The sequence below is a fragment of the Actinocatenispora thailandica genome (assembly GCF_016865425.1).
Classification (GTDB): domain Bacteria; phylum Actinomycetota; class Actinomycetes; order Mycobacteriales; family Micromonosporaceae; genus Actinocatenispora; species Actinocatenispora thailandica.
This window is the reverse complement of record NZ_AP023355.1, coordinates 6,540,303-6,992,543: the sequence shown is the minus strand read 5'-3', so window position 1 is coordinate 6,992,543 and position 452,241 is coordinate 6,540,303. Positions and strand designations below refer to the sequence as shown.

The following is a 452,241-nucleotide window of genomic DNA, read 5'->3' as shown; positions in this document are numbered from 1 at the left end:
CGCACCGCGCTACGACCGCAACCGGTCGACGGCGCCGGACCTCGACGCCGGCATCAAGTTCGCCCAGTTGCTGGGGTTGCCGGCGAGCGCGGTGCGGCGCGGGCGGGCGGCCCGTGGCGCCCGGCCGCTCGGCACGGTCCGGTCGGCGCCGCTCGCCTCGCTGGTCGAACGGATGCTGCGGACGAGCGACAACGTGATCGCCGAGGCGCTCGGCCGGCAGGTGGCCCTGGCCCGGCACGAACCGGCCAGCTTCGCCGGCGCGGCGACCGCGATCCACGCCGTACTGCGCGATCTCGACCTACCGGTCGGCGACCTGCGGATGGCCGACGCGAGCGGGCTGTCACGGGCCGACCGGCTCGACCCGGCGCTGCTCACCGCGGTACTGCGGCTCGCCGCCGGCGGTTCGCGGCCCGAACTGTCCAGTGTGTACACCGGTCTCCCGGTCGCCGGCTACTCCGGGGCCCTGGCCGACCGGTACCGGCGCGGCTCCGCGCACCGGGCCGCGGGCGTGCTGCGGGCGAAGACCGGCACGCTGGCCGGGGTCCAGGGGCTCGCCGGGCTGGTGGTCGACGCGGATCAGCGGCTGCTCGCGTTCGCCGTGCTCGCGAACGGCAACGACGACGGCGCGGCGGCGACGGCGGCGATCGACGGGGTCGCCGCCAGCCTGGCCGGTTGCGGCTGTCGCTGACCCGGCGCGGCTCGGGGGCGTCCGATCCGGGGTGGTTGCGGTGATTGGTCACCCTGCGGCCGGCCGGCACGAGCGGACGGTCGCTACCCTGGCTGCAACGCGGCGGGAAGGGGCGGCATGGACTGGGTGACCGGTGCGTTCCTGGTCGTCGGCGCGCTCGGCGTCGTGTTGCTCGCCCTCTCGCTGCTGTTCGGTGAGCTGTTCCAGCTCGGCCATGCCGACGTGGACGGGCCGTTCTCGGTGCCGGTCGTGGCCGGGTTCGTCGGCGCGTTCGGCTTCGTCGGTGGGATCGTCGCGGCGCTGGTGCCCGGCTCCGGCGCGCCGTCCGCGCTGCTCGGCGGCGTCGCCGGCCTCGCCACCGCATTCCCGACCGGGTGGCTGGTCATCCGGTTGACCCGCGCGCTGATGCGGATGCCGACCGACGCGACGCTCACCCGCGACGACCTGATCGGCGCGCTCGGCACCGTCACCACGCCGATCCGCTCCGGTGGGTACGGCGAGGTCAAGCTCACCGTGTCCGGTCAGGTGCTGAAGTACAACGCGCGGTCCGCGCGGGCGCTGCCGCTCGGCACGTCGGTGCTCGTCATCGAGACGCCGAGCGAGACCAGCGTCGTGGTCGAGGAGACCGACCTGCGGCTGCCGCCGGCCGTCGACGGGTGACCGGGCCCGACGCCGTTCCGCCGGAAGTTCCCAGAATCCCCACTATCCACAAAGGACAGAGATGACCACTCCCATCCTGATCGGGATCGCCGGCATCGTGGTGCTGGTGATCCTGATCGTCGCCCTGGTGCTGTCCAGGATCAAGGTCGCCGGGTCGAACGAGGCGTTCATCGTCACCGGCCGCAAGGGCAAGTCGACGCTCGGCGCGGACGGCCGCCGGCTGACCGACCTGTCCGGCCAGAAGGTCGTGATGGGTGCCTCGGTGTTCGTGGTGCCGGTCGTGCAGCGGCTGCAGATCCTCGACCTGTCCAGCCGGCGCATCCCGGTCACCGTCTCCGGCGCGGTCAACAAGCAGGGCATCACCTGCAACCTGGACGCGGTCGCGATCGTCAAGGTCGGCGGCACCGAGGACGCGATCCGCGCCGCCGCCCAGCGGTTCCTGGACCAGCAGGACGAGATCGAGGGCTTCACCGGTGAGGTGCTCGCCGGCGCGCTGCGTTCCATCGTCGGCCGGCTGACCATCGAGGAGATCATCCGCGATCGCGCCGCGTTCGCCTCCGAGGTGGCCGAGGAGGCGGAGAACTCGCTGACCAACCAGGGCCTGGTGCTGGACACGTTCCAGTTGCAGGACATCCGCACCGAGGGCGACTATCTGAAGAACCTCGGCCGCCCCGAGGCCGCCCGGGCGGTCAAGGAAGCGGCGATCGCCGAGGCGACCGCCCGCCAGTCGGCCGAGCAGGAGCGGCTGCGCGCCGAGGAGGTCATCGCCGAGTCGGAGCGGAACCTGGCGCTCAAGCGGGCCGGCATCCAGGCCGAGATCGACGCCGCCACCCAGAAGTCGGAGGCGGCCGGCCCGCTGGCCAAGGCCGAGCGGGACCAGGCGATCCTCGCCGAGCAGCAGAAGGTGGCGCAGCGCAACGCCGAGCTGAAGGAACGCCAGCTCGACACCGAGGTGCGCAAGCCGGCCGACGCCGCGCGGTACAAGGTGGAGCAGGAGGCGGAGGCGTCGAAGAACGCGGCGATCCTGAAGGCCGAGGCCGAGAAGAACGCAGCCATCCTGCGCGCCGAGGCGCAGCGCCGGGCGACCGTCGAGGCCGCGCACGCGGATGCCGAACAGGCGCGGCTGACCGGTGAGGGTGACCTGGCCCAGCGCACCGCGCTCGCCCAGGCGGTGCAGCGCGAGGGTGAGGCGGACGCGGCGGCGGTGCTGGCCCGCGGCCAGGCCGAGGCCGAGGCGATGCGGCTCAAGGCCGACGCGTTCGACAAGTACGGCGAGGCCGCCGTGCTGGAGATGCTGGTGAAGATGCTGCCGGAGGTCGTCGAGGCGGCCGCCAAGCCGATGGCCGGCATCGACAAGATGACGGTGATCTCCACCGACGGCGCGAGCACGGTGACCAAGAACGTGGCATCCACGGTCGCGCAGGGCCTGCAGCTCGGTACCGACCTGACCGGGGTCGACTTCTCCGCGCTGCTGGCCCGCATCGCCGGCGGCAGCAAGGAGAACGGCAGCAAGCCCGGCACGACCGACCTGGTGCCGACCGTTGACGCCGAGTGACCGTCGACGCCGGCTGACGGCGCATCCCCGACAGCAGCGGCCCTGATCACGAGCTTCGTGGTCAGGGCCGCTGTGTTGGTGGTCCTTTGCTCTGCCCACCTGGACGCACCACCGGTGGTGCCTATCAGTGGGCAGAGCCGCTCTGCACACCTGTGCGCACCAACTTCCGCCGTCAGACCACCTGGAAGTTGGCCATCATGGCCATGTCCTCGTGTTCCAGGTTGTGGCAGTGCAGCATGTACCGGCCGCGGAAGCCGGTGAAGCGCACCAGCACCTCCACCACCTCGTACGGGCGGAGGTCGACGACGTCCTTCCAGCCGTGATCGGTGGCGGCCGGCTCGTGCCCGTCCCGGCTCAGCACCTGGAAGTGCGCCAGGTGGGTGTGCACCGGGTGGTGGAAGTCGCTGGTGAACCGCCACAGCTCGACCGAGTTCAGGGCGGGCCGGGCGAGCACCGTCGACGGGCTGAAGTACTGCTTGTTGATGGTCCAGCCGTTGTCGGTGCGGCGGAAGTCGAACTGCCGGGTCACCTTGGCCTGCGACCGCTTCAGCGTCTCCACCTGCGACAGCCGCGCCGGGACGTGCGAGTCGTCGGTGGCCCGGCCGCCGATCCGGAACCGCATCACCTGCCCGGCCGCGCCGCTGCCCAGCCGGTTCACCAGCGTCACCGTGCTGCCCGGCCGGTACGCCGAGAAGTCCACGACGACGTCGAACCGTTCGGCCGGCGACAGCACGATGCTGGAGTGCGTGCGCGGCGCGGCGAGCAGCCCCTGGTCGCTGCCCACCTGGACCAGGTGGCCGCCGGGATCGAGGGCCAGCTCGTACCGCCGGGCGTTGGAGGCGTTGAGGATCCGGAACCGGTAGCGCACCGGCGCTACCGAAAGTTCCGGCCACGGCGCACCGTTGACGAGGATCACGTCACCCTGCACGCCCTGCATGTACTTCGACCGGACGCCCGGGGTCATGGTCAGCGACGGATCCAGCGACGGGTAGGAGAACGAGCCGTCCGCGGTGAAGGACCGGTCGCAGATCAGCAGCGGGATCTCCCGGTCGCCCTTGGGCAGCGGCAGCGCGTCGTCCTCGTCGTCCCGCACCACGAACATGCCGACCAGCCCGCGCCACACCTGCGGCGCGGAGAAGTCCATCCGGTGATCGTGGTACCACAGCGTCGCGGCCCGCTGCCCCAGCGGGTAGCGGTACTCCTTGCTGCCCTGGTGCAGCGTCCAGTCCTGCGGGCGCACCGTCATCGGCATCTCGCCGGAGTGCTTCCGGTGCGTGTCGAAGCTGCCGCCGACCGGCACCACCAGATCGGTCGGGTACCCGTCGGAGGCGGGCGCCGTGATTCCGCCGTGCAGGTGCGTCGACGTCGGCTGCGGCAGTTCGTTGCGGATCCTCACCCGCATCTCGTGCCCGGCGCGCGCCTCGAACGTCGGCCCGGGGAACGTACCGTCGAAGCCCCACACCTTCGTGGTCTTCCCGGGCAGGATCTCGGCGTCGCCGATCCGCTGCGTCACCTCGTACTCGTCGACCCCGTGCACGGTGCGCGCCGGTTTCTTCGTCGCCGGGATCGGCAGCGGTACCCGGAAGCGCGGCGGCAGCGGGGCGGCCGACGGCAGTACGATGCCGGCCGTCTCGGTGGTCTCGCCGCAGCCGGCGAGCGCGCCGCCCGCCGCGACGGCGGCTCCGGCCGCACCGAACAGTCCCAGTACCCGACGGCGGTTCATGACTTCCTCCGAGCGAACGCGCGCGCCGTGAATCCCAGCGCCATACCGAACAACAGGACGCCGAGCGGGATGTGTACCGCGACGAGTTGGGTGAACCCGAGTGCCATCTGCACGCCCACCAGCACCAGCATCGCGACCGCGTGCGGGATCAGTGCCGCCGAGCCGCGGCCGGGCCAGCGCAGCAGTACCGCGGCGACGACGTCCAGCGCGGCCAGCAGCGCGGCGACGCCGGCGCCGATGTCGTGCAGGGTCAGGTAGCTGACCCGGCCGGTGGTGAACAGCCCGGCCATGGTGGGCTGCCACAGCATCACGGCCATGGTCAGTACCGCCGACACCCGCAGCAGCAGCACGAAGGGGGCCCGGATCGCCGGGGCGGTGGACTGCACGGCGGTCATCGCGCCACCGCCGTCGCCGCGCGGCCACTCCGGCGCCGCTGGCCGGCGCGCTTGGTCCAGGACCACCAGGCGAACGCCATGCCGGCGCCGAACAGCGCGGTACCCAGCGGCAGGTGTACCGCGAGGACCCGGGTGCTGCCGGCCGCCATCTGCGCGATCACCAGCACCAGCAGCAGCGCGGACGCGGCCAGCGGCCACCTGGTGCCGCCGCCGACGAGCAGCAGCAGGCCGGCGAGCATCATCGGCAGGGTGAGGAACATCGCGAGGGCGGCACCGACCGCGTGCCAGGTCATCATGCCCGGCTGACCGGAGACGAACGTGCCGGCGGAGATCGGCTGCCACAGCAGGGTCGCGGCGAACAGCGTCGTCACGATCCGGAGAAATACGACGAACACCGGCGACACGCGTCGCGCTGCCGGTTCTGATGGATTCACGCTCGCCATCCTGCCGACGCGGCGGAGCGGTGTCTTCGTGCCAGCGGAGAAACCCGGCATACCCCGGCGGCGGTAGGGAGGGCACCCCGGATACCCCACCCGGTGTACGGTCCGGCGGCGCGCCGCCGGCCGCGCTGCCGGTGCGGGCGCTCCCAGCCGCTAGGGTCGCAGGCGTGCCGAGTAAGCGGAACCTGCGCGTCCTGTTGACCGGTCGGCAGTTTCGGCGGCTCCTGATCGCGCGGCTGACCAGCCAGTTCTCCGACGGCCTGTTCTCCGGCGCGCTGGCCGGAAGCATCCTGTTCAACCCCGACCAGCACAACGATCCGGTGGCGATCGCGACCGGCTTCGCGGTACTGCTGCTGCCGTACTCGATCCTCGGCCCGTTCGTCGGCGTCTTCCTGGACCGGTGGCTGCGCCGCAACGTGATCAGCTACGCGAACGTGCTGCGCTGCGCGCTCGCGCTGCCGGCCGCCGCGCTGCTCTACACCGGCCACCCGAACGCACTGTTCATCCTGCTGGCGCTGCTGGTGATCGGGATCAACCGGTTCATTCTGGCCGGGCACTCGGCGGCGATGCCGCACGTCGTCGACGGTCCGCGGCTGATCACCGCGAACGCCGTCTCACCCACCCTCGGTACGGTCTGCAACTCGCTCGCGCTCGGGGTGTCGGCGTTGCTCCAGGTGCTCGCCGGAGCGGGCGCCGCCGGGTACGGGCTGCTCGCCGCCGCTGCCGCCGCCGGCTACCTGGTCGCCGGGATACTCGCCGCCGTCTTCTTCCACGGCCGGGAACTCGGCCCGGACGCCTCCGCCCCGGTCGACGGCAGCATCGTCGCCGAGCTGTACGGGGTGCTGCGCGGCATGGTCGCCGGCGCCCGGCACCTGCTCGGCCACGCCGGCTCCACCGCAGTGCTGGCCGCGCAGTCCGCCTACCGCATCCTCTACGGGGTGCTGACGGTCGCCGCGCTGCTGCTGTACCGCAACTACTTCAACACCGGGACCGACTACACCCACTCGATCGCCGGGCTGGCCGAGGTGGTGGTCGCGGGCGGGGTCGGTTCGTTCCTCGGCGCGGTGATCACGCCACCCGCGGCGCGCCGGCTCGGCGACCGGAACTGGGTCACGCTGCTGCTGGCCGGCGCCGGGCTGGTGGTGGCGGTACTCGGGTCGCCGTTCCAGGAGCTGCTGCTGGTGGTCGCGGTGTTCGCGATCAACATCGCCTCGCAGGGCACCAAGATCGTGGTGGACACGACGCTGCAACGGGAGAGCGCGGACGAGTTCCGCGGCCGGGTGTTCAGCGTCAACGACACCACCTACAACATCTGCTACGTGCTCGGCCTGTTCCTCGGCGCGGTGCTGCTGCCACCGGACGGCCACTCGCTGACCGCGGTACTCGTCGTCGGCGTCGGGTACGCGCTGGTCGGCTTCGGGCACCGGCTGGTACCCCGCCTCTATCCCGTCCACAGTGGAGTGTCATGACGTTCGTCGAACTCTCGCACCCGATCACCGACGGCATGGTCACCTACCCGGGGCTACCGGGGCCGGCGATCCGGGAACACACCAGCCGCGCGGCGAGCACCGCGCACCTGGCCGACGGTGTCTCGTTCGCCATCCACGGCATCGACATGGTCGCCAACACCGGCACCTACCTCGACACGCCGTACCACTATCACCAGGACGGCGCCGATCTCGCCGCGCTGCCACCGGAGCGGCTCGTCGACGTGCCGATCGCGGTGGTACGCGCGGTCGACGCGCCGAGCGTCGGGGCCGCACTGCTCGGCGATCCCGGCCGGTTGTGGGGGCACGCGGTACTGGTCGAGACCGGCTGGTCCCGGCGCTGGGGCACGCCCGGCTACCTGACCGGGAGCCCCTACCTGACCGGGGACGCCGCCCGGGCGCTGATCGACGCGAACGTCGCACTGGTCGGTATCGACGCGCTCAACATCGACGATGTCACCGACCCCGCCCGCCCCGTCCACAATGGACTGTTGGGCGCCGGCATCCCGATCGTCGAACACCTCACCAACCTCGCCGCGCTGCCGGACGACGGGGCCCGACTCACCGCGGTACCCCCGCCGGTGCGCGGCATGGCCACCTTCCCGATCCGCGCCCTCGCCCGCCTCTGACCTCCGCCGTACGTGCCCGCAGATCAGCGGCGCGAACCGGATGAGGGCGGCGGTTTCCTCGTCGGTCAGTACGGGGAGGGGCCGCTGCCGGGGGTCGTCCAGCCGCCCGGCTGCTGCTCACCCGCCGGAGCCCCGGGCGCCTCGGCGGTGCCGTACCGCGGCGTGGTCACACCCGGCTGCTGTCCCGCACCGAACTGCGGCGTGGTCACACCCGGCTGCTGTCCCGCACCGAACTGCGGCGTGGTCACACCCGGCTGCGGTGCGGGCAACGATGCGGAGGCGTCGAACTGGGCCGCCGGAGGCTGGTTCCAGGTCGGGGTCGCCGGCGTGGTCGCGGTGTCGCGGCGGCGGAAGATCGCGATCAGCAGCACCACCCAACCGGCCGTCGCGATCAGCGTGTGCACCGCACCGATGCCGCCGAGGATCATGCTCAACGTGCTGTAGCTCCAGTGGTTCCGGACCATCATGTCCGGGCTGAAGACGCTGAAGACCATCTGACCGGCGGAGACCACCGCCGCGACGAGCAGCAGGATGAACGCGACCAGCATCGGTCCGGCGGAGCTGCCGAGCCGGCGGCGGTTCGTCATCGACAGCACCAGCCCGATGCCGGCGACGACCGCGCCGGGCAGGCTCAGTGCGAGGTCGATGAGCAGGGTGACGAATCCGGGCATCTGCGGGTCCTCTCCGTGCTGCTGGGAAGAACGGGCCGGCGGACCCGAACGGTCGGCGGGAACCCTGACGGTAGCGGCACCGGGTCAGCCGCCGATCGACCGGCGAGACCAGCACGGGCCGCCGCGCCGCTCCGGCGTCACGAAGCCGGCGTCGCGATCCGGTGGCTGGCGCCGGCACGGGTCCGGCCGACCCGACGCGCGGTCCGATCAGTACGGCGACGGGCCGCTGCCCGGTTGACCCCACTGCGCGCCGGGGTTGCCGCCGCCGAAGCCCGGCGCACCGGGCTGTGGCTGCCCGAACCCGGTGCCCGGCTGGCCACCGCCCGGTTGCCCGGTACCGGGTTGCCCCGGCGCCGGCTGCCCCGCACCAGGCTGGCCGACCCCGGGCTGGCTGGCGGCCGGTTGGCCGGAGACCGGTTGGCCGCCGCCGGGCTGGGAGGGGGCGGGGCCCGCCGGCGGCTGGCTGCCGAACGTGGGGCCGGCGGGCTGGCCCGGCCAGCCGGCCGGCGCCGCCCCGGCGCCACCGGTACGGGCGGTGGTGGTCGCCGCCTCCGGCTTGCGGAACAGCGCCACCAGGATCAGCGCCCAGGACCCGAGCGCGACGACGTCGGCGGCTCCGGTGATCACCCGGCCGACCATGATCGCGGTGTCCGGGTCGTGGCTGGCGAACCAGGTGAAGTAGACGAGGTCGACGGTGCCCAGACCGACCGCGACCAGCATCGCCAGGAACCCGAACAACGCGTACAGCGAGCCGCGGCGCTTGATCATGATCAGGGACAGCACGATGCCGACCGCCGCGGCGACGATGTTCGGCCCGTACGACAGCATGAGGTTCAGGACGAAGTTCAGCATCTCCGGTCTCCCGTCGCTGGCGTACCGGCACCGCTCGGTTCGTCCGCCGCCCCGGGGGCGGCAGGCTCCTGCGATCATGCCGGGGCGAATCCGGCAGGGCAATGCCAGCCGGTCGTGATGTACAAACAGCGGGCATCCGGCTACCGACCGGCCGGCGCGGCCAGCGGCCAGCGGCCAGCGGCCAGCGGCCAGCGGCCAGCGGCCAGCGGCCAGCGGCCAGCGGCCAGCGGCCAGCGGCCTAGGTGATGATGTCGTGCTCGCGGGCCCAGCGGAACAGCTCGGCCTCCGCCTCGTCCGGCGGCAACGGGCCGCGTTCCAGCCGCAGTTCCTTCAGGTACTTCCAGGCGGCGCCGACGGCCGGGCCCGGCGGGATGTCGAGCAGCTTCATGATCGCGTTGCCGTCCAGGTCGGGCCGGACCCGGGCGAGGTCCTCCTCGGCCTGGATGCGCTCGATCCGGTCCTCCAGCGCCTGGTAGTCGCGCGCCAGCCCGGCGGCCTTCCGCCGGTTCCGGGTGGTGCAGTCGGACCGGACCAGCTTGTGCAGCCGGGGCAGCAGGTCGGCGGCGTCCGTGACGTACCGCCGGACCGCGGAGTCGGTCCACTCGCCCCGCCCGTACCCGTAGAACCGCAGGTGCAGCGCGACCAGCCGGGACACCTGGGCGATGGTGTCCTTCGGGAACTTCAACGCCTTCATCCGCTGCCGCGTCATCCGCGCGCCGACGACCTCGTGGTGGTGGAACGAGACGCCGCCGTCGGCACCGATCGCCTTGGTGGCCGGCTTGCCGATGTCGTGCATCAGCGCGGCCATCCGCAGGATGAAGTCGGGGCCGTCCGCCCCCTCCAGGCGTACCGCGTTGTTCACCACGGTGAGCGTGTGCTCGTAGACGTCCTTGTGCTGCGCGTGCTCGTCGATCTGCATCCGCAGCGCGGGCAGCTCGGGCAGGAAGGTCTCGGCCAGCCCGGTGTCGACCAGCAGCCGCAGCCCGGCGACCGGGTCGGCGCCGGTCAGCAGCTTGGTCAGCTCGTCCCGGATCCGTTCCGCGGTGATCCGGCCGAGGTCGGCGGCCATCTCGACGATCGCCTGCCGGACCGCCGGGTCGACGTCGAACCGCAGCTGCGCGGCGAACCGGGCGGCGCGCAGCATCCGCAGCGGGTCGTCGGCGAACGAGTCGGCCGGCGCACCGGGCGTGCGCAGTGCCTTGCCGGCCAGGTCGACGAGCCCGCCGTACGGGTCGACGAACTCGTGCCCGGGCACCGAGAACGCCATCGCGTTGACGGTGAAGTCGCGGCGGGCCAGATCGTCGTCGAGCCTGGTGCCGTACTGGACGATCGGGTTGCGGCTGACCCGGTCGTACGCCTCGGCCCGGTAGGTGGTGATCTCGATCCGCAGGCCGCGGCGCTGCGCGCCGATCGTGCCGAACGCGATCCCGGTGGTCCAGGTCGCCTCCGCCCAGCCGGTCAGCAGTTCCAGCGTCTGCTCCGGGTGCGCGCTGGTGGCGAAGTCCAGGTCCTGCTCGCGCGCGTCGGCGAGGTCGACGCCGGCGGACAGCAGGGCGCCGGGTCGGCGCAGCAGCGCGTCCCGGACCGACCCGCCGACCAGGTACAGCTCGTGCCCGGCGGCGGCGAACCGCTGGCCGAGCTCGTCCGCCACCGGCGGGACCGTGATCAGTTCGGCGGCGGCGCGGCGCTGCACCTCGGACGGCTCCCGCCGCAGGGCGCTCATGCCCGCTCCCCGCTGCGCTCCGACCGGGCATCCGGCGCCACCGGACGTGTGGTCGTCCGCTGCTTGTTCCGGCCGGCGCTCCGCGGACGGTACGGCCCGGGGCAGCGGGCGGCGGTGCACCGGTCGGCGGCGCGGGTCGGGGTGCGGCGGCAAGGGCCGCCCGGGTGCATGGTCATGGCCCGGCCAGCGTACCGAGCCGGGCGACGGGCCCGACGGGTCGGTGCACGCGCCGGATCGGGCCGGCCGCCGACCTCTACTCCGGCACGTCCGTTCCCGTCAACCGGTCGCGGAAGCGGGCGCTAGGGTCGTGTCATGCCGAGCCGTGACCGTACACCCGCCGTCGAACAGGGTGCCCCTGCCGACGGGTCGACGACACGGCCGAGCAATGCGACAAACGACGCCAACACCGCATCCGGTACCGGCGACTCGCCGCGCCGGCGGTCCCGTCGCCGGCGCCGTCCGCGGCACCGTGGCGCGCCGGCGAAGCCCGGGTCGACCGAGTCGGCGCCGGGCGACTCCGCGCCGGGCGACTCCGCGCCGGGCGACTCCGCGCCGGGCGACTCGGCGTCCGGCGGGCCCACGGCCGGCGACGGCGATCGTTCCGAGCCGACCCCCGGCGACGGCCCGCCGGCGGACGCCGCCGCCGGGGCCGAGAGCGCGGCCAGCGGCCGGCGGCGCAAGCGGCGGCGCCGGCGCCGCGGCGGCTCGTCCGGTCAGCCGAGTGCGGCACCGGCCGACCGCGCCGGCAGCACCGAGGCGCCTGCGGATGCCGTCGCACCGGCCGCCCGGCCGGCGGCGAGGAAGCGGCGCAAGCGCCGGGTGGAGGCGCCCCCGCCGGGTCAGATCCGCGGCCGGCGGCGCACCCGGTCCGGCCGGATCGAGGAGGTGTCGTCCGGTGGGCTGGTCGTCGACGTGCGCGAGGACGGCACGTTCGGCGTGCTCATCGGCAAGCACGACCGGCGTGGCCGGCTGATCTGGTCGCTTCCGAAGGGCCACGTGGAGCTGGGTGAGACCCTGGAGCAGACCGCGGTACGCGAGATCGAGGAGGAGACCGGGGTGTCCTCCGAGGTGCGCCACCGGCTCGGCGAGGTCGACTACTGGTTCATGCTGCACGGCGAGAAGATCCACAAGACCGTGCACCATTTCCTGCTGCGGTTCGTCGACGGCGAGCTGTCCGACCGGGACCGGGAGGTGGTGGAGGTCGCATGGGTGCCACTCGACGACATCCCGCAGCGGCTCGCGCACCCCGACGAGCGGCGGCTGGTCGCGCAGGTGCCGGGGCTGCTCGCGAAGCCCGGCGCGTGACGGGCGCAGCGGAGACCGAGCATGAGCGAGCACGACGAGCGAACCATGAGTAGCCCGCAGGGCCGGGTGTACCGCAGCGGCGACGATCCGCGCATCCAGCACCCGGTGCCGGCCGACGCCACCCGGCCCGGCCACGACGCCACCCGGCCCGGCCACGACGCCACCCGGCTCGGCGACGACGCCACCCGGCTCGGCGACGACGCCAGCCGGCTCGGCGACGACCCGGCGGCGCGGTACGCCGCACCGGCCGGGCTGCCCGGCGAGCCCGACCGGCAGGTACCCGTTCCACCGTCCCCGACCGCCGCCGGGGACGGGCTCTACCGGTCCTCGTTCGCCGTCGAGCAGGAGGTCGCCGCCATGTCCGCACCCCAGGGTGCGGTGCCGGATCCGACCGCGACGGCGACCATGCCGCCGACCGGTGAGGTACCGCCGACCCCCGAACCGGAGGCCGGCGGCGATCGCGGCGTGATGCGCAACAGCGCGATGATGGCCGGGCTCAACCTGGTCAGCCGCATCCTGGGCTACGGCCGTACCGTCGCGATCGGCGCGGCGCTCGGCCTGAACGTGGGCAACGCGTACACCCAGGCCGTCTACTCGCCGCAGATGCTGTACGAGCTGCTCATGGGCGGCACGCTGACCAGTGTCGTGGTGCCGCTGCTGGTGCGGGCGCGCAAGAGCGACCCGGACCGTGGCGAGGCGTTCACCGAACGGTTCGTCACGCTGGCGGCGACGCTGTTGCTGGTGATGGCGGCGATCGTGACCATCGGTGCGCCGGTGGTGTCCTGGGTGCTGGCCCGTGGCACGCCGATCCACGACACGGTCACGTCGCTGAGCTACTTCATGCTGCCGGCGATCTTCTTCATGGGCCTGTCGGCGATGTTCCAGGCGGTGCTGAACACCCGCGGCTCGTTCGCGGCGCCGACCTGGGCACCGATCCTGAACAACATCGTCATCATCGGCTTCTTCGTGATGTTCGCGCTGATCTGGCCGGACAAGCCGACGCTCGACTCGATGACGATGCCGAAGATCGCGCTGATCGGTTCCGGCTTCACCATCGCGATGTGCGTGCAGGTGCTGGCGCTGACGCCGGCGCTGCGGAAGGTGGGCTACGGGTTCCGGTTGCGGTTCTCGTTCCGCGGCATGGGGTTGCGCGAGATCGGCCGGCTGGCCGGCTGGGCGCTGTGTTACGTGGCGATCAGCCAGGTCGGCATGCTGGTGGTCGTCAAGATCGCCGGTCTCACCACCCGGGGCCACAACGACACCGGCACCATCGTGTACGACTACGGCTTCCTGCTGATGATGACGATCAACGGGATCGCCGCGGTGTCGGTGATGACGGCGCTGATGCCGCGGATGAGCGCGGCGGCGGCGGACCGCCGGTTCGGCGACGTCTCCAACTACCTGTCCCTGGGGACCCGGCTCTCCTCGGTGCTGCTGATCCCGGGCACGGTGGCGCTGGCGGTGTTCGGCTCGCAGCTGGGCGTCGTGCTGTTCCAGTACGGGCACTTCGACGCCGGCGCGGCGCACTCGGCCGGGCTGGCGATCGCGATGGCGGGGTTCGGGCTGGTGCCGTTCGCGGTGAGCCAGCTGCAGATCTTCACCTTCTACGCGATGCCCGACACCCGCACCCCGGCGCTGGTGAACGTGCCGGTGGTGCTGGTCAAGATCGCGTTCGACGTGGCGGTCTGGTTCCTGGCGCCGATCGACTACGTGGTGCCGCTGCTGCTGCTGGGCAACGCGGTGTCGTTCGTGGTCGCGGCGATCGTGTCGTACGCGCTGCTGCGCCGCCGGATCGGGGCGCTCGGCCTGCGCCAGGTGGCGAGCACCCTGCTCCGGCTGGTACTGGCCGGTGCGGTCGCCGCGGTGCCCGCGTGGCTGGTGGCGAGGGCGCTCGGCGGGGTGCTGGGGGACGGCCGGGTCGCGAGCCTGGCCGAGCTGGTCGCGGGTGGCGCGGTTCTCGCGCTCGTCTACTTCGGCCTCGCGTACGCGTTGCGGGTGCGGGAGATCAGCCAGCTCGTCGGGATGGTCCGCAGCAAGGTCGGCCGCTGAGGTTCGGCCGCTCGGCGCCCGCCGGAGCGATGCCCGGTAGGCCGGGCGGGGCGGCGGATGGCCGGGCTGCCTGCCGCCGGCGGCTCATCGGGTCTGGTAGGCGGCGCGGAGGAGTTCCTCGGTGCCGGCGATCAACTGCCGGACCACGGTGCCGTCGTGCCGGATCAGGTAGCCGCGGTCGATGCGGTGTACCAGCAGCGCGTCGGACGCCGCCGCCGGTTCGGGGCGCAGCGCTTCGGCGTCCGGGTAGGCGAGCCACGCGTGGTAGACGGTGCTCCCGATGCCGATCCCTTCGCTGGTGCGCTGTTCCGGCGGGAGGGGCCACAGCAGCACCAGCCGGTCGGAGTCGAACATCATCGACGCAACCATGGGGACAGCATGCACAGTCCGTGCGGCGGTTGCCATCCGATATGCCGTGTTACCGCCTGGTAGTACTGTTTATCGGGGAGCCTTGTCCGGCAACATCCGTTTCTCCGGTCGCCAGGACGACTGAGAGGCTCGCCACACCCACGCTCCGCGGGCGCCGACCCCGGCAAACGCCACCGCACACACATGTACCAGCACGAACGGTGATCACCAGTCGCGGGTGTGACGCATCCGGGCCGGCGCAACCGGGCCCGTCGGCGGTACGTGTATGACTGTCGACACCATGCACCGCCGGCACCCGGTGCATATCGGTAACTCGCTGGTCAGCAGGCACATCCGTGGAGTTCGACAAATGAGGACGGTCGTAACGAAAGACATTCCGACCATCGAGTACCGGACGGAGACGCGATACGGTGGCACGGGCCGAGACGGCCATGACATCGGTCGGGGCACTACCCGCCGTAGTGACGCGGGTTACCGAGACGTGACCAACACGCGGGAGTTGAGCAGGGTGCTGCCTGCACGCGGCGCGGAGGACCTAGGCTGTGAGTGAACGACGGGTCGCACTAGAGCCAGCCGCTGCCCGGGGGCCAGCCGGAGGGAGGACTGGGTTGACCCAGGTCGGAGCACCCGCGGTTGGCGAGGTGCTCGCCGACCGGTACCGCCTCGAGGAGCACATCCACGACGACTCCACGGGGCGGCAGGTGTGGCGTGGAGTGGATGTCATCCTCCGCCGCCCGGTCACCATCGTCCTCAAATACCCCGGCGGCGACTCCGCGAACGACATGCTGCAGGCCGCCGTCGCCGCCAGCCGGGTGGTCCATCCGCACACCGTCGGCGTCTACGACGCGGTCGACGAAGGCGACCGTGCGTACGTGGTGCGCGAGTACGTGGACGGTCACCCGCTCCGCGAGATCGTCGCCACCGACGGCCCGCTCGACCCGGTCCGCGCCACCGCCGTCGCGTACGCGATCGCCGACGCGCTGGCCGCCATCCACGAGACCGGTGTGGCGCACGGCAACGTGCACCCGAACACGGTGCTGCTCGGCGCCGAACGAATCGTGCTCGCCGACGCTCGCGCCTCCGCCGACGCCAGCCAGGAGGGCGACATCCGTGGCCTGGGCGGCGTCCTGTACTGCGCGCTGACCGGCACCTGGCCGACCGAGCTGCCCGGCGACTTCGGGCTCCCGCCGGCGCAGACCGTGGACGGCAAGCTGGCCGCGCCCCGCCAGGTCCGGCCGGACGTGCCGAACTACATCGACGCGTTGACCATGGACCTGCTGGACGACCAGCTCGCGGCGCCGACCGCGGCCGAGCTGTCCGGCGAGCTGGCCCGGCTCAACATCGCCAACGAGGTCAGCGGTCCGCTCGACCTGGTCACCGTGGAGACCCCGGATCCGCCGGAGCGCCGGCCGCGGTGGAAGAAGCTGACCGTCGGCATCGCCGGCCTCGCGGTGATCTCCCTGCTCGGCCTGCTGATCGGCACGAAGTGGCTGAACAGCAACACCGCCACCGGCGGGACGCCGAGCGGCAACCCGACCAGCCAGTCCAGCCAGGGCGGCGGCAGCGCCCCGACCGCGATCAAGCCGGCCAACGTGCGGATCGTCGACCCCGACCAGGGCGACCGCACCGAGCTGAAGGACTCGCAGTACGCGATCGACGACAGCGCCACGACGCAGTGGGAGACGCAGGACTACCAGCAGGCCAACTTCGGCGGCTTCAAGCGAGGCATGGGCATCCTGCTCGACCTCGGCAAGGTTCGCGACATCTCCACCGTGTCGGTGGTGCTCAGCGACGGCGGCGCCACCGTGGGGCTGCGGACGGGCAAGTCCGACCCGGCCAACGGGGGCTCCGGCACCACGGCCGAGGACGACTCGGTGGTGTCCGACTACAAGCAGGTGCCGGGCGCCAAACAGCAGGTGGTCCAGGTGACGAAGTCGTGGACGCTGAGCGGCGTCAAGACCCGCTACCTGATGGTCTGGATCACGAAGCTGCCGCAGGCGCAGGACGGTGGCTACCAGCTCGGCGTCAAGGACATCAAGGTCCGCGGGCAGTGACCGACTCCCCGCGGGTCCGGTTGGCCGTCCCGGGCCGGCGCGATCCGGCCGAGTGACCCGACCGTGCGACACGACCTGCCGACCGAGAGCGGGATGGACCCGCGTGGCGACACCGAGCTCCTCCGGGCGCACGTCGCGGGCGATCCGGCCGCCTTCGAGACGCTGGTACGCCGGCACGCGGATCGGCTGTGGGCGGTGGCGCTGCGCACCCTCGGCGACCGCGAGGAGGCGGCGGACGCGGTCCAGGACGCGCTGATCTCGGCGTACCGGAAGGCCGACCGGTTCCGTGGCGACTCGGCGGTGACCACCTGGCTGCACCGCATCGTGGTCAACGCCTGCCTGGACCGGGCCCGGCGCCGGCAGGCCAGGCCCACCGTGCCGCTGCCCGACTCGGGTACCGCCGAACCGGTCGCCGCCGGCCCGCAGGTGGCCGACCGGGACACCGCGCTGACCGTGCAGGCCGCGCTGGCCGAGTTGCCGCCGGACCAGCGAGCCGCGCTGGTCCTGGTCGACGTGTACGGCTACCCGGTCGCCGAGGCGGCCCAGATCCTCGGGGTGGCGGCGGGCACGATCAAGAGCCGGTGTGCGCGCGGCCGGTCGAGGCTGGCCGCCCGACTGGGTCACCTGCGGAACCAGACGCCGCCGCCGGACGTCAGATCTGAGACGGCCGGCAGCGAGGACGGCGGTACCCGACGGGGGAGGGGGGCGACGTGAGCGACGATCTGCGGTCCCCGTCGCCCGATGCGGAGCAGCCCGACGCCGACTACCTGGCCGAGGTGCGGCGGCTGGTGGCGGCGGCCCGGCGCAGCCCGGAGGTCGACGACGAGCTGCTCGCCGACTACGTCGGCGGCGCCCTCGCCGGTACCGGGGTCGAGGAGCAGGTGGCGGAGCTGATCGCGACGCGGCCGGAGTGGCGGTCCGCGCACGCGGCGGCGGTGCCGGCCGACGCCGCGGTCAGGGCCGACCTGGCGCACGTCGGAACGGTCCCGACCACGATGCCGCCGGAGTTGCTGTCCCGGCTCGGGGAGGGGTTCCGGGAGCAGCGGCCGGCCGGGCACCCGGTGGTGGCGCTGGATCGGGATCGGCGGTCCCGTCGGCGGCGGGCGCAGTGGCTGGCCGGCGCCGCGGCCGGGGTGCTGGTGCTCGCGTTCGCCGGGATCGCTGGGGCGAGCGTGCTGACCGGCGGCCAGGACCGGGACGCGTCGTCGAGCCGGGCCGGTTCGGCGCGGCAGGGGGCTACGCCGTCGCCCACGACGAAGGGGCCGAACCACGCGCAGATCGCGCCCAAGGACGCCCGGCCGACCGACGGTGTCCGACTCGCCGCGAGCGGCACCGACTACACCGTCGACACGGTGCCGCAGGCGGCCGACCGAGCCGGACAGCAAGCGCTTTCCAGTAGCGCTGTGGCCGCGGCGGTACCGGGGGAGTTGCGGCCGTTGACCGACCCGGCCCGGCTGGACCGGTGCCTGCACCAGCTGGGCGTGCCGGGCGGCTACACCGCCTCGCTCGTCGACTTCGCGCTGTTCCGCAGCCGGCCGGCGGCGGTGGTCGTGGCGTCCGCCGGCTCGGCCACCCGGATCTCGGTGGTCGGCCCGGAGTGCGGTACCGACGGCGCACACCTGCAGTACCAGACCTCGACCATCTCGCTGCACGCGTCCTGACCGGTCGGGGCACCCGGCCGGTGCGGCGACCCGCACTGCCCGACCCCTGCTCTGCTCGTACCCGGCCGGGCGGGGACGCCCGCCGGCGCCGCGTGACGCAGACCGCAACGGGGAATCTCGGTCCGTACGATGGCGTTCTGTCGGCAGAGGCTTCGGGTCCGGCACAGACGGGCCGGTCCGGGCAGTCAAGGAAGAGGGTCGTGTGGTGGCAGACGTCCGAAACCTGATCATCATCGGGTCCGGGCCGGCGGGCTACACCGCCGCGGTGTATGCGGCTCGGGCGAATCTGAACCCGCTGGTCATCGAGGGCGCGCAGTCCGGTGGTGCGTTGATGACCACCACCGAGGTGGAGAACTTCCCCGGCTTCCCGGACGGGATCGACGGCCCGGACCTGATGGACAACATGCGCAAGCAGGCGGAGCGGTTCGGCGCCGAGCTGCTGACCGACGACGTGACGCGGGTCGAGCTGGCCGGCGACGTCAAGCGGGTCTGGGTCGGCGACACCGAGTACCAGGCGAAGGCGGTCATCCTGGCCACCGGTTCGGCCTGGCGGCCGCTGAACGTGCCGGGCGAGCAGAAGCTGCTCGGCCACGGCGTCTCGTCCTGCGCGACCTGTGACGGGTTCTTCTTCCGCAACCAGCACATCGCGGTGGTGGGCGGCGGTGACTCGGCGATGGAGGAGGCGACGTTCCTCACCAAGTTCGCCGAGACCGTCACGATCATCCACCGCCGGCACGAGTTCCGGGCCAGCCCGATCATGGCCGAGCGCGCGCTGAAGAACGAGAAGATCAAGGTGATCTGGGACTCGGTGGTCACCGAGGTGCTGGGCGCCGACAAGGTCGAGGGCGTCACGCTGCGTAACACGAAGTCCGGCGAGGAGTCCACCCTGGACGTCACCGGCCTGTTCATCGCGATCGGCCACGACCCGCGCAGCGAGCTGTTCGCCGGGCAGGTCGCCATCGACGACGAGGGGTACGTGCGGGCCGAGTCGCCGACCAGCCGCACCGACGTGACCGGCGTGTTCGCCTGCGGCGACCTGGTCGACCACTCGTACCGGCAGGCCATCACCGCGGCAGGCACCGGGTGTGTCGCCGCGCTGGACGCCGAGCGTTATCTCGCGTCCGTCGAGTGAGCAAGATCCTTTCGAGAGGGGTACGAACATGAGCAAGGCCGTCACCGACGCCAGCTTCGACGCCGACGTGCTGAAGGCGGACAAGCCGGTCCTGGTCGACTTCTGGGCCGAGTGGTGTGGGCCGTGCAAGAAGGTCTCCCCGGTGCTGGAGGAGCTGGGCCAGCAGTACGCGGACCAGGTCGAGATCGTCAAGCTCAACATCGACGAGAACCCGAACACCGCGCGGAACTACGGCGTGATGTCGATCCCCACCCTGACCGTGTTCAAGGGCGGCGAGCCGGTGCAGTCGGTGGTGGGCGCGCAGCCGAAGAGCGCGCTGGCGAAGTTCATCGAGTCCAGCCTGTAACGTCCGGCGGCCCGGACGCTAAGTCGGATGTAGGGACCGGGTTGCCAGTAGGGCCACCCGTCGCCGGGTAGCGGGCAGCCAGCCTGCTACCCGGATCCGGGCGGGGCACCCGGTCCCGAACCGCCACCCTTTCGGTACGTTGCGTCGTTTCGGTACGAACGCGAACAAATGACGCATCCCTCGCGGCCGGTAGGCGTCGGCCCGTACGGGGCCAACCCGGACCACGGAGTACGCTCCGATGTCTGTGATGCTCGCGCCGCGCTTTCCGCGGCCAGCATTCGTCGTGGCCGCTGCGCGCCGCCACGAAAGTCGATGCCGCGAGGGAGGCACCACGTATGCGTCCGATCCGACCGGGTGACCGCGGTCCGGCGGCAGCTGAGATCCGCACCGTCCTCGTCCGGCTCGGAATGCTCCCGGACGACACCGGCGACGATCGGTACGACCCGACCGCCGAGCGCGCCGTCCGCGCGTTCCAGCAGTCCCGTGGGCTGATCGCGGACGGTGTGGTCGACGACCAGACCTGGCACGCGCTGGACGGCGCCCGCTGGCAGCTCGGCGACCGCCCGCTGTTCGCCGCTCACCCCGAACCGCTCACCGGCGACGACGTCCGCACCCTGCAGGAGCGCCTGCTCGAAATGGGGTACGACGTGGGCCGCGCCGACGCGGTCTTCGGCGACCGGACCGCGCACGCGCTCGGCAGGTTCCAGCGCGAGGTCGGGCTGACCGCCGACGGTTCGTTCGGCCCGGCCACCATGGCCGCGCTGCGCCGCCTCGGCCGCAAGGTCACCGGAGGGCGCCCGCAGTTGCTGCGCGAGTCGGCGCTGCTGCACCACGCCGGGCCCGCCCTGGTCGGCAAGCGGATCGTCATCGATCCCGGGCACGGCGGCGATGACACCGGTGTCACCGTCCCCGACGGGATGCTCCGCTGGACCGAGGCCGACATCGTGTACGACCTGGCCTCCCGGCTGGAGGGCCGGCTCGCCGCGGCCGGCGTCCAGGTGCACCTGACCCGCAACCGCGACACCTGGTTCCCGGAGCGGGAGCGCGCCCGGTTCGCCAACGATCTCGGTGCCGATCTGCTCGTCTCGCTGCACTGCGACGGGCATCCGAACCCGGCCGCACAGGGCGTGGCCGCGTACCACTTCGGCGGGCCGGTCGGGGTCACCTCCACCGTCGGTGAGCAGCTCGCCGGGCTGGTCGAGCGCGAGGTCGCGGCCCGGACCGGGATGCTCGACTGCGGTGCGCACGCCAAGGGCTGGGACCTGCTGCGGCTGACCCGGATGCCGGCAGTGCGGGTCGAGGTCGGCTACCTGACCTCGCCGGACGACCGGGCGAAGCTGATCGATCCGGTGTTCCGGGACCGGGTGGTGGAGGCGATGGTGGCCGCCATCCAGCGGATGTACTTGACCAAGGACGCCGACTTCCCGACCGGCACCTTCGACGTCAGCTCGCTGCGCAGCGCGCTCGCCGCCCACTGATCGATCGCGAACCCCGAGCCCCGAGCCCCGAGGAAAGCGCTTGCCGGCCGGGTCGCAACGCCGCCGCTGCCACCACACCGGCTGGTCCAGCAGCACCGGTCAGTGCCGCAGCGCCGGCCAGTCCAGCAGCGCCCATCAGTGCCGCAGCACCGGTCCGCGCGACAACGCCGGTCGGCGCGGCGGGCTGCAGCGCCGGCCAGCGCGACAACACCGGTCAGTGCGGCAGCGCCGGATGCAGCAACGCCTCCGGCCGCATCGAACCGAGCAGCTTGTCCAGCGCGGCCTCCACGTCGCTCTTCCAGGACAGCGCGGTCCGCAGTTCCATCCGTAGCCGCGGAAACCGGGGATGCGGCCGGACCGTCTTGAAACCGACCGAGCGGAAGAAGTCGGCCGGCACGACGCACCGCTGCTCGCCCGGCAGGCCCGCGCCCGACGCGGCCGGCTGCTCGCCGCCGGCCGGCGCCTGCTCCCGACCGAACGCCTCGATCGCCTTGATGCCGCGCCGGGTCAGATCGCGGGCCACCCCCTGCACGAGCATCCGGCCCAGCCCGCCGCCGGCGAAGTCGGGCACCACGTACGCGGCCATCAGCAACACCGCGTCCGGGCTCACCGGGCTGGTGGGGAAGGCGATCGACCGCGGCACGTACGCCGGCGGCGCGAACAGGACGTACCCGGCGGGGGCCTCGTCGACGTAGATCAACTTGCCGCAGGAGCCCCACTCGAGCAGCGTCTGGGACGTCCACGCCTCCTTCGACAGCTCCGCGTCACCGGCACGCGCGGCGCGATCCGCGGCCACCGGATCGAGTTCCCAGAACACGCAGCCACGGCAGCGACTGGGCAGATCCTCCAGGGTGTCGAGGGTGAGATTCACCAACCGTCGAGACACCGCCACCCCCTGCTGGATCGGCACCGGCGGGCACGTCACGGCCGGTACCGCGCTCTCTCGGGGTGGAATCCTACGCGGTCTGCATCACGTAGCGCAGCGATTGCTCCACGCTGGCCGGTAGAGTGCGGTAACCGTGCGCCGCGGGTACGGACCCGCCACCGCTGCCGGAAGCTTCCCCGGGCGCCGGTCGAGCCCGACGCTGGTCCTTGCGGCCGGCGAGGATCGCAACGAGGGGGCGCTGTGTCCGGCACCACACTGGACGACTACACCGATCTGTACGCGCAGCGGGTGCACGGGATGAAGGCATCCGAGATCCGCGCACTGTTCTCGGTCGCGAACCGGCCCGAGGTCGTCTCGCTGGCCGGCGGCTCCCCGTTCACCGCCGCGCTGCCGCTGGACGCGATCGGCGACATGATGGCCGAGCTGGTGGCCCGCGAGGGCGCCCCGGCGCTCAACTACACCGGCGGCCAGGGCGAGCTGGTGCTGCGGGAGCAGATCTGCGCGGTGATGGCCGAGGAGGGCATCGACGCCTCCGGCGGCGCCTCGCCCGACGACGTGGTCGTCACCACCGGCTCGCAGCAAGCGCTCGACCTGGTGTCCCGGGTGTTCCTCGACCCCGGCGACGTGGTGCTCGCCGAGGCACCCAGCTACGTGGGCGCGCTCGGCGTCTTCCAGGCGGCGCAGGCCGACGTGGTGCACGTGCCGATGGACGACGACGGGCTGGTACCGGCCGCGCTGGAGCAGGCGATCGCCGACGTCGCGGCCTCCGGGCGGCGGGCCAAGTTCCTGTACACGGTGCCCGCGTTCCACAACCCCGCCGGGGTGACCCTGGCCGAGCAGCGGCGCGAGCAGATCCTGGAGATCTGCCAGCGGCACCGGCTGCTCGTGCTGGAGGACAACCCGTACGGGCTGCTCGGGTTCGAGCAGGACCCGCCGGCGCCGCTGCGCGCCCGCGCCCGGGACGGCGTGCTCTACCTCGGTACCTTCTCCAAGACGTTCGCGGCCGGCGTCCGCCTCGGCTGGATCCTCGCGCCGCACGCGGTGCGGGAGAAGCTGGTGATGGCATCCGAGGCCGCGATCCTCTGCCCGGCCACCTTCAACCAGCGGGTGGTGGCCCGCTACTTCGCCACGATGCCCTGGCGCGAGCAGCTGAAGGTCTTCCAGGAGCTGTACCGGGAGCGTCGGGACGCCACGCTGAGCACCCTCGACGAGGCGATGCCCGCCGGGGTCAGCTGGACCAGGCCGGCCGGCGGCTTCTACATCTGGGTCACCCTGCCCGAGTCGCTGGACTCGAAGGCGATGATGCCGCGCGCGATCAACGCCCGGGTGGCGTACGTTCCGGGCACCGGCTTCTACGCCGACGGGTCGGGGGCCCGGCACATGCGGTTGTCGTACTGTTTCCCGCCGCCGGACCGGCTGCGCGAGGGCGTCCGCCGGCTCGGCCGGGTGATCGAGGAGGAACTGACGTTGCGCAGTACGTTCGGGGCCACCGGCAGCGCCGGCGCACCGCGACGGGTCACCGGCGACGTACCGCCGGGCATCGCGTGACCGCCGAACTGCCGCCGCGGGTTCTCGTGGTCGCCGGCGGCCTGTCGTACGAGCGGGACGTGTCGCTGCGGTCCGGCCGCCGGGTCGTCGACGCGCTCACCGCGGCCGGGCTGGACGTCGAGCTGCGCGACGTCGACGTGACGCTGCTGCCCTACCTTTCGGCCGAGCGGCCGGACGCGGTGTTCCCCGCCGTGCACGGCAGCCCCGGCGAGGACGGTTCGCTGCCCGGCGTGCTCGACCTGGTCGGCGTGCCCTACGTCGGGTCGACCGCCCGCGCCGCCCGACTCGCCTGGGACAAGGCCAGCGCGAAGTCGATCCTGTCCGACGCCGGCATCGCCACCCCGCCGTGGGTGACGCTGCCGCACTCCACCTTCTCCGAACTCGGTGCGCAGAGCCTGCTGGACCACATCGTCGCCCGGCTCGGGCTGCCGCTCGTGGTCAAGCCGGTACACGGCGGGTCCGGGCTCGGCGTCGCCGCGGTCCGGTCCGCCGACGCGCTGCCGGCCGCCATGGTCGGCGCCTTCTCTTACGCGCCGACGGTGCTCATCGAGCGGTTCGTGCCGGGTGTCGACGTCGCGGTCAGCGTGCTCGACGAGGGCGACGGGCCGCGTGCCCTGCCGGCCGTCGAGATCGAGCCGCCGGACGGCAACTACGACTACGCCGCCCGCTACACCGCGGGGATCACCACCTGGCACTGCCCGGCCCGGCTGCCGGAGAAGGTGCTCGACGAGGTGTCCGAGACGGCGGTGCGGGTGCACACCGTGCTCGGGCTGCGCGACCTGTCCCGGATCGACATGATCGTCGGCCCGGACGGGGAGATCCAGGTACTGGAGGCGAACACGGCGCCGGGGATGACCGAGACGTCGCTGTTGCCGATGGCGGTCGAGGCGGCCGGGCTGCGGCTCGGCTCGGTACTGCACAACCTCGCCGCGCGGGCGAGCGCCCGGGGTCGCTGACCGCCTCCCGCAGGCCCGGCGGGTCGATCCGGCCGCCGGGCCGACGCCCTCCCTCCGGGGGCGGCGGGCCACGTCCGTTGGCTGGCCACCCGGTCGCGGGCGGGCAGGCCACCGCCGCCCGAGCTCTCGCTCCACACGCGGGGAGACGGCCCGCCCGGCGCTCGCTCCAGCGCGGGGAGACGGCGGCCCGCCCGGGCACTCGTTGCAGCGCGGTGGGAAGGCCGGCCCACTCGGCGCTCGCTCCAGACGCGGAGGAGCCAGGCCCACCCGGCGCTCGCTCCAGGCGCTGGCCGTTCCGGAGCCTCCGCAACCTGCTGAGCGGCGATCGACCGCGCGTCGCCGATCAGCAGGTTGCGGCCGTCCATCCGATTGCGGGCTGCGTCGCGGGGGCGGGTCGTAGCGTGGGGGGTGGGAGGCGATCATGCTCGGTACGGCGTTGGTGGGTCCTCCGACGCCGATGACCTCGTGGTGGGTGCCGGCCGGGGTGATGCTGGGCACCGTCGCGGCCGTGGTCGGCCTGGTGGTCCTGCGGTGGCGGCGGGGCCGGCCACGGCGGCGCAGCCCGATCGTCGTGATCGCCGTCGTCGGGGTGGTCGGCGGGCTGCTGCTGGGCCTCAACAGCTACGCCGGCTACGTGACCACGCCGGCCGCGATCCCGCCGGTACTCGGGTTCACCGGGCCGCCACGGGTGCACGGTGACCGCGACCTGCCGGCCGGGCGCGGTTCGGCGGTGGTGTCGGTGCGGCTCGGCTCGCCGCGGCTGTCCGTACCGGCTCAGACCATGTACGTCTACCTGCCGCCCGGGTATCGCGGAGACACCCGGCGGTACCCGGTGCTGTACCTCTACGGGGGGTGGCCGGGCCGCAGCAACGACTGGCTGATCGCGGGACGGCTGCGGGCGGTACTCGACGAGCTGATCGCGCGCGGTCAGGCCCGCCCGATGATCGTCGCCATGCCGGACACGACGCTCGGCGGGCTGCACGACACCGAATGCCTCGACGCGGTGTCCGGCCCGAAGCTCGAATCGTTCCTGACCGGCACCGCCGCGGACGACACCGTGCCCGGCTACCTGGACCGGCACTTCCGTACCATCGCCGACCGGCGGGGGAGGGCCCTCGCCGGGATGTCCTCCGGCGGGTTCTGCGCGCTCAACCTGGGATTGCACCACACCGGCCGGTTCGGCTCGATCGCCGCGCTGGAGCCGTACCCCACGGCCGGCGCCGGCCCGGAGTCGACGGCGTTGCAGGATCGGCCGGATCTGTTGCGGCACAACCGAATCCTCGACTACCTGCCGACCATGCGGTTCGCCGCGCCGGTCCCGGTGCTCCTCGACTGGCCGCGGCACGCGTCGGCACCGGAACGCCGCGACAACGTGCGGCTGGCTGCGGCGTTGCGGGCCTGCGGCCAGCACGTCACCACCCGTACCGAGGACTCGGCGCACACCTGGCACCTGGCTCAGCTCGCGGCACCCGCGATGTTGACGTTCGTGTCCGCGCACCTCGCGCCCGCCGGCACCGTCACGCCGCGCGGAACCCCACGGTGACCACGTAGTCGAGCTGGTACCGGAACGGGCCCGCGGCGAGCGCCTGCTCCCACTCGCGGCACTGCCGTCGATCGAACAGCCCTTCCTCGACCATCGCCTGTCCCCAGGTGATGATCCCGAACGCGCGGGCCGGGTCGGTGAGGGTGAGCCGCCACCGGCGGGCACCGACGTCGATCAGCCCGGCCGTCTCGAAGGCATCGGCCGCCCTTCCGGCGAAGTCCGCGTTGCGCACGTGCGTGCGCCGGAACTCGGTGACCTCGGCGGCGAGCGGGCAGCCGCCGGCATCGATCAGCAGCGTCGACTGGTCCGGATCTGCCACCACCACCGGGCCGCCCGGCCGCGCCACCCGCGCGGCCTCGGCGAGCGCCCGCACCGGATGCGCCAGATGCTGGAACACCCGGTCCGCCCGCACCGCAGCGAACGCGGCGTCCGCGAACGGCAGTGCCGTCGCGTCTCCTACCACCATCCGTCTCCCCGGGCGAGCGCCCGCCGCGCCATCGCGAGCGAGTTGTCCATCCCGACGTACGTCGTCTCGCCGCCCGGCCCGGCCCCAGGTCGAGCACCCCGACCGCCCCGGTCAGCTCCCGCATCGCACCCCGGTAGGCCCGAACGACGTCCCAGGACTCCAGCCCCTCCTGTACCTCCACCAGCTCCTCGGGGGCTCCGACCTCGTCGACCCGGTCCCAGACGTACTCCACGGCGCTCCTCCACTTCCCCTCCCGCGGCCGGGGAAGGACCGAACTCAGCGTCCCCGCAGGACGGCGGACGGGAAAGCGCACCCTCGCCGCACTGCGCGGGAGGAGGCAAGCTCAGCCTCCCCCGCAGTGTCGGCAGCGGGAGACTCGGCCTCCCCGCAGTGTGGCGTAGCGGGCGAGCTCAGACTCCCGCAGTGCGGTGGAGGGGCACCCCACGGGGCAGTGGAGCGGTGAGCCAGGCTCCCCAACGGGCCTGGGGAAGGCGGTTTCCGGCGCCGTCGTCAGTGCGTGACCCGCCAGACTCCCCACGGCCTTGGGAAGGTTGGACCTGGCCGCTCTTCGCGAGCTTGCCGGCCCGAGCGGACATGACCGTGGGCCCACACCATCGAAGCGAGGCGGTACCCGCGCCGTCGCGCGACCTGACGAGCCACTCCCGTACCGGGAAGCAACCCGCGTCCGGGACGCCGTGGGCCCGGGACACCCAGAACCCGGGACGCCGGCGGTCCGGGACGCCCAGTGCCCGGGGGCACCCAGTGCCGGGCCGCCGTGGCCCGGGACACCCAGAACCCGGGACGCCGTGGGCCGAGACCCTAAGGGGTGCCCACCCCGCGCTCGAACCACTGCACGTCCCAGTACCGGCCGAACTTCCGCCCGACCTCCCGGTACACCCCGACCGACTGGAATCCGAGGCTCCGGTGCAGCCGCACCGAGGCCTCGTTGGGCAGACACACCCCGGCGTACACGCGATGCACGTCGGCCCCGTCGAGTTCGTCGAGCAGTTGGCGGTACAGCAGGGATCCCGCACCGTACCCGGTGTGCTCCGGCGCCAGGTAGACACTCAGCTCGACCGACGTCTCGTAGGCCGGCTTCGCACGGAACTGGCTGCTGGACGCATAGCCGAGCACCACCCCGTCGTAGTCGGCGACCAGGAGCCGATGGCGCCCCTTCGGCGCGTGCTCGTCGAACCAACCGCGGCGCCCCTCGACCGTCACCGGCTCCACGTCGAACGTGATCGCTGTGGTCAGCACGTAGTGGTTGTAGATCTCCGTCAGCCGGGGCAGGTCGTCCAGTCGGGCAGGCCGCGGTCTGATCTCGGGTTCGAGCATCGAGCACCTCCGGCGAGCATGACACCACGCCGATGTGTCTCCGACGTTTCCTTGCTGCCGTGCTGTCCCGAGGGTCACCTACGCCAGTCACGTTTCACGTGAAACCGATCGTCCCGGACAACGGCCAGAGTCGACACCAGCACCGGCCGGCGGTGCGGCCTGCGGCGAGTCGCTCGCCCGTCCGCGCCTCGGTTTCACGTGAAACACGGCGCATCACCCGGTCACGGTCAGCCGACGGCCGGCCGGTCAGGGCGAGGCGGCCCCAGGATCGGTCACGCGAGAGCGATGCCGGAACAAGCGAACGGCGGCCGCCGTCAATGCGGGGCCGCCGTCAGCGGAGTGGAGGGATCAGTCGTTCGCGCGACCGTTGATTCCCATGATCCCGACGATCCGTTCAAGGTCGTCGACGGTCGCGAACTCGACGACGATCCTGCCCTTCCGTCGCCCCAGGTCCACCTTCACCCGGGTGTCGAACTTGTCCGACAGCCGGTCGGCCAACTCGGTCACCGCAGGGGAGTGCGCGGTGGGCTTCTTGTCGGCGTTGGCCTCCTTGCGCTTGCCGGCCGGAGAACCGGCGGTCAGCGCGACCAGCTCCTCGGTCGCCCGTACCGACAGCCCCTCGGCGACGATGCGCTTGGCGACATCATCCTGCCGGTCGGCGTCGTCCATCGCCAGCAGCGCCCGCGCGTGCCCAGCGGACAGCACGCCGGCCGCCACCCGACGCTGTACCGCCGGTGGCAGGTTCAGCAGCCGAATCGTGTTGGAGATCTGCGGCCGGCTGCGGCCGATCCGCTTCGCCAGCTCCTCGTGGGTCGCACCGAACTCCTCCAGCAGCTGCTGGTACGCGGCGGCCTCCTCCAGCGGGTTCAGGTTGGCCCGATGGACGTTCTCCAGGAGCGCGTCCCGGAGCATGTCGTCGTCCGGGGTTTCCCGCACGATGGCGGGGATGTTCTCCCGCCCGAGCGACTGCGCCGCGCGCCAGCGACGCTCACCCATGACCAGCTCGTACCGGCCGGAGTCCAGCTCGCGGACCACGATCGGCTGCAGGAAGCCGACCTGCTCGATCGAGGTCCGCAGCTCCTCGAGCGCCTCCTCGTCGAAGACCTGCCGGGGCTGCTTCGAGTTCGGCTCGATCGCGGCGACCGGGATCTCCCGGAACCGCGCACCCGGTACCGGAGCGAGGTCGGCGTCCGCGTCCGGGGTACCGGCGTCGAGCCGGTCCTCGGCCGGAGCGGGCGGCATCGGCGCGGGCGACATCGCGGGCGACGGCACCGGGGGAGCGGAGACGGGCGGCTCCTGCGTCGCGGTGGACGCGTCGGTCAGGCCGGTGGGGATGAGCGCACCGAGCCCACGCCCGAGGCCACCGCGGCGATTCTTCATGCCTTCCCTCCAGCGGCCGCACCGCGCTCGGCGAGCTGCTTGGCGGCATCGAAGTAACTGGTCGAACCTCGCGACCCAGGATCGTAGGTCAGGACCGACTGCCCGTACCCGGGTGCCTCGGACACCCGGACGCTGCGGGGGATCACCGCATCGAGCACCACGTCACCGAAGTGCTCCCGTACCTCCTGCGCCACCTGGTCGGCGAGCTTGGTACGGCCGTCGTACATGGTGAGCAGGATCGTCGAGATCCACACCGCGGGATTCAGGTGCGCCTTCACCAGCTCGACGTTGCGGAGCAGCTGGCCGAGTCCCTCCAGCGCGTAGTACTCGCACTGGATCGGGATGAGCACCTCCTCGGCCGCGACGAGCGCGTTTACCGTCAGCAGGCCGAGCGAGGGAGGGCAGTCGATGAAGACGTAGTCGAGCGGCTCCTGGTAGGCGGCGATGGCGCGCTTCAGCCGCGACTCGCGGGCGACCACCGAGACCATCTCGATCTCCGCACCGGCCAGATCGATGGTCGCCGGCACGCAGAGCAGGTTGGGGATGCCCTCCACGGTCTGCGCCGCCTCCGCCAGCGGCAGCCCGTCGGTCAGGCAGTCGTAGATGCTGTTGAGCCCGGAGTGGTGCTCGACGCTGAGACCGGTCGATGCGTTTCCCTGCGGGTCGAGGTCGATCACCATCACCCGGCTGCCATGCAGCGCCAGTGCGACCGCGATGTTGACCGCCGTCGTCGTCTTGCCGACGCCGCCCTTCTGGTTGGCGATACACATGACGCGACGGTGCGCCGGGCGCGGGATCAGTGCCGCGCCGGACGGGTTGAGGATCTGCACCGCTCGGCGCGCTTCCATGGCGAGCGGGAGATCATCGTCGTCGAGGTCGGTTTCACGTGAAACGGCGCCGGTCGGCTGTGTCGGCACCGCGCTGGTCCGCTCACTGGCGAGCGGGTCCGGTACCGGTGCTGAGCCGCTCCCGTGGGCGGCCACCACGTCGTCGAGCGCGTCCCCCTCGTCGTACGACTCGGGCCGGCGCGGCGTGCCATACACCGTGCCGGTGGAACGGGGCCTGGCTCGCTCAGCTGCTCCACCGCTCCCGTCGAGCGGGTCGGTTTCACGTGAAACGGAGACCTCGGCCAACGCCTTCCGGATTCGCTGCTGACTGACGTCGTACCCAGCCGGGGATGGCTCGGCAGGTCGGTCCTCGCGCGCCATGCTGCCCTCGTTCGGTCGATTGGGGGAATCACCGGTACTCATCGGGGAGCCTGCCACAGCGACACCATTGCGCCGACCCGAGCTCTGCCGGGAAGCGACCGGGTTTCGCCGGTGCGGAGGCGTCAGCGAACCGCCGTGGCCGATGTCCGTCGTTCCGGTGTTCGTACCGGTGTGCGGCAAGCCTACGGCGATCCGTGCGGCATGACCATCGCGTGTCGCCGAAACGCCGTGGCTTGGAAACCTTGCCGCGGCATACCCATCCGTACCGAATGGGCTGCCGGCGTGGCGACTCACCCCTCCGTACTGCCCGAAGATCATGTGTTGGCCCGCCCCCGTTTCTTCTTGTTGCTGTTCACCCCACTGCGCCGGACCACCTCGACCACCGTGGTCGCCGGGTCCAACAGACCAACCCCGCACTGCAGTACCCGCGGTTCGTCGCCCCCGGACCGGCGGATCTGCGCCGCGTGCTCCGCGATCTCCTCGGCGGCAGTGGACCCCTTCATCGCAAGGAGCCGACCCCCGGCCGGGAGCAACGGCAGGCACCATCGCGCCAACCGATCCAACGAAGCGACCGCACGGGCCGTCACCACATCCGGTTGCGCGATCCGACCCGCCAGCTCCTCCGCGCGTCCACGCACCACGGTGACTCGCGAAAGCTGAAGCTCGTCGACGACCTCGTCCAGGAAGGCGGTTCGCCGCGCCAGCGACTCGATCAACACGATCGACAGATCGGGGCGGGCCACTCCGAGGACGATACCGGGCAAGCCCGCGCCGGATCCGACATCCGCCACAACCGACCCGACGGGGAGCAGCTCCTCCAGTACCGCGCAGTTCAGCAGATGCCGGTCCCACAGCCGCGGCGTCTCTCGCGGTCCGACCAAGCCGCGCAGGGTGCCCTCGGTGGCAAGCAGCTCCGCGTATCGCTCGGCCAGCGGCAGCCGGGCCCCGAACACCCGTCGTGCCGTATCGGCCAGCTCGGGGGGCAACGCACCCGCGCCGGCGTTCGGGTCGGTGGATTCAGCCATGCACCGATTCTCGACGCCGTACGCACCTCGGCCCCGACGCCGTGCCGACCGAGTCATCAACATCTCAACGTCCGCGAAGACTCGCGGCACTCGCCGAACCAGACCTCCGCCCCACGGACCGGAAAACTTCGCATTAAGCCCTAAAAAGGTCACCAAAAATCCGCGACCAGGACCTCACGCCCCGATTCGACACTGACAAAACTCGAATCACCGAAACCCGGCGCCCGGCCGGCCACGAATCTCGATCCCACCATCCGGGCGACCGGCGGGGGCGCCGGACGGCTCCGGACCGGGCTTCGGAGATGTTCGGCGCCCCGCGGGACGACACCGTGCGCCGAAGCTCTCCAGACCGAGCGCCACCCGAAACCGCAGCGCCCCTCCGGGGCATCGATGGCGCCCGAACGGACCGCACGCCCAGCACCGGACGCCCGAAGCTCGGACACGGACGACCGGCCGAGTCCGATCCGGGGACGGAGACCCGGGGACGGAGACCCGGGCCCGATCCCGGCCACAGGATCCGCCGACCGGAACCGGTCGGACACGGTCCCGTCCGGCCACCGAAACCCAGCCCGGCACGGTCCCGTCCGGCAACCGAAACCCGGCCCGGCACGGTCCATCCCGGCCACCAATTCCGGTTGACGCCGGGGGTGGCGGACCGCGGGCCGGGATGGCCCACCGCCGGCCGGGATGGCCGCTCGCGGCAGGGAGTGCCCCGCCGATCGGCCATCCCGGTCATCGGCCGACTGGCGCCGCGCTCGGCGGGAGGCGGCGGGGAGGGGGCGAGGAGAGGGCGCAGCCCTGCCCAGGATTCCCGCGCCGGGCCCCGCCGACCGGCGGCAGCGCCTGCCCCCATTTCCTGGTATCCGGAGCGAACGTCGCGAGGGCTGCGCGCAACGCATCGCCCCGGAGCGGACCGGACCGGACCGCCTCGCGCCGGACCGGCCGCCACGCACCCGACCCGAACACGGGGCCAGAACCAGACCGACCACCTGACGCAGCCGAACCGAACAGCGAACCAGGGTGACCGCCCACCACGTTTCGTGGAGCGAACGTCCGGTCTCGGGTGATGGTTGACAGTCGTGCATCAGCTGATGCTTGACCTACGGCCCCGGTCAGCGTTGGAAGCGACGCGGGTCGGCCCCGTAGCGATCGAGGCCAGGGTCCTCGTGGAGGTCCTGAAACTCGTCGACGATCTCCCAGCCGGGGCCAAGCTCCTCACCGAGCTGACGGAGAGCATGACGTACTGCCTGGTTGAAGCGCTCACACTCGTGCTCGCGCCACGGACCCGGATCGGGCGGGTAGTCCCAGTTCAGTGACCCGTCGTACTGCTCGACCAGCGATGCGAGCTGGTCCCGGAGAGGCTGACCGACCGGCAGACGAACGAGGTCGACCGGACAGCCGTACCGCTGCTGATCCTGGTCGGACTCCGGCCACAGAACTCCCCCGGAGCCCGCGTCGAAGAAGAACCGGACCCGTGGCATGGCCCGGATGCTGGCCACCGCCCGATCACCTGTCAAGCGTCAGCCGACACAGATCCGTCAACCATCACCCGAGTCAAGGAACGTGTCGGGAGCGAACAGCCACCGGAGTGGCTCGGGCTACACCCGCCACGGGCCACGCATCCGAACCGCGCAGCGGTAGCTCGCACCCCGAACAGCACCCCGAAGCATCCCGAAGCACCCCGAACCAGCCGCCGGCTCACCTCCCGCCGCGCACGAAAAAGGGCCGAGCCCTGCTCCCGCAGGCCCGGCCCTCCTCGTACGGCTCGGGGTCAGCTCACCGCCCGCACCACGATCTGGCGGTGCGGCTCCACGCCCTCCGACTCACTTTCCACATCGGACAGTTCGTTGATCACGTCGTGCACGCACTTGCGCTCGAACGCGCTCATCGGCTCCAGCTTCACCGGATCCCCGTGCTCGCGTACCTTCTCGACGGCGTTCTTCGCGATCGCGCCGAGTTCCTTACGCCGCGCGGCGCGGAACCCACCGACGTCGAGGAGCAGTCGGCTCGGCGAGCCGGTGTGCTGGAAGACGGCCAGCCGGGCCAGCTCCTGCAGCGCTTCCAGCGTCGCGCCACGCTGCCCGATCAGCGGGTCCAGGTGGTCGCCGACCAGTTCGACGACCGGCCGGCCGGACTGCACGAGCTCGTCGATGTCCCCGTCGTAGTCGAGGATGTCGAGCAGGCCCTCGATGTAGTCCGCAGCGATCTCGCTCTCGCCGAACAGCGCCTCGGAGTCGTCCGACGCCGCGCGCGCGCCATCGGTGTCCGACGCCGACTCCTCGGCCGGCGCGTCGTTCGCCGCCTCGGGCTTCTCGTCGGCGTCCACCGCGTTGGTACTGGTATCGGTCACGGCAGTGTTACTCCAAGTCCGCTGGGCGTTCCCACGGAACGCCGGTCACTGTCTGATTGTCGGCACGCCACGCGCGCCGTCACCCACCGACCGTCGCCCCACGCCGGCCGGCTCCGCAGCGCGTCGGCCCCTCCCTGACAGGGTGCCACCGTCGCCGCGGCACGGCTCACGAGCCCGGTTTCCGCTTGCCTGCCTTGCCGGAGGCCGCGGTACCGGACGACCCGGACACCTTCGTACCGTTCGTCGAGCCCTTGCCGGTGCGACCGGTGCCAGACGCGGACGTACCACCCTGGCCGGTCTTCCTCGCCTGGCCCGGCGCCGCCTTCTTGGCCGGCTTGCCCGCGGTGGTCCTGGTCGACTTGCCGGCGGCAGCCTTCTTCGCCGGCTGCGCGCCGGTCTTCTTCGCCGGCTGGGCGCCGGTCTTCTTGGCCGCTTGGGCACCGGCCTTCTTCGCCGGCTGGCCGCTCTCGGCGCTGCCGTCCTCGCCGGTACCGGAGGAGGTGCCGGCGGCGGTGCGCTTCCGGACCGGCTTGGCGCCGGGCTTCGGCGCGAGCGCCTTCGCGGCCTCGCGACGCTGCTCGACGACCTTGCGCGCCTCCTCGGCGGCCTTGCCCTTGAGCGGCTTGCCGGCCTCGGCGGCGGCCTTCGCAGCGTTCGGCGGCGGCGGGTACTTGTGCAGGATCCAGCTCTGCTGGGCGAGCGAGAAGAGGTTGGAGGTGGTCCAGTAGATGACCACACCGATCGGGAAGATCGAACCGGAGACCAGCAGCATCACCGGGACGCCGTACAGCATGACCCGCTGGATCATCTTCTGCTGCGGGTCGGTGGCGTAGCCGGTGCGGGCGATCATCTGCCGCTGGGTGAGGAACGTCGTGACGATCATCGCGGCGATCAGGACGCCGGCGACGATCCGGACGTGCAGCGCGCTGGAGTTGAGCGCGTCCAGGGTGGCCTGGTTGGACTTGAAGCTCGCCGCGATCGGTGCGCCGAACAGGTGGGCGTGCGACGCGCTGTCGAACTGCGCGACGGTCCAGCCGTACAGCGACTTGAACGCGTTGCTGTGGTCGCCGGTCACCTTGCTCAGGTGGCGCAGCACGTGGAACAGGGACAGCAGCACCGGCGCCTGCAGCGCGAGGGGAAGGCAGCCCATCAGCGGGTTCGCCTTCTCCTTGCGGTACAGCTCCATCATTTCCTGCTGCATCGCCTGCTTGTCGCCGCCCTTGTACTTGGCCTGCAGCTCCTTGATCTTGGGCTGCAGTGCCTGCATGGCGCGTTGCGACTTGATCTGCTTGACGTACAGCGGGAACAGCACGGCGCGGATCGTGATCACCAGGAACACGATCGACAGCACCCAGTCCCAGTCGGTGCCGAGGAACTGGTTGTTGCCGAGTCCGATGGCGTCCCAGAGGGCGTGCCAGCGCAGCATGACCCACGAGATCGCGGTGTAGAGGAAGTCCAGACTCACTACTCAGGCTCCAGTCACATCGGCGCGGTGCCGAGGCGGCGGCACCGGGTCGTACCCGCCCGGGTGGAACGGTTGGCAGCGCAACAGCCGCCAGATCGCGAGGCCGGCCCCGCGCAACGCGCCATGTACCGTCACGGCCTGTAGCGCGTATGCGCTGCACGAGGGATGGAACCGACAGCGAGCCGGCAGTGCCGGGCTTATCCAACGACGGTACGCGACGATCGGGGCTATCAGCACCCGGCCCGCCCTGCCGGCCGGCAAGCTGGCGTCGCTCTGCGGGTAGGTGGTGGCGTTCACGATGCTTCCCCCGTCCTGGGGGGTTTCCGGCGCTGCGTCCCGCGCGGTGCGGTCGCGGCCGTGAGGGCCGCGTCGAGATCGCGGCCGAGCTGCTGGAAGGAGCGGGCCGCGGCGGCAGGCAGGGCGCGCACCAGAACGGTGGTACCGGCCGGCAGCTGGTCCAACCGCTCGCTGGCCAGGTGCCGCAGCCGGCGGCGGACCTTGTTGCGGATCACCGCGTTGCCCACCGCCCGGGAAACGGCGAAGCCGAACCGCGCGCCGCCCGACGGTGTGTCCCGGTTCGTGCCGGGCTGCGGCGTCGCGACGTGCACGACGAGCGCCCCCGCCCAGCACGACGCCCGCCGCGGGTGGTCGCGGCGAACTCGGCGCGGCGACGCAGCCGCGCGGCGGGCGGCAGCACGATGAACTCAGCGTGTCAGGTACGGATCAGGCCGAGAGGCGGGCGCGGCCCTTGTGGCGGCGAGCGGCCAGGATGGCGCGACCGGCACGCGTGCGCATGCGCAGCCGGAAGCCGTGGGTCTTCGCGCGCCGGCGGGTGTTCGGCTGGTAGGTGCGCTTGCTCACGTCAGGTTCTCCAAGATCAGGTACCGTCGGGAAAGTACGGCCCGCGCCGGAACTGCTGGCGCGTCGAGAGTCGGCGACCCCCGATCGCGTGCCGTGGCCGTCAGGTCATCGGGCAGCGCCCAAGGGGCGCAGACATGCGGCTCTACGGTATCAAACGCTGCCCGGCGGTTCCGACCCGCGCTGCTCCGGCAGCCCCCGGGCGGCCGCCCGCGCCGGTATCTTGTCCCGGCGGGCTCCACGCTGTTAGCGTCGCCGGTTACCGGTGCACCCGGCTCGAAGACAGCTGGACGCGGTGTGCGACCGTGTACGGGCGTGCCGGCGTCCGGCATCGCGGCGTCTCACCGGAGTCTGCGCGAATCTGGTTCGCGCGGTTCGTCCCTGGTTGATACTGGAAGCTCCAGAACGATCCACAGGCTGTGGATGGACCTGTGGATAACTTGCGAGCCTGCTGCTCACGGCGCCGTACGATGCACCGCAGCGGGTTCGCCGCCGCCGGTCGGGCAGCAGCCGAGCACCGGGGCTGCCCGCGATGGCGAGGGGGTGCACAGCGGTGGGCGACGACGCGGTCAACCTTGCCGCCGTGTGGGTCGCGGCGACCGAGGAACTCGCCAACGAAACCCTCTCCCCGCAGCAGCAGGCGTGGCTGCGGCTGACCCGGCCGCTGGCGCTGGTCGAGGACACCGCGTTCATCGCCGCACCGAACCCGTTCACCCGCGACGCGATCGAGTCGCGACTGCGTCCGGCCATCACCGAGGCGCTGTCCCGCCGACTGGGGCGCACCATCCAGTTGGCCGTCGCGGTGCAGCCGTCGGACGACCCCGACCAGGTGGCCGGCGACCCGGGCGCGACGCTGCCACCGACCGCACCCGACTTCCGGGCCGCGGCACCCGACTACCGCGGCCCGGCCAGCGACTACCCGCCCGCGCCGCCGGACTACCGCCCGGACGGGTCCGACTACCGGCCGGAGGGCGTCGAGTTCCGCCCCGAGCCTGCGGAGTACCGGCCCGAGAGCAACGACTTCGCGCCGGACCGGCGCGGGTACCAGTCGGACGGGCCGGACTACCGCCCAGACGCCCCGGACTACCGCCCGGACGCCGCCGGCTACCGGCACGACGGGCGGGACTACCCGGCCGATACCCGGGACTACCGGCCCATCCCCGGCGGCTACCGCCCCACGCCGGGTGACTACCCGCCGCCGGCGCAGGACCGGACCGAGCCGGACGACTACCGCCGGGCGACCGAACCGGACGGGCAACTTCCGCTCGGCATTCCGGCGCCGCAGCTCCCCGGCCTCGACATCCCCACGGCCAGCCGGGCCGCGTCGCCACCCCGGCGCACCGCGCCGACCGTCACCGGACCGGCCGGCGCACCGCCCCAGCGCGCCGGCGACGACCCCGGCGCCGAACCGGTCCGGCCACCGGCCGCGGCCCGGCCGGACCGGGGCCACCGCCTCGGCTCCGAGGGCACCGGCCGCGGCGACTCGGCTTCCCCGGTACGGCCGGGTGGCCAGCTGCGCGACTACACCGGCCGCGGCGCCGACGCGGTCAGCCGGCTGAACCCGAAGTACACCTTCGAGACGTTCGTGATCGGCTCCAGCAACCGGTTCGCCCACGCGGCGGCGATCGCGGTCGCCGAGTCGCCGGCCAAGGCGTACAACCCGCTGTTCGTGTACGGCGGGTCCGGCCTCGGCAAGACGCACCTGCTGCACGCGATCGGGCACTACGCGGCGAGCCTCGGCAACGCCCGCTCGGTGCGGTACGTGTCGACCGAGGAGTTCACCAACGACTTCATCAACTCGCTGCGGGACGACAAGATGCAGGCGTTCCAGCGGCGCTACCGGGACGCCGACATCCTGCTGATCGACGACATCCAGTTCCTGGAGCGCGCCGAGCGCACCCAGGAGGAGTTCTTCCACACCTTCAACACGCTGCACAACGCGAACAAGCAGATCGTCATCACCTCGGACCGGTCACCGAAGCAGCTGTCCACCCTGGAGGACCGGCTGCGCACCCGGTTCGAGTGGGGGCTGCTCGCGGACATCCAGCCGCCGGATCTGGAGACGCGGATCGCGATCCTGCAGAAGAAGGCGGCGCACGAGCGGCTGTACGCGCCGCTCGATGTGCTGGAGTTCATCGCGTCCCGGATCCAGAACTCCATCCGGGAGCTGGAGGGGGCGCTGATCCGGGTCACCGCGTTCGCCAGCCTGAACCGCGCGGCGGTCGATCTCGGGCTGGCCGAGGAGGTGCTGCGGGACCTGATCCCGGACGGCGCCGGACCGGAGATCAACTCCGAGCAGATCATGGAACTGACCTGCGACTACTTCGGCGTCAGCATCGACGACCTGCGCGGGCACTCGCGCTCCCGGGTGCTGGTGAACGCCCGCCAGGTGGCCATGTACCTGTGCCGGGAGCTGACCGACCTGTCATTGCCACGGATCGGCCAGGCATTCGGCGGGCGTGACCACACGACCGTGATGCACGCGGACCGCAAGATCCGTCGGCAGATGGCCGAGCGGCGCACGCTGTACAACCAGATCGCCGAGCTCACCAACCGGATCAAGCAGCAGGAGCCGTAGGGCGAGTCGCTGGGGCCGGCCTTGCGGCGGTCCTGGCTCGGCCGAGCAGTGCTCCTCGCCGTACTCCTACCTTCCTGCGGGCGCCGTCCTCGTGCGGGCGGCCCTTCCCTCCTGCAGGCGCCCTTCCCGCTCTGTGCGGGCGCCTTTCGCCTCTCCTGCCGGCGTCTCTTGCCTCTCGTGCGGGCGTCTCTCGTGCCGTTGGCCGGTCAGCCGAGTCGGACAAAACGCGCCGGGGTGCGGCCGGCCGGTGTCCCGCAGACCCCGAGCAGACCCCCGATCGGGGCGCTCGCACCGAAAGCGACGAGCCTCACACGGGCTCGATCCACAACTTCATCCACAGGTGTATCAACATGCTGTGCACAAGGGCTGTGGACAAATCGGTGGATTGCCTGTGGTCAAGCCGGCGTGTCCTGGGGACAGCGTGTGGACGGCCGGTGGACAGAGTTTTCCACCGGTTGCCGACCATGGTTCACGCTGGGGACAACCCTGGGGAAGACCTGGGGACAGCACGGTGGATAAGCCCGCGAGCCTTGGGACAACGCGTGGACAACGGGGAGCCGCCGGGCCGCCTGTGGACGACGCGCCGAGTCATCAACCGCTGCGCACACAGCTTTCCCACACCCCTCAACCGAGCCGGATCAGGGAAAACGTCGGTTCTCCACAGTTTCCACAGCCCCTATGACGTTGATGGGTGAGTTCTTCTAAGAGAACGAAAAGCCAATCGTCTGGGTCCCGGGAAGCAGCCAAGCGCCCGAGCCGTACCTGAGCCACCCCGCACCGGGAGAACCGTCCGCAACGACTCGACCGGGCCCTTAGAATCGAGACCCGCAGCGCACGCCCCGGACGGCCCGGGCATTCGTCGAGTTGTCGGTGGGTGCCCGTAAGGTCCTGAGGCGGGCCTGCGCCACGACCAGCCGACCCGCGACGCCGATGCGTGACGGACGCCGTCGGCGCCCGACCGACGCTCTCCCAGGAGGGACCGCATGAAATTCCGGGTTGAGCGGGATGCGCTCGCCGACGCCGTCGCCTGGACCGCGAAGAGCCTGCCGAACCGGCCTCCGGTGCCGGTGCTGGCCGGCGTGCTGCTCGCCGTCGGTGACGGTCGGCTGACCGTGTCCGGCTTCGACTACGAGGTCTCCAGCCAGGTGCAGGTCGACGTCCAGCCGGACGAGGAGGGCACCGTGCTGGTCTCCGGCCGGTTGCTGGCCGAGATCACCCGGGCGTTGCCGGCGAAACCGGTCGACGTCGCCACCGAGGGTTCGAGGGTCGAGATCACCTGCGGCAGCGCGCGGTTCACGCTGCCGACGATGCCGGTCGAGGACTATCCGGCGTTGCCGGCGATGCCACGTTCCGCCGGTCGCATCGACGCGGCGCTGTTCGCCACCGCGGTGGCACAGGTCGCGATCGCGGCCGGTCGCGACGAGACGCTGCCGATGATCACCGGGGTCAAGTTCGAGCTGGAGCGCAACACGCTCACCCTGCTCGCCACCGACCGCTACCGGGCCGCCATGCGCGAGCTGGAGTGGCAGCCGGACGAGGCGGACACCAGCCTGTCCGCGCTGGTGCCGGCACGCACGCTGAGCGAGACCGCGCGTGCCCTCGGGCCGCTCGGCGGGAGCGTCGGGATCGCGCTGTCCGCGCCCGGCGCCGGCGAGGGCATGATCGGCTTCGCCGGTGGCGAGCGTCGCACCACCAGCCGGCTGCTGGAGGGTGACAACTACCCGCCGCTGCGCTCGATCTTCCCGGCCGAGTTCACCTCGCACGCCCGGGTGCCGGCCGCCGCGCTGGCCGAGGTGGTCAAGCGGGTCGCGCTGGTCGCCGAGCGCAACAACCCGGTCCGGCTGTCGTTCTCGTCCGACGGACTCGTCGTCGAGGCCGGCGCCACCGAGGACGCCCGCGCCTCCGAGGCGCTGGAGTGCGAGTACGACGGGGAGCCGATGACCACCGCGTTCAACCCGCAGTACCTGCTCGACGGGCTGGCGCAGCTGGGGCGGCCGATCGCGAAGCTGTCGTTCGTCGACCCGATGAAGCCGGCGGTGGTGTCCGGCAGCACCGAGGACAACGACGACGACACCTCCTACCGGTACCTGATCATGCCGGTGCGGTTCGCCAACCAGTAGTCGGCCACAGCCGCGGTGCCGGGTCGCGGCGCCGGTGAACCACCCGCGTACCGTCGTCGCGGGGCGATCGGCACCGACGATCCCGGTGTCGATGCGCCGTCGGCGGAGCGGAATCTGGAGGGGACATGCAACTCGGGCTCATCGGTCTCGGCAAGATGGGCGGCAACATGCGGGAGCGGTTGCGTCTGGCCGGGCACGAGGTCGTCGGCTACGACCGGAACCCCGACATTGCCGATGTGGCCAGCCTCGCCGAGCTGGTGGAGCGGCTGCCCGCGCCGCGCGTGGTGTGGGTGATGGTGCCGGCCGGTGACCCGACCCGGCAGACGGTCGAGGAGCTGGGCGAGCTGCTGTCGCCGGGCGACGTCGTCATCGACGGTGGCAACTCGCGCTTCACCGACGACAAGGTGCACGCCGAGCAGCTGGCCCCGAAGGGCATCGGGTACGTGGACTGCGGTGTCTCCGGTGGCGTCTGGGGCCTGCAGAACGGCTACGCGCTGATGGTCGGCGGGACGGACGAGGACGTCGCCAAGGCCCAGCCGATCTTCGACGCGCTCAAGCCGGAGGGCGAGTTCGGCTTCGTGCACGCGGGCGGTGTCGGCGCCGGGCACTACACCAAGATGGTGCACAACGGCATCGAATACGGGATGATGCAGGCGTACGCGGAGGGCTTCGAGCTGCTGGAGGCGTCCGAGATCGTCGACGACGTGCCGGGCGCGATCAAGTCCTGGCGCAAGGGCACCGTCATCCAGTCCTGGCTGCTGGACCTGCTCGACCGGGCACTCGACGACGACCCGAAGCTGGCCAAGATCGCCGGCTACGCGGCCGACTCCGGCGAAGGCCGGTGGACGGTCGAGGAGGCGATCCGGCTCGGCGTCCCGCTGAACGTCATCTCCGCCTCGCTGTTCGCCCGGTTCGGTTCCCGGCAGGAGGAATCGCCGACGATGAAGGCGGTCGCCGCGCTGCGCCACCAGTTCGGTGGGCACGCGGTGAAGGAGGACGCGGACGGCTGATCCGTCCACGGGGCGCGGACGGCACGGCCGTCCACCGCCGGCGGCGACACCTGGGGGATGAGGGATGTACGTCCGAGCGGTCGAGTTGGTCGACTTCCGCAGCTATCCACAGGTGTCGGTGTCCTTGTCCCCGGGTCCGAGCGTGTTCGTCGGGCCCAACGGGCAGGGCAAGACGAACCTGATGGAGGCGCTCGGTTACCTGGCCACGCTGGGCAGCCATCGGGTCTCGTCCGACGCCCCGCTGGTCCGGGCCGGTGCCGCCCGCGCGGTGATCCGCGCGGTGGTCGTCAACGACGGCCGCGAGCTGGTGCTGGAGCTGGAGTTGGTGCCCGGTAAGGCGAACCGGGCCCGGCTGAACCGGTCACCGGTGCCCCGGGCCCGCGAGATCCTCGGCGCCCTGCGTACCGTGCTGTTCGCGCCGGAGGATCTCGCGCTGGTGCGCGGCGACCCGTCGGAGCGGCGGCGCTACCTGGACGAGCTGCTGGTGTCGCGCTACCCGCGCTATGCCGGTGTCCGGGCCGACTACGACCGAGTTCTCAAACAGCGCAACGCCTTGCTGCGCACCTCGTACCTGGCGCGCCGGGCCGGCCGGCGCGGCCACGGCGGCGACGGCGAGTCGAGTGCCGCGGCCGATCTGCGCACCCTGGACGTGTGGGACAGCCATCTCGCCCGGCACGGCGCCGATCTGGTCGCCGGCCGGCTGGAGCTCGTCGCCGCGCTCGGCCCGCACCTGGAGAAGGCGTACGACGCGGTCAGCCAGGGCAAGGGCCGGGTGCACGCGGCGTACCGGTCGACGTTGGCGGCGGACGGCGAGGCGGAGCTGACCGCCGACCGGGACGTGCTCGCCGCCCGGCTGTCGGCGGCGCTGGCCAGGGCCCGGCCGCAGGAAGTGGAGCGCGGCACCACGCTGCACGGGCCGCATCGCGACGAGCTGCTGCTGCGCCTCGGTGACCTGCCGGTCAAGGGGTACGCGAGTCACGGCGAGAGCTGGTCGGTCGCGCTGGCGTTGCGGCTGGCGAGCTTCGAACTGTTGCGCAGTACCGGGGCCGAGCCGGTGCTGATCCTCGACGACGTGTTCGCCGAGCTGGACTCGGGGCGCCGGGCGCGGCTGGCCGACCTGGTCGGCGGCGCGGACCAGGTGCTGGTCACCTGCGCGGTCGCCGAGGACGTGCCGCCCGCGCTGCAGGGTGGGCGGTACGACGTGGCTGCCGGCGAGGTGCGCCGTGTCCTCTGACCGCACCGCCGACGGTGACCGGGGCGCCCGCCCCGGCGGGCAGCGCGGCGATGACACCGATGGTCGGCACACCGCCCGCCCCGGCGGGCAGCGCGGTGAGCAGACCGGTGCTCGACGCGGTGGCCGGGCGACCGGGCAGGCGCGGGACGCGGCCGCCGGCGGCTCGGACAGCGGTGGGGTCGACGGCCGGGTCGGCGAGAACACCCGGGCCGGCAAGAACACCCAGGCCAGCGACGACATCCGGTCCGGCGACAACGCCCGGTCCGGCGAAGCTGCCGGTGCGACGGCCGGCGACCGGCCGGCGGGGGTACCGGACGGGCTGGCCGGCCCGGAGCTGGCCCGGGCGGTGCTGGCGGCCGCGAAGGCGAAACGTGGCGAGCGTGGTGGGTCGACGCGATCGCGCGGCGGCGATCCCCGGCGGTACCGCAAGCGCGGCTACTCCGGCCCCGGGCCCGATCCGCGCGACCCGCAGCTGTTCGGCGCGTTGCTGGGCAAGCTGGTCCGGGACCGCGGCTGGCAGCAGCCGGCCGCCGAGGCGACCGTCTTCGGCGCCTGGGAACGCGTGGTGGGCGCGGACATCGCCGCGCACTGCCGGCCGGTGAAGCTGGTCGAGGGCGAGCTGACGATCGAGGCGGAGTCGACCGCCTGGGCCACCCAGCTGCGGCTGCTCAGCGGCAAGATCCTCGCCAAGATCGCGCAGGAGGTGCGGCCCAGCCCGGTGAAGCGGCTGCGCATCCACGGCCCGGCGGCGCCGTCCTGGCGGCACGGCCCGCTGCGGGTGCCCGGCCCGGGGCCGGGCGACACGTACGGCTGATCGGGGATCCGCCGTCTGGCAACGGATCCACCGCCGCGCCGGGCGGCCGAACGAAACGCCGAACGCGTCCCAGGGCAACCGGCCTGGGTGCACGGCGCTGCCGCAGGGGTGCGGACCCGGCGGCAGCGAGCGGTGCGGCCGACGCGGCGCGGATCAGCCTCGGATCGGGTCGGCTCGCCAGGTGCTCGGGTCCCGCGGTTCGCCGAAGATCCGGAGCCCGTGGGTCAGGGTCGCGGCGGCCACCCCGCGCGCGGGTGTCACCTGGACCATGAAGCCGTGGCGTACCGTGACGTGCTTTCCGGGGGCGATGTCCGAGCTCAGCGAGATGGACGACCACGTCTTCGGCTGGTCGCTGGTGCCGACGCGCAGCGTGGCGCTCGTTCCTCCGAGGCTCCCGCTGTCCGCGTACGTCGTGCCGGCGCCCACCACGTGCTGGCCGGCGGGCAACCGCAGCGCGAACGGGAACCTCAGCGCCGTGTTGCCGTCGATGCGCAGGTTCTCGGCGATTCTGCGCGCCACCGCCGGAGTCCGGTCGCCGAAGCCGGTGCCGGCTGTCGCGCCGGGCCCTACCGCCCCGGTACCGCGGCTGCCACCCGTCACCGGGATAGTGACCACGGCGTGCGCGCCGGACGGGTACGCCCACTCGAGGGTGTAGCCGTTGGGGTCGGGAAGCAGCTCGGCGGGCATGCCCTGGACCGGCGCCACCTTCTTCCCGCTGCCGAACGTGAGGCCCTCCAGCGGACCGTCCTCCGCGGTCCTCGCGGGAACGGGCCGTACCCCCGGCGCGAACAGGGTCAGCTCGACGATCCACACGAACCGCACCGCCTTCGGCTCCTTCGGATCGGGGACCGAGCGCAGGTATGTCAGCGACTGCAGCCTGTCCCGCGTCGTACCCCGCTGCCGGACCGTCGCGCCGCTCGGCATCCACCCCGGGGCGAGCCGGGAGACCAGCGGGTCGTAGCGGCCGCCGCCGTCGGATGCCGCGGCGACGCGCGCCGTCGTCCCGGGCAGCTGCGAACGGACCACCAGACCAGTACCGCCCAGCGCCACCGCCACCACTCCCGCGGTACCGGCGAGCACGACGTTGCGCCGTCGGCGGACCTGCCGGCCGCGCCGGACGGCGTCGGACACCAGGTCGGTGCCCGCCACCGGGGGTCCAGTTCGCGCAGCGGCGCCAAGAGTTCCTGATCGTTCATCTGATGGTCCTCTCCGCGGCGGCTGGGGCCGCGACCCCGAGCGCCCGCCGCAACGTGGCCAGCCCGCGCGCGGCCTGGCTCTTGACCGTGCCGGTGGAACAGCCGAGCAGGTCGGCGACCTCGGTGACCGGCAGGTCGTGCAGGTACCGCAGGACCAGTACCGCGCGCTGCCGTGGCGGCACCGCGAGCAGCCCCTGCCGTACCAGGTCGCGGTCCTCGATGCGGTCGCCGGCCGGGGCGGGCCGATCCGGCAGTTCCGCCAGCAGCCGCACCCGGGACCAGGCACGGCGCTTGTCGCTGAGGAACGTGTTGATCAACATGCGCCGTACGTAGGCGTCGAGATGGTCCGCGCGGCGGGCGCGGCGCCAGCGCACGTACAGGTCGGTCAGCGTCTGCGCCACCACATCGTCGGCCCGCTGCCCGTCGCCGACCAGCTGGTACGCGGTGCGCCGCAGCAGCGGTAACCGCACCCGCACGTACTCGACGTACTCGTGCTCCCAGTCAACGCGCACCGTGGCCCCTTCCGTGCCGTCCCTACTGCAGATGCGATCGGGTACCGGCCGGGTTGCACGAAGCCGCCGCCGGTTCCGGGAACCGGCGGCGGGCGGGGCGGTGGGCGGCGGCGCGGTCAGTCGCGGACCGGGTCGGCCCGCCAGGTGGTCACGTCGGTCGGTGACCCGAAGACCTGTACCTGGTCGGCGAGCTGCTTGCTGTCGCCGTGCCCGGCGACCGATGCCTGCAGCATGAAGCCGTGCGTGTTCGGGATGGAGTAGACACCGCTGACGAACGTCTCCGGCTTGCCCTTCGTTGCCGGCGAGATCGTCTGCACCGTCGACCAGGTCTTCATCCGCCCGCTGGTGCCCCAGGTCAGCAGGGCGTTGGTGGCCAGCTTGCCGTCGTTGCCCCGCATAATGCGTGAGGTCGCCGCCACCACGTGCTGGCCGGCGGGGAGGTGCAACGCGAACGGGAACTTCAGCGGCGTGTTGCCGTCGATCCGCAGGTTTGCGGCGATCTTGCGGGCCACCGACGCGGCCCGGTCGCCGAACCCGGTCTGGTAGTCCGCCGGCTCCTTGCTGGCCTGGCCGGTCTGGCCGGAGGCGTCGATCTGGACGATCGCGTGCGCGCCGGACGGGTACCGCCAGGCGAGCCGGTAGCCGGGCGCCTTGCCGAGCACCTCGGCCGGCATGCCCTGCACCGGGTCGGTCCTGGTGCCGTGGCCGAACTGCAGGTGTTCGTGCGGGCCGTCGGACGCGGGTTTGATCCCCGGCGGGTACAGGTAGAGCTCGACTCCCCAGTCGATCCGCTCGATCCGCTTCGCGGTGCCCTCCCACTTCTCGAAGCGCAGTGACTGCACCTTGTTCTCGACCGACTGCTCGTGCAGGTTCGCGCCGGCGGGCAGCCACCCGGGGCTCAGCCGGGAGACGAGCGGGTCGTAGTTGCCCCCGCCGGTGGCCGCTGCGGAGACCCGCGCCGTGGTCGTACCGGGCAGCTGCGGTTGGACCGCCAGGCCGGTGGCCGCGAGCGCCGCGACCACGGCGACACCGCCGATGGTGAACCGGCGCAGCCGGCGGCGCCGTACCGCCCGATCCGCGGCCTCCGCCGTCGAGGCCAGGTACCCGGGGGCGAGCGGCGGTTCGTCGACCGGGTCGGCGTCCGCGAACAGCTCGCGCAGCTTCTCGTCGTTCATCTCGTGCTCCTGTCTGTGCCGGCCGGTTCCGCGACTCCCGCGTACTCGGGCAGCAGGCGGCGGAGTCGGCCGATGGCGGCGGAGGTCTGGCTCTTGACCGTGCCCACGGAGCACCCGAGCGCCTCCGCGGTTTCGGCCACGTCCAGGCCCTCCCAGTACCGCAGGATCAGGACGGCGCGCTGGCCCGCGGCGAGCCGGTCGAGGGCGGCGCGCAGGTCGAGCGCACCGTCGTGGTCGACGGCGCCGGTGGGCCGGTCGGGCGGCGTTGCGACCGACAGCACCCGCCGGTACCAGGGTCGGCGCAGCTGTTCGAGGAAGGTGTTGACGAGGATGCGCCGGCTGTACGCGTCGATCGACCGCGCGGCCGTTGCCTTCGCCCAGTGCAGGTACAGCTTGACGAACGTGTCCTGCACCAGGTCGTCGGCGGCGTCCCAGCTGCCGGCCAGCCGGTACGCGGTGCGCCGTAGCGAGGTCACCCGGCCCTGGATGTAGGACTCGTAGTTCTGCCGTTGCCGTGGATCCATCCGCCCTCCCGATCCTGCTACCCGTACCGATGGGGCGGGCCGCCGTTCGGTTGGGTGGTCGAGTGCGGAGCTTTCCGGTGCGCCGCGACCGGCGGCCGTTCGGGCCGGTACCGGTTGCGCAGGGTGATCGCCCGCGACCGTACCGGTTCGGGGCCGGCCGGGCGGGGTGGCGGCGCGCTGATCGGGCCGGTCGGCTGTCCGGTTCGACCCGTTCGCGCCGGGGTCCCCGGGTATCGTGGCGGAGGCTCCCCGCGGCGGCCCCGCACCGCCGGTGCGGGGGTCGCTTCCGGCCAACCGGGTCTGCCGCGCCGAGGCCGCGTGGCACCCCCCATCCTGGTAGGGGGGTGCGTCCACCCGCTTTTTCTGGTCTTCTCGGCCACGTCAGGGGTGCCGCATCGCGGTTATGTCGGCAGAGCCAAGTAATATTGACACGGAGTTCAGCCGTTCGACCCGCAAGCGCGGGGATCGATCGGCACGCGTGGGAGGCCGCGGGGCCTCGGCCGTCGGCCGCCGCCCCGGCGACCTTCGTGCAAAAGGGGCGTGGGCCGACAGCTGGCCGACGGCCGGGCGTCCGGTTCGATGCACCAGGTCCGGAATCCCTTCCCGGCCCGCCGTGGGCGGGTGCGCGTGCCGTTCGCTGCCCGCGTTCGCCCGACCCTCGCGGCCCGGCACCCGGCTCCACTGCCGGTTCGCGGAGAAAGTGACAGAGGGTGGCAGCCCCCAAGCAGAAGCAGAGCGACTACACGGCAGCGTCGATTCAGGTCCTGGAGGGCCTGGAGGCGGTCCGCAAGCGTCCCGGTATGTACATCGGTTCCACCGGCGAGCGTGGCCTGCACCACTTGGTGTGGGAGGTGGTCGACAACGCCGTCGACGAGGCGATGGCCGGCTACGCCGACGAGATCGAGGTCACCCTGCTGTCCGACGGTGGCGTGCGGGTGATCGACAACGGCCGTGGCTTCCCGGTCGACCTGCACCCGAAGCTGAAGAAGCCGGGTGTCGAGGTCGCCATGACCGTGCTGCACGCCGGCGGCAAGTTCGACGGCAAGGCGTACGCGGTGTCCGGCGGCCTGCACGGCGTCGGCGTCTCGGTGGTCAACGCGCTGTCGGTCCGGATGGAGGTGGAGATCTGGACCAAGGGACACGCCTGGCGGCAGAACTACGAGCACTCCAAGCCGGGCCCGCTGGAGCAGGGCGAGCGCACCGAGCGCACCGGGACGAGCGTGTCGTTCTGGCCGGACGGCTCGATCATGGAGGCCGTCGAGTTCAACCACGAGACGATCCACCGCCGGCTGCAGGAGACCGCCTTCCTCAACGGCGGCGTGAAGATCGTCTTCACCGACGAGCGCACCACCGAGGACCAGCCGGACGTCGTCACCGAGACCTTCCAGTACGAGAACGGCATCGCAGACTTCGTGGCGCACCTGAACGCCAAGAAGACGCCGATCCACAAGTCGATCATCTCGTTCGACGGTCAGACCGAGGGCATGTCGCTCGAGATCGCGATGCAGTGGAACGAGTCGTTCGGCGAGAGCGTGTACACGTTCGCCAACGTGATCAACACGATCGAGGGCGGTACCCACGAGGAGGGCTTCCGGGCCGCGCTGACCAGCGTGATCAACAAGTACGGCGCGGACAAGAAGCTGCTCAAGGGCAACGACAAGCTCAGCGGTGAGGACATCCGCGAGGGACTCGCGGCGATCATCTCGGTGAAGCTGGCCGAGCCGCAGTTCGAGGGCCAGACCAAGACGAAGCTCGGCAACACCGAGGTGAAGAGCTTCGTGCAGCGGGTCTGCAACGAGTGGCTGGTGGACTGGCTGGAGCGCAACCCCAGCGAGGCGAAGGTCATCATCACCAAGGCGTCCGCGGCCGCGCGGGCCCGTGCCGCCGCCGCTCAGGCGCGCAAGTTGGCCCGCCGCAAGAGCCTGCTGGAGGCCGGCTCGATGCCGGGCAAGCTGGCCGACTGCCAGTCGACCGACCCGCGCGAGTGCGAGATCTTCATCGTGGAGGGCGACTCGGCCGGCGGCTCCGCGAAGCAGGGCCGCAACCCGCAGATCCAGGCGATCCTGCCGATCCGCGGCAAGATCCTCAACGTGGAGAAGGCGCGGATCGACCGGGTCCTCAAGAACAACGAGGTCCAGGCGATCATCACCGCCGCCGGCACCGGCATCCACGAGGACTTCGACATCGGCAAGCTGCGGTACCACAAGATCGTGCTGATGGCCGACGCCGATGTGGACGGCCAGCACATCACCACGCTGCTGCTGACGCTGCTGTTCCGGTTCATGCGGCCGTTGGTGGAGATGGGCCACGTCTACCTGGCCCGGCCGCCGCTCTACAAGATCAAGTGGAACCGGAAGGGCGACGACGTCCAGTACGCGTACTCCGACCGGGAGCGTGACGGGCTGATCGCGCTGCGGCAGGAGAAGCGGCCGAACGCGAAGCCGGACGACATCCAGCGGTTCAAGGGTCTGGGTGAGATGAACTACCACGAGCTGTGGGACACCACGATGAACCCGGCCACGCGGTTGATGTCACAGGTCAGTTTGGACGACGCCGCAACCGCGGACGAGCTGTTCAGCGTTTTGATGGGTGAGGACGTGGAGTCGCGTCGGGAGTTCATTCAGCGCAACGCCAAGGACGTCCGGTTCCTCGACATCTGACTACGGATCAGAAGGTTGGGATCGACCGGAGTCAGCAGCGGGCCACGCTGAGTGGCTGATCATCCACACTATCCACAGCGATATCCACAGCGAAGAGGTAATTCGTGACCGAGACGACGGTGCCGCCGGGCGGCGGAGACCGGATCGAGCCGGTCGGGCTCGAAGTCGAGATGCAGCGGTCGTACCTCGATTACGCGATGAGCGTGATCGTCGGCCGCGCGCTGCCCGAGGTGCGGGACGGCCTCAAGCCGGTGCACCGCAAGATCCTGTACGGCATGTTCGACGACGGCGTGCGCCCCGACCGGGGTTACGTCAAGTGCGCCAAGGTCGTCGGCGCGGTGATGGGTAACTACCACCCGCACGGCGACTCGGCGATCTACGACTCGCTGGTTCGGATGGCGCAGCCGTGGTCGATGCGGGCGCCGCTGATCGACGGCAACGGCAACTTCGGTTCGCCGGGCAACGACCCGGCCGCCGCGATGCGGTACACCGAGTGCCGGCTCGACCCGCTGGCCATGGAGATGCTGCGGGACATCGACGAGGACACCGTCGACTTCTCGCCGAACTACGACGGCACCACCCAAGAGCCCGACGTGCTGCCGGCCCGGTTCCCGAACCTGCTGGTCAACGGCTCCGAGGGGATCGCGGTCGGGATGGCGACCCGGATCCCGCCGCACAACCTGCGCGAGGTCGCGGAGGGCGTGCAGTGGTGCCTGGCGCACCCGGACGCCACCGAGGAAGAGGCGCTGGAAGCGCTCATCGGCATCGTCAAGGGCCCCGACTTCCCGACCAAGGGTCTCGTCGTGGGCACCCAGGGCATCCTCGACGCGTACCGGACCGGCCGCGGTTCGATCCGGATGCGTGCGGTGGTGGACGTCGAGGAGGACGCCAAGGGCCGCGCCATGCTGGTGGTGTCCGAGCTGCCCTACCAGGTCAACCCGGACAACCTGGCCGAGCGGATCGCCGAGCTGGTCAAGGAAGGCAAGATCAGCGGCATCGCGGACATCCGCGAGGAGTCCTCCGGCCGTACCGGCATGCGCCTGGTGCTGGTGCTCAAGCGCGACGCGGTCGCCAAGATCGTGCTGAACAACCTGTACAAGCACACCCAGTTGCAGGAGACGTTCGGCGCGAACATGTTGGCGCTGGTCGACGGCGTGCCGCGGACCCTCAACCTGGCGCAGTTCCTGCTGCTCTACGTCAAGCACCAGATCGAGGTCATCGTCCGGCGCACCCGGTACCGGCTGCGCAAGGCCGAGGAGCGGGCGCACATCCTGCGCGGCCTGGTCAAGGCGCTGGACCAGCTGGACGAGGTCATCGCGCTGATCCGGCGCTCGCCGAGTGCGGAGCAGGCCCGGACCGGCCTGATGGAGCTGCTCACCGTCGACGAGGTGCAGGCCACCGCGATCCTCGACATGCAGCTGCGGCGGCTCGCCGCGCTGGAGCGGCAGAAGATCATCGAGGAACTGGCCGAGATCGAGGCCAAGATCGCCGACCTGCAGGACATCCTGGCCAAGCCGGAGCGGCAGCGGAAGATCGTCTCCGAGGAGCTCGCCGAGATCGTCCGGAAGTACGGCGACGAGCGGCGCACCAAGATCGTCCCGTTCGACGGGGACGTGTCGATCGAGGACCTGATCGCGCGCGAGGACGTCGTGGTGACGATCACCCGCGGCGGCTACGCCAAGCGCACCAAGGTCGACCTGTACCGCTCGCAGCGGCGCGGCGGCAAGGGCGTCCAGGGCGCCCAGCTACGGCAGGACGACCTGGTCAGCCACTTCTTCGTCTGCTCGACGCACGACTGGATCCTGTTCTTCACCAACAAGGGCCGGGTCTACCGCGCGAAGGCGTACGAGCTGCCCGAGGCGAGCCGCGCGGCCAAGGGGCAGCACGTGGCGAACCTGCTCGCGTTCCAGCCGGACGAGCACATCGCGCAGGTCATCGAGATCGCCCACTACGAGGTCGCGCCGTACCTGGTGCTCGCGACCAAGAGCGGCGTGGTCAAGAAGACCAAGCTGTCCGATTTCGACTCGAACCGGTCGGGCGGGGTCATCGCGATCAACCTGCGCGACGAGGACGAGGTGGTCAAGGCCGCGCTGATCGGGCCGGAGGACGACCTGCTGCTGGTCAGCGCGAACGCGCAGGCCATCCGGTTCAAGGCGACCGACGAGTCGCTGCGGCCGATGGGGCGGGCCACCGCCGGTGTGATCGGCATGCGGTTCACCGACGGGGACGTCCTGCTGACGATGGAGGTCGTCAGGGAGGGCGTGGACATCCTCGTCGCCACCGACGGCGGGTATGCGAAGCGGACTCCCGTGGAGGAATACCCCACCCAGAACAGGGGCGGCAAGGGGGTGCTGACCGCCAAGATCACCACCCGGCGTGGTCAACTTGTCGGTGCACTCGCGGTGTCGCCCGAGGACGAGTTGTTCGCTATCACGTCCAACGGCGGAGTCATCCGGACTCCGGTGAAGCCTGTACGGCGGACCCGGGACCGGAACACAATGGGGGTCAAGTTGATGGACCTTCCCGCGGGCGTGACGCTGGTGGCGATCACCCGCAACGCGGACGAGCCCGAGGAACAGGACTGACGTATGACTGAGGCCAAGACGCACGAGACCGCCGCGGCGCGCTCCGGCCCCTCGGCCAACGGGCAGGGCAACAGGACCGTCGGGCGCGCCACCGTGCCCTCGGCCGACCCGTCGGCCACGAGCAAGTTCGTTCGGCCGCCGGGCATGAACCCGCCGCCGACCGGGCCGGTGTCCGCACCGCCGGACTCCGGTCCGGCGAAGGCGCAGGTCGCGGACGCGGTCCGGGCCGCACGGGCGACCGTGTCGGCCGCCGCGTCGCGCGGCCCGCGGCGGGCGCGTCTGCACCTCAAGCGCATCGACCCGTGGTCGGTGATGAAGTTCGCCTTCGCGGTGTCGCTGGTTCTGTTCATCGTGATGGTGGTGGCCACCTCGGTCCTCTACCTGGCGCTGGACACGATGGGCGTGTTCGAGAGCATCAACAAGACGCTCACCTCGCTGATCGGGTCCGCCGGCTCCAACGGCAAGGGCTTCAACCTGCAGATCACCGCCAAGGGTGTGATCGGTGTCGCAGCCCTGCTGGGCGTGGTCAACATGGTGCTGTTCACCGCCCTGTCCACCCTCGGCGCGTTCATCTACAACGTGTGCTCCGACCTGGTCGGCGGCATCGAGGTGACGCTCTCCGAGAAGGACTGAACCGCAGGTCCACCGGTTCCGGCCCGGCGCCCGGGTGGCGCCGGGCCGGAACCGTCTCTGCGGGGCCGATTCGGGCGGTCGGTAGGCGGTTTCGCTGGTACCGTCGGCGATGCCGCCGGGTCGACATCCGGTGGTGGGTGCACTGCGTCGCCACGCCGACCCCGGGTGGCGCCGACCGGGCAGCCATGGGGTAATCTTCAGGCTCGCGCAGGGGGCTATAGCTCAGTCGGTTAGAGCGCATCGCTGATAACGATGAGGTCGCTGGTTCGATTCCAGCTAGCCCCACTCCCGAGCCGTTGCGTCGACCGTCTGCGGCCGGCGAGATTCGCAACTAGGGGGACTGATGGTGAAGAAGCTTCTGATCGTCGCCGCGGTTGTCGGCGTCGCTGCGCTGGTGGCGAAGAAGGTCAAGGACGCGAACGACGAGCGTGCTCTCTGGCACGAGGCCACCACGTCTCCTGACCTTCGCTAATAGCATCGGGCCGGGTTCCACCCGGCCCGGACGCGTGCGGCCCGACGGCGATTCACGCCGTCGGGCCACAGTGCCGTTCGATGCGGATGCGCCGTTCGATGGCGGTGTGCCGTCGGGCGGCGATGTCATTCGCGCGTCGCGCCGTTCGATGCTGGTACCGCTCATCGATCGACGCGCCGTCGAGATCCACTCGGGGCTGTAGCTCAACTGGCAGAGCATCGCCTTTGCAAGGCGGGGGTTAGGGGTTCGAGTCCCCTCAGCTCCACCCGGGCTTATAACACTGTGTAGTTGGAAAATGTAGCCAACGGTGTAGCCAAGCGGCTCAGCCGTTGTCCCTGCGCAGCAGGCCGTCCATCACGCCGGACGCGCCGCGCGCGGTTGCCGGAAGTACGTGCCCGTACGTGTCGGCGGTCAGCCGGATCGTGGAGTGCCCCAGCAGCTCCATGACCGTCCGCAGCTCCACCCCGCCGGTCAGCAGGAACGTCGCGAACGCGTGCCGCAGGTCATGCAGGTGCAGCCACGGCAGGTCAGCCTCGGCCCGCACCGTCTCGAAGACCCGGTTCACGTTCCGCGGCTCCAACGGCGTACCGATGGACGAGGCGAAGACCAGGCCGTTGTCCTTCCACGCCTCGCCGGCCGCCAACTTCTCCGCCGCCTGCACCGCGCGATGCTTCTCCAACGCCCGCACCCCGAACGCGGGGATCGGCACCGGCCGCACTGAACGATGCGTCTTCACCGGCACGAACGACAGCTTGCCGTCCGCACGCTGTACCGCCTGCCGCACCCACAGCACCCGCTCGTCCAGGTCGACCGCCGATCAGGTGAGCCCCAGCAGTTCCCCGCGACGCAGACCGGTTGCCATCGCCAGCACGAACAGCCCTTCCAGCCGGTTGCCGGAGAGCTTGCCCATGAACGCCTGCGCTTCGTCCACCGTCAACGCCCGCCGTTCGGAGCGCCCCAGCTTCGCCGGCCTGACGCTCTCTTCGCCACGTTCCGCGCCACCAGGTCCATCCGCTCCGCATCCGCCAGTGCGGCCCGCAGCACGCCGTGAACCTTGATCACCGACGCTGCCGAAAGAGTCCGCTTCTCGCCGCGCGCCGTCGTGTACTTGCGGCCCTTCAACCCGGTGAGGAATTTCTGCACGTCCCGAGCGGTGAGCCGATCAAGGCGTCACTGGCGCGGCGCAGGCGCCGGGCACGGTCCGGGAAGGGCCGCCCGCCTACGGCCTGGCGGCCTCGGCGGGCGGTAGGCCGGCCCGCGCCCGGCGCCGCCGTCGACGAGCACCGCCAGGACCAGGGCGAGCTGTCGGGCACGGCCTTACGCTCGCCTCTGCGTGGCCGCCGTTTGTAGTGGTTCCGGGCGAGCGCTGCCGCGATGGCCCAAACCCGGGGCCATCTTGCCCCCGAGGGTTCGCCGGTTACGATCCGCCGGACGAGACGAGCTGCTGCGCAGCGTTTCGGCCTTCACCGCCTGGCCGTGCCCGAGCACCGCGGCCCGAGCCGAGCGCGACCAGGGCATGCCTCCGGCGGGGCGCTCAGGCTCTGGGATGGCCGAGGACGCCGGCCGGGTGCGGGTCGTGGGTGGTTGCCGAGAGGCTGTTCGTCCCGCTCGCCGATGCGCCAAGTGGTGCTGTAGCTGTGGAGGTCGTTCGTCTGGTCTTCCGATGGTGGAGAGCGACAACGGCGAGGACTCTGTCCGTGTGGCCGAGTCGAAGCTCACCAGGACGAAGTACGCCGCAGCCGTTGGGTTGCTGCGGGGCAAGAGGATCGCTGGCATCACGTACTACGTCCTGATGGGCGGCGATGATGGTCGTGAGCCGGAGCAGTGGGATTTCGGTACCTGGCATGCCGCGACCATGGGGGTTGAGCTGGTCGCCGACAGCGGCGAACGATTCTGCGCTGTGTGGGGTGACAGCTTCGATCACTATGGCCTCGAACTGTTCACCGGGCCCATGACCGACCACGTGGTCATGCTCGGCGAGCCGGGCGGGGTGGCGGCCATCTCGGTCTCGCGCCATCCGCAGTGGGCCGGCCTGGTCGGTACTGAGCTCACCGGTGTCGATGTCGCGTGGTCTGACGACCCCGTATCAACTCCCTCGCGATGCGGCTTGGCACCCGGCGGGCACACGCGTGGATCGCGGTAGGCAGGCCAACCGAATGGCCGCCGGACGGCACGTACTTGCTGGGAACCGACGACGTCATGGTCGTCTTCACCGAAGCGCTCGCCTCCAAGATCGGCATCCCACACATCCAGGCTTGCCCCTTGACCCTTGACCCCTTGACCGCAACGGGCCGCCACGACAGCCATCGTTGGGCACCAGATGGAGGGAGGGTTTGGGCGGGGCAACGCAGCCCGAGCGGAGATCGCGGCAGCCTCTTAGAGGCTGTTGGGTATGCGGGTGATCACGCTGTGAGGTGAGCTTCGATGGTGGCCCGGCAGGCTGCCTCGCGTTCGGTGGCGTTGGACCATCGGATGCTCTGACCGGCCAGGCGGGTGGCCATCAGCCGGATCATCGCTATCTTGATCATGGCTTCGGAGTTGGTGGCCAGGCGTTCATAGTCACGGGCCAGGCGCCGGTGGCGGACCAGCCAGCCGAAGGTTCTCTCGACGACCCAGCGACGCGGTAGCACCTGAAAGCCCTTCACGTCGTCGGTTCGCTTGACGATCTGGAGCACCAGGCCCAGTTTCTGTCGAGCCCAGCCGATCAGGCTGTTGTCGATCGAGTTGGCGTAGCCGCCGTCGGCCCACACCAACGCGATCGAGCAGAATCGTTGCGCCAGAACGGAAAGCACTGTCCTGCCGCCGGGCCGGTCCTGGACGCTGGCGGCAGTGACGCCCACGACCAGCAGCAGCCCCAACGTGTCGACCACGATGTGGCGTTTACGGCCCGTGGTGCGTTTACCGGCGTCGTAGCCGCGGTGCTGGCCGCCTTCACTGGACTTGATCGACTGGGCATCGATCACCGCCGCCGACGGGTTGCATTCACGCCCGGCACGCTGGCGGACCTGATCGCGTAGCGCGTCATGGACCCGGTCCCAGGTGCCGTCGGCGATCCACGCCCGATACCAGCGGTACGCGGCGTCCCAGGGCAGCAGATCGTGCGGGATCATCCGCCACTGGCAGCCTGAGCGCACCACGAACAAGATCGCGTCCAGCACCAGCCGATCACCGTACGTGCGCGCCGCGCCGCCCTTGCTGCGGTCTCGCACCGGCATCAACGGCTCGATCAGCGCCCACACCGCATCGGACAGGCTGGACGGATAGCATGAGCGGCGGTCATCCCCGCCAGCTGAACAGTTGCACACACAACGCGATCCTGGCGGGGATGATCTTGTTTTCCAGCCGACGCGCCGGCCGCCATCGCGCCACCACGCCCCGCAGTCAGCCGGCTACCCAACAGCCTCTTAGCAGCGGTTCGTGTAGCCAAAGGTGTAGCCAAGGCAGCGGACATGGCCGGACGTCGGCCGACAGCGGGTGGTAACCGCATGCGGTAGACCGACGTCGACAGACGCCCAGCCATGATCAGCGTGGACTTTGCAAGGCGGGGGTTAGGGGTTCAAGTCCCCTCAGCTCCACCCGAAGTCTTCGCGGTCAGAACAGAACCTTCCGCGTCTGGTGCCGACGCTGCATCGTGATCATCCGGGCAGGTCGGCGGGGCAGGGAAGGGCGTCGTACCGTCGTTTCCTGTCAGGCGAACCGGTCGGCGATCGCCCTCAGCCGCTGGGTGTGCGCCGGCCAGTCGGTGGTGTCGGGAATGTTGCTGCTGCGTGGTAGCAGCCCTACGGCGCCGTCGAGCTGTTCGCGGAGGATGTCTGCGTGGCCCGCATGGCGCTGCAGGTCAGCGGTCTTGTGAACCATGGTCTCGTGCAGCGTGACTTCCTCGCCGCCCCAATGGGCGACGCGCCCGATCGCGTCCAAGGGCAAGGTGTCGATGGTCTCGTCGGCGAAGGCCTGCACGCGGCGGTAGAGGTCGACAACCCCGGCGGAGGTCTCGTCCTCGGTGGCGTACCAGCCGGCGAGCGGGTCGGCGTCGTCGGGCGAGACGAGTTCGTCGGGTGTCCGCCACTCGCGGCCGAACGTCGGTCCGAAGTAGATCACCTCGGTGTTCAGCGCGTGCTTGACGAGGCCTAACAGGTTCGTACCGGTCGGGGTCCGAGGTAACCGGAGGTCGCGCTCGGAGACGCCCTCCAACTTCCACAGCAGCGCATCGCGCGCGCCCTGGAGGTAGCTCTTCAACACGTCCTTCGGTGCAGTCGCCATGCGCGTACCTTGTCACGCCGCATTGTCGTCCGCGATCACCCGCTCACTCGCAGCCCGACCCTGCAGCGGACACAGCGGGCATGGCCGCACGCCGACCGGTCGCCACCCGACATCGCGGCCGGGCCGGATCGCGGTGGTTCGGGCGGACGGGCTCGACAGCGGTCGGGCGGATCGGCATCCTGGCTGCCGCCGTTGGTGGGGTTCGGACGGGAGTGCGATGCGCGTCGAGTTCACCGCTCGTCGGGACGAGCGGTACTGTAAGCGGCTGCTGCGGGGCCGGCTCTATTCGGACTCGGGGTGGGGCATCTACCTTCCCTGGGTCCTGGTGTTGGCGCTGGTGTTGTGCTTCGCCGCGCGCGACCGCACCGCCTTCGTCGCCGGGGTGGCGGTGCTGGTGGCCCTGGTCATGCTGGGGGAGGGGTACCTGTTTCCGGTGCGGCGAGCGATGAAGCGGTTGCCGTCGTGGGCGTCGGACCCGCGGCGCATCGTCTGCGACGACACTGGTGTGACGGTCGAGTCGGACTTGGTGACCACCCGATCCGCCTGGGCCCGCTTCACGCGCGCGCCGGACCCCGTACGCGTACCTGGTGTACTCCACCCGGGACCAGTGTCTCGACCTTCCCCGGGAGTGCCTGACGGGCGAGCAGGACGAGCAACTCGCTGAACTGCTCCGTGACAGGGGGCTGTTGCCCGCGGTGCAGCCGGCCGGTTGACCGCGATGCGCCGACGGTTGACCGCGATGCGCCGACGGTTGACGGCGGTGGGCCGGGTGGGCGGCCGGCGATACGTGCGGGCCGGGCTGCCTCGGCTGAGCCCACGGTGCGCCGGGTCGGTCCGGTGCGGTCAGCGGTGGTGGCGGACGGCGCCGCGGAGGACGACGGCAACCGGTCTGTCCAGAGTGGACAGATCGGTGCGCGGGTCGGTGTCGTAGACCACGACGTCGGCCGGCGCCCCGTCGACCAACCCGGGTAGCCCGAGGTACGGGCGGGCGATCCAGGACGCGGCGCCGAGCGCGGCGTCCGCCGGGACTCCGGCGTCGACCAGGGCGCGGACCTCGTCGGCGATGCGGCCGTGCGGCCGCGAATCGGTACCGGCGAGCAGCGTGACGCCCGCCTCCGCCGCGGCGGAGGCGAGGTCGCCGTGCACGCCGGCGCCGGCCAGGTACCAGCGGCGGGCGGCGCTGTCCGGCCGTTCCGCGACCCGGTGGTACGACGCGGTGATGGTCGCCAGGGTCGGCGTCAGCGCGGTGCCCTGGGCGGCCATCTGGCTCAACAGCGCGGGATCCAGGCACATGCCGTGCTCCAGCGAGTCGACGCCGGCGGCGACCGCGGCGGCGCCGCCGGCGGCGTGTTGCGAGTGCACGGCGAGCCGGCCGCCGACCTCGTGCACCCGGCGCACCGCCTCCCGCAGGATCTCGGTCGGCACCACCTGGTCGCCGGGCTGCCAGTCGGTGATGATCTTCGCCCAGCCGGTGCGGGCGGCCTGCTCGGCCGCGACGCCGGGCAGGTCGGCGAGGTCGGCGCGGCGGCCCCAGCCGTCGAAGAACGTGTCGTGCTGCGCGATCCACGGCCCGGCGTGCACCGCGCGCGGCACGTCGGGGTCGGTGCCGAACCAGGCCGGCGGGTCGGCGGCGATCCCGGGCGCCCGGATCATCGTCACCCCGGCGGCGACGTGCTCGTGCAGGTCGGCGCGGAGCAGCTCGGGGTCGAGCGGCTGGCCGGGGCGCTGCGCGCCGGGGTGGGTGTGTGCGTCGACCAGACCGGGCAGCAGCCAGCCCTCCGCGACCAGCTCGGCCCCCGGCACCGGGTCGCTCGCCCAGCGGTCGCCGTCCGCGTACAGGTCGAGCCAGCGACCGTCGGGCAGCGCCCGCCCGCGCACCCGCAACACCATCGATGGCTCCTTCCCCGGTGCCGCACAGGGTACGCGGGCGGGCCCGTCACACGTGCTTCGGCGGCTGCGTGCGGTTGGCGATGTTCATCCGGTTCCACACGTTGATCACCGCGATGGCGAGGACCAGGTCGGCGAGTTCCTGCTCGTCGAAGTGCTTCGCCGCCGGCTCCCACACCTCGTCCGGCACGCCGTCCGGGCCGAGCCGGGTCACCGCGTCGGTGAGGGCCAGTACCGCGCGCTCGGCGTCGGTGAAGAAGTCGCCGTCCTGCCAGGCCGCGACCGCGAACAGGCGCCGGGCGTCCTCGCCGGCCTCGGCGGCCTCCCGGCCGTGCATGTCGATGCAGTAGGCGCACCCGTTGAGGATCGAGGCGCGCAGCTGGATCAGGTGCAGCAGTGTGCCGTCGACCCGCTCGTTCACGAAACCCTGCAGCGCCAGTACCTGCTGGACGCCCGCCTGCACGCTCGCCATCCCGAGCCGTTGCCTGCTCATCGTCTTCTCCCGTCGTACGAATCCGTGTCACAGCGGAGACGCCACGGGTTCGCCGCCTGTGACGTGAAGCGCGTCACCGCTTCGGGCGCCCGCCCGGGGTGCGCCGAGGCGCCCGGATCAGCGGAGTGCGACGGGGGTGCGGGGTCAGGGGGTCCGGTGCGGGAGCTTGCCGAACAGGTGGCGCGGGCCGGTGGACGCGCCGCCGTCGACCGGCAGCGTCACCCCGGTGATCCAGGACGCGTCCGGCGAGCAGAGGAACGCGAGCGCGTTGGCGATGTCCTCCGGTTCTCCGATCCGTCCCAGCGGGTACAACACGGACATCTGGTCGGGCGAGCCGGGCTGGTCGTCCCAGACTCGGGTCCGGACGGTGCCCGGCGCGACCAGGTTCACCCGGATGCCGCGCGGCCCGAACTCCGCGGCGAGCTGCTGGGTCAGGTTGACCAGCCCGGCCTTGGCCGCCGAGTAGGGTGCCCCGCCCCACGCGGCGAGCCCGTTCACCGAGCCGACGACGGCGATCGCGCCGCCACTGGTCATCCGCGGTACGGCGGCCCGAATGCACCGGACCACGCCGTACAGGTTGAGGTCGACGAGCCGCTGCCAGTCGTCGTCGGTCTCGTCCAGGAAGTTCGGCGGCGAGCCGGTGTCGCCGCCGGCGGTGCAGACCAGGTGATCCAGCCGGCCGAGCCGGTCGACGCAGCCGGCGATGCAGGCCTCCACCGAGGCCGGATCGGTGACGTCCAGGTGCGCCGCGAGTACGCCCGGGTCGGCGGTGAGGTCCTCGGCGGCGAGGTCGATGTCGGCGGCGAGGACCCGGGTCCCCAGGGCGCGGAACTTGCGTACCGTCGCGCGGCCGATGCCGTGGCCGGCGCCGGTGACGAGGGCGACCGGGCTGGTCGGAGCGTTCATGCCGACAGGTTAGGCCCGGTGCGCGTTCACCGGTCCGGCCGCTGGACGGCGCGGTTCCGGTCCGGCCGGTACGGATCGCCGGGCCGGCCGGTGAACCGCGCGCGGCGTGCGAGGATGGGCGCGTGGTCGTGGCGGGCGTGGTCGGGCTGGTGCTCGGCGTGGCGTCGGCGGTGGTCGTGGTGCTGGCGGCGCTCGGCCTGCTGGCCGGCTCGGTCGGTGGCTACGTGTGCCTGTCGCTGTGCGCGGTCGGGTTCGGCGCGGCGGGGGTGGCGCTGCTGGCCGGCAGCCGGGTGATGCCCCGCGGCTGGCCACCGCGTTCCGGCGAGTCGGGCAGCGCGCCGGAGGCTGCCCAGTCGGGCAGCGCGCCGGAGGCTGCCCAGTCGGGCAGCGCGTCGGAGGCTGCCGTGTCGGGTGAGTCGGGCAGCGCGCCCGAGCGTGCCGCACCGGGCGGCGCCGTACCGGAAGGCCGGGCGTCCGGCGATGTGGACGCCGCACCGGACGGGCCGGCGGCCGGCGCCGAGGACGAGAACGGCCCGGCCCGGTGAGGAGGAATTCGCGGGCCACGGCGCCCTCCCGCCGGCTACGGTGGCCGGCGTGTGGTTGACGCGTGCGCGGTACCTGGCTCCGGACGGGACGTTCGGCGAGGCCGACATCGAGATCGATGACGGGGCGATCGGCCGGATCGAGCCCGCCGGCAGCCAACCGTCCGATGTGGACTGTTCCGGGCTGGTGGTGCTGCCGGGGTTGGTGAACGGCCACTTCCACAGCCAGTCGACGCTGGTACGCGGGCTGGAGTTCGGGTACGAGATCTTCGACTGGTTCGGTGACTCGCCGGCCGGGCTGGCCCAGCAGCGGGTCGGCGCCTGGGTCGACGACGAGGCCAACGCCGAGCAGGTCGCCGCCGTCGTCCGGTACGAGTACCTCACCCTGCTGCGGCAGGGCGTGACGATGGTCGCCGACTGCGGTTTCGGTGAGCTGACGCCGCAGCTGCTGGCGGATGCCGGTGCGGCGGTGGGTATCCGGTCGCTGCCCCAGACGTACGACGACTGGATCGAGAAGGTGGCCGACCCGACCGGTTTCACCGTCAACGTCGAGTCCGAGGAGGACCTCACCGCCGAGGCGGTGGCCATCGCCGAACGCTACCGGGACGCGTACCAGCCGATCTTCGCGCTGCACTGCCTGGAAACGGTGCGCCGGCGCGAACTCGTCGTCGAGCGCTGGGACGTCTCGACGATCGAGGTGCTGCGGCGGCACGGCCTGCTCGGTCCGCGCACCGTGCTGTTCCACGGCTGCGAGATGGACGCGGCGGACGTCGCGGCGGTGGCCGAGGCGGGTGCGGCGGTCATGCACTGCCCGGTGTCGAACCTGGCGCTGCACGGCCGGATTCCGCCGGCGGTCGAGTGGCATCGGGCGGGCGTGACGTTGGGCCTGGGTACCGACTGGGGCGACACGGACATGTGGGGCACCATGCGGGCCGCCTGGCTGCTCCAGCAGCGCGAGCCGGACCGGCCGCGCCGCGCCAGCCCGGCCGACGTGCTGCGGATGGCCAGCCGCGGCGGCGCGCTCGGCTACTCCCGCGACGACCTGGGGGAGATCGCCCCGGGGCGGGCGGCCGACCTGGTACTGCTGGACGCCGACCGGCTCGGCCCGTCGCACCGCGATCCGGACACCCTGGCCTGGTCGGTACTGACCGACGGCGGCGCCGCGGCCGTCCGGCACGTGCTGGTCGGCGGCGACTGGGCGTTGCGGGACGGCCAGCCGACCCGGGTGGACGGCGCCGCGGTCACCGCGGAGTACCGGAAGATCGTCGCCGAACTGACCGGGTCGGCGCCGAGCTGACCCCGCTGTGCGGCGCCGCCGTCGCCCGTGGCCCGGCGTGGCGCCGCGCCGTGCCGCGTGCCGCCCGGAGCCTCCGGGCGGGGTCGACGGCCGGGTCCCGGCTGGCGAAGTCGCCCGGGTCGCCGCCGCCCGGCCGCGCGTGGTCAGCGGGGGTGCGGGTCGAGGGTGCCTGCGCTGCGGGCGACCAGCAGGGCGGCGACCGCGGCGGCGACAACGGGGAGCAGGAACCCGGCGCGCGGGCCGTACCCGTCGACGATGCGGCCGGCAGCCGCGGAACCGACCGCGACCCCGAGCGCACAGGCCCCACCCAGCCAGGCGAACGCCTCGGCCAGTTGCCCGGCCCCGACCCGCTGTTCCAGCGCGGTGTTGCCGGCGATGACCGTCGGCGCGACCGCGAGCCCCGGCACCGTGACCGCGGCGGCGAGCCCGCCGAGACCGGGCGCCAGCGGCAGCAGCGCGCAGCCGGCGGCGAGGCAACCGAACCCGGCGGCGACCCGCCGGTGCGGTGCGGACCGCCAGCCGATCGCCCCGTACCCGAGGCCGGCGCACATGCTGGCGAGGCCGAAGCAGCCGTACACCGGTCCGGCCGCGGCGGCGTGCCCGTACCCGCTGGCCGCGGCGGCGACGCTCACCTGGATGCCGCTGAACACCACGCCGGTGGCCACGAACGCGCCGGCCATCACCCGTACCGCCGGGATGCCGAGGGCGCCGGCCACGCCGTGCCAGGCGCCCCGGCGAGGTGGCCGCGGCGTACCGGTGCCGGGCGCCGCTCCGGGCCCGCCGGTCCGCGTCGAGCCCGCGCCGGCAGCGCGGTGTCCCGGCGCAGTACCGGTATCGGGGTGTCCCGGCGCGGCGTCGGTACCGGGGTGCCCCGGCGCGCTGGGAGCCGTCTGCGCCGGTGGCCGCTGGATCGCCATCGCGACGCCGCCGGCCAGCACCAGCAGCGCGCTGAGCAGCGGCGCCAGTGCCGGCTGAACGAGGCTGCCGAGGAGGGTGGCGAGCACCGGGCCGACCACGAACGTCAGGTCGTCGGTCAGCGATTCGAGCGCGAACCCGGTGGACAGCACGGGCCGGTCCGGCGCCAGCGCCGACCAGCGGGCCCGGGTCAGGGATCCGGCGGCCGGGGTGCACAGCCCGGCGACGACCGCCGCGGCGTACCAGAGCGGTACCGGTGCGGTGGTGGTGACGGCGACGACGAGCCCGACCGCGCCGAGTGCGTTGCCGGCGACCAGCGGCGGCAGTACCCGGCGTGGCCCGTACCGGTCGGTGACGCGGGCGGCGAGCGGCCCGCCGACGGCACTGGCCACGGCGAGGGTGCCGACGACCGCGCCGGCGGCGGCGTACCCGCCGGTCGCGTGCCGGATCAGCACCAGCATGCCGAGGCCGAGCATCGCGGCGCCGAACCGGACCGGCAGCGAGGCGCCGTAGTAGCGCACGGCGCCGGAGACCCGGAGCGCTGCCGCGTACCGGCCGATGCCGGCGGCGATTCGGGAGGTGGGCAGGGTGGATGGGGCGGGCGCGGATCGCCGGCCGAGACGAGTCGGCACGGTGGTTCCCTTTCCGCTGCCGGCGGGTCCAGCTCGGCGGGTGCCGCCGAAGCGGAGCACCCGACGGAGCCGGCGGGGCTCCGGACCGCGGGCGTCCGCGTGACTCGGTCCGTACCCCGGGGCCGCACGGAAGGGATCGCCGGCGCCTGCCCGACTCGGCACGGTGCCGCCGGCGCTGGCGGTCCGGTCGCATCCGACGCCGGTCTGCGACCGCACCTCCACCGGGGCGGCGCCGCTGAAGCCGGCAGCCGTCCGACGCCCTCCCGTCGGGCCCGCTACGACCTGTAGCCGTCCATGATGACGCGGGGCGGGACGCGGCCCCGGACGTCGGCTACACCCGGCAGGAGATGTCGGTGTCCTGGTACCGCGACCATACGCCGGGTGGCGGCCGGTGTGATCCGCGCCGGCCACGGTATCCCTGGCCGCCGCCGCGGTGCGAGGCTGAACGGGCGGACGATCCACCGGGCGCAGCCGGGCAAGGGAGTGCTGATGTCAGTCATCCACCACACCACGCTGGTACCGACCAAGGTCGAGTTGCTGACCGGCTGGTTGCCGAAGCAGCCCTGGTACGCGGCCCGCGCGGACGGTCCGGACCTGGCGCGGGTGGGCGGGTTCCGGCTGGACGACCCGGCGGACGCGGTCGGGTTGGAGTTCATGGCCGTCGCGGACGGGCCGACCACCTACTTCGTCCCGTTGAGCTACCGCGGCGCGCCGCTGGACGGCGCCGACGACGCGCTGCTCGGTACCGCGGAGCACGGCGTGCTGGGGCGGCGCTGGATCTACGACGGCAGCCGCGATCCGGTCCTGGTGGCGCAGCTGGTCGCGCTGATCCAGGGCGACGCCGAGCCGCAGGCGCAGCGCGAGAGCAACACCCCGGACCCCACCGTGTCGGCCCACCCGGCGACCGCCGGCCCGCTCACCGTGTCCGGTTTCGAGACCGTCGACACCGCCAGCGGTACCGAGCTGCGGGTCGCCACCGGCGGCGGAACTCTGACGGTACGGCTGAACCGGGTGCTCAGCGCCGCGCCCGCCGACGAGTCGGTACCGGGGGTGGTGGCCACCTGGCACCGCGCGGACGGCTCCCCGGTGCGCGCCAGCTACGCGACCGCCAGCTACCAGGCGGCGTAGCCACGCGCCGAGTCCGGCGCCCGCCGCGGGCGCCACCCACCGCCCACTGGCGGTGGATCGGCGACGCGGCGGTTCAGTCGAGCAGGGCGGTACGCCAGCGGTCCCGGCGCCGTTCGATGAACTCGGCGTCGTCGCGCCAGACGGTGCCGTGCCCCTCGGACCAGAGCCGCCGGTGTCGGCGCCGCGGGCGAGCAGGTCGTACATCGCCCGCGCCGGCACCGCCAGCAGCTCCGCCAGCGCCGCCCGGTCGTCCTCGGCCAGCCGGTAGCCGTCCGCGAGGGTACGCAGCCGGGCCGCGGCGCCGTCGGTCCCGGTGCGCGGAGCGAGCGGGACGAACCCGTGTGCCGCGTAGCCGAGGTCCCACAGCCGGCTGCCGGGGCCGGCGCCGTCCCAGTCGATGAACGCCGGCCGGTCGCCGAGGACCAGGTTCCACGGCGCGAGGTCGTGGTGCGCGATGATCTCGTCGCCGTGCGGCGGCCACAGCGCCTGCCAGCGGGCGTCGGCCGGTGGGCGGAACCCGGCGACGGCGTCGTGGTACTCCCGGATCAGCCGGCCGACCGCGGCGAGCGCGTCGTCGCCGGCGAGCGCGTCGAAGTGGTCCGGCCAGGCGACGTCGCCGGGCAGGTACTCCAGCACCTCGCGGCCGTACTCGTCCAGCCCGTACGGCCGGGGTGCGCCGCGGAAGCCGACGTCGGCGAGGTGGCCGAGCAGCGCCTGTACCGCCGGGGTCCACGGCCCGGCGGGCCGCCGCACGGTGTCGCCGACGCGTACCACCCCGGCGCTGACGTTGCCGCCGGTCAGCGGTTCCTCGATCATCTCGGTACTCCTCCGTCGGGTCCGACCATCCTCGGTGGCCCCGGGCGCGTCGGGCGGTGTCGGGTTCGTTCTTCGGTCCCGATTCGTCGGTCGGTTCCGGGCTCGTCGTTCGGTTCCGGGCTCGTCGGTCGGTTCCGGCCATCCTCGCTGGCCTGGCCGGTCCTGCCGAACCGATATCCGCGCCGGCGTGCTGGCGAGGCGCCGTGGGCATACTCGGCGGGTGATCGAGATTCGGCAGCTGACCGGGGACGACTGGGCGATCTACCGGGACGTGCGGCTGGCCGCGCTGACCGACGCCCCGTACGCGTTCGCCTCGACGGTGGAGCGGGAGGCGGCGTTCGACGAGTGGCAGTGGCGGGCCCAGCTCGACCGGGCGACCTGGTTCGTCGCGCTCGACGGTCCGGCGGCGCTGCCGGTCGGCCTGGTCGGCGGGTTCGCCGAGGACGACTCGGCCGACCTGCACCTGATCGGCATGTGGGTTCGTGGCGAGGTCCGCGGCCGGGGCGTCGCCGGCGGGCTGGTGCAGCGGTTCCTGGGCTGGGCGGCGGGCCAGCGGCCGGCCGGGGTGGTGCTGTGGGTCGCCGACGGGAACGACCGCGCGCAGGCGTTCTACCGCCGGTACGGCTTCGCCGCGACGGGCCGGCGGCAGCCGTTACCGTCGAATCCGAGCGTCGGCGAGGAGAAGTGGCGCCTTCCGTTGGGGTAGCGAGGCTTCGAGGTGAGCGATGCACGTGGTGACGGTGTTGGACTGCCGCGATCTGGGGCGGGTGGCCGCGTTCTGGGCGGCGGCGCTCGGCTACCGGATCGAGGGCGAACCGGTAGGTCGCTACCTGAGCCTGGTGCCGCACACCGGTGACGGACCCGACCTGCTGTTGCAGCGGGTGGCCGAGCCGAAGGCCGGCAAGAACCGGATGCACCTGGACCTGCGGGTGGCCGAGCTGGACGCCGAGGTCGACCGGCTGGTCGGGCTCGGTGCGCGCCGGCTGACCGGCGAGCCGATCGAGGAGGCCGGCTGGGTCTGGCACGTGCTGACCGACCCGGAGGACAACGAGTTCTGCGTGCTGCGCCCGCCCGCGTGACGGTCGGGCCGGCCGGCGATCGCGCCGCCGGCCGGCGCGGGGCGCCCCGGCGTGCGCATTGTCGGGGCGCGCCTCCTCCGGCGTGCGCCTTCCCGGGCGTGTGCTTACTCGCGCGTGTGCTTTCTCGCGCGTGTGCCTTCCGGGGCGTGTGCTTTCTCGCGCGTGTGCCTTCCGGGGCGTGTGCTTTCTCGGGCGTGTGCTTTCTCGGGCGTGTGCTTTCTCGGGCGTGTGCTTTCTCGGGCGTGTGCTTTCTCGGGCGTGCCTGCTCGGGCGGGCGGTTTCCCGGCAGGTGGCCGCGGCGGTGGCGGTGTGTCGGGTGGTCCGGCGGCCGGTGTGAGGATGGCCGGATGACGTCCACGTTGCAGACTTCACCGGCCCTGGAGCGGCCGGACCTGCTGGCCGAGCCGGTACTGTCCGCGCTGCGGTCCTGGTCGGTGCCGGCGGTACCGGTGACCGAGGTTCTGGTCGCGGAGATCGACCCGGAGCTGGCCGACACCGCCGAGTTCTGTGCCGCCTACGGCACCACCCTGGACACCTCGGCGAACTGCGTCGTGGTGGCCGGCCGGCGCGGCGCCGAGACCCGGTACGCGGCGTGCGCCGTGCTGGCGACGACCCGTGCCGACGTGAACGGGTTGGTGCGCCGCCGGCTGGCGGCCCGCAAGGCGAGCTTTGCGCCGATGGACACCGCGGTCGAGGCGACCGGCATGGAGTACGGCGGGATCACGCCGGTCGGTCTGCCGGCGGACTGGCCGGTACTGGTCGATCCGGCGGTGCTGGCCGCGGGACGGGTGGTGATCGGCTCGGGGCTGCGCCGGAGCAAGTTGTTGGTGCCCGGTGAAGTGCTCGGAATGCTGCCGAACGCCGAGGTCAGCGAGGGTTTGGGGCGGCCGGTTTCGACGGACTGAACCAAGTTGTCCACAGGCTGCCCGGTTATCAACAGCGGACCGACCTCACCTGTGTACAAACCTGTGGATAACTCGTTGTGACCTATCTGACCTCGTAAAACGATGGCTCCGGACGGTCCGCGCCATCGATCCTCGCGATGTTGCACGTGAAACATCGATCCCTGCGCCGACCCGCTTGTGGATAACGCGGTGGATAACTCGATGGCCCGGCTCGCTGTCGAGCCGGGCCATCGATGTCGACTCAGAGAGCGCAGGAATCGTCGGTGCAGGTACCTGCCTGGGTGTCCGAAGTATCACCGAGAGTGGTCAGTGGTGTCGTGGCGGACTCCCGCCGCCGCACCTCGTCGAGCACCTCCAGCAGGGTGTCCGGCTCCTGCGCGCCGGACACCGCGTACTTGCCGGCCAGTACGTACGTCGGCACGCCGGTGATGCCGAGCTGCTGCGCCTCGGCCAGCTCGGCGGCCACCTCGGCGTTGCCCTCCTCAGAGTCGAGGAAGGCGGAAAGCGCTTCCCGTTCCAGTCCTGCCGCCACGCCCACTTCCAGCAGTACGGCCGGATCGGCGACGTTGCGCCCTTCGGTGAAGTATGCCCGGAACAGCCCGTCGGCGACCGCGATGCCGTAGCCCTCCCGCTCCGCGTACCAGGCGAGCCGGTGCGCCGGGAAGGTGTTGACGTGCTGCGCGTCCGCGAACCGGTAATCGAGCCCGGCGGCGCGACCCAGCTCGGTCAGCTGGTCGTTCATCGGCCGGACTCGGTCGAGGCCGCCGAACTTCGCGGCGAGTGCCGGCTGCAACGGGGTCGGTTCGGTCGGGGCGGAGGGATCGAGCTGGAACGGGCGCCACCGTACGGTGACGTCCTCGTCGAAGCGCTCCAGGGCCTGTTCGAGTCGACGTTTGCCCAGGTAGCACCAGGGGCAGGCGACGTCGGAGTAGATGTCGATGTGCACGGTTGTTGCAACAGCAACAACTGCCCGGTGATTCCTGGCCGGCGCCGGAGAGCCCTGCGCCGCCGGGCCACCGAAGCGCTGCCGGGCCGCCGGACCTCCGGACGCCGGACCTCTGGACGCCGGACCTCTGGACGCCGGACCTCCGGACGCCGGACCTCTGGACGCCGGACCTCCGGACGCCGGACCTCCGGACGCCGGACCGCCGGATCGCAACCGGACCGCCGAGCGCCGCTGGACCGCTGGACCGCTGCCGGGCAGCTGCCCGGGGCGCCGCTGGGGGCGAGCCTGGCGCGGAACGGTGTCCGTACCTGCGGGTAACCTGACACCGTTCACCAGCGGAGGCCCGACGGGGGAGTCGGCAGCGCGCCCCGCCGGGCCTGAGATGAGGGGGCGGACCACGGTGCCGCGGCAGTTCAACAGCTTCGTCGCAGTGGGGGACAGCTTCACCGAGGGGATGGTCGACCCGCGCGGCGACGGTACCTTCCGTGGCTGGGCGGACCGGGTCGCCGAGGTGCTGGCCGCGCAGAACCCGGACTTCCGGTACGCGAACCTCGCGGTCCGCGGGCGGCTGTTCAAGGACATCGTGAACCAGCAGGTGCCGGCCGCGATCTCGATGCGACCCGAGCTGATCAGCTTCGTCGCGGGCGGCAACGACGCGCTGCGGCCGGGTTTCGACCTGCCGAAGATCTCCCGCCGGCTCGACTGGGTGGTCGGCCGGCTGTCCGACACCGGCGCCACCGTGCTGCTGCTCACCGCCGCGGACGTGACGTTCCTGCTGCCGGCGCGACGGGTGATCGAGGAACGTGCCGAGGCGTACAACGACGTGATCCGGCAGACCGCCGCCCGGCACGGTGCGGTGCTGGCGGACCTGTGGCGGGACCGGGGTTTCGTGGACCGCCGGATGTGGGGCTCGGATCGGCTGCACCTGTCGCCGGCCGGGCACCGGCGCGCCGCCGGACGGGTACTCGCGGCGCTCGGGATTCCGGTGGACGACGCGCTGGTCGCCGACCTGCCGCCGGCCACGGCCCGTCCGTGGCTCCGCGCCCGGAGCGAGGACCTGCGCTGGGCCGGCCGCTACTTCGCGCCGTGGGTGCGCCGCCGGTTGACCGGCCGATCCTCGGGCGACGGCATCACCGCCAAGCGCCCCACCCTGGATCGGATGACCGCGGCGTCCACCGAAGACCTGGACGGCGGCGCGACCACGCAGCGCTGAGGTCTCCGCGGCACGCGTCGATCCGCCCGGCGGGCACCTGGCCGGTGCGCGACGGCGGCCCGTTCGAACCGCCGTCGCGCCGCGTCGGTCGCCCCGTTCAGCGCAGCTGGCGCCGGCTGGACCCGCTCACCGACTTGCGCACCTTGCCGGCGATGAACACCACGCCGCCCACGATCAGCGCGCCGATGAGCACGTAGAACAGGACGCCGATGAATGCCTTCACGGCCCACACGACGAGCGATCCGGCCACGAACAGCCCGACCACCACGAGTGCGGCCATCAGAAGCGCCTTCACGTGTCTGACCTCTCATCCTCGGCGGCCACCCCGACCGCCTCACCATCCATGGTGCTGCGCGCCCGGCGCCGCCGCCATGGGGTGAATCCCTGAGTTGCCGGCACCGTGCCGCGCCGCGCTGTCCGGTGCGGCGCGCACCGGGCCGCGTTCGCTGCCGCCGCGGTACCGGGGCGTACCCCCGGACCATCCGGAACCGGGATCATCTGGCCAGGATCGCATCGACCGCGCCGGTCAGGGCGCGAATCGGGTCGTCGGATCCGGTGCGCGACCGCCAACCGACGATGTGGTCGGGTCGTACCAGCAGGGCGCCGTCGGCGGCCAGCCCCGCCGCGGTGGGCCAGCCCGGACCGGGGTCGGCCACCGGTACCCGCGCCTGCTCGGCCGCCGCGCGCCAGCCGCCGGCCGCCGGCGCCGGGAGCAGTACCAGCTCGGTGCCGACCAGGTCGAGGGTGGAGCGGCCGTCGGCGAGCGGCAGGTGCGGCAGCCGGGTCCCGGGCCGGCCGGACAGCTCCAGCCGGTCGGTCGGCTGCGGCCCGCTGCCGTCGTCGACGACCGCACCCGCGGGGTACTGCGCACCCGCGACCAGCGCGAACGGGTGATCCAGGGTCGGTGGTGCGAGTTCGCGCAGCCCACCGGTACGCAACGCGGACTGCTCGGCGACGTGGTAGGCGACCGGGTGCCGCTCGTCGTGGTACGTGCCGAGCAGGTCGGGGCCGGCGGTGCCGGACCGGATCGCGGCGAGCTTCCAGGCGAGGTTGTCGGCGTCCTGGATGCCGGTGTTGGCGCCGGCCGCGGCCCACGGCGTCATCACGTGCGCCGCGTCGCCGGCGAGCAGTACCCGGCCGACGGCGAACCGGTCGGCCACCCGCATGGTGGGCTGCCAGGCCAGCGCGGACAGCACCTCGACCGGCACCTCGGGCGCGCCGATGGCGGTACGCACGACGTCGGCCCAGCGCGGGTCGGCCGGTGCGGTCGGGTCGTCCGTCGTCGGCAGCAGCGGCCCGGTCATGAACATCCACCGGTACCGCCCGTCGACGGAGGCGATGGCGCCGGGCGCGGCGGGGTGTTCGGTCTGGCAGATGTTGAACTCGCGGCCGGCGGTGAGCGCGCCGAGGTCGGCGCGGAAGTACACGTTGACCGCGTCGCCGAGCACCCCGAGCCCGCTGCGTTCGATGCCGAGCAGCGCTCGCACCGTGCTGTGTGCCCCGTCCGCCCCGACCAGGTACGACGCCCGGACCGTGAGCGCGCTGCCGGCTGCCGCCCCGGCCCCGGGGGCGCGCACCTCGGTGCCGGTGGGCGCGACCGCTGACCTGCCGCCGAACGATGCGGCGAGGGCGCCGCTGGTGGTCGCGACGCCGGTGAGGGTGGCGGTGACGCCGGTGCCGTCGTCGTCCAGGCCGGTGAGCGCGGTCTCGAAGTGCACCGGGATGCCGCGGTCGCGCGCCGCGCGCAGCAGGACCGGTTCCAGCAGGTCCTGGGCGACCAGGCAGGACCGTTCGGGGCTCGCGGCGAGCAGGTCGGTGTAGTCGACGTGCGGTGGCGGGGGCAGCGGGTCGGACTCGACGAGGGTGCGGCCGGCGCGCATGCCCTGGTGGGCGGCCAGGCCCTCGGCCGCCGCGTACACCGCGTCGGCGACGCCGATGGCGCGGAACACCTCCATGGTGCGGAAGGTGAAGCGGCGCGCCTTGGGCTGGATGGAGGTACCGGGGTGCTTCTCCACCACGACGGCCGGCACGCCGTGGTGGTGGAGTGCGAGGGCGGTGGTCAGGCCGACCAGGCCGGCGCCGACGATCAGGACCGGTTCGTGTACGTCGTACATCACGCGTACAACGTACACGACGGGTTAGAGTCGCGCCATGAGCGAGCGAATCGTGGGCGCCGCGCCCCGGGGCTGCCGGCGGAGCGGGAGCGTCCATGAGTGAGTCGAACGAGCCGCTGGTGTGGGACCTGCCGGAGCCCGCCGGCCGCGCCGCCGGCCCGATGCTCAGCCGGGACCGCATCGTGCGCGCCGCGCTGGCCATCGCCGACGAACACGGTGTCGAGGCGGTCACCATGCGCCGGGTCGCCACCGCGCTCGGCTCGTCCACCCCGATGTCGCTGTACCGCTACGTCGGCGGGAAGGGCGGCATCGTCGACCTGATGCTCGACGCGGTCTACGGTGAGCTCGAACTGCCGGCGCAGCCGTCCGGCGACTGGCGCGCCGACCTGACCCTGCTCGCCCGGCGCGAACGCGACACGCTGCGCCGCCACCCATGGTTCGTCGCGCTGTCCCACCACCGGCCGATGTTCGGCCCGAACGCGTTGTGGCACAACGAATGGGCACTGCGCGCGGTGGACGGGCTCGGCCTCGACGTCAGCACCATGATGAGCATCGTCGGGATGGTCGTCGGGCACGCCCAGTCGTACGCGCAGCACGAAGCCGAGGAGGCCCGGATGCGCGGCCGGATCGGCGTGACCACCGACGCCGAGCTGCGCGCCACCGCCTCGGCCCACGTCGACCGGATCGCCGCCGACCCGCGCTATCCCACCCTGGCGCGCTGGATCCGCGAGGCGCACCAGGTTGCCCCGGACGAGCAGTTCACGCTCGGGCTGAACTGTCTGCTCGACGGCATCGCCGGCCGGCTGGTCGACCGGTGACCGCGGTCTGGTCGCGTTATCACCTGATCCTGATCGGGTTCACCCTGGCACTGCCGCTCGCCGTACTGGCCGTCCTGCTGCGCGCCCGGGCCCTGGCGGCCGGCGCCGGCCCGATCCCGTCCCGGTCCGGCCCGATCCCGTCCCGGTCCGCCCCGACCCCGTCCCGCGCCGGCCTGACCCGGCGTTCGTGCTGGTACGCGGTGTGCGAGGTGGCCGCGGTCTACGGCACTCTGCCCTGGCTGGCGATGACGTTCACCCCGGATCCCGGTGCGCCGCGGCGGATCCAGCTGGTACCGCTGCACGACCTCGCCGCGCTGGCCGGTGCGCCGGCGCAGACCGTTGGGGTACAGCTGGTCGGGAACCTGCTGGTGTTCGCCGCGGCCGGGTTCTTCCTGCCGGTGCGGTTCGCCCGGCTGCGCTCGCTGCCGCGCGTCCTGCTGCTCGGCGCGCTCGGTTCGGTGCTGATCGAGACCACGCAGTACCTGGCGGAACTGGGCCGGGTGTCCTCTGTGGACGATGTGCTGGTCAACGCGGTCGGCGCCGGACTGTTCGCGTTGCTGTCCCGCCCGCTGTGGTCCCGGCTGTCCACAGTGGACGACGTGGCGCTGCCCGCTGCCGGCACGGTACGGCGATGACCGCGTCGCCGGGGTCCGGCGCTGGCCGTGCCGGGGTACCGCCGGCCGGGCGCCTCGTGGCGTCCCGTGTCCCGTCGCGCCAGCGTGGCGGGTGACCGGTCCGGTGCGAGGCGCCGTGGTCAGGCTCGGGCGCGGCGCCGTGGGCAGCACGCCGCGAGCACCAGGACCGGCCCGCCCAGTACCGACCAGGGGCCCGGCCCGAGCGGCAGCCACACCACCGACGGGTCGTTGCGAAGCACCTGGGCGGCGGTGATGCAGAGCAGTACGGCGGCGACCGCGACGAGAATCCGCGCCGCGGTACCGGTACCCGGCTGGCCAGCCGGGCGGCCGTAGCGCCAGGCGACGGCCGCGAGGGCGAAGGCCAGCACACTGACGCCGAGCCCGAACGCGAGGAACAGCGCCAGGGTGCCGTCCCGGTGGGTCAGGTAGCTGTACCCGTTGACGGCGGTGTGGGCGATGCCGATGCCGACCAGGGCGACGGCGCCGATCCGGCTCGCCCAGCGGCGAACCGCGGCGACCCGGCGGTACCCGGTCGAAGGCGGCGGCTGGTGCTCGATGGTGGTCATGTCGCCAGCGTGGCCGGCCGGGGTGGCCCGTCGGCTCCCGCGCCGGGGGAGGCGCTCACCCGCGGGTGCCGGTCGCCGCCGAGTCCGGGCCCGGCCGCCACCGAACCGGTGCGGCCGCCTGCCGCGGGCCGGTCGGGCCGCGCCACGACCCGACCCCGCGCGATCCACAGTGGACAGCGTCAGTCCGGCTCGGACCACTCCCGGCGCAACACGCCCATGATCACCTCGTCGTGGTAGCGGCCGCCACGAAACGTCGCTTCCCGGCGGCGGCCCTCCTCCCGGAATCCGGCCTTGCGGTAGGCGGCGATCGCGCGCTCGTTGTAGCCGAACACGAGCAGCTGGATGCGGCGCAGGTTGAGCTCGGTGAACCCGTACCGCAGCATCACCTGGGTGGTGTCGGTGCCGAGGCCGCGGTTCTGGAACTCCGGGCCGATCATGATCCCGTACGTGCCGACCCGGTCCTTCGGCCGGATCTCGTGCAGCGCGGCGTGTCCGGCCAGCTCGCCGTCCAGCGTGGTCACCGCGAGGCCGACGTCGAGCGACTCGTTCGTGCTCCACGACCGCAGTATCTCGATGACCTTCGCGGCCGGCTTCGGGTGCACCGGACCGCCGTCCTGGAAGGTGGCCACCGCCGGATCCACCCACCATCTCGCCAGCGTCGGCAGGTCGGCCTCGCTCACCGCGCGCAGCCGCACCAGCCGCCCCGCCAGCGGATCCTCACCAATCCCCACGCCCATCGACCCACCCTAGCGCTCTGCCGTGTGTCGTCCCCGTGCTGGTGGTCACGCAGGCTGCCCGCCGTACCGGCCGGCGAGCCGCCGCCGGGGACGGGACGACGGTGGGTCTGTCCATTATGGACGCTTACGGTGCGGATCACCGATCGTACGGACGGCGCTGACCTGGTGTGGTTGTCCGGGCTTGGCAGTCTGTGCTGATATCCCGGACACCGTCTAGCTGGTAGGTGAGCGTGAACGACGACCCGTTGCTGTGGCTGTTCCGGCTGCGTGCGAAGAACCGCGGGTTGGCGGTGACGGTGCTGTCCGCGGACGAGGTGGAGATCGTCGGCGCCTCGACCGGGACGCCCTGGACGATCTGGCTGGACAACCTGCGCCGGCGGGCCGAGCAGGCGCCGCGGGACGAGTGGCGGGAGCTGATCGACGAGTTCCTGGACCAGCTGTCCGACGCCGACAGCGACTCGGCGTCCGACGCGGGCCTGGACGAGTTGCGGTCGCAGCTGCGCATCCGGCTGTACCCGGTCGAGCGGGAGATCCCGGACGGGCTGGTGCCGGTGCGCCGACCGGTGGCGCCCGGCATCGAGGAGTGCCTGGTGGTGGACCAGCCGACGACGGTGCTGACGCTGTCGGCCGACCGGGTCGCGGACTGGGCGTTGGGCGCCGACGCGCTGCTCGACCTGGGGCGGGCCAACCTCCAGGCGGGGCAGCCGCTGGAGGTGGTGCAGCGGGAGGTGATGGACGGCGCCGACATCGCGGTGCTGGCCGGCGACGAGGACTACACCAGCGCGCACCTGCTCTGGCTGGACCGGTACCCGGTGGTCGGGCCGCACGGGGCGCTGGTCGCGGTGCCGGCCGAGGGCGTGCTCTACGTGCACCCGCTGACCGACGGCACCGTGTACCCGGCGGGTGGGGTGCTCGCCGGCGCCGCGCTCGACAAGTACGACGGGGCGCAGAAGCCGATCGCCGCCGCGCTGTACCACTGGCACGACGGCGTCGTGGACCTGGCCGCCGAGCTGCAGGTCAGCGGCGACGAGGTGTCGATCGTGCTGAGCGAGGCGTTCCAGGCGCTGATGGAGCACCTGGCCGGCTGACCGACCACATCGTGGTACCGGCCGGTGCGACCCGGCGGCGGTTCGCGGTGCGGCTAGGCTGGCGCGATGACCGCCGGGCAATCGAACGGGCGCCGGTCGCGGCGCGAGGAGATTCTGGACGTCGCGGTCGACCTGTTCGCGCGGCGCGGCTACCACGGCGTCTCGATGGATGAGATCGGCAAGGCGGCGGGTGTCACCGGCCCCGCGCTGTACCACCACTTCTCCGGCAAGGAGTCGATGGTGGCGGCGGCGCTGATCCCGGTCAGTGAGCACCTGCTGGCCGCGAGTCAGGAACGGATCAAGGGCGCGGCCGACCCGGAGACGGCGCTGGACGCGCTGCTCGACTTCCACGTCCAGTTCGCCCTGGAGAATCCCGCCGTCATCACCCTGCACCTGCACGAGCTGGACCGGCTGCCGGACGAGCCGCGGCGGGAGATCCGCCGGCTCCAGCGGCAGTACGTGGAGGAGTGGGTGCAGGTGCTCACCGAGCTGCGGCCGGAGCTGGCGCGGCCGGCGGCCCGCGTCCTCGCACACGCCGCGTTCGGCCTGATGAACTCGACCCCGTTCATCGGCGCCGAGCTGGACCGGGACCGGCGTGCCGCGCTGCTCCGGGCGGCGACCAGGGCCGCCCTGCTTTCCTGACCCTGCGAGCACGATTGATCACCGAGAGTCCGTTACCGTCGGTGACCTGCGTGAATTCTTGCCGGAAGTCCGACAGAGCCACCGCCCCTGTCGGTGCCGGGGCAAATAATCTCACTCCGTGGAGCCCGACTCGCCGGCCGAGGCGTCCTTCGCCGAGGTGCTCGCCAGCGCCCGGAACGCGGCCGGCCTCACCCAGGAGGAGCTGGCCGAACGTGCCCAGCTCAGCGTCCGGGCGCTCAGCAACCTGGAACGCGGCGAGGCATCCCGGCCGCGGCGCGGCACGGTCGACCGGCTCGCCGCCGCGCTCGGCCTGACCGGCCTGGACGCCGAACGCTTCGGCGCGGTCGCCCGCGGTCGCCGGTTGGCCGGCGACACCACCGGGCCGGCCCAGCTGCCCACCGACCTGCCCGACTTCACCGGCCGGATCACCGAGCTGTCCCGGCTCACCGAGGCCCTCGCGGCCGGTGACGAGGCCGGGGTGCACATCGTGGTGCTCGGCGGCGGCGGTGGCGCCGGCAAGACCGCGCTCGCCGTGCACGCCGCGCACCTGCTGCGCCACCGGTACCCGGACGGGCAGTTCTACCTGGACCTGGCCGGCAGCCGGTCCGGCGGGGTGGACCCGGCGTCCGCACTGTCCGGTTTCCTGACCGCGCTCGGTGCCGAGCCCGGTGAGCGGGGCGAGAACCTGTCCGCCCGGATCGGCCGGTACCGGACCGCCCTCGCCGGTCGCCGCGTCCTGGTACTGCTCGACGACGCGCGCGACGCCGCCCAGGTCCGGCCACTGCTGCCGTCCGGCGCCGGCTCCGCGGTGCTGGTCACCAGCCGGTACCGGCTGCCCGACCTGGTCGGCGCCCGGCACGTGCCGATCGGGCGGCTCGGCGACGAGGAGGCGACGGTACTGCTGGGCCGGATCGCCGGCGCCGAACGCGTGGCGTACGAGCCGGACGCGGCTGCGCGGGTGGTCGCCGCCTGCGATCGGCTCCCGCTCGCGGTGCGCATCGTCGGCGCCCGGCTGGCCGTCCGTCCCGCCTGGACCGTCTCGTCGCTCGCGGACCGGCTCGCCGCGTCCCGCCGCAAGCTGGACGAGCTGCGCGTCGGCGACCTCGCCGTCCGGGCGTCGTTCCGGGTCAGCTACGACCGGCTGCCCGCACCCGCGGCCCGCCTGTTCGCGCTGCTCGGGCACTGGCCGGGACACGACCTCGCGACCGGCGCCGCGGCCGTGCTGGCCGGCGCGTCGGAGGCCGACACCGAGGCCCTGCTGGAGCAGCTGGTCGACGCCCACCTGCTGGAGAGCCCCGAGCTCGGCCGGTACCGGCAGCACGACCTGCTGCACGCGTTCGCCCGCGAGCTGCTCGTCGACGAACTCGACCCGGCGCAGTCCCGGGCCGCGCTCGGCCGGCTGATCGACCATCTGGCGGCCACGGCGTACCAGGCGGATCTGGCGCTGTGGCCGGCGAGCCGGCCGCCGTTCCCGCCCCCGGCGCCCGGACCCGCGTTCGACTCCCGGGAGCGGGCGGCCACCTGGTACCGGGTCGAGTGGGCGGCGCTGGACGTGCTGCTGCGCCGGATCGCGACCGAGCCCGGCGTCCCGGCGCCCGCGTTGCCCGCGGCGCGGCTGGCCAGCCTGGTCAACCTGTACCCGTTCCTGCGGGGCGACCTGGTGGCGCTGGAGCGCGGGGCGCGCCGTGCCGTGACGCTGGCCGAGCGCGCCGGAGATCCGCTGCTGGTCGGTACCGAGCAGAAGCGGCTCGGGTTCGCCCTGCTGGAGCAGCGCCGGCCGGACGAGGCGGCCCGGCATCAGGAACTGGCGCTCGCCGCGTTCCGCGCCGCCGGAGCCCGGGACGCCGAGGCCGGCATCCTGAACAGCATCGGCCGCCGGCTGATGTACGAGGCGGGCCGGTCGCCGGCCGCCCGGTCGGATCGGACCGAGGCGGCGCGCGGTGCGCTGCTGGACAGCCTCGCCGCCGCGCGCGCCGCCGATGCGCGGTCCGCCCAGGTCACCGCGCTGGGCAATCTCGGCCAGCTCGAGCACGAGGCCGGCGAGGACGAGGCCGCGTACGGCCACCTGACCGAGGCGTTACGGATCGCCCGGGAGCTGGGCGGCGGTCAGTACGAGGCGGCGGTGGCGAGCCGGCTCGGCATGGTGCTGGCCGGATTGGGCCGGCCGGACGCCGCCCTGGCCGAGCACGACCGGGCGGTACGCATCACCCGGGAGCTGGCCGACCGGCGCGGCGAGGTGAGCGTGTTGGGCGAACTCGCGGACACCTGCCTGGTGCTCGGGCGGCCCCGGGCCGCGGCCGAGCATGCCCGCCGGGCGCTCGCCCTGTACGAGGAGTTGCCGGCCAGGGCGCGCCGGGCCGAGGACGAGGTGGCCGCGTTGACCGCGCTGGGCCGGGCGCTGATCGCGACCGGTTCGGTGGCGACCGCGCGTGACGTGCTGCGGCGGGCGGTGGCCCGGCTGGACGAGCTGGCCGAGCCGGCGGCGGCGGCCCGGGTGCGCGCGCTGATCCGCTGACTGCGCGTGGTGACCGTCGGCCGGGATCCGGCGGGGGTGGACGGACTGCTGCGGTGCCGGGGAAAGGAGTCAGGCCGCCCCCCGTTCGGCCCGGATCCTGCACCCGGCACCGGCAGCAACCGCACAACGATCGTCCGGGCCGGTAACGCCCGGGGCCAGGAAGTACGACATGCAGTTTCGTCGCTGCGCGTAGTTTCTCGCTGGTAACAAGCCCGTTTTGACCCGGATAGCGGCTTCGGTGCCGTTGTCCGGTTGGCCGAGCCTCCGATCCCGGCGAACGGCGCCGAGCGCGGGCCGCTCACCGCCCGGACGCCGGGGTACCCTAACGATCGTTCAAGCCGATACCGGGAACGGCAGGAGGGCACGTGATCGAGTCGCTGCTGATCGCCAACCGCGGGGAGATCGCGCGGCGGATCATCCGCACCGCGCGCCGGCTCGGGGTGCGCACCATTGCGGTGCACTCCGAGCTGGACGCCGACCTGCCCTTCGTGGCCGACGCCGACGAGTCCGTCGACATCGGCGCGCCGCAGGCGTACCGCAACGTCGAGGCGGTCCTCGACGCCGCGCGGAAGACGAACGCCGCCGCGATCCACCCCGGGTACGGCTTCCTGTCCGAGAACGCCGGCTTCGCCCGCGCCGTCGAGGACGCCGGGCTGATCTGGGTCGGCCCGACCGCCGACGCGATCCAGCAGATGGGCGACAAGATCAACGCGCGGAACCTGATGTCCGCGGCCGGCGTCCCCGTCTCGCCCGGTACCACCGCCCCGCTGGCCGGGGTGGACGCGGCGGTCGACGCCGCGACCGCGATCGGCTACCCGGTGATGGTGAAGGCGGCGGCGGGCGGCGGCGGGATGGGCATGGCCGCCGCGGCCGACGAGACCGAGCTGCGCGGCCAGTACGCGAAGATCACCGCGTTCGCGGAGCGGATGTTCGGCGACGGCAGCGTGCTGATCGAGCGGTACTTCCCCGGGTGCGGCACATCGAGGTGCAGATCCTCGGCCTGGCCGACGGCCGGGTCGTCGCGCTCGGCGAGCGCGAGTGCTCGGTGCAGCGGCGCAACCAGAAGGTCGCCGAGGAGGCGCCGTCCCCGGCCGTGTCGCCGGAGCTGCGGGCCCGGCTGCTGGGCGCCGCGCAGCTGGCCGGTGAGACCGTCGGCTACCGCAACGCGGGTACCGTCGAATGCCTGCTGGACCCCGACTCCGGCGACTTCTTCTTCCTGGAGATGAACACCCGGCTGCAGGTCGAGCACCCGATCACCGAGGCGACGCTGGGCATCGACCTGGTCGAGGCGCAGCTGCGGATCGCGTCCGGCGAGGACCCCGGCTTCGACCCGGCCGCGCTGGCGATCACCGGGCACGCGCTGGAACTTCGGGTCAACGCGGAGGACCCGAAGCGGTTCCTGCCCGGCCCGGGGCCGGTGCGCACCTGGACCGAGCCGACCGGCGAGGGGGTACGCGTCGATTCCGGCTATGCCGCCGGCACCACCGTGACCCCGGCGTACGACTCGCTGCTGGCCAAGCTGATCGTGTCCGGCCCGGACCGCGACGCGGTGCTCGCGCGCGCCCGCGAGGCGGTCGCCGGGTTCCGGATCGAGGGGCCCAAGAACAACCTGCCGTTCTTCGCCGAACTGCTGGACAACGCCGAGTTCGTCGCCGGGGAGTACGACACCGGCATCATCGGCAGGATGCGCAGCTGACCACGACGGTCCACGAAGGAGGAAGCGGGATGACCGAGCTGCCGGCGCGGGTGTCGATCCGGGAGGTCGGCCCGCGAGACGGGCTGCAGAACGAGGACCCGGTACCGACCGAAGCCAAGATCCGGCTGCTAAATGCGTTGCCGCGCACCGGGATCCGCCGGATCGAGGCGGTCAGCTTCGTGCATCCCAGGGCGATCCCGCAGATGGCCGACGCGGACGAGGTGTGGTCGGGCAGCAAGCACGACCCGGCGGTCCGCTACTCGGCACTGGTACCGAACTCGCGCGGCGCGCGGCGCGCGCTTTCCGCCGGGTTCACCGACATCGAGGTCGTCGTGTCGGCCAGCGACACCCACAACCGGAAGAACGTGAACCGGTCCACCGACGAGTCGCTCGCCGACATCGCCGAGCTGATCACGTTGCTGCACAACGAGAACGCCCGGGTCGAGGTGATCGTCGCGACCAGCTTCGGCTGCCCGTACGAGGGGGACGTCGCGCCGGCCCGGGTCGCGTCCATCGTGGACAGGGTGGTCGCCGACGGCGCGGATCGGGTCGCGTTCGGCGACACCACCGGGATGGCCACGCCGCGCCGGGTCACCGACCTGGTCACCGCGGTCCGGGACCGGCAGCCCGACATCCCGATGCTGCTGCACTTCCACAACACCAGGGGCACCGGCCTGGCGAACATCCTGACCGCGATGGAACTGGGCGTCACCGAGTTCGACGCGAGCGTCGGTGGCCTCGGCGGCTGCCCGTACGCGCCGGGCGCCACCGGCAACGTGGCGACCGAGGAGGTCGTCCACATGCTGACCGACATGGGCATCGAGACCGGCATCGACCTGGACGCGCTGGTCGAGGTCGCCGCGATGGCGCAGGACATCGTCGGCCGCGAGCTGCCGTCCGGCGTGCTGCGGGCCGGCCCCCGCTACCGCACCATCCCCGCCTGAGCCGGCGCGGGCGGCGCCCGATTCGGGGTGCCGGGAGTCAGGGGGAGTCGGGTGGGCCGGCGAGGATGCGGGCCCAGGCCTCCCGGACGCCGCCGCGCCACCAGCCCATCGCCTCCACCCACCAGGTCAGCCCGCCCCGCACGTACGGCCTGATCGTCTCGGTGGCGGTCGCCGGCTCGGTGCGGCCCTCCAGCGCGATGTCGAAGCCCTGCATGCCGCTTCGCCGGGTGGCGATCAGGTCGCGGATCTCGCCCAGCGTGCCGGCCGGCATGATCGTGCCGCGCCCGTAGTCGGTGTGCGTGGGCAGCACGCCGTCCCAGGCGGCGGCGCGGCGGAAGCCGGCGGTGGCGGGCCAGCGGCCGGCGCACCAGATCGGTGGGCGGGGCTGCTGCACCGGGGTGGGGCGCATGCTGACCTGCTCGACCGGTACCGGGTCGCCGCGGCTGACGGCCTCGCCGGCCCACAGGTCGGCCAGTACGGACAGCGAAGCGTCCAGCCGCCGGGCCCGGGCCCGCAGCGACGCGTTCTCCCCGAACGCCGCGTACTCCCGGTCCATCGAGCCGAGGCCGGCGCCGAAGATGGTCCGGCCGCCGGACAGCACGTCCAGGGTGGCGATCTCGCGCGCGACCACCTGCACCCGGCGCCGGGGCAGCGCGGTCATCAGCGGCGCCAGCCGGATCCGCTGGGTACGTGCGGCGATCGCGGACAGCACCACGATCGAGTTCGCGACCGGCCAGTCCGGCTGGTGGTAGAGCACGTGGTCCCAGACGAACACGCCGTGCCAGCCACTCTCCTCGGCCGCGACGGCCAGTTCCAGCAGTGTGCGCGGGTCGCCGAACTCGCCGACGTTCGGCAGCCCGACCGCGTACGAGACACCCATGCTCACCTCCTGCCCAACCGGGGCCTTCCAGCACCATCCCCGTTCCCGGGGGCGGTGGCAACGTGCAGTGCGGTACCGCACTGGCATCCGTTCATTGCGGAGCGTTCGATTTTTTCTGGATCTCGGCGTGACCCCGATCGACGGTTCTCGTTGAGTTCTACAGATCGTGCCGCGACTTGCACAATCGGTTGCGAACACGCTGCTTTTCCGGCATGATCTCTACCGGGACGAAGGCCATAAAAGCCATGAAAGGTGCTGCGTAGATGAGCGATCGGACGCGAGGCGGAGAGCGCGACCAGCGCTGCTCGGCACCCGCGACCGCGCGCCGCTCCCGCGCCCTTCGGTACGGCCTGCGGGCCCTCGTCCTCGCCGGTGCCGCTGGTGCCGCCTGGTTCCTGGGTAGCCAGGTCGCCAGCGCGTCGCCCGCGCACGACGACAGCGCCGCGGCGTCGAGCTGCCAGGCCGGTCTGCTCCCGGCCACCACGCACGCCGTCGGTTCGACGCTGCACAGCCTGACCGCAGGCGACAACCAGACTTCCGGCGGCACCGCCGCCGGAGAAGAGACGTGCGACCGGCACGCTGCCGGTTCGCACCACGGGAACGCCACGCGCACCGCACAGGTCGCCAACTCCACGTGCTCGGCGGGTTCCGCCCGGCACGGTGCGGCTGCGCCGACGAACCCGCAGGCCGGCCCGGCCTGCACCCGGCCGAACCGTCCGTCGACGGACTCGGCCACCACCCCGGGCGGCACACCAGCCGCCGGGGCATCCGGACCGGCGCCGCTCGGCCAGCTGGCCGACGCGACCCGTCCCGTGCTCGGACCGGTGGCGGACGCGACACGTCCGGTGACCGGGCCGGTGACGACCGCGGTGGGACCGATCGCCGGTGGGCTCAACCAGAGCCCGGTGATCGGCGCACTGGCGGACGTCACCCGACCCGTCACCTCGACCGTCGCAGCCACCACCCGGCCCGTCACGGACACCCTGACCGGCCCACTCGTCTCTGCCACGCGCCCGGTGACCGGCCTGTTGGGCGCCGTCGTGCATCCGCTCCCAGGGATGACCGACGGCGTTGCGACCCCGGTGACAGGCGTGCTGACGGGTGGTGTCGGTCCGCTGTCCGGATTCGGCGTGCCGACTCTCGCGGCGCCGCACCAGGCGTCGTGGCTGGGTCGGCACCTGCCCGCCGGCGGGCTCGCCCGACCGGCCGTACCGGCGTCGCGCTGCGCGTCGCACCCGTTCGCGACCTGGACGGGTACCGAAGCGGACAGCGCCGGCTTCCGGTCCCTCGGTGTCGACGACTCGACACCGGGAGCCCCCGCACCGGCACCACTCGGTACGGGGATCACCAACGGAGGATCCGCCGTCTCGGCGGCCTCCCACGCGCACGGCGGTGCCTTCGCGCCGACCGGGCCGTACGCCGCGATCGGAAACCAGGCCCTGCGGGTCGGGCCGGCCGCGGCACCGATCGGGTTGCCTCGCCTTTCCGAGGCCGACCCGGTCGTCTCACCAGACTGAGCGGGAACGACACCCGCCGAGCTTTTCCAGCAAGGCAACGGTTCGCTCGTCACAGCACTGTGCCGCTCGTGAAAGCGACCATCCCGCTCAATTCAGTAATTGATTGTTCGATGTTGGGTGCACGCTGCCCGACGGTAATTCCTGTTGCATTCATCCACGAAATTCGGAAGGCATTTCCTCATGAAGACATGGGTTCGTCGTACCGCCCGGGTCGGGATCCTCTCCGCGGGTTTCCTGCTGGCCGGCGCCAGCATGGCCCACGCCAGCAACGCCGTCTCCGCCGGTAACTCCGGGATCGCGAACGGCACCCAGGTGGTCGCCCCCGTGCAGGTTCCCGCGAACGTGGCCGGCAACGGGGTCGGCGTCGCCGGCGTCGGGCTGGGCGTGAACGGCAGCAGCACCTCGGTCGCGGACCGCGCCGAGAGCACCAACCTGGTTTCCGCCGACAACAAGGGCATCGGGAACGGCACGCAGGCCGACATCCCGGTCCAGGTGCCGGCGAACGTGGCCGGTAACGGGGTCGGCGTGGCCGGCGTCGGCATCGGCGTGAACGGCTCCAGCACCGCGGTGGCGCACCGCGCCGAGTCGGCGCAGGAGAGCACCGACATGGTGTCGGCCGGCAACATGGGCATCGGCAACGGCACCCAGGTGAACGTGCCGATCCAGGTGCCGCTGAACGTGTGCGGCAACGGCGTGGGCGTGCTGGGCGCCGGGATCGGCGTCTCCGGCGACTGCACCAGCGTCGCCGCCGCGCAGGAGTCGGCGTACGCGTCGCCGGAGAGCACCAACATGGGCTCGGTGGGCAACGCCGGGATCCTGAACGGCACCCAGATCTACGCGCCGATCCAGGTTCCGGTCAACGTCTGCGGCAACGGCGTGGGCGTGCTCGGCCTGGGCGCGGGCGTGTCCGGCGACTGCACCTCGGTCGCGCACCGTACCGAGTCGGCGCAGGAGAGCACCGACATGGTGTCGGCCGCCAACAAGGGCATCCTGAACGGCACCCAGCTGAACGCGCCGATCCAGGTTCCGGTGAACGTGTGCGGCAACGGCGTGGGCGTGCTGGGTGCCGGGATCGGCATCTCCGGCAACTGCGGCGCGGCCGCGGTGTCGCACAGCGAGGACGGCCACCACGGCGGCTACCACTCGATGGCGTCGTCCACCGAGGGCGCCGAGGCCGCGAAGCCGGCCAAGACCGCGAACACGCTGCCCGCGATGGCCGCGTCGCACGGCACCGACATGGTCTCCGCCGGTAACTCCGGGATCGCGAACGGCACCCAGGTGCACGCGCCGATCCAGGTTCCGGTGAACGTGGCCGGCAACGGCGTCGGCGTGCTCGGCGTCGGCGTGGGCGTCAACGGCAGCTCGACCGCGGTCGCCGCCCAGCACTGATTCTCTGAAGCCCGGCCCCGACCCAGGTCGGGGCCGGGTCCCGAACGTACCGGGGTAGCCCCCAACCGACCCCGTCTCACATAACTGCACATGCCGCTGATGTCACTCACGGCACTGCCTCGACGGGTCCTCGCCACGGTGCGGGGGCCCGTCGTCGTGCGGAGGTCCTGTCGCGCTCCCGTCCGGCGGTACGGATGGTGCCGGGACGCCGACTGAGCTACCCTAACGATCGTTCAGCTACGTACACGTAGGTGTGATCGATCGGAGGCGCCGGTGTCGATGCCGGAGGATCCAGCTGCCGAGCTGGCGCGGCTGCGCAAGCGGATCGCCGCGGGCGGCGCCGAGAAGTACCACGAGGCGAACCGGGCACGCGGCAAGCTGTTCGCCCGGGAACGGGTGGCGCTGCTGGTCGACCCGGGCAGCTTCGTCGAGGACGGGATGCTCGCCAACGCCCGGGCCGAGGGGTTGCCGGCGGACGGCGTGCTCACCGGCCGGGCCACCGTCGACGGCCGCCCGGTGCGACTGATGGCGAACGACTCCACGGTCAAGGCCGGCTCTTGGGGCGCCCGCACCGTGGAGAAGATCATCCGGGTCATCGAGCGGGCATACGCCGAACGGGTGCCGATGATCTACCTGGTCGACTCGGCCGGGGCCCGGATCACCGACCAGGTCGAGCTGTTCCCCGGGCGCCGCGGCGCCGGCCGGATCTTCCACGAGCAGGTGCGCGCGTCCGGCTCGATCCCGCAGATCTGCGCGCTGTTCGGGCCGAGCGCCGCCGGCGGGGCGTACATCCCGGCGTTCTGCGACGTGGTCGTGATGGTCGAGGGCAACGCCTCGATGTACCTGGGCTCCGACCGGATGGTCGAGATGGTCACCGGCGAGCAGACCACGCTGGAGGCCATGGGCGGCGCGGCCGTGCACTGCAAGGAGTCCGGCGTCGGGCACTTCCTCGTCAAGGACGAACCGGCCGCGCTGCAGGTGGTCCGCGGCTACCTGAGCTACCTGCCGTCGAACTGGCGGCAGCAGCCGCCGACCGCCGAGCCGGTCGCCGCACCGGACGTCGACCTGGCCAAGCTGGTCCCGGCGTCCGAGCGGCAGGCGTTCGACATGCGCCGGTACGTCAAGGGGTTGCTGGACGCCGGCTCGTTCTTCGAGATCCAGGCGCTGTGGGCGCGCGAGGTGACGATCGGCTTCGGCCGGCTGGACGGCCGGGTGGTCGGCGTCGTCGCGAACAACTCGATGTTCAAGGGCGGGGTGCTGTTCATCGACTCCGCGGACAAGGCGACCCGGTTCATCGAGCTGTGCGACGCGTTCAACGTGCCGCTGCTGTTCCTGTCCGACGTGCCCGGCTTCATGGTCGGTACCGCGGTGGAGAAGGCCGGCATCATCCGGCACGGCGCCAAGATGATCAGCGCGGTGGCCCGGGCGACGGTGCCGAAGATGTGCGTGGTGGTGCGCAAGGCGTACGGCGCGGGCCTCTACGCGATGGCCGGCCCCGGCTTCGAACCGGACGCGACGATCGCGCTGCCCACCGCGAAGATCGCGGTGATGGGTGCGGACGCGGCCGTCAACGCGGTGTACGCGCGGAAGATCGCCGCGCTGCCGGAGGCCGAGCGGGCCGACTTCGTCGCCGCCAAGCGGGCCGAGTACGAGGCGGACATCGACGTGCTGCGGCTGGCCGGTGAGCTGGTGGTGGACACCGTCGTCGAGCCGGACGAGCTGCGCGCCGAGCTGATCGCCCGGTACGCCGCGGCTGCCGGCAAGGGCCGCGACTTCGCCGACCGCCGGCACGGCGTCACCCCGGTCTGACCCCGGCCCGCCGACCGGCGGGTGGGGCCGAAACGCACCCACAAGGAGCGTCCACGATGGAATTTCGGCTCAGCGAGGAGCAGGCGGCGCTCCGCGAATCGGTCCGTGACTTCGCCACCGAGGTGGTCGCGCCGGTGATCGGCGACTGCTACGAGCGCGAGGAGTTCCCCTATCCGGTGGTGAAGCGGATGGGGGAGATGGGCCTGTTCGGCCTGCCCTTCCCGGAGGAGTACGGCGGGATGGGCGGCGACTACTTCGCGCTGTGCCTGGCGCTGGAGGAGCTGGCCCGGGTCGACTCGTCGGTGGCGATCACCCTGGAGGCCGGCGTCTCCCTTGGTGCGATGCCGATCTTCCGCTTCGGTACCGAGGAGCAGAAGCGCCGATGGCTGCCGCGGCTGTGCCGGGGCGAGGCGCTCGCCGGGTTCGGGCTCACCGAGCCGGGCGGCGGTTCGGACGCCGGGGCCACCAGGACCCGGGCCGAGCTGGACGGCGACACCTGGGTCATCAACGGCAGCAAGTCGTTCATCACCAACTCCGGTACCGACATCACCGACTTCGTCACGGTCACCGCCGTCACCGGCCGGAAGGCCGACGGCCGGCCCGAGATCTCGTCGATCCTGGTCCCCAGCGGTACTCCCGGGTTCACCGTCGGCCCGAAGTACTCCAAGGTCGGCTGGTGCGCCTCGGACACCCACGAACTGTCCTTCGTGGACTGTCGGGTGCCGGCGGCGAACCTGGTCGGCGAGCGGGGCCGCGGGTACGCGCAGTTCCTGCGGATCCTCGACGAGGGCCGGATCGCGATCGCGGCGCTGTCGGTCGGCCTGGCCCAGGGCTGCGTGGACGAGTCCGTCGCCTACGCCAAGCAGCGTTCCGCGTTCGGCCACGAGATCGGTGACTACCAGGCGATCCAGTTCAAGATCGCGGACATGAAGCTGCGCGCGCACACCGCCCGGCTGGCCTACTACGACGCCGCGGCCCGGATGCTCGCCGGCGAGGAGTTCAAGACCGAGGCGGCGATCGCCAAGCTCTACGCGTCCGAGTCCGCGGTCACCAACGCGCGCGAGGCGACCCAGATCCACGGCGGGTACGGGTTCATGAACGAGTTCCCGGTCGCCCGGATGTGGCGGGACGCCAAGATCCTGGAGATCGGTGAGGGCACGAGCGAGGTGCAGCGGCTGCTGATCGCCCGCGACCTCGGCCTCTGATCCCGCGGTGGCCGCCGGCTCCGCGGTGGTGCTGGCTTGGCGCGGTGGCCGCCGGCTCCGCGGTGGCCCTGGCTTCGCGGTGGCCGCCGGCCCGCGGTGGTGCTGGCTTCGCGTGGTCTCGGTTGCGCGGGATCTCCCTAGACCTGCTGGCGCCGGTTCTACGCCATACGCCACGATTCCGTCATCATTCGCTCTTCTCGCGCAAGGAGTGACCATGACGGACAGATCCCCGTTCGCACCATCCCGCCGGCGACTGCTGCGTACCGCGGCCGCCGGCGTGCTGGCCGTCGGCGCCGGTGCCGTGGCCGGACCGCTGCTCGCCGCGCCGGCCCAGGCGTACCCGTGGGGCGGCACGCTGCGCCAGGGCGCCTCCGGTACGGCCGTGCGGGAACTGCAGATCCGGGTCGCCGGCTGGGCCGCGTCGTCCGCCGCGAAGGTCTACATCGCGGTGGACGGGCAGTTCGGCCCGGCCACCTTCGGTGCGGTGGAACGGTTCCAGCGCGCGTACGGGCTGGCCGTCGACGGCGTCGTCGGCCCGAACACCCAGGCCAAGCTGAACGCGCTGGCCAAGGGCGACGGCTCCACCGCGCACTTCGCCTGGAGCGAGATGTGGGACAGCTACACGTCGAGCTTCGCCGGTGGTGCGGTCAGCGCCGCGAGCGCGCAGGAGAACGTCCGGCGGACCATGTACAAGCTGGAGGCGCTGCGGGTCAAGATCGGCAACCTGCCGATCCACATCAACTCCGGCTTCCGCAACAAGCAGCACAACGCCGATGTCGGCGGCATCGTGGGCAGCATGCACACCTACGGCGCGGCGGCCGACATGTACGTGGCCGGCCTCGCCAACCGGGTCATCTACCAGCACGCCGAGACCTGCGGCTTCTCCGGGCTGGAGCGGTACACCATCGACCACCAGCACGTGGACAGCCAGGCCGAGTTCGGCCGCAGCTGGTGGTGGGAGTCCGGCGTCATCTGACCCGCTCCGGTGTCGGGCCGGTCCGCCATCGCGGGCCGGTCAGCCGGCGGCCTCCCGGGCGGTCCGCGACCTCGGCCGGTCCGCACCCCGGCCGCGGCGCCGCGGGCCGGTCAGCCGGTGGCCAGGTCGGCGGCGAGGTAGGCCGCCGCGCCGAGCGCGGCGATCGGAACCAGCACGGCCAGCGCCACCAGGCGTTGTCGTGCCGATCGGCCCAGCAGCAGCACCAGTGCCAGGCCGAGCACGGTCAGCATCGTGCCGGTCGGCACGTGCCCGGCGCGGAACTCGCGGCCGGCCTCGGCGACGAACACGGCGCCCAGCAGCGCCACCGCGACCGTCGCCGGCCACCACCGGTCCGCCCGCCACGCGGCGCCGGCCGGCCCGAACACCAGACCGGCCAGCACGGCCGCGGCCAACCAGACCACGGTGGCCGGCGACCACAGGTTGGCCAGGTCGTCGCCGAGCACCAGGGTCGCCGCGACGTAGTACCCCTCGACCGCGACCAGCAGCAGCACGATGCCGGCCGGTACCGCCCGGGTCGGGCCGCCCCGCACCCAGGCGCCCAGGGCGAACGCGGCGGCGGCCCACACCGCCGGCGAGTTCGCCAGGTTCGCCCACGGGTACGGCAGCAGCAGCTGTCCGGCCAGGTCGACGGCGCCGAGCAGCAGGCCGGCCAGCGCCGCCACCAGCAGGGTGCCGGCGCGGCCACGGACCCGGTTCGGCGTCGTCGCGGTCGAAGCGGTCACGCCGCCATCGTCCCGGCGACGCCCGCCGGCCGCATCCGGGGAAACCCCCGGGTCGTGCCCATCAGCCCCGGTTCTCGTAGCTGGCGGTCAGCAGCGCCCGGCCCAGCGTGTGACCGAACATGTTGAACCCCACGTACGCGGGTGGCGCCCCGTCGTCCGGCCCGAGCGTCGGCACGTCGAGCGCGTGCACCGCGAAGATGTACCGGTGCGGGCCGTGTCCCGGCGGCGGTGCGGCGCCGCCGAACGCCGACTGGCCGTAGTCGTTGCGGCCGTGCTTGGCGCCCGCTGGCAGGCCGGTGAAGTCGCCGGAACCGGCGCCGGTGGGTAGCTCGGTCACGTCGGCCGGGATGTCGAACAGCACCCAGTGCCAGAATCCGGAGCCGGTCGGCGCGTCCGGGTCGAAGCAGGTCACCGCGTAGCTGCGGGTACCCGCCGGGGCGCCGGTCCAGGACAGCTGGGGCGAGACGCTGCCCGCCGCGTCCTCGACGTGCGCCTGCGGCAACACCTGGCCGTCCGCGATGTCCGTGCTGGACACCGAGAACGACGGCACCGGCGGCAGGAAGTCGTACGGCACCGGCGGCCGCGGTCGGCTCGTCGTCATGCCGCCTCCTCTCGGGATCGTCGTCTGTGCAGGGCGCGGCCGGCGGGTGCGCCGGCCGCCACGCCAGAACCTACGCCCGAAGTGCCGGACGGGTACCGGATACGTCCGGCCCGGCCGCTGGGATGATCGAGGGGGAGGTGGGATGCGATGCCGACCGAACAGGCGCTGCCCGGCGAACTCTCCGGGGTGCTGTGGCTGCCGGACGAGCCGCCGCGGGCAGCGATGCTGGTGGTGGCCGGTTCCAGCGGCCGGCTCGATGCGCAGCGGGCCCGGGTGTTCGCCGAACACGGCGCGGTCGCCGCGTCGATTCGCTGGTTCGGCGGTCCCGGCCAGCCGCCCGGCATCTGCGAGGTACCGCTGGAGACGTTCACCGCCGCCCTCGACGCGCTGTGCCGGTACGAGCCGGCGAGGCTCGGCATGATGGGTGTGTCGAAGGGTGCCGAGGCGACGCTGCTGACCGCGGTCCGGGACGACCGGCTCGATCTCGCCGTCGGGGTCTCGCCGACCTCGGTGGTGTGGGCGAACGTCGGTCCGGGCCGCGACGGGGTGACGAAGCCGTACCGGTCGTCCTGGACCTGGCGCGGCGAGCCGCTGCCGTTCGTGCCGTACGACGACTCCGGGCCGGACCCGGAGTCACCGGTGGCGTGCCGCCCGATGTACGAGCGGAGCATCGCCGCCCACCCGGCCGAGGCGGCGGCCGCCGCCATCCCGGTGGAGCGGATCCGCGGCGAGATCGTGCTGCTGGCTGGCGCCGACGACGAGATGTGGCAGTCCACCGAGTTCGCCCACCAGCTCGCGGCGCGGCGCCGGGCGGCCGGCGGCCGGATCACCGTGCTCGACTCGGACACCGCGGGACACCGCCCGTACCTGCCCGGCGAGCCGGAACCGGCGCCGTCGGAGACCTTCCGGTACGGCGGGGATCCGGCGGCCGACGCGGCGCTCGGCGCCCGCGCCCTCCCGCACCTGCTCGCCGCCCTCAACCTCCGCTGACCCCACGACCACCCCCGCCCCCGCCAGCGTGGTTGATCATGGCGTTATCCGGTTCGGTAAGCGGGCGGTCTCTAGCGTTCAGTGCAACAACGGGGTGCTGGGGGTGTGTGGTGGCTGCTGCTGGCGTGTTGGGTTTGTCGCATCGGCGGTTGATTGAGTATCACTGGGGTGCTGGTGCCTCGATCAGTCAGATCGCGGGGATGTTGGATGTGGCGGTCTCGACGATCTCGCGGGAGATCAGCCGGTATCACTCGGCGCGGCATGGCACCAAAAACCCGCGGGGCGGCTGGTTGCCGCCAGGTCGGCGGGGGAACTACCGGTGGGGGTATCGGGCCGATTGGGCGCAGCGGCGGGCCGGGCAGGCCCGCCGCCGGCCGAAACCGCGGCTGTTGTGGGCCAACCGGGTGCTGCGGGAGTTGGTGGTAGACGGGCTGGCCCGGCGCTGGTCACCGCGTCAGATCAGCCGGCGGCTGGTCATCGATTTCGCTGACCGGCCAGACTTACGGGTGTGCGCTGAAACCATCTACCAAGCGATCTACCTCCAGGCCCGCGGCAGTCTGCGGGAGTTGGTCGACGACGCGCTGCGCTCGGGCCGGCGGCAACGACGACGCCAGTCTCGCGCGGCCACCGCCGCGCGGGCCGCGTTGCGCGCTAAACCCTGGGTCAGCGAACAGGTCCACATCAGCGCCCGCCCCGCGCAGGCCAGTGACCGGGCCGTGCCCGGCCACTGGGAAGGCGATCTGGTCATCGGCGCCGGCGGCCGCTCCGCGATCGTGACCCTGGTCGAGCGCACCACCCGCTACACCATGCTCGGAGCGCTGCCCGTCGATCGCTCCAGCCCCGAGGTCATCACCGTGCTTCGGACCCTGATGGCCCGGCTACCGGCCGCTCTGGCCCAATCGATCACCTGGGACCAAGGCTCGGAGTTGTCCGAACACGCCCAGTTCACCCTCGCGACCGGCTGCCCAGTGTTCTTCTGCGACCCGCACCACCCCTGGCAACGCGGCAGCAACGAAAACACCAACGGGCTGCTGCGCCAGTACTTCCCGAAAGGCCGATACGACTTCACCACCATCGACCAACACGGCCTGGACATCGTGGCCGCCGAACTCAACGACCGGCCCCGCGAAACCCTCGACTTCCACACCCCCGCCGAACGACTCACCCAACTACTCGCCAGCAACAACGGCGACACCACCGTTGCACTCACCCCTTGACACCAAGGCGCTTGCCTTACGGATAACGCCATGATCAACCGGGAGGCCCGGGGCCGGTTCGGGGGCCGCCGGGGAGGCGGGGGTCAGGGTGGGCGGTGGAGGGTGCGGGACGCGGCGGGCCAGCACGGTACCGAGCAGCACGACCAGGCCGCCGAACCCGGCGGCGGCGGCCGGGCCGAGGTGATCCAGCAGCGCGCCGATGACCGGTGACATCACCGCGCCGCCGGCGGTGGTCGCGGTGGTCATCCAGCCGAACGCCTCGCCGCGCCGGTCGTCCGGGGCGAGCGCACCGAGCCGTGAGTTGCTGGCCGCGATCGCCGGCGCGATGGCGGTACCGCCGATCAGCAGCACCGCCGCCACCAGCACCGGCGACGGGTGCGACAGCACCGGGGGAAGTACCAGGGCGAGCAGCACCAGGCCGGCGGTGACCAGCCCGACCCGCAGCGGCAGCCGCTGCCCGCCGCGCCCGGCGAGGAACAGCCCGCCGACGCCGGACCCGACCGCCCAGACCGCGCCGAGCACCCCGGCCAGCGACGGGGTGCCGCGATCCCGGGCCCACGCCACCACCACCATGTCGCCGGCCGTCAGCGCACCCACCAGCAGCGCCATCACCACCAGCACCGACACCAGGCCGGGCGAGCGGAGGACCGCGAACGGCGACTCGCGCCGAGTCGGCTCCGACCGGGCCGCCGGTGGCCGGGTCTGCAGCCCGGAGCGGTGCACCACCAGCGCGAAGCCGGCCGAGCCGAGCAGCGCCAGTACCGCGCAGGCGGCCACCGCGGCGCGCGCGCTGACCAGCGCGACCAGCAGCGCCGCGAGCATCGGCCCGACCACGAACAGCAGCTCCTGCAGCGTCGCCTCGGCCGCGTAGCTGGCCTCCCGGGCGGCGGCGTCCGGCAGCCGGGACCACACCGACCGCGCCACCTGCCCGGCGGGCGGCTGGGACAACCCGGCCAGGAACGCCAGTACCGGCGCCACCGGCCACCACGCCGGCGGCAGCGCCGCCATCAGCCCGATGCCCGCGGCGTACCCGAGGCTGGTCAGGACGAGCAGCCGTGGCGCCGGTTTGCGGTCCACCGACCGGCCGCGCAGCGGCCCACCGATGCCGCTGCCGATGATCAGCGCGGACGTCACGACGCCGGCCAGCGTGTACGAGCCGGTCCAGCCGGCGACGAGGAACGTGATCGCCAGTGCCATCCCCGTCGCGTACAGCCGGGCCAGCAGCGACACCGCCAGCAACAGCGGCAGGTGCGGGGTGGCGAGGATGCGACGGTAAGGGGTGAGCACGTTACAGGTACTAACAGAGTGCGCTCCGCCGCCGCTACGAGTTTCCGGCCACAGGCCGGCTGCCCGTCGCCCGGCGGGTAGCCCTCATCAGGGTCCTTTGCTCTGCCTACCTGAGCGCACCGCGGCTCTGCCTATCTGAGCGCACCGCGGCTCTGCCTATCTGAGCGCACCGCGGCTCTGCCTACCTGAGCGCACCGCGGCTCTGCCTACCTGAGCGCACCGCGGCTCTGCCTACCTGAGCGCACCGCGGCTCTGCCTACCTGAGCGCACCGCGGCTCTGCCTACCTGAGCGCACCGCGGCTCTGCCTACCCGACGGCCACCACCTGCCCGGTGGTGCATATTTGTGCGCAGAGCAAAGGGAGCCACACAGCCCGGGTCGCTCCGGCCCGATGCCGGTGTCAGAGCACGGCGGCCCAGCCGGTGTCAGAGCGCGGCGGCGCAGCCGGCGTCAGAGTGCGGCGGCCCAGGCGGAGACCGCGTGCCGGGTCGGGTTGACGTCGGTCTCCCGCGTCGGGTGCACCCGGTTGGTGAGCAACACCACCGTCAGCCGCCGCGCCTGGTCGACGACCAGCGAGGTGCCGGTGAAGCCGGTGTGCCCGAACGAACCGGGCAGCGGCGCCATGAAGTTGTCGTCGCCGATCCGGGCGCCGATGCCCTGCCGGTACCGGTTCGCCACGGTCGCCGGCAGCTGGTCGGTGCGCAACTGCGCCACGCTCTCCGGCTTGAGCACCGTCACCCCGTCGAGCGTGCCGTCCTGCCGCAGCAGTTCGCCGAACCGGGCCAGGTCGGCGGCGGTGGCGAACAGGCCGGCGTGCCCGGCGACGCCACCCAGCCCGTACGCGTTCTCGTCGTGCACCCGGCCGTGGATGATTCCGGTGGCGAGATCGTCGCGTTCCTCGGCGGCGGCGATCCGCGGCAGCAGCGCCACCGACGGGTTGAACCCGGTCTGCCTCAGCCCGAGCGGCCCGAGGATCCGCTCCGCGACCAGCGCCTCCAGCCGGCGCCCGGTGACCAGCTCGGCCAGGAACCCGGCGGTCTGGTAGCCGATGTCGGAGTACGCGAACGCGGTGCCCGGCTCGCGGACCGGTTCGGCGTCGAGCAGCAGCTGCCGGCGGGCGCCGATGAAGTCGGCCTCCCGCCACACCGGCCGACCGGGCCGGTAGCCGCCCACGTGGGTGAGCAGCATCCGCAGCGTGGTGCGCCGCTTGCTGCCGGTGCGGTACTCGGCGAACCACCGGCCGACCGGCTCGTCCAGGTCGAGCAGGCCCTCCTCGACGAGCCCGAGGACCACCACCGCGGTGAACATCTTGGTGATCGAGGCGATGTCGTACAGCGTGTCGAACCGGGCCGGAATCCGACGCTCCGGCGGTAGCAGCGAGAAGTCCCGCCCCGCGTACCGCACCGCCTCGCCGACGGCGGCCCGGCCGACCACCTCGCCATCGCGGAGCACCAGCGCCACCGCCGACGGGTACACCCCCGGCCCGGACTCGTCCGGCAGCCCCGACTCCAGCACCGCGCGCAGCTCGCTCACGGCACCCGAGACTACGGCCCGCCGGCCGCCCCGGCCGAACCCGGGCAGCGCCGCGCGGCGTACCACCGCCGCATCGACCTGCCCCGATGGGCGGCGATCCGGATGCTGAGCGGCAACCAGGCCGTGCGTTGCGGCCGGTGACCGGGCGCCTAACCTTGTCCGCATGGCCGACACGATTTCGTTCGCACGTGGAGCCCCGTCCCTGGACATCGTGGATGTCGAGGGCCTGAAGCAGGCAGCGGTCCGAGCCTTCGACAGCGATCCCGGCGGCCTCACGGCGTACGGGACCTCCGTCGGTTACCTGCCGCTGCGCAAATGGATCGCCGACAAGCACGGCGTCGCCCCGGAGCAGGTGCTGGTCACCAACGGCTCGCTGCAGGCCGACGCGTTCCTGTTCGACCTGCTGGTCAAGCCGGACAGCGACGTGGTGGTGGAGCGACCGACCTACGACCGGACGCTGCTCGGGCTGCGCAACCGGCACGGGAAGCTGCACCCGGTGACGGTCGACGACGACGGCATCGACGTCGAGGAGCTGGCCGGGCTGCTCGCCGGCGGGCTGCGGCCGGTCCTCGCGCACATCATCCCGAACTTCCAGAACCCGGCCGGCGTCACGCTGTCCGTGTCGCGCCGGGAGCGGCTGCTGGAGCTGGCCCGCGAGTACGACTTCACGATCTTCGAGGACGACCCTTATCTGGACATCCGGTTCGCCGGTGATCCACTGCCCACGATGCGGGAACTCGATCGCGACGACCGCGTCGTGTACGCGTCCTCGTTCACCAAGACCGTCTGCCCGGGGCTGCGGGTCGGCTACCTGGTCGGGCCGGCGGCGACGATCGCGAAGATCGCCAAGGCGGCCACCAACACCTACATCTCGCCCAGCATGGTGGCGCAGGGCATCGTCTACCAGTTCGCCACCTCGGGCGCCATCGACGCGTCCATCAAGACCGTCCGGGCGGCGCTGTCCGAGCGGGTGAACCTGCTGGCCGACGCGCTGCGCAAGTACCTGCCGGAGGCGCGGTTCACGGTCCCGGACGGCGGCTACTTCCTCTGGGTCGAGTTCCCGGACAGCGTGGACGTGAGCAAGGTGGCCCCGGCCGCCGCCGAGCGTGGTGTCGCCGTCGTCAAGGGCAGCGACTTCCTGCTGGAGGGCGGCGAGCACGCGCTGCGGCTGGCCTACTCGGCGGTCACCTCGGACCAGATCGACGAGGGCGTGCGGCGGCTCGCCGAGGCGGTGCACGCGGGCTGACGACGTTCCCGGCCGGCTCGGCCGAGGACCCGGTGAGGGCGTGCCCCGAACTCGTGCGGCCGTGGTCGGCCGACGGCTGCGGGGTGCGCCCTGTTGTCGTCGGTACAGCCACTGTCAAACGTCCAGATCGTGGGAGGGTGACGCTCACGGACGCGTCGCGTTTGTGACATGGCGCAAACCCGCCAACTTCAAAGCGTTCCCTGGCCGCCGAGGCCGTCCTAGATTGGCGTCGGCCGCCGTCCGTGAGCATCATCTTGCGGAGTGGCGCATAAAGGCTTTACCCCCGCCCCCGGAGGCGCCGGGTGGAGTCACCGGCTGAACCCCCCGTAGCCGGTGGCCCACCCGGCGCCTCGCTCAATGTCGGGGTCCCGCCGCCCGGCCGACGCTCCGGCCCCGCACCGCGGCCCTCCCACCCGCCGATCGCGAGGTATCCTGCCGCCCAGCACCGGCGGGTGACTGGCCACTCGGCGCCGCGCGGGCCGGCGATCTGCCCCTGGTAGTACAGTTTCCTGCGGACCCGCCGAGAGCGTGCGCGCTCTCCTGGGCATTTCTTGTGAGTTCGTGAGCCGGACGTTTTCGGCGATCAGACTGGGAGGACCCGCGGCAGCACTGTGCCCGGACATCGGCCGCTGCCGTGCAGGCGGAAAGGGGGCGGACGATGGCATATCAGCACCGAGGAAACGGTCGTGGGCTGAGTCGGGCGTTCAGCGCTCCGGTCCGCGCCGTGTCGAAGGTCCTGCCCCGCACCGGCACCAGCGTCACCCCACCCCGTCCGCCGTCCCGGCCGGCCCGCAGCTCCATCGTCGACTGCGGGCTGTACGTCGCGGGTGTCCGCCAGCCCGGTGAGTGGGACTACCGGGACGCGCTGGCCGCGGCCCGGGAGCGCGACGACGCGTTCGTCTGGCTCGGCCTGCACGAGCCGGACGTGGACGAGTTCGCCGACATCGCGCAGACCTTCGACCTGCACGAGCTGGCCGTCGAGGACGCGGTCAAGTCCTACCAGCGCCCCAAGGTCGAGCGGTACGGCGAGATCACCTTCGTCGCGGTCCGCACCGCCCGCTACGTCGAGCACGCCGAGCTGACCGAGACCAGCGAGGTGGTCGAGACCGGCGCGGTGATGCTGTTCATCAGCCCGCACTTCGTGATCACCGTGCGGCACGGCGACGCCTGCCGGCTCAGTCCGGTCCGGCAGGAGCTGGAGACCAAGGAAGAGCTGCTCGTGCAGGGCCCGTGGGCGGTGTTCCACGCCGTCGTCGACCGGGTCGTCGACCTCTACCTCGATGTCGCGGCCGAGATGGAAACCGACATCGACGAGGTCGAGGAGAGCGTGTTCAGCCGGGCCGGCGACGACCGGATCCAGCGCATCTACCAGCTCAAGCGGGAGCTGGTCGAGTTCAAGCGGTCCGTCGTGCCGCTGGCCCGGCCGCTGAACTCGCTGGTCAGCGGCCGGATCCCGGGGGTGCCGAGCGAGATCCGGCGCTACATCCGGGACGTGGCCGACCACCTGTCCCGCACCGTCGAGCAGGTGGTCACGTTCGACGATCTGATCAACTCGATCCTGCAGGCGCGGCTCGCGCAGCTGTCGGTCGACATGAACAACGACATGCGCAAGATCGCCGCCTGGGCCGCCATCCTGGCGGTGCCCACCGCGATCGCCGGCATCTACGGGATGAACTTCGACCACATGCCGGAGCTGCACTGGATGTTCAGCTATCCGGCCGCGGTCGCGCTGATGCTCGGCGTCTGCGTCGGCCTGTACCGCATCTTCCGCCGCTCCGGCTGGCTCTGAGCCACCCGGCCGGCTGGCTTCGAGCGATCCCGCCGGCCGCGATCCCGCCGGCCGCGATCCCGCCGGCCGGTTCCGGATGCCCGCCGCTCCGGCCGGCTCCGGCCACCGCCGCCCCGGCACCAGAAGCGACACCGCTCCGCTCCCGGCAGGGGAGCGGAGCGGTGCGGACGGCGTAGGAGCGGTCAGGCCTTGTGGCCGTTGCTGCGTGCCTCGGTGGCCGCGTTGTTCGCCTTCTGCTTCGCGGCGTCGGTCGCGCCGGCCGTCTTGCTGCGCATCGTGTCGGCAGCGTTCTTGGCCGTGTCGGTAGCGTTCGACACCTTGCTCTTCGCGCTGTCGACGGCGTCGGCCGCCTTGTCCTTGGCGGTGTCCGCCGCCTCCGTGGCGCGTTCCCGCGCCTCGGCGAACACGCTGCTCGGCTCCGCGAACTCGTGCTCCGGCTCGTACTCGTCCCAGTTGGCGCTGGAACGCCGGGACACGACGGCCGCGACCGTACCGGCGGCGATGCCGAGTGCCAGCGCACCCACCACCCACGGCCAGCGACGGTGCCGCCGCTCGCCCCGTACCGCCTTCTTGGTGTCCGAGGCGCGGCGCTTGGCCTCGCTGCGTGCCTTGCCGAGCTTCCTGCCGGCCTCCTTGCGGGCCTTGCCGGCCTTCTTACCTGCCTCCCTGCGGGCCTCCTCGGTGGAGCGACGGGCGCTCTCCGCCGCCGCCGTCACCACCGGCGCCATCGCCTGAACTGTGGTGTCCCAGGACTTGCCCATCGCGCTGCGGGCCGCCTCGACCCGCGGCGACATGGCACCCCGGGCCGCGTCCAGCCGCGGCACCAGTACCTCGCGGGCGGCGTCGACCCGGGGGCTGAGCGCCTCCCGTGCCGTGTCGACCCGCGGAGCCACCGCTTCCGCCGCGCGCTCGGCGGCGATCACAGCCGCCGAGCGCAGGTGCCCGAGCCCGTCCGTCACTTCGTCTCCGAACTGCTGTGCACGTGTCTTGTCCGCACGACCCAGCGACACTTTGTCCCACCTCCCGTGAGTACTACCCGCCCATCCTCCCTGTTCCCCTACCCCCGTACCGGCCAAACGACAGCATGCGACGATTGCGTGATTGGCCACCGCCGTGGCCCTCCGCGGGGCGACAGGGCCACCCGGACAGCACCACAAGGAGATTCAGATGGCTGAGAAGCTGTACGCGACGTTGCAGACCACCGCCGGCCCGATCAAGGTCGAGCTGTTCCCGAACCACGCGCCCAAGACGGTCAAGAACTTCGTCGGGCTCGCCGACGGCTCGCAGGAGTGGACCGACCCCGCGACCAACCAGCCGGGCCAGGGCCCGCTGTACAACGGGACGATCTTCCACCGGGTCATCGACGGGTTCATGATCCAGGGCGGCGACCCGCTCGGCAAGGGCTTCGGCGGGCCCGGCTACCAGTTCGGCGACGAGTTCCACCCGGAGCTGCAGTTCAACCGGAAGTACCTGCTGGCGATGGCGAACTCGGGCCCGAACACCAACGGCTCGCAGTTCTTCATCACCGTCGCCCCGACGACCTGGCTGAACAACAAGCACACCATCTTCGGCGCCGTCGACGACCCGGCGTCGCAGCAGGTCGTGGACCAGATCGCGAACGCCAAGACCGGCCCGCAGGACAAGCCGGTCGAGGACATCGTGATCGAGCGCATCGACATCACCCAGGAGTAACGGGCGCGGGCCAGACCCGTACCGCCGCACACCGGGCGGCCGAGCGGTTCGGTCGCCCGGTGCGGCATGCTTGATACCCCGGCACCGGCCCGCGCGGGCCCGGCGCAGGTACCGCAGGCAGGGAAAGGCGCTCGATGACCGAACCGCAGACCACCGGCAGTCCGACCGTCCCGGTCTGCTATCGGCACCCGGGCCGGGAGACGTACGTCCGATGTGTCCGTTGCAACCGGCCGATCTGCCCGGACTGCATGAACGCCGCCTCGGTCGGTTTCCAGTGTCCGGAATGCGTCGCCGAGGGCAAACGTACCGTCCGGCAGCCGCAGGGCGCGTTCGGTGGCAGCCACCGGGCCGGCGACCGCGGGTACGCCACGATCGCCCTGATCGCCGCGAACGTCCTGGTGTACCTGCTGATCCTGGTCGGCGGTGGCCTCGGCGCAGCGATCGGCAGCGGCGGCAGCTTCCTCGCCGGCGCCACCACCGGGCTGGAGGTCAAGCTCGGCGTCTATTCACCGGCCATCGCGGACGGCGAGTACTACCGGCTCGTCACCGCGATGTTCGTGCACTTCAGCATCCTGCACATCGCGATGAACATGTACGTGCTGTGGATCCTGGGCCGCTACCTGGAGCGGGCGCTCGGCCCGGCGCGGTTCGTCGCCCTCTACTTCATCGCCGGCATCGGCGGGAACGTCGCCTGCTACCTGTTCACCGACCACACGCTGTCCGGCGGCGCCTCGACCGCGGTGTTCGGCCTGTTCGCGGCGATGTTCTTCATCAACCGCAAGCTGAACCTGTCGATCTCCAGCGTGGTCGTGCTGATCGTGATCAACCTGGTGTTCAGCTTCCTGGTGCCGGGCATCTCGATCGTCGGGCACATCGGCGGCCTGATCACCGGCGGCGTCCTCGGCCTCGGCCTGGCGTACGCGCCGAGGTCGGCCCGGACGCCGGTCCAGATCGCCGTCCTCGGTGGGGTGCTGTTGGTGCTGATCCTGCTCACCGTGGGCAGAACGGCCCAACTCCTGGGCGCCTAGGTGTGCTGTCCGGTCAGCGCTCGTTGGCCGGGCGGACCGTGTCGAGCTGGCGGACCACCTCGGCGCAGTCGGCGCCGCCGAGCTGGGTGCGGCTGAACAGGTGCAGCTCGGTGTCGCAGTCGATCTCGACCAGCTCGGACCGGATGCCTCGGCGGGACCGGTGGTCGACCCGGATGCGCTCCACGTCCGACCAGGCGATCCGGCGCCGGCCGAGGGCACCGCGGACGGTCACGCCGCCGGGGTCGGCGGCCAGCGAGACGGGCAGCACGAGGTCGCGCAGCGCCAGCGCGGCGAGCACCACGGCGCCGGCGATCCCGATCGCGAGGCCGACCCGATCGGTCTGACCGGCCCAGAGCCCGGCGCCGGCGAACAGCACCGCCCCGACGCCCTTCAACACCGTGCCGGCCGGTCGAACTCGCCATTCCACCCGATCCGGTACCGGGGCGGGGGCGGCCGGCCGGTCCGGTCCGCCGTCCTGGGCGAGGTCGCCGGCCGGGGCGGGCGGCTGGTCCGGCTCGGCCGGCGACACCCGATCCGGCCAGGTGGCGAACGGATCGTCCGGTGCCGTCCCGTCCTCGGCCGGCTCGCCGGGCGCCGCGCGCCGCAGCCCGAACGACTCCGCTCCGCTGTCCATTCGCCCAGTCTGCCCGCCGCCCGGCACGCCGGCCACACCCCGCCCGGCACACCGGCCACACCCCGCCCGGCACGCCGGCCACACCCCGCCCGGCACACCGGCACCGGGCCGCGCGGGCCAGCGGCCGGCGCCGGAGGGCGGCCATGCCCGCCCCGGATCCTTGCCGGCACGGGTCGGCGCCGGGCGGCGACCGGAGTACGCTTCGGACAAAGGCTACCGGGGAGTAACAGATGCGCGACGCGGTCATCGTCGAAGCGGTACGCACGCCGGTCGGGCGGCGCAAGGGCACGCTGGCCGGGGTGCACCCGGTCGATCTGTCGGCGCGGGTGTTGACCGCGCTGCAGGAGCGGTCCGGCGTCGATCCGGCGGTGGTGGACGACGTGGTGTGGGGCTGCGTCAGCCAGGTCGGCGAGCAGTCCTGGAACATCGCCCGCAACGCGGTGCTCGCCGCCGGTTGGCCCGAGTCGGTGCCGGGGACCAGCATCGACCGGCAGTGCGGTTCGAGCCAGCAGGCGCTGCACTTCGCCGCGGCGGCGGTGGTCAGCGGCCAGTGCGACGTGGTGGTCGCCGGCGGGGTCGAGGCGATGACCCGGGTGCCGATGGGGTCGTCCGTCGGCCACGACGTCGGGACGCCGTTCGGACCGCAGGTGCTCGCCCGCTATGCCGGCGTCGAGGGTGTCGTGCCGGGGCCGCTGCCGTTCAACCAGGGCGTCGGCGCCGAGCTGATCGCCCGGCGGTACGGGTTCGGCCGCACCCAGCTCGACGAGTACGCGCTGGCCAGCCACGAGAAGGCGGCCACCGCGCAGGATGCCGGCCTGTTCGCCGACGAGATCGTGCCGGTGCCGATCGAGGGGGGCGTGTTCGATGCCGACGAGGGCATCCGGCGGGACACCTCGCTGGCCAAGCTCGGCGAGCTGCCCACCCCGTTCCGGCCGGACGGGGTCGTCACCGCCGGCTCGGCCTCGCAGATCTCGGACGGCTCCGCGGCGATGCTGGTGACCACGAGCGAGCGGGCCCGCGAGCTGGGGCTGACACCGATCGCCCGGGTGCACGCGACGGCGCTCGCCGCAGCCGATCCGGTGCTGATGCTGACCGCGCCGATGCCGGCCACCGAGAAGGTACTGGCGAAGGCCGGTCTCGGCATCGACGACATCGGCGTGTTCGAGGTGAACGAGGCGTTCGCGCCGGTGCCGCTGGCCTGGTTGAAGGACACCGGTGCCGACCCGGACCGGGTCAACCCGCGTGGCGGCGCGATCGCGCTCGGGCACCCGCTGGGTGGTTCCGGCGCGCGGCTGATGACGACGCTGCTCGGGGCGATGCGGGCCGGCGGCCACCGGTACGGGCTGCAGACGATGTGCGAGGGCGGCGGCATGGCCAACGCCACCGTGCTGGAGCTTCTCGCGTCCTGAGCTGCCGGGCGAGCGGCGGTCTCCACCGCACCGGTCGAGCCGCCGGTCGGGTCGCGCCGGTCGTGCCGCCCGGCGGCGTCACTGCATCGGCAGGTCGAACTCGCCGTCCTTGGCGCCGCCGACGAACGCGTCCCACTCCGCCTGGGTGAACACCAGCACCGGGCTGTCCGGGTCCTCGCCGTTGCGCATGCAGATCTTGTCCTCGACGAACGCCACCTCGATGCGGCCGCCGCCCTTCGGCGTCTCCTCGTCGGAGCCGTGCCACACCGCGTTGGTCAGGTCGGGGCATTCCTTCTTCTGCGACTCGGGAGCGGTCATCGTCTCTCCTCAACGGGCGGTACCGGTGCCGGCCGGCGCCGGTTCGGCGACTGTCGGGGCCTCGAGCGGTCGAGCCGATCGGGCGGCTCCCGCACGGCCCCCTAGACGGTAAGCGGCTGGTCGGCCGGCCATCGACCGGGTCAACGCGTGGCGCCGGTCGGGCGCGCCGCCGGGGTCGCGTGATCAATGACACAACGCGATCCGGTGTCGGAAACGGGACGGCAGGCACGACGTGGGAGGGGTGGGCACGGAGTGACGACGAACACCACATCACGGCACGTGCCAACAGAGTTATCCACAGTGTGGATAACTCTGTTGATGAGGCGATCGGTGCGGATCTGGGGTAGTGCCAGGAGAGCGCGGACCGTGCGGGTCAACGCCACCGGGACAGCACGACCAGGCTCGCCACCAGCGCGGCGAAGCCGATCGCGAGGTTCCAGTAACCCCAGGTGCCGATCGGGAAGAGCCCACCGGACAGGTAGTAGGTCACCAGCCAGCCGATCCCGACCACGATGAGCACCAGTGCCGTGATCGGCACCCAGGTCGGGCTGGGCTTCTTCTTCGCCGCGGCGGTGCGCTCCTGTGGTCGCATATCCGCGGGCGGCGTGTAAACCTTCTTGGTACGTACTCGCGACTTAGGCACGGTCTCTCCTGACAGGGGTCCGGACGCTAGCGTAATCAAGGTTGGGCAGACCGCAAGGAGGAGGCGTGGCGGATTCCAGTCCCGCGGACCGGAACCCCGGGTTGCTCGCCCAATTCCTGCTGCCGCGCCGCCGTCCCGGCCGTAAGCCCGGTTGGTCTGCCATCGTGCCACTCGTCGTCGTTGCGGCCGGGTTCCTGTTCGCCACCACCGCCAGTACCGCCCGCGGCACGCAGCTGCGGGAGGACCGGCGGGTGCAGCTCAGCGACGCGATCCGGCAACGCCAGCGGGACGTGGCACGCAGCGAGAAGCGCGCCGCAGCGCTGCGCGCCGAGGTGGAAAGGGACACCAGCCAGCAGGGCCGTTCCGACGCGCGGGTCCGCGAGCAGCAGAAACGCGCCGCGGCGAGCAAGGCCGGCGCCGGCCTGACCGCGGTGCACGGCCCGGCGCTCACCGTCACCCTCAACGACGCACCGCGCCAGCCGGACCGGCAGCTGCCCAGCGGGGCGACCGCCGACGACGTGGTGGTACACCAGCAGGACGTGCAGTCGGTGGTCAACGCGCTGTGGGCCGGCGGCGCCGAGGCGATGTCCATCATGAACGTCCGGGTGATTTCGACCAGCGCGGTACGCTGCGTCGGCAACACGCTCCTGCTGTCCGGCCAGGTGTTCTCGCCGCCGTTCGTGATCGTCGCGATCGGTGACCGGGGTCGGATGAACGCGGCGCTGGACGCCGCGCCGGGGGTGCGTGCCTTCCGCGCAGCGGCCAAGGACTGGGGTCTCGGGTACGAGGTCAAGGGGGACGACGACGTGCGGCTGCCGGCGTACGACGGGTCCTCGTCCCTGTCCGATGCCCAGGTGCCGCGGTAGGACCGGATGCGAGCCGATCATCCCGCGGAGGGCACGTGAGCTACTGGGGGCCGGAGGGCGGCCGGGACTGGCACCCGGACGACGACGAGACGGTCATCATGCCGGCCGTCCCCAGGGAGATCCGGTCGCACCGGGCCCGGGGACGGGGCCGCGGCGCCGGGCGGCCCGAGCCGGCCGCCGCGGTACCGCCGCACGTGGACGGGCCGGTGCGGCGGGCCGTTCGCGGAATCGGCGAGGTGCTCATCACCTGCGGGCTGATCGTGATGCTGTTCGCCGGGTACGAGATCTGGGGCAAGCAGATCGTCATCCACAAGCAGCAGGACAAGTACGAGCAGCAGTTGCAACGGGCCTGGCAGAACCCGCCGAAGAAGGCGGACGACGCGCCGCCGCTGCCCGGCCAGGCGCTCGCCCGGCTGTACATCCCGCGCTTCGACATCAAGCTGATCGTGGTGCAGGGCGTGACGCCGGAGGACATCCGCAACGCGCCCGGTCACTACCCCGATTCGGCGATGCCCGGCCAGATCGGCAACTTCGCCGTCGCCGGCCACCGGGAGGACGCGATCTTCCCGCGCGACTTCGACAAGCTGCGCATCGGCGACGACATCATCGTGCAGACCCGCACCACCTGGTTCGTCTACCAGACCTACCAGCAGCAGATCGTCGACCCGCACCAGGTCGACGTGGTCAACCCGGTGCCGGGTGAGCCGGTGGGCGCCAAGCCGACCAAGGCGCTGGTCACGCTCACCACCTGCAACCCGTGGTGGGACAACTACCAGCGGCTGATCTATCACGGCAAGCTGGTCCGCCAGATGCCCACCTCGGACGGCATGCCGAAGGAACTGGGGGGCTGAGGCGTGTACGGGTGGATCTGGCGCAAGCTCCCGTTCGGCCTGCCCGGGAAGCTGATCGGCACCCTGGTGCTGGTGGTCGGTGCCGCCGCGCTGCTCTGGTACCTGGTGTTCCCGGCCATCGACCCGATCCTGCCGTTCAACGACGTGCAGGTCACCGGCCCGGGCAACGACCCCGGCCAGGGCAACGGTGCCGGCCACGGGAGCGGTACCCCGAGCCCGACACCGCACCGCAGCGGCGGCTCCGACCTCCCCGGCAACTGAGCCGGACCGGGAGGACCGCCCAGGCCCGGACCGCCGGGTCGGGCGATCGGCTGGGCCAGCGGGCGAGGCCCGCGACGTGTCCTGCCGGTCGAGACACGACCTAGACTTCCTGCCATGGGTACCCGGGTGCTGGTCGTGGACAACTACGACTCGTTCGTGTTCAACCTCGTGCAATACCTCGGCCAGCTCGGCGTGGACTGCCTGGTGCGACGCAACGACGAGCTGACCGTCGACGAGGCGCTCGCCCTGGACGTCGCCGGCGTGCTGCTGTCGCCCGGCCCCGGCACCCCGGACCGCGCGGGCATCTGCGTCCCGCTGGTGACGGCCGCGGCCGGCCGTCTGCCGATCTTCGGCGTCTGCCTCGGCCACCAGGCCATCGCCGAGGCGTACGGCGCGACCGTGGCGCGGGCACCCGAACTGCTGCACGGCAAGACCAGCGAGGTGCACCACACCGGCGCCGGGGTGCTCGCCGGGCTGCCCGACCCGTTCACCGCCACCCGGTACCACTCGCTCGCGGTGACCGAGTCGACCCTGCCGCCGGAGCTGCTGGTCACCGGGCGCACCGAGTCCGGCGTGGTGATGGCGATGCGGCACCGCGAGCTGGCGATCGAGGGCGTGCAGTTCCACCCCGAGTCGGTGCTGACCCAGGGCGGCCACCTGATGCTGGCGAACTGGCTGGCCGGCTGCGGTCACCCGGAGGCGCTGGCGCTCGCCCCCACCCTCACCGAGCAGGTCGAGCGCCGCCGCCTCGTCGCCGCCGGCTGACCCGGCCGGCCTGCCGGCGGCAGGCCGCCCGGCGACGAGTCGCACCGACCGCGGTCGGTCAGCCGCCCCCGCCGCCACCGGGAAGATCGCCGGTCGGGAAGAGGGTGTCGCTGGGCGACGGGCTCGGCGTCTCGCTCGGGCTGGCGGATGCCGAACCGGTCGGGCTCGGCGACGCCGACTTGCCGGTGGCCACCGTGATCGTCACCGTCGAGTCGCGTATCGCGGTGTCGCCGCCGTTCGGGGTCTGGCTGGTCACGGTGCCCTGCTTGGCGTCCGAATCGTTGTCCGGCAGCACCTTCACCTTGAAGCCGGCGTTGCCCAGCTGCTGCTCCGCCTCGGACTGCATCTTCCCGACAACGGACGGCACCTTGGTCTCGTTGCCCTTCGACAGGTGCACGGTGACCGTGGTCTCGACCGCCTGCACGCTGCCGGCCGCCGGATCGGTGTCGACCACCGTACCCTTCGGGCTGTCGCTGTCCACTTCGGTGAACCGGGCTTTCAGGTGTTGCAGCTGGAGCGTGCTCTTCGCCGCTTCCCGGGTGAACCCGGTCACGTCCGGCACCTTGACCGTCTTGGGTCCGCTGCCGATGGTCAGCGTGACCTGGGTGCTGGTCGGGATCTCCTTCTTCGCCTCGGGCGTCGGCACCTGCTCGATCACCTTGCCCCGCTGCGCCTTCGTCGACTTCGCGGTGCGCTGCTCGACATGCCGGAAGCCGGCGGTGTTCAGCGTCTTGATCGCGGTCGCGGTGGGCTTGCCCTTGACGTTCGGCAGCACCGCCTTCGCGCTGTGGTCGGAGGACAGGTAGAGCCCGATACCGACCGCGGCGACGCCGAGCACCACCAGCAGCGCGAGCGAGACGAGCACCCACACCGCTCGGCGGCGGCGGGCCGGGTCGGTCACCCGGGCCGCCGGCTGGGTACCGGTGTCGCCGCCGGCACCGCCCGCCGCCCCGAGCACCTGGGTACGCCCCTCCTGCGGTGGCGGCGGGGTCGCCAGCACCGGGCGCCCGTTCGCCGCCCGCAGCATGTCGGCGCGCATCTCCGCGGCGCTCTGGTACCGGTTGGCCGGGTTCTTCGCGAGCGCCTTCAGCACCACCGAGTCGACGTCCGGCGGCACGTCCGGGTTGCGCTGGCTCGGCGGCTTCGGCTCCTCCCGGACGTGCTGGTAGGCGACGCTGACCGGGCTGTCACCGGTGAACGGCGGCTGGCCGGTGAGCAGCTCGAACAGCACGCAACCGGTGGCGTACACGTCGGAGCGGGCGTCGACGGTCTCGCCGCGCGCCTGCTCCGGCGAGAGGTACTGCGCGGTGCCGATGACGGCGCTGGTCTGGGTCATCGTGGTGGTGGTGCTGGCGACCGCGCGGGCGATGCCGAAGTCCATCACCTTGACCTGGCCGGCGTCGGTCAACATGATGTTGCCGGGCTTGATGTCGCGGTGGATGATGCCGTGCCGGTGGCTGAACTCCAGCGCCGAGCAGGCGTCCGCGGTGATCTCCAGCGCGGACTTCGGCGGCAGCGGCCCCTCGGCGGTCAGCACCTCCTTGAGGGTCCGTCCGCTGACGAACTCCATCACGATGTACGGCAGCGCCTCGCCGTCGGCGCCCTTCTCCTCGCCGGTGTCGTACACGGCGACGATGGCGGGGTGGTTCAGCGACGCGGCGTTCTGCGCCTCGCGCCGGAACCGGGCCTGGAAGGTGGGGTCCCGGGCCAGGTCGGTGCGCAGCATCTTGATCGCCACGTCCCGACCGAGCCGCAGGTCGCGACCCTTGTGTACCTCGGCCATGCCGCCGTAGCCGATGAGCTCACCGACCTCGTACCGACTGCCGAGCACCCGCTCCTCGTCGGTCACGGGGAGTCCTCCCCGACGCCGAACGCTCCTGCGGTGTCACCGGTGCGGCCGGCCAGCGCGCCGTTGTTGCCGGACCCGCCGCCGGTGTCGCTGTTGGTGGGCGACGGATTGCTGTCCGGGGTGGTCGGCGCGGACGACGGCGATCCGGTGGTGCCGGCCGGCGACGACGGGTGCATGCCCGGCATCTGGTCCTTGCCGCCGTTGTCGCCGTTCCCGTCGCCGTTTCCGTTGCCGTTCCCGTTGCCGTTCCCGAAGCCGCCGGTGGAGACGTTGACCAGGACGTTGTCGCCGGCCCGCAGCGACTGGCCGTCGTTGCGCGCCGGCACGCAGCTGATCACCGTGCCGGCCGGCACCTTGAAGTTCGCCTTGTCCTTGCGGATCGGGTTGAGGCCCTTCTTGGTCAGCTGCTGCTGGACCTCGTCCCACGACCTGCCCGGACACGTGTTCATGTCGAAGTCGACCGTGCTGCTCTTCGAGGCCTGCGCGCTGGGTGACGTCGGCGGGTTGCCATCGGCGCGGTTGTTGTCACCGTTTCCGCTGGTCAGCGCGTACGCGATGGCGCCGATGCCGCCGAGCACGACGACCACTGCGAGCACGATCGCGGCGATCCGCAGGCCCCGGCCGTTGCCACCGCGGCGCGGTGCGGCGCCGGTGTACTCGTCGCTGCGCTCGTAGCCGGTGTTCGCCGGCGGCCCGGACGGCACCATCGCGGCGCCGCGCGAGTAGCCGCCCGCACCGCTGGTCGGTGCGTACCCACCGGGGCCGCTGGTCGGTGCGCCGGCCGGCATCACCGAGGTGTGCTGCGGGCCGCCGGCCGCCGCCGCGCCGGCGCCGAACGACGCGGTCGGCGCGCCGGACGCGACCCGGCGGGCGGCGTCCGCCATCGCCGACGCGCTCGGCCAGCGGGCCGCGACGTCCTTCGCCATCGCCCGGTCGACCACCTCGCGGGCGCCCTGCGGTACGTCCGCGGGCAGTGGCGGTGGCACGTCCCGGATGTGCTTCATCGCGACCTGGATCGGGTTCTCGCCCTCGAACGGCCGGTGCCCGGACAGGCACTGGTAGCCGACCACGCCGAGCGAGTAGACGTCCGAGGCGGCGGTGATGTTGCCGTTGCCGGTGGCCTGCTCGGGCGACACGTACGACGCGGTGCCGAGGATGGAACCGGCGGTGGTGAGCTGGCCGGACATCGCCGAGCGGGCAATGCCGAAGTCGGTGAGCACCAGCCGCCCGTCCGGGCGGACCAGCAGGTTGCCCGGCTTCACGTCGCGGTGCACGATGCCGTGCTCGTGTGCCGCCTGCAGCGCCTCGCCGGCCTGCGCCAGCAGGTCCATCGTGCGGGCCGGGGTGAGCCGGCCCACCCGGGCCAGCGTGGTGGCCAGCGCCTCGCCCTCGACGTACTCCATCACCAGGTAGGCGATCTGGCCGCCGCCGTCGATGTCGGTCTCGCCGTAGTCGTACACCTTGACCACGCCGGGATGGTTGATCGTGGCCATCACCCGGGCCTCGGCGCGGAACCGCTCGACGAAACCCGGCTCGGACAACAACGCGGATTGCAGGATCTTCACCGCGATCTCGCGGCCGAGGACGGTGTCCTCCGCCTTCCACACGTCGCCCATGCCGCCACTGGCGATCCGTTCGGTCAGCCGGTAGCGACCGCCCAGTGTGCCCCCGGGCGTCAGCATGTGCTCGATCCCTTCGTTCTCGCGCGCGCGGTCGTGGTCACTTGCCCAGCACCGCCTTCATGATGTCGCCGCCGATCTGGGTGGCGTCCCCGCTGCCGCTCTCGCCGGCCGACTCAAGAAACACGCCCACGGCCACCTTCGGGTCGCCGTTGTCGCGCGCGTAACCCATGAACCAGCCGTGCTCCGGCGCCCCGTTGCCGTGCTCGGCGGTACCCGTCTTGCCGCCGACCTCGATCCCGTCGATCTGTGCGTTTCGCCCCGTTCCGGACGAGACGACCGCGTTCATCATCTCGCGCAGCTTGCCCGCGGTGTCGGCGCTGATCGGCTGACCGTACTTGTGTTCCTGCGCAGTCCGCAACGCAGAGTAGTCGGAAGACTGGATCTCCTGCACCAGGTACGGCGTCATCTCGGTACCGTCGTTCGCCACCGCACCGGCGATCATCGCCTCCTGCAGCGGCGTCTCCGCCACGTTGAACTGCCCGATCGAGGACTGCGCGATCTGCGAGTCGCCCTTCGGGTCGCCGGTGACGCTCTTCGCGACCGGCATCCCCTGATCCTGGCCGAGCATCGGAATCGTCATCGACTTGTTCAGCCCGAACTGCTCCGCCTTGTTGATCACCGTGTCGGCGCCGAGATGCACCCCGAGCCGGGCGAACCCGGTGTTGCACGAATCACGCAGCGCGACCAGCATCGTCACCTGCGCCTGCGGGCAGATCTGCGGCACGTCGTTGTGGATCTCGTTACCCCCGTCGGACGGCTGGTACTTCGGCCCGGCCGGGATGTTGGTGTCCGGATTGTAGCCGTTTTCCAGCGCGGCGGCGGAGACGATCACCTTCATCGTCGACCCGGGCGGCCACGGGCCGCCGCCGCCCAGCGCCCGGTTCGCCATCGGACCGGAGCCGCTGTTCGGGTCGTACGAGTTCCAGGCCTTCTTGATCGTGTCCTGGTCGTGGCTGGCCAGCGGGTTCGGGTCGTAGCTGGGCGAGGTGACCAGCGCGAGGATCTTCCCGGTCTTCGGGTCCATCGCGACCGCGGCACCCTTGCGGCCCTTCAACGCGTTCCAGGCCGCGTCCTGGGCCTTCGCGTTGATCGTGAGCAGCACGTTCGCCCCGGCCGACTTCTTGCCGGTGACGGTGTCGGACAGCTTCTGCGTCAGCAGCGTGTCGTCGGTGCCGTTGAGCATCGAGTTCTCGTACCGCTCGATGCCGGTACTGCCGTAGACCAGCGACGTGTACCCGGTGATCGGCGCGTACTCCGCACCCTTCGGGTAGTACCGCTGGTAGCGCAGCACGCCGCCGGTGTCCTTGCTGTACGCCACCGGGTCCCGGCCGACCATGATCGCGCCACGGGGCGTGTCGTACGCGTCCTTCAGGATGCGCGGGTTCGCCGGGTTCTCCGCCAGGCTGCGGGCCTGGAAGAACTGCACCCGGGTCAGGTTCCCGAGCAGCGCCAGGAACAGCACGAACACCACCAGCGCGGAGCGTCGCAGGGTACGGTTCACAGCCTGATCACCTCCGTCGCGACGCTCTGCAGCTGCGGCGGTGGGTTGCCGCGGCCGCCACCGGTCACCTGCCCGGGCGCACGTGAGTCGTTCGAGATCCGGATCAGCATCGCGATCAGGATCCAGTTCGCCACCAGGGACGAACCGCCGTAGGACAGGAACGGTGTGGTCAGACCGGTCGCCGGAATCAGATCGGTCACGCCACCCACGATGACGAACACCTGCAACGCCACGGAGAACGCCAGGCCGCCGGCGAGCAACTTGCCGAACGGGTCGCGGGCCATCGTGCCGGCCTTCACCCCGCGCAACACGATCAGCAGGTAGATGAGCAGCAGCGCGGTCAGCCCGAACATGCCGAGCTCCTCGCCGATGGTGGCGACGATGAAGTCGCTGCGCGGCAGCGGCACCGAGGTCGGATCACCGGCGCCCGGTCCGGTGCCGAGCAGGCCGCCGACGCCGAGGCTGATCAGCGAGTGGGACAGCTGGTAGGTGTTGCCCAGCGGGTCGGACATCGGGTCGAGCCAGTAGTTGACCCGGTCGTGGAAGTTGCGGAACGGGCCGAGCCAGGTGCCGAGCGAGTAGGCCGCCACCGCGCCGAACCCGAACAGGATCGCACCGATGACCAGCCAGCTGCGCCGCTCGGTGGCGATGTAGAGCATCACCACGAACGTGCCGAGATAGAGCAGCGACGACCCGAGGTCCTTCTCCACCACCAGGATCAGCACGCTGAGCACCCACACCACCAGCACCGGGCCCAGGTCCCGGGGTCGCGGGAACTCGATCCCGAGCACCCGCTTGCTGGCCAGCGACAGCACCTCGCGCTTGCGCACCAGGTAGTAGGCGAAGAACACGAACAGCGCCAGCTTCGCGAACTCGCCGGGCTGCACGCTCGCCACCCCGGGAATGGTGATCCACACCTTGGCGCTGTTGACCTCGCTGAACCGGCCGGGCAGCAGCGCCGGGATGGCCACCAGCACGATGCCGACCAACCCCAGCGTGTACGCGTACCGGGACAGCGAGCGGTGGTCGCGCACCACGGCCAGCACGATGCAGAAGCACACCACCGCCACGGCGGACCACAGCACCTGCTGGATGCCGAGACCGTCGAACGGGCCGATGCTGGCGAACTTGCTGAACGAGTCGTCGGTCTCGCTCGGCACGTCGACCCGGTGGATCACCACCACCCCGATGCCGTTGATCAGCGTCGCCAGCGGCAGCAGCACCGGGTCCGCGTACGGCGCGAAGATCCGGATCAGCACGTGCGCCAGCAACCCCAGCATCAGCACCAGCAGCGGCAGCACCAGGCTGTCCAGCCGGATCGTGTTGATCAGCGCACCCTGGCTCGCCGCGGACAGCACCACCGTGATCACGAAGCCGAACAGCAACAGCAACAGTTCGGTGTTCCGGCCGGTGCGCACGCGTCCGCCGGCCGCGGCACCGGTGGGTGCCGCGGCCGGGAAGGCGAGGTTGGGTGAGGTCACGGATCTACCGGGCCGGTCGGCAGGCGCCGGACGGCACCGGGGACGGGGAGGACGACGGCGAGCTGGTCGCCGAGTGCGACGGCTTCGCCGACCTGGACTTCGACCCGGCCGCACCGGTCGGCTTCGGCGAGTGGCTGCCGCTCGGCGTCGAGCTGGGCGTCGGGGTCGGCGTCGGGGTCGCGCAGACCGGCAGCATGTTCGGGTTGCCGGTACTGTCGTCGGTCAGCTCGCGCAGCGTGTTCAGGGCGGCGGTGCGGTTCGGGCTGTCGATGCCCTGCGCCACCCGGTTGCGCACCAGCTGGGTCAACTCGCTGGTCTTGGTGTCGCTCCGGACGTCGACAGTGGACAGCTGCAGGCCGACGACCTTGCCGGGTACGCCGCGGAACACCGCCACGTAACCGTCGTCGGTGGCGCCCACGTAGTACTGCGCCTGGGTGTAGCGCCACACGCCGAAGCCGCCGCCGGCGAGCACCACCAGCACCGCGAGCACGATCAGGCTGTTGCGCACCGGGTGCCGGGTCCGCGCATCGGCATCGTCGGGCTCCGCCTGCTCCGGCGGGGTCGCCGGCCGCTGCGGCTGCTGGGCCAGCGCGGCCCGCGCCGCCGGGCTGTTCGGGTCCGCCACCGTGACGTTGCCGCGGTCCTGCGCGGCGGCACCGCCGACGATCGGGGACTGCTCCGGGAACACGCCCTCCACCACGTCGGCGATGATCACCGTGACGTTGTCCGGGCCGCCGGCCCGCAGCGCCAGCTGGATCAGCCGGTCCACGCACTCCTGGGTGTCCGGGATCGAGCGGATCGTCTCGCCGATCGTCTCGTCGCTGACGAAGCCGTGCAGGCCGTCGCTGCAGACCAGGTAGCGGTCGCCGGCGCGCGCCTCGCGTACCGAGAACTCGGGCTCGACGTCCTCGCCCTGCAGCGCGCGGGTGATCAGCGACCGCTGCGGGTGGTTCGTCGCCTCCTCCGGCGTGATGCGGCCCTCGTCGACCAGCATCTGCACGTACGAATCGTCCTTGGTGATCTGCGCGTACTGCCCGTCGCGCAGCAGGTAGCACCGGGAGTCGCCGACGTGTATCAAGCCGAACCGGGTGCCGGAGAACAGCAACGCGGTCAGCGTCGTACCCATGCCCTCCATCTGCGGGTTGGCCGCCACCGTGGCGCGCAGCCGCTGGTTCGCCTCGGACACGGCGTTGCGCAGCACGTCGACCAGGTCCGACCCGGGCACGTCGTCGTCCAGCGGTGCCAGCGTGCCGATCACGATGTTGCTCGCGACGTCACCGGCGGCCATGCCACCCATGCCGTCGGCGACCGCCAGCAGCCGCGGCCCGGCGAACACCGAGTCCTGGTTGCCGTCCCGGATCAGGCCGCGATCCGAATGCGCGGCGAAGCGGAGGGTGAGCGTCATGAGGCGTCCTCCGGAGCGAGCATCGCGGCGATCGTCGGCGAGGGCGGAGCGCAACGGGGGAGGCTGCCGGGGCGCACTGTCATGAGGCGTCCTCCGGGGCGAGCATCGGGGTGCGGAGGACGGCGCTGGAGAACACTGTCACGGGGGACCTCCGCGCGAGCCGAGCGGCGGGAAACGGGTCACCGCAGCACCGGAGACGCGTTCACCGGGGGGACGGAATGGAACGGGACACCGGAAGGTCATAGTCACGGCCGTAGCTCAAGGGCGGTGCGACCGATCCGAATCGGTACACCGAGGGGGACAGGGGTCGGTCCGGAGACCTTAGCGCGATCCAGATACGTGCCGTTGGTCGAGCCAAGGTCTTCGACGAACCAGTCCCCGTTGCGTGCCACCAGCCGGGCATGCCGGGTGGACGCATAGTCGTCGCTCAACACCAGGGTGGAGTTCTCCGCCCGGCCCATCGTGATCGGATGATCCCCCAGGGTGATCTGGGTGCCGGCCAGCGGACCCTCGGTGACCACCAGCAGCCGGGGCCGCCCCGGCGTGGCGCGCGGTCGCGACGGCGGTGGCACCGACGCCGGCTGCGCCCCGCGCGGGGGCGCCGCCACCAGCCTGTTGCCGCGCGAGGACGACCACAGGTCCCGCCGCACCACCCCGACGACCGCGAACACGAAGATCCACAGCAGCGCCAGGAACCCGAACCGGGCAACGACCAGGACGATCTCCGGCATCAGCCGTCCACGTGGAACGTCAGCGACGTCGTACCGAACTGGATCACGTCACCGGGCCGCAGCGCCACCGCCGAGATGCGCTGCCCGTTCACCACCGTGCCGTTGGTCGAACCGAGGTCCGTCAACACCACCCGGGTGCCGTCGAAGTCGAGCCGGGCGTGCCGGCGCGAGATGCCGACGTCGGCCAGCCGCAGCTGCGCCTGCTCACCCCGGCCGATGATCGTCGACCCGATCGCCAGCGCGAACTGCCGGCCGTCGTTCGACACCATCCGGGCGTTCGGCGTGCCCTGGCCCATCGGCGGGGCCGGCGGGCCGGACGTCTGGTACGCCTCCGGGCCCGGACCGGGCGGCGGCGGACCCTGCTGGTACTGCTGGTCGTAGCCCTGCTGCTGGGGCGGCTGCTCGGGCTGCTGCCCGCCGGTGTAGACCTCGGCGGTCACCCGGAACATGCCGGTGTCGAGCCCCTCGCCGCGCTCGATCTCGACGATGACGTCCCCGTACACCGTCCAGCCCTGCTCGCCGATGAACTCGGCCTGGGTCTGGGCCAGCTCCTGCGCCAGCGCCGCCGCGTACGGCGCGAGGCGACTGTGGTCGTAGGGCGAGAGATCGATCACGTACCGGTTGGGGACCAACGTGCGCCCACCGGCGAGAATCGCCTTGTGCGCCTCGGCCTCACGCTGCATGGCACTGGCGATCTCCACCGGGTGGACGACCCCCCTGAAGACCTTGGCGAAGGTGCCCTCCACCAAGTTCTCCAACCGCTTCTCGAAGCGTTGCAGAACGCTCACCGGCTCCTCCTCGGCATCCGTGACCCCGATGGTATCGGGCGAGACCACTCCCGTCGGCAGGAGCGTTCCTCCTCGTGCTAGGCTTTCGCCGCTGTCTGAGCTTGCACCATGTGGCTCGGAGAGCGGACCCGGGGCCATCGGCTTCCTGGTCCGGCGGGCACTGTAACCTATGTACCCGCGAACGCCCCCAGAAATCCACTGGATGACGGGTGCGGCCACTGGGGAAGTGGCGGAATGGCAGACGCGCACGGTTCAGGTCCGTGTGCCCGAAAGGGCGTGAGGGTTCAACTCCCTCCTTCCCCACCGGAAGGCTCTGGCGGCCTGTGCTCGCGGAAAGCGCGAGCCGGGTCGCCTTCCTTATGCCAGCCCGGGGGCCGAGCCCCCCGGACCCCCGCGTTGCGTGTTCCGCAGCCTTCTGCCGTGCCCGGCGTGGTCTTCGACCAACGCCTGGCATCCCCCGGCCCGCTGCGCGGGCGGGGGACACCGGGACGGAACCGCTGGGCAGAGCCCCGAGGTGGCGAACCGGGCCGCCACCGCCGGTCCCTCCACCGTCCCCGATGCTCCGAACCGGGCCGGGCGGCCCTGGTTCCGTCACCGGTTCCCGACGTGCCGAGGCGGCCAGGCGGCGTCGATTCCGTCACCGGTCCCCGCGGTTCCGAGGCGGCCAGGCGGCGTCGATTCCGTCACCGGTCCCCGCGGTTCCGAGGCGGCCAGGCGGCGTCGATTCCGTCACCGGTCCCCGCGGTTCCGAGGCGGCCAGGCGGCGTCGGGCTCCGAGCACCGGTTCCCGACGTGTCGAGGCGGCCAGGCGGCGTCCTTCCCGATCACCGGCCCCCGACGGGGGATCGCCAAGGGGGCGACTGCCCCCTTGGCAGGGAGGGGCGTGGGGAGGGGCGAAGCCCCTCCCCACATCTCCCCACGCGGGGTGCAGCCAGCGAACAGAGGTGGCCTTTGCCCCGCCAGCCCGCCAGCCCGCCAGCCCGCCAGCCCGCTAGCCCGTCAGCCCGTCAGCCCGTCAGCCCGCCAGCCCGGCACGGTGAAACCCGCTAAGCGGTCTTCACCGTGCCCCCGTCGATCACGAAGTCGGACCCCAGGATGTTGCCGGCCGCTTCGGAAGCGAGGAACGTGACCAGCGCCGCGACCTCGGCCGGCTCGGTGATCCGCGGCGACGCCATCCCGAACTGCTGGGGGATCGCCGCCAGGAACTCCTGGTGGTCGACCCCGCTGGCGGCGGCGACCTTCGCGCCGAACCCGTTCTCGCCACGCCACAGCGAGCTGCCCACCACGCCCGGCGAGACGGTGTTGACCCGGAGCCCGCGCGGCCCGTACTCCTCGCTCAACCGCTTGCCGAACGCGGTGAGCGCCGCCTTGGCCTCGCTGTACCCGACCGGGCCGGCGGCCGGCAGCCGGGAGTTGATCGACGACACCGTGACGACCGCGCCGCGGCGGTCGAGCAGGCTGGGCAGTGCCGCGCGGGTGGTCCACACGGCGCTGAACAGGTTGAGGTCGAACATCTGCCGCCACTGCTGGTCGCCGATGTCGAGGACGCCGCCGAGGGTCATCTTGTCGGCGTCGCCGCCGCCGACGTTGTTGACCAGGATGTCGATCCCGCCGAGTTCGGCCAGCGCGGTGTCCACCACCGAGGTCGCTCCCTCCCGGGTGGACAGGTCGGCGGGGACGGTCACCGCGGCGTGCTTCGCCAGCTCCGGCGTGACGGTGCGGGCGGCGCCGAGGACCTGGACGCCCTCGTCGGCGAGCGCCTCGACGACGGCGAGGCCGATGCCGCGGCTGGCGCCGGTGACGACGGCGGTCTTTCCGGTGAGTGCGAGTTCCATCCGAGTTTCCTTTCTTGACCTACAGGACAAAAATTTGGGTACACGTCGGCCCCGACCAGGGTGGTACGAGAAGGTCAGAGCGCGGCGAGGGCCGAGTCGATGATGCGATGGAGCATGGGTGCGTCGTTCGTCTTCGCCATGACCCGCAGGCCGACGATCGTGTTCATCAGGAACTCCGCGTACGCGCGGGGGTCCACGCCGGGGTCGACGTCGCCGTCCCGTCGGCCGCGGGCGATCCGGTCGGCGAGCGCGGCGATGGTGCGTTCCTGCATCCGGCGCACCGCGCGCTCGATCTCCGGGTCCTGCCCGGCCAGCTCGACCGACGTGTTGACGGCGAGACAGCCGCGCCGGACCGGGCCGGCGAGATCGGCGGTGACCAGCGCGTTCAGGAAGCCGGCGATGTTCTCCCGGGTGCTGCCCGGCTCGGACAGGCACTTCTCGGCGAACTCGGCGCCGAGCACGTCGTAGCGGTTCAGGGCGCGGTCGAACAGTTCGCGCTTGCTGTTGAAGGCGTTGTAGAGGCTGCCCTTTCCGATTCCGGTCGCTTCCGCGAGCTGTGCGGGCGAGGTGTTGAAGTAGCCGTTGGTCCAGAACGCGTCCATCGCACGATCGATCACCTCGTCGTCGTCGAACTTCCGCGGCCTGGCCATGCCGGTACGCTAGCAGTTCTAGACCTTGAGGTCAATAACGGGGTGCCGGCCGCCCGAGCCGCGCGATGCTCAGGCGGGGAGGCCGACCAGTCGCGCCGACTCGGCCCACAACCGGTCGCCGCGCGCCGGATCGGTGGTGTGCGCGGCGGTCTCCACCGGCCTGCGGTCGACGTAGAACCGGCCGGTCACGCCGGCCAGTTCCGGCGCGGTGGCCAGCCAGGCAGGGGTGTCGGCGCCGACGTCCGCGCCGGGCAACGAGGCCGGATCGAACTGGAAGGTACGGGCGACGATCTCGCTCACCTCGGGCGCCTCGCCGGCGAGCCCGGTACCACCGATGATGCCGGGATGCGCGCCATTGACCGTGACGCCGGTCCCGGCCAGCCGCCGGGCCAGCGCGAACACGAACATCGCGTTCATGTTCTTGGTCCGGCCGTACGCCCGGAACGGGCGCAGCCCGACCGGCTCGCCGAGCCGCTCCGGGTGCTCGAAGAGCAGGTCGTCCAGGTCGACGGGGGAGCGCGCGAGGGACACCGGGTCGGCGCCGACCACCACGAACCTGGCCCGCTCGACGGCGTCGGCCAGCGTGCGCAACAACAGGTAGGGGGCGAGATGGTTGACGGTCAGCACGCGCGGCACGCCGGCGGTACGGCGGTCCAGCGGGGTCACCAGCGCGGCGTTGCTGATCACGGCGTCCGGCGGTGTCGCCAGCAGCCGGTCCGCGAGCGCGCGGACCTGGTCGAGATCGGCGAGGTCGGCCCGTTCCAGGCTCAGCTCCGCGTCGGGCGTCGTGGCGAGGATCCGGTCGCGGGCGGCTCGCAGTCGCTCGTCGCTGCGGCCGACCAGGGTGACCGCCGCGCCCTCGGTGGCCAGGCGCCGGGCGATCGCCTCGCCGATGCCGTTGGTGGCGCCGGTGACCACGGCTCGCATGGGAATCCTCCTTGGTCGACATCGCCAACCCGACGATTCAGGTTGACATCGTCAACCTAGCGGGGCCAGGTTGACGCCGTCAACCAGGGATAGGGTGACGCTCGTGACCCGAACGACGCGTGACCTGCTGCTGGACGCGGCCGAGCAGCTGCTCGACGCCGGCGGCGTCGAGGCGGTGACGCTGCGCGAAGTCGGTCGGCGGTCCGGCGTCTCGCACAACGCGCCGTACAAGCACTTCGCGAACAAGGAGGCGCTGCTCGCCGCGATCGCCGCCCGCGAACTGCGCCGCCGCCGGGACCGGCTCACCACCGCCCTCGCCGGCGCCGAACCGCCCGAGCAGGTACTGCGCCGGTCGCTGCGCCGCTACGCCGAATGGGCGCAGGAGTACCCGGCCCGGTTCAAGCTGATCTACGGGCGGTGGACCACCCACTCCGACGAACTCGCCGAGGCGGCACACGCGGCGTCCGCGCAGCTGCTCACCGCGGTACGGGCGGCGCAGGCCGGCGGCGCGCTCCCGCCCGGCGACCCGGAGCGGCTGCTCGCGCTGCTCCGCGCGCTCGCGCACGGCGCCGCCGACCTCGAGCTCGCCGGCCACCTCGCCCCCGACGGCAAGGGCCACGCCGACGCACCCACCCTCATCGACGACCTCCTCACCTACCTGCACCCCAGCTGACGCCGCGGTTGCGGTCACCCGGGCACAGCGTGTGTCGTCTGGTCCCGGTTCGCTTCGCCCTTCGCGGTCCGCCGTTGCCCACCGCTGGGTGCGTGCGAGAGAAGAGCTCCGCTCCTCTCTCGCGCTCTCTCCACGCTCAAGGGGACACCCCTTGAGAATCCCCCGTCCCGGGGAACAGCAGGGGCCTCTACCACGCCGCAGCGCCGTCACCCGGCCGCCGGCAGCGCGCGCGAGCGAAGCGTCGAAGCGGCTCGGCGGCGATGACCAGGCCGCACCGGCGCCCGTAGTTCCGAGGCGGGCCAGGCGGCGTCGGGATCTCGGGACCGGGTCCCCGGCGGGGATGGTCAAGGGGTGGAAACAAGGAGCAGAGGTGGCCTTCGCCGCCGAGAGTGTGGTCGTACCGCTCGGGCGGCACACCGCTAGCTGGGGTCGGTGGCTTCGTGGAGGGTGAGGAGCAGGCGGGTCAGTTCGGCGCGGTCGGTCGGGGAGAGGGCGAGGAACAGGTCCTCGGCAGCCTGCCGGCGGGTGTCCCGCAGCCGCTGGAGCAGTTCGGTACCGGCGGGGGTGAGGGCGACGAGCACCGAGCGCCGGTCGTCCGGATCGGGGGCGCGGGCGACGAGGCCCAGCTCCTCCAGCGCGTCGACGACGGCGGTCGCGGAGCGCGGCACGATGTCGAGCCGGGCGGCGAGCGCGACGATGCGCAGCGGGCGGTCGCTGTGCGAGATGACCCGCAGCGCGCGGGCCTGTGCCGGGGTCAGCCCGACCGGGGCGAGGTGCTCGGCGGACCGGTGCCGGATCCGTTTGCCCAGCCGGAAGAACAGGTCGGCGAGCTGCGCGGTCGAACTGTCGGGCGTGGTCACCGTCGGGCTCCTGGTGCTCGGGTGTCGGTAGTCTAGCGGCCGAAACCTGATTGCGAGCCTACCTCCTTAAGAGCTAGTCTCGGTTACGCCCGATCGGGGCCGGCACGCTGACGTCGAGACCGCCCCGGGCCGATCACCTGTCCTCTTCACCCCTCGGAGTGCTCCTGCTGTGACCGATGACGACTCCCGCAACGAACGTCCCTCGCTGAGGCGCATCGGCCGGTTGTTCCGGCCGTACCGGCGCCGGCTCTTCCTGGTACTGGCGCTGATCGTGGCGTCGGCCGCCCTGTCGACGGTGTCGCCGTTCCTGCTCCGGGCGGTGCTCGACCGAGCGATCCCGCAGCGCGACGTGTGGCTGCTGACCTGGCTGGTGCTCGGCATGATCGCGGTACCGGTGGTCACCAGTGCCGCCGAGGTCTGGCAGTCCTGGCTGTCCAACACCGTCGGCCAGCGCGTCATGCACGACCTGCGTACCGGCGTGTACCGGCACCTGCAACGGATGTCGCTGGCGTTCTTCACCCGCACCCGCACCGGCGAGGTGCAGTCCCGGCTGGCCAACGACATCGGCGGCGTGCAGAACGTGCTGACCTCGACGATCACCTCGACCGTCGGCAACGTCACCACGGTGATCGCCGCGGTCGTCGCGATGATCGCGCTGGACTGGCGGCTCGCCGTGCTGTCGCTCGCGCTGCTGCCGGTGTTCGTCGCTCTGGCCCGCCGGGTCGGCGCCGAGCGCAAGGCGATCCGCCGGCGCAACCAGCAGCAGCTCGCCGCGATGTCCGCGCTGGTCGAGGAGTCGCTGTCGGTCTCCGGCATCCTGCTCGGCAAGACGCTCGGCCGCAGCTCGGTGCTGACGGACCGCTTCGCCGCCGAGTCCGACCGGCTGTCCGGGTTGCAGGTGGACGCGGTGATGGCCGGCCGGTGGCGGATGTCCGCGGTGACCATCACCTACGCGGTGCTGCCCGCCGTCGTCTACTGGGTGGCCGGCCTGAGCCTCGCGCACGGCGGCACCCTGGTGTCCATCGGGACCCTGGTCGCCTTCACCACCCTGCAGACCCGGCTGTTCCGGCCGCTGGTCTCGCTGCTCGGCGTCGGCGTCGAGGTGCAGACCTCGCTCGCCCTGTTCGGCCGCGTCTTCGAGTACCTCGACCTGCCGGTCGACCTGGCGCCCGGCCCGCGGTCGCTGCCGGCCGTGCGCGGCGAGGTCGCCCTCCACGACGTGCGGTTCTCGTACGACCCGGACGGCGGCGCGGCGGCGCTCGCCGGCATCGACCTGACCGTACCGGCGGGGTCCACGCTGGCGGTGGTCGGCGCGACGGGCTCCGGCAAGACGACGCTCGGCTACCTGGTGGCCCGGCTGTACGACGTGACCGGCGGTGCGGTGACCATCGACGGCGTCGACGTACGGGAGCTGGACACCGCGTCGCTGACCGGCGCGGTCGGCGTGGTGTCCCAGGAGACGTACCTGTTCCACGCGTCGGTGGCGGAGAACCTGCGGTTCGCCAAGGCGGACGCGACCGACGAGGAGCTGGTCGCGGCGTGCCGGGCGGCCCGGATCCACGAGCAGATCGCGGCGCTGCCGGACGGGTACCAGACGGTCGTCGGCGAGCGCGGCTACCGGTTCTCCGGCGGCGAGAAGCAGCGCATCGCCATCGCCCGGATGCTGCTGCGCAACCCGCCGATCCTGATCCTGGACGAGGCGACCAGCGCGCTGGACACCCGTACCGAGCGGGACGTGCAGCGGGCGCTGGACACCCTGGCCGAGGGCCGTACCACGATCGCGATCGCGCACCGGCTCTCCACGATCCGGCACGCGGACCGGATCGTGGTGCTGGACGGCGGGCGGGTGGCCGAGTCCGGTACCCACGACGAGTTGATCGCCGCCGGCGACCGGTACGCCGCCCTCGCCGCCGCCTGACGGCCAGCGCCTGACGGCCAGCGCCTGCCGGCCAGCGCCTGCCGGCCAGCGCCTGACGGTCCGGCGGCCGGCGCCGGCCGCGATCGGTCGAACGGTCCGGACATCCGCGGAGCGGCGGGGGGTTCAGGTCGCCGGCGCGGGCCGGGTCGGGAGGTCGAGGGTGACGGTGAGACCGCCGCCGGCGCGTGGCGTCGCGGTGACGGCACCGGCGTGCGCCTGGGTCACCGCGCGGACGATCGACAACCCCAGCCCGGTACCGGTGGCGGAGCGGGTGCGGTCCCCCTCGGCCCGCCGGAACGGCTCGAACAGCAGCCCGAGGTCGGTGTCGGCGAGTTCCGGGCCGGTGTTCTCGACGACGAGGGTCGCGGTGTCCGCCGTCGCCTCGGTCCGGATCCACACCGAACCGGCCGGGGTGTTGTACCGGAGCGCGTTGTCGACGAGGTTACGCACCAGCCGTTCGAGCAGCAGCGGGTCGCCGCTGGTGGGCGCCGGCGCCAGCTCCGTGACGACGGCGATGGACCGGTCGCCGGTGGCCGGCACGGCGCGCTGCACGAGGGTGGCGAGATCGACGTCGGTCCGGGTGGTCAGTCCGTGATCGGAGTGGGCCAGCGTGAGCAGTCCGTCGATGAGTCGTTCGTGCCTGGTGTTGACGGCGAGCAGGTTCTCGCCCAGGCGGGTCAGCTCCGTCGGGGCGTTGGGCCGGGCCATCGCCACCTCGATCAGGGTCCGGTTGATGGCCAGCGGGGTGCGCAGTTCGTGCGAGGCGTTGGCGACGAACCGGCGTTGGCTGTCGAAGGACCGGTCGAGTCGGGCCAGCATGTCGTCGAAGGTGTCGGCCAGTTCCCGGATCTCGTCACGCGGGCCGCGGAGCGCTATCCGCTCGTGCAGGCTGCGGTCGGCGACCCGCCGGGCGGTGGCGGTGATCCGGTGCACCGGGCGCAACGCCCGGCCGGCGACCAGCCAGCCCAGGCCGACGGCACCGATCGAGGTGATGGCGAGCGCGATCCCGGAGCGGGTGAGCAGCGAATCCAGCGTCGCCGCCCGGTACGCGCGCTGCTGGTCGACGAGCGCCTGCTTCAGCTGTGCCGCCGTCATGGGTTTGCCGTCGACGACGAACTTCTCGGTACCGCCGCCGGACTTCTGGATCGGGGCGGTGACGAGCATGGTCTTGTTGGTCTGCCCGGTGGTCAGGCTCTGCTGCACGAGCAGGTAGGTCACGACCATCATGGCGAGGCCGGCAAGCACGAACAGGGCGCCGAAGGTGAGGCTGAGGCGGGCGCGGATCGACCAGCGCCGAACGTTGCGGATCACGGGATCTGGTACCCCACTCCCGGTACGGTCTGGACGACGGGCGGGTCGCCGAGCTTACGGCGCAGGGTCATCACCGTCACCCGGACGACGTTGCTGAACGGGTCGATGTGCTCGTCCCAGACCTTCTCCAGCAACTGCTCGGCGCTGACCACCGCCCCGGCGGCCCGGAGCAGCTGTTCGAGCAGGGCGAACTCCTTCCGGGAGAGGTCCACGGTGCGGCCGTCCCGGCGCACCGTGCGTCGGTTCGGATCGAGCGTGATCCCGGCGCGGTCCAGTACCGGGGGCAGCGGCGCCGCCGCCCGGCGGCCCAGCGCCCGCACCCGGGCGACCAACTCGGCGAAGGCGAACGGTTTGGTCAGGTAGTCGTCCGCGCCCAGGCCCAGCCCGTCGACCCGGTCGGCCAGCTCGGCCGCGGCGGTCAGCATCAGGATCCGGGTGTAGGCGCCGGAGTCGACGACGACGCGGCACACCTCGTCGCCGGGCACGGCGGGGAGGTCTCGGTCGAGGACCAGCACGTCGTACTCGTTGACCCCGATCCGCTCCAGCGCGGCGTCGCCGTCGAGCGCGACGTCCACCGCGAACGCCTCCTGTCGCAGGCCCTCCGCGATCGCGTCGGCCAGCAGCGGCTCGTCCTCGACGACCAGGATCCGTACCACGGGCGCACCTCCTTCGGGAGCCATCCTCGCCGGTGGCCGGATAAGGCCGCCGTAAGTCCGCCGCTGACGCCGCCCTTATCGCCCCCACCGTGTACTGGATCTCGCCTCGACGTCCGGCGGGCAGGGACGTCCGGGCCGGTCCGGCGTCCGGCAGGCAGGGACGTCCGGGCCGGTCCGGCGTCCGGCGGGCAGGGACGTCCGGGCCGGTCCGGCGTCCGGCCGGCAGGGACGTCCGGGCCGATGCCGGACCGGGCGCGGAACGGCACGGGCAGCTGGTGGGCAACGGCAGGAGGGCAGGGATGAGACGCGTTCCGCTGATGGTGGCGGTACCGCTGATGGGGCTCGCGCTGGCCGGTTGCGGCCGGGCGGCCGGGCCGGGAGTGGCGACGGCGGACGGTTCGACCGGGCACCCGAGTGCGTCACCGTCGCTGGACCGTGCGGCGCAGTGGCACGAGTTCGGCAACTGCATGCGGTCGCACGGGGTGCAGATGGACGACCCGGATCCGAACGACCCGAAGATCACGCTGAAGGCCGGCGGGAGGAAGGGCAGCGGCGCCGCCAAGGCCGCGTTGCAGGCGTGCAGGCGGTACCTGCCGAACGGCGGGCAGCCGCGGAAGGCGAACCCGCAGCAACTGGCGGCGGCCCGCAAGCTCGCCGCCTGCATGCGGGCCAACGGGGTGCCCGACTTCCCCGATCCGGGCCCGGACGGTGGGTTCCGGATCACCAAGGGTGGTGGCCTCGATCCGGGCGATCTGGCCTTCAAGGCAGCGATGGACACGTGCAAGAAGTACGGCCCGAAGGCCGGCAAGACCACGGAGGCGAACTGAATGGGCGCGCGCGGATGGCTGATCGGCGCCGGCGCGGTGCTGGTCGCGGCGGCCGGCGCGGCGGCGGCACTCGGCTACGGCGGTCAGGTGCGGGAGGCCCCGGCGGCCGGCCCGCGCCCGCCGAAGACGGTCGCGGTGCAGCGGACGAACCTGTCGAGTACGGACACGGCGGCCGGCACGCTCGGGTACGGCACGGCGACGACGTTGCGCGCGCCGAACGGCCACGGCACGCTGACCTGGCTGCCGGCGGAGGGCGCCGTGGTGTCCCGGGGCAGACCCGCGTACCGGGTCGACGACCGGCCGGTCCCGCTGCTGTACGGCACGCTGCCGCTGTACCGCACCCTGCAGGCCGGCGTCTCCGGTGCGGACGTGCGCGAGCTGGAACGCAACCTGCAGCGGCTCGGCTACCGGGGTTTCACCGTCGACGACGACTTCACCTGGGCCACCGCGGCGGCGGTCGAGCGGTGGCAGGGCGATCTCGGCCTCGACCGGACCGGCGTCGTCGGCATCGACCAGGTCGCGCTGGCCCCGCACGCGATCAGGGTCGCGCAGCATCGAGCGACGCCCGGCTCGCCGGCCGCCGGCCCGCTGTACGACCGCACCGGTACCAGCCGGGTCGTGACGGTCGATCTGGACACCGCGAAGCAGCAGGTGGCCAGGGTCGGTGCGCGGGCGACCGTGACGCTGCCGGACCAGTCGACCGTGGCCGGCCGGATCACCGAGGTCGGCACCGTGGTCGGCGGCGACAGCAGCAGCGGGCAGGGCGGCGGCGGGCAGGACGCCACCCCGACGCTGCCGCTGACCATCTCGATCGGCGACCAGCAGAAGCTCGGCACCCTGGACGGCGCGCCGGTCGACGTCACGGTGGTCGCCCAGACGCACCGCAACGTGCTGGTGGTGCCGGTCGGTGCGTTGGTGGCGCTGGCCGAGGGCGGCTACGGCGTCCAGGTGGTGCACGGTTCGACGGTGCGGTACGTGCCGGTGCACACCGGGATGTTCGCCGCCGGCAGGGTGGAGATCAGCGGTTCCGGTGTCGCCGCCGGTACCCGGGTCGGGGTGGCCTCGTGACCGGCCCGGTGATCGAGCTGGACCGGATCGGCAAGCGGTATCCGGGCGGGGTGACCGCGCTGCGTGACGTGACGCTGTCCGTCGGGTACGGCGAGCAGGTCGGCATCGTCGGGCCGTCCGGTTCCGGCAAGTCGACGATGCTGCACCTGATCGGCACGCTCGACCGGCCGAGTACCGGCACGGTCACGATCGCCGGGCACCCCGTCGCGTCGCTGGCCGACCGGCAGCTGTCCGCGCTGCGGGCGGCGACGATCGGGTTCGTCTTCCAGCAGTTCCACCTGGCCGCGGGGGTGCCCGCGGTGGACAACGTCGCGGACGGACTGTTGTACGCCGGGGTGCCGGTCCGGCGGCGGCGACAGCAGGCCGAGGCGGCGCTGGCCCGGGTCGGGCTGGGCCACCGGCTGGGACACCGCCCGAACCAGCTGTCCGGCGGGGAACGCCAGCGGGTGGCCATCGCCCGGGCGGTCGTCGGCGACCCGGCGGTGCTGCTCGCCGACGAGCCGACCGGCAATCTCGACTCGTCGTCCGGCGCCGAGGTGCTGGAGCTGCTGGACGAGCTGCACGCCGCCGGTACCACCGTCGTGATCATCACGCACCACCGGGACATCGCGGCCGGGCTCGGCCGGAAGGTCGAGATGCGCGACGGCCGGATCGTCCGGGACTCCGGGGCGCCGGACTCGCGGCCCGCCGGTACGGGGGTGGTCTGGTGACCGCGGACCGTTCGGTGCCGCGCCGCGCGCTGGTACCGGCCAGGCTGCGGGCCGGGGACCTGTTCCGGGTCGGTGGCGCCGGCCTGCGCACCCGGCCGCTGCGGGTGTTCCTCTCCGCGCTGGGGATCGCCATCGGCATCGCGGCGATGATCTCGGTGGTCGGGATCTCGACGTCGAGTTCGGCGGATCTCGACCGCACGCTCGACAGGTTGGGGACCAACCTGTTGACGGTGTCGCCCGGCCGGTCGGTGTTCGGTGACCAGTCCCACCTGCCGGACAGCGCGGTCGGGATGATCCAGCGGATCGCCCCGGTGCAGGCGGCGACGGCGACCGGCCAGGTCGACGCGCACGTGTACCGGTCGGACCGGGTCCCCGCCGGCGAGACCGGCGGCCTTGCGGTGCTGGCTGCCCGTACCGACCTGCTCGGGACCGTCGGCGCGACCGTCGCGTCCGGCAGCTGGCTCAACGCGGCGACCGGCCGCTACCCGGCGGTGGTACTCGGCGCGGCCACCGCGGCGCAGCTCGGCGTCACGCGTGCCGACCCGAACGTGCTGATCTTCCTCGGTGGTCGGCGGTTCAGCGTGGTCGGCGTGCTCGATCCGGTGCCGCTGGCGCCGGAGCTCGACTCGGCGGCGCTGGTCGGCTGGCCGGAGGCGCAGCAGCAGCTGGGCTTCGACGGCTACCCGAGCACGGTGTACACCCGGGCCCGGCCGGATGCGGTGGGTGCGGTGCGGTCGGTGCTGGCGGCGACCGCCAATCCGGAGCACCCGGAGCAGGTGCAGGTGTCGCGGCCGTCGGACGCGCTGGCCGCCAAGCAGGCCAGCGACGACGCGTTCACCGGGCTGCTGGTCGGCCTGGGTGCGGTCGCGCTGCTGGTCGGCGGCGTCGGGGTGGCCAACACGATGGTCATCTCGGTGCTCGAACGGCGGGCGGAGATCGGGCTGCGCCGCTCGCTCGGGGCCACCCGGGGCCAGATCCGGGTGCAGTTCCTGGCCGAGTCGCTGCTGCTGTCGTTGCTCGGCGGGCTGGCGGGTGTGCTCGGCGGCATCGCGGTGACCGCGGGCTACGCGACGTACCAGGGCTGGCCGTCGGTGGTACCGCCGTGGGCGACCGTCGGTGGGCTGGTCGCCACGCTGGTGATCGGTGGCCTGGCCGGGCTGTACCCGGCGTGGCGGGCGTCCCGGCTGGCGCCGACCGAGGCGCTGACCGCGCCGTGACGGCGGTGGGCCGGGGTGCCGGCCCACCGCCGTCGTCGGGTGTGGGCTTGGCGCATCGCGGGCCGGCCGGGCGGGGCCCCGCCCGGCCGACCCGCGGGGTCAGCCGATGTCGCGGCGGCGCAGGCCGAGCAGACCGAGCGCGGTCAGCCCGATCGCCACCACCGACAGGACGATCAGCGGGGTCGCGGTCAGCGTGCCGCCGGGCAGCGCCGGCGTGTGGGTGAACGGGGAGATGTCCCGGACCCGCTGGTTCAGCTTGAGCAGGTCGCCGAACTGCCCGATCGCCACGAACAGTCCGAGCACCCCCCAGGCTGCCACCGACCAGCGCGGCAGCAGGCCGATCAGCGCGACCGTGATGCCGGCGAGGACCAGCGCGGCGGGGAGCTGCGCCAGGGCCGCGCCGAGCAGCCGGGCGATCTGGTGGCCGACGTCGTCGCCGCCCCGGCCGAGGCCGGCGAACAGGCCCATCAGCGCGAGCAGCCAGGCGGCGCCCAGGACGGCGACGGTCAGGTGGCTGGCGGCCCAGCGGAGCCGGCCGACCGGGGTGGCGAGCACCGGCTCGGCCCGGTACGCGGTCTCCTCGCTGCGCATCCGCAGCAGCGCCTGGATCAGGTACACCGCCACCACCAGTGCGGCGAGCGCCATGGTGAACGACAGGTACGAGTCGACCAGCGCCTGCTGGCCGCCCAGCGCCCGGAGCATGTCCCGGACGCCCTGGCTGGCGGCGAAGTCGTCCAGCCCGTTGGACACGCTGCCGAGCGCGCCGCCGAGCACGGCGAAGCCGATCGACCAGCCGAGCAACGTACCGCGGTGCAGTCGCCAGGCGAGCCCGAACGGCCCGGACAGCGCCCGGCTCGCCGCCGGCCGGCCCAGCCGCGCCGGCAGCAGCCCGGCGCCGAGGTCGCGGCGGCCGGCCAGCAGGTACCCGATGGCCAGCAGGGCGAGCATCGCGACCACCGGCGGTGCCAGCACCCACCAGTGCGGTTCGGGTGCGAACGCGCGGAACCGGACCAGCCAGCCCAGCGGGGACAGCCAGTCCAGCCAGGAGATCTGGCTGGTGGTGTCGCCGAGCGCGCGGAGCAGGAACGCGACCGCCAGCACGGCGGCGGCGATCCCGTTGGCGGCGCGGGAACTCTCGGTGAGTTGCGCGGTGAGCGCGGCGACGCCGGTGAACACGAACCCCACCAGCGCGAGGGCCAGCGCGTAGCCGAACGAGGGGCCGGTACCGATGCTGCCGGCCATCAGCCCGAGCGCGACCAGCGGGACCGACACCAGGTTGGTGAGCAGCGCGACGAGCACGCCGGCGGTGAGCCCCGCGTACCGGCCGGCGACGCCGGCGCGGATCAGCTCCAGCCGGCCGGGTTCCTCGTCGCCGCGGGTGTGCCGGGTGACGACGAAGATGCTGAGCAGGGCGAGCAGCACCGCGCCCATCGTGTTCATCTTCCAGGTGGACAGGCCGCCGAGGGTGCCGACGTCCCAGGACGGCCCGTACATGGCGACGGTCGCCGGGGTGGCGCCGGCGCTGCCGGCGAGCTGGTCGCGCGACGCCGCGGACCCGAAGAGGTTCTTGACGCTCACCGAGGACGCGATCGTGAACAGGAACAGCACGCCGAGCCAGATCGGCACCATCAGGCGGTCGCGCCGCAGCGCGAGCCGGAACAGGGTGCCGGTACCGACGAAGGAGTGTTGTCCGCGGCCGGGCTCGGTGGCCGGCGCGGGCACCGGCGTGCGGTCGGCGGTGTCGGTACCGCCGCCGCGGGCGGGTGCGCGGCGGGTGCTGGTCATGCCGTCACCGCCGGTTCGTCCTGCTCGTAGTGGCGCAGGAACAGCTCTTCCAGGGTCGGTGGCTGGCTGGTGAGGCTGCGCACCCCGACCGAGGTGAGGTGCCGGAGCAGCTCGTCCAGCTTGACCGTGTCGACCTCGCAGGTCAGCCGGTTGCCCTCGGCGATCAGGTCGTACACCCCGGGCATGGTGGCGACGCCGTCGACCGGCCCGGCGAGTTCCGCGGTGACCGAGGTGCGGGTGAGGTGGCGCAGTTCGGCGAGGGTGCCGGTCTCCACGGTGCGGCCGCTGCGGATGATGCTCACCCGGTCGCAGAGCGCTTCGACCTCGGACAGGATGTGGCTGGACAGCAGTACGGTCCGGCCGCTCTTGCGTTCGGCCTGGATGCAGTCGGCGAAGACCTGCTCCATCAGCGGGTCGAGGCCGGAGGTCGGCTCGTCCAGGATCAGCAGTTCGCAGTCGGAGGCGAGCGCGGCGACCAGGGCGACCTTCTGCCGGTTGCCCTTCGAGTAGGTCCGGGCCTTCTTGCGCGGGTCCAGGTCGAACCGGTCGAGGAGGTCCTTGCGGCGCACCGGGTCCAGCCCGCCGCGGAGCCGGCCGAGCAGGTCGATCACCTCGCCGCCGGACAGGGTGGGCCACAGGTTGACGTCGCCCGGCACGTACGCGAGGCGGCGGTGCAGGGTGGTTGCGTCGCGCCAGGGGTCGCCGCCGAGCAGGGTGGCGGTGCCCTCGTCGGCGCTCAGCAGACCGAGCAGGACGCGGATGGTGGTCGACTTGCCCGCGCCGTTCGGACCGAGGAAGCCGTGCACCTCGCCGGTGGCGACGTGCAGATCGAGCCCGTCGAGGGCCCTGGTGCGGCCGAACTGCTTGACCAGCCCGGCCACGGAGATGGCGTTGTCCATGGATTCGAAGCTACACTGAATTCACAAATTTGTGAATGTTGTAAACCACATAGGCTGGTGACGCGAGGACGGGACCAGGCGAGGGGGCGACGTGACCAGGGCCGGCAGCGACGAGCAGCGAGCTACCGCGGTGGAGCGATACCGGGAGCGGCTCGCCTCGATGTTCATGTCGCTGGGGATTCAACGGATGCCGTCCCGGGTGTTCGCGGCGCTGTTCGTCGACGAGTCCGGCCGGATGACCGCCGGCGAGATCGCCGCCGCCCTCCAGGTCAGCGCCGCCGCGGTGTCCGGGGCGATCCGCTACCTGACCGGTGTCGGGATGGTCCTGCGCGAGCGCGATCCCGGCAGCCGTCGCGACCACTACGTGGTCACCAACACGTTGTGGCAGCAGGCCATCGCCGCTCGCGAGCCGACCATGAAGCGGATGGAGGACGCGATGCGGGAGGGTGTCCAGCTGGTCGGCCCGGACAGCCGCGCCGGCCGCCGGGCCACCGAGACCGCCGACTTCTTCGAGTTCCTGCGCAGCGAGATGGCCGGCCTGATGAAGCGCTGGGAGGAACACCGCGCGGCCCTCCACTCCACCTGACCCCCGCCGCCCGACCGTCCGGTGACTGCCCCGGCCGCCCGGTCGATCATGGCGTCAGCTGGTTGGAAAGCGCTTGCCTCCCGAGATGACGCCATGATCGACAAAGCGGAGGGGTAGGGGTCAGGCGGTGGGCCAGGTGGCGGCGGACAGGGCGCGCAGCCGAGCCCGGGTCGGCTCGTCGCAGGCGGCGCCCGCGATACCCGCGTCGAACGCGGAGCGCGGCGTCACGCCGAGCTTCTCCGCCAGCTCGTACTCCCGGCCCAGGTCGGTGTCGAACATCGCCGGGTCGTCGGTGTTGACCGTGCAGCGCGCGCCGGCCGCGAGCAGTGCCGGCAGCGGATGTTCGGCCGGGTCGGTGACCACCCGGGTACGCAGGTTCGAGGTCGGGCAGACGTCCAGCACGATGCCGGCGTCGACGAGCTCGGCCAGCAGCGCCGGGTCCTGCGCGGCGCTGATGCCGTGCCGGATGCGGTCCGGTCGCAGCAGGTCGAGCACCTCCCGGATCGACTCCGGCCCGACCGTCTCGCCGGCGTGCGGCACGATCGCGAGCCCGCCGTCGCGGGCGATGTCGAACGCCCGGACGTACGGCCGGACCGAGTGGCCGACCTCCATCCCCCCGACGCCCAGGCCCACGATGCCGCGGTCGGCGTACCGCACCGACCAGCGCGCACACTCCTCGGCGAGGTCCACCGGGCAACCGTTGCGGTACAGGTCGGGGGTGAGTCGCACCTCGACGCCGTGCCTCTCGCGGGCCGCGGCGATGCCGTCGCAGTACCCCTCGAACATGGTGGCCCAGTCGACACCCTGCTGGACCCGCTCCGGCGGGGAGAAGATCCCCTCCACGTAGACCGCGCCGTACCCGGCCGCCTCGGCGGCGTAGTCGACCACGATCTGCTCGAAGTCCGGCGCGGTGCGCAGGCAGTTCGTGGTCAGCTGCCAGACCCGGATGAAGTGCGCGAAGTCGGTGAACTCGTACAGCTCGGCCAGGCCCTCGACGGTGTCCGCGGGCAGCGTCTCGCCGTTGCGGCGCGCGATGTCGAGCAGCGTGTGCGCCCGGATCGCGCCTTCCAGATGGACGTGCAGCTCGATCTTCGGATAGTTCGACACGCCTGCGAACCTAACGGGTCGCGGGACACGGCTGGGTCGGGCCGCGTCGCCGGCATCCAGGTGTGTGTACTCGGTCACATGTGCCGGCGCTCGCCACGAGGCCGGGCCGCGTCCGCCGCACGCGGCGCCGCCCTGCCGGGGGGTGAGATTCGGCAATGCCGTGGGCGCTCGGTGATCTTCGTTGGACGATGGAAGTCGTGACCGTGACCGAGGAAGCCGCGAAAGAGGGGACGGAGCCGGTGGCCCGGCCCCGCTGGTGGCTGGCGTCGGCGCGGTGGTGGCGGGAACTGCTGATCATCGGGATCGGCTTCGGCCTCTACACGTTCATCCAGCACCAGATCAACGTCTCCCCGGCCCCGGCGGTACGGCATGCGAACGCGTTCCTGGCCGCGGAACGGTGGCTGGGCATCGACGTGGAGGCACCGCTGAACGGCGCGCTGGTCGGTCATCCGGCGCTCGCCACCCTGGCGAACTGCTACTACGTGCTGCTGCACGAGGTCCTCACGCCGCTGGTGATCCTCTGGCTGTTCCTGCGCCGCCGCGCCGCCTACCCGTACGCCCGGTTCCTGCTCGCGGTGCCGACGCTGCTCGGTTTCGTCCTGTACTACGCGGTACCGGTGGCGCCGCCCCGGCTGGTGCCGGACTCCGGGATCGTCGACACGATGGCGGCGTTCCCCGGCGTCACCGACTTCTCCAGCGGCGCGATGGCGCACACCGCCGCCCAGTTCGCGGCGTTCCCGAGCCTGCACTTCAGCTGGGCGCTGTGGTCCGGCGCGATGGTGTTCTGGCTGGTCCGGCGGTGGTACGTGCGGTTCCTGGCGGTCTGCTACCCGGCGTGCACCGGCCTGGTGGTGCTGGCCACCGGCAACCACTTCGTGATCGACCTGGCGGGGGGCGCGCTGGTCACCGCGTGCGGGGTCGGCCTGCTCCGGCTGCTGCGGCCGGTCAGCGAGACGGTCGCCTTGCGGTCCGCGCCGGAGTCCGGCTCCTGACCGTCACCGCGGGTACCGGTCGAGCAGTTCGACGAGCGCCCGCAGCGCCGGCCGGAACGCGTGCTCGGGCGGGGTGCCGTAGCCGACGACCAGCTGCGGTGGCCGCCGGCCGGACCGCCCGTAGTGCGACGAGAGCCCCGCCAGGCCGAGCGAGCGTCGCCGCGCCGCGCCGACCAGCGCCGCCTCGCTCACGCCGGGCGGCAGGCCGACGAGCAGGTGCAGGCCGGCCGCGATGCCGGTGACCGGCAGGCCGGCCGGCAGCGCGGCGACCAGTTCGTCCCGGCGCCGCCGGTAGGTGGCCCGGCTGCGCCGCACGTGCCGGTCGTACCGGCCGGACCGGATCAGCTCGGCGAACGTGAGCTGCTCCAGGATCCCGGTGTGCCGGTCGGTGTACCGGCGCTGCCGGACCAGCGGGGCGACCAGGCCGGGCGGTGCGGCGAGCCAGCCGAGTCGCAGCCCCGGCGCGAGCGTCTTGCTGGTGGTGCCGAGGTACACGGTGTGCTCCGGGGCCAGGCCCTGCAGCGCGCCGAGCGGTTCCCGGTCGTAGCGGTACTCGCCGTCGTAGTCGTCCTCGACCAGCAGCGCGCCGGTCTGCCGGGCCCAGTCGACGAGCTGCAGCCGCCGGTCGGGCGTGAGCGCCACGCCGAGCGGGAACTGGTGCGCCGGCGTCACCACGACGGCGCCGACGTCCGCGCCGGCCAGCCGGTCCACCAGGATTCCGTCCGCGTCGACCGGGACCGGCACGGTACGCAGCCCGGAGGCCTCGGCGACCTCCCGGTACGGCGGCAGGTACGGGTCCTCCAGCGCGATCGCGCGCACCCCGCGGTCCCGCAGCACCGCGCACACCAGCGCCAGCCCGTGCGCGAACCCGGCGCAGACCATCACGGCGTCCGGCTCGGTGCGTACGTCCCGGACCCGGCCGAGGTAGCCGGCCAGCTCGGCGCGCAGCTCGGGGTGGCCGCGCGGGTCGCCCCAGCCGAGCGCGGCATGGTCGGCCGCGGCCAGTGCGGCGCGGGCCGAGGCGAGCCAGTCGCGCCGCGGGAACGCCGACAGGTCCGGCAGCCCGGGCCGCAGGTCGTACCGGACCGGCGGGCGCGGCGGTGCCGCTGCCGGCCGGCGATGCGCCGCGGCGGCCCGGGGCGCCACGACGGTGCCGGCGCCGGGCCGTGCCACCAGGTAACCCTCGGCGGCGAGCTGGCTGTACGCGGCGGTGACGGTGCCCCGGGACAGTCCGAGGTCGGCGGCGAGCACCCGGCTCGCCGGCAGCCGGGTGCCCGGCGCGAGCCGGCCGGCTCGTACCGCCTCGCGCAGGGCGTCGGTGAGCCCTTCCCGGCGGCCGCCGGTACCGAGGTCGACGTGCAGGTCGACGCCGGGAATGGACCATGGTTCGGACATCGAATTGGACCCTATCCGGGGGTCGTCGGCGACCTAGTGTCGAGGCATGACCACGCGGACGAGCATGACTGCGACCCACCCGGAGATGTACGAGACGCTGCGCGAGCTGCACCGGCGCAGCGAGGCCGCCGGCCTGGACCCGTTCCTGATCGAGTTGCTGAAGATCCGGTGCTCGCAGATCAACCACTGCGCGTTCTGCATCGACATGCACACCAAGGACGCCCGCGCGCTGGGCGAGACCGAGCAGCGCATCTACGCGTTGAGCGCGTGGCGGGAGACCCCGTTCTTCACCGAGCGGGAGCGGGCCGCGCTGGCGCTGGCCGAGTCGGTGACGGTGCTCACCGACGGGTTCGTCCCGGACGAGGTGTACGACGCGGCAGCGGCGGTGTTGGAGCCGGTCGAGGTGTCGGCGGTGGTGTGGGCGACGGTGGTGATCAACGCGTTCAACCGGCTGGCGGTGACCGGCCGCACGGTGCCCGGGTCGTACGTGTCGCAGCGCAAGCCGCTCGATCGGGCGACGGCGTGACCGCGCGGCGGTCCCGGGGGCGGGGCGGTGCCGTGCCGGTGCCCGCGGGGGCCCGCGCGTGACCGCGCCGGGTCTGGCCGCCGCGGCGGCGGCTTTCCGGGCGCTGCATCGGCCGGGCAACCCGGTCGTGCTGCCGAACGCCTGGGATGCGTACAGCGCGCGCATCGTCGCCGAGCGGGGCTTCCCGGCGGTCGCGACCAGCAGCATCGCGGTCGCCGAGTCGCTCGGCTACCGGGACGGCGGCGGTGCGCCGGCCGAGCTGATGTTCGCCGCGGCGGGCCGGATCGCCCGCGCGGTGGACCTGCCGGTGACCGTCGACGCCGAGGACGGGTACGGGCTGCCCGCCGCGGACCTGGTCGCCGCGCTGCTGGCGGCCGGCGCGGTCGGTGCGAACGTCGAGGACTCCACCGGCGGCGTGTTGTCCGATGTGGACACTCAGGCGGCCCGGCTGGCGGGCATCCGCGCGGCGGCGGTGGCGGCCGGCGTTCCGCTGGTGCTCAACGCGCGGATCGACGTGTTCCTGCGCTCGACCGGCGCGGACGAGGCCGAGCTGGTGGACGCCGCGATCGCCCGCGCCGAGCGGTATCTGGCCGCCGGCGCGGACTGCGTGTACCCGATCTTCTGCCCGCCGGAGACGGTGTCTCGGCTGGTGGCGGGCATCGATGGTGCGGTCAACGTGCACTGGCGGCCGGACGGCCCGTCCCCGGCCGAGCTGGCCGAGCTGGGTGTGGCGCGGATCTCTGCCGGCGGGGCGTTGTGGCGGATGGCGATGGACTCGTACCGGAACGCGGTCGGCCGGCTGGTGATCTGACGAGTCAGGGCACGACCGGTCGCCTTCTGATCACCAGCGGCGACAACGGTTTCGCTTGGTGACGGGGCGATTCCGGTACCAGCCCTCGCTGTGAGGCAACCCGATGCTGGCGTTCAGGTTCTTGGCAGCATCGGTCGATAACGTCATCGGCGCGGAGCACGCCGCCGATCTGGCGGATGGCCCGGGGCTGATGTTGGGGGGCGTTGCCCCGGGCCGTTGCTCCGTCCAATCGTCCTTTGTGGATGGTCCTGGCGCCGCTGGCGCGCCGCCCGCCACGCCGGTTCTCTCACCGGCGGGTGTAGAGCAGCTCCAGCACCGCGCGGGCCGCTTCCAACCAGCGATCCAGCCAGCCGTCGGGCAGCCGCGCGTCGCGGTCCGGCAGCTCGGCGAGCAGCCCCTGAACGAGCGGGTGGTCGGCCACCTGCGGGTCGTCGATGGCCGCGACGGCCTCGGTGGCGGCCTGGTCGGCCGCGCGGTGCGCGGCTCCGTTGATCGGGACCGGCTGCCCGGTCGCCGAGTTGTGGAAGTTGAAGCCGTCGGCGCCGTCGCGGCCGACGTTGTCCGGCACGAGATCCATGCGGACAGCCTGCCGAAGTCGCCGGCCGCCCGCCACTCCGGGGGTGGTCCGCCGTGGCCGGGTCGCTCTTTCGCGTGGTCGCGGCCGGCCGACCGGGATAGCATATTTGATATGGCGCCGGACGACGACGAGGAGCTGCCGGTCTTTCCCGGTTTCCGGGGGATGGCGGAGCGGCGTCGCGGCCTGCTCGCCGAGCTGGTGGCGCAGCGGCGGTCTGCCGGGCTGTCCCAGGCCGAGGTCGCCGCCCGGATGGGTACCTCGCAGTCGGCCGTCGCCCGGTTGGAGTCCGGCACCGTCGACGCCCGACTGTCCACATTGGAGCGTTATGCGGGCGCCGTGCACCGGCGGCTCGACCTGCGGCTACGCGACGGCGGAGAGAAGCCCCAATGAGCGAGCATCAGCGAGCGAATCATGGGTGCTGCGCGTGGTGCCTCATCGGGCTTCCGACGGAGGAGGAAGGCCGATGAGTGAGCGTCAGCGAGCGAGTCATGGGTGCTGTGTGTGGTGCCTCGTCGGGCTTCCGACGGAGGAGGAAGGCCGATGAGTGAGCGTCAGCGAGCGAATCATGGGTGCTGTGTGTGGTGCCTCGTCGGGCTTCCGACGAAGGAGGAAGGTCGATGAGCTACGGCGTGATGGCGCGGTACGGCGGGATTCCCGACTGGCGACCGCCCGGCGATCCGGGCGACGTGCCGGGCCGGCGACCGGGCGGGGTGCCCGGCGAGCCGTCCCGGTTCGCCGCGCCGGAACACGTCGCGGCCGGCGGGCCCGCGTCCTGGCTGGAACAGCGGATGTTCGAGCAGCAGACGGTGTCGGTGTCCGGTCCGATCACCGCCGAGCTGACCTCCCGGGTCAGCGCCGCGCTGATGACCCTGGACGCGCTGGCCGGGCCGCGTGGTTCGATCACCATGCACGTGTCCAGCCCGGACGGCGAGCTGTCCGCCGCGTTCGGCCTGATCGACGTGCTGGAGCTGATGCAGACTCCGGTCCGGGCGGTGGCCCTCGGTACGGTCGGCGGCGCGGCCGTCGGCGTCTATGCCGCGGCGGGTGAGCGCCTCGCGTACCCGCATGCCAGGTTCGTGCTGGCCGAGCCGCGGGTGGACGAGCTGGCCGGCACCGCCGAGGACGTCACCCGGGCGGCGGGCGCCCACCTGCGGCTGCTGGAGGACTTCGCGGTCCGGCTCGCCGACCGTACCGGTCACAGCCAGTCGGAGGTCGAGAGCGCGCTGTCCGATCGGCGGGATCTGTCGGCATCGGCCGCCATCGATTTCGGCCTGGTACACAGGTTGATCCCAGGCCGGCCCCAGTCGGCGCCCGGCAGCGGACGATAATCGGGCTCATGAGGTTGTCCGCCCGAGTCGATTACGCGCTGCGTGCCGCCGCCGAGCTGGCCGCCGCGACGGAGTCGCCGGTCACCTCCGAGCAGTTGGCTCGCGCGCAGGAGATACCCGGCAAGTTCCTGGAGCACATCCTCAACCAGCTGCGCCGGGCCGGTCTGGTGCGCAGCCAGCGCGGCCCGGTCGGCGGCTACTGGCTGGCCCGGCCGCCGGAGGAGATCTCGCTGGCCGACATCATCCGGGCGGTCGACGGCCCGCTGCTCGGGGTGCGCGGCGAGCGGCCGGAGAGCGTCGACTACAGCGGGGCGGCCCGGCCGCTGCAGGAGGTGTGGATCGCGCTGCGGGCGAGCGAGCGGTCGATCCTGGAGACCGTCACGCTCGGGCACGTGGTGAGCGGTCGGCTGCCGGCCGCGGTCCAGCAGCTCACCGAGGACGAACGGGCCTGGATCACCGTCGGCCAGTCCTGACGCGTTCTCGCCCGACCCGGCCGGCGCGGGACCCGTCGGGCCAAGCCGTCGGGCCCGGCCGTCGGGCCGGGCCGCCGGGGTGGCCGGTCCGGGCCGGTCCAGGTCGCCGGTGGCTCGATCATCGGCCCGGGTGGTCCCGCCGGCCGGTCAGCGGCGGCCGGCCGGGTGCCGGCGCCGGTTGATGCCGGTGAGCAGCAGGATGCCGATCACCGCCAGGCCCAGCTGCAGGACGTGCTTCTTCCAGTCGATGCCGGGCGTGTCGCGGAACCCGAAGACCTGGGCGATGCCCGTACCGACGAAGGCGGCGGCGACGCCGACCACGATGCTGGCCCACCAGGACACCGGCTGCCGGCCGGGGATGACCAGCCGGGCCAGCACCCCGATGACCGCACCGCCGATCACCGCCCACGCCAGTGTCGTCACCATCGCCCCTCCTGTACCGCCTGCCTCGCACGGTAGCGTGCGGGCATGCCAGCGGCCGTACGGGACCTGGGGTCCGACACCGACCTCGACCGCCTGCACGAGATCATCCGCACGGTGCACCCCTACCTGGTACGCAGCCGGGACGGGCTGGCGTGGCAGTTCGCGCACGCGCCGGCGCCGCAGCGGTTCCGGGTGTTCGTCGGTGAACTCGACGGGGTACCGGTCGGCCTGGTGCGGTGCGGCCTGGACTGGGAGACGTCGGTACCCGGTCAGGGGTTCGCGCACGTCTCGGTGCTGCCGGGCTACCGCGGGCGTGGTGCCGGGACGGCGCTGCTGGCCGCCGCCGAGGACTACCTGCGCGGCCTCGGTGTCCGGGACGTGCAGGCCTGGGGGTCGACCGACCCGGCGTCCGAACGGTTCGCCGACCGGCACGGCTACCAGCGCCGACGGCTCGCCCGGTACCAGCGGTTGGCGCTCGCCGAGTTGCCCGCGGTGGCGCCGCCCGCCGGGGTGGAGCTGCGGCCGTGGTCGGCGTTCGCGGATGATCCGCACCCGCTGTGGGCGGCCGACGCGGACGCCAGCCGGGACGAGCCCGGCGACGTGCCGGTGGACGACATCCCGTACGAGGGGTGGCTGGCGTCCGCCTGGCAGCCGCCGGACACCGACCGGGAGCTGAGCATGGCGGCGGTCGTGGACGGTACGGTCGCCGCGTTCACGCTGGCCCAGACGGACCCGCCGCGGTACTGGTCGGGCATGACCGGCACCCGCCGGGCGTACCGCGGCCGGGGTCTCGGCACGCTGGTGAAGGTGGCGTCGCTGCGGCGCGCGGTCGAGCGCGGCCTGACCGAGGCCTTCACCGGCAACGACGAGCAGAACGCGCCGATGCTGGCGATCAACGCGCGGCTCGGCTACCGCGAGTGCGCCACCCAGTGGCGCTGCGTCCGCCACCTGTGACCCGGCCGGGGGCCTGTGTGCCCTTCCCGAAGCACCGGTGATCCCGGTCGGAGCACCGGTGCCCTGCCGGGGTGCCGGCGCCCGGCCGGCTCATCGGTGACCGGCCCCGGAGCAGGTGACCCGGCCGGGGCGGTGGCCGTGGCTCGATGCCGGCTGTCAGTCCGGCCAGACCGGGTCGGGCAGCTTACGCACCTGGTTGGTCGGGACGTCCTGCTCGCAGTGCCACTGGGTCAGGTCGGGGTGGATGAGGTAGCCGGCGAGGTGCACCCAGCCGGGGATGCGGCTGTCGGACACGGCGAGCACCCGGTACGGCCGGTCGGACAGGTAGGCGGGCAGGCCGACCAGGTCACCGACCCGCGGCCGGTAGCCGGTCACCGTCGCCATGACGGCGCCAGCGATCCGGCCGGCCGTACGACGACGGGATCGCGGCGGCGGGCGGCGAGTGCCCGCGCCTCGGCGTACGGGTCGGGCAGCCGCGGTGCCGGCCGGTGCCGGCGGGTGGTCAGCCGGTCGAGCAGGTAGATCGCCAGGCCGGCGAGGGTCGCGGCGCCCAGCACCAGGACGGTGCCGAGCAGCGCGGCGTAGGTTGCCGCGTCCATCACCGCCACCACCCGTCCGGGTCGATCGGGCGGGCGGCGATCTCGTCGCGCCAGGCACGGACGCGCGCGGCGAGTCGGCCGAGCGCGCGCACGGTACGGTGGTACCGCTCCATCGGTGGTCTCCAATCCTCGATGGGGCGGGGCGCGGTGCGAGCTTGCAGGCAGGGCACCGCGCCCAACCCTTTCTGGGGCCAGCCGCCGGGTACGGCGGCGACCGGGCCCCGCTTTCTGACCGACACCGGCCGGCTACCACAGGGCACAGGCACGGTCCGGCCGTCGTCATCGCGGGCGTCACAGGACCGCCAGGTCCAGTTCGAGGCCTGCGGACACCCATCAAACGTCACGCCCGGTCATCTTGTCTGTCGATAAGCGTCACGTCCGACAGTCAGGACAATACCTGGCTTCTAGAAATACGCAAGTAGCGGATTTCTAGTGTCGTGAAGAAGCCAGATCGTGACTATGCTGCGGAGATGGTCACCAACCGATCCGGTAACCCGTGGACGAGCCCGACGCTCAACCGTCGCCGCCTCGCGTTGACGCTGCGAAAGCTGCGGGAGAACAAGGGCATGCGGGCCGTTGATGCCAGCCACCAGGCTGAGCACGAAGGATCGTGGCTCTCCAAGATCGAGCGTGGGGAAGTCCGGCCAGGAATCAATGACGTCAAGGCCCTGCTGGAAATCTATGACGTGCCAGGGGACCATCGGCCAGCCCTCATCGAGATGGCTCGTGGCGCGAAGAAGCGTGGGTGGTGGCAGCCGTTCTCCGGCGTCTTGCCGGATTGGTTCGTAGACTTCGTTGGCTTGGAGTCCAACGCCACGGTGCTGAGGAACTACGAATGCCAGGTCGTACCGGGGCTGCTCCAGACCGAGGCGTATGCACGCGCGACGATCGCCGTAGCGCCTGTTCCGGTCCCTCCGGACGAGACCGATCGGCTCGTGGCACTACGTATGGAGCGACAGAAGAACCTCGATCGGCCCGACCTCTCCCTCCTGGTCGTCATGGACGAGAGCGTGGTCCTGCAACAGATCGGCGGACCAGGCGTCATGCGGCAGCAGGTGGAGCATCTGGCTGAGAGGCTGTTGGGTATGCGGGTGATCACGCTGTGAGGTGAGCTTCGATGGTGGCCCGGCAGGCTGCCTCGCGTTCGGTGGCGTTGGACCATCGGATGCTCTGACCGGCCAGGCGGGTGGCCATCAGCCGGATCATCGCTATCTTGATCATGGCTTCGGAGTTGGTGGCCAGGCGTTCATAGTCACGGGCCAGGCGCCGGTGGCGGACCAGCCAGCCGAAGGTTCTCTCGACGACCCAGCGACGCGGTAGCACCTGAAAGCCCTTCACGTCGTCGGTTCGCTTGACGATCTGGAGCACCAGGCCCAGTTTCTGTCGAGCCCAGCCGATCAGGCTGTTGTCGATCGAGTTGGCGTAGCCGCCGTCGGCCCACACCAACGCGATCGAGCAGAATCGTTGCGCCAGAACGGAAAGCACTGTCCTGCCGCCGGGCCGGTCCTGGACGCTGGCGGCAGTGACGCCCACGACCAGCAGCAGCCCCAACGTGTCGACCACGATGTGGCGTTTACGGCCCGTGGTGCGTTTACCGGCGTCGTAGCCGCGGTGCTGGCCGCCTTCACTGGACTTGATCGACTGGGCATCGATCACCGCCGCCGACGGGTTGCATTCACGCCCGGCACGCTGGCGGACCTGATCGCGTAGCGCGTCATGGACCCGGTCCCAGGTGCCGTCGGCGATCCACGCCCGATACCAGCGGTACGCGGCGTCCCAGGGCAGCAGATCGTGCGGGATCATCCGCCACTGGCAGCCTGAGCGCACCACGAACAAGATCGCGTCCAGCACCAGCCGATCACCGTACGTGCGCGCCGCGCCGCCCTTGCTGCGGTCTCGCACCGGCATCAACGGCTCGATCAGCGCCCACACCGCATCGGACAGGCTGGACGGATAGCATGAGCGGCGGTCATCCCCGCCAGCTGAACAGTTGCACACACAACGCGATCCTGGCGGGGATGATCTTGTTTTCCAGCCGACGCGCCGGCCGCCATCGCGCCACCACGCCCCGCAGTCAGCCGGCTACCCAACAGCCTCTGAGGCGGCGGAGCGGCCCAACGTCGACATTCAGATCAAGACGTTCAGCGCCGGGGTCGGCCTCGACGGCAGCTTCGTGGTGATGGACTTCCCGCCGCCTCCCGAAGGGTTTCCCGCTGTCACTGCGTACGACAGGGTGGTCTACGTCGATACGCTGGTTGGCGCGCTGTGGCATGACGACCCACAGTCCGTTGCCGCGTATACGGCGGCGTTCGAACAGCTCGGGCGTGCGTCACAAGCGACTTCCGACACCGTCGATCGACTCCGTAAGCTCGCTAAGGCAATGGTCGATTAGACCTGACGAACTCCAGAAAGGAGGGCCGGGTGGCAAGTCAGGACCTCACCCGTGCCCTATGGCGCAAGAGCAGCCGGAGCGGCACGTCGGGGAACTGCGTCGAGGTGGCGTCGAACCTGCCTGGTGTTGTTGCCGTTCGGGACAGCAAGGACCCGAGCGGGCCGGCGCTGGTGGTCGACCCGCGGTCGTTCGTGGCGTTCGCGGAGGCCGTGAAGACCGAGCACCTGTAGCGAGCCGCGACAGGCGCCCCCGGCCGAATCCGGCCGGGGGCGCGTCGCCTGCTGCCCTGCCCGCAGCCCGGCACCCCATCAGGCCGTGAGCGGAATCCGTACGGTCAGTCGAAGACCTCGTCCAGCGAGGCGGCGTTAGCGGCGCGCCGGAGCCAACGGTCGAGTTGGTCGACATCCGTGCAGCCGTCGAGCCGACGCCGGATCTCGTCGGAGACGACCCACCCACGGGCATCGAACAACATCAGCAATGCGGCGGCCTCCCCCTCGGCGCGCCCCTCGGTGCGCCCCTCGGTGCGCCCCTCGGCGCGGAGCCGGCGGGCGTAGTCGCTCTGGAATTCGAAGGTGTGGGTGGACATCTTTGCCTCCAGGTAGCGACGTGCCGCCTCGGGCAGCGCCGCGAGCATGATTTCAATGTAACGGACGGCCAGGTCGGGGTCGATCGTGTCGAGCGCGACGTTCGCCGCGTCGAGGGCCTGTCGGCAGTCCGGACCGGCCGCATGAGCGAGGCCGGACAGCACCGCCAACTCTGCGGTGTCCGACTGAACGGGGATCTGGTTCGGGCCGGCCACCAACGGTTGCAGCATCCAGCCCGGATGGCCCAACTCGATGGGTTCTCCACACCATGCTGCGGCGCGAGTGTCGGGGCAGACCACGAGCAGCGCGACCGGGCACTGAAGTCTGGCTCGCAGCGTGGCCAGATAGACCGGCCAACTCCATCGTTTGGCCGGGTCCCGCCGCAGCTGGACCTCCACGACGACCGACAGGACCGGCCGGTCGGCCTCGCAGAGGGTCACGACCGCGTCGGCCCGGTATTCCGTGTGCGGCAACTCGTTGGTTTCGCCGGCATCCAGACGCGCATTGTGCCAATCGGGCACCTTGACGCCGAGCACGTCGCCGAGCAGCACGGCCGCCAGGGACGGATTCTGGTGAAAGACCGCAATCAACGCTTCATGCATGACAGAAGGCATGAACGTGACGTTACAAACACGGTACGACAAGAGCCGCGAACGGCGATGCATGCAGAAGCAGTCGGTCGCAGGGGCATGCTCGCGGCTGCCTGCCCACGGCCCGGGTACCGCCAGGCTGCGAACGGGATCCGTACGGTCAGCCGATCGGCCAGGTGTGCACCGGTTCGCCGCCGCGCATGTGCTCGCAGTAGCGCTGCAGCATCGCGGACAGCGCCTGCTGCCGGTCGAGCTGCCGGTCGTCCTCCAGCTTCGCGACCGTCTCGGCCTGCCACTGCGCGCCGTTGAGGCCGGTACGGCAGCGGCCCTCGATGATGCCGAGCAGCCGGTCGCGTACCGCCGGGTCGACGCCGAACTCGTCGAGTCCCTGGTACGCCAACGGAAGCAGGTGACGCAGCACCAGCTCGGTGGCCGACACCTCGCCCAGCGCCGGCCACAGCAGCCGCGACTCGATGCCGTCCCGGGCGGCGGTGTGGAAGTTCTCCTCGGCCGAGCTGAACGTCATCTGCGTCCAAATAGGACGGTCCTGTTCGCACAGCTGCCGGACCACACCGTAGAAGAACGCGGCGTTCGCCACCATGTCGGCCACGGTCGGCCCGGACGGCAGGACGCGGTTCTCCACCCGCAGGTGCGGCCGGCCGTTCATGATGTCGTACACCGGGCGGTTCCACCGGTAGACGGTGCCGTTGTGCAGCCGCAGCTCACCGAGCTTGGGCACGCCACCGGCGGCCAGCACGTGCTCCGGGTCCTCGTCGTCGAGGATCGGCAGCAGCGGCGGGAAGTAGCGCACGTTCTCCTCGAACAGGTCGAAGATCGAGGTGATCCACCGCTCGCCGAACCACACCCGGGGGCGCACCCCCTGCGCCTTCAGCTCGGCCGGCCGGGTGTCGGTGGCCTGCTCGAACAGGGCGATCCGGGTCTCCGCCCACAGCTCCCGGCCGAACAGGTACGGCGAGTTGGCGCCGAGCGCGCACTGCACGCCGGCGACCGCCTGCGCGGCGTTCCAGGTGTCGGCGAACGCGTCCGGTGCGACCTGCAGGTGGAACTGCAGGCTGGTGCAGGCGGCCTCGGGAACGATCGAGTCGGTCATCGTGGTCAGCCGTTCCAGGCCACGGATGTCGATGCTCAGGTCTTCCCCGCGCGCCTGGATGATCTGCTGGTTGAGCTGGTGGTACCGCTCGCCGCGGGACAGCGCCTCGGTGCCGGTCTGCTCCTCGCGCAGCGTCGGCAGGGTACCGACGAGGCACAGGTGCGCGCCGATCTCGCTGGCGGACTGCTCGGCGCGGGCCAGCCGGCCGCTGATGTCGCGCCGGTAGTCGTCGAAGCCGTCACCGGCGATCAGCCGGGGCGCCACGTTGAGCTCCATGTTGAACCGACCCAGCTCCGGCTGCAGCATCGGGTCGTCCACCCGGGCCAGCACGTCCGCGTTGACCATGGCCGGGTTCGCGTCGTCGTCGACCAGGCTGATCTCGACCTCCAGCCCGGTCAGCGGCTTGTCCGAGTCGAACGCGAAGTCGTTGAGCATCAACGCGAAGACGTCCAGACAGCGGCGCACCTTTTCCCGGTAGTGCTGGCGATCCTGGCGGGTGAACGTGTGCGTGTCGAACTGCTTACCCATCGGTCCTCCCGCGTCACCCGATGTGGTGCGAGTCAACCGTAACCGGACGGTCACCGGGACGCTACAGCCGTTCGAGCCGGCAGCGCCTCGACCGATCCGGCAGCATCCCCCGGCGCCCGCGTCGCCCGGCCGTTCCCCCTGGTACCGGGCGTGCCTCCCGTCTCGCATCCGGTGTCCGGGCCGGGCCGTACTGTCGGGACGCGGACAGTTTCGTGCCCGCCGCGCCCGGTGGGTAAACCCGCGCCCGCCGAGAGCGGCACCGTCGCGGGCGCGAGCCGCGGAGCCACCGGGTCCGGACACGCCAACGGCGCCGCAGGTGGGGGAGCGTGCGGCGCCGTTGCGTGGACCGGGGGTCAGGAAGCGGCGACCGCTTCGCCCTCGATCTCGATCTTGACCTGCTTGCCGATCATCACGCCGCCGGTCTCCAGCGTCGTGTTGTACGTCAGGCCGAACGCCTCGCGGTCGATCTCGGTGGTGGCGGTGAAGCCGAACACCTGATGCCCGTACGGGCTGAGGGCCACGCCCTCCAGCTCGACCTTCAGCTCGACCGGCTGGGTCACGTCCTTGATGGTGAGCTCGCCCGCCAGGGTGAAGACGTCGCCCCGGTGCCCGGTGATCCCGGTGCTGGTGAACGTCATCTCGGGGTACTTCTCCGCCTCGAAGAAGTCGCCGGTGCGCAGGTGGTCGTCGCGACCCTGCTGGCCGGTGCTGACACTGGCGATCTTGATGGTGGCGGCGACGCTGGACCGTGCCGGGTCCTCGGCGACCGTGATGTTGGCGTCGAACTCGCCGAACTGGCCCCGAACCTTGCTCACCATCATGTGCTTGACGACGAAGCCCACCCGGGTGTGCGCGACGTCCAGCGTGTAGTTGCCGGGCTGCGGGATGGTGGTGCCGTCCCACTCGCGGGTGGCCAGGGTGCTCTCGCTCATGTCCTCGTCCTCTCCAGGCGCTGGCAGTTGTACTTGCCTCAACAACAATCTACTCAGCAAATATTTCGTTCGTCAACTACTGCTAGCCTGGAGGCATGACGAAGGAGGTCTTCGCGGACCCGCGGATCACTGCGATGGGGCTGCTGAACGAGGTGCACGCCGGGCTGAACGAGAAGTTCCAACCGTTGCTGGCGGCGCACAAGCTCTCGCTGGCCGAATTCGACGTGTTGATCCGCCTGGCCCGTTCCCCCCGATACCGGCTTCGGATGAGCGACCTGGCCGCCCAGACGATCCTGTCCACCAGCGGTGTCACCCGGGTCGTCGACCGGCTCGAACGCGACGGCCTGGTCGCCCGGGAGACCTGTCCGAGCGACCGGCGCGGCTTCTTCGCGGTGCTCACCGAGGCCGGTCAGGACCGCGTCGAGCGGATCCTGCCGGAACACAACGCGCTGATCGAGACCTGGTTCACCGGCCTGCTCGACGCCGACCGGCTGGCCGCGCTGGAGGACACCCTGCGCACCGTGCGCGACGCGGTCCGCCCCAGCTCGACCGCCGGTGTCACCGGCGAGGTCGAGCGCGCCTGCCTGGAACGGCCCGCCGAGCCGCAGCACGCCGCCGCCGGCGACTGACCCGGCCGTGCTCCCGCGCCGCGACCCCGGCGCCGGCGACGCGGTCCGGGATCCCGTGGTGGTCGGCGCGGGCCGCCCGGCGATCGGGTGCCGGCTCAGGCTGTCGTACGAAGGTCCGCGGCGGCCCGGGACCAGTGCCGGATGATGTCGCGTACCGACAGGATGCCGACGACGTCGTCGTGCTCGATGACGATCAGGTGCCGGAACCCGCCCCGGATCATCGCCTGGGCCGCGTCGATCAGGGTCCACTCCGGACCGGCGAACACCAGGTCCCGGGTGTGGTGCGACTCGACGGTCTCGACGTCCGGGTCGAGCCCGGCGCCGATCGCGCGCAGCACGTCGCGCTCGGTCAGGATGCCCGGCCCGTACGCGTCGGGATCGATCACCACGGCCGCGCCGACGCCGCGCTGCGACATCAGCGCGGCGGCCTGCCGGACGGTGTGACCCGGACCGATGGACACCAGGACCGGGTTCATGGCCTCGCGTACCTGCATGGCATCTCACTCCATTCACCGCAGCATCGACGATTCCGAGCAAAGCTGACATGCCGGGCGCTGTGCTCCCCTTACCGGTATTGTCCCGCCCGTGGCGCAAGTCACAAGGGTTTCGACTCGATCGGGGTCGACCTGCCCGTTCGGGCCCGGGTCGGCGGTCGGCGGAGGCCACCGAGCGCCGGGCGGTACCGTCGCGGGATGCCGCCGCGCGCCGACGGGCCCGGTACCGGGCCCCAGGCCGGCAGTGCGGACCGAGATGCACGGATGGTCACGGATCGGCGGGGATATCCTCGCCCGAGTGATCGGTCAGTCGAAGGGAGCCGGGACGTGCCGCTCAATGTCGTCATCCTCGCCGCGGGAATGGGCACCCGGCTGGGGCGACCGCACCCCAAGCCGCTGACCAGGCTCGCCGACGGGCGCACGATCCAGCGCCAGCAACTCGACCACCTGCGCGCCGCCTTCGGTGACGACGCGCACGTCACCGTCGTGGTCGGGTTCAAGAAGGACCTGATCATGGAGGAGTCCGGCGACCGGGCGAGCTTCGTCTACAACGAGTCGTACGACCAGACCAACACCTCCAAGAGCCTGCTCAAGGCGCTGCGGCTGTCCCCGCCCGGCGGGGTGCTGTGGATGAACGGCGACGTGGTCTTCGTGCCCGGCCTGCTCGACGAGCTGCGCCCGGCGATCGACGCCGACCGCAGCTTCGTCGCGGTCAACACCGAGAGCGTGGCCGACGAAGAGGTCAAGTACACGCTGGACTCGGCCGGCTACATCGCCGAGCTGTCCAAGAAGGTGGTCGGCGGCCTCGGCGAGGCGGTCGGCATCAACCACGTCTCCGCGGCCGACAAGGCGACGCTGATCGAACACCTCGAACTCGTCGACGACCAGGAGTACTTCGAGGGCGGCATCGAGGGTGCCATCCGCACCGCCGGGATGAAGGTGTCGGCGATCGACATCTCCGCGTACGGGTGCGTCGAGGTCGACTTCGAGCCCGACCTGACCAAGGCCAACGAGCTCGATTCGACCGAGCCCGGTGTCCGGGACTGAGACCCGGCTCGTGCCCGAGCCGGAGACCGGGCCCGCGGCGAAGCCCCGGCCCACCGCGGCCGACTTCCTCGCCGTCAACCGCGGCGGCGGGCTGTTCACCGAGACGTTCGACCAGCGGCTCGGCGCCGTGTTCGCGCTGGCCGCGTACCGGCTCGGGCTGCCGCCGACCGCGCTGACCGCGGCCAACCTGGTCATCGGGGTGGCCACCTCGGTCGCCGTCGTGCTCACCGCCGGCCCGGTCGCCGCCGGCCACCTGCCGGCCTGGCTCGTCGGCGTGCTGGCGTTCCTGATCTGGCACGTGGCGTACGCGCTGGACTGCGCCGACGGGCAGCTCGCCCGGGTGGCCGGGACCGGCAGCGCGGCCGGCGCCCGAGTCGACGTGCTGGTCGACGTCGCGGTGCAGATCTCGCTGGTCGCCGCGGTCGGATCGGTGGCGGTCGCGCAACGGCCGAGCACGCCGGTCTGGCTGGTCGCGGTCTTCGCGTCGTCCTGGATGATCAACCTGGTCACCTCGGTGATGGCCAAGGAAGGCACCAACGAGAGCCTGGTCAGCTCGTCCTCGCTGCCGGTGCGGATCGTCAAGCTGATCCGCGACTACGGCGCGATGCTGTTCCTGATCGGCCTGGTGATGGCCGCCTGGCCGGCCGGGATGATCTGGGTGATGGTGCTGTTCGCGGTGGTCAACTGTCTGTTCCTGGCGGCGAGTGTCGCGGCGGCGGGGCGGGCCAGCCTGCGGTGAGCGGGCTGCGTGGCCGCACCGTCGCCGGCCTGGCCGACCAGGCGCTCGTCGCGCTGACCACCGCCGGCACCGGCCTGCTCGGTACCAGCGTGCTGCCGGTCGGCGAGGCCGGCCTGATGCTGTACGCGGTGGCCGTGCTGATGTTCGTGCAGGGGCTCGGCCGCGCGTTCGTCGGCGACGTGCTGCTCGCGCACGTACCGCGGTTCGCCGCCGCCGGCGACCGGCACCGCCAGTTCGCCAACGCGCACGCCACCAGCGGGTTGCTCGGCCTGCTCGGCGTCGTCGTACTGCTCGCCGGCTGGCTGCTCGGTCCACGGCACTACGTCGGCGACCTGGTGTGGTGCGCGCCGTTCGTGCCGTCGATCCTGCTGCAGGACCTGGCCCGCTACACCTACCAGAGCCGCGGCCGGCAGTCCCAGGCGCTGATCATCGACGGCTGCTGGGTGATCGTGCAGGGCACCTGCGTCGCGGTACTGCTGCTGACCGGGCACGTCGGTGGCGGCCCGCTGATCGCCTGCTGGGGGATCGGCGCGACCGCCGGCGCCCTGGTGTTCTACGGCCGGACCCGGATCAACCCGCTCGCCGGCCGGCCGGCCCGATGGTTGCGCGACACCCGGCACCTGCTCGGCTGGTTCACCGGGACCGGGGTGCTCGCGCAGCTGACCACGCTGCTGATCGCCAGCCTGGTGCAGGGCATCCTCAGCGCCACCGCCTACTCCGGGCTGCGACTGGTGCAGATCGTGGTGCTGCAGCCGGCGCAGAGCTTCACCATGGCGCTCAACGGGTTGCTGGTGCCGCGGGCGTCCGCGCTGGCCGGCGCCGGGGACCCGGCCGGGCTGCGCCGGCAGACCCGTACCGTGCTGGCGGTCAACGCGGCGATCGGTGCCGGCATCGTCGCCGTCGCGGTACCGCTGGCCCATCCGGTGCTGTCGCTGTACCGGTCCGGGGCGTACCTGCCGGTCGCGGCGATCGCGCTGCCGATCGCGTTGCAGGCCTGCCTGTACCTGCTGCAGATCCCGTTCACCGTGGCGATGCGCGGGATGCACCGGGCCCGGATGCTGTTCGCCCAGTACGTCGTGTACTCGTCGGCGACGCTCGGTGGGCTGGTGCTCGGCGCGCTGCTCGGCGGGTTGCCCGGGGCGGCGTGGGGGCTGATGTCCGGCGCCGCGGTCGGCACCGCCGTGCAGGCCTCGCTGTACCGGATCGCGGTGCGCGCGCTCGCGACCGTCGCCGGAACGCCGGGTGCGGTCGCGGGTGGGTCGGGCGCCCTCGCCGGATAGCCGCTGCCGTCGCCGCAGGGGCCGATGCCGAGGCGGGTTCCGTCGCCGGGGGACCGGGCGCCGTCGCTGACCGGGTGGGTGCCGAAGCGCGGTGCCCGCTCCGGCGAGCCGGCACCGGGAAAATCGGTGGCCGGGCGGACGAGAATTCCGGGTGTGAGAAGCGATCGGGTGTTGCCGCGGGCGGCGGCGGGGACTGCCGCCGACGGGGTGTCGGCGCTGTTGGAGCGGGTTGCCGCGGCCGGGGTGGAGTGCCACTCGCTGATGGTGGTGCGGCACGGGCACGTCGTCGCGGAAGGCTGGTGGACGCCGTACTCGCCGGAGCGGCCGCACCTGCTCTACTCGCTGACCAAGTCGTTCGGCTCGATCGCGGTGGGGCTGGCGATCGAGTCCGGCCGGCTGCGGCTGGACGACCGGATCGTCGACGTGCTGCCCGACCACGTACCGGAGTCGGTGTCGCCGCGGGCCGCCCAACTCACCGTGCACCACCTGCTGTCGATGACCACCGGGCACCGGTCGGACACGCTGGAACGGGCCTGGGCGCTGGAACCCGACGACCTGGTGCGCGGGTTCCTGCGCCTGCCGCCGGACGAGCCGCCCGGGGCTCGGCACGCCTACGACAACACCACCACGTACCTGTTGACCCGGATGATCGAGCGGGCCCTCGGCCGTACCGTGCCGGATCTGCTGGCGGAGCGGGTGTTCGGCCCGATGGGCGTGACCGACGTGACGTGGGAACGGCTCCGCGGTGGCGCCACGTTCGGCTTCCACGGCCTGTACCTGACCACCGAGGCGGTCGCGGCGTTCGGCGAGTTGCTGCTGCGCGGCGGCCGGTGGCAGGGCCGCCAGCTGATACCGGCCGAGTGGGTCGCGCTGGCCACCCGGCGGCACGTCGGGACCCGCCAGTTCGCGGACGGGACCCGGGAGGCGGACTGGCTGGTGGGCTACGGGTACCAGTTCTGGCGGTCCCGGCACGGCTACCGCGGCGACGGTGCGATGGGCCAGCTCTGCCTGGTGGTACCGGAGTACGGCCTGGTGGTCGCGGTCACCGCGGCGACCTGGCGGACCCAGGTCATCCTCGACGCCGTGTGGGACTGCCTGCTCCCGGCGCTGGACGGCACGCCGACCGCGGCACCCCGCGGGGCGGGCCCCGGCCCGGCGAACGATCCGGCCGCGATCCCCGACGGCGCGGGCGGTGGCGCGTCGGACGATCCGGCCGCGAACGCGGGTGGCTCGGCGGACGGCCCGGCGCCGGACCGGCTCGGGCCGGCCGCGGTGGCTCGGGCGGAGCGCGAGCTGGCCGACCGGCTGGCGCGGCTCGCGCTGCCGCCGGTGCCCGGCGAGCATCGCCCCGACCGCCGCGCCGCCGCGACCGTCGCCGCCGACGACACCGCGCCGGCGTCCGCCGAGCCCGGGCCGACGGGGCCGGTACTGCCGGCGGGGTCGTCGATCGGGGTCGAGCCGCGGCCAGGTGGTTGGACGATGCGGATCGAGGCCGGTACCGAGGCGTTCGAGGTACCGGTCGGGCACGGCGACTGGTGGTCGAGCGCGCCGCTGGGGCGCCCGGTGGCGGCCGCGGGCGCCTGGCAGGGTTCGGTCTTCGTGGCCGACCTGGTCGTGGTCACCAGCCCGAGCCGGGTCCGGGTCACCGTCGGCCCGGCCGGCGCGACCGTGGCGTGGAATCTGGTACCACTGGTCGGGCCGCCGCTGCTGCCGCAGCTGCGGGCGCCGCTGGTCACCCGCCCGGACCGGTCCGGCGTGCCGGACCTGCCGATCGACCGATAGTGCCGCCCGGCCCCGCCGGCGGTGCAGGCACGGCGAGCAGCGAGGCGCCGCCGCCGAGGTGAGCGCGCGGCAACCGGCTCGGCCCGAGCCGGGCGGGTTGTCGGACCGGGGCGGTACGGTCGGCGGCATGGACGAGGAGGAGCGCAGCTTCGCCGACCAGGCGGAGTGGGCCGACTGGCTCGCGGCCGAGCACGAGACCGCGACCGGGGTGTGGATCCGGTTCGCGAAGAAGGCGACCGGTCGCCCCACGGTGCGCTACGACGAGGCGCTGGAGGAGGCGCTGCGGGTCGGCTGGATCGACGGTCAGGTGCGCCGCATCGACGACGAGTCGTACCGGCAGCGCTGGACCCCGCGCGGTCCGCGCAGCAAGTGGTCCAAGCGCAACCGCGCCAAGGCCGAGGCGCTGATCGAGGCGGGCCGGATGCTGCCGGCCGGGCAGCGCGCGATCGACGCCGCTCGCGCGGACGGCCGGTGGGACGCGGCGTACGACGGGCCCGCCGGTGCGACGATCCCGCCGGACCTGGCCGCCGCGTTCGAGCAGCAGCCGGCGGCCGCCGAGTTCTTCGCCACCCTGGACAGCCAGAACCGTTACGCAGTGCTGCACCGCATCCAGGACGCGAAGCGGCCCGAGACGCGGGTCCGCCGGATCGAGAAGTTCGTCGCGATGCTCGCCGCCGGCGAGAAGATCCACCCCTGAGAAGGGGCCCGTGTTGGTCGATATTCAGACCAGCACGAGGTAACATCAGGACCATGACGATCGCAGCGACGCCCGTGCCTCTGTCGGAGGCCAAGGCGCATCTTTCTGAACTAGCCCGTCGAGTGCGTCGGGAGCACGAACGCATCACGTTGACCCGCAACGGCGAGCCCGAGGCCGTGTTGCTGTCGACTGACGATCTTGAAGGGCTGGAGATGACTCTGGAGATCCTGGGCAACGCTAACGCGGTCGCCCGGATCTCCGAGAGTTTGGCTGAACTCGGCCGTGGAGACGAAGGGGTGGATCTCGAAACTATGCGTGCTGACCTGGCCCGCCGCCGAGCCACCGGCGCATGAGCTCTGACGATCCATACCGGGTTCGCTTCCAGTCGTCCGCCCGCCGCGCGATCAGCCAGCGCCTCCCCGAGTCCGTGGCTGCCGCCGTGCTGGAGTTCTGTGCCGGCGCCTTGGCTGCCAACCCGCATCGGGTCGGCAAACCCCTGTTCGGCCCGCTAACCGGTTGTCATGGCGCGCGGCGCGGGACCTATCGCATCGTTTACCGCATCGACGAGAGTGCGCACACGGTGCACGTCCTCGACGTGGATCATCGGGCAGACATCTACCGAACGTCCTGATTGGTCGCCGTGGCGGTGTCCGCGGCGACCTCCTCGTACAGGTCGATGAGCCGGCGCAGCAGCACGTCCGGGGCGAACGCCGTCTGGTAGCGGTGCCGGGCCGCGGGCCGCAGCGGTGCCGCGCGCAGCCGGGCCATCGCGAGCGCCTCGGCCAGCGCGGCCGGTTCCGGCTCGACCACCCAGCCGGGCGCCGGGTCGGCCGGCTGGTGCGCCGGGTCGAGCCCCAGCAGGTAGGGCGTGCCGCCGACGTCGGTGCCGAGCACCGGCCGGCCGCTGGCCAGCGCTTCCAGGATCACCGTCGGCAGCGCATCCGCGTACGTGGAGGGCACCACCACGACGCTCGCCGCGCGGATCAGCCCCGGTACCACCTCGGTGTGGTCGACCAGGCCCAGGTACTCGACGTCGGCACGGGCGGCGGCCACCGCCTCGACCCGGCCCCGCAGCGGGCCGTCGCCGGCGATCCGCAGCGTGCCGGCATCGCCGTCGGCGTGCCGCTGCCAGGCGTCCAGCAGCAGGTCGACGCCCTTCTCCGGGGTGAGCCGGCCGAAGAACAGGAAGCCGTCGCCGGTGCTGTCGTCGAGCGGCCCGGGGTCCGGGATCCCGTTCGGCTTGACGGTGATCTGCTCGTCGGTGATGCCGAACGTCTTCAGGTGGTCGGCGAGGTGCGGAGCGAGCGCCACGTACCGGTCGACGCTGCGCCAGGTCGGCCGGTGTACCGCCAGGGTGGTCGCCATCACGACCGACTGCGCGGTGGACCCGCGGTAGCAGGAGTGCCGGATCGCCGGCGTCGGGAAGCGCCTGCCGAGGCAGTCGTGGCAGGGATGCCCGTCCCGGAAGTAGGTCGCCGCGGCGCACACGTGCCGGTAGTTGTGCACCGTCTGCACCACCGGCACCCCGTGCCGGTGCGCGGTCCGGACCACCCACGGCGACAGCAGCGGGTACGGGTTGTGCAGGTGCAGCACGTCCGGGCGTTCCCGCCGGATCAGCGCGGTCAGCTCGCGCTGCGCGCCGGCGTTGTAGATCGGCGAGAACGGCAGCAGCGCCTTGCGGGCGGCCGGCAGCGCGGCGATGTCGTCGGACCGGCGCAGCAGCGGGAGCACGGTGATGCCGGCCGCGGCGAGCTGCCGCGACTCCGCCTCGACGATCTCGTTCTCCCCGGACGGCTGCGCCGAAGAGTAGAGGTTGTGCGCGATGACAACCTTCATACCGGTTTTCCCCTGCCCGCTCGCCGACCAACCGTGCGTCCAGACCCTACCGACCCGTTTTGCCCGACCGGTTGGACGGCGCCGCGTCGACCTGCTGAACTGGACGGATGCCGGAGTTGCCGGAGGTCGCGGCGTTGGCCGCCTACCTCACCGAGCGCGCCGCGGGGCACCGGGTCGACCGGGCCGACCCGGTCGCGTTCAGCGCCCTGAAAACCTACGACCCGCCGCTGTCGGCGCTGGTCGGCCGCGAGCTGGCCGGCGCCGGCCGGCACGGGAAGTTCCTCGACGTCCGCTTCTCCGGCACGCCGGAGCTGCACCTGGTGGTGCACCTGTCCCGGGCCGGCTGGCTGCACTACCGCGACTCGCTGCCGGCCACCCCGCCGCGCCCCGGCAAGGGCCCGATCGCCCTGCGGGTACGCATCGACGACGGGTCCGGCTTCGACCTCACCGAGGCCGGTACGCAGAAGCGGCTCGCCGCCTACGTGGTCACCGACCCGTTGCAGGTACCGGGCGTCGCGCGGCTCGGGCCGGACGCGCTGGAGGTGCCCGCGGAGCGGTTCGCCGAGCTGCTCGCCGGTACGCACCGTCAGATCAAGGGGGTGCTCACCGATCAGCGGACGCTCGCCGGCGTGGGCAACGCGTACTCGGACGAGATCCTGCACGCCGCGAAGCTGTCCCCGTTCGCGCTGTCCGACCGGCTCGACGAGGCGGCGGTGTCCCGGCTGTACGAGGCGATGCGGGCGGTGCTGACCGATGCACTGAAACGAGCCGTGGGGCAACGCTCCGCAACATTGAAGGCAGAAAAACGATCCGGATTGGCGGTGCACGGCCGGGCCGGTCTTCCCTGCCCGGTTTGCGGTGATACTGTCCGTGAGGTGTCGTTCAGCGACACCAGCCTTCAGTACTGTCCGACGTGCCAGACGTCCGGTCGGCCGCTGGCCGACCGCCGGATGTCCAGGTTGCTGAAGTGATCAGGTGAGCGACGAGCGGCAGCGTCGCGCACGCCCGGCCCGCTTCGGCGGCTCGGGCCGGTTGCGGCGGTCGGGCGGGTCACGGGGAGTACACAGCAACCCGTGGCACACTGATGGCCCTGACGATCACGGTGCGCGGGGTGCGGGAGGGCACACAGAGGTGACCACGAGCCTCGAACGGCCGGACACCACACCGGGCCAGGCCAAGACGGAGCCCGCGACGACACGAGCGGCGCGGAAGATGTCACCGAACGGACACGACAACAACGGCATCACCCGCTCCTTCTGGCTGCGCGACCGGAAGCGCCGGCCGAGCTGGGACCGGACGTACGCGCTGGTGCTGGCACTCGTGGAGCTGATCCTCACCTCGCTCGGCGGGCTGACCTCGATCCTGGTCACCGACCACCCGGACGCCGGTTTCAGCGACGGCTTCACCGTGCACCCGGTCTCGATGTACGTCTGGGGGCTGATCGTCCTGCCGCTCGGCTGGTCGATCACGTTCTGGGGCAGCCGTGCGTACGAACGTCGCTACCTCGGCATCGGGACCGAGGAGTTCAAGCGGGTCGTGCGCGGCGGGCTGATCGTCGTCGCGGTCGTGTCGTTCGTGGTGATGGCGTTCAAGTACGACCTGTCCCGGATCTCCGTCGGTACCGCGCTGCTGACCGCCTTCGGCTACGTGCTGTTCGCCCGCTGCGTCGCCCGCATCGTGCTGTACGTGATCCGTCGCCGCGGCGGCGCCTCCCAGCAACTGCTGCTGGTCGGCACGCTGCCGGAGGCGATGGAGGTGTACCGGGCGATCACCCGCAACCCGAACGCCGGGCTGGTGCCGACCGGCATCTTCCTCACCGAGGGCCGGGCCGGCGCGCGCGGCGTCGAGGCGCCCGTCCCGCTGTACGCGGGGCGCGACCTGATCGAGGTGGTCGGCGAGATCGGCGCCGACACCATCGCGATGTGCGGCACCGCCCGGCAGGAGGAGGGCGGCCTGCGCAAGCTGGCCTGGCAGCTGGAGGGCACCGGCATCGACCTGGTGGTGGCGCCGCAGCTGACCGACGTCGCCGGCCCCCGGGTGCACATCCGGCCGGTCGAGGGCCTGCCGCTGCTGCACGTGGAAGAGCCGACGATCTCCGGCATCGGCTGGGTGGCGAAGAACCTGCTGGACCGGGTCGCCTCGGCGCTCGGCCTGCTGGTGCTGTCCCCGCTGTTCGCCGTGATCGCGATCGCGATCAAGATCTCCGACCCGGGCCCGGTGTTCTTCCGGCAGCCGCGGGTCGGCCGCGAGGGCAACCAGTTCCAGGTGTGGAAGTTCCGCACCATGTACTCCGACGCCGAGGAGCGGCTGGCGCTGCTCGCCGACCAGAACGAGACCGACGGGCTGCTGTTCAAGATCCGCAACGATCCGCGGGTCATCCCGATCGGCCGGTTCCTCCGCCGCACCTCGCTGGACGAGCTGCCGCAGCTGATCAACGTGCTGTTCGGGGAGATGTCGCTGGTCGGCCCGCGGCCGCTGCCGGCGGAGGACGGCGACTTCCTCGGCGACGTACGGCGCCGGTTGCTGGTGCGGCCCGGCATCACCGGGCTGTGGCAGGTGTCCGGCCGCTCCGACCTGTCCTGGGACGACGCGGTCCGGCTCGACCTGTACTACGTGGACAACTGGTCGCTCACCTTCGACCTGCTGATCCTCTGGCGCACCCTCGGCGTGGTGCTGGCCCGCCGCGGCGCCTACTGACCCGGCTGCCCGCTTCGACTCCCGGCGCGGAACGCTTCGGCGGGCGCCGAACGGTCCGCGTCCTAGCGTCGCCGCATGACCGAAGCACCGACCGCCCCGGCCCCCACCCAGTCGCCCGGGCCGCACCTGACCATCGAGCCGAACATCCTGTACTTCGGCACCCCGGTGGTGCTGCTGTCCACCGAGAACGCGGACGGTACCGCCAACCTGGCGCCGATGTCCTCGGCGTGGGCACTCGGCCGTACCGTCGTGCTCGGCCTCGGCGCCGCCGGCCAGACCGCGGTGAACCTGGCGCAGCGCCCCGACCTGGTGATCAACCTGCCCGGCCCGGCGCTGTGGCGGGCGGTGGAACGGCTCGCGCCGCTCACCGGCCGCGACCCGGTGCCGGCCGCCAAGGCCGGCCAGTTCCGGTACGAGCCGGCGAAGTTCGCCGCCGCCGGGCTGACACCGGCACCGGCCGAGCTGGTCCGGCCGCCGCGGGTCGCCGAGTGCCCGCTGCAGTTGGAGGCCCGGGCGGGGCGGGTGCGGCCGGCGCAGGACGAGTCGTTCGTGATCGTCGAGGCCGACGTGCTGCGGGTGCACGCCGCGGCGGAACTGGTCGTACCCGGCACCGACCATGTGGATCCGGCGCGGTGGCAACCGTTGATCTACAACTTCCGGCACTACTTCGGGCTCGGAGCGGAGCTGGGGCACACGTTCCGTTCCGAGACCGCGAGCTGACCGGCCGTACCCCGTCGGTCATCGCCGCGGGCGGCAGAGAATGGCGGGATGGACGAACCCGGTGCGCAGATCCACGCCGAGCACCCGTACGCGACCCCTGCCGGCCAGCGCGACCCGCTGCGCCGGTTCCGGGGCCGGCTCGCGGTACCGGTGACGCTGTGGACCACCGGGGCCGGGCGTGGCCGGGCCGGGCTGACCGTCGCGTCGACGCTGGTCGTCGACGGCGACCCGGCCCGGCTGGTCGGCATGATCGACCCGGACAGCGACCTCGCCGACGCGATCGAGTCGACCGGCCGGTTCGCCGTGCAACTGCTCGGCGACCGGCACCGGGTGCTGGCCGACCGGTTCGGCGGCCTCGCCCCGGCGCCGGGCGGGCTGTTCGCACAGCAGGACTGGACGGACACCGAGTGGGGGCCGGTGCTCGCCGCGGGCACCAGCTGGCTCGGCTGCCGGTACGACGGGGCGGCGGAGGTCGGCTGGAGCCGGCGAATCGACGCGACGGTGCGGCAGGTGACGCTGGCCGCCGACGAACCGACCCTGGTGTACCGCCGTGGCCGCTACCTGACGGTCGGCACCCCCTGATCGCGTCCCGTCCGATCCGGCCCGCTACCGGAGCCGCGGGCGGCATCGGGTGGATCCGCCGAACATCGGCGCTTTCCGGGACTTTGGTCCCTGCGGTGGAACGCCGGCCCTGATTAGGTTCGATTGCGTGCCTCTCGGCTCCCGGGGCCGCCGGCACGCATCACGACGCACCACCGGGGGCCCGCCGCCGGCCGGCGGGTGTGGGTGTGCAGACAGGTCGTCGCGGGGCGGTCGGGTGGTCCGGGGGGACCAAGCACGGTGGGTCCCGGCCGCCCGGCGGCGACCGCCGCGCCGCGAAATTCGCAGCAACCTCTGAGGTACCGCCGGCTTCCCGGGCGTCTTCGCTCGTCAGCGGCATGATCGCGAGCCGCGGCAGCTGTCCGATCTGCCGGTACTGTCGTCGTGGCGCCATTCGTACCGGGACTACTGCCCGTACGCTGGGTCCATGGCTTCCACACCCCCGAACGCGCGCGGCTCCGCCCGGGTCCGCTCCGGCCGGACACCCGGCCGCGAGGGGATGTCGCACGGCACCGTGCCGCGCAGCTACCTGGGCGGGCAGAGCCGCCCAGCCCGCGGCTCGGCCCGGCCCGCCCCCAGCGGCGGCGGCCCCGGCGGCCCACGCGGCCCGCGGCGCCCGGGCGGTGGCGGCGGGGGCGGCGGGGGCAACCAGTACCGCGGCAAGCGCCGGCCACGCTGGGGCCGGCGCATCCTGGTCATCGTGCTGGCGCTGGTGGTGCTGGCCGGCGTCGGCACCGTCGGCGTCTGGGCGTACGCCAGCTCGCTGGACAGCAAGCTGCACCGCACCGACGCGTTCGCCGGGTTGACCGGCGGCCGGCCGGCGAAGAAGGTCGACGGCGCGCAGAACATCCTGATGCTCGGCAGCGACATGCGCACGAGCTGGAAGAAGAGCGGCGAGAAGCCGCGCACCGACACGATCATGCTGCTGCACATCGACGCCGACCACAATCACGCCTACGTGGTCTCCATCCCGCGCGACACCTGGGTGTACGTGCCGGAGATGAAGGGCGCCAACGGCGGCGGCACCAACGCGAAGATCAACGCCGCGTTCGCCTGGGGCGGCACCCCGCTGATGGTCAAGACGGTGGAGGGTTTCACCGGGGTCCGGATCGACCACGTCGCGATCATGAACTTCCAGGGCTTCCAGCAGGTCACCGACGCGCTGGGCGGGGTCCGGATGTACGTGGACCAGACGATCACGTCGATCCATCCGCCGCACCGCAAGTTCACCAAGGGCTGGCACACCTTCGACGGCGCGCAGGCCCTCGACTACTGCCGCCAGCGGTACCAGTTCGCCACCGGCGACTTCGCCCGGCAGAAGCACCAGCAGCAGTTCCTCAAGGCGCTGCTGAACAAGGCGGCGAGCAGCGGCACACTGTCCAACCCGAAGAAGCTGAACGACTTCCTGCAGGCGGTCGTCAAGGTGATCCAGGTGGACAAGAGCTTCCAGCTGATCGACGAGGCGGTGCAGTTCCGCAACCTGCGCAGCAACGACATCACGTTCCTGACCAGCCCGAACGACGGCACCGGCACGATGGACGGGCAGAGCGTGGTGCTGTCGGACAAGCAGAAGGCGTCCTCGCTGTACGACGCGGTCACCAACGACAGCGTCGCCAAGTGGTTGAAGGACAACCCTCAGAAGAAGTAACAACCCGCACTTCCGAGACGGAGCGCGACGGCCCCGACACACAATGACTCGTGCCGGGGCCGATCGCTGCCCCGGCGACGGGGAGGCGGGCCGTGGCCAGGGCGCGGACCGGGCGGGACGGGCGGCGCAAGTCGCCGCTGTGGGCCCGGTTGCTGGTGTGGGTCGGCGCGGTGCTGCTGGTGCTGTCCGGCGGCACGATGGCGGCCGGCGCCGCGCTGCTGCACCGGTACGACAGCAGCGTGCACCGGGCGGACCTGATCGACGGGTCGTCGGGGCACGAGGTGATCGACGGCGCGTTCGACTACCTGCTGCTCGGATCGGACAAGCGGCCCACCGACACCACCGGTGACCTGGGCCGGTCCGACACGATCATGATCGCGCACGTCACCGCCGACCACCGGCACGCGTACCTGATCTCGATCCCGCGTGACCTGTGGGTACCCATCGACGACTGCGGCCAGGGTGCCGGTTGCACGGCGAAGATCAACGCCGCGTACGTCTTCGGCGGGCCGAAGCTGACCGCCCGTACCGTCGAGCAGCTCACCGGTGTGTCGCTGGACGGCATGGTCATCGTCAGCTTCCAGGGGTTCGACCGGGTCGTCGACGCGCTCGGCGGGATCCGGCTGTGCGTCGACGAGCGCAGCAGGTCGATCCACACCGGACGGCTGTTCACCGTCGGTTGCCACCACTTCACCGGCGCCGAGGCACTCGACTACGTGCGGCAGCGCGAGGACCTGCCGGACGGCGACTACGGCCGGCAGCGACACCAGCAGCAGCTGATCAAGGCGGCGGCCGGGGAGGCCGAGCGCCAGGGGCTGTCGTCGAATCCGGCGAAGCTGGACCGGGTGATCCGCGCGGTCGGCGACGACCTCACCGTCGACACCAACGGCACCCCGCTGCCCGACCTGGTGTTCTCGCTGCACAACATCTCCGGTTCGGACATCACCATGCTGCGGCTGCCGGAGATCGACGGGTACTCGCCGGACGGGCAGGCGATCCAGCAACTCGACGACACCGGCCGCAGCCTGTTCACCGCGATCCGCGAGGACGATCTCGCGACCTGGGCGGCGGCGCACCCCACCCTGGTCAACAAGAACGCCGGTTGACGGTGCCCGGGTGGCCCGCTGGCGGTGCCCGCGTGGCCGACCGGGCGCGGTGCCCGCCTGGCCGGCCGGTCCGGCGCGGTATACGTTGCGGGAGACGACCATCAGGAGGCTCCCATCGTGTTCGCACCAGAGGTACCCACCGTGTCGACCGCCGACGTCCCGGCGGACGCGTACCTGCTCGACGTTCGGGAGCCGGACGAATGGGCCGCCGGGCACGCGCCGGGTGCCCACCACCTGCCGATGCAGGACGTGCCCGCCCGGCTGGGCGAGGTGCCGATGGACGACGACGTGTACGTGATCTGCCGGTCCGGTGGCCGCTCCGCCCAGGTCACCGCGTACCTGCTGGGCAACGGGTTCGACCAGGTCCGCAACGTGGACGGTGGGATGCGCGCCTGGGCCGCGGCCGACCGCGCGCTGGAGAGCACCGGCGAGGACGCGCCGCGCATCATCTGACCTGGTCCACCGCGGCGCGTCTGCCCCTATCCGGTGCACCAAACCGGCGTATTTGAGGTATGAGCGGCGAAGTCGCCGCCGCGCGGTTGCGTCCTGCCTGCCGGCCGGCAAGACTCGACCGCGATGGCCGTGGACTTCCCCGTACTGATCGCCGGCGTGCTGCGTGCCACCGACGCCGGCCGGCACCCGAAACCGGCGGTACGGGAGCTGCTCATCGCCCTGTCCGATGCGCTCGGTGCCGCCGGCGCCACGTTCGCCGTCCCCGGCGAGGGCGTGGCCCGGGTGGTCGCGGCGAGCCCCGGCGCGGCCTGGTCGCTGGGCAGCACCGGTACGCCGGAGATGGCCGGGGGCACCCCGTCGGCCGATGCGACGGGGACGGTCACCGTCGCGGTGCCGGACGCCGAAGGGCGCCCGGCCGGGGTGCTGCGCGTCCACCTGCGCCCGGACCAGCGACTCGACCGGGACGACCAGGACGCGGTACGGCTGGTGGCCCGGCTGCTCGGCGTGGTCTGCCCGCCGGCGACCGACCCGCTCGTCGCCGCGCTCGCCGACGGCCTCGCCGTGGTCGCCGCCGACGGCACGGTACGCAGCTGGAACCCCGCGGCGCAGGTGATCACCGGGCGCACCGCGGCGCAGGCGGTCGGCCGCACCGTGCCGTTCGCGGTACCGCCGCCGGGCCGCACCGTGGAACTCGACCTCGCCGACGGCCGGGTGCTGTCGGTGTCCTGTACCGCGCTCGCCGGGTCCACCGACCAGGTGGTGACGTTCCGGGACGTCACCGAGGCGCGCCGGCGGGAACGGGCGAAGGACCTGTTCGTCGCCACCACCAGCCACGAGCTGCGCACCCCGGTCACGGTGATCCGCGGGTACGTCGACACGCTGCACCGCCGGTGGGACCAGCTCGGCGAGGACACCCGGCGGGACCTGGTACGGGCCATCCACGAGCGCGCCGACCGGCTCGCCGTCCTGGTGGACCGGCTGCTGCTCGGCGGTGACGAGGAGCGGGTCGACGCGCTGCTCGAACCGCGCGAGTTCGACCTGCTGGCGGCGCTGTCCGGGGCGGTGGCGCGGCTCGGCTCGGAGGAGGCCGCCCGGCTGCGGACGGTGCTGCCGGACCGGCTGCCCCCGGCGTACGGCGATCCGGACAGCGTGCCGACCGTACTGACGGAGCTGGTCCAGAACGCCCACAAATATTCGCCTGATGGCGGAGTGATAACGCTGACGGCCGGTGCGGACGACAACACAGTGTGGTTCGAGGTAGCCGACAGCGGCATCGGGGTACGGCCGGAGGACACCGGCCGCGTCTTCGACCGCTTCTGGCAGGCGGAACGGACCGATCGGCGCCGGTTCGGCGGCGTTGGCCTCGGGCTTTACCTGGTACGTCGGATCGTGGAGGGCCAGCATGGCGAGGTGTCGTTACGGCGGCGTAATCCGGACGGAACGGTCGCTGAGGTACGGTTGCCTCGCGCAGGCATGTGACGTCTGGGGAGAGGCGTGAACGTGACAGCTGGCGTTGGGGAGCGTGCCCGGCACACCTTCGTGCCGCATCACGCCCGTGGCGCGAGCCTCGCCCGTACCCGCCTGCTGTCCGGTCTCCGCGCCGCCGGCGTCGAAGCCGAGCTGGCCAGCGACGCCGTGATGGTGGTGTCCGAGCTGGTCGGCAACGCCGCCCGACACGCCCGCGCGCTGCGGGACACCTCGGTCGAGGTGTCCTGGTCGGTCCTGCCGGACCGGGTCCAGGTGGCGGTGATCGACGGCGGCTCGGCCGAGACGCCGACGCTGCGCTCCGCCGACTGGGACGCCGTCGACGGCCGTGGCCTGCAGATCGTCGCCGCGCTCGCCACCCGCTGGGGTGTCCAGACCGAGGATGGTCGCCGCCGGGTGTGGGCCGAGCTGGTTGCCGCCCCCGGCGACGGCAGGCTCGCCGTCTGAGGGCTGCCGCCCTCGTCGCCCGGCGCGGCGGCTCCGCCGGGCCGGCGGTGGCGCGGGCGTCCCGGTGAGCGATCGGCCGATCGCGTACCGTATGCCGGTTGCGGGTCACCGGGCGTAACCGCATAGGCTGGCGTGCCGTGAGCAAGCGTCGCCGAAACAGTGCCTCCCGCGCCGAGCGCCGGGAGAAGGTGCGCGACATCTTCGTCGCGCGTCCATTCGAGGGTCTGGCCAGCGAGGCCGACTGGGTGGCGCTGCGGGAGCTGGTCCCCGCGGCGACCGCATCGCTGCAGCTGTCCGCGGAGTACGCGGCGAAGTACCCGGACCGGCAGGTCGTCCTCGCCACCGTGCTGCCGATGGCATGGCCGGCGATGGTCCGCGGCGACGGGACGGTGCTCGTCGGGCTGCAACGCCAGTTCCAGTCCGGCGACGTCAGCCGCGACATCGCCGCGTCGCTGCTCAGCGCGCTGGACACCGAGGTCGGCCAGACCGTCGGGGTGCCGGCACTGCCCGGCCCCGGCCCGCGGCTGCAGGACGTGCTGGCCGACGGTCCGCTCGACGTGACCATCGAGACCGGGTTCGACTTCTGGATCGCCCCCGGCGCCGACGAGGACCCCAACGTCAAGGCCAGCCTCGACCAGGCCAACGAGTCCATCTACCCGACCGAGCAGCTCGCCGCGGCGCCCGGCGCCTACTGGTGCCAGGTGCCCGACAAGGCGCACGTCCGGTGGGTGCTCGCCGAGGACGAGGACCCGGCGCTGGACGCGCTCGCCAAGCTCGCCGCCGCCGGCGAGCTGACCCTCGGCGACGGCACCCGGTTCGCCGGCATGTTCCGCGCCCACGGGCTGCTCGTCCCGGTGTGGGACGTGCCGATCGATCGGCCGGCCTCCGACTGGGAGACGCCGCTCGGCACGGTCCGCGACGGGTACCAGCGGTACCTGGCGGCCGCCGAGCCGCTCACCGCCGAGGAGCGGAGGTCCCGCCAGGGGTTGCTGGGTCGTCAGTTCACCCTGCGCTGAACGGCGACCCGCGGCGGCACCGTGCGCTCGGGCTGCGGGTGTGAAGGCCACCGCCTGGGTGCGCAGTGCAAAGGCGACCCCATGGGCTGGCGGGGTGAAGGCCACCTCCGTGTTCTGTGTGTTCGGGGTGCGGGGTGTGAAGGCCACCTCTGTTCGCGCTTTGACCCCGCGTGGGGGAGCGTGGGGAGGGGGACTTCGCCCCCTCCCCACACCCCTCCCCCGCTAAGGGGCCGTCGCCCCCTTAGCGATCCCCCGGCCGGACAAACAGAGACGAGATCCTGACTGCGCCTGGCTCGCTTCGGAAGGTCGGGGCCCGGTGCCCGGGTCCAGACGCCGCCTGACCCGTGTCGGAAGGTCGGGGTCCGGTGGCTGGGTCGGGACGCCGCCTGGCTCGTGTCGGAAGCTCGTGTGGTGCTGGTGGTCGGTCTGCGCGGCCTGGGCGCCGCGGTCGGCTCGACGCGGCGGGCGGTTGGGCGTGGCGGGCGGTGTCGTGGTGGGAAGGCCGGACCGGACCCCGTCCTTGTTCGACGGTTGCTCGGCGTCGAGGGGCAGCCGTTCCGGGGGCTGGGTGGGGGATCGCCAAGGGGGCTTTCCCCCTTGGCGGGGAAGGAGCGCGAGGAGGGGGCGAAGCCCTCTCCTCGCATCCCCCCACGCGGGGTCAAAGCGGCGAACAGAGGTGGCCTTCACACCGCAACCCCGAAGCGGCGCCGCCCCCGGATGTGGGGGTACAGCGGCGAACAGAGGTGGCCTTCACACCCGCACCCCAGGCGCACAGAACACGGCGGCAGCCAGCACACCGCCGGCTGCGGTGGCCTGCCACCCCGCAGCCGCTCACGGTCAGCGGGTAAGAAGAAGCTTGCCCAGGTGAGAGCTGGCTTCCATCACGCGGTGCGCCTCGGCGGCGTCCGGCAGCGGGAACGTGTCGGCGACGACAGGGCGGATCGCGCCCGAGGTGATGAGCGGCCACAGCTGGGTGCGCACCTCGCCGACGATGGCCGCCTTCTCCGGCAGCGGCCGGGCGCGCAGCCCGGTGACGGTCAGGGACGCGTTGCGGGCCATCAGCAGGCCGAGGTCGAGTTCGGCGGTACGGCCGCCCTGGAAGCCGATGACGACGAGCCGGCCGTTGCGGGCGAGCGCGGTGACGTTGCGGGTCAGGTACTTGGCGCCGATGTGGTCCAGGATGACGTCGGCGCCGTGGCCGCCGGTCGCGTCGGCGAGCGCGGCGACGAAGTCGGTACTGGTGTAGTCGAACACTTCCTCGACGCCGAGGGCGCGTAACGCGTCGTGCTTGACGGTGCGGGCCGTCGCGTACGGCACCGCGTCGAGGGCGCGGGCGAGCTGGATGGCGAAGGTACCGATGCCGCTGCCGCCGCCGTGCACGAGCAGCGTTTCACCGGCGGCCAGCCGTCCGGCCTGCACCAGGTTGGACCAGACGGTACAGGCGATCTCGGGCAGGCCGGCCGCGTCGCGCAGCGAGACACCGGCCGGTACCGGCAGCACCGTGTCGGCGGAGACCGCGACCCGCTCCGCGTACCCGCCGCCGGGCAGCAGCGCGCAGACCTCGTCGCCGAGCTGCCAGTCGGTCACGTCGGCGCCGACCGCGAAGATCCGGCCGGAGCATTCCAGGCCGAGGTATTCGGGTGCGCCGGGCGGCGGCGGGTAGAGCCCGCGGCGCTGCTGGATGTCGGCGCGGTTGACACCGGCCGCGGCGACTTCGATGACGACCTCACCCGGGCCGGGGGTCGGATCCGGTACCTCGGCCCAGTCGAGCACCTCGGGGCCGCCGTCCGCGTTCCTGATCACCGCATGCACGTCGCCACCGTACCGCCGGGGCTGGGTCGTTTCGCGGCGACCGTCCGCACCGCGTTGTCCACAGGGGTGCGCGTTGTCCACAGATTGCGCGCGCCCCGCGCCGGCCCCCGGACACCCCGATAGGCTGGCAAGCGGGGAGCCCCCGGTGAGGGTGGGGGCTGCTAGAGCACGACAGGTAATCCGACGTCCGGCACCGACCGGCATCCGGCCGCCGTCGGCACCTAGGCTCGACGTCCGTGGAGACCATCGAACGTCGGGACACGCCGCGCGGTGAGCTGGTGTTGCGCCGGGACGAGCAGGCCGACCGGTACGAGATCATCAGCAACGGCACGTTCCTGATGGACACCTCGGACGGCCGGTCGGAGCGGCTGCTGGTCACCGAGGCGCTGGCGGCGGGTGAGCCGCCGCGGCGGCTGCTGATCGGTGGCCTGGGGGTCGGGTTCTCGCTGGCGCAGGCGGTGGCGGACGAGCGGCTGACCGAGATCACCGTGCTGGAGCGGGAGCCGGTGGTGGTGGAGTGGCAGCGCGCGCACCTGTCCCGGTTCTCCGGCGACGCGTTGGCCGATCCACGGGTCACGGTGGTGGTCGACGACCTGGTGCGGTGGCTGCACGCGGAGGCTCCGGCGGACCGGTACGACGCGGTCTGCCTGGACATCGACAATGGTCCACAGTGGACGGTCGTACCGGGGAACGCCGCACTCTACGACGTCGCCGGCCTCACCGCGGTACGGGCCACCCTCGCTCCCGGTGGCACCCTCGCGGTGTGGAGCGCCGCCGCGGTGCCGGCGTTCGAGGCGACGCTCGGCGGGCTGTTCCACGACGTGCGGGTGCTGCCGGTGGAGGTCTCCCGCGGCGAACCGGATGTCGTCTACCTCGCCCGGCGCGGGCGCTGACCGGGCCCGACTGCCTGCCGCGCGCTGGCGGCTCGACTGCCCTGCCGCGCGCTGGCGGCTCGACTGCCCTGCCGCGCGCTGACCGGGCTCGACTGCTCTGCCGCGCGCTGGCTGTGCCGGCTCGCCCGCCGCGCGCTGGCCGTGCCGACTCGCCCGCCCCGCGGGCTGCCCGTACCGGCTGTCCCGCGGCGCGGGCCCGCCGCGCGCCGTGCCGAGCTGACCGCGTGCTCCCGCGAAGTATGACGGAATTGTCCTGATCGGCGGATCCGCGGAACGGAGGGATTGATCTGCCGCCGGCGGGGTAGTTCGGCCAGCGGACCGGTAGCGGTCCGCTGCCGAGCGAGCCGGGGGGCGCCATGGCAGGGTCCAAACGGCTCGATCCGCGCCGGCTCGCCGGCAGCCACCGGCGGCGCCTCACCGTCGACGACATCACCGTGGTCGACCCGGACACGCTGCGGCGCGCGGTCGCCGCGGCGGCCATCGGCAACACGATGGAATGGTTCGACTTCGGCGTCTACAGCTACCTCGCGGTGACCCTGGGCAAGGTGTTCTTCCCGAGCGGGAACCCGGCGGCGCAGCTGATCTCGACGTTCGCCACGTTCACCGCGGCGTTCCTGGTCCGGCCCATCGGCGGCCTCTTCTTCGGCCCGCTCGGTGACCGGATCGGCCGCAAGCGGGTGCTCGCGACCACGATGATCACGATGGCCGCCGGTACGTTCAGCATCGCGTTCATCCCCTCCTACGCCACGATCGGGCTGGTCGCGCCGGCGTTGCTGCTGGTGGCGCGGTTGGTGCAGGGGTTCTCCACGGGCGGCGAGTACGGCGGGGCGACCACCTTCATCGCCGAGTACGCGCCGGACCGGCGCCGCGGGTTCATGGGCAGCTGGCTGGAGTTCGGCACCCTCACCGGCTACTCGATGGGCGCCGGCCTGGTCACCCTGCTGTCCGCGGCACTGTCCGAGCAGTCGATGCTGTCCTGGGGTTGGCGGCTGCCGTTCCTGGTCGCCGGGCCGCTCGGCCTGGTCGGCCTGTACCTGCGGCTGCGGCTGGAGGAGACCCCGGCGTACGAGAAGATCACCGCGGACAAGAAGCAGAGCGACGAGCAGAAGCCGAAACGGCACGAGTACCGGGAGATCCTGGTCGGCGAGTGGCGCGCGATGCTGCTGTGCCTCGGGCTGGTTCTCGTCTTCAACGTCACCGATTACATGCTGCTGTCGTACCTGCCGAGCTACCTGCACGCGGCGCTCGGCTTCGGGGAGACGCCCGGGTTGCTGATCGTGCTGGTGTGCATGGTGCTCATGATGGTGGTGATCACGTTCGCTGGCCGGATCTCCGACCACCTCGGCAGGCGCCCGGTGCTGATGGCCGGCTGCATCGGGTTCTTCGTCCTGTCGGTGCCGGCGTTCCTGCTCATGCGGATAGCCACGGTCGGCACGATCTTCGCCGGCGTCCTGGTGCTGTGCCTGCTGCTGGTCTGCTTCACCTCGACGATGCCGGCCGCGCTGCCGGCGCTGTTCCCGACGAAGGTGCGCTACGGCGCGATGTCGATCGGGTTCAACGTGTCGGTGTCGCTGTTCGGTGGCACCACACCGCTGGTCAACGAGGCGCTGATCAGCGCCACCGGCAGCACGATGGTACCGGCGTTCTACCTGATGGCCGCCGCGGTGATCGGCGGGGTCGCGGTGTTCTTCATGCGCGAGACGGCCCGCAAGCCGCTCCGCGGCTCGCCCCCGGCCGTCTCCTCCCGGCGCGAGGCCCGGGACCTCGTCGCCGCCCAGCGCCCCTGACCGCCCCGACCCTGATCATGGTGTTGTCCGCTTAGTAAGCGCTTACCTCGACTGATAACGCCATGATCGACAGCGGCGGGGCGAGTCAGTCCGCGAGCAGGGACTGGCCCCAGTACTCGTGGTCGCCGACGCCGGGCGGGCACGCGTACAGGCCGGAACCGACGTGCGTGATGTACTCGTTGAGGGCGTCGTGCGCGCTCAACTTCCGTTGCAACGCCACGAACTGCGATCGCGGATCGCGCTGGTAGCAGAGGAAGAACAGGCCGGCGTCCAGCTCGCCGGACGCGGCGATCATGCCGTCGGTGTAGTTGTACGCGCGGCGCAGGATCTGCACCCCTCCGTTGTTCTCCCGGGCTGCCAGCCGCATGTGCGCACCGACCGGGATCGTCGGCGACCCGTCCGGGTTCTTCGCCGCGAAGTTCGGCTGGTCGAACTCGCCGCCGCCGGTCAGCGGCGCGCCGGTGTACTTGTGCCGGCCGAACACGTTCTGCTGGTCGGTGAGGAAGTCGCGGTCCCACGCCTCGATCCGCATCCGGATCTTGCGGGCCACCAGGTAGCTGCCGTCCCGCATCCACGCCTGGTCGGTGTCGGCGCCGACGAACACCCACCGGTCCATCGTCTTCGCGTCGTGGATGTTGCGGGTCCCGTCCTTGAACCCGAACAGGTTCCGCGGCGTCTCCTGCTTGCTGCTGGTCGTCGCGGCCTTCCCGAATCCGAGCTGCGACCAGCGCATCACCACGGTGCCGCGGCCCAGCCGGGCCAGGTTGCGGATCGCGTGGAACGCCACCATCGGGTCGTCCGAGCAGGCCTGGATCGCGATGTCGCCGTTGCTGCTCTCGGCGTCCAGGTTCTCCCCGGCGAACTTCGGCAGCTCCGCGAGCGCCGCCGGCCGCCTGTCCGCCAGGCCGAACCGCTTGTCGAACAGCGACGGGCCGAACCCGATCGTGACGGTCAGGTTCGCCGGCTTGCTACCGAACGCCTCGCCGGTGTCCGCCGGCGGTGCTGTCCCGAGCTTGTTCTCGCCCGGCACCGGCCGGCCGTCGCACATCGCGCGGGCCGCCGCCGTCCAGGTCTTCAGCAGCCGCCGCAACGCGTCCCGGTTCTGCTCCGGGCTGCCGTCGACGGTCAGGTCGTACGCGGCGAAGGCCAGCCGGTCCTGCTGCGCGGTGGCGATGCCGGCCTGCCGGTCCCCGCCGAACTCCACCTTCGCCGGCGCCGCGGCCGGCGGCTCGGCATCCGAGCCGCACGCGGTCAGCGTGCCCGCCGCGGTACCCGCCAGCGCGGCGGTCCCGAGCGTCAGCAGCCCGCGCCGCGAGGTATGCACCGTGTTCGCCATCGAACCCTCCCCAGAGGCCGGGACGTCGCGCGGCCCGGCGCCGGTCGATCGTCAGCCGGTCACCTTCGCGGCGACCTGGGACAGCGGTTCGGCGAGCGCGTCCACCTTCTGCGTCAGGGTGCGGCGCTGCGCCTGCGTCACCGTCGAGTAGTCCACGTAGTGCGTACCGGCGTAGCTGCCGCGGTGCGCCTTCAGCGCGTCGGTCACCTGCCGGTACGCCGCCGACACCTGCTTGGCCAGCTTCGGGTGGGTCTTCGCCAGCGCCGGTTCGAGCAGCTCGAACGCCTTCCGGCCGCCGGTCACGTTGGCCTCGAAGTCGTTCAGGTCGGTGTGCGAGTACCGGTCCTCCTCGCCGGTGATCTTGCTGGACGCCACCTCGTTGAGCAGCTCGGTGGCGCCGTTCGCGAGCTGCGCCGGCTGGTACTTCGCCGACGCCACCAGCTTCTGCAGCTTCGCGATGTCCGCGTCCAGCTTGTCCGCGACCGGCTTCATGCCCTTCGTGGACCCGTCCTGCCAGAGCGCCTTCTCGATCCGGTGGAAGCCGGTCCACTTGCTCGGATCGGTGACGTCGTTGGCCCGCGCGTCCACGTCCGGGTCGAGGTTGCCGAAGCTCTCCGCGACCGGCTCGACCTCCTCGTAGTGGTACCGCGCCGGCGAGTACAGCTGCTTGGCCTTCGCGACGTCACCGGCCCGGACCGCGTCGGTGAACTTCTTCGCCGCCGGTACCAGCTTGTCCACCTCGGCGACCACGTAGTCGTGGTACCCGGTCGTCGCCGCCGCGAGCGCCTTGCGTACAGCCGGGTCCTGGCTGGCGTCCGCCGCGCTGCCGGTGACCTGGAGGTTCCAGTGCTCCGTCTTCGCGTTCGGGCAGTACATCTGGTACTTGCCGGCCTTGAGCTTCAGCGAGAACGTGCCGGACAGGCCCGGCGTCAGGTTCTCCTTCTCGCCGATGATCACCCCGTGCTGCAGCAGCTCCGCCTCGCTGACCTTGCTCGCGTTCGCGTTCTTCACCTCGAAGGTGACCGGGCCGGCCTTGATCTTCGCCGGGGAGGGCCGGCAGCCGTCGTTGGTCAGCGACACCTCGACCGTCGTCGCGCCCTTCGCGGCAGCGTCGTCGCCACCCTGCTGGCAGCCGGCGGCGAGCAGGCCGACGGCGACCAGCCCGGCCGGTACGCCGACGCTCAGCGCACGCAGCGATCGGGGTCGAGGCATGGCGGGGTACTCCTTGCGGTGTCGGGTCGAGGGGAGGGGCGCCGCTCAGGCGGCGTCGACGGGTGCCGGTGCCGGCTCGGTGGACTTCTTCGCCGCGGGCGCCTTCCGGCGCCGCGGCCAGGCGACGTAGCAGAACATCGGTACCGCGTACACCAGCCAGCCGATCGCCTCGATCACCGCGGGCCGCGCCTGCCAGCCGAGCACGCCGGTGAACAGCGACTCCAGCACGGTGCCGGGTCGTACCAGCCAGGTCAGGTCGACGGCGGTCGCCTGCCCGACGTTCAGCCAGCCGGCCTCGTGCGCGGTGTGCAGCGAGGTCATCAACAGCCCGGCGGCGACCAGTACCAGCACCAGCCCGGTGACGGTGAAGAACCGCGCCATGTTGAGCCGGACGCCGCCGCGGTAGATGCCGTACCCGATGGCGACGGCGATCAGGATGCCGAGCACCGCGCCGATCGTGCCGCTCGCGACGCTGGCCGAGTTCTGCAGCACCGAGACGAGGAAGACGGAGGTCTCGAAGCCTTCCCGAAGCACGGCGAGGAACGCCATCGCGACCAGCGCGCCGGCCGAACCGCGGGCCAGCGCGTCGGACGCGGCGCCCTCCAGGTCACGCTTCAGGTACCGGGAGTGCTTCGACATCCAGAGGATCATGAACGTGACCATGACGACGGCGAACAGCCCGATCACGGTCTCCATGCCCTCCTGGGCCTGTTGCGGCAGTTCCTGCGAGAGGGTGACCAGCCCGACGCCGATCAGCAGGCACAGCGCCACCGCGGCGGCCACGCCGATCCACATCTGCCGCAGCGCGTCGCGGCGGCCGTTCCGGCCGAGGAACGCGGCGATGATGCCGACGATCAGGGCCGCTTCGAGACCTTCGCGCAGGCCGATCACCAGCGTCGGAATCACCGCTGTCGCGCCTCCTTGCGCCGAGGTGTGTGGGCCACCGTCGGATGTCGAACGGCGACGAGCGCGGGAAGCCACCCGCCCAGACGAGGCCAGGCTAGCCTAACCATGGTGCGGGCACAACGTGGGGGCGCTGTGACGGCGCACTCCGTGACGTCCCGCCGCGCGCGGCCCGCGCCGCGACGCTGCAAGACTCGTACCCAGGCGGGACGATCTGGGGGTACGCATGGGCGGGCACGAGCCGGTCGCCGAGGTCTGGCGCGGCGACTTTCTCGAATCCGAGCACCACGGCTCGGTGGTGGCACTCGACGCCGACAACCGGCCGGCGCTGGCCGTCGGCGCGCCGGACGTCCCGGTCTATCCGCGCTCGTCGAACAAGCCGATCCAGGCCACCGCGATGCTGCGCGCCGGCCTCGACCTCGACGGCGAACTGCTCGCGCTGGCCAGCGCCAGCCACTCCGGCGAGGCGTACCACCTCGACGGCGTCCGGCGGATCCTCGCCGGCGCCGGCCGCACCCCCGACGACCTGCAGAACACCCCCGGGCTACCGCTGTCCACCGAGGCACTCGCGGCGCACTACGCCGCCGGCCGCGGCCCGGAACGCATCACCATGAACTGCTCCGGCAAGCACGCCGCGATGCTCGCCACCTGCGTCGCCGCCGGCTGGCCGACCGAGACCTACCTGGACCCGAGCCACCCGCTGCAACGCGCCGTCCGCCGCACCCTGGAGGACCTGGCCGGCGAACCCGTCGCCGCGGTCGGCATCGACGGGTGCGGCGCCCCGCTGTTCGCGGTGTCGCTCACCGGGCTGGCCCGCGCGTTCGGCCGCATCGCCACCGCACACTCCGGCACCCCGGAGGGCCGGGTCGCCGCCGCCATGCGCGCGCACCCCGAGTACGTCGGCGGTACCGGCCGGGACGTCACCGACCTGATGCGGCTGGTGCCGGGGCTGATCGCCAAGGACGGCGCCGAAGGCGTCTACGCCGCCGCCCTGCCGGACGGCCGCGCCGCCGCCCTCAAGATCGCCGACGGCGCCGGCCGCGCCCGCCCACCGGTACTCGTCGCGGCGCTGCGCGCGCTCGGCGCCGACCTCACCGCCGTGGACGCCCGCCCGGCGGACGACTCGCTGACCGCCCCGCCGGTACTCGGGCACGGCGAGCCGGTCGGCGACATCCGCCCCACCGCCGCCCTCGCACCCCGCAGCATCGCCCGGCCATGACAAACTGAACCCGGCGTCGCCCCGGCGGCGCCTCGGAGGGCTCGCCTAGTGGCCGATGGCGGCGGTCTTGAAAACCGCTAGGGCGGTATCCCCGTCCTCGTGGGTTCGAATCCCACGCCCTCCGCTCCACCAGCCGTTTCCGCAGGCCACGCCGCATTCCCCGGCTTGGCCTGCGGCTCCATCCAGTCCCCCTGGCGGTCAGCCAAGTCCCACCGGTTCGCAGCGTTCGTGCGAAATCCGTGCGAACGATCCGGGCGCCGTGGGGTGGTGCCGCGTGAGCATCGAGGCGCTCTCATATGTCCTGTCGCTCGACGTCGGGCACCCGACCCGCAAGCTGATCCTGCTGGGCTATGCCAACCACGTGCACGCGGACGGTACGGCGTCGTACGCGAAGCCGGCCACGATCGCCCGATACGCGAACTGCTCGGAGCGCACCGTCCAACGGCACCTCGACGACCTGCTGCGAGCCGGCCTGCTGCGCGAGGGCGACCAGCGGCTCGTCGACCACCTGCCGCGCCACGGCCGACCGATCGTGTACGACGTCGCGATGAGCGGCGAGGCGTCCTCGGCGTGGGCTGCTGCGTACCGCCCGGGGAGGCGCGCGACGGCGGCTCGCCACGGCGCCCGCGGTGGTCGTCGTGCCGCCGAGAACCGTGTACGGGGTGACACCGTGACACCCGGTCCGGTGGCCGGGGGTGACAACACGACACCCCGCGCCGAGGGGCCGGAGCCCCAGGTCGGCGGGGGTGACGACCTGGCACCCCAGGATCCCGGTATCCACAGGGGTGACACGGCTACGTCACCGGGTCGGGGTGACACAGCCCTGTCACCCGAACCGTCCCCCTTCAACCGTCCTTCCTCCTCCCCTACGGCTGATGCGGAGGAGGAGGGGCAGCCGTACCAGAGAAGTGCCAGCGCCGAACGGTTGGTCAGCCAGCTCCCGGGGCCGCTCAGCGGCCACCAGCGCCGCCGGGTGGCGGCGGAAGTGGCGGCGAAGCTCGACGCCGGCTGGCCCGAGGACGCACTGCGTACCGAGCTGGTCGCCGACGTCGGCTCCGCCCGTTCCAAGGCCGCGGTCTACCTGCACCGGCTCAACGCCCTGCCCGGCTGCCCGCCGTACGACGCGACAGAGCAGCGGGCGTCGCGGCCGGAGCACTGCGGTACCTGTGAGGACCGCACCCGCTTCCGTGAGACGCCGGACGGCCGTCCGTACCCTTGCCCGGCCTGCCACCCGGTACCCGCTCGCCGAGCCGACGGCGCCCGGGTGGAGTCAGCCCTCGCCTCTGCGCTCTCAGCCTGACCCGCGCATACCCAGCCGTCCCGCCGGTTCCGACCGGCGGGACGGCTTCATTTTTTTTTGAACCTAACCCCCGCAGGAGGGAACAAGCCATGAGCACCGATGTCCTTCAGGCCAGCATCGATACGCCTCAGACTTTCGCCACGCCGCCCGATGGCAGCGGAATCCTCGGCGAACCAGAGTAGACGGACGGTGGCTCGCCAGGGTGCGACTGCTTCGCACATCGAATGTTGGGCGATTCCTGACGGCGGGTGTGTCGACTGCCGTAGCCTCGGTGCATGACTGGAATGGGGGCGTCCGGCGAGTCGTGGCGCAAGATCCAGGAAGACATCAGGAAGCTGCTGAACCAGATGAGTCCAGCGGCGGAGCAGATGCGAGAGCTGCGGGAGCGGGTGAATCCAGCAGCAGATCAAGTTCGGAGACTACAGGAACAGATCACACCGATATTGGAACAGATCAGAAAGTCTTCGTTCCCCAACCGACAGGAGGAACTAGAGAAGCTGCGCGAGAGCGTCGAGCAGTTGCGCGAAGAAATGACACCGATCACGGGTCAGATCGATGCGCTGAATCGTCAACACGACGAACTGCTCAAAAAGCTTAAAGAGCTGGAAGAAAGGATTGGTCGCGCATAGTCCACCAAGACTGAGTAATGGATAGATGGCGCAGGGAAGGCTCGATCGGACGCCAACTCTGTGCTGTGTCGCCGCGTCACACGTGTTACCGGTCCGGTTCGTCTTGAGGCGGGAGATCGTTGACGGCGCGGACGACGAAGGCGCGGGCATCTTCGCCGGTGGCTGCTTCGCTCCAGAGCAGTTGCATGGACCGGGCGTAGATCGCGGCTTCGATAGCGCCGTGGTCAACAGATCACCCGGCCCGACGCATCGCTTCGATCTCTTTTCGCGGCCGGCACGTATGCGGTTCTATCGCGCGTTTCCGTGCAATAGCGACGACAAGCGCTTCGAAGGCGGATCAACTGCGTGTAAGTCCACTCGACATCGGCAGGGAGTATCGCCCGCCAGGGTATGTCGGCTCGTTCTGCGGCCGTGCGCGGAAGCGGACTATGCGGGATCGCCTCCCACGGCTGCCGAGACCAATACGCTTATGACGGTGGCAGAATTGCGGTTCGCTGCAGCGGGACGCTCGAGGACACGTCATGACGATGCACAAGGTTCGCGTAGTCGCGGTGGATGTCGGCTCGGTCGCTCGCCTGAACGACTCTCGGTTCGGGTGGGTGGCCCGCGACTGCCGCTTCGACGGTGGGTCAGTCGAACACATCGACAAGGTTGGATGCGGCCGGCGCCCCGACGAACTACCAGAGATCATCGACTCGGCTCTGCGGGATGGTGGACTCGTGGCGCTGGGAATGGAATGCCCGCTCTTGCTGCCTGTTCCCGCCGACTGGCGAGACCTGGGTAGGGCCCGGGTCGGCGACGCGAGTCACGCCTGGTCGGCTTCTGCCGGCGCTTGCTCCATGGCAACCGGCCTCGTCCAACTTGCCTGGCTGCTGCATGAGGTGGCCAGGAGAGGTGGGGAAATGGGTGCCACGACCCGACCCGACCGCTGGTGCACGGCCGCACCGTTGCTCCTCTGGGAGGCGTTCGTTTCCGGCACTGCCAAGACCGATCGCAGTTCACGTGGACACATTGCCGATGCCGGCGCCGCCGTCCAGGCATTCCTGATGCGGATAGACCGACTGACCGTCGCCGACGCCGATGATGTTCACCTGGGTGGTCATCGCGGACTGAACCTCGCCGCAGTGGCGGCGCTTCATGCCGGGCTCTGCATCCCGCGGGACGAACTGGACGCTCCCCTGCCTGTCGTTTGCGCAACCGCTACGCCGCCGAGTGCCAGCTGATGACGCAATCCGGGAGTGATGTGGGGTGAGCCCGGATAGCGTCGCGGCTACCAGCGGTGCCGTATGCCTAAGCTGAATGGCGCAGTTGCCGCCGGATGGACGACGAGACGATACGAGGATTCTTCCTGACAGATCAGAGCGTTTTCGGGCCTGGGGCGGGCGGCTCAGGTTTGTCCGGGGGGCGCGGGTTTGTCGGGACAGACTGCTTCGGTCCAGACCGCGGTGAGGTCCCGGCTGACGACGGTCAGGGAACCTTCGTCGAAGCACATTTCGTGGCGGCAGCCGTGCTCGTGCGGAAGGATCTCGTCCAGCGTGATCGCATTGCGTTCCGCCCAGACGGGCGGACGGCAGGACGAGGCGGGGAACGCGTCGACGACCCCGGAGTAGCGGATCGCCAGGTCCTCCTCGTGCTTCCAGCAGTTGTGCCGGAACCGGAGTTCGAGCCAGCGTTCACCAGAGGTCCGGCCGCTCAGAACGGTGTCGGGCTTGAGGTCCTTGACGCACCGCTGGCTGCCGAAGTCGTAGTGGCCGGCCTCGGTGGCGAATGCCCGGGCGCCGGCGGGCAGGTCCGCGGCGAGGGCGGGCAGCAGGTCGAGGTAGGCGGTGGGGTCGAGGAAGCGGCAGTCGTTCTCGTCCGCCACGATGACGTGCCGCATGCTCAGCCCAGCCCGTCCAGCAGAGCGGTGAGGTAGGCGTCCAGCCGCGTCGACACGGCTTGCTCGGTCAGCTCCGGCCTGCCCTGCTGCCGCCACAACAGCGACACCTCCGGCACCTCCTCGGAGAACGCCAGGGGTTCCCGCACCTGCCAGTACCGGCGCTCGGGGGCCGATGCGGCCAGCATCCCGCCGGCTGCCTCGTACGCCGCCAGGAACCGCAGGCCCCAGGTTGGGCCGTGCAGCAGCGCGAGGTTGGTGGCGCAGTGCGCGACGTCGAGATCCGCCGGGCCCCAGGAGGTCGCCGCCCAGTCGACGACGGCGGTGATCCGGGCGCCTGCCGGGCTCGCGGGCGGCACGTCGAACAGTACGTTGCCCGGTTGGAAGTCCCGGTGCAGGAACCGCCCTTCGTACCGCGGCGGGGGCCGGCGGATCAGCTCGATCGCCGCGCCCCAGGCCGCCGGGTCGCCGCCCGGCGGTACCACGACGCTGTCCGCGGTCGTCAGCGCCACGTACCCGCGGGGCCGGTCGGCGGGCCGCACCGCGTGGATCGCCGCGAGTTGGCTGGCCAGCAGCGGTACGCGCGCCGGCACGCCCTCGTCGGCCAGGACCGTCCGGCCAGCCAGGTGCGTCATCAGCAGCGACGGGTACGCGCAGTGCACCGCCGTCGGATCGGCCGCGACCAGCTCCGGCGCCGGTATGCCGGTCCCGGTCAGTGCGGCCAGCGCGCCGGCCTCCCGGCCCAGCCAGTCCTCGGCGTGGGCTGCCGACGACGGTGTGGTGAAGCTCCGCAGCACCAGGTGCCGGGTGCCGCCGTGCCGGGTGCCGATGGTCAGTCGCCGCATCTCGGCGGTCATGCCGCCGTGCAGCACCTCGATCCCGGCGACCCGCTCACCGACGTCCAGCTGGCGGTGCACCCACGCCAGCGTCGACGCTGGGAGGTCCGCGATCTCGGGATGGGTCACGGTGCCACCTCATCATCCGCCGGGCGGTTCGCACGAGGTGTTTTCGCGCTCGCCTTCCTGGAACGCGGGGTGCCCCGCGGTGTCCGCCCCGCCGACCCGCTTCGGACGGCAGCCGGGCCACGAAGAATTGCTGCGACAGCCGGCACCCCGGCTCGTACCATCCGCCGGCATGGACATCGTCACCCACGAGCTTCCCGGTGCGGACGGTGAGACGATCCGCGTCGAGCAGGCCGGTGCGCCGGACGGGAAGCCGGTGCTCGTGCACCCCGGCAGTCCCGGTTCGCGCCGGCTGTTCCGGCCGGACGCGGAGCTGGCGCAGCGGTACGGGCTGCGGCTGCTCAGCTACGACCGCCCGGGATACCGGGGCCGGCCACGCCGCGCGGGTCGGCGGATCGCCGACGCGGTCGCCGATGTCCGGGGCATCGCCGCCGCACTGCGGATCGAACGGCTCGGCGTGTGGGGGTTCTCCGGCGGCGGCTCGTACGCGCTGGCCTGCGCCACGATGCTGCCCGAGCTGGTGACCGGCGCGGCGGTGTTCGCCGGCTTCGCGCCGTACGGGGCGCCGGGGCTGGACTTCCGCGCGGGCATGGCCCCGGAGCATGCCCACGAGGTCGACCTGTTCTTCACCGACCGGGACACCGCCCGCGAGCACTGGCGGCGGGACGCGGACCGGCTGCTCGCCACCCTCGGCAGCCCGGACGGGTGGCTGGCGCGCTGGGGCGACGCCGCCGGTACCGACGAGGCGCGGAGCGAGGAGGTGGCCAGCCACCTGGCCGCGGTCATGCAGGACTCGCTGGGCGACGGCGACGACGCCTGGTGGGACGACTGGGTGGCGAACCTGACGCCCTGGGGCTGCGACCCGACCACGATCCGGGTACCGGTCCGGCTCTGGCACGGCGTCCACGACCGGGCCGTTCCCATCGCCCACGGCCGCTGGCTCGCCGCCCACGTACCCGGCATCGTGGCACACCTCGTGGAGTCCGAAGACCACACCGACGTCGAGCACGACAACCGGGAAGCGGCCTACTCCTGGCTCTCCGGGCTGGCCTGAGCCGCGCGGCCGTCGCCGCCGGTACGTGCAGGAGCCACCGGCTGGCACCCGGGGTGCCGGCGGCCGGCGACGCGGCACTGGCTCTCCCACCCGCGGTCGGACCGTCATTGCCCGCCGAGCAGCTGCGGTCCGAGGACGGAGAGCAGTTGCAGCTTGTGGTGGCTCTCGCTGCCGGGTACCGCGGTGTACACGAGCAGCGCGTGGGCCTGGCCCGGGTCGAGCAGCGTCTGGCAGGTCAGCTCCAGCGCACCCAGCTCGGGGTGCACGAAGTGCTTGACCTCGCGGGGGCGCAGGCCGACCTCGTGGTCGTCCCACACCCGGCGGAACTCGTCGCTGCGGGCGCGCAGCAGGCCCGCGAGCTGGGCGGCGCGGGAGTCCGGGCCCCGCAGCGTGGCCACCTCGCGCAGGCCGGACACCCACAGCCGGGTCAGGAACGGGTGGTCCTCCGGGGCGTACCGCCGTCGGGTGTCCGGGTCGGTGAACCACCGGTAGCCGATGCTGCGGGCCGGCCCCTGGTAGCGGGTGAGGTCGCCGGTGAGTGCGACGCCGGGTGGGGTCTGCCGGAGGGTCTCGCCGAGTTCGGTGACGATCTCCGCGGGGGTGTCGTACAGGCGGTCGAGGATGCGCAGCATTCCGGGGCTGATGTGGTCGCCGGCCGCACCGCGGGTGGGTGGCGGGTGCCCGGCGAGCCGGAACAGGTGGTCGCGCTCGTCGAGGGACAGGTGGAGTCCCTGCGCGATGCCGGCGATCAGCTGCTCGGACGGGTGCGGCCCGCGTTGCCGTTCGAGCCGGGCGTAGTAGTCGGTCGACAGGTGGCACAGCGCGGCGACCTCCTCGCGGCGCAGCCCGCTGGTACGGCGGCGTTGCCCGCGCGGCAGGCCGACGTCCTCGGGTTGCAGCGCCTCACGCCGGCGGCGGAGGAACTCCGCCAGCCCGCTCCGGTCGATCACGACGCGTGTACCCCCTCACCGTTGCCTCCTTTCTAGCGTCCGCGCGGGCGCGCAGCCACGGTTCGGTGATCCCCCCTTGTCGAGATGCCCGCCGCTGTCCTCCGTCCGGGAGGCGTCCGGCCGTGCCGGCGCGGTGGTAGCGGGATCCGGGCTTCGCGACCGGTGCCGGTCGGATGGGGGGATCGTGAAGTCCTGGCAGACCCGGTCGGTTTCCTCGATCGTGGAAGCAACGACACCACGACCGGGAGCGAGCCGCATGCCCAGGACAATCGAGATCAGCGTCCCCGACCTGACCGGTAAGCGCGCGCTGGTGACCGGCGCCAGCGACGGGATGGGGTTGCGAATCGCCGCTCGGCTGGCCCGGGCGGGCGCCCAGGTGATCATGCCGGTCCGCAACCAGCGGAAGGGCGAGACCGCGGTCGACACGATCCGGCGGTCGGTACCGGGCGCGGACGTGTCGCTGCGCGAGCTGGACCTGTCCTCGCTCGCCTCGGTGGCGGCCCTCGGCACGACTCTGGTCGAGGAGGGCCGGCCGCTGCACGTCCTGATCAACAACGCCGGCGTGATGACCCCGCCGGACCGGCGGACCACCGCGGACGGGTTCGAACTCCAGTTCGGGACGAACCATCTGGGCCACGTCGCGCTCGTCGCCCAGCTGCTGCCGCTCCTGCGGGCCGGGCGGGCGCGGGTGACCGCACAGATCAGCGTCGCCGCGAAGCGCGGCGCGATCAACTGGGACGACCTGAACTGGGAACGCTCGTACGACGGGATGGCGGCCTACCGGCAGTCGAAGATCGCGTTCGGGCTGTTCGGCCTGGAGCTGGACCGCCGCAGCCAGCGGTACGGCTGGGGCATCACCAGCAACCTGTCCCACCCGGGGGTGGCGCCGACGAACCTGCTCGCGGCCCGCCCGGAACTCGGCCGCGACCAGCAGTCGGCCGGGCGGCGGATGATCGTCGCCCTCTCCCGCCTCGGCCTGATGGGTACCGTCGACAGCGCGGGGCTGCCCGCCGTCCACGCCGCGACCGCTCCGGATGCCAGGCGCGGCGGGTTCTACGGGCCGCGGGGGCCCGGGCACCTGGGCGGTGCTCCCGGGCCGCAGAAGCTCTACCCGCGCCTGCGGGGCGCCGCCGAAGCCGAACGCGTCTGGGCGGTCTCCGAAGAACTGACCAGGGTCGCCTTCCCCACGGCCTGACCGCTGGCCGGCACCGGCCGCCGGCGGTACCAGGCGAGTGCGGCGAGCGCGGCGATCGCCAGGCACAGCACGGTTTCCAGGGCCGCACCGCCGGTACCGACGGTCGGCATCACCGCGTCGGTGAAGTTCCAGGCGGCGTGCAGCAGGATGGCAGCCCAGACGCCGCCACGCAGGTGCTCGGAGACGAACAGCGCCAGGTACGTGACCGGGTAGATCATCACGAAGAACAGCGCCCCCCGGGCGGTGAACAGCCCCATCGCGTGCTGGCCGGTGCCGGTGAGCAGGAACAGCGGGACGTGCCACAGTCCCCAGGCGGTACCGAGCAGCGCGACGGTGCCGGTGCGGCCATGGTGGTCGCGCAGCCGCGGCTGGGCGTAGCCGCGCCAGCCGAACTCCTCCGACAGCGGCCCGGACACCAGCGTGTACGCCAGCGCGCCCAGCGGCCCGCCGACGCCGGCCACCACGGCACCGGCATGCTGGGCCAGCTGCGGCAGGTTGCCGGCGTGCAGGATGACGGCCGCCAGCAGCGGCGCCGCGGCACCCAGCAGCAGTGCCGCGAGCGGCCATAACCCGGGCCGGACGCCGGACGGGCGGCGGCGCCGGCCGCCGGCCAGCCACAGCACCAGTGCGGCGAGCGACGGCCCGCTCGCGGCCAGCGCGAACACCAGCTGGGCGGCGCCGTGGTCGACGTCCGCCCGTAGTACCGCGAGGGCCAGCCACGGCACCCACGACAGCAGCAGGCACAGCATCCCGAACGGCGCCAGTCGCCGCAGACTCGTTCGCACCATCGTCGATCCCCTCGCGTCGGCTACGGGATCACGATGCTGTGTGCGGCGGGCCGGAACCATGGCGGCATCCCGACAGTCGGGCCGGGGGCGTACCCCAGCGCCGGCCCGGGTGGTACCCCGGGCTACCCGGCGGAGTCCTCGGTACCGATGTCGACCATCCAGGAGATGCCGAACCGGTCGACGCAGGCGCCGAACTCGTCGCCCCACGGCTGCTTCGCCATCGGTACCGTGACGGTGCCGCCGGCGGACAGCCTCTCCCAGTAGGAGCGCAGGTTGGCGGCGTCGTCGGCAGGGCCGGAGATGCTGACCGAGATGTTCTGCCCGGGCCGGTACTCCATCCCGGGCGGGGTGTCGGAGGCCATCAGCAGGAACCCGGCCGGCGTGCTGAGCTGGGCGTGCATCACCTTTTCCGCCGCCGGCCCGGTGTCGCCCATGTCGCCGAACGTGCTGACGGTCAGCTCGCCACCGAGCGCGTCCCGGTAGAACTCCATCGCCTCGCGCGCGTTGCCGTCGAAGCTGACGTACGGGTTGAGATTCGAGGTCATCGCGAGAACTCCCTCGCTGTCGGGTGACGTCTCAGCGCCGATCCTGCCAGCACGGTCCGAGCCCGCGCGCCGAATCGGCCCGATCGCGGGCGCTATCGTCGCCGCATGTGGCTGACGGTGGTGGGGTGCGCCGGTTCGGCGCCCTCGGCCGATTCAGGGTGCTCGTGCTATCTCGTCGAGGCGGCCGGGTATCGGCTGGTGCTGGACACCGGTTCCGGTTCGGCCGGACCGCTGCAGCGCTACGTCGCGCCCGCGGACATCGATCTGGTCCTGCTGTCGCACGCCCACTCGGATCACTGGGCCGACCTGACCCAGCTGTGGTACCTGCGGGAACGCTCGGGTGGTCGGCCGCTCGCGGTGGTCGGACCGAGCGATCTGCCCGGCTTCGTGTACGCCGGCGACGAGACGCTGCACGCTCGCCGCGCGTCCGCCGAGGCGTTCACCGCCGGCCCGCTGACCGTCCGGCAGGCCGCGGTACGGCACGGCGAGTGCTGGGCGACCCGGATCGGCGATGCGTTGTGCTACACCGCGGACAGCGCACCGTGCCCGGCGCTGGACGAGCTGGCGGCCGGCTGCCGGGTGCTGCTCGCCGAGGCCAGCGGGTCCGATGTGGACGGACCGCTGCGGGGCCACCTGACCGCCGGTGAGGCCGGCCGGCTGGCCCGGCGATCCGGTGCCGCGCTGCTCGTCCTCACCCACCTGCGGGCCTGGCAGGACGCGCCGGTGCTGCTCGCCGAGGCCGCCGCGATCGCCGGCTGCCCGGTCGTGCTCGCCGCCCCGGGGCTGCGCGTCGCCCTGTGACCTGCCCCGGGACGCGCCGGCGGCCGGGGCGGGGTCTCCGACTCGGGCCGGGCGTCACGCTCAGCTCAGCGTCAGGTTGTACACCGCGGCGACGGCGGTGAACGCGACCGCGGCCAGCGCGACGACGGTGTAGCCGATCCGCCCCGGCACCCGCCACCAGCGGCGTACCCAGGCCAGTACGGCGCCGACCAGCAGCACGCCGGCGAACACGGTGCCGAGCCGGAAGACCACCGGCGCGGCGTGCAGCGTCGCGGAGTCGTTCTGCAGGACGTGTTCGTTGACGGTGGCGCCGTCGGACAGGAAGATCCCGAGCAGCACCACGCCCACCAGCGGCAGTACCGCGCCGGCCCAGCCGGCCAGCCGGGCCACCGTCGGCAGGATGCCCTCGCGCCGCTGCACCAGCGCCGCCACCGGCCACACCACTGCCGCGTACAGCAACACCAGGATCGCCACCACCAGGGTCTCCAGGTGCAGCATCGGCGCCTGGTACCAGGCGAGCCGCTGGTAGGCCATCGTCGGGTTCTCGGAGTCGAACAGCGCGTCACCGCGGAACGCGAGGCGCGCGTAGCCGCCCTGCTCGGCGAACAGCCCGTGCCCGAGCGGGATCCAGCGGATCTCGCCGTGGTGCGCGTCGGTGGACAGGCCCGTGGTGGTCAGCTCGGTTCCGGTCGCCTGGACCGTCACGCCGGACGTCAGCTGGGTCACCTTCGTCAGGTCGTCGTGGTTGTAGCGGGTGGTGCGGTAGCTGCCGGCGTACCGGGACAGGTCGCCGTCGTCGGCGCGGTGCGGCGTGGCCGGGTGCCTGTCCGGGTGCAGCGCGTCGACGATGCGGTCGACCAGCGCGCGCCGGTCGTCGTCGGCCGCGCCGTCCACACCGTCCCCGTTGTAGGCGACGTAGACGCCGATGTCGTCGTCCGGCAGCAGTGCCAGGTAGTCGTGGTAGCCCGGTACGTCGCCGTCCTTGCTGATCACCCGCACCCCGTGCCGCGGATGCTCCTCGTAGACCAGGCCCATCCCGGGCAGCCGCGGATCCTGCGTGAAGTGCCGCCGCAGCAACGGATTGCCCGGCTTCAGCTGGTCGATCAGGTACCGGCCCAGGTCGGTCGGCGGAGCCGTGACGTTCGGCCCGGCCGGGGTACCCGGGCCGCGCCGGCCGCCGGTCGCGACGGTGCCGTCGGAGCGGTACCCGGTCGCGATCGTGCCGTCCGAGCGGTACCGCGGGGCGAGGTCGCGACCGTTGTCCAGGCTGGTGTGCCGCATGCCCAGCGGGGTCAGCACGTGGTCCCGCACGTACCGCTGGTACGACTCGCCGGAGACCCGCTGCACGACGTACCCGGCGAGCACCACCCCGTAGTTGTCGTACGAGGCGAGCGTGCCCGGCGGCCGCACCCGGCGCGGCTGGTGCGTCGCGAGCCAGTGCCCGAGCTTCGCCGGCGGCACCGTGGTGGGCGTGCCGAGCCCGAGCACCTCGTCCTCGAACCCGGAGGTGTGCGTCAGCAGGTTGCGCAGCCGGATCGGCCGTCCCGGGTAGCGGTCCGGGATCCGGAAGTCCAGGTAGGAGTTGACATCCGCGTCCAGGTCGAGTTTCCCGGCGTCCACCAGCTGCTGCACCGCGGTCGCGGTGAACAGCTTGGTCACCGACCCGAGGTAGAAGCTGGTGTGGCCGGGATCGACCGGGGTCCGCCGGCCGGTGTCGGCGACGCCGTAGCCCTTCGCGTACACCTGCTTCCCGCCGGCCACCACGACCACCGCGGCGCCCGGGATGTGGTCCCTGGCCAGCTGCGCGGTGAGGACCCGGTCCGCGGTGTGCGCGACGGTCGCGGTGGTGTCGTCGGCGTGCGCGGGTGCCGCGACGCACAGGCACACGGCCACCGCCGCGACGGTACCGCCGAGCGCGGTCAGGATCGCCTTCATACCCACCGACGCTAGGTGCGCGGCCATTCCGGACACAGCCGGCGATCCCGCCTGTCGCCGGTGGGGCCAACCCCACCGGCGTACGGGTGCCTGCCTCCGGACCCGCCGGGTCACCGACCGGCGGGTGCCTGCCACCGGACCCGCCGGGTCACCGACCCCCGTTCGGGCCGGCGTCGAGCAGTTCGATGGCGCCACGGCAGCCCCACAGGGGCGTCCCGTGGGCCCGGTTCGGCACCTCGACCGTGGCGGCGCCGAGGGTGAACCGGAACCGGTCCGGGGTCACCCGGTCGGCCACTGGGCAGCTGGCATCGGCGTTGCCGCGCAACGAGATCGACAGCCCGACCGGGTCGTCGGCGCTGCTCGCCGGCATCGTCACCGAGTCCAGCTGCCGGCTGACCGGCCCGCGCAGCGGCACCGGTCCGCCGTTGGCGTCCAGCGCGGTCAGCGTGATGGTGCCGGCCACCCGGCAGGGCAGGTCGGCCCTGTCGTACAGGGTGATGCCGCCGATCAGCGTCGGCCCGCCGCCCTGCGGTGGCTGCACGACGGCGAAGTAGCTGGCCAGATCGGCGCTGGTGCAGCGCGCCGGCCCGGCCGGCTCCGTTCGCGGCCCGCTCGTCGGGGACCCACCGGACGGCGACGGGTCGCCGGTCGTCGGCGCCGTGCCGGTACTGGCCGATGGGCCGCCACTCGCCGGCCGGGTGGCGCTGGCGCTCGCGGACGTCGTGCTCCGCGCGCCGGTCGGCGGCGGTGGCCCCGGTCGTACCGTGCCGGCGAGCGCGCCGCCGAAGGCCAGCACCACGACTGCCGCCGCGGCCGAGCCGACCGCGTACCGCCGGTGCCGGCGACGGCGGACCCGGTCGGCGACCCGGCCGAACAGGTCCGGTACGGGATCCGGCCGGTGCGCGATCGCGCGCAGCGCGCGGGTCAGTTCCGGCTCACTCATCGGTGCCCCTTCCGACCAGTTCCCGGACCAGGCGGTTGGTCCGCAGCCGGGACAACGCCTTCGACGTCTGGCTCTTGACCGTGCCGATCGAACAGCCCAGCAGGTCGGCGACCGCCGCCTCCGGCAGGTCCTCGTAGTAGCGCAGCACCACGACCAGGCGTTGCCGTGGTGGCAGCGTCGGCAGCAGCCGCTCCAGGGTGACGCGCAGATCGGTGTCCTCGGCCGGCGCGGCGGACTCGGGGACCACGGCGTGCGGCTGCTCGTTCCGCCAGCGGCGGCGACCGGCGGTGCGGCTGGTGTTGACGAGCACCCGGCGCACGTACGGGTGCGGGTCCCCGGACGCGCTCACCCGCGCCCAGTGCGGCCACACCCGGGCCAGCGCCGTCTGTACCAGGTCCTCGGCGCGCTGCCAGTCGCCGACCAGCAGCCGGGCCAGCCCGAGCAGGTGTTCCTGCCGCGCCGCGACGTAGTCCCGGAACCCGTCCGGCTCTTCGCGCATTCCACCTCCTCGACATGCCCCTGCCCTACTCCACCACCTGGCCGCGGGGCGAGGTTGCCTGCGGTCGCCGCCATCTTTCCGGCGGTGCCGCGGCGTGCCGGCCGGCGGTGGCGCGGGGTGCTGGCCGGCGGTGGCGCGGCGTCACCATCCCGGTGCTCGTCGTCAGCCTCGGCCACCCGACGTCGGTTCCTCTTGTGCGGCGGGCGCATGCCTCCATAGGGTGCGAATCACCGGATACGCGGATGGGTCGGGAGACGGAGGCCGCGATGCTGGTGTTGATCGGTGTCCTGCTCGTCGTGCTCGGGTTCGCGTTACGGCTCAACCCGCTCGTGGTAGTGACCGTGGCGGGCATCGTGACCGGTCTGCTCGGCGGGTTGTCGCCGCTGAAGATCCTGGACGCGTTCGGCAACGGGTTCGCCGGCAGCCGCTCGGTAACGCTGTTCATCATCGTGCTGCCGGTGATCGGCCTGATCGAACGGTTCGGCCTGCAGGAACAGGCGCGCCGGCTGATCGCGAAGCTGGGCGTGCTGACCACCGGCCGGCTGCTCACCCTGTACCAGCTGATCCGGCAGGTCACGGCGGCGCTGGGGCTCAACTCCATCGGCGGCCCGGCACAGGCGGTACGGCCGCTGATCTACCCGATGGCCGAGGGCGCGGCGGCCCGCCGGTACGGGTCGGTGCCGCCGACGATGGCCGAGAAGATCAAGGGGTACGCCGCGAGCGCGGACACCGTCGGCGTCTTCTTCGGCGAGGACATCTTCGTCGCGATCGGCTCGATCCTGCTGATCACCGGCTTCGTCGACAGCACGTACGGGCTGAAGCTCGACGCGCTGCACGTGGCCCTGTGGGCGATCCCGACGGCGATCTGCGCGTTCGTCATCCACGGCGCGCGGCTGCTGTGGCTGGACCGGCAACTCGACCGGATGGCGCGCGAACTGGCGCCGAAACAGGCCGACGCGGAGGTGCCGCAGCCGTGATCAAGGTCGAGTGGTTCTACTGGCTGTGCGGGCTGGTCTTCGTCGGCGTGGCCGCGCTGACCGCACGCGACCGCAGCAACCCGAAACGGTACGGCAGCGCCGCGTTCTGGGGGCTGCTCGGACTGTCCTTCGGGTACGGCACGTTCGTGGTGCACAAGACCGCCCCGGCCTGGCCGCTCGGCGTCGGCGTGCTGGTGATGGCGGCGCTGGTCGGCACCCGGCAGCTGTCCCGCGGTACGGCCGGCGGGCCGGACGAGGCGCGGCGCAGGGCCGGCGCGGACCGGTTCGGCAACCTGCTGTTCGTCCCCGCCCTGGTGGTACCGGCGGTCGCGGTGCTGTTCGCGGCGGTACTGGTGAAGGTACGGATCGGTGCGACCCCGCTGCTGGAGACCGGCTCGGAGACGCTGATCGGGCTCGGCGTCGCGGCGATCGTCGCGGTCGCGGTGGGCCTGGTGATGCTGCGCCCGACGACCGCGGACGGTGGGCTGCTCACCCCGATGCGGGAGGGTCGCCGGCTGCTGGAGGCGATCGGCTGGGCCGCGGTGCTACCGCAGATGCTCGCCACCCTGGGCCAGCTGTTCACCGCCGCCGGCGTCGGTACCGCGGTCGGCAAGGTGACCAACCACGTGCTCCCGCACGGCTCGCTGATCGGCGGTGTCGTGGTGTACTGCCTCGGCATGGCGCTGTTCACCATCATCATGGGCAACGCCTTCGCGGCGTTCCCGATCATGACCGCGGCGATCGGCTGGCCGATCCTGATCCAGCAGTTCCACGGCAACCCGGCCGCGGTGTTCGCGATCGGGATGCTGGCCGGCTTCTGCGGTACGTTGTGCACGCCGATGGCCGCGAACTTCAACCTGGTCCCGGCCGCCCTGCTGGAGATGCGCAGCAAGTACGGCCCGATCAAGGCGCAGATCCCGACCGCGGTGCCGCTGTTGCTGTGCAACATGGCCCTGATGTACCTGTTCGCCTTCGGGTGGTCAAATGAGCGTGCGTGTCCTGGTGACGGGGTTCGAGCCGTTCGGCGGGTCGGCGCTCAACCCGTCCTGGGCTGCGGCGTCCACCATGGATGGTGTCGACGCGGTGGAGCTGCCGTGCACGTTCGGTGGCTCGATTCCCGCGCTGCGCGCCGCGATCCGGCGGTACGAGCCGGAGCTGGTGCTGTGCACCGGACTCGCCGGTGGCCGCACCGGGCTGTCGGTCGAGCGGGTGGCGATCAACGTCGACGACGCGCGCATCGCGGACAACGCCGGTGCGCAACCGATCGACGAGCCGATCGTGCCGGGCGGGCCGGCGGCGTACTTCTCGTCCCTGCCGATCAAGGCCTGTGTCGCCGCGCTGCGCGAAGCCGGCATCCCGGCGGCCGTGTCGCAGACCGCCGGTACGTTCGTCTGCAACCACGTCTTCTACGGCCTGGCGCACCTGATCGCCACCGAGTTCGCCGGGCTGCGCGGCGGTTTCGTGCACGTGCCGTACGCGCCGGAGCAGGTCACCGACGCCGCGGCGCCGAGCATGCCGGTCGCGGACATCGCCCGCGGCCTCGGCGTCGTGGTCGACACCGCCCTCTCCCGCACGGTGGACCTCGTGGTTTCCGGCGGGGCCGAACGGTGACATCGCCCGGGGTCGCGGCTGGTGGTCGGGGCGGGGCCCGGCACGCCCGGCGCCCGGCCGAACAGACACCGCCGCAGGCGGCGATGGTCGCGCGGCGGTGCGTCGATGACCGACCGGCTGGCGACGCTCGCCCGGATGCTGGCGGCGACGGCGATGCACAACATCCGCACCGAGTTCCCGTACGCGAGCGGCCACGTCACGGCCGGCCCGGACGACGCCTGGCGGCCCCGTCGGCTGCACCCGGCGTTCGGCGGTGCGTACGACTGGCACTCCTGCGTGCACATGCACTGGCTGCTGATCCGGCTGTGCACCGACTATCCACAGTGGATAGACGTGGACGCGGTGCGGGCCGCACTCGATGAGACGCTGACCCCGGCGGCGATCCGTACCGAGGCCGACTACCTGGGGTCGCACCCGGAGTTCGAACGGCCGTACGGCTGGGCCTGGGCGTACCTGCTGGCCGCCGTCGCCGACCGGTGCCCCGCCGGGGCGCGCTGGTCGGCCGCGCTCGCTCCGCTCGCCGACACGGTGTCGTCGCTCGCGCTCGGCTGGCTCGACCGCACCCCGGCGCCGGTCCGGCACGGCACCCACGGCAACACCGCGTTCGCGCTGTCACTGCTGCTGGACGGCGCGCTCGCGCGCGGCGACGACGCGCTCGCCGACCGCGTCCGGGACCGCGCGATCGGCTGGTACCGCGGCGATCGCGACTACCCGATCGGCTGGGAGCCCAGCGGCCAGGACTTCCTGTCCGCCGGCCTGTGCGAAGCCGACCTGCTGCGCCGGGTGCTACCCGCCGGCGAGTTCCCGGCCTGGCTCACCCATTTCCTGCCGCCGGCGCCCCCGGCTCGAAACGAGCCGCTCGGGCTGCGCCCGGTCGTCCCGCTCGACCCCGGCGACGGCCAGCAGTCCCACCTGTACGGGCTGGGACTGTCGCGCGCCTGGCAACTGCGCGCGCTCGCCGCCGCGCTGCCGGCGGGCGACCCGCGGGCGGCGTCGTTTCGTACCCTCGCCGAGGCCGAGACGCAACGCTGCATCGGCGCGCTGCGCGACGACAGCTTCCTCACCGCACACTGGCTCGCCAGCTTCGCCTATCTCGCGCTGTCCGACGATCCGGGTACGGTGGGATCGGAGCAGAAGGGGACGCGATGAAGCTGAAGCTCGACCTGCACGACATCTACAACCGCGGTCACGACATCGATCGCGCCCTCAACGACATCATCCAGGAAGCGCTGGCGAAGAAAGCCACCCTGGTGGAGATCATCCCCGGCAAGGGTTCCGGCCAGCTCAAGAAGCGGGTGCTGCGGTTCCTCGACCGCCGCGACATCAAGCAGCTCTACCACCGGGTCGAAAAGGACTCCCGCAACTTCGGCCGCCTCTTCGTCCACTTCCGGCACAAGTAGCCCGGCGGTGCCCGTCAGTCGGCGGGTAGCTGCAGGTGCAGGAGCACGATCGACGGCACGTCCAGGGCCAGCGCCGCGGCCTCCGGGATCTGGTCGAGCAGCTCCCAGCCGACTTCGGTCGGCATCGGCGGCCGAGGTGAGGGCCGCTCGGGCCGGTCGGCGCGGTGCGGCTCGGCGCAGTGCCGGAGCTGGAAGCCGTGCGCGAGCGCCACGGTGAGATAGGCACTCAGCGGCCGGTGGTACTCGACGAGGATCGTGGGCCGGCCGTCCGGTCCCGGGGCGCGTGGCAGGGTGGGACGCAGGTACGACAGCAGTTGGTGCAGGTCCGAGACGACCAGGTGCCCGCCGGGTCGCAGTACCCGCGCGAACTCGGCGAAGACCGGGCCGAGGTCCGGGACGTGGCACAGCGCCAGCCCGCACACCACCAGGTCCACCGAGCCGGCGTCCAGTGGCAGTGCGTCGAGCATGCCGCGGCGCAGGTCCAGCTCGGGCAGCTTCGTCGCGGCAACCGCGAGCATCCGGGCGTTCGCGTCCACCCCGATGACACGGTGGCCGAGCCCGGCGAGGTACCCGGCGTGCCGGCCGGTGCCGCAGGCCGCGTCGAGGGCGGTACCGACGGGCAGCCCCGCGACGATGTCGCGGACCAGCGGCTGTTCGAGTTCGATCATCGAGTTCGGGCCGTCGTAGTGTGCCGCCCACCCGTCGTAGACCTCGTCGGTGCTGATCCCGTCAGGGGCCGCGTCCAGGTCGTCGGCGTCCCGCAGCGCCGGATCAGCGAGCAGCTCACGGATCTCGGCCAGCCGGGCCTCGACGAACGCCCGGTCGCCGGTGCCGTCCCGGATGCCGCGCAGCAGCGCGACACCTTCCACTCCGAGCAGGTACCCCAGACGACTCAGATAGGTCACCGCCGAAAGCTAGTGACCCGAACAGATCCCGACAACCGCTATTCGGGCCCCCGACCACGCCGTGCCGGCGTGGTCGGCCACGGTTCGGCGCGGCCCGGGCCGGCTGGGTCGAGGGTGCTGCCCAACTGGCGGCGACGGATGTCGCTGGCCAGGGGCGGCAGGCCGATCCGGGAGCGCTCGCGATCGATGTCGGCGACCTGCACGGGTCGGCGGAACTCCGGGCGGCCGTCCTCGATCCGGTAGTCGGAGGTGAGGACGGCGTAGACCGGCGGCAGCCCGTCGAGCCCTCGGAGGCTGTCGACGGTGGCGGCGAGTTGCCGTGGTTGCGCGTCGCCGGACCGCACCGCCCGCGCCAGCAGCGGGATGCAGGCTCGGCAGAACGCCAGGTTCTCGGGTGTGCCCAGCGACGGGACGCCGGAGCTGGCGTGTTGCAGGACGAGCCAGGCGGCGTCCGCGCCGTCCGTGTCGACCAGGCTGCGGCCGGGCCAGCCGTGCGCGGCGACGATCCGGCGGAGCCGCGCCGTGTTGGTGTGCACCACCTCGACGACCTGTCGTACCAGGGGTGGCGCCGACTCGATCGGTGACCACTCCAGCAGGCCGAACGGCCAGGGCGTCGTCGCGACGATCCCGGTCGCCACGAACCGCGCCCGATGCTCGTCGGCGTGCGCGTAGAACGCCGTCACCGCCGCGGTGTCCGCCTCGAACATCGCCGTCAGCTCGGCGCGTAACCGGTCGTCCATGCGGCTCCCTCGGGGTGTGGCCGGCGCGTCCTCCCGCGTGGCACGTCCGGCCCTCTCGGGGCGACCGGGCCACCCTCCCGTATCCGCCCGGCCTGGGGTCAGGTTTCGCTGCCCGTGTGGTCGGTGAGGTGCTTCATGGTGGTGGCCAGGCGGCGTTGCCGGGTGGCGGGGGTCCGGGCCTTGAGCAGGGGGAGGACCAGCAGGTAGCGGGCGGTGCGGTCGAGCGCCTCGAAGCGTGCCGACGCGGCCGGGTCGGCGGCGAGCGCCGCGACGAGGTCGTCCGGTACCGGCGCCTCGCGCTGCGGGGCGTACGCGGCGTCCCAGCGGCCGTCCGCGCGGGCGGCGTCGATCGCGGCGAGCCCCGGCTCGCGCATCCGGCCCGCCGCGATCAGCGCCTCGGCCCGGTCGACGTTCACCCGCGACCAGGGGCTGTTTCGCCGTCGGCGGGAGTAGCGCTGCAGGAACGAGTCGGTGTCGTGGGCCCGGCGGTGGCCGTCGATCCAGCCCCAGCACATCGCCACCTCGGCGGCCTGGTCGATGTCGATCAGCGGTACGGACGAGTTCTTGCGACGGATCAGCAGCCAGGCGCCGCCGTCCTCGGCGTGGTGCTCGGCCAGCCAGGCCTCCCACGCCGCGGCGTCGGTGAACCGCATCATCGGGGCCGCGTCCCCGTCGGTGGTGCGGCCTCGCCGCATGGTTGCCCTCCTTGCACGTACCGGTGCTCCAAGGTACGGCGCGGGCGCGCGCATCGGCCGCGGTCCGGCCGATGGGGCCAGCGCGGGTCGGCCGTTCGGAGGAGGGCCGGGAAGATCGGGTTTCGGTAGGTTCGGCCGCCGTGACGACCGAGATGTCCGCTGCGTGCCCGGACTGCGCCGCCCCGTTGGTGGCCGACGAGCGGTACCCGTCGTGGTGCCCGGGGTGCGGGTGGGGCGTCGACCCCAGCCCGCCGAAGCCGCCGCGGGGCCGGGTGGACCGGTGGATCCGGCGGGTCGGTGACCGGACCATGGCGTCGGTGCACGAACGGCTCTGCCGCGCCGAGGTGTCCCGGCCGAGCCGGGACGTGGCCTGGGTGCTCACCTACGTACTGGCCGGGTGCGTGCACGCGGTGACCGTGGCCGTCGCGGTACTGGGGATCTGGCTCTGTCTCTCCGGCCGGCTGGTGCTCGTCCTGTTCGGCCTGTTCGCGCTGGCGATCGTGGTGTTGTTGCGGCCCCGGCTGGGGAAGCTCGACCCGGAGGTCGAGCTGCTCGACCGGGACGAGGCGCCGCAGCTGTACGCGTTGTGCGACGCGGTGGCCGACGCGATCGGCGCCCGGCACATCGAGCAGATCGGCCTGGACCCGGACCTCAACGCGTACTACACCGTGGTCGGCATCCGCCGACGCCGGACCATGGTACTGGGTGCTCCACTGTGGACGGTGCTGGACCGGCAGGGCCGGGTCGCGCTGCTCGGCCACGAGCTCGGCCACGGCGCGAACGGTGACATCCGGCAGGGCGTGGTCGTCGACGGTGCGCTGCGCACGCTGGTCCACTGGTACGGGCTGATCCGGCCCGGCCGGGACAGCGTCTTCGCGGCCCGCGGCAACCCGCTCGGGATGATCGCCGGCCTGTTGCTGCTGGTACCGCAGGCGATCGTGGGCGGCGCGCTGTACTGCGTGATCGTGGCGTTCGCCCTGGTGTCCCTGCGGGTCGGCCAGCGGGCCGAGTACCTGGCCGACGCGATGTCCGTCCGCGCCGCGGGGCGGTCGGGGGCCCGGTCGTCGCTGGAAACCCTGCTCGTGGCGCCCTCGCTGCTACGAGCCAGCCGGCTGGTGCCCCGGAACGCGCCGGCCGGCGCGTCGTACGCCGCGCTCGTCGCGCACGCCGCGGAACTGCCGGCCACCGAGAAGGACCGGCTGGTCCGCCGGGGCCGGTCGCGCAGGCACCGGGTCGACGCGTCGCACCCGCCGACCGCGATGCGGCTGGACCACGTCGCCAGCCGGCCGGACGAACCGGCCCGGGTGGTACTCGACGCCGGACAGGCCGCGGCCATCGACGCCGAGCTGGCCGCACCGCTGGCCCGGCTGGAACGGCAGTTCCGCGACCTGGTCCGCGAGTACCAGGTCTGACCGGCGCAGGCCGCCGGTCACGCCGCGCCCCGGCATCGTCGGCAGGGCGCGGCGGCCGGCGTCAGGCGCGCGCCGGTGCGGTACGGGGCAGCGTGGTGTCCGGGATCCCGACCGCGATGTGCGCCTGCTCCGGTGCCCGGGTGCAGAGGCTGACCGCGACCAGGACCAGCGTGTTGACCGCGACGGCGAACAGCCCGAGCGCGATCGAGGAGATGCCCGACCACCAGGTCGACACCTGCGGGATGCCGACCAGCGCGATGCCGACGACCGATCCGGCCGCGACCCCGTAGGCGCTGGTGCGCCGCCAGACCAGGGACAGGATGATGGCCGGTCCGATCTGCGCGATCCCGCTGTACGCCACCAGCAGCAGGCTCACGATGGTGGAACTCGACCCGAGCGTCAGGTACGCGGCGACCGCGACGCCGACCACCGTGGCGAGCCGGCCGACGAGCAGCCGGTGCCGGTCGGACAGGTCGGCGGTGGGCCGGTAGATGTTGCGGGCCACCGTGGTGCCGAGCGTCAGCAGCATCACCGTGGACGGCACCAGCGCGACGAGAATGCCGGTACCGGCGGCGATCCCGATGAACCACTGCGGGAAGTACCGGTAGATCACCGACACCAGCGCGGTGTTGGAGTCGGTCAGGTGCGGCAGCGTCAGCAGCGCGGCGAACCCGATCACGAAGATGAAGAAGTACGACAGGGTGTAGAGCGGTTGCAGCACCGCGTTGCGCCGGATCGCCCGGTCGCTCTTCGCGGACAGGTTGGCCTGGAAGGAATGCGGCCACATCCAGTAGCCGATGTTGGTCATCAGGATCGAGGAGCAGAACCACCAGGGGCTGTAGTGCGCGTCCGGCCGCATCCCGGGCAGGTTGGCGTAGTGCGGATGGTGCTCGGCCAGGTGCCGGAAGATGCCGCCGACGCCGCCGAGCCCGGTGAGGGTGCCGATCGTGACGAACACGGCGACCACCACGCCGACCACGAAGACGTCCTTGACCATCGAGGCGAACGCCGAGGAGCGCAGCCCCGCGGTGAACGTGAAGACCAGCAGCAGCAACGCGCCGACCAGTACCGCGACCGGCTTGCCGACCGAACCGTGGAACATCACCGTCAGGATCGTCGACAGCCCGGTCAGCTGCACCTGCACGTACGGGATGAGCGCGAGCACCCCGATCAGGGCGATGAGACCGGCCAGCCACCGCCGGCCGAACCGGGCCCGGATGTAGTCCGCCTGCGACATCACGTTGTGGTCGTGCCCGGCCCGCCAGATCTTCGGCAGCAGCCAGTACCCGAGCACGTAGCCGAGCGGTGCGTTGGCCAGGATGTAGAACCCCGGCGCGCCGTACGCGTAGGCCCAGCCGGCGGCGCCGAGGAAGGCGAACGTCGTGTAGATCTCGCCGGCGGACAGGAACCACAGCAGGATGCCGCCGAAGCTGCGACCGCCGACCGCCCACTCGCTCATGGTGACCCGGCGCCGTCGGCGGGCCAGGTAGGTGGTGCCGCCGGTGGTGGCGGCGACGATGAACAGCGCGATACCGAGGGCGACGGTCACCGGTCCACCCCCGTCGCCGGTTCCGCCGCGGCGACGTCCGGTGCGCACGCGGCGTCGAGGGCGTTGTCGAGGCGCCACACCACGGCGATGCTGCCGGTGGTGACGAGGACCCCGACCAGCGCCCACCACAGCAGCAGCGGGACGTCGAGCGGGCTGGCGTGTACCAGGTTGACGGCCGGTACGGCCGCCACCGTCCACAGGTAGGGGATCACGAGCACCAGTCGATGGCGCCGTCTGGTTGGTGCGGACATGCTGGTCTCCACCTCCTTGCCGGGGTTGCCCCGGTCGGGCGCTGCCGGGTGTTCGGCCGGCGGGCGCCGGAACGGGTTCGGTCACCCGGGCGGGGCCGCCGGATCGTCGCCCGGCGGATCGCCGCCGCGTACTCACCCGGCCGCGGTCTGGTTGCGTACCAGGGACTCCAGCAGGTCGACGGCGAGCGGCAACGCTGCCTCGTCGAGGTCGAAGGTGCCGGAGTGGTGCGGTGCCGGGCTGCTCGCGCCGATGCCGAAGTATCCGGCGACTCCGCCGCGCTCCTGCACCCGGCGCATGAACGCGGTCGCGTCGTCGCTGCCGATCCCGGCGCCCGCCGCGCCGACCGTGGCGCCGATCCGTTCCGCCGCGTCGCGCAGCGCGGCGGTGACCGCCGGATCGTTGCCGGCGGTGGTCACCGCGCCGATCAGCTCGACGTCCACGTCCAGCCCGTAGCTGCTGGCGGCGCCGGCGAGCATCTGCCGGACCCGGCGTTCCAGCTCGGCGTTCACCTCGCCGTCGTCGGCCCGGGTCTCCAGCCGCAACTCGGCGCGGTCCGGCACGATGTTGCTGACCGTACCGCCGTGCAGCGCGCCGACGTTGACCCGCGTCTGGTGCCCGGAGAACGCCGGCATCGAGTGCACCGCGAGCGTCGCCGCCGCGGCGCCGAGCAGTGCGTGCCGGCCGTGCTCCGGCGCCATCGAGGCGTGCGCCGCGGCGCCGCGGAAGACCGCCCGCAGCTTGGAGTTCGCCAGCAGCCCGGCCACGTCGGTACAGATGGTCCCGGTCGGCAGGCCCATCCCCAGGTGCGGCGCCACGAACACGTCGATGTCGTCGGCGACCCCGGCGGCGACCATCGCGGCGCCACCCCGTCCGCCTTCCTCGGCCGGCTGCAGGATCAGCCGTACCTCGCCGGGGAAGTCGCGGTCGGTGAGTCGTTCGGCGAGCGCCAGCGCGACGGCGACGTGCCCGTCGTGGCCGCAGGCGTGCATCCGGCCGGGCCATCCGGACCGGAAGCCGAGCCTGCCCGGCGCATGGTCGTCGCTGCCCGACTCGTCGAGCGGCAACGCATCCAGGTCGGCGCGCAGCGCGAGTACCGGGCCGGGTCGGGAGCCGCGCAGCCGCGCCACCACCCCGGTCAGCCCGCCACGCAGCGCCGGCAGGTACCGGGGGTCGGCACCGCTGCGCTCGGCCCGGCGGTACGCCGCGGACAGTTCGGCGCCGTCGGGCACACCGAGCCGGGCGTCGGGGTCCAGCACGGTCTCCCCGGCGGCCACCTGCCAGCCGAGATCGTCGAGCCGGCCGGCGGCCCGGCTCGCGGTACGGAACTCGGTGAAGCCGACCTCCGGGTGCCGGTGCAGGTCCCGGCGCAGTGCGACCACGTCCGTCGGCTGGTCGGTCTCTACCGGATCGGTCATGCTCGGGTCCTTTCCCAGGACGGTCGCTGCGCGGCCGGATGCGGGGATGCCGGTCGGATCCGGCCTGGTGCGGCCGTACCGCGACGGTCGAGCGGCAGTACGCGTGGTGACGCGGGCCGCTTTGCCGGGATTCTGCTGGGCACCGGAGGGCTCGTCAACGGATCCGCCGGCGGCATGCACGATCCGCATGGCCCCTCGGAATCCGGCATTGGACTGCCCGGTCCCGGCTCTGCTCTACTCGGCCGGGGAGCGGGTACGCCCCCGGTTTTCGCCGATGGGAGGCCACGGATGCAGCTCGCTCGATTCCCCCGGTACCGGCTGGGGCACCTGCCCACCCCGCTGGAACCGATGCCGCGGCTGACGGAAACGTTGCGCGCCAACGGTTCGACGGTGCCGCACCTGTGGATCAAGCGGGACGACTGCACCGGCCTGGCCACCGGCGGCAACAAGACCCGCAAGCTGGAGTTCCTGGTCGCGGACGCGCTGGCGCGGGGCGCCGACACGCTCGTCACGCAGGGCGCGACGCAGTCCAACCACGCCCGGCAGACGGCCGCCGCGGCGGCCCGCGCCGGTCTCGGCTGCGAGCTGCTGCTGGAGCGCCGGCAGGTGCGCGACGACGAGTACGAGGCGTCCGGCAACGTGCTGCTGGACACGATCCTCGGCGCCCGGATCGCGGACCGGCTGCCGGCCGGTACCGACATGGCGGCGGCGATGGAGTCGCTCGCCGACGAGCTACGCGGGCAGGGCAAGCGGCCGTACCTGATTCCCGGCGGTGGCTCGAACCCGGTCGGCGCGCTCGGCTACGTGGGCTGCGCGCAGGAGCTGGCGACCGCCGACGTACCGATCGACTGGGTGGTGCACGCGACGGGCAGCGCCGGCACCCAGGCCGGGCTGCTCGCCGGGTTGCTCGCGATGCGCAGCGGTATCCAGGTGCTCGGGGTCAGCGTCCGGCAGCCGGCGGCGGTGCAGCGCCCGCTGGTGCACGAGCTGGCCGTCCGGGCCGCCGAACTGATCGGCGCGCCCGGCGCGGTCGGCCTGGACGACGTGCAGGTCGACGACGGCTGGACCGGCCCCGGGTACGGGGTGCCGACCGACGAGATGGTCGCCGCGGTGCGGCTGCTTGCCGGGACGGAGGGCATCCTGCTCGATCCGGTGTACTCCGGCAAGGCGTTCGCCGGCCTGCTCGGTGCGATCGAGGCCGGTCGGTTCGCCGCCGACGAGCACGTGGTGTTCGTGCACACCGGCGGCAGCGCCGGCCTGTTCGGCTACCGCAGCACATTCTCGCCCGAGTAACGCTGTGCGTCGGCGTCGGCGTCGGCGTCGGCGTCGGCGTCGGCGTGGGTCTCGGCGTCGGGGTGTCGGGTGTCGGGTGCCGGGCGGCTATCCGGTCGTACCCGGGCCCGCGGCGGCGCGCTCCCAGACCTCGGCGGCGTGGCTGCTGGTACGTTGCCGCCGGTTGCGACTGAGCCGGATCTCCAGCGCGGCGGTCCAGTGCCCGTCGCCGACCGGCGCCATCCGCCCGGCCGCCACCTGCTCGGCGGTGAGCAGGCCGGGCAGCCAGCCGATCCCGACGCCGGCGGCGACCAGCGCGGCCAGTACCGAGGTCAGGTCGCTCTGCGCGACGGGGCGCAGCCGCGGCCGCCGACCGGCCAGGATGCGGTCGGTGACCCGGCCGAGGAACGACCCCGCACCGTGGCTGACGTACGGCATCTCCGGGCCGCCGTCGGCCGCCGTCCGGTCCGGGTCGGGCAGCCGGTACGTGCCGGGCCGGGCGTACGGCGCCAGCCGGTCCTGCGCGACCAGCACCGACTCGATGTCGGTGTCGCCCAGGTCCAGCGGGTGCAGCGGATCGACGTAGCCCAGCAGCAGGTCGCAGCCGCCGTGCACGAGCGTGTCGTACGCCTCCAGGGTGTTCGCCGCGAGCAGCAGGCAGGTCAGCTGCGGGGCGTCGGCGGTGATGGTGTGCCACCAGCCGGCGAAGTAGTGGGTGGCGAGGCTGTGGCTGACCGCCAGCCGGACCGGCTGCGCCGGCATCGTCTGGCGGCCGCGCATCTCGTCGTGCAGCGCGGACAGCCCGGCCACCACGTCGGCGGCGCGGGCCCGCAGCACCCGACCGCTCGGGGTCAGCGTGATCGGCAGGCTGGTCCGGTCGACCAGATCGGTGCCGGCCCACTGCTCCAGCGCGCGGATCCGCCGGCTGAACGCCGGCTGGCTGATGTGCAGCGACTCGGCCGCCCGGGTGAAGCTGCCGTGCTCGCCCAGCGCCACCAGGCTCTCCAGCCAGACCACGTCCATCACGCGAGCGTACGCAGCCGCGGGCCGGCGTGGTGGACTTGGCGTTGGCGGGGCTGGCGCCCCGGCCAGGCCGCGTGGGAGCGCGGCCCGGCCGGTCGGTGCGGCACGGGATTCGGGCAGCGGGTGCGCGGCCGGCCGGTCTTGGTCCACTGTGGACCGACCGGTGGGCCGCGGTGCCGTCAGCGGCGGCGGTGGTGCGGGAGCAGGCGGAGCAGCTCCAGCACCCGATCGAGGTTGGACGCTTCGTACTGTTCACCGTCGACCAGGACCGACCAGCCCCGGCCGTTGCGGATGGCGGAGGCGAGAATCCGCCCGTGCGCGTGCACCTGGACGGTCTGGCCGCTCGCCACGGCCAGTGTCGGCAACTCTGTCTGGGTCATGTGTTCCCCCTGATCATGACCGGACTTCTGGCGCGCCTCCCCCTGCGCACCCGGTACCCGACGATGGCCCCGGCCCCCACCGGCATCCCCCCGGTTGCCCGACGGGAACCGGGACCCCGCACGTGACCTCGGCGGCCCGCCCGCGAGTCGATCCACCCCCGACGGCAGTCGGCGATCCGAACCGAGCTCGTGAGGACACGTGGTTCGTGACGTCGTGTACTGGAGCAAGCGTGCCAGCCGGGTCACGCGGTGCGACACGGCACGTCACCACAACGGTGGACCCGGGTCGTCGCGGCATGTGAAGACCCGATCAATCAGGTGTGCATAGCGAAACCGGTCCTTACAACTCAACGCGGTCGATACGACCGTGATCGATTCGGGGGCGTCGCGACGGGCCCGCCGGCACGTAGCATCCCTCGAATGAGCGGAAAACCCGAATGGCCGCGGGTCGGTACCTGCGTCGCGCACCGGGGTGCGTGCGGCACCGCGCCGGAGAACACGATCGCCGCCTGCCGCACGGCGATCGAGCAGGGTGCCCGGACGATCGAGGTGGACGTGCAGCGCTGCGGTGACGGCGAGCTGGTCGTGATGCACGACAGCAGGCTGCGCCGCACCACCGACATCGCGCAGGTCCTGCCGGACCGGGCGGACGCGACGATCAACGAGCTGACGATGGCCGAGCTGCGCAAGCTCGACGCCGGTGCGTGGTTCGACGAGCGGTACCGCGGGGAACCGGTACCGACGCTGGCCGAGCTGCTGGCCGCGATCGACGGGCGCAGCACGCTGTTCATCGAGCTGAAGTGGCCGGAACGCAGCCCCGGCATCGAGCAGCAGCTGGCCGAGGAGCTGCGCCACTGCCTCGGCGATCGGCTCGCCGACACCGGCCGCCCACCGGTGGCGATCCAGGTGGTCGACGTCGATCGGTTGCGGACGCTGCACGAGCTGCTGCCGACCGTACCGATGTGCCTGATGAGCGGGCTGACCTACATGCTGGAGCTGGACCGGTTCGCGGAACTCGGCGACTGGGTCTCGGCGTACACGCCGCTCGGCCGGCTGCTGACCGCCGAGCACGTGACCGCCGCGCACCGGCACGGCATCCGGGTGCTGCCGTGGACCATCGACGCGCCGGAGGCCGTCGCCGCGATGCGTGATCTCGGCGTCGACGCGGTGATCACCAACGACGTGCCGTTCGCGCAGCCGATCATGTCCGGCCAGCCGAGCCGGTTGCCGCGCACCCCGGTACGGATCGAGTCGGCCTCGGTCGCCGACGAGCGCACCGTGCTGCGCGCGGAGTCCACTGTGGACCTCACCGGCTGGTCGCTGCGTAACCACCTGCTGCGCCGCCAGCCGCTGCCGGCACGCAAGCTCGCTGCCGGCGAGACGCTGGAGATCGCCTCGGCGAGCAAGAAGTTCCTGGACAACTACGGTGACACGCTCGCCCTGTACGACGCCGACGACATCGTCGTCGACCTGCACTTCTACCGCGAGCTGGGCGCACCCACCGGAGGGTGACGACCACCGGCGGGTGACGCCCACCGGCCCACGGGGGAGTGCCCGGTGGGCGCACCCGGGGGGGTGTGACCGCAACCCTTTGCTCTGCACACCTGAGCGCACCAGCGGTGGTGCACCTGGGTGTGCAGAGCAAAGGGGGGCGGTCAGGTGCCTGGACCGCAGCGAGGCGTTCAGCTGCCCGGAGGCCGGCGGCCCGGCATGCCGGCCACGGTGGCGGCGAGCGCGAGTACCACCAGCCCGGCGGCGACCAGGAAGCCGCGGTCGATGCCGATCGCGAGCGCGTGCGAGGCGGGCAACCGGCGGTGCGCCGCGACCGTCGTCCAGGTGATGCTGCCCAGCAGGGCCAACCCGACCGCGCCGCCGAGCTGGCGGGCGCAGTTGAACACCCCGGACGCGATGCCGGCGTCCCGCTCGCCGATGCTGGCCAGTGCCTCGACGGTCATCGGCGGCGCGGCCACCCCCAACCCGGCGTAGGTGAGCGAACTGGGCACCAGCAGGTCGCTCAGATAGCCGCCGGAGACACCCATCAGGGACAGCCAGCCGACGCCGACCGCGGCGACGGCCAGACCGGCGAGCGCGACGGTACGGGTACCGACGCGGCGCAGCAGCGGCCCGCTGGCGCGGGAGCAGGCCACCAGCAGCGCGGTCATCGGCAGGAAGACCAGCGCGGTACGCAGTGGGCTGTAGTGCCAGATGCGTTGCAGGAACAGGGTGAGGAAGAACGCGATCCCGGTCATCGCCATGCTGTACGACACGATCGCCAGGTAGTTGCCGGCCCGGGCCCGGCCGGCGAACAGCCGCAGCGGCAGCAGTGGCCGCCCACTGCGCCACTCCACCAGTACGAACAGGCCGAGCAGCAGGACGGCGGCGGCGACCGACGCGAGTACCACCGGATCGGTCCAGTGCACCGTACCGGCCGGGTCGGTGGCCGCCCGGGTGAGCCCGAACACCAGCATCGTCATGCCGGCGGTGCCGGTCAGCGCCCCGGGCACGTCGAAGCGGCCCGGCTGTCGGCGGGCCTCGCTGAGTACCCGCGGTGCGGCTGCCGCCACCAGGATGCCGAACGGCACGTTGACCAGCATGATCCAGCGCCAGGAGGTCAGGCTGGCGATCAGCCCGCCGGCCAGCAGTCCGATCCCGCCGCCCGCGGTACCCAGCGCGGTGTAGATGCTGATCGCCCGGTTGCGGGCCGGGCCCTCCGGGAACGTGGTGGCCAGCAGCGACAAGGTGGCCGGACTGGCCGCGGCCGCACCGGCGGCCTGCGCCGCCCGGGAGGCGATCAGCTGCCACGGGGCCTGCGCCAGCCCCGCAGTCAGGGACGCGACCGTGAACAGCACCAAGCCGAACACGAACACCCGGCGCCGGCCGAACACGTCGCCGCACCGGCTGCCGAGCAGCAGCAGCCCGCCGAACACCAGGGCGTACGCGGTGATCACCCAGGACAGCTCCGGGCCGGAGAAGCCCAGCCCGGTCTGGATGTGCGGCAGCGCGACCGTCACGATCATCGTGTCCAGCAGGAACATCGTCTGCGCGGCACAGATCACGGCCAGCGCGGTGGTCCGGGTCCGGGAGCCGCCCGACCGTCTCCCCGCGGTGCTGTCTGCGCGGCTCGCCGCGGTGCCGTCCGGGCTGCCCGCCGCCGCGGTACCGGTCATCGCGGCGCCGCGGCCAGCTCCAGCCGTCGGTGCAGCGGAGCGCGCTGGATCTTGCCCAGCGAGTTCTTCGGCAACTGCCAGACGAACTGCACCCGGTCCGGCCAGAACACCCGCGCCATCCCGGTCCCGCCGAGGAACTCGTGCAGTTCGGCGAGCGTCGGCGGTTGACCGTCCGGGACGACGACGGCGCAGCACAGCTCGGAGCCCGGTACGGCCGGGTCGGGGTAGCCGACGAGCGCCAGCTCCTTGATCCCCGGATGCCGGGCCAGCAGCCCCTCGACCTCCAGTACCGGCACCTTCATCCCGTTGGAGCGGATGATCAGGTCGCTGCGGCGGCCGACGATGCGGATGCCGCCCCGGCCGTCCGGCCGGGCGATGTCACCGGTGTCGAACCAGTCGCCGTCGAAGCACGCGTCGTACACGTCCCGCTGGTGCAGGTAACCCAGGCACTGCGAGGCGCCCCGGACCAGCAACCGGCCCGCGTCCTCGCCCGGGTCGGCGTCGATCCGGACCTCCATCCACGGCACCGCGCGCCCGTCGCTGCGGGTCGCCCAGTCGTCCGGATCGTCCGGCCGGGTCATGGTGACCGCGGCGTTCTCGGTCATGCCCCACAGCGCGTGCACCGGCACCCGGAACGTGTCGCGTACCGACTCGACCAGGTCCGGTTGCAGCGGCGCCGAGCCGGAGACGATCCGCCGCACCGAGCTGGTGTCGCGGGCCCGTTCGCGCTGCGCGGCGATCAGGTTCACCAGGTATCCCGGCGACATGTACGCCCAGCTGACCGAGTGCGCCTCGATCGAGTCGAGCAGCAGCCCCAGGTCGCTCGGCCGGTCGTAGGTCAGCCAGGTGGCGCCCAGTTGCAACGGCATCAGCGCGCCGTAGGTCATGCCGGCCATGTGCGTGTGCGGGTGCGGCACCACGATCACGTCGTCCGGCCCCAGCCGGTACGGCTCGGCACCGGCTCGGGCCGCCGCGTACAGCGTGTTGCTGGTGTGCGCCACCGCCTTCATCTGGCCGGAGGTGCCGGACGTGCAGACGAGTACGGCAGGCTCGTCCGGGCGCAGCGCGAGCGCCGGATCCGGTGTCGGGTGCTCGGTGTCGAGGAAGAACTCGGCGAAGTCGATGGCGTCGGCGGCGGAACCGTCCCCGATCACCACCCGGTGCCGGACCGTGTCCGGCGCCGCCGCGGCCACCCGGGCACCGAGGTCGACGTCGTCGACCCGGTCGAGGCTGATGCACACCGGCGCCCTGCTCACGGTCATCGTGTAGCGCAGCTCGCGTTCGGCGAGCGCCGGGAACATCGCCGCGCTCACCGCACCGATCCGGGCACACGCCAACCAGAGCGGGGTCAGCTGCCAGACGTTCGGCAGGTAGGTGGCGACCACGTCACCGCGGCCGACCCCGAGCGCGGCCAGCGCCCCGGCGAACCGTTCGACCAGCTCGGCCAGCTCCCGGTAGCAGATGGTCCGTGGCGTGTCACCCCGGTACGCGACGATCGCGGGATGCTCCGGCCGGGTCCGCGCCGCCCGGGCCAGATCGTCCAGGAACGTCTCGTCCCGCCACCAGCCCGCCGCCCGGTACCGGGCGGCCAGCTCGGCGCCCGGCAGCCGCAACGACTCCGCTCCGTACATCACGATGGGTCGCCTCCCACGCTCTCGTCGGCCGGCTGCCGCTCGGCGGTCCGCTTCTCGATCCAGTCGAGGATGCCGGCGTGGCCCTCGGCGGCGGGGCCGTCGCCGAAGATGGCGAGGAACCCGGGCACCATGTTGACTTCGAGGATCCGGTACCCGTCCGGGGTCGGCAGGATGTCCAGACCGGCCCAGGTGAGGCCCTGGTGCCGGGCGGCGCGGACCGACAGGTCGATCAACTCGTCGGGGGCGTCGAACCGTTCCCAGCTCGCACCCTCCAGCGTCTTGCACCGCCAGCTGCCCGCCGCGGGCAGCTTGAGCATGTTGATCGGCGTGACCTCGCCGCACACGGTGATCCGCAGCTCGCCGTACCGGGTGGGGTAGAACGGCTGGCAGAACACGGTGCCGTAGCGGGCCAGCTGGCTGTCCACGATCGCGCGGTCGGCGTCCAGATCGGTGACCCGCTCGACGTCGATGCCGCGCAGCCCGTACGACGGCTTGAGGATGATGTCGCCCCAGTCGGCGAGCGCCGCGGCGGTGTCCTCGACCGAACTCACCGAGCGAAACGGCGGCACCGGGAACCCGCCTTCGGCGAGCCGCTGCGCCATCAGGAACTTGCTCATCCCGCACAGCCAGGCGTCAACCGGGTCGAACAGCCGCGGGCCGAGCGCGTTGCTGAGCATCGTCAGCCGCTCGACCCGGTCCCGCCACGGGCCGGCGGTCGCGGCCAGATCCTGCTGCCAGACGTCGCCGATCAGGTTCGCCCGGGAGATCACCGCGTCGTAGCTGGTCACGTCGACGCCCTTGGCCAGCACCGTGGCCCGGCCCGCGCCCCGTCGGAACTCGATCTCCTCCAGGGTGAACCCGGACATCTGGTGTCCGCGCCGCGTCCCGAACTCCAGCAGGGCGAGCGCGTCCGCGTCGATGCCGCTGTAGTCCCACAGCAGGATGCCGATCTTCATGCTGCCCCCTCCGGCGTCGGCAGTACCTGGATGGCCGGTGGCACCGTGTCCGGCGGGAGTACCAGCAGGGCGAAGTGTTGCGGTAGGTGCACCGCGAGGCCCACCCGGCCGCCGGCCTCGATCTCGGCCAGCTCGCCGTCCCGGCGCAACGTGATGGTGCCGCCGTCGCAAGCGTCCAGCAGCGTGACTCCGGCCCGGAAGTCGCCCAGCAGCACCTGATCGGGCGCGATCATCCGGGTCCGGGTGATCCGCAGCCCGGCCGCGTCGACGGTGGGCAGTGCGCCGAGCCCGACCAGCCGCCAGTACGTGCGGGGATGCATCACCAGCGCGTCGCAGGAGCCGCCCTGGTCCTCCACGTCGGCCGCGGCGGCCATCAGGCTGTCCACCAGGTCGGTCCGGCCGCGCAGCCGGCGCAGCCCGGGCAGCCGGAGCAAGCCGGTGATCGCGCCGTCGGCGCTGCCGTGCAGCAGCACGTCGTTCTCCACGGTGCACAGCCGGACGATCACCCGGTGGTCGACGAACCGGGCCAGCAGCGCCGGATCGCGGCAGATCTGGGCCGGCACCGGTACCCGGACCCGGACGTCGGTGAGTGCCGCCTTGACCGCCCGGGGCTGCTGGTGGGCCTCCGGGGTGGCGGCGTACTCGGTGTCCCGGGTGACCGGGTGGGCGGCGGACCGCCGTTCCTCGACGAAGGACACCGACTCGTCCGCGATGATCGCCGACTTGAGCAGGTCCCGTACCGGTGGCCGGGGACGCGTCGCGGCGAGCGGGAAGTGCCGGGTGATGGCGTCGCGGACCACGGCCGTCGCCGCGCCGTCGGTGGACCGGCCGGCGGCCACCGCCAGCTCCTCGCCGGGCGTGCGACTGGTCAGTTCGGGATCGTCGACGAGGTAGCGCACCGTACCCCCAGGTGACGAGTGCTGAAAGCCTTGGGCGCCAAGGCAAGCAGAGCCGGCGCCGGAACGCGCGTCCGCTCGATGCGCCACCCTAGAGCACCCGTACGGGTTGCCCTGAAAGTCTGGGAAATCCCCTCGTATCACTCTCCGCCGCGGTGCCCGCGGGCGAGGATCGGATCCCGTATGCGCGAGACCGGCATGGCGTCTCGCTTTCCGGCGGCCACCCCTCGGCCGCCAGCACGATGTTCATGCCAGGACCGTCACTCGGGGTGGTGCGGCGACGACGCCTGCCACCGATCGTGAAGGGAGCCGCCGATGGTGGCCCGCACCACGGACGTCAGGCTGGCGATCGACGGCGGCACGCCGGTACGCGCGGCTCCCTGGCCGGCGTACGACAACGGTGACGCGTACGTCGCGGACGACGACGTCGCCGCGGCGCTGCACGCGCTGCGCAGCCGCCGGTACTTCCGGTACGACACCCGCCCGCACGAGGCGACCGAGACCGGCGCGCTGGAAGCCGCGCTCTGCCGGTACTTCGGCGCGGCCCACGCGCTCGGCTGCGCCAGCGGTACCACCGCCCTTGCCCTGGGCCTGCTGGCGCTGGACCTGCCGGCGGCGTCGGACGTGATCTGCCCGGCCTTCACGTTCGCCGCGACACCCAGCGCGATCATCCTCGCCGGGCACCGGCCGGTCCTGGTCGAGTGCGACGACGATCTCCAGCTCGACCCCGACGACCTGCGCCGCAAGGTGGCCGCCGGGGCGCGGGCGATCGTGGTGGTGCACATGCGCGGGTTCGCCGCCGACATGCCGGCGATCGCCGGCATCGCGGACGAGTTCGGGGTGCCGATCGTGGAGGACGCGGTGCCGGCGCTGGGGGTCCGGCTGCACGGCCGGCCGCTCGGCACCTGGGGCCGGGTCGGCGCCTTCTCCACCCAGTCGGACAAGGCGTTGAACACCGGCGAGGGCGGCTTCGTGCTGACCGACGACGCCACCGTCTACTCCCGCGCGGTGGTCTACTCCGGTGCGTACGAGTCGCGGATGGCCCGGCACTTCACCGACCCGCCGGACCTGGACGATCTGTCGTTGCCGCTGTTCAGCTGGCGAATGGACGAGATCAGGGCCGCGCTGGCGCGGGCTCAGCTGGCCCGGCTGCCCGGGCGGCTGGCGGCGCACCGGCGCAACTACGACCGGGTCGCCGCCGCCCTCGACGGCCGGCCGGACGTCGCGGTACGGCGACCGGTCGCGCCCGGCGCGTACCTCGGTGAAGCGTTGCTGCTGCGGCTGCCGGACACCGCGGCCGCCTGCTGGTTCGCCCGCGCGCTGCGGGCCGAGGGCATCGGTGTCCGGGCCTTCGGCGACCCGGACGACGTCAACGTCCGGGCGTTCTGGAACTGGCGGTTCCTGTTCCCGGACCGGGCGGCGGTCCGGGCCGCCTACCCGGCGAGTACCGCCGCGGTGGGGCGCACGGTGGACATCCCGCTGTCGGCGAACCTGACCGGGGACGACTGCGCGCAGCTGGTCGACGCGGTCGACAAGGTCGCGGCAGCGCTGCCGGGCCGGTACCGGTGAGCGACCGACCCGCCGTCGTCTACCTGACCGGCTGGTGTCGCAGCGGCACCACCCTGATCGGGAACCTGATCGGCGAGCTGCCCGGCGCGCTGCACGTCGGGGAGCTGCGCTACCTGTGGCGGCACGGAGTGTTGGGCGACGGCACCAACGACACCTGCGGCTGCGGTACCCGGATCGCCGACTGTCCACTGTGGTCGGCGGTGCTGCGGCGGCTCGGTGCGCCGGACGGCGTGCCCGACCTGCTCGAGCGGCAGCAGCGGCTGCTGCGCACCCGGCACGTCGGTGCCCGGTTGGCCGCGATCCCGGCCACCATCGCGGCACGGCGTGACCTGGAACGGCTCTACGGCGCCATCGCCGCCGAGGCGGGCGCCCGGATCATCGTGGACAGCGGCAAGTTCCCGGCCGAGGCGGCGACGGTGTGCGGCAGCGACCGGGTCCGGCCGTACGTGCTGCACGTGCTGCGGGATCCGCGCGCCGTCGCCGAATCGTGGCGCCGCCCGAAGGCGTACATCCCGGCCATGTCGGCGTGCCGCAGCACCGCCTACTGGGTCGCGTTCCAGCAGGCATCGGCGCGGGTCGGCCGCGCGTTCCCGGGCCGGTACCAGCGGCTGCGGTACGAGGACTTCGCGGCTGCCCCGGCCGACACGCTCGGTGCGGTGCTCGCCGGCTGGGGCCTCGCCGCCGCGGCGCCGGTGACCGCCGACGGCACCGCCGTACTGTCGCCCAACCACACCGTCACCGGCAACCCGGACCGGCTGCGTACCGGCCCGGTCACGATCCGGCCGGACGAGCGCTGGCGCACCACGTCGCCGCGCACCACCCGGTACGCCGCCGGCCTGCTCGCCGCGCCCTGGCTGCACCGCTACGGCTACCGCCTGACCGGCGGCGCCGACCGCGGCGCCGGGGTTCGGTCCGACGCCGGTACGAGCTGAGACCCCGCACCGGAGGCGGTGGCGGCCCGACCCCGGTTGCAGGTGAGGCCGCGCCCGCCGTACGGCCGGCGCCGCAGCGACCGGAGCCGGGGGCGGCACCGGCCAGCGGGCGACAGGACGAACGAGAGGAGCAGCCAGGTGGATCTGGGTATCGCCGGGAGGGTGGCGCTGGTGTCCGGCGCGACCAGCGGGTTGGGCCGTGCCGTCGCGACCGCGCTGGCCGCCGAGGGCGCCCGGGTGGCGATCTGCGGCCGGGACGAGGCGCGGCTCGCCGCCGCGGCCGAGCAGGTGAACGACGCCGCCGCGGCGTACCGGGCCCGCTCCGGCGGCGCCGCGCGGCCGGCCGCCGGCGCCGGGCGGCCGGTGCGTGATCCGGTCCGGGCGGACCGGGTCGACCTGCGGGACCACGACGCGGTACGGCGCTGGGTCGATACGGTCGCGACCGACCTCGGCGGACCGGACATCGTGGTCAGCAACGCGGGCGGGCCGCCCGCCGGCCCGGTCACCGCGTTCGACCTGGCCGCCTACCGGGACGCCGTCGAGCTGTGCCTGCTCGCGCACATCGGGTTCGTCCAGGCGACGCTGCCGCGGCTGCGGGCCGCCGGCTGGGGTCGGATCCTGCTCGTCGCCTCCGAGACGGTCCGCCGCCCCCGCCCGCAGTACGGGCTGTCCAACACGGTGCGGCCGGGCCTCGTCGGCTACGCGAAGTCGCTGGTACCGGAGATCGGGCCGGACGGCGTGACGATCAACGTGCTGGCCCCCGGCTACCACCGCACGCCCGCGCTGACCCGGCAGTTCGACGATCCGGCGGCGAGCCTGGCGCGGATCGCCGCCGGTGTCCCGGTCGGCCGGGTCGGTGACCCGGCCGATTTCGGCGCCACCGCCGCCTTCCTCGCCGGCAACCAGGCCGCCTTCATCACCGGCAGCACCATCCTCGTGGACGGCGGCGCCTCCCTCTGACCCACCCCTTGCTCCCCGCGAGGCGGCCAGGCGGTGCCCGACCCGATCACCGTGCCCCGACCCGCGAGGCGGCCAGGCGGTGCCCGACCCGATCACCGTGCCCCGACGTTCCGAAGCGAGCCAGGCGATGTTCGACCCGATCACCACGCGGGGTCGAACAGCGAACAGAGGTGGCCTTCACCCCGCCGGCCGCGCACCCGCAGGCTCAGAGCAGGGCGGACAACTCGGCGCAGGTGTCGCCCGGCACGGTCTTGAGCCGGGCCACCGCATCCACCAGCGGCACCAGCTCGATCTGGGTACCGCGCAGCGCCGACATGGTGCCGTACTTGCCGTTCCGGATCGCTTCCACGGCCCGCCCGCCGAGCCGGGACGCGAGCACCCGGTCGTACGCGGTGGGGGTGCCGCCGCGTTGCAGGTGGCCCAGCACCGTGGTGGTGACCTCGCGGTCCAGCCGGCGGCCGATCTCGGCCTGCAACTGCCGCGCGATGCCGGCGAACCGGCGGTGCCCGAACTGGTCGATGTACCCCTCGTCGAACGGCATGGTGCCCGGCGCCGGGGTGGCGCCCTCGGCGGCGACGACGACCGCGAAGTTGTCGCCCTCGTCGAACCGGCGGCGCAGCCCGGCGCACACCTGCTCGATGTCGAACGGCGTCTCCGGGGTGAGGACCTGGTGCGCGCCGGCGGCGAGCGCCGAGTGCAGCGCGATCCAGCCGGTGTGTCGGCCCATCACCTCCACCACCATCACCCGCTGGTGCGACTCGGCGGTGGTGTGCAGCCGGTCGATCGCGTCGGTGGCGATCTCCACCGCGGTGTCGAAGCCGAACGTGACATCGGTGCAGTCGATGTCGTTGTCGATCGTCTTCGGCACCCCGACCACCGGGATGTCGTGCGAGGACAGCCAGTGCGCGGCCTGCAGGGTGCCCTCGCCGCCGACCGGGATCAGCGCGTCGATGCCGTTGGCCGCCAGTACGGTCCGGATGGTGTCGATGCTGGCCCGCAGCGTGTCCGGGTTGACCCGGGACGAGCCGAGGATGGTGCCGCCGCGGGCGAGGATGCCGCGAACCCGGGCGGGGTCCAGTTCGACGTGGTGATCTTCCAGCACCCCGCGCCAGCCGTCCCGGAAACCGGTGACCTGCCAACCGTGGTCGCGCACCGCGCGCAGCACCACCGCACGGATCACCGCGTTGAGGCCGGGGCAGTCGCCACCGCCGGTCAAGATACCGATACGCACCTGGATGTCCCTTCTTCCGTCGCGGCTGCCAGCGGTCACCAACAGCCGCCGGGGCGGCACGGCGCTGTACCGGTCACGTTCGCGAACCAGGGTAAGGGCTGGCCGGGCAGTGCTGGCAGTGTGCCCGGACACGTTGGAGGCCGCGTCGAACGAACGTCGAGCGGCCCCCGTACCCACCGGACGAACCGGCTCCGATCGGCCGGAACGGTCAAGATCTTCCGGTACCCGCCGGCTCGGCCCGGTCCACGGTCACCGGGGCGGCCGGGCGTGCCGGCGCGCCGGTACGCCGCAGCAGGGTCACGCCGAGGGCCAGCGCGGCCAGCACGAGGCCGCCGGCCACCACGAACGCCACCCGGTACCCGGCGGTCTGCGCCGCCGCCGCACCGGTACCGGCGGCGACCAGCTGCCGGGTGTGCGCCGCCGCGACGGTGGACAGTACGGCGAGGCCGAGCGCACCGGCGATCTGCTGCACCGTGTTGAACAGCCCGGACACCACGCCCGAGTCGGCCGGGTCGCCGCCGGACATGGCCAACCCGGTCAGGGCCGGCATCGCGGTGGCGAACCCGGCGCCGAGCACGATCAGCGCCGGCAGCAGCACCGGGTACCCGTGCTGGCTGGGCAGCTGGGCGAGGATCGCGAAACCGAGCACCACGGTGGCCAGGCCGGCGGCGAGCATCCGGACCGGACCGAAGCGGGCGACGAGCCGGCCCGACACGCCGAGCGACACCACCGCGATGGTCAGTGAGGCCGGCAGCAGCGCGAGCCCGGTGTGCAGCGGGTCGTAGCCGAGCACCTCGCGCAGGTAGAGCGCCACCAGGAACTGGAACCCGAACATCCCGGCGATCATCAGCAACTGCACCGCGTTGCCGCCGGCGACGGACCGTACCGCGAACACCCGCAGCGGCAGCAACGGTGTCCGGGCGCGGGCCTGCCGCAGCACGAAGCCGGCGAGCAGCACGACCGCGCCGGCCGCGGTACCCAGCGTGTACGGCCAGGGCTGCTCGGTGGACCGGACGATGGTGTACACGCCGAGCATCAGCCCGGCGGTGACCAGTACCGCGCCGGCGGCGTCGGCGCCGGCGCGCAGGCCGAGTCCGCGTTCGGCCGGCAGTACCCGGATCGCGAGTGCCGCGGCGGCCAGCCCGATCGGCAGGTTGACCAGGAAGATCCAGTGCCAGCCGACGGTCTGGGTGAGTACCCCGCCGGCGATGGTGCCGATCGACGCGCCGCCGGAACCGACGAAGGTGAAGGCGCCGATCGCGCGGGCCCGGTCGCCCGGCCGCTCGTACAGCGTGACGAGCATGCCGAGCACGACGGCCGAGGCGAGCGCGCCGCCGGCGCCCTGGATGAACCGGGCGGCGATCAGCATCGCCTGGTCGACCGCGGCGGCGCACAGCGCGGAGGCGGCGACGAACGCGACCAGCCCGGTCACGAAGACCCGCTTGCGGCCGATCAGGTCGCCGATCCGGCCGGCCAGCGGGAGCAGCCCGCCGAACCCGATCAGGTACGCGTTCATCACCCACGCCAGGTTCGCCGGGGTGAAGTCGAGCGCGTCGGAGATCGTGGGCAGTGCGACGTTCACGATGGTGCCGTCGAGGATGACCATCAGCTGCCCGGCGCACAGGACGACCAGGGCGAGCAGTCGACCGCCGGCGCGGCCCGGCGGTACGGGTGTGGCGCCACCGGCGCGCGGGGACGTGGACATCGTGTTGCCTCCCAATGGTGCACGACTTGTTACAGGGGCCATCGTGTGTGACCATCAGGTCGTGCGGAAGGAGGCACATCGATGTCACGGAGTACCACCGATGTACCAGGCCAGGTCGTCGACTGCCCCACCTGCACCGTGCGTGAGGTACTAGACAGGGTCGGCGGCAAGTGGAGCATCGGCGTGCTGGTCGAGGCGGTCCGCGGACCGGTGCGGTTCACCGAGCTGGAGCGCACCATCACCGGCATCAGCCGCCGGATGCTCACCCTCACGCTGCGCAACCTGGAGCGCGACGGGCTGCTCACCCGCACCGTGCACCCCACCGTGCCGCCGAAGGTCGAGTACGCGGCGACGCCGATGGCGCTGGAGCTGCACGACGCGCTGTTCACCCTGACCAGCTGGGCGGAGCGGCACCGGGACGACATCGCCGCCGCCCGCACCACCTACGACGCGGCACACTGACCCCTGCCGCCGGCGCCTGGCGACCCGCCGCCGTCGGTACCGGGGGCGCGGCGCAGGGGTGGCCGGCGGGCCCAGGTCGCCCAGCGCCAGAGCCACTCCAGCGGGCCCTGCCGGTACCGGCGCAGCCAGAGCGTGCCGAACACCCACTGCGCGGCGAGGATGCCGCCGGCGATCGCCAGCACCGTCGTCGACGACCAGTTCTCCGGCCGGCCACCCAGCACCGGCGCGGTCAGCCGGACCAGCACGGTGGCGGTCAGGTAGTTGGTGAGCGCCATCCGGCCGAGCGGGGTGAACGCGACCCGCAGCGCCGGCGCCAGCGGCGTACCGAGCAGCGCGACCAGCCCGCAGCAGTAGCCGCCGGCGGTGAGCAGCCCGGCCAGCGCGAACGCCCGCGGCCCGCCGCCCACCAGCTGAACGAACAGCACCGGCGCGGTGGCCACGGCGAACCCGAGCAGCAGCAGCCGGGGGGCGAGGCGGGCCCGGTCCAGCCGGTCCACCACGCCGTACCGGGTGAGGGCCGCGCCGGTCAGGAACAGCCCGGGGATCAGCGAGAAGAAACCGGTGCCGACGACCAGGCCGGCGGCGAGTGCCGGTACCGCCAGCGCCGCGGCCAGCCAGCGCGGCCCGAACGACACGGGCAGCAGTACGGCCAGCCCGCCGACCGCGTAGACGGCCAGGATGTCGCCCTGCCACAGCAGCAGGTGGTGCGCCAGCCCCAGCGCGAGCAGGACGAGCAGCCGGCGCAGCAGTACCACCCGGGGGCGGGCGACGCGCCGCGCGGCCGAGCGCAGCAGCAGGGTGAAGCCGATCCCGAACAGCAGCGAGAAGATCGGGAAGAACCGCTGGTCGAACAGCAGACCCGGCCATGCCGCCGCGCCCGTGTCACCGTGCAGAACCCGGGCGCCCGCGTTGGCGATCGGCTGCACGTTGACGACGAGGATGCCGCACACCGCGAACCCGCGCAGCACGTCCAGCGCGGAGATCCGGCCCGCCGGCCCGGTGCTGGGGGGCCGCGTGGTTGCCGGCGGGGCGGGTACGGAGCGTGATTCGAGAGGCATGCCGGCCATCGTCGGCGCGGCTGCCGGCGGGCCACATCGGTCCGAAGCACGGCCTCGGCGGCCCCGCGTCGTACTTCTGACCGGTTCGGCCGGGGACTCGGCTGCGTACCGTGATCGGCGTGACGGAACGGGCGGGGGTCGGCGCGCTGCGGTGGGCAGGCCGGGCCGGGTTGGCCGCGCTGCTCGCCGCCGGTCTCACCGTCCAGGCGGTCGGCATCGCTGCCAGCTGGGGCGGCGGGTACTGGATCTTCGACGTCGCGGTCGGCGCGGTGGCCGGGACGGCGGCGGTGTGCCGGCACCGGAGCCGTACCGTCGCCGCGGCGGTCGGGCTGGCGGCGGCCACGCTGGCGGTACCGGTGGCGCTGGTCGCCGGGCTGCCCCGGGAGCCGAGCCCGACCCTGGCGCTGGCGCTCGCGGTGCTGGTCGGCGCCGCGGTACGGGCGCTGCCGCCGCGCCGCGCGACCGGGGTCGCGGCGGCCGGGTTCGCGGTGGCGGCGGGCAGCTGGTCGGCCGCGCTGGTCGTCGCGCCCGGCGGCACGAACCTGGTGCTGCTGGACGGCGTCGGGTTCCTCGCCGCGGTGGCCGGCGGGCTGCTGCTGCGGCTGCTGGACCTGCGCCGCCGCGCCGTCGCCGAGCAGGTACGCCGGGACGAGCGGCTGGCGCTGGCCCGCGAGCTGCACGACGTGGTCGCCCACCACGTGACCGGGATCGTGCTGCACACCCAGGCGGCCCGGCTGGTCGGGGCGGACGGGGAGCGGCTGGACGAGGCGCTGGCCCGGATCGAGACGGCGGGTGCCGACGCGCTCACCGCGATGCGCCGGGTGCTCGGCCTGCTGCGCGACGACCGGGACGCCGGGGAGGCCGACCCGATGCCGGTCGGCGTGGCGCAGCTGCGCACCCTGGTGGGCCGGTTCGGCGCGCACGGCCCGGCGGTACGGCTGGTGCTGCCGGACGCCGAACCGGGCTGGCCGGCGGAGGTGTCCAGCACGGTGTACCGGCTGGTGCAGGAGGCGTTGACGAACGTGGCGCGGCACGCGGTGCAACCCGCCGAGGTGGTGGTACGGGTGACCGAGGACGGGCCGCACCTGACGGTGACGGTGACCGACGACGGCGCGCCGGGCCGGCCGCGCCGCCGGCCCGGCGGGTACGGCCTGCTGGGTATGCGGGAGCGGATCGAGGCGCTCGGTGGCACCCTGCGCGCGGGTCCCCGGCCGGACGCCGGCTGGTCGGTCGTCGCCACCGTGCCGGTACCGGCGGGTGAGCCCGGGTGAGCATCCGGGTACTGCTGGCCGACGATCAGGCGATGGTGCGCGGCGGGTTGCGGATGATCCTGGAGGCGCAGCCGGACATCACCGTCGTCGCGGAGGCGGCCGACGGGATGGAGGCCGTCGAGGCGGCGCGCCGGTTGCGGCCGGACGTCTGCCTGGTCGACGTCCGGATGCCGCGGCTGGACGGCATCGAGGTGACCCGGGCGCTGGCCGGTCCGGCGGTACCGCGGCCGCTGAAGGTGGTCGTGGTGACCACGTTCGACCTGGACGAGTACGTGTACGGGGCGCTGCGCGGCGGGGCGGTCGGCTTCGTGCTCAAGGACGCCGGGCCGGTGCTGCTCGCCGAGGCGGTCCGGGCCGCGCACCGGGGGGACGCGCTGGTGTCGCCGTCGGTCACGCTGCGGCTGCTGCGCCGGCTGGCCCCGGTGGCGCGGCCGGCGGGTCGGCCGGGCCGGCCGCTGTCCGACCGGGAGCTGGAGGTGGTCCGGGCGATCGCCCGGGGCCGGACGAACCGGGAGGTGGCGGCCGAACTGTTCATCTCGTTGAGCACGGTCAAGAGTCATGTGGCGGGCATCCAGGCGAAGCTCGGGCTGCGCAACCGGGTGGAGATCGCGGCGTGGGCCTGGGAGCACGGCCACCTCGACCCGCCCTGACCGGTACCGGCCGGCCCGTACCGGTCGCGGCCGGGACCGGGCGGCCGGACCGGGCGGCCGGACCGGGCGGCCGGACCGGTCGCGGGCACGGCCGGGCGGACCGGGCCGGGCGGGCGGCGCGGCGGTCCGGGTGGCCGGGGTCCGACCGGGCCCCGGCCGGGTGCCGGTCAGCCGCAGTGCGACCAGTCGCTGGTCCACGACAGCAGGGCGTAGGTGTCGCCGCTGACGTGGTAGGTGGCGTCGCCACCCCACTTGATGCAGGTGCCGGGCGCCGACCGGCGGACCGGGCCGGCGTACGAGTTGTAGTACGACTCGTCCGAGGTCTTGCTGGATCCCTCCGGCTGGACCCAGGCGCCGGTGATCGTGCCGAAGCTGGTGAGCTGGAACTTCTCGGTCACCACGCAGTCGGTGGATCCGTTGTAGGACAGGTAGATGACCGCCACGGTGCTGCCGTTGTGGGACAGCGTGTGCGAGTCGATGTTGTGGTAGTTGTCGCCGCACAGCGCGCTGGCCGAGTAGGCGAGCGCGGGGGACGGCGCGACGACCGCGCCGAGGCCGACCGCCGCCACCGCCGCGGCGGCGCCGACCGCGATCTTGCGGGTCATCTTCTTCATGGTTTCTCCCCACTGGGTTCCGGTCCGATCCGTTGAATGATCGGCCCGGCCGCATCGATCCGTTTCGATCGACACGTGTCGGAAAACGCACACTGTCTGGTTTCTCGCACGGATCGCGGCGTGTCGTTCCGGGCGCCGGCCCGGCGGTCGGCCGGCCGTACCCTGCGGTGGGTTGCGGATGTTGGAACGTGGGGCAGGATGTGCGGAGACGTTCGATCAAGGAGTACGAATGGCTGTGCGGACGACGCGGGTCGGCGGTGACCGAACCGGTGACAGGGTCGGCATCGAGTACGACGACGAGGCACGGGTGTGGCTGCTGCGCACCCCCGGTACGGCATACGCGGTGACCTGCCCGCCCGAGGTCACGGTGCACCGCCAGCAGCTGCCCGACGTGCTGCTGCATGTGTACTGGGGCGCCCCGGTGACGCTCGCCGACGCGGTGCAGATCGCCACCGTGCAGCGGTCCCGGTGGAGCCGCCGCGGGTTCGAGTCGCCGCTGGACGGTGCCGAGGAGTACCCGGTGGCCGGCGGGCTGCGGTTCGCCCGCCCGGCGCTCGCCGCCCGGTTCGCCGGCGACGCGCGGTCCGTGGAGTGGCGGCTGACCGGCAGCAGCGCCACCCGCGACGCGGGCGTGCACGAGCTGACGCTGGAGTTCGCCGACGCGTACTTCCCGCTGGCGGTCGCGGTGCACTACCGGATCCGCGGCGACAGCGACGTGATCGAGCGCTGGGTGACCGCGACCAACACCGGCAGCGCGGCGATCGACCTGGACCGGGTCGACTCGGCGGCGTGGACGCTGCCGGAGTGGGACTCGTACCGGTTGTCGCACCTGGTCGGCCGGTGGAGCGCGGAGACCCAGCTGCGGCGCCAGGAGCTGACCGAGGGCACGTTCGCCACCGGCAGCCGTCGCGGCATCACCAGCCACCACGCGAACCCGTGGTTCGCGCTGGACGACGGTACCGCCACCGAGCGGTCCGGGTCCGTCTACAGTGGAGCGTTGGCGTGGTCGGGCTCCTGGGAGTTCGCCGCGCAGCGGCTCAGCCACGGCGGCATGCAGGTGCTCGGTGGCCTCGGGCACGACGGCTTCGGGCCGTACGTGCTGGCGGCCGGCGAGTCGCTGGACACCCCGGTGTTCGCCGGACTGTACACATCGGACGGGTTCGGCGCGGCCAGCCGTGGCTGGCACGACTACACCCTGCGGCAGGTGCTGCCGAACGCCGACGCCGATCGCCCGGTGCTCTACAACTCCTGGGAGGCAACGGGTTTCGACGTCGACGAGCAGAACCAGAAGGCGCTGGCGGCGCGGGCGGCGCGGATCGGCTGCGAGCTGTTCGTGATGGACGACGGCTGGTTCGGCGCCCGGACCAGCGCCGAGGCCGGGCTCGGCGACTGGCACGTCAACCCGGACCGGTTCCCGAACGGGCTGGCTCCGCTGATCGACGAGGTGCACCGGCTCGGCATGGACTTCGGGATCTGGGTCGAGCCGGAGATGGTCAACCCGGACTCGGACCTCTACCGGGCGCACCCGGACTGGGTGTACCACTTCCCGGAGCGCACCCGGCACCAGATGCGCAACCAGCTGGTGCTCAACCTGGCCCGGCCGGACGTCGCCGAGTGGATGTTCGGCCAGCTCGACACCCTGCTGTCGGACCACGACATCCAGTTCGTCAAGTGGGACATGAACCGCGCCTTCACCGAGCCCGGCTGGCCGTCGAACGCGGACAACCCGGCGCAGCTGTGGACCGACCACGTGCACAACCTCTACGCCGTACTGGATCGGCTGCGCGCCGCGCACCCGGGCGTGGCGTTCGAGTCGTGCTCCGGCGGCGGCGGCCGGGTCGACCTCGGCATCCTCGCCCGCACCGACCAGGTGTGGACCTCGGACAACACCGACGGGCCGGACCGGCTGATCATCCAGCACGGGTACAGCCAGCTGTACCCGGCCCGCGCGATGTCGTGCTGGGTGACCGACGTGCCGAACTTCCTGGATCCGCGCACCGTCCCGCTGCGGTACCGGTTCCACGCCGCGATGGCCGGCGTGCTCGGCGTCGGCGGCGATCTGTCCGAGTGGTCCGACGCCGAGCTGGCCGAGGCGGCGGACCTGATCGCCGAGTACAAGAAGGTCCGCTCGATCGTGCAGCACGGGCGGTTGTACCGGCTGCGACCGCCCTCCGAGGGCCTGTCCGCGGTGCAGTACGTGACCGCCGACCGGGCGCAGGCGGTGGTACTGGCGTACCTGGGTGCGCAGCGGTTCGGGCAGCGGCCACCGGTGCTGCGGCTGGACGGCCTGGACCCGGCCGCGCGGTACCGGGCGAGCGGCTTCGACGTCGAGTTCACCGGCGCGGCGCTGCACGCGTACGGGCTGCCGGTGCGGTTGAACGGCGACTACGACAGCGTGCTGGTGCACCTGACCCGGATCGACGGCTGACCGCTTGACCTGGACCGCGGTCCAGCATCCAGACTTCCCCTGCCAGGCGGACCACCCGGGCCGCCCGGCAGCACGAGCGAGAGGGAAGCTGGCCATGAAGTACCGCACGATCGGGACGGATCCCGCCACCCGCCGCGAGGTGAGCGTGCTCAGCCTCGGTGCCATGCTGATGGGCACCCAGACCGACGAGGAGACCTCGTTCGCCATCCTCGACCGGTACGTCGAGGCCGGCGGCACGTTCATCGACACCTCGAACAACTACGCGTTCTGGGTCGACGGCACGCAGGGTGGGGAGAGCGAGGCGCTGCTCGGCCGGTGGCGGCGCAGCCGCGGCATCGGCAGCGAGGTCGTGATCGCCACCAAGCTCGGCGCCCGGCCGCTCGCCCCCGGCACCAGTTTCGTGGACAACGCCGAAGGGCTGTCCGCGCAGGTCGTCCGGGAGTCGGCGGCTGCCAGCGCGCAGCGGCTCGGGGTGGACCGGATCGACCTGCTGTACGCGCACATCGAGGACCGGGCGACGCCACTGGAGGAGACCGTCCAGGCGTTCGGTGAGCTGGTGCGGGACGGCAGCGTCGGGCTGCTCGGGGTGAGCAACCACCGGTCCTGGCGGGTCGAACGGGCGCGCAACCTGGCCGCCGCGCGCGGCCTCGCCGGCTACGAGGTGCTCCAGTACCACCACACCTACCTGCGGCGGCGCACCGACGTACCCAGCCGGCTGGCCCAGACCGGGACGGCCGGCCCGGACCTGCTCTCCTACGCCGAGGAGAACCCGGAACTGGCGCTGGTGGCGTACTCGCCGTTGCTGGCCGGTGGCTACACCCGGGCCGACAAGCCGCTCGGCGTCGAGCTCGACCACGCCGGTACGCCGCCCCGGCAGGAGGCGCTGAAGCAGGTCGCCGCGCAGACCGGCGGCACCGTCAACCAGGTCGTGCTGGCCTGGCTGATCGGCGCGGCGCTACCGGTGATCCCGCTGGTCGGCGCCTCGTCGGTGGCGCAGCTCGACGAGAGCCTGGCCGCCGTCGACCTCGACCTCACCGAGGATCAGCGCGCCCTGCTCGACGCCACCAACTGAGCGCCGGGTCGAACGAGCCGTCGCTGCCACGACGGCTCGTTCGACCGCCAGCCCAGACCGGTACGGGCCGCGCGGGCCCGGCACGGCGCGGGTCGGTCGTCGGTTCCGGCCGGGCCGGCTGTCACTGCAGGTTGGTGCGGGCCTCGGCGAGGTGGGCGGCGATGCCGTGGGCGCCGGCGGCGGCGCACAGCCGGTCGCCCTCGTCCAGCAGGGCCGTCGCGTCCGCGCGGCGGCCCTCGGCGTGCGCGAGATACGCCAGGCCGACCAGGTTGGCGGCCACCCCGGCGTCGAAGTGCAGCTCGCGGCGCAGCACCGTGGACCGCTCCAGCAGGTCGCGCGCCGCGGTCAGGTCGCCGCGCCGCTGGGCGGCGATGCCGAGGTGCCGCAGCGGGTACGACAGGGTCAACCGGTCGCCGGCGGCCTCGGCCAGCTCCACGGCGCGTTCGAACAGCGGCACCGCGGTCTGGTCGTCGCCGCGCACCACCTGGTGCACGCAGCCGACCCAGAACAGCGCCTCGGCCTCGCCGCGGGTGTCGCCGAGCTGGCGGTACCCGTTCCGCGCCTGCTCGAACAGCGGCAGCTCGCGCGGATCCTCGCCCGGGTCGGTGTCTCGCCGGGCCAGGAACCGGGCGTGCAGCAACCGGCCGCGGTGCAGCGCGACGTCCGCGTCCAGCGCGTCCAGCTCCCGTTCGGCCGCGTCCAGTCGGCCGGGGTCCCCGCCGAACACGGATCGCTGGTACGCGTCGTTCGCCGCCGTCAGCCGCTCGTCCATCACCATCGCTCCATCTTCGCCGCCGTCCACGCCGAGCCGGGAGCCGCGGTCGGCGGGTCGGGCGCACCACGCCAGACCGGCCGGAGCCGGCCTCAGTTGGCGGTGCCGGCGGGATGGTCGCCGAGGCCGGGGCCGTGCGAGACCAGGCCGGGATGCTGGACCAGGAACCGGCCCACCGTGTCGCCCCGCATCGCGGCGAACAGCTGGTCGTCGACCGGTTGGACGAGGCCCTCGTTCCCGTCCGGCAGGGTACGGTGCGCGACCTGCAGCGGGGTCAACCTGGCCGGCGTGATCCGGCGCAGCGCCAGGGCCAGGTCGGTCAGCCGGTAGCCGTTGAGGTCCATGGTGAGCGCCCGGCTGGTGGCGTCGAGCAGCCGGTTGAGCTTCACCGGGTTGGTGAGCACGCCGGTACTGGTGGCCCGGGTCAGGATCTGCCTGAGGTACTGCTGCTGCATCCGCTGCCGCCCGTAGTCGGAGTCGGCGTAGGCGTACCGTTGCCGGACCAGCTCCAGCGCCCGGGTGGCGTCGTAGTGGTGGCAGCCGGCGGTGAACTTCTCGCCGCGCAGGCCGGGCTGCCGGGACACGAACGTCTTGTCCACGCACAGCCGGACCCCGCCGAGCTCGCGGGTGATGGCCTTGAACCCGGCCCAGTTCGCCAGCGCGGCGAGGTCGAAGTGCGCGCCGGTGAGCTGCTGCACGGTGGTGTTCAGCAACTGCATCCCGCCGGCCACGTCGCCCGAACCGCGCATCCCGTACGGGAACGCCGCGTTGATCTTCGTGGTGCTGTCGCCCTTGCCGGTACGGGCGTCGGCCGGGATGTGCACCTCCAGGTCGCGCGGGATCGACAGCAGGTACGCGCGGTCGAGCGACGCCGGGACGTGCAGCCACATGATGGTGTCGGTGCGCGGCAGCTCGCCGGTGGTCCGCCAGCTGCTGCGCATGTCCGACCCGGCCAGCAGGATGTCCAGCGGCCCGGTCACCGTGCTGCCGTGTCGTGACCGGCCGGCCCCGTGCGGGCCGTCGCCGAGCAGGTCCTGCTGGCTGACCGCGTGATCGAGCCGGTTCGAGGCGATCACGGTGCCGGCATAGGCGCTGCCGCTGCCGATGGTCAGGACGATCCCGATGATCAGGCACAGCCGGGCCCAGAACGGACTTCGGCGTTTCCGTCTCCGGATTCGCATGGCGATCGTGACCTTCCCCGCCGCCCGCCGTCGCCGGTGACGGGCGCACCGCTGCACGGGCCCGACACGTTCCACCACCGGGCGCGGGGTTGCGGGTGATGCTGGGCCGAACTGTCCCCGATTCTCCCACCGGGACGGGGCCGCCGCCGGGGACCGGCGCGATCTCCACCGGATCGGGGCCGGGGCCGCGGCGGGCAGCAGGGCCCGCCCGCCCGCCGTACTGTGGGGGAGTCGTAGACGCCGCCCGCCGTACGGGGTCGTGGCCCGACGAGGAGACCGCCGTGACCGGCACCGCGCTGTTCGCCGCCGTGTTCCTGGCCTGCCTGGTGGAGTCGGTCGAGGCGCTGACCATCGTGCTGGCCGCCGGTACCGGGCGCGACTGGCGGTCCGCCGGGATCGGCCTGGCCGGCGCGCTGGTGGTACTCGCGGGCATCGTCGCCGCGCTCGGACCGGCCCTGCTGTTCGTGCCGCTCGCCGCGCTGCGCACCGCGGTGGGCGGCCTGCTGCTGATCTTCGGCCTGCAGTGGCTGCGCAAGGCGATCCTGCGGGCCAGCGGTGACCGGGCCCGGCACGACGAGGCGGCGCTGTACCAGGCGCATCTGGTGCGGCTGCGGCAGACCGCACCGCGGCGGCGGCTGGGCGTGCCCGACTGGTACGCCTTCACGCTGTCCTTCAAGGGAGTGCTGCTGGAGGGGCTGGAGGTCGCCTTCATCGTGCTCACCTTCGGCGGCAACCAGCACGACGTGCCGCTCGCCGTGCTCGCGGCCGGTTGCGCGGCGGTCGCCGTCGCGGCGGCCGGCCTGGCGGTACGGGCGCCACTGGCCCGGGTCCCGGAGAACACCATGAAGTTCGTCGTCGGCATCATGCTCACCGCGTTCGGCATGTTCTGGGGTGGCGAAGGCGTCGGCGCCCGGTGGCCCGGCGGCGACGCCGCACTGCTGGTACTCGTGCCCGGCACCGCCGCCTTCGCGCTCACCCTGGTCGCGTTGCTGCGGCGGGCCGCGGCCCGCGCGGACCGGGCCGTCCCCGCGACCGAACCGGGCGGGAAGCCAGCATGATCGGCAGGCTGCGGGCCATCGGCGCCTTCTGGTACGACTTCGTCGTCGGCGACGACTGGCGGATCGCCGTGGCCGTGGTCGCCGCGCTCGGCGCCACCTACGGCGTGTCCCGGCTCGTCCCGGCGTGGTGGCTGCTGCCGGCCGCGGTCGGCCTGGTGCTGCCCTGGAGCCTGGTCCGGGCCCGCCGCCGGCCGCGGGGGAGCGGCAGTGCGGCGGTCAGGCGCCGGGGGTGATGAAGCCCGACTCGTACGCGAGGATGACGGCCTGGGTGCGGTCCCGCGCGGCGAGCTTGGCCAGGATGTTGCCCACGTGCGTCTTGACCGTCTCCACCCCGAGGTACAGCTCGGTGGCGATCTCGGCGTTGGACAGCCCGCGCGCCATCAGCCGCAGCACCTCGCCCTCCCGCCCGGTCAGCTTCGCGGCGGCGAGCCGGTCGCCGCCCCCGGTCTCCGCGGACCGTCCGGCCAGGGTACGGATCGCGGCCGGGAACAGCAGCGAGTCGCCGCGCGCGACGGTCCGCACCGCCTGCACGATCTCGTCCGGCCGGGCCCGCTTGAGCAGGAAGCCGGCGGCGCCGGCGCGCAGCGCCTCGTACACGTAGTCGTCGTTCTCGAACGTGGTGACCACCAGGATCCGGGGCGGATCGTCGAACCGGTCGACCAGCGACCGGGTGGCCTGGATGCCGTCCACGTCGGGCATCCGCACATCCATCAGCACCACGTCCGGCCGGGTCGAGCGGACCAGCGGGAGTACCTCGGCACCGTCGGCCGCCTCGCCGACCACGGTCATGTCCGACTCGGCGCCGAGCACGGCGGCGAGGCCGGCGCGCACCAGCGGCTCGTCGTCGGCGAGCAGGATCCGCAGCGTCATGCCGTTCCTCCGGTGGTCCCGTGCCCCAGCGGCAGCCGGACCGCGACCCGCCAGTCCCCGTCGGCCGGCGCGGCGGTCATGGTGCCGGACAGCAGGGCGACCCGCTCGGCGATACCCGCGAGGCCGCGACCGCCGGTCGGCCGGGTCGGTGCGGCCACTGTGGACAGTCTGTTGGTCAACTCCAGCTCCAGCTCGTCGTCGGTCAGCCGCAGCCGCAGCCGCACCGGTACCCGGCCGGCGTGCCGCAGCGCGTTGGTCAGGCATTCCTGCACGATCCGGTACGCCTCCCGGGACACCACCGCCGGCACCCCGGTGATGCGGTCCGGCACGGTCGCCCGGACCGGCACGCCGGCGGCCTCCGACGCGGACAGCAGCGCGGGCAGGTCGTCCAGGGTGCGCTGCGGGGCGCGGGGCGCGGACTCCTCGCGCAGCAGGCCGAGCACGTGGTCCAGGTCGGCGAGCGCGGCCCGGCCGGTCTCCTCGATCGCGGCCAGCGCGCGCCGGGCGAACTCCGGATCGCTGTCCAGCACCCGCCCGGCCGCGCCGGCCTGCAGGGTGGTGACGGTCAGCGCGTGGCCGACCGAGTCGTGCAGTTCCCGGGCCAGCCGGTTGCGCTCGGCCAGCCGGGCGGCGCTCGCCTGTACCTCGGCGAGCCGCTCCGCCGGGGACGGCCCGAGCAGCGGCGCCGCGATCCGTGCCATCGCGGCGCCGACACCGGCGGTGAGGTAGCCGAACACCAGCACGGTCGGTACGACCAGGAGCAGCAGCCAGGCGCCGGCCGTGCCGGTGGGCAGCCCCGGCAGCAGCGGGCGGGTGGTGAACGGCGCGGTCGCCAGGGTGATCACCCAGGACGCCGCGGCCAGCAGCGCGGCGCCGACGACCGCGCCGGCGACCAGGTGCAGCAGGAACCAGAGCGCCGCGCGCCAGCGGGCGTCGAAGTCGCGCGGCGCGGGCAGCGGCTCCGGCAGCGGTACCTGCAGCAGGTTGCGGGCCGCGGCGCCCTCGACCACCCGTACCGCGGGGAGCAGCCCGAGCAGCGCGGGCGGCCCCACGGTGACGGCCAGGAACACCGGCGCCGCGAGCGGCAGCGGCAACCCGCCGACCGTGACCGCGTTGAGCACCACCGCGTCGAGGGACGCGAACGCGACCGCCAGCCCGCTGCCGAGCAGCAGGAACACCAGCCGCTGCCGGGTGCTGTGCGCGGTCAGCGGCCGTACCACCGGTGACCGGGTCGCTCGCATGCCGCCATTGTGCCGGTACCGACCCGCGCCTGCCCCGCCGCCGAGCGGGAACCGGCTCCCTCGCGCGGGGGAGCCGTTCTCGCCGCCCGGGCGGGTCACCGCGGCATGCTGGGGGGATGACGACAATCGCGGTACTGGGTACCGGAATCATGGGGCTGCCGATCGCTGCCAACCTGCTCGACGCGGGCTTCCCGGTGCGGGCCTGGAACCGGACGGAGGCGCGGGCCCGGCCGCTCGCGGACCGTGGTGGGGTGGTCGCCACCACGCCGGCCGAGGCGGTCCGCGGCGCCGACATCGTCCTGACGATGCTCGCCGACGGGCCGGCGGTGCGCGAGGTGATGGCCGGGCTCGACGAGGAACCCGGCGCCGGCCGGTTGTGGATCCAGGCCAGTACGGTCGGCGCCCGGTACGCGGACGAGTTCGCCGGCCTGGCCGCGGCGCACGACCTGACGTACGTGGACGCGCCGGTGCTCGGCACCCGGCAGCCCGCCGAGCAGGGTGCCCTCGTCGTGCTGGCCTCCGGTCCGGACGACGCGCGCGAGCGGTGCACGCCGGTGTTCGACGCGATCGGGTCCCGCACCCGGTGGGTCGGGCCGGCGGGCGCCGGCAGCCGGCTCAAGTTGGTGGTCAACTCGTGGCTGGAGACGCTGACCGTCGGCGCCGCCGAGGCGCTCTCGCTCGCCGCCGCGCTGGGCCTCGACCCGCACCTGTTCCTGGACACGATCCGCGGTGGCGGCCTCGACGCGGGGTACGTGCAGGGCAAGGGCGCGGCGATGCTGGCCGGCGAGTTCCCGCCGAGTTTCCCGCTGTCGCTCGCGGCCAAGGACGCCCGGCTGGTCGGTGCGGCGGCCGCCGCGGCCGGGCAGCCGGCGCCGCTCGCCGCCGCGGTCCGTGACCGGTACGAGCAGGCGCTCGCCGACGGCCACGGCGGCGAGGACATGGCCGCCGTGTACCGCGCGTACCACCGCACCCCGCCCCGTTGATCATGGCGTTGGCAGGACGAGCAAGCGCTTACCGAGCAGACAAACCCATGATCGACAGGTCCGGGCGGGTCAACCTTCGATGAGGTAGCGGGGGCCGGGCCCGTCCGAGGCGAGCATGTCGTGCGGGTTGCTCAGCTCGCACTTCTTCAGCGACAGGCAGCCGCAGCCGATGCAGCTGGCGAGCCGGTCCCGCAACCGTTCCATCAGGTGGATCTGCTCGTCCAGCCGGCTGCGCCAGGCGCGGGACAGCCGGGCCCAGTCGCCGCGCGTCGGGGTGCGGTTCTCCGGCAGCAGTGCCAGCGCCTCGCGGATCTCGTCCAGGCTCAGCCCGACCCGCTGCGCGATCCGGATGAACGCGACCCGGCGCAGCTCGCTGCGGGCGAACCGGCGCTGGTTGCCGCCGCTGCGGTCGGACTGCAGCAGGCCGAGCTTGTCGTAGTAGCGCAGCGCGGAGGCGGCGACGCCGCTGCGGGCTGCCAGCTCGCCGATGGTGAGGGTCTCGGGTAGCTCGCTCATGGTGCCAGTCTTCACATCCGGGTTGACTTAAACCTGACTTCAGGTTGCAGGCTACCGGCATGACGACCGCAACGGAAGACCGCCTCGGGTACGACGACCTGCCCGCGCTGCTGACCCGGATGACCGGTGACGAGAAGCACGAACCGAGCGCGACCTCCACGCTGGACGTGCTCTGGGTGCTCTACGACCGGGTACTGCGGATCGACCCGGACACCGTGGGCGATCCGGCCCGGGACCGTTTCCTGCTGTCCAAGGGGCACGGACCCGCCGCGTACTACGCGGTACTGGCCGCGAAGGGATTCTTCCCGCCCAGCTGGCTGGACGACTTCGGTTCGTACGACTCGCCGCTCGGCTACCACCCGGACCGCACCCGGCTGCCCGGCGTGGAGATCTCGTCCGGCTCGCTCGGCCACGGCCTGCCGCTCGGTGTCGGTGTCGCGCTCGGCCTGCGCGCCCAGGGACTCGCGGACGCGCGTACCTACGTGCTGGTCGGCGATGCCGAACTCGACGAGGGCAGCAACCACGAGGCCATCGCGTACGCCGGTGCCACCGGCCTGGACAGCCTGACCGTCCTGGTGGTGGACAACCGGTCCGCGACGCACGGCTGGCCCGGCGGCATCGGCGCCCGGTTCGCCGCGCACGGCTGGTCGAGCGCCACGGTGGACGGTCGGGACCACCGGGCGATCGAGTCGGCGCTGACCACCCCGCTGCCCGGGCGCCCGCACGTCGTCGTCGCCACCGTCGAGAGCAAGAGCTGAGAGGAAACTCCACAATGGACATGCGAGAGACGTTCGTGGCCGGGACGACGGCGATCCTGGACGACGACCCCCGTACCGCGCTGGTGCTCGCGGACATCTCCGCGGCGGCGTTCGAACCGGCCCGGCAGCGGCACCCGGACCGGGTGCTCAACGTCGGGATCCGCGAATCGCTGCTGGTCGGCGTCGCCGGCGGGCTGGCGCAGACCGGGCTGCGGCCGATCGCCCACACCTATGCGCCGTTCCTGGTCGAGCGCGCCTTCGAGCAGATCAAGCTCGACTTCGGCAACCAGGACGGGCACGGCGTGCTGGTCAGCGTCGGCGCCTCGTACGACAACGCGCAGGCCGGGCGCAGCCATCACGCGCCCGGCGACGTCGCGCTGATCGACACGCTGCCCGGCTGGGAGATCCGGGTACCGGGCCATCCGGACGAGGTCGACGCCCTGCTGCGGCAGGCGGTCGGCGGCGACGGCTCGGTCTACCTGCGGCTGTCCACCCGCGGCAACGACGCCGCGCACGCCGGTACCGACGGCCGGCTGGTACCGCTGCGTACCGGTCGACGTGCGGTCGTGGTGGCGGTCGGGCCGATGCTGTCCGCGGTCCTCGCGGCGACGGTCGGCCTGGACGTGACCGTCGCATACACCAACACGGTGCGGCCGTTCGACGCCGCCGGGCTGCGCGAACTGGCCGGTGCGGCCGGCGACACCGTGGTCCTGGTCGAGCCGTACCTTGCCGGCACCTCGGCCCGGGTGGTCGACGACGCGCTGCCCGATCGTCCACATCGGACACTCGGTCTCGGGGTACGGCGGGTCGACCTGCACCGCTTCGGTACCCCGGCCGACCACGACGTCGCGCACGGCCTGACCCCGGACGCCCTGCGGCACGCCATCGCCGACTTCGCCGCGCGCTGACCGCACCCCCCGACCGCACCCCGCACCCCGCACCCCGCACCCCGCACCCCGCACCCCGCACCCCGCACCCCGGGGCCACCCCGACCGCGCACCGACCGCACCACGACCGCACCGGGGCCGACCGTGCACCGCACCGGCGACGGCCCGGTACGCCGGGGCCCGACGAGAAGGGCCCGGCGTACGGGGAGGCGATGGTCAAGCCCGCTGGCGCCGGCTGCGACGCGCGAGGAACAGGGCCGCGAGCGCGACGCCGAGCAGCACGATCCCGACGTTGGCGCCGATCGCGACCCGCACCCCGTGCAGCACGGCCGATCCGCCGACCGCGCCGGCCATCGCCGCGGTGGCGACGGCGGACAGCACCGGGGTGCCCATCGTGATGCCGACCTGCTGGGACATGGTGGCGAGGCCGGAAGCGAGGCCCTGTTCCGCGCCGGGCAGCCCGGAGGTCGCGGTGACCATGAAGCCGACGATGACGACCATGTTGCCCACCCCGCCGACGAACGTGGCCGGCAGCAGCAGCGCCAGCCAGGCCGGTTGGGCTCCGATGAGCAGCAGGGCGCCGGTACCGGCCGCCTGGACGAGGCCGCCCGCGACGAGGGCGACCGTGGGGGAGGTACGGGCGATCAGCCGGGGCGCCGCGATCCCGCCGAGCACGGTGCCGATGCCCAGCACGCCGAAGGACAGCCCGGCGCCGAGCGCGGAGAACCCGAGCGTCTTCTGCAGGTACAGGGTGAGCAGGTAGACGAGCGAGGTCTCGGTGACGAACGCGAGCAGGCCGGCGGTGTTGCCCCACGCCACGGTGCGCCGGGTCAGGATGCGGACCGGTACCAGGGGCTCCGGCACCCGCCGTTCGACCAGATAGAAGACGACGAGCAGGGCAGCGCCGGCGAGCAGGCCGAGCAGCGCGGCCGGGTCGGCGAAGCCGTGTTCGCCGGCCCGGGTCAGCCCGTACACGATGCCCAGCAGGCCGGCGGTGACGCTCAGCGCGCCGGGTAGGTCGAGCCGCGGCCGGGCTGCCGGCCGCGAGTCGGTGACGACCGCCGGTGCGACGACCAGGACGGCCACCGCGACGGGCACGTTGAGCAGGAACGACCAGCGCCAGGACAGCAGGTCGGTCAGCACGCCGCCGAGGATGGCGCCGGTGGTGAACCCGGCGGACATCAGCGCGCCGTTGAGCCCGAGTGCCTTCTGCCGCAACGGTCCTTCCGGGAACGACGTGGTCAGCAGGGCGAGGCCGGCCGGGGTGACGGCGGCGGTGGCCAGGCCCTGCGCGACCCGGGCGACGAGCAGCGTCGGCGGGCTGGTGGCGAAGCCGCCGAGCAGCGATGCGGCGGCGAGGACCGCCAGCCCGGCCAGGAAGATCCGCTTGCGGCCGAGCAGGTCGCCGACCCGGCCGAGCAGCAGCGTGAACCCGGCCGCGGCCAGGGCGAACGTGGTCGCGATCCACTGCAGGTCGGCGAGCGGGAAGCCGAGGCCGGCGCCGATGACGGGCAGCGCGACGTTCAGGATCGAGAAGTCGACGGCCAGCATGAACTGGGCGACGAGCAGCACGACCAGGGTGATCCGGAGCCGGCCGGTCAGCTGGCTCGTGGAGCCGGTGCCCGGGGCGTGCAGGGTGCTGGGTGCGGACATGACGGGCCTTCCTTGACCGATCAGAGAGCGCGATCTAATGGAACTCTGGTTCCGTTAGAGTCCTCACGGTAGCATCGGATCCGGATCTAATGAAACGGGAGTTCCGTTATGACCTACGGCACGTCCACCCCGCCCCCGTCGCCCGGCACGGTCCGGCCCGGTGGCCGCACCGCGCGCGTCCGCGACGCGGTCCTCGCGGCGGCGGGCGACGCGCTCGCCGAGGCCGGCTTCGAGGCGCTGGACCTGGCCGACGTCGCGCGACGCGCCGGGTGCGGAAAGACCACCGTCTACCGTCGCTGGGGCAGTACCTCGGCGCTGGCCGCGGACCTGTTGCGCGACATGGCCGACCAGTCGGTGCACCGGTCCGACCTCGGCAGCCTGGCCGCGGACCTGCGGGCCAACGCCCGGTTGGTGGTCTCGACGCTCACCGATCCGCGGCAGGGTGCGCTGTTCACCGCCCTGATCGCCGCCGCGGCCGGCAACGCGACGGCCGCGGCGGCGTTGCACGGCTTCTACCTGCGCCGCATCGACGAGTGGGCGGGCTGTGTCGTCGCCGCGATCGACCGCGGCGAGGTGCCGGCCGGTACCGATCCGCGGGAGGTCGTCGCGGCCGTCTCGGCGCCGCTCTACTACCGGCTGCTCAACACCGGCCAGCCGCTGTCCGACGCCGTCGCGGACCGGGCCGCCGCCGCGGTCGCCACGGCCGCCATCGCCGGGGCGTACCGCACCGACGCCGACCCGGCCGCCAGCGCGGCCAGCGGCGGGCCGGTGGGCGGCGCGGATCCGGATGGCGACTCGGCGGGTGGTGCGCGGTCGGGCGGCGACTCGGCGGGTGGTGCGGCTCCGGTGGCTGGCCGGGGCGTTCGGGGGAATGATCGGCGGGGCGGGCCGGCGCCGCGGTCGTCACCCGCCGCCGGGCATCAGTCGACCAGCTCGCGGAGCACGCGGGCCAACCGGCCGTTGCCGAGCAGGCCGCCGTCCCGGCTGAGCGGCGCGCTGCGCACCTTCAGCTCGCCGAACGTGACCTTGCAGTGCACCCGGACCGTCGGGGTGCCCTGCCGGCGCGGTACCGCCGCGAGGTGCATGGTCCGCGACCCGAACAGCGACCGTCCGTAGAGCTCGACCTCGACCCCCTCCGGCACGGTGATCTTCACCTCGCCGCAGAACGTGCGTACCTCGATGTCGACGGTGCCGTCCCGCACCGCCTCGGCGTCCATGGTCGCCTCGCGCAGGTCGAGCTTCGTCGACCCGAACAGGGCCCGTACCCGGGTGTGCCGGGACACCCGCCACCGCCCGTGCTGCTTGTGCTCGCCGAAGACGGCGGAGATGACGGTGACCGGCTGGCTGGTGCCGACCGGGGGCGCCGGGTCCAGCCCCGCGGTGACCTCGGCCAGCTCCTCGCTGGTGTCCGCGGCCCAGGCCGCCCCGGCCCGGACCCCGAACTCCTCCAGGGTGAGCCGGCCCTCGCCGCAGGCGGCCTGCAGCAGTTCGACCGCCGCCTCGCGGTCGGCGTCGGTCAGTGGTGGCGGCGGCACCGGCCGCAGGTGTTCGGGCTGCATGGCGGCAGCGTACCAAGCCTAGACGTCACCGTGAAGTCAGAAAGACGTCTCAGTTCCGCCGGGGCGGCGCCGGTCAGGCGGCGCGGATCGTCACCGGATGCTGGCCGAGCCGGAACGCGGCGGCGACCCGGTGCGGCTGCCCCCCGCCGGTACCGCCGGACACCCGCAACGCGCCGGACACCGGCGCGGACACCCGCGGCGCGGACAGCACCGCGCCGGCCACCACGATCGCCAGCCGCTGCCCGGCGTACCGGCTGGTCGCGTCGCTGATCGCTTGCTGGCCGGCGGAGCTGAACCGGACCGTGACCGACCAGCCGGCGCTCCGGTCGGAACCGGTGTGCACGTCCGTCACCTGGCGACCGGACAGCACCGACGGGCCCAGCCGGTACCGCGCCCCGGACCGGTCGCAGGCCGGCCGGCCGCCCGGAGTGCAGCCGGGCGACGGCGTGCTGACGTCGAGCACCGGCCGCACCGACAGGTCGGTACGGATCGGGGCCAGCGCCCGCAGCCGGGACAGCGCCGCGGACCGGCCCGGTGGCACCGCGACGACGATCCGCCCGCCGTGCACCTCGTACCGGGCGCCCCGGCCGGCGAGCAGGGTCAGCAGCTTGCCGGCGTCCACCCGGGTCGAGTCGTCGCCGTCGACGGTGAACGACGCGGTGTGCCAGCTCGCCCCCCAGGCCGGCCCGTCGCGCCGGGACGCGTGGTAGAGCAGGTAGCCGGACAGCCCGGCGCCGCCCACGACCGTCAGCAGGCACACCACCAGCGCCACCACCAGACCGATGTGGTGGCGCTGCGGGTCCGGTGCGGCCCAGGGCGGCTCGGTCACCTCAGCCGTCCGGCTCCGGCACGGTGATCTTGGCCGGCGCCGGTACCCCGAACAGCAGGCCGACGACGTCGGAGACGGTGTGCGTGCCGTACGCGATGGTCGAGTGCGGCTGCACCTGGAACATGATCGCGATCGCGTACCGCTCGTCCGGGCCCGCGAAGCCGACCGAGTTGAGCACCCAGTGCTTGCCGTACGAGTCGGTCTCGAACGACCAGCCGTCCTTGTCGCCGGGGTGCTGGTCCTGGCCGGCGGCCCAGACCCCCCACTGCTGGTTCGACGCCACCCCGCGCATCGCGGACACCAGGTAGGAGCGGTCGTCCGGCGCGGTCTTGGTCAGCACGTAGGTCATCAGGTGGGACAGGTCCTCGGTGGTGCACTTCACGAAGCCCCAGTAGGTGCCGTCGGTGAAGCCGGGCACGAAGTGCAGCCCGGACATGCCGAACACGTCCCGGAACCGGGCCAGCTGGTCGTCCCCGCCGTACCGCTGCCACAGCCGGTCCGACGCGTTCTCGTCGGAGAAGTTGAGCATGTTCGCCATGTCGGTACGGTCCGCGTCGGTCAGCGTGACCTCGCCGGCCCGCTGCCGGCGCAGGATGTCGGTGGCCATCGCCAGCTTGATCGTCGAGGCGGTCCACCCCGGGTGCGTCACCGGGCCGTGCTGCCAGCTCTTGCCGGTCTTGCGGTCGGTGATCTGGACGCTCAGGTAGGCGTTCGTCGCGGCGTGCTGGTCCATGTAGGCCTTGGCGGCCGCGTACCGCCGCTGCTGCACGCAGTCCGCGTCGCACGCCTTGCTCGGCTTCGCCGACGGGGCCCGGCTGGTGCGGCTGGGCGCCGGTGTGGTGCCCCCGGCGCGACCACCGGCGCGTTCCGGCCGGGTACCGCTGCCGTGCGACCACCACGCCACCCCGCCGCCCACGGCGAGCAGCACCAGCACCACCCCGGCGGAGGCCAGCACCAGGCGCCGGCGACCCGACCGCCGGTACCGGTGACTTCCACCTCGCTGCCCACCCATGACGCTCGGACGCTACCGCATCGGGCCGCGCCGGCCGTCCCGCCGGACGGCCGAGCGTTGCACGGGCAGGGCAGAATCCCTGCAGGCCCCGACGCGAGGAGGTGGCTGGGCGTGAGCGCACCGGCCCCGTACCCGTCCCCGGCGATGCCGCCGGCCACGAACCAGCCCGCACCGGCGCGACCCGCTCCGGGCGGGCCGCCCGGCTGGATCGGCCTGCTGCTCGCCCTGCCGATGACCCTCGGCTGGTTGGTCTGGCTGGTCCTCCCCACCGCGCAGACCGTGATCCAGGCGTTCACCGGCCGGGCACCCGGCATCGCCAGCAGGACGGTGCCCGGCAACGCCGCCGCCCACGCCGGCGACTTCACCGACCCGCTCGGCACCGTCGGGCGCACCCTCGTCGAGGCGGCGCTGCCCACCCTGGTGATGCTGATCGTGGTGCCGCTGCTGTCCTTCGCCGCCGCCGAGGCGCCCACCGCCCTGCGCCGAGTGGTCCGAGTGCTGCTCGCGGTGCTGGCCGCCGGGTTCGCTCCGGCCGTGCTGATCGCCGCCTGGCGGCACCTGAGCTACCTGCCGGACGGGTTCGGCCACGGGCTGGTTCGCTCCGGGCCGGGCCTCGGTGTCCTGATCATGCTCGCGATGTTCGGCCTGATCGCCGGGATCGGGGTCAGCGCGCTGCTCGCCGCGCTGCGCCGGCGCGCCACCGACCGGCCCGGCCGTACCGTCGGCGGCGCGCTCGTGACCTGGGCGGTGCTGGTGCTCGGCACCTTCGCGATCGGGCTGCAGGCGATCAGCTTCACCCTGCTGCTCGCACCCGGCCGGGACACCGCCTCGCTCGGCGCCCGCGCGTTCCAGGACGCGTTCATGCTGCTGCGGTTCGGGCAGGCCGCCGCCGACAGCACGATCCTGCTGGTACCCGTCGCGGTGCTCGGCCTGGCCGCCGGCCTGATCGTGATCCTGGCCCGGCCGCGGCTCGAGCTCGACCCGCCCGGCCGCGCCGCCGGCCCGCTGCCTCGCCCCAGCTCGACCCGCGCCGTCCTACTCGGTGTGGTCGCGCTCGCCGGCACCGTCGCGCTGCTCGCCATCGACGCCTACCCCCGGCTCGGCCTGTTCACCGAGCAGCACACCGCGTCGAGCCCGCAGTCCATCGCCGGCACGCTCACCGGCGCGCTGCTGCCCGCGCTGATCGCGACGGTCGTCCAGCTGCTCCTCGCGTACCCGGCCGGGATCGGGATCGGCGCGTTCCGCCCGCTGGGCCGGTACAGCCACTGGCTGCTGCTGCCGTTCATGCCGTGGCTGTTCGTCACGATCACCCCGCTGCTGACCGTGTCGGTGCAGTCGGCGATGGCCCACGACCACCTGAACACGTTCCTCGGTACGATTCCGCCGATCCTGGTCAGCGTCCCGGCGCTGCTGCTGTTCACGCTGTTCGGCGCCGGCCAGGGGCACCGCTGGCGGGCCGCCCGGGCAGCCCACCGGCCGGCCGCCTTCCTGCGTACCGTGCTGGTGCCGTCGCTCCCGCTGCTCGGCGTCGTCGCGATGGCCACCTGGCTGTACCAGGCGCACGACTTCCTGTGGCGCTACTCGGTCGTCAGCGACATGAGGCACGCCGCCGCGGACGTGGCGGTGCTGCGGCAACTGGGTAGCTACACGGCGGCGTGGCCGAGCCCCGGGCTGCTGCTCGCCGCCGCGCCGCTGGCGATCCCCGCCCTGCTGGTCTTCGCCGTGGTGCAGGTCTGGTACCTGGACCGTCTCGCGCTGCGGCTCGGCGACCCGGACCCTGCCGCCGCACGCGACGCTGCCAGCGGTCCAGCCGGCCCGGTCGGTCCGGGCGGTGCGGCCGGGATCGGCGGTCCGGGCGGGCCGGCGGGGTTCGGTGGTCCGGGCGGGCCGGCGGGGTTCGGTGGTCCGGGTGGTCGGTACGGTGCCGCCTTCGGCGGCCCGGACCAGGTCGGGCCACGGCTCGGCGCGCCGCCCCCGGCCGTCGTCCCGCCCGGGACCGCAGCCGGCGCCGCGCCGGCCGGCCGCGGCGCGCCGGCCATCCCGCCAGGCCTGTCGCCGGCCGCGCCGGGCGGGCTCCCGGCCGCGCCGGGCGGGCTGCCGGCCGCGCCGGGCGGGCCACCTGGGGCGGCGGGCCGGTTCCCGGGGCAACCTGGGCCGAGCCTCGGCGGTGCCCCGCCCGCCGGTCCGCCGCCTCCCGGGTTTCCGCCGCACATCGGCGGTGCGCCCGACGGTGCAGGTGCGCCGCACCCCGGCGGCGCCGGCGTGCCCGGTCCCGGCGGTGCGCCGCGGGGTGGCCGGGCGGACGGGCCCGCGACACCGGGCGCGGCGCCGGAGGGGGCGCGGCAGGACGGTCCGGCCGACGACGTACGGTGAGCGACCGGCCGGCTTCGGTGCGAAACGTGTGTTTCGGGTCGGCTGCGCTTCCGGTACCGTTTCACCCTTCCCTCGACCGCTGACGAAGAGTGAGGCGTCGTGCCCACGCCCCGTCCTGCCCGAATCCTCGGCGCCATCCTGCTGATCCCCGCCGGTGTGCTGCTCGTCGTCGGGCTGCTGGTGCCCTTCCTCCGACTGCTCGCGGTCGCGGCGGTCACCACCTCGGCGGCCGGCGACTCCCGGTTCACCGGGCTTGCCGCGTTCCGTGACCTGCCCGGCCGGTACTGGCACAGCTACCTCGGCGCGATCGCGCTGATCGGGCTGCCGCTGCTGGTGTGCCTGCTCGTCGCGCCGGCCATGGCGTACGTGCTGCGCCGTGCGGTCACCCCCGCCCGGCTCGCCGCCCGCACGATCACCGCGGTCCTGGTCGCCAGTTGCGCACCGCTCGTGGTCGCCGTCGGGTGGCCCGGCCTGCGGCACCGGGTGTTCGCCGGCCCGGCCGCGCTCGACCTGGTGGTGCTGGCCGGCGCCCTGGTCGCGGTGGCGCTCGGCGTGGCGCTGATCGCCACCCTCGCCGCCGGTTCGAGCCGGTCGCTGGCCGCGATCGTCGGTGCGCTCGGGCTCGGTACGCTCGCGCTCGGCTGGCAGCTGATCACCGTGTCGGGCCAGATCGGTTCCCCGGTCACCGGCGGCTCCGGCGGCTTGTGGACCCCCGCGTACGCGGCGCGGTTCGCGCTGTCCGCCGGCGACGAGCAGTACGGTTCGCGCCGCGCCGCGATGGCCGTGGTGCTGCTCGTCGCGGTCGGCGCCTGCGGCCTGGCGGTCTGGCTCGGCGGTCTGGTGCTGCGGCCACGGCTGGTCCGCGCGGCCCGGCGGCCCGACCCGCTGCCGTCGCCCGCCCGCCGCCGGGACGCGGTGCACCTCGCCGCCGGCGCGGTGCTCGCGCTGCTGGCGGTGGGCGCGCTGGCGGCGGCGCTGGTCCCGATCCCGTCGGCGAGCGGCTGGCCGTCCCGGGCGGGCTCGTTCGGTCACCTGCTCGGTACCGCGATGGCCCGCCCGGCGCTCGTCATGCTGGGCGCGGTGGTGGTCGCCGCGGCGGCCGGCATCGCGATCGGTGCGCTACGGCCCGCCGGCCGGCACAGCTGGTGGCTGCTGTTGCCGTTCGCGCCGGGATTGTTCGTCACGGTGGGGCCGCTGGAGGCGCTGGACCGCCAGTTCGACCCGGTGCCGGCCGGGCTGGTCTGCGTACCCGCGGTGTTCGGGTTCGCGCTGCTCGCCGCCGGCCACCGGGACCGCTGGCTGCGCCGCCGGGCCGGTGGCGACCGGTTCGCCTGGCGCGCCCTGCTCGGCCCGGTGGCGCCCTTCGCGGTACTGGTCTGGTTGGCCGGGCTGCTGGTTCGCACCGCCGACCCGGCCGGGGCCAGCGCGACGCTGGACCGGCTCGGCGTGGGCAGCTCGACCGTCGTCCTGCTCGCCGCGCCGGCTGCGCTGCTGGCGGCGATCCTGCTGATCGTCCTGCAGTTCGGCTACCTGGACCGGCTGACCCTGGTACTGAGGGCCGACGTCACCGTCCCGGCCGACGCGGGCGCGGGCACACCCGCGGTCGACCCGGACACCGACTCCGCCGTGGACGGCACCGGCTCCGACCTGCCGCCGGACGCGGAAGCGCCCGCCCGGCGGGCGGCGGCTGGTCCGGCGGCCGAGGACGGGCCGGGACGACAGCGGGGCGGGGCACGCCGGTCGAGGCGCCCGGCCGAGTCGACGGCGTCGCGTACCGCCGACGGCACCGAACCGGCGGCGGGCGGCGACGAGGTCAGTGCATGGCTCGGCTCGCTCCGCGATACGGACCGGGCGTCGGCGCCGGCGTCGCCCCCGCCGGACGACCCGGCCGCGAAGCCCACCGCGGCACCGCGGCAGCGGCGTGCCCGTAAGGCGTCCGGATCCTCGAAGGCCGGTGCCGGCAACCCGGACCGTGCCGGCAACCCGGACCGTGCCGGCAACCCGGACCGTGCCGGCAACCCGGACCGTGCCGAGAATCCGGACGGTGTGGGGAAGCCGGCGGATGCCGGGGGTCCGGACGGTGTGCGGAAGCCGGCGGATGCCGGGGCCCGGACAGTGTGGGGGAGCCGGCGGATGCCGGGGGTCCGGACGGTGCCGGCCAGCCTCGCCGCGGCGAAGCCGGTCCGGACGATCCGGCGGCCGGGGTCGACGGGGCCGGTGCCGCCGAGCGGCCGGGCGCGTCGGAGCGGGCCGGTACGGCGGATGCCGGAACCGGGAAGCGGCGCGGTACCGCCGCGAAGCGGACGGCGAGCACCGGGAAGCGGCGGGCGGCGAGGAAACCGCCGGCCCCGCGGGCAGCCGAAGAGTCCATTGTGGACAACGCGGCGTCCGGGCCGGAGGACGCCTGACCGGCCTTCCGCGGTCACCGCGCCAGCACACCGCACGTCGCCCTGCCACGACGTCGCCCCGTCGCCATCCGACGACGCCGCCCCGTCGCCCTGGAACGACGTCGCCCCGTCGCCATGCGACGACGTCGCCCTGCGACGGCGTCGCCCGGTCGCCCTGCGACGGCGTCGCCCGGTCGCCCTGCGACGGCGTCGCCCGGTCGCCCTGCGACGGCGTCGCCCGGTCGCCCTGCGACGGCGTCGCCCGGTCGCCCTGCGACGGCGTCGCCCGGTCGCCCTGCGACGGCGTCGCCCGGTCGCCCTGCGACGGCGTCGCCCCGTCGCTTCGTCGAGACCGCCCCGGCGAACCGGTACGGCGGTCGGACGGCGCCCAGCTGAACCGGCTCAGGCGGTACTCGCGACGCGATCACCGCCGGGCCGGGCCAGGCCGGTGAGCGCTTCCACCACCCGGGGCCAGGCGGGCGCGGCGGGATCGACCACGGTGAAGTGGTCGGCGCCGTCCAGCTCGACCAACCGGAGGCCGCGCCGGCCGGCGTAGTCGCGGGTCAGCACGATCGGCACCCGTCCGTCGCCGGGCGCGTGCACCAGGACGGTCGGCACCTCCGGCGCCGGCAGCGCGGCCGGGTCGGCGGCGGCGTACCGGTCCGGGTGCGCGCCGGGCCCGCCGCCCATCAACGCGTCCGCGGCGCCGAGGTCGAGCCATCGCCGGTACGTCTCGGCCAGGTCGCAGACCGACGCCAACCCGAGCACCCCGCGTACCGGCGGGGCAGTGTCGCGGTGGCCCGGTGCGCCGGCCGGCAGCCGGTGCCGCAGTGCGCCCCACAGCGCCAGGTGGCCGCCGGCGGAGTGCCCCGCGTACACGGCCGGGCCCGGTTCCACGCGGCCCGGCGCGGCGGCGGCGAGCAGCTCCGGGGTGGCGTCCAGCGCCGCGGCGACATCGGTGAAGGTGGCCGGCCAGCCGCCGCCGTCGCCGGTCCGCCGGTACTCCGGGCAGGCGACGGCGTAGCCGCGCCCGGCGAGGTCGGCGGCGAGCGATGCCAGGTAGCCGCGGTCCACGTCGTGCCGCCAGTACCCGCCGTGCAGCGCGATGACCAGCTGCCCGGCCCCGCGCTCCGGCAGCCACCCGTCGACCACCTGGTCCGGCAGCGTCCCGTAGCGCACCGTCACGTCCGGTGGTGGGGCAGGACGTGACAGTATGTCCCGGTTTTCGGCCATGGCCAGTCTCCCCTGCTCCGGACCGTCGTGCGCGCCACGGTAGGTGATCTCACGTCCGCGGTGTTCGGGCCGGGTTCGCGGGCGGCGCGGGTCGTGCGTCAGGATGGGAGTATGACCGAGACACCGCGCGAGCAGCAGCAGTCCGACGAGCCGGAGTCCCGCACCGTGCTGGTGGTGGGTCCGGACGGTCGGCCGGTCGGCGCCGTCGACGTCGATCCCGCCGAGGCGGATGCGGCGAAGGACCCGGCCAACCAGATCGAGCAGCCGGCCAAGGTGATGCGGATCGGCAGCATGATCAAGCAGCTGCTGGAGGAGGTACGGGCAGCGCCGCTGGACGAGGCCGGCCGGCAGCGGCTCAAGGAGATCCACGCGCGCTCGATCGTCGAGCTGGAGGAGGGGCTGGCGCCGGAGCTGCGGGAGGAACTCGACCGGCTGTCGCTGCCGTTCAACGACGATTCGACGCCGACCGAGCCGGAGCTGCGGATCGCGCAGGCGCAGCTGGTGGGCTGGCTGGAGGGGCTGTTCCACGGCATCCAGGCGGCGCTGATGGCGCAGCAGATGGCGGCCCGGATGCAGCTCGACCAGATCCGTGGCGGCCAGCGCCCGGCGCTGCCGGCCGGCCAGGCCGGCATGATGATGCCCGGCATCCCGGGCGGCACCGACCACGGCGACTCGCCGAACCGCACCGGCCAGTACCTCTGACCGGCGCGCGGCGGCCGGGCCGGTAGCTCTCCGGCCCGCGGTGGCCGGGCCGGTACCTCGGGCGTGCGGCGGCCTGGTGGGTAGCTCTCCGGCGTGCGGTGGCCGGGCCGGTAGCTCTCCGGCGCCCGGCGGCCGGGTCAGTCGATCGGGGCGGGCTCGAACAGCCGGTCCAGATAGTCGGCGATGCCGTCGTCGTCGTTGCTGGTGGTGACGGCGTCGGCGGCGGCCCGCACCGCCGGCTCCGCGTTGGCCATCGCCACGCTGTGCCCGACGAAGCCGAACATCGGCAGATCGTTCGGCATGTCGCCGAACGCGACGATGCGCTCGGGCGGCACGCCGTACTGCTGGGCGACCCAGGCGAGGCCGGTGGCCTTGGTGACGCCGGCGGCGGAGATCTCGATCAGGCAGTCGTGCGAGGAGCGGGTCACCTCGGCGACGCCGCGCAGGCTCTCCGACATCTGCTCGGCGACCGCGTCGGGCGCGCCGTCCAGCCGGGCCAGCAGCTTGATCGCCGGGGACGCGATCAGCTCGGCGAGTTCGCCGGGCCGCACCAGCGGGGAGATCTCGTTGATCGGGTAGTGCGCCTCGTGCCGCAGCCCGTCGTTGGTCTCCGCCGCGAACGCGACGTCCGGGTACCGGTCCTGGAGCCGTTCGACGACGTGGGCGAGCAGCTCCGGCGCCAGCGGTCGGTGCTCGACGACCTGGTCGGCGGCACCGTCGTAGATCACCGCGCCGTTGGAGCAGACGGTCAGCGAGGTGGGCGGCCCGGTCTGCGCCACCACCTCGGCCAGCCACCGGATCGGCCGCCCGGTCACCATCACGAACGGCACGTCGTGTGCCCGCAGCCGGGCCAGGGCGGCGAGGGTGCGCGCGCCGACGGTCCGGTCGGTACGCAGCAGAGTGCCGTCGAGGTCGCTCGCGACCAGTGCGGGAGGTGTCATCCCTTCCATCTTGCCGGCCGGCACCGGCAGCCGCCGCTCGCTGTGGCCACGGCCATAGCTGTCGGTCGATGTATCGGGGCGACGGGGAATGTCAGTTGTAGTACTTGGGGTCGCAACCGACCGACTTCATCACCTTGTCCGGCACCTGCTGACCGTTCGTCCAGTCCGGCTGCCCGCCGTCCGGCCCCGGCTCGCAGATGCTGGTGCCGAGCACCAGCTGGATCCACTTGCCGTTCTGGTACTGCAGGACGGCGACGGCCGGATCGTTCGCCTGCCCGCCGCTCTGCCCGAACAGGTGGACGCCGGCGAAGCCGCCCGCGCAGACGATGTTGCCGTGCACCGCGAAGTTCGCCCCGTCCGTGGTGCCGCCGCCGCCGTTGGTGCTCCCCGACACGGACCTCTGCACCTGTTCGTTGCTGGGGCACGGGTCGGACGGGCTCGGGCTGGCGCTGGCGCTCCTCGCGCCGCCGGCCGCCCGGGTGGGATCGGCGCTGGGGCTGTCGCTCGGCCCGGCGCTGGCGCCGAACTTCTCCCACGGCTGCAGCAGCACCGCGGTGGTCCCGGCGGCGAGCAGGAACGCCGCGGCGGCCACCAGCGGCAGCCAGCGGCGCCGCCGGGCCGGTACCTCCGGCGCCGGCTCGGGCTGCGGCACCGTGATGCCCGGGTCGAGCCGGTCCATCGCCTGCGCCACCCGCGGCGACAGCGCGGGTGCCGCCGGCGAGTGCAGCGCGCCCTCGGCGACGGCGGTCTCCGGCTGCTCCAGTACCGTCGGCGCGACGCCGAGCGCCCGATGCAGCGCCTGACCGACCAGCGGGATCCGGCTGGAACCGCCGACCAGGAAGATCCCCGCGAGCGCGCCGGCCGGGGTGCCGGACCGGCCGATCGTCCCGGCGGTCTCGGCGACCGCGGACCGCACCAGCGGCGTCGCCAGCTCCTCGAACTCGCCGCGGGTCAGGTGCGTGGCGGTGGGCAGTCCGGGCACGTGCACGCCGGCCTGGCTGGCCCGGGACAGGATCTCCTTGGCGGCGCGGGCGTCCTGCCAGACCAGCGCCCGGTCCCGCAGGTCGGTGGGTGAGCGGGGGGTGGTCAGCCGGGCCCACAGGTCGGGTGCCTGGCGCTGGATCGACCCGGCCAGATGTCCGATGATCGCCGCGTCGATGTCGATGCCGCCGACCGTGTCCAGGCCGCCGGTGGCGGCCACCACCAGCTGGCCGCCGGCCCGCCGCACGACCGCGACGTCCAGCGTGCCGCCGCCGAAGTCGAACACCGCGAGCCCCTGCCCGGCGGCCAGCCGGCTGCCGAGCACGGCGGTGAAGTAGCAGGCGGCGGCGATCGGCTCGGCGACCATGCCGGCGACCGGCAGGCCGGCCCGCCGGGCCGCCTCGGCGAGCACGCCGCGCCGCGCCGGGCCCCACGCCACCGGATGTGTCAGTACCGCCGGGGGCAGCACCCCGGCGACCCGCCGCGCCTCGTCCGCGACCCGGCGCAGCACGGCGGCGATCAGGTCGGCGACGGCCACCGCGCGGTCCCCGAGCAGGACGGTGCCGTCGTCGATCCGGCGCTTCGGGTGCGGTTCGAAGCGGGCCGGGTCGTCCCGGGACAGGTGGGCGGCGTCCCGCCCGACCAGCAGGGTGCCGTCGGGCGCCGCGAACACCGCCGACGGCAGCAGCGGTGACCCGTCGAACAGCAGCGTCCGCGCCTGGCCCTTCGCGTCCCGCAGCAGCGCCACCGTGTTGGAGCTGCCGAAGTCGACGGACAGCGCGAGTGGCTCGGGCACAGCCGGTGCCTCCGGGGGGAGAGGGATCAGGCGACGCGGTTGGACAGCGTACCGACGCCGTCCACGGTGACGTCGATGGTGTCGCCCGGCCGCAACGTGAAGGACAGGTCCGGCACCACGCAGGTACCGGTGAGCAGCACGGAGCCCTGCGGGAAGTCGAGTTCCCGGTAGAGCCAGCCGGCGAGTTCGTCGAGCCCGCGGTGCAGTTGCCTGGTGCTGGCGTCGCCGGCGAACACCTCGGCACCGTCGCGCCGGATGGTCAGGTGGATGCCGAGGTCGCCGGCGTCGGGCAGGGCGGCGACGGGCACGATGCCGGGGCCGAGCGCGCACGAACCGCGCCAGATCTTCGCCTGCGGCAGGTACAGCGGGTTCTGGCCCTCGATGCCGCGCGAGGTCAGGTCGTTGCCTGCGGTGTACCCGACGACCGTGCCGGCGTGGTCGAGCACCAGGGCCAGCTCCGGCTCGGGTACGTCGTTGCCGGAGTCGGCGCGCACCCGGACCGGCTGGTCCGGTCCGACCACTCGCCAGGCGGGCGCCTTGAAGAACAGCTCGGGTCGATCCGCCTCGTACACCAGCTCGTAGACGTCGGCCTGACCGGACTCCTCGACCCGGGCCTGCCGGGACCGCTGGTAGGTGACGCCGGCCGCCCACACCTCGGTCCGGCCGTCGACCGGCGGCAGGTAGGCGAGCTGGTCGGCCGGATGGCTCGGGCCGGACGGGTCGGTGACGGCGGCGGCGAACCCGTCGGCGCCGCGGGCGAGCAGGTCGGCGATGGTCACACCGGGCAGCGCGGTGACCGCGTTCCCGTCCCGTACGCCGACCTCCGGTTGGCCGGACTGCGGGTTGCTGAACCGTACGACCTGCATCTGGTGCTCCCTCCGCGGCGCCCCGGCGGTACGCGGGGTGCGCGCCGCCCGCCGTCATGGTCGCGGCGCCACCCGGCGGGATGCAAGCCCAGAGATCCGATGACTTCGCGGGGTGCGGGGGCCGGTCAGCCGTCCAGGAGCCGGTCCAGGTAGCTGGCGACGCCGTCCTCGTCGGCCGGGCCGGTCACCTCGTCCGCGATCGCGATCACCTCGCGATGCGCCCCGGCCACCGCGACGCCGTGCCCGGCCCAGGCGAACATCGGCACGTCGTTCGGCATGTCGCCGAAGACGAGCACGTCGCCGGGGTCGATGCCGAGCGCGTCGGTGACGAAGGCCAGGCCGGTCGCCTTGGTCGCGCCGTGCGGCGCCAGCTCGACCATCCCGCCGGACGAGGACGCCTCGCACAGCTGCGGCGGGATCACCCGCCGGCACACCGCAAGCAGGTCGTCCAGGCTCATCGACTCGGCCATCAGGAACGCCTTGACCAGCGGCCCGCGCAGCGACTGGGCGCGTGGCCGGGTCTCGGTCGGTTCCGGGTACGGCCAGACGAACCCCACATCCGTCCACAGTGGAGAGTTGACCGCGGTACCGGCCTCGACGGCCAGCTGCACCGGCCCGATCTCGGCCTCCACCAGCGCAACCGCCCGCGCGATCGACGGGGCCGGCACCGTCATCGAGTGCAGCAGCACCGGAGCCGCGCCGCTGGTGTCGTAGATGTGCGCGCCCTGGGCAAGGACCAGGTAGTCGGACGGGCCGAGATCACGCATGGTCAGCTCGATCAACCGGGGGCCGCGGCCGGTCGCCCCGACCAGCACCACGCCGTTGGCGCGCAGCCGGGCGAGCACCTCGTGCGACCGGTCGCTGACCGTCCCGTCGGACCGCACCAGGGTGCCGTCCATGTCGGTGGCGACCAGCTTCGGCAGTGAACTGCGCACACACACCTCTCACCGTGTCCCGGAGCCTCGGGCCCGGGCGACCAACGATAGATCTCCGCGCCCCCCGGTGCGCCGGACCCGCCGCCATTCCGGTCGGTCGACGACCGAACGGGGGCACCTCGCAGCGCTTCGGGTCGATCAGGTGCGAACCGGGGTCAGCACGTCGCGGCCCAGGTACGACTGGAGTGCCTTCGGCACCCGAACCGAACCGTCCGGCTGCTGGTGGTTCTCCAGGATCGCGACCAGCCACCGGGTCGTCGCCAGGGTGCCGTTCAGGGTCGCCGCGACCTGCGGCTTGCCGTCCTCGCCGCGGTAGCGCACGCCGAGCCGGCGGGCCTGGAACGTGGTGCAGTTCGAGGTCGACGTCAGCTCCCGGTAGCGCTGCTGGCTCGGCACCCAGCCCTCGATGTCGTACTTGCGGGCCGCGCTGCTGCCGAGGTCACCCGCCGCGGTGTCGATCACCCGGTACGGCACCTCGACCTTGCCGAGCATCTCCTCCTGCCAGGCGAGCAGCCGCAGGTGCTCGTCGGCCGCCTGCTCCGGCCGGCAGTACGAGAACATCTCGATCTTGTCGAACTGGTGCACCCGGATGATGCCGCGGGTGTCCTTGCCGTAGCTGCCGGCCTCCCGCCGGTAGCAGGACGACCAGCCGGCGTACCGCTTCGGTTCGGCCAGCTCCAGGATCTCGTTGCTGTGGTACGCCGCCAGCGGCACCTCGCTGGTGCCCACCAGGTAGAGGTCGTCGGCCTCCAGCCGGTAGACCTCGCTGGCGTGCGAGCCGAGGAACCCGGTGCCCTCCATGGTGTCCGGCTTCACCAGCGACGGCGTGATCATCGGCGTCAGTCCGTACTCGACCGCCTGCGCGAGCGCGCACTGGAACAGCGCCAGCTGCAGCAGTGCGCCGACCCCGCGCAGGAAGTAGAACCGGGCGCCGGAGACCTTCGCACCGCGCTCCATGTCGATCGCACCGAGTAGCTCACCCAGCTCCAGGTGGTCCCGCACGGTCGGCAGGTCGGGCTTCTCGCCGACCTCCTTGAGCGTGACGAAGTCGTCCTCGCCGCCGGCCGGCACCCCGTCCGCGACGAGGTTGGGCACCGCGAGGTGCGCGGCGCGCAGCGCGTCGGCCGTCGCGGTGACCGACAGGTCGGCCGCCTTCACCTCGGCCGCCAGCTGCTTGGTGCGCGCCAGCAACTGCTGCTTCTCGTCGCCCTGCGCCCGCGCGACCTGCTTGCCCAGGCCCTTCTGCTCGGCCCGCAGCTTCTCGAACCGGACCAGCGCGGCCCGGTGCTGCTCGTCGGCGCCGAGCAGCGCGTCGACGGACGACTCGGACTCGCCCCGAGCCCGCTGGCTCGCTCGCACCGCGTCCGGATCGTCACGCAACAGTCGCAGGTCAATCACGCCGCGAGCCTACCCGGCGGGCCCTGTCACCTTCGAGCCGATATGCGGCCGCCGGATCCCCGCGCGCACCGCGCGTGGGCGGCGGACGACCGTGGTGCCCTCGGGGTCGGTACGGTCGATCGGCGGTTGGCGGGGGTTCGGCGCGCTAGCGTCGTGGTGTCCGAGAAGATCCGAGGAGGGCACAGCATGCCGGTACGGAAGGCTTCTGCCGAGTGGCGGGGCGGATTGCAGGACGGCGCGGGGCGGCTGGCGCTGGGCAGCGGCGCGTACGAGGGTGACTACTCGTACAAGTCCCGGTTCGGCGACGGTTCCGGCGGGACGAATCCCGAGGAGCTGATCGGCGCGGCGCACGCCGCGTGCTTCTCGATGTCGCTGTCGAACCTGCTCGCCAGCGACAACCACCCGCCGACCGCGGTGCAGACCACCGCCGAGGTCACCATCCGGCCGGAGGACGGCCAGCCGACGATCACCTCGATCGCGCTGCACACCGTCGGTACGGTGCCGGGGCTGACCGCCGAGCAGTTCGCCGAGTACGCGGCGAAGGCGAAGGCCGGCTGCCCGGTGTCCCGCGCGCTGGCCGGGACCACGATCACCCTCGACACCCAGTTCAGCGGCTGACCGCCGGCCCGGCCCGCCCCCGTGCGGGGCGGACAATCGGGTGATGGCGGTGCCGATGTCGCGGGAGCGGTTCGAGGAGTTGGTCGCGGACGCGCTGGACAGCGTGCCGGAGCAGCTGCTGAAGCTGCTGAACAACGTGGTGATCCTGGTCGAGGACGAGTCGCCGCCGGACGGGCCGCGGCTGCTCGGCCGCTACGAGGGGTACGCGTTGACCGAGCGCGGCGTCGACTACGGCGCCGTGCTGCCGGACCGGATCACCATCTTCCGCAACCCGATCCTGTCGATCTGCCGCACCGATGCCGAGGTCGCGCACGAGGTCAGCGTCACCGTGGTGCACGAGATCGCGCACCACTTCGGCATCGACGACGCGCGGCTGCACCAGCTCGGCTGGGGCTGACGACCCGCCGCCGGCCTGGCGCCGGTCAGCGCGACCAGGGCGGGGTGACCGGGCTGCCCTGCACCGTCGCGGTGACCCCGGCGGACGTGCAGACCAGCGCCACCGTCGGCTCGTCGCCGGTGTTGCCGACGGCGAACGGCACCCCCGGCGGTACCAGCAGCGCGTCGCCCGGGCCGGCGGCGACCGCGACGCCGTCGATGTGGCCGCTGAGCACGCCGGACTGGACGACGAACACCTCTTCCTTGTCGACGCTGTGCTCCTGCGGGTCGGAGCGCGGCGGGACGTTCAGGTACCAGATGGCGAGTTCGGTGCTGCCGCGGCTGGGTACCGCCATCGGCCGGGCGCTGATGCCGTGTGCCTCGACGGTCGGTGCGTCGGCGTAGCTGAGTGCGGGCATGACGTGACCTCCGTATAGTCAAGTTGCTTGTCTATCTGTAGGTAGTAAAGCAGCTTGACCATGAGAGCGCAAGGCAGGTTGGGCACGGCGCAAGGTTGGGGACGGCGCAAGGCAGGCTGGGGACGGCGCAAGGCAGGCTGGGCACATGGACGAGGGCGCGGGCAACAGGGGTGAGCTGGCGGTGCTGCTGGCCACCGCCTACCAGGTGACGATGGCCGGGCTGACCGAGCACCTGGCGTCGGTCGGGCACCCCGGGGTGCGGCCGGCGCACGGCTTCGTCTTCCTCTACCTGTCCAACCACCCGACCGCCACGTCGGTCGATCTCGGCGCCTACCTCGGGGTCACCAAGCAGGCCGGCGGGCAGCTCGTCGACGAGCTGGTACGGCGTGGGTACGTGACGCGCGAGCCGCACCCGTCGGACCGGCGGGCGCGGGTGCTGCGACTGACCGAGCGGGGTTGGGACTGCATCGAGCAGGTCGTCGCCTACTGGGACGGGGTGGAACGGCACTGGGCGACGCTTGCCGGGCCGCAGCAGCTGGCCGCCGCCCGGGCCGCGCTCGCCGCGTACGTCGCCGACGCCCCGCACGGCATCCGGCCCGTCTGGTGACCGGTACCGCGGGCACCCGGTGACGGCCCGGCCGGTTACGGCAGGGCGCGCCGACCCGGACCAGTCGGGTCGGCGCGCCCTCTTCCCCGTGTGGTGACGCCTGGCGGCTGCCGGGAGAAGTCCCGGCAGCCGGTGCCGCGGCTACTTGGTCTGCGCAGCCGCCTGGTAGAGCTGGGCCGGCGCGACCGCGCCGGCCAGCACCCGGCCGTCGTCGGTGATCAGCACCGAGAACAGCTTGGTCTGGACCAGCCGGCCCGAACCCCAGGAACCGTGCACCTTCGGCAGCGAGTCGAGGAACTTCGTCGTCGCGGCCGAGGCCTTCTTCTGCTCGGCGGTCTTGCCCGCCGGCACCGTCGTGTCGACGCCCTTGGCGACCAGCACCGAGGTCCAGCCGCTCCCGACGATCTGCGGCTTGTTGCCGTCCTTGCCGTGCTGCTGCCGGTCACGCTGCTTCGGCGCCACCTTGCTGTGGCCCGAGCTGCCCGGCTTCGCCTCGGTCACCTTCGTCCCGGCCGGCGGGTTGAACCGGAACTCCGACGCGTCCGGCTTGGCGAACGACACCGAGGTGAAGCCCGCCTCGAACGCCGGATCCGCCGAGCCGCGGGCGAAGATCTGGACCCGCAGCGGGATGTGCTTGTCACCGTCGATCGCGATCCGGATCTGCTCCACCCGCGAGTCGTGCTGCTTCGGCGTGACGACCAGCTCGTACGCCTTGCGGCCGGCCACCTTCGCGGTGCCGTCGGTGCCGATGTTGGTGTTCGGCGCGAGCTGGGTGAGCAGCTGCGACACCCCACCGGACAGCGAACTCGGGCCGGTCGACGGCAGCACCGACGGGGCCGCGGACGGCCGCTTCGCGGAGTCGGCCGACAGCGTGCGGTGCGTCGCCGACTTCTTCGCGCTGTCGTACAGCCAGACGTCCTTGCCGTTGCGGATCGCGTCGTTCTCCGCGACGCCGGTGCCCTGCACGGAGAGCCGCACGTGCTGCGGGCCGTCGTACCAGACCTTCGCGGTGTGGCTGCCGGTGACCAGCGAGTTCAGGTCGGTGCCGTTGAGCGCCGGCAGCTTCGGCAGGCCCAGGTCCGACTTCTGCACGATCGTGCCGGACAGGCTGTTCACCCTGGCCTGCGCGACGTCCATGAGCAGTTGCTGCGGGCTGCGCTCGGGCAGCCCGGACGACGCGTTGGCGATGAGTGCCTTGCCTGCGCCCGCGGCGCCGATCACGGCGACCAGCGCGACCGCCGGAATCGCCCAGCGCACCGCCGGCCGTGCAAACACCGACATGCCTACCCCCTTCACTACCGTCTGGTCGACCGTCCCCTCGTATCGACCGGTTCCCAGCATGGCCCAGCCGCGCTGTGAGCCACCTGAGCGGAGCTGAGCAGCTCTCAGGCTCGATGCGCGACCATGGGTGTCCCCACAGGTACCGGGAGGCACGATGCGGCTGCTGGTGGTCGAGGACGAGGTGCGGCTCGCCGCCGCGCTGGCGCGCGGGCTGTCCGCGGAGGGCTTCACCGTCGACGTGCGGCACGACGGCCCGGGCGGGCTGGACGCGGCCCGGCACGGCGACTACGACGCGGTGATCCTGGACATCATGCTCCCCGGCCTCAACGGGTACAAGATCATCCAGACGCTGCGCGCCGAGCAGAACTGGGTGCCGGTGCTGATGCTGTCCGCGAAGGACGGCGAGTACGACCAGTCCGACGGGCTGGATGCCGGCGCGGACGACTACCTCACCAAGCCCTTCTCGTACGTGGTGCTGCTGGCCCGGATCCGCGCGCTGCTGCGCCGCGGGGTACGGGAGCGGCCGGCGGTGCTGTCCGCCGGTGACCTGCGGCTGGACCCGGCGACGAAGGAGGTGACGCGGGACGGCCGGCCGATCGAGCTGACCCCGCGCGAGTTCGCGTTGCTGGAGTACCTGCTGCGCCGCGGCGAGGCGGTGGTGTCGAAGATCGAGCTGCTGGACCACGTCTGGGACGCGCCGGAGGACACCGACCCGAACGTCGTCGAGGTGTACGTCGGCTACCTGCGCCGCAAGATCGACACCCCGTTCGGCCGGTCGTCGCTGCGCACCGTCCGGGGCGCCGGCTACCGTCTGGTGGCCGACTAGGGTCGGTGCCCCGGGCCGGTGCGGGGCGCCGAGCGGCCCCAGCCGGCCGTGACTCTCCGCCGGCCGTGCCGTCGGGGCGGGCCCGCCACCGGTCCACGCACGCCGGCCGGCGCGCGACGGTGGGTTCACGGCGGTCGGACGACGAACGGCGGAGGCGAGCGATGCGCTGGTGGTCCCGGCTCGGCCTGCGCGGCCGGCTGACCCTGATCGCGGTGGCGGGCCTGGCGATCGGGCTCACCCTGGGCGGGGCGTTGCTGGTCTTCGCGCTGCAGGCCACCCTGTCCAGGGCGCTGGACAACAGCGCCCTGGACAGCGGCCGGCAGGTCGCCGCGCTGGCCCGGGCGGGCAAGCTGCCGGACCCGATCCCGGCCGGTGAACGGGTCGCCACGATCCAGGTGGTCGACCGCGCCGACCGCATCGTCGCGACCTCGGCCGGCGCCGACCGGCTGGTACCGGTGCTGCACGCGGACGAGCTGCGGGACGCCCGCGCCGGGAAACGCTTCGACGTACCGGGTGACCGGGCCGGCCTGGCCACCCCGTTGCGGGTGGTCGCGGTACCGGCCGGTGCCGACACGGTGCTGGTGGCGGTGTCCCGCAGCGAGCTGGCACAGAGCGTCGGGCTGGTCCGCAACGTGCTGCTGGTGGCGTTCCCGGCGCTGGTGGCGGTGCTGGGGTTGGTCGCCTGGCGGGCCGTCGGCTGGACGCTGCGGCCGGTCGAGGCGTTGCGCCGGGGCGCCGAGGAGATCGCGAGCGCCGGCTCGCCGGCGAACCGGCTGCCGGCGCCCGAGACCGGCGACGAGGTGGCGCGGCTCGCCACCACCCTGAACGGGATGCTGACCCGGCTGTCGGCGAGCCAGGACCGGCAGCGCGCGTTCGTCGCGGACGCCGCGCACGAGTTGCGCAGCCCGGTCGCGAGCATCCGTACCCAGCTGGAGGTGGCGCAGCGGCTCGGCGACCGGGCCGAGTGGCCGGAGGTGGTACGCGACCTGCTGGTCGACACCGAACGGCTGTCCCGGCTGACCGAGGATCTGTTGCTGCTGGCCCGGTCCGCCGACTCGGACGAGGCGGCCGCCCGGATGGCCCGCCGGGCCGAACGGGTCGACCTGGCCGCGCTGGTCACCGACGTCGCCGACCGGTACGACACGGCCCGGGTGCCGGTCACCACCCGCATCGACGCGCCGGCCGAGGTGCACGGCGACCCGACCGCGCTGGCCCGGGTGGTGGGCAACCTGCTCGACAACGCGGTACGGCACGCCGAGACCCAGGTGGTCGCCGCGGTGTCGGTGGTGGCCGGGGAGGCGGTGGTGGTGGTCGACGACGACGGGCCGGGCATCCCGCCGGCGGACCGGGACCGGGTGTTCGACCGGTTCACCCGGCTCGACGACGGGCGGGCCCGGGACGAGGGCGGTTCCGGCCTCGGCCTCGCCATCGTCGCGGAGCTGGTCGCCGCGCACCACGGCACCGTCACGCTGACCATCGCGCACCACCGGGACCGCAACGTCGGTGGACCCGGCGGCCCCGGCCTGCGTGCCGAGATCCGCCTCCCGCTGCTCGCCCCGACGGGCTGACACTCGCCGGCGCCCCGCCTCGGCGAACCGCGCCCGGCTCTCTGCGGGCCGGCACCCGCCTCGACGGAGCGGCGCTCGGCTCGGCGAACCCGGCTCAGCTCCTGGCGAACTCGGCGCGCCAGCGGCGGACCGGCGGGTCCTCGCTGGTGTCCGCGAGATCCTCGACCAGCACCGGCCGCAGCCCGTCGACCGCGAACGCGTCGATCTCGGCCCGGGTCAGCGGCCACGGCATCCGGCCGGCCGGGCCGTCGTCGTCGCGGGCCCGCGCGACGACCAGCAGCCTGCCGCCCGGTCGCAGCAGCTCGGCGAACCGACCGATCGCCCGGCGGCGGGCCGCGCCCTGCAACGTCTGCACCGTGTACGCCTCGAAGACCAGGTCGAACGTGCCGAGCAGGTCGTCCGGCGGGTCGAGCAGGTCCGCCACCCGGTAGCTCACCGGCGAGCCGGTGAACCGCTCCCGGGCCGCCCGCACCGCGCTCGGGGCCACGTCGAAGGCGACGGTGTCGTACCCGAGGGCGGCGAGATGCTCGGCGTCGTCGCCGAGGCCGCACCCCACCACGAGGGCCCGGCCGCGGTGGTCGGTGCGCGCCGCGGACCAGTCCACCAGCAGCGGGTTGGGTTCCCGGTCGGCCCACGGCACCACCGCGGTGCCGGACTCGGCCGCCGCGTACAGCCGCTCGAACCAGCCGGTGTCGTCGCCGACCGCGACGGCCTCCGCCGCCAGCTTCCGCGCGTACCCGCGCCGCTCGTCGTCCGTCATCCTCGTCCCTCTCGGTCGTCCTGTTCGTCGCCGGCCCAGTACGCCACCCGCAGCACGCCGGTGTTGGTGGCTGCCGCCCGGCCGGTGGTACCGGTGTCCGGCACCCGACCGCTGGTGTCCGGGGCGAGGCCGGCGGTGCCGGTGTCCGGGGCGAGGCCGGCGGTGCCGGTGTCCGGGGCGACGAGGACCGCGCGGCCGGCGTTGGGCAGCTCGGGTACCTGCCGGGACAGCCCGGCCGCGAGCCGGGGGACGCCGACCGCGAACAGCGTGCCGTGCCCGACCAGTACCGCGGTGCCGCCGGCGGGCAGTGCGGCGAGCACGTCGAGCAGCACGGTACGCAGCCGTCGTACCAGATCCGCGCCGTCCTCGCCGCCGGGCAGCCGCGGTCGCAGGTCGTCCCGCCAGCGGGCGAACGTGTCGGCCACCAGCAGCGCGTCGGCCGGGTCGGTACTGCCGTGCAACGTCCCGATCAGCGCCTCGTGCCCGGCCGGATGTACCCGTACCGGCAGTCCGTACCGCGCGGCGAGCGGTTCCGCGGTCTGCCGGGCGCGGGCCATCGGTGACGACCAGATCGTGTCCGGCGCGTCCTCGGCCGGCCAGTCCGCGGCCAGCCGGGCCACCTGCCGCTCGCCCAGCGGCGACAGCGGTACGCCGGGGATGGCACAGGTCAGCGAGTGGTCCACGTTCGCGGTGCTCTGCCCGTGCCGCACCAGCACCACCCGCCGGCTCACCGCGCCACGAAACCTCTCGCCACGAAACCTCTCGCCACGACATCCCAACGCCCGCCGCGGCCAGCGTCGATCATGGCGTTGTCTTGGCTGGACAGCGCTTTCCGGTCAGACAACGCCATGATCAACTCGCTCGGGCGGCGTGGGGGCGTGGGGTGGGGGTGCGGATGCTGGTCAGCCAGGTCTGCGCCTCGGTGAAGTCGGCGTCGGACATGCCGGGTGGCGGTGGCACCGGCGGCTCGGCGCCGGCCCGCGGGTAGGAGCCGAAGTAGCGCACGTCCCGGCAGATCCGGCGCAGCCCGGCCAGCGCCTCGCCCATCCGCGCGTCCGCGACGTGTCCGGTGCAGTCGAGCAGGAAGCAGTACCGGCCGAGCGCCTCACCGGTGGGCCGGGACTCGATCCGGCTCAGGTTGACCCCGCGCACGGCGAGCTCGGTGAGCACCGCGAGCAGCGCGCCGACCCGGTCGTGCGCGATGAACACCGCGATCGTGGTGACGTCGTTGCCGGTCGGCGCGGGTGCCGCTGCGGGCCGGCCGAGCAGGACGAACCGGGTCATCGCGTCGGCGTGGTCGGCGACGCCCTCGGCCCGGATGGTCAGCCCGTGCCGGTGCGCGGCGAGCGGCGTGGACAGCGCCCCGTCGTACTCGCCGGCGGCGCACCGGATCGCCGCGGTGGCGTTGGAGAGCACGTCGGTGACGGTCGCGGCCGGTACGGTGCCGCGCAGCCAGTGCCGGCACTGCGCGGCAGCCTGCGGGTGCGCCGCGACGGTCCGTACCTCGTCGAGGGCGCGGCCGTCCCGGGTGGCGAACACGAACCTGATCGGCAGGACCACCTCGCGCCGGATCTGCAGCGGGTCGCCGCCGACCAGGTCGTCGACGGTCACCGGCACCGAGCCGCCGACCGAGTTCTCCAGCGGTACCAGCGCCGCGTCGGCGTCGCCGGTGCGCACCGCGTCGAGCGCCTCGGGCACCGTGCGGGACGGCAGCAGGGTGGCGTCCGCCGCCTCCGGCAGGGTTCGCAGCGCCTCCTCGCTGAAGGTCCCTTCCGGGCCGAGATAGCTGTACCGTGCGGTCGACATGCGGCGAGCTTACGGCGTGGTGTGGGGCAGCCGGCCGGGCCGCCGATGTCGCCGTGCCGACCAGTTCGGGCTGTCCCGGGGGCCGCGTACCGTCGGGGTCGAGCTGTGACGAACGCCGTCAGGGCCGGCGAACCGGGGCACCACCGCATGGCCAGTTTGTCGACTACAGTTCGTGATAGAATTCGCCATAAAGCCGTGACTACGACCACAAATCCCGCCACGCTGAGTTACCTCGCGTAACCGGGTCTTCTCAGTAAGTGCGGCAATACCTATCGTGGACAGATCCGCTCAGGTACGGAGCGGGTCATTAGCGGAGGTTTGTTGTGCGCACTGACGGCTCGCAGGCACCCTCGGATCTGATCCAAAGTGTGTCCCGTGCACTGCGGATCCTGGAGACGGTGGGGCGCTCTCAGCGTGGACTGACGGTCAAGCAGATCGCGCGGCGGTGCGAACTCGGCCTGTCCACCACTTATCACCTCGTGCGCACCCTCACGTACGAGGGTTACCTGATCCGCTGCAACGACGGCACCTACCTGCCGGGGCTGGAGGTGGCGGACAGGTTTCGGGAACTGAGCGCCGCGGTCCGACCGCCGACCGACACCGCGGTCGGGCTGCGCCGGGCGGCCGGCGCCACCGGGTTCAGCCACTACCTGGCCCGGTTCGTCGACGGCAAGGTGGCCATCACCGGCGTCGCCGAGGGGCCCCGGTCGCCGCACCTGGAGGACCTGATCGTCGGGTTCGACGACGCCGCGCACGCCACCGCGATCGGCAAGGCGTTGCTCGCGACCCTGGACGTGACGCACCGGCGGCGCTACCTGTCGGTGGTCGGCATGCGGCCGTACACCCGGTCCACGGTCGTCGACCGGCAGCAGCTGGAGCACGACCTCGCCGGGCTTCGGCGGCGCGGCACCTTCGTCGAGCGCGGCCAGTACCGGGACAACGTGGCCTGCGCGGCCACCGTGATCAGCACCGGCTCGGCCGAGTCGCCGCACATGGTGCTGGGCTGCACGATGTCGCTGGAGGAGTTCCAGCGCAACGAGCCGACGGTGCTGAACCAGCTCGCCACCGTGTCCCGCAGCATCGCCGCCGCGGTGGCGAACAACCCGACGCCGCCGCCGCTGCCGCTCTGAGGTGCGAACGCTCGGCTGTCGCGGTCCGCGGCTGCCGCGCCGAGCTGCGTGCCTTCGGCCGCGGCGACTTCTCGCCGGCTCGCCGGAGCGGCGACTTCTCGCCGGCTCGCCAGGACGGCGGGTCGGCTCTCGTCGTGCCCGGCCCGGCCCGGTGCGGGGACGGGAATCGCGATCTGCACCGTCGCACTCCCGGTCCGTCGCCACTCGGTGACGCGGCCGTAACTTTCGGTTCATCGGCTCCGTAGGACACCGACGTCACGGGGAGGTGGACCGGTGAACGCGACGAACACGGCACCGGCCGGTGTGGGAGTGGCCGAACGCGGCAGGCACAGCGCGACGGCGACGGTCGCGGTCGAGGCGCCGCCGGGCGGTACCGAGTCGGTGTCCGGTACGCCGGCCGGCCCGGACGTCCCCGAGGGTGTGGTCGATGCGCTGCTCTGGCGGGACGCGCAGTACGTGCTGAACCGGCACCGGCCGGACGGGTCGTGCTGCGGGTACTGCGGCGAGCCGAGCCCGTGCACCGCCACCCGGTTGGCCACCCGGGCCGCCAGCGCGGCGCGTACCCCGCTGCGGTCGGTGGGGCACTCCGGCCAGTGGCGGGTGGTCACCGGCGTCACGAGCACGGCGCTGAGCCGTCCCTGATCTCGTACCGATCCGGCTCGGCGCCCCGGCTCGGCCCGGCGCCGGGCGTTCGACCAGGAAGCCGTCCGGCTTCCGCCCCCCGCGATCGGCGGACCACCGGGGACGTCGCTCCCTGGCCGTACCGCGGGGCGGGACGCACCGCATGCACCGCACGGCCCGGCGGTGCGCGAGGCGGTGGTCCCTGACGATGGGCGGGGCGCGCTCGACGTTCCCCCGCGATTCGGGTGCGACCCGCCCATCGATAAGCCTCCGCGGTGAACCCGCTGTGATCGCATTGCTCCTTAAGGTTCCCATAATGTCGGAGTTATCAGCTTTCGGGATGAGATATATGCACCCTTCGGGCTGAATACTGTTCGCATTCCTCCGCACGACCCCTACCGCAAGGAGGACGGAATGCGAACCAAGCCCCTCGCCGGTGCTGCCGTCGCTGTCGGCGGCGCACTGGCCCTGGCGTTCACCGCCGCACCGGCCAACGCGCAGACAGCCGCGGCCGACGGCGCCCACGTCGTACACAGTTGCGCCAAACCCACGAAGGACGGCCAGATGGCCTGCCTGGCGCTGGTGCGTACCGACGTCAAGCAGCCGCGCTCGATCGGCCGGCACGCCGACCCGTCCGGGCTGGGCCCGGCGGACCTGCAGTCGGCGTACAACCTGGCCGCCGACGGCGGCGCGGGCCAGACCGTGGCCATCGTCGACGCGTACGACGACCCGAACGCCGAATCCGACCTGAACGCGTACCGGGCGCAGTACGGCCTGGGCGACGCGGACTTCCAGAAGGTCAACCAGGACGGTTCCGCCAGCCCGCTGCCCACCGCGGACTCCGGCTGGGCCACCGAGATCTCGCTCGACCTGGACATGGTGTCCGCGGTCGCGCCGAAGGCCAAGATCCTGCTGGTCGAGGCGAACAGCGCGAGCATGGACGACCTGGGTACCTCGGTGAACACCGCCGTCGAGCTGGGCGCCACCGCGGTGTCCAACAGCTACGGCGGCGGCGAGGACTCCACCGAGCAGCAGGCCGACGACCAGTACTTCAACCACCCGGGCGTGGCGATCACCGTCTCCTCCGGTGACTCCGGCTACGGCACCGAGTTCCCGGCGGCGTCGCAGTACGTCACCGCGGTCGGCGGCACCTCGCTGACCAAGGACTCCTCCAGCCGCGGCTGGTCGGAGAGCGCCTGGGACGGCGCCGGCTCGGGTGAGTCGCAGTACATCAGCAAGCCGTCCTGGGAGACCGACGCCACCGGCACCAGCAACCGGGCCGTCGCGGACGTCTCCGCGGTCGCCGACCCGAACACCGGCCTCGCCGTGTACGACACGTACCAGCAGAGCGGGTGGATGGTCGTCGGCGGGACGAGCGCCTCGTCGCCGATCATCGCCGGCGTGTACGCCGACGCCGGTTCGCCCGGTGACAACCCGGCGAGCGACCCGTGGTCGAACAGCGACAGCCTGAACGACGTGACCAGCGGCAGCAACGGCAGCTGCGACGTCCAGCAGCTGTGCAACGCCGGCGCCGGCTGGGACGGCCCGACCGGGCTGGGCACCCCGAACGGCACCGGCGCGTTCACCGGCTGACCCACTTCGAGGGACCACCCTTGGCGAGGCATGGCCATCAGCACCGGCTGGTGGCCATGCCTCCTTTTCGTCGGCGTGGCCGGGCCGGTCGGGCACCCGCGCGGGTTACCGAGTGGTACAGGGTGCAAATCAGGTCATAACATGTGCTGCATGGCTGAGCTGGAGTTACGGCACCTGCGTCTGGTCTGCGCCATCGCCGAGGAACCCAGCCTGACCCGGGCGGCGGCGCGGCTCGGGGTCTCCCAGCCGTCCCTGTCCGCCACCCTGCAGCGCATCGAGCGCCGCCTCGGCGGCCGGCTGTTCGAGCGCGAGCGCACCGGGATGCGCGTCACCGAACTCGGCGCGTACCTGGTCTCCTCGGCCCGGGTGGTACTCGCCGACATGGAGAGCCTGCTCGCCGGAGCCGACGCGCGGACCCGCGCCCCGGCCGGTGCGCTGCGCATCGGCGCCTGTCCCGGTGCGATCGGACCCAACCTGGCCCGCGGTATCACCGAGATCCTGCCCACCGACGACGTCACCCTGGAAGTCGCCGGGATCGGCCAGCTCGCCCAGGACCTCGAATCCCGGCGGCTCGACTTCGCCGTACTGGACGAGTGCGCCGGGGTGCCGCTGCCCACCAGCGACCGGCTGGACACCCGGCTGCTCGTCGCCGAGCCGGTCTTCGTCGCCCTCTCCGCGGGGCATCCGCTGGCCGGGCGCGCCACCGTCGACCTCGCCGACCTGGCGCCGGAGGACTGGGCGGTCGCGCCGATGCGGGACGGCAACGACCAGGTCGTGCTGTCCCGGGCGTGCGCGGTCGCCGGGTTCAGTCCCCGGATCCGGCACGAGGTGAACGAGCCCGCCACCTGCCGGGAACTCGTCGCCGCCGGCGCCGTCGCGCTGGCCCAGCCAACCTCGCGGGACGGCTCCGGCATCGCCGTCCGGCCGCTCGCCGGCGACCCGATCATCCTGGAGCGCTGGCTGGTCTGGCATCCGGGTGGCCCGCACGCCGGGTACGCCGCCGACGTGTACCGCTGCGCGGCCCGCGCGTACCTGTCCCAGCTGGACCGCAACCCCGACTACCGGCGCTGGTGGGACCGGCATCCGGAGGCGCACCGCCAGCTGTCCGCCGCGATCGGTGCGCCGGCCGTGCAGGTCGGTGCCTGACCGCGCGGTGCGGCGGCTGGTGGCCGGGGCGGGTCGTACGGTGGGCGCATGACGAGCTGGGATCCGGACCAGTACCAGCGCTTCGCCGACGAGCGAGCCCGGCCGTTCCTCGACCTGCTCGACCGGGTGCCGGTGCGCGCGCCCGCGGACGTGGTGGACCTGGGTTGCGGCCCCGGCACGATGACCGCGACGCTGACCCGGCGGTACCCGGCGGCGCGGGTGCTGGGCATCGACTCGTCGCCGGAGATGATCGCCGCGGCACACCCGCTCGGTACCGAGCGGCTCCGGTTCCGGCGCGAGGACATCGCGCAGTGGCAGCCGGAGTCGGTCGACCTGATCGTCAGCAACGCGGCACTGCAGTGGGTGCCGCGGCACACCGAACTGTTCGGCCGCTGGGTCGCCGCCCTGCGGCCGGGCGGCGCGCTGGCGTTCCAGGTACCGGCCGGTGGCGGCGGCGCGGTGCGGCAGACGATCCGGACCGTGACGCAGCGGCCGGCGTGGCGGGACCGGCTGGCGACCGTGGCCGAGCGGCCCGGCCCGCGCACCGCGAGCCCGGTGCGGCACCCCGAGTCGTACCTGGACGAGCTGGCCCGGATGGGCTGCACCGTGGACGCCTGGGAGACCACGTACTACCACGTGCTGCACGGCCCGGATCCGGTGCTGGAGTGGTTCCGTGGCAGCGGGCTGCGGCCCTACCTGGACGCGCTGGCCGACGAGCCGGCCGCGCGGGCGGCGTTCGAGCGGGAGGTCGCGGTGGCGTTGCGGGACGCGTTCCCGCCGCAGGAGTACGGCACCGTGCTGCCGTTCCCGCGCATCTTCGTCATCGCCGCCCGCGAGCCCTGACCCCCGGGGCCGGTCAGTCGGTGTGCGGTGGGCGGAGCAGCTCGGTCGCCGGCGGTAGCGCCGGAGGCTGGCGGCGGTGCCTGGGTGCGGCGGTCGACTTCGTGGCGAGCGGGCTGTACGGCGTCTGCCCGGTGCCGGCGAGCGCCCACTGGTTGCGCCCGGTGCGGATCAGCCGGTCGTCGGCGGACAGCTTCTGTACGGCGGTGCGCACGCTGCCGGCGGATCCGGCGGCGGCGAGCAGTTCGCCGGTGGTCAGCGGCGCCGCCGCCGCGTGCAGCGCGTCGATCGCGCGGTCCACGAAGGACCCCCGTACCCGTTCGTCACCCACTGTCGGCCTGTCGCCTCTCTGTCGTCTGCTGCAAACGGTACTGGCGAGACCGGCCGGACACTGGCAAGATCGATGAACATCATCAGGTACCAGCGGATACGTCACGACTTCCGGTCGGACGGGGCGGGGCGGGCGGATGGTCTGATCGTGAATGCTGCAATACTAAGCGTAGTTGCGCTCGTTTGCCGCATCCGCACCGGAACGTCGGCACCCGCCTCGACGCACCCCGTCGACACGGGTCCGGATGGTGCGCTGGCAGAATCGGGTGCAGCGTTCTTGATCTCCCGGGCTACGGAGTAGGGACCGTGTTACGCGAACTCGCAAGCGATCTCCCCGGATTCCGAGCTGCCCGATTTGCCCCAGGTCTCAACGTTGCGGTACTCGACTCGACCAACGCCGCCGAGCCCACCGAACCGGGACCCCGGCACGTCGCGCCGGAAACCGTGCAAGACATCATCCCGGCTCGTCGCGGCCGGAGCAGCGTCGTCGGGTACACCCCACTCGGCGAGCGGTGGGCCCGGGACCGTGCCGCGGCCGCCGCCTCGACCGAGGCGGACACCGACCGGCGCGGCATCGGCCGCAGCCGGTTCGCCGCCGCGCTCGACTTCGCGCTCGGCGGCAGCGGGAACGTGCGTCCCGCCGACCGGCAGGACTTCGCCGAGTCGTCCACCACGGTGCGGTTCGTCGGCGCCGGCGAGACGGTGACCGCGACCCGGTCCGGCGCCGCCCCGGGCGAGCTGTCGGTGCACTCCAGCGGTACCGACGCCGAGCCGTGGGCGTTGCCCGTCGCGGAGTGGCAGCAGTGGCTCGGCCAGACCCTGTTCGGGCTGACCGGTGCCGACGACGAACCCTCGTACCGGTCGCTGATGGCGTACTACCTGCGCGACGCCGACCACGGCGGGTTGAACGACCCGATCCGGCACCACGCGAAGCAGCCCGCGGTGGAGTCGCTGCCGCCGCTGGCGCACCTGTTCGGGCTGGACCCGGCGCTGGTCGAGGCGGCCAAGACGCTCCAGGCGTCCCGCCGGCACCTGCGCTCCAGCCAGCGCGGCGACGCCGACCTGCCGAACGGGCAGCGGCTGTCCGACGCGACCGCGAGCCGCGACCTCGCCACCCTCACCGCCGAGATCGCCACCCTGGAACTGGAACGCGCCGAGGCGGCCGCCGACGCGAGCTGGCGCTCCACCCGTGCCGTCGCCGGCGGGCTGGCCACCGACCCGGTCGCCGCCACCGCCGCCCTGGATGCGCGGCTCGCCGCGCTGAAGGCCCGCCGCGCCGCGGTCGCCCGGTACGCGGACGCGCACGCCGAGCTGCAGCGGCAGGCGCTGGAACTGCGCGAGAGCGTCCGGTCCGACCTGCGCGGCCGGCACGACCGGCTGACCGCGGCGAGCAACCTGTTCACCCGGTACGCGTACGAGATGTTCGGGCCGTCCCGGCCGGCGGCGCTGACCGTGGCGGCACGCGACCACGGGTACGCGTTCTACCCGGTGCTCGGTGGCGAGCCCGGTCCCGGGGTCGCCGCGATGACGCTGTTCTGCTTCGACCTGGCGATGGCGGTCACCGCGCACCGGGCCGGTACCGGCCCCGACTTCCTGCTGCACGACCGGGCGCTGTACGCGGACCTGCCGGTTGCCGACGCGGCGGCGGCGCTGGACCTCGCCGCCCGGGCCTGCGCGGTCGAGGACATCCAGTACATCGTGGTGCTCGACCAGCCGAAGCTCGCCGAGATCGGCGGCTACGACCCGGCCCTCTCGTACCACGAGTGCGCCGTCCTGTCCGCCCCCTGACCACCCACCCACCACGACCCTGTCGATCATGGCGTTGTCTCACCCTGAAAGCGCTTTCGGTACGGACAACGCCATGATCAACCGCGGCGGGCGGGCCGCGGCGGCGGGGCAGCCGGGGCGGCGCCGTAGGGTGGGCGACGTGGATCGGGACGAGGCACGGCGGTTGCTCGCCGCGGTGGCGAACGGCGCCACCGGGGTCGACGAGGCGATGCGGCGGCTGGAAAGCGGCGTGTTGGGCGACGGCGGCGGCTACGCCGACCTGGGGTTCGCCCGAATCGACACACATCGTGCACTGCGCACCGGTGACCCCGAGGTGGTGTACGCGGCGGGCAAGACGACCGAGCAGGTCGCGGCGATCGTCAAGCACCTCACCTCGGCCAACCCGGACCGGCCGATCCTCGTCACCCGCGCCGACGAGGCGGCCCGCGCCGCGGTCCGGGCGGCCTGCCCGGACGGGCACCTGCTGGAGGACGCCACCGGCCGGTGCGTCGCGCTCGGCCCGCTGCCGGAGATCCCGCGCGGCCGGGTCGCCGTGGTGTGCGCCGGTACCTCCGACCTGCCGGTCGCGGCGGAGGCCACCTTCACCGCGCGGGTGTTCGGCGCCGCGGTCGAGCAGATCACCGATGTCGGTGTCGCCGGCATCCACCGCATCCTGGCTGCCCGGCCGGCGCTGGACCGGGCCGACGCGGTCGTGGTGGTGGCCGGCATGGACGGTGCGCTGCCGTCCGTCGTCGGCGGCCTGACCGGGGTGCCGATCGTCGCGGTGCCGACCTCGGTCGGCTACGGCGCCGCGTTCGGTGGCCTCGCCGCACTGCTCACCATGCTCAACTCGTGCGCGCCGGGCGTCGCCGTGGTCAACATCGACAACGGCTTCGGCGCCGGGCTGTACGGCGCGCGCATCGCCCGGCAGACCGACGCCGGCGCCGACAGCGACACTCTCGGTACGGTGACGGAACTGCCCCGATGATCGGCTGGCTGGACTGCGCCAACGGTGCCAGCGGCGACATGTTCCTCGGTACCCTGGTCGACGCCGGCGTGCCGCTGGACCACCTGCAGTCGGTGGTGGCCGCGCTGCCGGTCGAGCCGATCCGGCTGACCGCCGAGCCGACCAGCCGGCACGCGATCGCCGCGACGAAGGTGCACGTCGAGGCGGCCGAGAGCCACCACCACCGGCGCTGGTCGGACGTCCGGGAGATCATCACCGGGGCGGCGCTGCCGCCGGCGGTCCGCGACACCGCGCTGGACGCGTTCGCCCGGCTCGCCGCGGCCGAGGCCGACGTGCACGGCACCTCGCCCGACGAGGTGCACTTCCACGAGGTCGGCGCGCTGGACGCAATCGCCGACATCGTCGGTACCTGCGCCGGCATCGACTGGCTGCGTCGGCACCGCGGCCTGACCGAGCTGTCCGCCGGGCCGCTCGCGCTCGGCTCCGGGCGGGCCCGCGGCGCGCACGGCGCGATCCCGATCCCCGGCCCGGCCGTACTCGGCATCGTCCGCGCGGCGTCCATCCCGGTCACCGGCGGCGACCTGCCGTACGAGGCGTGTACCCCCACCGGCGCCGCGCTGCTCGCCACCCACGTCGCGCGCTGGGGGTCGATGCCGCCGCTGCGGGTCTCCGACACCGGCGTGGGCGCCGGCGGACGCGACCCGGCCGAGACCGCGAACGTGCTGCGCCTGATCCTCGGCGACGCCGCCCGGTCCGGCGGCACCGACCCGGTTGACGCCGAGGCGCTGGTACTGGAGTGCAACGTCGACGACCTGGACCCGCGGCTGTGGCCGGCGGTACTGGCGAAGCTGCTCGCGGCCGGCGCCGCGGACGCCTGGTTGACCCCGATCCTGATGAAGAAGGGCCGGCCGGCGCACACCCTGTCGGTGCTGTGCCGGCCGGCGGACGCCGCCGCGCTGCGGGCCGTCGTGTTCGCCGAGACCAGCTCGATCGGGCTGCGCGCGCACCCGGTACGGAAGGTGCCGCTGGAGCGCACCGAGCGTGCGGTGACCGTCGCGGGGCAACCGATCCGGGTCAAGGTGGCGAGCGACGACGGCAGCGTCGTCAACGTCTCGGTCGAGTACGCCGACGTCGCCGCCGCGGCGGCCGCCCTGTCGCTGCCGGCCAAGCAGGTCCTCGCGCGGGCCACCGCCGCGGCCGCCGAGCTGTACCCGGCGGCGGGCTAGCGCCCCGCCGCCGAGCCGCCGAGCCGCCGAGCCGCCGAGCCGCTGGGCCGCTGGGCCGCGGGGCCGCTGGTGGTCGTCGGGTTCGCGAGACGCTGCCCGGGCGCTTCGCCGGAGACCCGCGCGGCCGAAACTCCGGGGCGCCGGCATCCTCGCGTTCGAGGTCGTGATCGGGCATCCGACCGGGGCGGTCAGATCGGGTGGAAGAAGGTGAGCGAGCCGATCAGGCTGGCGTGGTGGTGCAGCGGGGTGGCGATCGCGTCCACGGTCTGGACCGCGCTCCGGCGCCGCAGCCGGAGCAGCCCGCGGGACAGCGCGCCGGTGGCGAGCGCGGCGAGCGGCGGCAGTTTCGCCAGCTCCCAGTCGGCGAGCCGGTCGCCGGCGGCGGTGAAGTCGACCGGGTGCAGTAGTCCGTCGAGCAGTCCGCGGCCGACCATGGCCGCCGGCTCGGGCAGCCCGAGCAGCTCGATCGCGGCCGGCGCGCAGGCGGTGACCAGGCCGGCGGCGTTCAGCAGCAGGCACGGATCGGTGGCGCCGGCGACCACGGTGACCCACCCGCGGAGCGCGGTGCCGTCGGAGTCGGCCGGTGCCGGCGTGCCCGGCACCGGCAGCCCGGCGTCGACCAGGCCGCGCGCGGTGGCCGGGCCCGGCGTACCGCCGGATGCGGTGGCCGGGACCTGCCCAGCGAGCAGCGGCGAGATGGGCGCAGGCGGCGAGGAGCGGGGCTGTCCCTCGCTGAGTGGCAGATCGAGATGCACGGTTCCTCCCCAGGGCCGAGCTGACCGTGTGCTCGTCGCGGCTAACAGTAAGCGAGGGGTGCGACAGGCCGGTACGAGCAGTCCGTTTCCGGACAGACCAGCCGTTTGCCCTCGATCAGGCAGTACGGGCTGCGGCCCGGCGGCCGGCGGTCGCCCGCGTCCCGGTCCGTTCCGGATCGACCGGCGGCGCTGGGCGTCCCCGCAACCACGCTGGCGGCGGTGCGGCATGTCGTGTCACTTCGGACACCTGGACCTACCTTCGCCTGGCCGCCTCGCGCTGGCCTCGCCGGCCAGCCGACGTCCTCCCGCACCGACCTCTAGGCTCGGGGGCGTGACGAAGCCATCGACCGGGCACAGCGCGGTGCCCGACCGCACGCATCGAGTGGACACCGAGGTGGGGCGGCTGCGTACGGTGCTGCTGCACCGGCCCGGCCCGGAACTCGCTCGGCTGACCCCGCGCAACAACGACTCGCTGCTGTTCGACGGGATCCCGTGGGTGGAGCGGGCCAGGGACGAGCACGACGCGTTCGCCGCGGCGCTGACCGGACGCGGTGTCGAGGTGCTCTACCTGGCCGAACTGCTCGCCGAGACGCTGGCGGTGCCGGACGCGCGGGCCGAGCTGACCGAGGCGGTACTCGCCGATCAGCGGCTCGGCGACACGCTGCGCCGCCGGGTGGCCGACTACCTGGCGGACCAGACGCCGGAGGCGCTGGCCACGGTGCTGACCGCGGGCCTGGCGCACGAGGAGCTGCGTACCGGCGGCGGCCTGGTGTACGCGCTGATGGACCGGCACGAGTTCGTCATCGACCCGCTGCCGAACCTGCTGTTCACCCGCGATTCGAGCGCCTGGGTCGGTGACCACGTCGCGGTCACCAGCCTGACCATGCCGGCGCGGTCCCGGGAGACCACGATCACCCGGGCCATCTACCGGCATCACCCGCGCTTCGCCGGCACCCCGCTGCTGTACCAGCCGAACCTGGAGCACGTCGAGGGCGGTGACGTGCTGCTGCTCGCGCCGGGCGTGATCGCCGTCGGGGTCGGCGAGCGCACCACCCCGGCGGGGGCCGAGCGGCTGGCCCGGCGCTGCTTCGACCGGGGCCTCGCGCACACCGTGCTGGCGGTACCGATCGCGCAGGACCGGGCGACGATGCACCTGGACACGGTCTGCACGATGGTCGACGTCGACGCGGTCGTGATGTACCCGAACGTGGCCGACCGGCTCGCCGCGTACTCGGTGACCGAGGCCGGGCCGGACGAGGTGGCGGTGGCCGGGCCGGAGCCGTTCCTGCCGGCGGCGGCGAAGGCGATGGGCATCGACACGCTGCGGCTGATCGACACCGGGCTGGACCCGGTGACCGCGGAGCGCGAGCAGTGGGACGACGGGAACAACACGCTGGCGATCGCGCCGCGGCTGTGCGTCGCGTACGAGCGGAACACGGAGACGAACGCCCGGCTCGCGGATGCCGGTATCGAGGTGATCCGGATCGCCGGGTCGGAGCTGGGTTCGGGCCGCGGTGGCCCCCGATGCATGTCCTGTCCTATCCACCGCGACCCTGTGGATAACTGATCGAACCCTGTGGACAACGCGGTGGACAGTCGCGCAGTCCTGTGGATAGCCGTGGACAACTCATCCTCGGCCCTCGTTGATCATGGTGTTATCCGGACGGAAAGCGCTATCCAGGCCAGATAACACCATGATCAACCGACCACGGCTGTGGACAACGAGGAGTGTCGACCCAAGCCTGTGGACAACGGTGCGTACGGCGGCGTGCCGGGTGCGGGTCAGTCGGGCAGCCAGGCGCCGTGGAACCCGGCCGGTACCCGGCGGGGCAGCAGCACCGCGCCGACCTCGGTGAGATCGTGCGCGTCCAGGCAGCGCAGCTCCGAACCGCCCGGGGTGGAGACGATCGACAGCAGCCAGCCCTCGTCCTCGCCGGCACCGTCCACGGCGGGGACGAACTCCGCCTCGCCCGGCCGCCCGGCCACGTCGAGCGCGATGGCGGCACCGGACACCGTGTCGTACTTGACGATCTCGGTGTCGCCGACCGTGTACCGGTACCGGCTCGGCCGGCCGACGAGCGCGTCGTTGATGGTGGGGAACTCGACCCGGCGGTCGTCCAGCTGCTGCTCGGACACGGTGCCGGCGACCGGATCGATGACCCAGCGGTACAGGCTGGCTCCGATCGCCGCGTCGCTGGCGACCACGCCACCCGCCGCCCGGCCGGCATCGCCGCGAGCCCGGCCGGCCCCGCCGGGAGCCTGGCCGGCCGCACCGCCGGCCCGGCCGGATCCGCGGCCGGCCGGCTGGGCGGTCCCGCCGCCGGCATGGGCTGCCTCGCTGCCGGCGGTCGCGCCGCCGATACCGGACCACGCGGCCAGGAACGACCCCGGCGTGTACCGCACGGCGTCGAGGACGACGTTGCCGGCGGCGTCCTCGGCCGCGTTGCCGACGTGGAAGACGTAGCACGGGTCGATCTCGACCCAGCGCACCGGCCCGCCGCCGAGCGGCATCACGCCGAGTCGCGCGCCGTACCCGTCGCTCCACTGGTACGGCATGCCGCGACCGAGCAGGTTCACGTCGAACACCACCGGCAGGTCGAGCCAGATCGCGTGGTGTTCGGTGATCGCGAAGTCGTGCAGCATCGTCGGCCCGGGTACGTCGATCACCCGCGTGTCGACCAGTTCGCCGGCGGCCGTGAGCCGGTGGTAGGTCAGGTACGGAGGCAGCGCGCCGTAGCCGAAGACGTGCAGGTCGCCGGTGGCCGGGTCGAGCTTGGGGTGCGCGGTGAACGCGGTCTTCAGCCGGCCACCGAAGTCCACCGGCCCGACCGTGTCCAGCTCCGGAGTCAGCTCGTAAGGCAGGCCGGCCTCGACGAGCGCGAGGATCCTGTCGGCGTGCCGGATGACGCTGGTGTTGGCCGGTACCGCGGCGAGATCGACGCCGCGTTCGGAGACGAACGGCCGGCCGGCGAGGCTCGCGGTGCGCACCCAGCGGTTGCGGTACCACTCGGCGCGGCCGTCGCGTAGCCGGACGCCGTGCACCATGCCGGCGCCGGCGAACCAGTGGCCGGGGTCCTGGCCGGGCAGCGGGTTCGGCCCGTTCCGGAAGTACCGGCCGGTCAGTTCGGGCGGCAGGGTGCCGCGGATCGGCAGGTCGACCGCGTCGATCTCGTCCGGGACGGGAGCGAGCAGGCCCTCCAGGTATGCGGTGTCGGTCATGGCCGCCTCCAATATCTCGCCATCGACATGTCAAAGCTAGAAGCTCAAGAGTCGACATGTCAATACTGGAATGAACAAGCCGGGGTAGCGACGAGGTGCCGGCCGGAGTGGCGACGAGTTGTCGGCCGTGGTGGCGACGAGGCACTGGCCGGGGTGGCGACGGGGTACCGGCCGGGGTGGCGACGGGGTACCGGCCGGGGTGGCGACGAGTTGTCGGCCGGGGTGGCGATGGCGGGCGGGGAGTCGGTCGTCGCCCCGTCGCTCCAGTGCACCGATTTATCGGTACACCACTCATCTCGCCTCAGCGCACCGGCAAGACGCTGAGAATCACCTGTTGACTGCCGAACATCGTCCACCTAGCATCGGTGAATCGATACACGAGTTTCACCGCTGTAACGCGTCGGTGAACGAGCGCCGCGGCCGTCGGCCGCGCCGGTGCCGACGACGTACCCCGACATCTCCCACAGCGAAGAGGTACTTCAGATGGCTCTGAGTCGCAGATCGCTGCTGGCCGGTGCCGGTCTCGGCGCCCTCGGGCTGGCGTCCTCCGGCGCACTCGCCGGCTGCTCCACGGGCGGCACCACGGCGAGCGCCACCGGGCCGGTCGAAGGTGACATCACCGTCCTCACCCCGATGTACCAGGGCGCGACCGGCAAGCAGTTGCTCGAAGGCAAGCTGCTGAAGCAGTTCACCAAGAAGCATCCGAAGGTCAACGTCAAGGTCGACTACACCGACTACGGCTCGCTGAACGAGAAGATCACCACCGGTCTCGCCGGCGGCCTGCTGCCCGACGTGCTGATGATCGGCGTCGGCTGGGTTCCCCCGTTCGCGTACAAGAAGGTGCTCGCGCCGCTGCCCGCCAGCGCCGGCACCAAGTACGACTACCAGGAGCGGGTGCTGGCCCCGTCCAAGTACGACGGCAAGCTGTACGCGCTGCCGGTCGTGCTCGACGCCCGCCTGGTGGTGTACCGCAAGGACCACTTCGCCAAGGCCGGGCTCACCAGCCCGCCGAAGGACTGGACCGAGCTGCGCGGCTATGCCAAGGAGCTGGCGCAGCACAAGAACGGCAAGCTGGTGCGCGCCGGCTTCGACCCGTTCTCCATCGACCTCCGGCAGTGCTGGGAGAACTTCCTGTTCGCCAACGGCGGGTCGATGTTCGACGACTCCGGCCGCAAGGTGCTGTTCGACGACGAGGCCGGGATCGGTGCGCTGCAGCTGTTCCTGGACGTGATCAAGGACCGGTCCGCGGACCCGTCCTTCGTCCCGGCGGCGGGCCAGCCGGCCACCATCCAGCAGGGCCGCTCGTCGATCATGATGAGCGACACGGCGTTGTGGATGAACATGCAGCAGCAGAGCCCCGAGCTGATCGCGGACGACAAGATCGGCGTGTTCGTCATGCGCAACAAGCAGGAGGCCATGCTGCAGGGCGGCACCCTGGCCTGCGTGTCGTCCCGCAGCCAGCACCGGGCCGCGGCGCAGGCGCTGGTGGAGTTCCTGGCCACCCCGGCGAACGTGCTCCCGGCCGCGCAGCAGCGGGGCACCGTACCGAGCGTCGCGAGCCTGCGGGACTCGTCCTACGTCAAGCAGAACAAGCTGGTCGACTTCGCACTGTCCAACTTGGACAAGTCGGTGTCCGAGGGGGGTACGCCGGCCTGGATGGAGATCCGGGAGAAGGTCAAGCCGACCCTGCAGACCGCGATCGTCGGCCAGCGCACCGCCAAGCAGGCGATCGGTGACCTGACCGATGTCGCGAAGTCGGCGATCGGCCGGCTCTGAGCGACGGCGTCGCCCGGCACACGGCCCGGGGCGGCAGACCGGTCCGTACTCAGTGGACAGTCACGGTCGAGGCGACTCGACGGGCAGGAAGGGTGCCACCGTGGTGATGACCCCCGCGCGGTCCTCGACCGGTACCGAGCGTGCCGGCGCGGGTCGCACCGGCGCGGCGAAGCGGCGCGGCGCGGCCTCGTCGCGCGGGCGGCGCCGGGCCGGCTACCTGATGGTGGCGCCCTCGCTGCTGCACATGCTGCTGTGGACCGGGGTGCCGCTGGCCGCGGCGATCGTGCTCAGCTTCACCTCGTACGACGTGCTCACGCCGCCGAAGTTCATCGGCCTGGGGAACTTCGTCGACATCGCCGGTGACGCGGTGTTCCGCCGCTCGATGGTCAACACGCTGGTGTACGCGTTCTTCACCGTCCCGGTGGCGATGGCGATCGCGCTGCTGATCGCGGTGTTGCTGAACGGGCGGCTGCGCGGCCGGTCGCTGTTTCGCACCGCGGTGTTCCTGCCGCAGGTGACCGCGACGATCGCGGTGGCGCTCGTCTGGCTGTGGATCTACAACCCGCAGGGTGGGCTCGCCAACGCGGTGCTGTCGTTCCTCGGCTTCAGCGGCGTCAACTGGCTGTCGTCGACCACCTGGGCGATGCCGGCGGTGATCGTGGTCGGCATCTGGCAGGGCATCGGGCTGAAGATGCTCATCTACCTTGCCGCGCTGCAGAACCTGCCGGCCGACCTGTACGAGGCGGCCAGCGTCGACGGCGCCTCGAAGGTGCGGCAGTTCTTCACGATCACCCTGCCGCTGCTGCGCCCCGCCACCTTCTTCGTCTTCGTCACCTCGGTGATCGGCGCGTTCCAGTCGTTCGACCAGATCTACATCCTGACCGACGGCGGCCCGGCCAACACCACCACGATGATGACCTACGAGGTGTACAAGTCGGCGTTCCGCGAGTTCCGGATGGGCTACGCCTGCGCCGAGTCGCTGGTGCTGTTCGCCTTCCTGATCGTGCTGACGATCCTGAACCGCCGGATGATCGGGGGCACCGATGGCCACCGCTGAACGGATCGCCGGGACACCCGGCCGCACCGATCGCCGCACCGGCCGGCCGCGGCCCACCGCCGGCCGGATCACCGGCCGGACCCTGCTCTACCTGGCGCTGGCGGTGATCGGCGTGGTGATGATCGCGCCGTTCGCCTGGATGGTGCTGACGTCGCTGAAGACGCCGGCGGACATCGCCTCGGCGCACCCGCACATCCTGCCGAGGACGTGGGAGTTCCACAACTACCTCGACGCGTTCAAGGCGGCGCCGTTCGCCGTGTACGCGCGCAACAGCTTCATCATCGCGGTCGGACACACCGTGCTGAACGTGGTGTTCGCCTCGATGGCCGGCTACTCGCTCGCCCGGCTGCCGTACCGGGGTCGCTCGCTGTTCTTCGCCGCCTTCGTGGCCGCGCTGATGATCCCGACGTACACGAAGATCCTGCCGGAGTTCCTGATCGTCCGGTTCATGCCGCTGGCCGGCGGCAACGACATCCTCGGCCAGGGCGGTACCGGCTGGCTCAACACCTGGTGGGCGCTGATCATCCCGGGCGCCATCACCCCGTTCGCGGTGTTCCTGTTCCGGCAGTTCTACCTGGATCTGCCGGTGGAGCTGGAGGAGGCGGCGCGGCTGGACGGCGTCGGCGAGTTCGGCATCTACGCGCGGATCATGACCCCGCTGGTGAAGCCGGCGCTGACCACGGTGGCGCTGCTGACGTTCCAGGAGTCCTGGAACAACTTCCTGTGGCCGCTGCTGGTGACGCAGAAGGACAGCCTGCGCGTCATCCAGGTCGGGCTCTCGGTGTTCCAGACCGAGAACCACACCCAGTGGCAGTTCCTGATGGCCGGCACGACGCTCGCCACCTTGCCGATGGTGCTGCTGTTCGTGGCCGGGCAGCGGTACTTCGTCCAGGGCCTCGCCACCACCGGCATCAAGTAGCACGACCGCGGGCGGCAGCCGGCCGCCCACGCACGCGCACCACCCCGCACTCCTCCCACCCCCAGGAGGTTCCGGTGAAACCTGCGCACCTTTCCCTCGTGGCCGCCGCCGTCGCGGTAGCGGCCCTGTTCCCGGCCAGCCCGGCCGGCGCCACCGCGGCCGACTGGTACGTCGCGCCCGGCGGCAGCGACGCGGCAGCCGGCACCTCGGCCGCCCCGTTCGCGACCGTCCAGCACGCGCTCGACGTCGCCGGCCCCGGCAGCACCGTGCACCTCGCATCCGGGCACTACGCCCAGGACGCGGTGACGAGGTACACCGACGTCACGGTGACCGGGCCGACCGACGCGGTGCTGACCGGCGGCGGCTCCTCGCACGTGTTCCAGATCAACCACCACCAGACGACGCTGACCGGCTTCACCATCGACGGCACCAACGGCGGCAACTACCGCAACAAGCTGATCTACGCCGACGGCGCCGACGACCTGACCATCACGAACATGCACCTGACCAACGCCGGTGGCGAGTGCGTGCACCTGATCGACTCGTCGCAGAACTCCGAGGTCGGCGACAACCACATCACCGGTTGCGGCCGGTACGGCCCGGACCCGGACACCGGCTACATCAACGGTGAGGGCATCTACGTCGGCTCGGCGCTCAGCCACCAGCAGTCACTCGGGATCACCGACGCCAGCAACGGCAACTGGATCCACGGCAACGCGATCGACACCGACGGCGGCAGCGAGTGCGTCGACATCAAGGAGCACTCGACCGGCAACATCGTCGAGAACAACACCTGCACCGGGGTCGCGGAGGCCGGATCCGGCGCGATCGACCTGCACGGCAACGGAAACATCATCCGGAAGAACACGGTCGACACGAACCTGAGCGCCGGTGTCCGGTTGGGCGGCACAGCGGAACCCGACGGCACCCCGAACGGCACCGGCAACGACGTCTACCTCAACACGATCACCGGCAACGACGCCGGCGGGATCAAGTTCCTCGTCGCCCCGCAGGGCAAGGTCTGCGGCAACACGATGTCGGGCAACGCGGCCGGCAACGCGGTCGGCAGCTACGCCGACCAGTTCGACCCGACGGCGGCCTGCCCGAGCCGGGCGGTGCGCCATGGCTGAGCGCGCAGCGAGTAGCCGCGGCGCCGCCCGGCAGCCGGGGCCGACAACCGGGCGCCGGCAACTGCTCCAGGGGGGCGCTGCGGCGATCCTCGGCGCGGGCGCCGCGACGCTGGCCGGTACCACCGGGGCGGACGCCACCCCGGCCCGCTCGCACCGGTGGGCGCCGAGCTGGTACACGGCGCAGAGTGCGCCGACCGCCGCCGACACGCTCGCCCTCGGCGGGTTCACCGACCGGACGGTGCGCGCGGTGCTCCGGATGTCGGCCGGCGGCCGACAGCTCCGACTCCGGTTCGCGAACCCGTTCAGCGACCGGGTCGTCGCGGTCGGGCCGGTGACGGTGGCACGGCGCCCGGCCGGTACCGCGGGCCCGAGCGCGGCGGTCGATCCGGCGAGCCTGCGCCCGGTGACGTTCGGCGGTGAACCGGACAGCATGCTCGTGGCCGGCGCCGAGGTGCTGTCCGACCCGATCGAGCTGCCGGTCCGGGCGGGCGGAGACCTGGTCGTCAGCGCCTACCTGCCCGGGCCGACCGGGCCGGTGGCGTTCCACCGCAACATCCACGCCACGAGCTACGTGTCGGTGGCCGGTGCGCACACCGGCGACGGCGCCACCGCGTACCCGACGACGACGTCCTCGGTGTTCCTGCTGACCGCGGTGGAGGTCACCGGTGCCGCCCGCGGGCTGGCGATCCTGGGCGACTCGATCACCGAAGGCGTCGGTACCCCGAACGACGCCAACCTGCGCTGGCCCGACCAGCTCGCCGCGCGGATGCCGGGCGTCGCGGTGGCGAACCTTGGCATCAGCGGAAACCGGGTACTGCTGGACGACGACCGGTTCGGGCCCAGCGCGCAGCGGCGGTTCGACCGGGACGTGGCCGGACTGTCCGGGGTGGACACCGTGCTGGTGTTCATCGGTATCAACGACATCCAGCAGCCGCCGCAGCAGTCCGATCCGGCGGCGATCCTCGCCGGGCACCGGCAGCTGGCGTTGCGCGCACGGGCCCGCGGGTTGCGGGTGGTCGGCGCCACGATCACCCCCTTCGAGGGCTGGCTGCGCTACACCCCGGCGCGCGAGGCGGTGCGGCGGGCGGTCAACGCCGAGCTGCGCCGCGGCCGGATCTTCGACGCGCTGGTCGACTTCGACGCGGCGGTGCGCGACCCGGATCGGCCGACCCGGCTGCGGCCGGACTACGCCAGCCCAGACGGGCTGCATCCCAACGCTGCCGGTGCGGGCGCGCTCGCCGCCGCCGTCCCGGTCCGCGCCGTGTTCCGTTCGTGACCCGAAAGGAACTGCCATGTCCCTCCACTCTGGCGCCCGGGTGGCGCGCCGGACCCTGCTGGGTGCCGTCGGCGTCGGCGCGGTCGCCGGCCTCGCCGGCCTGCCCAGCCTCGCGTCCGCCGACACCCCGCCCGCGAAACCCACCGACGCGCTCCGGCAACGCTGGTTCGACCAGCTGACCGGCGGTACCGACCTCGATCCGACCGACCCGGACATCGCCGTCGCCGTCCGCCGGATCGAGCGGGCAGCCACCTCGGCACTGTCCACCCTGGACACCAGCGCGGACCGTACCGCGCTGTGGGCCGACCTGGCGAGCCCGACCGCCTCGCACGACGTGACCGCGAACTTCTCCCGGATCGCGCAGATCGCGAACTCCTGGGCCACGGTCGGTACCGCCCACCACGCCGACCAGACCGTCGCCGACGCCATCCTCGGCGCCCTCGACTGGATGTCCGACAACCGGTACAGCCCGGCGCTGGCCCGCTACGACAACGACTGGGACTGGGAGATCGGGGCGCCGACCCAGCTCAACAACACGATGGTGCTGCTGTACGACGTGCTCGGCACCGAGCGGCTGGCCCGGCTGACCGGGGCCGTCGACTTCTACACCCCGGACCCGAACCTGTGGCGGGTCGACCGGCAGATCGCCACCGGCGCCAACCGGGTCTGGATCGCCACCGTCGTCGCGATCCGCGCCGTCCTGGACGGCGACACCGACGCGCTGCTGCGGGTCCGGGACGCGCTGTCCGACGTGGAGGGCGGCGGCGCCAACTCGATCTTCGCCTACGCGGACGGCGGGAACGGCACCGGCGAGGGCTTCTACGCCGACGGCTCCTACCTGCAGCACTGGAAGCACCCGTACAACGGTGGGTACGGCAAGGAACTGCTCAACACGCTGTCCAAGCTGCTGCACCTGATCGGGAACAGCGACTGGCAGGTCACCGATCCGGACGCCGGCAACGTGTACGCGTGGGTGGACAACGCGTTCGACCCGCTGCTGATCCGGGGCGACGTGGTGCAGTCGGTCTGCGGCCGGGAGATCGCCCGGCCGAGCAAACAGGGGCACGTTCCGGCGCAGACCGTGATCGAGGCGACGCTGCGGCTGGCGCCGGCCGCGCCCGCGGACACCGCGACGCACCTGACCGCGCTGGCCAAGCGGTGGATCACCGAGGACACCTACCGTGACTTCCTGACCGTCACGGACATCTCCTCGCTGGTGGCCGCCCGGTCGGTACTGGCCTCCGCGGTCACCGCGGACCCCCGGCCGGTGCGGCACAAGCAGTACCCGCAGATGGACAAGGCGGTGCACCGGCGGCCGACGTTCTCCTACTCGGTGAGCGCCTACTCCAGCCGGATCTACGACTACGAGTCGATCCAGCGCGAGAACCTGCACGGCTGGCACCTGTCCGACGGCATGGTGCTGCTCTACACCGACGATCTCGGCCACTACAGCGGCGACTACTGGCCGACCGTCGATCCGTACCGGCTGGCAGGCATCACGGTGGACAGCACCCGGCTGGCCGACTCGGCCGAGCAGCGCACCGTGTCCGCCGCCGACTGGGTCGGCGGCGCGGTCGTACCGAGACACACCCTCGCCGGATACGGGATGGACCTGCGCGGCGTGGGCTCCACCCTCCGGGCGTACAAGAGCTGGTTCTTCGTCGACGACGCGATCGTCTGCGTGGGCAGCGGGATCACCGGTGGTGCCGCGACGGTCGAGACGATCGTGGAGAACCGGAAGCTCACCGATCCGGCGGTGCAGTTCACCGTGGACGGTGCGGCGCACGGCGGCACCGGCACGCTGGCGCGCGTCTCCTGGTGCCACCTGGCCGGCACCGGCGGGTACGTCTTCCCCGACCGGCCCACGCTGCACGCGCTGCGCGAGCAGCGAACCCACACCTGGCGAGAGATCAACCTCAAGTACGGCACGGACACCCCGGTGACGAGGACCTACCAGACGCTGTGGCAGGACCACGGGGTGGCGCCGACCGCCGGCTGCTACCGGTACGTGCAGCTGCCGATGGCGTCCGCCGCGACGACCGCCCGCTGGGCGTCGACACCGCCGGTCGAGGTGACGGCGAGCACCGACACGGTGCACGCGGTGCGCGGGCCGGGCCTGCTGGCGGCGAACTTCTTCGCCGCGGGCCGCACCGGGCTGCTCACCGCCGACGGCGCGTGCTCGGCGGTGCTGGTACGGCGCGGCTCCGGCAGCACCCTCGCGGTGGCCGACCCGACGCAGCTGCGGGGCACGGTGACCGTCGAGCTGGACGGGGCTCGGCGGCTCGTGTCCGCGGCCGACGGGGTGCAGGTGACGGCCCGGCCGGGCGGGGTACGGGTGGTGGTCGACACCACCGCCCGTACCCCCGGCGCGACCGCGACCGTCGAGTTCGAGGAGGGCTGAGCGTGCTGGTCGACATGCCGCTGGAGCGGCTCCGGGAGTACCGGCCGGAGCCCGCGGAACCCGCCGACTTCGACGCGTTCTGGAAGCAGACGCTCGACGGGGCCGGCCCGGGACCGGTGACCTTCGAGCCGTACGACGCCGGCCTGAACACGGTGCAGGTGCAGGACGTGACGTTCCCGGGATGGGGCGGGCAGCCGGTGAAGGCGTGGCTGCTGCTGCCCCGGCACCGGCGCGGGCCGCTCCCGGCGGTCGTGCAGTACATCGGGTACAACGGCGGCCGGGGCACCCCGTACGAGTGGCTGACCTGGACGGCGGCCGGCTACGCGCACCTGGTGATGGACAACCGGGGGCAGGGTGGTGGCGGCAAGACGACCGCCGACACGGCGGACGTCGCGCCGGACGGGCACGGGTCCTCGTCACCCGGCTTCCTCACCCGCGGCGTGGAGGATCCCGGCAAGCACTACTACCGGCGGCTGATCACCGACGCCGTCCGGGCGGTCGATGCCGCGAAGGCGTCCCCGGACGTGGCCGCCGACCGGATCGCGGTGCTCGGTGGCAGCCAGGGCGGCGGGCTGGCCCTGGCCGTCGCCGGGCTCCGGGACGACCTCGTCGCGGCGATCGCCGACGTACCGTTCCTCTGCCACTACCGGCGGGCCTCGCAGATCACCGACAGCGGGCCGTACGCGGAGATCGCGCGGTTCCTGAAGGGGCACCGGTTCGCCGCGGACGACGTGCTCGGCACCCTGGCCTACTTCGACGCGGTCAACTTCGCCGCGCGGGCGACCGCGCCGGCCTGGTTCTCGGTCGGGCTGATGGACAACATCTGCCCGCCGTCCACCGTGTTCGCCGCCTATCACCGGTACGCCGGGCCGAAGCAGATCGAGGTCTTCACCTACAACGGCCACGAGGGCGGCGCCGCGTACGACGTGCCGCGCAAGCTGGCCGCCCTGCACGACACCCTCGGCGTACCGGAGGCGGAGCAGTGATGCGCAGACGAGTGCTGGCCGCGGTGGTCGCGGCCGGATGCGCGCTGGCCTGGTCGACCCCGGCGTCCGCCGGCCGGCGAACCGAGGTCGCGGTGTCCGACTCGGCCGGGCTCGCCTCGGCGATGGCCGCGGCGACCGCCGGAACGACGATCGTGCTGGCCGACGGCGACTACACGATCGGCAAGCTGTCCGGCAAGGTCGGTACGGCGGACGCACCGGTCACGATCCGATCCGCGCACCCGGGGCAGGCCCGGATCACCGGCGGCCAGCTGGAGATCCAGGACTCGGCGTACGTGCTGGTGCGGGGGCTGGACTGGGCCAACGCGAACACGCTGAAGGTGCACGCGTCGCAGCACGTGCGGCTGACCGACAACCACTTCCGGCTGCACACCGCGTCCGGCACCCACTGGGTGCTGATCAACGGGGAGAACAGCGGGCACAACCGGATCGACCACAACACGTTCGAGCACAAGACGGTGCTGGGCAACTACGTCACCGTCTATGGTGGACAGTCGCAGATCTCGCAGTACGACCGGATCGACCACAACCTGTTCGCCGACGAGACACCGCAGACGGCGAACGGTGGCGAGGCGATCCGGCTCGGCGTCAGCAGCCTCTCGGAGTCGAGCGCCCACGCGACCATCGAGGACAACCTGTTCACCGACTGCGACGGCGACGCCGAGATCGTCTCGGTCAAGTCGAGCGACAACACCGTGCGCTACAACACGTTCCGGCGCTCGGCCGGGGTGCTGTCCGCCCGCCGCGGTGACCGGAACTCGTTCTACGGCAACGTGTTCCTCGGCGCCGGCAAGGCCGGCACCGGCGGCATCCGGCTGTACGGCGAGGACCAGCGGGTCTGGAACAACTACTTCGCCGGCCTGACCGGATCCGGCTTCACCGCGGCGGTGCAGATCGACGGCGGTTCGATCACCGCCGACTCCGACCACGGCGACCCGAGCCTGTGGGCCGAACACTGGCAGGTGGAGCGCGCCGTCGTCACGCACAACACGTTCGTCGACAACGTGTCCAACATCGAGACCGGCGCGAACTACACGTACCCGCCGGTGGACAGCGTGGTCGCGGACAACCTCGTCGTCGGCTCCACCGGCAAGCTCTACGACGAGGTGAAACAGCCGACCGGCCAGACCTACCTGGGCAACATCGCCTACCCGACCGGCTCGGCCACGGTCGGGTTGGAGCTGCCCGCCGACCAGATCCGGGTGGCCGATCCGAAGCTGGACCGTGCCGGCGAGATCGCGCACCTGACCGCCGACAGCCCCGCCGTCGACGCCGCGACCGGCTCCTTCCGGTACGTCACCGACGACGTGGACGGTCAGCCGCGCGACACCCAGCCGGATGTCGGCGCCGACGAACTGTCCACCGCGCCGGTACTGCGGCACCCGCTCACCGCGGCGGACGTCGGTACGTCCTGGTAGCCACCGGACCCGACCCGAGGCCTGTCAGCCGGGGCCGGGCCGGGCGGCGCACCCCGAAGGCCACCGGCCGTTCACCGATCCTTTCCCCGACGCGACCGCGTCACCCGGTACGGTGGCCCACCAGGCCGATCCAGCGCCGGCAGCCGGCCGGCGATGTTCGAAGCCGGCGGTCTCGTCGCGACCGCCGGCGGCGACCGGAAAGGAGCCGCGGTGCGGCAGTGGGCGGGCGGTGCGCTGCTGCTCGCCGCGGTACCGCTCGGGCTGCTGGAGGTGGCGGTCGCGCCCCTGGCGTGGCGGCACGTCGACCACGGGGTCCGGCAGCTGAGCCGGGCGCTGCCGCCGGCGATGCTGCCGGGCCTGCACCTGACCGGCGTCCGCGATCTCGCGGTCGGGGCCGCCGGCTACACCGCGCTGCTCGGCCTCGCGACGCTCGCGCTGCTGCCGGCTGCGGTCCTGGTGTGGCGCCAGTGGCGGCCGGCCCGGCTGCTCGCCCGGATCGTGGCCACCGTGCTCGCGGCGGGCCAGGTGGGCGCGATCGCCGTCGTCGCGGTCGCCCGGCACGGCGCCGTCGCGGCGGCCGCCGGACGGCGCGGGCTGCCCGGCCTGCGGCCCGAGCAGGCGCTGCGCATCCTGTTCCCCGGCTGGTACCTGCCGGCGGTGGCGGCCGTCGCCGCCGTGATCCTGGTGCTGCTGGCCGTCGCCACCCTGCTGCTGGCGCGCGCTCCGCGGCCGACCGGCGCCGCCGCCGGCCCGGCACGGCGGCACGGTCTCGTCGAGCCGCGGTAGTCGGATGGAACCGGAGCCGCCGTAACCGGTCGCGGCCGGAGCCGCGGTGGTGCGGTGAAACCGGAGCCGCCGCAACCGGGCGGAGTCGCGGTGGTGCGGTGGAACCGGAGCCGCGGCAGCCGGGCGGGACCGGGGTCCCGGTTCGGTCAGGAAGCCGGCGGGGCGGCGAAGTCCGCCGCGTGCCTGCGGGCGAACTCGGCGAACGTCGTCGGCTCGACCCCGAAGGCGCGGTGCGTGCTCAGCTCGACCACCGATTCGGGTGACCCGCGGCGGCCGGCGTAGATCTCGTCCAGCAGGTCGACGACCTCGGGTGGGAACCCCTCGGCGGCGTGCAGCGCCCGCTTGCGGTCGGCGGTCACCCGCTCGTACCGGTACCGTCGGCCGGTCGCCGCGCTGATCGACTCGGTGATCTCGGTCATCGTCAACGCCTCCGGCCCGGTCATCTGGTACGCCCGGCCCTCGATGCCGTCGGCCGCCATCATCGCCACCGCCACCGCGGCGATGTCCTGGATGTCCACCGGGGACAGCCGGCTCTCCCCGATCGGCATCACCAGCGCGGCCCGGGCCGCGTCGACACCGGTGAGCGCGCCCGGCAGGTACGTCTGCATGAACTGGCTGGGCCGCAGGTGGGTCCACGCGACGCCGGACTCCTCCAGGTACCGCTCGATCTCCAGGTGCCACCGGGTACCGCGGAACGCCTGCGGGTCGAAGGCGGTCCCGGACTCCTTGCCGCTGAGCTTGACGACGTGCCCGACACCGGCCGCCTTCGCCGCGTCGATGAACCGGCACTGGGTGTCGACCATGTCGCCGCGCGGCGACGAGATCATCAACACCCGGTCGACGCCGTCCAACGCGGCGCCGAGCGAGCCTGGCACCCGCATGTCGCCGGTGACCACCTCGATGCCGGGCAGCTCGCGCAGCGAGGCTCCCTTGACCGGATCCCGGACCAGTGCCCGGATCGGCACCCCCTGGCGGGCGAACTCGCGGGCGACGATCGAGCCGGCGACGCCGATGCCGCCTGTCATCAGTTGCATGGTGTCTCCTCGGTCGTGGCGAGGTGGGGTAGCCCGAATCGGGGGAACAGCAACGGATCGTGGATCATGTCGATCCGCGCGATGCCGTCCGGGCCGAGGGTGAGCAGCTGCAGCGCGTGTGCGCGCGGCACGCCGCCGTGGCCCCGCACGTACAGCCCGAACGCCGGCTGCCCGTTCGCCGTGGTCGGCAGCAGCCGCCGGCCGGGCCGGGTGAGGCGGCGGCGCAGGAAGGCGCCGACGTGCGCGCGGCCACGGAACCAGGTCGGGATCGGCGGCATCTCCAGCACGGCGTCCGCGGCGAGAACCCGGACCAGCCCGTCGATGTCCGCGTTCTCGAACGCCGTCGCGTACCGGTCGAGCAGGTCGCGGCGGGCCGGATCCGCCGGCTCGGGCAGGTCGTACCCGTCCGGCGCGGTACGGGCCAGCTGGGCGCGGGCCCGTTGCAGCGCGCTGTTGACCGCCGCGGTCGTGCTGTCCAGCAGGCCGGCGACCTCGTCGGCGTGGAACATCAGCACGTCCCGCAGGACCAGCACCGCGCGCTGCCGGCCAGGCAGGTGCTGCAACGCGGCGACGAACGCGAGCCGGGTGCTGTAGCGGGTCTCGGCGACCGTCGCCGGATCCAGCTCGGTCGCGGAAACCGGCTGCACCCAGGAAATCGTGCCGTTGCGGGGATCGATCGCCCCGGCCGGATCGGTGGCCGGCGCGCCCAGCCCGGACGGCAGCGCGCGACGGGCGCGGTTCTCCATCGCGCGTAGACACACCCGGGTGGCGATCCGGTACAGCCAGGTGCGCACCGACGAGCGCCCGCCGAACCCCTCGAAACCGCGCCAGGCCCGCAGGTACGTCTCCTGCACGGCATCGTCCGCGTCGTGCGGCGAGCCGAGCATCCGGTAGCAGTAGGCGAACAGCTCCCGCCGGTACCGCCCGGCAGCGTCCTCGAACGCGGTCACCGGCCGACCTGCGCGGTGTCGAACACCACCGTGTCCGCGACGATCCGGCCGGCCCGTACCGTCACGTGATCGACGGTGCGCAGCGTGCCGAACGGGCCGGTGTGCAGGTCGTGGCAGACCACCGCGCCCTGTTCGTCGCCGAACGCGGCCACCACGTCGGCTCCGGTCACCGTGGCGGCGAACTCGCCGATCGCCGCCGCCACCGCCGCGGCACCGGTCACCCGGGCCCCCGGACTCTCGTACACCACGTCGTCGTGCAGCAGCTCGGACACCGCGGCGAGGTCCCGCTTGCCGAGCGCCTCGACGAACGCCACCGCGACCGGCACCGCGGCACCGACCGGCCGGTACGCGCCGAGCAGCGTCGCCGGCCGCGCGTCCGGCCCGGCCGCCAACCGGCCGCCGAGATCGCGCTGAAACCGCCCGAACGCCTCGACGCCGGGTAACACCGGCGGGCCCGGCGTCGTCGCCAGGTGCACGAATTCCGCCCCGTCCAGCTGCACGACCGTGTAGTCCAACCCCGCCGGCCGGTCCCGCCACAACTGCGCGAACACGTCCTCGACCAGCCGCCGGTTCTCGATCGCGCTGTCCTCGTGCGTTCGGTACCGCACCACGACCGTCTCGTCCATCGCCCGCTCCCTGTCCCGTCGACACGTCCACCGAGGCAGATCCGCGGCGGGGCCGAAACTCATCGGCCCCGCGGTTCGGCGGCCCGCGTCGCGGTACGGCAGGCGGGGTGCGGCTCGGCAGGGTACGACCGGCCCGGCGGGTCGGAATCCGGGTCAGTGCGGGCGGACCAGGACGTCGACCGAGGGGAGGTCGCGGTGCGCGGCGTGCGCCTCGGCGATGCCGGCGAGTGCGTCCCGGCCGAGCGCCCGGTACGCGCCGACCAGCAGCGCGAGACCACGCTCGCGGTACTCGTCCGCGTCGACCCAGTGCAGCTCGCTGCCGACCGCGAGCGCGTACGCCGGCCGGCCGGCGGCGAGTTCCCGCTCGGCGTCGGCGATCAGGCCGGTCGCTTCCGGGCCGCCGGACTGCAGGATGCGCAGCCGCTGCTCGGACCGGTCCAGCCGGGGATCGCCGGTGCCGGGCGGCAGAGCCGGGAACAGTGCGACCGCGGTCGCCTGCCGCGGCGACTGCGCCCAGGTCGGGATGCCGTCGGCGGCCACCGCGTCCCGGTCGGCGGCGGCGAACCAGTCGAGCGCCGCGGACAACGGTCGCAGCGCGCGAGCCTCGGGCCCCTCCGGGCCGCAGTCGGTGGCCACCGCGTCGATCCGGTGCCGCAGCTGGACGAGCAGGGTGGCCGCGCCGTTGGTCCAGGTTTCCGCCGAGTCGCGGGCCCAGTTGAACACCACGAACGCGGGCAGCTGGGCGGGATCGTCGTACCACAGGCCGTAGTGCAGCCCGTCCGAGTCGCCGCTGCACACCGTGACGAACTCGGCCGGATCGCACCGGTACCGGCCGTGCAGCCGCTCGTCCAGCCCGTCGACGCCGACCAGCGACAGCCCGTCCGGCGCGAAGTACTCGGTGATGCCGAACGGGCCGATGCCGAGCTGGCGAAGCCCTGCCCGCTCGGCGTCGTCGGCGCTCTCCCAGAGGGCGGCGAACACCGCGAGGTGCCGGGGCACCCGCAGCCCGTACACCCGGCGGACCCGTTCCTCGACCGCCGGGAACCGGGAGCGGGCCTCCGCCAGCGCCCACGCCCGCCGCGTCTCGTCGCTCATCGCCGCATCGTAGGGCACCTCGGACAGCGCCCCGTTCGCCCTGTCACGCAACGAGTTCAGCGGCTATGGTCGCGGAATGACAGCCCGCAGGTCGGCGCGCGCCGAGCCGCGCAGCCCGGACCGCTGTCCTGACGGTGCTGCGGCCGTTGCGGTCGCGCCGGAGCATCTCGGACCGCTGTCCTGACGGTGCTGCGGCCGTGGCGATCGCGTCGGATGACGTCGGGCCGTTGCCGTGGTGCTCCGGCGATGGTGCCGGAGCACGTCGAGTCGCCGTCCTGACGGCGGTCAGACCGGCGGTGTGGTGGAGGAGCGGGTGACCAGTTCCGGCCGGATGAGCAGCGAGTGGCCGGGGCCGGTGGCCGGGCTCTCCAGCCGGGACCGCAGGTTGTCGAACGCGGTACTGGCCATGTCGGCCAGTGGCTGCCGCACGGTGGTGAGCGCCGGGTCGACCAGGTCGGCCAGCACGATGTCGTCGAACCCGACCACCGACACGTCGGTACCGACGCGCCGGCCGGCGTCGCGTGCGCCGGCGTAGACGCCGAGGGCGCACATGTCGTTGATGGCGACGATGCCGGTGGGCGGGTTGGCGCCGGTCAGGATCTCGCGTGCGGCGGCGCGGCCGAGCCCGGCGGCGTCCAGGTCGCCGAAGGTGTCCTCGTACGCCTCGGACCAGACGACGGCGTCGTCGGGGTCCAGGCCGGCGGCGACGAGCGCGGCGCGGAACCCGTCGTACCGTTCCTTGCGGTTGACGCTGCCGAGCGCGCCGGAGATGAAGCCGAGCCGGCGGTGCCCGAGCGACAGCAGGTGTTCGGTGGCGAGCTGGGCGCCGACCACGTTGTCGACGCTGATGTTGGTGAGCCCGGCCGGGTCGCCGGCCTGCGCGGTGCGGTCGAACGTGACGAGCTTCAGTCCGCGCTTGACCAGCGGCAGCACGTGCGTCAACGAGGGCAGCGAGGTGCACAGGATCACGCCGGTGACCCCGTCGTCCCACAGCTCTTCGAGGTAGCCGCGCTCCCGGTCGGGGTCGCGCTCGGAGTTGCACAGCAGGACGTGGTAGCCCTGGGTGAGCGCGGCGCCCTCGACGTGCCGGGCGAAGGCGCCCCAGAACGGGTTCGCGACCGACGGCACGACCAGGCCGATGACCTGCACCCGGCCGTTGCGCAGCTGCCGGGCGGCGCGGTTCGGCCGGTAACCGAGGCGCCGGATCGCCGCCTCCACCCGGGCCCGGGTTTCCGGCAGCATCCGGCCGGATCTGCCGTTGAGCAGGTTGGAGACGGTGCTGGGGGAGACGCCGGCCTCGCGGGCGACCTCGTAGATCGTCACGCCCATCGGCAGCCCCCGTCAGACCACTCGGTGCATCGGTTCATTCGCGCGCTCACCTTACCGTCTCGGTGCCACGCCGGTACAGCGCCGGGATCGACAAGGTGATCGCAGCACCGCTCGCGCCGGTTGACAGGAGTATTTCTCGACCTTAGCGTAAGTGTACCGGTGCACCAGTAAATCGATGCATCAAGATCATGCCGGGCCGGCGCCGCTCCGGTACCGCACAGTTGGAGGTCCCGCCAGCACGGTGTCGCCGCTGGCAGGGCCTCGCAGACCCCCGAGGACGGACCTCCATGACCTTCGACCTGACGGGTACCCGCGCGCTGGTCACCGGTGCCGGACACGGCATCGGCCGCGGCATCGCGTACGCCCTCGCCGACGCCGGCGCCGACGTGGTCGTGCACCACGGACACAGCGCCGAGGCGGCCGCCGAGACGGTCGCCGGCATCGAGCAGCGTGGCCGCAAGGCGCTCGCGCTCGCCGCCGACGTGACCGCCACCGATCAGGTGAGCGGGCTGGTCACCGAGGCGATCGAGTTCCTCGGCGGGCTGGACGTGCTGGTCTGCAACGCCGGCCACCTGGTCGGCCGGGCGACCGCCGAGACGATGACCGACGAGCACTTCGCCGCCACCATCGACGTCAACCTCACCGCCACCTTCCGGACCGTACGGGCGTCGATCGGTGCGCTGCGCGAGTCGGGACGCGGTCGGATCGTGACGATGGCCTCCCTCGCCGCGCACAACGGTGGTGGCGCCGGCTCGTCCGCGTACGCGGCGGCGAAGGCCGGCGTGATCGGCCTCACCCGCGGGCTGGCCAAGGAGCTCGCCGGCGACGGCATCACGGTCAACGCGCTCGCCCCCGGCTTCATCGCGAACACCGCGTTCCACGACACGTTCACCCCGGCCGACGCGCAGCAGGCGATGGTCGCCGGCATCCCGGTCGGCCGTGCCGGTACCACCGCCGACGTCGGCGCGACGGTCGTCTATCTCGCCGCCGCCGAGTCCGGCTTCGTCACCGGCAAGACGCTCGACATCGACGGCGGCGTCTGGCCCCGCTGACCCGCCCACCCTCGCCCGCCCGTCCGTCCCGCGCGTTGATCGTGGGGTTATCTGGATCGGCAAGCGCTTGCTTCGAAGACAATGATCAACAAGGCGGACGCCATGATCAACAAGGTAGAGACCATGATCAACCGGAGTTGAGCACCGTGGACGACGACCGAGTGGTACTGCCGGCCGAGCGCGGCGGCTGGTGGCACGCGTACGTGTGCCCCGTGCACGGCACCGAGCTGGCCCACGACACGCTGCTGACCGGCACGTTCCCCGCCGGCGGCGCCGCCTGCCGGTACGGCTGCCGGGTCGACACCGACGCCGTCCGCGGCGGCTGGGCGGCGCTGGCACACCAGGCCTGCGCGCGGCGGATCCGGCTGCTCGCGCACACCGCGCCGGACCGGGCGGTGCGGCTGCTCGGCGAGTACGCCCGGCGGTACGCCGAACTCGCCGTGGACCGCAACGCCGACGCGGCCAGCTGGATGCTCACCGGTCGGATGTTCCACCAGGCGCTCAGCGACGCGATCTGGGCGGTGAATCTCGGCCACGCCGCGTGGACGCTGGCCGGCCACCCGGGCATCGACGCCGCCGTACCGCTGCTGCGGTCGGTCGCCGACGCCGCCCGGCAGGCCCGCGCCGAACTCGTCGGGCAGGGCAGGTTCGACTCGAACTACACCGCCTGGCTCAACGCCGCCGGTGGCACCGCGGCCGGCGCGCTGGCCGCGATCGGCGCCGCCGAGCCGGATCCGGACTGGCTGACCGGCGAGCACGGCAACCTCGCGCACGCGCTCGCCGCCACCCGCGCGGACGGCTGGGAGTGGGAGGCGAGCACCTACTATCACGGCTTCGTGCTGCGGGCGTACCTGCTTTCGTTGCGGGGCACCGAGCCTGGCGCGTTGCCGGCGGCCGTCGGCGACCGGATCACCGCGATGATCGGCGCGCTCGCCGGCCTCGCCACCGACGACGGCCGGCTGCCCGCGCTGCACGACGGCCCGTACGTCCGGGATCTGACCGCGCTGGAGTGGCTGGAACTGTGCGCACTGGCCGACCGGTACACCGCCGGAGCGAGCCTGGACGCCGTCGCCGCCTGGTACCGCGTCGAGGCCGGCACCGCCCTCGACGGCCTCGCCGACCACCTCGGCGACTGGTTCACCGGGCCGCCCCGAGGCGCCCCGACCGGATCTTCGCCCGCGACCGATGCCGTCACCGCCGTTGCCGCCCCGTCTCCCGGCGCCGGCCGCGCCGCCACGTCGTCCCCCCGCGACTCCGGCACCGCTACCTCGGTCGCCGGCGGTACGGCCGGCGCCGGGTCACCGAACGGGGCCGGGTCGTCGCACGGCGCCGGGTCGTCGCACGGGGCCGGGTCGTCGCACGGGGCCGGGTCACCGAACGGGGCCGGGTCGTCGCACGGCGCCGGGTCGTCGCACGGCGGCCCGCACGGCGCCGACCCGGCGGTACGCCGGTGGCCGGATGCCGGGCTGGCCGTGCTGCGCGGCAACGGGATCCACGCGGTGCTCGATCACGGGCCGCACGGCGGCTCGCACGGGCACCACGACAAGCTGGCGCTCTACCTGTACGGCACCGGTGCCGCGTGGCAGCCCGACCCCGGCCAGGTCCCGTACGGGCATCCGCAGTGGCGGGCGCACTACGCCGGCGCCGACGCGCACCCGGTGCTCCGGGTCGGCGACGCGGTGCCCGCCGAGTGCACCGGCCGGCTGGTCGCCGCGACCCCGACATCGGTCACCGCCGAGGTCACCGACGCGTACCCGGGGTCCGGATCGTGCGGCACGTCGAACTGGCGGCCGGGTACCTGCTGGACGTGCTGACGGTGACCGCGGACGGCGAGCACGAGCTGCGGCTCGCGCTGCGCCCCGGGGTACCGGTGACCGCGCGGCAGCAGCCGGACGGCGCGCAGACGCACTGGTCCGGCGGCGCCGGGCTGCATGGTTGGCACCGGTGCCGCACCCCGATGAACCTCGTCGCGGCTCCCGGCCCCGGCACGGCCGACGATCCACAGCGGACGGTCACCCGCTACGACCTGGCCACCCGCGCGGCGCGCACCCGGTACGTCTCGGTGTACCAGGCGGGCGAGCCGACGGTGACCGGCGTGACGGTGACCGGGGACGGGATCCGGATCGACACCGACGGTACCTCGACACACCACGGGTGGTAGCGGATGTTGTTGCTGGACAACAGGAACGACGACCTGCGGGCGCGCCTCACCGGCAGCCACGCGGCGCGCTGGCGGCGGCTCGCCGACCAGTGCGACGGCTACCGCGGGCAGGCGCCGCCGGCCGAGCACCCGCGCGCCAGCATCACCTACTTCGGCCCAGCCGCGGCGAACCTCGCCCTCGCCTACACCCTGACCGGGCAGCCCGGCTACCTGGACGAGGCGTGGCGCTGGATCGGAACCGCGATCTCCTACCCGCACTGGGGTCGCGCGCACCTGCCGGATCACGACCTGGACGCCGGCTGGCTGCTGCACGGGCTGTCCCTCGGGTACGACTGGCTGCGCGACGCGCTGCCGCCCGACCGTGCGGAAGCGTTGCGCGCCAAACTGATCCTGCAGGGCGAGCGGCTGTACGAGTACGCCGTGGCGACCGAGGGCAGCTGGTGGTCCTCGTCGTACTGGCAGAACCACAACTGGATCTGCTACGCCGGCCTGGCCACCGCCGGGTACGCACTCGACCGTCCGGAGTGGACGGAGCGGGCGAAGCGGAACTTCGCCCGGGTGGTCGATCTGCTGCCCGCCGACGGTTCCGACTCCGAGGGTGTCGTCTACTGGCGCTACGGCGTGCCGTGGCTCGCCACCTACCTGGATCTGTTGCACCGCACCGAGAACATCGACTGGTGGCAGCGCTGCCGGTTCCTCGCCCACACGTTCGACTACCGGCTGCACCAGTCGGCACCCGGCTTCGAGCGCATCGTCGACCACGGCGACTGCCACGACCGGTGGAGCGGCCACAGCCTCGCCCTCTACTACACCCTCGCCTCCCGCTACCGGGACGGCCGCCCGCAGTGGCTCGCCGAGCACGTCGAACGCGACTCGTACTGGCGGGAGGCGTACGCCTCCGGGGTCAAGCCCGGCGTGCTGCCCGAGGCGTACGCGGAGCTGCTCGCCTACGATCCCACCGTCACGCCGGAGCCGCCCGGGGAGCCCGCCAGGTACTTTCCGGACCTGGGCCTGGTCGCGGCGCGCACCGGCTGGGAGCCGGACGCCACCCTGGTCAGCGTCAAGGCCGCACCCGGCGGCGGCAACACCGCCTGGGACACCTCGCACACGCTGCCGGGGGAGACGCTCAGCGCCGGCCACCACCACCCGGACGCCGGATCGTTCGTCTACCTGTCGCACGGCGCGTACCTGGTCGTGGAGGACGGGTACAACAACCGGAAGCGGGCCGAACACCACAACACCGTGCTGGTCGACGGGCACGGCTGGGCCGACGAGGACCGCTACCACGTCTACCAGGGCATCCCGTACCAGCGGCGGCCGACGATGCGCGACGTGCACGTCGGCGGCGGCTGGGCGCACGCCACCGCGTCGTCCGCCGCGATGTACGACCCGGCGCTCGGCGTGCGGCGGCTCGACCGCACCGTCGTGTTCACCCCGGCCGGCCGGCTGGTCGTCCTGGACGAACTGGCCGCCGACGAACCGCGGCAGTGGACGTTCCTGCTGCACAGCGACTGGCCGGCGGAGCCGCTCGGGCCCGGCCGGTACCGGCTGCGATCCGGGCCCGGGCAGGCCTGGGTGCGGCAGTGGGCGCCGGCCGGCAGCACCATCGAACAGGTCGACACCGTCATCGAGGCCAACCCGACCTCCAGCACGCCCGAGCTGCGCCTCACCCGCACGCTGCGTACGCTGCGGGTCACCACCCCGCCGGCCACCGCCGCCCGGCTGCTCACCGTGCTGGAACCCACCTCGGCGCTGACCCCGGAACCACCCCTGGTCACCCGGCTCGCCGGGCACCTTCGCCCCGACGATCCTGGTGCGCCGGACCGGCCCGGCGCCGGTGACGATCCCGGTGCGCAGGGCTGGCCGGACCAGGGTGGCGAGCCCGGTGCGCGGGCCCGGCTCGGCGCGGGTGGCGATCCCGGTGCGCCGGACCGGCCCGGCGCGGGTGGCGATCCCGGTGCGCCGGACCAGCCCGGCGCGGGTGGCGTGGGGGTCCGGTTCGGGCCCGAGACCGTGCTGCTGTTCCCCGGCGCCGACCGGCCAGCGGACCGGCCGGACACCGTCGTCGCGGTGCTGACCGGGGCAGACGGCGCGCCGGTACGGATTCCGGCCGACCGGGCACCGGCGGCGGCCCGACCATGAGCATCGGCGGTACCGTGCACGGCACGGCGGTCCACACCGCCCGGACGAGCGGTGGCAGGGGAGGCGCGATGGCGACCGCGCAGCGCGCCCCGCGGCGCTGGTCCACCGGCCTGCTGCGGGCCCTGGAGTACGTCGCCTACCCGGCCGCGGCCGGCGCCGCCGGCACCATCCTCAGCCTCGGCGTCATCACCTGGCTGCCCGCCCTCGCGGCCACCGCGTACGGGCTGCAGGCGTGGCGCCGGGACGGTACGACCCGGGTGTTCGGCGAGGTGTTCCGCGGCTGGCGGCGGTACCGGCGGGTACTGCTGCCGCACAGCGCGCTCGGCACCGTGGCGGCGCTGCTGCTCGCCGCGAACCTCTGGTTCCTGTCCGGCCGTACCGGCCTCGCCGCGTTCGCGTTGTTCGCCGGCCAGGTGGGCATCGCGGTGCTCGCCGTGCTGTACCACCTGGCGCTCGCGGTCTGCGCCGGCCGCCGCCCGAACGACGGCGCAGCCGCGTGGCGCCGCGCCGCCGCCGTGCTGGCGTTCGCCCGGCCCAGCCGCGGCCTCGGCCTGCTCGCCACCGCCGTCGCCGCCACCATCCTCACCGTGGTCGTCCCGGTCGGGCCGCTGCTGTTCGGCGCCAGCGTGCCGCTGCTGTACGGGCTGTACCTCGCCGACCACGACGACCCGGACCCGGCGGCGGACGATCGACCCGCGCCGCGTGCGGCCGCCCCGGCGCCCGCCGATCCGGCCCGGCGCCGCGGCGAGACGGTGCATCCCGATCCGCCCGCGGGACGCCGGTCCGCCGCGCCCGCCGATCCCGCCCGGCGCCGCGGCGAGACGGTGCATCCCGATCCGCCCGCGGGACGCCGGTCCGCCGCGCCCGCCGATCCCGCCCGGCGCGGCACGCGGCGCGGTACCCGGTGAGCCGGCCGCGCGGGGCGCTGGTGATGAGCCGACGCACGTACGAGTGGCTGCTGACACCGGCGCGCGCGGCCCGGCTGGCCGAACTGCTGGAGCTGCCCGCCGAGCCGGTCACCGACCTCGCCGCGCCGCCCGCCCGCGCCGCTCTCGCTGCCGCCGAGGTGCTCGTCACCGGCTGGCGCGGTCCGTCCCTGCCGGTCGAGCTGCCGAACCTGCGGGCGGTGTTCCACACCGCAGGCACCGTGCGCACCCTGATCCCGGACGAGCTGTTCGACCGGGGGGTCCGGGTGGTCACCGCCGCCGACGCTGGCGCGGTCCCGGTCGCCGAGTACGCGCTGGCCGCGATCCTGTGGGCGAACAAGCAGGTGCTCCGCTCCGCCCGGTGGTACGCGCGGCGGCGGTCGCTGGCCGCCCGGGACGACGTGCCCGCCGCCGGCAACCTGGGCAAGCGCGTCGGTCTGGTCGGCGCCTCCCGGGTCGGCCGACGGGTGGCCCGGCTGCTCGCGCCGTTCGACGTCGACGTGCACGTCGCCGACCCGTACCTCACCGAGCCGGACGCGCGGGACCTCGGCGTCACCGTACGGGAACTCGACGACCTGCTCGCCGACTGCGACGTGGTGTCGCTGCACGCGCCGGCCACCCCGGCGACCCGGCAGCTGTTCGACGCGCGCCGGCTCGCGCTGCTGCCCGACGGCGCGACGCTGATCAACACCGCCCGCGGGGCGCTGATCGACCACGACGCGCTGCTCGCCGAGCTGCGTACCGGCCGGATCGACGCGATCCTCGACGTCACCGACCCGGAACCGCTGCCGCCCGACTCGCCGTACTGGACGCTGCCGAACGTGCTGCTCACCCCGCACCACGCCGGCGCGTACAACCCGGTCGAGGCGGGACGGCAGCTCGACCTGGTGCTCGACGAGCTGGCCCGCTACCTGCGCGGCGAGCCGCTGCGACACGAACTGCGCCCCGCCGACCGCGCCCGGATGGCGTGAGCCGCCCCGCACCGGCCCCGGGGTGTGAGCCGCGCCGCACGACCGGGCCTCGGAGGGCGAGACCTACGGCCGTCGATCGGCTCCCGGACGGTGTGCGCTGCGCCCCGTCGGCCGGGTCCCGGATGGCGTGCGCTGCGGCCCGTCGATCGGCTCCAGGACGGCGAGAGGTGGCGGCCCGTCGATCGGTCTCGACTGGCGTCAGCTGCGGCCCCGCCGGCCGGGATGGCGTGTGCTGCGGCCCGTCGGCCGGGACCGCACGGCTCGGGCTGGAATCGGATGGTCGACCCGGATCCGACGATCTGGGCCGGTCGTCCCAACCGGGCCGATACATGACCGGAAGTGGCGGAGCACGCACTATTTGGAGAATGGCGATACCGGGGTTCCGCCGGGACCGTGTGTGCCGGCACGATGACGTAGTCGACACCATCCCCCCGGTGCTCGAACTCGACACCGCCCCGCTCGGCCCCCGCCGGCGGGGCGGTGTCATGTCCGACGTCGGTCCGGCTCGACAGCCCGCCGGCAGTCGCCGTCGGCGCGGGCCGTTCGGCGACGGCGTCGATGCGCGCCGCCGCAGCCGGCCGGCTTTCGACGGTGTGCCGGTGGTCGCCGGCCAGTCGCCGGTCGGCCTCGACGGCGCGCGGTTCGATCACGGGGTGCCACCGTCGACGGTGCGGCGTCCGGCCGTGCGTCGGCGGGTCAGTCGCCTTCGACGATGACGACGTCGCAGTCGATGTGGTCGGTGCGCAGCGGCCGAATCTCCGCGTACGCCGGCGAGTCGTACCAGCCGCGGGCGCGTTCGACGTCCGGGAACCGGATCACCACCGCATCGCCCGGCCAGCTGCCCTCCCGTACCTCCAGGGCGCCGCCGTGCACGAGGAACGTGCCGTCGAACGGATCGAGCGTGCCCTGCACGAGCTCCAGGTACCGCCCGACCTCCGGCGGCAGCGGGTCCGGTGGACGGAGCTGCGCGATCACGTACCCAGCCATGGTTCGACTCCTGTCCCGGGCCGCCCCGCAACGCCGTCCCGGGACCGCCCGTACTGGAAGCAATGAGACAGTGGCCACGCTAGACCTCATGATCGTCTTCGGCCGGCGAACTGTCCGAAACAAGCAGGGACCTCCACCGACCGGGCCCCATCCGGTCCACCGACACGCGGCGACGGCCCGGACGGCGGCGTTCGGCTGGCGCGTACGACCCGGCTCGGCACGGTCGTGCCACCTGCCGTTCCCCGGGCTGCGGCGGGCCGCATGGCCGCCGGCCACACCGCCCCACAGGGCGCCGGAGGGCCGTGTTAGAGTTACGGCCGGTTTCACCGCCTGCGCCCGTAGCTCAACGGATAGAGCATCTGACTACGGATCAGAAGGTTGGGGGTTCGAATCCCTCCGGGCGCACCCTGTTTTCGTGTTCGTAAAGGCCCTGACCAGGGCCTTTACTTTTTTGCGAGCAACCCTCATGTTCGATGGTTATCGATTCAGTGCCCGAGCGGTGCCCGAGGTAGGTCGAACCCAAGATCATATCCCACGATGTGGAATTACCCTCTGTAGCTGACAGTCGATCGCCGTATGTAACGACTGGCGGGTTGTGCGAGGTCGAGGCCGGGCAGCTCCTGGCGGGCCTGGGCCGGGCTGCCCCGCCGTTCGCGGCGCTCTTCGGCTCGGCTTCAACGCCTGGCAGCGCCGATTGCTGGTTTGCCACAGGCGCCCGAGCCGATTCGGCGCACGGGAGGCGGAGAGATCCGGCGCGGAACGGCATCGTCCTAGAGGCGACGCTGGCTGACCGATGACCCTGTCGTGCGTCGCCGGGACCTCCCGGCCGTTTGCCCTCAAGGGATAGGGGTACGACCGGTCTTAAGGCCGGGGCGATGTGGGCCGCCGTCTTGGCGGCGAGTACCAAGGCGCACCTGCGCGGGGAGGCGATGATCGCCATGGCGGACAAGGAAAGGACCCAAGCGGCGTTCGATAGCTTCGTCCAGTTGTGGACGACGGGTACCACCGGAGGACGCCGCGCTCCGGTGCTGCGCCGGCCGGATGAGGAGGGCTTGGAGTACGAGGATGTCTTCTTTCCCTCGATGGACGGGGTTGCGTTGGAGGGCTGGTTCATCCCGGCGGATTCGGACAGGCTGGTCATCCACAACCACTTCCTGCCCGGCAACCGATACGGCTACCCGGGTCACCTGCGTGAGTTCGGCGGGCTCGGCGGGTTCGAGGTCAGTTTTCTGCCCGAGTACAGGGCGCTGCACGACGCCGGCTACAACATTCTCTGCTACGACATCCGCAACCACGGGATGAGCGGCCAGGGCAACGGCGGTATCGCCGGCATCGGCCTGCTGGAGTACCGAGACGTCATAGGCTCCCTGCGCTACGCCCGTTCGCGCGAGGACACCAAGGACATGCGCAAGGTCCTGTTGTCGGTTTGTCTGGGAGCCGACTCCACTGCCGTCGCCTGGGGCAAGCATCCAAAGGAGTTCGGTGAGATTCAGGCCATGGTCATGCTCCAGCCGGTCTCGGCCCGACCCGTCGTCGAGGAATTCGTCAAGGGCATTGGCATGGACGACGGATTCGAGAAGTTCGACAGGGCGGTGCACGAGCGGACCGGTTTTCACCTCGACGAGCAGTCCCCGATCGAGCACGTCAAGGCGGTCACGGTTCCGACGCTGGTTGCCCAGGTCCACCGCGACACGATGACCCGCCCTGAGGACGTCCAGTCGATCTACGACGCCTTGCCGGTTGAAGACAAGCAGCTGTACTGGATCGAGGGTACCGACCGTCGATTCGACGGGTACAACTTCTTCGGCCTGCACCCCGACATCCCGATCGAGTGGTTCAACAAGCACCTCGCCTAGCTCGAGCCTGTGAGAAGAGTCCGCCAGAGGGCTGGGACAGACCTCTGGCGGACTTCCGTTGCCATGTGGAGCGCAGCCCAGGCATTGAGCCGGTCGTCGGAGAACGCGGCGCGGGTACCGGTGCTGATTTCGGTCACCCGGCGTCTGCGGCAAGGGTGTGAAGCTGGACATGAGCAGCTGACTGCATCTCACGGCCGCCGAGTCCGCCAGCATCGTGAGACCGCCGGTGGTGTGGGTCAGGTCGTGGGCTTGTCGATGGGTCGCCGCCAGACGAGCATCGCCACCACTGCGGCGAGGATGACCGCGGTCGAGGCGAACGGCAATGGAATCAAGGGGTCGATCAGCACCAGCAGCCCGGCCAGCGGCACGAGGGCATTGATGAGGTGATCGGCGTGGGGGCGGAGCGCCAGCGCCCAGATGCCCAGGACGAACACAGTGATCGGGATCGTGTAGGCGAAGGCTGCCCAGGGTGAACGCAACTGGCTGTGCCCGGTGAGGAGGTCGATCTCCACCTCGATGCCGGCCGACAACGCCCCGGCGGCGGCGAAGATGAAGTAGTGCCCGTAGCCGTAGGCCAGGGAGCGGGAGAAGCTGCTGATGGCGTGGTGGTGGGGTGGCCAGAAGTAGATCCACCACAGTGCGGCGGTGGCGATCAGCGCGAGGGCGGCGATGGCAACGAGGGATCCGAGTTCGCCGATGTCGTGGACGGCCTCGATGATCGCGTTGGCAGAGCCGAGGAGGCTCTCACCGAGGACGATCAAGGTGAACAGTCCGTAGCGTTCGGTGATGTGGTGCGGGTGCCACGGCGTGGAACCGGTGCGCTCGGCCACGACAGGTACGGCCAACTCCGCGGCCACCAGTACCACCAACGCGGCTGCGAACCATCCGGGAGGCAGGAGCAGGGCGGCGAGCCACAGGGCCTGGACCAGCGATACCCCGGCCGCGTAGATCAGGGTGGCCCGCCGCGATGGTCCTGCCGAGCGGGAGGCGCGCAGCCACTGGGTTACCAGCGCCAGACGCATGACCACGTAGGCGAGGACGAGCACCGTGTAGTTGTGGTCTGTGAACGCGGGGCCGATGCCGGAGGCGAGGACGAGCACGCCGCCCATCTGCACGATGGTCAGCACGCGGTAGAGCCAGTCGTCGGTGTCGAAGGAGGTGGCGAACCAGGTGAAGTTCATCCATGCCCACCAGATCCCGAAGAACACGATCGCGTAGTTGACGATCCCGTCGCGCACCTGGCCGTCGGTGAGCGCATGGTGCAGCTGCTGCGCGGCGATGCTCACGGCGACGACGAAGACCAGGTCGAAGAACAGCTCCAGCGTCGAGGCCGTGCGGCCCTTCTCGTGCGGGTCGCGCGGTCGCATGGGAACAAGCCGGAATCGGGGTTCGGGCGGCATCGCTCGATCTCCTCTGCAGCCAGGTGTCCCGGAGCTCTATGGAGCCACTCCGGGACACCCGGCATAGGCGGCAGTCAGTCCTCGGGGATGACCTCCAGGGTGTTGCGACGCACCGGCTCGGTGGACATGGTCACCGCGTACTGGCTGTTCGCGTACTTCTGGCGGTATGAGGCATCGACGGCCTTGTTGGTTTCCTCGTCGTCAGTGGCGACGGGAACGAACCGTACGTTCTTCTCCACGCCGCCCGCGGCGATCCTGCCGTGGCCGGTCTTCAAAGCCGGCCCGTACCACTTGCCCTGCGTCCCGTTGTAGGAGCGGATGAAGATCCGATCCCCGACGGGCACCGACCAGATGTTGACGGTTTTTGGTGTCGTGCCGTCGGGAAGTGTCACCCCGACGGTGAAATACGTTTCGGCGTTGATGCGGTCCAGCTCGTTGGGCGTCCAAGCACTCATCGGCCGCGCTCCTTTCGAGTCGAGGTGGTCTGCCGGCCTCGCTACGGCTGGTGCGAGACGTTACTGGCTGATCAGAGGTGAGAGGTGAAGAACGGTCCGAGTTCGCCGACGGCCTCGGCGACCTCTTTCTTGCCGTCGTACAGCGACATGTGGTTGGCACCCTCGACGACATGGAACGACTTGTTCCTGCTCGCGGCCCGCTTGTAGAGGTCATCGCTCATCCACTTGGACCCGGCCGCGCTGCCCGCGATCAGCAGCAGTGGCTGGGTCAGAAACGCCTCGGCCTTGTGGAAGGCGTCGTAGGTGATGATCTGGCTCAGGCTGCGCGTCGTCATGAACCCTGGAGCGTTGGGGTGCTCGCAGCGCGGTGTGTGGTAGTACTCCCACGCTTGACGCAGTTCCTCGTTCGGGGCGTCCTGCTCGTGCAGCGGGGCCAGCGGGAACGCATTCTCTTTACCCGCGGCGTCGGTGGTACGGGCCTGCGCACCCATGGCCAGCACAGGCGCGGCGTCTGCGTCCTTGACGTCGTCGGCCCAGCCGTTGCGGAACATCTGCCCGATATTGACCATGCTGACCGTGCCTACCGCCTTGATTCGCGGATCGTTGATTGCGGCGTTTGCGGTGTAGCCGGCCCCCGCGCAGATGCCCATCGCGCCTATCCGCTCATTGTCGACGTAGTCGAGCGTGGTCAGGTAGTCGACCACAGCGCTGACGTCCTCGGTGCGGATGTGCGGGTTCTCCAGCTGCCTCGGTGTCCCCGAGCTGGCGCCCTGGAACGAGGCGTCGTAGGCGACGGTGACGAATCCGGACTCGGCCAGCCTCCTGGCGTACAGGCCGGCGGTCTGTTCCTTCACCCCACCGCCTGGATGGGAGACGACGATCGCCGGATACGTCTGAGACTCCTGGAACTCCGGCGGGAAGTTGATCACGGCGGACAGGGTGGTGCCGTAGCCGTTGAACGTTTTGATGTCGATGCTGTCGCCCATTGTTTTCTCCTTGGATGCGACGCAGACTCGGTATGCGTCCGGCCCGCCTGCTACGGGCCCACCTGCGTCGAACACCATCGTGGGCCCAGACCGGCAACGGCGGAAGGTTCCAGTGGAACCCCCCGGCCGCGGCCTTCGGGGTTCTGGCGGAACCTGGCACGCGGTGTGAAGCGCCAATAGCGTTGACGGCATGACGGCGAAGAACGAGAGCGCGCGGGAGTTTTTGGCCACGCGCCGCGCGAAGATCACCCCCGAGATGGCCGGGCTGCCCAGAGGTGCCGGCCCTCGGCGAGTGCCCGGCCTGCGCCGGGAGGAGGTCGCCATGCTCTCCGGCGTCTCCGTCGACTACTACACGCGAATCGAGAAAGGTGACCTGACCGGAGTCTCCGACGAGATCCTCGACGCTGTCGCCCGAGCCCTGCAGCTCAACGACGACGAGACCGGCTACCTCTACGACCTCGCCCGCATCGCGCGCCGGCCTACCCGGGCCCGCAGACAAGCGAAGCCGACAACAGCGGTGCCGCAACAGGTCCAGCTGCTCATCGACTCCATGAGCGCCACGCCAGTAGTCGCGCACAACAGGTGGCTGGACGTTCTGGCCGCCAACGCACTCGGCCGGGCACTGTTCGACCTCGTCTACGACAGCCCCACCCGCCGCTCACACACAGCACCACCGAACCTGGCCTTGTTCGTCTTCCTCGACCCGGCCGCCGAGGACTTCTACGCCGACCTCGATGCCGCCGCAACCGTGTGCGTGCGGACCCTACGCGCTCAGGCCGCCGAGACTCCCCACGACAAGCGCCTCACCCAGCTGATCGGTGAGCTATCCACCCGCAGCGAAGACTTCCGCGCCCGCTGGGCCGCCCACAACGTCGGCAAGCACCGAACCGGTCACAAAACCATCCGCCACAGAGAAGTCGGAGAGCTCCACCTGGGCTTCGAGGAGCTCACCCTCGACTCGACCCCGTCAATCGTTCTGTCCACGTACATCGCCGAACCCGCCTCCCCGACTGCTGAGCGCCTGCAGCTCTTGGCTGCCTGGGCAGCGACATCCGCAGTCGCGGAGCACTGACGATCGAAGCAGTATCCCGGCTGCCAGGTCGCGACACCGTATGCGTCTGGACGGTCCTCGTTTGAGGTCCTCATCGCCATGTCGCAGTCGCCCACCCTACGGGTCTGTCAAACGTCTTACAGTCCCTCAAACCCAGCCTGGGTTATCGTGCACGCCGGCCACCAGCCGTCAGCAGCGGCCATCGGGTGAGGCGTTCACGCCGGCGACGGCTCCCGGTCATCGTCGATCGAGTACAGGCAGGCAGCGGGCAGTGGGCCGAGCTGGGCGCGGTGCCAGCGCAGTGTTGCCGCCGTCGGGGACATCGGCAAGATCGGCAGCCGGATGGCCAGCGGGTCGTCGTGGAGGTCGGCCGGTGATGGTGTGGCGGTGGTGCAGGACGCTGGGCGGTGGCTGATCTGGATCCGGATGCTGCCGGGGCGAGATTGATAATGGATGCTCGATGCTGCGTGAGGACGTGGCGCTCGACCCGAACGACGCGCTGGTGCACTACCTGCGGGTCACGATGCACACCCTCGGCGAGATCGTCGACGAGATCGCGACGGCGTACCGGCCGGTCAACGCCGACGCCGCGCCCGGTTCGACGCCGCGGCCAAGGCATCACGCCAGCCTGCCTAGGAAATCTCCTCCGTCAACGACCCCAGCACGACCTGAGACCTGTCCGGCCATGTCCGGTCGGCGGCACTGAGGCACGCCGAGGTGGGCGCTGGGTGGCGAGACCCTGGGCGAGGAGAAGAGGGTGTCACTTGCCGCTGTAGACGGGGAAGGCGCTGGATTGTCCGTAGTCGCGCTCGTGCAGGTCTCGTAGTGTTTCCATGTCCGTCTCGGAGATGGTGAAGTCGACCTCGGCGTTCGAGCGCATGTGGTTGGGGTTTGCGGTCTTCGGCAGAGCCACCGTCTGGAGCTGCAGGGTGTATCGGATGCACAGCTGGGGCACGCTGACGCGGTACTTCTGCGCGATGGCGGCGACGCGCTCGTTGTTGAGGATCTCGCCATGGGCGATCGGCGAGTACGCCTCGACGAGAATGTTCCTGGTGTGGCAGTAGGCGATCAGGTCGGTGGGCGTGTTGCCGGCGTGGACCAGGATCTGGTTGACGTGCGGGGCGACGGTGCCGTGCTCGAGGATGTTGTCCAGGTCTTCCTGGAGGAAGTTGGACACGCCGATGGAGCGCAGCTTGCCCGCCTGGTGGGCGTGTTCGAGGGCCCGCCAAGCCGCCAGGTTGCCCGCGGAGTAGTCGCCGCCGCGGAAGTCGTTCCACGGTTGCGGGGCGTGGATGAGCATGAGGTCGATGTAGTCGATGTCGAGTGCGGACAGCGACTGGTCGATCGCGGCCACGGCTTGGTCGTAGTCCTTGATCTCCGCGGCGAGTTTCGTGGAGACGAACAGCTGTTCGCGGGCGAGGCGGGAGGTGCGGACGCCCTCGCCGACGCCGCGTTCGTTGCCGTAGGCCTGGGCGGTGTCGATGTTGCGGTAGCCGATCTCGACAGCGGCGCGGACGGCGTCGGCCGCCTTGTCGTCGTCGATGAACCAGGTGCCGAGTCCCAGTTTGGGGATCTGGATGTCGTTGGACAGGGTGTAGGTCTCGTTCAGGATGCTCATGCGTTCGCTCCGTTGGTCGGCAGCTTGGCGTAGTCCTCGTCGGTGACGGGCTCGAGCCATTCGTTGGTGACGTCGTCGCCGGGGGTGATGAAGGCGAGGTGGGAGAACCAGGTGTCGGCCTTTGCGCCGTGCCAGTGCTTGGTGCCGGCCGGCACGCGTACCACCGATCCGGGCTGCATGTCGACGGGATGTTCGTCCTCGGCCTGGTACCAGCCGCTGCCTGCGGTGCACAGCAGGATCTGGTCGCCGCCTCCGTCGGTGCCGTGGTGGATGTGCCAGTTGTTGCGGCAGCCCGGCTCGAAGGTCACGTTGCTGACCGGGACGCTGCCCGAGGCGAGCGGAGCCAGGTAGCTGTGGCCGGTGAAGTACTGGGCGTAGGCGTCGTTGCTCGTACCGAGCGGGAAGATCTGCTCGAAGTTGTCATTGGTCATGTCGTGTCCTTCATTCGTTCTGGATGATCTGCCACCGGGCGCAGGATTGGTCGCTGGCGTGGTGGCGGTTGGCCATGGGTCGCGGGTCAGTCGGTCACGGTGTGCGATTCGGGATGGCCGGTGATGTCGCGTCGGTCAGATGCCGAGCCAGCCTGTGCTTGGGCCTCGGTGGCGGCCCAGGTCGCCAGCAGCGCGAGGTTGTCGGCGGAGGCGGTGGCAGGTTTGGCGGTGTAGGCGGTGAGCACGAGGCCGGGGGCGGCGACGAGTTCCATCGAGTCGTAGGCCAGTTCCAGGTGTCCGACGGCGGGGTGGTTGAACGTCTTGATACCGCCGCGGTGCAGCCGCACGTCGTGGGCGCCCCACCGGGTGCGGAACGCCTCGGATTGGGTGGCGAGCTCACCGATGAGTGCGGTGAGGTCGGGGTCGTGGGGGTTGCGGCCGGCTTCGGTGCGCAGCAGGGCGACAGCCACCGCGAGGGCCCCGTCGTAGTCGGGGTAGTAGTCGCCGGCGCGGGGGTCGAGGAAGTCGAAGCGGGCGATGTTGGCGCGGTGCGCGGGCTGGTCGAGCACGGGTGAGTACAGGGCCCGGCCGAGGATGTTGCTGGCCAGGATGTCCAGGCGGCCGTTGCGCACGAACGCGGCGGTGCCGCTCATGGAGTCCAGCACGCGCTGCACGCTGGCCGGTACGGGTGTCCGGACCCGGCGGGGTGGGTTGCGGGCCGGTTTGGCTGCGCGGGCGAGGTTGAACAGGTGCTGGCGTTCGGCCTCGTCGAGTTGCAGCGCCCGCGCCACCGCGTCGAGTACATCGTCGGAGACGCCCGAGATGTGTCCCTTCTCCAGCCGGTTGTACCAATCGGGGCTGACGCCGGCGATGACGGCGACCTCTTCCCGCCGCAGCCCCGGTACGCGGCGGTGGCCGGCATGGGGCAGGCCCACCTGCTCGGGGCTGAGCTTGGCGCGGCGGGTGGCCAAGAAGTCCCGGATCGCGGCCCTGCCCGTAGTCTTGTCACCCGCTCGTGCGCCGCCTCGGTCGGTTGATCGCTCTGGCATGGGGTCCACGCTACGAGCTTGTCCGGGCTGTGGGAGGTTGAACTTGTACCCCCTCTATCTCGCCCTCCCACCCGGGCTCGAGCCGGGGTTGTCTGGATCGCGTGACCACCAGCAGCCGCACGACCGCCGCCCACCAGATGCCGGCCTCGGTGTCCGACAGTGCCGCGACCAGACCAGCTGTGCGTCGGGAACGGCAGCATGCCAGCGCGGCGTTGACCGCGGCGCTGCTGGGCTTCTTCGTCGTCACCCTCGATGCGGTCGTGGTGAACGTGACCCTGCCGACCATCCGCGATGACCTTGGCGGCGGGGTGGCTGGGCTGCAGTGGGTCGTCGACGGGTACACGCTGATGTTTGCCGCCCTGCTGCTGTCGGCCGGATCGCTGTCCGACCGTCTGGGCGCCAAACGGGCGTTCGGTGCCGGACTGGTCGTGTTCGTGATGGCCTCGGTCGCCTGCGGGCTCGCCCCTACTCTCGCGTGCTTGATCGGAGCGCGGTTCGCGCAGGGCAGCGCCGCCGCGGCGATGATGCCGGCATCGATGGCACTGATTCGCCAGGCCTACTCCGATGCGAGGACTCGCGGCCGTGCGGTCGGGATCTGGGCCATGGGCGGCGCCATCGCCTCCTCGTCCGGTCCGTTACTCGGCGGCGTGCTCAACCTGGTCGACTGGCGGCTGATCTTCTTCGTCAACGTCCCGGTCGGCGCGACCGCGCTGCTGCTACTGGCCAGAACCCGGCCCTCGACACCGCGGCCGGCGCCGTTCGACCTGGCCGGCCAACTCACCGGCGTGTTGGGCATGAGCGCGCTGACCTTCGCAGCGATCGAAGCCGGTTCGCGAGGCTTCGCCAACCCAGCCGTCCTCGCAGCGTTCGGCCTCGCGGTGGTCGCGCTCGCCGGGTTCATCCGCGCCCAGCAGGTCGTTGCCCATCCGATGGTGCCGCTGACCCTGTTCCGGTCCCGCACGGTCGTGATCACCGTCGCCAGCGGGCTCGCGTTCATGGTCGGCTACTACGGGCTGCCGTTCGTGATCAGCCTGTTCCTGCAGCAACACCGCGGCCTGTCCGCGCTGGCCACGGGAATCGTGTTCCTGCCGATGATGCTCATCGGGCTCGCGCTCACCCCGTTGTCGGCACGCATCGGTGAACGCATCGGCCGCAAGATGCTGATCGTGGCCGGGCTGCTTCTCATGACCGCCGGCCTGGCCGCGATCGGGACGCTACCGGCCACGACCTCGCTGTGGCTGCTGGCTGGGCTGATGGTGCTGGTCGGACTCGGCGGTCCTACCGTGTCCCCGCCCGCCACCGCGGTTCTGCTCGACGCCGTCGACCACGAGAAGGCCGGCGTCGCCTCCGGGGTGTTCAACACCAGCCGCCAGATCGGCGGAGCGCTTGCCATCGCCGTGTTCGGTGGCCTGCTCAGCAAGCCCACCACGGTCGTGACCGGCGTGCACACCAGCCTGCTGATCGCCGCTGCCGTCCTCGCCGCCACCACCGTGCTGGCCCTGTTCCTGCCCGCCACCGCGACGCCCGCAACCTCAAAGGAGTAGCTGTGACGACCACACCCGACATCGAACAATTCCGAAGCGCTGACGAGATCGAGATCAGCACCCGACGCTCTGACGGCTCACTGCGCAGTTTCGTGCCCATCTGGCTCGTCTCCGTCGACGGCGCCCTCTACATCCGCTCTTACCGCGGAACCGCCGGCGCCTGGTACCGCCACGCCATCGCCGGCGGCAGCCGGCACACCGGAGCGATCCGCGCGGGCGGCCACCAGGCCAACGTCACGTTCACGCAGGTCGGACCAGGCGAACACGGGCTGCTGGACGCGATCAGCCAGGCCTACCAGAACAAGTACGCCCGCTACGGCGACACCTACCTGAAACCCATGCTCGCCGAACGGGCCACCGCCGCCACCGTGCGCCTCGACCCAGCAGGCGACCAATAGTCACGACCACCAGTCACCAAACCCGACACGAGGAGGACGACACCATGACCGACCAGCAGAACACCGGCAACGACGATCAGCAGAGCGGCTGGACCGGCGGACAGAACGCGTTCTGCGGCTTCGCGCCGGCGATGGTCCACTACACCGACAAGGTCCTGTTCGACGAGGTGTGGGAACGAGACGGCCTGTCCAAGCGCGACCGCAGCCTCATCACCGTCGCCGCGCTCACCGCGCTGGGCAAGACCGACCAACTGCAGTTCCACATCGGCTTCGCCCGCACCAACGGCGTCACCACAGCCGAACTGATCGAAGCCATCACCCACCTCGCCTTCTACGCCGGCTGGCCCAACGGCATGAGCGCCATGACCGTCGCCAAGCAACTCCTCGGCGACGATAGCGCCGCCGGCTCACGCGGCTGACCACACCGCAACTTCAGCCGCCCGGCTGACACCAGCGCCAGAGATCGTCGATTGGACTTGGCCCTTCTCCGGCGCCGCATTCACTGCTCCGGCGAGCTCGATCGTCCAGCTTGCCCCCGGCCGGAAGCAGCCCGGCGCATGCCGAAAGCCGGCCTGTCGGGAAGTTCCGGACACTCCCATCCAGGCGGGTCCGGTGATCCTGGAAGCGCACCATGTGGACCCGCTCGGCTGGGATCCGGCCGTCGAATGACGCGTGCCGCGAGCAGCGGGCTGGAGTGGGCCCGGGCGGCCGATGACATTTGTCCTGCCGGGTCGGCGACTTTCGGATCTGCCTGACGATGCCGCATTTCCAGGAGACTGGCCATCGTTGAAGGGCGAGCACGGATGGTGGGTGCGGTGACGATGGTCAAGTACATGTGTGCCGCGGCGGTGGTCGCGCCCGGCTGGTTGCTGATCCAGCGGTTGGTGTCCGGCAGCCACCCGATCGACGTGCTCCGCCGCCTCTGGCGCCGCCCGGTACCGATCGCGGCATTGGCGCTGGTCGTGCTGTTCACCGGGATGGCGATCGTACAGACGGCGTCTCCGCATGTGCTGACAGCTCTGGAACGGCAGCCTGGCGGCGGCTGGTGGCGATGCGGTACCGCACTTCTGGTCCAGACGTCAGGATGGGTGCAACTGCTGTTCAATCTTGCTGCCCTGATCGTGGTCGCGCCTGCGAGCGTCCGGGTGTTCGGCACGCCGCGGATGCTGGTGGCCTTCGTCGTGAGCGGGGTGGCCGCGCAGGCGGTGAGCATGTACGCCGGCTGGTCGTCCACCGGCGGGGGAGACTCGGTGGCCATCTGCGGCCTGGTCGGCGCGCTGAGCGTCTGGTACCTGTTGCGTCGACGCGAGCTGGCGCGCTGGATACTGCTGCTCGTGCCTGCCGCGGGCGTGGTGCTGTGCACGGTCACCAACAATCACGGGGTCGGTGTGCTCGCGGGCTGCCTACTCGGCGCCATCTACGCATTCCCGGTCGCTGGCCACGCTCGAGACAGTGCCCGTGTCACGGACCACGGTGTCGTCACGGCATAGCCGACGCTACCGAGCGACCAGCGCTCGGCGGCGGCCACACGTCTACGTCATGGTCGGGAACCGGCTGCGCCGCCGTCTGCCCCGACGCGACTGGTGGAAACGCAAGGTCTGATTCCCGCCGGCAGCGCTTCGGGTGCCTCCAGCAGACTCGACCAGGGATCGTGCTCGCGATCGCCCGCCTTCTCCATCTGGATCCGTGAAAGGTGTAACGATGCACGTCGTTCCCGGGCTCAAGGTGCTGTACTTCGGCACCCCGGTGGTGCTGATCAGCTCGCGCAACGAGGACGGAACCGCAAATCTTGCCCCGATGTCTTCGGCTTGGTGGCTCAACCAGTCTGGGGTGCTCGGTCTGGGCAACAGCGGCCAGACCACCGCGAACCTGCTGCGCGAACGCGAGTGTGTGCTCAACCTGCCGTCGTCGTCGATGGTCGATGCCGTCGATCGGCTCGCGCTGACCACCGGGAAGTCGGTGGTTTCGGACCACAAGCGGCAGCAGGGTTACCGGTACGAGCCGAACAAGTTCTCCGTAGCCGGTCTGACGGAACAACCCTCGGAACTGGTCGCGCCCCCGCGCGTCGCGGAGTGCCCCATCCAGCTGGAGTGCAAGGTCATTGCGGTGCATCCGTTCGCCAGCGGCTCGAACGCCACCGTCTTCGAGGTCAACGTCCTGCGCGCCCACGTCGAGCAAAGCCTGGTGATCCCCGGCACGCACCATGTGGACCCGCTCGGCTGGGATCCGCTGATCATGAAGTTCTGCGAGTTCTTTGGTGGCGGGGACAACGTTCATCCATCCAGGCTCGCTGAGGGCTGGACCATGCCGCATCGACTCGATCCGGCCGCTGTGTGAGCCGGCCGTGGTTGATCGCCCCGCCCGGCGCCTGACCACCTGGCACACGGCGCCGATGCCAGCCGCCATGGAGAAGTCGACATCTCCGGTGGGCGCAGCGATCGTCCGAGAGGATCAGAATGCCTGAGTGTCGAGGCGTGTGGGGACTCGGCGGGGGGTGGTCGAGTCCCCACACGCCACAACCGGGGGTGGGGTGGGGTCGGATGGCGTGCAGCGCGCGATCGCGGCGTTGACGTCGCGCATCCGTTGCACGGCGAGTTCCGGGTGATCGCCGAATTCCTGGGCAACCCGTTCGGTGCAGCCCCGGCGCCCGAGCTGACGCAGCATACGGTGGATGGTTTCGGTGATCTCAGCGGCGGCGAGTCGCCGAGAGAACTGGACCTCGGATGCGAACAGTGCCTCACTGGCGATCGGGCCCGATGCTGATGCGTCCTTCGCCGGCAGAGCCTGTTTTGATCGTGGACTGCGTGCCGGCCGGGATGGACGCGCCGTCGGGTCCTCGACCGCCCCGAGCTCGGTGATCTCGACACAGCCGGCGGGCGGCGCCAGCCGCCGTGCCCGCCGGTCCGCCACGAAGTGGCGCCAAGCATGCAGCGCGTCAGGAACGGTCGGGTAGACGGCGACCTCGGCCGGCGACACCGCCCCGGTGTGCGGGTCGCGGTAGGACAGGGCGTTGACGAAGCAGTCCCACCGGGCATGGCCACACCAGTACAGGGCATCGTTCGTGCCGGTGGCTCGGTGCTCGGGTTGCAGCATGACGAGGTATCCGGGGCCGTTCAGGTGCTGGTTCATCGGCTGCCACGAGGCGTCGGCGACCGGTGCTGGTGGTACCTGCCGATCATCGCCTGTCACCGCTACTGCCCGGTTCATCTGGTCCGCCCACCTTTGGTGGAGCGTGTGGACGCGGCAGCCGGACGGCCGCGCCCACACGAGATCTGAGCGACCGCCGATGGTTGGGCGTGGTAGCCCGGCCTGACGGCGCTGTCGAGATCCCGCGGCTGCCGTTGGTGCATGCTGGCCGTCAGGACAGTGGGTCGATGCCTCCCGGGCCAGTGCCCACCACATGCGATCGTGTGTGGTTACTACGCAGTCTTCCCGCGCGGCAGGTGCCCCGTCACCATGGCCAGCGACCATCTGTGCCTACCGGCTAGCTGGCAGACCGGGCACGCCGGCACCGGAGCGGAGGCGGCCTACTGCAGTGGCACGGGCAGCGTGGCGGTGATCTCGGTGCCGCCGTCGCGGGGGCTGCGAACGCTCACCGTACCTGCCGATGCCGCCACCCGATCGGCGAGCCCGATCAGCCCAGACCCGCGGGCCGGGTCGGCGCCGCCGACACCGTCGTCGCCGATCGTCAGCACGAGTTGGCCCTCTCGGATCGCCGCACGAATCCAGATGGTGCGGGCTTGAGCGTACTTGGCGGCGTTTGCCAGTGCTTCGGCGGCGACGAAGTAGGCAGTGACCTCGACCTGCTGCGGCAACCGGGACTCTATGCCGATGTCCAGTTCGACCGGAAGGCGGGATCGACGTGCCAGGGCACGTAACGCCGCGGGCAGGCCGGCCTCGGACAGGATCGCGGGATGGATTCCCCGAGACAACTCGCGCAGGTCCACAAGTACCCGGCCGAGCCCGTCGGCGATCTCCTGCAGGTCGTTGCGCAACGACTCCGCCTCGGGCGGCACGTCCGCCTCGGCGACGCGTAGGTCCAGCGCCAGCGACACCAGCTGCTGCTGGACGCCATCATGCAGGTCGCGTTCGATCTGGTGCCGTGCCTGGTCGGTGGCCGCCACGACGCGGGCACGGGACGCGAGCAGTTCGGCCCGGGCTTGCCCGTTGGCGATCGCGATCGCGACCAGGTCGGTGAAATCGGCGAAATGAGACTCGACCCGCGCTGCCATGTCTTCGTCCTTTGTCGACAGAGCAGTCATCTGGCCCCAGAGCCGGCCCTCGACGGTGATCGGCACCGAGACCGAAGAGCGAAACTCTGCCGTGCCGGCCGAAGCATCATCGCCGATCAGCATCGGCGCCGCGTCTGCCGCGGCCCAGACTGCCAGTGTGACGACCGAGCCGTCCGCCCGGTACTGCTGGAGCCGAGTTCCGTCGACCTTCAACAGGCTTCCGACCTCGGCGGTCACCGCGGTGAACAGATCCTGCTGGGCGACGCCGCGCGCCACGAGGGTGGCGACCCGGCGCAGCGCGGCTTGCTCCGCGCCGAACCGGGACAGCCGATCGCGGCCTCGTTCCAGGGAGCGTCCCATCGTGTTGAAGGCCCGTTCGAGTTCACCGACCTCCCCCGGCCCGGTCTCCGGCATCCGAACGGCCAGGTCGCCACCGGCCAGGGTCGCTGATATCCGCGCGGCGTGCCGCACCGGGCGAATCAGGTACCGCACGACATAGACAGCGAACACCGCGATCAACACCACCGACACGATCGTGCCTGCGACGGCACCCCCCAAAGCCCACAGCACAGTCCGCCGCGCATCCGCGTCGCGCTCTGCAGCGAGCTGCCGCTCGGAGGTGTCGAACTGGGTGAACTGCTCGCGAATCGAATCGATCTGCTGCCTTCGCTCATCGAGCCCATCGGCACTGCGCGCCATCGGCTCACCGGCGCGGACCGCCTGCACCAGCGGGACCGAATAGTCTGCGATATACGCTTCGACACCCTCGACGAGGCTCCTCGCCCGCTGTCGCTGCTCGGGCACGGCGGTGGACTGCACCAGGTCGCGGCCGACGGCGGGCACCTGGCGTCGGGCGGCGGTCCACGGCACCAGAAATCGTTGCTCGCCGGTCAGTAGATAGCCGCGCTCACCGGTTTCGATGTCGACCAGTAAACGTTCAAGCTGGTTGGCGTTGGCCAGAGTCTGCTGGGTGCGCAAGGCAAGCCGCGCCGTCTCGCGGTCGTCGGCGATCGCGAAAACCAACACCGCGAAGAGCCCGCCGATGATCGCCGCCAGCATCGTGCTCGCGGAAGCGATACGACGGGTCAGCCCGCGGCGCACGAAGCCCGCTCCCCAGGATCGGCCGGCGGCTCGTGTCGACTCTGCCGGTTCAGCGGAAGCGCCCCCAGCACCCGCCCCGATATCGTGACGGAGGTGAGCGCCGCACCCAAGGTCCCCGGCCCGCGGGACGAAGCGCGACTGCGGGTGATCATCGCCGACGACGACATCCTGCTGCGCGAGAGCATCGCCAGCCTGCTGGAACGGTCCGGCTTCGCAGTGGTGGCGCAGGTATCCGACGCCACCCAGCTTCTGCAGTCAGCTGCGGCACAACTGCCGGATCTGGTCATTACCGACATTCGCATGCCACCTACTCACACCACGGAAGGCCTCGACGCTGCCCAGCAGATCCGTCGGCAGTTCCCGCAGGTCAACGTGCTCGTACTGTCAGCGTATGTCGAACTGACGCATGCAACCGACCTTCTCACCAGCGGCGGAGGCATCGGTTACCTGCTCAAGAGCCGGGTCACCGATGTCCAGGAGTTCGTCGACACACTGCACCGGGTAGCGCACGGCAGTTCAGCGGTCGACCCGGCGCTGGTACAGGAACTCGTCACCGCACATCGACGAGACGACCGGCTCACTGAGTTGACGTCCCGGGAAAAGGAAGTGCTGGCCCTCATGGCCGAAGGGCGATCCAACGCCGGTATCGCGCACCGGCTGTGGATCAGCGAAGGCACCGTCGAGAAGCATGTCCGCAGCATCTTGAACAAGCTGGATCTGCCGGAAACCGATGACGATCACCGACGAGTGCTTGCGGTCATCGCCTTTCTGGAGGCTCGGTGAACCGCTCACCGCGACACCCCGGAAACCACTCATCGCAGCAGGCGCCGAATGCCATCGGCCGACAGATCTGACTTGTCCAGGAACCCGACGGCCGGACTGTTCGCGAGAACCTCTTCGAAGTCAGCGCCACCGTGGCCGGAGATCATGATCACTGCGAGCTGCCCGGCAGTGCGGCTCAACCTGTCAGCAACGCCGAACCCGCTCTCCTCGCCGAGGTCGATGTCCACCAGCGCCACATCCGGCCGCAGGCGGGCCACCCGATCCACGGCCTCGCCGCCATGCTGTGCGATGCCCACGACATCGATCCCTTGCCTGCCAAGCAACCTGGCTGCGGCCCGCAGGAACTGCTCGCTGTCGTCCACCACCACACAGCGTAGTGCCATGCCGCGATCGTCTCTCTGGGCGGAACTCGACGCATCCCGGCTACCTGGACTCTTCCGCCCTTGCCCCCGGCAAGATTCACCGAGCTTCCCCCGCTTCTGCGGAGAGCTGGCTACCTGGCGCCAGAGGGCTCCGGCGTCACGATAGCTGGCTCGGCCGGGGCCTTCCTGCCTGGGCACAGAACCTCAGACGCAACTCGCGACTGATCTGTTGCGGGCTCCACGGTTGACGCAGGTGCTCGAGCAGGAACGCCTCCAGCTGCGGTGTTGGGGTCCACCGCGGTCGACGTGGTCGACGGCGCCGTGCTGCGGCTATGTGGTGTGCTTCGAACGGCCGGTACTGGCCGTCGATGCGCCCATTGCCCCGTAGTTCTCGACTCACCGCAGACGGCGACCGGTCCAGCTGCGCGGCAATCGCCCGCACGCTCCACCCGGCCTGGCGCAGGTCGGCGATCTCGATCCGTTCCTGTTGGGACAAGAACCGTGCGCTGATCGGGGAGACTGCCACTCGGTCGACCGACGCGACGAACCCGACCACGATGCCGTCGCGGTAGACCTTGAACCCGTTGCGCCAGTTACGGCTCGTGGATCGCGAGATCCCGACCTCGCGACGAGCGGCCGCAGCCGTCCATCCCTGGAGATCCGCGTGCGGTTCAGCGGAGTTGCGTTTCTCGCGATCATCCCACCCACCACTGCGCCCGACGAGGCACGCAGGTTGCTCGCACAAGCAGCGGAGAACCCCCAGACCGGGGTCGAGAGCGTACTGGAGCGAGTGCGTCCACGCTGAAGCTGCGTTGGGTTGTTCGCACAACCACCGGCCGTCCGGGCCGCCTGCCGCCGGCTCGCTCCAGCCGTGGCCGACGGGGCGCTGCGCGCGGAGCGGTGGTGCTGGCCCGAGTGGCTGCGGACCTGTCAGGTCGAGCCGCTGCCGGTGGTCATGATGGGCAGGATGTGGGACCGGATGTGCTGCTCGTCAGGCGGTGCGCCGTGGATCATCAGGTGCAGCAGTATCATCGCGAGTCCGGCGTCGGCCCGGGCGGTCAGATCGATGTCCTCGTCGGCGATTGGGCGCAGCCGTTCGCGGGTGGCGGCGCGGATCGGCGCCACCTTGGCCTCGCGTACGGCGGCGGCGAGATCGGAGCCGGTCGCGGACAGGAGGACCGACAGCAGTGGTGCGGCCCGTTCGGCGATGGCGGTCGCGACCGACACGAGATGGGCGGTCAGGTCGTCGACGGGGTCGCCGTTGATCTCGGTGGTGCGGTGTTCGGCGGCGGCGCGCAGCGCCGCGACCACGAGCGCGTGTTTGGTCGGCCAGCGCCGGTAGAGCGAACCGAGCCCGATACCGGCGGCGCGGGCGACGTCGGCGACGTGCAGCCGCTCGTAGCCGTGCTCATCGAGCAGGGTGAGCGTTGCGCTCAGGGCCGCCTCGTCGACGGCCGGGTCGCGCGGTCTGCCTCGCGTCCGGTCCTCCGTCACGACGCCAGCTTAACGGAAGCCTTGACTTCCGTAATACCAGGTTGCTATACCGGTAACCCCTGTTCTCGTAAATGAAGGGACCGTGTCGTGCGCGCTGTCGTCACCGTGCCGGGCAGTACCCCCGGACTTGCCCTGGGCGACGTGCCGTCGCCCATCCCCGCACCCGAGGAGGCGTTGGTGCGGGTGACCGCGTTCTCGCTGAACGCCGGGGAGACTCGTACCGCTCTGGCTGCCGACGACACCTACGTACCCGGTTGGGACTTCGCCGGGATCGTCGAGCAACCTGCCGCCGTCGGCGATACTCCGGCGCGGGGTACTCGGGTCTTCGGTGTCGTGCTGCCCCGCGGTTCCTGGGCCGAACGCATCGCCGTGCGGCCGGGCCTGCTGGCGAGGATTCCCGACGCAGTCACCGACGAGGCAGCCAGCGCACTGCCCGTCGCGGCGACCACGGCGCTGCTGGCCCTGGAATCGGCCGGGCCGTTGATCGGGCGACGGGTCCTGATCACCGGCGCCGCCGGCGGCGTGGGCAGGTTCGCCTGCCAACTTGCCACCTACGCCGGGGCCAGCGTGTCGGCGGTGAGCCGCCGCAGCGATCTCGTCGATCGTCTCACCGCCGACGGCGTGCGGCTCGACGGTGTCTTCGGTTCCGTGCCGGAGGCCGTGGCAGACGCCGGGTACGACGTGGTGCTCGACGGGGTCGGCGGCGACTCGCTTGCGGTGGCGCTCACCGCGCTGACCACCGACGGCGTCTGCGTCAGTTTCGGTAACGGAAGCCAGCAGCCCACCCGCTTCGATGTCGACGCCTTCAACCGCACGCGCGGCGCGCGGCTGGTGGGGCTGTGGCTGGGTAACGTGCTGGCGGCCGATTGCGCCCCGATCCTCGCCCGTCTCGCCGACCTCGTCGATCGTGGGAGCCTGCACGTACCGCTGGATGCGACGCTGCCCTGGACACAGGTCGCCACCGCCGCCGGCCGCCTGACCCAGCGCCGCATCGACGGCAAGATCGTCCTCACCGTCCGCTAACAGCGGCGTTCCCGGCGGCGGAACAACGGCGGGGCCGGCAGTCCAGCGGCGCGGTCACCGACGTGGCGAGAGGTCGGCCCGACGGTCCCAGATCGCCGAACGGGCCGGCCTGAACAGGCGGGCCTTTTTCATCATTTCGCTGACAAGCGCGCGGTGGTCTTCGCCGGCGAGGGAGCTTTTGCAGGGATCATCTCCGCGGAGACTCGCGCTCAACCGGACTCCGTCGACCCGCTGCGCGCCGCCGCGGCGGGCTGCGGCTCGCGGCCGACACGATCTACGAGCGGTACCACGAGGGCGCGATGAGGCTCGGCCGCATCATTCGCCACCAGTCCCGAGCGGAACGCGAACTGGCCAAACGTAGCATCGCAACGACGCACAGCGGATCCCCGCGCGAACAGAGCGCACCGAGAGACTGACCCGCGTGCAGTCGTGCAGGCCCCTGGCCGATCTCATAACGAGCCACGGACCTGCACGACCGGCCGGCGTGGCGTGGTCAGCTCGTGACGGGCGCCGGGGCGAGCTGTGCTGGGTGACGGCTTCCGTGCCGAGGAAGCACGGTGAAGGTGGGGACGAATGCGCCGATAAACAGCACCGATTCGGCGAGGATCACCGCGACGAGGACTGCACATATCGCGTCGGGGGGTATCTGGCCCGCTAGAGGGATGCTCACTGCCAGGCGCAGCCTTCAGCGTGATTCGGGTGACGGTGCCGGAGCGTCGGCCGTCTGGAGTTGCCAGACGGCCGCGGGCGGAAGGTTGGCCCACACGGTGCGAGTGGTGATGGCCAACCGCTGCTGATAGTCGTTCATTAGTCGGTCGACGGCGTCGTGGCGGCGTGACTCTCGCCTCGATCCCAGGAGGACCCGGGCATGCCGGGCACCGCGGTAGGCGAAGTAGGTGAGGACGCCGCCGGGGTGCAGCAGCTGCTGGTACTTGTCCATGATCCGTTCGACCTGGTGCGGGCTGAAGTTCTTCATCGGTAGACCGGAGATGATCACGTCATACCGGTCGGCGGGCGCGAACTGCTCGATCGAGTCCTGATGTATCTGGACCTGGTGTGGCAGAGCCGCCAACCGGGGATGAGCGTCCACCAGCCGCCGCAGTCGGGCGGCGAAACGCCGATTGCTTTCCACGACGTCGAGGCGGCTTCCTGCCGACAGGACATCGATCAGGACCCGAGTGACCGAACCGGTCCCCGCGCCGACCTCCAAAACGGACAGAGGCCGGGAAGCCTGAGCGCGTACCGGTTGCGTCAACGCCCATGACAGTGCCTTGCCGCTGGGTGCGATGGCACCGGTTGTGCGCAGGTCTCGCGCCGCCTCGCGCACGAACATCCACCCGTCACGGAACGCAGATGGATCGCGTGGGGTCAGGTCAACATCGTTCATGCCCTCGACGCTAGGAACGGCTGGTTCCTACGGAATCAGCCGATTTTCGGTGAACCGCGCCGACCAAAGTAGGGGGTGGGCGTGGCAGAACGGCGCTCGATGTAGCTACCGGGCCGGTGTCTAGGCTCGCCGGGTGAACGCACGTGGCAGTATCCGGCGGACGGCGATCGGTCGCGGTGTCCTGGTGGTTGTGCTGACCCTGTCCGCCGTGCAGAACAGCTCCTCAACCTTCACCGGCCGCTACGCGACCCCGGCGTCGGCTGCGGCCCTGCTGTGCGGCGTGGCGCTGCTGGTGCCGAGGGTGCCCTGGCCCGTGGCCCCCGCGCTGGGCACCGCCGCGGCAGGCTGGTGGGGATGGCCGCTGCTTCCGTTGCTGCTGCTGGCACTGTTCGACCTGTCCGCTCGCCGCCGCGCTTGGCTGGCCGCGGGCTGCGCTGTGCTGGCGCTGGCAGCCAACATCGTGACCCGTCCTGCCAGCTCGCTGTGGACACCGCAACCGTACGGTTCGAGCCTGTTTCTGATCATGGTGGTCGTCGTCGGCCTGTGGATTGGCAAACGTCGTCAGCTTGTCGCCGACCTCAACCTGGAGGTTGACCACCTTCGCCTTGAACGACAGTTGCGGGAGCAGGCCGCCAGGGCCGCGGAGCGCGCCCACATCGCAGCCGAAATGCATGACGTGTTGGCCCACCGGCTCAGTCTCATTGCCCTGCACAGCGGTGCCCTGGCCGCACGATCGGCCTCCCTGCCGGACTCGATCACCAGCCGACTCACCGTGCTGCGCACCACCTCCACAGAAGCGTTGGCGGATCTACGAGACGTGCTCGGCGCGCTGCGTGACCCCGACGCCGACCGATCCCACGCACCCGTCCTGCGCGACGTCGGAGAGGTGATCGAACAAGCACGGACCGGAGGCCAGCAGATTCAGGCATGCGTGCGCGGAGTGCCGGACCAGGTGCCCGCGGCGCACCAACTCGCCGTCTACCGGCTGGTCCAGGAAGCGCTCACCAACGCCAGAAAGCACGCCCACGGCGCGCCTGTCGACGTGCACATCGATTACCTTCCCCCGGACGCCAGCGTCCTGGTCACCAACCAGGCCGGCCGCGCCGGCATCCCCGCGGTCTCGAGCGGCTTCGGCCTGGTGGGTCTACGAGAACGGGTCACCGCGTTGGGAGGGACGCTGCAGGTCGGCCCGGCCGGCCAGGGCACCTGGCGCCTGTCGGCGAGCCTTCCCCAACACCACGACAGCGAGCACGAGGACACACCATGATCCGAACCATGATCGTCGACGACGATGCGCTGGTACGCCTCGGACTGGCTGACCTGCTCACCACCGACGACGGCATCGATGTCATCGCCCAGGCTGCCGATGGACTCGCGGCGATCGAACAGGCCACCCTGCACCGCGTCGACGTCGCACTAGTCGACGTGCGGATGCCACGCATGGACGGGATCACGGCGATCACGCAGCTACGTGCCCTCGCGCATCCACCACGAGTCATCACGTTGACCACCTTCGACCTCGACGAGTACGTCTACGACGCCCTCGCCGCCGGCGCCGACGGCTTCCTCCTCAAAGACACCGACCCCAGCGAGATACTCCGCGCCGTGCACCTCGTCGCTGCCGGATCCGCGATGCTGCACCCCCGCGCCGCGCGCCGCGTCATCGATCGCTACCACCACAAAAGCCAACCCAAGACCGCAGCAGCCCGGGAGCGGATCGCGCGCCTCACCCCCCGCGAGCGCGACGTACTGACCCTGGTGGCCACCGGACTCGCCAACAACGACATCGCAGCGCGACTCGGCATGCGGGACGCCACCGTCAAGGCCCATGTCAGCCGCATCCTGAGCACCCTCGGCGTTACCAACCGCGTGCAGGCTGCGCTCCTCGCTGTTGATGCCCACATCGACAGCTGACCGATGTCACGGCATCACCAGTCGCGGAGCCTGGTGCGTCCAGGCGTGGGCGCTGCGGATGCCCGGCGACGCCCAGGCCCCGGCGCCCGCTGCCGGCCACCCGTTCCGGACCGACGACACTCTTCACCGGGCTCGGCCAGCTCTACCCGAAGCATGACGCCCTCACGCCACAGGCACAGTCTGCTGCTTGCACTGGCCGACCGTCCAGCAAAGGGTTACCGGAGGCCGTGGACAAGTCCAGTGAAGCCGCCCGTCGAACCTTCGGTGTACGACCAGTTCCGACCGGACAGGCAACTCGGCAACCCGACTGAAATGGTCAGGTCTGGTGGGGGAAGTCGATCGACAGTCGACGTGCGAAGTAGTCCAGCAGGGAGCTGGCCTCCGGCATCTCGGGGTGGGGTCGGTCAGCCGGCGGGCTCGAACCGGGTGTCCCGCAGATACTCGACGATCGGTTCCAACGGCGTGCCGTGCCGGAGGGCGAGGGACGTGACGATCGAGAGCTTCGGCCAGGCCAGCGCATGCTGGGGCGGGTGTCTCGGCGGGAAGGATCATTCGTGGCGGAGTTGGAGACGGCGGCGGAGGTTGCTGCTGGGCAGGCAGCTGGCCCGGCGGTCGGGTTGGATGTGGGAGCCAGTTCGGCATGCAGCGTCTCGGTGCTTCTTCGGACGGCGCAGCTTCGAGGCGTTGTAGAGGAACGCCACACTCCATGATCACCGATTGTCGTACGGTCCGCGGCGGGTATCGGCGTGATCGCGCGAAGCATCCGCGACCTGGGCGATCTCGGACCCGGGCATCGATGACTCAGGGAGAGTCGTGGGCGGGCTCTGTCGTCGGAGGCCGCGTGGCTGCCCAGCTGGCGAGGAGTTTGAGCCGCTCTTCGGATGCGGTGCCGGGTTCGGCGGTGTAGGTGACCAGGTCGTGTACGGCTCGGGGGACAGGGGCAGGTCGAGGGACTGGAAGGTCAGTTCCAGGTGGCCGACGTCGGGGTGCTGGAGTCGTTTGATGCCGTTGTGGCGAACCAGGACGTCGTGCGCGGCCCACCGGTCGCGGAACTCGGGGCTGAGGGTGCACAGCTCGCCGATGAGTGCGCGCAGCGCCCGGTCGTAGGGTTCGCGCCCGGCTTCTGCGCGCAGGAGGGCCGCGGTGGCATTGCCGGCGGCGTCCCAATCGACGAAGAAGTCGTGTGCGCCGGGGTCGAGGAAGATGTAGCGGGTGATGTTGGGGCGGCCGCGCCGATCGACGGTGGTGCTGGCGAACATCGGCGCGTACAGTGCGCGGGCCAGGGCGTTGCTGGCGACGACGTCCGTGCGGCCGTTGCGTACGAAGGCCGAGGACATCGTCATGGAGTCCAGCAGCCACCGCACCGGGGGCGGGACGTCGGCGTCCCGGCGGCGAGATGGCGTGCGGCTCGCGGGCCGTGCTGACCGGGCCAGGTCGAACAGGTAGGTCCGTTCGTCGTCGTCCAGTCGCAGGGCGCGAGCGACCGCGTCGAGGACGTCGTCGGACACGCCACCGATGTGCCCTTTCTCCAGCCGCGTGTACCACTCCGTGCTCACGCCGGCGAGGGCGGCGACCTCTTCACGCCGCAGGCCGGCGACCCGGCGACGGCCGCCGGGTGGCAGGCCGACCTGCGCTGGGGTGATCTTGGCGCGCCGGCTGGCAAGAAAGTCCCGGATCTCGTCGCGGTTGCCGGACTGCTGGTCCATGTCGTTCACCGTAACCGCTGGTCACAGCGCAAAGGGGGTGGAGCCTGTACCCCCTATGAACGCGACCTTCTCCGGTGGCGCCGATCGCGGTCTGCTGCATGCGACGAACACGCAACGGAGGTAGCGGACATCATGACGAGCACGACGCTCACCGCGCCGGCGGTGGCACTGGGGACGTGGGCCTGGGGAGACAGCGGCGAAGCGGGCGACGGCCATTTCGGCAGTCAGCTGACCGCGGCCGGCCGGCGAGAGATCGTGGCGAAGGCGCAGTCGTACGGGTTCACCTTGTGGGACACCGCCGCGGTGTACGGCATGGGCCGCGCCGAGACGGTCCTCGGCCAGGCGCTGAACGGCCACGCCCGCGGCGGGTACCAACTGTCGACGAAGTTCACCCCGCAAATCGCGGGCGACGGCGACGATCCGGTCGCGGACATGCTCCAGCGCAGCCTCGTCCGGATGGGCACGGACCAGGTGGATCTGTACTGGATCCACAACCCCGCCGACGTGGCCCGCTGGACGCCGCTTCTGGTACCGCTGCTGCGCAGCGGCCGGATCAAGCATGTCGGCGTCTCGAACCATAATCTGGCGGAGATCACTCTCGCCGATCGGATCCTCGGCGACGCCGGCTTCCGCGTGGAGGCGGTCCAGAACCACTACAGCCTGCTGTACCGAGGTTCCGAGCGAGCGGGCATCATCGATCACTGCCGCCAGCACGACGTGCGGTTCTTCTCCTACATGGTCCTCGAGCAGGGGGCGCTGACCGGCAGATACGGCCCGGCCCATCCGTTGCCGGCGGGCAGCAGCCGGGCGGCCGCGTACAACGGCATCCTGCCCCAGTTGCAGGCGCTGACGGACAGGATGCGGGCGGTCGGCGAGGACCGAGGCGCGTCCGCTGCCGAGGTCGCCACCGCCTGGGCCATCGCCAAGGGGACCACCCCGATCATCGGCGTGACGAAGCCGGAGCACATCGACGGGCTGACCCGAGCCCTGGACATCGAGCTCGCCGACGACGAGATCGCGGAGCTGGAGGCGCTGGCGGACGCCGCGGACGTCGACACGCGTGGCAGCTGGGAGCAGGACATCTAGGAGAGGCAGCGTCGGAGGCGACCCTGCTCCGCCGAACGCCGAACGCCGAACGCCGAACGCCGAACGCCGAACGCCCGACGGCCAACGCCCAACGGCCAACGGCCGACGGCCGACGGCCATCGACTTCGTGGTCGAGGTCGACCGCGTCCGACTCGACGAGATCGTCCGGCGGGTGCGGGGCGCCTGCGTGAGCCCCGGGCCGTGGACGGGGCGTTGGCTGGTGGCGCCGACCGGTCAGCCGGCCGTACCGCTGGAGCCGCCGGTCGGGGAGCGCCGTCCGTCGTGGTGGGACGGGCGGTAGTTGTAGTAGGCGAGGAACATGTCGACCCCGGAGTCGATCAACCGTTCGGTGGTGTGGTTGTCGAGGCGGGCTCCGTAGGCGCTGTGGATCAGGTGTGGGTAGAGCACCAGCGAGGAGAACTGGATGATGGCGACGTCGATGTCGGGCATGGTCAGCCGCCCGGCGTCGATGAGTCGTTGGAACGCCGCGGCCAGCGCGGGTCGGGCCCGGCCGGGGCCGTGCTCGCCCCAGGCGGAGCCGAGGTCGGGGAAGCGCCGGACCTCGCTGACGACCAGGTGACGTAGCGCGAGCATGTCCGGCCGGGCCATGCTGTCGACCCAGGCGCGGCCGGTCCAGCGCAGCGCCGCGGCGAGGTCGTCGGAGTTGGCCAGCCGTTGGGCGGTACCGGCCACCACGTCGCCGAGTGCCTCCTCCATCGCGTCGCCGATGACGGCGATGAACAGGGCTTCCTTGCTGCCGTAGTGGTTGTAGACGGTGACCTTGGAGACGCCCGCCGCGGCGGCGATGGCGTCCATCCCGATGTCGAAGCCGTCGCGCACGAACGCGGCGCGTGCCGCCTTGACGATCGCCTGCCGCTTGCGGGCGGCCCGGTCGCCGCTCGGCGCCCGCGCCGTGGTGGGCGCTGGTCGCGGTGTTGATGTCATCGACGCTCCCTCGTCCGGGCGAAGCCTAGCACGAACTGAACTGAACTGTTGAGTTCATATGTACTGTCCAGTACAGTTCAGATCGATCGCCGGCTGACGTGCCGGCGCCTGACGGGAAGGGTTTGGTCATGGCCAGCATCCTCGGCATCTCGGGCAGCCTGCGCGCCGGCTCGTACAACGGTCTGCTGCTTGCGTCCGCGCGCAAACTGCAGCCCGGTGGCCTCGACATCGGCGTCTACTCCGGGTTGCCGGACCTGCCGCCCTACCAGCGCGACCTCGACGTGCCCGAACTCTGGCCCGCTCCGGTCGTCGACCTGCGCCGGCGCATCCAGGACGCCGACGGGCTGCTGATCGCCACCCCCGAGTACAACTACGGTGTCCCCGGGGTGCTCAAGAACGCTCTGGACTGGGCGAGCACCGACTGGACCGGCGACGCCGGTCTCCCGCTGCGACGCAAACCGATCGCGATCATGGGCGCCTCGTCAACCCGGTTCGGTACCGTCCGTGCCCAACTCGCGCTGCGCCAGGTGTTCGTCTGGACCGACAGCGACGTGATCGGCAAACCGGAAGTGATGGTCTCGCACGCGCACGAACGGTTCGACGAGGCCGGCAACCTGACCGACGAGACCACCGCCGGGCTGCTGGAAGACCTGCTCGACGCGCTCGCCGCCCGGATCGCGGCCACCGGAGCCCGGGCGTGAACGGCACCGTCGCGGCCGGGTACGAGCCGGTGCGGGAACAGTTCGCCGCGGTCGTCGCCGCCGAGCCCGGCCTCGGCGCCCAGCTCGCCGTGTACCGGTACGGCCGGCTGGTGGTCGACCTGTCGGCGGGCATGGCTGCCGATGCGCTGACCGCGCTGTACTCGACCGCCAAGGGCGCCGCGCATCTGGTCGTCGCGTGGCTGGTCCAGCACGGGGCGCTCGACCTGGACCGGACCGTGTCGTCGTACTGGCCGCAGTTCACCGGTGAGGGCAAGGAGGAACTGACCCTGCGCGACCTGCTCGCGCACCGTTCCGGGGTCATCGGCGTGGACGGCGGACTGCGTACCGAGGAGTTGGCCGACGACCGGGTGCTGGCCGACCGGCTCGCATCGCAGCGCCCGTACTGGCGGCCCGGCCGCGCCTACGGCTACCACGCGTTCGTCATCGGTGCGCTCACCGGCGAGGTGGTGCGCCGCGCCACCGGCCACACGATCCAGCAGCACTACCAGCGGCAGCTGCGAGCACCGTTCGGGCTGGACTTCCATCTGGGGCTGCCGGCGACCGAGGAGCCGCGGTACGTGCCGGTCCAGCCGGCGACCGAGTCGCGGCCCGGCGCCGGGTCGGACCCGACGAGCCTGACCGCGATCGCCTTCAACCAGCACGCCACGCCACCCACCGACCTGGTCGAGTACGGGAACACCCGGTTGGTGCGGGCACTCGGGCCGGCGTCCTCCGGTGGAGTCGGCTCGGCGCGGGGGCTCGCCGGGCTCTACGCGGCGGCGGTCACCGGGCTGGACGGCCGGCCGGCCCTGCTGCACGAGCAGACCGTCGCACGTTTCGCGCGGGTGCACAGCCACGGCACGGACCTGGTCACCGGCGAGCGGGACCACTTCGCGCTCGGCTTCGAGGCGCAGCCGCAGCGGTACCCGTTCCTCGGCGCCCGCACACTGGGGCACAGCGGCGCGATCGGCGCGCACGGGTTCGCCGACGCCGAGCTGGGCCTCGCGTACGGCTACACCCGTCGGCGCTTCGTCGCCGGGGGCGGTGGCGGCGCGCCGGAGAACCAGCGACTCGCCCTGGCGGCCGTCCACGCGGCCCGGCGCGCCGACCGCGGCCAGCGGTAACCGGTTCTTGGCCCGGCTCCGGGTGTCTCGCCGGCGAGCGCCCGGGGCCGACGGCGGCCGACTCCTGACCCTGTGCCCGCGGGGACACCCACCTGGCGAGGCACGTTGCGGCAGTCGCCGCACCCACCTGGGTCAGGACGTGGGGTCGCCCGTTTCCTGGATTCCGCCGAGCTTTTCCGGGTTGACCTGGAAGCGGATGTTCTCGATGCGGCCCTCGTGAATGTCGTAGGTCAACGCGCCGATCCGGTAGTCGCCGACGACACCGACGATGCTGGCTTCGCCGTTGACCACCGCCGGTTCCAGCCGGACATCGGCGGAGGTCGGTTTGGCCATCACGCCGAGCAGCCAGCGGGCCACGTGGTCGGGGCCGTACAGCGGGCGGCGGGCGGCGGTGACGATGCCGCCGCCGTCGTTCCACAGGGTCACGTCGGGGGCGAGTAGTGCCATCAGGGCGTTGAGGTCGCCGCCGTGGCAGGCGGCGATGAACTTCTCGGTGATCTCGCTGCGCGCCGCATCGTCGGCGTCGAACCGGGGGCGGCGGGCCTGCACGTGCGATCGGGCACGGCGAGCGATCTGGCGGACGGTGGCCTCCGGGCGATCGAGGAAGCCACCGATGTCGGCGTGCGAGAAGCCGAACACCTCGCGTAACACGAATACGGCTCGCTCCGTGGGACTCAGCGTTTCGAGGACGACGAGCATTGCCGTCGACACGGTATCGGCCATCTCGGTCTCCTCGGCGGCATTTGGGGCGGTGACGAGCGGTTCGGGAAGCCATGGGCCGATGTACGTTTCGCGCTTCGCTCGGGCGGAGGTGAGGCGGTTGAGGGCGAGGTTGGTGACCGTACGCACCAGGTAGGCCTTGGGATGGGCCACCGAACCGTGGTCCACGGAGTCCCATTTCAGCCACGCTTCCTGCAGGATGTCCTCGGCGTCGGCGACGCTGCCCAGCAAGTTGTAGGCGGTGCCGAAGAGCAGCCGACGATGTTCGACGAACGTGTCGACCGAGGCGCCGTTCGGCTCGGCCGCCGGCGACGGCTGATGGTCACTGTGGTCCTGCACGGCTGTCATCCTCACCGGTCTGCGCTTCCGCTGAGCCCGGGCGGGGCCGGTGGGCCGGGTGGTCCGCCGGCTCGGCTCGGGCTCGGATCATCCTGCCGTCCGGCGGGTCGCTCGGCCACCCTTGGACAGCTGCACCGGCAGCTGCACGTACCGGGTCAGCTTCGCGGCCACCGGCGGGGTGCTGCTGACCTGCTCCTTGTAGATGGCCGCGGCCTTGCCCGTGAGGTACCAGCGCCTGGGGGTGTCGTCGGCCCTGGTGAACTGGATGACCGCGTCCCGACGACCCAGGCTCACCGGCTGGTGGAAGTAGCCGAAGCGCAACGGCTTCACCTTCTTCCCGCGCAGCTGCCGGGCGATGACGGTGGCCGTGTAGTCGGCGGTGACCACCCCGCTCTGGCAGGTGCCGTGCAGCCGGCCCCACGCCTGCCGTACCAGGGCGGCGTCGCCGATGGCGTGGATCTCCGGATGCGACACCGAACGCAGTGTCGGATCGGTGATCACCAGCCCGTTCTCGTCGGTCTGGATGCCGGCCTCGGCGGCGAGCGGGGACACCCGCACGCCGGTGGTCCACAGGGTCAGATCCGACTGCCGGAGTTCGCCGTTGTCCAGCCGCACGGCGTCGGGCAGCACCTTGGTGACCTTCACCCCGACCACGCGCACCACACCCAGCCGGTCCAGTACGCGGTTCAGGTGGCCGCGGGCCTTCTCGCCCATCATGGACCCGGGTTCGGTAGCGCTGACCAGTGTGACGGACACCCCGGATGCGCCTCGGCGATCTCGGCGGCAGCTTCGATTCCGGTGAGCCCGCCGCCGCACACGGTGACCGCACCGCCGGCGGCGGCGATCTCGGGCAACCGTTGCGCGAAGTGGTGTGCCGTCCGCGGATCGTCGAGGGTCCAGGCGTGGTCCGCCGCGCCGGGGACGCGGCTGGTGTCGGTGGTGCTGCCGAGGGCATAGACCAGCCGGTCGTACCGCAGGATCGTGCCGTCATCGAGGACGACGCTGCGGGCGGCGGGATCGATGGCGGTGGCGGCGGCCTGGCGGAACTCCACCCCGGTGCCCGCCAGCAGTTCCGGGATCTGGAAGTCGGTCAGTTCCTGCCCCGCGGCGACCTGGTGCATGCGCAGCCGCTCGACGAAGCGGGGGGAGGGGTTCACCAACGTGATCCGGGTGTTCAGCTTGCGGGTGTGCCGGGCCAGCCGGGCGGTGGCGATCAGGCCGGCGTAACCGGCGCCGAGGACGATGATCTCGTGGCTGGTGGTGGTCATGTCGTGCTCCCTGCGCGGCTCGTTCGTCGAGGTCGGCCATGGGACAGGGCAGCCTGGACGGACGTGACAGGCGCATGTTGTGTCCTGAGTCACACTCCGCGGGTCTGGTGCCGGGCCACGGAGCCGCCCCAGCGCTTCGCTGTTCGCCGCCACGAGCGGCCGATCTGCTTCGCCGGGCGGCGCGCCGCTGTCGCGTCCGCCGAACGTCCTGATGCCTCCGGCGTCGCGGGTCGGATGGCGACTCGCGACGCCGGAGGCCCACCGCACCGGTCGAACGGTCCGCGCGGTCACCTCGCCGCAGCCCGAAGCAGGCCCCAGCCCGAACCCCAGCCCGAACCACAGCCCGAAGCAGGCCCCCAAGCCGAACCCGAAGCCCAGCCCGAAGCCGAGCCCGCTTCGGGCTCGGGTTTCGCGGCGGGGGCCGCTCAGCGGCCGAGAGCGTTCTGCAACTGCTTCTTGGTCATCTTGGAGCGGCCCTTGATGTTGCGCTTCTTCGCATCGTTGTACAGCTGGGCCTTGGTCGGTCCGCCGCTCGGGCCGTAGCCGCGCCCGGAGCGGCGCCCACCGCGCTCCTGGGGAGATTCGTCACGAAGCGACACGTCACTGGCTTGATCGGCCTTACCCGAGCGGGCGCGGTTCTTGTTGACCGTGCGCGCCGCGATCTCCTCGGCGCGGCCCGTGCTCGCGCCGCGATCCAACTGCGAGGACTTGATCTCCTCGTACTGCCTGTTCGACTTCTTGTCCCAGTCCTGGCTGCGTGGATCACGACGCTGCCTGCGAGCTGTCTGCCGTGGCATGACAGCCTCCTTCCTGAGTGGATCAGCGTCCGAGTTTCCGTTCCTGGCCTACCCAGCGGCGGCGCCGTGACACGTTGCCGACGCCCGGGTGGGCGTGGCGGCCCGCGTCGGCTCGGCGGATTCGTGCGTGGCAGGCATGTCGGTGCCCGACCGGGTAACAGTCAGGGGGTGGCCGGCGACCGGCTGCCCGCGCACCGGACCGCAGCTGGTACGTGCCGGACCGGTCGGCACTGCCTGCCAGGCAGCGGACGGCGCGGTGAAGGAGGTACCGCGATGGCACGGCCGATCTGGTCGGGGACGCTGTCCTTCGGCCTGGTGAACCCGTACGGCGAGCGCGGTGCCGAACTCGTCGAGGCGAAACGGCCCGGCTCGGAGGTGGTCGCCGAGTCCGCGCCGCCGGCGGACACGAAGGTCGTCGAGCTGATGTCCGCGCTGCGGGCCAGCGTCGAACGTTCCGGCGGCGAGCGCCGGTCCGGTCGGGGGCGCGGGGGCACCGGCGGCGACCGCCGTGCCAACGGCCGCAACCGATCGTCCGAACGCGGCGATGGCGACCGGTCGGGGCGGCGGGAGACCACCAAGGGCGGGAGCCGGTGTCGCTCCGGCCGATCCGGCGGCCGTCGTAGCGCACCGCGCGGCGGTGCCGGCGGAGGCCGTGACGAGCTGTCTGCACTCAAGACCGACGAGCCGCGCAAGCTGGCCCGGGAGCTGGACGTTCCAGGCAGGTCCACGATGCGTCACGACGAGCTGGTTTCCGCCGTCGGAAGGCGCAGCGGAGGGCGTCATGACGGCGCCCGCCTGCCAGGACTGAGGACGAGGGCCCCGAAGACGAGGACCGCGACGACGAGGAGGAGCCGCGGCGCCGCTCCCGGGACGACGAGTACGACGAGGACGAGGAGTACGACGACGAACGGTGACCGGCGACGGGAGGCGGCGTTGAGCGGGTCACCCGGCCACGGGGCGACGCCCTCCTCCCCATGAGCGGGCCACGACCGGCGGTCCAGCTCGCCCGGCAGCCTGCCGGAGCGGCGGCACGGCATCGACGGTCGCGGTGGAACGCTCAGCCGTGGCGAGTGACGGAGCCCCGGTGATCACGGTCGCGGCGCTTGCGGCCCGGGGACGTCGCCGGGGACGCGCCGGTCCCTCCGGCAGACCCGCCCGAGTCACCGGGGGTGGGGTCGGGCGAGGTCGGGTCGAGACGGTCGATCAGCTGCCGGCTCCAGGCACGGATCGCCGCCGCCTGGTCGGGCGAGAGCGGGTCGAGGGCGAGGCGCCGGATGGTGTGCGCATGTCCGCTGATCGCGCGCTGCACGACGTCCCGGCCGTCCCCGGTCAGTCCGATGCCGGTGCGGCGGCCGGCGGCGCCGGACTCGGTGCGGTCGAGCAGTCCGCGCCGCTCCATGCGGGTGAGCTGGTGCGCCACCCGGCTCTTGTCCCAGCCGAGGGAGTCGGCGAGTTCGGTGACGCGTAGCCGGTTGCCCGGTGCCCGGTGGAGGGTCACGAGGACGCTGAACTCGGCCTTCGAGATCCCGAAGTCACGCTGCAGGGTGCGGTCGACCTCGCCGGCCAGCAGGCGTTGCGCCGTCATCCACCTGTCCCAGAACTCCCATTCCTCGGGGGACAGCGCTGCCGATCGGGCCATCCGGCAATCGTACCGACACTCAAGTTGACACGCCAACTTCGCGCGCTAGAGTTGTCACATCAACTTTTGCGAGAGGAAGGCTGCCGCAGATGGGAGAAGTCGTCGCGGTCGTCGGCGGCGGTTACGCCGGGACGCTGGTCGCGAAGGAGCTCGATGGTGACGCGCAGGTCGTACTCGTCGACCCCCGCGACACGTTCGTCAACGTGGCGGGCTCGTTGCGGGCGCTGGCCCGGCCCGACTGGGCACACCACGTGTTCTTCCCGTACCGGGCCCTGCTGGCGCGCGGCCGGGTGCTCCGAGACCTGGCCGCGTCGGTGGACGCCGGGGGTGTCACGCTCGCCGGCGGCGGTCGGCTGGACGCCGACTACCTGGTCCTCGCGACCGGATCGAGCTACTCGTATCCGGCGCGGCCCCGGCAGGCGGCCACGAGCGCGGCGCAGGCCCTGGCCGAGCTGCGCGCCACCCACGACCAGCTCGCGCGCGCCGAGCGCGTGCTGATCCTCGGCGCCGGCCCGGTCGGGTTGGAGCTGGCCGGCGAGATCCGCGAGGCCTGGCCGCACAAGGGCATCGTGGTGGTCGATCCCGCCGCCGAGATCCTGCCCGGCTTCCTGCCCGAGGTGCGCCGGGAGCTACGCCGCCAGCTCGACGCGCTCGGCATCGAGCTGAGACTCGGTACGGCGCTGGACGGCCTGCCACCCTTCGAGGACGGTACGGCCGGCACCTTCACCGTGTCGACCACCGGCGGCGAGAAGATCACCGCCGACATCTGGTTCCGCAGCTTCGGGGCCCGCGTCAACACCGGCTACCTCGCGGACGGAAAGCTGGTCGCGCTCACCGACCGTGCGACGGTCCCGGTCGACGAGCATCTCGCCGTGCGCGGGCACCGGCACGTGTACGCGGTGGGCGACATCGCCGACCTGCCCGACGCCAAGATGGCGACCCACGCCCAGACGCAGGCGTTGGTGGTCGTGGAGAACGTTCGCGCCCAACTGCGCGGCGAGCCACCCCGATCCGGGTACCAGCCGGCCCGCACGCGCAGGATCCTGCTGCCCCTCGGTACCCGCGGGGGCGTCGGCCAGATGCCGGACCAGGACGGGCTCCCGGTCGCTGCCCCGCTCGACACCGTGATCCGGCGCAAGGGGACGGACCTGTTCACCGCCCGGTTCGCGGAACGGTTCGGGCACCAGGTGGAGTGAGATTCGGACCCGACGTGCTCCAGGGCCTGACCCGGCGTGCTCCAGGGCCGGACGCGACGTGCTCCAGGGTCTGACGCGACGTGCTCCGGGGACCCGACGTCGTCCTCCGTTCCGGGCGATCGGCGATCCACGCCTTGCCAGATTGTCGGACAATATGACAACCTGATCCGAGCAAGCGCGCTTCCGGCCGCAGCGTCCACGCGGCGGGGCCGCGCGGCTCGCCGACGGGTACGGCGCGGCCAGAGACTCGAGCGTGGGAGGACTGGTGAGGTGACGAGCCCGATCTCCGGCCTCGGTGCGAGCATCCAACGACAGAGCACCGCCGAGCAGGCCACCGAAGCCATCCGGCAGGCGATCCTCTGCGGCCGGCTGCCGCCGGGCACTCCGCTGCGTGAAGCCTCCCTGGCCGCGGAGCTCGGCATCTCCCGCAGCACGCTGCGCGAGGCCGCGCGGATTCTCGAAAGCGAGAGCCTGGTCCGCTACCAGATGAACCGCGGCGTCGTCGTCGCGGACATCACCGGGTCGGATGTCGCCGACATCTATGCCGCCCGCGCTGCCGTGGAACTGGTCGCGGTCGACGCCCTCACCGAGCACCGGGACCCGGTGATCTACCAGAACCTGGCCGGCCTGGTCGACCGGATAGAGCGCGCTTTCGAGAACGGCGACACGATCGAGGCGCTCGACGGCGACCGGCTCTTCCACGCCACCCTGGTCGCGGCCACCGGCAGTCCCCGGCTGCGCCGCTTCCACGGGCAGCTCCAGCAGGAACAGCGCCTCGCCCTGGCCCTGGCCGAGCGCTCCCGCCGTGAACTCGGCCGCACCGTGGACGACCACCGTCAGCTGCTCGACGCGCTGCACCGCAGCCCCGAGCAAGCCAGGGCCGAACTCACCGCCCACCTGGGCGCCGGCGCCGCCGAACTGCAACGGCTGCTCGACCTGCTCGCCGACCGAAAAGAGAGGGACAGCTGATGGCTGACCGCGGTACCGACAGCGCCTGGGACCTGATCGTCACGCCCTGGCACCTCGACGAGCAGGTGCCGGCGTTCCCGATCCCCGCCACCGCCACCCGAGTTCCCTGCCCGGACCTGCCCGCCGGCTCCGTCGCCGCCCGGATGAGCCGGTTGCACCGGGCCGCCTTCGACGCGGTGACCCCGGCTGCCCGGCCCCTGGTGCTCTCCGGCGACTGTCCGACCACCCGCGCGGCGGTCGCCGCGCTGCAGCGCCGCCATCGTGACCTGGCCGTACTGTGGCTGGACGCGCACGGTGACTTCAACACCCCGGCCATCTCGACCAGCGGCTACCTCGGGGGCATGGCACTGGCCATGCTGACCGGCCGGACACCGGGCCTGTTCGACGACACCCTCGACCTGCGCCCCGTCCCGGACACCAGCGTCGTGCTCGCGGACGCCCGCGACCTCGACCCCGCCGAGCGCGACGCCCTCACCGTCAGCCACGTCCGCCGCGTGCCCGCCGACCCCGCAGCGGTGGCCGCCGCCCTCGACGAACTCGGCCCCACCCCCGTCTACCTGCACCTGGACATCGACGTCATCGACGGCGCCCAGCTACCCGGCGCGCGGTTCCCCGCCGGCCCCGGGCCGTCCCTCACCCGGATCGAGGACTGCCTGGCCGCCGCCTGCGCCACCGCCGACATCGCCGCCGCCTACCTCGCCTGCGCCTGGCTCCCCGAGCACGTCGACGACCGCGCCACCCGGCAGACCATCGGCCGCCTCACTGCAGCGCTCGGCGCCAACCCGGTATGGCCCGAACGCGCGACCGGCTCCGTACTCCGCACGGCACCCGACGGGGTGCGGTGACCGCCGTCGATCCCGGGGAGCCCGGCATCCCGCCGTCCGGCACCCCGCCGTCCCGGCTGGCCCAGCGGTGGACGAGCCGCCCGGCTTTGCGCGTGCCGATGGCGGTGTGGGGCGGCGGTTCGTGGGCCCGGGATGATCAATCGGCGAGCAGCGCGCACAGGTTCTCGCCGCGGTCGGTACGGGTGTAGACGACGCTGCGGCCGGCGCGGGCCCGGGAGACGGCGCCGGCGTCGCGCAGCACGGCGAGGTGGGTGCTGACGGTGCCCAGCGACACGCCGAGGACCTGCGCGAGCTGGCTGCTGGTCGCCGGGGCGGCGAGTTCGCGCAGGACGCGGGCGCGCCCGCGGCCCAGCAGGGTCGCCAGCGGGTCGCCGGCCGCGGTGTCGGGCTCGGCCGCGGGGCCGCGGGCCGGGTACACCAGGGCGTACTGGTGCGGCCGTTCGCAGGTCCAGGAGCCGCGCCCGGTGGTGTGCGGGACGAAGATCAGCCCCTCGTCGGTGATCAGCCGGTCCGGATAGTCCTGGTCGGAGAAGCGGATCGCGTCCCGGCCGACCCAGACCGACCGGCGGGTCATGCCCCGCACCGCCTGCTGCCAGCCGTACGCGGCGAGCACGCCGGCCCGGTGCGCCACGTCGCGTTCCAGCACCGCGCGGCGCCGCGCCCAGTCCGGTGCGACGAACCGCTGCCAGCCCTGCTCGAACACCGCGGCGATCCGGCCGGCCAGCCCGGAACCGGCGAGCCACCCGGTGTCCTGCGGCTCCCAGCTCGCCGCGATCGCGTCCGGCATCATCGCGCGTACCGCGGCGTCGGAGTGCCCGGCGACGTCGGCGAGTTCGTCGGCCAGGCGGGTGTGCATGCCGCCGGCCGGCGGCGGCGCGACCAGATCCGGCAGCCACTTGGTCGCGGCGAGCAGTGACAGCAGGCCGGCGGCGAACTCGTCGACGGCCAGCCAGGACCGGTATGCCGGCTGGTTGTCGGCCTGCCAGCGGGCCAGCCACGGCTCGGCGTACCCGCGGTGCAGCGCCACCAGGGCACCCATCGTCTCCGCCAGTGGCGAGAGCGCGAACCGGCACCGCGCCAGGGCGGTCGGGGTGAGCCGCAGCAGCGTCACGTCCGGGCTCCGGCGTTCGCCTGCCTGCGCAACGTTCCTCCCGTACCCGGCCGGCCCGACCGTGCCGGCAGCATGGTTGCGAATTTCGTCGCAAGGATAGCGGGCCGCGCGCGCACTCCGGAGCCTCGGTACGTGCTCATCACCCTCAAGTCGCTCCTGGTCCCGCCGTTCCGCCCGTTCTTCCTCGGCCGGTTGGTCAGCCAGCTCGGCAGCGCGATGGCCCCGGTGGCGCTCGCCTTCGGGTACTGAACGCCTCCGGGCACGCGGGCGATCTCGGCGTCGTGCTCGCCGCCGAGATCGCCCCGCAGCTGCTGTTGCTCCTGGTCGGCGGCGCCGTGGCGGACCGCTTCTCGCGCCGCGCGGTGCTGATCGCCGCCAACCTCGGGGCCGGGCTCACCCAGGGCACGGTGGCGCTCGTACTGCTCACCGGGCACTACAGCCTGCCGCTGGTGGTCGGGCTGGAACTGGGCAACGGGGCGATGGCGGCGTTCGCCTCCCCCGCGCTGCGGGGCGTGGTACCCGAACTGGTGCCCGCGGACGACCTGCAGCGCGCCAACTCGGTACTCGCCTCGACCCGCAACGCCACCCGCATCCTCGGCCCCACCGCGGCCGGCCTGATCGTCGTCGGCTTCGGCGGCGGCTGGGCGATCGCCGTGGACGCGCTGAGCTACCTTGCCGCCACCGGCTTCCTCGCCCGCCTGCCCCGCCGTACCGGGCGGATGCCCAGCATGCGCAGCCACCTGCTGTCCGACATCCGGCACGGGTGGCGGGAGTTCCGCTCGATCCGCTGGGTGTCCACCGTCGCGCTGTCCTACTGCGTGATCAACCTGGTCAACGTGGGTCCGTGGCAGATCCTCGGACCGACCCTGACCAGGTCGCGCAGCGGCGAGGCCGCCTGGGGCATGGTGCTCAGCGTCCGGGCGGTCGGCCTGCTGGTGATGAGCGTGCTGATGTACCGGCTGGTCTTCCGGCGACCGCTGCGCGCCGGGCGGCTGGCCGGGGCGCTGCCGGCGCTGCCGCTGCTCGCGCTCGGCCTGGGTGCGGGCGCGCCGGCGTTGGCGGCCTGCGCGTTCGTCGGCGCGCTGGGCCTGACGGTCTCCGGCGTCACCTGGGACACCGCCATCCAGCAGCACGTCCCGCGGGAGGTGCTGTCCCGCGTCTCGTCCTACGACGACCTGCTGTCGTACGCGGCGATTCCGGTCGGCCAGTTGCTCGTCGGGCCGGCCGCGGCGTACTGGGGCGGTGCGCACGTCGCCCTGGCCTGCGGCATCGCCTACCTCGCCGCCGCACTCGCCCCGCTACTGGTGCGGTCGGTCCGACAGCTGCCCAACGCCGCCGCGAGGCGGGAACAGCCGGCCCGGGTGTGAGCCGCCGGCCAGCAGCACCGGTTCAGGGCCGGACCGGCCCGCGGTACGGCAGCGGCTGGCTGTACACCACGCTGGTGGTGGTGCTGCCCAGCCCGGCCAGCTCGTCCATCAGCGACTCCAGGTGCCCCATCGAGGTCGCGGCGACCTTCAGCGTGTAGCAGTCGTCGCCGGTGGTCCGCAGGCACTCCAGGATCTCCCGCCGCTCGGCGAGCAGCTGGCGCAGCGGCTGGTGATGGTTGCCCGGGTACTTCAGCCGCACCACGGCCAGCACCGGGTAGCCGACCTTCGACAGGTCGACCACCGCCCGGTAGCCGGTGAGCACGCCCGACGCCTCCAGGTTGCGGACCCGTTCCGCGGTGGCCGAGGACCCCAGCTTCACCCGCCGCCCCAGCTCGCTGAGCGAGAGGCGGGCGTTGCACTGCAACTGGTCGACGATCGCCCAGTCGATGTCATCGAGGTTCGCGGTCATCTGGCGAATTTACCGGGAAAACCGTGGTGAAGACAGGCCCCGACCGCGAAATGGTCATTCCCCATCGATGGAACTCCGGCTAATCTCTGGCCATGCAACTCGGCGTCAACGTACCGAACTTCGGCCCCGGCACCGATCCCGGCGTGCTGCGCGACTGGGCCCGGATCGTGGAGGGCCTCGGCTTCGACCTGCTCATGGTGTCCGACCACGTGGCCCTCACAGCCGACGTCGCCGAGCGCTACCCGGAGCCGTTCTACGAGCCGTTCACCACGCTGTCCTGGCTGGCCGGTGCGACCACCAGGCTGCGGCTCGGCACGACCGTACTGGTCCTGCCCTACCGGCACCCGCTGCTGGTCACCCGGATGGCCACCAACCTGCACCAGCTCAGCGGCGGCCGGTTCGTACTCGGGGTCGGCGTCGGCTGGGCCCGCCAGGAGTTCGCCGCGCTCGGCCTCCCCTTCACCTCCCGGGGCAGGCTGACCGACGACCACCTCGCCGCGCTGCGCGACACCTGGCCGCAGACGGCCGGCGGCCACGGCACGCCGGTACCGATCTGGGTCGGTGGCCACAGCGAGGCGGCCCTCCGGCGGGCCGCCCGGTACGGCGACGCCTGGCACCCGCTGCGCCTGCCCATCGAGCGGATGCGGTCGGTTCTGGACACCCACCCGCTGCCCGGATTCGCACCCCGGATCGCGCTGCGGCTGACCGGCACGCCGATCCACGATCCCGACCGGCCCGCCGGGGTCGGCAGCATCGAGCAGATCATGGCCGACCTCGACGACCTTCGCCGGCTCGGCGCCGGCACCGTCGTGCTCGACCCGTACCACGGGGATCCGGCGGAGACCCACCACCCGCAGGCCGCCTGGCAGGCGCTCGCCGCCGTGGCCACCCACCGGAAGGCGGCACGATGATCAGTACGACCGACGAGACGCTGCTGCGCCGGGCGATCGACATCGCCACCCGCGCCATCGAACTCGGCGACGCACCCTACGGCTCCCTGTTGGCGGGCCCGGACGGCACGATCCTGGTCGAAGCGCACAACACGGTGCGGCGGGACGACGACATCACCGCCCACCCGGAGCTGAAACTCGCCCGATGGGCCGCCCGGGAACTCGACGCCGACACCGCCGCCCGCACCACCATGTACACCAGCTGCCAGCCCTGCGGGATGTGCACCGGTGGCATCGACCGCTCCGGGCTGGGCCGGGTCGTCTACGCGCTGTCCACCGCTCAACTCGTCGACCTCAACCCGGGTTCCGCGCGACCGGGGGTGCCGCAGGACGGTCCCGCGTTGTTCGAAGTGGCGCGACTGCCCATCGAGGAGTACCACCGGCCGCCCGCCCCGCGCCGCGACTGAACTGCCGTCCCGGCACGGCTGACGGGCAGCGCAACGGCACCGTGCCCATCTGCCGGGCATCGCCCCACCGGCCGGCGCACGACGAGCCGGCCGATGCGGACTGCGACAACCCGCGCGATCAGGTTCGGCACTCGCAAGCGGAGTGGCCGGAACTGGCAGGAAGCAGACGGTGACAGCTTCTCACCTTGCCGGCAACGGGTTCGCTGGGAAGACTTCTCGCGGCGGGCGCTCCGCCGGTATGGAGCCTGTCGCGGTCGCGTGCTGGCCCGCTGCGGGCGCCCGGCGGAACGGCGGTCGGCCCGCTGCCTCGCTCGTGCTGGAAGGGGGTCGGTGTGGCTCGGTTGCGACTGATCGAATACCGCTGGCCGAGGCACGCACGGGTGGCCACGATCGTGGTGACCCTGGTCGGGGCCGCCGCGCTGGTGGTGTCGGCTTTCCTGCTGGCGACGATCGACGAGCACAACGGCCCGATGTGCGGCCAGTTCCGGATGCGTCCCGGCGACGAGTGCTACCTCGGTGGGTCGGGCTCGCCGGCCAGCTACTCGGACGTCGCGAGCGCGCCGGGCATCCCGCCGTTCCTGTTCGCGGGCGCGGTGATGCTGGTCGTCTGGTTGGTGCTGCACGTCCGCCGGCAGAACCGGCCGACCGCTGGCGAGATCCGCGACTTCGAGAAGTACGTCGTGCGGCGGCGGGGTGAGCTGCCGGAGCACCACGCGTCGTCGCCCGACTGGCAGCGGCGCTGGCCGACCCTGCCGCAGTTGCAGGCGCGGTTCGAGCGCAGGGTCCAGCGCGAGCGCAAGCGGAAGGGCATCCGTACCGCCGGGCCGGGGGCGTGACGCAGCGCCCGCCCGGTTCGACACGCGGTGCGGTGACCCTGGTGCCGCCCGGCCCGTCCTGGTTGCCTGGGCCGCGGTGATCGCGGTGCGGCCCGCGCCGAAGTGCGGCGTCGCCCACCCGACGGCCCCGCCGGTACGTTCTGGACCGCGCCGACCGCTCAGTTCGTGGCTCGGGCGGTGTCCGTACCGGGTGAGGGCGAGCGGGAGGAGTCTGATGGGCAGCGATGCGATCACCCGGGCGCGGGGTGGGGACAGCGTGGCGTTCCGCGAGCTGGTGCAGCCGTACCGGCGGGAGCTGCAGGTGCACTGCTACCGGATGCTCGGATCCGTCCAGGACGCCGAGGACGCGGTGCAGGAGACGCTGCTGGGCGCCTGGCAGGGGTTCCCGGCGTTCGAGGAGCGGGCCTCGATCCGAACCTGGCTGCACCGTATCGCCACCAACCGGTGCCTGAACATGCTCCGCTCGGCGAGGCGGCGCCCGGCTCGGGAGTGGGACGCCCGCGAGATGCGGCTGCCGGCGCCGACCCGGCCGACCGAGGTCGGGTGGCTCGAACCCTTCCCCGATGCCCTCCTGGAAGGTGCCGCCGACCTACCGCTCGGGCCGGAAGCCCGGTACGAGCGGACCGAGGCCATCTCGTTGGCGTTCGTCACCGCGTTGCAGCTGCTGCCCGCGCGGCAGCGGGCGGTGCTGATCCTGCGTGACGTGCTCGGGTTCCACGCCGACGAGGTGGCGGCGATGCTCGGCGCGACGGTCGCGTCGGTCACCAGCGCGCTCCGGCGGGCCCGGGCGAGCCTGCGGCAGCGGACGCCGGCCGGCGGCGAGCCGGCTCCCGCGCCCGGGTCGCCGGCCGAGCACGAGCTGGTGGCGCGGTTCGTCCGCGCCTTCGAGGCCAGTGACGTCGACGCGCTGGTCGCGTTGCTCACCGACGACGTGCGGGTGTCCATGCCCCCGGTCCCGCTGGAGTACCAGGGGATCGGCGCGGTGCGGCGGTTCTACGCGGCCGTCCTGCCGCAGCGCGCCTACCATCTGGTACCGACGCGGGCGAACGGGCAGCCGGCGTTCGGGCTGTACCGCCGCTCCGGCGGGGCGACCCGCCGCGGGGAGGGGCTCGTCGTGCTTTCCCTGTCCGGTGCCCGGATCGGTGCGCTGACCCGCTTCGACGGCGGCCTGCTGAGCTGGTTCGGGCTGCCGCGTTCGCTTCCCCGGTGAGTGACCGGCGTGGCCGGCAGCGGCGTCGCCGCCGGCCACGCCCGGGCCGGACCGCCCCGGAGCGGCGGGGGCCGGTGACGGCATCGGGGCCTCTCGTTCGGTGGAGGTACCGGCGGTCCGGCCATCCGGGTGGGTCACGAGGTGCGGCGCTCCTCGGCGGCGGGGCGTCCGGTGCCGGCCTGGCCCGCTTCCACCGCGCCGTCGATGCGGCTCAGCCATTCCGCGTCGACCCGGGCCGCCCGGCCGTACTCGTCGTGCCAGTTCCACCATTCGTACGGCGCGGCCTGCGGGTAGCCGTCCGGCGAGTCCTCCCAGCTCTCCTGCCGTCCGAGCGCGGTGATGTCGAGGAAGCTCCAGGTGTTGCCCAGCGCCTCGTCGCCCCGGGCGTTGACGAAGTAGGTGCGGTACACCGTCTCGCCGTCGCGGAGGAACGCGTTCGTGCCGTGCCATTCGTCCACCCCGAAGTCGGCGTCGAAGTCGCCGAGGATGGTGTACCAGGGGATCCGCCAGCCCATCCGGTTCTTGACCCGCTCGATGTCGGGTTGCGGTCCACGTGAGACGAACGCGAGCGTGGTGTCGCGGGCGTTCAGGTGCGCCAGATTGCCCACGTGGTCGGCCATCATCGAGCAGCCGAGGCAGGCGTGGTCGGGCCAGCCGTGGACGCCGGGTTCCAGGAACGCGCGGTAGACGATCAGCTGGCGGCGGCCCTCGAACAGGTCGAGCAGGCTCGCGCGGCCCGCCGGCCCGTCGAACTCGTACTGCTTGTGCACGGCCGTCCACGGCATCCGCCGGCGCTGGGCCGCCAGCGCGTCCCGGGCCCGGGTCAGCTCCTTCTCCTTGCCGAGCAGTTCCTGGCGTGCCTGCTCCCACTGCTGCGCCGACACGACCGGTGGTGTCCTCATCCGGGTACCTCTTCCTCGCTTCTCGGGCGCGTTCCTGGGCCGCGGTGGGCACCTCTGGCTCGCCCGCCGCGGGAGGAGGCCGCCCGGATCGTTCGGGCGGTCGTAGATACAGACAGCGGGATCGGGGCGAAGTGAGCGCCCGGCGACCGCCCAGTTCGCGGCCCGGCCGGTGTCCCGTGCCGGGGAGCCGGCCGCCGGCACCGCACCGCGGCCGGGTCGCTCGGTCCCCGCCGGATCGGCGGGCGCTGGCCGGAGTGGTGGCTACCGCGGGCTGAAGAGCCGGTCGAGGTGCTCGTCGATGGCGGTGAGCGCGTCGTGCGGCTCGATCACGTGCAGGTCCAGCAGCGTGCCGAAGCCGGTGAGGGCCAGGAGCAGGTCGGTCTCGACGGCCGGGTCGCGGTCCCGGGCGAGGTACCCGTCGGCGATCGCTTGCCGGATCAGCCCTTCGACCCCGGCTCTCCCGTCGCGCAGGCCGGCGCGGGCCCGGTCATGCAGCGCCGGGTCGTGCAGCGCCTCCAGGACGTAGGCGGTGCTCATCCGGCTGGTGGCACGGGCATCCGGGTGCAGGGGCAGCATCTCGGTCAGGGTGACTCGCAGCACGTCCCGTGGATGTGCCGGCTGGCCGAGACCGGCGAGTCCGGCGGCGACACGTTGGGCGGTCCGTTCCGCGGCGAAGTCCATCGCGAAGGTGAGCATCGCTGTCCGGTTCGAGAAGTAGTGCTGCAGCCGCCCGAGCGACACGCCTGCTTCGCTGGCCACCTCGCGCAGCGTCGCCCGGGCCAGGCCGCGCTGATCCACCACGCGCCAGAGGGCGCGCGCGATCTCCTCGCGACGTTCGCGGTGGTCGACCCTCTTCGGCATGTCACCTCGTCCCGTTGCCGATAGGGTAACAATACAACTGACTTGAAACCAGAGGGCGAGGATCGAGATGGCTGGCACGTCGGAGCACCCGGTCGTGCGGACGATGGCGGGCACCGTGGTGGGGCGGTGGCGTTCGGGGATGGCACAGTTTCGCGGTCTTCGCTACGCCCGGCCCCCGGTGGGCGATCTCCGCTTCGCCGCACCCGCACCGCCGGAGGCCTGGGACGGCACCCGGCAGGCCGTCGAGTTCGGGCCGCTGCCGCCGCAATCCGGGCCGGTGCAGGCGGCGTCGGAGCGCCAGACCGACTGGCTGACGCTGAACGTGTCCACCCCCGATCCCGGGGCGGCAGGCCTGCCCGTGCTGGTGTGGATCCCCGGCGGCGCCTACATCACCGGCGTGGGCAGCGATCCCAGCTACGACGCCGCGAGGCTGTGCGCCGCCGGGATCGTGGTGGTGACGCTCAACTACCGGGTCGGCGTCGAGGGGTTCGCCCACCTGCCGGGCGCCCCACCCAACCGCGGTCTGCTGGACCAGATCGCCGCGTTGCAGTGGGTGCGGCGCAACATCGAGCGGTTCGGTGGGAACCCCGCCCTGGTCACCGTGGCGGGCCAGTCCGCCGGAGCGGGTTCGATCGCAGCGCTGCTCACCATGCCATCGGCACGGGGGCTCTTCCGGCGGGCCATCACCCACTCGGTACCGGGCAACCACATCACCCCGGCGCTGGCCAGCCAGGTCACCGCCGCTCTCGCCGCCAGGCTGGGAACGGCACCCACCGCCACCGCGCTGAGCGCCGTCGACCCGTACCGGCTGGCCGACGAGCTCACCGCGCTCGACGCGGACCTGTCGGCCGACCGCGAGCGGTGGGGCCGCCTCGCCGCGCTGGGCGTGGCCGTCTGCCCCGAGATCGACGGTGACGTCCTCCCCGAGACCCCCTGGTCGGCGCTGCGTGGCGGCCGCGCGGACGGCATCGAACTCCTCGTCGGGCACACCCGCGACGAGTTCCGGCTCTTCTCCGTGATGGCCGGCCGGGCGCACACCTTCACCGACCAGGAGGCACAGGTCGCGCTCGACCTGTTCGCCCCCCAGCCGCACGGACCGCACGCCTACCGGACGGCCCGCCAGGGGGCCACCGCCAGCGAACTGCTGGAGACCGTCGAGTCCGACGCCCTGTTCCGGATGCCGTCCCTGCACCTCGCCCACGCCAACACCGCCGCGGGCGGCACGTCCCACCTGTTCGAGCTGTGCCTGGCCGCGACGGCGGCCGGCGGTGCCCTCGGGGCCTGTCACAGCCTGGACGTGCCCCTCGCCTTCGGCACCCTGGACAGCCCCGCCGGCAGGAGCGTGTTCGGCGATGCCCCCGGTGAGGCAGTCCGGCGGGTCTCCCGGGAACTCGGTGACGCGTGGGTCGGCTTCGTCACCACCGGCGACCCCGGATGGCCGGCACACCACCCGGACCAGGGCCTCACCCGCGTCCTGGACGTCGAGTCCGGCACCGTGCGCTACCCGGAACGGGTCTCGCAGCGGATCTGGGCGGGCCACCCGCCGACCCCGTTCGACGTCGCAGGCCCGGGCTCGGTACCCGCGAAGTGACGGACGCCGCGACGTGGACGGTTCCGGCCGCTCCCACACCTCGGCGAGGAGGGCGGGCGGGGTGGCGCGCGAACCACCGCAACCGGCCGCGATCCTCCCGGCCACGCCGCCGCGGGGTGAGGTGCGGGGGTGTTGTCGGTGGTGGCAGGCAGGATGACAGGCATGACGATGCCCGTTGCGCAGATTGTGGATGCCGCCGCCTACGCGCGGGCGGTCGAGGACGCCGTGCAGGCCGCGGCGGCCTACTACGCGGGCGGCGGCTCGCCGCTGGACGACGACGCGTACGACGTGCTGGTGCGGGGGATCGCGGCCTGGGAGGCCGCGCACCCCGACGAGGTGTCGCCCGACTCGCCGACCGGGAAGGTCGCCGGCGGTGCCGCCGAGGGCGACGTGCCGCACACCGTCGCCATGCTCAGCTTGGACAACGTGTTCTCGCCGGAGCAGTTCGAGGGGTGGGCGGCGTCGCTGTCGCGCCGGCTCGGCCACGACGCGGAACGTTTCAGCGTCGAGCCGAAGCTCGACGGGTTGGCGGTCGCCGCGCGGTACGTCCGGGGTCGGCTGACCCGGCTGATCACCCGCGGCGACGGGACGGCGGGCGAGGACGTCTCGCACGCGATCGGCACCGTCGAGGGCCTGCCGGCCGAGCTGGCCGCGCCGGTGACGGTGGAGGTGCGCGGCGAGGTGCTGATGACCGTCGCCCAGTTCGAACGGACCAACGAGGCGCGCGTCGCGCACGGCGGCCAGCCGTTCGCCAATCCGCGCAGCGCCGCGGCCGGCTCGCTGCGCGCCCGGGACCGCGCCTACCCCGCGACGATGACGTTCTTCTGCTACGGCCTGCTGCCGCTGCCGGACACCGACGACGCCCTCGCGGCGCGGCTGACCGACCTCGCGCACAGCGAGCTGATGGGCCGCGCCGCCGAGTTCGGGGTGCACACGACGGCCAGCACCCAGGTGCCCGGCGTCACGGCCGGCAGCACCGCGGAGGTCCTCGCCCGCGTCCAGCAGATCGCCGCGCTGCGGGCCGACCTGCCGTTCGGCATCGACGGCATCGTGATCAAGGCGGATCTCGCCGCCGACCAGCGGGCCGCGGGGTCGGGATCGCGGGCCCCGCGGTGGGCGATCGCGTACAAGCTGCCCGCCGTGGAGAAGATCACCCGGCTCGTCGAGGTGGAGTGGAACGTCGGCCGCACCGGCATCATCGCGCCGCGCGGCGTGCTGGAGCCGGTCGAGATCGACGGCGCCACCATCAGCTACGCGACGCTGCACAACCCGGCCGACATCACCCGCCGCGACCTGCGCCTCGGCGATCACGTGATGGTGCACCGCGCCGGTGATGTCATTCCCCGCATCGAAGCCCCGGTCGCGCACCTGCGCACCGGCGCCGAGCGGCAGATCGTGTTCCCGCAGGTGTGCCCCCGCTGCGGCTCCGCCATCGACACCAGCCAGGAACGCTGGCGCTGCGCGCAGGGCCGCAACTGCCACCTGGTCGCCTCGCTGTCGTACGCGGCGGGCCGGGACCAGCTCGACATCGAGGGTCTCGGCGGCACCCGGGTCGTGCAGCTGGTCGATGCCGGGCTGGTCGCCGACCTCGCCGACCTGTTCACCCTCACCCGCGACCAACTCCTCGACCTGGAACGGATGGGCGAGACCAGCGCCGACAACCTGCTCGCCGCGCTGGACGCGGCCAAGGCGCAGCCGCTGTCCCGGGTGCTGTGCGCGCTCGGCGTCCGCGGTACGGGGCGCTCGATGTCGCGCCGCATCGCCCGGTACTTCGCCACCATGGACGCGATCCGGGCCGCCGACGCCGAGGCACTGCAGCAGGTCGACGGGATCGGCGGGGAGAAGGCGCCGTCCATCGTCGCCGAGCTCGCCGAGCTGTCCCCGCTGATCGACAAGCTCGCCGCGGCCGGCGTGAACATGATCGAACCCGGCGCCGTCCCGCGGCCACCGGCCGCCGGATCCGATGACGACGGCGAGGCGACCGGCCCGGGTGCCGGGCCGCTGGCCGGGATGACCGTGGTGGTCACCGGCGCGATGAGCGGGCCGCTGGAGGCGTTGAGCCGCAACGAGATGAACGAACTGATCGAGCGGGCCGGTGGCCGCTCGTCGTCCAGCGTGTCCAAGAAGACCAGCCTGGTCGTGGCCGGCGGCAACGCCGGATCCAAGCGCGCCAGGGCCGAAACCCTCGGCATCCGCCTCGCCACACCGGACGAGTTCGCCGCGCTGGTCGCCGACCTGCTCGGCTGACCCGCCCGCGCGGTGGCGGTTCCGCGGCCCGGCGGGCCGCCGGCCGGCGAGCACCGCGCCGTACGGGGCCGCCCGCGTCCTAAGATCGGTGCAGGCAGGCGCGAGTCCGCGGCGCGCAACCGACCGAAGGTGGCAATGAGCGCAACCAGGCCCCGCTCGGCGGCGGAACAGGCGCACGAGTCGATCCGCGCCGGGATCGTGGACGGCACCTACCCGCCCGGCATGCTGCTGAGCGAGAACGACCTCGCCGCCGCGCTGGGCGTCAGCCGCACCCCGGTGCGTTCCGCGCTGGCCCGGTTGCGCGAGGACGGCTGGGTCACCATCTACCCGCAGCGCGGCGCGCTGGTCAACTCGCTGACCCCGCGCGAGCTCAAGGACCTCGCCGATGCGCGCCTCACCCTGGAGACCAGCGGCGTCAGCCGCACCGACGCGAGTCAACGGCAGACCATCGCCGACCAGCTGGAACGGCTGGTCGACCAGCAACGCAGGGCGCTGCAACGCCGCCGGGTCGGCGACTTCATCGAGCTGACCGTCAAGTTCCACAGCAGTTTCGTCGAAGCCGGCGACAACACCTACCTCATCGGGCTCAACCGCCGCCTGTCCGACCGGCAGCGACAGCTGCTGCACGCCCAGCAGGAGCACCTGCTTGCCCGCGCCGAGCACCTCATCGACGAGCATCAACAGCTCGTCGGCGCGCTCCGGCACGGTGACGTCGCCGCCTTCGCCGACACGCTGCGCCGGCACCTGACCGAGACGCACGGCCCGGTGCTCGGCCCCGCCTGAGACAGCCGCGGCATCGCCACCGGTGGCGGGTTCGGCGATGGTGCCCGGAACAGGGGACGCGGTGGCGCCCGGAACGCAGCTGTCCGTGCCGCGGGCCAGTCGAGCCTGCGGGTGGTTCCCGGAATGCGGCTACCGCGCGGCGGCAGGGGTTCGGGTCGGCCGTCGTTGCATCCGCCACAGCACCAGCCCGGCCAGCAGTACGGGCGCCACCAGCACCGCCGCGGCCGCGTTCAACCCGCCGAAGCCGAGCCGGCTGGTCAGCGGCCCTGCCAACCCCGCCGCGACCGCTGCCACCAGGTTCATCGTCGTGTCGGCCGTACCCTGCATGGCCGGCCGCAGCGACGGCTCCGTCGCGGCGCTCAGCATCGCCGACCCGGCCACCAGGCTGCACGACCAGCCCAGGCCCAGCAGGAACAGCCCGGCCATCGCCCACCCCATCGACCGGTGCCCCACGCCGGCCACGAGTACGGCGGCAAGGTAGGTCAGCTGCCCCAGCAGCATCACCCGGAACTGGCCGATCCGATCGGCCAGCCAGCCGACGACCGGTGCGAACGCGTACATGCCCAGTACGTGCGCCGTGATGGTGAACCCGACGACGGTCAGCGTCATGCCCTCGCCGGCGAGGCTGACCGGTGTCATCGTCATGACCGCACCCATCACGGTGTGCCCCAGCACCACCGTGACGAACGCGAAACCGGCCCGCGGCGAACGTCGCAGCTGCCGCCACACCGGCCGCGCCGCGGCGGTCGGCGACGTTCGCCCCGCGGTACCGGGTGCCCCTGCGGGTGTCGCCGCCGCGGGCTGCCGCCGCTGCGCCAGCAACAGTGGATCGGGGCGCAGCCCCACCCGCAGCAGTGCCGCCGCGGCCAGCGCGAACCCGGTCGACAACACGAACGCGCCCGCCAGCCGGGGCAGCCCCAGCGCGGCGGCGACGACCGCGCCGGGAGCGCCCAGGTTGGGGCCGATCATCGCGCCGACCGTCGTCGACCACACCACCGTCGACAACGCGCGGGCCCGGTGGTGCGGCAGCGCCAGATCGGCCGCCGCGTACCGGCCCTGCAGGTTCGTCGCGCTGCCCACCCCGAACAGCAGCATGCCCACGACCAGGAGCGGGACCGACGCCACCACCGCGGCCAGTACCAGCAGCGCACTGCCGGCCGCCGCGGCCAGCCACCCCGTGCTCAGCGCGGTACGGCGGCCGCGGCGCTGTGCGAGCAGCGCCAACGGCACCCCGACCAGGGCGGCGCCCAGCACCGACGAGGTGCGGGCCAACCCGGCGTACGACTCCGAGCGGGCGATCGACTCGGCCAGCAGGACGCCGATCGAGACCGAGGCGCCCACCCCGATTCCACCCACGATCTGCGCGGCGGCGAGCAGCCGCACGGTGCGCGACTGCGCCGCCCGTACCTCCGGCACCGACTGCCACGGCACCGTGTCCGCCGGCTGTGACGAGCCCACCCGCACCACCCTTACTAGGATCCCACTGGGATCCTAGTGTTCACCGTGGCGGCCGGCTCCGCACTGTCGCGTGAGCCACACTCGCGCCAGACCCTCCGACCGGTACGCGTGTCCCGGCACCGGGCACGCCCGCCGCGCCGGGACGTCGCCCACCGTGCCGGGACACCTGCCGCGCCGGGACGTCGCCAACCATGTCGGGACGTTCGCCGTGTCGGGGCGTGGGCCCGATCGCCGGTCGCGGTGTGGACACGGTCGGCCACCGCCGCTACCGTCGCGGGGACCACCGACCACCGACCACCGACCAGGACAGTCACGCGGGGTGCCGTTGACCGCTTCGAACTCCCTCCCGGACCCGCCGGCCGCGGCGTTCGACGCGCTCGTCGGCGGCGGTGTCGCACGCCGCGAGCTGGACCGGGGCGGTCGCTTCCTGCGCTGGCTGGAGGCCGGATCCGCGGCGCCGGCGGTCGTCTTCGAGACCGGCATCGGCTCGCCGTCGACCACCTGGGCTGTCGTCTTCGCCGCCCTCGCGCCGGACCATCGGGTGCTCGCCTACGACCGCGCGGGTTACGGCGCGAGCGACCCGGCGGCGGTCAGCCTCGACGGGCAGCTTGCCGACCTGATCGCGGTGGCCGAATCGGCGGGCCCGGAACCGTGCGTACTCGTCGGGCACAGTTGGGGTGGCCTGCTGGTGCAGTTGGCTGCGTGGCGGCGCCCCGACCTGGTCGCGGGCCTGGTGCTGGTCGACCCGTCCCACGAGAGCCTGTGGTTGCGGCCACCGGAGCCCGCGGCGGTGCGCGAGTGGGCCCGCTACTCCGACCCCGCGGCACCGCCGCGCGCCGATCCACGAAGCGCCGACGTGTCGAGCTCCGCCGAGGAACTGGACCGCGAGGTGGCGCGCGGTGCGAGCGACGATCCCGCCGTTCGCGCGCTGCTGCTCGACGCCGGGCGCTGGTACCTGGCGACCGACGAGCAACTGCGGATGCACCTCGACGAGTTCCCGATGGTGCTGCACCATCTCGACGAGCTCGCCGACCGGCGGCGTACCGCGGTCTGGCCGAAGGTTCCCGTGGTGACGCTGACCGCCACGAAGGGCCGGCCACCGCTGTACGTCCCGCCGGTGCTCGCTGCCCAGGAACAGCTCGCCGCCGTGGCGGGCGGCAGGCACGTCGTGGTACCGGACTCCGGGCACCACATCCACGTCGACCGGCCGGACCTGGTGATCCGCTCGATCCGCGACGTCTGTTGACCTGATCGAACAGCGGGCTTGCCGAAACCGGGCTGCCGCTGTCCTACCAGCCCGGCGAACGCTGGCAGTACGACCTCGCCCACGACCTGCTCGGCGTACTCGTCGCCCGGGCCGCCGGCCAGCCGTTCGCCGAGTTCCTGCACGAGCGGGTGCTGGACCCGCTGGGCATGGCAGAAACCGGCTTCCACGTTCCCGCCGACAGTATCGACCGGCTTCCCTCGGTCTACTTCCCGGACGGGACAGGGGAGTTCCCGGTGTGGGACGAAGCCGAGACCGGACGCTGGAGCAAGCCACCGGCCTTCCCCTCCGGAGCGGGCGGGCTGGTCTCCACTGTGGACGATTATCACAGTTACTTCCGGATGCTGCTCGACCATGGCAGCCACCGCGCGCGAGCGGATCCTGTCCCGGCCCGCGGTGGAGCTGATGACCACCAACCGCCTGACCCCGGAGCAGAACGCCGCCCGTACCGCGCTGGCCCGCGACAACGTGCACCTCAGCTTCGGGCAGGGACAGCACGGCGGTTGGGGCTTCGGGATGGGGGTACGCCTCGACCGCGGTGACTACGCGCCGCTCGGGCAGTTCGGCTGGGACGGCGGTACCGGCACCTCCGCCTACGCCGATCGGCAGAACGATCTGACCGGGGTCCTGCTCACCCAGGTCGGGCTGTGCTGCCCGGACCCGGCACAGCTGATCCACGACTTCTGGACCAGCGTCTACCAGGCCATCGACGACTGACCCTGCCGCTGCCGGTTCCGCCGTTCGTGCGGGGCCGGCGGCTCGGTGTCGTGACCGCCCGGACGCGGCGACCGACCGGCACCCCGGAGCCGAAGCAGATGGGCGGGCACGATCGACACGACGCGCGAACACCTTCACACGCTGCGCGACCGGTGAGCGAGGTCGCGGAACCGATTCCGGGCACGTGCCGGGCGGGACGCCTACCGGGCGGGGTCGGCCCGGCGGAGCGCGAAGACCGCGGCGTCGTCGGTGAGCCGGCGGCTTCCGATCATGGTGGTGACCGCGCTGGCGCAGGCCCGTGCCGCAGAGCTGGTGTCCAGCAGGCTGCACAGTTCGCCGATGCCGGAACTGATCGGGCGGTCGCGCCGTTCGATCAGCCCGTCGGTGTAGAGGCAGAGCAGGCCGGACGGCGGCAACGGCACCACGTGGGTGTGCCGTGCTCGGGGTACGCCCACGCCCAGCGGCAGGTCGGGGGTGACTCGCAGCAGGCGGCCGGTGCCGTCGGGACCGGCCAGTACCGGTGGCGGATGGCCGGCGAGGCTGATCCGGAAGCTGTCTCGGGATGGCGCGACGATCAGGTACGCGACGGTGGCGGTGACGCCCGGCTCGAAGTGCTGGATCTTGCGATCGAGTTTCGTCACGACCTCGGCGGGGTCGTCGTTGTCCAGCGCGTACGCGCGAAGGGCGCTGCGGAGCCGGCCCATGACCACCGCGGCGCGGAGGCCGTGCCCGACGACATCGCCGATCACGATGCCGAGAGCGCCGGAGTCGAGCGAGAACACGTCGTACCAGTCGCCGCTGACGCCGGTCTGCTCGCTGGGCAGGTAGCGCGCCGCCATCTCCAGGCCGGGAAGGTCCGGCAACCGACCGGGCAGCAGGCTTCGCTGCAACGTCTCCGCGGCGGTGTGTTCGAGCCGAGACCGGCGTGACTGGGCGGCCAGCGCGACCCGGTCGGCGACCATCTGCAGCAGCGCGACCTCCCCGTCGTCGAAGTCGCGGGGTCGAAGCAGCCGATGTGCAGCACCCCGATGACGTCACCGAAGCTGATCAGCGGAACCCCCAGCAGCGCGCGCAGTCCGGCGCTGCTCAGCGCGGGGTCGAGCACCGTGGTGGCGTCCACCCGGTCCAGGTAGACGGGGCTGCGGGAGGCGGCGACGCGGCCGGCGAATCCGGCGCCGACGGGCACCCGGGTCCCGTACCGCTTCTCGTCGGGCAACCCGCGACTCGCGGCGACGACGAGGTCGTCGGAGCCCCGGTCGAGCAGCAGGACCATCGCGGTCTCGGCGCCGAGCGCCTCACAGGTGCGCTCCAGCAGCTCGTCGAGCAGGTCCCGGAGGCTCAGCTCGGCCAGCGCGGAGTCGGTCAGCAGATCGATCGCTTCGAGTCTGGCCGCGTGCTCGTCGGGCTCTTCCAGAACCTGGCTCATCCTGCTCGCCTTCGTGCGGTGATGGCGTGCCGCGGCTGCCACCGGGCGGTTGGTTGTCGCATGGCAAAGATACCGAACCGCTCCGGTTGCTGCGGGGTGTCGGGTGGCCGTTTCGGGCCGAAACAGCCGCCGACGGTACCGGGTCCGGCGTCCGGCCGGTGCTGCGGGCGATGTGCGACGATGGAGGTATGGCGCTCACTCCAGAGATCGGCGACGAGGTGATCGCGGCCGTCGAGGAAGCCGGCCGGGTCTTCAGCGAACGGTTCGGCAGCGGCGTGCAGAGCCGGGACAGCCACCTGTCCGCGACCCAGCTGCGGGTGCTGGAGGCCATCGAGGAGTACGAGGCCCCGGTGGTCAGCACCCTGGCGGCCACCCTCGACATGGGCATGCCGTCGGTGAGTCGGGTCTGCGATCGCCTGGAGGCGTCCGGATGGGTGGCGCGGCAACCGGTCGACGACGATCGGCGGTTGATAGAGATAACTCTCACCGCCCGTGGTCGCCGGCTGCTCGGGGACGTGCGGCGGCAGCGGCGGAAGCTGATCGGTGAGGTCATGGCCCGGATGCCCGCGACCCAGCAGCAGGCCCTGCGTCGAGGGCTCGTTGCCTTCGCGGCGGCCGCGGGCACCAGCATCCGGGTCTCGGGCCGGAGTCGGCCGGCCTGACCCGGGTGCCCCGACGTGCCTCGGGGCGGCCCGGACGATCCCGGTTGTTTGTCGTGCGGCAATAGATACGCTAGCCTCTCCTGAACGGTCGCATCGAGTGTCCGCGCTTGGAACGACAGCTGCCAACCGTTGCGCCCACCCGGTCTCGGCGATGGCACTCGCGGCATCCGGCGTCCGCCGGGCGGCCCGCTCCGGGGGGTGTGGACCGCCCGGCGGCGACTTCTCGCGCCCTGACGGGCACATCTCAGGACACGACAGCGCGCGCAACCGATGGGTTCGGTGCTTCTGACGGCGGCGATCCGGCCCAACAGGCCGCATCGGTCGGTTCATGCCCAGCTCGGTCACTTTTGATTGTTGTCGGACAACCAAACACGTCGGCGCGTCGGAACCGGTCGCCGGCCCGGGGGTGGCTCGGTCAGCGTCCCCCGTAAGTGGAAGTCGGCGTGGGGCTGCGGGCGATCGCTGACCACGACCGGTCGAGTGCGGTGCTGGAGCCGGGCCTGCGACGCGTGCGCCGAGGTGTTCGCCGCCGGCGCCTGATTACCGAGGCGCCGGCGCGGGTATGTCCTGGTTCTGCCCGAACGCGTCGGTCCGATGGGAGGTCGCCCGTGCGGAACGCAACGATTCGCCGCGCTACGAAGGGATCGTGGTGCCGGCAGGTTCGCATCCCGGACACCGTCGAGTCGCAGGAGGTCGCCCGCGCCGCGGTACGCGACTGCGTACGGCACCGCACGATGGGTGACGTCGCCGCGCTGCGCGGGACGCTCATCGCCGCCGGGCTGGCCGCGGACATCCATCACGCGCACGCCGGGCCGGCGGTCCTCACCGTCCGGTGGCGGGAATACCGCCGCCACGGCGGGGTGCTGTCGCTCACGCTCGACAAGCCCGCGGCGAGCGCGTGGAGCATGCCGGAGCTGACCGAACTCACGCTCGATCTGATGGCCACCGACTGGGCCGCGGCCACCGGCGAACACACCTGCCGCGTCGACGCGCGCGTCGAGGACCCCGCCGCCTGACGCACCGGCGCGCCAGGCCCTGGTCCCGGTTCCCCGCGCCGTCGCGGTGATCCCCCCGCTGCCACGGCGCGGGCCGCCCCACCCGCCGGCCGTTCGCCCCCACTCGCCGGCGGGTGGGGCCCACCCCCGAGGTACCGGCAGATCCACAGCGGTGAAGGTTCTTTCCGTGGTGAAACTGTCCATCATGGACACCTCAGGCGGGAGGCGGGCCGGGTGGTGCAGAGGTGTCCCCCGGTACCCCGGCGGCGGGCCGGCATGCGACCCACCTTCGGGGGATTCGAACCCGTGCCGACGTGGGCATTCCGACCGCGTTGCGCGGTCTGGTGCCGGTTGAGGGCCCCAACTGTCACACTGTCGGTGACGGTACGGGGCCAGGGCGATGCACGGGTGCGCGCCGGGAGGCGACGACGTCACCGCCGCTGCCGGACGGCCGGTGCGCTGCCACGACCGGTTCCGGGCCGTGCGTCGAGGAGGGGTCGTGCGGACAGGTTTGGTTACCCGGATCGCGGTCGGTGGGGCGATTCTCGCCGTGATCGTCGGCGGTGTCTTCGCCGCGCAGGTCTTCGCGGTGGCGCGGCAACAGGAGACCGCCAGGCGCACGCTCCAGTCGCAGCACACGCTGGCCCTCGCCAGCGAACTGGAGGGGCTGGTCGTCGACATCGAGACCGGCGAACGAGGGTACCTGCTGACCGGACAGGAACGGTTCCTCGAACCGCTGGACGACGCCCGGGCGAGCTACGCGTCGATCGCCGCGGAGCTGCGCGACTCGGTCACCAGCCCGGCGCGGAAGCGCCAGGTCGAGCAGCTCCTGCAGGGCGTCAACTCGTACATCGACGAGTACTCGCTGCCGGTTCTCAGCGATGCGAAGTCGGGTCAGGCTTCGGCCCGCAGCACGGCCACGCTGGAGGACGGGAAGCGCCGCCTCGACGCCCTGCGCGACCAGTTCGAGCGCTTCTACGACACCGAACGGGCGGTCGAGGCCCGCCGCGCGCGCGAGTCGGAGGCGCTCGCCCGCTGGACGGTCGTGATGGGCGTTCTCGGCGCGGCCGGTTCGATCCTGGTGATCGGCGCGTACGTGCTCTACCTGCGACGCTTCTTCGTGCGACCGATCCAGCGCGCCGCGACGATGTCCAACCGGCTCGCCGGCGGCGACCTGTCCATTCGGATCGAGGAGAACGGCCCCGGCGAGGTCGGTGACCTGGAACGCTCGTTCAACACGATGGGCCGTTCTCTGGAACGCAATCGTGACGCACTGTCCGAGGTGATCGCCGAGCAGACGACGCTACGCCGGGTGGCGACCCTCGTCGCCCAGGGAACCCGGTCCGACGCGTTGTTCACCGCGGTGACCGAGGAGGTGGGCACGCTGTTCGATGCCCGGACGATCCGGCTCGTCCGGTTCGAGACCGACGGTTCGGTCACCGCGCTGGCGACCTGGCGCGCCACCGGGTCGGCCGGCTCGACGGACGCCGCGATCACCCGGGTGGCTCAGTCCGTGGCGGTCTCCGGGCGTCCGGTGCACCGGGAGGTGCCCGGCGAGGGCGACGGGGCCGCCGTCGCGGACGTCGGCTCCACGATCGGAGTGCCGATCCTGGTCGAGGGACGACCGTGGGGTGCGCTGGTTTCGGTGTCGCGGCAGCGTTCGGTGGGGGACACCGACCCCGAGGCCCGCTTCACCGAGTTCACGAGGTTGTTGGCGACCTCGATCGCCGACAGCCAGGCGCGGGCCGAACTGGTGGCCTCGCGACGGCGCATCGTGAGCGCGGTCGACGTCACCCGGCAGCACATCGAACGCGAACTCCACGACAGCTTCCAGCGCAAGCTGATCCAGCTGTCCTTCGACCTGAGGGTGGCCGAGTCCGACGCACCGGCGGAGTGGCGCTGGCTGCGGGCCGAGGTCGGCCGGGCCGCGGACGAGCTGGACGAACTCGTCGACCAGCTCATCGAGATCTCGCTCGGCATCCACCCGGAGATCCTCACCGAGGAGGGCCTGACGGCCGCGTTGCGGGCGCTGGCCCGGCGCAGCCGGCCACCCGTCGACCTGGATCTGAAGCTCACGTCCCGGCTGTCGGCGGAGGTGGAAGCCACCGCGTACTACGTCGTCGCGGAGGCGCTGGACAATGCGGCCCGGCATGCGCACGCGTCGGCGATCAGCGTGGCCGTCGGCAACGACGACGGCCGGCTCGGCATCGTCGTCCGCGACGACGGTGCCGGCGGGGCGGACCCGTCCCGGGGTACCGGGCTCACCGGCCTGATCGATCGGGTCGAGGCGCTCGGTGGCGGGCTGGTCATCTCGAGCCCGCCCGGCCTGGGAACCTCCGTGTCGGCCTGGATCCCGATCGGTGTCGAGGAACCGTGACCCCGAACGAGCGCGGCCCGGAACGTCGGCGGAACCGCCCCGTTCGCAACGGTTCCGCGAGCTGCGCGGGCGGCTCTCGCCGTACCGCGGCTCAGCCCTGCTCGCCGAGGTAGAAGGTCGTCGTGCGGTGCCCGGCCCCGGTGGCGTCCTGCTCCGGTGTGCCGGCGCGTACCGAGGCCGTGGTCCACCGTTCGCTGGCGGCCCGGACGAACTGCCGCCCCGGTTCGGCCTGGACGAAGGACGCCGGATCAGCCGGGCGGTCCTGCCCCGCGACGAGGTGCAGGGACAGCCCGAGCAGCGCGAGATCCCAGCCGACCCCGGTCGCGCCCGGCCCGAACTGCGTCCAGAACGGGGAGTCGGCGGCGCCGGTGTGTTCGTGTTCGAGGGTGAGCCGGGCCCGGTCCCCGTCGGGCTCGACGCGTACCGTCAGCTGGCTGGTGTCGCCGGCGAACTCCCACGTCACGGTGAACCGTTGCGGTGGGGTGCAGGACACCACCTCGCCGGAGGCGTTGCCCTCCACCTGGTAGTGGCCACCCTGCCGCAGATCGCCGGTGACCGGCGCGAACCAGCGTGCCAGCCGGTCCGGCCGGGTGCAGGCCTGCCACAGGTCGTCGACCGTCGTGGGGAAGCACTGGCTGATGGTCTGCACCGTGCGCTGCTGGGTCTCGTCTCGTTCGATGGTGAGTTCGCGGCTCACCTCGTCGGGCTGGGCGGCGATGATGCGGTCGGGTTCGTCGGTCATGATTCCTCCTCGTCGTGGGTGGGTGTGCGGGTGTCGCCGTCGCGCCGGGCCTTCTTGCCGCGGGCGATCTCGGTTGCCAGCGCGTCCAGCCGCGGGGCCCAGAACCGCCGGAACGGGTCGAGCCAGTCGTCGACGGTGCGCAGCGGAGCCGCGTCCAGCGAGTAGAGCCGGCGCGTTCCTTCGGTGCGGACGCCGAGGAAGCCGGACTCCCGGAGGACTTTGAGGTGCTGGGACACCGCCGGCTGGCTGATGCCGAACCGGTCGCGGACCGCGCGGACGATGTCGCCGGCCCGCAGTTCGCCGGCGGTCAGCAGTTCGAGGATGTACCGGCGGACCGGGTCGCCGAGGATGTCGAACGCGTGCACGCCTCGATTATAAGGGCCTGCTTATATAAGTCAACACTGATCACTGTCCGGCGAGTACGTGGCTCGGCGCGGTGAGCCGCCGGGTCAGCGGGTCACCAGCAGGGCGCTGCCGAGCGGGCGGGAGACGACCGGGCGCGCCGGCCTGCCGCGGCGCGCGCGGTGCGGCCGTCCCGGTCAGCCGGCGCGGCCCTTCAGCACGCACTGCTGTACCACCGGGTCGGGCTTCAACCCCACCGCCACCGTCGACGACGCCCGACGCCGGGAGACGGTGAACCCGTAGTCGCCGGACACCCGCTTGCCGGGCGCCACGACCTGATTCGGCAGCCCCTGCCCAGCGCGCCCCGATCGTCGCCGGTGGCCGGGGCCTGCGCGCCACCCAGCCACAGCTGCATCGTCAGCCCGCCGGTGGCGAAGCCCTTCGGGGTGTGGTTGACCACCCGGACCGCCACCACGTATCCGGCCTGCCCGGCAGGCGCGTCCCGGTCGCGCCGCGTCACCGACAGCACCGTCACCTGCAACCCGCCGTACCAGGTGCACTCCTGGCCGATCGACCGGACCAGCGCCGACCGATCCGGCCCCGACGGCGCCGGGGCCGGCGAGGACGCGCTGCCTCCGGCCTGCCGGGAGTGCGCGCAGGAGCCCAGCATCGTGACGGCGACCAGGGCCGCGCCCACCACGCTCACGAGTCGGGCGGCACGAGTTCCGTGGCGCCTCGTCTGCTTCATACCGAATCCAGGACGTGTGCCGTCGGACCACCGTCCGCTGTGCACCCGAGAGTACGACCGGCCGCGGCTGCGCGGCTCGCGGGCACCGGATCGGTGACCGACGTCCGGCGGGTCGCCGCCACCCCGCCCGCCGGTCAGGACGCGACCGCGCCGCCGTGGCCGGCAAGGGCGACCACGCCGGGCGGCCGGCCAGGGCCGGGCCCGCGCCGCGGTGGCCGGCCAGGGCGGGCCCGCGACGCGGTGAACGGCCAGGGCGGGCCCGCGCCCGCCGGTCGCTGCGGTGCCATCCGGCGTGGTCGCCGTTGCCGCCCCGCCCGCCGGCCGGACTGCCGCCGCGGTCCCGCCCACCCCGCCGACCTGGTGACATCGCCGAGTTTCGTCGGCCGATCCCGGCCGGCCGGCGCGACCGCCGATGCAGGCTGGGTGGCGGGGGTGAGCACAGTGCAGATTCGGGTCGGTGACCGGGTGTTCGATCGGGACGACCATCAGCGGCGCGGGGACCTGTGTGCCACCCGCGGGACCGTGATCGCGTTCCTGCCCGACCAGTTGGCCGTGATCGACTGGGACCATGCCGGTACCGACTCGCATCCGGTGGCCGAGCTGGAGCGCATCGCCTCGCCGCACCGGTAACCGGGCGGTCGATCCGGTCGTCAGGGCTGGCCGAAGGTGCGCCGGTAGGCGCCGGGCGTGGTGCCCAGGTACGCGCGGAAGCGGCGGCGCAGGTTGACCGCCGAGGTGAGCCCGACGCGGGTGGCGATGGTCTCGACCGGCAGGTCGGTCTGCTCCAGCATGACCCGGGCGGCGTCGAGGCGTTGCCGGAGCAGCCACTTTCCCGGGCTGGTGCCGAGCTGTTCGGTGAACCGGCGGGCGAGGGACCGGCTGGACAGTCCGGCGCGTTCGGCCAGCCGGTCGAGGGCAGCGGGGCGTCGAGCCGGGAGGTGGCCCACTCCAGCAGCGGCGCCAGCGACTCGTCCGGGCGGGCCGGGACGGGTTGGTCGGCGTACTGGCGTTGGCTGCCCTCCCGGTGGGGCGGCAGCACCATGTTCCGGGCGATCCGGGCGGCGTATGCCGCACCGTGGTCGGCACGTACCAGGTGCAGGCACAGGTCGATGCCCGCGCCCGAGCCCGCGCTGGTGGCGACGTCGCCGTGATCCACGTAGAGCACGTCCCGGTCCAGTTCCACCCGCGGGAAGGCGGCGGCGAGTTCGTCCGTGTGGCGCCAGTGGGTGGTGGCGCGGCGGCCGTCGAGGAGCCCGGCCCGGGCGAGTACGAACGCTCCGGTACAGATGGCGACGATTCGCGCGCCGCGCCGGTGCGCGGCGCGGATCGACTCGACGACGGCCGGCGGCGCCGGGGTAGCTGGTGGCTGCCAGCCCGGGACGACGACGGTGTCCGCCTCCGCCACGGCCGTCAGCCCGGCGTCGACGAGCATCCGGAAGCCGGCGGTGGTCGGCAGCGGGCCGGGGTGCTCGGCGCAGATCCGGAACTCGTACCGGGCCGGCGTTCCCGGCGGGACGGTGCCGAACACCTCGGCGGCGCAGGCGAGTTCGAACGGGGGCTGGGGCGGGTTGAGCAGGGCCACCACCCGATGCGCGCTCATGGCAGGAATATACCCACGGGTGTCTTTCCAGACTCTCGGCGGCGACGCCGGCACCGGACACAGTGGGGTCATGAGCGCAACCATCGGAACGCGAGTGTCCAGGGCCGAGGTCCGGGTGGACGGCGAGACGGCCAGCTACCTGACCGTGCCGCAGGACGGCCTGCCCCTGTTGCTGCTGCACGGAACGTACTGGAGCCGGGTCTGGCTGCCGGTGCTCGACCAGCTCGCCGACGCCGGGCTGCGGCCCCTCGCGGTCGATCTCCCCGGGCTGGGGCGCTCGGGCGGTGAGCTCACCGCGGCGACCGCCACGGTCCCCGCGCTTGCCGACTGGGTGGCGCGATTCGCGTCCTCGGCCGGGCTTGCCGGGCCGGTCGCCGTGGCCGGTCACGACATCGGCGGCGCGATCGCCCAGCACCTGCTGGTGCACGATCGGCTGCGGGTGACCCGGTTGGCCCTGGTCAACTCGGTTCTCTACGACTCCTGGCCGGCGCCCCACGTGGCCCGGTTCCGGGACTTGGGAAGTACCGCCGACGACGTGCTCGCCGCCCGCCGGGAGGCGGTGGCGCGGTCGCTGGCCGGCGCGGCCACCGAACAGCGGGTCGCCGAGTACGTGGACCCCTGGACCGAGGCGCGGGTCCGCCGTTCCTGGCTGGCGCTGGCGGCGGCGGCCGACCACCGCTACACGCTCGACCTGGTTCCCGCGTTGCGGCGGTCGGCGGTCCCCAAGCTGCTGATCTGGGGTGAGGACGACGCACACGAGCGGGTCGAGTACGCCGAGCGGTTCGCGTCGGAGATGCCGTACACCAGGCTGGTGCGCGTACCGGGTGCGGACCACATCCCGACGGAGAACGCGCCCGATCGGATCGGCCGCACGCTCGGGCGCTTCTTCGCGCCGTAGTACCGCCCGGCTTGCCGAGGGGTTCGACAGGTGTCAACGTAGAAGGATGTCGAAGCAACTCCCGGTGCTGACCGACGACGCCGCCGGCTGCTGCGCGCCGATCGCGCAGCTGCCGCTGCCCGCCGAGCACGCCGCTCGGCTGGCCCGGGCGTACAAGGCGCTGGGTGATCCGGTGCGGCTGCAACTGCTGTCGCTGATCGCCTCGCACCCCGGCGGCGAGGCCTGCGTGTGCGACATCACCGCCCCGTTCGACCTGACCGGGCCGACGATCTCGCACCACCTGAAGGTGCTGCGGGAGGCCGGCCTGATTCTCGGCGAACGCCGCGGCACCTGGGTGTACTACCGGCCGGTCCGGGCGGCGATCACCGAGTTGTCCGCCCTGCTGGTGCTGCCGGAGGCCGATCCCGCCCGCGCGTGAGGCGACCGGTCCCGACCGTCCACGTCGACACCGCGCCCAGCACGATCCCGCCCGCGCGTGCGGCGACCGGTCCGGGGCCGCCCGGGGTGTCGCGGCGACCGCGACCGAGGGCGTCGCGCCGGAGATCGGAGCCGCCGTCCGATCGTTCATCTGCTCGTTGCTTGACGCCGGGGGCCGCCCGGCGTTTACATCAACCCATGCTGATATCAACCGGGCCTGATGTGATCCGGCTGCTGGCCGATCCGCTCCGCGCCCGGATCGTGGAACTGCTGGCCGACGGCGCCCTGTGCACCTGCCACCTGGTCGAGGAGACCGGCGCCAAGCAGCCGCTGGTGTCCCACCACCTGCGCGCCCTGCGGGACGCCGGCCTGGTCGAGCGGGAGCCGCACGGCAGGTTCACCTACTACCGGCTGCGGCCGGAGCTGCTGCGGGCCGGTGCGAGCCGGCTCACCGCACTCGCCGAGCAGGCGGTACGCAACGCCGGCGTACGGCGGGAATGCTGATGGGCGCCGCGGACACCGCCGCGCCCGGCGACCAGGCGGTCGTCGCCCGGCTGTCCCGGCTCGACCGGTTCCTGCCGCTGTGGATCCTGCTCGCGATGGCCGCCGGGCTCGGGCTGGGCCGGCTGATCCCCGGCCTCGACAGCGCGCTGAACGCGGTGCGGATCGGCGACGTGTCGCTGCCCATCGCGGCCGGCCTGCTGATCATGATGTACCCGGTGCTGGCCAAGGTCCGCTACGACCGGCTCGACACCGTCACCCGCGATCGCCGGCTGCTGATCCCCTCGCTGCTGTTGAACTGGATCGTCGGCCCGGTGGTGATGTTCACGCTGGCCTGGCTGCTGCTGCCGGACCTGCCCGCCTACCGCACCGGGCTGATCATCGTCGGGCTGGCCCGCTGCATCGCCATGGTGATCATCTGGAACGACCTGGCCTGCGGTGACCGGGAAGCCGCCGCCGTGCTGGTCGCCCTCAACTCGGTGTTCCAGGTCGTCGCGTTCGGGCTGCTCGGCTGGTTCTACCTCACCGTGCTGCCCGGCTGGCTCGGCCTGCCCGCCACCGACCTGCACTTCTCCGTCTGGTCCATCGCCCGCTCGGTACTGGTCTTCCTCGGCATCCCGCTGATCGCCGGTTTTCTCACCCGCCGGCTCGGTGAACGCGCCAGGGGCCGCGACTGGTACGAGAGCCGGCTGCTGCCCCGGCTCGGGCCGTTCGCGCTCTACGGGCTGCTGTTCACCATCGTGATCCTGTTCGCCCTGCAGGGCGACGCGATCACCCGCCGGCCCGTCGACGTCGCCCGGATCGCGCTGCCGCTGCTGATCTACTTCGCGGTCATGTGGGCCGGCTCGTTCGCGCTCGGCCGCGCCGTCCGGCTGCCGTACGAGCGGACCGCGACGCTGGCGTTCACCGCCGCCGGCAACAACTTCGAACTGGCCATCGCGGTGGCCATCGGTACCTTCGGTGTCACCTCCGGTCAGGCGCTGGCCGGCGTGGTCGGCCCGCTGATCGAGGTGCCCGCCCTGGTCGGGCTGGTCTACGTGTCGCTGTGGCTGCGCCGCCGGCTGCAACCCGGAACCGCCACGCCGGCAGCGTCGGGTGGCCTGTCGTGACCGGCCGGTCAGGCGATCGCACCAGCGCCGCAGGCGCCGGCCAGGAAGGCGCCCGGGGCGCCGGCCCGGAGGTCGGCCGCGCCGGGGGGACCGGCCCGGAAACCGGCGGCGCCGCCGGCGGACCGACCACAACGCCGAGAACCCGAGGAGCCGTCGTGCCCACCACGCCGGAAGTGCTGTTCGTCTGCGTCCACAACGCCGGCCGCTCCCAGATGGCCGCCGCGCTGCTGCACCATCACGCCCGGGGCCGGGTCACCGTCCGTTCCGCCGGCTCCGCACCCGCCGACACCATCAACCCGGCCGTGGTCGAGGCGATGGCCGAGATCGGCCTCGACCTCACCCGCGAGTTCCCCAAACCGCTGACCACCGAAGCGGTCCGGGCCGCCGACGCGGTCGTCACCATGGGCTGCGGTGACGCCTGCCCGGTGTTCCCGGGCAAGCGCTACCTCGACTGGGAACTGCCCGACCCCGCCGGCAAGCCCGTCGACCAGGTCCGTCCCATCCGGGACGAGATCGACCGGCGCGTGCAGGACCTGCTGGCCGAACTGACCGCGACCGAACGCTGACCGGCTGCGCCGTCGTCCGGGGCGGGGGTGCGCCGATCACCGGTCGGCAACCGACGTCCTGGCGGGTGCCGGCCCTGCCGTGCGGTCCGCCCGGCCCTGCCGTGCGGTCCGCCCGGCGCCGCCGAGCGCGGTCAGCGGGCGGCGCGGCGCCTTCGGGCGAGCACGGTGGCGACCAGCGCGCCGGCCGCGAACGCCAGCACGTAGCCGGCCGCGCGCCGGACCAGCGCGCGGGCGCCCGTCACCTCGAACAGGTCGATCGGCGTCGCCTCGTGGGTGACCGTGGTCGTCTCGGGTGCCGGCGCCGTGACGGGTGCCGGTGCGCCGGCCGGGCTCTCCGTCGGTGGGCTCGCCGGCGGCGGCGCCGGGCGCAGCTGCTGGCCCAGGCAGTCCGCGAACTGGTCCAGCAGCCGGGCGCTCACGTCGGCCAGCATGCCCCGGCCGAACTGCGCCGGCCGGCCGGTGACGGTCAGGTCGGTGACCACGTCGACCCGGGTCCCGTCGCCCTCGGCGGCCAGCGTGGCGGTGATGGTGGCGGCGGCCGTACCCGGCCCGCGGGTCTCCCGGCCGGACGCCTCCAGCACCGCCCGGTGCGCCGCGTCGTCCCGCTCGCCGATCCGAACCTTGCCCTTGTACGTCAGCGAGATCGGGCCCAGCTTGACCTTGACCGTACCGGTGAAGTCGTCGCCGTCGGCACCGGTCAGGGTGGCGCCCGGCAGGCACGGTGCGATCGCCGGCAGGTCGAGCAGCCGGGTCCACGCGTCGTCGACCGGTGCCGGCACGGTGAACGTGTTCGTCAGCTCCATCGTCACACTCCGGTCGCGGCGGTCAGGGCCCGGCGGGTCAACACCCGGGCCAGGTGGGCGCGGTAGTCGGCGGCACCGTTCACGTCGTCCGCCGGTTCGGTGCCCTCGGCGGCGTGGCCGGCGGCGGCGGCGACCGCGCCGGTGTCCCCGGCGGTACCGGTGAGTGCCTGCTCGACGGCCGTCGCCCGCACCGGCCGGCGGGCCATGCTGGTCAGCGCGACCCGGGTGTCGGTGACGCCGCCGTCGGAGCGGCGTACCAGGGCGGCGACGGCGACGATCGCCCAGGCCTGCGCCATCCGGTTGAACTTCTCGTACCGGTAGCCCCAGCCGGCGGTGTCCGGGACCCGGACCTCGGCGAGGATCTCGTCCGGGGCGAGCGCGGTGGTCAGGTAGTCGACGAAGAAGTCGGCGGCGGCGATCTCGCGCCGGCCGTGCGGTCCGAACGCGACCATGGTGGCGTCCAGCGCGCAGGCCACCGCGGGCAGGTCGCCGGCCGGGTCGGCGTGCGACAGCGAACCGCCGAACGTACCGAGGTGGCGTACCTGCCGGTCGCCGACGGTCGCGGTGGCCGCGGCGATCAGCGGCGCGTGCTCGGCGATCCGCCGGTCGTGCAGGATCTCGTCGTGCGTGGTCATCGCGCCGATGGCCAGCTCGCCGTCGGCGACCCGCACGCCGTGCAACGACTCGACGTCGCGCAGGTCGACCAGGGTGCTGGGGGCCGCGAGGCGCAGCCGCAGCACCGGCAGCAGGCTCTGCCCGCCGGCGATCACCTTGGCGTCCGGGTCGGCGGCCAGCACCGCCACCGCGTCCTCCACTGTGGACGGTCGTGCGTAGTCGAAGGCGACCGGAATCATCACGCACCTCCCCGCGCCTCGGACAGGGCACGCCAGACGTGTTCCGGCGTGCACGGCATCGGCACGTCCCGCACCCCGAACGGGCGGAGCGCGTCGACCACCGCGTTCACCACCGCCGGCGTCGAGGCGATCGTGCCGGCCTCGCCGACCCCCTTGACCCCCAACGGGTTCGTCGTCGACGGCGTCTCGGTACGGTCCAGCGTGAACGCGGGCAGGTCGACGGCGCTCGGCGGCGTGTAGTCGACCATCGTGCCGGTGATCAGGTTGCCGTCGGCGTCGTACCGGGCCACCTCGTGCAGCGCCTGCGCGATGCCCTGCGCCAGCCCGCCGTGTACCTGACCTTCGACGATCATCGGGTTCACCACGGTGCCGACGTCGTCGACCGCCACGTAGCTGCGGATCGTGACCCGGCCGGTCTCGGTGTCCACCTCGGCCGCGCACAGGTGGGTGCCGTGCGGGAACGAGAAGTCGTCGGGTTCCAGGACGAAGTCGGCCGACAGCGTCGGCTCGAACCCGTCCGGCATCGAGTGCGCGGCGAACGCGGCGAACGCGACCTCCTGGATCGACTTCGTCGCGCCGGGCGTACCGCGCACCGCGAAGCTGCCGCCGGAGAACTCCAGGTCGTCCTCGGAGACCTCCAGCAGGTGCGCGGCGAGCGTCTTCGCCTTGCCCAGCACCCGCTGCGCGGCGCGCCACACCGCGACGCCGCCCACCGCCAGCGACCGCGACCCGTACGTGTCCAGCCCCGCCGGGGCCGCCGCCGTGTCGCCGTGGATCACCTCGACGTCGTCGAACGGTACGCCCAGGGTGTCGGCGACGAGCTGGCTGAACGTGGTGACGTGGCCCTGCCCGTGCGGGCTGGTACCGACCACCGCCTCGACCTTCCCGGTCGGCAGGATCCGCACCGTGGCCGCCTCCCAGCCGCCGCCGGCGTAGCCGCGATCACCGAGCCAGCGGGACGGGGCGAGGCCGCACATCTCGGTGTAGGTGGAGATGCCGATGCCGAGCTGCACCGGGTCCTGCGTCTCGCGCCGGCGGGCCTGCTCGGCGCGCATCCCGTCGTAGTCGAACAGCTCGGTGGCCCGCGCCGTCGCCGCCTCGTAGTTGCCGGAATCGTAGGTCAGGCCGGCGATCTGGTCGTACGGGAACTCGTCGTGGCCGATCCAGTTGCGCCGCCGCATCTCCAGCGGGTCGACGGACAGCTCCGCGGCCAGCTCGTCGAGCATCCGCTCGATCGCGAACGTCGCCTCCGGCCGCCCGGCACCGCGGTACGCGTCGGTCGGCGTCTTGTCGGTGAACACGCCGGTGCAGCCGAACCGGTACGCGTCCATCTTGTAGATGCCGGGGAACATCGCCCGCCCCAGCAACGGGATCGCGGGTGTCAGCAACTGCAGGTACGCGCCCATGTCGGCGAGCAGGTCGACCCGCAGGCCGCGGATCCGCCCGTCGGCGTCGGCGGCCAGCTCCAGGTCCTGGATCTGGTCCCGGCCGTGGATGGTCGCCTGGAACGCCTCGCTGCGGGTCTCGGTCCACTTCACCGGCCGGCCGAGCTTGCCGGCCAGCACGAACGCCAGCAGCTCCTCGGCGTAGATGTCGAGCTTGGAGCCGAACCCGCCGCCGACATCCGGCGCGATGACCCGGATCCGGGATTCCGGTACCCCGCTGAGCAGCGCCAGGAACAGCCGGACGAAGTGCGGGATCTGGGTCGCCGACCACACGGTGTACTCGCCGGTCGCCGGCACCGGCGCCACCAGCACGGCGCGCGGCTCCATCGCGCACGGCACCAACCGCTGCTGCACGAACCGGCGCCGGACCCGGACCGGCGCGTCCGCGAACGCCGCGTCGACGTCGCCGAACGTGTCGGAGTACCGGAAGCACACGTTCGTACCGGCGTCCTGGTGCACCAGCGGTGCGCCGTCGGCCATCGCCTGCTCCATGTCGAGCACCACCGGCAGCGGCTCGTACTCGACCTCGATCGCGTCGAGCGCGTCGACCGCGTGCGCCCGGGTGTCGGCGACGACCACCGCGATCGCGTCGCCGACGTACCGGGCCTCGTCGGTGGCGAGCGGCTTGTGCTCGGGCGCCACCCAGTCCGGGGTGACCTGCCACGCGGACGGCAACCCGGCCAGCTCGTCGGCCAGGTCGGCGCCGCTGTACGCGGCGACCACGCCGGGCTCGTGCCGGGCGGGGCTGGCGTCGACCCGGATCCGGGCGTGCGCCATCGGGCTGCGCAGCAGCGCCGCGTGCACGGTGCCGGGCAGTTGGATGTTGTCGGTCCAGGTGGTCTGGCCGGTGATCAGGTGCGCGTCTTCCTTCCGCCGCCGGGCGGTACCGACCTCGCGGTCGCGGGTGGCGGTCATGACGCACCCCGCAGTTCCGCCGCGGCGTCGCGGACCGCGGCGACGATGTTCTGGTACCCGGTGCACCGGCACAGGTTGCCTTCCAGGCCCTCGCGGACCTGCCGCTCGTCCGGGTCGGGCACCTCGTTCAGCAGGTCCACCGCGGCCATGATCATCCCTGGCGTGCAGTAGCCGCACTGCAGGGCGTGCCGCTCGTGGAACGCCTTCTGCACCGGGTGCAGTTCGCCGTTGGCGAGCCCCTGGATGGTGGTCACCTCGGCGCCGTCGGCCTGCACGGCGAGCAGCGCGCAGCTCTTGACCGCCCGGCCGTCGACCAGCACGGTGCAGGCGCCGCAGTTGCTGGTGTCGCAGCCGACCGGGGTGCCGGTGCGACCGCGCTGCTCGCGCAGGTACTGCACCAGCAGGGTTCTCGGTTCGACCTCGTCGACGGCTTCGGCCCCGTCGACGGTCACGCTGATCCGGGTCATCGGCCCTCCCGACCGTCGGGTCAGCCCCGGCGCTGTCCGCCGGAGCCGGCCGGCCTTCGAGCCCCGTACCGCGTGGGTCGGGGCCATCTCCAGACGCTACGTACTCAGTTGATCGCGCAGCGCCGGATCGCGCAAGGTCGGCCCGATCGGGCGGCGCCGCCGGCTCAGTGGTGGATGCGGCCGGAGGTGGCAGACAGCGGGGAACCGGTGCCCCGCCAGCGCCGCGAGACGATCTCGGCGGCGACGCTGACCGCGGTCTCCTCGGGCGTACGGGCGCCGATGTCCAGGCCGATCGGGGAGGCGAGCCGGGCCAGTTCGGCCCCGGTCAGGCCGGCCTCGCGCAGCCGGGCCAGCCGGTCGTCGTGGGTGCGCCGGGACCCCATCGCGCCCACGTACGCCAATGGCAGCCGCAACGCCTCGGTGAGCACCGGAACGTCGAACTTCGGGTCGTGGGTCAACACGCACACCACCGTCCGGCCGTCCAGCCGGCCGGCCGCCGCCTCGGCCGCCAGGTACCGGTGCGGCCACTCGACCACGACCTCGTCCGCGTCCGGGAACCGGGCGCGGGTGGCGAAGACCCCGCGGGCGTCGCAGACCGTCACGCGGTACCCGAGGAAGGCGCCGGTGCGCGCCACGGCAGCGGCGAAGTCGATCGCCCCGAACACGATCATCCGGGGGCGAGGGGCGTGGCTGGCGACGAACACGGTCAGATCGTCGCCGCGCCGCTGCCCGTCGTGCCCGTAGGTCAGCGTTCCGGTCCGCCCGGCGGCCAGCAACCCCCGGGCGTCGTCGGTGACGGCGTCGTCCAACCGGGCCGACCCGAGCGTGCCGAGCCGCCGTCCCGCGGCGGTCGTCCCGGCGGGCGGTGCGGCCGCGGTGTCCCTTCCGGTCGGCCCCGGCCCGTCGGCGTTCCCCGCCGGCCCCGGCCCGCCGGATTCGGCCCGCGGTTCGGGTGTCGGGGTGGCGTCGGGCCAGACGATCAGGCGGCGGCCGACCAGGCCGGCGCCCACCGCGGTGGCGGCGCCGGGGCGCTCGTCCGGCAGGGCGGCGCCGGCGCAGCGGTCCGCGACGACGGTGGCGACCGCGACCGGCCGGCCGTCGGCGATCGCGGCGGTCACCTCGGGCAGCGCCGGGAACGCGGCCCGATCGACCCGTTCGACGTACACGTCGAGAATGCCGCCGCAGGTCAGCCCCACGGCGAACGCGTCGTCGTCGGAGACGCCGTACCGGCGCAGCACCGCGCGGCCGGTGTCCCGGACCTCGCCGGCCACCTCGTACAGGTCGCCCTCCACGCAACCACCCGACACCGAACCGGTGACCGTACCGTCCGCGGCGACGAGCATCGCGGCACCGGGCTGGCGCGGCGCGCTGTGCCAGGTCGCGACCACGGTGGCCAGCCCGGCCGGCTCACCGGCCGCCCACCGTTCGTGCAGCGCGGCGAGCACCTCATCCATCGCCGATCACCCCGACCAGTTCGGTCAGCGCGGCCAGGCTGTGCCCGGCCACGAACGCGTCCAGATGCGGCAGCGCCGCGACCATCCCGCCGGTCAGCGGCTGGTACCCGGCGCGGCCGGCGTGCGGGTTGACCCACACCACCCGGTAGGCCAGCCGGGACAGCCGCGCCAGCTGCTCGCCGAGCAGCGCCGGGTCACCGCGCTCCCACCCGTCGCTGGCCAGCACGACGACCGCCTGCCGGGCGGTGCCACGCTGGCCCCACCGGTCCAGGAACGCGCGCAGCGTCTCGCCCAGCCGGGTACCGCCGCGCCAGTCCGGGATCGCCCGGCCGGCCTGCGCGAGCGCCACCTCCGGGTCGCGGGCCCGCAGCGCCCGGGTGATCCGGGTCAGCCGGGTGCCCACGGTGAACACCTCGGTGCGGGTGGGCCGGCGGCGCACCGCGGCGTGCGCGAACCGCAGCAGCGCGTCCGCGTACGGTGCCATCGAGCCGGACACGTCGATCAGCAGCACCAGCCGCCGGGACCGCACCCGGTGGGTACGCCGGGCCAGCCGCAGCGGCTCGCCACCGGCGCGCAGCATCTCGCGCACGGTGCCGGCCGGGTCCAGCTCGCCGAGCGGCGCCGGCCGGTACCGCCGGGACGGCCGCGGCGCGGTCGCCGGCGCCAGCAGTGCGATGAGCCGGCGCACCTCGGCGCGTTCGGTGTCGGTCAGCGCGGCGACGTCGCGGTGCCGCAGCGTCTCCGCCGCGCTGGCCCCCACCCGTACGGTCAGGGTGCCGGTCGGTTCCGTTCCGGTCGGCGCGTCGTCCGCGCCGAAACCCACCGACGGCCGGCGCGGTCGCCCGGCGCGGGGCCGCCCGGACCGGCCGGCCGGCGTACCGCCGAAGTAGCTGGCGAAGGCGGCGTCGTAGCGGGGCAGGTCGTCCGGCTCGGCGCACAGCGTCAGCCGTCCCGCCCAGTACAGCGCGGCCGGATCGGCCGGGCCGAGCGCGTCGGCCGCCGCCAGCATCGCCTGGGTGCGTTGCGTCTCCGCCGGGACCCCGGCGGCCCGCGCCGCCCGCGCGAAGCCGACCAGCACCGCGGTGCCGTCCGCGTCGCCTCGGCCGGCCGCGCTCACGGCTCGGTCCCGGGCGAGGGATCGAGGACGGCGGCGGCCCGGACGCGTTCGGTGTCCTCGCGGTACTTGAGCACCGCGCCGAGCGTCGCCGCCGCCAGCTCCGAGGTCAGCTCGGTCGCGCCGAGCGTGTCGAGGGCGGCGGCCCAGTCGATCGCCTCCGCCACGCCGGGCGGCTTGAGCAGGTCCAGCGCCCGCATCCGGGCGGTCGCGGCGGCCACCTGCTCGGCCAGCCGGGCGCTGACGCCGGGCAGCCGGGACCGGACGATGGCGATCTCGCGTTCGGTGTCCGGGTGGTCGAGCCAGTGGTACAGGCAGCGGCGCTTCAGCGCGTCGTGCACCTCGCGGGTGCGGTTGGAGGTCAGCACCGTGACGGGTGGGTGCTCGGCGACGATCCGGCCGAGTTCGGGCACCGTGACCGCGGCGTCGGCGAGTACCTCCAGCAGGTACGCCTCGAACTCGTCGTCGGCGCGGTCCACCTCGTCGACCAGCAGCACGCACGGGCTGGTCGTCAGCGCCGCGAGCAGCGGCCGGGCTAGCAGGAACCGCCGGTCGTACAGCTCGGCCTCCAGCGCGGTCGGGTCGGCGTCCCGGCCGGCCGCCCGCACCGCCTGCAGGTGCAGCAGTTGCCGGGGGAAGTCCCAGTCGTACAGCGCCTGCGCGGCCGACAGCCCCTCGTAGCACTGCAGCCGGATCGGGGTCGCCCCGGTCGCCTCGGCCAGCGCGGTGGCGAACGACGTCTTGCCGACGCCGGCGTCACCCTCCAGGAAGACCGGCCGGCCGAGCCGGATGGCCAGGTAGCCGGCGGTGGCCAGCCCGTCGTCGGCCAGGTAACCGGTGCGGGCCAGCGCCGCCGCGAGCGCGGCGGGCGACTCCGGCACCGGGAACGCCGACCCCATGACCCCACTATGCGCGTCCCGGCGGCGGGCCGCCCACCGTTCGGCGCCCGTTTCGTACCGGCCCGCCGGTCCGCGCCCGATCGGGCCACCGACCGACCGCCGTGCGGCCACGGGCCGCCGGCTCGCGGCACCCGGAGTCGTACTGGACGGTCGCCGCCGAGGTGGACGTTCCGGCGGCTCAGGAGCCGGTTCGCAGCCGCTGCGCGAGCAGCGGGGTGGCTTCGGCCGGGTCGATGTCGCACACCAGCAGGCCGGCTTCGCCGTACGGCTGGTGGCGCAGCAGCGTGCCGTCCGGCCGCACCACGGCGGAGGTGGTGGGCGAGCCGGGGCTCGCGCAGTTGACGGCGGCGAAGTAGCAGCCGTTCTCGACGGCGCGACAGAGGAACGCCTTCTCGTGGAAGGAGTTCCGCGGGTCGGCGAACTCGGTGGGGCGGAACGAGCCGGGCTCCGCCTCGTCGTAGTGCGGGTGGAACACCAGTTGGGCGCCGTGCCGTACGGCCCAGCGGACGGTCTCCGGATAGCGGAAGCCCTCGTGGCAGATCACGATGCCGAAGCGGACGCCGTCGACGTCGAACACCCGCCGCTCGTCTCCCGGCTGGTAGATGGCGTCTTCGTCCGGATCGAGCTGCACCTTGTCCTGGTGCCCCAGGCGCGCGCCGTCCGGTCCGAACACCAGGACCGTCAGTCGCGGCCGGTCGGAGACGTAGCGCTCGGTGCCGAGCACCACGTGGATCCGGTTCGCCCCGGCCGCCCGGGAGATGCGCTGGTGCGCCGTCTCCAGGAAGTCGGCGGTCACCGGCTTGCGGGTGTGCGGCGGCCAGGGGTAGCCCGGGATGTACGCCTCCGGGAAGCACACGATCCGCGCGCCCGCGTCGGCGGCGTCGCGGATCGCGCGCTCCGCCCGTACCACGGAGTCGGCCGGGCTCGCCGGGATCTCGACGTTGGCGAGGGCGATGCGGAGGCTCGGCATGCCAGGAATTCTGCCCGACCCCCGGCTCGCGCCCGGTCCTTCGCCGGCGCTCTGTCGTGACCTGACCCACGCGGTGGCGCTGCGCGAAGCCGGCCGCACGGTGCGCTGCGGCGGCCCGCTCGGGCGGCACCGGATCAGCGGAGCTGGTCGAGCTCGGCGGTACGCGAACGGATGATGCGGCGGGCCAGGTCGCGGGCGCCGACGTTGATGCCGTGCCGGGTCTCCGCCGTCGCCAGGGCGAGCTGGTGCTGTTGCGCGGCGGCCAGCGTGCGGCGGAACAGGTCGGCGAAGTCGTCGTCGCGGGCGGCGGTCAGGCGCGCGACGTCCGCGTCCCGGCCCGGCGTCGCCGAGTCCGGTGTCGTGGGGTCGTGCGTCGTCGGGTCCGGGGCTGCCGCTCGCCAGGTGCGTAGCCAGACCGTCATCGTCTTGTTCTCGTCGCGTTCGGTGGCCCCGATGGCGGCGGCGAGCGAGCGCAGCCCGGACGGTACCGGCCGGCCGTCGGCGCACCGGGTGATGCGGCGGCTGTGGCTGTTCGCGGTGATCATCTGCCGGGCGAACCGGACGTCCGCGGCGTTGACGTACCGGCTGGCCGAGGTCTTCGGTTCGGCGGTGCCGGCGGTGGTGCAACCGGTCAGCACGAGCAGCCCGGGGGTCACTAGCAGTCCGCGTCGTCGCACGTGTCCTCCGCTGGCTGGGTGCGGCACGCCGGGCCCGATCCGGCGTGCCGTCGCGGGGAGCACCGCCCGCGCCGGGCGGTGCTGGCGGGTTGCCGGGTCAGACCGGCTGCCAGAGGGCGGGGACGCTCGGCGGCTCCCACCCGGGCAGTGCGGTGTGGTCCTGCAGGCAGCGGTACGTGGTGCCCTGGTAGGTCACCTCGTCGCCGACGTGGTACGCGGTACCCGCGGTCCAGCTGCCGCCCGGCTGCGAGGTCGGTGTGGTGGTCGCGGTGGGTGTCGGCGAGGGTGATGGTGACGACGTGGTCGGAGTCGGGGTCGGGGTGCCGCCGCCGGAGCCGACCTGCAGGTCGACGCAGGAGTAGAAGGCGTTCCCGGTGTCCGCGATGTTCCACCGGGCGAGCAGCAGGATCCGGCCGTCGTACCCGCTGAGGTCCACGGTCTGGGTGACCGTGTCGCCGGGGGCCGAACCGTGCGCGTCGAAGTAGCCGACGCGGGTGTCGCCGACGAAGTACTCCCAGTCGCGGGTGGCGTGGTGCGCGGTGATCGTCCAGGTGAACGTCACCGAGTGGCCGACGCTGGTGGCCGGCCAGTTCTTGGTCGGGTCGTCGAGTTGCCGGAACCTGTCGTTGCCGCCGCTGCACAGGTGGGATCCCTTGGGCGCCTCGACGCTCTGCGGTTCCCAGATGATCGGGCCGCAGTCGCTGACCCGTCCCATCGCGCACATGGCCTGCCGGCTGGGTGGTGAGCTGATGTAGCCGTGCGCGGCGGCCGGGGTGGTCACCAGCAGGGAGCCGACGAGCGCGCCGAAGCCGACCAGCGCGACCGTGATCTTTCTTCGCATCGATGCTCCTTCCTCGATGTCGGCGTACGGCGCCGTCGAGCGGTGCCGGTGGCGGCGCGGGGTCGCCGTCCCGTACCGAATCTAAAGGAAGGATTGTTAACAGTAAAGACTCTTTCCATAATTTTGCGCGATTCCTGCCCCGCTGTACCGCCCGGCGCCCGCGCCGGGACGCCGCCTCACACTTTCCCGGCCTGCCTCGTCGTAGTACCGAGTCGGCCCGACCGGTGCCGGCGGACCGCAGAGAGGACCAGGCCATGACCACCCAGACGACCGCGGAACGGCGCGGTACCGGCACGCTCGTCAGCGTTTCCGTCGCGCTGCAGACCGCGGCGATCTTCTTCCAGGCGATCACCGCCGGGATCATGCTGGGCACCCACCACGGCGAGGTGCTGCACAGCGTCGGCGCGCGGGTGATGTTCGCCGCCTCGATGCTGTACGTGCTCGCCGCGGTGCTCGGCTGGAAACCGGGCGGCGGTTCCCCCGCCCCATCTGGTACTCGGTGGGTTTCCTGCTGCTCGCCTCGATCCAGGTGGTGCTGGGCATCAACCACGTCGCCGCGGTGCACGTACCGCTGGGCGTGCTGATGTTCGGGATGAGCCTGGTGCTGCTCGGCCAGCCGTTGTACCGGCGGCGGTAGGCGGAACCCGCCCGGTCACCCCTGGCCGGCGGCGGCCTCGGTCCGCAGCCAGCGGAGCAGCCCCGGGTTCTCGACGGTCGTGACGAGACTGACGGTACGGCCGGTGTAGCGACCGTCCAGCAGGGCCACCATGCCCGCCGCGAGGTCGACGCGGGCGGTGAACCGCCCGTCGGCGTCGCCCTCGACCATCGTGTAGTCGGTGACCGACGGCAGGTGGTAGAGCCCGCTGGGGCGCACGATGGTCCAGTCGAGCGAGCTGGCCCGGACCAGCTCCTCCATCCGCCGCATGTCGGCGTACAGGGTCCGGCCCAGCACCCGGGTCACGTACGGCAGCAGGACGCGGTTGAACAGCAGGCCGGCGTCCGGGTACGGGTGCGGGTCGACGCCGGTGGAGCTGACCACGGCGAGCCGGCGCACCCGGTGCCGGGTCATCGCGGCGACGATGTTCGCGGTCCCCCGGGAGTACGTCGTGATCGGCGCCTTCCCGGCGGGTACCCGAGGGTCGACAGCACCGCCTCGCGTCCCGCCACGACGGCGTCGACTGCCGGCCCGTCGAGTACGTCCGCGGCGGCGACCTCCAGGTCGTCGTGGCGCAGCGGGAACGTGTCCGGGCGGCGGGTGACCGCGGTGACCCGATGTCCCGCGGCGAGGGCCTGGGTGACGAGCAGCCGGCCGGTGCGGCCGTTGGCGCCGAAGATCGTGATCCGCATGGGGGTTTCCTTCCGCTGGTGGGCCGGGGTGGGCCCGGCCATCAGACGAGGCCGCCGTGCGATTCGTGACGCCCCGGGCCGCCACCGGCGGGCTCCGGTGATCGGCTGAGAAAGCTGGGGTGGTTTCGGCGTGTCGTGTTGCCGTTCCGGACTTCACCGTCATGGGGCCGGCGCGCCCCGTCTACTCTGGTGGCGAGCGGGCGGACCGCCGGGCCGGGCCGAGGCCGATCCGTGATCGTCCTGCAGCCCACGGTGCGCTGGGGACCTGGTAGTTGATTAAGGACGTACCGGGTGGGGAGGCATGATGCGTGTGCGTCGGGTCGGGTGGGCCGGGTGGCTGGCCGTTGTCGTGCTGGCGGTGGCCGGGTGTACCTCGTCGGGTGGCACCCGCAGCCACGCGAAGGCGTCGCACTCCCCGGCGCCGGCCGCGGTGATCAGCACCAGCCTGACCAAGACCTCGGGCGTCAGTCCGGCCGGACCGGTGCAGGTGAAGGTCGCCGACGGTGCGCTGTCCTCCGTGACGCTGACCAGCGCCAAGGGCGCCGACGTCGCGGGTGAGCTGGCCAAGGGCGGCTCGTCCTGGCAGGCCACCGGCAAGCTGAAGTACGACACGAAGTACACGCTGTCCGCCGTCGCGGCCAACGCCGACGGCAAGAAGGTGCGCACCAGCAAGTCGTTCCGCACCGTGAAGCCGTCCAACTTCACGCTGCCCTACCTGCAGCGCACCGGCGGATACGCGCTCAAGGACGGCGCCACCTACGGCGTGGGCATCGTGCCGGTGGTGCACTTCGACGAGCGGGTCAGCGACAAGGCCGCCGCGGAGAAGGTGCTGGTGGTGACGACGAGCCCGCACGTGGACGGCTCCTGGTACTGGGTGGACGACCAGAACGTGCACTGGCGGCCGGAGAACTACTACGCCGCCGGCACCAAGGTGACCATCGACGCCAAGGTCTACGGCGTCCGGGTCGGCCAGGGGCTGTACGGGCAGGCCGACCGCAAGGCCAGCTTCACCATCGGCGACAAGCACGTGGCCATCGCCGACGACAAGACCCACCACGTGAAGGTCTACGAGAACGACAAGATGGTCCGCGACATGCCCACCTCGATGGGCCAGGGCGGGTACGTGAAGGGCAAGAACGGCTCGATCTCGCTGTGGACGATGTCCGGCACCTACACCGTGCTGGACCACGGCAACCCGGTGACGATGTCGTCGGACAGCTACGGCCTGCCGGCCGACTCGCCGTACGGGTACGCCGCCGAGTCGGTCTACTACGCGACGAAGATCAGCACCGACGGCATCTACCTGCACGAGCTGGACACGACGGTGTGGGCGCAGGGCCACCAGGACGTGTCGCACGGCTGCCTGAACCTCAACCGCGCCAACGCCATCTGGTACTACAAGCATTCGCTGATCGGCGACGTGGTGCAGGTCGTGCACACCACCGGCCCGAAGATCGAGCTGTGGCAGAACGGCGACTGGAGCGTGCCGTGGTCGACCTGGCAGAAGCACAGCGCGCTGCACTGAGCCGCCGCTGAACCGGCGGTACCGCCGCGGTACCGCCGGACGCGGTTCCCGTTGTCCAGGTGGAGCGCATCGCCGGACGCGGGCCTGTTGTTCGGGTGGAGCGCATCGCCGGACGCGGGCCGCTGTTCAGGCGGTGCGCACCGCGGTGACGGCGAGCGTCACGTACTCCATGGTGAAGCCGCCGCCGGCGGCGTCGATCGCGGTGCCGACCGCGGCCAGGACCTCGGCCTGCTGGTCGGGCCGCAGCGGGGCGATGCCGCCGGTGGTCGGCAGCAGCGCCAGCCACTCGTCCCGGGTGTAGTGCCGCTGCCAGTCGAACCGCCACTGCTCGATGTCCTGCCAGCCGGCCGATTCGCCGAGCGTCTCGGCGATCCTGGCGTACCCGGCCTGGTAGACCTGCAGCGGGCGGCGCCCGGACCCCTGCCCGAACGGCGAGTCGGGCACCACCCGCCGGTACGCCTCGGCGAACGCCCCGGCGATCTCGGTGGGTGGCTCGAACACGTGCCCGAACAGCGCGAGCCGGCCGCCGGGACGCAGCAGTCCGGCCGCCTTGCGCGGGCCGGTGGCCGGATCCACCCAGTGCCAGGACTGGGCGGCGATCAGCAGGTCGAAGCTGCGTCCGTTCGGCTCCCAGTCCTCGAACGTCGCCACCTCGACGGGCAGCCCGCGGGACCGGGCGAACGCGGCCATCCGCTCGTCCGGCTCGACGCCGAGCACGGTGGCGCCGGCGGCCTGGAACTGGCGGCCCGCGATCCCGGTACCGCAGCCGATGTCGAGCACGTCCGGCGCGGCGCGGTCGCCGACGATCCGCGCCACCAGTTCGTCGGGGTACGCCGGCCGGGCCCGGTCGTACCCGGCCGGATCGGCGCCGAACGACTCGGCGAGCCGGCGGGCCCGGTGCAGTTCCGGCGGCGGCGGGGCTTGCTCTGGAGGTAAAGTGGGCATGTGCCCACCTTAGTGGGCACGCGCCCACTAGCAACCCTCGGGCGCGGTCGATCATGGCGTTGTCTGGGCGGAAAGCGCTGTCCGCGCCGGACAACACCATGATCAACGCGGTGCGGCGGCGGGCGGCTGTCCACCGTGCGCCCGGCGGGGACGGTGCGAGAGGATCGGGACATGCCAACCGGGGTGCACCTGCAGGACGCCCGGCAGCAGCTGTTCGACGCCGCCGAACGACTGCTGCTGCGCGCCGGCCCGAACGGGCTGACCAGCCGCGCCGTGACCGACGAGGCCGGGTGTGCCAAAGGGGTGCTGCACCGGCACTTCGCCGACTTCGACGCGTTCCTCACCGAACTGGTGCTGGACCGGGCGGCACAGCTGCGGCCGCGGGCCGTCCAGCTGCGGCAGTCGGCCGGCACCGGCGCGGTCGTCGACAACCTCACCACCGCGCTGACCGCGCTGTTCGGCCCGGTCTGGGTGGCGCTCATCCCGCTGATCACGTTCCGGGACGAGCTGCGCACCCGGCTGCGGGCCGCCCGCCCCGGCGGCGGTACCGCGATCCTCGGCGAGGTCACCGGGGCGGTCGGCGACTACCTCACGGCCGAACGCGACCTCGGCCGGATCGCCGCCGACGCCGACATCGCCTCGCTCACCCTCTCCCTGGTCGGCGGCGGGCACCTGCTGTTCACCGACCGCGAGCCCGCCCCGCCGAGCGCGGACACCGTCGCCCGCTTCGTCACCTCGGTACTCGCCGACGTGCTGCGTCGCCGCCCTCGCTGAGCGCCGTCCGACGTGCTGCGTCGCCGCCCTCGCTGAGCGCCGTGCGAGATGCGGCGTCGCCGCCCTCGCTGCGCGCCGCCGGCGCCGGAACCCGTTGCCGCGCAGCGAGATCCGGCGCACTCCGGCGGCGTTGCAGGGCCGGCCAGGCGACGTCGTCGACGGCCAGGAACGGTTCGTCGGCGAGCGTCGCCGGGGTGACCCCGGTACACGCCACCACCTCGCGATGCAGGTGCGACTGGTCCGCGTAGCCGCCCTCGGCGGCGACCCGAGCCGGGTCCCGGCCCACCGCCAGGTGGTACGCCGCGTGGTCGAAGCGGATCAGCGTCGCCGCCCGCTTCGGCGGCAGGCCCAGCTGCGCGCCGAACCGGGACCACAGCCGCTTGCGGCTCCACCCCACCTCGGCGGCCAGCCGGTCGATCCGGACCTGCCCGCGCCCGGCGAGGAGCCGGCGCCACACCCACACCACCTCGCGATCCAGGTACCCGCCGGTCCGGCGCCGCCGCTCGATCAGCTCCTCCACCAGCGCGAAGCGGGCCGGCCACGACGGGGCCGCGGCCAACTGCTCCCGGAGCCGGGCGGCGTCGCGGCCCCACAGCTCGCTGAGCGGTACGCCCGCGCCGCGCAGCTCGGCCGCGCTGACGCCGAGGATCGCACGAGCCAGCACCGGCGACAGCCGTACCTGAACACACCGGACGTTCTCGCCGCGGACCAGCGCCGCGCCGCCGAAGCCGAAACCGGGCCCGGCGACCAGGCTGCCGCACCGTTCCCGGCCGGTCGCGTCGGCGACGACCGGCCGGCCGTCGCCGAACTCCACCGCGAGCATGATCGCCGGGTGCGGAACGATCCGGACCGGCGCCGGTACGGACCGGACGCCGAAGCCGGCCATGCTGACGCCGGCCAGCCGTTCGGGCCGGGCCGGGCTCGCCACGTCCCACGCAGCCGTCACGTCGCGCCCGCGCCCGCTGGACCGCATCCCGCCATGATAGGAGAACCGCCCGCGGCGCCGGCCGACCCGAGCCACCCCGGCGTCCTCACCTCCAGGCCCCGCGCGCATCGGCCCCGCGCATCGGCCCCGCGCGCATCCGAACCCGAGCGCGCATCGGGCCCCCGTATCCGAAACCGCGTGCGCATCGGGCCACGCGAGCGCGTCTGGTGTCCGTGGGCCCGTTCGGTGCCCGCGCCGGGGAACATTCGTTCAATCCGTACCGGCCGCGCCGGGCCACCGTGAAGCCATGACCACCGAACAGATCACGCTGCCGCTCGACGACGGCGACATCTTCGTGCAGCAGGACGGCCCCCGCGACGCACCGGTACTGCTGCTGGTGCACGGCACCGCCGCCTCGGCGCGGACCTGGGACGCGCTGGTACCGCTGCTCACCGGTACCCACCGGGTCGTCCGGGTCGACCTGCTCGGGTGCGGCCGGTCGGCCAAGCCGATCGACGGCAGCTACCGGACCCCGGACCAGGCCCGGCGGGTCGGCACCGTACTGGACCGGCTCGGCGTCGGCCGCGCCGTGGTGCTCGGCCACTCCAGCGGCGGCATCGTCGCCACCGCGCTCGCCGAGCAGCGGCCCGAGCTGGTGGCGGCGCTGGTCCTCGTCGACACCGGGCCGAGCATGGCCGCCTACATCGCCCCGGAGACCGCGGCGATCGGCCCGGCGCAGTGGCCGCCGACCGACGAGCAGATTCGCGAGTTCGCCGCCACCGGGTTCGCCCGGCCGGACTTCGAACTGCCCGCGGACCTGGCGGCCGAGCTGCGGGACAGCAGCTTCGAGGTGTTCGCCGCGCTGCTGCGCGACCCGGTGCAGTACCTGACGGAGCGGGCGCTGCCGGACCGGCTGGCGGCGCTCGGCAAGCCGCTGCTGGTGCTGTTCGGTGCGCAGGACCGCCGGTGGCGGCCGTCGTCCGCGGCCGACTACCTCGTCGTACCGGGTGCGCGGGTGGAGATGCTGCCCGACGTCGGCCACACACCGATCATCGAGGACCCGCACCGCACCGCCGAGCTGGTACTGGAGTTTGCCGCATCCGACCCGGTCTCGGTGGCGGTCGCCTCCGGCTGACGCTGTGCGCTCGGGTTGCGATCACCCCTTGCCCGGCGTGTGTTGTCCGGTCGCCCGCCGCTTCGCCCTTCACGGTCCGCCGGCGCCCACCGGACCCCGAACTTCCGAGGCGGGCCAGGCGGCGTCCAGCCCGGGCACCGGACCCCGACGGGGGATCGCTAAGGGGGCGACGGCCCCCTTGGCGGGGGAGGGGTGTGGGGAGGGGGCGAAGTCCCCTCCCCACGTCCCCCCACGCGGGGTCCAAGCGCGAACAGAGGTGGCCTTCACACCCGAACCCGACGCGAACCCGACGCGAACCCCACGCGAGCCGGGCGAACCCGACGCGAACCCGCGCGAACCCGACGCGAACCCGGCGCGAACCGGGCGCGGACCCGGGCGCGGACCCGGGCGCGGACCCGGGCGGCGTCACCCCGACCCCGGCGCCCCCCGCCCCGGCCGCAACACCAGGATCAGAACGGCCAGCGCACCGAACAACCCGGCGGCCACCGCACCGGTGACGTGCACGCTGCCGGTGAACGCCAGCCGCGCGGCGTGCAGCAGGACCGCGCCGCGGTCGCCGGGCAGCTGCCGGCTGGCGGCGAGGGCCCCGGCCAGCGAGTCGGACCGGCCGCCCATCCGCATCTGGTAGACGACCGTGCCCAGCACGCCGAGCAACGCCAGGCCGAGCGATCCGCCGAGGTAGTTGGCGGTCTCCGACATCGACGCCGCGGAGCCGGCCCGCGCCGGTGGTACCGACCCGAGCACCAGCCCGGTGCCCAGCGCGAACAGCGGTCCGGTGCCGAGCCCGAGTATCCCGGTGCCGGCCATCACCAGCGGCAGCGCGGCGCCGCCGTGCGCGCCGACCAGCAGCAGGCTGCCCAGCGCCGAACCGGCCAGCCCGGCGGCGATCGCGGTCGGCTGGGGCAGCCGACGGGTCAGTGCCGGCGCGGTGATGGTGCCGACCGCGCAGCCGACCCCCATCGGGGCGCACAGCACCGCCGCGGCGGCCGGCGAGAATCCGAGCACGCCCTGCAGGTACTGGGTGACGAGCAGGCCGGTGCCGGCCATCGCGACGCCGGCGAACAGCAGCCCGAGGATGACCGCGGTGAACGGGCCGGTACGCAGCAACCGCAGGTCCAGCAGCGGCGTGCGCAGTCGCAGTTGCCGGCGGACGAACAGCGTGCCGACCGCCGCGCCGATCACCAGCGCCACCGCGGGCGCCAGCACCGAGCCGCCGAGCGTCAACTGCTTGATGCCGTACACCACGGACAGCACCGCCACCAGCGACAGCAGCACGCTGGCCGGATCCAACCGGCCGGCGCCGTCGCCGCGAAACTCCGGCAGCAGTACCGGGCCGGCGATCGCGACGAGCGCCATCGCCGGTACCGCGGCCAGGAACACCGAACCCCACCAGAAGTGCTGGAGCAGCAGGCCGGCGAGGACCGGCCCGAGCGCGCCGCCGGCGAACTGGCAGGTCGCCCAGGTCGCGATGGCGCGGCCGCGCTGCCCGGGGTCGGTGAACATGTTGCTGATCAGCGCCAGGGTCGACGGGGCGAGGGTGGCGCCGGCGACGCCGAGCAGCGCGCGGACCACGATCAGCATGACCGGGTCGACGGAGAACGCGGCGACGACCGACAGCACGGCGAACGCGGCGCCGCCGATGGTCAGCAGCCGCCGCCGGCCGATCCGGTCGCCGAGGGTACCCATCGTGATGACCAGGCCGGCCACCAGGAAGCCGTACGCGTCGCTGATCCACAGCTGCTGGACGCTGCTGGCGCCCAGGTCGGCGGACAGCCGCGGCAGCGCGAGGAACAACGCGGTCAGATCCATCGCGACGAACATCGTCGGCAGCATCAGTACCACCAGCCCCAGCCAGGCCCGGTTCGCTCGCATCGTTCGAAACCTCCTCGGTACGTGACCTTGCGCAGGGTGGTCGGAGCGGCGGGGCGGTTCTTGACACGGTGCCGGTGGCGGTTTCGTGGAAAAGTTCTGCCGGGGATGTCAAGACGGGCGGGTCGGCTCCGACCTACCGTCGAACGCCCCGGCGAAGGGGCGCCGACCCGAGGAGTACGACATGCAGTTCCTGATCTCCATGCACATCAACCCGGCCGTGCTGGACGCGCTGACCGACGAGGAGAAGGAGGCGATCGGTACCGGGCACGCCGCGCTGCTGGCCGCGGTGAAGGAGTCCGGTGAGCTGATCACCACGCAGGCGCTGGTCGACCCGTCGCAGGCGGCGGTCGTCCGGGTGCGCGACGGCCAGCCGGTGGTGACCGACGGGCCCTTCCTGGAGGCGAAGGAGTTCCTGGGCGGCTTCTACCTGGTCGACTGCGAGAACAAGGAGCGGGCGATCGAGCTGGCGGCGATGGTGCCGGACGCGGCGATCGAGGGGCTCGGCGTCGAGGTGCGCCAGGTGATGTTCGCGGACGGACCGTTGGAGGGATGACGGCGCCGCGGAACAACCCCGTCGGGGACCTGCTGCGGGCGCTGACGCCGCAGGTCCTCGGCGCCCTGCTGCGCCGGTACGGGCGGTTCGACGGCTGCGAGGACGCCGTGCAGGAGGCGGTCCTCGCGGCGGCGACGCAGTGGCCGGTGGAGGGGGTCCCGGACAATCCGCGCGGCTGGCTGGTGACGGTGGCGTCGCGCCGGCTGATCGATCAGGTCCGCAGCGACCGCGCGCGCCGGGAACGCGAGGCGGCGCTCGCCGCCGAGGTGGTGCCGGCCGACGTGCCGGACACCGACGACACGCTGGTGCTGCTGTTCCTGTGCTGCCATCCGACGTTGACACCGGCGTCGCAGACCGCGCTGACGCTGCGCGCGGTGGGCGGCCTGACGACGGCGGAGATCGCCCGGGCGTTCCTGGTACCGGAGGCCACCATGGCGGCCCGGATCAGCCGCGCCAAGCAGCGGATCCGGGCCGCCGGTAGCGAGTTCCGGCTGCCCGCGGACGCCGAGCTGGCCGAGCGGTTGCGGGTCGTGCTGCACGTGCTCTACCTGATCTTCAACGAGGGGTACACCGCGTCGTCGGGTGCCGACCTGGACCGGGCCGACCTGGCGTACGAGGCGATCCGGCTGGCCCGGCTGGTGCACGCGCAGCTGCCCGATGACGACGAGGTGACCGGGCTGCTCGCGCTGATGCTGCTCACCCACGCCCGGCGCGCGGCACGGACCACCGCCACCGGCGACCTGGTGCCGCTGGCCGAGCAGGACCGGAGCCGCTGGGACCGGGGCCTGATCGACGAGGGTACCGAGCTGGCCAAGGCGGCGCTGGCCGGTCCGGCGCTCGGGCCGTACCAGTTGCAGGCGGCGATCGCGGCGACGCACGCCGATGCGGCCACCGCGGAGCGGACCGACTGGCGGCAGGTGGCCGCGCTGTACCTGATCCTGAGCCGGATCGCGCCGAACCCGATGGTCACCCTGAACCGGGCGATCGCGGTCGCCGAGCTGGACGGTCCGGCCGCCGGGCTCGACCTTCTGTCTACATTGGACGATGACGGCAGGATGGCGGCGCATCACCGGTTGCTGTCGGTGCGGGCGCATCTGTTGGAGCGCAGCGGTGACCTCGCCGGCGCGTACGACCACTACCGGCGGGCGGCGCGGGCCACCGCGAGCCGGGCCGAGCAACGCTACCTGGAATCCCGCGCGAAGCGGCTGAAACCGCGACTCTGACCGGTAAAGAGCCGGTCTGGCAGCGGTCCTGACTCGGGACAGAGGATTCTTACTCTGCGCTTGCCCTGTGAACGTCGGTTGAACCACGGGTCGCGCTCGATGAACGCCGCCGGAATTGCCTGTCGCAGCGCCGTTGTGGGCTCCGGGCCGTGGTTACGATCGGTCCGAAGCTGCGGCCCCGGGGTGATGCCCGCGCCGCGGTCCAGGACGGTCACCCTCGGCACCGAGCACCTCGGTACCGCCCGGAGGTGACTACGGGACAAGGGAAAGCGCATGGCTCCGCTGCTGTCGGTCGTCATCCCGATGTACAACGAGCAGGACGCGATCGCGCCGCTCACCGCCCGGCTGCGGCCCGCGTTGGATGCGATCACCGCCGACTACGAGGTCGTCGCGGTCGACGACGGCAGCGCCGACGACACCGCGCAACTCGTCGACGGGCTGCGCGCGGACTGGCCGCAGCTGCGGCTGATCCGGTTGCGCCGCAACGCCGGGCACCAGGCGGCGCTGACCGCCGGCCTGACCCGGGCCCGCGGGCGCTACGTGGTGAGCATCGACGCCGACCTGCAGGACCCGCCGGAGAAGATCGGCGAGATGCTGGCGCTCGCCCGCCGCGACCACCTCGACGTCGTCTACGGGGTGCGCGCCGACCGGGCCACCGACACCGTCTTCAAGCGGCGCACGGCCGCCGCGTACTACCGGCTGATGCGGCGGTTGGTCGGCTCCTGGGTGCCGCGCGACGCGGGCGACTTCCGGCTGTTGAGCCGCACCGCGGTGGATGCGCTGCTCGCGCTGCCCGACCACCAGCCGGTGTACCGGCTGCTGGTGCCCGCACTGGGATTCCCCAGCGGTACGGTGAGTTACGTGCGGGCCGAGCGGGTCGCCGGCACCACGAAGTACCCGCTGGGCCGGATGGTCCGGCTCGCGCTGGACAGCGTCACGAACTTCTCCGCCGCGCCGCTGCGGCTCGCCACCTGGCTCGGCCTGATCAGCTTCTGCTGCTGCCTGGTCATGATCGGGTTCGGTGTCGTCGGGTACGTCGCCGGCTGGACGGTGCCCGGCTGGACGTCGCTGTTCGTCGCGGTGCTGTTCCTCGGCGGGTTGCAGCTGACCTGCCTGGGCCTGCTCGGCGAGTACGTGGCGCGGATCTATTCGACGGTGCAGGCGCGGCCGACCTACCACATCGGCACCGACACCGCCGCCGCCCGGGTCGAGGAGACGACCTCCGCGTGACCGTGACCGCCGTCGGGGCGCCGGCCCGCCGCCCCGTCTCGGACCGTACGATCCTGCGCGCGGCGCCGTGGGCGCTGGTCGCGGTCGCGCTCGTCGCCGCGCTCGCCGGCACCGGCACCCCGGCCGCCGCGATCGCCCGCTACGGGGCGTACTGGCTGCTCGCCGTGCTGCTGCCCGGCACCCTGCTGCACCGGGCGCTGCGCGGCAGTACCGGGAACCTGCCGGAGGATCTGGGGTACGGCGCGGTGACCGGGCTGCTGGTGGAGCTGGTCGCCTGGGCGGTCGCCGCCGCGACCGGGCTGGCACCGCTGCTGTGGTTGTGGCCGGTGCTCGCGGTGGCGCCGTTCCTCGCCGTACCGCGGCTGCGCCGGTGCTGGCGGATCGCCGCGCCGCGACCGCTGCCGGTGGCCTGGTCGTGGGGCGTCGCCGCGGTGTGTGTCGGCGCGATCGCCTGGGCCACCGGCGAGTGGGCGCACGTACCGCTGCCGCCGGTGACCGCGAACTACTACCCGGACCTGCTCTACCATCTCGGCCTGGTGCACGAGCTGACCCGCTCGATGCCGTTCCGGGTGCCGCAGGTCGCGGGGAGCTGCTGCGCTACCACTACCTGTCCGACGGGCACCTCGCCGCGGCCAGCATGCTCACCGGGATCGATCCCGCCGTCGTGCTGTTCAGGTTGTGGTTGGGCCCGATCCTGCTGGTGACGGTGCTGGTGGTCGCGGCGCTGGCCCGGCAGGTGGCCGGCCGCTGGTGGGCCGGCCCGGTGACCGCCGGGGTGGCGGTGCTGGCTCGGCCGCTACTGCCCGGCGGCCCGGCCGCGGTGCCGGGCGGTTCGCCGGTGTCGCTGCTCAGCCCGTCGGAGACCTACCTGCTCCCGTTCCTGATCCTGCTCACCGCGCTGTGCGTGGAGCTGGTCCGGGACCGGCCGCTCGGCCGCGGCTGGTTTCTGGTCGGGCCGCTGGCGCTGGCCTGCGCCGGCGCCAAGGCGAGCGGCCTGCCGGTACTCATCGCCGGGGTGGCGGTCGCGTCGGTGGCGCGGTTCGTCGTCACCCGTACGGTCGGCCGGCGGGCGCTGCTGGCGCTCGGCGTGCTGGTCGCGGCGCTGGGCGCCGGCCTCGCGGTGTTCGTCGGCGGTGGCGCCGGCGGCCTGTCGCCGCAGGCGTTGAGCGAGTTGCAGTGGATCGCGCCGTACGCGCACACCATCGCGCCGCACGCGCCGACCGCCCCCGGCCCGCTGCCGCCGGGACTCGCGACCGCCGGGACGAAGGGCTGGCTGTTCGCGCTCGGCATCGTCGGCTGGTGGCTGCTGCTGCAGTCGCCGCGGCTGGTCGGCCTCGCCACCCTGGGCCGCCGCCCCGGCCGTACCGACCCGGCGGTGTGGCTGCTCGCCGGCGCCACCGTCGCCGGTACCGGCGCGATGTGGTCGCTGTTCCACCCGTCCGACAGCCAGGCGTACTTCCTCCTGCCGGTGCTGCCGTTCGCGGCGCTGCTGACGGTGTTGCTGCTGCCGGTCGCGGCGACCGAACGGTACTGGCGGCCGGTGCTGGCGGCGGGCGCGGCCGGGCTGGTATTGGCCGGCGTGCTGCGGCTGGTGGCCGGTCGGCACGGACCGGGGCCGGCGTCGACGTACCGGGGTTGGGCGGCGGGCCTGGCCGGGCCGGTACTCGTCGCGCTGGCCGTCGCCGCGGCGCTGGTGGTCGGCTGGTGGCTGGCGTGCCGGTACCGGCCGGGCGGCGCCCGGTTGCCCGGTGCCCGGTTGCGCGGCGCCGGCCGGCCCGGCGCGGGGTGGCGCGGCGTCCGGCTGCGTGGCGCCGGGGTGCCGGTGGCGGTGGCGGTGCTGCTCGGGGCGAGCCTCGGCGCCGGGGCGATCGGGGTGCTGCCGCGCGCCGCCCGGGTGGTGACCGGGGTACCGGCGCCGAAAGCCGGCAGCCGGCCGGTCACCGCGGCCGAGATCCGGGCCGCCCGGTGGCTGGACGCTCACGCCGGGCCGACCGACGTCGTCGCCACGAACGTGCACTGCCTGCGCCTCGTCACCCGGCCGTACTGCGACAGTCGGGCGTTCTGGGTGTCCGGCTTCGGTGGGCACCGGACGCTGGTGGAAAGCTGGGGGTACACCGACGCCGCGGTGGCGGCGCACGGCCGGCACGGGCACTCGTACCCGCGGCAGCCGTTCGCCGACCCGGCGCTGTTCGCGCTCGACGAGCGGGCATTCGCCGCGCCGGATGCCGCCACCCTCGCCGAGCTGCGCCACCGCTACCGGGTGCGGTGGCTGTTCGCGGACCGCCGTGCCGGCCCGGTCGCGGCCCGGCTGGGCCGGTACGCCCGGTTGCAGCACACCGACGGCCCGGCCGCGATCTACCAGCTGTGGCCCTGACTCGGCGGGACGGTTTGCCCTGGGCCCGGCGGTCTGCCCTCGGCGGGCCTGGCTCGGCAGGACGGCCCGGTTCCCGGGCGCGGCGGCTCAGCCGTTCAGGTAGGCGAGGACGGCGCGGACCCGGCGGTGGCTGTCGGCGTCCGGCGGCAGGTCGAGTTTGGTCAGGATGTTCGTGATGTGCTTCTCGACCGAGACCGCGGCGAGGGACAGCGCGGCGCAGATCGCCGAGTTCGACAGGCCCTCCGCGACCAGCCCCAGCACCTCCCGCTCCCGTACGGTCAGCGCCGCGACGCCGCGGTCCCGGGTGTTGCGGGCGAACAGCTGCCGCACCACCTCCGGGTCCATCGCGGTGCCGCCGGCGGCGACCCGGTCGATCGCGTCGAGGAAGTCGTCCAGCGAGGTGACCCGGTCCTTCAGCAGGTAGCCGACCGCGCCGTCCCCGTCGGCGAGCAGGTCGGCGGCGTAGCTGCGCTCCACGTACTGGGAGAGGATCAGCACCGGGGCGCCCGGGTGTTCGGCCCGGATCGCCAGCGCTGCCCGCAGCCCCTCGTCCCGGAACCCGGGCGGCAGCCGGACGTCCACGATCGACAGGTCGGGCCGGTGCTCGGCGACCGCGCGCTCCAGGTCGGGCCCGTTGTCGACGGCGGCGACGACCTGGTGGCCGGTGTCGGTGAGGATCCGGATCAGCCCGTCGCGCAGCAGCAGCAGGTCTTCGGCGATCACGATGCGCATGGGAACTCCGCGGACAGGACGGTCGGCCCGCCGGCCGGACTCTGCACCGAGAGTATGCCGTCCAGGGCCTCCACCCTGCGGCGGAGCCCGTCCAGGCCGGCGCCGTCCGGGTCGGCGCCGCCGCGCCCGTCGTCGCGTACCCGGACGGTCAGGCCACCGTCCGCGGTGCCGGCCAGCGTCACCTCGCAGCGCTGCGCACCGGCGTGCTTGGCCGCGTTCGTCAGCGCCTCGGACACCACGAAGTACGCGGCGGCCTCCACCGCGGCCGGCACCGACGTGTCGTCGGGTACCCGGAGGTCGACCGGGACCGGGCTGTCGGCGATCAGCGCGCTCAGCGCGGCGGCCAACCCCGGTCGGTGAGGATCGGCGGGTGGATGCCGCGGACCAGGTGGCGCAGTTCGGCGAGGGCACCGTCGAGCTGCCGGCGGGCGAGGTCGACGTCGGCCCGGACCGGGTCGTCGGGTCGACCGCGCAGCTTGCGGCCGGCGAGCGCCAGCGTCATGCCGGCGGCCACGATCCGGGCCTGCGCGCCGTCGTGCAGGTCGCGTTCGATCCGGCGCAGCTCGGCGGCCTGCGCGTCCACCACCCGCGCCCGGGTACTGGCGAGCCGCTCGGCCAGCGCGGTCAGCCGCTGCCGGTCGTCGGGTCGCAGCAGCAGCCGGGCGAGGCCGCCCTGACCGCGGGCGAGGGTCTGCACCCAGCGGGCCACGAGTGGCAGCAGCGCCAGGCCGAGCACCGCCGCCGCGCACCGGCCGGGCCAGGTGCCGACGATCGGGGCGATCAACGCCGGCGCGTTCGGGTTCGGTACCGCCCACAGCCAGGCCGGCGCGGTCGCCAGCCCGACCGCCAGGGCCGCCGGCGCGACGCCGAGCAGCATGCTCGGCAGCGCCACCGGGAACAGTGCGGCGAGCCAGCCGGCGTCGCGCCGGGTCGCCGGGTCGCGGAACACCGCGGCGGCGCGGGCCCGGACCGGCCCGGCGCCGGCGGGCTGGTAGGGCACCGGGACGGGGCGGTGCGAGTACCAGCCGAGCCGCCGCCGTTCGCACCGGGCCAGCGCCCGGTTGACGGCGGTGGCGCCGAGCAGCGCGCGGGGCGCGAGCTGGGTGGGCGCCAGGAGCAGCAGCAGGACCGACGAGACCAGCGTCCAGGCGAGCGCGACGACCGCCACCGGTGCGCCGAGCGCCAGGTAGGCCAGTGCGCGTACGGTCCGACCGATCACGCCGGTCAGCCTACGAAGCCCGCCCGCCGCGGCCCGCCCGACCCGGGTGCGGGCCGCGGTTCGACCGGCCGGACCGCCCCGCCCGGTGCGGGTGCGGGCTGCGGTTCGACCGGCCGGACCGCCCCGCCCGGTGCGGGCGCGGGCCGGTCCGGCCGGCGGCGCCGGCGGGCCGTTCACGTCGCCGGCAGCGCGCGGCGGCGGACCAGCAGCCGGGTCGGCACGATGCCGGCGACCAGCCCGAGCAGGCCGGTGCCGCCGATCACCGCCGCGTACCCCGCCGGGGCCACGACCGGGTGCCAGTGGCCGTCCTGGGCCAGCCCGTACGCCCCGACGACGACCGTGGTGACCGCCCACCCCAGCGCCAGCCCGAGGCAGACCGCGATCAGCGTCTCCCGTACCGCCATCGCGTGTACCTGCCGGGCGGTCGCGCCGGCCAGCCGCAGGTCGGCGAACTCCCGGCGGCGGGCGATCGCGGCCATCGCGAACGCGTTCGCGACCGAGATGGCGATGAACCCGAGCAGGATCGCCGTCAGCGCGTCGAACGCGGCCTGCTGCGTCTCGATGCCTCGGGTGGCGACGGTGCGTTGCGCCTCGATGACGGTGAGCTGCGGGTACTGGTGTCGCACGGTCTCGGCGAGCCGGTCGTCGCCGCGCAGGTAGAGCGCGCCGACCAGGCCGCGCGGGTCGTGCGCCGCGACCAGCGCCGCCGGCAGTACGACCTCGCCGAACCCGGCGACCCGCTGGTACACCGCGTCGATCCGCAGCGACGCGGTGCTCGCGTCCGGCAGCCAGACGGTGACCCGGTCGCCGACCTGCCACCCCTGCCCGGCGGCGAGGTCGGCGCCGACGGCCATGCCGGTACCCAGCCGTCCGGCGGTGACGTCGAGGTCCAGGGCCGGCGCGCCCGTGGCGTAGCGGCCCTGCGCCGAGTGGTGTTCGGGCTTCCCGTGGTCGTCGATCATGATCGTGCTGGGCAGCGTGGCCGCGACGCCGGTCGCCCCCGGCAGCCGGGCCAGCCGCTGCGCGACGGGCAGCGGTACGCCGCTGCCGGCGCGCGGCGCGAGCTGCCAGTCCGCGCCGGCTGACCGCTGCGCCTGCTGGTGCTCCGCCACCTGGCCGGTCAGCGTGCTGGTACCCAGCAGCGTCACGGTGATCGCCACCATCAGCGCGAGCGGCAGCGCGACCGCGGCGACCCGGCGGGGCTGGGTGCGGGTGGTGGCGGCGGCGAGCCGGCCGGTGGCCCCGCCCCGGCCGAGCACCGCGCCGAGCGCGGTGCCGAAGACCCGGGCGAGCAGCGGGCCGGCGGCGGCGATCGAGCACATCAGCAGCGCCGCCGAGACGAAGCTCATCCCGATGCCCATGTTCGACCGCAGCGGGACGAAGACCAGTACCCCGATGCCGCCGGCCGCGGTCAGCACCGCGGCGACGATCCGGAACGCGACGCCACCGGCCGGTGCGGTGACGGTCTCGCGGAGCGCCTCGGTCGGCGCGATGGTGGTGGCCCGGCGCGCCGCCAGGGCACCCGAGACCACGCTGATCGCCACGCCGGCGGCGACCGCGGCGAGCAGCACGCCGACGTTGACCCGTACCGGGAACTGGGCTGGCACCACGCCGACGTCCCGGAACCGTTGCGCGACGGCGTCGGCGGCGAGCGCGCCGCCGACCGCGCCGGGTATCCCGGCGACCAGGCCGACCAGCGCCGTCTCGACGCCGAGCAGCCGGCGCAGCTGGGCCGGGGTGGCGCCGACGGTACGCAGCAGCGCGAGTTCCCGCAGCCGCCGCCGGGCCACCAGCGAGATCGCCCCGACCAGGACGAACACCGCGGTGAACCCGGTGACGCCGAGCATGATCCCGAACACCGAGACGGCCCCGACGTAGCTGGTGGTGGCACCGGGCAGGTCGGCGGCGATCCGCTCGCCCCGGTGAACACCGACAGCCCGTCCGGTACCCGGCCGTCCAGCCGGTGCGCCAGGGTGCCGGCGGAGACGCCGGGCGCGGCGAGGACGGCGACCGCGGTCGGCCCGGTGAGCCCGGACACGGCGGCCACCGCGTCGTCGGCGACGAACACGGCACCCTGGTTGGCCAGCGCGTCCGCGCCGGCCGGCGCGGCGATGCCGGTGACCCGCAGCCCGTGCGTACCGGTCTTCGTCGACACCGTGACCCGGTCGCCGGGGTGCGCGCCGAACGATGCGTCCAGCACCACGCCGCCCCGGGTGGGCGCCGTCCCGGACCGCAACCGGTACGGGGTGAGCGCCGCCGACGACCAGCCGTGCCCGACGACCGCCGAACGGTGCGGCCCGGACACCGGCCGGCCGGCGACGGCGAGGTCGACCGGGAACGCGGTGTCGGCCACCGTGCGAGCGACCCCGTCGGTACCGGCCAGCCGCCGGGCCAGGCCGGCCGGCAGCACCGCGGCGCCGGTCAGCGGTTTCGTCTTCGACTTGACCTTCGTCTTGTCGCCCTTGCGGGTCACGGTGCGCAGCGTCACCGACCGGTCCTTCGCCACCATCGCGGTGGCCGCCGCGAACCGGTCCGGCCCGGGGCCGGCGGTCAGCGCGGAGAACATCAGCAGCCCGCTGACGGTCAGCAGCCCGACGGTGAGCAGGACCGCCAGCAGCGACCCGGCGAACCCGCCGAGCCGGTGGCGCACCGAGGCGATCGCGAGGGTCCTCATCGGGCACCCGCCACGGTCGCGCTCAGCCGGGTCATCCGCGCGGTCACCTGCTCGACGTCCGGGTCGGCGAGTTCGCCGGCGAGCCGGCCGTCGGCGAGGAACACCACCCGGTCGGCCCAGGCCGCGGCGGCCGGATCGTGGGTGACCATCACCACCGCGGCGCCGAACTCGTCGACCGACTGGCGCAGCAGCGCCAGCACCTCCCGGCCGGTACCGAGGTCGAGGGCGCCGGTCGGTTCGTCGCCGAAGATGACGTCGGGCCGGGCGGCGAGGGCGCGGGCCAGCGCGACCCGCTGCTGCTGGCCGCCGGACAGCTGGACCGGCCGGTGGTGCTCGCGGCCGGCCAGGCCGACCCGGGAGATCACCTCCCGGGCCCAGCGCCGGTCCGGCCGCCGGCCCGCCAGCCGCTGCGGCAGCAGCACGTTCTGCCACACGGTCAGCGAGTCGATCAGGTTGAAGGACTGGAAGACGAAACCGACGTGCGCCCGCCGGACCTTCGTCAGCTTGGGCTCGCGCAGCGTGCCGATGTCGGTACCGGCGAGCAGCACCCGGCCGCTGCTGGGCCGGTCCAGGCCGGCGGCGCAGTGCAGCAGCGTCGACTTCCCGGACCCGGAGGGCCCCATCACCGCGGTGAACGTACCGGCGCGGAACGCGACGCTCACGTCCCGCAGGGCCTGCACGGCGGTACCGCCGGGGTAGGTGCGGGACACCCCGGACAGCTGCACCACGTCGGTTGCTCGTGTCGTTGCCTTGACCATGCTCTCAGCCTCGTCGCGGCGGGGCGCCGGCAACACATGGCGACCGTGGAACTTGCCGGTAGGGCCATCCCTACCCTCGGCGCGGCGTTCGACGACACGGCCTAGGGTGTTGCTTCGTGGCGCCGCGGGCGCCGCGGCCGCCGGGTCCGCCGGGGCCGCCGGGTCCGCCGGGTCCGCCGGGTCCGCCGGGGCGTCGAGGCGCCGGGACCGCCGGGATCGCCGGTGGCGTCGGTGCGGCGGGGACCGCCGGGTGGCCGGCGGCGCGACATCCCGGGGTCCAGGGCGGAGTCGGGTGACGGGAGTGGGCATGGATGCCGAGGAACGCATCGCGCGCGGGATGCTCTACACCGAGAGCGATGCGGCGTTCCTGGCCGATCGGCGGCGGGCCGACCTGCTGTTCGAGTACAACCGGACGCCACCGGGCGCGGTCGACCGGCGCACCCAGCTGCTCGGCCGGATCCTCGGCTCGGTCGGCCGCAACCCGGTGGTCGCGTCGCCGTTGCACGCCGCGTACGGCAGCAACGTGCACCTCGGGGACGACTTCTACGGCAACGTGAACCTGACGTTCGTGGACGATGTGGAGATCCGGATCGGCGACGGGGTGATGATCGCGCCGAGCTGCACGCTGACCACGACCGGGCATCCGGTGCATCCGCAGCTGCGGCAGGACTACAACCGGTTCTCCGAGCCGATCGTGCTGGCGGACAAGGTGTGGCTGGGCAGCAACGTGGTGGTGCTGCCCGGGGTGACCATCGGGTCCGGGGCGGTGATCGGCGCCGGTAGCGTGGTGTCGAAGGACGTGCCGCCGATGGTGGTGGCGGTCGGCGTGCCGTGCCGCCCGGTCCGCGACATCACCGACGCCGACCTGACCCAGCGCCAGCCACCCGGCCTCGGGTAGCGCTCCGGACCGGGGCGGCTGGCACCGGCCGGCCGGCGAACGTGCCGCCGCGCCGCGACGGAGCCAGCTCAGTCCACAGTGGACTCGGGCACCAGGGTGCCGAGGTCCGCACCGAGGGCGCGAAGCCGGTCGAGGATCTCGGGGTCGGCGTCCAGGCCGGTGGCGGCGCCGAGCGAGACCACCGTCGCCGCGTACTGCACGACCAGGTCGAGCGAGTCGGCACTCATCGACACCGTGCAGCGGTCCGGGCCGAGTTCGGTGACCTGACCCGGTACGGACAGGTACACCCGGCTGCGGACGGCGTCGGCCGGCAGCGCCACCGCGACCCGCGCGGAGTAGCGGTAGCGGGCGCCGGCGAACGACCGGGCCAGGTAGCTGGCGGCGTCCGGCGCCGGCAGCGTGCGCCGGGCGAACCGGTGCCGGGTGCCGCGCGGGGCGTCCACCCGGTCCAGCCGGAAGGTGCGCCAGCCAGCCCGCTCCGGGTCGTACGCGACGAGGTACCAGTTGCCGCGCAGGGTGACCAGGTGGTGCGGCTCGACCCGGCGCCGGCCGGGCGCGCCGGACCGGCCTCGGTAGTCGAACGTGACGATCTCGGTGTCCCGGCACGCCGCCGCGAGCGTCGCCAGCACGTCCGGGTCGGTACCGGTGGACTGCCGGTGCGGCACCGCCGCCACCGTGTCGGCCAGCCGGGCCAGCTGCGGCCGCAGCCGGGCCGGCAGCACCTGGGTCAGCTTCGCCAGCGCCCGCGCGCCGACCTCGTCGATGCCGGGTACCGCGGTGGACAGGGCGAGCGCGATCGCGACCGCCTCGTCGTCGTCGAGCAGCAGCGGCGGCAGCGCCGGGCCGGGTTCCAGCCGGTACCCGCCGGCGGTGCCGGTGCTGCCGGCGACCGGGTAGTCCAGCTCGCGCAGCCGGCTTATGTCGCGGCGCAGGGTGCGTTCGGTGACGCCGAGCCGGGCGGCCAGCTCCCGGCCGGGCCACTCCCGCCGCCCCTGCAGCAGGGACAGCAACCGCAGCATCCGGCCCGGCAGCTCGCTCCGCGGCGCCCGCTCGCCGGTGCCGGGTGGGCGGCGCCCGGTGGCGCAGTCCGGCGCGCGTTCGCTCATGTGACCCAGGTTGCCACGCGTTCCGGACACGTTAAGACCGGAAGGGTGCTTAGCGTGGCCGGCATGATCGATGTGACGACACTGCGTGATCAGGCGCGCGGGCCGGTGTTGCGGCCCGGTGACGACGGTTTCGACGCCGCCTGCGGCGGTTTCCAGCTCCTCGACCCGCACCGCCCGGATGCGGTACTGGTGGCGGCCGACGAGCGCGACGTCCGGGTCGCGGTGAACTTCGCCGCGGAACGCGGGGTGCCGCTCGCGGTGCAGGCCACCGGGCACGGCCGCAACGTGGGCCTGGACGGCGGCCTGCTGCTCGCCACCGGCGCGCTGACCGCGGTACGGGTCGACCCGGCCGACCGGACCGCGTGGGTGTCGGCCGGCGCCACCTGGCGGCAGGTCATCGACGCGACCGCGCCGTACGGGCTGGCGCCGCTGTCCGGCAGCTTCCCCGCGCTGGGCGCCGTGTCGTACACCCTCGGCGGTGGCATCGGCCTGCTGTCCCGCCGGTACGGGTTCGCCGCCGACCGGGTCCGGCAGCTCGACGTCGTCACCCCGGACGGGGAGCTGCGGCACGTGACCGCCGACACCGAGCCCGACCTGTACTGGGGGCTGCGCGGTGGGGGCGGCAACCTCGGCGTGGTGACCGGGATGCGGATCGAGCTGCTGCCGGTGGCCCGGGTGTACGGCGGCGCGCTCGCCTTCGATGTGGACGCCGATCCGGGTGTTCTCGCCGGCTGGTGGCGGTGGACCCGGGACCTGCCGGACGAGCTGACCTCCGCGGTGAGCATGCTCGGCTACCCGGACCTGCCGGTGTTTCCGGCGGCGCTGCGCGGCCGGCACATCGCCAAGCTGCAACTGTGCTGGTGCGGGCCGGCCGAGCAGGGGGAGCGGCTGATCGCCCCGCTGCGCGAACTCGGCGAGTGCGTGCAGGACAGCGTCGGCGAGCTGCCGTACGCCGAGTCGGGGTCGATCTTCGCCGAGCCGGAGCGCCCGCACCCGTACCGGTCCAGCCCGGTGCTGCTGTCCGCGCTGGACGCGGACCGGCTCGACGCGCTGCGCCGGGACGCCGGCGCGGCGCCGGTGATGTGTGTGGTGGGCATCCGGCACCTGGGCGGCGCGATGGCCCGGCCGCCGCGGGTGCCGAACGCGGTCGGCCACCGGGACGCGGCGTACCTGCTGTCGGTGCTGTCGCCGGTCGATGCGGACGCGGGCACCGTGGCGGACACCCATCGCCGGCTGACCGCGCCGTGGCAGCCGGACGCGGTCGGCCGGCCGCTCAACTTCAGTTTCGGGCCGCTCGCGCCGCGGGAGGTCCTGGCCGGCTTCGACGAGGCGGCCCAGCAGCGGCTCGCCGAGCTGCGGGCCCGCTTCGACCCGGCCCACACCCTCCGCCCGCACCACCCGATTCCCACCCCCGGTAGATGTCGCCCCGGTTGAGCCGCTCGGTAGACGTCGTCCCGGTTGAGCCGCTCGGTGGACGTCGCCCCGGTTGATCATGGTGTTATCTCGCCGTGAAAGCGCTTTCCGTGCGGATGACACCATGATCAACGCGGGCCGGGCGGGCCGGGCGGGCCGGGCGGGCTGGGCGGGCTGGGCGGGCTGGGTGGGGTTGGGTCGGCGACGGCGGCGGTGAACTGGGCGGCCACCGAGGCGACCGCGGCGCGCAGCTCCGGCCCGCCGACCACCCGGAAGCCGAACGGTGAGGTGGACAGCCATTCCCGGGCGTACATCCGCGGGTTGCTGGTGCTGCCGACCAGCACGCAGCCGTCGCCGGCCGGCTCCAGCCGCCCCATCGGTGGCCGTACCCAGGAGGCCACCTGGTCCAGTGGGGCGTCGAACTCGACCCGGGTGTCGTACTCCCAGCCGATGCCGAGGTTCTCCTCCAGCGCGGCGACCGGGTCGAGGTCGGCGGGCGGCTCGAACCGGTACCGGGTCTGCTCGACCGCGCGGATCCGGTCCACCCGGTAGGTGCGCACGGCGTTCGCCCGGTGTGAGCGGCACAGCAGGTACCACTTGCCGTACCGGACGACGACCGCCCACGGGTCCACGTCGGTCTCCCACTCGTTGCCGGACTCGCTCCGGTACCGCAGCCGGACCTGGCACTGCGCGGCGGACGCGGTGACGAGCGCGCTGGTGGTGACCGGGTCGGGGCGGGCGGCGTGCCGGTCCGGCGTCGCGGCGGCGTGCGCGCGCAGCGCCGCGGCCTGCCGGCCGACCCGGTCCGGCAGCACCCGGATGACCTTGGTGAGCGCGGCGCCGATCCCGTCCTCGCCGGCGGCGGCCGCGGGCTGCCCGTCCAGTACCGCCATCACCAGGCCGAGCGCCTCCTCCTCGGTGAACACCACCGGGGGCAGCCGGGCGCCGCGGCCGAGCCGGTACCCGCCGTAGGGCCCGCGGACGGACTCGACGGGGACGCCGGCCTCCCGGAGGATCCCGACGTAGCGGCGCGCGGCGCGCTCGGTGACGCCGAGCCGGGACGCCAGTTCGTCCGCGGTCACCCCGGGGCGTTGGTGCAGGATCTCCAGCGCGAGCAGGGCGCGCGCGGTCGGGCTCAGCTGGGCGGGCACCCGAGCAGGGTAGCGAGAACCGGCAGCTCATCGTCCGGAACCTGACCTACCGTGACGGCACGCGGGGGTAGGCACGGCGCCGACCCGTTCGACGAGAGGTCGGTGCGGAGATCGTCGGCACCCGGCCAGCAACGGTTGTGAAAGGAACTCGCTGATGGACATCGTGCTCGTGGCCGGCCTCTGGCTGGACGGCTCCGCCTGGGACCAGGTGGTACCGGAGATCGAGGCGCTCGGCCACCGTCCGGTGCCGGTGACGCTGCCGGGCCAGGGCGACGGCCGTACCGACGCCACGCTCGACGACCAGGTCGCCGCGGTACTCGCCGCGGTGGACGCGGCCGACGCGCCGCCACTGGTGGTGGGGCACTCCGCGGCCACCTCGCTGGCCTGGCTGGCCGCCGACGCCCGGCCGGAGCGGCTCGCCGGGGTGGTGCTGATCGGTGGCTTCCCGAACCCGGACGGCGAGAGGTACGCCGACTTCTTCGAGCTGCGCGACGGCGCGATGCCGTTCCCCGGCTGGGGGCCGTTCGAGGGCCCGGACTCGGCCGATCTGGACGAGCCGGCCCGCCGCCGCTTCGAGGCCGCCGCGATTCCGGTGCCCGAGGGGGTGGCCCGGGGTGTGGTGCGGTTGACCGACGACCGGCGGTACGAGGTGCCCACCGTCCTGGTGTGTCCCGAGTTCAGCCCGGCGCAGGCGCGGGAGTGGATCGACGGCGGCGACGCGCCCGAGCTGGCGAAGGCGAAGCGGCTGGCACTGGTCGACCTCGACGCCGGCCACTGGCCGATGTTCAGCGCCCCCGCCGCCCTGGCCCCCCTCCTCACCACCCCCACTCCCTGAGCACCGGTGCCTCGGTTGATCATGGTGCCCTCTACCCGGAGAGCGCTTTCCGACCCGGATAACACCATGATCAACAGGGCTGGGCGGACCCAAGGGGCGGGGAATCCGGTCGTGGTGGCGGGCCGGGGTGGCCTAATCTCCCGCCATGCCGACCGAGCTGCCACGACACGCCGCCGATGTCCGGGACACCGTGCAGGCCGTCATCGACCGCATCGCGCTGATCCCGGACGACGGCTGGGAACGGCCGGCGGCCGACCTGGACTGGTCCTGCCGCGAGACGGCTGCGCACATCCTCGACGACCTCGGCGGGTACGCCATGCAGCTGTCCGGCGAGCGCGGCCACGGCGACTCGTACACGCCGCTGGTCGAGGGGGTGCAGCCGCGCCCGGACGGGCCGCCGTTCACCTTCTGGCCGGAGGAGGACGGCGGCACGCAGGCGATCTGCCAGTGCCTGGACGCGGTCGGCGGCCTGCTCGTCGCCGTCGTCGCCACCGCCCCGCCGGACCGGATCGGCTGGCACCCGTACGGCAACCCGGACGCGACGGCGCTCGCCGCGATGGGGATCACCGAGACCGCGCTGCACGCGTACGACATCCTGCGGGCGCACGGCATCGACCACCGGCCGGACGAGGCGATCGTCGGCCGGGTGCTCGACCGGATCTTCCCGAAGGCCGCGCGTACCGGCGACGCCTGGCACGACCTGCTCACCGCCACCGGCCGCACGGCGGACACCCGCGGGGTCAGCTGGCGGTGGGACTCCTCGGTCCGCTCCTGACCGCGGCCGGGCAGCCGGACTTCCGGCTGCTGGCCGACCGGACGCCGCCGGCCCACCAGGCCAGGACGGCGCAGCCGGCGAAGGCGGCGCCGAGGATGCTGGAGCCGCGCCAGCCGGCGCTCGCGTACGCGGTGGTCGTGGTCGCCGCGCCGAGCGCCGAGCCGAGCGAGTAGAAGATCATGTACCCGCCGACGACGGTGCTGGTGCGGTCCGGGTGCGCCGCGGTCAGCGCGTGCTGGTTGCCGACGTGGACGACCTGGACGGCGAAGTCGAGCGCCAGCACGCCGGCGCCGACCAGCCAGAGCGACCACGACGCCTGGCCGAGGGCGAGCCAGGCGCCGGTGAGCAGGGCGAGCGCGCCGCCGGTGACGGGGCCGGTGAGGCCGCGGTCGGCCCAACGTCCGGCCCGCGCGGCACCGAGGGCGCCGGCCAGCCCGGCGATGCCGAACAGCCCGATCTGGGCCGTGCCCAGCCGCCACGGGGGCGCGGCGAGCGGCAGTGCGAGGCCGCTCCACAGCGTGCCGAACGAGGCGAAGAGGAAGAGCGCGACGAGCCCGCGCGAGACGAACAGCCGCTCCCGGAACAGCCCGCCGAGCGAGGCGAGCACTTCCCGGTACGTGGCGCGCTCGGTCCGCGGGTCGGCTGGCAGCAGTCGCCGGACCAGGTATGCCAGGGTGAGCAGGAGCGCGGCGAGCGCGAGGTAGCTGCTGCGCCAGCCGGCCACCGATGCGAGCGCCCCGGCGACCACCCGGGCACCGAGGATGCCGACGACGACGCCGGCGGTCACCGTACCGAGGGTGCGGCCGCGGTCGGCCGGGGTGGACAGCGCCGCTGCGTAGGCGACGGTCGTCTGGACGACGACCGCGAACAGCCCGGCGACCCCCACCCCGGCGAGCAGCAGCCAGGTGCGGGTGGCGACCGCCGCGACCGCCACGCCGGCGGCGGCCAGTACCAGGTGGATCACGATCAGCCGGCGCCGGTCGACCATGTCCCCCAACGGAACCAGCAACGCGAGCCCGGCCAGGTAGCCGAGCTGGCCGGTGGTGACGATCCAGCCGAGTTCGGCGTCCGGCAGCCGCAGGTCGGCACCGATCTCGGCGAGTACCGGCTGGGCCGCGTACACGGTCGCGACGGCAGCGGCGCAGGTCGTGGCGAACAGCAGCCGGCGGCCGGTGGTGAGCCCCATCCGCCCTCCAATCGGTAGCAGTTTGCAACCGATGGGAACGTACGGCAAGATGGTTTCAAACAGCAACTCTTTCCGGAGGTGTGATGGCCCACCCGAAGGTCGGCGCCGCGGACCCGGCATGGACCGACCCGACCTGCCCGGTCGCCCGCACCCTCGACCTGGTGGGGGACCGGTGGAGCCTGCTCGTCGTCCGGGACGCGATGGACGGTGCGCGCTCGTTCACCGACTTCCAGCAGCGCACCGGCATCGCCCGCAACATCCTCACCGACCGGCTGCGCCGGCTGACCGCGCGCGGCGTGCTCGACCGCCGGCCGGCCCCGTCCGGGAAACGGCCGGTCTACCTGCTCACGCCGGCCGGGCGCGACCTGTTCACCGCCATCGTGGCGCTGCGGCAGTGGGGCGAGCGGCACGCGTTCGGCCCGGACGAGGCCCGTTCCGTCCTGGTCGACCAGGACGGTCGACCGATTCCGGAGCTGCGGCCGACGACCTCGCGCGGCACCCGTGCCGGCCCCGACACCACGACCGTGCGCAGGCCCTCCTGACGCGGCTCGGTTGCCGGCGCCCTGCGGGTACCAGCGGATGCCGCCGGTCCGCGGGGCCACCGGGCAGCTGCCCGATCCCCCATTGCTATGGCGAGTGGAGACGTCATAGCAGCTCGCTGTGGCTGGTACACTCGTCAGAGCAGAGAAGGGTGAGTGCGATGGCGGGGTACCGGATCGATCGGCAGATCACCGAGTTCGGCGAGCACGTGCGTGGCTGGCGCATGGTCCTGAACCTGACGGCTCAGCAGGTGGCCGAGCGTTCCGGTATCACGCGGGACACCCTCCGCAAGATCGAGACCGGCGACCCGAGCGTGAGCTTCCGCAGCGTCGCCCAGGTCCTGCGCGCCCTCGGTGTGTTGGGCCAGGTCGTCGATGCGATCGACCCGCTCGGCAGCGACATCGGGCGACTGCGTGCCGGCGCCCTCGCGAAGAAGCGTGCGCGGTGACCACCATCGAGGTCCTCGTCGGCGGGCCCGGGGCCGCCAGGCTGGTCGGGCAGGCGCATTTCACTCGCACCCGGGGCCAGATTTCCACGACCTTCCTCTACGACCCCAGCTACCTTGCGGCTGGCGGCATGAGCATCGACCCGGCTCTGCCCCTGGTGTCCGGCGCACAGCACCAGAGCGGGCTCGTCGGCGCCTTCGGCGACAGTGCGCCGGACCGATGGGGCCGCAACCTCGTCGAGAAGGCGGAGCGCGCGCTGGCCCGCGAGGAGGGCAGGGCGCCGCGTCGCTTGGACGACCTGGATTTCCTGCTCGGCGTCAGCGACGACACCCGCCAGGGCGCGCTGCGCTTCCGCCTGCCCAGCCACGACGACTTCCTCGGCAGGCCTTCGCGTGTCCCCCAGCTCGTCTCACTTCCGGAGCTGCTGCACGCTTCCGACGAACTGGCATCCGACGACGACCCGTCCAGCGCCGTCGAACAGCTTCTGGATACCGGGACGACAGGGTTGGGTGGCGCCCGCCCGAAGGCTTCCGTGCGTCTCGAGGACGGGAGCTTGGCGATTGCCAAATTCCCGCATTCCAGTGACGGCTGGGACGTCATGGCGTGGGAGGCGACGGCGCTGGACCTCCTGGAGACCGTGGGGATCCGCACGCCGCAGCGCCGGCTGACGTGCGTGGGAAAGCGCAGCGTGCTGATCCTGCGCAGATTCGACCGTACGAGTGCCGGCGACCGCATCGGCTACATCAGTGCGATGACCGCGACGGGCTCCGTCGACGGTGAGCACCGGGATTACGTCGATGTCGCCGAGGCGATCCGGGATCTGTCCTTCTCGCCGAAGGAGGATCACCACGAGCTCTACGACCGCGTTGTCGCCAGCGTCGCGCTGGGTAACACCGACGACCATCTGCGCAACCACGGGTTCCTCGCGACACGCGGCTACTGGATGCTGAGCCCGGTGTTCGACGTGAACCCGAACCCGGACCCCTGGCGGGCCCGCTCGACGTCGATCATGGGGGCCGACGCACCGCCCGACGAGGTCGACGGCCTGCTGTCCCTCGCCGACGACTGCAGCCTGACCCTTGGCCAGGCCCGGGAGAGGATCGGCCGCATCGCCTCGGCTCTGACCGGCTGGCGCGAGCAGGCGCGCAGGAACCGGATTGGTGAGCACGAGATCGCCATGATGGCCGAGTCGATCGAGCCGCGACTGGAAGCGGTCGCCGCAGCGGCCTGACGGTCGCGCGGCGCACTCGCCCGGCGCAACGCCCCCGCCCTGCGCGTCGAGCACGGAGTTGTGGCGGCGTGTTGCCGGCGACTCGCCGTATGCAAGTCCATGCGCGACCGTGGCTGCGGCCCCGACTCCATGATCGGCAGTGCTCGCGTCGGCCGGTCAACCGGCGCCGAACCAGCGGTGCAGCTGGTCGAGCAGGCCCGCCTGGTCGGCGCCGGCCCAGGCGACGTGGCCGTCCGGGCGCAGCAGTACGGCGGGAGCCTCCAGCTCGGTGCTGCCGTCGACCACGTGGTCGACGCGATCGGCGCAGCCCTCGACGGACAGCCGCCCGGTGCGGTCGAGCAGCAGCCCGCGGCCGTCGTGCAGCAGCTCGTAGAGGCGCCCGCCTGCCAGCGGGACGTCGCGCAGCCGGCGGCCGACCAGCGCGTCGTCCGAGCCGAAGTCGTACCGGATGCCGACCGCGACGAGCTTCTCGATCAGGTACCGGTGCACGTCGTCGAACTCCATCAGTTCGGCCAGCAGCCGGCGTACCGCCTGCGGGCCCGGTTCGGTGGCGATCAGTTCCATCTGCGCGCGGGTGGTGGTCAGCACGTCGGCGCCGACCGGGTGCCGTTCCGCGTGGTAGCTGTCCAGCAGCCCGTCCGGGGCCCAGCCGGCGACCGCCGCGGCGAGCTTCCAGCCGAGGTTGACCGCGTCCTGGATGCCGAGGTTCAGCCCTTGGCCGCCGATCGGCGGGTGCACGTGCGCGGCGTCGCCGGCCAGGAACACCCGGCCGGTCCGGTACCGCTCGGCCTGCCGGGTGGCGTCGCCGAACCGGGACAGCCACCGCGGCGAGTGCACCCCGAAGTCGGTACCGGCCACCGCGCGCAACCGTTCGCGGAACTCGTCGAGGGTCGGCGGCACCGACCGGTCCTCGACCACCTCGGCGGCGGGTACGACGACCCGGTAGTGCCCGTCGCCCATCGGGCCGAGGCCGAACCCCTTCTGCGCCTGCCGGATCTCGGCCACCACGCCTGCCACGGTCTCCGCCGGGGCGGTCACCTGCATCTCACCCAGCAGCGTGTCGTGCGCGCTGGGCTCGCCGGGGAAGCCGACCCCGAGCAGCCGGCGTACCGTGCTGCGCCCGCCGTCGCAGCCGACCAGGTACCGCGCGCGCAACCGGTCGCCGCCGGCGGTCTCGACCTCGACGCCGTCGTCGTCCTGCCGAAGCCCGACGACCGCACAGCCGCGACGGATCTCGGCGTCGAGCTCGACGGCGCGTTCGGCCAGCAGCCGGTCGACGGTCGGCTGCGGGATGCCGAGGACGTACCCGTGGGCGGTGTCCAGCCGCGGCGGAGTGGGGCCGCCGAGGCCGGCGAAGTACCCACCCAGCGGCGACTTCTTTCCCAGCGCGAGAAACCGTTCCAGCAGGCCGCGCTGGTCGAGTATCTCGATGCTGCGGGCGTGCAGCCCGAGGGCACGCACCACCGTGGTCGGCTCGTCGTCGCGTTCCAGTACGACGACGTGCACGCCGTGCAGCCGCAGCTCGCTGGCGAGCATCAGTCCGGTCGGTCCGCCGCCGGCGACGATCACGTCGATCATGAAACTCCGTTCGGGCAGCATCGATCTCCGGTGCGTTCCGCACGGAACGCGCCGGAGCGGGTGTCGGGGGTGGACGCCGAGTGTGCACCACGAACCCGCCCTTGCCGCAAGCCCCCCACCAGGAGTTACGGTGGTAATGGCGGGGATGTCCGGCGCCCGTTCCGGTGGTGTTGGCGTCGGCTCGGCGTCGCGGTGAGTGCCGGTGCTCGTTGCCGTTGGCTCGGCGTCGCGGTGAGTGCCGGTGCCCGTCGGCGTTGGCTCGACATCGCGGCCGACCGTCCTCGTCGGAACCACGAACGGCAGCGGGTGCGACCGGCCGGCCAGTGCACAGCGACCCGGGCGGTGGCGCCGTGGCGGTTACCGTGAGCGGATGGAATTCCGGGACTTCGGTGCCAAGCGGGTGATCCGGCAGCCGTCGATCGACGCCGACGAGCTGGCCGAGGCGACCGATCCGCTGGACGGGGAGCTGGCGCTGACCGCCGCCGGCATCGAGCGGGCCGACGCGGCCGGGAGTACCGCGGACGGCGAGATCTCCGGGTCGCTGCTGCGGGCGGTGGACGTGTCCGAGTCCCGGTGGGGCCCGCTGGAGCTGACCGACGTGGCGCTGCGCGGCGCGGACCTGTCCAACGCCGAGTGGGCGCCGGTGACCGCGCGCCGCGTCGAGGTCGTCTCCTGCCGGGCGACGGGCTGGCGGCTGTCCCTGGCGCTGGCCGCCGACCTGTACGTGGCGGACACCCGGCTGGACTACGCCGTCGTACGGATCGACCGTACGAAGGGGTTCGTGGTGTTCGAGGGTTGCGCGTTCGGCTCCGCGCAGCTCGGCGGTGACCTGCGCAACGTGCTGTTCGTGGACTGCGAGCTGGACGGCGTCGAGTTCGCCGCGACCGCCGCCGCCGGCTGCGACCTGACCGGATCCCGGATCGCGGGCGCCCGCGGGCTGCACTCGTTGCGCGGCGCCCGGATCAGCCCCGAGCAGGCCGCCGTCGCCGGCGCCCAGCTGGCCCGCGAGGCCGGCCTCCAGGTGAGCGCCGACAGCTGAACGGACGCGCGCCTCCCGACCGTGCGGCGGTCCCGAGGCGCGCGTGCGGCCGGTGGTGTCAGGGCGATTTGACGGTGTCGGTGAAGGCGCGGAACGCGGTCGGCTGGACCAGCAGCACCGGCCCGTCCGGGTCCTTGCTGTCCCGGATGGCAACGACGCCAGGCAGGTTGTCCGCCACCTCCACGCACTGACCACCGTTGTTCCCGGATCGGCTGCTCTTGCGCCACGTGGCGCCGCTCAGATCTCTCATGTCTCGTACTCCTTCGCTGCCGTGGCCATCATGTCCCGACTTGCGGCGGGGTCCAGCGCCCGGGTGTCGATGTCCCGCCACATCTGCCGGTACGACTTACGTTGGGCCGCCTTGTCGAGGTACAGCGCGCCGGTGCGGGTGTCGTGATAGACGACGTCCGGGACGAGGCGGTCCGGAAACCGGAGGTACGTGAAGCCGGCCAGCATCGCAGCGTGCACGCCGACCGAGAACGGGAGCACTCGCACAGTCACGTTGTCTCGGTGGCTGACGTTGATGATGTGCCGGAGCTGCTCGGCCATGCTCGTCGGTCCGCCGACCGGCCGGCGGATGACAGCCTCGTTCAGAATGACGTGGAGTCGAGGGGCTTCTTCCCCGGTCAGCCGTGCCTGCCTGGCGAGGCGCAGGTCGACGTGCCGTTCGATCTCCTCGTCGTCGCCGTTCGCGTCAGCAGTGCTCATGACGTCATAGGCGTAATCGTGGGTCTGCAGCAGGCCGGTGACGAGTTCGGGTTCGTAGATGTCCATGCTCTCCGCGTAGGCCTCCATGCCCGCGAACAGCTCGAACCACTCAGGGATGACGTCCCCGTAGGAGTGCCACCAGCCGGTCTTGGTCGTCTCGCTTGCCAAGGCGGTCAGCGCCTTCGCGAGACGCGCCGGTGCCTGGTAAATCTGGCAGAGAATTTCGACGTCGGCCCGGCGGCTCGGCGACTTCCCCGTTTCCATCCGGTAGATCTTCGACCGGCTGAAACCGGTGCGCGACTCGATCTGCGCGGTCTTGAGCCCGCTCTGTTCGCGGAGTTTTGCCAGCTCACGGCCCAGTCGCCAGCGCGGAACCGTCGAACCCGTATCGCTGTCGATCACTGCCTCGACCTCCTCTCCCTGTGCCGCCGTGACACACCGGTCTGCACCGCTATGACACACGATGATGTGTCACGACGCAACACAATCCATTTCGGCATTCAACAGATGGTCCCACATGAGTTGCCATGACTCGTTGCATGAACGCCGCTTGTGGGGCAATACTGCTGGTTGTCGGCGACGAGCGGTGAGCCTTCGATTCCGGTGCGCATCGCTCAGCCGTACGACGGCCTGCCGCCGTACCCGGTGGGTCGCAGAGAAAAAGAGTGGGGGCGCGGTGCCTGCTTGCCGGCCGCACCGCGCCCCCGCCCCATCGACCGCTTGGAGACGAACCGATGGAGCTGTTGAACACTATCGCGCGCGCGTGCCGGTGGCTGCGCGCCCGCGTCGACGCCTGGCGGGACGAGGTCGCCGCCCGCCCGATCGACCCGGCGGGGTGGTGGCGGTGAGCGGCCCGATCCTGCACTCCGCGATCCTCGGCACGGCGCTCGTCCTCGGTGCGGCCGGCGCCGCCGCGCTCGCCGTGTACCTGCTCGAACGCCGCGCCGACCGGCGCCGCCGCCCCGCCGACCGGCGCCGCCGGCCCGCCGACCCGTACGCGGAGGCGCGTGCGCTGGCCGTCCGGCTCGCCGCGCAACGCGAGAACGCCCACCGCGCGGTCATGCCCGTCCCGACCGGACCGCACACGGTCGTGCCTGCGCCGACCGGCGCACGCGCGGTCATGCTCGCACCGACCGGACCGGGCGCGGTCGTGCCCGCGCCGCTCGGGGCACGCGCGGTCGTGCCCGCGCCGGTCGTGACGCGCACGGTCCGGTCCGCGCCGGTCGCGATGCGCACGGTCCGGCCCGCGCCGGTCGCGATGCGCGCGGACCCGTTCGCGCCGGTCGGGGCGGGCGTGCCATGGTCGTGATCCCCGGCGACCGGGTTCGGATCGGCCGCGCGCCCGTCGTCACCGTCGCGGAGGCGTACCTGCGGGACCCGTACCTGGTGCAGATCGTCAGCACCGGCGGGCGGGTGTGGTGGGTGGACCCGGCCACGGTGCGGCGCGTCGAGTGCGGCGACCGGTCGTGACCGGGTACCGGCCGCGGGTCGGTGACCTGGTCGCGCTGCCGGCGTACGTGTCGGACCGGCCCTACCGGGTGCTCGCCGTGTCGGACAGCCGGATCCCGGGCTGGGTGCACCTCGGCGGCTACCTGATCCACGCCGATCTGACCCAGTGGCACTGCGACCAGGACGTCCCGCTCGACCAGCTCCGCAAGCTCCCCGACCCGGTCTGGCCCAATCGATGAGACATCCGTGGCGGTACCAACTGTCCACGGCCGGAGCCGGTTGGTACCGGCGCCGGGAACGGGGTCGATCGTGCGCGGATAGTGCCAGCGCACCGGGTCGCGGGACAAACGCCTGGCGGGAGCGGCCCCCGGGAGGGAGGATCGCCGGCATGGCGGACATCCCGGACCCACTCGGCACGACGCCGGAACTCGATCGGCTGGTCCGCCGGGCCCGGCTCGACGACACCGTCGTGGGGCTGTACGTGTTCGGTTCGGCCGCCCGGGACGGCATGGTGACGCGGTACTCCGATGTGGACGTCTGCGTCGTGCTCAGCGAGCCGTCAGGCGACTGGGCGACGGTGCACTCGCCGGCGATCGACGTGGTGGCCAGAACGCTGGACGACCTCCGGGATGTCCCCGCGGACCCCGGCGACTGGTGGGACCGGTACGCGTGCACCCAGGTGCGGATCCTGCTGGACCGCACCGACGGCGCGCTCGCCACCGCGCTGCACGCCCAGGCGACGCTGTCCGACGCCGAGGTGCACCGGGCCCTGGAGACGTATCTGGACGGCTACGTCAACTTCGCGTACCGCTCGCTGAAGAGTCACCGGGACGGCCGGACGTTCGAGGCGAAGCTGGACGCCGTGGAGAGCGTCGCCTGGGCGCTGCCGGTGGTGTTCGCGCTGCACCACCGAGTCCGCCCGTACAACAAGTACCTGCGCTGGGAGTTGGCGCGCCGGCCACTCACCGACGGGTGGATCGACGGGGCGACGCTGATCGACCTGGTCGGGCAGCTTGTCGACGGCGGTGATCCGGCAGCCCAGCGGGCCCTGTTCGGGTGCATCGAGCCGGCTGCCCGGCGGGCCGGATTCGGCCCGACGATCGATGCCTGGGGTCACGAACTGGCGCTGTTTCGCTGAGCAGGCGCCCTGACCCCCGACTTCCGCGGGTCAAGGGCGCCTGCCGGCCGTCCCCAGTGGACGGTACGACCGTCCTAGCGGGTGGGGCGGAACGCGACGGTCTGCTCGGCGGCGGTGTGGTGCCCGCCGACCGGGCTGCCGGTCCGGTCGGTCCAGGTGCGCAGCGGGTTGGTGGCGGCCTGCCGGCCGGACATCCCGAGCACCAGCCCGCTGTACCGGTTGATCAGCCGGTACGTGCCGGGCTGCGCGCGGTTCGGCACGATCCACCACTGCTGGCCGGTGGTCGGGCCGCCGGCGCCGACCGCGGTGACGGTCGGCTTGGCGCCCCAGGCCCGGCCGGCCTTGCTCGTCGCGTCCACCCCGAGCGCCCGGCCGGCGGAGTCGACCACCTGGTACGAGCCGTCGCCGTCGGCGACGAACCGCCAGCCGGTGCGCGGGCTGCGCGCGTATGCCGGGAGGGTGGTGGTGCCGCTGCCGTGCCCGGCGGTGGCCAGCACCCGGCCGGTGCCGCTGGCGATCCGGTAGGTTTCGCCGGCCCGTACCGGTGCCTTCTCCGGCGCGGTGCTGTCGATGGTGACGTTCGCGTACTCGCCGTCGGAGTGGTTGCAGGCGATCGAGCAGTACGACCGGAAGTCCTTGCCGACCACGGTGGTGCCGGTGAGCGTCGCGCTGTCCACGATCCAGCGGTACCAGGACTGCGAGGTGTAGTCGCCGGAGTCGCCGATCAGCCGCCACTTCTGGGTGCTCAGATCGTCGGTGGCGTAGAACCGTTGCGGCTCCGGGCCGCTGGTGCGCTCCGGCTCGCCGATGTAGAGGCCGAGGTAGGCGTCGTAGACGATGTTCATCACGAACAGCTTCGACTTCGGCGGCAGGGTGCCGGCGGCGACCTGCTGGGTCGGGTTCCCGGTGTTGGCCGGGTCGTAGTCCTTGCCCGGCGGGGTGTAGCCGTTGGTGTTGCCCGCGTCGACCGGCACCATGTTGCTTTCCTTGCCGCCGACGCCCGGCTGCGACCAGTGCCCGTCGTACCACTTCTGCCAGGTGCCGGTGGCCATCTTGCCGGAGATCGGTGCCCGCGCGACGTGTTGCAGGTCGACGTCCGCGCCGCCGGCGCCCTTCTTCGGCACCACCCGGGAGCCGTAGTACAGGTAGAAGTAGCCGGACGCGGGGTCGGTGAACAGCCGCGGATCGCCGTCACCGTAATAGAACGACTGGTTCGGGAAGGCGTTCGTGTCGCCGCGCTTCGTGCTGTACGGCGAGGTGACCGCGTGCCCCTCGATGCTCCACGTCTTGCCGTGGTCGTGCGAGACCGCGTAGTCCAGCGCGTCGTAGTGCGAGAACGAGTACGCGCCGAACGGTTCCGGGGTGAACTCGTTGTGCACGATGCCGTACCAGTCGCCGGTGTCCGGGTCGACCCAGGTGCCGACCAGGTCGCAGTAGTTCTTCTGCGCGTAGCCGGAGCCGGCCGGCGCGTACGTCGACTCCTTGCCGGTCGGGCTGTTGTTGCACCGCCAGGTGGTGTCGTTGTTCGCGTCGGCCGGGTTGTTCGGGTTCACCGCGTCGGACAGGCTGGCGTCCCGGCTGGCGTGGTCGAAGTCGGTGCCGGTGTAGAACTCCCAGTAGCGCGGGTCGTTGGCGCCGTACAGCGCGGCCGACTGCTGGAAGTGGAAGGTTCCGTCGCTGTCGATGAACGCGCTGGCCGGGGTGTCCGTCGGGTACCGGTAGGTGCCGGTCGAACCGATCGTGACGGTGTACTGCGCGGAGGTGTCGGCCGCCGCCGGCGTGCCGGCCGCCGCGGGCGTGCCGGCGCCGGCGGCGACGATCAGCGCGGCGGCGGCGACCGCCACCGGCGCGGCCAGCGCGCGTCGTCGGGTCGTTCGGGAGAGGGGCACGGTGGGCTCCTTCCAGCCAGAACGGGACGGTCCGCACCCGGCCGGCGATGGTCGCGCGGGGACGTGTCCCGATCCGTACGATTTATTTCCGCTAAGGTTATAACTAACTCGCCCCGGGTCAATACCCTGAGCCTTTGCTCTGCACACCTGCATGCACCACCGGTGGTGCGCTCAGGTGCGCAGAGCAAAGGACGCCAACGACACACCCTGGAGGTGCCGTGCTCACGGCAGGCAGCGGTACGGGCAGCGGCGACGCCGCCGCCCGCGGCGCGATCCGGCGCAACAACGTCAGCGTGGTGCTGCGCCACCTGCGCCGCGGCGCCCGGTCCCGGACCGAGATCTCCCGCGACCTCGGCCTGCCCAACTCCAGCGTGTCCAAGCTCGTCGCCGAACTCGTCGAACTCGGCCTGGTCACCGACGACGAGCGCCGCCGGGCCGGCGGCATCGGCCGGCCGCACCAGGCCGTCGCCCTCCGCGGCGGCGCGCGCTGCGGGATCGGCGTCGAGATCAGCGTCAACTACATCCGGGTCATCGCCCTCGACCTGCCCGGCGACGTGCTGCTCGACGACCGGGCGCCGGTCGACCACGACCGGCGCGACCACCGCGCCACCCTCGACCTGGCCGGCCACCTCGTCGGCGCCGCGATCACCGCGCTGCGCGCCACCGGTACCGCCGTCACCGGCGTCACCGTCGCGACCCCCGGCCACGTCGACCGCGACACCGGCGTCGTCACGCTGGCCACCAACCTCGGCTGGACCGGCGTACCGGTCGCCGCCGAACTCACCCGGCGGCTCGGCCCGCACGCCCCGCTGGTCCGCGTCGACAACGACGCCCGGCTCGGCGCGGTCGCCGAACACCGCGTCGCGCACCTACCGAGCCTGCTCTACCTGACCGGCGAGGTCGGCGTCGCCGGCGGCATCGTCGTCGACGACACGCTGGTCCTCGGCGCCGCCAACGCCGCCGGCGAGCTCGGCCACATGCCGCTCGACCCGCACGGCGACACCTGCCCCTGCGGCCAGCGCGGCTGCTTCGAGACCATGGTCGGCCTCGGCCGGTTCCTGTCGTACGCGGCCGACGACACCGACCCGGTCCGCGACCAGCGCCGCGACCTGGAAGAACGGCTCGCGCTGCTGACCGGGCGGGCCGCCGCCGGTGACGCCCGTACCGTCCGGGCCATCGACCGGATCGCCGCCGACCTCGGCCTCGGCCTCGGCCTGCTGGTCAACGTGCTGGACCCGGCGGTGATCGTGCTCGGCGGCTACTTCAGCCACCTCGGCGAGCCGCTGCTGTCCCGGGTCCGCGCCGAGGTCGCCGGCCGGGTACTGGCGCCCCACGCCGGCGGCTGCGACGTGCGGCTGTCCCACCTCGGCTTCACCGCCGCCGCCCGCGGCGCCGCCGAAACCGTCCTGGACGACGTCTTCACCGACCCGGCCGCCTTCGGCGTACCGGTGGCGCCCTGAGCCTGCCGGCGTGCCGCCCCGAGCCCCGCGGTCAGCGGCCCGGGATCTGGCCGATGCGCAGCGGGTTGCCGAACGGGTCCCGCAGCCCGAAGTCGGTACCGTAGTCGCGCTCGACCGGCTCCTCGGTCAGCTCCACACCGCGCTTCCGCAGCGTCGCGTGCGTCTTCCGGACGTCCTCGGTGGTGAAGATCGTGACGCCCATGGCGCCCTTGGTCACCAGCTCCCGCAGCTGCGCCGCGGTCGCCTCGTCGTGCGCCGGCGGGCCGGGCTTCACCAGCAGCAGCTCCCGACCGGGCTGCCCCGGCACGTTGACCGTCAGCCAGCGCATGAACCCGAGATCGGCGTCGGTGCTCACCTCCAGACCGAGCTTGCCCACGTAGAAGTCGAGCGCCTCGTCCTGGTCCAGGACGTAGATCTCCGAGATCGTCAGCGCGTTGAGCATCGGATTCCTCCCGTTGTGGTGGCACCGAACGGCGCGCCGTGGCCGCCGTGAACGGTGCGGTGCGAACGCCGCGAGTGGTGCGGTGCGAACGCAGCCGACGCTACCGACGATCCGGGCCGGGTACTTCTCCAAAACGACTCGGCCGCAACCACGCCGCGGCGAAACAGTTCGGCACGTCGATCGGTGCCGACCGCCGGCGGTACGCGGAGGGCGGCTCACCGGTGATCTCCCGGAAGGTCCGGCTGAACGTACCGAGGCTGGCGAAGCCGACCTCGAAACAGACATCGGTGATGCTCCGGTCGGACTCGCGGAGCAGGAACATCGCCCGCTCGACCCGGCGCCGCTGCAGGTACCGGTGCGGCGTCTCGCCGAACACCGCCCGGAACGTCCGGATGAAGTGCGGCGCCGAGACGTGCGCGATCCGGGCCAGCGTCGGGATGTCCAGCGGCTGCGCGTAGTGCGCGTCCATCGCGTCCCGGGCCCGCAGCATCGACCGGTTGCGCCGTTCGCTCTCGCGGCTCACCGCCCCATCACACCACCAGGCCCGCCAACCGGTACGAGGAGCCCGTGGGCGGGCGGAGGATCGACCGCGGTCCCGCGCAGCGGGGGCGCCCGACCGGGAACCTGGAACGGGCCGGTACGGCGGCGCCGAAGAACCGGTGTGCACCCGGGCCATGTCGCCCAGTTCCCCGCAACGGCAACGGATCCACCGGTACCGGCGGGGTGGGTGGCGCGCTGCCCCAGGATCACGCGCCACCGCGAGGTGCCTACTGCTCGCCGTTGGCCTTGCGGACCTGGCCGGGCAGCGTGAACAGGTCGATCAGCAGGCCGATGCCGAGCCAGCCGAGGGTGAAGATGTAGCTGACGCCCCGCCCGGTCCTGCCCAGGTAGAACTGGTGCACGCCGAGGAAGCCGAAGAAGAACCACAGCAAGTACGCGACGCCGACCGACTTGACGCCCGCCGCCGGTGTGGCGGCCGCGCCGGAGTTCGCCTCCGGCGTCTGCGTTGCCTGATCCATCGATGTATCCCTTCAAGGGGCCAGATCCCCCGACACCGCGCCGGGGGACGACACAGGGTACACACAAACTCAACACACTCGACGTTCAGCGAACGACACCACTGAGTGATGGTGCGGAATGCCGGTCGCAGACTGCCCGAAACGGTCACCCGGGCCGTCCGGCCGACAGTGTGGCGAGGTCGGCCATCGTCACGGTTCCGCCGACCCGCACCACATCCCCCGCTCCGGTGTGCCAGCAGACCACTTCACCCCGGGTCGAAGCCAAGCGGCCGGTACCCGACATCCGGCGTTTTCGGCCGTTTCCCGGTGCCGGCCGGGTGCCGCCCCGATGCTGGAGGGTGCGGTACGGCGCGGGGAGGGTCGCGCGGTTCCCACCGAGCGGGCAGCCGGCGCCGGCGAGGCCGGCGCCCACGGGGAGGCGACGTGGACATGTTCGAGGCGACCGAGCTGGCCCGACTGGCGGAGTTCGCCGACGAGGTCGGGGTGATCTCGCTGTACGCCACGGTCGAACCCGGCTCGGCGCTGGGACAGACCCGGATGCGCAGCACCCTCACCGCGCTGCGCCGGGACCTCGCCGAACACGCCGACCGGGACTGGGCCGCCCGCGCCGAGGCCCGGCTGACCGAACTGGAACAGCCCATCGCCGACCTGCTCGACCCGACCGAACCCGGACTCGGCCGGATGATGTTCGCGCAGATCGGCGGCGACGCGGTGCACACCGCGTGGATCCAGCGGCCGGTCGGTGAGGTCGCCGTGGTGGAGGCGAACGCGTACCTGTGGCCGCTGCTGGCGGCGATCGAACCCGCCCCACCGGCCGGCGTGGCCCGGGTCGGGCGGGACGGCGTCCGGCTGTTCGACTGCCGGTACGGGCTCGCCGAGGAACTGACCTCGGTCTCGTTCAATCTGCCCGGCACCCCGTCGTCCGGCGAGCAACGCGCCGACGTACCGACCCTGTCGCGCGCCGGGATCCACCCCGACCGGTTCCCGCAGCGGGTCGAGGAGCACCTCACCAAGCACCTGCGGCAGGCCGCCGGCACCGTCACCGAGCACGTCCGGCAGCGTGGCTGGCACACGCTGGTACTGGCTGGCGACCCGCGGCTGACCCGGATCCTCGCCGAGGCGCTGCCGCCGGAGCCGGACCGGACCGAACTCGACGCCGTCCTCGACCCCGACCTGACGCCGACCGGGGTGCTCGACTTCGTGACGCCCACCCTGGCCGAGGCGCGCACCCGGCGGGAATCCGCTGCGGTACAACGGGTGGCCGACCTGGCCCGCGCCGGCGGCAACGGGGTGCTCGGACTCGCCGACACGATCTCCATGCTGCAGGCCGGCCGGGTCGAACGGCTGCTGCTGGACGCCGCCGGCGGCTGGAGCCCCGAAGACGCCGTCGACGCCGGCGCCCCGCCCACCGCGGTACTGCTCGCCGGCGAAGGCACCGCCAGCGAGCTGGCCGAGGGGATGGTCGAGCTGGCGCTGTCCCGCGGCGGCGCCGTCACGCTGCTCGACAGCGCCGCCGTCGACGACCTCGCCGACAGCGACGGCATCGCCGCCCTGCTGCGCTGGTGACCCGGGGCCGCAACGGCCCGCCACCCGGCAGGGCACGCCGGGACGGCCCCGTCCGGGGCGACGCTCCGGCCCGAGCCGCCGCGATCGGCGCAGGCGGGAAGGCGGGGTTGCCGGTCAGGCGGCCTGGCTGAACATCGCGACCAGCCCGGCGGGTGCGTCCGGCGCCAGGCACATCGCCATGCCCTCAGCCGAACCGGCGGCAGCCTCGGCGGACCGCGGGAACATGGCCGCCTCGTACCCACCCAGCGCCGCCTCGACGTCGCCCCGGTGCGCGGCGAGCGCCGCACCCAGCTCGGCGCCGTCGAACATCGCGTTGTTCGCGCCCTCCCCGGCGAACGGGGACATCAGGTGCGCGGCATCGCCCAGCAGCGTCACCCCCGGCACCCGGGGCCAGCGGTGCCCGGCAGGCAGCCCGTACAGCGGGCGCGGCACCAGCGGGCCGTCCGCCTCCACGACCAGCGCGCGCAACCGGTCGGACCAGCCGGTGAAGTGCGCCAGCACCGCGTCCCGCACCGCGGTCCGGTCGGTGAAGTCGACGCCGGCGGCCCAGCCCTCCGGCACCGGCAGCGCCGCGTACACGTGCAGGCTGCCGTCGGTCTCCCGGTGCGCGAGCAGCCCGCGCCCGTCGCCCAGCGCGAACAGCGAACCGGCGCCGACCACGTCGGCCGCGGCCGGATGGCGCGCGTCCGCGTCGAGCAGGTCGATCTCGACGAACGTGACACCGAGGTAGCCGGGCGTCGCGGCGGACAGCAGCGGCCGCACCCGCGACCACGCGCCGTCGGCGCCCACCACCAGGTCGGCGACCGCCGACGACCCGTCCGCGAACACCACCTCGTGCCGGCCGTCCGGCCTCGCCTGCACGGCCTGCGCCTTCGCGCCCCACCGGACCGAGCCCGCCGGCAGCGAGTCGAGCAGCAGGGTGCGCAGCTGCCCGCGGTCCACCTCGGGCCGCCCGTTGCCGCCGCCGTCGGCGTGCAGCACGGTGCCGTTCCGGTCGCGGACGATCGTCGCGTCCCCGCCCGGCAGCACGATCCGGTGGAACTCGTCGAGCAACCCGGCCGCCCGCAGCGCGCGCTGCCCGGACTCCTCGTGAATGTCGAGCATGCCGCCCTGCGACCGGGCACCCGGACCGGGCTCCTGGTCGTACACCGTGGCGGCGATGCCGTGCACCGCCAGCACCCGGGCGAGCGTCAGCCCGCCCAGCCCGCCGCCGACGATCGCGATCTCGCGGCTTCCACCGCCGATGTCTGTCGTGGTCATGACGACCCCTCCCCGTTGTCGGTTCGATCCGTGCGCCCGCTCACTCCGGCAGCGGGATGTCTGCGATGCCGTGGATCAGCACCCGGAAGCCCCACCGCAGCCGGCCCTCCGGGGTACCCGCCAGCAGCGCCGGCCCCCAGGCGGCGAGCTGCGGGTACTCCTCGGCGGACGCGCCGTGCAGCGCCGCGGTCAGGGCGTCCCACTCCCGGTCCGCCTCGTCCGAGATGTCCCGGTCGCTCTGCTCGGCCGCCGTCGCGGTGCCGAACTGCAGCAGCACGTCGACCCCCCAGGCCGCCTGCGGGCCCGGCACCCCGCCCTCGACCAGCAGCGCGAGCACCGTGTCGACCAGCCGCAGGTAGTGCGGCCCGCTCGGCCGCGCGGACAGCGCCGCACGCGCCAGGCTCGGCTGCGCGAACAGCAGCGCCGTGTAGTCGGTGAGCAGCCCGACCAGCCGCTCGTCCCACCCGCCGGCGCGCGTCGGCGCCAGCTCGCCGAGCAGCTCGTCCAGCACCGCGGCGTGCAGCTCGGCGGTGTTCCGCAGGTACACGTAGAGCGAGGCGGGGCCGGTGTCGAGCTCCTGCGCCAGCCGCCGCATCGTCACCCGGGCCAGCCCCTCCGCCCGCATCAGCCGCACCGCCGTCGCCACGATGCCGCCGCGGGTCAGTGCCGGCTTGGCCGGGCGCTCCCGCCGGCTCCGCGTTCCCTCGTCCGTCATGCCTCCACGATAACGAACACGTTCGTCACGAACAAGTTCGCAACGAACGTGTTCGTCCTCACGAGTCCCGAAGACAACCCCGCCCGGTGCCCCCGACCGCCGCCTCGTCGGCCGGTCGGCCCGTGTGCAAGCCCGGCACGCGAACCGACCTCCGCCTGCGAGCTGACGAACGGGACCCGGTTCACGCGGCCGGTGCATTCGAGGCAAACCCCTAGAGTGCGCCGCATGTACGCAGACTCCTTCGACCGGCTGTTCGACCGTGGCCGGGAGGCGGTGCTGGCCGGCAGCCACTACCGCGACACCCCGCCCGTCGACGGCGGCCGCTGGGGCATCTCGGTCGTCCTGCTGCCGGACAGCGACTGCGCCGAGCGGCTGGACGCGACGACCGCGGCGGCGCTGAGCGTCGCCGGCACCCACTGGCCGACCGGGGCACGGCGATCCCTGCACGTCACCGTGCGAGCGCTGGAAGCCCATCGCTCGCACCTCCCCGACGACGACCCGGGCGTCGCCCGCTACCGCGCCGCGATGCGGGCCGCCGCCGCCGGCTGCCGACCGGCGCGGCTGGCGTTCCGCGGCCTGACGCTCACCCCGTCCGGGGTCATGGCCTGCGCCTTCCCGGTCGACGCCGCGGCCGACGAGTTCGCGGTCGCGCTCGGCGACGCACTCGGGCCGGACGGCTGGTTCGAAGCCGACGTCACCCGGGACATCTGGTACGCCACGATCGTCCACTTCACCGGCCCGATCGCCGACCCCTCGGCACTGGTCGACTGGGTCGCCGCCCGCCGCGACCTCGATCTCGGCACCGCGCACTGCGCGCAGGCCACCCTGCTGCGCTGGTGTCACACCGGGACCCACCTGGCGCCGACCCCGCTCGGTACCGCGCCCTTCGCCGTCCCGGCGTCCCGGCCCGGACGCTGTTGACCGGTCGCGGCCCCGGCGTCCCGACCCGGACGCCGTCGACCGGCGCACGGCCTCGGCCCGGTGCGTGCAACCGCGCGGTCGTCGGCGGCCGATCCGGTGGGGCGGGCCGGTGGCGGCGGATCGCTAGGCTGCCGAACCATGATCAGTCTCCGCCACGGCGCCGGGCCGCTCGTTGGTGTCGTCGTGCTGTCGTCGCTTGCCGCCTGCGGATCGAACCCGAACTCCGGCCGGCCGAAGCAGTCCGCGGCAGCGACACCCGAGACCGGCCGGTCCGGCGCGTTCCGGGGTAAGACCGAGATCCGTTACCCGGGCGGGGTCGTCCGGATCCGGAGCGTCAGCTGCGCGGTCGAGAAGGGCAAGATCGTCGGGTTGAACGCACCGGACACCGACGACGAGACCACGCCCACCCCGCCCAGTTTCACCGCCGCCGACCTCGGCGAGAACAGCACCGCCACCCTGCACGTCGCCGCCGGAAGCTACGTCAAGGCCGGCGCTGCCGGGATCACCTCCGCCCGGCGCAACGGCGTGTGGACCATGACGCTGTCCGGAACCGAACTCGGCTCCGTCAGCACCCAGTCCGACCCGATCACGGTCAACGGCACCATCACCTGCGGACGAACCATCACCATGGGGTAGCCGGGCGCGGCGGTCGGGCCGGGTGCCGCGACGAGGGTGCCGCGGGCGCTCCAGCCGGCCGGCCGGGTGCCGGGATGTGCTGTCATGCTGGGTCCGTGACGAAGCTGCCGGTGACCGCCGACCCGGTCGACGCCGGACCGGACCGGCGCACGCTGCGCGCCGAGGTGCTGCTGGTGCTCGCCGTGTCGCTCGGCCAGTCCGGGGTGTACGCGCTGGTCAACCTGATCGGCAAGCTCACCGCGAGCAAGGCGCTGGCCGACCAGAGCGCCACCCTCAACGCCTCCCAGGCGCCGGGTCGGCCGTGGCTGGACCTGACGTACCAGCTGCTCGGCATCGCGTTCGCGGTGGTCCCGGCGCTGCTCGCGATGCACCTGCTCGGCCGCTCCGGGCGGCCCGCCAGCCGCACCATCGGCCTCGACCTGCGCCGCCCGGCGTTCGACCTGACCTCCGGTGCCGGCGTCGCGCTCGCGATCGGCATCCCCGGCCTCGGCCTGTACTTCGCCGCCCGCGCCCTCGGCCTCGCCGCCAACGTCGTACCGTCCGCGCTGCCGTCGGTGTGGTGGGCGATCCCGGTACTGATCCTGTCCGCGATCCAGAACGCGGTGCTCGAAGAGGTCGTGGTCCTCGGCTACCTGGTCACCCGGCTGCGCGAACTCGGCTGGCGGTTGCCGGCCGTGGTGCTCACCAGCGCGCTGCTCCGCGGCTCGTACCACCTCTACCAGGGGTTCGGCGGTTTCGTCGGCAACGCGATCATGGGCGTCCTGTTCGCCCTGTTCTTCCTCCGGGTACGCCGGGTCGCCCCGCTCGTGGTCGCGCACAGCCTGCTCGACATCGGCGCTTTCGTCGGGTACGCCCTGCTGCACGACCACGTCTCCTGGTTGTGACCCGCGGGGTCACAGCCGCGTCTCCTGGCGGTGACCCGCGGGTCACAGCCGCGTCTCCTGGCGGTGAGCGCCGCGGCGAACCGCGCCGCGCCGGATGCCCTTTGCCCGGCGCTGACCCCGCCCTGTATTCTCGACCACCGACGGTCGGTACCCGGCCGTCCAGGGAGGCTTCGCCTAGTCTGGTCTATGGCGCCCGCCTGCTAAGCGGGTTTCGGGCTACAACCCGATCCGGGGTTCAAATCCCCGAGCCTCCGCCACCTGAACAGGCAAAACGCCGCCCCGAGCCACGAAGGCTCCGGGCGGCGTTTCGCACTTCAGCCAGCGTCCAGTCCCAGTTCCAGTCTCATTCGACCGTCCGGCCGGCCCGGACGCCCGCCGCGCCCCGTCCTTCCACCTCGGCCGCCGGGACCTCGCGGTCCAGAACAGCCCGCCGACCCGGTCGGCGACGTCCTGCCGGATCGTGTCGGTCACGTGCTGGTACGAGGCAGCCATGGCTGTCGTCGTCGACCACCCCACGACGCTCTCGGTCGAAGGGACCGGATCGGTCAGTGCGCTGTCCAGCCGCCGTCGACCGGCAGCACCGCACCGGTCAGGTAGGAGGCGGCCGGGCTGGCCAGCAACAGTGCCGCTCCGGTCAGCTCGCTCGGCTGCGCCCAGCGGCCGGCTGGCACTTGATGGTCGAGGAAGTCGCGCACGCGGGGGTCGTCGTCGACGTTGTCGTTGAGCGGCGTGCGGCAGGGCCCGGGAGCCAGCGCATTGACGCAGATCCCGGTGCCGGCCAGCTCGACCGCCAGGCTGCGGGTCAGCTGCACCACGGCACCCTTGCTGGCCGCGTACCCGGTGCGGCCGGCCGCACCGACCAGGCCCAGCGCGCTGGCCAGCGTGACGATGCGGCCGTAGCCGTGGGCGCGCATCAGCGGCACCGCCGCCTGGCAGGCGAGGAAGGTACCGACGACGTTGATGTCCAGGCATCGACGCAGCGTCGCCGCGTCCAGCTCGGCCAGCTCGCCGCGGGCCTGCACCCCGGCACTGGTGACCAGGATGTCGAGCCGGTCACCGACCGCGGCGATCAGTTCGGCCACCGACCGCTCGTCGGACACATCGCAGGCGACGCCGGTGACCGGGTGGCCGGTCTCGGCGCCGAGCGCGGCGGCCTGCTCGGCGCAGACGTCGGCGCGCCGGCCGGCGATCACCACCCGGGCGCCGGCCGCCGACAGGGTGGCGGCGATGGCGCGGCCCAGGCCGGCGGTCCCGCCGGTGACCAGCGCGACCTGGCCGGTCAGCGTGAAGTCGGGCACCGTGCTCCGATCAGGCGGTGGTCAGGAGGGCCTGCAACGCTACCGTCCGGCGCCGCATCGCGGCGTGGCCCACGGCACTCGGCCGGCCGAGGTCACCGACCCGGAGGCCGGGCGTTCGGCCTGCTCGCCGCGCGCGGTCAGACTGCGCCGCCTCGACGCGAACCGTCGGTCAGACGTCCCCGGCCGAGCGCGTGCCACCGTTCGCCGGCTCGACCGGGTGCGTCAGGGCCTGCTGGATCTGCTGGCCCACCAGGTCCAGGGAGGGGCCCTTGGTGGGTGCCGAGTATCCCATCGTCGGGTCGGGGTAGACGGCGACGTCGACCCGCGATCCGCCGGCCGAGAGCACGGACAGCCCGGGCGAGCTGCGGGCGACGTTGATCCGCACGGTGGCGGGGACGACCCTGGCGCCGTGGCTGGGGATGGTCTGTGTCCGCTTCGGTTGGCCGAGCCCGACCTTCCACAGCGAGACCGCGTTCCGGTCGATGCCGAGGATGAACCCGGCCATGCTCCGCATGCCCATCGTCGGACGGCACAGGAACGCGAGACCGTTGCGGCGCAGCGATTCCAGCACCCTGCGCTGGTTGCGCACCAGCATTCGCCCGTACACCACCAGCCCGGATACCAGCAGCGCCAGCAGCGCCAGCAGCACCACCAGGATCGGGAACAGGACCAGGAAGGTGTGCACGAGGCGACGGTAGCCCCGGTGGGCAAGCCGGGCGACCCGGCGACCCGGCGACCCGGCGAGCCTGCGACGGTGATCCGGAAGTCGGGCGTCCGGAATCCGGTCTAGCGTCGGGGCATGAACGAGTTGACACCGCGGCCGTTCTCCGCCGCACCGGGTGAGGTCGAGGCGCTGCTCGGCGCGCTGTACCGGAACCGGCGGACGTTCGCCTGGAAGACCGGCGGGCTGGACGCCGACGGGATGCGGCGCACCCTCGGGCCGTCCACCCTCACGCTCGGCGGCCTGGTCAAGCACCTCGCGCTGGTGGAGGACCACTACTTCACCCACCTGCTGCTGGGCGACGACTATCCCGCGGTGTGGGCGCCGATGGCCCAGGACGAGGACTGGCCCTGGACCTCGGCCGCCGACGACTCGCCGGCGGAGCTGCGGACGCTGTGGCTGGCGGCGGTGGCGCGCTCGGAGGCCGCCGTCGACCGGGTACTCGCCGACGCCGACCTGGACCGCGAACTCGCGCTCGCCGACGGTCCGGAGACGCTCAACCTGCGCCGGGTGCTCGTCGACCTGATCGAGGAGTACGCCCGGCACACCGGCCACGCCGACCTGATCCGGGAGTCCGTCGACGGCCTCGTCGGCGAGGACGCCCCCCGGTAGGGCTCCGGCGGTACCGGGAGGCGCGACCCGCGCAACAGAGCCGCTCCTGTGGCTTGTCGGACGATGCGCGGCGAGCGGGCCGAAGGTCACCATGAAGCGATGTGGGAACGCGAACTCGCCGCGGCCGAGCCCCGTCGACCCGGCGGTTCGCCGGTGGCGTTGTGGGTCTGTGCCGGGCTGGCCTGGTTGGTGCTGGCCTGCGTCGGGACCGTGCGCGTCTCGACCGTCCCGTTCGTGTTCCTCGACCTCCCGATGCAGCTGGCCGGGTGGCTGCTCGCCGGCGGTCTCACGGTGGCGTTGCTGCGACGGATCCGCGGGCGGCGCTGGGTGCTACCCGTTACGGTCGCGGTGCTGGTGGCCGCGTGCTTCCACTCGGTCAGCTGGTCCGTGTTCGAGCCACGCTCCTACTACGCGGCACACCGGTACGCGTTCGCGATGGTCGCGGCCGACGTCCGGGACGGCTCCATCGGGGCGTCGACCGAGTACTACGGCGACTTCCTTCCGTGGTACCTGCACGGGCTCTCGGCCACCGGCCGGGCGGCGGTGGTCGGGCAGCAGCACGGCCGCCCGGTGGTGTTCCTGCCGCAGTGGCTCGGTATGCCCGACGACGCCGGCGGCTACGTGTACGTCCAGGCACGGCCGGCCCCGGACCTGCTCGTCGACCTGTTCGGCGAGCCGTTGGCGGTCGACGACGGACTCGACCTCGGTGACGGTTGGTGGTACCTGCCGGCTCCCGCGGGCGGTCAGCGGGGGCGTAGGCGAGGCGGGGGAACGGCCAGGCGGCGGCGAGCCAGTCGCGGACCACGCGGTACAGGTCGGCGTCCAGGTCGGCTCGGTCGGCCCGTACCCAGGACCGGACGTCGACGGCCCGCGGCTCGCCGGGGGCGGGCTCGGTACGGGAACCGTAGATGTAGACGCAGCCGATCACGTCGCCGCCCGGTACCGACCGGACCGTGTAGGTGAAACCGACCCGCCGCTCGAAGTCGTCGGCGTGCCGCCGCAGGTCGGCGAGGTTCGCCTGCAGCGTCATGCCGTCGACGGGCGGCCAGGAGCTGCCCTCGAAGCCGGGGGTGGCGCGGATGTGTTCGATGCTCGCCGTCCACGCGGCGTGGTCGGACTCGTTGTGCTGCGGGCCGAGCGGTTCCAGCCGGTACCGGTCGGTGGCCGGGGGCTGCGGGATGGCGAAGTCGCGCGGTACCAGTGCCTCGGCTGCGGTCATGGCGGCAGGCTAGCCGGGCCGGTGCACCGGGTTCAGCCGAATTCCCGCCGCGCGTCGGCAGGGCCGGGTTGCGGGCCGCTGGGGGTGGTGACCTTGTGACGGCACGCCTACGGTATGAGGTGAGCCGCGGACGATCCGTGGTTTGCCGGTCCGGGGGTCGACGCCGATCCGTCCGGTCCGGATCGCCTGACCGCCGCCGGTGCCCGCGCGGCGGTCTTGCCGTACGGGCGAGGTGCCGGGCCGATGAGCGAATCGTGGCTGCCGCGCGCGGCGCCGCATCGGGCTTCCGCCGAACGAGGAAGGCCGATGCGAGCGGATCACGGGTGCCGGCCCTGGTGCCCCGTCGCGCCCCCCGCCGGGGAGGCGGGCCGGTGAGCGGCGTGGCGCAGACGGTGGCGCGCAGCTGGGCGCGGATCGCCGACCGGCAGGACCGGGTCTCGGCCTACTTCTACGCCCGGCTGTTCCTGGCGGCGCCGCAGCTGCGCGACCTGTTCCCGATCCAGCTGCGGCCGCAGCGGATCAAGCTCGTGGCGGCCGTGGGGCAGGCGATCGCGGCGCTGGACCGGCCGGCCGAGTTCGACGAGCCGCTGCGGGCGTTGGGGCGGGCGCACCGCCGGTTCGACGTCGAGCCGGCGTACCACGACGTCTTCCGGGAGTGCCTGATCGAGGCGGTCCGGGTGCACTCCGGTACCGACTGGAACGACGCGACGGAGCGCGCCTGGCGCACCGGGTACGACCTGATCGCGGCGCGGATGAACGCCGGCGCGGCGGCGGAACCGTCCCCGCCGTACCGGTTCGCCGAGGTGCTCACGCACGACCGACGATCGGCGGAGGTGGCGGTGTTCACCTGCCGGCCGGCGGAGCCGGTGCGCTACCGGCCCGGGCAGTACGTGCCGGTCGAGACCGGGCACGAGCCGCGGGTGTGGCGCCGGTACTCGATGGCGACCGCGCCGCGCCCCGACGGCGTGCTGGAATTCCACGTCCGGGCGGTCGGTGCCGGTGTCGTCTCGCCGGCGCTGGTGTGGAAACTGCGGCCGGGTGAGGTGATCCGGCTCGGCCGGCCGGCCGGCGACCTGTCGCTGCCGACCGGGCGGGACGTGGTGTGCCTGTGCGGCGGTACCGGGGTGGCGCCGGTGCGCGCGCTGGTCGAGGCGGCGCCGGCCGGCTGGGAACGCTGGGTGCACCTGTTCGTCGGCGCCCGCACCGAAGCCGGGCTGTACGACCTGCCCGCGCTGTCCGAGCTCGCGGCGTGCCGGCCGTGGCTGCGGCTGGTGCCGGTGGTCAGCCACGACACCGGGTACCGCGGCGAACGCGGGCTGCTCGCCGACGTCCTCGCCCGCCGGGGCAGCTGGGCCGACCACGACTTCGTCCTGTCCGGCTCGCCGGCGATGCTGCGGTCGACCGTCGCCGCCCTGCGCGCCCTCGGCGTGCCCGCCGCCCGCATCCAGCACGACCCGTACGACTGACAGTCGCACCGTCGCCGCGCCGCGCCTCGTCGCGCTGTTGGGCTGGGGCGGGCTGCTGTGGGGGTCAGGGGAGTTGGCGGAGGCAGGTACGGAAGACGTCGGTGAGGTGGTCGAGGAACGCCGGGTCCGGCGGGGTGTCGTCGGCGAGCAGGCCGCGCACGTACCCGGTCCCGATCAGTACCGCGACGCACAGCGCGGCGCGGCGGCGCGCCTCGGTGGCCGGCAGCCGGGCCGCGAGCGGCCCGATCAGCTGGTTCTCCAGCCGCTCCCGGAGCAGTTCGCGGATCTCCGGTGACTCGACCGACCGGGTCGCGGCGGACAGCGCCCGGCTGCTGTCGGCGGACCGTTGCCGTCGGCGCATCGCGTACTCGGCGAGGTAGCGCGGCAGCTCGTCCAGCGGTACCGCGCTGAGCTGCGGCAGCGTCGCGCCGGCGCCGAGTACCGCGTCGAACAGGCCGAGCTTGGACCCGAAGTACCGGTTGATCAGCGCGACGTTGACGCCCGCGCCGGTGGCGATGGCCCGCACCGTGACCGTCCGGTACCCCTGTTCGGCGAAGAGCCGGGCGGCGCAGTCGAGGATGCGCGCCTCGGTGGCCTCGCGGTCCCGGGTGCGGGGCGGCTGCCCGTCTCGGTCGGTTGTGCCGGTCGTCACGGCTGCCATGGTACGGGCCCGGTTGACGAAGTAAACGTGTGCTTACTAGAGTTGCTTGTATCGCGCAAACAACTGGAGCCCGCGCTGATCCCCGTCGCCGCGGCCCTGAACCCCGACCGAGGTGAGTTCGGTGACCTCTGCCCCCGAGGCTCGAATCGCTGACGCGCTGTCCGACATCCGGGAGGCCACCTGGCGGCTCGGCCCCCTGATGCGTGCCGTGTACCGGACCGTGATGTCCGACGTGATGGCCGCGCACCACCTGATCCCGCTGCTGGAACGGCTGCCCGGGGTGCGTACCAGCGACCTCGCCCGCGGCCGCGGGGTCTCGATGTCCACCGTGAGCCGGCAGGTCGACCAGCTCGTCCAGCAGGGCTGGGTGCGGATCGAGCCCGACCCCGACGACCAGCGCGCGCACCGGCTCTACCTGACCGCCGAGGCGATGTCCCGCCTCGCCACCGCCCGACAGGACATCGCCGGGCTCTGCGAGCGCCGGCTCGGCGCCGAACGCGCGGCCCGCCTCATCGATGCCGCCAACGCGCTGCGGGACGCGGTCGACGCGCTCGCCGACCTGTCCGACCAGCCGACCTGCCCGTTCCGTACCGCCGAGACGCCGCTGGCCGACGCACCGGCCCCCGAAGTACCGGGCGCCGAAGCGCCGGGCTCCGAAGCGCCGGGCTCCGAAGCGCCGGGCTCCGAAGCGCCGGGCTCCGAAGCGCCGGACGCCGAAGTACCGGACGCCGAAGCGTCGGACGCCGAAGCGCCGGGCTCCGGGACGCCGGGCTCCGGGACGCCGGGCGCCGGAACGCCGGGCGACGAAGCGCCGGACGCGGCCCCGGCGCCGGCACCGGCCGCGGCCCCGGCACCGGCCGCGGCGGTGCGGCCGCAGCTGACCGCCTGACCAGATACCGAACCACGCGAGAAGAAGGTGACCATGACGGCGATGGCGACGCAGCCCGATGCGGCGCCGGCCGGACCGGCAGCACCGGCCGTCCGGCCGCGGTACACCCACCGGCAGGTCCTGGAGGTGCTGGCGGCGCTGCTGATGGCGCTGCTCACCTCGATGATCTCCACGTCGGTGGTGAGCACCGCGCTGCCGACGATCGTCGGCGAGTTCCACGCGCAGAACCGGCTGTCCTGGATCGCGAGCGCGACCCTGCTGACGATGACGGCGTCCACCCCGCTGTGGGGCAAGCTGTCCGACCTGTTCGGCCGCAAGGTGCTGTTCCAGCTGTCCCTGGTCATCTTCGTGGTGTCCTGCGCCGCGGCCGGGTTCTCGCAGAACATGACCGAGATGATCGTCGCCCGCGCGTTCCAGGGCATCGGCGCCGGCGGGCTCTCCGCGCTGACCCAGGTGATCCTCGGCGACATCGTCGAACCGCGGGAACGCGGCCGGTACTCCGGCTACCTCGGTGCGGCGTTCGGGGTGTCCACCGTGGCCGGCCCGCTGCTCGGCGGGTTCCTCGTCGACGGCCCCGGCTGGCGGTACTGCTTCTTCATCTCCATCCCGCTCGCCGTCGTCGCGTTCATCATGATCCAGAAGATCCTCAAGCTGCCGCACGTGGCGCGTGACGCGAAGGTCGACTGGCTCGGCGCGACGTTCCTGACCGCCGGGTCGGCGCTGCTGGTGGGCATGCTGTCGTTCGCCGGGCAGGAGTTCGACTGGAACTCGCCCTGGACGTACGGGCTGGCCGGCGCGGCGCTGCTGTGCCTGCTCGGTGCGGTCTTCGCCGAACGGCGGGCGCACGACCCGATCCTGCCGCCGCGGCTGTTCCGCAACCGTACGTTCGTGCTCACCGCGACGGCGTCGCTGCTGGTCGGCGTCGCGATGTTCGGCGGGATCATCTACCTGCCGCAGTACCTGCAGATCGTGCAGGGCATGTCGCCCACCGCGTCCGGCCTGATGACGCTGCCGATGGTGGTCGCGATGTTCCTGTTCTCCATCGGGATCGGGCAGGTCATCACCCGCACGGGGCGGTGGAAGATCTTCCCGGTGATCGGCATGCTGGTCGTCTCGCTCGGCATGTTCCTGCTGTCCCGGCTGCACGTCGACTCGTCGCACGGCACGATCGGGCTGTACGTGGCGGTGCTCGGCGCCGGGCTCGGCATGACGATGCAGACGCTGATCCTGGCCGCGCAGAACGCGGTGCAGCGCGCGGACATGGCCGCCACCACCTCGGGCGTCTCGTACTTCCGGTCGCTCGGCGGCGCGATCGGGGTCGCCGCGTTCGGTGCGATCCTGACCAACCGCTTGGCCGACGAGATCGTCACCCAGGCGGTCAAGGCGCACCTGAACCTCGCCGGCGGCGGGTTCGACGCGTCCAGCATCGGTTCACCGGAGGCCATCAAGCACCTCAAACCGATCGTGCGGCACGTGGTGCGGGAGGCGTTCACCGGTTCGCTGCACGCCGTGTTCCTGACCGCGGTACCGGTGGCGCTGGCCGGCTGGCTCGCCGTGCTGTTCCTCAAGGAGTTGCCGCTCCGCTCGTCCCGGCACCCGGTCGAGACCCCACCCGCCGGGGACGCGCCGTCGTCGGCGGCCTCCGGCGCGACCCCGGCGTCCGGCCCGGCCGACCGCACCGCGATCCCGGCGTCCGGCCCGGACGACCGCACCGCGACCCCGGCGTCCGGCCCGGCCGACCGCACCGCGATCCCGGCGTCCGGCCCGGACGACCGCACCGGACCCGCTGGTGGCGGTACCGCGGTGCTCGGGGCGGCGCCCGGCGAACCGCCCTCGGCCGGGGCCGGGCGGGGCGAAGCGCTCTCGGCCGGGGCCGGGCCGGGCGAAGTGGCCTCGGGCGGCAGGTCGCCGGGCGTTGCGGCCGGCGGCACGGCGTCTCCGCCGGTACGCGTCGAGCTCGACCGGATCGGCCGGGACGACGCGCTGGTCAGCGGGCTGCTGCTGGCCATGGTGGCGCAACGGATGGACCGGCCGGACAGCGCCGGCTCGCCGCTGGTGCCCGCGCTGGCCGAGCTGCTGCCGACGGCGACCGGTACCGCGGCGGAGCGGGCCCGGCTCGCTGTCGACCAGGTGATCCGGCCCTCGGCGCTGGCCCTGATGCAGCGGGCGCACCGACCGGCGACGTGCCCAGCCGACCCGGCAGTCGACGATGTGCCCGCCGCCGGTTCGGCGACCGGTGACGGCGTTGCCAGCGCCTGGTCGGCGGGCGGTGACGGCGTCGCTGGCGCCTGGTCGGCTGGCGGTCACGGTGCCGGTTCGGCGGGCGGCGACGCTGGGGCTGGTACCGGGGCGGCAGGGCCTCGCGCCGGTTCGGCGGGCGGCCACGGTACGGCCGGGCCGGCCGGCGGCGCGCGGGGGAGCGTCGACGGTCGGTCCGGCTCGGCCTACGGCGGTGCGGCGCGATGATCCGGCGCTTCGTCGCGGCCGTAGCCGGCGTGCTGGGCCTGCTCGCCGGGCTGTGGCTGGTGCTCGCTCCGTTCGCGCTGGGCAACCAGCCGGCCGGCCGGGACTGGACCAGGCCGACCACGGTCACCGTGGCCACCGGCGGTGCGGTGGCGCTGGTCGGGCTGGCCGGCTTCGTCGCGGCGACCGCGGCACTGTTCGGCGTCACCCGCCGGTACGGCACGGCCGCAGCGGCCGGCCCGACCCGGCACGGCTCGCCCGGGGCGCGCGACTCGATCCGGGACGGCTCGGCGGAGGAGTCCGGCCCGATCCGGGATGGCTTGGTCGAGCCGGTCGGCTCGATCCGGGAAGGCTCGGCGGAGGAGCCCGGCTCGATCCAGGACGGCTTGCCGGAGGAGTCCGGCCCGATCCGGGACGGCTCGGCGGAGACGCCCGGCTCGGGCCGGTACCGGTCCGCCGAGGGGTCGGCAGACCCGGCGCCGGGCGTACCGGATCCGGCAGTCGGCGGGCCGGTCGAACGGGAGACGAGCGTCGCTGCCGCACCGCCGCCCGCCGAGATGCCGGAGCCGGGCGCGGTGTCACCGGCCGACCTGCTGTCGGCGGTACTGCCGGCCCTGGTCGCCGATCTCACCGCCCCCGACCGCAACCCGGTCGACCGCGGGCCCCTCGACCGCACCGCGACCGGTGGCACCGTCGGCGGTACGGTGCCTGGCCGTGCCGTCCCGGCCGGTGCCACAGGCCGGACCCGGGCCGCGGCCGGGCCGAGCGCCGAAGCCGGGAAGACGCCGATCGAGGCCGGTCGCGCCGCTGTCGGTCCGGCCGGTGCCGAGGACGCGACGATCGGCCGGTTCCCGCGGCGGCCGGTCGTCGGAGTCAACGGCTACCCCGGGCCGGCGTGGTCGGGTTTCCTGCACCCGGGCCACGAGCATGCCGGAGGTACCGTCGCGGACGCGGTGCACGGCCGCGACCGGGCCGTGCAGTGCCGGTCCGAGGTGCGTCGTGCGGGCGCGTGACGGCATCGCGGTCGCCGCGCTGGTGCTGCTGGCGGCGGCCGGTGGCTGGCTGGTCGCCGCGCCGTTCGTGCTGCGCTACCAGCCGACCGGGGCGCGCTGGACCGCGGCGACCAGGCTGAGCCTGTGGTGCGGCGTCGGGCTGCTGGGCCTCGGGCTGCTCAGCCTGACCGGATACGTGACCGCCGCGCTGCGCGAGGTCGTGGTGCGTAACGCGCCACCCGGCCGGCACGAGCGCCGGGACTGAGACTCCGGCGGCGTCCGCTTCCGTGGGGGAGGCCGGACGCCGCCGGCTCCCTTCCAGGCTGGACGCCGCTGGCCCCGTTCAGGGGCGGGCGCCGCCGGCTCTCTTCCTGGCCGGGCGCCGCTGGTTCCGTTCAGGGTTGGACGCTGCTGGCCCGGGTCAGGGCCGGGCGAGGCGGCGCAGCGCGAGTTCGGTGAGCAGGTCGGCGCCGTCGTCGAGGACGTCGTCGGCGAACACCACGTCGCCGGCGTGGTTGCTGGGTGAGTCGGCCGGTGCCGTGCCGGCCGGTGCGGCGCCCAGCACCACGAACGCTCCCGGTACCTCGGCCAGCAGGTACGAGAAGTCCTCGGAGGCGGCGAGCGGGTGCGGCATCGGGTACGCGCGCTCCGGGCCGAACAGGTCCGTCGCCGTGTCGAGTACCAGTCGGGCCGCCGCCTCGTCGTTCACGGTCGCCGGATGCACCGGGATCGGTTCGACGGTGACCGACAGGTCGTGTGCCGCCGCGATCCCCTGGTACAGCCGGGCCAGCCGGTCGAGCACGGCGCGCCGCGACGCGGCGGAGAACGAGCGGATCGACAGCTCCAGTTCGGCGGTCGCCGGGATCACGTTGCGCCGGGTACCGGCGTGGATCGTACCGACGGTGACGACGACCGGGTCGAACACGTCGAAGCCGCGCGCCACCAGCGCCTGCGTCGCGGTGACCATCTCGCACGCGGGCGGGATCGGGTCGCGGCTGCGCTGCGGGGTGGAGGCGTGCCCGCCTCGGCCGCGCACGGTGACCCGCAGGCCATCGGAGGCGGCCATCACCGGTCCGGGCCGGGTGGCGACCACGCCGGGCGGCACCACGTCGCCGAACACGTGCAGCGCGTAGCCGGCGACCGGCCGGCGGCCGGCCGCGGCCAGCAGCCCCTCGGCGAGCATGGCGCGGGCGCCGCCGTGCCCCTCCTCGCCGGGCTGGAAGCAGAACAGTACGTCGCCGGCGAGTTCGTCGACCCGCGCGGCGAGCCGGTGCGCGGCGCCGACCAGCATCGCGGTGTGCAGGTCGTGCCCGCAGGCGTGCATCGCACCGTCCACGGTGGACCGGTACGGCACGTCGGCGGTTTCGGTGACCGGCAGCGCATCCAGGTCGGCGCGCAGCAGTACCACCGGGCCGCCGGTGCGGGCGCCGCCCCGCAGCACCGCGACGACCGAGGTGAGCGCGTCCCCGGTCGTGACCTCCAACGGCAGCCCGGCCAGCGCATCGAGCACGGCGCGCTGGGTCCGGGGCAGGTGCAGCCCGATCTCGGGCTGCCGGTGCAGGTCGTGCCGGAGTCGCGTCAGGTTCATACTTCCAGCGGCTTCTTCGCGGTTTCCGTCAGGAACAGGTACACCACGAACGACACCGCGCACAGCCCCGCGATGTAGTACGGGAAGAGTCCGGCGTGGCCCAGCGACTTGAACAGCGTGCCCATGTAGGGCGCGGTCCCGCCGAACAGCGCCACCGCCAGCGAGTACGGGAAGCCGATGCCGCTGGCCCGCACCCGCGCCGGGAAGATCTCCGCGTTGATCGCCGCCGCGATCGAGGTGTACCCGGTCAGCAGGATCATGCCGACCAGGGTGATCGCCAGCATCACCCCGAACGAGTCGGTCAGCAGCATCAGCAGCGGCACGGTCAGGACGGTGAACCCGCCGGAGAACACCAGCAGCATCGGCTTGCGGCCGATCCGGTCCGACAGCATCCCGCCGAGCGGCTGGATGATCGCGAAGAACGCCAGCGCGATCGTGGACACGATCAGCGACTCGCCCTTGTCGAACCCGTGGTTCTGCTGCGCGTAGGTCGGCAGGTACGCGGTCCACGAGTAGTACGCGATGGTGCCGCCGACGGTGATCCCGACGATCAGCAGCGACTGCTTCGGGAACCGGACCAGCGCCTCGTAGAAGCGCGGCCGTTCGGTGGCGGCGACCTGCTTGGTCTCCCGGACGCCGCGGCGCAGCCACAGCCCGAACAGCGCGAGTACCGCGCCGAGCAGGAACGGGATCCGCCAGCCCCACCCGGTCATGGCGTGCTCCGACAGCACCCCGACCAGCAGCGCGGACAGGCCGGACGCGATCAGCTGGCCGATCGTGGTCGACACGTACTGGAAGCTGGCGAACAGGCCGCGGCGGCGCGGCCCGGCCGACTCGACCAGGAACGTGGTGGACGCCGCGAACTCGCCGCCGATCGACAACCCGGAGATCAGCCGCGCCAGGACCAGGATGATCGGTGCCAGCACGCCGACCGCGGTGTAGGTCGGCACGATGCCGACCAGCAGGCTGCCGAACCCCATCAGCAGGATCGTCACGGTCAGCGCGGTCCGCCGGCCGAACCGGTCGGCCACGCTACCCAGCAGCAGGCCGCCGATCGGGCGCATGAAGAACCCGACGGCGAATACCGCGAACGTGCTGAGCGCCGAGGCGACCGGGCTGTGGCTGGGGAAGATCAGCGGCCCGAACGTGGTCGCCAGGAACGTGTAGGTGTACCAGTCGTACCACTCGATCGCGTTGCCGACGGACGCGGCGGCCACCTGCCGCAGCCGGCCGGCCAACCCGAGCGGCGTCGACGTCGCCGTCTCACTCATCGCCGGTCTCCTTCGCCGGAACGGCCGGCCGGCAGCTACGCACCGTGCTGTGCTCGCTCATCTGGGGTGCCTCACTTCGTGGGGGATGGCCCGATCATTGCCCCGGGTACCCGAAGTCGGTCGCCGAAACGCAGGATCGGACGCTAGCCTCGCCTCCTGATGCAGGATTTCGACGACGCCGACCTGGCGCTGATCCACGCGCTGCAGATCGCGCCCCGGGCGTCCTGGGCGCTGCTCGGGGCGGTGCTCGGCGTCGACCCGGTGACGGTCGCCCGCCGCTGGCAGCGGCTGTCCGCGGCCGGTGACGCGTGGATCACCGGGTACGGGTCGGCCGCGCTGATGCGCCGCACCAGCATGGCGCTGGTCGCGGTGTCCTGCCTGCCCGGCCGGCTGCCCGAGATCACCGCGCGGATCCTGGACGACCCGCACGCGGTCACCGTGGAACACACCACCGGCAACTGCGACCTGCTCGTCACGGTGTGGACGACCGGCCTCGCCGACCTGTCCGACTACCTGGTCGGCCGGCTGTCCCGGCTGCCCGGTGTCACCGCGACCCGCACCACGATGGTCACCGAGGTGTACGCGGAGGGTTCCAGCTGGCGGGTCGGCGTGCTGGACGCCGCCGCCCGGGATCGGCTGCGCCGGGCGGCGCTGAGCCGGGCCACCGGTACCGGCGAGCTGCGTACCGCGGACCGGCCGCTCGCGCTCGCGCTGGGCCGGGACGGCCGGTTGCCGTACCCGGAACTGGCCGCCGCGGCCGGGATCACCGCGGCGACCGCCCGGCGCCGGGTGGCCCGGATGCTCGACGACGGCGTGCTGACGATCCGGTGCGAACTCGCCCGGTACGCCTCGCACCGGCCGGTGTCGGTGACCCTGTGGGCGAACGTCCCGCCGGGCGAGCTGGCCGCGACCGCCGCGGCGATCGCGTCCCGCCCCGAGGTACGGCTGTGCGCGGCGGTCGCCGGCACCCAGAACCTGATCGTCACGGCGTGGTTGTCGGCGCTCGCCGACCTGCAACGGCTGGAGATCAGCCTGGCCGCCCGGTTCCCCGGGCTGTCGATCGCGGAGCGGGCCATCGTGCTGCGGCACCAGAAGTTGATGGGCCGGGTACTCGACGAGGCCGGCCGCGCCGTCCGCTCCGTCGACATGGACATCTGGCGCCCACCGTCCGCGCGCCGGCCGGCCGGCGCCCTACCCTGACCGGCCGCGCTCAGCGGCGGGCGCCGGCGAGCTGGCGGCCGGCGCGGTACAGCCGGCGCAGCGTGCCGCGCGGCCGGGTCGGCAGGTACATCGCGCCGATCTCGGACAGCCACTGTTGGAACGCCGGGTCGTCGAGCGGTGCGCCGGCGGCCAGCCGGCCGCCGACGGCGGTGCGCACCCGGGCCGCGCCTGCGTACCCGTCGACCAGCACCAGGCTCGACTCGCGGCGACCGAACCGGCCGAAGGTGATCTCGACCGGCCAGGGCAGCCCGAACAGCGCCCGGGCCAGCATCGCGACCGGCGTCAGAACCAGCCGGAGCGCCTGCTCGGCGGCCATCACCAGCAGCAGCGGCAGCGCGATCAGCACGCACAGCACCGAGATCGGGTCGATGTCCAGATCCAGCACGTCGAGCAGCCGGGCCAGCGGCCGACCGGTGCGGCAACCGCGCCACGGCGCCCGCCGGCACCACACCCGCCATCCGCCGCCGCGCGGCAACCGCCCTCGCACGCCGCCAGCGTAGGCGCCGCCGCCAATCGGGCGGCGAGGCGCCACCGGCCGGCCCGAACGGTCCGGCTGGGCGCCGGCCGGCCGAAACGGTCCCTGCTGGGTGCCGGCCGGCCCGAACGGCTCCGGCGGGGCGCCGGCCGGCCGAAACGGCCCCGGCTGGCCACAGCCCGGCCCGAACGGCCCCGGCTGGGCGCCGGCCGGCTCGCGCTGGTCCGGTTGCGCCGGCTCGCCGGCCCCCGCTGGCGCGCCCGGCCCGGCCGCGCGCCGGGCCGGGTGGTGTGGCCCACGCGGGCATGACAGGACCGGCCAGCTTGGTTAGGCTCACCTTATTCATTCGGCCCGGCCGGGTCGGATTCGTGCGCTCGGGAGGACGACGTGGCCGCAGCACCGGCACTGTCCGCCGCCGGCCTCGCCGTCGGGTACCCGCAGCGCCGCGTGCTGTCCGACGTCGGCCTCGGCCTGACCCCCGGTACCGTCACGGTGCTGGTCGGCCCGAACGGCTGCGGCAAGTCGACCCTGCTGCGCACGCTCGCCGGACTCCAGCCGGCGCTGGCCGGTACGGTCCGGGTCGGCGCCGACGACCTCGCCGGTCTGTCCCGCCGCGACCTCGCCCGGCGGTTGGCCTTCCTGCCGCAGTCCCCGCTGGTACCGGCCGGGGTGGCGGTGCACGACCTGGTCCGGCACGGCCGGTACGCGCATCGCGGCGCGCTGCGCCGGCACACCGCCGGCGACCGGGCCGCGGTCGACTGGGCGCTGTCGGTCACGCACGCCGACGAGCTGGCCGACCGGCGCATCGACGAGCTGTCCGGCGGGGAACGGCAGCGCGCCTGGCTGGCCACGGTGCTCGCGCAGCAGGCCGGCGTGCTGCTGCTCGACGAACCCACCACCTACCTCGACCTGCGGCACCAGCTGGAGGTACTGGAGGTCGTCCGCGGCCTGGCCCGCGACCACGGCATCGCCTGCGGGCTGGTGCTGCACGATCTCGGCCAGGCCGCCGGGTACGCCGACCGCGCGGTGCTCGCCGCGGACGGTGGCGTGGTCGCCGCCGGTACCCCGGACGAGGTGTTCACCACCGGGCACATCCGCCGCGCCTTCGAACTGGACGTCGCCGTCGTCCGGGACGCCGAGTCCGGTCACCTGGCGCTGTTCCCGCGCCTCGACCACGGACGCACCGGCAGCACCGCGTTCGACACCACCGACTGACCGCGACCCGCCCCACCCCCGACCAGCCGACGAGGAGCGCCATGCCGACCACCGCCCAGTTCCGTACCACCCGCCGCCGGGCACTGATCGGCGCGGTCGGGCTCGCCACCGCCGGCCTGCTGGCCGCGTGCGGCGGCGGTACCGCCGGGGATGCCGCCGGTAGCAACGGATCCGGCTCGGGTTCCGGCTCGGTCGCGGTGCACGACGTGACCGGTACGGTGCACCTGGCCAAGCCGGCGAAGCGGGTCGTCGCGCTGGAGTGGAACTACGTGGAGGACCTGCTCACGCTCGGCGTCACGCCGGTCGGCGTGGGCGACGCCGGCACGTACGACCAGTGGGTCGGTGCCGGGAAGCGGCTGCCGAAGAGCGTCACCGACGTCGGTACCCGGGCGCAGCCGAGCCTGGAGAAGATCAAGGCGCTGAACCCGGACCTGATCGTGGTGGAGAAGAGCCGGGTCAGCGCGAACCTGGGGCAGCTCAAGGACATCGCGCCGGTCGTCGAGTTCGACGGGTACAGCCCGAACGACGAGCTGGTGCGGACCGCGAACACCAGCATGATCCAGCTCGGTACCGCGGTGGGCAAGGCCGCTGCGGCGAAGCAGGTCGTGGCGCGGTACCAGCAGAAGGTGGCGGCGGCCAAGAAGAAGCTCGCCGGCAAGGCGACGGACATCGCGCTGCTGCAGGGGTTCTCGGTCGACGGGCAGCCGAGCATCCGGGCCTACACCGACCACTCCCAGGCGGTGCAGGTGCTGGAATCGATCGGCCTGACGAACGCCTGGCACGGCAAGGACTCCGACCCGTCCGGCTTCACCGCGACCGGCGTCGAGGGGCTCACCCAGGTCTCCGGTGCGACCGTGCTCTACATCGCCCAGCCGTCCGACGACCCGTTCACCGGCGCCCTGGCCAAGAACGCCACCTGGAAGAACCTCGGCTTCGTCAAGCAGCACAAGCTGCACGGCATCGACCCCGGTACCTGGGTCTGGGGCGGCCCGAAGTCCAACGAGATGCTGATCGACCAGGCGCTGAGCGCGCTCGGCGCGGCGTGACCGCGGCGATCGCGACCCCGCCGGCAGTGCGCCGACCGGTACCGCCGGCCGGCCGGTACCGGATCGCGATCGTCGCCGCGGTCGGCGTCGTCCTGCTGGTCGCGCTCGCGATCGTGCACCTCGGGCAGGGCAGCGCCGGGATCGGGCTGTCCCGGCTGCTGTCGCTGGCCGCCGGGCACACCGACCCGGACGCGCTGGCCGTGCTGCGCGGATCCCGGTTGCCGCGGCTGACCGCCGGCCTGGTCACCGGCCTGGCGCTGGGCATCTCCGGCGCGCTGATCCAGGGCGCCACCCGCAACCCGCTCGCCGCCCCGGACACCCTCGGCGTCAACGCCGGCGGGTACCTCGCCGTCTCGATCTGCACGCTGTCCGGGGTGCAGCTCGGCATCCTGCCGTCGGCGGCGGTGGCGTTCGCCGGCGGCCTGGTCGCGGCCGGGTTGGTGCAGCTGCTCACCGCCGGCGGCCCGGTCGCGCCCGGCCGGATGCTGCTCGCCGGTACCGCGGTGGCGATGGCCGGCAGCTCGGCGGCGACCGTACTGCTGATCCTGCACGCGCAACGGGCCCAGGGACTTTTCTTCTGGGGCAACGGATCGCTGCTGGAGACCGGCCTGACCAGGCCGCTGCTGCTCGGCCTGATCGTGCTGCTCGCCGCGGCGGTGACGCCGCTGCTGGCCCGGCCGCTGGACCTGCTCGCGCTCGGCGACGACACCGCGGAGGCGCTGGGCCTGCGGGTCGGCCGGATCCGGCTGTCCGCGTTCGCGCTGGCGGTGCTGTTCTCCGCCGTCTCGGTGGCGCTGACCGGCCCGATCGGGTTCGTCGGGCTGGTCGCGCCGGTGGTGGTGCGGCTGTTCGGGGTGCGCCGGCACGCCGCGCTGCTGCCCATCGCCGGCGTGTACGGCGCGGTCTTCGTGCTCGGCGCCGACGTGGTGGCCCGCGCGCTGCTCGCCGCGTCCGGCGCCAGCAGCTACGAGATCCCGGCCGGTGTGGTGACCGCCCTGGTCGGCGGGCCGATCTTCGTCTACCTGGCCCGCCGGGTACCGACCGGGGACGCGGACACCGGGGCCGCGGTGACCGTGTCGGCGCCGCGCAGCCGCCGCCGGTACGCGCTGATCGTGGCCGGCGGCGTCGTGGCGCTGGCGCTGGCGGTGCTGGCCGGGCTCGCCGTCGGTGACGTGCACCTGTCGGTCGGGAAGCTGCTCGCGGCGACGGTCGGGCAGTCCGACGCGCTGTCCAACGGGATCGTCGCGTTCCGGGCGCCGCGGATCGTGGCCGCCGCGCTGGCCGGCGCCTGCCTGGCCGGGGCCGGCGTCGCGATCCAGTCGGTGGTGCGCAACCCGCTCGCCGAACCGAGCCTGCTCGGCGTCACCGGCGGTTCGGCGATCGGCGCGGTCGCCCTGATCACCCTGGTACCCACCGCGCCGCGGTGGGGCATCCCGGCCGCCGCGCTGGTCGGCGGGGTACTCGCGCTCGGCCTGGTGATGCTGCTCGCCACCCGCCGCCGCACCAAGGTCGCCGACCCGACCCGGGTGGTACTGGTCGGCATCGGCCTGGCCGCCGCCACCTCGGCGCTGGTCCAGGTGCTGTCGCTGCGCGCGCAGCTGCAGCTCGCCGCGGCGCTGACCTGGCTCGCCGGCTCCACCTACGCGCGCTCGGCGAGCGACCTGACCTGGTTCGTGCTGCCGGCACTGGTCCTCGCGGCGCTGATCGCCGCCTCCCGGGTGCTCGACCTGCTCGGCCTCGGCGACGACCTGCCCCGCGCGCTCGGGCTGCCCACCGGCCGGGCCCGGCTGGCGGTACTGCTGGGCGGCGCCGTGCTCGCCGCCGGCACCGCGGCGGTCGTCGGTACGGTCGGGTTCGTCGGGCTGATCGCGCCGCACCTGGCGCGCCGCCTGGTCGGTTCGGCGCACCGCCGGCTGCTGCCGGTCGCCGCGCTGCTCGGCGCGGTGCTGGTGGTCGGGGCGGACGCGCTCGGCCGGTACGTGCTGGCGCCGAACGAGATCCCGGTCGGCATCGTCACCGCACTGGCCGGCGCCCCCTACCTGATCTGGCTGCTGCGTCGCCAGCGCAGGGCTTCCTGACCGGCTCGCGTCGAGCGTGGCGCCGCGCCGCCGCTCGTGTCGATCGTGGCGCCGCGCCGCCGCTCGTGTCGATCGTGGCGCCGCGCCGCCGCTCGTGTCGGTCCACGATCGGGTCTTCGGTGCGGCTCCGCGCCGTGCGACAGGTGCTCGGTGGTGGCGACGGACGGTGACCGGATGGTCGCGGCGTACCTCACAGGGCTTCGCCCGGCGAGAGCCGATGGATGGGCTAGGCTAGCCTAAGTTTGCGGCGGGGAGGAACGGTCGCAGCGCAGGCGGGGGGAACGGGTGTCCGATCGGTGGCTGGTGCGGTGACGCTCGCGCTGACCGGCACCCACCCCGCGCCGCTCGCCCCGGTGCTCGCCGCGCTCGACGCGGTCCGTGACGGCCGCGCCGAGTTCGGCATCGCGGACGGCCTGGCGGCCGGTGCCGACTGGGTCCCGGCCGCCGCACTCGTCGACGGCAGCGCGCTGCCCCGGCTGCTGTCGGTGCCGACCACCCAGTGGGGCGCGAAGCCGCACGCCGCCGCCGCCCTGGCGTACAAGCAGTACACGTACTGGCTGGCCCTGCCGGCGGTGATCGGCTGGGCCACCGCGCGCCGGGTGCCGCTGCTGTCCGCCGACAACGTGGCGGTGCAGTTCCTCGACGACAGGCCATATTTCCGGCTCGGGATGCGGCGGCCGGCCGTCGCGGTGCTCGCCGACGACCCGGCCGCCGGCCATCCCGGCACCGTCGTGGTGGACACCGCCGACGAGCTGCTCGCGGTGCTCGCCGGCACGCTGCGGGACCGGCACGTGGCGCCGCTGATCGAGGCGACCCGCCGGCACGTACGGATCGGCGCGCACACCCTGTGGGGCCAGCTCGCCGCCTCGGTCGGGTACGCGCTCGCCGCCGCCGAACCGGTCCTGGACGGGGCCACCGCCGACGCCGAGGCGTTGCTGTCCGCGCTGCGGCTGGCCGACCTCGCCGAGCTGTGCGACACCGGCGACGCGCTCCGGGTGCGCCGGAACACCTGCTGCCTGGCCTTCGTCGTACCGGGTCTGGGCAACCGCCTCTGCCCGGACTGCTGCATCACCCGCCGCCCGACCAGTTGACCACCGCGCCGTGTTGATCATGGTGCAGCCTGGTTGATCATGGTGTTGTCTTGCGCGGCAAGCGTTGTCCGCGCGGACGACACCATGATCAACACGGCTGGGCGGCGAGGGCGGCGGTCAGCTCGGCGATCCGGGCGGCGGACTCCGCGTTCTGCGGCGTGTGCAGGACGAGGGCGACGTCCGGGCGGTCCGGCAGGTGCAGCATCCGGCCCTCCACCACCAGCTCGCCGACCCGCGGGTGCAGCAGCGTCTTGACCGTCGCGTTCGGCGGCTTGACCTCCTGCCGGGACCACAGCGCGGCGAACTCGGTGCTGCGTTCGGCGATGTCGGCCAGCACCGCGGTGTACCCGTCGTCCGGGCCGTGCCGGGTCATCTCGTGCCGGTAGTGCGCCACCACCGTCGGCGCCACCTGCTCCCAGTGCGGGTACCGCGCGCGGTACAGCTCGTCGGTGAAGAAGTCGATCAGGCAGTTGCCGGCGATCGTGTCCTCCCAGCCGAACAGCGACCGGGCGCTCGCGTTGGCCGCGACGAAGTTCCAGTACCGGTCGACGACGTGCGCCGGGTTCGGCAGCCAGCCGTCCAGCAGCCGGGTGATGTCCGCGCCGACGGTCTGCTCGGCCGGCTCGGTCGGCAGCGGCGGGTTGAGCCCGGCCAGCACGTACAGGTGCCGGCGTTCCGGGTCGGTGAGCCGCAGCACCCGGGCCACCGCGTCGAGCACCTGCCCGGACACCGTGATGTCACGGCCCTGCTCCAGCCACTGGTACCAGGAGACGCCCACGCCGGCCAGCACCGCGACCTCCTCGCGCCGCAGCCCCGGGGTGCGGCGCCGCGGGCCGGCGGGCAGCCCGGCCTCGGCCGGAGACACGGCGGCCCGGTGCGCCCGCAGGAACTCGGTCAGCTCGGTACGCCGGACGGTGGTGGTCATGCCACCAGCATAAGCAGGCTCTCGGCGCAGGTTCGAAATCCGTCGAATGATTCTGGCCATGGCAACGACACTGAACCAGCCGGCCGCGACCACCCCGGCGCCGCGACTGTCCACCCGCGCCCGGCTGGTACTGATCCTGCTGTGCGCGGCCCAGTTCGCGATCGCGATCGACTTCTCCATCCTGAACGTCGCGCTGCCCAGCCTCGGCCGCGACCTCGGCCTCGCCGAGGCGAACCTGCAGTGGGGGGTGACCGCGTTCGCGCTGCCGTCCGGCGGGTTCCTGCTGCTCGCCGGCCGGCTCGGCGACCTGGTCGGGCGGCGCCGGATGTTCCTGGTCGGGCTGACCGGGTTCGCGGTCGCCTCGCTGGCCGCGACGCTGGCCGTCGACCCGGCGATGTTCCTCGCCGCCCGCGCCGTGCAGGGACTCGGCGCCGCGGTCACCATCCCGACCGCGATGGCGCTGCTGACCACGACGTTCGCCGAGGGGCCGGCGCGCAACCGGGCGCTCGGCGTGTCCGGCATGGTGCTGTCGCTCGGCTTCACCCTCGGCATGCTGCTCGGCGGCACCCTGACCTCGGCGTTCGGCTGGCGCTCCACGATGGCGCTGAACGTGGTCATGGCGCTCCCGGTGCTGGTGGCCGCGCCGCTGCTGCTGACCGAGAGCCGGCGCACCGACCGGCCCCGGCTCGACCTGCCCGGCGCGGTGACCGTCACCGGTGGCCTGCTCGGCCTGATCTACGCGGTGTCCACGGCCGCCGAGACCTCCTGGACCCGCCCTGACGTACTGGTCACGCTCGTCGCCGCGGTCCTGCTGTTCGGCGCGTTCGTCGTGGTCGAGTCGCGGGCCGTGGAGCCGCTGGTGTCGCTGGCCGTACTGCGCCGGCGCACCGTCGCGGTGGGCAACCTGGGCGGGCTCGTCACGTTCGCGATGGCCAGCTCGCTGACGTTCCTGCTCACCCTGTACCTGCAGCAGATCCGGCAGCTGTCGCCGTTCGAGTCCGGCCTGGTGTTCGGGGTGACCGGGCTGGGTGCGGCATCCGTCGGGCTGGTCGCGTCCCGGCTGGTCGACCGGTACGGCAGCCGCACCGTACTGATCGCCGGCCTCACCGTGCAGGGCGTCACGACCGCGGTCCAGCTGGCGATCGGCGCGCACGGCGGCGTCTGGCTGGTGCTGGTGTTCTGCACCATCGCGTTCGGCGGGCACATGGCGGCGGTCGTCTCGTACGGGATCACCGCGACGTCCGGGCTGTCCAACACCGAGCAGGGGCTCGCCACCGGCCTGCTCACCACCGCGCAGCAGGTCGGCCTGACCGCCGGCATCCCGATCCTGTCCGCGCTGTACGCGGCGCGTAGTGCGGCGTTGCGCTCGGCCGGCGCCGGGCCGGTGGACGCGATGCTCGGCGGCATCCACCGCGGCATCCTGGTCGACGCGCTCGTCGCCCTCGCCGCCGCGCTGCTGATCGCCGTGCTGCTGCGCCGCCGTACCACCCGCTGACCCGGCCGGGTGCGCCGCCGCCCGGCCCACCGACCCGGGTGGCTGTGCTGCCGGACGATCCGCCGACCCGGGTGGCCGCGACGCCCGGTGGTCTCGGCGCACCTCGATCCTGGGCTCGTGGCCGGCAGCCGCCGGCCACGATCCCAGGTCGGCGCCGGCGTGATCCAGACGCTCGGACCTTGATCACGGTGGCGTGCCGACCGCACAAGGTACCGATGTCCGCCGGGTCCGAGGTGAGGATCGTGACCGGGCCGGGAGCCGCCAGCGCGGTCGCGCAGAGCATCGCGTCGATCGCGTACTCGTGGCCGTGCAGGCGCCGGGCTGACCGGGGCGGGTCAGTCCGGCGGGGTGAGGCCGGCGCGGGTGGCGAGGACGACGAGCTGCGCCCGGGACCGCGCGCCGAGCTTGGTCATCACCCGGGTGACGTGGGTACGGACGGTGGCCGGGGACAGGAACAGCGCGGCCGCGATGTCCGCGTTCGACCGGCCGGTACCCACCCAGGCGGCGATCTCGCGCTCCCGCTCGGTGAGCGTGTCGAGGCCGTCGACGGGTTCCGGCGGCGCCCACTGCCGCGCGAACGTGCCGACCAGCATCCGGGTGATCGACGGGGACAGCAGCGCCTCCCCGGCGGCCACCACCCGGATCGCCCGGACCAGCTCGGTCGGCGCGGTGTCCTTGAGGACGAAGCCGCTCGCGCCCGCGTGCAACGCCTCGAACACGTACCGGTCGATCTCGAACGTGGTGACCACGATGACGCGCACCCCACCCAGCGCCGGGTCGGCGGCGAGCGTGCGAAGCAGTTCCAGGCCGTCCATGCCGGGCATCCGGATGTCGAGCAGCAGCACGTCCGGCGGGTCGCGGCGGATGGCCGCGAGCGCCTCCCGGCCGTCGGTGGCCTCGCCGACGACCCGCATGTCGTCCTCCCGGTCCACCAGGACCCGCAGACCCATCCGGACCAGCTGGTGGTCGTCGGCGAGCAGTACCCGGATCATCGTTCCGCCGCGGGCATCGGCAGCCGGGCGACGACCCGGAACCCGTCCTCGTACGGCCCGGCCGTGAGTTCACCGCCGAGCTGATCGACCCGGCGGCGCATCACCGTCAGCCCCCGACCCGGCGGCCCCGCGATACCGGCACCCTGGTCCGCGACCTCGACGACCAGCTCCGCCGGGGTGGTACGCACCGAGACCCGGGCGGTGGTCGGCCCGGCGTGCCGCAACACGTTGGTCAGCGCCTCCTGGACGACCCGGTAGACGCCGCCGGCCAGCGACCCGGGTACCGGCCGGTCGCCGTCGACGGTGACCTCCACCGGCAGCCCGCCGGCCCGGACCCGCCGCACCAGGTCACCGAGTCCCGGTACGCCGGCCGGGTCGGTGGCCGCGCCGGGCCGCGGGTGCAGGCTGTCGAGCATCCTGCGCAGTTCGGCGAGCGCCGTTCCGCTGGTCTCCTGTACCGCGGCGAGCGAGCGGCGGGCCTGCTCGGGTTGCTCGTCGAACACCAGCATCGCCACCCCGGCCTGCATGGTGATCAGCGCGAAGGCGTGCCCGGCGATGTCGTGCACCTCGCCGGCCAGCCGGGCCCGCTCCTGCAGCGCGGCCCGGGCGACCAGGTCGGCCCGGGATCGCCGCCGCGCCGCGTCGGCCACGTGCACCAGCGCACCGAGCGACCAGGGCAGCGCGATCCAGGTGGCCCAGACGACCGCGAGCAGCGGCGACGCGCCGCCGTCGGTGAGCAGCCGGACCAGCATGGTGCCGGACGAGATCGCCGCGGCGATGCCGCAGGCGAGCGCCGAGCGTCGCAGCGGCTGCTGCCGCGCCACCTCGAACACCGCGATCACCAGGCACAGCAGCACCGGCCCGTACGGGAAGCCGGCCAGCAGGTAGCCGTTGACCAGCACCGTGGCGGCGCCGAGCGACCACAGCGGGGCCGCCCGGTGCCAACCCACCGTCGTGCCGGCGGCCAACCCGATCAGCAGGACGCCCGCCACGTCGAGCGGGCGGTACCGGTCCTGGCCGCCCGCGACGAGCAGCGCGCCGACCACCACCGCGGCGGTGAACCCGGCGGCGAGCACCAGGTCGGTACGGCTCGGCCGGGGCAGCCGCGCGGCGACCACGGTGTCCATCCCGGCCCCCCTTCCGATCTCGCCGGAGCATCGCCAGCCAGTCTGCCCGCCGGTTCGCGGCGGTGCGTCCGCTCCCGAGCGGCGGCCGGGTACGGCGATCGACGTACCCGCGGCCAGGACGAGCCGCTTTTCGCCGGACGCGGTGGGGCCGGGTCGGCTCCCACGATGGACCGGTCGGCAGCGGCAGCGGTACGGGAGGGTGGTCATGACGGTACGAATCGGGCCGGCGAGCACGGCGATCGGCCGCGCGGGCGGGCGGCGCCGGCTGTTCCTCGCCGGTACCTGCGTCGCGCTGGTGCTGGCCGCGATCGGGGACGAGCTGCCCGGCTACGACGGCCCGGGGCCGTTCCTCGACCTCGGGCTCGCGGTGCTGGTCGCGCTGGTCTGGTGGCGGTACACGCCGCTTCTCGCCGCGGCGGCGAGCGTGCTGTTCGGCGTCGGCGGCCTGCTGAGCCCGGAGTTCGTCGCCCGCCTCGGCCGGCCGGGCCGGGCGCTGGAGTTCGCCGCCGGCTGGCTGCAACTGCTCGCGTTCGGCGCCGCCGCGGTGCTCGCGGTCGCCGCCGTCCTGTCACCCGCCCGGTCGCCGCGTCGGGCCACCACCGCCGTGCCGGTCGCACATCGGCGGGTCGAACCGTCGTCGGAATCGAGGGAGTAGTCATGTTCCATCGTCTTCGTTCGAACCGGGCCAGCCTTGCCGCGCTCGCCGCGCTGCTGGTGGGCATCCTGGGGCTGGTCGTGCAGTGGATCGCCGATCCGTCGAAGTTCGGCGACGCCGAGCAGTCGTTCGGCATCACGTTCCCGCCGGGCATCATCTTCATCCTGGTCGCCGCGGTGCTGATGGTGCTGACCTCGCGGTGGTGGTGGCATCCGGTGTTCGCGGCGATCGCCTGCCTGTGGATCGTCGGCGCCGGTTCGCTGGCCGACCAGCTGCAGCCGAACCTGACGTCGCACAACGCCGGCACGGTCGCGGGCAACGTGGTGATGGCGGGCGGGTTGATCGTGGCGCTCGTCGCGGGGGTGGTGAGCGCGGTCGGGACGCTGCGGTCCCGGCGCACCCGGGGCGCCCGCGCCGAGGCGCCACGGGCCGAGGCTTCCCGGTCCTGACCCGTTCCGGTGGGCCGGCGCGCCGCCCCGGCCCCGCGCGGGCCCGCCTCGCCCCGCGTGTGCCTGGCTCGCCTCGGGCGGTCCCGCCTCGCCCCGCGTGTGCCTGGCTCGCCTCGGGCGGTCCTGCCTCGCGCCGCGTGTGCCTGGCTCGCGCCCCGCCGCCGGCTGGCCTGTTCTGCTATGCAAAACTCTGTGTCGAAGATGTCGTCGGATCACAGGGTCACTGCCTAGCGTGCAGGACAGGGAGGTGGGGTGCGGCGTGTTCGACGTGATTGTGCGCGGCGGATGGGTGCTGGACGGCACCGGCGCGGCGGCGTACCGGGCGGACGTCGCCATCACCGGCGACCGGATCGCCGCACTCGGCCACCTCGACCTCGCCGAGGCCGAGCACAGCATCGACGCCGCCGGGCGGTACGTGACGCCCGGGCTGATCGACGCGCACGTGCACGGTGACGCGCTGGTGCGTGACCCGGCGGTGCAACTCGCCGCGCTGCGGCAGGGCATCACCACGTTCGTGCTGGGCCAGGACGGCCTGTCGTTCGCGCCCGCCTCGCCGGCCACCCTGCGGTACGTGGCGCGCTACTTCGACGCGGTCAACGGGCCGCCGGCCGGGCTGGGCGACGGGCCGGTCGGCGTCGCCGCGCTGCTCGCCGGCTACACCGACAGCACCGCGCTGAACACCGCCTACCTCGCACCGCACGGCACGATCCGGTACGAGGTGCTCGGCTCGGCGCAGCGGCCGGCCGACGCGGCCGAACTGACCCGGATGCGCCGGCTGGTGGAGCGCGCGCTGGACGAGGGCGCGGTCGGCCTGTCCACCGGCCTGGAGTACAGCCCGGGGCGGTACGCGAACGCCGCCGAGCTGGCCGAGCTGTGCCGCCCGGTCGCCGCCCGCGGCCTGCCGTACGTGACGCACATGCGCGGGTACGAGGCGGACGCGCCGACCGGGATCGCCGAGGTGCGCGAGATCGCCCGGGACAGTGGCGTCGCGACGCACGTCTCGCACTACCACGGGCCGGCGGAGAAGCTGATCGGGTTGGTCGACGACGTCCGCGCCGAGGGCATCGACCTCAGCTTCGACAGCTACCCGTACCTGCGGGGCAGCACCATCCTGGCGATGGTGACGCTGCCCGAGTGGCTGCCCACCGCCGACGTGGAACGCGCCGTCGAGCAGCTCGCCGATCCCGGTGTGCAGCGCCGGCTCGACACCGAGTGGTTCGCGCACCGCGCCGAGGTGTGGCCGCGGATCACCCTGTCGTACGTGCCGTCCGAGCAGTGGCGGTGGGCCGAGGGTCGGCCGCTGGTCGCGGTGGCCGACCAGGCCGGCCTGAGCCCTGCCGCGACCTGCGTGGAGCTGCTGCGGGCCACCGAGCTGCGGGCCGGCTGCGTGTTCGGTCAGCCGCCGACCAACAGCGAGGAGTCGGTGCGCGCGCTGCTCCGGCACCCGGCCCAGATGGGCAGCTCGGACGGGATCTACGTCGGATCGCATCCGCACCCGCGCGGCTGGGGCGCGTTCGCCCGGGTGCTCGCCCGGCACGTGCGGGAACTCGGCGACCTGTCCTGGCCGGACGCGGTGGTGCACCTGGCGGCGAACCCGGCCCGCCGGTTCGGGTTCCCGGGCCGGGGCCAGCTGCGGGTCGGCTACCACGCCGACCTGGCGGTGGTCGATCCGGACCGGGTGCGCGATGCGGCGACCTACGACGATCCGCGCCGGCCGGCCGTCGGGGTGGACGACGTGCTGGTGAACGGGCGACCGGTGCTGGCGGGCGGCGAGCTGACCGGCGCGCTCGCCGGCGTCCCGTTGCGGTCGCCGCGATGATCGAGACGGCGGCCCGCAACCAGTCGTCCTCGCTGCGCCGCGCGCTGACCATACTGTCCTATGTGGAGCGGGAGGTCGGCGGTGCCGGGGCGACGCTGACCGAGATCGCGGATGCCCTGTCGCTCAACAAGAGCACGGTGCTCCGGCTGGCCGAGCCGCTGGTCGACGCCGAGCTGCTGGCCCGGGACGCCGCGAGCGGCCGGTTCCGGCTCGGGCTCGGCGCCCTGCAACTGGGCCAGGCGTACCTGTCCCGGCTGGACATCAGGACCGTGGCGGCGACCCAGTTGCGGGCGTTGCAGCGGTCCTCCGGCCAGACCTGCCACCTGGTCGTGCCGGACGGGCTGGAGGCGGTCTACATCGACAAGGTGGAGAGCGAGGCCAACGTTCGGATGGCCTCCCGGGTGGGTCGCCGGGTTCCGCTGTACCGCACCGGCGTCGGCAAGGCGATGCTCGCGTTCGGCGGCGAGGCGCAGCTGGCCGCGGTGCTCGACGCCGGCCTCGTCGCGACCACCGCGTACACCATCACCGAGCCGGCCGCGCTGCGCCGCGAGCTGGCCCGGATCCGGCAGTGCGGTTACGCGGTGGACGACCAGGAGAACGAGCCGGACGTGCGGTGCGTCGCCGCGCCGCTGTTCGACCACGAGGACCGGGTGGTGGGTGCGGTGTCGGTGTCCGGCGTCGCGTCCCGGATGACGCCGGCCCAGGTGCGCCGGCTGGCTCCGGAGGTCGCTGGTGCCGCCCGCCAGATCTCCCGGGAGCTGGGTTCGCGTTGACAGGAGGCCGCGTGGCACTGAGGATTCCCACCGAACACGTCGACTGGCGTACCAAGGGGCTGTGGCTGCCGGGGGCGCGGCTGCCGGCGGCGGAGTTCGTCGCCGCCGGGTACGACATCTTCACCGGGCCGTTCAGCTGGCCGCTGCTGGTGCTGGACCGGGATGCGGTGGCGCACAACGTGGCCACCATGGCCGACTACACCGCCCGGCACGGCCTGGCGTTCGCGCCGCACGGCAAGACCACGATGGCACCGGTGCTGTTCCAGCAGCAGTTGGATGCGGGTGCCTGGGGGATCACCCTGGCGGCGGCGAGCCAGGTGCTCACCGCGCGGGGCTTCGGGGTGCCGCGGATCTTCCTGGCCAACGAGCTGCTCGACCCGCTGGCGCTGCGCTGGGTGATCGCCGAACGGGAGCGCGATCCGTCGTTCGAGCTGCTGTTCTACCTGGATTCGACCGACGGGCTCGACGCGATCCGGGCGGCGTTGGCGGAGGTGACCGGCGACCGGCCGCTGGAGGTGGTCGTCGAGCTGGGCCACGCGCACGGCCGTACCGGGGTGCGTTCGGTCGCCGACGTGGTGTCTCTCGCGCGGGCGGCCGCGGAGGTGCCCCGGCTCGCGGTGGCCGGCGTCTCCGGGTACGAGGGCGGTCTGTCCACTGTGGACGAAGCGCGGGGTTTCCTCGGTACGCTGCGCGAGGCGGCCGAGGCGCTGGTCGCCTTCGACCTGGTGCGGCCCGGCCCGGTGGTGGTCTCCGCCGGCGGCTCGGCCTACTTCGACACGGTCACCGAAGTGCTCTCCGGTGACTGGTTGGCCAGGCGGGAACTGCTGGTACTGCTGCGGTCCGGCTCGTACGTCACCCACGACGACGGGTTCTACCGGGCCAAGACGCCGTTCAACCGGATCGGTGCCGAGGGCTCGCTGATCCCGGCGCTGACCGTGTGGGCGCAGGTGACCTCCACCCCGGAGCCCGGCCTGGCGCTGGTCGCGATGGGCAAGCGGGATGCCCCGTACGACGAGGGGCTGCCGGTGCCGAAGACGCTGCGGCGCGCCGACGGCGGCACCGAACCGGCGGCGGGGTTCACCGTGCGGCGCTTCAACGACCAGCATGCCTACCTGGACACCTCCGGAGGCCCGACGCCGCGCCCCGGTGACCTGATCGCGTTCGGTATCTCGCACCCCTGTACCGCGTTCGACAAGTGGCGGGTGATCCCGATGGTCGACGCCGACCACCGGGTCGTCGACCTGATCCACACCTATTTCTAGAGGAACGACATGCAAACCTCACCCCGCAGTACGCCGAGCGCCGCGCTGGTCGAGACCGGCGTGGTCCCGATCCTGCGCGGCAAGCGCACCGGCGAGTACCTGCCCGCGGTGATCGATGCGCTGGTGGACAACGGCATCCGCTGCCTGGAGATCACCACGAACACGCCGGACGGGTTCGCCGCGGTGGCCGCCGCCCGCGCCCGGTACGGCGCCGAGGTGGATCTCGGCATCGGCACCGTGCTGACGGTCGAGCACCTCGACGCCGCCGAGCAGGCCGGCGCCACGTTCATCGTCTCCCCGCACACCGATCCGGCGCTGGCCGCCGAGGCGGTGGCCCGCGGGCTCGGCTACTACCCGGGTGCGTTCACCGCCACCGAGGTGCTGACCGCCTGGCGGCTCGGCGCGACCGCGGTCAAGGTGTTCCCGGCGTCCGTGGCCGGCCCCCGCTACCTCCGGGAGCTGCGCGGGCCGATCGACGGGGTACCGCTGATGCCCACCGGCGGGGTCACCCTCGACCTGGTGCCGGAGTACCTTGCCGCCGGCGCGATCGCGGTCGGCATGGGCGGGCCGCTGCTGGGCGATGCGCTGGACGGTGGGTCGCTGACCGAGCTGGGCGCCCGGGCCCGCGCGGTGCTCGACGCGATCCGGGAGGCGCGCGGGTGACCGGATCGTCGACGGCGCCGGGCGTTTCCGCCGCCCGGGTGTTCGCGTGAGTACCCCGGAGTACGCCACCGACCTGCCCGGCCCGATCGGTGGGCCGGGTGCCGGTGCGGCGGAGCTGGTGACGCTGGGCGAGACGATGGCGCTGCTGGCCGCGCCCCGGGTCGGCCTGCTGCGGCACATGCACAGCCTGCACCTGTCGGTGGCCGGCGCGGAGTCGAACCTGGCGATCGGCGTCGCCCGGCTGGGCCGGCGGGCCGCCTGGTTGAGCCGGGTCGGCGACGACGAGTTCGGCCGGCTGGTCACCGCGACGATCCGGGCCGAGGGCGTCGCGGTGTACGCGGCGGTCGACGGCACCGCGCCGACCGGCCTGATGGTCAAGGAGCGCCGCACCGACACCGCGACCCGGGTGCAGTACTACCGGGCCGGCAGCGCGGCGTCCCGGCTGTCACCGTCCGATGTGGACGAGTCGGTGGTCCGGGCGGCCCGGGTGCTGCACGTCACGGGCATCACCCCGGCACTGTCCGGAACCGCGCGCGAGGCGGTACTCGCGGCGGTGGAGGTCGCTCGCGCCGCGGGCGTCGCGGTGTCGCTGGATCTCAACTACCGGGCCGCGCTCTGGGACGCGGCCACGGCCGGCGCCACGCTGCGCGAGCTGGTGACCCGGGCGGATCTGGTGTTCGCGACCGGCCCGGAGGCGAGGCTGGTGGTGTCCGGCGGCGACGAGACGGTCCTCGCCGCCGAGTTGGCCAAGCTCGGGCCGCGGCAGGTGCTGGTCAAGCGCGGCTCCCGGGGTGTCGTCGGCCTGCTCGACGGCACCGGGTACGACCTGCCGGCCAAGCCGGTGCGGGCGGTCGACCCGGTCGGTGCGGGCGACGCGTTCGCGTCCGCCTACCTGACCGAGTGGATCGGCGGTGCAGCACCGGACGCCTGCCTGCACGCGGCGACCGTGGCCGGCGCGTTCGCGGTGACGGTGCCCGGTGACTGGGAGGGCCTGCCGAGCCGGGCCGAGCTGAACCTGCTCGGCGCGGACTCCGACGACGACGTGCAACGCTGACATCCATCGCTGACATCCATCCGCGACACGAAACGGAGCACATCATGGCGGACAAGCAGGGGCTGCGCACGGACCAGGCGCCGGCACCGGCGGGCGGTTACTCGCAGGGCGTGGCGGTCGCCGGGTTCGTGTACACCGCCGGCATGGGGCCGATCGACCCGGCCACCGGCAAGGCGGTCGGTGACGACGTGGCCACCCAGACCCGGCAGGTGCTGAAGAACCTCGGCGCCGTACTCGCGCAGCGCGGCCTGGGCTTCGAGCACGTGGTGAAGGCGACGGTGCACCTGCAGGAGCTGCACCGCGACTTCGCCGAGTTCGACAAGGCGTACCGGGAGTTCTTCACCGCGGATCCGGCCCCGGTGCGGACCACGGTCGGCTCGGAGCTGAACAACATCCTGGTCGAGATCGACTTCGTCGCCCACGAGTGACGAACCCGGGCCGCGCCGGCAGGGTCGGCGCGGCCCCCGGCCGCGGGCGGCTCCGGCGCCGGGAGTCGATGGCGGGCGGGCACGCCGCCGGGAGCCGGGGGGCCGGGAGCCGGCGTGGGCTCGTGGCCGGGAGCCGGCGGGGTAGGACCGGCGCCGGAAGTCAGCGGCGGGTGGACTCGCGCGGGATCAGGTGCGGGGCGATCAGGTGCCGGGTGGTCGGTGCCTCCGGCTCGGCGGTGCGGCGCATCAGCACGTCGACCGCGGTGCTGCCGAGTTCGGTGGCCGGCAGGGCGACGCTGGACAGGGTCGGGGTGAGGTAGCCCGCGTACGGGTGGTCGCCGTAGCCGACGACCAGCACGTCGTCCGGCACCCGCAGCCCGTGCTCGGTGAGCGCCCGGATCAGCGCCAGCGCGAAGTAGTCGTTGCCGGCGACGAACGCGTCGGGCAGGTCGCCGTCGGCGACCAGCCGGCCGGCCAGCCGGTACGCCTCCTCCGCCTGCCACGGCAGGGTCAGCGAGTCGCGCCGCCGGGTCGGTACGGACAGCACCCGGGCGCTGCCCGGATCGGCGGCGTGGTCGGCGATCGCGCGCAGGTAGCCGTCCCGCCGCTGCCGGACCGTGCTGATCGGCAGGTCCTCCTCCACGGCCCAGACCACCCGGGCGCCGGCGTCCAGGACGTGCGCGGTCGCCTGGTACGCGCCGTGCTCGTTGTCGATGCCGACGAAGTCGACGTCCATCCCGGGCAGTTCCCGGCTGACGAAAACCAGGTCGACGCCGGCGCGGCGGAGCCGCTCCCAGTGCCCGGCCTCGGCCTGCACCGGTACCGCGAGGGCCGAGTCGACGCCGGCGTGCAGCAGCGACTCGGCGGCGACCCGCTCGGACTCGGGGCTCTCCTCGGTGGCGAGCAGCATCACCGTGTAGCCGAGGGCCCGGCAGCGCAGCTCGACGCTGGAGATCAACCCGGCGTACAGCGTGTTGGACGGGTTGGTGATGACCAGACCGACGGTCCGGGTGGAGCCGAGCACCAGCGAGCGGGCCTGGTTGTTCGGCACGTACCCGAGCCGCTCGGCCTCGGCCATCACCTGCGCCCGGGTCACCGGGCTGACGCTGTCCTTGCCGGTCAGCGCGCGGGACACGGTGTTGACCGAGCAGCCGACCGCCTCGGCGATGTCGGACAGCCGGACCCGGCGCCGCATCGTGCCGGTCGGCCGGTGCACGGACATCTCGGTTACTCCTTGGCGACGAGGTGGATCCGCAGTCGCGGGCCGCGGCCGGTGGGGTGGGTACCGCCGTCGGCGTCCGCGGGGCGGGCCGCGCCACGCAGCCGGAGCCAGCCGCCGAACTCGCGGACCCGCCAGGTCACCATACCGACACCGGTCGTGTCCAGTTCGACCCCGGCCAGGTGCTCGGCGTCGATCCAGTTCAACCCGTCCGGGGACAGCTGGGTGGTCAGGGTGACGGTGCCCGGCGCCGGGTCGATCACCTGCACGAAGAAGCGGGCCTCGGCGGCCCAGGGCACCTCGTACGGCTCGGTGGCGAACTCGCCGGTGAACTCGGCGCCGCGTTCCAGCACGGCGGTCTGGGCATGACGCATGATCGCCTCACCAATCCACGGAAACGAGTACGGAGTCGAGATAGAGGAAGTTCCGGACACCGGAGTGGGTCCGCACGCTGAAGTAGAAGTTCAGCAGGTTCTCCAGCGAGTCGTACCGGTCGGAGTACGCCGGCACCGGCACTTCCCGCAGGTCGAGGGTGGTGTCGTTGACCTGCAGCTCGACGTTGCGCCGGGCGTCGGTGTCGATCAGCCAGCGCAGGTAGTGCCAGTTGACCTTGGTGGGGACCTCGTTGTAGCACATCGCCATCGGCTCCGAGGCCGGCTGCCAGTCGGCCGGGTCGGGTGCGGTGAAGTCGTCGCCGTAGGCGAGCTTCACCTTGCCCTCCAGGTGTTCCCGCGGTGTCGGCTCGGGCACCACCGGGTACACCCAGCGCTGGTCGAGCTCGTTGTCCACGGTGGTGTTCCGGTAGCGCATCACCGTGTGGTAGCGCAGCCCGCCGTCGCCGCAGATGTCGGTCGCCACGGTGAACGCGCCGAACTGCGCCT

Annotated in this window: 435 protein-coding genes, 6 tRNA genes and 9 pseudogenes (2 of these 450 running past the window's edge); 242 read left to right on the top strand and 208 right to left on the bottom strand. The window is 72.9% G+C overall.

Annotation, left to right across the window (positions count from 1 at the left end; genetic code table 11):
• The 3 genes from dacB to Athai_RS31625 form a co-directional block, all read left to right on the top strand.
• Window positions 1-688, top strand: the final stretch of a protein-coding gene (dacB, locus tag Athai_RS31635) for a D-alanyl-D-alanine carboxypeptidase/D-alanyl-D-alanine endopeptidase (RefSeq protein ID WP_203966806.1). The gene continues 689 nt to the left of window position 1, outside the view; 688 of the gene's 1,377 nt are visible here — the last part of the coding sequence; its start codon lies off the left edge, out of view; its stop codon occupies window positions 686-688.
• Window positions 689-805: 117 nt separating this feature from the next.
• Entirely contained in the window at window positions 806-1,348 is a 543-nt protein-coding gene (locus tag Athai_RS31630) for a hypothetical protein (protein ID WP_203964867.1), read from the top strand.
• A 61-nt stretch (window positions 1,349-1,409) separates the two neighbouring features.
• Window positions 1,410-2,903 carry an SPFH domain-containing protein gene (locus Athai_RS31625; RefSeq protein ID WP_203964866.1) on the top strand — a complete coding sequence of 498 codons (1,494 nt, stop codon included), beginning with the start codon at window positions 1,410-1,412 and terminating at the stop codon, window positions 2,901-2,903.
• A 172-nt stretch (window positions 2,904-3,075) separates the two neighbouring features.
• Here the strand turns inward: Athai_RS31625 and Athai_RS31620 are convergent, their stop codons facing one another.
• From Athai_RS31620 to Athai_RS31610, 3 genes are read right to left on the bottom strand one after another with little or no spacing between them, the layout of a single operon-like run.
• Entirely contained in the window at window positions 3,076-4,626 is a 1,551-nt protein-coding gene (locus Athai_RS31620; RefSeq protein ID WP_203964865.1) for a multicopper oxidase family protein, read from the bottom strand.
• Window positions 4,623-5,021 carry a hypothetical protein gene (locus tag Athai_RS31615; RefSeq protein WP_203964864.1) on the bottom strand — a complete coding sequence of 133 codons (399 nt, stop codon included), beginning with the start codon at window positions 5,019-5,021 and terminating at the stop codon, window positions 4,623-4,625. The genes Athai_RS31620 and Athai_RS31615 overlap by 4 nt, the downstream gene beginning before the upstream one ends.
• Entirely contained in the window at window positions 5,018-5,416 is a 399-nt protein-coding gene (locus tag Athai_RS31610) for a hypothetical protein (RefSeq protein WP_203964863.1), read from the bottom strand. The genes Athai_RS31615 and Athai_RS31610 overlap by 4 nt, the downstream gene beginning before the upstream one ends.
• Window positions 5,417-5,628: 212 nt before the next feature.
• Between Athai_RS31610 and Athai_RS31605 the strand changes: the two genes are divergently transcribed.
• Together Athai_RS31605 and Athai_RS31600 are read left to right on the top strand one after the other, a co-directional pair.
• Window positions 5,629-6,930 (top strand): MFS transporter, encoded by a 1,302-nt coding sequence (locus tag Athai_RS31605; protein WP_203964862.1) that lies wholly within the window; start codon window positions 5,629-5,631, stop codon window positions 6,928-6,930.
• On the top strand, window positions 6,927-7,577 hold the full coding sequence (locus Athai_RS31600) for a cyclase family protein (protein ID WP_203964861.1): 651 nt from the start codon (window positions 6,927-6,929) through the stop codon (window positions 7,575-7,577). Before Athai_RS31605 ends, Athai_RS31600 begins: the two co-directional genes overlap by 4 nt.
• Window positions 7,578-7,642: 65 nt before the next feature.
• Here Athai_RS31600 and Athai_RS31595 read toward each other — a convergent pair whose 3' ends face one another.
• From Athai_RS31595 to Athai_RS31585, 3 genes are all read right to left on the bottom strand, one after another.
• A complete protein-coding gene (locus tag Athai_RS31595) occupies window positions 7,643-8,248 on the bottom strand; it encodes a hypothetical protein (protein ID WP_203964860.1) in 606 nt (201 codons plus the stop codon).
• A gap of 207 nt (window positions 8,249-8,455) precedes the next feature.
• Window positions 8,456-9,100: a hypothetical protein gene (locus Athai_RS31590; RefSeq protein ID WP_203964859.1), complete on the bottom strand. Its 645-nt coding sequence runs from the start codon at window positions 9,098-9,100 to the stop codon at window positions 8,456-8,458.
• 238 nt (window positions 9,101-9,338) lie between these two features.
• Complete coding sequence (locus Athai_RS31585; RefSeq protein WP_203964858.1) at window positions 9,339-10,823, bottom strand: CCA tRNA nucleotidyltransferase; 1,485 nt, start codon at window positions 10,821-10,823, stop codon at window positions 9,339-9,341.
• 312 nt (window positions 10,824-11,135) lie between these two features.
• Here Athai_RS31585 and Athai_RS31580 point away from each other — a divergent pair, with 312 nt between their 5' ends.
• Together Athai_RS31580 and murJ are read left to right on the top strand one after the other, a co-directional pair.
• Entirely contained in the window at window positions 11,136-12,128 is a 993-nt protein-coding gene (locus Athai_RS31580) for an NUDIX hydrolase (RefSeq protein WP_203964857.1), read from the top strand.
• Between the two features lie 45 nt (window positions 12,129-12,173).
• The gene (gene murJ / locus Athai_RS31575; RefSeq protein WP_203964856.1) at window positions 12,174-14,177 is read left to right on the top strand and encodes a murein biosynthesis integral membrane protein MurJ; all 2,004 of its coding nucleotides are present in this window, start codon (window positions 12,174-12,176) and stop codon (window positions 14,175-14,177) included.
• Window positions 14,178-14,261: 84 nt separating this feature from the next.
• On the opposite strand, the gene Athai_RS31570 is transcribed toward murJ, so the two are convergent.
• Window positions 14,262-14,546, bottom strand: a complete 285-nt coding sequence (locus Athai_RS31570) for a hypothetical protein (RefSeq protein ID WP_203964855.1) — start codon at window positions 14,544-14,546, stop codon at window positions 14,262-14,264.
• Between the two features lie 608 nt (window positions 14,547-15,154).
• Here Athai_RS31570 and Athai_RS31565 point away from each other — a divergent pair.
• From Athai_RS31565 to Athai_RS31540, 6 genes are all read left to right on the top strand, one after another.
• Complete coding sequence (locus tag Athai_RS31565) at window positions 15,155-16,600, top strand: protein kinase family protein (RefSeq protein WP_203964854.1); 1,446 nt, start codon at window positions 15,155-15,157, stop codon at window positions 16,598-16,600.
• Window positions 16,601-16,693: 93 nt separating this feature from the next.
• Window positions 16,694-17,314: an RNA polymerase sigma factor SigM gene (gene sigM / locus Athai_RS31560; protein WP_203966567.1), complete on the top strand. Its 621-nt coding sequence runs from the start codon at window positions 16,694-16,696 to the stop codon at window positions 17,312-17,314.
• Window positions 17,311-18,261 (top strand): hypothetical protein, encoded by a 951-nt coding sequence (locus tag Athai_RS31555; protein WP_203964853.1) that lies wholly within the window; start codon window positions 17,311-17,313, stop codon window positions 18,259-18,261. The genes sigM and Athai_RS31555 overlap by 4 nt, the downstream gene beginning before the upstream one ends.
• Before the next feature lie 205 nt (window positions 18,262-18,466).
• Window positions 18,467-19,393 (top strand): thioredoxin-disulfide reductase, encoded by a 927-nt coding sequence (trxB, locus tag Athai_RS31550; protein WP_203964852.1) that lies wholly within the window; start codon window positions 18,467-18,469, stop codon window positions 19,391-19,393.
• 28 nt (window positions 19,394-19,421) lie between these two features.
• A complete protein-coding gene (gene trxA / locus Athai_RS31545) occupies window positions 19,422-19,739 on the top strand; it encodes a thioredoxin (protein WP_203964851.1) in 318 nt (105 codons plus the stop codon).
• Between the two features lie 335 nt (window positions 19,740-20,074).
• Window positions 20,075-21,217 (top strand): N-acetylmuramoyl-L-alanine amidase, encoded by a 1,143-nt coding sequence (locus Athai_RS31540; protein ID WP_203964850.1) that lies wholly within the window; start codon window positions 20,075-20,077, stop codon window positions 21,215-21,217.
• A 214-nt stretch (window positions 21,218-21,431) separates the two neighbouring features.
• On the opposite strand, the gene Athai_RS31535 is transcribed toward Athai_RS31540, so the two are convergent.
• Window positions 21,432-22,103, bottom strand: coding sequence for a GNAT family N-acetyltransferase (locus Athai_RS31535; protein ID WP_203966559.1), 672 nt, complete (start codon window positions 22,101-22,103; stop codon window positions 21,432-21,434).
• Window positions 22,104-22,343: 240 nt separating this feature from the next.
• Here Athai_RS31535 and Athai_RS31530 point away from each other — a divergent pair, with 240 nt between their 5' ends.
• The 3 genes from Athai_RS31530 to Athai_RS31520 all read left to right on the top strand — a co-directional run bounded on the left by Athai_RS31530 (window position 22,344) and on the right by Athai_RS31520 (window position 26,150).
• The gene (locus Athai_RS31530; protein ID WP_203964849.1) at window positions 22,344-23,651 is read left to right on the top strand and encodes an aminotransferase-like domain-containing protein; all 1,308 of its coding nucleotides are present in this window, start codon (window positions 22,344-22,346) and stop codon (window positions 23,649-23,651) included.
• Window positions 23,648-24,607 (top strand): D-alanine--D-alanine ligase family protein, encoded by a 960-nt coding sequence (locus tag Athai_RS31525; RefSeq protein ID WP_203964848.1) that lies wholly within the window; start codon window positions 23,648-23,650, stop codon window positions 24,605-24,607. Before Athai_RS31530 ends, Athai_RS31525 begins: the two co-directional genes overlap by 4 nt.
• Window positions 24,608-25,028: 421 nt before the next feature.
• Window positions 25,029-26,150: an alpha/beta hydrolase gene (locus Athai_RS31520; RefSeq protein ID WP_203964847.1), complete on the top strand. Its 1,122-nt coding sequence runs from the start codon at window positions 25,029-25,031 to the stop codon at window positions 26,148-26,150.
• Here Athai_RS31520 and Athai_RS31515 read toward each other — a convergent pair.
• The 11 genes and pseudogenes from Athai_RS31515 to rpmH all read right to left on the bottom strand — a co-directional run.
• Window positions 26,125-26,643, bottom strand: a pseudogene (locus Athai_RS31515) (methyltransferase domain-containing protein); the annotation flags it as partial. The gene Athai_RS31520 and the pseudogene Athai_RS31515 overlap by 26 nt on opposite strands.
• Before the next feature lie 792 nt (window positions 26,644-27,435).
• Window positions 27,436-27,951, bottom strand: coding sequence for a GNAT family N-acetyltransferase (locus Athai_RS31510; RefSeq protein ID WP_203964845.1), 516 nt, complete (start codon window positions 27,949-27,951; stop codon window positions 27,436-27,438).
• A 348-nt stretch (window positions 27,952-28,299) separates the two neighbouring features.
• Window positions 28,300-29,331, bottom strand: a complete 1,032-nt coding sequence (locus Athai_RS31505; RefSeq protein ID WP_203964844.1) for a ParB/RepB/Spo0J family partition protein — start codon at window positions 29,329-29,331, stop codon at window positions 28,300-28,302.
• Window positions 29,328-30,581: a ParA family protein gene (locus tag Athai_RS31500; protein ID WP_420829856.1), complete on the bottom strand. Its 1,254-nt coding sequence runs from the start codon at window positions 30,579-30,581 to the stop codon at window positions 29,328-29,330. The genes Athai_RS31505 and Athai_RS31500 overlap by 4 nt, the downstream gene beginning before the upstream one ends.
• A 272-nt stretch (window positions 30,582-30,853) precedes the next feature.
• Window positions 30,854-31,564 carry a 16S rRNA (guanine(527)-N(7))-methyltransferase RsmG gene (gene rsmG, locus Athai_RS31495; protein ID WP_203964843.1) on the bottom strand — a complete coding sequence of 237 codons (711 nt, stop codon included), beginning with the start codon at window positions 31,562-31,564 and terminating at the stop codon, window positions 30,854-30,856.
• Window positions 31,565-32,676: 1,112 nt separating this feature from the next.
• Window positions 32,677-33,063: a hypothetical protein gene (locus Athai_RS31490; protein ID WP_203964842.1), complete on the bottom strand. Its 387-nt coding sequence runs from the start codon at window positions 33,061-33,063 to the stop codon at window positions 32,677-32,679.
• Window positions 33,064-33,335: 272 nt separating this feature from the next.
• Window positions 33,336-33,914 carry a Jag family protein gene (locus Athai_RS31485; protein ID WP_203964841.1) on the bottom strand — a complete coding sequence of 193 codons (579 nt, stop codon included), beginning with the start codon at window positions 33,912-33,914 and terminating at the stop codon, window positions 33,336-33,338.
• Window positions 33,915-34,080: 166 nt separating this feature from the next.
• Window positions 34,081-35,379, bottom strand: coding sequence for a membrane protein insertase YidC (gene yidC / locus Athai_RS31480; protein WP_338028168.1), 1,299 nt, complete (start codon window positions 35,377-35,379; stop codon window positions 34,081-34,083).
• Window positions 35,380-35,382: 3 nt separating this feature from the next.
• Window positions 35,383-35,616 carry a membrane protein insertion efficiency factor YidD gene (gene yidD / locus Athai_RS31475; protein ID WP_203966544.1) on the bottom strand — a complete coding sequence of 78 codons (234 nt, stop codon included), beginning with the start codon at window positions 35,614-35,616 and terminating at the stop codon, window positions 35,383-35,385.
• Window positions 35,617-35,672: 56 nt separating this feature from the next.
• A pseudogene (rnpA, locus tag Athai_RS31470) lies at window positions 35,673-36,076 on the bottom strand (ribonuclease P protein component).
• A 26-nt stretch (window positions 36,077-36,102) separates the two neighbouring features.
• Window positions 36,103-36,240 carry a 50S ribosomal protein L34 gene (rpmH, locus tag Athai_RS31465; RefSeq protein WP_084131065.1) on the bottom strand — a complete coding sequence of 46 codons (138 nt, stop codon included), beginning with the start codon at window positions 36,238-36,240 and terminating at the stop codon, window positions 36,103-36,105.
• Between the two features lie 550 nt (window positions 36,241-36,790).
• Here rpmH and dnaA point away from each other — a divergent pair.
• From dnaA to Athai_RS31440, 5 genes are all read left to right on the top strand, one after another.
• On the top strand, window positions 36,791-38,815 hold the full coding sequence (gene dnaA, locus Athai_RS31460; RefSeq protein WP_275422615.1) for a chromosomal replication initiator protein DnaA: 2,025 nt from the start codon (window positions 36,791-36,793) through the stop codon (window positions 38,813-38,815).
• Window positions 38,816-39,798: 983 nt separating this feature from the next.
• Window positions 39,799-40,935: a DNA polymerase III subunit beta gene (gene dnaN, locus Athai_RS31455; RefSeq protein WP_203964839.1), complete on the top strand. Its 1,137-nt coding sequence runs from the start codon at window positions 39,799-39,801 to the stop codon at window positions 40,933-40,935.
• Between the two features lie 125 nt (window positions 40,936-41,060).
• Window positions 41,061-41,945, top strand: coding sequence for a phosphogluconate dehydrogenase (NAD(+)-dependent, decarboxylating) (gnd, locus tag Athai_RS31450; RefSeq protein ID WP_203964838.1), 885 nt, complete (start codon window positions 41,061-41,063; stop codon window positions 41,943-41,945).
• Between the two features lie 64 nt (window positions 41,946-42,009).
• Window positions 42,010-43,179: a DNA replication/repair protein RecF gene (recF, locus tag Athai_RS31445; RefSeq protein WP_203964837.1), complete on the top strand. Its 1,170-nt coding sequence runs from the start codon at window positions 42,010-42,012 to the stop codon at window positions 43,177-43,179.
• Window positions 43,180-43,417: 238 nt separating this feature from the next.
• Window positions 43,418-43,993, top strand: a complete 576-nt coding sequence (locus Athai_RS31440) for a DciA family protein (protein ID WP_239157501.1) — start codon at window positions 43,418-43,420, stop codon at window positions 43,991-43,993.
• A gap of 153 nt (window positions 43,994-44,146) precedes the next feature.
• On the opposite strand, the gene Athai_RS31435 is transcribed toward Athai_RS31440, so the two are convergent.
• The 4 genes from Athai_RS31435 to Athai_RS31420 all read right to left on the bottom strand — a co-directional run bounded on the left by Athai_RS31435 (window position 44,147) and on the right by Athai_RS31420 (window position 47,400).
• A complete protein-coding gene (locus Athai_RS31435; protein ID WP_203964836.1) occupies window positions 44,147-45,142 on the bottom strand; it encodes a hypothetical protein in 996 nt (331 codons plus the stop codon).
• A 43-nt stretch (window positions 45,143-45,185) separates the two neighbouring features.
• The gene (locus Athai_RS31430) at window positions 45,186-45,701 is read right to left on the bottom strand and encodes a SigE family RNA polymerase sigma factor (protein WP_203964835.1); all 516 of its coding nucleotides are present in this window, start codon (window positions 45,699-45,701) and stop codon (window positions 45,186-45,188) included.
• A 116-nt stretch (window positions 45,702-45,817) separates the two neighbouring features.
• Window positions 45,818-46,876 (bottom strand): hypothetical protein, encoded by a 1,059-nt coding sequence (locus Athai_RS31425; RefSeq protein WP_203964834.1) that lies wholly within the window; start codon window positions 46,874-46,876, stop codon window positions 45,818-45,820.
• Entirely contained in the window at window positions 46,873-47,400 is a 528-nt protein-coding gene (locus Athai_RS31420) for a SigE family RNA polymerase sigma factor (protein ID WP_203964833.1), read from the bottom strand. The genes Athai_RS31425 and Athai_RS31420 overlap by 4 nt, the downstream gene beginning before the upstream one ends.
• Before the next feature lie 710 nt (window positions 47,401-48,110).
• Between Athai_RS31420 and gyrB the strand changes: the two genes are divergently transcribed.
• The 6 genes from gyrB to Athai_RS31395 all read left to right on the top strand — a co-directional run bounded on the left by gyrB (window position 48,111) and on the right by Athai_RS31395 (window position 54,015).
• Window positions 48,111-50,060, top strand: coding sequence for a DNA topoisomerase (ATP-hydrolyzing) subunit B (gyrB, locus tag Athai_RS31415; RefSeq protein WP_203964832.1), 1,950 nt, complete (start codon window positions 48,111-48,113; stop codon window positions 50,058-50,060).
• Between the two features lie 104 nt (window positions 50,061-50,164).
• Entirely contained in the window at window positions 50,165-52,645 is a 2,481-nt protein-coding gene (gene gyrA / locus Athai_RS31410; protein ID WP_203964831.1) for a DNA gyrase subunit A, read from the top strand.
• A gap of 3 nt (window positions 52,646-52,648) precedes the next feature.
• On the top strand, window positions 52,649-53,278 hold the full coding sequence (locus Athai_RS31405; RefSeq protein WP_203964830.1) for a DUF3566 domain-containing protein: 630 nt from the start codon (window positions 52,649-52,651) through the stop codon (window positions 53,276-53,278).
• A 211-nt stretch (window positions 53,279-53,489) separates the two neighbouring features.
• Window positions 53,490-53,563: transfer RNA gene (locus Athai_RS31400), tRNA-Ile, on the top strand.
• Between the two features lie 58 nt (window positions 53,564-53,621).
• Window positions 53,622-53,750, top strand: coding sequence for a DLW-39 family protein (locus Athai_RS34620; RefSeq protein WP_211255515.1), 129 nt, complete (start codon window positions 53,622-53,624; stop codon window positions 53,748-53,750).
• Between the two features lie 192 nt (window positions 53,751-53,942).
• Window positions 53,943-54,015, top strand: a tRNA-Ala gene (locus tag Athai_RS31395).
• 57 nt (window positions 54,016-54,072) lie between these two features.
• On the opposite strand, the gene Athai_RS34615 is transcribed toward Athai_RS31395, so the two are convergent.
• Together Athai_RS34615 and Athai_RS34610 are read right to left on the bottom strand one after the other, a co-directional pair.
• Window positions 54,073-54,534, bottom strand: coding sequence for a tyrosine-type recombinase/integrase (locus Athai_RS34615; protein ID WP_239157287.1), 462 nt, complete (start codon window positions 54,532-54,534; stop codon window positions 54,073-54,075).
• A gap of 149 nt (window positions 54,535-54,683) precedes the next feature.
• Complete coding sequence (locus Athai_RS34610; RefSeq protein ID WP_239157286.1) at window positions 54,684-54,893, bottom strand: hypothetical protein; 210 nt, start codon at window positions 54,891-54,893, stop codon at window positions 54,684-54,686.
• Between the two features lie 520 nt (window positions 54,894-55,413).
• Here Athai_RS34610 and Athai_RS31385 point away from each other — a divergent pair.
• Window positions 55,414-55,893, top strand: coding sequence for a hypothetical protein (locus tag Athai_RS31385; protein ID WP_203964829.1), 480 nt, complete (start codon window positions 55,414-55,416; stop codon window positions 55,891-55,893).
• Window positions 55,894-56,152: 259 nt separating this feature from the next.
• Here the strand turns inward: Athai_RS31385 and Athai_RS31380 are convergent, their stop codons facing one another.
• From Athai_RS31380 to Athai_RS31355, 6 genes are all read right to left on the bottom strand, one after another.
• On the bottom strand, window positions 56,153-57,055 hold the full coding sequence (locus Athai_RS31380; RefSeq protein ID WP_420829807.1) for an IS5 family transposase: 903 nt from the start codon (window positions 57,053-57,055) through the stop codon (window positions 56,153-56,155).
• A 382-nt stretch (window positions 57,056-57,437) separates the two neighbouring features.
• Window positions 57,438-58,010: a DinB family protein gene (locus tag Athai_RS31375; RefSeq protein ID WP_203964828.1), complete on the bottom strand. Its 573-nt coding sequence runs from the start codon at window positions 58,008-58,010 to the stop codon at window positions 57,438-57,440.
• Window positions 58,011-58,316: 306 nt separating this feature from the next.
• A complete protein-coding gene (locus Athai_RS31370; RefSeq protein ID WP_203964827.1) occupies window positions 58,317-58,568 on the bottom strand; it encodes a hypothetical protein in 252 nt (83 codons plus the stop codon).
• Between the two features lie 285 nt (window positions 58,569-58,853).
• On the bottom strand, window positions 58,854-59,900 hold the full coding sequence (locus Athai_RS31365; protein ID WP_203964826.1) for an amidohydrolase family protein: 1,047 nt from the start codon (window positions 59,898-59,900) through the stop codon (window positions 58,854-58,856).
• Between the two features lie 46 nt (window positions 59,901-59,946).
• Complete coding sequence (locus tag Athai_RS31360; RefSeq protein ID WP_203964825.1) at window positions 59,947-60,390, bottom strand: carboxymuconolactone decarboxylase family protein; 444 nt, start codon at window positions 60,388-60,390, stop codon at window positions 59,947-59,949.
• Between the two features lie 144 nt (window positions 60,391-60,534).
• On the bottom strand, window positions 60,535-61,296 hold the full coding sequence (locus Athai_RS31355) for an SDR family NAD(P)-dependent oxidoreductase (RefSeq protein WP_203964824.1): 762 nt from the start codon (window positions 61,294-61,296) through the stop codon (window positions 60,535-60,537).
• 122 nt (window positions 61,297-61,418) lie between these two features.
• Between Athai_RS31355 and Athai_RS31350 the strand changes: the two genes are divergently transcribed.
• Together Athai_RS31350 and Athai_RS31345 are read left to right on the top strand one after the other, a co-directional pair.
• Window positions 61,419-61,841, top strand: coding sequence for a hypothetical protein (locus Athai_RS31350; protein WP_203964823.1), 423 nt, complete (start codon window positions 61,419-61,421; stop codon window positions 61,839-61,841).
• Window positions 61,842-61,890: 49 nt separating this feature from the next.
• Complete coding sequence (locus tag Athai_RS31345; RefSeq protein WP_203964822.1) at window positions 61,891-63,135, top strand: amidohydrolase family protein; 1,245 nt, start codon at window positions 61,891-61,893, stop codon at window positions 63,133-63,135.
• Between the two features lie 143 nt (window positions 63,136-63,278).
• On the opposite strand, the gene Athai_RS31340 is transcribed toward Athai_RS31345, so the two are convergent.
• Window positions 63,279-64,682, bottom strand: a complete 1,404-nt coding sequence (locus Athai_RS31340) for an MFS transporter (protein ID WP_203964821.1) — start codon at window positions 64,680-64,682, stop codon at window positions 63,279-63,281.
• Window positions 64,683-65,171: 489 nt separating this feature from the next.
• Between Athai_RS31340 and Athai_RS31335 the strand changes: the two genes are divergently transcribed.
• Window positions 65,172-65,810: a maltokinase N-terminal cap-like domain-containing protein gene (locus Athai_RS31335; RefSeq protein ID WP_203964820.1), complete on the top strand. Its 639-nt coding sequence runs from the start codon at window positions 65,172-65,174 to the stop codon at window positions 65,808-65,810.
• Window positions 65,811-66,155: 345 nt separating this feature from the next.
• On the opposite strand, the pseudogene Athai_RS35435 reads toward Athai_RS31335, so the two are convergent.
• A pseudogene (locus tag Athai_RS35435) lies at window positions 66,156-66,626 on the bottom strand (phosphotransferase); the annotation flags it as partial.
• A 220-nt stretch (window positions 66,627-66,846) separates the two neighbouring features.
• On the opposite strand from Athai_RS35435, the gene Athai_RS31325 reads away from it, so the two are divergent.
• The 3 genes from Athai_RS31325 (at window position 66,847) to Athai_RS31315 (ending at window position 68,610) form a co-directional block, all read left to right on the top strand.
• On the top strand, window positions 66,847-67,332 hold the full coding sequence (locus tag Athai_RS31325) for a GNAT family N-acetyltransferase (protein WP_203964819.1): 486 nt from the start codon (window positions 66,847-66,849) through the stop codon (window positions 67,330-67,332).
• A gap of 19 nt (window positions 67,333-67,351) precedes the next feature.
• A complete protein-coding gene (locus Athai_RS31320; protein ID WP_203964818.1) occupies window positions 67,352-67,705 on the top strand; it encodes a VOC family protein in 354 nt (117 codons plus the stop codon).
• A gap of 347 nt (window positions 67,706-68,052) precedes the next feature.
• On the top strand, window positions 68,053-68,610 hold the full coding sequence (locus tag Athai_RS31315; protein WP_203964817.1) for a YbaK/EbsC family protein: 558 nt from the start codon (window positions 68,053-68,055) through the stop codon (window positions 68,608-68,610).
• 241 nt (window positions 68,611-68,851) lie between these two features.
• Here Athai_RS31315 and Athai_RS31310 read toward each other — a convergent pair whose 3' ends face one another.
• Entirely contained in the window at window positions 68,852-69,556 is a 705-nt protein-coding gene (locus Athai_RS31310) for a DsbA family oxidoreductase (RefSeq protein WP_203964816.1), read from the bottom strand.
• Window positions 69,557-69,938: 382 nt separating this feature from the next.
• On the opposite strand from Athai_RS31310, the gene Athai_RS31305 reads away from it, so the two are divergent.
• On the top strand, window positions 69,939-70,769 hold the full coding sequence (locus Athai_RS31305) for an SGNH/GDSL hydrolase family protein (protein ID WP_203964815.1): 831 nt from the start codon (window positions 69,939-69,941) through the stop codon (window positions 70,767-70,769).
• 97 nt (window positions 70,770-70,866) lie between these two features.
• Here the strand turns inward: Athai_RS31305 and Athai_RS31300 are convergent, their stop codons facing one another.
• Window positions 70,867-71,064: a hypothetical protein gene (locus Athai_RS31300; protein WP_203964814.1), complete on the bottom strand. Its 198-nt coding sequence runs from the start codon at window positions 71,062-71,064 to the stop codon at window positions 70,867-70,869.
• Between the two features lie 199 nt (window positions 71,065-71,263).
• Complete coding sequence (locus Athai_RS31295) at window positions 71,264-72,883, bottom strand: FAD-dependent monooxygenase (protein WP_239157499.1); 1,620 nt, start codon at window positions 72,881-72,883, stop codon at window positions 71,264-71,266.
• A 95-nt stretch (window positions 72,884-72,978) separates the two neighbouring features.
• On the opposite strand from Athai_RS31295, the gene Athai_RS31290 reads away from it, so the two are divergent.
• On the top strand, window positions 72,979-73,701 hold the full coding sequence (locus Athai_RS31290; RefSeq protein ID WP_203964812.1) for a TetR/AcrR family transcriptional regulator: 723 nt from the start codon (window positions 72,979-72,981) through the stop codon (window positions 73,699-73,701).
• Entirely contained in the window at window positions 73,698-74,336 is a 639-nt protein-coding gene (locus Athai_RS34605; protein WP_239157285.1) for a VanZ family protein, read from the top strand. The genes Athai_RS31290 and Athai_RS34605 overlap by 4 nt, the downstream gene beginning before the upstream one ends.
• Window positions 74,337-74,455: 119 nt before the next feature.
• Here Athai_RS34605 and Athai_RS31280 read toward each other — a convergent pair whose 3' ends face one another.
• Window positions 74,456-74,902 carry a hypothetical protein gene (locus tag Athai_RS31280; protein WP_203964811.1) on the bottom strand — a complete coding sequence of 149 codons (447 nt, stop codon included), beginning with the start codon at window positions 74,900-74,902 and terminating at the stop codon, window positions 74,456-74,458.
• Window positions 74,903-75,081: 179 nt separating this feature from the next.
• Window positions 75,082-75,639 (bottom strand): GNAT family N-acetyltransferase, encoded by a 558-nt coding sequence (locus Athai_RS31275; protein ID WP_203964810.1) that lies wholly within the window; start codon window positions 75,637-75,639, stop codon window positions 75,082-75,084.
• A gap of 224 nt (window positions 75,640-75,863) precedes the next feature.
• Here Athai_RS31275 and Athai_RS31270 point away from each other — a divergent pair, with 224 nt between their 5' ends.
• The 5 genes and pseudogenes from Athai_RS31270 (at window position 75,864) to Athai_RS31250 (ending at window position 82,524) form a co-directional block, all read left to right on the top strand.
• Window positions 75,864-76,727, top strand: coding sequence for a hypothetical protein (locus tag Athai_RS31270; protein ID WP_203964809.1), 864 nt, complete (start codon window positions 75,864-75,866; stop codon window positions 76,725-76,727).
• 66 nt (window positions 76,728-76,793) lie between these two features.
• Entirely contained in the window at window positions 76,794-77,369 is a 576-nt protein-coding gene (locus Athai_RS31265) for a TetR/AcrR family transcriptional regulator (RefSeq protein ID WP_203964808.1), read from the top strand.
• 118 nt (window positions 77,370-77,487) lie between these two features.
• A complete protein-coding gene (locus Athai_RS31260; RefSeq protein ID WP_203964807.1) occupies window positions 77,488-79,884 on the top strand; it encodes an ATP-binding protein in 2,397 nt (798 codons plus the stop codon).
• A 365-nt stretch (window positions 79,885-80,249) separates the two neighbouring features.
• Window positions 80,250-81,580 (top strand): annotated as a pseudogene (locus Athai_RS31255) (acetyl-CoA carboxylase biotin carboxylase subunit).
• Window positions 81,581-81,609: 29 nt separating this feature from the next.
• The gene (locus tag Athai_RS31250) at window positions 81,610-82,524 is read left to right on the top strand and encodes a hydroxymethylglutaryl-CoA lyase (protein WP_203964806.1); all 915 of its coding nucleotides are present in this window, start codon (window positions 81,610-81,612) and stop codon (window positions 82,522-82,524) included.
• Between the two features lie 37 nt (window positions 82,525-82,561).
• On the opposite strand, the gene Athai_RS31245 is transcribed toward Athai_RS31250, so the two are convergent.
• Together Athai_RS31245 and Athai_RS31240 are read right to left on the bottom strand one after the other, a co-directional pair.
• On the bottom strand, window positions 82,562-83,404 hold the full coding sequence (locus Athai_RS31245) for an LLM class flavin-dependent oxidoreductase (RefSeq protein WP_203964805.1): 843 nt from the start codon (window positions 83,402-83,404) through the stop codon (window positions 82,562-82,564).
• Window positions 83,405-83,561: 157 nt separating this feature from the next.
• Window positions 83,562-84,380 carry a hypothetical protein gene (locus tag Athai_RS31240; RefSeq protein ID WP_203964804.1) on the bottom strand — a complete coding sequence of 273 codons (819 nt, stop codon included), beginning with the start codon at window positions 84,378-84,380 and terminating at the stop codon, window positions 83,562-83,564.
• An 82-nt stretch (window positions 84,381-84,462) separates the two neighbouring features.
• Here Athai_RS31240 and Athai_RS31235 point away from each other — a divergent pair, with 82 nt between their 5' ends.
• The 5 genes from Athai_RS31235 (at window position 84,463) to Athai_RS31215 (ending at window position 90,300) form a co-directional block, all read left to right on the top strand.
• Window positions 84,463-84,921 carry a hypothetical protein gene (locus Athai_RS31235; RefSeq protein WP_203964803.1) on the top strand — a complete coding sequence of 153 codons (459 nt, stop codon included), beginning with the start codon at window positions 84,463-84,465 and terminating at the stop codon, window positions 84,919-84,921.
• Between the two features lie 180 nt (window positions 84,922-85,101).
• On the top strand, window positions 85,102-86,310 hold the full coding sequence (locus Athai_RS31230) for a chaplin family protein (protein WP_203964802.1): 1,209 nt from the start codon (window positions 85,102-85,104) through the stop codon (window positions 86,308-86,310).
• 279 nt (window positions 86,311-86,589) lie between these two features.
• Window positions 86,590-88,119, top strand: a complete 1,530-nt coding sequence (locus Athai_RS31225) for an acyl-CoA carboxylase subunit beta (RefSeq protein ID WP_203966525.1) — start codon at window positions 86,590-86,592, stop codon at window positions 88,117-88,119.
• 56 nt (window positions 88,120-88,175) lie between these two features.
• On the top strand, window positions 88,176-89,324 hold the full coding sequence (locus Athai_RS31220) for an acyl-CoA dehydrogenase family protein (RefSeq protein ID WP_203964801.1): 1,149 nt from the start codon (window positions 88,176-88,178) through the stop codon (window positions 89,322-89,324).
• Window positions 89,325-89,538: 214 nt separating this feature from the next.
• Window positions 89,539-90,300, top strand: coding sequence for a D-Ala-D-Ala carboxypeptidase family metallohydrolase (locus tag Athai_RS31215; RefSeq protein ID WP_203964800.1), 762 nt, complete (start codon window positions 89,539-89,541; stop codon window positions 90,298-90,300).
• 110 nt (window positions 90,301-90,410) lie between these two features.
• Here the strand turns inward: Athai_RS31215 and Athai_RS31210 are convergent, their stop codons facing one another.
• Window positions 90,411-91,043 carry a DUF6518 family protein gene (locus Athai_RS31210; RefSeq protein WP_239157284.1) on the bottom strand — a complete coding sequence of 211 codons (633 nt, stop codon included), beginning with the start codon at window positions 91,041-91,043 and terminating at the stop codon, window positions 90,411-90,413.
• A 61-nt stretch (window positions 91,044-91,104) separates the two neighbouring features.
• A complete protein-coding gene (locus tag Athai_RS31205; protein ID WP_203964799.1) occupies window positions 91,105-91,644 on the bottom strand; it encodes a YbhB/YbcL family Raf kinase inhibitor-like protein in 540 nt (179 codons plus the stop codon).
• Between the two features lie 147 nt (window positions 91,645-91,791).
• Here Athai_RS31205 and Athai_RS31200 point away from each other — a divergent pair, with 147 nt between their 5' ends.
• Both Athai_RS31200 and Athai_RS31195 read left to right on the top strand, forming a co-directional pair.
• On the top strand, window positions 91,792-92,634 hold the full coding sequence (locus tag Athai_RS31200) for an acyl-CoA thioester hydrolase/BAAT C-terminal domain-containing protein (RefSeq protein WP_203964798.1): 843 nt from the start codon (window positions 91,792-91,794) through the stop codon (window positions 92,632-92,634).
• A gap of 110 nt (window positions 92,635-92,744) precedes the next feature.
• Window positions 92,745-93,851, top strand: a complete 1,107-nt coding sequence (locus tag Athai_RS31195; RefSeq protein WP_344319566.1) for an IS30 family transposase — start codon at window positions 92,745-92,747, stop codon at window positions 93,849-93,851.
• On the opposite strand, the gene Athai_RS31190 is transcribed toward Athai_RS31195, so the two are convergent.
• Together Athai_RS31190 and Athai_RS31185 are read right to left on the bottom strand one after the other, a co-directional pair.
• A complete protein-coding gene (locus Athai_RS31190) occupies window positions 93,804-95,138 on the bottom strand; it encodes an MFS transporter (RefSeq protein ID WP_203964796.1) in 1,335 nt (444 codons plus the stop codon). The genes Athai_RS31195 and Athai_RS31190 overlap by 48 nt on opposite strands.
• Window positions 95,139-95,587: 449 nt before the next feature.
• Window positions 95,588-96,670, bottom strand: coding sequence for a serine hydrolase domain-containing protein (locus tag Athai_RS31185; RefSeq protein WP_203964795.1), 1,083 nt, complete (start codon window positions 96,668-96,670; stop codon window positions 95,588-95,590).
• Between the two features lie 163 nt (window positions 96,671-96,833).
• Between Athai_RS31185 and Athai_RS31180 the strand changes: the two genes are divergently transcribed.
• Together Athai_RS31180 and corA are read left to right on the top strand one after the other, a co-directional pair.
• A complete protein-coding gene (locus tag Athai_RS31180) occupies window positions 96,834-97,916 on the top strand; it encodes an aminotransferase-like domain-containing protein (protein WP_203964794.1) in 1,083 nt (360 codons plus the stop codon).
• A gap of 658 nt (window positions 97,917-98,574) precedes the next feature.
• On the top strand, window positions 98,575-99,705 hold the full coding sequence (corA, locus tag Athai_RS31175; protein ID WP_203964793.1) for a magnesium/cobalt transporter CorA: 1,131 nt from the start codon (window positions 98,575-98,577) through the stop codon (window positions 99,703-99,705).
• 182 nt (window positions 99,706-99,887) lie between these two features.
• On the opposite strand, the gene Athai_RS31170 is transcribed toward corA, so the two are convergent.
• The gene (locus Athai_RS31170) at window positions 99,888-100,664 is read right to left on the bottom strand and encodes a hypothetical protein (protein ID WP_203964792.1); all 777 of its coding nucleotides are present in this window, start codon (window positions 100,662-100,664) and stop codon (window positions 99,888-99,890) included.
• A gap of 208 nt (window positions 100,665-100,872) precedes the next feature.
• Between Athai_RS31170 and Athai_RS31165 the strand changes: the two genes are divergently transcribed.
• Both Athai_RS31165 and Athai_RS31160 read left to right on the top strand, forming a co-directional pair.
• Window positions 100,873-101,397 carry a peptidylprolyl isomerase gene (locus tag Athai_RS31165; RefSeq protein ID WP_203964791.1) on the top strand — a complete coding sequence of 175 codons (525 nt, stop codon included), beginning with the start codon at window positions 100,873-100,875 and terminating at the stop codon, window positions 101,395-101,397.
• Between the two features lie 134 nt (window positions 101,398-101,531).
• On the top strand, window positions 101,532-102,425 hold the full coding sequence (locus Athai_RS31160; protein ID WP_203964790.1) for a rhomboid family intramembrane serine protease: 894 nt from the start codon (window positions 101,532-101,534) through the stop codon (window positions 102,423-102,425).
• A gap of 13 nt (window positions 102,426-102,438) precedes the next feature.
• Here the strand turns inward: Athai_RS31160 and Athai_RS31155 are convergent, their stop codons facing one another.
• Window positions 102,439-103,059, bottom strand: a complete 621-nt coding sequence (locus Athai_RS31155; protein ID WP_203964789.1) for a PH domain-containing protein — start codon at window positions 103,057-103,059, stop codon at window positions 102,439-102,441.
• Window positions 103,060-103,289: 230 nt separating this feature from the next.
• Here Athai_RS31155 and Athai_RS31150 point away from each other — a divergent pair, with 230 nt between their 5' ends.
• Window positions 103,290-104,468 (top strand): thiolase family protein, encoded by a 1,179-nt coding sequence (locus Athai_RS31150; RefSeq protein WP_203964788.1) that lies wholly within the window; start codon window positions 103,290-103,292, stop codon window positions 104,466-104,468.
• A 78-nt stretch (window positions 104,469-104,546) separates the two neighbouring features.
• On the opposite strand, the gene Athai_RS31145 is transcribed toward Athai_RS31150, so the two are convergent.
• Both Athai_RS31145 and Athai_RS31140 read right to left on the bottom strand, forming a co-directional pair.
• Window positions 104,547-104,786, bottom strand: coding sequence for a DUF397 domain-containing protein (locus Athai_RS31145; RefSeq protein WP_203964787.1), 240 nt, complete (start codon window positions 104,784-104,786; stop codon window positions 104,547-104,549).
• 373 nt (window positions 104,787-105,159) lie between these two features.
• Window positions 105,160-105,429 carry a cell division protein CrgA gene (locus Athai_RS31140; protein ID WP_203964786.1) on the bottom strand — a complete coding sequence of 90 codons (270 nt, stop codon included), beginning with the start codon at window positions 105,427-105,429 and terminating at the stop codon, window positions 105,160-105,162.
• A gap of 65 nt (window positions 105,430-105,494) precedes the next feature.
• Here Athai_RS31140 and Athai_RS31135 point away from each other — a divergent pair, with 65 nt between their 5' ends.
• The 4 genes from Athai_RS31135 (at window position 105,495) to Athai_RS31120 (ending at window position 108,172) form a co-directional block, all read left to right on the top strand.
• A complete protein-coding gene (locus Athai_RS31135; protein WP_203964785.1) occupies window positions 105,495-106,295 on the top strand; it encodes a DUF881 domain-containing protein in 801 nt (266 codons plus the stop codon).
• Window positions 106,296-106,330: 35 nt separating this feature from the next.
• On the top strand, window positions 106,331-107,146 hold the full coding sequence (locus Athai_RS31130; protein ID WP_239157283.1) for a class E sortase: 816 nt from the start codon (window positions 106,331-106,333) through the stop codon (window positions 107,144-107,146).
• Window positions 107,147-107,149: 3 nt separating this feature from the next.
• Entirely contained in the window at window positions 107,150-107,407 is a 258-nt protein-coding gene (locus Athai_RS31125; protein WP_203966791.1) for a hypothetical protein, read from the top strand.
• A 114-nt stretch (window positions 107,408-107,521) separates the two neighbouring features.
• Window positions 107,522-108,172: an aminodeoxychorismate/anthranilate synthase component II gene (locus tag Athai_RS31120; protein ID WP_203964784.1), complete on the top strand. Its 651-nt coding sequence runs from the start codon at window positions 107,522-107,524 to the stop codon at window positions 108,170-108,172.
• A gap of 58 nt (window positions 108,173-108,230) precedes the next feature.
• Here Athai_RS31120 and pknB read toward each other — a convergent pair whose 3' ends face one another.
• The 7 genes from pknB to Athai_RS31085 all read right to left on the bottom strand — a co-directional run bounded on the left by pknB (window position 108,231) and on the right by Athai_RS31085 (window position 117,609).
• A complete protein-coding gene (pknB, locus tag Athai_RS31115) occupies window positions 108,231-110,021 on the bottom strand; it encodes a Stk1 family PASTA domain-containing Ser/Thr kinase (RefSeq protein WP_203964783.1) in 1,791 nt (596 codons plus the stop codon).
• Window positions 110,018-111,703: a serine/threonine-protein kinase gene (locus tag Athai_RS35430; RefSeq protein WP_203964782.1), complete on the bottom strand. Its 1,686-nt coding sequence runs from the start codon at window positions 111,701-111,703 to the stop codon at window positions 110,018-110,020. Before Athai_RS35430 ends, pknB begins: the two co-directional genes overlap by 4 nt.
• Window positions 111,704-111,740: 37 nt before the next feature.
• Window positions 111,741-113,204: a penicillin-binding transpeptidase domain-containing protein gene (locus tag Athai_RS31105; RefSeq protein ID WP_203964781.1), complete on the bottom strand. Its 1,464-nt coding sequence runs from the start codon at window positions 113,202-113,204 to the stop codon at window positions 111,741-111,743.
• On the bottom strand, window positions 113,201-114,685 hold the full coding sequence (locus Athai_RS31100) for an FtsW/RodA/SpoVE family cell cycle protein (protein ID WP_203964780.1): 1,485 nt from the start codon (window positions 114,683-114,685) through the stop codon (window positions 113,201-113,203). The genes Athai_RS31105 and Athai_RS31100 overlap by 4 nt, the downstream gene beginning before the upstream one ends.
• A 4-nt stretch (window positions 114,686-114,689) precedes the next feature.
• On the bottom strand, window positions 114,690-116,090 hold the full coding sequence (locus tag Athai_RS31095; RefSeq protein WP_203964779.1) for a PP2C family protein-serine/threonine phosphatase: 1,401 nt from the start codon (window positions 116,088-116,090) through the stop codon (window positions 114,690-114,692).
• Between the two features lie 245 nt (window positions 116,091-116,335).
• Window positions 116,336-116,821, bottom strand: a complete 486-nt coding sequence (locus Athai_RS31090) for an FHA domain-containing protein FhaB/FipA (protein WP_203964778.1) — start codon at window positions 116,819-116,821, stop codon at window positions 116,336-116,338.
• Window positions 116,821-117,609 (bottom strand): FhaA domain-containing protein, encoded by a 789-nt coding sequence (locus tag Athai_RS31085; RefSeq protein WP_239157282.1) that lies wholly within the window; start codon window positions 117,607-117,609, stop codon window positions 116,821-116,823. The genes Athai_RS31090 and Athai_RS31085 overlap by 1 nt, the downstream gene beginning before the upstream one ends.
• Window positions 117,610-117,829: 220 nt before the next feature.
• Between Athai_RS31085 and Athai_RS31080 the strand changes: the two genes are divergently transcribed.
• Window positions 117,830-117,912: transfer RNA gene (locus tag Athai_RS31080), tRNA-Leu, on the top strand.
• Between the two features lie 743 nt (window positions 117,913-118,655).
• Here the strand turns inward: Athai_RS31080 and Athai_RS31075 are convergent.
• The 3 genes from Athai_RS31075 to Athai_RS31065 form a co-directional block, all read right to left on the bottom strand.
• On the bottom strand, window positions 118,656-119,444 hold the full coding sequence (locus tag Athai_RS31075) for an SDR family oxidoreductase (protein ID WP_203964777.1): 789 nt from the start codon (window positions 119,442-119,444) through the stop codon (window positions 118,656-118,658).
• Between the two features lie 74 nt (window positions 119,445-119,518).
• Window positions 119,519-120,094 (bottom strand): TetR/AcrR family transcriptional regulator, encoded by a 576-nt coding sequence (locus Athai_RS31070; RefSeq protein ID WP_203964776.1) that lies wholly within the window; start codon window positions 120,092-120,094, stop codon window positions 119,519-119,521.
• 69 nt (window positions 120,095-120,163) lie between these two features.
• Window positions 120,164-121,021 carry an SDR family NAD(P)-dependent oxidoreductase gene (locus tag Athai_RS31065; RefSeq protein ID WP_203964775.1) on the bottom strand — a complete coding sequence of 286 codons (858 nt, stop codon included), beginning with the start codon at window positions 121,019-121,021 and terminating at the stop codon, window positions 120,164-120,166.
• Window positions 121,022-121,124: 103 nt separating this feature from the next.
• Between Athai_RS31065 and Athai_RS31060 the strand changes: the two genes are divergently transcribed.
• The gene (locus Athai_RS31060) at window positions 121,125-121,694 is read left to right on the top strand and encodes a TetR/AcrR family transcriptional regulator (RefSeq protein ID WP_203964774.1); all 570 of its coding nucleotides are present in this window, start codon (window positions 121,125-121,127) and stop codon (window positions 121,692-121,694) included.
• 419 nt (window positions 121,695-122,113) lie between these two features.
• Here the strand turns inward: Athai_RS31060 and Athai_RS31055 are convergent, their stop codons facing one another.
• Window positions 122,114-122,554: a MarR family winged helix-turn-helix transcriptional regulator gene (locus Athai_RS31055; RefSeq protein ID WP_203964773.1), complete on the bottom strand. Its 441-nt coding sequence runs from the start codon at window positions 122,552-122,554 to the stop codon at window positions 122,114-122,116.
• 169 nt (window positions 122,555-122,723) lie between these two features.
• Between Athai_RS31055 and Athai_RS31050 the strand changes: the two genes are divergently transcribed.
• Complete coding sequence (locus tag Athai_RS31050) at window positions 122,724-124,472, top strand: ABC transporter ATP-binding protein (RefSeq protein WP_203964772.1); 1,749 nt, start codon at window positions 122,724-122,726, stop codon at window positions 124,470-124,472.
• 123 nt (window positions 124,473-124,595) lie between these two features.
• Here Athai_RS31050 and Athai_RS31045 read toward each other — a convergent pair whose 3' ends face one another.
• Both Athai_RS31045 and Athai_RS31040 read right to left on the bottom strand, forming a co-directional pair.
• Window positions 124,596-125,783, bottom strand: a complete 1,188-nt coding sequence (locus Athai_RS31045; protein ID WP_239157281.1) for a sensor histidine kinase — start codon at window positions 125,781-125,783, stop codon at window positions 124,596-124,598.
• Window positions 125,780-126,439, bottom strand: coding sequence for a response regulator transcription factor (locus Athai_RS31040; protein WP_239157280.1), 660 nt, complete (start codon window positions 126,437-126,439; stop codon window positions 125,780-125,782). Before Athai_RS31040 ends, Athai_RS31045 begins: the two co-directional genes overlap by 4 nt.
• A gap of 299 nt (window positions 126,440-126,738) precedes the next feature.
• On the opposite strand from Athai_RS31040, the gene Athai_RS31035 reads away from it, so the two are divergent.
• The 4 genes from Athai_RS31035 to Athai_RS31020 are packed head-to-tail and all read left to right on the top strand — an operon-like array spanning window position 126,739 to window position 130,261.
• Window positions 126,739-127,266 carry a hypothetical protein gene (locus tag Athai_RS31035; RefSeq protein WP_203964770.1) on the top strand — a complete coding sequence of 176 codons (528 nt, stop codon included), beginning with the start codon at window positions 126,739-126,741 and terminating at the stop codon, window positions 127,264-127,266.
• Window positions 127,267-128,334, top strand: a complete 1,068-nt coding sequence (locus tag Athai_RS31030) for a peptidoglycan-binding protein (protein ID WP_203964769.1) — start codon at window positions 127,267-127,269, stop codon at window positions 128,332-128,334.
• A gap of 8 nt (window positions 128,335-128,342) precedes the next feature.
• Window positions 128,343-129,044, top strand: coding sequence for an ABC transporter ATP-binding protein (locus tag Athai_RS31025; RefSeq protein ID WP_203966509.1), 702 nt, complete (start codon window positions 128,343-128,345; stop codon window positions 129,042-129,044).
• On the top strand, window positions 129,041-130,261 hold the full coding sequence (locus Athai_RS31020; protein WP_239157279.1) for an ABC transporter permease: 1,221 nt from the start codon (window positions 129,041-129,043) through the stop codon (window positions 130,259-130,261). Before Athai_RS31025 ends, Athai_RS31020 begins: the two co-directional genes overlap by 4 nt.
• 99 nt (window positions 130,262-130,360) lie before the next feature.
• Here Athai_RS31020 and Athai_RS31015 read toward each other — a convergent pair whose 3' ends face one another.
• Both Athai_RS31015 and Athai_RS31010 read right to left on the bottom strand, forming a co-directional pair.
• On the bottom strand, window positions 130,361-132,046 hold the full coding sequence (locus Athai_RS31015; RefSeq protein ID WP_203964768.1) for an ABC transporter permease: 1,686 nt from the start codon (window positions 132,044-132,046) through the stop codon (window positions 130,361-130,363).
• Window positions 132,043-132,945, bottom strand: a complete 903-nt coding sequence (locus Athai_RS31010; protein ID WP_203964767.1) for an ABC transporter ATP-binding protein — start codon at window positions 132,943-132,945, stop codon at window positions 132,043-132,045. The genes Athai_RS31015 and Athai_RS31010 overlap by 4 nt, the downstream gene beginning before the upstream one ends.
• A gap of 91 nt (window positions 132,946-133,036) precedes the next feature.
• Between Athai_RS31010 and Athai_RS31005 the strand changes: the two genes are divergently transcribed.
• Window positions 133,037-133,531, top strand: coding sequence for a GbsR/MarR family transcriptional regulator (locus tag Athai_RS31005; protein ID WP_203964766.1), 495 nt, complete (start codon window positions 133,037-133,039; stop codon window positions 133,529-133,531).
• Window positions 133,532-133,651: 120 nt separating this feature from the next.
• Here the strand turns inward: Athai_RS31005 and add are convergent, their stop codons facing one another.
• On the bottom strand, window positions 133,652-134,638 hold the full coding sequence (gene add, locus Athai_RS31000) for an adenosine deaminase (RefSeq protein ID WP_203964765.1): 987 nt from the start codon (window positions 134,636-134,638) through the stop codon (window positions 133,652-133,654).
• A 197-nt stretch (window positions 134,639-134,835) separates the two neighbouring features.
• On the opposite strand from add, the gene Athai_RS30995 reads away from it, so the two are divergent.
• Window positions 134,836-135,630, top strand: a complete 795-nt coding sequence (locus Athai_RS30995; RefSeq protein WP_203964764.1) for a phosphatase PAP2 family protein — start codon at window positions 134,836-134,838, stop codon at window positions 135,628-135,630.
• Between the two features lie 3 nt (window positions 135,631-135,633).
• Here Athai_RS30995 and pdxR read toward each other — a convergent pair whose 3' ends face one another.
• Window positions 135,634-137,025, bottom strand: a complete 1,392-nt coding sequence (gene pdxR, locus Athai_RS30990) for a MocR-like pyridoxine biosynthesis transcription factor PdxR (RefSeq protein WP_203964763.1) — start codon at window positions 137,023-137,025, stop codon at window positions 135,634-135,636.
• 46 nt (window positions 137,026-137,071) lie between these two features.
• Here pdxR and Athai_RS30985 point away from each other — a divergent pair, with 46 nt between their 5' ends.
• Together Athai_RS30985 and Athai_RS30980 are read left to right on the top strand one after the other, a co-directional pair.
• The gene (locus Athai_RS30985; RefSeq protein WP_203964762.1) at window positions 137,072-137,551 is read left to right on the top strand and encodes a carboxymuconolactone decarboxylase family protein; all 480 of its coding nucleotides are present in this window, start codon (window positions 137,072-137,074) and stop codon (window positions 137,549-137,551) included.
• Between the two features lie 58 nt (window positions 137,552-137,609).
• Window positions 137,610-138,362, top strand: a complete 753-nt coding sequence (locus Athai_RS30980; RefSeq protein ID WP_239157278.1) for an isocitrate lyase/PEP mutase family protein — start codon at window positions 137,610-137,612, stop codon at window positions 138,360-138,362.
• Window positions 138,363-138,648: 286 nt separating this feature from the next.
• Here Athai_RS30980 and Athai_RS30975 read toward each other — a convergent pair whose 3' ends face one another.
• A complete protein-coding gene (locus tag Athai_RS30975) occupies window positions 138,649-138,939 on the bottom strand; it encodes a hypothetical protein (protein ID WP_203964761.1) in 291 nt (96 codons plus the stop codon).
• Between the two features lie 111 nt (window positions 138,940-139,050).
• On the opposite strand from Athai_RS30975, the gene Athai_RS30970 reads away from it, so the two are divergent.
• The 3 genes from Athai_RS30970 to Athai_RS30960 all read left to right on the top strand — a co-directional run bounded on the left by Athai_RS30970 (window position 139,051) and on the right by Athai_RS30960 (window position 140,740).
• A complete protein-coding gene (locus tag Athai_RS30970; RefSeq protein ID WP_203964760.1) occupies window positions 139,051-139,329 on the top strand; it encodes a helix-turn-helix domain-containing protein in 279 nt (92 codons plus the stop codon).
• Window positions 139,330-139,556: 227 nt separating this feature from the next.
• Window positions 139,557-140,267 (top strand): ATP-dependent Clp protease proteolytic subunit, encoded by a 711-nt coding sequence (locus tag Athai_RS30965; protein ID WP_203964759.1) that lies wholly within the window; start codon window positions 139,557-139,559, stop codon window positions 140,265-140,267.
• 8 nt (window positions 140,268-140,275) lie between these two features.
• Window positions 140,276-140,740 carry an RrF2 family transcriptional regulator gene (locus tag Athai_RS30960; RefSeq protein ID WP_203964758.1) on the top strand — a complete coding sequence of 155 codons (465 nt, stop codon included), beginning with the start codon at window positions 140,276-140,278 and terminating at the stop codon, window positions 140,738-140,740.
• A 147-nt stretch (window positions 140,741-140,887) separates the two neighbouring features.
• Here the strand turns inward: Athai_RS30960 and Athai_RS30955 are convergent, their stop codons facing one another.
• On the bottom strand, window positions 140,888-141,166 hold the full coding sequence (locus Athai_RS30955) for a GlsB/YeaQ/YmgE family stress response membrane protein (RefSeq protein WP_203964757.1): 279 nt from the start codon (window positions 141,164-141,166) through the stop codon (window positions 140,888-140,890).
• A gap of 42 nt (window positions 141,167-141,208) precedes the next feature.
• On the opposite strand from Athai_RS30955, the gene Athai_RS30950 reads away from it, so the two are divergent.
• The gene (locus tag Athai_RS30950; protein WP_203964756.1) at window positions 141,209-142,117 is read left to right on the top strand and encodes a GNAT family N-acetyltransferase; all 909 of its coding nucleotides are present in this window, start codon (window positions 141,209-141,211) and stop codon (window positions 142,115-142,117) included.
• A gap of 156 nt (window positions 142,118-142,273) precedes the next feature.
• Here Athai_RS30950 and Athai_RS30945 read toward each other — a convergent pair whose 3' ends face one another.
• Both Athai_RS30945 and Athai_RS30940 read right to left on the bottom strand, forming a co-directional pair.
• Window positions 142,274-142,501, bottom strand: coding sequence for a hypothetical protein (locus Athai_RS30945; protein ID WP_203964755.1), 228 nt, complete (start codon window positions 142,499-142,501; stop codon window positions 142,274-142,276).
• Window positions 142,489-142,716, bottom strand: a complete 228-nt coding sequence (locus Athai_RS30940) for a hypothetical protein (RefSeq protein ID WP_203964754.1) — start codon at window positions 142,714-142,716, stop codon at window positions 142,489-142,491. The genes Athai_RS30945 and Athai_RS30940 overlap by 13 nt, the downstream gene beginning before the upstream one ends.
• Window positions 142,717-143,186: 470 nt before the next feature.
• On the opposite strand from Athai_RS30940, the gene Athai_RS30935 reads away from it, so the two are divergent.
• Window positions 143,187-143,822, top strand: a complete 636-nt coding sequence (locus tag Athai_RS30935; RefSeq protein ID WP_203964753.1) for a helix-turn-helix domain-containing protein — start codon at window positions 143,187-143,189, stop codon at window positions 143,820-143,822.
• Here the strand turns inward: Athai_RS30935 and Athai_RS30930 are convergent.
• Window positions 143,812-144,714, bottom strand: a complete 903-nt coding sequence (locus Athai_RS30930; protein ID WP_420829807.1) for an IS5 family transposase — start codon at window positions 144,712-144,714, stop codon at window positions 143,812-143,814. The genes Athai_RS30935 and Athai_RS30930 overlap by 11 nt on opposite strands.
• Between Athai_RS30930 and Athai_RS30925 the strand changes: the two genes are divergently transcribed.
• Window positions 144,707-145,108 carry a Scr1 family TA system antitoxin-like transcriptional regulator gene (locus Athai_RS30925; RefSeq protein ID WP_203964752.1) on the top strand — a complete coding sequence of 134 codons (402 nt, stop codon included), beginning with the start codon at window positions 144,707-144,709 and terminating at the stop codon, window positions 145,106-145,108. The genes Athai_RS30930 and Athai_RS30925 overlap by 8 nt on opposite strands.
• Before the next feature lie 29 nt (window positions 145,109-145,137).
• The gene (locus tag Athai_RS30920; RefSeq protein WP_203964751.1) at window positions 145,138-145,338 is read left to right on the top strand and encodes a DUF397 domain-containing protein; all 201 of its coding nucleotides are present in this window, start codon (window positions 145,138-145,140) and stop codon (window positions 145,336-145,338) included.
• A 104-nt stretch (window positions 145,339-145,442) separates the two neighbouring features.
• On the opposite strand, the gene Athai_RS30915 is transcribed toward Athai_RS30920, so the two are convergent.
• The 3 genes from Athai_RS30915 to Athai_RS30905 form a co-directional block, all read right to left on the bottom strand.
• Window positions 145,443-146,306 carry an RpnC/YadD family protein gene (locus Athai_RS30915; protein WP_203964750.1) on the bottom strand — a complete coding sequence of 288 codons (864 nt, stop codon included), beginning with the start codon at window positions 146,304-146,306 and terminating at the stop codon, window positions 145,443-145,445.
• A gap of 136 nt (window positions 146,307-146,442) precedes the next feature.
• Window positions 146,443-147,921, bottom strand: a complete 1,479-nt coding sequence (locus Athai_RS30910) for a glutamate-cysteine ligase family protein (RefSeq protein WP_203964749.1) — start codon at window positions 147,919-147,921, stop codon at window positions 146,443-146,445.
• 353 nt (window positions 147,922-148,274) lie between these two features.
• Window positions 148,275-148,853, bottom strand: a complete 579-nt coding sequence (locus tag Athai_RS30905; RefSeq protein WP_203964748.1) for a YceI family protein — start codon at window positions 148,851-148,853, stop codon at window positions 148,275-148,277.
• 95 nt (window positions 148,854-148,948) lie between these two features.
• On the opposite strand from Athai_RS30905, the gene Athai_RS30900 reads away from it, so the two are divergent.
• Window positions 148,949-149,482 (top strand): MarR family winged helix-turn-helix transcriptional regulator, encoded by a 534-nt coding sequence (locus Athai_RS30900; RefSeq protein WP_203964747.1) that lies wholly within the window; start codon window positions 148,949-148,951, stop codon window positions 149,480-149,482.
• Between the two features lie 95 nt (window positions 149,483-149,577).
• Here the strand turns inward: Athai_RS30900 and Athai_RS30895 are convergent, their stop codons facing one another.
• The gene (locus tag Athai_RS30895) at window positions 149,578-149,976 is read right to left on the bottom strand and encodes a CBS domain-containing protein (RefSeq protein ID WP_203964746.1); all 399 of its coding nucleotides are present in this window, start codon (window positions 149,974-149,976) and stop codon (window positions 149,578-149,580) included.
• Window positions 149,977-150,303: 327 nt separating this feature from the next.
• Here Athai_RS30895 and Athai_RS30890 point away from each other — a divergent pair, with 327 nt between their 5' ends.
• From Athai_RS30890 to Athai_RS30860, 7 genes are all read left to right on the top strand, one after another.
• Window positions 150,304-151,023, top strand: a complete 720-nt coding sequence (locus Athai_RS30890; RefSeq protein ID WP_239157277.1) for a phosphocholine cytidylyltransferase family protein — start codon at window positions 150,304-150,306, stop codon at window positions 151,021-151,023.
• Between the two features lie 10 nt (window positions 151,024-151,033).
• Window positions 151,034-151,762 (top strand): CDP-alcohol phosphatidyltransferase family protein, encoded by a 729-nt coding sequence (locus Athai_RS30885; RefSeq protein ID WP_203964744.1) that lies wholly within the window; start codon window positions 151,034-151,036, stop codon window positions 151,760-151,762.
• A complete protein-coding gene (locus tag Athai_RS30880; RefSeq protein ID WP_203964743.1) occupies window positions 151,759-153,042 on the top strand; it encodes an MATE family efflux transporter in 1,284 nt (427 codons plus the stop codon). The genes Athai_RS30885 and Athai_RS30880 overlap by 4 nt, the downstream gene beginning before the upstream one ends.
• Window positions 153,043-153,195: 153 nt before the next feature.
• Window positions 153,196-154,824 carry a serine hydrolase domain-containing protein gene (locus Athai_RS30875; protein WP_239157276.1) on the top strand — a complete coding sequence of 543 codons (1,629 nt, stop codon included), beginning with the start codon at window positions 153,196-153,198 and terminating at the stop codon, window positions 154,822-154,824.
• A gap of 127 nt (window positions 154,825-154,951) precedes the next feature.
• Window positions 154,952-155,521, top strand: coding sequence for a YdeI/OmpD-associated family protein (locus tag Athai_RS30870; protein WP_203964742.1), 570 nt, complete (start codon window positions 154,952-154,954; stop codon window positions 155,519-155,521).
• Window positions 155,522-155,574: 53 nt separating this feature from the next.
• On the top strand, window positions 155,575-155,874 hold the full coding sequence (locus tag Athai_RS30865) for a type II toxin-antitoxin system Phd/YefM family antitoxin (protein WP_203964741.1): 300 nt from the start codon (window positions 155,575-155,577) through the stop codon (window positions 155,872-155,874).
• Window positions 155,871-156,152 carry a type II toxin-antitoxin system RelE family toxin gene (locus Athai_RS30860; RefSeq protein WP_203964740.1) on the top strand — a complete coding sequence of 94 codons (282 nt, stop codon included), beginning with the start codon at window positions 155,871-155,873 and terminating at the stop codon, window positions 156,150-156,152. Before Athai_RS30865 ends, Athai_RS30860 begins: the two co-directional genes overlap by 4 nt.
• On the opposite strand, the gene Athai_RS30855 is transcribed toward Athai_RS30860, so the two are convergent.
• On the bottom strand, window positions 156,137-157,357 hold the full coding sequence (locus tag Athai_RS30855) for a glycosyltransferase family 4 protein (RefSeq protein WP_203964739.1): 1,221 nt from the start codon (window positions 157,355-157,357) through the stop codon (window positions 156,137-156,139). The genes Athai_RS30860 and Athai_RS30855 overlap by 16 nt on opposite strands.
• Before the next feature lie 107 nt (window positions 157,358-157,464).
• Here Athai_RS30855 and Athai_RS30850 point away from each other — a divergent pair, with 107 nt between their 5' ends.
• From Athai_RS30850 to Athai_RS30805, 10 genes are all read left to right on the top strand, one after another.
• Window positions 157,465-158,328, top strand: coding sequence for an Fpg/Nei family DNA glycosylase (locus Athai_RS30850; RefSeq protein ID WP_203964738.1), 864 nt, complete (start codon window positions 157,465-157,467; stop codon window positions 158,326-158,328).
• Window positions 158,329-158,569: 241 nt separating this feature from the next.
• A complete protein-coding gene (locus Athai_RS30845) occupies window positions 158,570-160,054 on the top strand; it encodes a sugar transferase (protein WP_203966501.1) in 1,485 nt (494 codons plus the stop codon).
• A 75-nt stretch (window positions 160,055-160,129) separates the two neighbouring features.
• On the top strand, window positions 160,130-160,774 hold the full coding sequence (locus Athai_RS30840) for a flavin reductase family protein (protein WP_203964737.1): 645 nt from the start codon (window positions 160,130-160,132) through the stop codon (window positions 160,772-160,774).
• Between the two features lie 48 nt (window positions 160,775-160,822).
• Window positions 160,823-161,356 (top strand): flavin reductase family protein, encoded by a 534-nt coding sequence (locus tag Athai_RS30835; protein ID WP_203964736.1) that lies wholly within the window; start codon window positions 160,823-160,825, stop codon window positions 161,354-161,356.
• Window positions 161,357-161,873: 517 nt separating this feature from the next.
• Entirely contained in the window at window positions 161,874-163,022 is a 1,149-nt protein-coding gene (locus tag Athai_RS30830; protein ID WP_476692260.1) for an LCP family protein, read from the top strand.
• Window positions 163,023-163,114: 92 nt separating this feature from the next.
• Window positions 163,115-164,128 (top strand): LCP family protein, encoded by a 1,014-nt coding sequence (locus Athai_RS30825; RefSeq protein ID WP_203964734.1) that lies wholly within the window; start codon window positions 163,115-163,117, stop codon window positions 164,126-164,128.
• Window positions 164,129-164,245: 117 nt separating this feature from the next.
• Window positions 164,246-164,581: a rhodanese-like domain-containing protein gene (locus tag Athai_RS30820; protein WP_203964733.1), complete on the top strand. Its 336-nt coding sequence runs from the start codon at window positions 164,246-164,248 to the stop codon at window positions 164,579-164,581.
• Between the two features lie 123 nt (window positions 164,582-164,704).
• Window positions 164,705-166,060 carry a PAS domain-containing sensor histidine kinase gene (locus Athai_RS30815; protein WP_203964732.1) on the top strand — a complete coding sequence of 452 codons (1,356 nt, stop codon included), beginning with the start codon at window positions 164,705-164,707 and terminating at the stop codon, window positions 166,058-166,060.
• 21 nt (window positions 166,061-166,081) lie between these two features.
• Window positions 166,082-166,513, top strand: a complete 432-nt coding sequence (locus Athai_RS30810) for an ATP-binding protein (protein WP_203964731.1) — start codon at window positions 166,082-166,084, stop codon at window positions 166,511-166,513.
• Between the two features lie 137 nt (window positions 166,514-166,650).
• The gene (locus Athai_RS30805) at window positions 166,651-167,529 is read left to right on the top strand and encodes a DUF5926 family protein (RefSeq protein ID WP_203964730.1); all 879 of its coding nucleotides are present in this window, start codon (window positions 166,651-166,653) and stop codon (window positions 167,527-167,529) included.
• A gap of 837 nt (window positions 167,530-168,366) precedes the next feature.
• Here Athai_RS30805 and Athai_RS30800 read toward each other — a convergent pair.
• Complete coding sequence (locus Athai_RS30800) at window positions 168,367-169,341, bottom strand: NAD(P)H-quinone oxidoreductase (protein ID WP_239157275.1); 975 nt, start codon at window positions 169,339-169,341, stop codon at window positions 168,367-168,369.
• 236 nt (window positions 169,342-169,577) lie between these two features.
• On the opposite strand from Athai_RS30800, the gene Athai_RS30795 reads away from it, so the two are divergent.
• Together Athai_RS30795 and proP are read left to right on the top strand one after the other, a co-directional pair.
• Window positions 169,578-170,234, top strand: coding sequence for a spermine/spermidine synthase domain-containing protein (locus tag Athai_RS30795; protein WP_203964728.1), 657 nt, complete (start codon window positions 169,578-169,580; stop codon window positions 170,232-170,234).
• A gap of 356 nt (window positions 170,235-170,590) precedes the next feature.
• The gene (gene proP / locus Athai_RS30790; RefSeq protein ID WP_203964727.1) at window positions 170,591-172,021 is read left to right on the top strand and encodes a glycine betaine/L-proline transporter ProP; all 1,431 of its coding nucleotides are present in this window, start codon (window positions 170,591-170,593) and stop codon (window positions 172,019-172,021) included.
• 85 nt (window positions 172,022-172,106) lie between these two features.
• On the opposite strand, the gene efeB is transcribed toward proP, so the two are convergent.
• The 3 genes from efeB to efeU are packed head-to-tail and all read right to left on the bottom strand — an operon-like array spanning window position 172,107 to window position 175,475.
• Window positions 172,107-173,357: an iron uptake transporter deferrochelatase/peroxidase subunit gene (efeB, locus tag Athai_RS30785; protein ID WP_203964726.1), complete on the bottom strand. Its 1,251-nt coding sequence runs from the start codon at window positions 173,355-173,357 to the stop codon at window positions 172,107-172,109.
• Between the two features lie 51 nt (window positions 173,358-173,408).
• Window positions 173,409-174,569: an iron uptake system protein EfeO gene (efeO, locus tag Athai_RS30780; RefSeq protein ID WP_203964725.1), complete on the bottom strand. Its 1,161-nt coding sequence runs from the start codon at window positions 174,567-174,569 to the stop codon at window positions 173,409-173,411.
• A 45-nt stretch (window positions 174,570-174,614) separates the two neighbouring features.
• Window positions 174,615-175,475, bottom strand: coding sequence for an iron uptake transporter permease EfeU (gene efeU, locus Athai_RS30775; RefSeq protein WP_203964724.1), 861 nt, complete (start codon window positions 175,473-175,475; stop codon window positions 174,615-174,617).
• Window positions 175,476-175,698: 223 nt separating this feature from the next.
• Between efeU and Athai_RS30770 the strand changes: the two genes are divergently transcribed.
• The 5 genes from Athai_RS30770 (at window position 175,699) to Athai_RS30750 (ending at window position 179,843) form a co-directional block, all read left to right on the top strand.
• Entirely contained in the window at window positions 175,699-176,691 is a 993-nt protein-coding gene (locus Athai_RS30770) for an asparaginase (RefSeq protein WP_203964723.1), read from the top strand.
• A 34-nt stretch (window positions 176,692-176,725) separates the two neighbouring features.
• A tRNA-Ser gene (locus Athai_RS30765) sits at window positions 176,726-176,815 on the top strand.
• Window positions 176,816-176,965: 150 nt separating this feature from the next.
• On the top strand, window positions 176,966-177,991 hold the full coding sequence (locus Athai_RS30760) for a helix-turn-helix domain-containing protein (RefSeq protein ID WP_203964722.1): 1,026 nt from the start codon (window positions 176,966-176,968) through the stop codon (window positions 177,989-177,991).
• 275 nt (window positions 177,992-178,266) lie between these two features.
• Entirely contained in the window at window positions 178,267-178,620 is a 354-nt protein-coding gene (locus tag Athai_RS30755; RefSeq protein ID WP_203964721.1) for a hypothetical protein, read from the top strand.
• Between the two features lie 521 nt (window positions 178,621-179,141).
• Window positions 179,142-179,843 carry a hypothetical protein gene (locus Athai_RS30750; protein WP_203964720.1) on the top strand — a complete coding sequence of 234 codons (702 nt, stop codon included), beginning with the start codon at window positions 179,142-179,144 and terminating at the stop codon, window positions 179,841-179,843.
• Between the two features lie 164 nt (window positions 179,844-180,007).
• On the opposite strand, the gene Athai_RS30745 is transcribed toward Athai_RS30750, so the two are convergent.
• Together Athai_RS30745 and Athai_RS30740 are read right to left on the bottom strand one after the other, a co-directional pair.
• Window positions 180,008-180,499, bottom strand: a complete 492-nt coding sequence (locus tag Athai_RS30745) for a hypothetical protein (protein WP_203964719.1) — start codon at window positions 180,497-180,499, stop codon at window positions 180,008-180,010.
• A gap of 2 nt (window positions 180,500-180,501) precedes the next feature.
• Entirely contained in the window at window positions 180,502-181,461 is a 960-nt protein-coding gene (locus tag Athai_RS30740; protein ID WP_203964718.1) for a phosphotransferase family protein, read from the bottom strand.
• 169 nt (window positions 181,462-181,630) lie between these two features.
• Between Athai_RS30740 and Athai_RS30735 the strand changes: the two genes are divergently transcribed.
• A complete protein-coding gene (locus tag Athai_RS30735) occupies window positions 181,631-182,512 on the top strand; it encodes an alpha/beta fold hydrolase (RefSeq protein WP_203964717.1) in 882 nt (293 codons plus the stop codon).
• Between the two features lie 104 nt (window positions 182,513-182,616).
• On the opposite strand, the gene Athai_RS30730 is transcribed toward Athai_RS30735, so the two are convergent.
• Window positions 182,617-183,462, bottom strand: a complete 846-nt coding sequence (locus Athai_RS30730; RefSeq protein WP_338028167.1) for a helix-turn-helix transcriptional regulator — start codon at window positions 183,460-183,462, stop codon at window positions 182,617-182,619.
• Between the two features lie 256 nt (window positions 183,463-183,718).
• Here Athai_RS30730 and Athai_RS30725 point away from each other — a divergent pair, with 256 nt between their 5' ends.
• Window positions 183,719-184,657 carry an SDR family oxidoreductase gene (locus tag Athai_RS30725; protein WP_203964716.1) on the top strand — a complete coding sequence of 313 codons (939 nt, stop codon included), beginning with the start codon at window positions 183,719-183,721 and terminating at the stop codon, window positions 184,655-184,657.
• Here Athai_RS30725 and Athai_RS30720 read toward each other — a convergent pair.
• Window positions 184,570-185,445 carry a CPBP family intramembrane glutamic endopeptidase gene (locus Athai_RS30720; protein WP_203964715.1) on the bottom strand — a complete coding sequence of 292 codons (876 nt, stop codon included), beginning with the start codon at window positions 185,443-185,445 and terminating at the stop codon, window positions 184,570-184,572. The two genes, Athai_RS30725 and Athai_RS30720, sit on opposite strands and share 88 nt — an antisense overlap.
• Window positions 185,446-185,567: 122 nt before the next feature.
• A complete protein-coding gene (locus tag Athai_RS30715; RefSeq protein WP_203964714.1) occupies window positions 185,568-185,990 on the bottom strand; it encodes a VOC family protein in 423 nt (140 codons plus the stop codon).
• A gap of 105 nt (window positions 185,991-186,095) precedes the next feature.
• On the opposite strand from Athai_RS30715, the gene Athai_RS30710 reads away from it, so the two are divergent.
• A complete protein-coding gene (locus tag Athai_RS30710) occupies window positions 186,096-186,791 on the top strand; it encodes an MBL fold metallo-hydrolase (RefSeq protein ID WP_203964713.1) in 696 nt (231 codons plus the stop codon).
• Between the two features lie 60 nt (window positions 186,792-186,851).
• Here Athai_RS30710 and Athai_RS34985 read toward each other — a convergent pair whose 3' ends face one another.
• The 3 genes from Athai_RS34985 to Athai_RS30695 all read right to left on the bottom strand — a co-directional run bounded on the left by Athai_RS34985 (window position 186,852) and on the right by Athai_RS30695 (window position 190,147).
• The gene (locus tag Athai_RS34985) at window positions 186,852-188,705 is read right to left on the bottom strand and encodes a serine hydrolase domain-containing protein (RefSeq protein WP_203964712.1); all 1,854 of its coding nucleotides are present in this window, start codon (window positions 188,703-188,705) and stop codon (window positions 186,852-186,854) included.
• Between the two features lie 148 nt (window positions 188,706-188,853).
• On the bottom strand, window positions 188,854-189,648 hold the full coding sequence (locus Athai_RS30700) for a hypothetical protein (protein ID WP_203964711.1): 795 nt from the start codon (window positions 189,646-189,648) through the stop codon (window positions 188,854-188,856).
• Window positions 189,641-190,147 (bottom strand): SigE family RNA polymerase sigma factor, encoded by a 507-nt coding sequence (locus Athai_RS30695; protein ID WP_203964710.1) that lies wholly within the window; start codon window positions 190,145-190,147, stop codon window positions 189,641-189,643. The genes Athai_RS30700 and Athai_RS30695 overlap by 8 nt, the downstream gene beginning before the upstream one ends.
• A gap of 266 nt (window positions 190,148-190,413) precedes the next feature.
• Between Athai_RS30695 and Athai_RS30690 the strand changes: the two genes are divergently transcribed.
• From Athai_RS30690 to Athai_RS30670, 5 genes and pseudogenes are all read left to right on the top strand, one after another.
• Window positions 190,414-191,124, top strand: a complete 711-nt coding sequence (locus tag Athai_RS30690; RefSeq protein ID WP_203964709.1) for a DUF969 domain-containing protein — start codon at window positions 190,414-190,416, stop codon at window positions 191,122-191,124.
• Window positions 191,046-192,038: pseudogene (locus tag Athai_RS35425) on the top strand (DUF979 domain-containing protein); the annotation flags it as partial. The gene Athai_RS30690 and the pseudogene Athai_RS35425, both read left to right, overlap by 79 nt.
• Before the next feature lie 70 nt (window positions 192,039-192,108).
• A complete protein-coding gene (gene pcp, locus Athai_RS30680; protein WP_203964708.1) occupies window positions 192,109-192,735 on the top strand; it encodes a pyroglutamyl-peptidase I in 627 nt (208 codons plus the stop codon).
• A 105-nt stretch (window positions 192,736-192,840) separates the two neighbouring features.
• A complete protein-coding gene (locus Athai_RS30675) occupies window positions 192,841-193,884 on the top strand; it encodes a DUF2891 family protein (protein ID WP_203964707.1) in 1,044 nt (347 codons plus the stop codon).
• Window positions 193,881-194,135 (top strand): Smr/MutS family protein, encoded by a 255-nt coding sequence (locus Athai_RS30670; RefSeq protein ID WP_203964706.1) that lies wholly within the window; start codon window positions 193,881-193,883, stop codon window positions 194,133-194,135. The genes Athai_RS30675 and Athai_RS30670 overlap by 4 nt, the downstream gene beginning before the upstream one ends.
• A gap of 14 nt (window positions 194,136-194,149) precedes the next feature.
• Here Athai_RS30670 and Athai_RS30665 read toward each other — a convergent pair whose 3' ends face one another.
• The 3 genes from Athai_RS30665 to Athai_RS30655 form a co-directional block, all read right to left on the bottom strand.
• A complete protein-coding gene (locus Athai_RS30665; RefSeq protein ID WP_203964705.1) occupies window positions 194,150-195,040 on the bottom strand; it encodes a class I SAM-dependent methyltransferase in 891 nt (296 codons plus the stop codon).
• Between the two features lie 38 nt (window positions 195,041-195,078).
• Window positions 195,079-195,780, bottom strand: a complete 702-nt coding sequence (locus tag Athai_RS30660) for a DUF6624 domain-containing protein (RefSeq protein WP_203964704.1) — start codon at window positions 195,778-195,780, stop codon at window positions 195,079-195,081.
• Between the two features lie 98 nt (window positions 195,781-195,878).
• Entirely contained in the window at window positions 195,879-196,475 is a 597-nt protein-coding gene (locus Athai_RS30655; RefSeq protein WP_239157273.1) for a YdeI/OmpD-associated family protein, read from the bottom strand.
• A 140-nt stretch (window positions 196,476-196,615) separates the two neighbouring features.
• Here Athai_RS30655 and Athai_RS30650 point away from each other — a divergent pair, with 140 nt between their 5' ends.
• Window positions 196,616-197,887 (top strand): M48 family metalloprotease, encoded by a 1,272-nt coding sequence (locus Athai_RS30650; RefSeq protein ID WP_203964703.1) that lies wholly within the window; start codon window positions 196,616-196,618, stop codon window positions 197,885-197,887.
• 61 nt (window positions 197,888-197,948) lie between these two features.
• Here Athai_RS30650 and Athai_RS30645 read toward each other — a convergent pair whose 3' ends face one another.
• The 3 genes from Athai_RS30645 to Athai_RS30635 form a co-directional block, all read right to left on the bottom strand.
• Window positions 197,949-199,436: a sodium:solute symporter family protein gene (locus Athai_RS30645; RefSeq protein ID WP_203964702.1), complete on the bottom strand. Its 1,488-nt coding sequence runs from the start codon at window positions 199,434-199,436 to the stop codon at window positions 197,949-197,951.
• Entirely contained in the window at window positions 199,433-199,687 is a 255-nt protein-coding gene (locus Athai_RS30640) for a DUF3311 domain-containing protein (RefSeq protein WP_203964701.1), read from the bottom strand. Before Athai_RS30640 ends, Athai_RS30645 begins: the two co-directional genes overlap by 4 nt.
• 132 nt (window positions 199,688-199,819) lie before the next feature.
• On the bottom strand, window positions 199,820-201,103 hold the full coding sequence (locus Athai_RS30635; RefSeq protein WP_203964700.1) for an amidohydrolase: 1,284 nt from the start codon (window positions 201,101-201,103) through the stop codon (window positions 199,820-199,822).
• Window positions 201,104-201,391: 288 nt separating this feature from the next.
• Here Athai_RS30635 and cuyA point away from each other — a divergent pair, with 288 nt between their 5' ends.
• Complete coding sequence (cuyA, locus tag Athai_RS30630) at window positions 201,392-202,396, top strand: D-cysteate sulfo-lyase (RefSeq protein WP_203964699.1); 1,005 nt, start codon at window positions 201,392-201,394, stop codon at window positions 202,394-202,396.
• An 87-nt stretch (window positions 202,397-202,483) separates the two neighbouring features.
• On the opposite strand, the gene Athai_RS30625 is transcribed toward cuyA, so the two are convergent.
• Together Athai_RS30625 and Athai_RS30620 are read right to left on the bottom strand one after the other, a co-directional pair.
• Entirely contained in the window at window positions 202,484-203,398 is a 915-nt protein-coding gene (locus tag Athai_RS30625; RefSeq protein WP_203964698.1) for a LysR family transcriptional regulator, read from the bottom strand.
• Between the two features lie 179 nt (window positions 203,399-203,577).
• Window positions 203,578-203,778, bottom strand: a complete 201-nt coding sequence (locus Athai_RS30620; protein ID WP_203964697.1) for a hypothetical protein — start codon at window positions 203,776-203,778, stop codon at window positions 203,578-203,580.
• A 420-nt stretch (window positions 203,779-204,198) separates the two neighbouring features.
• Here Athai_RS30620 and Athai_RS30615 point away from each other — a divergent pair, with 420 nt between their 5' ends.
• Window positions 204,199-205,290: a glycerophosphodiester phosphodiesterase family protein gene (locus Athai_RS30615; RefSeq protein WP_203964696.1), complete on the top strand. Its 1,092-nt coding sequence runs from the start codon at window positions 204,199-204,201 to the stop codon at window positions 205,288-205,290.
• A gap of 170 nt (window positions 205,291-205,460) precedes the next feature.
• Here the strand turns inward: Athai_RS30615 and Athai_RS30610 are convergent, their stop codons facing one another.
• From Athai_RS30610 to Athai_RS30595, 4 genes are read right to left on the bottom strand one after another with little or no spacing between them, the layout of a single operon-like run.
• The gene (locus Athai_RS30610) at window positions 205,461-206,945 is read right to left on the bottom strand and encodes an MFS transporter (RefSeq protein WP_203964695.1); all 1,485 of its coding nucleotides are present in this window, start codon (window positions 206,943-206,945) and stop codon (window positions 205,461-205,463) included.
• A complete protein-coding gene (locus tag Athai_RS30605; protein ID WP_239157496.1) occupies window positions 206,942-208,576 on the bottom strand; it encodes an AMP-binding protein in 1,635 nt (544 codons plus the stop codon). Before Athai_RS30605 ends, Athai_RS30610 begins: the two co-directional genes overlap by 4 nt.
• Window positions 208,576-209,535 (bottom strand): ATP-grasp domain-containing protein, encoded by a 960-nt coding sequence (locus Athai_RS30600; protein ID WP_203964693.1) that lies wholly within the window; start codon window positions 209,533-209,535, stop codon window positions 208,576-208,578. Before Athai_RS30600 ends, Athai_RS30605 begins: the two co-directional genes overlap by 1 nt.
• Window positions 209,532-210,434 carry a family 3 encapsulin nanocompartment shell protein gene (locus tag Athai_RS30595; RefSeq protein ID WP_203964692.1) on the bottom strand — a complete coding sequence of 301 codons (903 nt, stop codon included), beginning with the start codon at window positions 210,432-210,434 and terminating at the stop codon, window positions 209,532-209,534. The genes Athai_RS30600 and Athai_RS30595 overlap by 4 nt, the downstream gene beginning before the upstream one ends.
• A 312-nt stretch (window positions 210,435-210,746) precedes the next feature.
• On the opposite strand from Athai_RS30595, the gene Athai_RS30590 reads away from it, so the two are divergent.
• The 3 genes from Athai_RS30590 (at window position 210,747) to Athai_RS30580 (ending at window position 213,892) form a co-directional block, all read left to right on the top strand.
• Window positions 210,747-212,000 (top strand): DegT/DnrJ/EryC1/StrS family aminotransferase, encoded by a 1,254-nt coding sequence (locus tag Athai_RS30590; RefSeq protein WP_203964691.1) that lies wholly within the window; start codon window positions 210,747-210,749, stop codon window positions 211,998-212,000.
• A complete protein-coding gene (locus Athai_RS30585) occupies window positions 211,997-212,932 on the top strand; it encodes a sulfotransferase (RefSeq protein ID WP_203964690.1) in 936 nt (311 codons plus the stop codon). The genes Athai_RS30590 and Athai_RS30585 overlap by 4 nt, the downstream gene beginning before the upstream one ends.
• A gap of 138 nt (window positions 212,933-213,070) precedes the next feature.
• Window positions 213,071-213,892, top strand: a complete 822-nt coding sequence (locus Athai_RS30580; protein WP_203964689.1) for an SDR family oxidoreductase — start codon at window positions 213,071-213,073, stop codon at window positions 213,890-213,892.
• A 205-nt stretch (window positions 213,893-214,097) separates the two neighbouring features.
• Here the strand turns inward: Athai_RS30580 and Athai_RS30575 are convergent, their stop codons facing one another.
• A complete protein-coding gene (locus Athai_RS30575) occupies window positions 214,098-215,123 on the bottom strand; it encodes a 6-phosphofructokinase (protein WP_203964688.1) in 1,026 nt (341 codons plus the stop codon).
• A gap of 208 nt (window positions 215,124-215,331) precedes the next feature.
• On the bottom strand, window positions 215,332-216,828 hold the full coding sequence (locus tag Athai_RS30570; protein WP_203964687.1) for an MFS transporter: 1,497 nt from the start codon (window positions 216,826-216,828) through the stop codon (window positions 215,332-215,334).
• An 81-nt stretch (window positions 216,829-216,909) separates the two neighbouring features.
• On the opposite strand from Athai_RS30570, the gene Athai_RS30565 reads away from it, so the two are divergent.
• Complete coding sequence (locus Athai_RS30565; protein ID WP_203964686.1) at window positions 216,910-217,290, top strand: winged helix-turn-helix transcriptional regulator; 381 nt, start codon at window positions 216,910-216,912, stop codon at window positions 217,288-217,290.
• Here the strand turns inward: Athai_RS30565 and Athai_RS30560 are convergent.
• Window positions 217,272-218,348, bottom strand: coding sequence for a DUF418 domain-containing protein (locus Athai_RS30560; protein ID WP_203964685.1), 1,077 nt, complete (start codon window positions 218,346-218,348; stop codon window positions 217,272-217,274). The genes Athai_RS30565 and Athai_RS30560 overlap by 19 nt on opposite strands.
• Window positions 218,349-218,467: 119 nt before the next feature.
• Here Athai_RS30560 and Athai_RS30555 point away from each other — a divergent pair, with 119 nt between their 5' ends.
• Together Athai_RS30555 and Athai_RS30550 are read left to right on the top strand one after the other, a co-directional pair.
• Window positions 218,468-219,619, top strand: coding sequence for a sensor histidine kinase (locus tag Athai_RS30555; RefSeq protein WP_239157272.1), 1,152 nt, complete (start codon window positions 218,468-218,470; stop codon window positions 219,617-219,619).
• Window positions 219,616-220,269, top strand: coding sequence for a response regulator (locus Athai_RS30550; protein WP_203964684.1), 654 nt, complete (start codon window positions 219,616-219,618; stop codon window positions 220,267-220,269). Before Athai_RS30555 ends, Athai_RS30550 begins: the two co-directional genes overlap by 4 nt.
• A 167-nt stretch (window positions 220,270-220,436) precedes the next feature.
• Here the strand turns inward: Athai_RS30550 and Athai_RS30545 are convergent, their stop codons facing one another.
• A complete protein-coding gene (locus tag Athai_RS30545) occupies window positions 220,437-220,883 on the bottom strand; it encodes a hypothetical protein (protein ID WP_203964683.1) in 447 nt (148 codons plus the stop codon).
• A gap of 229 nt (window positions 220,884-221,112) precedes the next feature.
• Here Athai_RS30545 and Athai_RS30540 point away from each other — a divergent pair, with 229 nt between their 5' ends.
• Window positions 221,113-223,311 carry an alpha-galactosidase gene (locus Athai_RS30540; RefSeq protein ID WP_203964682.1) on the top strand — a complete coding sequence of 733 codons (2,199 nt, stop codon included), beginning with the start codon at window positions 221,113-221,115 and terminating at the stop codon, window positions 223,309-223,311.
• A 94-nt stretch (window positions 223,312-223,405) separates the two neighbouring features.
• Window positions 223,406-224,383 carry an aldo/keto reductase gene (locus tag Athai_RS30535; RefSeq protein ID WP_203964681.1) on the top strand — a complete coding sequence of 326 codons (978 nt, stop codon included), beginning with the start codon at window positions 223,406-223,408 and terminating at the stop codon, window positions 224,381-224,383.
• Window positions 224,384-224,504: 121 nt separating this feature from the next.
• Here the strand turns inward: Athai_RS30535 and Athai_RS30530 are convergent, their stop codons facing one another.
• Together Athai_RS30530 and Athai_RS30525 are read right to left on the bottom strand one after the other, a co-directional pair.
• Window positions 224,505-225,161, bottom strand: coding sequence for a tetratricopeptide repeat protein (locus Athai_RS30530; protein WP_203964680.1), 657 nt, complete (start codon window positions 225,159-225,161; stop codon window positions 224,505-224,507).
• Window positions 225,162-225,247: 86 nt separating this feature from the next.
• Complete coding sequence (locus Athai_RS30525) at window positions 225,248-226,336, bottom strand: LCP family protein (RefSeq protein ID WP_203964679.1); 1,089 nt, start codon at window positions 226,334-226,336, stop codon at window positions 225,248-225,250.
• Window positions 226,337-226,617: 281 nt separating this feature from the next.
• Between Athai_RS30525 and Athai_RS30520 the strand changes: the two genes are divergently transcribed.
• Window positions 226,618-227,394 (top strand): COG4280 domain-containing protein, encoded by a 777-nt coding sequence (locus tag Athai_RS30520; protein ID WP_203964678.1) that lies wholly within the window; start codon window positions 226,618-226,620, stop codon window positions 227,392-227,394.
• Window positions 227,391-227,627, top strand: coding sequence for a hypothetical protein (locus Athai_RS30515; RefSeq protein ID WP_203964677.1), 237 nt, complete (start codon window positions 227,391-227,393; stop codon window positions 227,625-227,627). Before Athai_RS30520 ends, Athai_RS30515 begins: the two co-directional genes overlap by 4 nt.
• On the opposite strand, the gene Athai_RS30510 is transcribed toward Athai_RS30515, so the two are convergent.
• On the bottom strand, window positions 227,611-228,264 hold the full coding sequence (locus tag Athai_RS30510; protein WP_203964676.1) for a response regulator transcription factor: 654 nt from the start codon (window positions 228,262-228,264) through the stop codon (window positions 227,611-227,613). The genes Athai_RS30515 and Athai_RS30510 overlap by 17 nt on opposite strands.
• Window positions 228,261-229,505 carry a sensor histidine kinase gene (locus Athai_RS30505; RefSeq protein ID WP_203964675.1) on the bottom strand — a complete coding sequence of 415 codons (1,245 nt, stop codon included), beginning with the start codon at window positions 229,503-229,505 and terminating at the stop codon, window positions 228,261-228,263. Before Athai_RS30505 ends, Athai_RS30510 begins: the two co-directional genes overlap by 4 nt.
• Window positions 229,506-229,621: 116 nt before the next feature.
• Between Athai_RS30505 and Athai_RS30500 the strand changes: the two genes are divergently transcribed.
• Complete coding sequence (locus Athai_RS30500) at window positions 229,622-230,488, top strand: NAD(P)-dependent oxidoreductase (protein WP_203964674.1); 867 nt, start codon at window positions 229,622-229,624, stop codon at window positions 230,486-230,488.
• A 69-nt stretch (window positions 230,489-230,557) separates the two neighbouring features.
• Here Athai_RS30500 and soxR read toward each other — a convergent pair whose 3' ends face one another.
• Window positions 230,558-231,004, bottom strand: a complete 447-nt coding sequence (gene soxR / locus Athai_RS30495) for a redox-sensitive transcriptional activator SoxR (protein ID WP_203964673.1) — start codon at window positions 231,002-231,004, stop codon at window positions 230,558-230,560.
• Window positions 231,005-231,123: 119 nt separating this feature from the next.
• Here soxR and Athai_RS30490 point away from each other — a divergent pair, with 119 nt between their 5' ends.
• Together Athai_RS30490 and Athai_RS30485 are read left to right on the top strand one after the other, a co-directional pair.
• Window positions 231,124-231,762 (top strand): transketolase, encoded by a 639-nt coding sequence (locus Athai_RS30490; RefSeq protein ID WP_203966488.1) that lies wholly within the window; start codon window positions 231,124-231,126, stop codon window positions 231,760-231,762.
• A gap of 20 nt (window positions 231,763-231,782) precedes the next feature.
• Window positions 231,783-232,670 carry a transketolase family protein gene (locus tag Athai_RS30485; protein ID WP_203966486.1) on the top strand — a complete coding sequence of 296 codons (888 nt, stop codon included), beginning with the start codon at window positions 231,783-231,785 and terminating at the stop codon, window positions 232,668-232,670.
• 195 nt (window positions 232,671-232,865) lie between these two features.
• Here the strand turns inward: Athai_RS30485 and Athai_RS30480 are convergent, their stop codons facing one another.
• Window positions 232,866-234,302: an MFS transporter gene (locus Athai_RS30480; RefSeq protein WP_203964672.1), complete on the bottom strand. Its 1,437-nt coding sequence runs from the start codon at window positions 234,300-234,302 to the stop codon at window positions 232,866-232,868.
• Between the two features lie 108 nt (window positions 234,303-234,410).
• Between Athai_RS30480 and Athai_RS30475 the strand changes: the two are divergent.
• Window positions 234,411-234,986, top strand: a pseudogene (locus Athai_RS30475) (TetR-like C-terminal domain-containing protein); the annotation flags it as partial.
• A gap of 236 nt (window positions 234,987-235,222) precedes the next feature.
• On the opposite strand, the gene Athai_RS30470 reads toward Athai_RS30475, so the two are convergent.
• From Athai_RS30470 to Athai_RS30460, 3 genes are all read right to left on the bottom strand, one after another.
• Complete coding sequence (locus Athai_RS30470) at window positions 235,223-235,861, bottom strand: DUF1707 SHOCT-like domain-containing protein (protein WP_203964671.1); 639 nt, start codon at window positions 235,859-235,861, stop codon at window positions 235,223-235,225.
• Window positions 235,862-235,934: 73 nt separating this feature from the next.
• Complete coding sequence (locus tag Athai_RS30465; protein ID WP_203964670.1) at window positions 235,935-236,690, bottom strand: SecDF P1 head subdomain-containing protein; 756 nt, start codon at window positions 236,688-236,690, stop codon at window positions 235,935-235,937.
• A 1-nt stretch (window position 236,691) separates the two neighbouring features.
• Entirely contained in the window at window positions 236,692-237,702 is a 1,011-nt protein-coding gene (locus Athai_RS30460) for a serine hydrolase (protein WP_203964669.1), read from the bottom strand.
• 111 nt (window positions 237,703-237,813) lie between these two features.
• Here Athai_RS30460 and Athai_RS30455 point away from each other — a divergent pair, with 111 nt between their 5' ends.
• A complete protein-coding gene (locus tag Athai_RS30455; RefSeq protein WP_203964668.1) occupies window positions 237,814-240,075 on the top strand; it encodes a hypothetical protein in 2,262 nt (753 codons plus the stop codon).
• A gap of 2,789 nt (window positions 240,076-242,864) precedes the next feature.
• Here Athai_RS30455 and Athai_RS30450 read toward each other — a convergent pair.
• Window positions 242,865-243,695 (bottom strand): alpha/beta hydrolase family protein, encoded by an 831-nt coding sequence (locus Athai_RS30450; RefSeq protein WP_203964667.1) that lies wholly within the window; start codon window positions 243,693-243,695, stop codon window positions 242,865-242,867.
• Window positions 243,696-243,806: 111 nt separating this feature from the next.
• On the opposite strand from Athai_RS30450, the gene Athai_RS30445 reads away from it, so the two are divergent.
• Entirely contained in the window at window positions 243,807-244,397 is a 591-nt protein-coding gene (locus Athai_RS30445; RefSeq protein WP_203964666.1) for a bacterial proteasome activator family protein, read from the top strand.
• 137 nt (window positions 244,398-244,534) lie between these two features.
• On the opposite strand, the gene Athai_RS30440 is transcribed toward Athai_RS30445, so the two are convergent.
• The 5 genes from Athai_RS30440 to serS all read right to left on the bottom strand — a co-directional run bounded on the left by Athai_RS30440 (window position 244,535) and on the right by serS (window position 250,314).
• Window positions 244,535-245,338, bottom strand: a complete 804-nt coding sequence (locus tag Athai_RS30440; protein WP_338028166.1) for a Cof-type HAD-IIB family hydrolase — start codon at window positions 245,336-245,338, stop codon at window positions 244,535-244,537.
• Window positions 245,339-245,429: 91 nt separating this feature from the next.
• Window positions 245,430-247,115, bottom strand: coding sequence for an Hsp70 family protein (locus Athai_RS30435; protein WP_203964665.1), 1,686 nt, complete (start codon window positions 247,113-247,115; stop codon window positions 245,430-245,432).
• A gap of 26 nt (window positions 247,116-247,141) precedes the next feature.
• On the bottom strand, window positions 247,142-247,981 hold the full coding sequence (locus Athai_RS30430) for a fumarylacetoacetate hydrolase family protein (RefSeq protein WP_203964664.1): 840 nt from the start codon (window positions 247,979-247,981) through the stop codon (window positions 247,142-247,144).
• Between the two features lie 125 nt (window positions 247,982-248,106).
• Window positions 248,107-248,880 (bottom strand): HAD family hydrolase, encoded by a 774-nt coding sequence (locus Athai_RS30425; RefSeq protein ID WP_203966476.1) that lies wholly within the window; start codon window positions 248,878-248,880, stop codon window positions 248,107-248,109.
• Between the two features lie 174 nt (window positions 248,881-249,054).
• Window positions 249,055-250,314 (bottom strand): serine--tRNA ligase, encoded by a 1,260-nt coding sequence (gene serS, locus Athai_RS30420; protein WP_203964663.1) that lies wholly within the window; start codon window positions 250,312-250,314, stop codon window positions 249,055-249,057.
• 186 nt (window positions 250,315-250,500) lie between these two features.
• Between serS and Athai_RS30415 the strand changes: the two genes are divergently transcribed.
• Window positions 250,501-250,932: an OsmC family protein gene (locus tag Athai_RS30415; RefSeq protein ID WP_203964662.1), complete on the top strand. Its 432-nt coding sequence runs from the start codon at window positions 250,501-250,503 to the stop codon at window positions 250,930-250,932.
• Between the two features lie 49 nt (window positions 250,933-250,981).
• On the top strand, window positions 250,982-251,329 hold the full coding sequence (locus Athai_RS30410) for a metallopeptidase family protein (RefSeq protein ID WP_203966474.1): 348 nt from the start codon (window positions 250,982-250,984) through the stop codon (window positions 251,327-251,329).
• 25 nt (window positions 251,330-251,354) lie between these two features.
• Here the strand turns inward: Athai_RS30410 and Athai_RS30405 are convergent, their stop codons facing one another.
• The gene (locus tag Athai_RS30405) at window positions 251,355-251,726 is read right to left on the bottom strand and encodes a cupin domain-containing protein (RefSeq protein ID WP_203964661.1); all 372 of its coding nucleotides are present in this window, start codon (window positions 251,724-251,726) and stop codon (window positions 251,355-251,357) included.
• Between the two features lie 145 nt (window positions 251,727-251,871).
• On the opposite strand from Athai_RS30405, the gene Athai_RS30400 reads away from it, so the two are divergent.
• Window positions 251,872-252,333, top strand: a complete 462-nt coding sequence (locus Athai_RS30400; RefSeq protein WP_239157271.1) for a MarR family winged helix-turn-helix transcriptional regulator — start codon at window positions 251,872-251,874, stop codon at window positions 252,331-252,333.
• Window positions 252,334-252,474: 141 nt separating this feature from the next.
• Here the strand turns inward: Athai_RS30400 and Athai_RS30395 are convergent, their stop codons facing one another.
• The gene (locus Athai_RS30395) at window positions 252,475-253,614 is read right to left on the bottom strand and encodes a LolA family protein (protein WP_203964660.1); all 1,140 of its coding nucleotides are present in this window, start codon (window positions 253,612-253,614) and stop codon (window positions 252,475-252,477) included.
• A 154-nt stretch (window positions 253,615-253,768) separates the two neighbouring features.
• Between Athai_RS30395 and Athai_RS30390 the strand changes: the two genes are divergently transcribed.
• Together Athai_RS30390 and Athai_RS30385 are read left to right on the top strand one after the other, a co-directional pair.
• Window positions 253,769-254,440 carry a response regulator transcription factor gene (locus tag Athai_RS30390; RefSeq protein WP_203964659.1) on the top strand — a complete coding sequence of 224 codons (672 nt, stop codon included), beginning with the start codon at window positions 253,769-253,771 and terminating at the stop codon, window positions 254,438-254,440.
• Window positions 254,441-254,601: 161 nt separating this feature from the next.
• Window positions 254,602-256,008: a sensor histidine kinase gene (locus Athai_RS30385; RefSeq protein ID WP_203964658.1), complete on the top strand. Its 1,407-nt coding sequence runs from the start codon at window positions 254,602-254,604 to the stop codon at window positions 256,006-256,008.
• A 94-nt stretch (window positions 256,009-256,102) separates the two neighbouring features.
• On the opposite strand, the gene Athai_RS30380 is transcribed toward Athai_RS30385, so the two are convergent.
• The 3 genes from Athai_RS30380 to pheA all read right to left on the bottom strand — a co-directional run bounded on the left by Athai_RS30380 (window position 256,103) and on the right by pheA (window position 258,574).
• A complete protein-coding gene (locus Athai_RS30380; protein ID WP_203964657.1) occupies window positions 256,103-256,768 on the bottom strand; it encodes a class I SAM-dependent methyltransferase in 666 nt (221 codons plus the stop codon).
• The gene (locus Athai_RS30375) at window positions 256,765-257,499 is read right to left on the bottom strand and encodes a histidine phosphatase family protein (RefSeq protein WP_203964656.1); all 735 of its coding nucleotides are present in this window, start codon (window positions 257,497-257,499) and stop codon (window positions 256,765-256,767) included. Before Athai_RS30375 ends, Athai_RS30380 begins: the two co-directional genes overlap by 4 nt.
• A gap of 121 nt (window positions 257,500-257,620) precedes the next feature.
• On the bottom strand, window positions 257,621-258,574 hold the full coding sequence (gene pheA, locus Athai_RS30370) for a prephenate dehydratase (protein WP_203964655.1): 954 nt from the start codon (window positions 258,572-258,574) through the stop codon (window positions 257,621-257,623).
• Window positions 258,575-258,942: 368 nt separating this feature from the next.
• Here pheA and Athai_RS30365 point away from each other — a divergent pair, with 368 nt between their 5' ends.
• The 5 genes from Athai_RS30365 to Athai_RS30345 all read left to right on the top strand — a co-directional run bounded on the left by Athai_RS30365 (window position 258,943) and on the right by Athai_RS30345 (window position 263,907).
• The gene (locus Athai_RS30365; RefSeq protein ID WP_239157270.1) at window positions 258,943-259,704 is read left to right on the top strand and encodes an IclR family transcriptional regulator; all 762 of its coding nucleotides are present in this window, start codon (window positions 258,943-258,945) and stop codon (window positions 259,702-259,704) included.
• Window positions 259,705-259,977: 273 nt separating this feature from the next.
• Entirely contained in the window at window positions 259,978-260,346 is a 369-nt protein-coding gene (locus tag Athai_RS30360; protein WP_203964654.1) for a hypothetical protein, read from the top strand.
• Window positions 260,347-260,739: 393 nt separating this feature from the next.
• Window positions 260,740-261,918 (top strand): S53 family peptidase, encoded by a 1,179-nt coding sequence (locus tag Athai_RS30355; RefSeq protein WP_203964653.1) that lies wholly within the window; start codon window positions 260,740-260,742, stop codon window positions 261,916-261,918.
• Between the two features lie 150 nt (window positions 261,919-262,068).
• On the top strand, window positions 262,069-263,064 hold the full coding sequence (locus tag Athai_RS30350) for a LysR family transcriptional regulator (RefSeq protein WP_203964652.1): 996 nt from the start codon (window positions 262,069-262,071) through the stop codon (window positions 263,062-263,064).
• Window positions 263,065-263,112: 48 nt separating this feature from the next.
• The gene (locus Athai_RS30345) at window positions 263,113-263,907 is read left to right on the top strand and encodes a methyltransferase domain-containing protein (RefSeq protein ID WP_203964651.1); all 795 of its coding nucleotides are present in this window, start codon (window positions 263,113-263,115) and stop codon (window positions 263,905-263,907) included.
• 13 nt (window positions 263,908-263,920) lie between these two features.
• Here Athai_RS30345 and Athai_RS30340 read toward each other — a convergent pair whose 3' ends face one another.
• Entirely contained in the window at window positions 263,921-264,205 is a 285-nt protein-coding gene (locus Athai_RS30340; RefSeq protein ID WP_203964650.1) for a hypothetical protein, read from the bottom strand.
• 473 nt (window positions 264,206-264,678) lie between these two features.
• On the opposite strand from Athai_RS30340, the gene Athai_RS30335 reads away from it, so the two are divergent.
• From Athai_RS30335 to larC, 3 genes are all read left to right on the top strand, one after another.
• On the top strand, window positions 264,679-266,022 hold the full coding sequence (locus tag Athai_RS30335) for a DUF2326 domain-containing protein (protein ID WP_203964649.1): 1,344 nt from the start codon (window positions 264,679-264,681) through the stop codon (window positions 266,020-266,022).
• 139 nt (window positions 266,023-266,161) lie between these two features.
• Window positions 266,162-266,989 carry a nickel pincer cofactor biosynthesis protein LarB gene (gene larB, locus Athai_RS30330; RefSeq protein ID WP_239157269.1) on the top strand — a complete coding sequence of 276 codons (828 nt, stop codon included), beginning with the start codon at window positions 266,162-266,164 and terminating at the stop codon, window positions 266,987-266,989.
• Window positions 266,986-268,194: a nickel pincer cofactor biosynthesis protein LarC gene (gene larC / locus Athai_RS30325; protein ID WP_203964648.1), complete on the top strand. Its 1,209-nt coding sequence runs from the start codon at window positions 266,986-266,988 to the stop codon at window positions 268,192-268,194. The genes larB and larC overlap by 4 nt, the downstream gene beginning before the upstream one ends.
• A gap of 188 nt (window positions 268,195-268,382) precedes the next feature.
• On the opposite strand, the gene Athai_RS30320 is transcribed toward larC, so the two are convergent.
• A complete protein-coding gene (locus Athai_RS30320) occupies window positions 268,383-268,949 on the bottom strand; it encodes a PAS domain-containing protein (protein ID WP_203964647.1) in 567 nt (188 codons plus the stop codon).
• 331 nt (window positions 268,950-269,280) lie between these two features.
• On the opposite strand from Athai_RS30320, the gene Athai_RS30315 reads away from it, so the two are divergent.
• Window positions 269,281-270,516 (top strand): arginine deiminase, encoded by a 1,236-nt coding sequence (locus tag Athai_RS30315; RefSeq protein ID WP_239157268.1) that lies wholly within the window; start codon window positions 269,281-269,283, stop codon window positions 270,514-270,516.
• A 215-nt stretch (window positions 270,517-270,731) separates the two neighbouring features.
• Here Athai_RS30315 and Athai_RS30310 read toward each other — a convergent pair whose 3' ends face one another.
• On the bottom strand, window positions 270,732-272,168 hold the full coding sequence (locus Athai_RS30310; RefSeq protein ID WP_203964645.1) for a carotenoid oxygenase family protein: 1,437 nt from the start codon (window positions 272,166-272,168) through the stop codon (window positions 270,732-270,734).
• Window positions 272,169-272,651: 483 nt separating this feature from the next.
• Between Athai_RS30310 and Athai_RS30305 the strand changes: the two genes are divergently transcribed.
• From Athai_RS30305 to Athai_RS30265, 9 genes are all read left to right on the top strand, one after another.
• Entirely contained in the window at window positions 272,652-273,944 is a 1,293-nt protein-coding gene (locus Athai_RS30305; protein ID WP_203964644.1) for an extracellular solute-binding protein, read from the top strand.
• 106 nt (window positions 273,945-274,050) lie between these two features.
• Window positions 274,051-275,001 (top strand): carbohydrate ABC transporter permease, encoded by a 951-nt coding sequence (locus Athai_RS30300; protein WP_203966462.1) that lies wholly within the window; start codon window positions 274,051-274,053, stop codon window positions 274,999-275,001.
• Complete coding sequence (locus Athai_RS30295; protein WP_239157267.1) at window positions 274,988-275,920, top strand: carbohydrate ABC transporter permease; 933 nt, start codon at window positions 274,988-274,990, stop codon at window positions 275,918-275,920. Before Athai_RS30300 ends, Athai_RS30295 begins: the two co-directional genes overlap by 14 nt.
• Before the next feature lie 74 nt (window positions 275,921-275,994).
• A complete protein-coding gene (locus Athai_RS30290; protein WP_203964643.1) occupies window positions 275,995-277,050 on the top strand; it encodes a right-handed parallel beta-helix repeat-containing protein in 1,056 nt (351 codons plus the stop codon).
• The gene (locus Athai_RS30285) at window positions 277,043-278,326 is read left to right on the top strand and encodes an SGNH/GDSL hydrolase family protein (protein ID WP_203964642.1); all 1,284 of its coding nucleotides are present in this window, start codon (window positions 277,043-277,045) and stop codon (window positions 278,324-278,326) included. The genes Athai_RS30290 and Athai_RS30285 overlap by 8 nt, the downstream gene beginning before the upstream one ends.
• Window positions 278,327-278,342: 16 nt before the next feature.
• Window positions 278,343-280,727, top strand: coding sequence for a polysaccharide lyase 8 family protein (locus Athai_RS30280; protein WP_203964641.1), 2,385 nt, complete (start codon window positions 278,343-278,345; stop codon window positions 280,725-280,727).
• 14 nt (window positions 280,728-280,741) lie between these two features.
• Entirely contained in the window at window positions 280,742-281,713 is a 972-nt protein-coding gene (locus Athai_RS30275) for an acetylxylan esterase (RefSeq protein ID WP_203966458.1), read from the top strand.
• On the top strand, window positions 281,713-283,149 hold the full coding sequence (locus Athai_RS30270; RefSeq protein WP_203964640.1) for a polysaccharide lyase 6 family protein: 1,437 nt from the start codon (window positions 281,713-281,715) through the stop codon (window positions 283,147-283,149). Before Athai_RS30275 ends, Athai_RS30270 begins: the two co-directional genes overlap by 1 nt.
• 210 nt (window positions 283,150-283,359) lie before the next feature.
• Complete coding sequence (locus Athai_RS30265; RefSeq protein ID WP_203964639.1) at window positions 283,360-283,935, top strand: hypothetical protein; 576 nt, start codon at window positions 283,360-283,362, stop codon at window positions 283,933-283,935.
• A gap of 146 nt (window positions 283,936-284,081) precedes the next feature.
• Here Athai_RS30265 and Athai_RS30260 read toward each other — a convergent pair whose 3' ends face one another.
• From Athai_RS30260 to Athai_RS30240, 5 genes are all read right to left on the bottom strand, one after another.
• Window positions 284,082-284,969: an NmrA family NAD(P)-binding protein gene (locus tag Athai_RS30260; protein ID WP_239157266.1), complete on the bottom strand. Its 888-nt coding sequence runs from the start codon at window positions 284,967-284,969 to the stop codon at window positions 284,082-284,084.
• On the bottom strand, window positions 284,960-285,919 hold the full coding sequence (locus Athai_RS30255; RefSeq protein ID WP_239157265.1) for a sigma-70 family RNA polymerase sigma factor: 960 nt from the start codon (window positions 285,917-285,919) through the stop codon (window positions 284,960-284,962). The genes Athai_RS30260 and Athai_RS30255 overlap by 10 nt, the downstream gene beginning before the upstream one ends.
• Complete coding sequence (locus Athai_RS30250; RefSeq protein WP_203964637.1) at window positions 285,916-286,545, bottom strand: nuclear transport factor 2 family protein; 630 nt, start codon at window positions 286,543-286,545, stop codon at window positions 285,916-285,918. The genes Athai_RS30255 and Athai_RS30250 overlap by 4 nt, the downstream gene beginning before the upstream one ends.
• 153 nt (window positions 286,546-286,698) lie before the next feature.
• Complete coding sequence (locus Athai_RS30245; protein ID WP_203964636.1) at window positions 286,699-287,640, bottom strand: ADP-ribosylation family protein; 942 nt, start codon at window positions 287,638-287,640, stop codon at window positions 286,699-286,701.
• Window positions 287,641-287,925: 285 nt separating this feature from the next.
• A complete protein-coding gene (locus Athai_RS30240; RefSeq protein ID WP_203964635.1) occupies window positions 287,926-288,969 on the bottom strand; it encodes a LacI family DNA-binding transcriptional regulator in 1,044 nt (347 codons plus the stop codon).
• Window positions 288,970-289,256: 287 nt separating this feature from the next.
• Between Athai_RS30240 and Athai_RS30235 the strand changes: the two genes are divergently transcribed.
• The 6 genes from Athai_RS30235 (at window position 289,257) to Athai_RS30210 (ending at window position 296,221) form a co-directional block, all read left to right on the top strand.
• The gene (locus Athai_RS30235) at window positions 289,257-290,021 is read left to right on the top strand and encodes an SDR family NAD(P)-dependent oxidoreductase (RefSeq protein WP_203964634.1); all 765 of its coding nucleotides are present in this window, start codon (window positions 289,257-289,259) and stop codon (window positions 290,019-290,021) included.
• 146 nt (window positions 290,022-290,167) lie between these two features.
• Window positions 290,168-291,835 (top strand): heparinase II/III domain-containing protein, encoded by a 1,668-nt coding sequence (locus Athai_RS30230; protein WP_203964633.1) that lies wholly within the window; start codon window positions 290,168-290,170, stop codon window positions 291,833-291,835.
• Entirely contained in the window at window positions 291,790-292,182 is a 393-nt protein-coding gene (locus tag Athai_RS30225) for a hypothetical protein (RefSeq protein ID WP_203964632.1), read from the top strand. The genes Athai_RS30230 and Athai_RS30225 overlap by 46 nt, the downstream gene beginning before the upstream one ends.
• A 3-nt stretch (window positions 292,183-292,185) precedes the next feature.
• Entirely contained in the window at window positions 292,186-294,324 is a 2,139-nt protein-coding gene (locus Athai_RS30220; RefSeq protein ID WP_239157264.1) for a heparinase II/III domain-containing protein, read from the top strand.
• Window positions 294,325-294,392: 68 nt separating this feature from the next.
• A complete protein-coding gene (locus Athai_RS30215; protein WP_203964631.1) occupies window positions 294,393-295,232 on the top strand; it encodes a YesL family protein in 840 nt (279 codons plus the stop codon).
• A 23-nt stretch (window positions 295,233-295,255) separates the two neighbouring features.
• Window positions 295,256-296,221, top strand: coding sequence for a hydroxyacid dehydrogenase (locus Athai_RS30210; RefSeq protein ID WP_203964630.1), 966 nt, complete (start codon window positions 295,256-295,258; stop codon window positions 296,219-296,221).
• Between the two features lie 696 nt (window positions 296,222-296,917).
• Here the strand turns inward: Athai_RS30210 and Athai_RS30205 are convergent.
• Window positions 296,918-297,208 carry a DUF1330 domain-containing protein gene (locus Athai_RS30205; protein WP_203964629.1) on the bottom strand — a complete coding sequence of 97 codons (291 nt, stop codon included), beginning with the start codon at window positions 297,206-297,208 and terminating at the stop codon, window positions 296,918-296,920.
• 332 nt (window positions 297,209-297,540) lie between these two features.
• Between Athai_RS30205 and Athai_RS30200 the strand changes: the two genes are divergently transcribed.
• A tRNA-Arg gene (locus Athai_RS30200) sits at window positions 297,541-297,613 on the top strand.
• A gap of 470 nt (window positions 297,614-298,083) precedes the next feature.
• Window positions 298,084-299,064, top strand: a complete 981-nt coding sequence (locus tag Athai_RS30195; protein WP_203964628.1) for an alpha/beta hydrolase family protein — start codon at window positions 298,084-298,086, stop codon at window positions 299,062-299,064.
• A gap of 236 nt (window positions 299,065-299,300) precedes the next feature.
• On the opposite strand, the gene Athai_RS30190 is transcribed toward Athai_RS30195, so the two are convergent.
• The 3 genes from Athai_RS30190 to Athai_RS30180 form a co-directional block, all read right to left on the bottom strand.
• Complete coding sequence (locus Athai_RS30190; protein ID WP_203964627.1) at window positions 299,301-300,464, bottom strand: low temperature requirement protein A; 1,164 nt, start codon at window positions 300,462-300,464, stop codon at window positions 299,301-299,303.
• A 74-nt stretch (window positions 300,465-300,538) separates the two neighbouring features.
• Window positions 300,539-300,919, bottom strand: coding sequence for a DUF2255 family protein (locus Athai_RS30185; RefSeq protein ID WP_203964626.1), 381 nt, complete (start codon window positions 300,917-300,919; stop codon window positions 300,539-300,541).
• Window positions 300,920-300,990: 71 nt separating this feature from the next.
• Window positions 300,991-301,983 carry an alpha/beta hydrolase gene (locus Athai_RS30180; protein ID WP_476692254.1) on the bottom strand — a complete coding sequence of 331 codons (993 nt, stop codon included), beginning with the start codon at window positions 301,981-301,983 and terminating at the stop codon, window positions 300,991-300,993.
• Window positions 301,984-302,095: 112 nt separating this feature from the next.
• Here Athai_RS30180 and Athai_RS30175 point away from each other — a divergent pair, with 112 nt between their 5' ends.
• Window positions 302,096-302,977, top strand: a complete 882-nt coding sequence (locus Athai_RS30175) for a helix-turn-helix domain-containing protein (protein ID WP_203964624.1) — start codon at window positions 302,096-302,098, stop codon at window positions 302,975-302,977.
• A 439-nt stretch (window positions 302,978-303,416) separates the two neighbouring features.
• Complete coding sequence (locus Athai_RS30170) at window positions 303,417-303,662, top strand: hypothetical protein (protein ID WP_203964623.1); 246 nt, start codon at window positions 303,417-303,419, stop codon at window positions 303,660-303,662.
• 54 nt (window positions 303,663-303,716) lie between these two features.
• Here the strand turns inward: Athai_RS30170 and Athai_RS30165 are convergent, their stop codons facing one another.
• The 3 genes from Athai_RS30165 to Athai_RS30155 all read right to left on the bottom strand — a co-directional run bounded on the left by Athai_RS30165 (window position 303,717) and on the right by Athai_RS30155 (window position 305,976).
• Window positions 303,717-304,574 (bottom strand): aldo/keto reductase, encoded by an 858-nt coding sequence (locus tag Athai_RS30165; protein WP_203964622.1) that lies wholly within the window; start codon window positions 304,572-304,574, stop codon window positions 303,717-303,719.
• Complete coding sequence (locus Athai_RS30160; RefSeq protein ID WP_203964621.1) at window positions 304,571-305,005, bottom strand: cupin domain-containing protein; 435 nt, start codon at window positions 305,003-305,005, stop codon at window positions 304,571-304,573. Before Athai_RS30160 ends, Athai_RS30165 begins: the two co-directional genes overlap by 4 nt.
• An 86-nt stretch (window positions 305,006-305,091) precedes the next feature.
• Window positions 305,092-305,976, bottom strand: coding sequence for a helix-turn-helix transcriptional regulator (locus tag Athai_RS30155; protein WP_239157263.1), 885 nt, complete (start codon window positions 305,974-305,976; stop codon window positions 305,092-305,094).
• A gap of 179 nt (window positions 305,977-306,155) precedes the next feature.
• On the opposite strand from Athai_RS30155, the gene Athai_RS30150 reads away from it, so the two are divergent.
• From Athai_RS30150 to Athai_RS30130, 5 genes are all read left to right on the top strand, one after another.
• Entirely contained in the window at window positions 306,156-307,598 is a 1,443-nt protein-coding gene (locus Athai_RS30150; RefSeq protein WP_239157262.1) for an MFS transporter, read from the top strand.
• Between the two features lie 2 nt (window positions 307,599-307,600).
• Window positions 307,601-307,996 carry a DUF2255 family protein gene (locus Athai_RS30145; protein WP_203964619.1) on the top strand — a complete coding sequence of 132 codons (396 nt, stop codon included), beginning with the start codon at window positions 307,601-307,603 and terminating at the stop codon, window positions 307,994-307,996.
• A 44-nt stretch (window positions 307,997-308,040) separates the two neighbouring features.
• Complete coding sequence (locus Athai_RS30140) at window positions 308,041-308,415, top strand: carboxymuconolactone decarboxylase family protein (protein ID WP_203964618.1); 375 nt, start codon at window positions 308,041-308,043, stop codon at window positions 308,413-308,415.
• 402 nt (window positions 308,416-308,817) lie between these two features.
• Window positions 308,818-309,486 (top strand): rhomboid family intramembrane serine protease, encoded by a 669-nt coding sequence (locus Athai_RS30135; protein WP_239157495.1) that lies wholly within the window; start codon window positions 308,818-308,820, stop codon window positions 309,484-309,486.
• A gap of 211 nt (window positions 309,487-309,697) precedes the next feature.
• Window positions 309,698-310,333 carry a flavin reductase family protein gene (locus Athai_RS30130; protein ID WP_203964616.1) on the top strand — a complete coding sequence of 212 codons (636 nt, stop codon included), beginning with the start codon at window positions 309,698-309,700 and terminating at the stop codon, window positions 310,331-310,333.
• 114 nt (window positions 310,334-310,447) lie between these two features.
• On the opposite strand, the gene Athai_RS30125 is transcribed toward Athai_RS30130, so the two are convergent.
• On the bottom strand, window positions 310,448-311,203 hold the full coding sequence (locus tag Athai_RS30125; protein WP_203964615.1) for a hypothetical protein: 756 nt from the start codon (window positions 311,201-311,203) through the stop codon (window positions 310,448-310,450).
• A 320-nt stretch (window positions 311,204-311,523) separates the two neighbouring features.
• Window positions 311,524-313,329 carry a CHASE3 domain-containing protein gene (locus tag Athai_RS30120; RefSeq protein WP_203964614.1) on the bottom strand — a complete coding sequence of 602 codons (1,806 nt, stop codon included), beginning with the start codon at window positions 313,327-313,329 and terminating at the stop codon, window positions 311,524-311,526.
• A gap of 138 nt (window positions 313,330-313,467) precedes the next feature.
• On the opposite strand from Athai_RS30120, the gene Athai_RS30115 reads away from it, so the two are divergent.
• Window positions 313,468-314,112, top strand: a complete 645-nt coding sequence (locus Athai_RS30115) for a response regulator (protein WP_203966454.1) — start codon at window positions 313,468-313,470, stop codon at window positions 314,110-314,112.
• Window positions 314,113-314,141: 29 nt separating this feature from the next.
• On the opposite strand, the gene Athai_RS30110 is transcribed toward Athai_RS30115, so the two are convergent.
• From Athai_RS30110 to Athai_RS30100, 3 genes are all read right to left on the bottom strand, one after another.
• Entirely contained in the window at window positions 314,142-314,474 is a 333-nt protein-coding gene (locus Athai_RS30110) for a response regulator (RefSeq protein WP_239157261.1), read from the bottom strand.
• A gap of 157 nt (window positions 314,475-314,631) precedes the next feature.
• The gene (locus tag Athai_RS35420; protein ID WP_420829854.1) at window positions 314,632-315,000 is read right to left on the bottom strand and encodes a helix-turn-helix domain-containing protein; all 369 of its coding nucleotides are present in this window, start codon (window positions 314,998-315,000) and stop codon (window positions 314,632-314,634) included.
• A gap of 404 nt (window positions 315,001-315,404) precedes the next feature.
• On the bottom strand, window positions 315,405-315,968 hold the full coding sequence (locus Athai_RS30100; protein ID WP_203964611.1) for a TetR/AcrR family transcriptional regulator: 564 nt from the start codon (window positions 315,966-315,968) through the stop codon (window positions 315,405-315,407).
• Between the two features lie 333 nt (window positions 315,969-316,301).
• On the opposite strand from Athai_RS30100, the gene Athai_RS30095 reads away from it, so the two are divergent.
• Window positions 316,302-316,991, top strand: a complete 690-nt coding sequence (locus tag Athai_RS30095) for a quinone oxidoreductase family protein (RefSeq protein WP_203964610.1) — start codon at window positions 316,302-316,304, stop codon at window positions 316,989-316,991.
• Between the two features lie 685 nt (window positions 316,992-317,676).
• Here Athai_RS30095 and Athai_RS30090 read toward each other — a convergent pair.
• Window positions 317,677-318,378: a class I SAM-dependent methyltransferase gene (locus Athai_RS30090; protein WP_203964609.1), complete on the bottom strand. Its 702-nt coding sequence runs from the start codon at window positions 318,376-318,378 to the stop codon at window positions 317,677-317,679.
• 133 nt (window positions 318,379-318,511) lie between these two features.
• Here Athai_RS30090 and Athai_RS30085 point away from each other — a divergent pair, with 133 nt between their 5' ends.
• The gene (locus tag Athai_RS30085; protein WP_203964608.1) at window positions 318,512-319,645 is read left to right on the top strand and encodes a sensor histidine kinase; all 1,134 of its coding nucleotides are present in this window, start codon (window positions 318,512-318,514) and stop codon (window positions 319,643-319,645) included.
• An 8-nt stretch (window positions 319,646-319,653) separates the two neighbouring features.
• Window positions 319,654-320,292, top strand: coding sequence for a response regulator (locus Athai_RS30080; protein WP_239157260.1), 639 nt, complete (start codon window positions 319,654-319,656; stop codon window positions 320,290-320,292).
• Window positions 320,293-321,002: 710 nt separating this feature from the next.
• Here the strand turns inward: Athai_RS30080 and Athai_RS30075 are convergent.
• On the bottom strand, window positions 321,003-321,998 hold the full coding sequence (locus Athai_RS30075) for a helix-turn-helix transcriptional regulator (RefSeq protein ID WP_239157259.1): 996 nt from the start codon (window positions 321,996-321,998) through the stop codon (window positions 321,003-321,005).
• Window positions 321,999-322,130: 132 nt separating this feature from the next.
• Between Athai_RS30075 and Athai_RS30070 the strand changes: the two genes are divergently transcribed.
• Window positions 322,131-323,084, top strand: coding sequence for an aldo/keto reductase (locus Athai_RS30070; RefSeq protein ID WP_203964606.1), 954 nt, complete (start codon window positions 322,131-322,133; stop codon window positions 323,082-323,084).
• Between the two features lie 234 nt (window positions 323,085-323,318).
• Here Athai_RS30070 and Athai_RS30065 read toward each other — a convergent pair whose 3' ends face one another.
• Window positions 323,319-324,029 (bottom strand): TetR/AcrR family transcriptional regulator, encoded by a 711-nt coding sequence (locus Athai_RS30065; RefSeq protein ID WP_203964605.1) that lies wholly within the window; start codon window positions 324,027-324,029, stop codon window positions 323,319-323,321.
• A 128-nt stretch (window positions 324,030-324,157) separates the two neighbouring features.
• Between Athai_RS30065 and Athai_RS30060 the strand changes: the two genes are divergently transcribed.
• Window positions 324,158-324,730, top strand: coding sequence for an NADPH-dependent FMN reductase (locus Athai_RS30060; RefSeq protein ID WP_203964604.1), 573 nt, complete (start codon window positions 324,158-324,160; stop codon window positions 324,728-324,730).
• Window positions 324,727-325,854 (top strand): serine hydrolase domain-containing protein, encoded by a 1,128-nt coding sequence (locus tag Athai_RS30055; protein WP_203964603.1) that lies wholly within the window; start codon window positions 324,727-324,729, stop codon window positions 325,852-325,854. The genes Athai_RS30060 and Athai_RS30055 overlap by 4 nt, the downstream gene beginning before the upstream one ends.
• Before the next feature lie 132 nt (window positions 325,855-325,986).
• On the opposite strand, the gene Athai_RS30050 is transcribed toward Athai_RS30055, so the two are convergent.
• The 5 genes from Athai_RS30050 to Athai_RS30030 all read right to left on the bottom strand — a co-directional run bounded on the left by Athai_RS30050 (window position 325,987) and on the right by Athai_RS30030 (window position 330,617).
• Window positions 325,987-326,913 (bottom strand): RNA polymerase sigma-70 factor, encoded by a 927-nt coding sequence (locus tag Athai_RS30050; RefSeq protein WP_239157258.1) that lies wholly within the window; start codon window positions 326,911-326,913, stop codon window positions 325,987-325,989.
• A gap of 87 nt (window positions 326,914-327,000) precedes the next feature.
• Window positions 327,001-327,630 carry an FAD-dependent oxidoreductase gene (locus Athai_RS34980; RefSeq protein WP_275422612.1) on the bottom strand — a complete coding sequence of 210 codons (630 nt, stop codon included), beginning with the start codon at window positions 327,628-327,630 and terminating at the stop codon, window positions 327,001-327,003.
• Window positions 327,627-328,181, bottom strand: coding sequence for an FAD-dependent oxidoreductase (locus Athai_RS34975; RefSeq protein WP_203964600.1), 555 nt, complete (start codon window positions 328,179-328,181; stop codon window positions 327,627-327,629). The genes Athai_RS34980 and Athai_RS34975 overlap by 4 nt, the downstream gene beginning before the upstream one ends.
• 425 nt (window positions 328,182-328,606) lie before the next feature.
• A complete protein-coding gene (locus Athai_RS30035) occupies window positions 328,607-328,978 on the bottom strand; it encodes a plasmid stabilization protein (RefSeq protein ID WP_239157257.1) in 372 nt (123 codons plus the stop codon).
• Window positions 328,979-330,035: 1,057 nt separating this feature from the next.
• Entirely contained in the window at window positions 330,036-330,617 is a 582-nt protein-coding gene (locus Athai_RS30030; protein WP_203964599.1) for a MarR family winged helix-turn-helix transcriptional regulator, read from the bottom strand.
• 89 nt (window positions 330,618-330,706) lie between these two features.
• Between Athai_RS30030 and Athai_RS30025 the strand changes: the two genes are divergently transcribed.
• The 3 genes from Athai_RS30025 (at window position 330,707) to Athai_RS30015 (ending at window position 333,627) form a co-directional block, all read left to right on the top strand.
• Window positions 330,707-331,813 carry an NAD(P)/FAD-dependent oxidoreductase gene (locus Athai_RS30025; protein WP_203964598.1) on the top strand — a complete coding sequence of 369 codons (1,107 nt, stop codon included), beginning with the start codon at window positions 330,707-330,709 and terminating at the stop codon, window positions 331,811-331,813.
• Between the two features lie 270 nt (window positions 331,814-332,083).
• On the top strand, window positions 332,084-332,782 hold the full coding sequence (locus tag Athai_RS30020) for a GntR family transcriptional regulator (protein WP_203964597.1): 699 nt from the start codon (window positions 332,084-332,086) through the stop codon (window positions 332,780-332,782).
• Window positions 332,782-333,627, top strand: a complete 846-nt coding sequence (locus Athai_RS30015) for an arginase family protein (RefSeq protein WP_203964596.1) — start codon at window positions 332,782-332,784, stop codon at window positions 333,625-333,627. Before Athai_RS30020 ends, Athai_RS30015 begins: the two co-directional genes overlap by 1 nt.
• 136 nt (window positions 333,628-333,763) lie before the next feature.
• Here the strand turns inward: Athai_RS30015 and Athai_RS30010 are convergent, their stop codons facing one another.
• Complete coding sequence (locus Athai_RS30010; RefSeq protein WP_203964595.1) at window positions 333,764-334,738, bottom strand: ArsR/SmtB family transcription factor; 975 nt, start codon at window positions 334,736-334,738, stop codon at window positions 333,764-333,766.
• 281 nt (window positions 334,739-335,019) lie between these two features.
• On the opposite strand from Athai_RS30010, the gene Athai_RS30005 reads away from it, so the two are divergent.
• On the top strand, window positions 335,020-336,105 hold the full coding sequence (locus Athai_RS30005; protein ID WP_203964594.1) for an MFS transporter: 1,086 nt from the start codon (window positions 335,020-335,022) through the stop codon (window positions 336,103-336,105).
• A gap of 22 nt (window positions 336,106-336,127) precedes the next feature.
• Here Athai_RS30005 and Athai_RS30000 read toward each other — a convergent pair whose 3' ends face one another.
• The gene (locus tag Athai_RS30000) at window positions 336,128-336,574 is read right to left on the bottom strand and encodes an Lrp/AsnC family transcriptional regulator (protein ID WP_203964593.1); all 447 of its coding nucleotides are present in this window, start codon (window positions 336,572-336,574) and stop codon (window positions 336,128-336,130) included.
• 92 nt (window positions 336,575-336,666) lie between these two features.
• On the opposite strand from Athai_RS30000, the gene Athai_RS29995 reads away from it, so the two are divergent.
• The 4 genes from Athai_RS29995 to Athai_RS29980 all read left to right on the top strand — a co-directional run bounded on the left by Athai_RS29995 (window position 336,667) and on the right by Athai_RS29980 (window position 339,977).
• Window positions 336,667-337,485, top strand: coding sequence for an LLM class flavin-dependent oxidoreductase (locus Athai_RS29995; RefSeq protein WP_203964592.1), 819 nt, complete (start codon window positions 336,667-336,669; stop codon window positions 337,483-337,485).
• On the top strand, window positions 337,482-337,931 hold the full coding sequence (locus Athai_RS29990; RefSeq protein WP_203964591.1) for a nucleoside deaminase: 450 nt from the start codon (window positions 337,482-337,484) through the stop codon (window positions 337,929-337,931). Before Athai_RS29995 ends, Athai_RS29990 begins: the two co-directional genes overlap by 4 nt.
• Window positions 337,932-338,263: 332 nt before the next feature.
• A complete protein-coding gene (locus Athai_RS29985) occupies window positions 338,264-338,767 on the top strand; it encodes a hypothetical protein (protein ID WP_203964590.1) in 504 nt (167 codons plus the stop codon).
• A gap of 214 nt (window positions 338,768-338,981) precedes the next feature.
• Window positions 338,982-339,977 carry a sigma-70 family RNA polymerase sigma factor gene (locus tag Athai_RS29980; RefSeq protein ID WP_203964589.1) on the top strand — a complete coding sequence of 332 codons (996 nt, stop codon included), beginning with the start codon at window positions 338,982-338,984 and terminating at the stop codon, window positions 339,975-339,977.
• A gap of 245 nt (window positions 339,978-340,222) precedes the next feature.
• On the opposite strand, the pseudogene Athai_RS29975 reads toward Athai_RS29980, so the two are convergent.
• Window positions 340,223-340,879: pseudogene (locus Athai_RS29975) on the bottom strand (DUF899 domain-containing protein); the annotation flags it as partial.
• Between the two features lie 261 nt (window positions 340,880-341,140).
• On the bottom strand, window positions 341,141-341,740 hold the full coding sequence (locus Athai_RS29970) for a TetR/AcrR family transcriptional regulator (RefSeq protein WP_203964587.1): 600 nt from the start codon (window positions 341,738-341,740) through the stop codon (window positions 341,141-341,143).
• Between the two features lie 67 nt (window positions 341,741-341,807).
• Here Athai_RS29970 and Athai_RS29965 point away from each other — a divergent pair, with 67 nt between their 5' ends.
• The 3 genes from Athai_RS29965 (at window position 341,808) to Athai_RS29955 (ending at window position 346,361) form a co-directional block, all read left to right on the top strand.
• Entirely contained in the window at window positions 341,808-343,331 is a 1,524-nt protein-coding gene (locus tag Athai_RS29965) for a carboxylesterase/lipase family protein (RefSeq protein WP_203964586.1), read from the top strand.
• A gap of 162 nt (window positions 343,332-343,493) precedes the next feature.
• Complete coding sequence (ligA, locus tag Athai_RS29960; RefSeq protein WP_239157256.1) at window positions 343,494-345,578, top strand: NAD-dependent DNA ligase LigA; 2,085 nt, start codon at window positions 343,494-343,496, stop codon at window positions 345,576-345,578.
• Window positions 345,579-345,713: 135 nt separating this feature from the next.
• Window positions 345,714-346,361, top strand: a complete 648-nt coding sequence (locus tag Athai_RS29955; protein ID WP_203964585.1) for a GntR family transcriptional regulator — start codon at window positions 345,714-345,716, stop codon at window positions 346,359-346,361.
• A gap of 129 nt (window positions 346,362-346,490) precedes the next feature.
• Here the strand turns inward: Athai_RS29955 and Athai_RS29950 are convergent, their stop codons facing one another.
• Complete coding sequence (locus Athai_RS29950) at window positions 346,491-347,819, bottom strand: MFS transporter (protein WP_203964584.1); 1,329 nt, start codon at window positions 347,817-347,819, stop codon at window positions 346,491-346,493.
• 319 nt (window positions 347,820-348,138) lie between these two features.
• Between Athai_RS29950 and Athai_RS29945 the strand changes: the two genes are divergently transcribed.
• Window positions 348,139-349,065: an alpha/beta fold hydrolase gene (locus Athai_RS29945; RefSeq protein ID WP_203964583.1), complete on the top strand. Its 927-nt coding sequence runs from the start codon at window positions 348,139-348,141 to the stop codon at window positions 349,063-349,065.
• A 32-nt stretch (window positions 349,066-349,097) separates the two neighbouring features.
• Window positions 349,098-349,625 (top strand): serine hydrolase domain-containing protein, encoded by a 528-nt coding sequence (locus Athai_RS29940; protein ID WP_338028191.1) that lies wholly within the window; start codon window positions 349,098-349,100, stop codon window positions 349,623-349,625.
• Window positions 349,626-350,000: 375 nt separating this feature from the next.
• On the opposite strand, the gene Athai_RS34585 is transcribed toward Athai_RS29940, so the two are convergent.
• A complete protein-coding gene (locus Athai_RS34585; RefSeq protein ID WP_239157493.1) occupies window positions 350,001-350,639 on the bottom strand; it encodes a PP2C family protein-serine/threonine phosphatase in 639 nt (212 codons plus the stop codon).
• Window positions 350,546-351,226: a GAF domain-containing protein gene (locus Athai_RS34580; RefSeq protein ID WP_239157255.1), complete on the bottom strand. Its 681-nt coding sequence runs from the start codon at window positions 351,224-351,226 to the stop codon at window positions 350,546-350,548. Before Athai_RS34580 ends, Athai_RS34585 begins: the two co-directional genes overlap by 94 nt.
• Before the next feature lie 188 nt (window positions 351,227-351,414).
• Here Athai_RS34580 and Athai_RS29930 point away from each other — a divergent pair, with 188 nt between their 5' ends.
• From Athai_RS29930 to Athai_RS29920, 3 genes are all read left to right on the top strand, one after another.
• Complete coding sequence (locus tag Athai_RS29930) at window positions 351,415-351,888, top strand: MarR family winged helix-turn-helix transcriptional regulator (RefSeq protein ID WP_203964581.1); 474 nt, start codon at window positions 351,415-351,417, stop codon at window positions 351,886-351,888.
• A gap of 608 nt (window positions 351,889-352,496) precedes the next feature.
• Window positions 352,497-352,904 (top strand): hypothetical protein, encoded by a 408-nt coding sequence (locus Athai_RS29925; protein ID WP_203964580.1) that lies wholly within the window; start codon window positions 352,497-352,499, stop codon window positions 352,902-352,904.
• A gap of 478 nt (window positions 352,905-353,382) precedes the next feature.
• Window positions 353,383-355,260, top strand: coding sequence for a CHASE3 domain-containing protein (locus Athai_RS29920; RefSeq protein WP_203964579.1), 1,878 nt, complete (start codon window positions 353,383-353,385; stop codon window positions 355,258-355,260).
• A gap of 91 nt (window positions 355,261-355,351) precedes the next feature.
• Here Athai_RS29920 and Athai_RS29915 read toward each other — a convergent pair whose 3' ends face one another.
• The 3 genes from Athai_RS29915 to Athai_RS29905 all read right to left on the bottom strand — a co-directional run bounded on the left by Athai_RS29915 (window position 355,352) and on the right by Athai_RS29905 (window position 357,044).
• Complete coding sequence (locus tag Athai_RS29915; RefSeq protein ID WP_203964578.1) at window positions 355,352-356,002, bottom strand: SRPBCC domain-containing protein; 651 nt, start codon at window positions 356,000-356,002, stop codon at window positions 355,352-355,354.
• Window positions 355,999-356,367 (bottom strand): ArsR/SmtB family transcription factor, encoded by a 369-nt coding sequence (locus Athai_RS29910; RefSeq protein WP_203964577.1) that lies wholly within the window; start codon window positions 356,365-356,367, stop codon window positions 355,999-356,001. Before Athai_RS29910 ends, Athai_RS29915 begins: the two co-directional genes overlap by 4 nt.
• Before the next feature lie 224 nt (window positions 356,368-356,591).
• Entirely contained in the window at window positions 356,592-357,044 is a 453-nt protein-coding gene (locus Athai_RS29905) for a hypothetical protein (protein WP_203964576.1), read from the bottom strand.
• A gap of 480 nt (window positions 357,045-357,524) precedes the next feature.
• On the opposite strand from Athai_RS29905, the gene Athai_RS29900 reads away from it, so the two are divergent.
• Window positions 357,525-357,722, top strand: a complete 198-nt coding sequence (locus tag Athai_RS29900; protein WP_203964575.1) for a hypothetical protein — start codon at window positions 357,525-357,527, stop codon at window positions 357,720-357,722.
• A 20-nt stretch (window positions 357,723-357,742) separates the two neighbouring features.
• Here Athai_RS29900 and Athai_RS34575 read toward each other — a convergent pair whose 3' ends face one another.
• Together Athai_RS34575 and Athai_RS34570 are read right to left on the bottom strand one after the other, a co-directional pair.
• Window positions 357,743-358,039, bottom strand: coding sequence for a helix-turn-helix domain-containing protein (locus tag Athai_RS34575; RefSeq protein ID WP_239157254.1), 297 nt, complete (start codon window positions 358,037-358,039; stop codon window positions 357,743-357,745).
• 197 nt (window positions 358,040-358,236) lie between these two features.
• Window positions 358,237-358,524: pseudogene (locus Athai_RS34570) on the bottom strand (DJ-1/PfpI family protein); the annotation flags it as partial.
• 238 nt (window positions 358,525-358,762) lie between these two features.
• On the opposite strand from Athai_RS34570, the gene Athai_RS29890 reads away from it, so the two are divergent.
• The 5 genes from Athai_RS29890 (at window position 358,763) to Athai_RS29870 (ending at window position 362,183) form a co-directional block, all read left to right on the top strand.
• A complete protein-coding gene (locus tag Athai_RS29890) occupies window positions 358,763-359,590 on the top strand; it encodes an alpha/beta fold hydrolase (RefSeq protein ID WP_203964574.1) in 828 nt (275 codons plus the stop codon).
• Between the two features lie 46 nt (window positions 359,591-359,636).
• Window positions 359,637-360,008 carry an ArsR/SmtB family transcription factor gene (locus Athai_RS29885; RefSeq protein WP_203964573.1) on the top strand — a complete coding sequence of 124 codons (372 nt, stop codon included), beginning with the start codon at window positions 359,637-359,639 and terminating at the stop codon, window positions 360,006-360,008.
• 197 nt (window positions 360,009-360,205) lie between these two features.
• The gene (locus tag Athai_RS29880) at window positions 360,206-360,511 is read left to right on the top strand and encodes an ArsR/SmtB family transcription factor (RefSeq protein ID WP_203964572.1); all 306 of its coding nucleotides are present in this window, start codon (window positions 360,206-360,208) and stop codon (window positions 360,509-360,511) included.
• The gene (arsB, locus tag Athai_RS29875; RefSeq protein WP_203964571.1) at window positions 360,511-361,617 is read left to right on the top strand and encodes an ACR3 family arsenite efflux transporter; all 1,107 of its coding nucleotides are present in this window, start codon (window positions 360,511-360,513) and stop codon (window positions 361,615-361,617) included. The genes Athai_RS29880 and arsB overlap by 1 nt, the downstream gene beginning before the upstream one ends.
• Before the next feature lie 155 nt (window positions 361,618-361,772).
• Window positions 361,773-362,183: an arsenate reductase ArsC gene (locus Athai_RS29870; protein ID WP_203964570.1), complete on the top strand. Its 411-nt coding sequence runs from the start codon at window positions 361,773-361,775 to the stop codon at window positions 362,181-362,183.
• 131 nt (window positions 362,184-362,314) lie between these two features.
• Here Athai_RS29870 and Athai_RS29865 read toward each other — a convergent pair whose 3' ends face one another.
• The 10 genes from Athai_RS29865 to Athai_RS29820 form a co-directional block, all read right to left on the bottom strand.
• Entirely contained in the window at window positions 362,315-362,986 is a 672-nt protein-coding gene (locus tag Athai_RS29865; protein WP_203964569.1) for an SRPBCC family protein, read from the bottom strand.
• A gap of 2 nt (window positions 362,987-362,988) precedes the next feature.
• Window positions 362,989-363,840 carry an FAD binding domain-containing protein gene (locus tag Athai_RS29860; RefSeq protein ID WP_203964568.1) on the bottom strand — a complete coding sequence of 284 codons (852 nt, stop codon included), beginning with the start codon at window positions 363,838-363,840 and terminating at the stop codon, window positions 362,989-362,991.
• On the bottom strand, window positions 363,840-366,200 hold the full coding sequence (locus tag Athai_RS29855) for a xanthine dehydrogenase family protein molybdopterin-binding subunit (protein ID WP_203964567.1): 2,361 nt from the start codon (window positions 366,198-366,200) through the stop codon (window positions 363,840-363,842). The genes Athai_RS29860 and Athai_RS29855 overlap by 1 nt, the downstream gene beginning before the upstream one ends.
• Complete coding sequence (locus Athai_RS29850) at window positions 366,197-366,667, bottom strand: (2Fe-2S)-binding protein (RefSeq protein ID WP_203964566.1); 471 nt, start codon at window positions 366,665-366,667, stop codon at window positions 366,197-366,199. The genes Athai_RS29855 and Athai_RS29850 overlap by 4 nt, the downstream gene beginning before the upstream one ends.
• A 164-nt stretch (window positions 366,668-366,831) precedes the next feature.
• Entirely contained in the window at window positions 366,832-368,121 is a 1,290-nt protein-coding gene (locus tag Athai_RS29845) for an XdhC family protein (RefSeq protein ID WP_203964565.1), read from the bottom strand.
• Window positions 368,114-369,238: a vWA domain-containing protein gene (locus Athai_RS29840; protein WP_239157253.1), complete on the bottom strand. Its 1,125-nt coding sequence runs from the start codon at window positions 369,236-369,238 to the stop codon at window positions 368,114-368,116. Before Athai_RS29840 ends, Athai_RS29845 begins: the two co-directional genes overlap by 8 nt.
• Window positions 369,235-370,134, bottom strand: a complete 900-nt coding sequence (locus tag Athai_RS29835; protein WP_203964564.1) for an AAA family ATPase — start codon at window positions 370,132-370,134, stop codon at window positions 369,235-369,237. Before Athai_RS29835 ends, Athai_RS29840 begins: the two co-directional genes overlap by 4 nt.
• 178 nt (window positions 370,135-370,312) lie before the next feature.
• Window positions 370,313-371,104: a carbon-nitrogen hydrolase family protein gene (locus tag Athai_RS29830; RefSeq protein WP_203964563.1), complete on the bottom strand. Its 792-nt coding sequence runs from the start codon at window positions 371,102-371,104 to the stop codon at window positions 370,313-370,315.
• A 134-nt stretch (window positions 371,105-371,238) separates the two neighbouring features.
• Entirely contained in the window at window positions 371,239-371,781 is a 543-nt protein-coding gene (locus Athai_RS29825) for a DUF305 domain-containing protein (protein WP_203964562.1), read from the bottom strand.
• A gap of 97 nt (window positions 371,782-371,878) precedes the next feature.
• Window positions 371,879-372,622 carry a lytic polysaccharide monooxygenase gene (locus tag Athai_RS29820; RefSeq protein WP_203964561.1) on the bottom strand — a complete coding sequence of 248 codons (744 nt, stop codon included), beginning with the start codon at window positions 372,620-372,622 and terminating at the stop codon, window positions 371,879-371,881.
• Between the two features lie 254 nt (window positions 372,623-372,876).
• Between Athai_RS29820 and Athai_RS29815 the strand changes: the two genes are divergently transcribed.
• Window positions 372,877-373,206 carry a hypothetical protein gene (locus Athai_RS29815; RefSeq protein ID WP_203964560.1) on the top strand — a complete coding sequence of 110 codons (330 nt, stop codon included), beginning with the start codon at window positions 372,877-372,879 and terminating at the stop codon, window positions 373,204-373,206.
• 68 nt (window positions 373,207-373,274) lie between these two features.
• Here Athai_RS29815 and Athai_RS34970 read toward each other — a convergent pair whose 3' ends face one another.
• Complete coding sequence (locus Athai_RS34970) at window positions 373,275-373,691, bottom strand: SDR family oxidoreductase (RefSeq protein WP_275422611.1); 417 nt, start codon at window positions 373,689-373,691, stop codon at window positions 373,275-373,277.
• Window positions 373,688-373,969 (bottom strand): NAD(P)-dependent oxidoreductase, encoded by a 282-nt coding sequence (locus Athai_RS34965; RefSeq protein WP_275422610.1) that lies wholly within the window; start codon window positions 373,967-373,969, stop codon window positions 373,688-373,690. The genes Athai_RS34970 and Athai_RS34965 overlap by 4 nt, the downstream gene beginning before the upstream one ends.
• Before the next feature lie 301 nt (window positions 373,970-374,270).
• Between Athai_RS34965 and Athai_RS29805 the strand changes: the two genes are divergently transcribed.
• Window positions 374,271-375,494: a L,D-transpeptidase gene (locus Athai_RS29805; RefSeq protein ID WP_203964559.1), complete on the top strand. Its 1,224-nt coding sequence runs from the start codon at window positions 374,271-374,273 to the stop codon at window positions 375,492-375,494.
• A gap of 126 nt (window positions 375,495-375,620) precedes the next feature.
• Here Athai_RS29805 and Athai_RS29800 read toward each other — a convergent pair whose 3' ends face one another.
• Entirely contained in the window at window positions 375,621-376,439 is an 819-nt protein-coding gene (locus Athai_RS29800; RefSeq protein WP_203964558.1) for a class I SAM-dependent methyltransferase, read from the bottom strand.
• Between the two features lie 171 nt (window positions 376,440-376,610).
• Here Athai_RS29800 and Athai_RS29795 point away from each other — a divergent pair, with 171 nt between their 5' ends.
• On the top strand, window positions 376,611-377,213 hold the full coding sequence (locus Athai_RS29795) for a TetR/AcrR family transcriptional regulator (RefSeq protein ID WP_203964557.1): 603 nt from the start codon (window positions 376,611-376,613) through the stop codon (window positions 377,211-377,213).
• On the opposite strand, the gene Athai_RS29790 is transcribed toward Athai_RS29795, so the two are convergent.
• The gene (locus tag Athai_RS29790; RefSeq protein ID WP_239157252.1) at window positions 377,170-378,186 is read right to left on the bottom strand and encodes a helix-turn-helix domain-containing protein; all 1,017 of its coding nucleotides are present in this window, start codon (window positions 378,184-378,186) and stop codon (window positions 377,170-377,172) included. The two genes, Athai_RS29795 and Athai_RS29790, sit on opposite strands and share 44 nt — an antisense overlap.
• 259 nt (window positions 378,187-378,445) lie before the next feature.
• Here Athai_RS29790 and Athai_RS29785 point away from each other — a divergent pair, with 259 nt between their 5' ends.
• On the top strand, window positions 378,446-379,273 hold the full coding sequence (locus tag Athai_RS29785; RefSeq protein ID WP_203964556.1) for an alpha/beta fold hydrolase: 828 nt from the start codon (window positions 378,446-378,448) through the stop codon (window positions 379,271-379,273).
• A gap of 405 nt (window positions 379,274-379,678) precedes the next feature.
• Here Athai_RS29785 and Athai_RS29780 read toward each other — a convergent pair whose 3' ends face one another.
• Complete coding sequence (locus Athai_RS29780) at window positions 379,679-381,145, bottom strand: MFS transporter (RefSeq protein WP_203964555.1); 1,467 nt, start codon at window positions 381,143-381,145, stop codon at window positions 379,679-379,681.
• A 181-nt stretch (window positions 381,146-381,326) separates the two neighbouring features.
• On the opposite strand from Athai_RS29780, the gene Athai_RS29775 reads away from it, so the two are divergent.
• From Athai_RS29775 to Athai_RS29755, 5 genes are all read left to right on the top strand, one after another.
• On the top strand, window positions 381,327-381,698 hold the full coding sequence (locus Athai_RS29775; protein ID WP_203964554.1) for a YciI family protein: 372 nt from the start codon (window positions 381,327-381,329) through the stop codon (window positions 381,696-381,698).
• Window positions 381,695-382,921: an RNA polymerase sigma factor gene (locus Athai_RS29770; protein WP_203964553.1), complete on the top strand. Its 1,227-nt coding sequence runs from the start codon at window positions 381,695-381,697 to the stop codon at window positions 382,919-382,921. The genes Athai_RS29775 and Athai_RS29770 overlap by 4 nt, the downstream gene beginning before the upstream one ends.
• Window positions 382,922-383,194: 273 nt before the next feature.
• The gene (locus Athai_RS29765; RefSeq protein ID WP_203964552.1) at window positions 383,195-384,151 is read left to right on the top strand and encodes a glycosyltransferase family 2 protein; all 957 of its coding nucleotides are present in this window, start codon (window positions 383,195-383,197) and stop codon (window positions 384,149-384,151) included.
• Window positions 384,148-384,855 carry a hypothetical protein gene (locus tag Athai_RS29760; protein WP_203964551.1) on the top strand — a complete coding sequence of 236 codons (708 nt, stop codon included), beginning with the start codon at window positions 384,148-384,150 and terminating at the stop codon, window positions 384,853-384,855. The genes Athai_RS29765 and Athai_RS29760 overlap by 4 nt, the downstream gene beginning before the upstream one ends.
• Window positions 384,816-386,525 (top strand): hypothetical protein, encoded by a 1,710-nt coding sequence (locus Athai_RS29755; RefSeq protein WP_203964550.1) that lies wholly within the window; start codon window positions 384,816-384,818, stop codon window positions 386,523-386,525. Before Athai_RS29760 ends, Athai_RS29755 begins: the two co-directional genes overlap by 40 nt.
• Before the next feature lie 87 nt (window positions 386,526-386,612).
• Here the strand turns inward: Athai_RS29755 and Athai_RS29750 are convergent, their stop codons facing one another.
• From Athai_RS29750 to Athai_RS29735, 5 genes are all read right to left on the bottom strand, one after another.
• Window positions 386,613-387,257 (bottom strand): response regulator transcription factor, encoded by a 645-nt coding sequence (locus Athai_RS29750; RefSeq protein ID WP_203964549.1) that lies wholly within the window; start codon window positions 387,255-387,257, stop codon window positions 386,613-386,615.
• Complete coding sequence (locus Athai_RS34565) at window positions 387,245-387,604, bottom strand: sensor histidine kinase (RefSeq protein ID WP_239157251.1); 360 nt, start codon at window positions 387,602-387,604, stop codon at window positions 387,245-387,247. The genes Athai_RS29750 and Athai_RS34565 overlap by 13 nt, the downstream gene beginning before the upstream one ends.
• Entirely contained in the window at window positions 387,589-388,476 is an 888-nt protein-coding gene (locus Athai_RS29745) for a sensor histidine kinase (RefSeq protein ID WP_239157250.1), read from the bottom strand. Before Athai_RS29745 ends, Athai_RS34565 begins: the two co-directional genes overlap by 16 nt.
• Before the next feature lie 173 nt (window positions 388,477-388,649).
• Window positions 388,650-390,323 (bottom strand): FtsX-like permease family protein, encoded by a 1,674-nt coding sequence (locus Athai_RS29740; protein ID WP_203964548.1) that lies wholly within the window; start codon window positions 390,321-390,323, stop codon window positions 388,650-388,652.
• Between the two features lie 823 nt (window positions 390,324-391,146).
• Window positions 391,147-391,908, bottom strand: a complete 762-nt coding sequence (locus tag Athai_RS29735) for an ABC transporter ATP-binding protein (protein ID WP_203964547.1) — start codon at window positions 391,906-391,908, stop codon at window positions 391,147-391,149.
• 307 nt (window positions 391,909-392,215) lie between these two features.
• Between Athai_RS29735 and Athai_RS29730 the strand changes: the two genes are divergently transcribed.
• On the top strand, window positions 392,216-392,806 hold the full coding sequence (locus Athai_RS29730) for a sugar O-acetyltransferase (RefSeq protein ID WP_203964546.1): 591 nt from the start codon (window positions 392,216-392,218) through the stop codon (window positions 392,804-392,806).
• A 68-nt stretch (window positions 392,807-392,874) separates the two neighbouring features.
• Here Athai_RS29730 and Athai_RS29725 read toward each other — a convergent pair whose 3' ends face one another.
• Window positions 392,875-393,912, bottom strand: a complete 1,038-nt coding sequence (locus tag Athai_RS29725; RefSeq protein WP_203964545.1) for a helix-turn-helix transcriptional regulator — start codon at window positions 393,910-393,912, stop codon at window positions 392,875-392,877.
• A gap of 63 nt (window positions 393,913-393,975) precedes the next feature.
• Between Athai_RS29725 and Athai_RS29720 the strand changes: the two genes are divergently transcribed.
• Window positions 393,976-395,346, top strand: coding sequence for an FAD-binding oxidoreductase (locus Athai_RS29720; protein ID WP_203964544.1), 1,371 nt, complete (start codon window positions 393,976-393,978; stop codon window positions 395,344-395,346).
• A gap of 107 nt (window positions 395,347-395,453) precedes the next feature.
• Here Athai_RS29720 and Athai_RS29715 read toward each other — a convergent pair whose 3' ends face one another.
• Window positions 395,454-396,476: a helix-turn-helix transcriptional regulator gene (locus Athai_RS29715; protein ID WP_203964543.1), complete on the bottom strand. Its 1,023-nt coding sequence runs from the start codon at window positions 396,474-396,476 to the stop codon at window positions 395,454-395,456.
• Window positions 396,477-396,630: 154 nt separating this feature from the next.
• On the opposite strand from Athai_RS29715, the gene Athai_RS29710 reads away from it, so the two are divergent.
• Window positions 396,631-397,311 carry an alpha/beta fold hydrolase gene (locus Athai_RS29710; RefSeq protein WP_203964542.1) on the top strand — a complete coding sequence of 227 codons (681 nt, stop codon included), beginning with the start codon at window positions 396,631-396,633 and terminating at the stop codon, window positions 397,309-397,311.
• Window positions 397,312-397,456: 145 nt separating this feature from the next.
• Complete coding sequence (locus Athai_RS29705) at window positions 397,457-398,086, top strand: DinB family protein (protein ID WP_203964541.1); 630 nt, start codon at window positions 397,457-397,459, stop codon at window positions 398,084-398,086.
• Here Athai_RS29705 and Athai_RS29700 read toward each other — a convergent pair.
• Window positions 398,052-399,272, bottom strand: coding sequence for an MFS transporter (locus Athai_RS29700; RefSeq protein WP_203964540.1), 1,221 nt, complete (start codon window positions 399,270-399,272; stop codon window positions 398,052-398,054). The genes Athai_RS29705 and Athai_RS29700 overlap by 35 nt on opposite strands.
• 83 nt (window positions 399,273-399,355) lie before the next feature.
• Here Athai_RS29700 and Athai_RS29695 point away from each other — a divergent pair, with 83 nt between their 5' ends.
• The 3 genes from Athai_RS29695 to Athai_RS29685 all read left to right on the top strand — a co-directional run bounded on the left by Athai_RS29695 (window position 399,356) and on the right by Athai_RS29685 (window position 401,489).
• The gene (locus tag Athai_RS29695; RefSeq protein WP_203964539.1) at window positions 399,356-399,814 is read left to right on the top strand and encodes a winged helix-turn-helix transcriptional regulator; all 459 of its coding nucleotides are present in this window, start codon (window positions 399,356-399,358) and stop codon (window positions 399,812-399,814) included.
• Between the two features lie 158 nt (window positions 399,815-399,972).
• Window positions 399,973-400,260: a helix-turn-helix domain-containing protein gene (locus tag Athai_RS29690; protein WP_203964538.1), complete on the top strand. Its 288-nt coding sequence runs from the start codon at window positions 399,973-399,975 to the stop codon at window positions 400,258-400,260.
• Window positions 400,257-401,489 carry a type II toxin-antitoxin system HipA family toxin gene (locus tag Athai_RS29685; protein ID WP_203964537.1) on the top strand — a complete coding sequence of 411 codons (1,233 nt, stop codon included), beginning with the start codon at window positions 400,257-400,259 and terminating at the stop codon, window positions 401,487-401,489. Before Athai_RS29690 ends, Athai_RS29685 begins: the two co-directional genes overlap by 4 nt.
• Window positions 401,490-401,645: 156 nt before the next feature.
• On the opposite strand, the gene rox is transcribed toward Athai_RS29685, so the two are convergent.
• Window positions 401,646-403,067, bottom strand: a complete 1,422-nt coding sequence (gene rox / locus Athai_RS29680; protein ID WP_203964536.1) for a rifampin monooxygenase — start codon at window positions 403,065-403,067, stop codon at window positions 401,646-401,648.
• A gap of 370 nt (window positions 403,068-403,437) precedes the next feature.
• On the opposite strand from rox, the gene Athai_RS29675 reads away from it, so the two are divergent.
• A complete protein-coding gene (locus tag Athai_RS29675) occupies window positions 403,438-404,106 on the top strand; it encodes a pentapeptide repeat-containing protein (RefSeq protein WP_203964535.1) in 669 nt (222 codons plus the stop codon).
• Window positions 404,107-404,164: 58 nt separating this feature from the next.
• Here the strand turns inward: Athai_RS29675 and Athai_RS29670 are convergent, their stop codons facing one another.
• Window positions 404,165-404,356 (bottom strand): DUF397 domain-containing protein, encoded by a 192-nt coding sequence (locus Athai_RS29670; protein WP_203964534.1) that lies wholly within the window; start codon window positions 404,354-404,356, stop codon window positions 404,165-404,167.
• The gene (locus Athai_RS29665; protein WP_203964533.1) at window positions 404,353-405,216 is read right to left on the bottom strand and encodes a helix-turn-helix domain-containing protein; all 864 of its coding nucleotides are present in this window, start codon (window positions 405,214-405,216) and stop codon (window positions 404,353-404,355) included. The genes Athai_RS29670 and Athai_RS29665 overlap by 4 nt, the downstream gene beginning before the upstream one ends.
• Window positions 405,217-405,658: 442 nt before the next feature.
• Between Athai_RS29665 and Athai_RS29660 the strand changes: the two genes are divergently transcribed.
• The 4 genes from Athai_RS29660 to Athai_RS29645 all read left to right on the top strand — a co-directional run bounded on the left by Athai_RS29660 (window position 405,659) and on the right by Athai_RS29645 (window position 407,401).
• On the top strand, window positions 405,659-406,123 hold the full coding sequence (locus tag Athai_RS29660) for a hypothetical protein (RefSeq protein ID WP_203964532.1): 465 nt from the start codon (window positions 405,659-405,661) through the stop codon (window positions 406,121-406,123).
• Window positions 406,114-406,284, top strand: coding sequence for a hypothetical protein (locus tag Athai_RS29655; protein ID WP_203964531.1), 171 nt, complete (start codon window positions 406,114-406,116; stop codon window positions 406,282-406,284). The genes Athai_RS29660 and Athai_RS29655 overlap by 10 nt, the downstream gene beginning before the upstream one ends.
• Window positions 406,281-406,502, top strand: coding sequence for a hypothetical protein (locus tag Athai_RS29650; RefSeq protein WP_203964530.1), 222 nt, complete (start codon window positions 406,281-406,283; stop codon window positions 406,500-406,502). Before Athai_RS29655 ends, Athai_RS29650 begins: the two co-directional genes overlap by 4 nt.
• Window positions 406,503-406,651: 149 nt before the next feature.
• Window positions 406,652-407,401 (top strand): nucleotidyltransferase domain-containing protein, encoded by a 750-nt coding sequence (locus Athai_RS29645; protein ID WP_203964529.1) that lies wholly within the window; start codon window positions 406,652-406,654, stop codon window positions 407,399-407,401.
• Window positions 407,402-407,475: 74 nt separating this feature from the next.
• Here Athai_RS29645 and Athai_RS29640 read toward each other — a convergent pair whose 3' ends face one another.
• A complete protein-coding gene (locus tag Athai_RS29640; RefSeq protein WP_239157249.1) occupies window positions 407,476-409,290 on the bottom strand; it encodes an RICIN domain-containing protein in 1,815 nt (604 codons plus the stop codon).
• Window positions 409,291-409,508: 218 nt separating this feature from the next.
• Between Athai_RS29640 and Athai_RS29635 the strand changes: the two genes are divergently transcribed.
• Entirely contained in the window at window positions 409,509-410,750 is a 1,242-nt protein-coding gene (locus Athai_RS29635) for an ROK family transcriptional regulator (RefSeq protein ID WP_203964527.1), read from the top strand.
• Window positions 410,751-410,781: 31 nt separating this feature from the next.
• On the opposite strand, the gene Athai_RS29630 is transcribed toward Athai_RS29635, so the two are convergent.
• The 3 genes from Athai_RS29630 to Athai_RS29620 form a co-directional block, all read right to left on the bottom strand.
• On the bottom strand, window positions 410,782-411,192 hold the full coding sequence (locus tag Athai_RS29630) for a VOC family protein (protein ID WP_203964526.1): 411 nt from the start codon (window positions 411,190-411,192) through the stop codon (window positions 410,782-410,784).
• A 100-nt stretch (window positions 411,193-411,292) separates the two neighbouring features.
• Window positions 411,293-411,715, bottom strand: coding sequence for a helix-turn-helix domain-containing protein (locus Athai_RS29625; protein WP_239157248.1), 423 nt, complete (start codon window positions 411,713-411,715; stop codon window positions 411,293-411,295).
• A gap of 244 nt (window positions 411,716-411,959) precedes the next feature.
• The gene (locus Athai_RS29620) at window positions 411,960-412,211 is read right to left on the bottom strand and encodes a TM2 domain-containing protein (protein ID WP_203964525.1); all 252 of its coding nucleotides are present in this window, start codon (window positions 412,209-412,211) and stop codon (window positions 411,960-411,962) included.
• A gap of 429 nt (window positions 412,212-412,640) precedes the next feature.
• On the opposite strand from Athai_RS29620, the gene Athai_RS29615 reads away from it, so the two are divergent.
• Window positions 412,641-413,777 (top strand): VLRF1 family aeRF1-type release factor, encoded by a 1,137-nt coding sequence (locus tag Athai_RS29615; protein WP_239157490.1) that lies wholly within the window; start codon window positions 412,641-412,643, stop codon window positions 413,775-413,777.
• Window positions 413,778-413,891: 114 nt separating this feature from the next.
• On the opposite strand, the gene Athai_RS29610 is transcribed toward Athai_RS29615, so the two are convergent.
• Both Athai_RS29610 and Athai_RS29605 read right to left on the bottom strand, forming a co-directional pair.
• Window positions 413,892-415,037 carry an FAD-dependent oxidoreductase gene (locus tag Athai_RS29610; RefSeq protein ID WP_203964523.1) on the bottom strand — a complete coding sequence of 382 codons (1,146 nt, stop codon included), beginning with the start codon at window positions 415,035-415,037 and terminating at the stop codon, window positions 413,892-413,894.
• Between the two features lie 40 nt (window positions 415,038-415,077).
• Complete coding sequence (locus tag Athai_RS29605; protein WP_203964522.1) at window positions 415,078-415,752, bottom strand: TetR/AcrR family transcriptional regulator; 675 nt, start codon at window positions 415,750-415,752, stop codon at window positions 415,078-415,080.
• Window positions 415,753-415,977: 225 nt separating this feature from the next.
• Here Athai_RS29605 and Athai_RS29600 point away from each other — a divergent pair, with 225 nt between their 5' ends.
• From Athai_RS29600 to Athai_RS29585, 4 genes are all read left to right on the top strand, one after another.
• A complete protein-coding gene (locus Athai_RS29600; RefSeq protein WP_203964521.1) occupies window positions 415,978-416,673 on the top strand; it encodes a hypothetical protein in 696 nt (231 codons plus the stop codon).
• Window positions 416,674-416,811: 138 nt separating this feature from the next.
• Window positions 416,812-417,309 carry a hypothetical protein gene (locus tag Athai_RS29595; RefSeq protein WP_203964520.1) on the top strand — a complete coding sequence of 166 codons (498 nt, stop codon included), beginning with the start codon at window positions 416,812-416,814 and terminating at the stop codon, window positions 417,307-417,309.
• Between the two features lie 110 nt (window positions 417,310-417,419).
• Window positions 417,420-418,193, top strand: coding sequence for a CPBP family intramembrane glutamic endopeptidase (locus tag Athai_RS29590; RefSeq protein WP_420829853.1), 774 nt, complete (start codon window positions 417,420-417,422; stop codon window positions 418,191-418,193).
• A 163-nt stretch (window positions 418,194-418,356) separates the two neighbouring features.
• Window positions 418,357-418,450: transfer RNA gene (locus Athai_RS29585), tRNA-Ser, on the top strand.
• 288 nt (window positions 418,451-418,738) lie between these two features.
• Here Athai_RS29585 and Athai_RS29580 read toward each other — a convergent pair.
• The gene (locus Athai_RS29580) at window positions 418,739-419,491 is read right to left on the bottom strand and encodes an SDR family NAD(P)-dependent oxidoreductase (RefSeq protein ID WP_203964518.1); all 753 of its coding nucleotides are present in this window, start codon (window positions 419,489-419,491) and stop codon (window positions 418,739-418,741) included.
• Window positions 419,492-419,660: 169 nt separating this feature from the next.
• Entirely contained in the window at window positions 419,661-420,176 is a 516-nt protein-coding gene (locus tag Athai_RS29575; RefSeq protein WP_203964517.1) for a hypothetical protein, read from the bottom strand.
• A 114-nt stretch (window positions 420,177-420,290) separates the two neighbouring features.
• Here Athai_RS29575 and Athai_RS29570 point away from each other — a divergent pair, with 114 nt between their 5' ends.
• Window positions 420,291-420,824: a DinB family protein gene (locus Athai_RS29570; RefSeq protein ID WP_203964516.1), complete on the top strand. Its 534-nt coding sequence runs from the start codon at window positions 420,291-420,293 to the stop codon at window positions 420,822-420,824.
• 736 nt (window positions 420,825-421,560) lie between these two features.
• Here Athai_RS29570 and Athai_RS35415 read toward each other — a convergent pair.
• A pseudogene (locus Athai_RS35415) lies at window positions 421,561-422,043 on the bottom strand (N-acetyltransferase); the annotation flags it as partial.
• A gap of 371 nt (window positions 422,044-422,414) precedes the next feature.
• On the opposite strand from Athai_RS35415, the gene Athai_RS29560 reads away from it, so the two are divergent.
• A complete protein-coding gene (locus tag Athai_RS29560; RefSeq protein WP_239157247.1) occupies window positions 422,415-423,509 on the top strand; it encodes a globin domain-containing protein in 1,095 nt (364 codons plus the stop codon).
• A gap of 64 nt (window positions 423,510-423,573) precedes the next feature.
• Here the strand turns inward: Athai_RS29560 and Athai_RS29555 are convergent, their stop codons facing one another.
• Entirely contained in the window at window positions 423,574-424,161 is a 588-nt protein-coding gene (locus Athai_RS29555) for a TetR/AcrR family transcriptional regulator (protein ID WP_239157246.1), read from the bottom strand.
• 130 nt (window positions 424,162-424,291) lie between these two features.
• On the opposite strand from Athai_RS29555, the gene Athai_RS29550 reads away from it, so the two are divergent.
• Genes Athai_RS29550 through Athai_RS29535 form a run of 4 tightly spaced genes read left to right on the top strand, consistent with a single transcriptional unit; the run spans window position 424,292 to window position 428,779 of the window.
• Entirely contained in the window at window positions 424,292-425,059 is a 768-nt protein-coding gene (locus Athai_RS29550; RefSeq protein ID WP_203964513.1) for a MarR family winged helix-turn-helix transcriptional regulator, read from the top strand.
• 33 nt (window positions 425,060-425,092) lie between these two features.
• Window positions 425,093-427,525: an MDR family MFS transporter gene (locus Athai_RS34960; protein ID WP_203964512.1), complete on the top strand. Its 2,433-nt coding sequence runs from the start codon at window positions 425,093-425,095 to the stop codon at window positions 427,523-427,525.
• Window positions 427,522-428,535, top strand: a complete 1,014-nt coding sequence (locus tag Athai_RS29540; RefSeq protein ID WP_203964511.1) for a hypothetical protein — start codon at window positions 427,522-427,524, stop codon at window positions 428,533-428,535. The genes Athai_RS34960 and Athai_RS29540 overlap by 4 nt, the downstream gene beginning before the upstream one ends.
• Entirely contained in the window at window positions 428,522-428,779 is a 258-nt protein-coding gene (locus Athai_RS29535; protein WP_203964510.1) for a hypothetical protein, read from the top strand. Before Athai_RS29540 ends, Athai_RS29535 begins: the two co-directional genes overlap by 14 nt.
• A gap of 156 nt (window positions 428,780-428,935) precedes the next feature.
• Here Athai_RS29535 and Athai_RS29530 read toward each other — a convergent pair whose 3' ends face one another.
• Entirely contained in the window at window positions 428,936-430,102 is a 1,167-nt protein-coding gene (locus tag Athai_RS29530) for a M20 metallopeptidase family protein (protein WP_203964509.1), read from the bottom strand.
• On the bottom strand, window positions 430,099-431,373 hold the full coding sequence (locus tag Athai_RS29525; RefSeq protein WP_203964508.1) for an MFS transporter: 1,275 nt from the start codon (window positions 431,371-431,373) through the stop codon (window positions 430,099-430,101). Before Athai_RS29525 ends, Athai_RS29530 begins: the two co-directional genes overlap by 4 nt.
• 159 nt (window positions 431,374-431,532) lie before the next feature.
• On the opposite strand from Athai_RS29525, the gene Athai_RS29520 reads away from it, so the two are divergent.
• Complete coding sequence (locus Athai_RS29520; RefSeq protein ID WP_203964507.1) at window positions 431,533-432,573, top strand: AsnC family transcriptional regulator; 1,041 nt, start codon at window positions 431,533-431,535, stop codon at window positions 432,571-432,573.
• 10 nt (window positions 432,574-432,583) lie between these two features.
• Here Athai_RS29520 and Athai_RS29515 read toward each other — a convergent pair whose 3' ends face one another.
• Complete coding sequence (locus Athai_RS29515; RefSeq protein WP_203964506.1) at window positions 432,584-433,081, bottom strand: hypothetical protein; 498 nt, start codon at window positions 433,079-433,081, stop codon at window positions 432,584-432,586.
• Between the two features lie 375 nt (window positions 433,082-433,456).
• Between Athai_RS29515 and Athai_RS29510 the strand changes: the two genes are divergently transcribed.
• The 4 genes from Athai_RS29510 to Athai_RS29495 all read left to right on the top strand — a co-directional run bounded on the left by Athai_RS29510 (window position 433,457) and on the right by Athai_RS29495 (window position 438,499).
• The gene (locus Athai_RS29510; protein WP_203964505.1) at window positions 433,457-434,284 is read left to right on the top strand and encodes an ABC transporter ATP-binding protein; all 828 of its coding nucleotides are present in this window, start codon (window positions 433,457-433,459) and stop codon (window positions 434,282-434,284) included.
• Window positions 434,285-434,325: 41 nt separating this feature from the next.
• The gene (locus Athai_RS29505; RefSeq protein ID WP_203964504.1) at window positions 434,326-435,330 is read left to right on the top strand and encodes an ABC transporter substrate-binding protein; all 1,005 of its coding nucleotides are present in this window, start codon (window positions 434,326-434,328) and stop codon (window positions 435,328-435,330) included.
• Window positions 435,327-437,408 (top strand): iron ABC transporter permease, encoded by a 2,082-nt coding sequence (locus tag Athai_RS29500; RefSeq protein ID WP_203964503.1) that lies wholly within the window; start codon window positions 435,327-435,329, stop codon window positions 437,406-437,408. The genes Athai_RS29505 and Athai_RS29500 overlap by 4 nt, the downstream gene beginning before the upstream one ends.
• Before the next feature lie 296 nt (window positions 437,409-437,704).
• Complete coding sequence (locus Athai_RS29495; RefSeq protein ID WP_203964502.1) at window positions 437,705-438,499, top strand: IucA/IucC family C-terminal-domain containing protein; 795 nt, start codon at window positions 437,705-437,707, stop codon at window positions 438,497-438,499.
• An 88-nt stretch (window positions 438,500-438,587) separates the two neighbouring features.
• Here the strand turns inward: Athai_RS29495 and Athai_RS29490 are convergent, their stop codons facing one another.
• Complete coding sequence (locus Athai_RS29490) at window positions 438,588-439,424, bottom strand: helix-turn-helix transcriptional regulator (RefSeq protein ID WP_203964501.1); 837 nt, start codon at window positions 439,422-439,424, stop codon at window positions 438,588-438,590.
• Window positions 439,425-439,482: 58 nt separating this feature from the next.
• Here Athai_RS29490 and Athai_RS29485 point away from each other — a divergent pair, with 58 nt between their 5' ends.
• The gene (locus Athai_RS29485) at window positions 439,483-440,919 is read left to right on the top strand and encodes an MFS transporter (protein ID WP_203964500.1); all 1,437 of its coding nucleotides are present in this window, start codon (window positions 439,483-439,485) and stop codon (window positions 440,917-440,919) included.
• Between the two features lie 335 nt (window positions 440,920-441,254).
• On the opposite strand, the gene Athai_RS29480 is transcribed toward Athai_RS29485, so the two are convergent.
• Window positions 441,255-441,911 carry a response regulator gene (locus Athai_RS29480; protein WP_203964499.1) on the bottom strand — a complete coding sequence of 219 codons (657 nt, stop codon included), beginning with the start codon at window positions 441,909-441,911 and terminating at the stop codon, window positions 441,255-441,257.
• A complete protein-coding gene (locus tag Athai_RS29475; RefSeq protein WP_203964498.1) occupies window positions 441,908-443,038 on the bottom strand; it encodes a sensor histidine kinase in 1,131 nt (376 codons plus the stop codon). Before Athai_RS29475 ends, Athai_RS29480 begins: the two co-directional genes overlap by 4 nt.
• 205 nt (window positions 443,039-443,243) lie before the next feature.
• On the opposite strand from Athai_RS29475, the gene Athai_RS29470 reads away from it, so the two are divergent.
• The 8 genes from Athai_RS29470 (at window position 443,244) to Athai_RS29435 (ending at window position 450,141) form a co-directional block, all read left to right on the top strand.
• Window positions 443,244-443,693, top strand: coding sequence for a hypothetical protein (locus tag Athai_RS29470; RefSeq protein WP_203964497.1), 450 nt, complete (start codon window positions 443,244-443,246; stop codon window positions 443,691-443,693).
• Window positions 443,694-443,695: 2 nt separating this feature from the next.
• Window positions 443,696-444,142, top strand: coding sequence for a hypothetical protein (locus tag Athai_RS29465; RefSeq protein WP_203964496.1), 447 nt, complete (start codon window positions 443,696-443,698; stop codon window positions 444,140-444,142).
• 259 nt (window positions 444,143-444,401) lie between these two features.
• Window positions 444,402-445,961 (top strand): N-acyl-D-amino-acid deacylase family protein, encoded by a 1,560-nt coding sequence (locus Athai_RS29460; RefSeq protein ID WP_203964495.1) that lies wholly within the window; start codon window positions 444,402-444,404, stop codon window positions 445,959-445,961.
• On the top strand, window positions 445,958-446,734 hold the full coding sequence (locus tag Athai_RS29455) for an IclR family transcriptional regulator (protein ID WP_203964494.1): 777 nt from the start codon (window positions 445,958-445,960) through the stop codon (window positions 446,732-446,734). The genes Athai_RS29460 and Athai_RS29455 overlap by 4 nt, the downstream gene beginning before the upstream one ends.
• An 11-nt stretch (window positions 446,735-446,745) precedes the next feature.
• A complete protein-coding gene (locus tag Athai_RS29450; RefSeq protein ID WP_239157245.1) occupies window positions 446,746-447,996 on the top strand; it encodes an alanine racemase in 1,251 nt (416 codons plus the stop codon).
• A 9-nt stretch (window positions 447,997-448,005) separates the two neighbouring features.
• Window positions 448,006-448,659, top strand: a complete 654-nt coding sequence (locus tag Athai_RS29445; protein ID WP_203964493.1) for a bifunctional 4-hydroxy-2-oxoglutarate aldolase/2-dehydro-3-deoxy-phosphogluconate aldolase — start codon at window positions 448,006-448,008, stop codon at window positions 448,657-448,659.
• A gap of 46 nt (window positions 448,660-448,705) precedes the next feature.
• Entirely contained in the window at window positions 448,706-449,713 is a 1,008-nt protein-coding gene (locus tag Athai_RS29440; RefSeq protein ID WP_239157244.1) for a sugar kinase, read from the top strand.
• Between the two features lie 44 nt (window positions 449,714-449,757).
• The gene (locus Athai_RS29435; RefSeq protein ID WP_203964492.1) at window positions 449,758-450,141 is read left to right on the top strand and encodes a RidA family protein; all 384 of its coding nucleotides are present in this window, start codon (window positions 449,758-449,760) and stop codon (window positions 450,139-450,141) included.
• Between the two features lie 160 nt (window positions 450,142-450,301).
• On the opposite strand, the gene Athai_RS29430 is transcribed toward Athai_RS29435, so the two are convergent.
• The 3 genes in view from Athai_RS29430 to Athai_RS29420 are tightly spaced (at most 7 nt apart) and all read right to left on the bottom strand, a layout consistent with a single transcriptional unit that may run on beyond the window.
• Window positions 450,302-451,363 carry a LacI family DNA-binding transcriptional regulator gene (locus tag Athai_RS29430; RefSeq protein ID WP_203964491.1) on the bottom strand — a complete coding sequence of 354 codons (1,062 nt, stop codon included), beginning with the start codon at window positions 451,361-451,363 and terminating at the stop codon, window positions 450,302-450,304.
• A 5-nt stretch (window positions 451,364-451,368) separates the two neighbouring features.
• Complete coding sequence (locus Athai_RS29425; protein WP_203964490.1) at window positions 451,369-451,734, bottom strand: hypothetical protein; 366 nt, start codon at window positions 451,732-451,734, stop codon at window positions 451,369-451,371.
• A gap of 7 nt (window positions 451,735-451,741) precedes the next feature.
• Window positions 451,742-452,241, bottom strand: the 3' portion of a protein-coding gene (locus tag Athai_RS29420; protein ID WP_203964489.1) for a DUF6772 family protein. Its footprint extends 463 nt past the window's final position; 500 of the gene's 963 nt are visible here — the last part of the coding sequence; its start codon lies off the right edge, out of view; it ends in the stop codon at window positions 451,742-451,744.

Bases quoted from the DNA above. Each gene is read 5' to 3' on its own strand.
- arsB (WP_203964571.1), top strand. From the start codon at position 360,511: ATGGGCGCCGCGGACACCGCCGCGCCCGGCGACCAGGCGGTCGTCGCC.
- Athai_RS31280 (WP_203964811.1), bottom strand. From the start codon at position 74,902: ATGACCACCATCGAGCACCAGCCGCCGCCTTCGACCGGGTACCGCCGG.
- Athai_RS30525 (WP_203964679.1), bottom strand. From the start codon at position 226,336: ATGCGAATCCGGAGACGGAAACGCCGAAGTCCGTTCTGGGCCCGGCTG.
- Athai_RS29850 (WP_203964566.1), bottom strand. From the start codon at position 366,667: ATGACCCGGATCAGCGTGACCGTCGACGGGGCCGAAGCCGTCGACGAG.
- Athai_RS30460 (WP_203964669.1), bottom strand. From the start codon at position 237,702: ATGGGTGGGCAGCGAGGTGGAAGTCACCGGTACCGGCGGTCGGGTCGC.
- Athai_RS31035 (WP_203964770.1), top strand. From the start codon at position 126,739: ATGAGACGCGTTCCGCTGATGGTGGCGGTACCGCTGATGGGGCTCGCG.
- Athai_RS31165 (WP_203964791.1), top strand. From the start codon at position 100,873: ATGGCTGAGAAGCTGTACGCGACGTTGCAGACCACCGCCGGCCCGATC.
- Athai_RS30855 (WP_203964739.1), bottom strand. From the start codon at position 157,357: ATGAAGGTTGTCATCGCGCACAACCTCTACTCTTCGGCGCAGCCGTCC.
- Athai_RS30670 (WP_203964706.1), top strand. From the start codon at position 193,881: ATGAAGCTGAAGCTCGACCTGCACGACATCTACAACCGCGGTCACGAC.
- Athai_RS30635 (WP_203964700.1), bottom strand. From the start codon at position 201,103: ATGACCGATCCGGTAGAGACCGACCAGCCGACGGACGTGGTCGCACTG.
- Athai_RS30725 (WP_203964716.1), top strand. From the start codon at position 183,719: ATGCCCAGGACAATCGAGATCAGCGTCCCCGACCTGACCGGTAAGCGC.
- Athai_RS29445 (WP_203964493.1), top strand. From the start codon at position 448,006: ATGCAAACCTCACCCCGCAGTACGCCGAGCGCCGCGCTGGTCGAGACC.
- Athai_RS29765 (WP_203964552.1), top strand. From the start codon at position 383,195: ATGGCTCCGCTGCTGTCGGTCGTCATCCCGATGTACAACGAGCAGGAC.
- Athai_RS30815 (WP_203964732.1), top strand. From the start codon at position 164,705: ATGGCCGTGGACTTCCCCGTACTGATCGCCGGCGTGCTGCGTGCCACC.
- Athai_RS34580 (WP_239157255.1), bottom strand. From the start codon at position 351,226: ATGAGCCAGGTTCTGGAAGAGCCCGACGAGCACGCGGCCAGACTCGAA.
- Athai_RS31095 (WP_203964779.1), bottom strand. From the start codon at position 116,090: ATGACGCTCACCCTCCGCTTCGCCGCGCATTCGGATCGCGGCCTGATC.
- Athai_RS29505 (WP_203964504.1), top strand. From the start codon at position 434,326: ATGCCGACCACCGCCCAGTTCCGTACCACCCGCCGCCGGGCACTGATC.
- Athai_RS30350 (WP_203964652.1), top strand. From the start codon at position 262,069: ATGGCTGAGCTGGAGTTACGGCACCTGCGTCTGGTCTGCGCCATCGCC.
- Athai_RS31145 (WP_203964787.1), bottom strand. From the start codon at position 104,786: ATGACCGCTCCCGAGTCGCAGAAGAAGGAATGCCCCGACCTGACCAAC.
- Athai_RS29800 (WP_203964558.1), bottom strand. From the start codon at position 376,439: ATGCCCACTTTACCTCCAGAGCAAGCCCCGCCGCCGCCGGAACTGCAC.
- Athai_RS31235 (WP_203964803.1), top strand. From the start codon at position 84,463: ATGACCGACGGCGTTGCGACCCCGGTGACAGGCGTGCTGACGGGTGGT.
- Athai_RS30175 (WP_203964624.1), top strand. From the start codon at position 302,096: ATGACGGCGAAGAACGAGAGCGCGCGGGAGTTTTTGGCCACGCGCCGC.
- Athai_RS29465 (WP_203964496.1), top strand. From the start codon at position 443,696: ATGTTCCATCGTCTTCGTTCGAACCGGGCCAGCCTTGCCGCGCTCGCC.
- Athai_RS31150 (WP_203964788.1), top strand. From the start codon at position 103,290: ATGCGCGACGCGGTCATCGTCGAAGCGGTACGCACGCCGGTCGGGCGG.
- Athai_RS30395 (WP_203964660.1), bottom strand. From the start codon at position 253,614: ATGTCGGTGTTTGCACGGCCGGCGGTGCGCTGGGCGATTCCGGCGGTC.
- Athai_RS29610 (WP_203964523.1), bottom strand. From the start codon at position 415,037: ATGACCACGACAGACATCGGCGGTGGAAGCCGCGAGATCGCGATCGTC.
- Athai_RS30195 (WP_203964628.1), top strand. From the start codon at position 298,084: ATGTGGGCCGCCGTCTTGGCGGCGAGTACCAAGGCGCACCTGCGCGGG.
- Athai_RS30090 (WP_203964609.1), bottom strand. From the start codon at position 318,378: ATGAACGATGTTGACCTGACCCCACGCGATCCATCTGCGTTCCGTGAC.
- Athai_RS31335 (WP_203964820.1), top strand. From the start codon at position 65,172: ATGTCAGTCATCCACCACACCACGCTGGTACCGACCAAGGTCGAGTTG.
- Athai_RS29435 (WP_203964492.1), top strand. From the start codon at position 449,758: ATGGCGGACAAGCAGGGGCTGCGCACGGACCAGGCGCCGGCACCGGCG.
- Athai_RS30485 (WP_203966486.1), top strand. From the start codon at position 231,783: ATGCGAGAGACGTTCGTGGCCGGGACGACGGCGATCCTGGACGACGAC.
- Athai_RS29620 (WP_203964525.1), bottom strand. From the start codon at position 412,211: ATGGATCAGGCAACGCAGACGCCGGAGGCGAACTCCGGCGCGGCCGCC.
- Athai_RS29455 (WP_203964494.1), top strand. From the start codon at position 445,958: ATGATCGAGACGGCGGCCCGCAACCAGTCGTCCTCGCTGCGCCGCGCG.
- Athai_RS30440 (WP_338028166.1), bottom strand. From the start codon at position 245,338: ATGACACCTCCCGCACTGGTCGCGAGCGACCTCGACGGCACTCTGCTG.
- Athai_RS29890 (WP_203964574.1), top strand. From the start codon at position 358,763: ATGAGCGCAACCATCGGAACGCGAGTGTCCAGGGCCGAGGTCCGGGTG.
- Athai_RS31540 (WP_203964850.1), top strand. From the start codon at position 20,075: ATGCGTCCGATCCGACCGGGTGACCGCGGTCCGGCGGCAGCTGAGATC.
- Athai_RS30390 (WP_203964659.1), top strand. From the start codon at position 253,769: ATGCGGCTGCTGGTGGTCGAGGACGAGGTGCGGCTCGCCGCCGCGCTG.
- Athai_RS30035 (WP_239157257.1), bottom strand. From the start codon at position 328,978: ATGCCACGGCAGACAGCTCGCAGGCAGCGTCGTGATCCACGCAGCCAG.
- Athai_RS29865 (WP_203964569.1), bottom strand. From the start codon at position 362,986: ATGGAGCTGACGAACACGTTCACCGTGCCGGCACCGGTCGACGACGCG.
- trxA (WP_203964851.1), top strand. From the start codon at position 19,422: ATGAGCAAGGCCGTCACCGACGCCAGCTTCGACGCCGACGTGCTGAAG.
- Athai_RS30870 (WP_203964742.1), top strand. From the start codon at position 154,952: ATGGACGAGGAGGAGCGCAGCTTCGCCGACCAGGCGGAGTGGGCCGAC.
- Athai_RS30655 (WP_239157273.1), bottom strand. From the start codon at position 196,475: ATGCGGCGAGGCCGCACCACCGACGGGGACGCGGCCCCGATGATGCGG.
- Athai_RS30180 (WP_476692254.1), bottom strand. From the start codon at position 301,983: ATGGTGTTCGACGCAGGTGGGCCCGTAGCAGGCGGGCCGGACGCATAC.
- Athai_RS29710 (WP_203964542.1), top strand. From the start codon at position 396,631: ATGGACATCGTGCTCGTGGCCGGCCTCTGGCTGGACGGCTCCGCCTGG.
- Athai_RS30130 (WP_203964616.1), top strand. From the start codon at position 309,698: ATGCACGTCGTTCCCGGGCTCAAGGTGCTGTACTTCGGCACCCCGGTG.
- Athai_RS34975 (WP_203964600.1), bottom strand. From the start codon at position 328,181: ATGACCACCACCAGCCACGAGATCATCGTCCTCGGCGCCGGTTACGCC.
- Athai_RS31075 (WP_203964777.1), bottom strand. From the start codon at position 119,444: ATGGAACTCGCACTCACCGGAAAGACCGCCGTCGTCACCGGCGCCAGC.
- Athai_RS30310 (WP_203964645.1), bottom strand. From the start codon at position 272,168: ATGACCGACACCGCATACCTGGAGGGCCTGCTCGCTCCCGTCCCGGAC.
- Athai_RS31375 (WP_203964828.1), bottom strand. From the start codon at position 58,010: ATGGCGACTGCACCGAAGGACGTGTTGAAGAGCTACCTCCAGGGCGCG.
- Athai_RS29570 (WP_203964516.1), top strand. From the start codon at position 420,291: ATGAACGAGTTGACACCGCGGCCGTTCTCCGCCGCACCGGGTGAGGTC.
- Athai_RS30710 (WP_203964713.1), top strand. From the start codon at position 186,096: ATGTGGCTGACGGTGGTGGGGTGCGCCGGTTCGGCGCCCTCGGCCGAT.
- Athai_RS30070 (WP_203964606.1), top strand. From the start codon at position 322,131: ATGACGAGCACGACGCTCACCGCGCCGGCGGTGGCACTGGGGACGTGG.
- Athai_RS29995 (WP_203964592.1), top strand. From the start codon at position 336,667: ATGCAACTCGGCGTCAACGTACCGAACTTCGGCCCCGGCACCGATCCC.
- Athai_RS30430 (WP_203964664.1), bottom strand. From the start codon at position 247,981: ATGCAGGTCGTACGGTTCAGCAACCCGCAGTCCGGCCAACCGGAGGTC.
- Athai_RS30445 (WP_203964666.1), top strand. From the start codon at position 243,807: ATGACCGAGACACCGCGCGAGCAGCAGCAGTCCGACGAGCCGGAGTCC.
- Athai_RS29475 (WP_203964498.1), bottom strand. From the start codon at position 443,038: ATGGACACCGTGGTCGCCGCGCGGCTGCCCCGGCCGAGCCGTACCGAC.
- Athai_RS34970 (WP_275422611.1), bottom strand. From the start codon at position 373,691: ATGACCCGGCACCGGGTGCGCCGGCTCGCCGTGGTCAGCTCCACCGGC.
- Athai_RS31215 (WP_203964800.1), top strand. From the start codon at position 89,539: ATGACGGACAGATCCCCGTTCGCACCATCCCGCCGGCGACTGCTGCGT.
- Athai_RS30865 (WP_203964741.1), top strand. From the start codon at position 155,575: ATGACGATCGCAGCGACGCCCGTGCCTCTGTCGGAGGCCAAGGCGCAT.
- Athai_RS30285 (WP_203964642.1), top strand. From the start codon at position 277,043: ATGGCTGAGCGCGCAGCGAGTAGCCGCGGCGCCGCCCGGCAGCCGGGG.
- Athai_RS29845 (WP_203964565.1), bottom strand. From the start codon at position 368,121: ATGGATGAGGTGCTCGCCGCGCTGCACGAACGGTGGGCGGCCGGTGAG.
- Athai_RS31230 (WP_203964802.1), top strand. From the start codon at position 85,102: ATGAAGACATGGGTTCGTCGTACCGCCCGGGTCGGGATCCTCTCCGCG.
- Athai_RS31090 (WP_203964778.1), bottom strand. From the start codon at position 116,821: ATGCCGGAGATCGTCCTGGTCGTTGCCCGGTTCGGGTTCCTGGCGCTG.
- Athai_RS30560 (WP_203964685.1), bottom strand. From the start codon at position 218,348: ATGCCTCTCGAATCACGCTCCGTACCCGCCCCGCCGGCAACCACGCGG.
- Athai_RS29670 (WP_203964534.1), bottom strand. From the start codon at position 404,356: ATGAGAGATCTGAGCGGCGCCACGTGGCGCAAGAGCAGCCGATCCGGG.
- Athai_RS30720 (WP_203964715.1), bottom strand. From the start codon at position 185,445: ATGGTGCGAACGAGTCTGCGGCGACTGGCGCCGTTCGGGATGCTGTGC.
- Athai_RS29695 (WP_203964539.1), top strand. From the start codon at position 399,356: ATGGCCCACCCGAAGGTCGGCGCCGCGGACCCGGCATGGACCGACCCG.
- Athai_RS31200 (WP_203964798.1), top strand. From the start codon at position 91,792: ATGCCGACCGAACAGGCGCTGCCCGGCGAACTCTCCGGGGTGCTGTGG.
- Athai_RS29645 (WP_203964529.1), top strand. From the start codon at position 406,652: ATGGCGGACATCCCGGACCCACTCGGCACGACGCCGGAACTCGATCGG.
- Athai_RS30915 (WP_203964750.1), bottom strand. From the start codon at position 146,306: ATGCCTTCTGTCATGCATGAAGCGTTGATTGCGGTCTTTCACCAGAAT.
- Athai_RS30700 (WP_203964711.1), bottom strand. From the start codon at position 189,648: ATGAGTGAGCCGGAACTGACCCGCGCGCTGCGCGCGATCGCGCACCGG.
- Athai_RS29520 (WP_203964507.1), top strand. From the start codon at position 431,533: ATGCAGGATTTCGACGACGCCGACCTGGCGCTGATCCACGCGCTGCAG.
- Athai_RS30220 (WP_239157264.1), top strand. From the start codon at position 292,186: ATGTTGTTGCTGGACAACAGGAACGACGACCTGCGGGCGCGCCTCACC.
- Athai_RS29965 (WP_203964586.1), top strand. From the start codon at position 341,808: ATGGCTGGCACGTCGGAGCACCCGGTCGTGCGGACGATGGCGGGCACC.
- Athai_RS31030 (WP_203964769.1), top strand. From the start codon at position 127,267: ATGGGCGCGCGCGGATGGCTGATCGGCGCCGGCGCGGTGCTGGTCGCG.
- Athai_RS30270 (WP_203964640.1), top strand. From the start codon at position 281,713: ATGCGCAGACGAGTGCTGGCCGCGGTGGTCGCGGCCGGATGCGCGCTG.
- Athai_RS29750 (WP_203964549.1), bottom strand. From the start codon at position 387,257: ATGCGCATCGTGATCGCCGAAGACCTGCTGCTGCTGCGCGACGGGCTG.
- Athai_RS29480 (WP_203964499.1), bottom strand. From the start codon at position 441,911: ATGATCCGGGTACTGCTCGCCGACGACCACCAGCTGGTCCGGATGGGT.
- Athai_RS29425 (WP_203964490.1), bottom strand. From the start codon at position 451,734: ATGCGTCATGCCCAGACCGCCGTGCTGGAACGCGGCGCCGAGTTCACC.
- Athai_RS31585 (WP_203964858.1), bottom strand. From the start codon at position 10,823: ATGAGCGCCCTGCGGCGGGAGCCGTCCGAGGTGCAGCGCCGCGCCGCC.
- Athai_RS30540 (WP_203964682.1), top strand. From the start codon at position 221,113: ATGGCTGTGCGGACGACGCGGGTCGGCGGTGACCGAACCGGTGACAGG.
- rox (WP_203964536.1), bottom strand. From the start codon at position 403,067: ATGATCGACGTGATCGTCGCCGGCGGCGGACCGACCGGACTGATGCTC.
- Athai_RS31065 (WP_203964775.1), bottom strand. From the start codon at position 121,021: ATGCGAGCCGTGGTCACCGGCGCCACCAACGGCATCGGCGAGGCGATC.
- Athai_RS31600 (WP_203964861.1), top strand. From the start codon at position 6,927: ATGACGTTCGTCGAACTCTCGCACCCGATCACCGACGGCATGGTCACC.
- Athai_RS29955 (WP_203964585.1), top strand. From the start codon at position 345,714: ATGAGCGCAACCAGGCCCCGCTCGGCGGCGGAACAGGCGCACGAGTCG.
- Athai_RS30905 (WP_203964748.1), bottom strand. From the start codon at position 148,853: ATGAGCGAGAGCACCCTGGCCACCCGCGAGTGGGACGGCACCACCATC.
- Athai_RS30830 (WP_476692260.1), top strand. From the start codon at position 161,874: ATGTCGCACGGCACCGTGCCGCGCAGCTACCTGGGCGGGCAGAGCCGC.
- Athai_RS30895 (WP_203964746.1), bottom strand. From the start codon at position 149,976: ATGCAGGTACGCGAGGCCATGAACCCGGTCCTGGTGTCCATCGGTCCG.
- Athai_RS34985 (WP_203964712.1), bottom strand. From the start codon at position 188,705: ATGAAGGCGATCCTGACCGCGCTCGGCGGTACCGTCGCGGCGGTGGCC.
- Athai_RS30030 (WP_203964599.1), bottom strand. From the start codon at position 330,617: ATGGCCCGATCGGCAGCGCTGTCCCCCGAGGAATGGGAGTTCTGGGAC.
- Athai_RS29725 (WP_203964545.1), bottom strand. From the start codon at position 393,912: ATGAGCGAACGCGCGCCGGACTGCGCCACCGGGCGCCGCCCACCCGGC.
- Athai_RS29830 (WP_203964563.1), bottom strand. From the start codon at position 371,104: ATGCCGAGCCTCCGCATCGCCCTCGCCAACGTCGAGATCCCGGCGAGC.
- Athai_RS31355 (WP_203964824.1), bottom strand. From the start codon at position 61,296: ATGAACGCTCCGACCAGCCCGGTCGCCCTCGTCACCGGCGCCGGCCAC.
- Athai_RS30165 (WP_203964622.1), bottom strand. From the start codon at position 304,574: ATGAGCATCCTGAACGAGACCTACACCCTGTCCAACGACATCCAGATC.
- Athai_RS30250 (WP_203964637.1), bottom strand. From the start codon at position 286,545: ATGGACGAGACGGTCGTGGTGCGGTACCGAACGCACGAGGACAGCGCG.
- Athai_RS30415 (WP_203964662.1), top strand. From the start codon at position 250,501: ATGCCGGTACGGAAGGCTTCTGCCGAGTGGCGGGGCGGATTGCAGGAC.
- Athai_RS30075 (WP_239157259.1), bottom strand. From the start codon at position 321,998: ATGGACCAGCAGTCCGGCAACCGCGACGAGATCCGGGACTTTCTTGCC.
- Athai_RS31405 (WP_203964830.1), top strand. From the start codon at position 52,649: ATGACTGAGGCCAAGACGCACGAGACCGCCGCGGCGCGCTCCGGCCCC.
- Athai_RS31630 (WP_203964867.1), top strand. From the start codon at position 806: ATGGACTGGGTGACCGGTGCGTTCCTGGTCGTCGGCGCGCTCGGCGTC.
- Athai_RS31220 (WP_203964801.1), top strand. From the start codon at position 88,176: ATGGAATTTCGGCTCAGCGAGGAGCAGGCGGCGCTCCGCGAATCGGTC.
- Athai_RS30570 (WP_203964687.1), bottom strand. From the start codon at position 216,828: ATGTCCACGTCCCCGCGCGCCGGTGGCGCCACACCCGTACCGCCGGGC.
- proP (WP_203964727.1), top strand. From the start codon at position 170,591: ATGGCAGGGTCCAAACGGCTCGATCCGCGCCGGCTCGCCGGCAGCCAC.
- Athai_RS30305 (WP_203964644.1), top strand. From the start codon at position 272,652: ATGGCTCTGAGTCGCAGATCGCTGCTGGCCGGTGCCGGTCTCGGCGCC.
- Athai_RS30470 (WP_203964671.1), bottom strand. From the start codon at position 235,861: ATGCAGCCCGAACACCTGCGGCCGGTGCCGCCGCCACCACTGACCGAC.
- Athai_RS29775 (WP_203964554.1), top strand. From the start codon at position 381,327: ATGCAGTTCCTGATCTCCATGCACATCAACCCGGCCGTGCTGGACGCG.
- Athai_RS30140 (WP_203964618.1), top strand. From the start codon at position 308,041: ATGACCGACCAGCAGAACACCGGCAACGACGATCAGCAGAGCGGCTGG.
- Athai_RS30940 (WP_203964754.1), bottom strand. From the start codon at position 142,716: ATGGACGCGGCAACCTACGCCGCGCTGCTCGGCACCGTCCTGGTGCTG.
- Athai_RS29615 (WP_239157490.1), top strand. From the start codon at position 412,641: ATGTTCGAGGCGACCGAGCTGGCCCGACTGGCGGAGTTCGCCGACGAG.
- Athai_RS30600 (WP_203964693.1), bottom strand. From the start codon at position 209,535: ATGAAGATCGGCATCCTGCTGTGGGACTACAGCGGCATCGACGCGGAC.
- Athai_RS30860 (WP_203964740.1), top strand. From the start codon at position 155,871: ATGAGCTCTGACGATCCATACCGGGTTCGCTTCCAGTCGTCCGCCCGC.
- Athai_RS29740 (WP_203964548.1), bottom strand. From the start codon at position 390,323: ATGCTCGGCGTCACCGGGTTCACCGCGGTGTTCGTCCTGGTCGGGGCG.
- Athai_RS30625 (WP_203964698.1), bottom strand. From the start codon at position 203,398: ATGGACGTGGTCTGGCTGGAGAGCCTGGTGGCGCTGGGCGAGCACGGC.
- Athai_RS30065 (WP_203964605.1), bottom strand. From the start codon at position 324,029: ATGACATCAACACCGCGACCAGCGCCCACCACGGCGCGGGCGCCGAGC.
- Athai_RS30280 (WP_203964641.1), top strand. From the start codon at position 278,343: ATGTCCCTCCACTCTGGCGCCCGGGTGGCGCGCCGGACCCTGCTGGGT.
- Athai_RS29780 (WP_203964555.1), bottom strand. From the start codon at position 381,145: ATGCGAGCGAACCGGGCCTGGCTGGGGCTGGTGGTACTGATGCTGCCG.
- Athai_RS30185 (WP_203964626.1), bottom strand. From the start codon at position 300,919: ATGAGTGCTTGGACGCCCAACGAGCTGGACCGCATCAACGCCGAAACG.
- Athai_RS31010 (WP_203964767.1), bottom strand. From the start codon at position 132,945: ATGGACAACGCCATCTCCGTGGCCGGGCTGGTCAAGCAGTTCGGCCGC.
- Athai_RS31245 (WP_203964805.1), bottom strand. From the start codon at position 83,404: ATGGGTGTCTCGTACGCGGTCGGGCTGCCGAACGTCGGCGAGTTCGGC.
- Athai_RS30080 (WP_239157260.1), top strand. From the start codon at position 319,654: ATGATCGTCGACGACGATGCGCTGGTACGCCTCGGACTGGCTGACCTG.
- Athai_RS31520 (WP_203964847.1), top strand. From the start codon at position 25,029: ATGCTCGGTACGGCGTTGGTGGGTCCTCCGACGCCGATGACCTCGTGG.
- Athai_RS30160 (WP_203964621.1), bottom strand. From the start codon at position 305,005: ATGACCAATGACAACTTCGAGCAGATCTTCCCGCTCGGTACGAGCAAC.
- Athai_RS29805 (WP_203964559.1), top strand. From the start codon at position 374,271: ATGATGCGTGTGCGTCGGGTCGGGTGGGCCGGGTGGCTGGCCGTTGTC.
- Athai_RS29915 (WP_203964578.1), bottom strand. From the start codon at position 356,002: ATGACCGACGAACCCGACCGCATCATCGCCGCCCAGCCCGACGAGGTG.
- Athai_RS31120 (WP_203964784.1), top strand. From the start codon at position 107,522: ATGGGTACCCGGGTGCTGGTCGTGGACAACTACGACTCGTTCGTGTTC.
- Athai_RS35430 (WP_203964782.1), bottom strand. From the start codon at position 111,703: ATGCTGACGCCCGGGGGCACACTGGGCGGTCGCTACCGGCTGACCGAA.
- Athai_RS31595 (WP_203964860.1), bottom strand. From the start codon at position 8,248: ATGCCCGGATTCGTCACCCTGCTCATCGACCTCGCACTGAGCCTGCCC.
- Athai_RS31180 (WP_203964794.1), top strand. From the start codon at position 96,834: ATGGCCGACACGATTTCGTTCGCACGTGGAGCCCCGTCCCTGGACATC.
- Athai_RS30240 (WP_203964635.1), bottom strand. From the start codon at position 288,969: ATGGGCGTGACGATCTACGAGGTCGCCCGCGAGGCCGGCGTCTCCCCC.
- Athai_RS30510 (WP_203964676.1), bottom strand. From the start codon at position 228,264: ATGACGCTGCGGATCCTGCTCGCCGACGACGAGCCGCTGGTGCGCGCC.
- Athai_RS30345 (WP_203964651.1), top strand. From the start codon at position 263,113: ATGACGAGCTGGGATCCGGACCAGTACCAGCGCTTCGCCGACGAGCGA.
- Athai_RS30590 (WP_203964691.1), top strand. From the start codon at position 210,747: ATGGTGGCCCGCACCACGGACGTCAGGCTGGCGATCGACGGCGGCACG.
- soxR (WP_203964673.1), bottom strand. From the start codon at position 231,004: ATGAGCGAGCTACCCGAGACCCTCACCATCGGCGAGCTGGCAGCCCGC.
- Athai_RS29930 (WP_203964581.1), top strand. From the start codon at position 351,415: ATGGCGCTCACTCCAGAGATCGGCGACGAGGTGATCGCGGCCGTCGAG.
- Athai_RS30960 (WP_203964758.1), top strand. From the start codon at position 140,276: ATGAGGTTGTCCGCCCGAGTCGATTACGCGCTGCGTGCCGCCGCCGAG.
- Athai_RS31290 (WP_203964812.1), top strand. From the start codon at position 72,979: ATGAGTGAGTCGAACGAGCCGCTGGTGTGGGACCTGCCGGAGCCCGCC.
- Athai_RS30950 (WP_203964756.1), top strand. From the start codon at position 141,209: ATGCCAGCGGCCGTACGGGACCTGGGGTCCGACACCGACCTCGACCGC.
- Athai_RS30505 (WP_203964675.1), bottom strand. From the start codon at position 229,505: ATGCGAGCGACCCGGTCACCGGTGGTACGGCCGCTGACCGCGCACAGC.
- Athai_RS30660 (WP_203964704.1), bottom strand. From the start codon at position 195,780: ATGGACGACCGGTTACGCGCCGAGCTGACGGCGATGTTCGAGGCGGAC.
- Athai_RS29815 (WP_203964560.1), top strand. From the start codon at position 372,877: ATGACCACCCAGACGACCGCGGAACGGCGCGGTACCGGCACGCTCGTC.
- Athai_RS30615 (WP_203964696.1), top strand. From the start codon at position 204,199: ATGAGCGGAAAACCCGAATGGCCGCGGGTCGGTACCTGCGTCGCGCAC.
- Athai_RS30275 (WP_203966458.1), top strand. From the start codon at position 280,742: ATGCCGCTGGAGCGGCTCCGGGAGTACCGGCCGGAGCCCGCGGAACCC.
- Athai_RS29860 (WP_203964568.1), bottom strand. From the start codon at position 363,840: ATGATTCCGGTCGCCTTCGACTACGCACGACCGTCCACAGTGGAGGAC.
- Athai_RS31305 (WP_203964815.1), top strand. From the start codon at position 69,939: ATGAGGGGGCGGACCACGGTGCCGCGGCAGTTCAACAGCTTCGTCGCA.
- Athai_RS34620 (WP_211255515.1), top strand. From the start codon at position 53,622: ATGGTGAAGAAGCTTCTGATCGTCGCCGCGGTTGTCGGCGTCGCTGCG.
- gnd (WP_203964838.1), top strand. From the start codon at position 41,061: ATGCAACTCGGGCTCATCGGTCTCGGCAAGATGGGCGGCAACATGCGG.
- Athai_RS31620 (WP_203964865.1), bottom strand. From the start codon at position 4,626: ATGAACCGCCGTCGGGTACTGGGACTGTTCGGTGCGGCCGGAGCCGCC.
- Athai_RS29790 (WP_239157252.1), bottom strand. From the start codon at position 378,186: ATGCGGTCCAGCGGGCGCGGGCGCGACGTGACGGCTGCGTGGGACGTG.
- Athai_RS30260 (WP_239157266.1), bottom strand. From the start codon at position 284,969: ATGCAACTGATGACAGGCGGCATCGGCGTCGCCGGCTCGATCGTCGCC.
- Athai_RS30500 (WP_203964674.1), top strand. From the start codon at position 229,622: ATGACGACAATCGCGGTACTGGGTACCGGAATCATGGGGCTGCCGATC.
- Athai_RS30695 (WP_203964710.1), bottom strand. From the start codon at position 190,147: ATGCGCGAAGAGCCGGACGGGTTCCGGGACTACGTCGCGGCGCGGCAG.
- Athai_RS30210 (WP_203964630.1), top strand. From the start codon at position 295,256: ATGAGCCGACGCACGTACGAGTGGCTGCTGACACCGGCGCGCGCGGCC.
- Athai_RS31590 (WP_203964859.1), bottom strand. From the start codon at position 9,100: ATGCTGAACTTCGTCCTGAACCTCATGCTGTCGTACGGGCCGAACATC.
- Athai_RS29600 (WP_203964521.1), top strand. From the start codon at position 415,978: ATGTACGCAGACTCCTTCGACCGGCTGTTCGACCGTGGCCGGGAGGCG.
- Athai_RS30850 (WP_203964738.1), top strand. From the start codon at position 157,465: ATGCCGGAGTTGCCGGAGGTCGCGGCGTTGGCCGCCTACCTCACCGAG.
- Athai_RS34980 (WP_275422612.1), bottom strand. From the start codon at position 327,630: ATGATGGGCGAGAAGGCCCGCGGCCACCTGAACCGCGTACTGGACCGG.
- efeB (WP_203964726.1), bottom strand. From the start codon at position 173,357: ATGGCGAACACGGTGCATACCTCGCGGCGCGGGCTGCTGACGCTCGGG.
- Athai_RS30565 (WP_203964686.1), top strand. From the start codon at position 216,910: ATGTCACGGAGTACCACCGATGTACCAGGCCAGGTCGTCGACTGCCCC.
- Athai_RS29430 (WP_203964491.1), bottom strand. From the start codon at position 451,363: ATGTCCGTGCACCGGCCGACCGGCACGATGCGGCGCCGGGTCCGGCTG.
- Athai_RS29470 (WP_203964497.1), top strand. From the start codon at position 443,244: ATGACGGTACGAATCGGGCCGGCGAGCACGGCGATCGGCCGCGCGGGC.
- Athai_RS30135 (WP_239157495.1), top strand. From the start codon at position 308,818: ATGGTCAAGTACATGTGTGCCGCGGCGGTGGTCGCGCCCGGCTGGTTG.
- Athai_RS30735 (WP_203964717.1), top strand. From the start codon at position 181,631: ATGGACATCGTCACCCACGAGCTTCCCGGTGCGGACGGTGAGACGATC.
- Athai_RS31570 (WP_203964855.1), bottom strand. From the start codon at position 14,546: ATGGTTGCGTCGATGATGTTCGACTCCGACCGGCTGGTGCTGCTGTGG.
- Athai_RS30190 (WP_203964627.1), bottom strand. From the start codon at position 300,464: ATGCCGCCCGAACCCCGATTCCGGCTTGTTCCCATGCGACCGCGCGAC.
- Athai_RS30620 (WP_203964697.1), bottom strand. From the start codon at position 203,778: ATGACCCAGACAGAGTTGCCGACACTGGCCGTGGCGAGCGGCCAGACC.
- Athai_RS29605 (WP_203964522.1), bottom strand. From the start codon at position 415,752: ATGACGGACGAGGGAACGCGGAGCCGGCGGGAGCGCCCGGCCAAGCCG.
- Athai_RS31225 (WP_203966525.1), top strand. From the start codon at position 86,590: ATGCCGGAGGATCCAGCTGCCGAGCTGGCGCGGCTGCGCAAGCGGATC.
- Athai_RS31160 (WP_203964790.1), top strand. From the start codon at position 101,532: ATGACCGAACCGCAGACCACCGGCAGTCCGACCGTCCCGGTCTGCTAT.
- Athai_RS31505 (WP_203964844.1), bottom strand. From the start codon at position 29,331: ATGAAGAATCGCCGCGGTGGCCTCGGGCGTGGGCTCGGTGCGCTCATC.
- Athai_RS30170 (WP_203964623.1), top strand. From the start codon at position 303,417: ATGCTGCGTGAGGACGTGGCGCTCGACCCGAACGACGCGCTGGTGCAC.
- Athai_RS31315 (WP_203964817.1), top strand. From the start codon at position 68,053: ATGACGTCCACGTTGCAGACTTCACCGGCCCTGGAGCGGCCGGACCTG.
- Athai_RS29885 (WP_203964573.1), top strand. From the start codon at position 359,637: ATGTCGAAGCAACTCCCGGTGCTGACCGACGACGCCGCCGGCTGCTGC.
- Athai_RS30835 (WP_203964736.1), top strand. From the start codon at position 160,823: ATGGACGAACCCGGTGCGCAGATCCACGCCGAGCACCCGTACGCGACC.
- Athai_RS31615 (WP_203964864.1), bottom strand. From the start codon at position 5,021: ATGACCGCCGTGCAGTCCACCGCCCCGGCGATCCGGGCCCCCTTCGTG.
- Athai_RS34585 (WP_239157493.1), bottom strand. From the start codon at position 350,639: ATGGCGGCGCGCTACCTGCCCAGCGAGCAGACCGGCGTCAGCGGCGAC.
- Athai_RS29795 (WP_203964557.1), top strand. From the start codon at position 376,611: ATGCCAACCGGGGTGCACCTGCAGGACGCCCGGCAGCAGCTGTTCGAC.
- Athai_RS31425 (WP_203964834.1), bottom strand. From the start codon at position 46,876: ATGAACGACGAGAAGCTGCGCGAGCTGTTCGCGGACGCCGACCCGGTC.
- Athai_RS30750 (WP_203964720.1), top strand. From the start codon at position 179,142: ATGACGATGCACAAGGTTCGCGTAGTCGCGGTGGATGTCGGCTCGGTC.
- Athai_RS30530 (WP_203964680.1), bottom strand. From the start codon at position 225,161: ATGGTGATGGACGAGCGGCTGACGGCGGCGAACGACGCGTACCAGCGA.
- Athai_RS34960 (WP_203964512.1), top strand. From the start codon at position 425,093: ATGACGGCGATGGCGACGCAGCCCGATGCGGCGCCGGCCGGACCGGCA.
- Athai_RS30900 (WP_203964747.1), top strand. From the start codon at position 148,949: ATGACGAAGGAGGTCTTCGCGGACCCGCGGATCACTGCGATGGGGCTG.
- Athai_RS30025 (WP_203964598.1), top strand. From the start codon at position 330,707: ATGGGAGAAGTCGTCGCGGTCGTCGGCGGCGGTTACGCCGGGACGCTG.
- Athai_RS29770 (WP_203964553.1), top strand. From the start codon at position 381,695: ATGACGGCGCCGCGGAACAACCCCGTCGGGGACCTGCTGCGGGCGCTG.
- Athai_RS30840 (WP_203964737.1), top strand. From the start codon at position 160,130: ATGACCGAAGCACCGACCGCCCCGGCCCCCACCCAGTCGCCCGGGCCG.
- Athai_RS30355 (WP_203964653.1), top strand. From the start codon at position 260,740: ATGCGAACCAAGCCCCTCGCCGGTGCTGCCGTCGCTGTCGGCGGCGCA.
- Athai_RS30970 (WP_203964760.1), top strand. From the start codon at position 139,051: ATGGCGCCGGACGACGACGAGGAGCTGCCGGTCTTTCCCGGTTTCCGG.
- Athai_RS30845 (WP_203966501.1), top strand. From the start codon at position 158,570: ATGTCACCGAACGGACACGACAACAACGGCATCACCCGCTCCTTCTGG.
- Athai_RS29630 (WP_203964526.1), bottom strand. From the start codon at position 411,192: ATGCTCAACGCGCTGACGATCTCGGAGATCTACGTCCTGGACCAGGAC.
- Athai_RS30235 (WP_203964634.1), top strand. From the start codon at position 289,257: ATGACCTTCGACCTGACGGGTACCCGCGCGCTGGTCACCGGTGCCGGA.
- Athai_RS30380 (WP_203964657.1), bottom strand. From the start codon at position 256,768: ATGACGGACGACGAGCGGCGCGGGTACGCGCGGAAGCTGGCGGCGGAG.
- recF (WP_203964837.1), top strand. From the start codon at position 42,010: ATGTACGTCCGAGCGGTCGAGTTGGTCGACTTCCGCAGCTATCCACAG.
- Athai_RS30385 (WP_203964658.1), top strand. From the start codon at position 254,602: ATGCGCTGGTGGTCCCGGCTCGGCCTGCGCGGCCGGCTGACCCTGATC.
- Athai_RS34965 (WP_275422610.1), bottom strand. From the start codon at position 373,969: ATGCGGATCACGATCTTCGGCGCCAACGGCCGCACCGGCCGGCTGCTC.
- Athai_RS31265 (WP_203964808.1), top strand. From the start codon at position 76,794: ATGACCGCCGGGCAATCGAACGGGCGCCGGTCGCGGCGCGAGGAGATT.
- Athai_RS31250 (WP_203964806.1), top strand. From the start codon at position 81,610: ATGACCGAGCTGCCGGCGCGGGTGTCGATCCGGGAGGTCGGCCCGCGA.
- Athai_RS29980 (WP_203964589.1), top strand. From the start codon at position 338,982: ATGGGCAGCGATGCGATCACCCGGGCGCGGGGTGGGGACAGCGTGGCG.
- Athai_RS29490 (WP_203964501.1), bottom strand. From the start codon at position 439,424: ATGACCACCACCGTCCGGCGTACCGAGCTGACCGAGTTCCTGCGGGCG.
- Athai_RS29735 (WP_203964547.1), bottom strand. From the start codon at position 391,908: ATGGTCAAGGCAACGACACGAGCAACCGACGTGGTGCAGCTGTCCGGG.
- Athai_RS30060 (WP_203964604.1), top strand. From the start codon at position 324,158: ATGGCCAGCATCCTCGGCATCTCGGGCAGCCTGCGCGCCGGCTCGTAC.
- Athai_RS30610 (WP_203964695.1), bottom strand. From the start codon at position 206,945: ATGACCGGTACCGCGGCGGCGGGCAGCCCGGACGGCACCGCGGCGAGC.
- Athai_RS29540 (WP_203964511.1), top strand. From the start codon at position 427,522: ATGATCCGGCGCTTCGTCGCGGCCGTAGCCGGCGTGCTGGGCCTGCTC.
- Athai_RS30000 (WP_203964593.1), bottom strand. From the start codon at position 336,574: ATGACCGCGAACCTCGATGACATCGACTGGGCGATCGTCGACCAGTTG.
- pheA (WP_203964655.1), bottom strand. From the start codon at position 258,574: ATGTCGACCGCACGGTACAGCTATCTCGGCCCGGAAGGGACCTTCAGC.
- Athai_RS30535 (WP_203964681.1), top strand. From the start codon at position 223,406: ATGAAGTACCGCACGATCGGGACGGATCCCGCCACCCGCCGCGAGGTG.
- Athai_RS31385 (WP_203964829.1), top strand. From the start codon at position 55,414: ATGGTGGAGAGCGACAACGGCGAGGACTCTGTCCGTGTGGCCGAGTCG.
- Athai_RS31500 (WP_420829856.1), bottom strand. From the start codon at position 30,581: ATGAGTACCGGTGATTCCCCCAATCGACCGAACGAGGGCAGCATGGCG.
- dnaN (WP_203964839.1), top strand. From the start codon at position 39,799: ATGAAATTCCGGGTTGAGCGGGATGCGCTCGCCGACGCCGTCGCCTGG.
- ligA (WP_239157256.1), top strand. From the start codon at position 343,494: ATGACGATGCCCGTTGCGCAGATTGTGGATGCCGCCGCCTACGCGCGG.
- Athai_RS30755 (WP_203964721.1), top strand. From the start codon at position 178,267: ATGACTGGAATGGGGGCGTCCGGCGAGTCGTGGCGCAAGATCCAGGAA.
- Athai_RS31365 (WP_203964826.1), bottom strand. From the start codon at position 59,900: ATGGTGTTGCGGGTGCGCGGGCGGGCGCTGCCCGACGGTCGCTGGCTC.
- rsmG (WP_203964843.1), bottom strand. From the start codon at position 31,564: ATGGCTGAATCCACCGACCCGAACGCCGGCGCGGGTGCGTTGCCCCCC.
- Athai_RS30690 (WP_203964709.1), top strand. From the start codon at position 190,414: ATGCTGGTGTTGATCGGTGTCCTGCTCGTCGTGCTCGGGTTCGCGTTA.
- Athai_RS30675 (WP_203964707.1), top strand. From the start codon at position 192,841: ATGACCGACCGGCTGGCGACGCTCGCCCGGATGCTGGCGGCGACGGCG.
- Athai_RS30640 (WP_203964701.1), bottom strand. From the start codon at position 199,687: ATGTCCGCACCAACCAGACGGCGCCATCGACTGGTGCTCGTGATCCCC.
- Athai_RS31070 (WP_203964776.1), bottom strand. From the start codon at position 120,094: ATGGCCAGGCCGCGGAAGTTCGACGACGACGAGGTGATCGATCGTGCG.
- Athai_RS31510 (WP_203964845.1), bottom strand. From the start codon at position 27,951: ATGCTCGAACCCGAGATCAGACCGCGGCCTGCCCGACTGGACGACCTG.
- Athai_RS29655 (WP_203964531.1), top strand. From the start codon at position 406,114: ATGGTCGTGATCCCCGGCGACCGGGTTCGGATCGGCCGCGCGCCCGTC.
- Athai_RS31275 (WP_203964810.1), bottom strand. From the start codon at position 75,639: ATGGGCGTGGGGATTGGTGAGGATCCGCTGGCGGGGCGGCTGGTGCGG.
- Athai_RS29530 (WP_203964509.1), bottom strand. From the start codon at position 430,102: ATGAACCTGACGCGACTCCGGCACGACCTGCACCGGCAGCCCGAGATC.
- Athai_RS30295 (WP_239157267.1), top strand. From the start codon at position 274,988: ATGGCCACCGCTGAACGGATCGCCGGGACACCCGGCCGCACCGATCGC.
- Athai_RS29525 (WP_203964508.1), bottom strand. From the start codon at position 431,373: ATGAGTGAGACGGCGACGTCGACGCCGCTCGGGTTGGCCGGCCGGCTG.
- Athai_RS30405 (WP_203964661.1), bottom strand. From the start codon at position 251,726: ATGCCCGCACTCAGCTACGCCGACGCACCGACCGTCGAGGCACACGGC.
- Athai_RS31205 (WP_203964799.1), bottom strand. From the start codon at position 91,644: ATGACGACGAGCCGACCGCGGCCGCCGGTGCCGTACGACTTCCTGCCG.
- Athai_RS29675 (WP_203964535.1), top strand. From the start codon at position 403,438: ATGGAATTCCGGGACTTCGGTGCCAAGCGGGTGATCCGGCAGCCGTCG.
- Athai_RS30770 (WP_203964723.1), top strand. From the start codon at position 175,699: ATGGGCGGGCACGAGCCGGTCGCCGAGGTCTGGCGCGGCGACTTTCTC.
- Athai_RS29785 (WP_203964556.1), top strand. From the start codon at position 378,446: ATGACCACCGAACAGATCACGCTGCCGCTCGACGACGGCGACATCTTC.
- Athai_RS30205 (WP_203964629.1), bottom strand. From the start codon at position 297,208: ATGGCTGGGTACGTGATCGCGCAGCTCCGTCCACCGGACCCGCTGCCG.
- Athai_RS30480 (WP_203964672.1), bottom strand. From the start codon at position 234,302: ATGTCCGCACCCAGCACCCTGCACGCCCCGGGCACCGGCTCCACGAGC.
- Athai_RS29820 (WP_203964561.1), bottom strand. From the start codon at position 372,622: ATGCGAAGAAAGATCACGGTCGCGCTGGTCGGCTTCGGCGCGCTCGTC.
- Athai_RS29880 (WP_203964572.1), top strand. From the start codon at position 360,206: ATGCTGATATCAACCGGGCCTGATGTGATCCGGCTGCTGGCCGATCCG.
- Athai_RS30425 (WP_203966476.1), bottom strand. From the start codon at position 248,880: ATGGACGGCACCCTGGTGCGGTCCGACGGGACGGTCAGCGACCGGTCG.
- Athai_RS30745 (WP_203964719.1), bottom strand. From the start codon at position 180,499: ATGCGGCACGTCATCGTGGCGGACGAGAACGACTGCCGCTTCCTCGAC.
- Athai_RS30245 (WP_203964636.1), bottom strand. From the start codon at position 287,640: ATGAGCGACGAGACGCGGCGGGCGTGGGCGCTGGCGGAGGCCCGCTCC.
- Athai_RS29720 (WP_203964544.1), top strand. From the start codon at position 393,976: ATGATCGATGTGACGACACTGCGTGATCAGGCGCGCGGGCCGGTGTTG.
- Athai_RS29705 (WP_203964541.1), top strand. From the start codon at position 397,457: ATGCCGACCGAGCTGCCACGACACGCCGCCGATGTCCGGGACACCGTG.
- efeO (WP_203964725.1), bottom strand. From the start codon at position 174,569: ATGCCTCGACCCCGATCGCTGCGTGCGCTGAGCGTCGGCGTACCGGCC.
- Athai_RS31420 (WP_203964833.1), bottom strand. From the start codon at position 47,400: ATGGATCCACGGCAACGGCAGAACTACGAGTCCTACATCCAGGGCCGG.
- larC (WP_203964648.1), top strand. From the start codon at position 266,986: ATGATCGGCTGGCTGGACTGCGCCAACGGTGCCAGCGGCGACATGTTC.
- Athai_RS30605 (WP_239157496.1), bottom strand. From the start codon at position 208,576: ATGTACGGAGCGGAGTCGTTGCGGCTGCCGGGCGCCGAGCTGGCCGCC.
- Athai_RS31015 (WP_203964768.1), bottom strand. From the start codon at position 132,046: ATGACCAGCACCCGCCGCGCACCCGCCCGCGGCGGCGGTACCGACACC.
- corA (WP_203964793.1), top strand. From the start codon at position 98,575: ATGGCATATCAGCACCGAGGAAACGGTCGTGGGCTGAGTCGGGCGTTC.
- Athai_RS30515 (WP_203964677.1), top strand. From the start codon at position 227,391: ATGATCGGCAGGCTGCGGGCCATCGGCGCCTTCTGGTACGACTTCGTC.
- Athai_RS30545 (WP_203964683.1), bottom strand. From the start codon at position 220,883: ATGAAGAAGATGACCCGCAAGATCGCGGTCGGCGCCGCCGCGGCGGTG.
- Athai_RS30975 (WP_203964761.1), bottom strand. From the start codon at position 138,939: ATGGATCTCGTGCCGGACAACGTCGGCCGCGACGGCGCCGACGGCTTC.
- Athai_RS30015 (WP_203964596.1), top strand. From the start codon at position 332,782: ATGGCTGACCGCGGTACCGACAGCGCCTGGGACCTGATCGTCACGCCC.
- Athai_RS29970 (WP_203964587.1), bottom strand. From the start codon at position 341,740: ATGCCGAAGAGGGTCGACCACCGCGAACGTCGCGAGGAGATCGCGCGC.
- Athai_RS30715 (WP_203964714.1), bottom strand. From the start codon at position 185,990: ATGACCTCGAATCTCAACCCGTACGTCAGCTTCGACGGCAACGCGCGC.
- Athai_RS30125 (WP_203964615.1), bottom strand. From the start codon at position 311,203: ATGAACCGGGCAGTAGCGGTGACAGGCGATGATCGGCAGGTACCACCA.
- Athai_RS29990 (WP_203964591.1), top strand. From the start codon at position 337,482: ATGATCAGTACGACCGACGAGACGCTGCTGCGCCGGGCGATCGACATC.
- Athai_RS29835 (WP_203964564.1), bottom strand. From the start codon at position 370,134: ATGGGGTCGGCGTTCCCGGTGCCGGAGTCGCCCGCCGCGCTCGCGGCG.
- Athai_RS30945 (WP_203964755.1), bottom strand. From the start codon at position 142,501: ATGGCGACGGTGACCGGCTACCGGCCGCGGGTCGGTGACCTGGTCGGC.
- Athai_RS29730 (WP_203964546.1), top strand. From the start codon at position 392,216: ATGGATGCCGAGGAACGCATCGCGCGCGGGATGCTCTACACCGAGAGC.
- Athai_RS30955 (WP_203964757.1), bottom strand. From the start codon at position 141,166: ATGGTGACGACACTGGCGTGGGCGGTGATCGGCGGTGCGGTCATCGGG.
- Athai_RS31625 (WP_203964866.1), top strand. From the start codon at position 1,410: ATGACCACTCCCATCCTGATCGGGATCGCCGGCATCGTGGTGCTGGTG.
- Athai_RS30985 (WP_203964762.1), top strand. From the start codon at position 137,072: ATGACCACGCGGACGAGCATGACTGCGACCCACCCGGAGATGTACGAG.
- Athai_RS29690 (WP_203964538.1), top strand. From the start codon at position 399,973: ATGGCGGGGTACCGGATCGATCGGCAGATCACCGAGTTCGGCGAGCAC.
- Athai_RS31155 (WP_203964789.1), bottom strand. From the start codon at position 103,059: ATGGACAGCGGAGCGGAGTCGTTCGGGCTGCGGCGCGCGGCGCCCGGC.
- Athai_RS29700 (WP_203964540.1), bottom strand. From the start codon at position 399,272: ATGGGGCTCACCACCGGCCGCCGGCTGCTGTTCGCCACGACCTGCGCC.
- Athai_RS30490 (WP_203966488.1), top strand. From the start codon at position 231,124: ATGACCGGTGACGAGAAGCACGAACCGAGCGCGACCTCCACGCTGGAC.
- Athai_RS29855 (WP_203964567.1), bottom strand. From the start codon at position 366,200: ATGACCGCCACCCGCGACCGCGAGGTCGGTACCGCCCGGCGGCGGAAG.
- sigM (WP_203966567.1), top strand. From the start codon at position 16,694: ATGGACCCGCGTGGCGACACCGAGCTCCTCCGGGCGCACGTCGCGGGC.
- Athai_RS29485 (WP_203964500.1), top strand. From the start codon at position 439,483: ATGGCAACGACACTGAACCAGCCGGCCGCGACCACCCCGGCGCCGCGA.
- pdxR (WP_203964763.1), bottom strand. From the start codon at position 137,025: ATGTCCGAACCATGGTCCATTCCCGGCGTCGACCTGCACGTCGACCTC.
- Athai_RS30215 (WP_203964631.1), top strand. From the start codon at position 294,393: ATGGCGACCGCGCAGCGCGCCCCGCGGCGCTGGTCCACCGGCCTGCTG.
- Athai_RS30300 (WP_203966462.1), top strand. From the start codon at position 274,051: ATGACCCCCGCGCGGTCCTCGACCGGTACCGAGCGTGCCGGCGCGGGT.
- Athai_RS30965 (WP_203964759.1), top strand. From the start codon at position 139,557: ATGAGCTACGGCGTGATGGCGCGGTACGGCGGGATTCCCGACTGGCGA.
- Athai_RS31580 (WP_203964857.1), top strand. From the start codon at position 11,136: ATGCCGAGCCGTGACCGTACACCCGCCGTCGAACAGGGTGCCCCTGCC.
- Athai_RS30910 (WP_203964749.1), bottom strand. From the start codon at position 147,921: ATGGGTAAGCAGTTCGACACGCACACGTTCACCCGCCAGGATCGCCAG.
- Athai_RS29595 (WP_203964520.1), top strand. From the start codon at position 416,812: ATGATCAGTCTCCGCCACGGCGCCGGGCCGCTCGTTGGTGTCGTCGTG.
- pcp (WP_203964708.1), top strand. From the start codon at position 192,109: ATGAGCGTGCGTGTCCTGGTGACGGGGTTCGAGCCGTTCGGCGGGTCG.
- murJ (WP_203964856.1), top strand. From the start codon at position 12,174: ATGAGTAGCCCGCAGGGCCGGGTGTACCGCAGCGGCGACGATCCGCGC.
- Athai_RS30935 (WP_203964753.1), top strand. From the start codon at position 143,187: ATGGTCACCAACCGATCCGGTAACCCGTGGACGAGCCCGACGCTCAAC.
- Athai_RS31360 (WP_203964825.1), bottom strand. From the start codon at position 60,390: ATGAGCAGGCAACGGCTCGGGATGGCGAGCGTGCAGGCGGGCGTCCAG.
- Athai_RS30400 (WP_239157271.1), top strand. From the start codon at position 251,872: ATGGACGAGGGCGCGGGCAACAGGGGTGAGCTGGCGGTGCTGCTGGCC.
- cuyA (WP_203964699.1), top strand. From the start codon at position 201,392: ATGCAGCTCGCTCGATTCCCCCGGTACCGGCTGGGGCACCTGCCCACC.
- Athai_RS31320 (WP_203964818.1), top strand. From the start codon at position 67,352: ATGCACGTGGTGACGGTGTTGGACTGCCGCGATCTGGGGCGGGTGGCC.
- Athai_RS31295 (WP_239157499.1), bottom strand. From the start codon at position 72,883: ATGTACGACGTACACGAACCGGTCCTGATCGTCGGCGCCGGCCTGGTC.
- Athai_RS30450 (WP_203964667.1), bottom strand. From the start codon at position 243,695: ATGGCCGAAAACCGGGACATACTGTCACGTCCTGCCCCACCACCGGAC.